The organism is Ruegeria sp. CG8 (genome assembly GCF_056537165.1).
Genome location: NZ_JBQFRA010000002.1, coordinates 171,174 through 609,837, shown reverse-complemented (window position 1 = coordinate 609,837; position 438,664 = coordinate 171,174). Strand labels below are relative to the sequence as shown.

The 438,664-nt window shown below is 62.1% G+C and carries 454 protein-coding genes, 3 tRNA genes and 3 riboswitches (2 of these 460 only partly in view); of the genes, 236 read left to right on the top strand and 221 right to left on the bottom strand.

Annotation, left to right across the window (positions count from 1 at the left end):
• From ACR0EF_RS09045 to upp, 6 genes are all read left to right on the top strand, one after another.
• Positions 1 to 243 carry the final stretch of a cupin domain-containing protein gene (locus tag ACR0EF_RS09045; RefSeq protein WP_170372124.1) on the top strand. Its footprint begins 843 nt before the window's first position, so only the last 243 of its 1,086 coding nucleotides appear in the window; the start codon falls outside the window, past its left edge; its stop codon occupies positions 241 to 243.
• A 106-nt stretch (positions 244 to 349) separates the two neighbouring features.
• Positions 350 to 733, top strand: a complete 384-nt coding sequence (locus ACR0EF_RS09040; RefSeq protein WP_170338105.1) for a cytidine deaminase — start codon at positions 350 to 352, stop codon at positions 731 to 733.
• Between the two features lie 11 nt (positions 734 to 744).
• Complete coding sequence (locus tag ACR0EF_RS09035) at positions 745 to 2,052, top strand: thymidine phosphorylase (RefSeq protein ID WP_170370814.1); 1,308 nt, start codon at positions 745 to 747, stop codon at positions 2,050 to 2,052.
• Positions 2,049 to 3,260 carry a phosphopentomutase gene (locus ACR0EF_RS09030; protein WP_170372127.1) on the top strand — a complete coding sequence of 404 codons (1,212 nt, stop codon included), beginning with the start codon at positions 2,049 to 2,051 and terminating at the stop codon, positions 3,258 to 3,260. Before ACR0EF_RS09035 ends, ACR0EF_RS09030 begins: the two co-directional genes overlap by 4 nt.
• A complete protein-coding gene (locus ACR0EF_RS09025; RefSeq protein WP_170370812.1) occupies positions 3,257 to 4,243 on the top strand; it encodes an adenosine deaminase in 987 nt (328 codons plus the stop codon). The genes ACR0EF_RS09030 and ACR0EF_RS09025 overlap by 4 nt, the downstream gene beginning before the upstream one ends.
• Positions 4,240 to 4,872 (top strand): uracil phosphoribosyltransferase, encoded by a 633-nt coding sequence (upp, locus tag ACR0EF_RS09020; protein WP_170370811.1) that lies wholly within the window; start codon positions 4,240 to 4,242, stop codon positions 4,870 to 4,872. Before ACR0EF_RS09025 ends, upp begins: the two co-directional genes overlap by 4 nt.
• A 6-nt stretch (positions 4,873 to 4,878) precedes the next feature.
• Here upp and ACR0EF_RS09015 read toward each other — a convergent pair whose 3' ends face one another.
• Entirely contained in the window at positions 4,879 to 5,892 is a 1,014-nt protein-coding gene (locus tag ACR0EF_RS09015) for a hypothetical protein (RefSeq protein WP_170370810.1), read from the bottom strand.
• 145 nt (positions 5,893 to 6,037) lie between these two features.
• On the opposite strand from ACR0EF_RS09015, the gene ACR0EF_RS09010 reads away from it, so the two are divergent.
• The 3 genes from ACR0EF_RS09010 to ACR0EF_RS09000 all read left to right on the top strand — a co-directional run bounded on the left by ACR0EF_RS09010 (position 6,038) and on the right by ACR0EF_RS09000 (position 8,568).
• A complete protein-coding gene (locus ACR0EF_RS09010) occupies positions 6,038 to 6,973 on the top strand; it encodes a DMT family transporter (protein WP_170370809.1) in 936 nt (311 codons plus the stop codon).
• Complete coding sequence (locus tag ACR0EF_RS09005) at positions 6,970 to 7,617, top strand: sulfotransferase family 2 domain-containing protein (RefSeq protein WP_170358384.1); 648 nt, start codon at positions 6,970 to 6,972, stop codon at positions 7,615 to 7,617. Before ACR0EF_RS09010 ends, ACR0EF_RS09005 begins: the two co-directional genes overlap by 4 nt.
• A 186-nt stretch (positions 7,618 to 7,803) precedes the next feature.
• Positions 7,804 to 8,568, top strand: coding sequence for a Hint domain-containing protein (locus ACR0EF_RS09000; protein WP_367646407.1), 765 nt, complete (start codon positions 7,804 to 7,806; stop codon positions 8,566 to 8,568).
• A gap of 55 nt (positions 8,569 to 8,623) precedes the next feature.
• On the opposite strand, the gene ACR0EF_RS08995 is transcribed toward ACR0EF_RS09000, so the two are convergent.
• The 7 genes from ACR0EF_RS08995 to ACR0EF_RS08965 all read right to left on the bottom strand — a co-directional run bounded on the left by ACR0EF_RS08995 (position 8,624) and on the right by ACR0EF_RS08965 (position 15,999).
• Complete coding sequence (locus ACR0EF_RS08995) at positions 8,624 to 10,825, bottom strand: 3-hydroxyacyl-CoA dehydrogenase NAD-binding domain-containing protein (RefSeq protein WP_170372129.1); 2,202 nt, start codon at positions 10,823 to 10,825, stop codon at positions 8,624 to 8,626.
• A gap of 23 nt (positions 10,826 to 10,848) precedes the next feature.
• Positions 10,849 to 12,060, bottom strand: coding sequence for an acetyl-CoA C-acetyltransferase (locus tag ACR0EF_RS08990; protein ID WP_170337662.1), 1,212 nt, complete (start codon positions 12,058 to 12,060; stop codon positions 10,849 to 10,851).
• 10 nt (positions 12,061 to 12,070) lie between these two features.
• Positions 12,071 to 12,709: a glutathione S-transferase family protein gene (locus ACR0EF_RS08985; protein ID WP_170372131.1), complete on the bottom strand. Its 639-nt coding sequence runs from the start codon at positions 12,707 to 12,709 to the stop codon at positions 12,071 to 12,073.
• A 136-nt stretch (positions 12,710 to 12,845) separates the two neighbouring features.
• Entirely contained in the window at positions 12,846 to 13,058 is a 213-nt protein-coding gene (locus ACR0EF_RS08980) for a hypothetical protein (protein WP_005981899.1), read from the bottom strand.
• Positions 13,059 to 13,114: 56 nt separating this feature from the next.
• Positions 13,115 to 14,896, bottom strand: a complete 1,782-nt coding sequence (locus tag ACR0EF_RS08975) for an acyl-CoA dehydrogenase C-terminal domain-containing protein (RefSeq protein WP_170372132.1) — start codon at positions 14,894 to 14,896, stop codon at positions 13,115 to 13,117.
• Positions 14,897 to 14,942: 46 nt separating this feature from the next.
• Complete coding sequence (locus ACR0EF_RS08970; RefSeq protein WP_093962630.1) at positions 14,943 to 15,344, bottom strand: MerR family transcriptional regulator; 402 nt, start codon at positions 15,342 to 15,344, stop codon at positions 14,943 to 14,945.
• 286 nt (positions 15,345 to 15,630) lie between these two features.
• Positions 15,631 to 15,999 (bottom strand): MerR family transcriptional regulator, encoded by a 369-nt coding sequence (locus ACR0EF_RS08965; RefSeq protein WP_093962629.1) that lies wholly within the window; start codon positions 15,997 to 15,999, stop codon positions 15,631 to 15,633.
• 113 nt (positions 16,000 to 16,112) lie between these two features.
• Between ACR0EF_RS08965 and ACR0EF_RS08960 the strand changes: the two genes are divergently transcribed.
• From ACR0EF_RS08960 to ACR0EF_RS08950, 3 genes are read left to right on the top strand one after another with little or no spacing between them, the layout of a single operon-like run.
• Positions 16,113 to 16,532: a PaaI family thioesterase gene (locus ACR0EF_RS08960; protein WP_170358398.1), complete on the top strand. Its 420-nt coding sequence runs from the start codon at positions 16,113 to 16,115 to the stop codon at positions 16,530 to 16,532.
• A gap of 1 nt (position 16,533) precedes the next feature.
• Positions 16,534 to 17,052: a PaaI family thioesterase gene (locus ACR0EF_RS08955; RefSeq protein WP_170372134.1), complete on the top strand. Its 519-nt coding sequence runs from the start codon at positions 16,534 to 16,536 to the stop codon at positions 17,050 to 17,052.
• A gap of 5 nt (positions 17,053 to 17,057) precedes the next feature.
• The gene (locus ACR0EF_RS08950) at positions 17,058 to 18,374 is read left to right on the top strand and encodes an MATE family efflux transporter (protein ID WP_170372136.1); all 1,317 of its coding nucleotides are present in this window, start codon (positions 17,058 to 17,060) and stop codon (positions 18,372 to 18,374) included.
• Here ACR0EF_RS08950 and arsC read toward each other — a convergent pair.
• From arsC to ACR0EF_RS08930, 4 genes are read right to left on the bottom strand one after another with little or no spacing between them, the layout of a single operon-like run.
• Positions 18,371 to 18,712: an arsenate reductase (glutaredoxin) gene (gene arsC, locus ACR0EF_RS08945; protein ID WP_170372138.1), complete on the bottom strand. Its 342-nt coding sequence runs from the start codon at positions 18,710 to 18,712 to the stop codon at positions 18,371 to 18,373. The two genes, ACR0EF_RS08950 and arsC, sit on opposite strands and share 4 nt — an antisense overlap.
• Positions 18,709 to 19,767 carry a quinone-dependent dihydroorotate dehydrogenase gene (locus ACR0EF_RS08940; protein WP_170372140.1) on the bottom strand — a complete coding sequence of 353 codons (1,059 nt, stop codon included), beginning with the start codon at positions 19,765 to 19,767 and terminating at the stop codon, positions 18,709 to 18,711. Before ACR0EF_RS08940 ends, arsC begins: the two co-directional genes overlap by 4 nt.
• On the bottom strand, positions 19,764 to 20,195 hold the full coding sequence (locus tag ACR0EF_RS08935) for a DUF1330 domain-containing protein (RefSeq protein WP_170372142.1): 432 nt from the start codon (positions 20,193 to 20,195) through the stop codon (positions 19,764 to 19,766). The genes ACR0EF_RS08940 and ACR0EF_RS08935 overlap by 4 nt, the downstream gene beginning before the upstream one ends.
• On the bottom strand, positions 20,192 to 20,530 hold the full coding sequence (locus ACR0EF_RS08930; protein ID WP_170372506.1) for a DUF952 domain-containing protein: 339 nt from the start codon (positions 20,528 to 20,530) through the stop codon (positions 20,192 to 20,194). The genes ACR0EF_RS08935 and ACR0EF_RS08930 overlap by 4 nt, the downstream gene beginning before the upstream one ends.
• A 107-nt stretch (positions 20,531 to 20,637) precedes the next feature.
• Here ACR0EF_RS08930 and ACR0EF_RS08925 point away from each other — a divergent pair, with 107 nt between their 5' ends.
• Complete coding sequence (locus ACR0EF_RS08925; protein WP_170372144.1) at positions 20,638 to 22,215, top strand: bifunctional metallophosphatase/5'-nucleotidase; 1,578 nt, start codon at positions 20,638 to 20,640, stop codon at positions 22,213 to 22,215.
• 63 nt (positions 22,216 to 22,278) lie between these two features.
• Here the strand turns inward: ACR0EF_RS08925 and ACR0EF_RS08920 are convergent, their stop codons facing one another.
• Complete coding sequence (locus tag ACR0EF_RS08920) at positions 22,279 to 23,931, bottom strand: tetratricopeptide repeat-containing sulfotransferase family protein (RefSeq protein ID WP_170372146.1); 1,653 nt, start codon at positions 23,929 to 23,931, stop codon at positions 22,279 to 22,281.
• Between the two features lie 55 nt (positions 23,932 to 23,986).
• On the opposite strand from ACR0EF_RS08920, the gene ACR0EF_RS08915 reads away from it, so the two are divergent.
• Both ACR0EF_RS08915 and mnmH read left to right on the top strand, forming a co-directional pair.
• Complete coding sequence (locus tag ACR0EF_RS08915) at positions 23,987 to 24,655, top strand: SOS response-associated peptidase (RefSeq protein ID WP_170370799.1); 669 nt, start codon at positions 23,987 to 23,989, stop codon at positions 24,653 to 24,655.
• Positions 24,656 to 24,706: 51 nt separating this feature from the next.
• Positions 24,707 to 25,759 carry a tRNA 2-selenouridine(34) synthase MnmH gene (mnmH, locus tag ACR0EF_RS08910; RefSeq protein ID WP_170372148.1) on the top strand — a complete coding sequence of 351 codons (1,053 nt, stop codon included), beginning with the start codon at positions 24,707 to 24,709 and terminating at the stop codon, positions 25,757 to 25,759.
• Here the strand turns inward: mnmH and selD are convergent.
• Genes selD through ACR0EF_RS08875 form a run of 7 tightly spaced genes read right to left on the bottom strand, consistent with a single transcriptional unit; the run spans position 25,750 to position 33,856 of the window.
• Positions 25,750 to 27,909 (bottom strand): selenide, water dikinase SelD, encoded by a 2,160-nt coding sequence (selD, locus tag ACR0EF_RS08905; RefSeq protein ID WP_170372150.1) that lies wholly within the window; start codon positions 27,907 to 27,909, stop codon positions 25,750 to 25,752. The two genes, mnmH and selD, sit on opposite strands and share 10 nt — an antisense overlap.
• Positions 27,910 to 27,913: 4 nt before the next feature.
• On the bottom strand, positions 27,914 to 28,300 hold the full coding sequence (locus tag ACR0EF_RS08900) for a Na+/H+ antiporter subunit G (RefSeq protein WP_093962618.1): 387 nt from the start codon (positions 28,298 to 28,300) through the stop codon (positions 27,914 to 27,916).
• Positions 28,301 to 28,307: 7 nt separating this feature from the next.
• The gene (locus ACR0EF_RS08895) at positions 28,308 to 28,577 is read right to left on the bottom strand and encodes a K+/H+ antiporter subunit F (protein ID WP_093962617.1); all 270 of its coding nucleotides are present in this window, start codon (positions 28,575 to 28,577) and stop codon (positions 28,308 to 28,310) included.
• Positions 28,574 to 29,071: a Na+/H+ antiporter subunit E gene (locus ACR0EF_RS08890; RefSeq protein WP_170337690.1), complete on the bottom strand. Its 498-nt coding sequence runs from the start codon at positions 29,069 to 29,071 to the stop codon at positions 28,574 to 28,576. The genes ACR0EF_RS08895 and ACR0EF_RS08890 overlap by 4 nt, the downstream gene beginning before the upstream one ends.
• Positions 29,071 to 30,627 carry a monovalent cation/H+ antiporter subunit D gene (locus ACR0EF_RS08885; protein WP_170372152.1) on the bottom strand — a complete coding sequence of 519 codons (1,557 nt, stop codon included), beginning with the start codon at positions 30,625 to 30,627 and terminating at the stop codon, positions 29,071 to 29,073. Before ACR0EF_RS08885 ends, ACR0EF_RS08890 begins: the two co-directional genes overlap by 1 nt.
• On the bottom strand, positions 30,624 to 30,983 hold the full coding sequence (locus tag ACR0EF_RS08880; protein WP_170337694.1) for a Na+/H+ antiporter subunit C: 360 nt from the start codon (positions 30,981 to 30,983) through the stop codon (positions 30,624 to 30,626). Before ACR0EF_RS08880 ends, ACR0EF_RS08885 begins: the two co-directional genes overlap by 4 nt.
• Positions 30,983 to 33,856: a monovalent cation/H+ antiporter subunit A gene (locus ACR0EF_RS08875; RefSeq protein WP_170372154.1), complete on the bottom strand. Its 2,874-nt coding sequence runs from the start codon at positions 33,854 to 33,856 to the stop codon at positions 30,983 to 30,985. The genes ACR0EF_RS08880 and ACR0EF_RS08875 overlap by 1 nt, the downstream gene beginning before the upstream one ends.
• 237 nt (positions 33,857 to 34,093) lie before the next feature.
• Here ACR0EF_RS08875 and ACR0EF_RS08870 point away from each other — a divergent pair, with 237 nt between their 5' ends.
• Both ACR0EF_RS08870 and ACR0EF_RS08865 read left to right on the top strand, forming a co-directional pair.
• Positions 34,094 to 34,549, top strand: a complete 456-nt coding sequence (locus tag ACR0EF_RS08870) for a rhodanese-like domain-containing protein (protein WP_170370992.1) — start codon at positions 34,094 to 34,096, stop codon at positions 34,547 to 34,549.
• Entirely contained in the window at positions 34,549 to 35,364 is an 816-nt protein-coding gene (locus tag ACR0EF_RS08865; protein ID WP_170370796.1) for a CE1 family esterase, read from the top strand. The genes ACR0EF_RS08870 and ACR0EF_RS08865 overlap by 1 nt, the downstream gene beginning before the upstream one ends.
• Here ACR0EF_RS08865 and mdoH read toward each other — a convergent pair whose 3' ends face one another.
• The 7 genes from mdoH to ACR0EF_RS08830 all read right to left on the bottom strand — a co-directional run bounded on the left by mdoH (position 35,365) and on the right by ACR0EF_RS08830 (position 44,858).
• Positions 35,365 to 37,245, bottom strand: a complete 1,881-nt coding sequence (gene mdoH / locus ACR0EF_RS08860; protein ID WP_170338174.1) for a glucans biosynthesis glucosyltransferase MdoH — start codon at positions 37,243 to 37,245, stop codon at positions 35,365 to 35,367. It abuts the gene before it with no gap.
• Positions 37,233 to 38,732, bottom strand: a complete 1,500-nt coding sequence (locus tag ACR0EF_RS08855) for an OpgD/OpgG family glucan biosynthesis protein (RefSeq protein WP_170370795.1) — start codon at positions 38,730 to 38,732, stop codon at positions 37,233 to 37,235. The genes mdoH and ACR0EF_RS08855 overlap by 13 nt, the downstream gene beginning before the upstream one ends.
• The gene (locus ACR0EF_RS08850) at positions 38,729 to 39,946 is read right to left on the bottom strand and encodes an OpgC family protein (protein WP_170370794.1); all 1,218 of its coding nucleotides are present in this window, start codon (positions 39,944 to 39,946) and stop codon (positions 38,729 to 38,731) included. The genes ACR0EF_RS08855 and ACR0EF_RS08850 overlap by 4 nt, the downstream gene beginning before the upstream one ends.
• Before the next feature lie 29 nt (positions 39,947 to 39,975).
• On the bottom strand, positions 39,976 to 41,346 hold the full coding sequence (locus ACR0EF_RS08845; RefSeq protein WP_170370793.1) for a tetratricopeptide repeat protein: 1,371 nt from the start codon (positions 41,344 to 41,346) through the stop codon (positions 39,976 to 39,978).
• A 180-nt stretch (positions 41,347 to 41,526) separates the two neighbouring features.
• Positions 41,527 to 42,711, bottom strand: coding sequence for a CaiB/BaiF CoA transferase family protein (locus ACR0EF_RS08840; RefSeq protein ID WP_170372156.1), 1,185 nt, complete (start codon positions 42,709 to 42,711; stop codon positions 41,527 to 41,529).
• Positions 42,698 to 44,317 carry a thiamine pyrophosphate-binding protein gene (locus tag ACR0EF_RS08835; RefSeq protein ID WP_170370791.1) on the bottom strand — a complete coding sequence of 540 codons (1,620 nt, stop codon included), beginning with the start codon at positions 44,315 to 44,317 and terminating at the stop codon, positions 42,698 to 42,700. The genes ACR0EF_RS08840 and ACR0EF_RS08835 overlap by 14 nt, the downstream gene beginning before the upstream one ends.
• A gap of 79 nt (positions 44,318 to 44,396) precedes the next feature.
• Complete coding sequence (locus ACR0EF_RS08830) at positions 44,397 to 44,858, bottom strand: DUF302 domain-containing protein (RefSeq protein WP_170358436.1); 462 nt, start codon at positions 44,856 to 44,858, stop codon at positions 44,397 to 44,399.
• 144 nt (positions 44,859 to 45,002) lie between these two features.
• Between ACR0EF_RS08830 and ACR0EF_RS08825 the strand changes: the two genes are divergently transcribed.
• Positions 45,003 to 45,347 (top strand): DUF1636 family protein, encoded by a 345-nt coding sequence (locus ACR0EF_RS08825; RefSeq protein WP_170370790.1) that lies wholly within the window; start codon positions 45,003 to 45,005, stop codon positions 45,345 to 45,347.
• Here the strand turns inward: ACR0EF_RS08825 and ACR0EF_RS08820 are convergent.
• From ACR0EF_RS08820 to cbiE, 9 genes are all read right to left on the bottom strand, one after another.
• Positions 45,335 to 45,829: a hypothetical protein gene (locus ACR0EF_RS08820; RefSeq protein ID WP_170370789.1), complete on the bottom strand. Its 495-nt coding sequence runs from the start codon at positions 45,827 to 45,829 to the stop codon at positions 45,335 to 45,337. The genes ACR0EF_RS08825 and ACR0EF_RS08820 overlap by 13 nt on opposite strands.
• Before the next feature lie 64 nt (positions 45,830 to 45,893).
• A complete protein-coding gene (locus ACR0EF_RS08815; protein WP_170337718.1) occupies positions 45,894 to 46,592 on the bottom strand; it encodes a CbtA family protein in 699 nt (232 codons plus the stop codon).
• 4 nt (positions 46,593 to 46,596) lie between these two features.
• The gene (locus tag ACR0EF_RS08810; RefSeq protein WP_005981986.1) at positions 46,597 to 46,767 is read right to left on the bottom strand and encodes a CbtB domain-containing protein; all 171 of its coding nucleotides are present in this window, start codon (positions 46,765 to 46,767) and stop codon (positions 46,597 to 46,599) included.
• A gap of 36 nt (positions 46,768 to 46,803) precedes the next feature.
• Positions 46,804 to 47,012: riboswitch (cobalamin riboswitch) on the bottom strand.
• A gap of 43 nt (positions 47,013 to 47,055) precedes the next feature.
• Positions 47,056 to 47,799, bottom strand: coding sequence for a precorrin-6A synthase (deacetylating) (cobF, locus tag ACR0EF_RS08805; protein WP_170370788.1), 744 nt, complete (start codon positions 47,797 to 47,799; stop codon positions 47,056 to 47,058).
• Positions 47,792 to 48,520, bottom strand: a complete 729-nt coding sequence (gene cobA / locus ACR0EF_RS08800) for a uroporphyrinogen-III C-methyltransferase (protein WP_170370787.1) — start codon at positions 48,518 to 48,520, stop codon at positions 47,792 to 47,794. The genes cobF and cobA overlap by 8 nt, the downstream gene beginning before the upstream one ends.
• Complete coding sequence (locus ACR0EF_RS08795; protein WP_170372158.1) at positions 48,517 to 49,833, bottom strand: cobyrinic acid a,c-diamide synthase CobB; 1,317 nt, start codon at positions 49,831 to 49,833, stop codon at positions 48,517 to 48,519. Before ACR0EF_RS08795 ends, cobA begins: the two co-directional genes overlap by 4 nt.
• On the bottom strand, positions 49,826 to 50,620 hold the full coding sequence (cobM, locus tag ACR0EF_RS08790) for a precorrin-4 C(11)-methyltransferase (RefSeq protein ID WP_170370785.1): 795 nt from the start codon (positions 50,618 to 50,620) through the stop codon (positions 49,826 to 49,828). Before cobM ends, ACR0EF_RS08795 begins: the two co-directional genes overlap by 8 nt.
• Positions 50,617 to 50,985: a cobalamin biosynthesis protein gene (locus ACR0EF_RS08785; protein WP_170370991.1), complete on the bottom strand. Its 369-nt coding sequence runs from the start codon at positions 50,983 to 50,985 to the stop codon at positions 50,617 to 50,619. Before ACR0EF_RS08785 ends, cobM begins: the two co-directional genes overlap by 4 nt.
• On the bottom strand, positions 50,982 to 52,181 hold the full coding sequence (cbiE, locus tag ACR0EF_RS08780) for a precorrin-6y C5,15-methyltransferase (decarboxylating) subunit CbiE (protein ID WP_170358451.1): 1,200 nt from the start codon (positions 52,179 to 52,181) through the stop codon (positions 50,982 to 50,984). Before cbiE ends, ACR0EF_RS08785 begins: the two co-directional genes overlap by 4 nt.
• Between cbiE and ACR0EF_RS08775 the strand changes: the two genes are divergently transcribed.
• The gene (locus ACR0EF_RS08775; RefSeq protein WP_170370784.1) at positions 52,180 to 52,929 is read left to right on the top strand and encodes a cobalt-precorrin-6A reductase; all 750 of its coding nucleotides are present in this window, start codon (positions 52,180 to 52,182) and stop codon (positions 52,927 to 52,929) included. The genes cbiE and ACR0EF_RS08775 overlap by 2 nt on opposite strands.
• Here the strand turns inward: ACR0EF_RS08775 and cobJ are convergent.
• The 8 genes from cobJ to ACR0EF_RS08735 all read right to left on the bottom strand — a co-directional run bounded on the left by cobJ (position 52,902) and on the right by ACR0EF_RS08735 (position 62,105).
• Positions 52,902 to 53,654, bottom strand: coding sequence for a precorrin-3B C(17)-methyltransferase (gene cobJ / locus ACR0EF_RS08770; protein ID WP_170370783.1), 753 nt, complete (start codon positions 53,652 to 53,654; stop codon positions 52,902 to 52,904). The two genes, ACR0EF_RS08775 and cobJ, sit on opposite strands and share 28 nt — an antisense overlap.
• Positions 53,651 to 54,379, bottom strand: coding sequence for a precorrin-2 C(20)-methyltransferase (locus tag ACR0EF_RS08765; protein ID WP_170372160.1), 729 nt, complete (start codon positions 54,377 to 54,379; stop codon positions 53,651 to 53,653). The genes cobJ and ACR0EF_RS08765 overlap by 4 nt, the downstream gene beginning before the upstream one ends.
• Complete coding sequence (locus ACR0EF_RS08760) at positions 54,376 to 55,005, bottom strand: precorrin-8X methylmutase (protein WP_170337738.1); 630 nt, start codon at positions 55,003 to 55,005, stop codon at positions 54,376 to 54,378. The genes ACR0EF_RS08765 and ACR0EF_RS08760 overlap by 4 nt, the downstream gene beginning before the upstream one ends.
• On the bottom strand, positions 55,005 to 56,132 hold the full coding sequence (cobG, locus tag ACR0EF_RS08755; protein WP_170372162.1) for a precorrin-3B synthase: 1,128 nt from the start codon (positions 56,130 to 56,132) through the stop codon (positions 55,005 to 55,007). The genes ACR0EF_RS08760 and cobG overlap by 1 nt, the downstream gene beginning before the upstream one ends.
• The gene (gene cobN / locus ACR0EF_RS08750) at positions 56,129 to 59,422 is read right to left on the bottom strand and encodes a cobaltochelatase subunit CobN (protein WP_170372164.1); all 3,294 of its coding nucleotides are present in this window, start codon (positions 59,420 to 59,422) and stop codon (positions 56,129 to 56,131) included. The genes cobG and cobN overlap by 4 nt, the downstream gene beginning before the upstream one ends.
• 6 nt (positions 59,423 to 59,428) lie before the next feature.
• Positions 59,429 to 60,484 carry a cobalamin biosynthesis protein CobW gene (gene cobW, locus ACR0EF_RS08745; protein ID WP_170366528.1) on the bottom strand — a complete coding sequence of 352 codons (1,056 nt, stop codon included), beginning with the start codon at positions 60,482 to 60,484 and terminating at the stop codon, positions 59,429 to 59,431.
• 2 nt (positions 60,485 to 60,486) lie between these two features.
• On the bottom strand, positions 60,487 to 60,870 hold the full coding sequence (locus tag ACR0EF_RS08740; protein ID WP_170372166.1) for a DUF1636 family protein: 384 nt from the start codon (positions 60,868 to 60,870) through the stop codon (positions 60,487 to 60,489).
• A gap of 82 nt (positions 60,871 to 60,952) precedes the next feature.
• A riboswitch (cobalamin riboswitch) is annotated at positions 60,953 to 61,157 on the bottom strand.
• Positions 61,158 to 61,229: 72 nt separating this feature from the next.
• Positions 61,230 to 62,105: a LysR family transcriptional regulator gene (locus ACR0EF_RS08735; RefSeq protein ID WP_170370776.1), complete on the bottom strand. Its 876-nt coding sequence runs from the start codon at positions 62,103 to 62,105 to the stop codon at positions 61,230 to 61,232.
• 108 nt (positions 62,106 to 62,213) lie between these two features.
• Between ACR0EF_RS08735 and ACR0EF_RS08730 the strand changes: the two genes are divergently transcribed.
• Positions 62,214 to 63,170: an NAD(P)-dependent oxidoreductase gene (locus ACR0EF_RS08730; protein WP_170372168.1), complete on the top strand. Its 957-nt coding sequence runs from the start codon at positions 62,214 to 62,216 to the stop codon at positions 63,168 to 63,170.
• A 220-nt stretch (positions 63,171 to 63,390) separates the two neighbouring features.
• Here the strand turns inward: ACR0EF_RS08730 and ACR0EF_RS08725 are convergent.
• Positions 63,391 to 63,464, bottom strand: a tRNA-Cys gene (locus tag ACR0EF_RS08725).
• 227 nt (positions 63,465 to 63,691) lie between these two features.
• On the opposite strand from ACR0EF_RS08725, the gene ACR0EF_RS08720 reads away from it, so the two are divergent.
• The 3 genes from ACR0EF_RS08720 to ACR0EF_RS08710 all read left to right on the top strand — a co-directional run bounded on the left by ACR0EF_RS08720 (position 63,692) and on the right by ACR0EF_RS08710 (position 66,752).
• Positions 63,692 to 64,345 (top strand): protein-L-isoaspartate O-methyltransferase family protein, encoded by a 654-nt coding sequence (locus ACR0EF_RS08720; protein WP_170370775.1) that lies wholly within the window; start codon positions 63,692 to 63,694, stop codon positions 64,343 to 64,345.
• 95 nt (positions 64,346 to 64,440) lie between these two features.
• Positions 64,441 to 65,859 carry a TolC family outer membrane protein gene (locus tag ACR0EF_RS08715; protein ID WP_170338225.1) on the top strand — a complete coding sequence of 473 codons (1,419 nt, stop codon included), beginning with the start codon at positions 64,441 to 64,443 and terminating at the stop codon, positions 65,857 to 65,859.
• A 74-nt stretch (positions 65,860 to 65,933) separates the two neighbouring features.
• Positions 65,934 to 66,752, top strand: coding sequence for a hypothetical protein (locus tag ACR0EF_RS08710; RefSeq protein ID WP_170338226.1), 819 nt, complete (start codon positions 65,934 to 65,936; stop codon positions 66,750 to 66,752).
• Between the two features lie 3 nt (positions 66,753 to 66,755).
• On the opposite strand, the gene ACR0EF_RS08705 is transcribed toward ACR0EF_RS08710, so the two are convergent.
• Positions 66,756 to 68,213, bottom strand: coding sequence for a cobyric acid synthase (locus ACR0EF_RS08705; RefSeq protein WP_170372170.1), 1,458 nt, complete (start codon positions 68,211 to 68,213; stop codon positions 66,756 to 66,758).
• Positions 68,214 to 68,371: 158 nt separating this feature from the next.
• On the bottom strand, positions 68,372 to 68,692 hold the full coding sequence (locus tag ACR0EF_RS08700) for a DUF6280 family protein (protein WP_093962585.1): 321 nt from the start codon (positions 68,690 to 68,692) through the stop codon (positions 68,372 to 68,374).
• Positions 68,693 to 68,911: 219 nt separating this feature from the next.
• On the opposite strand from ACR0EF_RS08700, the gene efp reads away from it, so the two are divergent.
• Positions 68,912 to 69,475, top strand: a complete 564-nt coding sequence (efp, locus tag ACR0EF_RS08695) for an elongation factor P (RefSeq protein ID WP_093962584.1) — start codon at positions 68,912 to 68,914, stop codon at positions 69,473 to 69,475.
• Positions 69,476 to 69,515: 40 nt separating this feature from the next.
• Here efp and ACR0EF_RS08690 read toward each other — a convergent pair whose 3' ends face one another.
• Positions 69,516 to 70,481, bottom strand: a complete 966-nt coding sequence (locus ACR0EF_RS08690) for an ABC transporter transmembrane domain-containing protein (RefSeq protein WP_170372172.1) — start codon at positions 70,479 to 70,481, stop codon at positions 69,516 to 69,518.
• Positions 70,482 to 70,587: 106 nt separating this feature from the next.
• Positions 70,588 to 71,325, bottom strand: coding sequence for a CAF17-like 4Fe-4S cluster assembly/insertion protein YgfZ (gene ygfZ / locus ACR0EF_RS08685; protein WP_170372174.1), 738 nt, complete (start codon positions 71,323 to 71,325; stop codon positions 70,588 to 70,590).
• 72 nt (positions 71,326 to 71,397) lie between these two features.
• On the opposite strand from ygfZ, the gene ACR0EF_RS08680 reads away from it, so the two are divergent.
• Positions 71,398 to 71,997 carry a glycosyltransferase gene (locus ACR0EF_RS08680; protein ID WP_170372176.1) on the top strand — a complete coding sequence of 200 codons (600 nt, stop codon included), beginning with the start codon at positions 71,398 to 71,400 and terminating at the stop codon, positions 71,995 to 71,997.
• Here ACR0EF_RS08680 and ACR0EF_RS08675 read toward each other — a convergent pair.
• Positions 71,945 to 72,814 carry a hypothetical protein gene (locus ACR0EF_RS08675; RefSeq protein ID WP_254438857.1) on the bottom strand — a complete coding sequence of 290 codons (870 nt, stop codon included), beginning with the start codon at positions 72,812 to 72,814 and terminating at the stop codon, positions 71,945 to 71,947. The two genes, ACR0EF_RS08680 and ACR0EF_RS08675, sit on opposite strands and share 53 nt — an antisense overlap.
• Before the next feature lie 106 nt (positions 72,815 to 72,920).
• Here ACR0EF_RS08675 and ACR0EF_RS08670 point away from each other — a divergent pair, with 106 nt between their 5' ends.
• Positions 72,921 to 73,691: an alpha/beta hydrolase gene (locus ACR0EF_RS08670; protein WP_170372177.1), complete on the top strand. Its 771-nt coding sequence runs from the start codon at positions 72,921 to 72,923 to the stop codon at positions 73,689 to 73,691.
• Positions 73,692 to 73,705: 14 nt separating this feature from the next.
• Here the strand turns inward: ACR0EF_RS08670 and ACR0EF_RS08665 are convergent, their stop codons facing one another.
• From ACR0EF_RS08665 to parE, 3 genes are all read right to left on the bottom strand, one after another.
• Entirely contained in the window at positions 73,706 to 73,987 is a 282-nt protein-coding gene (locus tag ACR0EF_RS08665; RefSeq protein ID WP_170338238.1) for a DUF1496 domain-containing protein, read from the bottom strand.
• Positions 73,988 to 74,327: 340 nt separating this feature from the next.
• Entirely contained in the window at positions 74,328 to 74,888 is a 561-nt protein-coding gene (locus ACR0EF_RS08660) for a DUF2971 domain-containing protein (protein WP_170372179.1), read from the bottom strand.
• A 115-nt stretch (positions 74,889 to 75,003) separates the two neighbouring features.
• A complete protein-coding gene (gene parE / locus ACR0EF_RS08655; RefSeq protein WP_170372181.1) occupies positions 75,004 to 76,962 on the bottom strand; it encodes a DNA topoisomerase IV subunit B in 1,959 nt (652 codons plus the stop codon).
• Between the two features lie 156 nt (positions 76,963 to 77,118).
• Between parE and ACR0EF_RS08650 the strand changes: the two genes are divergently transcribed.
• Positions 77,119 to 77,727, top strand: coding sequence for a carboxymuconolactone decarboxylase family protein (locus tag ACR0EF_RS08650; protein ID WP_170358483.1), 609 nt, complete (start codon positions 77,119 to 77,121; stop codon positions 77,725 to 77,727).
• 45 nt (positions 77,728 to 77,772) lie between these two features.
• Here ACR0EF_RS08650 and ACR0EF_RS08645 read toward each other — a convergent pair whose 3' ends face one another.
• Positions 77,773 to 78,651: an alpha/beta fold hydrolase gene (locus ACR0EF_RS08645; protein WP_170372183.1), complete on the bottom strand. Its 879-nt coding sequence runs from the start codon at positions 78,649 to 78,651 to the stop codon at positions 77,773 to 77,775.
• 182 nt (positions 78,652 to 78,833) lie between these two features.
• Here ACR0EF_RS08645 and ppk2 point away from each other — a divergent pair, with 182 nt between their 5' ends.
• Positions 78,834 to 79,715, top strand: a complete 882-nt coding sequence (gene ppk2 / locus ACR0EF_RS08640) for a polyphosphate kinase 2 (RefSeq protein ID WP_254429372.1) — start codon at positions 78,834 to 78,836, stop codon at positions 79,713 to 79,715.
• Between the two features lie 101 nt (positions 79,716 to 79,816).
• Positions 79,817 to 81,169, top strand: coding sequence for an MATE family efflux transporter (locus ACR0EF_RS08635; RefSeq protein ID WP_170372187.1), 1,353 nt, complete (start codon positions 79,817 to 79,819; stop codon positions 81,167 to 81,169).
• A 15-nt stretch (positions 81,170 to 81,184) separates the two neighbouring features.
• On the opposite strand, the gene ACR0EF_RS08630 is transcribed toward ACR0EF_RS08635, so the two are convergent.
• A complete protein-coding gene (locus ACR0EF_RS08630; RefSeq protein ID WP_170338253.1) occupies positions 81,185 to 81,586 on the bottom strand; it encodes a hypothetical protein in 402 nt (133 codons plus the stop codon).
• A 14-nt stretch (positions 81,587 to 81,600) separates the two neighbouring features.
• Entirely contained in the window at positions 81,601 to 82,803 is a 1,203-nt protein-coding gene (locus ACR0EF_RS08625) for a pyridoxal phosphate-dependent aminotransferase (protein WP_170363090.1), read from the bottom strand.
• Between the two features lie 92 nt (positions 82,804 to 82,895).
• Here ACR0EF_RS08625 and ACR0EF_RS08620 point away from each other — a divergent pair, with 92 nt between their 5' ends.
• The 3 genes from ACR0EF_RS08620 to ACR0EF_RS08610 all read left to right on the top strand — a co-directional run bounded on the left by ACR0EF_RS08620 (position 82,896) and on the right by ACR0EF_RS08610 (position 84,109).
• Positions 82,896 to 83,288: a helix-turn-helix domain-containing protein gene (locus ACR0EF_RS08620; RefSeq protein WP_170363091.1), complete on the top strand. Its 393-nt coding sequence runs from the start codon at positions 82,896 to 82,898 to the stop codon at positions 83,286 to 83,288.
• Positions 83,285 to 83,533, top strand: a complete 249-nt coding sequence (locus ACR0EF_RS08615) for a succinate dehydrogenase assembly factor 2 (protein ID WP_170338258.1) — start codon at positions 83,285 to 83,287, stop codon at positions 83,531 to 83,533. Before ACR0EF_RS08620 ends, ACR0EF_RS08615 begins: the two co-directional genes overlap by 4 nt.
• Positions 83,534 to 83,611: 78 nt before the next feature.
• Positions 83,612 to 84,109, top strand: a complete 498-nt coding sequence (locus ACR0EF_RS08610; protein WP_093962569.1) for a MarR family winged helix-turn-helix transcriptional regulator — start codon at positions 83,612 to 83,614, stop codon at positions 84,107 to 84,109.
• On the opposite strand, the gene ACR0EF_RS08605 is transcribed toward ACR0EF_RS08610, so the two are convergent.
• Genes ACR0EF_RS08605 through ACR0EF_RS08595 form a run of 3 tightly spaced genes read right to left on the bottom strand, consistent with a single transcriptional unit; the run spans position 84,103 to position 85,957 of the window.
• Positions 84,103 to 84,834, bottom strand: a complete 732-nt coding sequence (locus ACR0EF_RS08605; RefSeq protein WP_170372189.1) for a DUF1194 domain-containing protein — start codon at positions 84,832 to 84,834, stop codon at positions 84,103 to 84,105. The genes ACR0EF_RS08610 and ACR0EF_RS08605 overlap by 7 nt on opposite strands.
• Complete coding sequence (locus ACR0EF_RS08600) at positions 84,831 to 85,562, bottom strand: DUF1194 domain-containing protein (RefSeq protein WP_254433946.1); 732 nt, start codon at positions 85,560 to 85,562, stop codon at positions 84,831 to 84,833. Before ACR0EF_RS08600 ends, ACR0EF_RS08605 begins: the two co-directional genes overlap by 4 nt.
• The gene (locus ACR0EF_RS08595; RefSeq protein ID WP_170337804.1) at positions 85,529 to 85,957 is read right to left on the bottom strand and encodes a VOC family protein; all 429 of its coding nucleotides are present in this window, start codon (positions 85,955 to 85,957) and stop codon (positions 85,529 to 85,531) included. The genes ACR0EF_RS08600 and ACR0EF_RS08595 overlap by 34 nt, the downstream gene beginning before the upstream one ends.
• 178 nt (positions 85,958 to 86,135) lie before the next feature.
• Between ACR0EF_RS08595 and thyX the strand changes: the two genes are divergently transcribed.
• Both thyX and ACR0EF_RS08585 read left to right on the top strand, forming a co-directional pair.
• Positions 86,136 to 87,047: an FAD-dependent thymidylate synthase gene (gene thyX, locus ACR0EF_RS08590; protein WP_093962566.1), complete on the top strand. Its 912-nt coding sequence runs from the start codon at positions 86,136 to 86,138 to the stop codon at positions 87,045 to 87,047.
• A 43-nt stretch (positions 87,048 to 87,090) separates the two neighbouring features.
• A complete protein-coding gene (locus tag ACR0EF_RS08585) occupies positions 87,091 to 87,399 on the top strand; it encodes a hypothetical protein (RefSeq protein ID WP_170338263.1) in 309 nt (102 codons plus the stop codon).
• Between the two features lie 82 nt (positions 87,400 to 87,481).
• Here the strand turns inward: ACR0EF_RS08585 and ACR0EF_RS08580 are convergent, their stop codons facing one another.
• Positions 87,482 to 87,688 (bottom strand): cold-shock protein, encoded by a 207-nt coding sequence (locus ACR0EF_RS08580; protein ID WP_008758035.1) that lies wholly within the window; start codon positions 87,686 to 87,688, stop codon positions 87,482 to 87,484.
• A 213-nt stretch (positions 87,689 to 87,901) separates the two neighbouring features.
• Between ACR0EF_RS08580 and ACR0EF_RS08575 the strand changes: the two genes are divergently transcribed.
• Together ACR0EF_RS08575 and ACR0EF_RS08570 are read left to right on the top strand one after the other, a co-directional pair.
• The gene (locus ACR0EF_RS08575) at positions 87,902 to 88,219 is read left to right on the top strand and encodes an ArsC/Spx/MgsR family protein (protein ID WP_093962565.1); all 318 of its coding nucleotides are present in this window, start codon (positions 87,902 to 87,904) and stop codon (positions 88,217 to 88,219) included.
• A 42-nt stretch (positions 88,220 to 88,261) separates the two neighbouring features.
• Positions 88,262 to 88,630, top strand: a complete 369-nt coding sequence (locus tag ACR0EF_RS08570) for a Z-ring associated ZapG family protein (RefSeq protein WP_170372509.1) — start codon at positions 88,262 to 88,264, stop codon at positions 88,628 to 88,630.
• 1 nt (position 88,631) lies between these two features.
• On the opposite strand, the gene ACR0EF_RS08565 is transcribed toward ACR0EF_RS08570, so the two are convergent.
• The 5 genes from ACR0EF_RS08565 to thrS all read right to left on the bottom strand — a co-directional run bounded on the left by ACR0EF_RS08565 (position 88,632) and on the right by thrS (position 93,331).
• A complete protein-coding gene (locus ACR0EF_RS08565) occupies positions 88,632 to 89,159 on the bottom strand; it encodes a DoxX family membrane protein (protein WP_170372191.1) in 528 nt (175 codons plus the stop codon).
• Complete coding sequence (locus ACR0EF_RS08560; RefSeq protein ID WP_170372193.1) at positions 89,156 to 89,920, bottom strand: HvfC/BufC N-terminal domain-containing protein; 765 nt, start codon at positions 89,918 to 89,920, stop codon at positions 89,156 to 89,158. Before ACR0EF_RS08560 ends, ACR0EF_RS08565 begins: the two co-directional genes overlap by 4 nt.
• Complete coding sequence (bufB, locus tag ACR0EF_RS08555; protein WP_170372195.1) at positions 89,917 to 90,774, bottom strand: MNIO family bufferin maturase; 858 nt, start codon at positions 90,772 to 90,774, stop codon at positions 89,917 to 89,919. Before bufB ends, ACR0EF_RS08560 begins: the two co-directional genes overlap by 4 nt.
• Positions 90,775 to 90,847: 73 nt before the next feature.
• The gene (locus tag ACR0EF_RS08550) at positions 90,848 to 91,150 is read right to left on the bottom strand and encodes a BufA1 family periplasmic bufferin-type metallophore (RefSeq protein ID WP_005982123.1); all 303 of its coding nucleotides are present in this window, start codon (positions 91,148 to 91,150) and stop codon (positions 90,848 to 90,850) included.
• Positions 91,151 to 91,372: 222 nt separating this feature from the next.
• Entirely contained in the window at positions 91,373 to 93,331 is a 1,959-nt protein-coding gene (gene thrS, locus ACR0EF_RS08545) for a threonine--tRNA ligase (RefSeq protein WP_170370756.1), read from the bottom strand.
• Positions 93,332 to 93,550: 219 nt separating this feature from the next.
• Between thrS and ACR0EF_RS08540 the strand changes: the two genes are divergently transcribed.
• The 5 genes from ACR0EF_RS08540 to ACR0EF_RS08520 all read left to right on the top strand — a co-directional run bounded on the left by ACR0EF_RS08540 (position 93,551) and on the right by ACR0EF_RS08520 (position 97,147).
• A complete protein-coding gene (locus tag ACR0EF_RS08540) occupies positions 93,551 to 94,300 on the top strand; it encodes an alpha/beta fold hydrolase (protein WP_170372197.1) in 750 nt (249 codons plus the stop codon).
• Entirely contained in the window at positions 94,300 to 95,292 is a 993-nt protein-coding gene (locus tag ACR0EF_RS08535) for an alpha/beta hydrolase (protein WP_170372198.1), read from the top strand. The genes ACR0EF_RS08540 and ACR0EF_RS08535 overlap by 1 nt, the downstream gene beginning before the upstream one ends.
• The gene (locus ACR0EF_RS08530; RefSeq protein WP_170372200.1) at positions 95,292 to 95,717 is read left to right on the top strand and encodes a VOC family protein; all 426 of its coding nucleotides are present in this window, start codon (positions 95,292 to 95,294) and stop codon (positions 95,715 to 95,717) included. The genes ACR0EF_RS08535 and ACR0EF_RS08530 overlap by 1 nt, the downstream gene beginning before the upstream one ends.
• Positions 95,718 to 95,737: 20 nt before the next feature.
• Positions 95,738 to 96,352: a hypothetical protein gene (locus ACR0EF_RS08525; RefSeq protein ID WP_170372511.1), complete on the top strand. Its 615-nt coding sequence runs from the start codon at positions 95,738 to 95,740 to the stop codon at positions 96,350 to 96,352.
• A gap of 84 nt (positions 96,353 to 96,436) precedes the next feature.
• Positions 96,437 to 97,147, top strand: a complete 711-nt coding sequence (locus ACR0EF_RS08520; protein WP_170338281.1) for an alpha/beta fold hydrolase — start codon at positions 96,437 to 96,439, stop codon at positions 97,145 to 97,147.
• Here the strand turns inward: ACR0EF_RS08520 and ACR0EF_RS08515 are convergent.
• A complete protein-coding gene (locus tag ACR0EF_RS08515; protein ID WP_170372202.1) occupies positions 97,144 to 97,728 on the bottom strand; it encodes a DUF6151 family protein in 585 nt (194 codons plus the stop codon). The genes ACR0EF_RS08520 and ACR0EF_RS08515 overlap by 4 nt on opposite strands.
• Positions 97,728 to 98,999, bottom strand: coding sequence for a polyhydroxyalkanoate depolymerase (gene phaZ / locus ACR0EF_RS08510; protein WP_170337826.1), 1,272 nt, complete (start codon positions 98,997 to 98,999; stop codon positions 97,728 to 97,730). The genes ACR0EF_RS08515 and phaZ overlap by 1 nt, the downstream gene beginning before the upstream one ends.
• Before the next feature lie 111 nt (positions 99,000 to 99,110).
• On the opposite strand from phaZ, the gene ACR0EF_RS08505 reads away from it, so the two are divergent.
• The 3 genes from ACR0EF_RS08505 to phaR all read left to right on the top strand — a co-directional run bounded on the left by ACR0EF_RS08505 (position 99,111) and on the right by phaR (position 102,181).
• Positions 99,111 to 100,913, top strand: a complete 1,803-nt coding sequence (locus ACR0EF_RS08505; protein WP_170372204.1) for a PHA/PHB synthase family protein — start codon at positions 99,111 to 99,113, stop codon at positions 100,911 to 100,913.
• 130 nt (positions 100,914 to 101,043) lie between these two features.
• Complete coding sequence (locus ACR0EF_RS08500) at positions 101,044 to 101,490, top strand: phasin, PhaP (protein WP_170338288.1); 447 nt, start codon at positions 101,044 to 101,046, stop codon at positions 101,488 to 101,490.
• 136 nt (positions 101,491 to 101,626) lie between these two features.
• Positions 101,627 to 102,181, top strand: a complete 555-nt coding sequence (gene phaR, locus ACR0EF_RS08495; protein WP_170363106.1) for a polyhydroxyalkanoate synthesis repressor PhaR — start codon at positions 101,627 to 101,629, stop codon at positions 102,179 to 102,181.
• Positions 102,182 to 102,229: 48 nt separating this feature from the next.
• On the opposite strand, the gene ACR0EF_RS08490 is transcribed toward phaR, so the two are convergent.
• From ACR0EF_RS08490 to ACR0EF_RS08470, 5 genes are all read right to left on the bottom strand, one after another.
• Positions 102,230 to 103,444, bottom strand: a complete 1,215-nt coding sequence (locus ACR0EF_RS08490; protein ID WP_170372206.1) for a DegT/DnrJ/EryC1/StrS family aminotransferase — start codon at positions 103,442 to 103,444, stop codon at positions 102,230 to 102,232.
• Positions 103,445 to 103,555: 111 nt separating this feature from the next.
• A complete protein-coding gene (locus ACR0EF_RS08485; protein WP_170370748.1) occupies positions 103,556 to 104,860 on the bottom strand; it encodes an NAD(P)/FAD-dependent oxidoreductase in 1,305 nt (434 codons plus the stop codon).
• A 12-nt stretch (positions 104,861 to 104,872) separates the two neighbouring features.
• The gene (locus ACR0EF_RS08480; protein WP_170338296.1) at positions 104,873 to 106,231 is read right to left on the bottom strand and encodes a glutamine synthetase family protein; all 1,359 of its coding nucleotides are present in this window, start codon (positions 106,229 to 106,231) and stop codon (positions 104,873 to 104,875) included.
• Positions 106,231 to 106,911, bottom strand: coding sequence for a type 1 glutamine amidotransferase (locus tag ACR0EF_RS08475; RefSeq protein WP_170370747.1), 681 nt, complete (start codon positions 106,909 to 106,911; stop codon positions 106,231 to 106,233). Before ACR0EF_RS08475 ends, ACR0EF_RS08480 begins: the two co-directional genes overlap by 1 nt.
• A 58-nt stretch (positions 106,912 to 106,969) precedes the next feature.
• Entirely contained in the window at positions 106,970 to 108,289 is a 1,320-nt protein-coding gene (locus tag ACR0EF_RS08470) for a glutamine synthetase family protein (protein ID WP_170372208.1), read from the bottom strand.
• 275 nt (positions 108,290 to 108,564) lie between these two features.
• On the opposite strand from ACR0EF_RS08470, the gene ACR0EF_RS08465 reads away from it, so the two are divergent.
• The gene (locus tag ACR0EF_RS08465; RefSeq protein ID WP_170372210.1) at positions 108,565 to 108,852 is read left to right on the top strand and encodes a sll1863 family stress response protein; all 288 of its coding nucleotides are present in this window, start codon (positions 108,565 to 108,567) and stop codon (positions 108,850 to 108,852) included.
• A 25-nt stretch (positions 108,853 to 108,877) separates the two neighbouring features.
• Here the strand turns inward: ACR0EF_RS08465 and ACR0EF_RS08460 are convergent, their stop codons facing one another.
• The 10 genes from ACR0EF_RS08460 to secG all read right to left on the bottom strand — a co-directional run bounded on the left by ACR0EF_RS08460 (position 108,878) and on the right by secG (position 116,575).
• The gene (locus ACR0EF_RS08460; RefSeq protein ID WP_170358529.1) at positions 108,878 to 109,684 is read right to left on the bottom strand and encodes an ABC transporter permease; all 807 of its coding nucleotides are present in this window, start codon (positions 109,682 to 109,684) and stop codon (positions 108,878 to 108,880) included.
• Positions 109,681 to 110,568 (bottom strand): ABC transporter permease, encoded by an 888-nt coding sequence (locus ACR0EF_RS08455; RefSeq protein WP_170372212.1) that lies wholly within the window; start codon positions 110,566 to 110,568, stop codon positions 109,681 to 109,683. Before ACR0EF_RS08455 ends, ACR0EF_RS08460 begins: the two co-directional genes overlap by 4 nt.
• An 80-nt stretch (positions 110,569 to 110,648) precedes the next feature.
• Entirely contained in the window at positions 110,649 to 111,398 is a 750-nt protein-coding gene (locus tag ACR0EF_RS08450) for a transporter substrate-binding domain-containing protein (RefSeq protein WP_093962541.1), read from the bottom strand.
• Positions 111,399 to 111,430: 32 nt separating this feature from the next.
• On the bottom strand, positions 111,431 to 112,207 hold the full coding sequence (locus tag ACR0EF_RS08445) for an ABC transporter ATP-binding protein (protein ID WP_093962540.1): 777 nt from the start codon (positions 112,205 to 112,207) through the stop codon (positions 111,431 to 111,433).
• A 128-nt stretch (positions 112,208 to 112,335) separates the two neighbouring features.
• Positions 112,336 to 113,079, bottom strand: a complete 744-nt coding sequence (locus ACR0EF_RS08440) for a phosphate/phosphite/phosphonate ABC transporter substrate-binding protein (RefSeq protein ID WP_170370988.1) — start codon at positions 113,077 to 113,079, stop codon at positions 112,336 to 112,338.
• 5 nt (positions 113,080 to 113,084) lie between these two features.
• Entirely contained in the window at positions 113,085 to 113,522 is a 438-nt protein-coding gene (locus ACR0EF_RS08435; protein ID WP_093962539.1) for a tellurite resistance TerB family protein, read from the bottom strand.
• Between the two features lie 20 nt (positions 113,523 to 113,542).
• The gene (locus tag ACR0EF_RS08430; protein WP_170370987.1) at positions 113,543 to 113,992 is read right to left on the bottom strand and encodes a tellurite resistance TerB family protein; all 450 of its coding nucleotides are present in this window, start codon (positions 113,990 to 113,992) and stop codon (positions 113,543 to 113,545) included.
• Positions 113,993 to 114,031: 39 nt separating this feature from the next.
• The gene (locus ACR0EF_RS08425; RefSeq protein WP_170363112.1) at positions 114,032 to 114,325 is read right to left on the bottom strand and encodes a DUF1330 domain-containing protein; all 294 of its coding nucleotides are present in this window, start codon (positions 114,323 to 114,325) and stop codon (positions 114,032 to 114,034) included.
• Between the two features lie 80 nt (positions 114,326 to 114,405).
• Positions 114,406 to 116,049 (bottom strand): CTP synthase, encoded by a 1,644-nt coding sequence (locus tag ACR0EF_RS08420; RefSeq protein ID WP_093963011.1) that lies wholly within the window; start codon positions 116,047 to 116,049, stop codon positions 114,406 to 114,408.
• Between the two features lie 160 nt (positions 116,050 to 116,209).
• Positions 116,210 to 116,575, bottom strand: coding sequence for a preprotein translocase subunit SecG (gene secG, locus ACR0EF_RS08415; RefSeq protein ID WP_093962537.1), 366 nt, complete (start codon positions 116,573 to 116,575; stop codon positions 116,210 to 116,212).
• A 150-nt stretch (positions 116,576 to 116,725) separates the two neighbouring features.
• Between secG and nthA the strand changes: the two genes are divergently transcribed.
• The 6 genes from nthA to ACR0EF_RS08385 all read left to right on the top strand — a co-directional run bounded on the left by nthA (position 116,726) and on the right by ACR0EF_RS08385 (position 120,893).
• Positions 116,726 to 117,340 (top strand): nitrile hydratase subunit alpha, encoded by a 615-nt coding sequence (nthA, locus tag ACR0EF_RS08410; RefSeq protein ID WP_170372214.1) that lies wholly within the window; start codon positions 116,726 to 116,728, stop codon positions 117,338 to 117,340.
• Positions 117,337 to 118,014 carry a nitrile hydratase subunit beta gene (gene nthB, locus ACR0EF_RS08405; protein WP_170372216.1) on the top strand — a complete coding sequence of 226 codons (678 nt, stop codon included), beginning with the start codon at positions 117,337 to 117,339 and terminating at the stop codon, positions 118,012 to 118,014. Before nthA ends, nthB begins: the two co-directional genes overlap by 4 nt.
• On the top strand, positions 118,011 to 118,337 hold the full coding sequence (locus ACR0EF_RS08400) for a nitrile hydratase accessory protein (protein WP_170338314.1): 327 nt from the start codon (positions 118,011 to 118,013) through the stop codon (positions 118,335 to 118,337). Before nthB ends, ACR0EF_RS08400 begins: the two co-directional genes overlap by 4 nt.
• Positions 118,338 to 118,555: 218 nt before the next feature.
• The gene (locus ACR0EF_RS08395; protein WP_170372218.1) at positions 118,556 to 119,851 is read left to right on the top strand and encodes an adenylosuccinate synthase; all 1,296 of its coding nucleotides are present in this window, start codon (positions 118,556 to 118,558) and stop codon (positions 119,849 to 119,851) included.
• Positions 119,851 to 120,093, top strand: a complete 243-nt coding sequence (locus ACR0EF_RS08390; protein WP_093962533.1) for a DUF2842 domain-containing protein — start codon at positions 119,851 to 119,853, stop codon at positions 120,091 to 120,093. The genes ACR0EF_RS08395 and ACR0EF_RS08390 overlap by 1 nt, the downstream gene beginning before the upstream one ends.
• Positions 120,094 to 120,179: 86 nt before the next feature.
• Positions 120,180 to 120,893 carry a porin family protein gene (locus ACR0EF_RS08385; protein ID WP_170366491.1) on the top strand — a complete coding sequence of 238 codons (714 nt, stop codon included), beginning with the start codon at positions 120,180 to 120,182 and terminating at the stop codon, positions 120,891 to 120,893.
• A 69-nt stretch (positions 120,894 to 120,962) separates the two neighbouring features.
• Here the strand turns inward: ACR0EF_RS08385 and ACR0EF_RS08380 are convergent, their stop codons facing one another.
• Entirely contained in the window at positions 120,963 to 122,699 is a 1,737-nt protein-coding gene (locus ACR0EF_RS08380; RefSeq protein WP_170372220.1) for a hypothetical protein, read from the bottom strand.
• 124 nt (positions 122,700 to 122,823) lie between these two features.
• Between ACR0EF_RS08380 and ACR0EF_RS08375 the strand changes: the two genes are divergently transcribed.
• Positions 122,824 to 123,531 carry a thiamine diphosphokinase gene (locus ACR0EF_RS08375; RefSeq protein WP_170372222.1) on the top strand — a complete coding sequence of 236 codons (708 nt, stop codon included), beginning with the start codon at positions 122,824 to 122,826 and terminating at the stop codon, positions 123,529 to 123,531.
• On the opposite strand, the gene ACR0EF_RS08370 is transcribed toward ACR0EF_RS08375, so the two are convergent.
• Genes ACR0EF_RS08370 through ACR0EF_RS08360 form a run of 3 tightly spaced genes read right to left on the bottom strand, consistent with a single transcriptional unit; the run spans position 123,476 to position 126,251 of the window.
• Complete coding sequence (locus ACR0EF_RS08370) at positions 123,476 to 124,390, bottom strand: DMT family transporter (RefSeq protein WP_170372224.1); 915 nt, start codon at positions 124,388 to 124,390, stop codon at positions 123,476 to 123,478. The two genes, ACR0EF_RS08375 and ACR0EF_RS08370, sit on opposite strands and share 56 nt — an antisense overlap.
• Before the next feature lie 45 nt (positions 124,391 to 124,435).
• Positions 124,436 to 124,852 (bottom strand): GFA family protein, encoded by a 417-nt coding sequence (locus ACR0EF_RS08365; RefSeq protein WP_170370740.1) that lies wholly within the window; start codon positions 124,850 to 124,852, stop codon positions 124,436 to 124,438.
• Positions 124,853 to 124,877: 25 nt separating this feature from the next.
• Positions 124,878 to 126,251: an L-serine ammonia-lyase gene (locus ACR0EF_RS08360; protein ID WP_170370739.1), complete on the bottom strand. Its 1,374-nt coding sequence runs from the start codon at positions 126,249 to 126,251 to the stop codon at positions 124,878 to 124,880.
• Positions 126,252 to 126,493: 242 nt separating this feature from the next.
• Between ACR0EF_RS08360 and rpiA the strand changes: the two genes are divergently transcribed.
• From rpiA to ACR0EF_RS08330, 6 genes are all read left to right on the top strand, one after another.
• Positions 126,494 to 127,279, top strand: coding sequence for a ribose-5-phosphate isomerase RpiA (gene rpiA, locus ACR0EF_RS08355; RefSeq protein WP_170338330.1), 786 nt, complete (start codon positions 126,494 to 126,496; stop codon positions 127,277 to 127,279).
• Positions 127,280 to 127,398: 119 nt separating this feature from the next.
• Entirely contained in the window at positions 127,399 to 128,757 is a 1,359-nt protein-coding gene (gene gor, locus ACR0EF_RS08350) for a glutathione-disulfide reductase (RefSeq protein WP_170372226.1), read from the top strand.
• A 72-nt stretch (positions 128,758 to 128,829) separates the two neighbouring features.
• Entirely contained in the window at positions 128,830 to 129,978 is a 1,149-nt protein-coding gene (gene hflK, locus ACR0EF_RS08345; protein WP_170338334.1) for an FtsH protease activity modulator HflK, read from the top strand.
• 3 nt (positions 129,979 to 129,981) lie between these two features.
• Positions 129,982 to 130,878: a protease modulator HflC gene (gene hflC, locus ACR0EF_RS08340; RefSeq protein ID WP_170338336.1), complete on the top strand. Its 897-nt coding sequence runs from the start codon at positions 129,982 to 129,984 to the stop codon at positions 130,876 to 130,878.
• A complete protein-coding gene (locus tag ACR0EF_RS08335; protein ID WP_093962522.1) occupies positions 130,878 to 131,072 on the top strand; it encodes a DUF2065 domain-containing protein in 195 nt (64 codons plus the stop codon). Before hflC ends, ACR0EF_RS08335 begins: the two co-directional genes overlap by 1 nt.
• 130 nt (positions 131,073 to 131,202) lie before the next feature.
• The gene (locus ACR0EF_RS08330; protein ID WP_390895962.1) at positions 131,203 to 132,696 is read left to right on the top strand and encodes a Do family serine endopeptidase; all 1,494 of its coding nucleotides are present in this window, start codon (positions 131,203 to 131,205) and stop codon (positions 132,694 to 132,696) included.
• 241 nt (positions 132,697 to 132,937) lie between these two features.
• On the opposite strand, the gene ACR0EF_RS08325 is transcribed toward ACR0EF_RS08330, so the two are convergent.
• The 5 genes from ACR0EF_RS08325 to ACR0EF_RS08305 form a co-directional block, all read right to left on the bottom strand.
• Positions 132,938 to 133,606: a Crp/Fnr family transcriptional regulator gene (locus ACR0EF_RS08325; RefSeq protein ID WP_170337872.1), complete on the bottom strand. Its 669-nt coding sequence runs from the start codon at positions 133,604 to 133,606 to the stop codon at positions 132,938 to 132,940.
• Positions 133,607 to 133,737: 131 nt separating this feature from the next.
• Complete coding sequence (locus ACR0EF_RS08320; protein ID WP_170363125.1) at positions 133,738 to 134,343, bottom strand: inner membrane-spanning protein YciB; 606 nt, start codon at positions 134,341 to 134,343, stop codon at positions 133,738 to 133,740.
• A 17-nt stretch (positions 134,344 to 134,360) separates the two neighbouring features.
• Positions 134,361 to 135,263, bottom strand: coding sequence for an EamA family transporter (locus tag ACR0EF_RS08315; RefSeq protein WP_093963009.1), 903 nt, complete (start codon positions 135,261 to 135,263; stop codon positions 134,361 to 134,363).
• A 79-nt stretch (positions 135,264 to 135,342) separates the two neighbouring features.
• On the bottom strand, positions 135,343 to 136,494 hold the full coding sequence (ftsY, locus tag ACR0EF_RS08310; RefSeq protein ID WP_170372228.1) for a signal recognition particle-docking protein FtsY: 1,152 nt from the start codon (positions 136,492 to 136,494) through the stop codon (positions 135,343 to 135,345).
• A 57-nt stretch (positions 136,495 to 136,551) separates the two neighbouring features.
• Entirely contained in the window at positions 136,552 to 137,187 is a 636-nt protein-coding gene (locus tag ACR0EF_RS08305) for a lysoplasmalogenase (protein WP_170372230.1), read from the bottom strand.
• Between the two features lie 127 nt (positions 137,188 to 137,314).
• On the opposite strand from ACR0EF_RS08305, the gene ACR0EF_RS08300 reads away from it, so the two are divergent.
• The gene (locus ACR0EF_RS08300) at positions 137,315 to 137,707 is read left to right on the top strand and encodes a hypothetical protein (protein ID WP_170370735.1); all 393 of its coding nucleotides are present in this window, start codon (positions 137,315 to 137,317) and stop codon (positions 137,705 to 137,707) included.
• A 13-nt stretch (positions 137,708 to 137,720) separates the two neighbouring features.
• Here ACR0EF_RS08300 and xseA read toward each other — a convergent pair whose 3' ends face one another.
• The gene (gene xseA, locus ACR0EF_RS08295) at positions 137,721 to 139,214 is read right to left on the bottom strand and encodes an exodeoxyribonuclease VII large subunit (protein WP_170370734.1); all 1,494 of its coding nucleotides are present in this window, start codon (positions 139,212 to 139,214) and stop codon (positions 137,721 to 137,723) included.
• A gap of 74 nt (positions 139,215 to 139,288) precedes the next feature.
• Here xseA and purD point away from each other — a divergent pair, with 74 nt between their 5' ends.
• Positions 139,289 to 140,551, top strand: a complete 1,263-nt coding sequence (gene purD / locus ACR0EF_RS08290) for a phosphoribosylamine--glycine ligase (RefSeq protein WP_170370733.1) — start codon at positions 139,289 to 139,291, stop codon at positions 140,549 to 140,551.
• A gap of 78 nt (positions 140,552 to 140,629) precedes the next feature.
• Here purD and ACR0EF_RS08285 read toward each other — a convergent pair whose 3' ends face one another.
• Both ACR0EF_RS08285 and ACR0EF_RS08280 read right to left on the bottom strand, forming a co-directional pair.
• Entirely contained in the window at positions 140,630 to 141,376 is a 747-nt protein-coding gene (locus ACR0EF_RS08285) for an FG-GAP repeat domain-containing protein (RefSeq protein ID WP_437342648.1), read from the bottom strand.
• A 32-nt stretch (positions 141,377 to 141,408) separates the two neighbouring features.
• Positions 141,409 to 141,732, bottom strand: a complete 324-nt coding sequence (locus ACR0EF_RS08280; protein WP_170372232.1) for a 2Fe-2S iron-sulfur cluster-binding protein — start codon at positions 141,730 to 141,732, stop codon at positions 141,409 to 141,411.
• A 262-nt stretch (positions 141,733 to 141,994) separates the two neighbouring features.
• Between ACR0EF_RS08280 and ACR0EF_RS08275 the strand changes: the two genes are divergently transcribed.
• The 3 genes from ACR0EF_RS08275 to ACR0EF_RS08265 all read left to right on the top strand — a co-directional run bounded on the left by ACR0EF_RS08275 (position 141,995) and on the right by ACR0EF_RS08265 (position 143,700).
• Entirely contained in the window at positions 141,995 to 142,309 is a 315-nt protein-coding gene (locus tag ACR0EF_RS08275; protein WP_093962513.1) for a hypothetical protein, read from the top strand.
• 102 nt (positions 142,310 to 142,411) lie between these two features.
• Positions 142,412 to 142,849, top strand: a complete 438-nt coding sequence (locus ACR0EF_RS08270) for an OB-fold nucleic acid binding domain-containing protein (RefSeq protein ID WP_170358563.1) — start codon at positions 142,412 to 142,414, stop codon at positions 142,847 to 142,849.
• Positions 142,850 to 142,887: 38 nt separating this feature from the next.
• Positions 142,888 to 143,700, top strand: coding sequence for a class I SAM-dependent methyltransferase (locus tag ACR0EF_RS08265; protein ID WP_170338360.1), 813 nt, complete (start codon positions 142,888 to 142,890; stop codon positions 143,698 to 143,700).
• Between the two features lie 49 nt (positions 143,701 to 143,749).
• On the opposite strand, the gene ACR0EF_RS08260 is transcribed toward ACR0EF_RS08265, so the two are convergent.
• The gene (locus ACR0EF_RS08260) at positions 143,750 to 144,817 is read right to left on the bottom strand and encodes a Hint domain-containing protein (RefSeq protein ID WP_254433948.1); all 1,068 of its coding nucleotides are present in this window, start codon (positions 144,815 to 144,817) and stop codon (positions 143,750 to 143,752) included.
• A 129-nt stretch (positions 144,818 to 144,946) separates the two neighbouring features.
• Entirely contained in the window at positions 144,947 to 145,645 is a 699-nt protein-coding gene (locus ACR0EF_RS08255) for a glutathione S-transferase N-terminal domain-containing protein (protein ID WP_170370732.1), read from the bottom strand.
• A 105-nt stretch (positions 145,646 to 145,750) separates the two neighbouring features.
• Positions 145,751 to 145,828: riboswitch (SAM riboswitch) on the top strand.
• Between the two features lie 67 nt (positions 145,829 to 145,895).
• Between ACR0EF_RS08255 and metZ the strand changes: the two genes are divergently transcribed.
• From metZ to ACR0EF_RS08230, 5 genes are all read left to right on the top strand, one after another.
• Positions 145,896 to 147,086: an O-succinylhomoserine sulfhydrylase gene (gene metZ, locus ACR0EF_RS08250; protein WP_170370731.1), complete on the top strand. Its 1,191-nt coding sequence runs from the start codon at positions 145,896 to 145,898 to the stop codon at positions 147,084 to 147,086.
• Positions 147,087 to 147,278: 192 nt separating this feature from the next.
• Entirely contained in the window at positions 147,279 to 148,382 is a 1,104-nt protein-coding gene (folE2, locus tag ACR0EF_RS08245; RefSeq protein ID WP_170372234.1) for a GTP cyclohydrolase FolE2, read from the top strand.
• A gap of 277 nt (positions 148,383 to 148,659) precedes the next feature.
• The gene (locus ACR0EF_RS08240; RefSeq protein WP_170372236.1) at positions 148,660 to 149,268 is read left to right on the top strand and encodes a hypothetical protein; all 609 of its coding nucleotides are present in this window, start codon (positions 148,660 to 148,662) and stop codon (positions 149,266 to 149,268) included.
• Positions 149,269 to 149,320: 52 nt separating this feature from the next.
• Positions 149,321 to 150,769, top strand: a complete 1,449-nt coding sequence (locus tag ACR0EF_RS08235) for a TrkH family potassium uptake protein (RefSeq protein ID WP_170370728.1) — start codon at positions 149,321 to 149,323, stop codon at positions 150,767 to 150,769.
• Positions 150,769 to 152,349: a thiamine pyrophosphate-binding protein gene (locus tag ACR0EF_RS08230; protein ID WP_170370727.1), complete on the top strand. Its 1,581-nt coding sequence runs from the start codon at positions 150,769 to 150,771 to the stop codon at positions 152,347 to 152,349. The genes ACR0EF_RS08235 and ACR0EF_RS08230 overlap by 1 nt, the downstream gene beginning before the upstream one ends.
• 54 nt (positions 152,350 to 152,403) lie before the next feature.
• Here the strand turns inward: ACR0EF_RS08230 and ACR0EF_RS08225 are convergent, their stop codons facing one another.
• Positions 152,404 to 154,149 (bottom strand): serine protease, encoded by a 1,746-nt coding sequence (locus tag ACR0EF_RS08225; protein ID WP_170370726.1) that lies wholly within the window; start codon positions 154,147 to 154,149, stop codon positions 152,404 to 152,406.
• A gap of 206 nt (positions 154,150 to 154,355) precedes the next feature.
• Here ACR0EF_RS08225 and ACR0EF_RS08220 point away from each other — a divergent pair, with 206 nt between their 5' ends.
• The 10 genes from ACR0EF_RS08220 to glmM all read left to right on the top strand — a co-directional run bounded on the left by ACR0EF_RS08220 (position 154,356) and on the right by glmM (position 167,618).
• Positions 154,356 to 155,285 (top strand): glycine--tRNA ligase subunit alpha, encoded by a 930-nt coding sequence (locus tag ACR0EF_RS08220; protein WP_093962505.1) that lies wholly within the window; start codon positions 154,356 to 154,358, stop codon positions 155,283 to 155,285.
• 31 nt (positions 155,286 to 155,316) lie between these two features.
• On the top strand, positions 155,317 to 155,841 hold the full coding sequence (locus ACR0EF_RS08215; protein ID WP_170370725.1) for a DUF6446 family protein: 525 nt from the start codon (positions 155,317 to 155,319) through the stop codon (positions 155,839 to 155,841).
• 9 nt (positions 155,842 to 155,850) lie between these two features.
• Positions 155,851 to 157,062 carry a sodium/glutamate symporter gene (gene gltS, locus ACR0EF_RS08210; RefSeq protein WP_170370724.1) on the top strand — a complete coding sequence of 404 codons (1,212 nt, stop codon included), beginning with the start codon at positions 155,851 to 155,853 and terminating at the stop codon, positions 157,060 to 157,062.
• 9 nt (positions 157,063 to 157,071) lie between these two features.
• The gene (glyS, locus tag ACR0EF_RS08205; protein ID WP_170372238.1) at positions 157,072 to 159,306 is read left to right on the top strand and encodes a glycine--tRNA ligase subunit beta; all 2,235 of its coding nucleotides are present in this window, start codon (positions 157,072 to 157,074) and stop codon (positions 159,304 to 159,306) included.
• Positions 159,307 to 159,372: 66 nt separating this feature from the next.
• On the top strand, positions 159,373 to 161,934 hold the full coding sequence (locus ACR0EF_RS08200; RefSeq protein ID WP_170372240.1) for a putative PEP-binding protein: 2,562 nt from the start codon (positions 159,373 to 159,375) through the stop codon (positions 161,932 to 161,934).
• Positions 161,935 to 162,120: 186 nt separating this feature from the next.
• Positions 162,121 to 162,762, top strand: coding sequence for a cell wall hydrolase (locus ACR0EF_RS08195; RefSeq protein ID WP_170370721.1), 642 nt, complete (start codon positions 162,121 to 162,123; stop codon positions 162,760 to 162,762).
• A gap of 79 nt (positions 162,763 to 162,841) precedes the next feature.
• Positions 162,842 to 164,218, top strand: a complete 1,377-nt coding sequence (locus ACR0EF_RS08190) for a multicopper oxidase family protein (protein ID WP_170372242.1) — start codon at positions 162,842 to 162,844, stop codon at positions 164,216 to 164,218.
• Positions 164,219 to 164,320: 102 nt separating this feature from the next.
• Complete coding sequence (locus ACR0EF_RS08185; protein WP_170370719.1) at positions 164,321 to 165,241, top strand: dihydroneopterin aldolase; 921 nt, start codon at positions 164,321 to 164,323, stop codon at positions 165,239 to 165,241.
• Positions 165,238 to 166,236 (top strand): dihydropteroate synthase, encoded by a 999-nt coding sequence (gene folP, locus ACR0EF_RS08180; RefSeq protein ID WP_170372244.1) that lies wholly within the window; start codon positions 165,238 to 165,240, stop codon positions 166,234 to 166,236. Before ACR0EF_RS08185 ends, folP begins: the two co-directional genes overlap by 4 nt.
• Positions 166,237 to 166,271: 35 nt before the next feature.
• Entirely contained in the window at positions 166,272 to 167,618 is a 1,347-nt protein-coding gene (glmM, locus tag ACR0EF_RS08175; RefSeq protein ID WP_170372246.1) for a phosphoglucosamine mutase, read from the top strand.
• Here the strand turns inward: glmM and ACR0EF_RS08170 are convergent.
• Positions 167,612 to 168,514, bottom strand: a complete 903-nt coding sequence (locus ACR0EF_RS08170; RefSeq protein WP_170372248.1) for a DMT family transporter — start codon at positions 168,512 to 168,514, stop codon at positions 167,612 to 167,614. The two genes, glmM and ACR0EF_RS08170, sit on opposite strands and share 7 nt — an antisense overlap.
• A 72-nt stretch (positions 168,515 to 168,586) precedes the next feature.
• On the bottom strand, positions 168,587 to 169,609 hold the full coding sequence (ilvC, locus tag ACR0EF_RS08165) for a ketol-acid reductoisomerase (protein ID WP_093962496.1): 1,023 nt from the start codon (positions 169,607 to 169,609) through the stop codon (positions 168,587 to 168,589).
• A 131-nt stretch (positions 169,610 to 169,740) separates the two neighbouring features.
• On the opposite strand from ilvC, the gene ACR0EF_RS08160 reads away from it, so the two are divergent.
• Positions 169,741 to 170,196 carry an Lrp/AsnC family transcriptional regulator gene (locus tag ACR0EF_RS08160; protein ID WP_170338399.1) on the top strand — a complete coding sequence of 152 codons (456 nt, stop codon included), beginning with the start codon at positions 169,741 to 169,743 and terminating at the stop codon, positions 170,194 to 170,196.
• Positions 170,193 to 170,651: an Lrp/AsnC family transcriptional regulator gene (locus ACR0EF_RS08155; protein ID WP_170372250.1), complete on the top strand. Its 459-nt coding sequence runs from the start codon at positions 170,193 to 170,195 to the stop codon at positions 170,649 to 170,651. Before ACR0EF_RS08160 ends, ACR0EF_RS08155 begins: the two co-directional genes overlap by 4 nt.
• A gap of 3 nt (positions 170,652 to 170,654) precedes the next feature.
• On the opposite strand, the gene ACR0EF_RS08150 is transcribed toward ACR0EF_RS08155, so the two are convergent.
• Positions 170,655 to 171,356 carry a GntR family transcriptional regulator gene (locus ACR0EF_RS08150; protein ID WP_170363152.1) on the bottom strand — a complete coding sequence of 234 codons (702 nt, stop codon included), beginning with the start codon at positions 171,354 to 171,356 and terminating at the stop codon, positions 170,655 to 170,657.
• A gap of 231 nt (positions 171,357 to 171,587) precedes the next feature.
• Between ACR0EF_RS08150 and ACR0EF_RS08145 the strand changes: the two genes are divergently transcribed.
• Positions 171,588 to 172,715, top strand: coding sequence for an aminotransferase class V-fold PLP-dependent enzyme (locus tag ACR0EF_RS08145; protein WP_170370715.1), 1,128 nt, complete (start codon positions 171,588 to 171,590; stop codon positions 172,713 to 172,715).
• 13 nt (positions 172,716 to 172,728) lie between these two features.
• Here the strand turns inward: ACR0EF_RS08145 and ACR0EF_RS08140 are convergent, their stop codons facing one another.
• From ACR0EF_RS08140 to ACR0EF_RS08130, 3 genes are all read right to left on the bottom strand, one after another.
• A complete protein-coding gene (locus ACR0EF_RS08140) occupies positions 172,729 to 173,925 on the bottom strand; it encodes a UbiH/UbiF family hydroxylase (RefSeq protein WP_170372252.1) in 1,197 nt (398 codons plus the stop codon).
• A gap of 74 nt (positions 173,926 to 173,999) precedes the next feature.
• Positions 174,000 to 174,248 carry a hypothetical protein gene (locus ACR0EF_RS08135; RefSeq protein WP_093962490.1) on the bottom strand — a complete coding sequence of 83 codons (249 nt, stop codon included), beginning with the start codon at positions 174,246 to 174,248 and terminating at the stop codon, positions 174,000 to 174,002.
• A gap of 123 nt (positions 174,249 to 174,371) precedes the next feature.
• A complete protein-coding gene (locus ACR0EF_RS08130) occupies positions 174,372 to 175,016 on the bottom strand; it encodes a pyrimidine 5'-nucleotidase (protein WP_170370713.1) in 645 nt (214 codons plus the stop codon).
• A gap of 101 nt (positions 175,017 to 175,117) precedes the next feature.
• On the opposite strand from ACR0EF_RS08130, the gene ACR0EF_RS08125 reads away from it, so the two are divergent.
• On the top strand, positions 175,118 to 175,765 hold the full coding sequence (locus tag ACR0EF_RS08125) for a GntR family transcriptional regulator (protein ID WP_093962488.1): 648 nt from the start codon (positions 175,118 to 175,120) through the stop codon (positions 175,763 to 175,765).
• Here ACR0EF_RS08125 and ACR0EF_RS08120 read toward each other — a convergent pair.
• Positions 175,722 to 177,641, bottom strand: coding sequence for a glycosyltransferase family 2 protein (locus ACR0EF_RS08120; RefSeq protein WP_170370712.1), 1,920 nt, complete (start codon positions 177,639 to 177,641; stop codon positions 175,722 to 175,724). The two genes, ACR0EF_RS08125 and ACR0EF_RS08120, sit on opposite strands and share 44 nt — an antisense overlap.
• 89 nt (positions 177,642 to 177,730) lie before the next feature.
• A complete protein-coding gene (gene carA, locus ACR0EF_RS08115; protein ID WP_170338414.1) occupies positions 177,731 to 178,897 on the bottom strand; it encodes a glutamine-hydrolyzing carbamoyl-phosphate synthase small subunit in 1,167 nt (388 codons plus the stop codon).
• A 183-nt stretch (positions 178,898 to 179,080) separates the two neighbouring features.
• On the opposite strand from carA, the gene ACR0EF_RS08110 reads away from it, so the two are divergent.
• Positions 179,081 to 179,566 (top strand): GatB/YqeY domain-containing protein, encoded by a 486-nt coding sequence (locus ACR0EF_RS08110; RefSeq protein ID WP_170338416.1) that lies wholly within the window; start codon positions 179,081 to 179,083, stop codon positions 179,564 to 179,566.
• Positions 179,567 to 179,572: 6 nt separating this feature from the next.
• Here the strand turns inward: ACR0EF_RS08110 and ACR0EF_RS08105 are convergent, their stop codons facing one another.
• From ACR0EF_RS08105 to ctaD, 3 genes are all read right to left on the bottom strand, one after another.
• Complete coding sequence (locus ACR0EF_RS08105) at positions 179,573 to 180,064, bottom strand: DUF2244 domain-containing protein (RefSeq protein WP_170372254.1); 492 nt, start codon at positions 180,062 to 180,064, stop codon at positions 179,573 to 179,575.
• A 43-nt stretch (positions 180,065 to 180,107) separates the two neighbouring features.
• Positions 180,108 to 180,707 (bottom strand): 2-hydroxychromene-2-carboxylate isomerase, encoded by a 600-nt coding sequence (locus ACR0EF_RS08100; RefSeq protein ID WP_170368689.1) that lies wholly within the window; start codon positions 180,705 to 180,707, stop codon positions 180,108 to 180,110.
• A 155-nt stretch (positions 180,708 to 180,862) separates the two neighbouring features.
• A complete protein-coding gene (gene ctaD / locus ACR0EF_RS08095; protein WP_170337942.1) occupies positions 180,863 to 182,521 on the bottom strand; it encodes a cytochrome c oxidase subunit I in 1,659 nt (552 codons plus the stop codon).
• A gap of 292 nt (positions 182,522 to 182,813) precedes the next feature.
• On the opposite strand from ctaD, the gene ACR0EF_RS08090 reads away from it, so the two are divergent.
• Positions 182,814 to 183,233, top strand: coding sequence for an HIT family protein (locus tag ACR0EF_RS08090; RefSeq protein ID WP_170338421.1), 420 nt, complete (start codon positions 182,814 to 182,816; stop codon positions 183,231 to 183,233).
• Here the strand turns inward: ACR0EF_RS08090 and ACR0EF_RS08085 are convergent.
• Complete coding sequence (locus ACR0EF_RS08085) at positions 183,214 to 183,660, bottom strand: MerR family transcriptional regulator (protein WP_170358616.1); 447 nt, start codon at positions 183,658 to 183,660, stop codon at positions 183,214 to 183,216. The genes ACR0EF_RS08090 and ACR0EF_RS08085 overlap by 20 nt on opposite strands.
• A 77-nt stretch (positions 183,661 to 183,737) precedes the next feature.
• Between ACR0EF_RS08085 and ACR0EF_RS08080 the strand changes: the two genes are divergently transcribed.
• Positions 183,738 to 184,691 carry a cation diffusion facilitator family transporter gene (locus ACR0EF_RS08080; protein WP_170372256.1) on the top strand — a complete coding sequence of 318 codons (954 nt, stop codon included), beginning with the start codon at positions 183,738 to 183,740 and terminating at the stop codon, positions 184,689 to 184,691.
• A 314-nt stretch (positions 184,692 to 185,005) separates the two neighbouring features.
• Here the strand turns inward: ACR0EF_RS08080 and lipB are convergent, their stop codons facing one another.
• The gene (gene lipB, locus ACR0EF_RS08075; RefSeq protein ID WP_093962478.1) at positions 185,006 to 185,662 is read right to left on the bottom strand and encodes a lipoyl(octanoyl) transferase LipB; all 657 of its coding nucleotides are present in this window, start codon (positions 185,660 to 185,662) and stop codon (positions 185,006 to 185,008) included.
• Between the two features lie 39 nt (positions 185,663 to 185,701).
• Entirely contained in the window at positions 185,702 to 186,361 is a 660-nt protein-coding gene (locus ACR0EF_RS08070) for a DsbA family oxidoreductase (protein WP_170372516.1), read from the bottom strand.
• Positions 186,362 to 186,503: 142 nt separating this feature from the next.
• Between ACR0EF_RS08070 and ACR0EF_RS08065 the strand changes: the two genes are divergently transcribed.
• The 10 genes from ACR0EF_RS08065 to ACR0EF_RS08020 all read left to right on the top strand — a co-directional run bounded on the left by ACR0EF_RS08065 (position 186,504) and on the right by ACR0EF_RS08020 (position 195,000).
• Positions 186,504 to 186,590 (top strand) — tRNA-Leu (locus ACR0EF_RS08065).
• 139 nt (positions 186,591 to 186,729) lie between these two features.
• Positions 186,730 to 187,575: an arsenate reductase/protein-tyrosine-phosphatase family protein gene (locus ACR0EF_RS08060; RefSeq protein WP_170370709.1), complete on the top strand. Its 846-nt coding sequence runs from the start codon at positions 186,730 to 186,732 to the stop codon at positions 187,573 to 187,575.
• Positions 187,572 to 188,570 (top strand): ArsJ-associated glyceraldehyde-3-phosphate dehydrogenase, encoded by a 999-nt coding sequence (locus ACR0EF_RS08055; protein WP_170372258.1) that lies wholly within the window; start codon positions 187,572 to 187,574, stop codon positions 188,568 to 188,570. Before ACR0EF_RS08060 ends, ACR0EF_RS08055 begins: the two co-directional genes overlap by 4 nt.
• 38 nt (positions 188,571 to 188,608) lie before the next feature.
• Entirely contained in the window at positions 188,609 to 189,844 is a 1,236-nt protein-coding gene (arsJ, locus tag ACR0EF_RS08050) for an organoarsenical effux MFS transporter ArsJ (RefSeq protein ID WP_437342729.1), read from the top strand.
• Positions 189,841 to 190,884 (top strand): ACR3 family arsenite efflux transporter, encoded by a 1,044-nt coding sequence (gene arsB, locus ACR0EF_RS08045; RefSeq protein ID WP_170372262.1) that lies wholly within the window; start codon positions 189,841 to 189,843, stop codon positions 190,882 to 190,884. Before arsJ ends, arsB begins: the two co-directional genes overlap by 4 nt.
• 108 nt (positions 190,885 to 190,992) lie before the next feature.
• A complete protein-coding gene (gene dusA / locus ACR0EF_RS08040; RefSeq protein WP_170372264.1) occupies positions 190,993 to 192,030 on the top strand; it encodes a tRNA dihydrouridine(20/20a) synthase DusA in 1,038 nt (345 codons plus the stop codon).
• 33 nt (positions 192,031 to 192,063) lie between these two features.
• On the top strand, positions 192,064 to 192,888 hold the full coding sequence (locus ACR0EF_RS08035) for a sulfite exporter TauE/SafE family protein (RefSeq protein WP_170337959.1): 825 nt from the start codon (positions 192,064 to 192,066) through the stop codon (positions 192,886 to 192,888).
• Positions 192,882 to 193,667 (top strand): hypothetical protein, encoded by a 786-nt coding sequence (locus ACR0EF_RS08030; RefSeq protein WP_170372266.1) that lies wholly within the window; start codon positions 192,882 to 192,884, stop codon positions 193,665 to 193,667. Before ACR0EF_RS08035 ends, ACR0EF_RS08030 begins: the two co-directional genes overlap by 7 nt.
• Positions 193,668 to 193,700: 33 nt before the next feature.
• The gene (locus ACR0EF_RS08025; RefSeq protein ID WP_170363182.1) at positions 193,701 to 194,429 is read left to right on the top strand and encodes a SpoIIAA family protein; all 729 of its coding nucleotides are present in this window, start codon (positions 193,701 to 193,703) and stop codon (positions 194,427 to 194,429) included.
• Positions 194,430 to 194,781: 352 nt separating this feature from the next.
• Entirely contained in the window at positions 194,782 to 195,000 is a 219-nt protein-coding gene (locus ACR0EF_RS08020; protein ID WP_170337965.1) for a hypothetical protein, read from the top strand.
• A 3-nt stretch (positions 195,001 to 195,003) separates the two neighbouring features.
• Here the strand turns inward: ACR0EF_RS08020 and ACR0EF_RS08015 are convergent, their stop codons facing one another.
• The 3 genes from ACR0EF_RS08015 to ccmI are packed head-to-tail and all read right to left on the bottom strand — an operon-like array spanning position 195,004 to position 196,946.
• Entirely contained in the window at positions 195,004 to 195,237 is a 234-nt protein-coding gene (locus ACR0EF_RS08015) for a DUF1289 domain-containing protein (RefSeq protein WP_170337967.1), read from the bottom strand.
• Positions 195,238 to 195,255: 18 nt separating this feature from the next.
• Complete coding sequence (gene ruvX / locus ACR0EF_RS08010; RefSeq protein WP_170372268.1) at positions 195,256 to 195,720, bottom strand: Holliday junction resolvase RuvX; 465 nt, start codon at positions 195,718 to 195,720, stop codon at positions 195,256 to 195,258.
• Entirely contained in the window at positions 195,717 to 196,946 is a 1,230-nt protein-coding gene (gene ccmI / locus ACR0EF_RS08005; protein WP_170372270.1) for a c-type cytochrome biogenesis protein CcmI, read from the bottom strand. Before ccmI ends, ruvX begins: the two co-directional genes overlap by 4 nt.
• Before the next feature lie 175 nt (positions 196,947 to 197,121).
• Here ccmI and ACR0EF_RS08000 point away from each other — a divergent pair, with 175 nt between their 5' ends.
• The 4 genes from ACR0EF_RS08000 to ACR0EF_RS07985 all read left to right on the top strand — a co-directional run bounded on the left by ACR0EF_RS08000 (position 197,122) and on the right by ACR0EF_RS07985 (position 202,551).
• Entirely contained in the window at positions 197,122 to 198,366 is a 1,245-nt protein-coding gene (locus tag ACR0EF_RS08000; protein WP_170372272.1) for a sarcosine oxidase subunit beta family protein, read from the top strand.
• Positions 198,367 to 198,580: 214 nt separating this feature from the next.
• A complete protein-coding gene (locus tag ACR0EF_RS07995) occupies positions 198,581 to 198,910 on the top strand; it encodes a sarcosine oxidase subunit delta (protein ID WP_170372274.1) in 330 nt (109 codons plus the stop codon).
• Positions 198,911 to 198,977: 67 nt separating this feature from the next.
• Positions 198,978 to 201,992, top strand: coding sequence for a sarcosine oxidase subunit alpha family protein (locus tag ACR0EF_RS07990; protein WP_170372276.1), 3,015 nt, complete (start codon positions 198,978 to 198,980; stop codon positions 201,990 to 201,992).
• Positions 201,985 to 202,551, top strand: coding sequence for a sarcosine oxidase subunit gamma (locus ACR0EF_RS07985; protein ID WP_170372278.1), 567 nt, complete (start codon positions 201,985 to 201,987; stop codon positions 202,549 to 202,551). The genes ACR0EF_RS07990 and ACR0EF_RS07985 overlap by 8 nt, the downstream gene beginning before the upstream one ends.
• Before the next feature lie 55 nt (positions 202,552 to 202,606).
• Here the strand turns inward: ACR0EF_RS07985 and ACR0EF_RS07980 are convergent, their stop codons facing one another.
• Positions 202,607 to 202,993 (bottom strand): hypothetical protein, encoded by a 387-nt coding sequence (locus tag ACR0EF_RS07980; RefSeq protein ID WP_170372280.1) that lies wholly within the window; start codon positions 202,991 to 202,993, stop codon positions 202,607 to 202,609.
• Between the two features lie 105 nt (positions 202,994 to 203,098).
• Positions 203,099 to 203,860 carry an FkbM family methyltransferase gene (locus ACR0EF_RS07975; protein WP_170372282.1) on the bottom strand — a complete coding sequence of 254 codons (762 nt, stop codon included), beginning with the start codon at positions 203,858 to 203,860 and terminating at the stop codon, positions 203,099 to 203,101.
• A gap of 97 nt (positions 203,861 to 203,957) precedes the next feature.
• Here ACR0EF_RS07975 and ACR0EF_RS07970 point away from each other — a divergent pair, with 97 nt between their 5' ends.
• The 3 genes from ACR0EF_RS07970 (at position 203,958) to ACR0EF_RS07960 (ending at position 206,120) form a co-directional block, all read left to right on the top strand.
• Positions 203,958 to 204,557: a superoxide dismutase gene (locus tag ACR0EF_RS07970; RefSeq protein ID WP_170372284.1), complete on the top strand. Its 600-nt coding sequence runs from the start codon at positions 203,958 to 203,960 to the stop codon at positions 204,555 to 204,557.
• A 3-nt stretch (positions 204,558 to 204,560) separates the two neighbouring features.
• Entirely contained in the window at positions 204,561 to 205,442 is an 882-nt protein-coding gene (locus ACR0EF_RS07965) for a metallophosphoesterase (RefSeq protein WP_170372286.1), read from the top strand.
• A 216-nt stretch (positions 205,443 to 205,658) separates the two neighbouring features.
• Positions 205,659 to 206,120 carry a host attachment family protein gene (locus ACR0EF_RS07960; protein WP_170338489.1) on the top strand — a complete coding sequence of 154 codons (462 nt, stop codon included), beginning with the start codon at positions 205,659 to 205,661 and terminating at the stop codon, positions 206,118 to 206,120.
• A 48-nt stretch (positions 206,121 to 206,168) separates the two neighbouring features.
• Here ACR0EF_RS07960 and ACR0EF_RS07955 read toward each other — a convergent pair whose 3' ends face one another.
• Positions 206,169 to 206,720 (bottom strand): LOG family protein, encoded by a 552-nt coding sequence (locus ACR0EF_RS07955; RefSeq protein WP_170372287.1) that lies wholly within the window; start codon positions 206,718 to 206,720, stop codon positions 206,169 to 206,171.
• Between the two features lie 126 nt (positions 206,721 to 206,846).
• On the opposite strand from ACR0EF_RS07955, the gene ACR0EF_RS07950 reads away from it, so the two are divergent.
• Together ACR0EF_RS07950 and ACR0EF_RS07945 are read left to right on the top strand one after the other, a co-directional pair.
• Positions 206,847 to 208,262, top strand: a complete 1,416-nt coding sequence (locus tag ACR0EF_RS07950; protein WP_170372289.1) for a LysM peptidoglycan-binding domain-containing protein — start codon at positions 206,847 to 206,849, stop codon at positions 208,260 to 208,262.
• 91 nt (positions 208,263 to 208,353) lie between these two features.
• Positions 208,354 to 210,144 (top strand): ABCB family ABC transporter ATP-binding protein/permease, encoded by a 1,791-nt coding sequence (locus ACR0EF_RS07945; protein WP_302476747.1) that lies wholly within the window; start codon positions 208,354 to 208,356, stop codon positions 210,142 to 210,144.
• 61 nt (positions 210,145 to 210,205) lie between these two features.
• Here ACR0EF_RS07945 and ACR0EF_RS07940 read toward each other — a convergent pair whose 3' ends face one another.
• Positions 210,206 to 213,982, bottom strand: coding sequence for an efflux RND transporter permease subunit (locus ACR0EF_RS07940; protein ID WP_170372293.1), 3,777 nt, complete (start codon positions 213,980 to 213,982; stop codon positions 210,206 to 210,208).
• Positions 213,979 to 215,205 carry an efflux RND transporter periplasmic adaptor subunit gene (locus tag ACR0EF_RS07935; protein WP_170372295.1) on the bottom strand — a complete coding sequence of 409 codons (1,227 nt, stop codon included), beginning with the start codon at positions 215,203 to 215,205 and terminating at the stop codon, positions 213,979 to 213,981. Before ACR0EF_RS07935 ends, ACR0EF_RS07940 begins: the two co-directional genes overlap by 4 nt.
• Before the next feature lie 226 nt (positions 215,206 to 215,431).
• Here ACR0EF_RS07935 and ACR0EF_RS07930 point away from each other — a divergent pair, with 226 nt between their 5' ends.
• The 5 genes from ACR0EF_RS07930 (at position 215,432) to ACR0EF_RS07910 (ending at position 220,746) form a co-directional block, all read left to right on the top strand.
• A complete protein-coding gene (locus ACR0EF_RS07930; protein ID WP_170372297.1) occupies positions 215,432 to 216,103 on the top strand; it encodes a hypothetical protein in 672 nt (223 codons plus the stop codon).
• Between the two features lie 46 nt (positions 216,104 to 216,149).
• Entirely contained in the window at positions 216,150 to 217,472 is a 1,323-nt protein-coding gene (locus ACR0EF_RS07925; RefSeq protein ID WP_170338504.1) for a PQQ-like beta-propeller repeat protein, read from the top strand.
• Positions 217,473 to 217,520: 48 nt separating this feature from the next.
• The gene (gene der, locus ACR0EF_RS07920) at positions 217,521 to 218,975 is read left to right on the top strand and encodes a ribosome biogenesis GTPase Der (protein WP_170370694.1); all 1,455 of its coding nucleotides are present in this window, start codon (positions 217,521 to 217,523) and stop codon (positions 218,973 to 218,975) included.
• A 163-nt stretch (positions 218,976 to 219,138) separates the two neighbouring features.
• A complete protein-coding gene (locus tag ACR0EF_RS07915) occupies positions 219,139 to 220,125 on the top strand; it encodes a fatty acid desaturase (RefSeq protein ID WP_170358693.1) in 987 nt (328 codons plus the stop codon).
• 90 nt (positions 220,126 to 220,215) lie between these two features.
• Entirely contained in the window at positions 220,216 to 220,746 is a 531-nt protein-coding gene (locus ACR0EF_RS07910; RefSeq protein WP_170363197.1) for a helix-hairpin-helix domain-containing protein, read from the top strand.
• A gap of 57 nt (positions 220,747 to 220,803) precedes the next feature.
• Here the strand turns inward: ACR0EF_RS07910 and serS are convergent, their stop codons facing one another.
• The gene (gene serS, locus ACR0EF_RS07905; protein WP_170372299.1) at positions 220,804 to 222,096 is read right to left on the bottom strand and encodes a serine--tRNA ligase; all 1,293 of its coding nucleotides are present in this window, start codon (positions 222,094 to 222,096) and stop codon (positions 220,804 to 220,806) included.
• Positions 222,097 to 222,181: 85 nt separating this feature from the next.
• A complete protein-coding gene (locus ACR0EF_RS07900) occupies positions 222,182 to 223,843 on the bottom strand; it encodes a mechanosensitive ion channel family protein (protein ID WP_170372301.1) in 1,662 nt (553 codons plus the stop codon).
• Between the two features lie 203 nt (positions 223,844 to 224,046).
• Here ACR0EF_RS07900 and yajC point away from each other — a divergent pair, with 203 nt between their 5' ends.
• From yajC to ACR0EF_RS07850, 10 genes are all read left to right on the top strand, one after another.
• A complete protein-coding gene (gene yajC / locus ACR0EF_RS07895) occupies positions 224,047 to 224,334 on the top strand; it encodes a preprotein translocase subunit YajC (protein ID WP_093962445.1) in 288 nt (95 codons plus the stop codon).
• 33 nt (positions 224,335 to 224,367) lie between these two features.
• Positions 224,368 to 226,029 (top strand): protein translocase subunit SecD, encoded by a 1,662-nt coding sequence (gene secD, locus ACR0EF_RS07890; protein WP_170370691.1) that lies wholly within the window; start codon positions 224,368 to 224,370, stop codon positions 226,027 to 226,029.
• A 1-nt stretch (position 226,030) separates the two neighbouring features.
• On the top strand, positions 226,031 to 226,999 hold the full coding sequence (secF, locus tag ACR0EF_RS07885) for a protein translocase subunit SecF (RefSeq protein ID WP_170358702.1): 969 nt from the start codon (positions 226,031 to 226,033) through the stop codon (positions 226,997 to 226,999).
• Complete coding sequence (locus ACR0EF_RS07880) at positions 226,992 to 227,738, top strand: sulfite exporter TauE/SafE family protein (protein WP_170338013.1); 747 nt, start codon at positions 226,992 to 226,994, stop codon at positions 227,736 to 227,738. The genes secF and ACR0EF_RS07880 overlap by 8 nt, the downstream gene beginning before the upstream one ends.
• A gap of 8 nt (positions 227,739 to 227,746) precedes the next feature.
• A complete protein-coding gene (locus ACR0EF_RS07875; RefSeq protein WP_170338015.1) occupies positions 227,747 to 228,100 on the top strand; it encodes an Mth938-like domain-containing protein in 354 nt (117 codons plus the stop codon).
• A 94-nt stretch (positions 228,101 to 228,194) separates the two neighbouring features.
• Positions 228,195 to 228,809 carry a heme ABC exporter ATP-binding protein CcmA gene (gene ccmA, locus ACR0EF_RS07870; RefSeq protein WP_170372302.1) on the top strand — a complete coding sequence of 205 codons (615 nt, stop codon included), beginning with the start codon at positions 228,195 to 228,197 and terminating at the stop codon, positions 228,807 to 228,809.
• Positions 228,806 to 229,462: a heme exporter protein CcmB gene (gene ccmB / locus ACR0EF_RS07865; RefSeq protein WP_093962439.1), complete on the top strand. Its 657-nt coding sequence runs from the start codon at positions 228,806 to 228,808 to the stop codon at positions 229,460 to 229,462. Before ccmA ends, ccmB begins: the two co-directional genes overlap by 4 nt.
• Before the next feature lie 59 nt (positions 229,463 to 229,521).
• On the top strand, positions 229,522 to 230,295 hold the full coding sequence (locus tag ACR0EF_RS07860) for a heme ABC transporter permease (protein WP_170372304.1): 774 nt from the start codon (positions 229,522 to 229,524) through the stop codon (positions 230,293 to 230,295).
• Positions 230,292 to 230,450: a heme exporter protein CcmD gene (ccmD, locus tag ACR0EF_RS07855; protein ID WP_170338523.1), complete on the top strand. Its 159-nt coding sequence runs from the start codon at positions 230,292 to 230,294 to the stop codon at positions 230,448 to 230,450. Before ACR0EF_RS07860 ends, ccmD begins: the two co-directional genes overlap by 4 nt.
• A complete protein-coding gene (locus ACR0EF_RS07850) occupies positions 230,443 to 230,982 on the top strand; it encodes a DsbE family thiol:disulfide interchange protein (RefSeq protein WP_170372306.1) in 540 nt (179 codons plus the stop codon). Before ccmD ends, ACR0EF_RS07850 begins: the two co-directional genes overlap by 8 nt.
• Positions 230,983 to 230,990: 8 nt before the next feature.
• Here the strand turns inward: ACR0EF_RS07850 and ACR0EF_RS07845 are convergent, their stop codons facing one another.
• Entirely contained in the window at positions 230,991 to 231,692 is a 702-nt protein-coding gene (locus ACR0EF_RS07845) for an SDR family NAD(P)-dependent oxidoreductase (RefSeq protein ID WP_170338527.1), read from the bottom strand.
• A gap of 110 nt (positions 231,693 to 231,802) precedes the next feature.
• Complete coding sequence (acnA, locus tag ACR0EF_RS07840; protein ID WP_170372308.1) at positions 231,803 to 234,493, bottom strand: aconitate hydratase AcnA; 2,691 nt, start codon at positions 234,491 to 234,493, stop codon at positions 231,803 to 231,805.
• Positions 234,494 to 234,719: 226 nt separating this feature from the next.
• Between acnA and ACR0EF_RS07835 the strand changes: the two genes are divergently transcribed.
• Complete coding sequence (locus ACR0EF_RS07835; RefSeq protein ID WP_170358715.1) at positions 234,720 to 235,421, top strand: DUF1223 domain-containing protein; 702 nt, start codon at positions 234,720 to 234,722, stop codon at positions 235,419 to 235,421.
• An 8-nt stretch (positions 235,422 to 235,429) separates the two neighbouring features.
• Here ACR0EF_RS07835 and ACR0EF_RS07830 read toward each other — a convergent pair whose 3' ends face one another.
• The 5 genes from ACR0EF_RS07830 to purB form a co-directional block, all read right to left on the bottom strand.
• Entirely contained in the window at positions 235,430 to 236,353 is a 924-nt protein-coding gene (locus ACR0EF_RS07830; RefSeq protein ID WP_170338026.1) for a lysophospholipid acyltransferase family protein, read from the bottom strand.
• 118 nt (positions 236,354 to 236,471) lie between these two features.
• A complete protein-coding gene (locus tag ACR0EF_RS07825; protein WP_170372310.1) occupies positions 236,472 to 237,572 on the bottom strand; it encodes a flagellar motor switch protein FliG in 1,101 nt (366 codons plus the stop codon).
• Between the two features lie 66 nt (positions 237,573 to 237,638).
• Positions 237,639 to 238,178: a tetratricopeptide repeat protein gene (locus ACR0EF_RS07820; protein WP_170338029.1), complete on the bottom strand. Its 540-nt coding sequence runs from the start codon at positions 238,176 to 238,178 to the stop codon at positions 237,639 to 237,641.
• 101 nt (positions 238,179 to 238,279) lie between these two features.
• Positions 238,280 to 238,432: an adenylosuccinate lyase gene (locus tag ACR0EF_RS07815; protein ID WP_141138470.1), complete on the bottom strand. Its 153-nt coding sequence runs from the start codon at positions 238,430 to 238,432 to the stop codon at positions 238,280 to 238,282.
• Between the two features lie 127 nt (positions 238,433 to 238,559).
• Positions 238,560 to 239,864 (bottom strand): adenylosuccinate lyase, encoded by a 1,305-nt coding sequence (purB, locus tag ACR0EF_RS07810; RefSeq protein ID WP_170370684.1) that lies wholly within the window; start codon positions 239,862 to 239,864, stop codon positions 238,560 to 238,562.
• Between the two features lie 87 nt (positions 239,865 to 239,951).
• On the opposite strand from purB, the gene ACR0EF_RS07805 reads away from it, so the two are divergent.
• The 3 genes from ACR0EF_RS07805 (at position 239,952) to ACR0EF_RS07795 (ending at position 241,320) form a co-directional block, all read left to right on the top strand.
• Positions 239,952 to 240,284: a hypothetical protein gene (locus ACR0EF_RS07805; protein WP_170370683.1), complete on the top strand. Its 333-nt coding sequence runs from the start codon at positions 239,952 to 239,954 to the stop codon at positions 240,282 to 240,284.
• A 111-nt stretch (positions 240,285 to 240,395) separates the two neighbouring features.
• Positions 240,396 to 240,950 (top strand): hypothetical protein, encoded by a 555-nt coding sequence (locus tag ACR0EF_RS07800; RefSeq protein ID WP_254428878.1) that lies wholly within the window; start codon positions 240,396 to 240,398, stop codon positions 240,948 to 240,950.
• A gap of 10 nt (positions 240,951 to 240,960) precedes the next feature.
• Positions 240,961 to 241,320, top strand: a complete 360-nt coding sequence (locus ACR0EF_RS07795) for a hypothetical protein (protein ID WP_170372312.1) — start codon at positions 240,961 to 240,963, stop codon at positions 241,318 to 241,320.
• A gap of 22 nt (positions 241,321 to 241,342) precedes the next feature.
• Here the strand turns inward: ACR0EF_RS07795 and ACR0EF_RS07790 are convergent, their stop codons facing one another.
• Entirely contained in the window at positions 241,343 to 242,581 is a 1,239-nt protein-coding gene (locus ACR0EF_RS07790) for a bifunctional alpha/beta hydrolase/OsmC family protein (RefSeq protein WP_170372314.1), read from the bottom strand.
• Between the two features lie 237 nt (positions 242,582 to 242,818).
• On the opposite strand from ACR0EF_RS07790, the gene ACR0EF_RS07785 reads away from it, so the two are divergent.
• Complete coding sequence (locus ACR0EF_RS07785) at positions 242,819 to 243,013, top strand: hypothetical protein (protein WP_170370681.1); 195 nt, start codon at positions 242,819 to 242,821, stop codon at positions 243,011 to 243,013.
• A 3-nt stretch (positions 243,014 to 243,016) separates the two neighbouring features.
• On the opposite strand, the gene dddP is transcribed toward ACR0EF_RS07785, so the two are convergent.
• Positions 243,017 to 244,360 carry a dimethylsulfonioproprionate lyase DddP gene (gene dddP, locus ACR0EF_RS07780; RefSeq protein WP_170372316.1) on the bottom strand — a complete coding sequence of 448 codons (1,344 nt, stop codon included), beginning with the start codon at positions 244,358 to 244,360 and terminating at the stop codon, positions 243,017 to 243,019.
• A gap of 123 nt (positions 244,361 to 244,483) precedes the next feature.
• On the opposite strand from dddP, the gene ACR0EF_RS07775 reads away from it, so the two are divergent.
• On the top strand, positions 244,484 to 245,227 hold the full coding sequence (locus ACR0EF_RS07775) for a heme-dependent oxidative N-demethylase family protein (protein ID WP_170372318.1): 744 nt from the start codon (positions 244,484 to 244,486) through the stop codon (positions 245,225 to 245,227).
• Between the two features lie 37 nt (positions 245,228 to 245,264).
• Here the strand turns inward: ACR0EF_RS07775 and ACR0EF_RS07770 are convergent, their stop codons facing one another.
• From ACR0EF_RS07770 to ACR0EF_RS07750, 5 genes are all read right to left on the bottom strand, one after another.
• Positions 245,265 to 246,173, bottom strand: a complete 909-nt coding sequence (locus tag ACR0EF_RS07770) for a hypothetical protein (RefSeq protein ID WP_315901652.1) — start codon at positions 246,171 to 246,173, stop codon at positions 245,265 to 245,267.
• A 198-nt stretch (positions 246,174 to 246,371) separates the two neighbouring features.
• A complete protein-coding gene (locus tag ACR0EF_RS07765) occupies positions 246,372 to 247,166 on the bottom strand; it encodes a lytic murein transglycosylase (protein ID WP_170372320.1) in 795 nt (264 codons plus the stop codon).
• A 16-nt stretch (positions 247,167 to 247,182) separates the two neighbouring features.
• Positions 247,183 to 248,019 (bottom strand): amino acid ABC transporter substrate-binding protein, encoded by an 837-nt coding sequence (locus ACR0EF_RS07760; RefSeq protein ID WP_170372322.1) that lies wholly within the window; start codon positions 248,017 to 248,019, stop codon positions 247,183 to 247,185.
• Positions 248,020 to 248,161: 142 nt separating this feature from the next.
• Positions 248,162 to 249,568, bottom strand: a complete 1,407-nt coding sequence (gene glnA / locus ACR0EF_RS07755; RefSeq protein WP_093962421.1) for a type I glutamate--ammonia ligase — start codon at positions 249,566 to 249,568, stop codon at positions 248,162 to 248,164.
• A 31-nt stretch (positions 249,569 to 249,599) separates the two neighbouring features.
• The gene (locus ACR0EF_RS07750; RefSeq protein ID WP_093962420.1) at positions 249,600 to 249,938 is read right to left on the bottom strand and encodes a P-II family nitrogen regulator; all 339 of its coding nucleotides are present in this window, start codon (positions 249,936 to 249,938) and stop codon (positions 249,600 to 249,602) included.
• Between the two features lie 169 nt (positions 249,939 to 250,107).
• Here ACR0EF_RS07750 and ACR0EF_RS07745 point away from each other — a divergent pair, with 169 nt between their 5' ends.
• From ACR0EF_RS07745 to tig, 3 genes are all read left to right on the top strand, one after another.
• Positions 250,108 to 251,700 carry an NAD(P)H-hydrate dehydratase gene (locus ACR0EF_RS07745; RefSeq protein WP_170372324.1) on the top strand — a complete coding sequence of 531 codons (1,593 nt, stop codon included), beginning with the start codon at positions 250,108 to 250,110 and terminating at the stop codon, positions 251,698 to 251,700.
• A gap of 308 nt (positions 251,701 to 252,008) precedes the next feature.
• Positions 252,009 to 253,130 (top strand): porin, encoded by a 1,122-nt coding sequence (locus tag ACR0EF_RS07740; RefSeq protein ID WP_093962418.1) that lies wholly within the window; start codon positions 252,009 to 252,011, stop codon positions 253,128 to 253,130.
• A gap of 186 nt (positions 253,131 to 253,316) precedes the next feature.
• Entirely contained in the window at positions 253,317 to 254,648 is a 1,332-nt protein-coding gene (gene tig / locus ACR0EF_RS07735; RefSeq protein ID WP_170340026.1) for a trigger factor, read from the top strand.
• Between the two features lie 226 nt (positions 254,649 to 254,874).
• Here tig and ACR0EF_RS07730 read toward each other — a convergent pair whose 3' ends face one another.
• From ACR0EF_RS07730 to rpsF, 6 genes are all read right to left on the bottom strand, one after another.
• Positions 254,875 to 255,738, bottom strand: coding sequence for an acyl-homoserine-lactone synthase (locus ACR0EF_RS07730; protein ID WP_170358734.1), 864 nt, complete (start codon positions 255,736 to 255,738; stop codon positions 254,875 to 254,877).
• A 95-nt stretch (positions 255,739 to 255,833) separates the two neighbouring features.
• Positions 255,834 to 256,535, bottom strand: a complete 702-nt coding sequence (locus ACR0EF_RS07725; RefSeq protein ID WP_170338055.1) for a helix-turn-helix transcriptional regulator — start codon at positions 256,533 to 256,535, stop codon at positions 255,834 to 255,836.
• 226 nt (positions 256,536 to 256,761) lie between these two features.
• Positions 256,762 to 257,244 carry a lytic transglycosylase domain-containing protein gene (locus ACR0EF_RS07720; RefSeq protein ID WP_170372326.1) on the bottom strand — a complete coding sequence of 161 codons (483 nt, stop codon included), beginning with the start codon at positions 257,242 to 257,244 and terminating at the stop codon, positions 256,762 to 256,764.
• 149 nt (positions 257,245 to 257,393) lie between these two features.
• Positions 257,394 to 258,014, bottom strand: coding sequence for a 50S ribosomal protein L9 (gene rplI, locus ACR0EF_RS07715; RefSeq protein ID WP_093962414.1), 621 nt, complete (start codon positions 258,012 to 258,014; stop codon positions 257,394 to 257,396).
• A gap of 12 nt (positions 258,015 to 258,026) precedes the next feature.
• Positions 258,027 to 258,254: a 30S ribosomal protein S18 gene (rpsR, locus tag ACR0EF_RS07710; RefSeq protein WP_005608650.1), complete on the bottom strand. Its 228-nt coding sequence runs from the start codon at positions 258,252 to 258,254 to the stop codon at positions 258,027 to 258,029.
• A gap of 28 nt (positions 258,255 to 258,282) precedes the next feature.
• Entirely contained in the window at positions 258,283 to 258,636 is a 354-nt protein-coding gene (gene rpsF / locus ACR0EF_RS07705; RefSeq protein ID WP_093962413.1) for a 30S ribosomal protein S6, read from the bottom strand.
• Between the two features lie 280 nt (positions 258,637 to 258,916).
• On the opposite strand from rpsF, the gene ACR0EF_RS07700 reads away from it, so the two are divergent.
• Complete coding sequence (locus ACR0EF_RS07700; protein WP_254430700.1) at positions 258,917 to 259,426, top strand: hypothetical protein; 510 nt, start codon at positions 258,917 to 258,919, stop codon at positions 259,424 to 259,426.
• A gap of 127 nt (positions 259,427 to 259,553) precedes the next feature.
• Complete coding sequence (locus ACR0EF_RS07695) at positions 259,554 to 260,126, top strand: YceI family protein (protein WP_093962996.1); 573 nt, start codon at positions 259,554 to 259,556, stop codon at positions 260,124 to 260,126.
• A gap of 66 nt (positions 260,127 to 260,192) precedes the next feature.
• Here the strand turns inward: ACR0EF_RS07695 and ACR0EF_RS07690 are convergent, their stop codons facing one another.
• Complete coding sequence (locus ACR0EF_RS07690) at positions 260,193 to 261,422, bottom strand: cytochrome b/b6 domain-containing protein (protein WP_170338562.1); 1,230 nt, start codon at positions 261,420 to 261,422, stop codon at positions 260,193 to 260,195.
• A 172-nt stretch (positions 261,423 to 261,594) separates the two neighbouring features.
• On the opposite strand from ACR0EF_RS07690, the gene fabD reads away from it, so the two are divergent.
• The 7 genes from fabD (at position 261,595) to mltG (ending at position 267,923) form a co-directional block, all read left to right on the top strand.
• Positions 261,595 to 262,533: an ACP S-malonyltransferase gene (gene fabD / locus ACR0EF_RS07685; protein WP_170370672.1), complete on the top strand. Its 939-nt coding sequence runs from the start codon at positions 261,595 to 261,597 to the stop codon at positions 262,531 to 262,533.
• Positions 262,534 to 262,574: 41 nt separating this feature from the next.
• Positions 262,575 to 263,312 carry a 3-oxoacyl-[acyl-carrier-protein] reductase gene (fabG, locus tag ACR0EF_RS07680; protein WP_170370671.1) on the top strand — a complete coding sequence of 246 codons (738 nt, stop codon included), beginning with the start codon at positions 262,575 to 262,577 and terminating at the stop codon, positions 263,310 to 263,312.
• A gap of 210 nt (positions 263,313 to 263,522) precedes the next feature.
• Positions 263,523 to 263,756: an acyl carrier protein gene (locus ACR0EF_RS07675; RefSeq protein ID WP_005982462.1), complete on the top strand. Its 234-nt coding sequence runs from the start codon at positions 263,523 to 263,525 to the stop codon at positions 263,754 to 263,756.
• A 138-nt stretch (positions 263,757 to 263,894) separates the two neighbouring features.
• Positions 263,895 to 264,434: a GNAT family N-acetyltransferase gene (locus ACR0EF_RS07670; protein WP_170370670.1), complete on the top strand. Its 540-nt coding sequence runs from the start codon at positions 263,895 to 263,897 to the stop codon at positions 264,432 to 264,434.
• A gap of 123 nt (positions 264,435 to 264,557) precedes the next feature.
• On the top strand, positions 264,558 to 265,301 hold the full coding sequence (locus ACR0EF_RS07665) for a 1-(5-phosphoribosyl)-5-[(5-phosphoribosylamino)methylideneamino]imidazole-4-carboxamide isomerase (protein ID WP_170363221.1): 744 nt from the start codon (positions 264,558 to 264,560) through the stop codon (positions 265,299 to 265,301).
• A 195-nt stretch (positions 265,302 to 265,496) separates the two neighbouring features.
• Entirely contained in the window at positions 265,497 to 266,762 is a 1,266-nt protein-coding gene (gene fabF / locus ACR0EF_RS07660; RefSeq protein ID WP_170338075.1) for a beta-ketoacyl-ACP synthase II, read from the top strand.
• Positions 266,763 to 267,923, top strand: coding sequence for an endolytic transglycosylase MltG (gene mltG / locus ACR0EF_RS07655; protein ID WP_170338572.1), 1,161 nt, complete (start codon positions 266,763 to 266,765; stop codon positions 267,921 to 267,923).
• Positions 267,924 to 268,039: 116 nt separating this feature from the next.
• Here the strand turns inward: mltG and ACR0EF_RS07650 are convergent, their stop codons facing one another.
• Positions 268,040 to 269,290, bottom strand: coding sequence for a DEAD/DEAH box helicase (locus ACR0EF_RS07650; protein WP_170372518.1), 1,251 nt, complete (start codon positions 269,288 to 269,290; stop codon positions 268,040 to 268,042).
• Between the two features lie 309 nt (positions 269,291 to 269,599).
• A complete protein-coding gene (locus tag ACR0EF_RS07645) occupies positions 269,600 to 269,899 on the bottom strand; it encodes a hypothetical protein (RefSeq protein WP_170372328.1) in 300 nt (99 codons plus the stop codon).
• A gap of 592 nt (positions 269,900 to 270,491) precedes the next feature.
• On the opposite strand from ACR0EF_RS07645, the gene ACR0EF_RS07640 reads away from it, so the two are divergent.
• On the top strand, positions 270,492 to 271,862 hold the full coding sequence (locus ACR0EF_RS07640) for a DNA-packaging protein (protein WP_254437674.1): 1,371 nt from the start codon (positions 270,492 to 270,494) through the stop codon (positions 271,860 to 271,862).
• Here ACR0EF_RS07640 and ACR0EF_RS07635 read toward each other — a convergent pair whose 3' ends face one another.
• Positions 271,863 to 272,705, bottom strand: a complete 843-nt coding sequence (locus ACR0EF_RS07635) for an SDR family NAD(P)-dependent oxidoreductase (RefSeq protein WP_170338580.1) — start codon at positions 272,703 to 272,705, stop codon at positions 271,863 to 271,865.
• Between the two features lie 192 nt (positions 272,706 to 272,897).
• Between ACR0EF_RS07635 and ACR0EF_RS07630 the strand changes: the two genes are divergently transcribed.
• From ACR0EF_RS07630 to ACR0EF_RS07555, 16 genes are all read left to right on the top strand, one after another.
• A complete protein-coding gene (locus ACR0EF_RS07630) occupies positions 272,898 to 274,070 on the top strand; it encodes a phage portal protein (RefSeq protein WP_170338582.1) in 1,173 nt (390 codons plus the stop codon).
• Complete coding sequence (locus tag ACR0EF_RS07625) at positions 274,063 to 274,287, top strand: GTA head formation protein, RCAP_rcc01685 family (RefSeq protein ID WP_093962401.1); 225 nt, start codon at positions 274,063 to 274,065, stop codon at positions 274,285 to 274,287. The genes ACR0EF_RS07630 and ACR0EF_RS07625 overlap by 8 nt, the downstream gene beginning before the upstream one ends.
• Positions 274,288 to 274,313: 26 nt before the next feature.
• On the top strand, positions 274,314 to 274,859 hold the full coding sequence (locus tag ACR0EF_RS07620) for an HK97 family phage prohead protease (protein ID WP_170338585.1): 546 nt from the start codon (positions 274,314 to 274,316) through the stop codon (positions 274,857 to 274,859).
• Between the two features lie 34 nt (positions 274,860 to 274,893).
• Positions 274,894 to 276,072, top strand: coding sequence for a phage major capsid protein (locus ACR0EF_RS07615; RefSeq protein WP_170338587.1), 1,179 nt, complete (start codon positions 274,894 to 274,896; stop codon positions 276,070 to 276,072).
• A gap of 177 nt (positions 276,073 to 276,249) precedes the next feature.
• On the top strand, positions 276,250 to 276,849 hold the full coding sequence (locus ACR0EF_RS07610; RefSeq protein WP_170372330.1) for a head-tail connector protein: 600 nt from the start codon (positions 276,250 to 276,252) through the stop codon (positions 276,847 to 276,849).
• Positions 276,846 to 277,184: a phage head closure protein gene (locus tag ACR0EF_RS07605; protein ID WP_170372332.1), complete on the top strand. Its 339-nt coding sequence runs from the start codon at positions 276,846 to 276,848 to the stop codon at positions 277,182 to 277,184. The genes ACR0EF_RS07610 and ACR0EF_RS07605 overlap by 4 nt, the downstream gene beginning before the upstream one ends.
• On the top strand, positions 277,181 to 277,594 hold the full coding sequence (locus ACR0EF_RS07600) for a DUF3168 domain-containing protein (protein WP_170370665.1): 414 nt from the start codon (positions 277,181 to 277,183) through the stop codon (positions 277,592 to 277,594). Before ACR0EF_RS07605 ends, ACR0EF_RS07600 begins: the two co-directional genes overlap by 4 nt.
• Positions 277,595 to 277,614: 20 nt before the next feature.
• The gene (locus tag ACR0EF_RS07595) at positions 277,615 to 278,028 is read left to right on the top strand and encodes a phage major tail protein, TP901-1 family (RefSeq protein ID WP_170370664.1); all 414 of its coding nucleotides are present in this window, start codon (positions 277,615 to 277,617) and stop codon (positions 278,026 to 278,028) included.
• A complete protein-coding gene (locus ACR0EF_RS07590; RefSeq protein WP_170370979.1) occupies positions 278,028 to 278,348 on the top strand; it encodes a gene transfer agent family protein in 321 nt (106 codons plus the stop codon). The genes ACR0EF_RS07595 and ACR0EF_RS07590 overlap by 1 nt, the downstream gene beginning before the upstream one ends.
• The gene (locus tag ACR0EF_RS07585) at positions 278,345 to 278,563 is read left to right on the top strand and encodes a rcc01693 family protein (protein ID WP_170358769.1); all 219 of its coding nucleotides are present in this window, start codon (positions 278,345 to 278,347) and stop codon (positions 278,561 to 278,563) included. The genes ACR0EF_RS07590 and ACR0EF_RS07585 overlap by 4 nt, the downstream gene beginning before the upstream one ends.
• Entirely contained in the window at positions 278,541 to 279,203 is a 663-nt protein-coding gene (locus ACR0EF_RS07580) for a phage tail tape measure protein (RefSeq protein WP_170372334.1), read from the top strand. Before ACR0EF_RS07585 ends, ACR0EF_RS07580 begins: the two co-directional genes overlap by 23 nt.
• Before the next feature lie 15 nt (positions 279,204 to 279,218).
• The gene (locus ACR0EF_RS07575) at positions 279,219 to 279,851 is read left to right on the top strand and encodes a DUF2460 domain-containing protein (RefSeq protein ID WP_170372336.1); all 633 of its coding nucleotides are present in this window, start codon (positions 279,219 to 279,221) and stop codon (positions 279,849 to 279,851) included.
• Positions 279,851 to 280,738 (top strand): DUF2163 domain-containing protein, encoded by an 888-nt coding sequence (locus ACR0EF_RS07570; protein WP_170372338.1) that lies wholly within the window; start codon positions 279,851 to 279,853, stop codon positions 280,736 to 280,738. The genes ACR0EF_RS07575 and ACR0EF_RS07570 overlap by 1 nt, the downstream gene beginning before the upstream one ends.
• On the top strand, positions 280,738 to 281,181 hold the full coding sequence (locus ACR0EF_RS07565; RefSeq protein ID WP_170372340.1) for a C40 family peptidase: 444 nt from the start codon (positions 280,738 to 280,740) through the stop codon (positions 281,179 to 281,181). Before ACR0EF_RS07570 ends, ACR0EF_RS07565 begins: the two co-directional genes overlap by 1 nt.
• Complete coding sequence (locus tag ACR0EF_RS07560; RefSeq protein ID WP_170372342.1) at positions 281,181 to 285,146, top strand: baseplate multidomain protein megatron; 3,966 nt, start codon at positions 281,181 to 281,183, stop codon at positions 285,144 to 285,146. The genes ACR0EF_RS07565 and ACR0EF_RS07560 overlap by 1 nt, the downstream gene beginning before the upstream one ends.
• 7 nt (positions 285,147 to 285,153) lie before the next feature.
• A complete protein-coding gene (locus tag ACR0EF_RS07555) occupies positions 285,154 to 285,450 on the top strand; it encodes a DUF7742 family protein (protein WP_170358782.1) in 297 nt (98 codons plus the stop codon).
• On the opposite strand, the gene ACR0EF_RS07550 is transcribed toward ACR0EF_RS07555, so the two are convergent.
• Positions 285,431 to 285,769: a TraR/DksA family transcriptional regulator gene (locus tag ACR0EF_RS07550; RefSeq protein WP_170370659.1), complete on the bottom strand. Its 339-nt coding sequence runs from the start codon at positions 285,767 to 285,769 to the stop codon at positions 285,431 to 285,433. The two genes, ACR0EF_RS07555 and ACR0EF_RS07550, sit on opposite strands and share 20 nt — an antisense overlap.
• Positions 285,770 to 285,855: 86 nt before the next feature.
• On the opposite strand from ACR0EF_RS07550, the gene cysE reads away from it, so the two are divergent.
• On the top strand, positions 285,856 to 286,665 hold the full coding sequence (gene cysE / locus ACR0EF_RS07545) for a serine O-acetyltransferase (RefSeq protein WP_093962389.1): 810 nt from the start codon (positions 285,856 to 285,858) through the stop codon (positions 286,663 to 286,665).
• 68 nt (positions 286,666 to 286,733) lie between these two features.
• On the opposite strand, the gene ACR0EF_RS07540 is transcribed toward cysE, so the two are convergent.
• From ACR0EF_RS07540 to pdhA, 3 genes are read right to left on the bottom strand one after another with little or no spacing between them, the layout of a single operon-like run.
• On the bottom strand, positions 286,734 to 288,041 hold the full coding sequence (locus tag ACR0EF_RS07540; protein ID WP_170372344.1) for a pyruvate dehydrogenase complex dihydrolipoamide acetyltransferase: 1,308 nt from the start codon (positions 288,039 to 288,041) through the stop codon (positions 286,734 to 286,736).
• 14 nt (positions 288,042 to 288,055) lie between these two features.
• A complete protein-coding gene (locus ACR0EF_RS07535; protein WP_170372346.1) occupies positions 288,056 to 289,429 on the bottom strand; it encodes a pyruvate dehydrogenase complex E1 component subunit beta in 1,374 nt (457 codons plus the stop codon).
• A gap of 15 nt (positions 289,430 to 289,444) precedes the next feature.
• Positions 289,445 to 290,434 (bottom strand): pyruvate dehydrogenase (acetyl-transferring) E1 component subunit alpha, encoded by a 990-nt coding sequence (gene pdhA, locus ACR0EF_RS07530; RefSeq protein ID WP_170363245.1) that lies wholly within the window; start codon positions 290,432 to 290,434, stop codon positions 289,445 to 289,447.
• Between the two features lie 224 nt (positions 290,435 to 290,658).
• Here pdhA and ACR0EF_RS07525 point away from each other — a divergent pair, with 224 nt between their 5' ends.
• Positions 290,659 to 291,378, top strand: a complete 720-nt coding sequence (locus tag ACR0EF_RS07525) for a hypothetical protein (protein ID WP_170372347.1) — start codon at positions 290,659 to 290,661, stop codon at positions 291,376 to 291,378.
• Here ACR0EF_RS07525 and ACR0EF_RS07520 read toward each other — a convergent pair.
• From ACR0EF_RS07520 to ACR0EF_RS07510, 3 genes are all read right to left on the bottom strand, one after another.
• Complete coding sequence (locus tag ACR0EF_RS07520) at positions 291,375 to 291,674, bottom strand: FtsB family cell division protein (RefSeq protein WP_170338112.1); 300 nt, start codon at positions 291,672 to 291,674, stop codon at positions 291,375 to 291,377. The genes ACR0EF_RS07525 and ACR0EF_RS07520 overlap by 4 nt on opposite strands.
• A gap of 163 nt (positions 291,675 to 291,837) precedes the next feature.
• Entirely contained in the window at positions 291,838 to 292,182 is a 345-nt protein-coding gene (locus ACR0EF_RS07515) for a lysozyme inhibitor LprI family protein (protein WP_170338113.1), read from the bottom strand.
• Positions 292,183 to 292,241: 59 nt separating this feature from the next.
• Complete coding sequence (locus tag ACR0EF_RS07510) at positions 292,242 to 293,432, bottom strand: phosphoglycerate kinase (protein WP_170370654.1); 1,191 nt, start codon at positions 293,430 to 293,432, stop codon at positions 292,242 to 292,244.
• 134 nt (positions 293,433 to 293,566) lie between these two features.
• On the opposite strand from ACR0EF_RS07510, the gene ACR0EF_RS07505 reads away from it, so the two are divergent.
• The 3 genes from ACR0EF_RS07505 (at position 293,567) to ACR0EF_RS07495 (ending at position 295,696) form a co-directional block, all read left to right on the top strand.
• Positions 293,567 to 294,073, top strand: a complete 507-nt coding sequence (locus tag ACR0EF_RS07505; protein ID WP_093962382.1) for a peptidylprolyl isomerase — start codon at positions 293,567 to 293,569, stop codon at positions 294,071 to 294,073.
• On the top strand, positions 294,066 to 294,611 hold the full coding sequence (locus ACR0EF_RS07500) for a peptidylprolyl isomerase (RefSeq protein WP_170338115.1): 546 nt from the start codon (positions 294,066 to 294,068) through the stop codon (positions 294,609 to 294,611). Before ACR0EF_RS07505 ends, ACR0EF_RS07500 begins: the two co-directional genes overlap by 8 nt.
• A gap of 122 nt (positions 294,612 to 294,733) precedes the next feature.
• Complete coding sequence (locus tag ACR0EF_RS07495) at positions 294,734 to 295,696, top strand: DUF3179 domain-containing protein (RefSeq protein ID WP_170370652.1); 963 nt, start codon at positions 294,734 to 294,736, stop codon at positions 295,694 to 295,696.
• Positions 295,697 to 295,712: 16 nt separating this feature from the next.
• On the opposite strand, the gene ACR0EF_RS07490 is transcribed toward ACR0EF_RS07495, so the two are convergent.
• From ACR0EF_RS07490 to ACR0EF_RS07465, 6 genes are all read right to left on the bottom strand, one after another.
• Positions 295,713 to 296,936, bottom strand: a complete 1,224-nt coding sequence (locus ACR0EF_RS07490) for a hypothetical protein (protein WP_170370651.1) — start codon at positions 296,934 to 296,936, stop codon at positions 295,713 to 295,715.
• Between the two features lie 234 nt (positions 296,937 to 297,170).
• Positions 297,171 to 297,860: an aquaporin Z gene (gene aqpZ, locus ACR0EF_RS07485; protein ID WP_170338120.1), complete on the bottom strand. Its 690-nt coding sequence runs from the start codon at positions 297,858 to 297,860 to the stop codon at positions 297,171 to 297,173.
• Between the two features lie 179 nt (positions 297,861 to 298,039).
• A complete protein-coding gene (locus ACR0EF_RS07480) occupies positions 298,040 to 298,543 on the bottom strand; it encodes a bactofilin family protein (RefSeq protein ID WP_170338122.1) in 504 nt (167 codons plus the stop codon).
• A complete protein-coding gene (locus ACR0EF_RS07475; RefSeq protein ID WP_170372349.1) occupies positions 298,533 to 299,858 on the bottom strand; it encodes a DUF5930 domain-containing protein in 1,326 nt (441 codons plus the stop codon). The genes ACR0EF_RS07480 and ACR0EF_RS07475 overlap by 11 nt, the downstream gene beginning before the upstream one ends.
• 175 nt (positions 299,859 to 300,033) lie before the next feature.
• On the bottom strand, positions 300,034 to 300,852 hold the full coding sequence (locus ACR0EF_RS07470) for a ferritin-like domain-containing protein (protein WP_170372520.1): 819 nt from the start codon (positions 300,850 to 300,852) through the stop codon (positions 300,034 to 300,036).
• Positions 300,853 to 300,929: 77 nt separating this feature from the next.
• A complete protein-coding gene (locus ACR0EF_RS07465) occupies positions 300,930 to 301,391 on the bottom strand; it encodes a peroxiredoxin (RefSeq protein WP_170372351.1) in 462 nt (153 codons plus the stop codon).
• A gap of 68 nt (positions 301,392 to 301,459) precedes the next feature.
• Here ACR0EF_RS07465 and ACR0EF_RS07460 point away from each other — a divergent pair, with 68 nt between their 5' ends.
• The 4 genes from ACR0EF_RS07460 (at position 301,460) to ACR0EF_RS07445 (ending at position 308,004) form a co-directional block, all read left to right on the top strand.
• Positions 301,460 to 304,846, top strand: a complete 3,387-nt coding sequence (locus ACR0EF_RS07460; protein ID WP_367646409.1) for a YhdP family protein — start codon at positions 301,460 to 301,462, stop codon at positions 304,844 to 304,846.
• 44 nt (positions 304,847 to 304,890) lie between these two features.
• A complete protein-coding gene (queA, locus tag ACR0EF_RS07455) occupies positions 304,891 to 305,937 on the top strand; it encodes a tRNA preQ1(34) S-adenosylmethionine ribosyltransferase-isomerase QueA (RefSeq protein WP_170370977.1) in 1,047 nt (348 codons plus the stop codon).
• 108 nt (positions 305,938 to 306,045) lie between these two features.
• Positions 306,046 to 307,317 carry an MFS transporter gene (locus tag ACR0EF_RS07450; protein WP_170338636.1) on the top strand — a complete coding sequence of 424 codons (1,272 nt, stop codon included), beginning with the start codon at positions 306,046 to 306,048 and terminating at the stop codon, positions 307,315 to 307,317.
• Between the two features lie 108 nt (positions 307,318 to 307,425).
• Positions 307,426 to 308,004: a DUF924 family protein gene (locus ACR0EF_RS07445; protein ID WP_170338132.1), complete on the top strand. Its 579-nt coding sequence runs from the start codon at positions 307,426 to 307,428 to the stop codon at positions 308,002 to 308,004.
• Here ACR0EF_RS07445 and ACR0EF_RS07440 read toward each other — a convergent pair.
• Positions 308,001 to 308,432, bottom strand: coding sequence for a hypothetical protein (locus ACR0EF_RS07440; RefSeq protein ID WP_170372355.1), 432 nt, complete (start codon positions 308,430 to 308,432; stop codon positions 308,001 to 308,003). The genes ACR0EF_RS07445 and ACR0EF_RS07440 overlap by 4 nt on opposite strands.
• 211 nt (positions 308,433 to 308,643) lie before the next feature.
• On the opposite strand from ACR0EF_RS07440, the gene lpdA reads away from it, so the two are divergent.
• Complete coding sequence (gene lpdA, locus ACR0EF_RS07435) at positions 308,644 to 310,038, top strand: dihydrolipoyl dehydrogenase (protein WP_170338642.1); 1,395 nt, start codon at positions 308,644 to 308,646, stop codon at positions 310,036 to 310,038.
• Positions 310,039 to 310,195: 157 nt separating this feature from the next.
• Here the strand turns inward: lpdA and ACR0EF_RS07430 are convergent, their stop codons facing one another.
• Positions 310,196 to 311,581: a dipeptidase gene (locus ACR0EF_RS07430; protein ID WP_170370648.1), complete on the bottom strand. Its 1,386-nt coding sequence runs from the start codon at positions 311,579 to 311,581 to the stop codon at positions 310,196 to 310,198.
• Positions 311,582 to 311,922: 341 nt separating this feature from the next.
• Here ACR0EF_RS07430 and hemA point away from each other — a divergent pair, with 341 nt between their 5' ends.
• The 4 genes from hemA (at position 311,923) to ACR0EF_RS07410 (ending at position 316,366) form a co-directional block, all read left to right on the top strand.
• Positions 311,923 to 313,146 (top strand): 5-aminolevulinate synthase, encoded by a 1,224-nt coding sequence (hemA, locus tag ACR0EF_RS07425; RefSeq protein ID WP_170338140.1) that lies wholly within the window; start codon positions 311,923 to 311,925, stop codon positions 313,144 to 313,146.
• Positions 313,147 to 313,275: 129 nt separating this feature from the next.
• On the top strand, positions 313,276 to 314,496 hold the full coding sequence (locus tag ACR0EF_RS07420; RefSeq protein WP_170372357.1) for a helix-turn-helix domain-containing protein: 1,221 nt from the start codon (positions 313,276 to 313,278) through the stop codon (positions 314,494 to 314,496).
• Between the two features lie 72 nt (positions 314,497 to 314,568).
• On the top strand, positions 314,569 to 315,690 hold the full coding sequence (gene ispG, locus ACR0EF_RS07415; RefSeq protein WP_170372360.1) for a flavodoxin-dependent (E)-4-hydroxy-3-methylbut-2-enyl-diphosphate synthase: 1,122 nt from the start codon (positions 314,569 to 314,571) through the stop codon (positions 315,688 to 315,690).
• 280 nt (positions 315,691 to 315,970) lie between these two features.
• Complete coding sequence (locus ACR0EF_RS07410) at positions 315,971 to 316,366, top strand: hypothetical protein (protein ID WP_170338652.1); 396 nt, start codon at positions 315,971 to 315,973, stop codon at positions 316,364 to 316,366.
• Positions 316,367 to 316,409: 43 nt separating this feature from the next.
• Here ACR0EF_RS07410 and ACR0EF_RS07405 read toward each other — a convergent pair whose 3' ends face one another.
• Both ACR0EF_RS07405 and ACR0EF_RS07400 read right to left on the bottom strand, forming a co-directional pair.
• Positions 316,410 to 317,168, bottom strand: a complete 759-nt coding sequence (locus tag ACR0EF_RS07405) for a DsbA family protein (protein ID WP_170338145.1) — start codon at positions 317,166 to 317,168, stop codon at positions 316,410 to 316,412.
• Positions 317,165 to 318,547 carry a M48 family metalloprotease gene (locus ACR0EF_RS07400; RefSeq protein ID WP_170370645.1) on the bottom strand — a complete coding sequence of 461 codons (1,383 nt, stop codon included), beginning with the start codon at positions 318,545 to 318,547 and terminating at the stop codon, positions 317,165 to 317,167. Before ACR0EF_RS07400 ends, ACR0EF_RS07405 begins: the two co-directional genes overlap by 4 nt.
• On the opposite strand from ACR0EF_RS07400, the gene ACR0EF_RS07395 reads away from it, so the two are divergent.
• The 3 genes from ACR0EF_RS07395 (at position 318,546) to ACR0EF_RS07385 (ending at position 323,580) form a co-directional block, all read left to right on the top strand.
• Entirely contained in the window at positions 318,546 to 319,709 is a 1,164-nt protein-coding gene (locus tag ACR0EF_RS07395) for a pyridoxal phosphate-dependent aminotransferase (RefSeq protein ID WP_170370644.1), read from the top strand. The genes ACR0EF_RS07400 and ACR0EF_RS07395 overlap by 2 nt on opposite strands.
• 65 nt (positions 319,710 to 319,774) lie before the next feature.
• Positions 319,775 to 320,995 carry an N-acetylmuramoyl-L-alanine amidase gene (locus tag ACR0EF_RS07390; protein ID WP_170338658.1) on the top strand — a complete coding sequence of 407 codons (1,221 nt, stop codon included), beginning with the start codon at positions 319,775 to 319,777 and terminating at the stop codon, positions 320,993 to 320,995.
• Between the two features lie 95 nt (positions 320,996 to 321,090).
• Complete coding sequence (locus ACR0EF_RS07385; RefSeq protein WP_170338660.1) at positions 321,091 to 323,580, top strand: penicillin-binding protein 1A; 2,490 nt, start codon at positions 321,091 to 321,093, stop codon at positions 323,578 to 323,580.
• Here the strand turns inward: ACR0EF_RS07385 and ACR0EF_RS07380 are convergent.
• On the bottom strand, positions 323,574 to 324,407 hold the full coding sequence (locus ACR0EF_RS07380) for an aminoglycoside phosphotransferase family protein (RefSeq protein ID WP_170372362.1): 834 nt from the start codon (positions 324,405 to 324,407) through the stop codon (positions 323,574 to 323,576). The two genes, ACR0EF_RS07385 and ACR0EF_RS07380, sit on opposite strands and share 7 nt — an antisense overlap.
• A 78-nt stretch (positions 324,408 to 324,485) precedes the next feature.
• Between ACR0EF_RS07380 and prfB the strand changes: the two genes are divergently transcribed.
• From prfB to ACR0EF_RS07365, 3 genes are all read left to right on the top strand, one after another.
• Complete coding sequence (gene prfB / locus ACR0EF_RS07375) at positions 324,486 to 325,613, top strand: peptide chain release factor 2 (RefSeq protein WP_170338666.1); 1,128 nt, start codon at positions 324,486 to 324,488, stop codon at positions 325,611 to 325,613.
• Between the two features lie 105 nt (positions 325,614 to 325,718).
• Positions 325,719 to 327,119, top strand: a complete 1,401-nt coding sequence (locus ACR0EF_RS07370; RefSeq protein ID WP_170372364.1) for an amidase — start codon at positions 325,719 to 325,721, stop codon at positions 327,117 to 327,119.
• A gap of 24 nt (positions 327,120 to 327,143) precedes the next feature.
• The gene (locus ACR0EF_RS07365) at positions 327,144 to 327,947 is read left to right on the top strand and encodes a DUF2189 domain-containing protein (RefSeq protein WP_170370641.1); all 804 of its coding nucleotides are present in this window, start codon (positions 327,144 to 327,146) and stop codon (positions 327,945 to 327,947) included.
• 10 nt (positions 327,948 to 327,957) lie between these two features.
• On the opposite strand, the gene ACR0EF_RS07360 is transcribed toward ACR0EF_RS07365, so the two are convergent.
• From ACR0EF_RS07360 to ACR0EF_RS07335, 6 genes are all read right to left on the bottom strand, one after another.
• Positions 327,958 to 328,179, bottom strand: a complete 222-nt coding sequence (locus tag ACR0EF_RS07360) for a hypothetical protein (protein WP_170370640.1) — start codon at positions 328,177 to 328,179, stop codon at positions 327,958 to 327,960.
• Positions 328,176 to 329,333 carry an aromatic ring-hydroxylating oxygenase subunit alpha gene (locus ACR0EF_RS07355; protein ID WP_170372366.1) on the bottom strand — a complete coding sequence of 386 codons (1,158 nt, stop codon included), beginning with the start codon at positions 329,331 to 329,333 and terminating at the stop codon, positions 328,176 to 328,178. The genes ACR0EF_RS07360 and ACR0EF_RS07355 overlap by 4 nt, the downstream gene beginning before the upstream one ends.
• Before the next feature lie 111 nt (positions 329,334 to 329,444).
• Positions 329,445 to 330,161: a helix-turn-helix domain-containing protein gene (locus ACR0EF_RS07350; protein ID WP_254437673.1), complete on the bottom strand. Its 717-nt coding sequence runs from the start codon at positions 330,159 to 330,161 to the stop codon at positions 329,445 to 329,447.
• A gap of 277 nt (positions 330,162 to 330,438) precedes the next feature.
• Entirely contained in the window at positions 330,439 to 330,999 is a 561-nt protein-coding gene (ilvN, locus tag ACR0EF_RS07345) for an acetolactate synthase small subunit (protein ID WP_093962354.1), read from the bottom strand.
• Positions 330,996 to 332,294, bottom strand: a complete 1,299-nt coding sequence (locus ACR0EF_RS07340) for a glycosyltransferase family 87 protein (RefSeq protein ID WP_170372368.1) — start codon at positions 332,292 to 332,294, stop codon at positions 330,996 to 330,998. Before ACR0EF_RS07340 ends, ilvN begins: the two co-directional genes overlap by 4 nt.
• A gap of 22 nt (positions 332,295 to 332,316) precedes the next feature.
• Positions 332,317 to 334,068: an acetolactate synthase 3 large subunit gene (locus tag ACR0EF_RS07335; protein ID WP_170372370.1), complete on the bottom strand. Its 1,752-nt coding sequence runs from the start codon at positions 334,066 to 334,068 to the stop codon at positions 332,317 to 332,319.
• Positions 334,069 to 334,486: 418 nt separating this feature from the next.
• Between ACR0EF_RS07335 and ACR0EF_RS07330 the strand changes: the two genes are divergently transcribed.
• Together ACR0EF_RS07330 and ACR0EF_RS07325 are read left to right on the top strand one after the other, a co-directional pair.
• Positions 334,487 to 335,332, top strand: a complete 846-nt coding sequence (locus tag ACR0EF_RS07330; RefSeq protein ID WP_170372371.1) for a HalD/BesD family halogenase — start codon at positions 334,487 to 334,489, stop codon at positions 335,330 to 335,332.
• 44 nt (positions 335,333 to 335,376) lie between these two features.
• Complete coding sequence (locus tag ACR0EF_RS07325; protein ID WP_170372373.1) at positions 335,377 to 335,751, top strand: bleomycin resistance protein; 375 nt, start codon at positions 335,377 to 335,379, stop codon at positions 335,749 to 335,751.
• Positions 335,752 to 335,781: 30 nt separating this feature from the next.
• On the opposite strand, the gene ACR0EF_RS07320 is transcribed toward ACR0EF_RS07325, so the two are convergent.
• Both ACR0EF_RS07320 and ACR0EF_RS07315 read right to left on the bottom strand, forming a co-directional pair.
• Positions 335,782 to 336,426 carry a response regulator transcription factor gene (locus tag ACR0EF_RS07320; protein WP_170372375.1) on the bottom strand — a complete coding sequence of 215 codons (645 nt, stop codon included), beginning with the start codon at positions 336,424 to 336,426 and terminating at the stop codon, positions 335,782 to 335,784.
• A complete protein-coding gene (locus ACR0EF_RS07315; protein ID WP_170338684.1) occupies positions 336,426 to 337,859 on the bottom strand; it encodes a cache domain-containing protein in 1,434 nt (477 codons plus the stop codon). The genes ACR0EF_RS07320 and ACR0EF_RS07315 overlap by 1 nt, the downstream gene beginning before the upstream one ends.
• Positions 337,860 to 338,106: 247 nt before the next feature.
• On the opposite strand from ACR0EF_RS07315, the gene ACR0EF_RS07310 reads away from it, so the two are divergent.
• The 3 genes from ACR0EF_RS07310 (at position 338,107) to ACR0EF_RS07300 (ending at position 342,612) form a co-directional block, all read left to right on the top strand.
• Entirely contained in the window at positions 338,107 to 339,189 is a 1,083-nt protein-coding gene (locus ACR0EF_RS07310) for a TRAP transporter substrate-binding protein (protein WP_170338175.1), read from the top strand.
• Between the two features lie 124 nt (positions 339,190 to 339,313).
• Positions 339,314 to 340,240 (top strand): TRAP transporter small permease subunit, encoded by a 927-nt coding sequence (locus tag ACR0EF_RS07305; protein ID WP_170370633.1) that lies wholly within the window; start codon positions 339,314 to 339,316, stop codon positions 340,238 to 340,240.
• A 17-nt stretch (positions 340,241 to 340,257) separates the two neighbouring features.
• Positions 340,258 to 342,612, top strand: coding sequence for a TRAP transporter large permease (locus tag ACR0EF_RS07300; RefSeq protein ID WP_170358851.1), 2,355 nt, complete (start codon positions 340,258 to 340,260; stop codon positions 342,610 to 342,612).
• A gap of 74 nt (positions 342,613 to 342,686) precedes the next feature.
• Here ACR0EF_RS07300 and ACR0EF_RS07295 read toward each other — a convergent pair whose 3' ends face one another.
• From ACR0EF_RS07295 to ACR0EF_RS07280, 4 genes are all read right to left on the bottom strand, one after another.
• Positions 342,687 to 343,076 carry a VOC family protein gene (locus ACR0EF_RS07295; RefSeq protein WP_170372377.1) on the bottom strand — a complete coding sequence of 130 codons (390 nt, stop codon included), beginning with the start codon at positions 343,074 to 343,076 and terminating at the stop codon, positions 342,687 to 342,689.
• A 6-nt stretch (positions 343,077 to 343,082) separates the two neighbouring features.
• Positions 343,083 to 343,907: an arginyltransferase gene (locus ACR0EF_RS07290; protein WP_093962342.1), complete on the bottom strand. Its 825-nt coding sequence runs from the start codon at positions 343,905 to 343,907 to the stop codon at positions 343,083 to 343,085.
• Positions 343,908 to 343,981: 74 nt separating this feature from the next.
• Positions 343,982 to 344,413, bottom strand: coding sequence for an RDD family protein (locus ACR0EF_RS07285; RefSeq protein ID WP_093962341.1), 432 nt, complete (start codon positions 344,411 to 344,413; stop codon positions 343,982 to 343,984).
• A gap of 66 nt (positions 344,414 to 344,479) precedes the next feature.
• A complete protein-coding gene (locus tag ACR0EF_RS07280) occupies positions 344,480 to 344,899 on the bottom strand; it encodes a DUF2852 domain-containing protein (RefSeq protein WP_170338185.1) in 420 nt (139 codons plus the stop codon).
• 141 nt (positions 344,900 to 345,040) lie between these two features.
• Between ACR0EF_RS07280 and ACR0EF_RS07275 the strand changes: the two genes are divergently transcribed.
• Genes ACR0EF_RS07275 through ACR0EF_RS07255 form a run of 5 tightly spaced genes read left to right on the top strand, consistent with a single transcriptional unit; the run spans position 345,041 to position 350,295 of the window.
• Positions 345,041 to 345,430, top strand: coding sequence for a nuclear transport factor 2 family protein (locus tag ACR0EF_RS07275; protein ID WP_170363276.1), 390 nt, complete (start codon positions 345,041 to 345,043; stop codon positions 345,428 to 345,430).
• 13 nt (positions 345,431 to 345,443) lie between these two features.
• Entirely contained in the window at positions 345,444 to 348,236 is a 2,793-nt protein-coding gene (locus tag ACR0EF_RS07270) for a [protein-PII] uridylyltransferase family protein (RefSeq protein WP_170372379.1), read from the top strand.
• Entirely contained in the window at positions 348,223 to 348,495 is a 273-nt protein-coding gene (locus tag ACR0EF_RS07265; RefSeq protein WP_170370629.1) for a hypothetical protein, read from the top strand. The genes ACR0EF_RS07270 and ACR0EF_RS07265 overlap by 14 nt, the downstream gene beginning before the upstream one ends.
• A gap of 52 nt (positions 348,496 to 348,547) precedes the next feature.
• Positions 348,548 to 349,756, top strand: coding sequence for an RSP_2647 family RNA methyltransferase (locus ACR0EF_RS07260; RefSeq protein WP_170370628.1), 1,209 nt, complete (start codon positions 348,548 to 348,550; stop codon positions 349,754 to 349,756).
• Positions 349,753 to 350,295 (top strand): RSP_2648 family PIN domain-containing protein, encoded by a 543-nt coding sequence (locus tag ACR0EF_RS07255; RefSeq protein ID WP_170370627.1) that lies wholly within the window; start codon positions 349,753 to 349,755, stop codon positions 350,293 to 350,295. Before ACR0EF_RS07260 ends, ACR0EF_RS07255 begins: the two co-directional genes overlap by 4 nt.
• A 52-nt stretch (positions 350,296 to 350,347) precedes the next feature.
• Here the strand turns inward: ACR0EF_RS07255 and ACR0EF_RS07250 are convergent, their stop codons facing one another.
• Positions 350,348 to 351,034, bottom strand: a complete 687-nt coding sequence (locus ACR0EF_RS07250; RefSeq protein WP_170370626.1) for a M48 family metallopeptidase — start codon at positions 351,032 to 351,034, stop codon at positions 350,348 to 350,350.
• 203 nt (positions 351,035 to 351,237) lie between these two features.
• Here ACR0EF_RS07250 and ACR0EF_RS07245 point away from each other — a divergent pair, with 203 nt between their 5' ends.
• Positions 351,238 to 352,722 (top strand): inorganic phosphate transporter, encoded by a 1,485-nt coding sequence (locus tag ACR0EF_RS07245; RefSeq protein ID WP_170338705.1) that lies wholly within the window; start codon positions 351,238 to 351,240, stop codon positions 352,720 to 352,722.
• A 19-nt stretch (positions 352,723 to 352,741) separates the two neighbouring features.
• Here ACR0EF_RS07245 and ACR0EF_RS07240 read toward each other — a convergent pair whose 3' ends face one another.
• The 5 genes from ACR0EF_RS07240 to ACR0EF_RS07220 all read right to left on the bottom strand — a co-directional run bounded on the left by ACR0EF_RS07240 (position 352,742) and on the right by ACR0EF_RS07220 (position 356,893).
• Positions 352,742 to 353,926: a vWA domain-containing protein gene (locus ACR0EF_RS07240; RefSeq protein ID WP_170372381.1), complete on the bottom strand. Its 1,185-nt coding sequence runs from the start codon at positions 353,924 to 353,926 to the stop codon at positions 352,742 to 352,744.
• 4 nt (positions 353,927 to 353,930) lie between these two features.
• On the bottom strand, positions 353,931 to 354,101 hold the full coding sequence (locus tag ACR0EF_RS07235; RefSeq protein ID WP_170338198.1) for a hypothetical protein: 171 nt from the start codon (positions 354,099 to 354,101) through the stop codon (positions 353,931 to 353,933).
• A gap of 26 nt (positions 354,102 to 354,127) precedes the next feature.
• Complete coding sequence (locus ACR0EF_RS07230; RefSeq protein ID WP_170372383.1) at positions 354,128 to 355,477, bottom strand: DUF2927 domain-containing protein; 1,350 nt, start codon at positions 355,475 to 355,477, stop codon at positions 354,128 to 354,130.
• Entirely contained in the window at positions 355,474 to 355,923 is a 450-nt protein-coding gene (locus tag ACR0EF_RS07225) for a GNAT family N-acetyltransferase (protein ID WP_170363283.1), read from the bottom strand. Before ACR0EF_RS07225 ends, ACR0EF_RS07230 begins: the two co-directional genes overlap by 4 nt.
• Positions 355,924 to 356,047: 124 nt before the next feature.
• A complete protein-coding gene (locus ACR0EF_RS07220; RefSeq protein WP_093962329.1) occupies positions 356,048 to 356,893 on the bottom strand; it encodes an AAA family ATPase in 846 nt (281 codons plus the stop codon).
• Between the two features lie 364 nt (positions 356,894 to 357,257).
• Here ACR0EF_RS07220 and dksA point away from each other — a divergent pair, with 364 nt between their 5' ends.
• Both dksA and ACR0EF_RS07210 read left to right on the top strand, forming a co-directional pair.
• Complete coding sequence (gene dksA / locus ACR0EF_RS07215) at positions 357,258 to 357,680, top strand: RNA polymerase-binding protein DksA (protein ID WP_170358872.1); 423 nt, start codon at positions 357,258 to 357,260, stop codon at positions 357,678 to 357,680.
• A gap of 71 nt (positions 357,681 to 357,751) precedes the next feature.
• Entirely contained in the window at positions 357,752 to 358,903 is a 1,152-nt protein-coding gene (locus ACR0EF_RS07210) for an FAD-dependent oxidoreductase (RefSeq protein WP_170370622.1), read from the top strand.
• A gap of 4 nt (positions 358,904 to 358,907) precedes the next feature.
• Here ACR0EF_RS07210 and xth read toward each other — a convergent pair whose 3' ends face one another.
• Together xth and ACR0EF_RS07200 are read right to left on the bottom strand one after the other, a co-directional pair.
• The gene (xth, locus tag ACR0EF_RS07205) at positions 358,908 to 359,687 is read right to left on the bottom strand and encodes an exodeoxyribonuclease III (RefSeq protein WP_170338208.1); all 780 of its coding nucleotides are present in this window, start codon (positions 359,685 to 359,687) and stop codon (positions 358,908 to 358,910) included.
• Positions 359,688 to 359,930: 243 nt separating this feature from the next.
• The gene (locus ACR0EF_RS07200; protein WP_093962326.1) at positions 359,931 to 360,254 is read right to left on the bottom strand and encodes a HesB/IscA family protein; all 324 of its coding nucleotides are present in this window, start codon (positions 360,252 to 360,254) and stop codon (positions 359,931 to 359,933) included.
• Between the two features lie 76 nt (positions 360,255 to 360,330).
• Here ACR0EF_RS07200 and ACR0EF_RS07195 point away from each other — a divergent pair, with 76 nt between their 5' ends.
• From ACR0EF_RS07195 to ACR0EF_RS07165, 7 genes are all read left to right on the top strand, one after another.
• A complete protein-coding gene (locus tag ACR0EF_RS07195; protein ID WP_170370620.1) occupies positions 360,331 to 361,488 on the top strand; it encodes a deoxyguanosinetriphosphate triphosphohydrolase in 1,158 nt (385 codons plus the stop codon).
• Positions 361,489 to 361,583: 95 nt separating this feature from the next.
• Positions 361,584 to 363,329 carry an arginine--tRNA ligase gene (gene argS / locus ACR0EF_RS07190; protein ID WP_170358878.1) on the top strand — a complete coding sequence of 582 codons (1,746 nt, stop codon included), beginning with the start codon at positions 361,584 to 361,586 and terminating at the stop codon, positions 363,327 to 363,329.
• A gap of 88 nt (positions 363,330 to 363,417) precedes the next feature.
• Positions 363,418 to 364,479: an SPOR domain-containing protein gene (locus ACR0EF_RS07185; protein WP_170372385.1), complete on the top strand. Its 1,062-nt coding sequence runs from the start codon at positions 363,418 to 363,420 to the stop codon at positions 364,477 to 364,479.
• Positions 364,476 to 365,483 carry a beta-N-acetylhexosaminidase gene (nagZ, locus tag ACR0EF_RS07180; RefSeq protein ID WP_170372387.1) on the top strand — a complete coding sequence of 336 codons (1,008 nt, stop codon included), beginning with the start codon at positions 364,476 to 364,478 and terminating at the stop codon, positions 365,481 to 365,483. The genes ACR0EF_RS07185 and nagZ overlap by 4 nt, the downstream gene beginning before the upstream one ends.
• Complete coding sequence (locus tag ACR0EF_RS07175; protein WP_170372390.1) at positions 365,473 to 366,267, top strand: segregation and condensation protein A; 795 nt, start codon at positions 365,473 to 365,475, stop codon at positions 366,265 to 366,267. Before nagZ ends, ACR0EF_RS07175 begins: the two co-directional genes overlap by 11 nt.
• The gene (gene scpB / locus ACR0EF_RS07170; RefSeq protein ID WP_170338220.1) at positions 366,260 to 366,919 is read left to right on the top strand and encodes an SMC-Scp complex subunit ScpB; all 660 of its coding nucleotides are present in this window, start codon (positions 366,260 to 366,262) and stop codon (positions 366,917 to 366,919) included. The genes ACR0EF_RS07175 and scpB overlap by 8 nt, the downstream gene beginning before the upstream one ends.
• 63 nt (positions 366,920 to 366,982) lie before the next feature.
• Positions 366,983 to 367,222 (top strand): hypothetical protein, encoded by a 240-nt coding sequence (locus tag ACR0EF_RS07165; protein WP_093962319.1) that lies wholly within the window; start codon positions 366,983 to 366,985, stop codon positions 367,220 to 367,222.
• 3 nt (positions 367,223 to 367,225) lie between these two features.
• Here ACR0EF_RS07165 and ACR0EF_RS07160 read toward each other — a convergent pair whose 3' ends face one another.
• The 8 genes from ACR0EF_RS07160 to ACR0EF_RS07125 all read right to left on the bottom strand — a co-directional run bounded on the left by ACR0EF_RS07160 (position 367,226) and on the right by ACR0EF_RS07125 (position 372,590).
• Positions 367,226 to 368,305, bottom strand: coding sequence for a 2'-deoxycytidine 5'-triphosphate deaminase (locus ACR0EF_RS07160; RefSeq protein WP_170372392.1), 1,080 nt, complete (start codon positions 368,303 to 368,305; stop codon positions 367,226 to 367,228).
• 61 nt (positions 368,306 to 368,366) lie between these two features.
• Positions 368,367 to 368,443, bottom strand: a tRNA-Pro gene (locus tag ACR0EF_RS07155).
• 61 nt (positions 368,444 to 368,504) lie between these two features.
• Positions 368,505 to 369,119: a MerR family transcriptional regulator gene (locus ACR0EF_RS07150; protein ID WP_170372394.1), complete on the bottom strand. Its 615-nt coding sequence runs from the start codon at positions 369,117 to 369,119 to the stop codon at positions 368,505 to 368,507.
• Between the two features lie 18 nt (positions 369,120 to 369,137).
• Positions 369,138 to 369,440, bottom strand: coding sequence for an integration host factor subunit alpha (gene ihfA / locus ACR0EF_RS07145; protein WP_093962316.1), 303 nt, complete (start codon positions 369,438 to 369,440; stop codon positions 369,138 to 369,140).
• Positions 369,441 to 369,536: 96 nt separating this feature from the next.
• On the bottom strand, positions 369,537 to 370,508 hold the full coding sequence (locus ACR0EF_RS07140) for a beta-ketoacyl-ACP synthase III (RefSeq protein ID WP_093962315.1): 972 nt from the start codon (positions 370,506 to 370,508) through the stop codon (positions 369,537 to 369,539).
• A 23-nt stretch (positions 370,509 to 370,531) separates the two neighbouring features.
• Entirely contained in the window at positions 370,532 to 371,617 is a 1,086-nt protein-coding gene (gene plsX / locus ACR0EF_RS07135; RefSeq protein WP_170358888.1) for a phosphate acyltransferase PlsX, read from the bottom strand.
• A 24-nt stretch (positions 371,618 to 371,641) separates the two neighbouring features.
• On the bottom strand, positions 371,642 to 371,848 hold the full coding sequence (gene rpmF, locus ACR0EF_RS07130) for a 50S ribosomal protein L32 (protein ID WP_093962313.1): 207 nt from the start codon (positions 371,846 to 371,848) through the stop codon (positions 371,642 to 371,644).
• Positions 371,849 to 372,053: 205 nt separating this feature from the next.
• Positions 372,054 to 372,590 carry a YceD family protein gene (locus ACR0EF_RS07125; protein WP_170372395.1) on the bottom strand — a complete coding sequence of 179 codons (537 nt, stop codon included), beginning with the start codon at positions 372,588 to 372,590 and terminating at the stop codon, positions 372,054 to 372,056.
• Between the two features lie 83 nt (positions 372,591 to 372,673).
• Between ACR0EF_RS07125 and ACR0EF_RS07120 the strand changes: the two genes are divergently transcribed.
• The 3 genes from ACR0EF_RS07120 to ACR0EF_RS07110 all read left to right on the top strand — a co-directional run bounded on the left by ACR0EF_RS07120 (position 372,674) and on the right by ACR0EF_RS07110 (position 375,867).
• Complete coding sequence (locus ACR0EF_RS07120) at positions 372,674 to 373,147, top strand: outer membrane protein assembly factor BamE (protein ID WP_093962985.1); 474 nt, start codon at positions 372,674 to 372,676, stop codon at positions 373,145 to 373,147.
• Between the two features lie 98 nt (positions 373,148 to 373,245).
• Complete coding sequence (locus ACR0EF_RS07115; protein ID WP_170372397.1) at positions 373,246 to 373,986, top strand: GNAT family N-acetyltransferase; 741 nt, start codon at positions 373,246 to 373,248, stop codon at positions 373,984 to 373,986.
• Positions 373,987 to 374,055: 69 nt separating this feature from the next.
• Positions 374,056 to 375,867, top strand: a complete 1,812-nt coding sequence (locus ACR0EF_RS07110; protein WP_254437672.1) for an ABC-F family ATP-binding cassette domain-containing protein — start codon at positions 374,056 to 374,058, stop codon at positions 375,865 to 375,867.
• A gap of 55 nt (positions 375,868 to 375,922) precedes the next feature.
• Here the strand turns inward: ACR0EF_RS07110 and ACR0EF_RS07105 are convergent, their stop codons facing one another.
• Both ACR0EF_RS07105 and ACR0EF_RS07100 read right to left on the bottom strand, forming a co-directional pair.
• The gene (locus ACR0EF_RS07105) at positions 375,923 to 376,678 is read right to left on the bottom strand and encodes a 3-hydroxyacyl-CoA dehydrogenase (protein ID WP_170370612.1); all 756 of its coding nucleotides are present in this window, start codon (positions 376,676 to 376,678) and stop codon (positions 375,923 to 375,925) included.
• 76 nt (positions 376,679 to 376,754) lie between these two features.
• Positions 376,755 to 377,705: a GlxA family transcriptional regulator gene (locus ACR0EF_RS07100; RefSeq protein WP_170372399.1), complete on the bottom strand. Its 951-nt coding sequence runs from the start codon at positions 377,703 to 377,705 to the stop codon at positions 376,755 to 376,757.
• Positions 377,706 to 377,817: 112 nt separating this feature from the next.
• On the opposite strand from ACR0EF_RS07100, the gene ACR0EF_RS07095 reads away from it, so the two are divergent.
• The gene (locus ACR0EF_RS07095; protein WP_170372401.1) at positions 377,818 to 378,519 is read left to right on the top strand and encodes a GntR family transcriptional regulator; all 702 of its coding nucleotides are present in this window, start codon (positions 377,818 to 377,820) and stop codon (positions 378,517 to 378,519) included.
• 46 nt (positions 378,520 to 378,565) lie between these two features.
• Here the strand turns inward: ACR0EF_RS07095 and tyrS are convergent, their stop codons facing one another.
• Positions 378,566 to 379,816: a tyrosine--tRNA ligase gene (gene tyrS / locus ACR0EF_RS07090; RefSeq protein WP_170372403.1), complete on the bottom strand. Its 1,251-nt coding sequence runs from the start codon at positions 379,814 to 379,816 to the stop codon at positions 378,566 to 378,568.
• A gap of 63 nt (positions 379,817 to 379,879) precedes the next feature.
• Here tyrS and ACR0EF_RS07085 point away from each other — a divergent pair, with 63 nt between their 5' ends.
• The 3 genes from ACR0EF_RS07085 (at position 379,880) to ACR0EF_RS07075 (ending at position 382,072) form a co-directional block, all read left to right on the top strand.
• Positions 379,880 to 381,001, top strand: a complete 1,122-nt coding sequence (locus ACR0EF_RS07085) for an anhydro-N-acetylmuramic acid kinase (RefSeq protein ID WP_170372405.1) — start codon at positions 379,880 to 379,882, stop codon at positions 380,999 to 381,001.
• Between the two features lie 76 nt (positions 381,002 to 381,077).
• Positions 381,078 to 381,590, top strand: a complete 513-nt coding sequence (locus tag ACR0EF_RS07080) for an aggregation factor core (protein ID WP_170358904.1) — start codon at positions 381,078 to 381,080, stop codon at positions 381,588 to 381,590.
• A 29-nt stretch (positions 381,591 to 381,619) separates the two neighbouring features.
• The gene (locus tag ACR0EF_RS07075) at positions 381,620 to 382,072 is read left to right on the top strand and encodes a TspO/MBR family protein (RefSeq protein WP_170372407.1); all 453 of its coding nucleotides are present in this window, start codon (positions 381,620 to 381,622) and stop codon (positions 382,070 to 382,072) included.
• 12 nt (positions 382,073 to 382,084) lie between these two features.
• Here ACR0EF_RS07075 and ACR0EF_RS07070 read toward each other — a convergent pair whose 3' ends face one another.
• Together ACR0EF_RS07070 and ACR0EF_RS07065 are read right to left on the bottom strand one after the other, a co-directional pair.
• The gene (locus ACR0EF_RS07070) at positions 382,085 to 383,647 is read right to left on the bottom strand and encodes a phospholipase D family protein (protein WP_254430703.1); all 1,563 of its coding nucleotides are present in this window, start codon (positions 383,645 to 383,647) and stop codon (positions 382,085 to 382,087) included.
• Between the two features lie 68 nt (positions 383,648 to 383,715).
• A complete protein-coding gene (locus ACR0EF_RS07065) occupies positions 383,716 to 384,135 on the bottom strand; it encodes a cupin domain-containing protein (protein ID WP_170338752.1) in 420 nt (139 codons plus the stop codon).
• A 66-nt stretch (positions 384,136 to 384,201) separates the two neighbouring features.
• On the opposite strand from ACR0EF_RS07065, the gene ACR0EF_RS07060 reads away from it, so the two are divergent.
• The 7 genes from ACR0EF_RS07060 (at position 384,202) to ACR0EF_RS07030 (ending at position 390,246) form a co-directional block, all read left to right on the top strand.
• Positions 384,202 to 385,620, top strand: a complete 1,419-nt coding sequence (locus tag ACR0EF_RS07060; protein WP_170372409.1) for a protein adenylyltransferase SelO — start codon at positions 384,202 to 384,204, stop codon at positions 385,618 to 385,620.
• Between the two features lie 86 nt (positions 385,621 to 385,706).
• The gene (locus tag ACR0EF_RS07055) at positions 385,707 to 386,411 is read left to right on the top strand and encodes an endonuclease/exonuclease/phosphatase family protein (RefSeq protein WP_170338252.1); all 705 of its coding nucleotides are present in this window, start codon (positions 385,707 to 385,709) and stop codon (positions 386,409 to 386,411) included.
• Between the two features lie 81 nt (positions 386,412 to 386,492).
• Positions 386,493 to 386,906, top strand: coding sequence for a Fur family transcriptional regulator (locus tag ACR0EF_RS07050; protein WP_093962302.1), 414 nt, complete (start codon positions 386,493 to 386,495; stop codon positions 386,904 to 386,906).
• Positions 386,907 to 387,054: 148 nt separating this feature from the next.
• Positions 387,055 to 387,939, top strand: coding sequence for a DMT family transporter (locus tag ACR0EF_RS07045; RefSeq protein WP_170363303.1), 885 nt, complete (start codon positions 387,055 to 387,057; stop codon positions 387,937 to 387,939).
• Between the two features lie 135 nt (positions 387,940 to 388,074).
• The gene (gene eno / locus ACR0EF_RS07040; RefSeq protein WP_170372411.1) at positions 388,075 to 389,352 is read left to right on the top strand and encodes a phosphopyruvate hydratase; all 1,278 of its coding nucleotides are present in this window, start codon (positions 388,075 to 388,077) and stop codon (positions 389,350 to 389,352) included.
• 46 nt (positions 389,353 to 389,398) lie between these two features.
• Positions 389,399 to 389,941: a GNAT family N-acetyltransferase gene (locus ACR0EF_RS07035; RefSeq protein ID WP_170338762.1), complete on the top strand. Its 543-nt coding sequence runs from the start codon at positions 389,399 to 389,401 to the stop codon at positions 389,939 to 389,941.
• 134 nt (positions 389,942 to 390,075) lie between these two features.
• Positions 390,076 to 390,246, top strand: coding sequence for a hypothetical protein (locus ACR0EF_RS07030; RefSeq protein ID WP_170338259.1), 171 nt, complete (start codon positions 390,076 to 390,078; stop codon positions 390,244 to 390,246).
• On the opposite strand, the gene ACR0EF_RS07025 is transcribed toward ACR0EF_RS07030, so the two are convergent.
• The 3 genes from ACR0EF_RS07025 to mazG all read right to left on the bottom strand — a co-directional run bounded on the left by ACR0EF_RS07025 (position 390,243) and on the right by mazG (position 392,549).
• A complete protein-coding gene (locus ACR0EF_RS07025) occupies positions 390,243 to 390,692 on the bottom strand; it encodes a GNAT family N-acetyltransferase (protein ID WP_170358922.1) in 450 nt (149 codons plus the stop codon). The two genes, ACR0EF_RS07030 and ACR0EF_RS07025, sit on opposite strands and share 4 nt — an antisense overlap.
• Positions 390,689 to 391,630: a nucleoside hydrolase gene (locus tag ACR0EF_RS07020; protein WP_170370605.1), complete on the bottom strand. Its 942-nt coding sequence runs from the start codon at positions 391,628 to 391,630 to the stop codon at positions 390,689 to 390,691. The genes ACR0EF_RS07025 and ACR0EF_RS07020 overlap by 4 nt, the downstream gene beginning before the upstream one ends.
• A 61-nt stretch (positions 391,631 to 391,691) precedes the next feature.
• Positions 391,692 to 392,549 carry a nucleoside triphosphate pyrophosphohydrolase gene (gene mazG, locus ACR0EF_RS07015; RefSeq protein ID WP_170338768.1) on the bottom strand — a complete coding sequence of 286 codons (858 nt, stop codon included), beginning with the start codon at positions 392,547 to 392,549 and terminating at the stop codon, positions 391,692 to 391,694.
• Between the two features lie 66 nt (positions 392,550 to 392,615).
• Between mazG and ACR0EF_RS07010 the strand changes: the two genes are divergently transcribed.
• The 4 genes from ACR0EF_RS07010 to ACR0EF_RS06995 all read left to right on the top strand — a co-directional run bounded on the left by ACR0EF_RS07010 (position 392,616) and on the right by ACR0EF_RS06995 (position 396,283).
• Positions 392,616 to 393,779 carry a M20 aminoacylase family protein gene (locus ACR0EF_RS07010; RefSeq protein WP_170338770.1) on the top strand — a complete coding sequence of 388 codons (1,164 nt, stop codon included), beginning with the start codon at positions 392,616 to 392,618 and terminating at the stop codon, positions 393,777 to 393,779.
• Positions 393,780 to 393,814: 35 nt separating this feature from the next.
• A complete protein-coding gene (gene speB, locus ACR0EF_RS07005; protein ID WP_170372413.1) occupies positions 393,815 to 394,792 on the top strand; it encodes an agmatinase in 978 nt (325 codons plus the stop codon).
• Positions 394,793 to 394,861: 69 nt separating this feature from the next.
• Positions 394,862 to 395,809: an agmatinase gene (gene speB / locus ACR0EF_RS07000; protein ID WP_093962293.1), complete on the top strand. Its 948-nt coding sequence runs from the start codon at positions 394,862 to 394,864 to the stop codon at positions 395,807 to 395,809.
• Positions 395,810 to 395,875: 66 nt separating this feature from the next.
• Positions 395,876 to 396,283 carry a DUF1499 domain-containing protein gene (locus ACR0EF_RS06995; protein WP_170372415.1) on the top strand — a complete coding sequence of 136 codons (408 nt, stop codon included), beginning with the start codon at positions 395,876 to 395,878 and terminating at the stop codon, positions 396,281 to 396,283.
• Here the strand turns inward: ACR0EF_RS06995 and ACR0EF_RS06990 are convergent.
• Positions 396,209 to 396,511 (bottom strand): hypothetical protein, encoded by a 303-nt coding sequence (locus ACR0EF_RS06990; protein ID WP_170338777.1) that lies wholly within the window; start codon positions 396,509 to 396,511, stop codon positions 396,209 to 396,211. The two genes, ACR0EF_RS06995 and ACR0EF_RS06990, sit on opposite strands and share 75 nt — an antisense overlap.
• A gap of 62 nt (positions 396,512 to 396,573) precedes the next feature.
• Between ACR0EF_RS06990 and prfA the strand changes: the two genes are divergently transcribed.
• The 3 genes from prfA to ACR0EF_RS06975 all read left to right on the top strand — a co-directional run bounded on the left by prfA (position 396,574) and on the right by ACR0EF_RS06975 (position 399,283).
• Positions 396,574 to 397,629 carry a peptide chain release factor 1 gene (prfA, locus tag ACR0EF_RS06985; protein WP_170363313.1) on the top strand — a complete coding sequence of 352 codons (1,056 nt, stop codon included), beginning with the start codon at positions 396,574 to 396,576 and terminating at the stop codon, positions 397,627 to 397,629.
• On the top strand, positions 397,626 to 398,471 hold the full coding sequence (prmC, locus tag ACR0EF_RS06980; protein WP_170370599.1) for a peptide chain release factor N(5)-glutamine methyltransferase: 846 nt from the start codon (positions 397,626 to 397,628) through the stop codon (positions 398,469 to 398,471). The genes prfA and prmC overlap by 4 nt, the downstream gene beginning before the upstream one ends.
• A 239-nt stretch (positions 398,472 to 398,710) precedes the next feature.
• Positions 398,711 to 399,283: a DUF4167 domain-containing protein gene (locus tag ACR0EF_RS06975; protein ID WP_170338785.1), complete on the top strand. Its 573-nt coding sequence runs from the start codon at positions 398,711 to 398,713 to the stop codon at positions 399,281 to 399,283.
• A gap of 68 nt (positions 399,284 to 399,351) precedes the next feature.
• On the opposite strand, the gene rsmA is transcribed toward ACR0EF_RS06975, so the two are convergent.
• From rsmA to lptG, 5 genes are all read right to left on the bottom strand, one after another.
• Positions 399,352 to 400,194, bottom strand: a complete 843-nt coding sequence (gene rsmA / locus ACR0EF_RS06970) for a 16S rRNA (adenine(1518)-N(6)/adenine(1519)-N(6))-dimethyltransferase RsmA (RefSeq protein ID WP_170338787.1) — start codon at positions 400,192 to 400,194, stop codon at positions 399,352 to 399,354.
• 84 nt (positions 400,195 to 400,278) lie between these two features.
• Positions 400,279 to 401,244, bottom strand: a complete 966-nt coding sequence (gene pdxA, locus ACR0EF_RS06965) for a 4-hydroxythreonine-4-phosphate dehydrogenase PdxA (RefSeq protein WP_170370598.1) — start codon at positions 401,242 to 401,244, stop codon at positions 400,279 to 400,281.
• Positions 401,241 to 402,494, bottom strand: coding sequence for a peptidylprolyl isomerase (locus ACR0EF_RS06960; protein ID WP_170372417.1), 1,254 nt, complete (start codon positions 402,492 to 402,494; stop codon positions 401,241 to 401,243). Before ACR0EF_RS06960 ends, pdxA begins: the two co-directional genes overlap by 4 nt.
• Positions 402,485 to 404,653, bottom strand: a complete 2,169-nt coding sequence (locus tag ACR0EF_RS06955) for an LPS-assembly protein LptD (protein ID WP_170372419.1) — start codon at positions 404,651 to 404,653, stop codon at positions 402,485 to 402,487. The genes ACR0EF_RS06960 and ACR0EF_RS06955 overlap by 10 nt, the downstream gene beginning before the upstream one ends.
• The gene (gene lptG, locus ACR0EF_RS06950) at positions 404,653 to 405,753 is read right to left on the bottom strand and encodes an LPS export ABC transporter permease LptG (RefSeq protein WP_170372421.1); all 1,101 of its coding nucleotides are present in this window, start codon (positions 405,751 to 405,753) and stop codon (positions 404,653 to 404,655) included. The genes ACR0EF_RS06955 and lptG overlap by 1 nt, the downstream gene beginning before the upstream one ends.
• 228 nt (positions 405,754 to 405,981) lie before the next feature.
• On the opposite strand from lptG, the gene ACR0EF_RS06945 reads away from it, so the two are divergent.
• The 3 genes from ACR0EF_RS06945 to ACR0EF_RS06935 are packed head-to-tail and all read left to right on the top strand — an operon-like array spanning position 405,982 to position 409,017.
• Entirely contained in the window at positions 405,982 to 407,448 is a 1,467-nt protein-coding gene (locus ACR0EF_RS06945) for a leucyl aminopeptidase (RefSeq protein WP_170370594.1), read from the top strand.
• A 4-nt stretch (positions 407,449 to 407,452) separates the two neighbouring features.
• Positions 407,453 to 407,914, top strand: a complete 462-nt coding sequence (locus ACR0EF_RS06940) for a DNA polymerase III subunit chi (RefSeq protein ID WP_170372423.1) — start codon at positions 407,453 to 407,455, stop codon at positions 407,912 to 407,914.
• A 56-nt stretch (positions 407,915 to 407,970) separates the two neighbouring features.
• On the top strand, positions 407,971 to 409,017 hold the full coding sequence (locus ACR0EF_RS06935; protein ID WP_170370593.1) for an aldo/keto reductase: 1,047 nt from the start codon (positions 407,971 to 407,973) through the stop codon (positions 409,015 to 409,017).
• 69 nt (positions 409,018 to 409,086) lie between these two features.
• Here ACR0EF_RS06935 and ACR0EF_RS06930 read toward each other — a convergent pair whose 3' ends face one another.
• Positions 409,087 to 410,073, bottom strand: coding sequence for a GlxA family transcriptional regulator (locus tag ACR0EF_RS06930; protein ID WP_170370592.1), 987 nt, complete (start codon positions 410,071 to 410,073; stop codon positions 409,087 to 409,089).
• 133 nt (positions 410,074 to 410,206) lie between these two features.
• On the opposite strand from ACR0EF_RS06930, the gene bcoG reads away from it, so the two are divergent.
• The 3 genes from bcoG (at position 410,207) to ACR0EF_RS06915 (ending at position 413,424) form a co-directional block, all read left to right on the top strand.
• Positions 410,207 to 411,121, top strand: a complete 915-nt coding sequence (bcoG, locus tag ACR0EF_RS06925; RefSeq protein ID WP_170368570.1) for a 3-dehydrocarnitine:acetyl-CoA trimethylamine transferase BcoG — start codon at positions 410,207 to 410,209, stop codon at positions 411,119 to 411,121.
• Between the two features lie 81 nt (positions 411,122 to 411,202).
• Complete coding sequence (locus ACR0EF_RS06920) at positions 411,203 to 412,666, top strand: carnitine 3-dehydrogenase (protein ID WP_170372425.1); 1,464 nt, start codon at positions 411,203 to 411,205, stop codon at positions 412,664 to 412,666.
• On the top strand, positions 412,663 to 413,424 hold the full coding sequence (locus tag ACR0EF_RS06915) for an SDR family oxidoreductase (protein ID WP_170338301.1): 762 nt from the start codon (positions 412,663 to 412,665) through the stop codon (positions 413,422 to 413,424). Before ACR0EF_RS06920 ends, ACR0EF_RS06915 begins: the two co-directional genes overlap by 4 nt.
• Here the strand turns inward: ACR0EF_RS06915 and ACR0EF_RS06910 are convergent.
• Both ACR0EF_RS06910 and ACR0EF_RS06905 read right to left on the bottom strand, forming a co-directional pair.
• Positions 413,421 to 413,603, bottom strand: coding sequence for a hypothetical protein (locus ACR0EF_RS06910; protein WP_093962276.1), 183 nt, complete (start codon positions 413,601 to 413,603; stop codon positions 413,421 to 413,423). The genes ACR0EF_RS06915 and ACR0EF_RS06910 overlap by 4 nt on opposite strands.
• Before the next feature lie 90 nt (positions 413,604 to 413,693).
• A complete protein-coding gene (locus ACR0EF_RS06905; RefSeq protein WP_170372427.1) occupies positions 413,694 to 414,560 on the bottom strand; it encodes a helix-turn-helix domain-containing protein in 867 nt (288 codons plus the stop codon).
• A 109-nt stretch (positions 414,561 to 414,669) separates the two neighbouring features.
• Between ACR0EF_RS06905 and ACR0EF_RS06900 the strand changes: the two genes are divergently transcribed.
• Genes ACR0EF_RS06900 through ACR0EF_RS06890 form a run of 3 tightly spaced genes read left to right on the top strand, consistent with a single transcriptional unit; the run spans position 414,670 to position 416,692 of the window.
• Positions 414,670 to 414,873, top strand: coding sequence for a DUF2061 domain-containing protein (locus ACR0EF_RS06900; RefSeq protein ID WP_170372429.1), 204 nt, complete (start codon positions 414,670 to 414,672; stop codon positions 414,871 to 414,873).
• Entirely contained in the window at positions 414,866 to 415,768 is a 903-nt protein-coding gene (locus ACR0EF_RS06895) for a fatty acid desaturase (protein ID WP_170372431.1), read from the top strand. Before ACR0EF_RS06900 ends, ACR0EF_RS06895 begins: the two co-directional genes overlap by 8 nt.
• Positions 415,769 to 415,789: 21 nt before the next feature.
• On the top strand, positions 415,790 to 416,692 hold the full coding sequence (locus tag ACR0EF_RS06890) for an EamA family transporter (protein ID WP_170372433.1): 903 nt from the start codon (positions 415,790 to 415,792) through the stop codon (positions 416,690 to 416,692).
• Between the two features lie 61 nt (positions 416,693 to 416,753).
• Here ACR0EF_RS06890 and ACR0EF_RS06885 read toward each other — a convergent pair whose 3' ends face one another.
• From ACR0EF_RS06885 to ACR0EF_RS06875, 3 genes are all read right to left on the bottom strand, one after another.
• A complete protein-coding gene (locus tag ACR0EF_RS06885; protein WP_170372523.1) occupies positions 416,754 to 418,142 on the bottom strand; it encodes a DEAD/DEAH box helicase in 1,389 nt (462 codons plus the stop codon).
• Between the two features lie 185 nt (positions 418,143 to 418,327).
• Positions 418,328 to 419,269, bottom strand: coding sequence for a glycosyltransferase family 2 protein (locus ACR0EF_RS06880; protein WP_170372435.1), 942 nt, complete (start codon positions 419,267 to 419,269; stop codon positions 418,328 to 418,330).
• A gap of 43 nt (positions 419,270 to 419,312) precedes the next feature.
• Positions 419,313 to 420,920: a peptide chain release factor 3 gene (locus ACR0EF_RS06875; protein ID WP_170372437.1), complete on the bottom strand. Its 1,608-nt coding sequence runs from the start codon at positions 420,918 to 420,920 to the stop codon at positions 419,313 to 419,315.
• Positions 420,921 to 421,029: 109 nt separating this feature from the next.
• On the opposite strand from ACR0EF_RS06875, the gene ACR0EF_RS06870 reads away from it, so the two are divergent.
• The 7 genes from ACR0EF_RS06870 to ACR0EF_RS06840 all read left to right on the top strand — a co-directional run bounded on the left by ACR0EF_RS06870 (position 421,030) and on the right by ACR0EF_RS06840 (position 427,302).
• Complete coding sequence (locus tag ACR0EF_RS06870; protein WP_170338820.1) at positions 421,030 to 421,392, top strand: nuclear transport factor 2 family protein; 363 nt, start codon at positions 421,030 to 421,032, stop codon at positions 421,390 to 421,392.
• Between the two features lie 75 nt (positions 421,393 to 421,467).
• Positions 421,468 to 422,247, top strand: coding sequence for an SDR family oxidoreductase (locus ACR0EF_RS06865; protein ID WP_170370582.1), 780 nt, complete (start codon positions 421,468 to 421,470; stop codon positions 422,245 to 422,247).
• A gap of 2 nt (positions 422,248 to 422,249) precedes the next feature.
• Entirely contained in the window at positions 422,250 to 423,362 is a 1,113-nt protein-coding gene (locus tag ACR0EF_RS06860) for a hypothetical protein (protein WP_170370972.1), read from the top strand.
• 86 nt (positions 423,363 to 423,448) lie between these two features.
• On the top strand, positions 423,449 to 424,534 hold the full coding sequence (locus ACR0EF_RS06855) for an ABC transporter ATP-binding protein (RefSeq protein ID WP_170370581.1): 1,086 nt from the start codon (positions 423,449 to 423,451) through the stop codon (positions 424,532 to 424,534).
• 123 nt (positions 424,535 to 424,657) lie between these two features.
• Positions 424,658 to 425,440, top strand: a complete 783-nt coding sequence (gene surE / locus ACR0EF_RS06850; protein ID WP_170366125.1) for a 5'/3'-nucleotidase SurE — start codon at positions 424,658 to 424,660, stop codon at positions 425,438 to 425,440.
• Complete coding sequence (locus tag ACR0EF_RS06845) at positions 425,437 to 426,087, top strand: protein-L-isoaspartate(D-aspartate) O-methyltransferase (RefSeq protein ID WP_170338827.1); 651 nt, start codon at positions 425,437 to 425,439, stop codon at positions 426,085 to 426,087. The genes surE and ACR0EF_RS06845 overlap by 4 nt, the downstream gene beginning before the upstream one ends.
• 63 nt (positions 426,088 to 426,150) lie before the next feature.
• Positions 426,151 to 427,302 carry a M23 family metallopeptidase gene (locus ACR0EF_RS06840; RefSeq protein ID WP_170338325.1) on the top strand — a complete coding sequence of 384 codons (1,152 nt, stop codon included), beginning with the start codon at positions 426,151 to 426,153 and terminating at the stop codon, positions 427,300 to 427,302.
• A 43-nt stretch (positions 427,303 to 427,345) separates the two neighbouring features.
• On the opposite strand, the gene ACR0EF_RS06835 is transcribed toward ACR0EF_RS06840, so the two are convergent.
• Entirely contained in the window at positions 427,346 to 428,017 is a 672-nt protein-coding gene (locus ACR0EF_RS06835) for a helix-turn-helix transcriptional regulator (protein ID WP_170370580.1), read from the bottom strand.
• A gap of 21 nt (positions 428,018 to 428,038) precedes the next feature.
• Positions 428,039 to 428,344, bottom strand: coding sequence for a hypothetical protein (locus ACR0EF_RS06830; RefSeq protein WP_170370579.1), 306 nt, complete (start codon positions 428,342 to 428,344; stop codon positions 428,039 to 428,041).
• 219 nt (positions 428,345 to 428,563) lie between these two features.
• Here ACR0EF_RS06830 and ACR0EF_RS06825 point away from each other — a divergent pair, with 219 nt between their 5' ends.
• The 4 genes from ACR0EF_RS06825 (at position 428,564) to ACR0EF_RS06810 (ending at position 431,080) form a co-directional block, all read left to right on the top strand.
• Positions 428,564 to 428,779, top strand: a complete 216-nt coding sequence (locus tag ACR0EF_RS06825) for a twin-arginine translocase TatA/TatE family subunit (protein WP_170338833.1) — start codon at positions 428,564 to 428,566, stop codon at positions 428,777 to 428,779.
• A 6-nt stretch (positions 428,780 to 428,785) separates the two neighbouring features.
• Positions 428,786 to 429,244 (top strand): Sec-independent protein translocase protein TatB, encoded by a 459-nt coding sequence (gene tatB, locus ACR0EF_RS06820; RefSeq protein ID WP_170338333.1) that lies wholly within the window; start codon positions 428,786 to 428,788, stop codon positions 429,242 to 429,244.
• Positions 429,241 to 430,122, top strand: coding sequence for a twin-arginine translocase subunit TatC (gene tatC, locus ACR0EF_RS06815; RefSeq protein ID WP_170366117.1), 882 nt, complete (start codon positions 429,241 to 429,243; stop codon positions 430,120 to 430,122). Before tatB ends, tatC begins: the two co-directional genes overlap by 4 nt.
• A 115-nt stretch (positions 430,123 to 430,237) precedes the next feature.
• Positions 430,238 to 431,080 carry an ATP-binding protein gene (locus ACR0EF_RS06810; protein WP_170370577.1) on the top strand — a complete coding sequence of 281 codons (843 nt, stop codon included), beginning with the start codon at positions 430,238 to 430,240 and terminating at the stop codon, positions 431,078 to 431,080.
• Positions 431,081 to 431,137: 57 nt separating this feature from the next.
• Here the strand turns inward: ACR0EF_RS06810 and ACR0EF_RS06805 are convergent, their stop codons facing one another.
• From ACR0EF_RS06805 to ACR0EF_RS06775, 7 genes are all read right to left on the bottom strand, one after another.
• Positions 431,138 to 431,785, bottom strand: coding sequence for an SDR family NAD(P)-dependent oxidoreductase (locus tag ACR0EF_RS06805; RefSeq protein WP_170372439.1), 648 nt, complete (start codon positions 431,783 to 431,785; stop codon positions 431,138 to 431,140).
• 42 nt (positions 431,786 to 431,827) lie between these two features.
• A complete protein-coding gene (locus ACR0EF_RS06800; RefSeq protein ID WP_093962257.1) occupies positions 431,828 to 432,076 on the bottom strand; it encodes a hypothetical protein in 249 nt (82 codons plus the stop codon).
• A gap of 184 nt (positions 432,077 to 432,260) precedes the next feature.
• Positions 432,261 to 433,721: an amidophosphoribosyltransferase gene (gene purF, locus ACR0EF_RS06795; RefSeq protein ID WP_093962976.1), complete on the bottom strand. Its 1,461-nt coding sequence runs from the start codon at positions 433,719 to 433,721 to the stop codon at positions 432,261 to 432,263.
• A gap of 497 nt (positions 433,722 to 434,218) precedes the next feature.
• On the bottom strand, positions 434,219 to 434,788 hold the full coding sequence (locus ACR0EF_RS06790) for a CvpA family protein (RefSeq protein WP_093962256.1): 570 nt from the start codon (positions 434,786 to 434,788) through the stop codon (positions 434,219 to 434,221).
• Positions 434,789 to 434,828: 40 nt separating this feature from the next.
• The gene (gene radA / locus ACR0EF_RS06785; RefSeq protein ID WP_170372441.1) at positions 434,829 to 436,193 is read right to left on the bottom strand and encodes a DNA repair protein RadA; all 1,365 of its coding nucleotides are present in this window, start codon (positions 436,191 to 436,193) and stop codon (positions 434,829 to 434,831) included.
• A gap of 133 nt (positions 436,194 to 436,326) precedes the next feature.
• Positions 436,327 to 437,109, bottom strand: a complete 783-nt coding sequence (locus ACR0EF_RS06780) for a kinetochore Spc7 family protein (RefSeq protein ID WP_170372443.1) — start codon at positions 437,107 to 437,109, stop codon at positions 436,327 to 436,329.
• Between the two features lie 149 nt (positions 437,110 to 437,258).
• A complete protein-coding gene (locus ACR0EF_RS06775) occupies positions 437,259 to 437,711 on the bottom strand; it encodes a paraquat-inducible protein A (RefSeq protein WP_170338849.1) in 453 nt (150 codons plus the stop codon).
• A gap of 123 nt (positions 437,712 to 437,834) precedes the next feature.
• Here ACR0EF_RS06775 and ACR0EF_RS06770 point away from each other — a divergent pair, with 123 nt between their 5' ends.
• Entirely contained in the window at positions 437,835 to 438,245 is a 411-nt protein-coding gene (locus tag ACR0EF_RS06770; protein WP_141138465.1) for a hypothetical protein, read from the top strand.
• Here the strand turns inward: ACR0EF_RS06770 and ACR0EF_RS06765 are convergent.
• Positions 438,242 to 438,664 carry the 3' portion of an ABC transporter ATP-binding protein gene (locus tag ACR0EF_RS06765; protein WP_170372445.1) on the bottom strand. Its footprint extends 324 nt past the window's final position, so the window shows 423 of its 747 coding nt (coding positions 325-747); its start codon lies beyond the right edge, outside the window; its stop codon occupies positions 438,242 to 438,244. The genes ACR0EF_RS06770 and ACR0EF_RS06765 overlap by 4 nt on opposite strands.

Below are 438,664 nucleotides of genomic sequence, written 5' to 3'. Positions count from 1 at the left end.
CAGGTGGTGCGCCGGGGGCAGGGCGACCCGGTCTGGGCCAGCCATGATGCCGATATCCACTTTACCTTCGTGATGAACGGGGCCGTCACCCTGGAAGGTGAAGGACGTGATCCGTTTCGTCTGGAGCAGGGTGATGCCTTTGTCATCCCGCCCGGAATGCGCACGCGGCTGGCCGACCCCAGCGACGATGTCGAACTGCTCGAGGTCACGCTGCCGGGGTATTTCAAGACCGATCTGGGCTGACGCGCGGGCGCGCTGCGATTCCCGTACCGAGGGGGCTTCAATTCCCCCGCGGATTTCCAGTAGGGTATGGCATTCTGACCAGATGATCAAAAATCGGGGAATCGCCATGTCGTTGAAAGAAGCAGCCCTCAAGGTGCGTGAAAACGCCTATGCGCCCTATTCGAATTTCAAGGTGGGCGCCGCGGTCCGCACCCCGTCGGGCGAAGTGTTCGCGGGCTGCAACGTGGAAAACGTGGCCTATCCCGAAGGCACATGCGCCGAGGCCGGGGCGATCGCCGCGATGGTCGCCGCCGGAGAAAACAAGCTGGCCGAGGTCTATGTGGTGGCCTCCAGCCCGCAACCGGTGCCGCCCTGCGGCGGGTGCCGGCAGAAACTGGCCGAGTTCGGGGACAAGGACGTGGTGGTCACCATGGCGACGGTGGACGGGATTGAGACCCGCACGACCATCGGCGAGCTGCTGCCCGGCGCCTTCGACGCCTCGTTCATGTAAGGGCCGCGCCCATGGACGCCCGTTCGATCATCGCGAAACTGCGCCGCCGCGAGGTGCCGGATGCCGGCGAGCTGGCATGGTTCGCCCAGGGCCTGGCCGATGGAAGCGTCAGCGACGCCCAGGCCGGAGCCTTTGCCATGGCCGTCTGCATGGGCGGGCTTGGTCCCGAGGGCCGCGCGGCGCTGACGCTGGCCATGCGCGACAGCGGTGAGGTTCTGACCTGGGATCTGGACGGCCCGGTGATCGACAAGCATTCGACCGGCGGGGTGGGGGATTGCGTCAGCCTTGTGCTGGCCCCGGCGCTGGCGGAATGCGGGGCCTATGTGCCGATGATCTCGGGGCGCGGCCTGGGCCATACCGGCGGGACGCTCGACAAGCTCGAGGCGATCCCGGGCGTGTCGACCCAGATCAGCCAGGACCGGCTGGCCCAGATCCTGGCCGAGACCGGCGCCGCTATCGTTGGCGCGACGGCACAGATCGCTCCGGCGGACAAACGGCTCTATGCCATCCGCGACGTGACCGCCACGGTCGAAAGCCTCGACCTGATCACGGCCTCGATCCTGTCCAAGAAACTGGCGGCCAGCCCGGATGCGCTGGTGCTGGACGTCAAGGTGGGCAGTGGGGCCTTCATGAAAACGCTGGACGAGGCGCGCAAGCTGGCGCAGGCCCTGACCGAAACGGCCAATACGGCCGGGTGCCGGACCTCGGCCCTGATCACCGACATGAATCAACCGCTGGCGCCCGCCTTGGGCAACGCCCTGGAAATCGCTGAAGTGATGAAGGTTCTGACCGATGGGCAACCCTCGCCCCTGGCCGAGATTTCGGCCGAACTGGGCGGTGTTCTGCTGTCTGACGCAGGTATGGTCGGCGACGCGCGGGCCGGGCGGGACATGATCGCCGAGGTGATCCGCGATGGCCGTGCGGCCGAACGGTTCGGACGGATGATGGCCGCGGTAGGCGGGCCGCTGGGGCTGGTTGATGACTGGGCGCGCTATCTGCCCGAGGCCAGCGTGATTCTTGAGGTCACGGCCCAAGACGAAGGCTATGTCACCGCGATGGACGGCGAGGCTCTGGGCCTTGCTGTCGTGGCGCTGGGCGGTGGCCGGCAGGTGGAAAGCGACGCGATCGACCCGGCGGTGGGCCTGTCGGGGCTGGTGCGGCTGGGCGACAAGGTCTCGGCCGGGACGCCGCTGGCCGTGGTCCATGCCGCGCGCGAGGACGCCGCGCAGCGGGCCGCGCAAGCCGTGCGTGCCGCAATGACCCTCGGCCCGGCGCCCGTTCCGGTGCCGGAGCTGGTACAAGAAAGGATCCTCGCATGAGCCGCGCGTTCCTTGTGGTGATGGATTCGGTGGGTATCGGCGGTGCGCCGGATGCTAACCGGTTCTTCAACGGCGACGTGCCGGACACGGGCGCGAACACGGTGGCCCATATCGCGCAGGCCTGCGCCGAAGGGCGGGCCGAGGATGGCCGGTCCGGGCCGTTGCGCCTGCCCAACCTCGATGCGCTGGGGCTGGGGGCGGCGGTGCGACTGGCTTCGGGCCCGGTTGTGCCGGGGTTGGAGGCCGACCCGGCCGGACTGTGGGGTTGCGCGCGCGAGCATTCGCCGGGCAAGGACACACCTTCGGGCCATTGGGAACTGGCCGGGCTGCCGGTGCCGTGGGACTGGCACTATTTCCCCGACACGGTCCCCGCGTTCCCTGATGATTTGACCCGCGCCGCCGCGCAGGCCGCAGGTACCGAGGGCATTTTGGGCAATTGCCATGCCTCGGGCACCACGATCATTGCCGAACTGGGCGCTGAACATATGCGCACGGGTTGGCCGATCTGCTATACCTCGGCCGACAGCGTGTTCCAGATTGCCGCGCACGAGGAGACGTTCGGGCTGGAGCGTCTGTACCAGATGTGCCGGACCCTGGCCCCCATGCTGCACGAGATGAAGGTGGGCCGGGTGATCGCGCGCCCCTTCGTGGGATCGCCCGAACAGGGGTTTGTCCGCACCACCAACCGCAAGGATTTCGCCATCACGCCGCCCGCGCCGGTGCTGACCAACTGGGCGCAGGATGCCGGGCGCCGCGTGCATGGCGTGGGCAAGATCGGCGACATCTTCTCGATGCAGGGGATCGACACGCTGGACAAGGGCTCGGACGCCGATCTGATGGGTCACCTCTCGCGCCTTGTCGACAGCGCCGAGGACGGCAGCCTGACATTCGCCAACTTCGTCGAGTTTGACAGCCAGTACGGCCACCGGCGCGACATCTCGGGCTATGCCCGCGCGCTCGAGTGGTTCGACGCCGAGATCGGCCGGATCCTGCCCCGGCTGCGCCCGGGCGACCTGTTTCTGCTGACCGCCGATCACGGCAACGACCCCAGCTGGGTCGGCACCGACCACACCCGCGAACAGGTGCCGGTGCTGATCGCCGGCCTGGGGGCCGGACAGATCGGGCAGGTCAATTTCGCCGACGTGGCCGCCAGCATCGCACATCATCTGAACATTCCGGCGCAAGGGCCGGGAAGGACCTTTCTATGACCGTCGCAGACCTGCCCAAGATCGAACTGCACCTGCATCACGAAGGCGCGGCCCCGCCCGCCTTCATCCGCCAGCTGGCGCATGAAAAGAAGGTTGACCTGAGCGGCATCTTCAAGCCCGACGGCAGCTATGACTTCCGCGATTTCGCGCATTTCCTCAGCGTCTACGAGGCCGCCTGCGAGGTGTTGAAAACCCCCGAGGATTTCCGCCGCCTGACGCTGGCGATCCTGGAAGAAAGCGCGGCGAACGGGGTGGTCTATTCCGAAACCTTCCTCAGCCCCGATTTCTGCGGCGGGGGCGATCTGCATGCCTGGCGCGACTATCTGGCCGCCATTCAGGACGCTGCCGACGAGGCCGAGCGCAAGTTCGACATCACCCTGCGCGGTGTGGTGACCTGCGTGCGCCATTTCGGGCCCGACAAGGCCAAGCGCAGCGCGCTGTGCGCCGCCGAAACCGCGGGTGACTGGGTCACCGGGTTCGGTATGGGCGGGAACGAGGCCATGGGCCAGCAGGCCGATTTCAAATGGGCCTTCGACTGCGCGCGCGAGGCCGGATTGCGCCTGACCACCCATGCCGGCGAATTCGGCGGCCCCGAAAGCGTGCGCGATGCGGTGCGCGCGCTGGGAGTCGAACGGGTGGGCCACGGCGTGCGGGCCATCGAAGACCCCGATCTGGTGCATGAGCTGGCCGACCGGGGCACCACGCTCGAGGTCTGTCCGGGCTCGAACGTGGTGCTGGGCCTGTACCCGGATTTCGCCGCCCACCCGATCGCGCGGCTGCGCGAAGCGGGCGTGAAGGTCACGGTTTCCACCGATGACCCTCCGTTTTTCCATACCACCATGCGCCGCGAATATGAGATGCTGGCCCAGGCCTTCGGCTGGGACGCCGAGGACTTCGCCGCGCTGAACGACACCGCCCTGAACGCCGCATTCTGTGATGAAGAGACCCGCGCAAGGGTCAGGAAAAGACTGGAGAACACATGAGCGAACATCTGACCGTCGTCGACCACCCGCTGGTGCAGCACAAACTGACGCTCATGCGGGACAAGGGCACCTCGACCGCCTCGTTCCGGCAACTGCTGCGCGAGATCACGCTGCTGCTGGCCTATGAGGTGACCCGCGACCTGCCGCTGACCACGCGCCACATCGAGACCCCGATGGAGGAGATGGACGCGCCGATCCTGGCGGGCAAGAAACTGGCGCTGGTGTCGATCCTGCGTGCGGGCAACGGGATGCTGGATGGCGTTCTGGAATTGGTGCCCTCGGCCCGGGTCGGATTTGTGGGGCTGTATCGCGATGAAGAAACGCTACAGCCGGTGCAGTACTACTTCAAGGCCCCCGAAGGCCTAAAAGATCGGCTGGTGATTGCGGTTGACCCGATGCTGGCCACCGGCAACAGCTCGGCCGCTGCGATCGACCTTCTGAAACAGGCCGGTGCCACCGACATCCGGTTCCTGTGCCTGTTGGCCGCCCCCGAAGGTGTGGCGCGCATGAAAGAGGCGCATCCCGACGTCAAGATCGTTACTGCCGCACTGGACCGCGAGCTGAATTCCAAGGGCTACATCATGCCCGGTCTGGGCGATGCCGGAGACCGGATGTTCGGCACCAAATAGGCGCGCCTAGTCGCTGCAGATGTTCTGCAGCCGTACCCAGTCCCGGTCGGGCATAACCTGATCCAAAGGCTGACCCGCCATCGGGTCGGCCTCGATCAAACCCAGAACCGTTTCGCCGGTTATGTCAACCGCATAGGCATATGGGGTTGAGGGCAAATTGGCGGACGCAAACGCCTCCAGCAAGTCGTCTTCCGGAACTGCGGGGCGGGGTTCGGCCAGAACCTGTTCGGTATAGGTGTCCACGATCTGGGGTGTCAGTTCGCCCGTCGTCAGCAGGCGAAACGCTGCAGTGGGGCCAGTTTTGTCCAAGAGATCATCCAACGGATCATGCTGCCGGGCCCGCGTGCGTTCAGTTATCACGTAACCGGCGGCAACCGCGGGATCTTCACTGTCTTCAACCAGCGCCCGGTTCAGCAGCACGATCCCTCCGGGAAGTGACAGGCTTTCCTGCACCCCGGCCGGCAACACAACGATCCGTCGCACACCTGTTCTCTGGGCCAGCTTCTGCAGCGCCGGCTGCGCGTCCGCCGAGGCGCAGGCCCGGCCCGAGACCCGTTCAATCCGTTGCAGAATCGTGTTCCCGATGTCCTGCCGTTTGATCTCGGGCACGACCTTTTCGACATGGCTTTGCAGGGCGCCGGGCAGCCAGAACAGCAAGATCGCCGCGACAGCCGCAACCACGCCGCCGACACTGGCCCACCGCAACCGCCCGGGATGCGGGCGCGCCCGTTCGATGGCGCGTTGCAAGCGGTCGATTGCCTCGATCATGGTGGATTCGGACTGCTCCAGCTCCAGTGTCTCGTCCGGATCGCCGTCGGGGTTGAATATCGCGGGGAACTTGCCCGGGTTCTGCCTTTCAAGTGCGGCAAGCGACCAGTGCGTCAGCGCGCGATCGTTGAAATCGGTGATGGTCAACGTCGCTTCGCCGATCGAAACAACCACTTCGCGCCGCTGCTCGTCGGGCGACGGGCGCCACAGACCGGTAGCCTCGATCCGCTGGTATTGTTTCAGTGCCGTCATTTCGATGAGGTCTGCTCGTTTTTTCTTTTGTCGATTTCTAACACGGAGAGATTAATCCGCGCAAACCTGTTGCGTGGTGATTTGGAAATGTGCTCGATAACTGGGACGCGCAGTTTCGGCCAAAGGGCCCGGAGGCCAAGGCCACATGCAGACAGCACATCCTTCTTCACCGGTTCTTGCATCGGTTCTGATGGTCTCGGCCATGGCAATCATCGGCGTCGTGGACAATTTCGTCATTCGGCTGGCCGAAACGATCGGTCTGTGGCAATTCCACCTTAGCCGGGCCGTGATGATGCTGCCTCTTATCGTTGGACTGTCGTTTCTTGGGTTTGGAGGGCTGCGACCTCAGAGGTTTGGGGCGGTCCTGCTGCGCAGTGTTCTGATCACCCTGGCGATGTTGTTCTATTTCAGCTCACTGGCTTTGATGCCAATTGCTCAGGCCCTTGCGGGGCTGTTCACATCACCGATCTTCGTTCTGTTGATTTCCGCGCTGTTGCTGGACCAGAAGATCGGCCCCTGGCGGGTCTTGGCTGTGCTTATGGGGTTTGTCGGAATCCTCTGTGTTTTGCAGCCTGACCCCAATGCCTTTGATGCGACCAGCCTATTGCCGGTGGCAGGCGGCTTTTTCTATGCGCTCAGTGCGATCCTGACCCGAACGCATTGTGCAAACGAAAGCACCGTCGCTTTGCTGGCCGCGATGATTGTCACGCTTGGGCTGGCCGGCGCCCTTGGCCTCGCCGTGTTTTCGGTTTTGCCGGTTGTGGAGTCTGACGGCCCGGCCGGTTTTGTGACCCGGGGCTGGGTCTGGCCGATGGAGGCCGCTCTGCCGTGGGTCGCATTGCAGGCGGTTGGGTCCACGGCTGCGGTATTCATGCTGATCAAGGCCTACCAACTGGGCGAGCCGTCATATGTCGCGGTGTTCGAGTATTCGGTCATGATCTTCGGGCCGGTTTTTGCCTGGGTGGTGATGGGGCAGGGGATCGGACCGCTGCAGATTGCGGGCATCGCCCTGATCGCCGCGGCCGGCGCAGTGCTGGCGTGGCGGGCGAGCGTGGTTCCCCAACGGGAACCGGCGCAATGATTCTATCAACAGGGCGGACCTACATCTTCATACATATTCCCAAGACCGGGGGAACATCGCTGGCGCTGGCGCTCGAGCAGCGGGCCATGAAGGACGATATCCTGGTGGGCGACACCCCCAAGGCGCAGCGCAGAAACAAACGCAACAGGTCACTGAAGACGGCGGGAAGGCTGTGGAAACACTCCCGTCTGACCGATTTGCGGGGGCTTTTGCCCGACCAGCAGATGCAAGAGATGTTCGTGTTCACGCTGATCCGCAACCCGTGGGACCGGATGGTCAGCTATTACTACTGGCTGAGGGATCAGTCCTTTGATCACCCAGCAGTCCATCTGGCCGGGCGGCTGGATTTTGAGGCCTTTGTTCTGCACCCTAAAATCCAGCAGTCCTTTCGGGAAAACCCGTTCCCATCCTATGTCAGAGACGCCACCGGAACCGATCTTTGTCGCGCATACATTCGGATCGAAAGCTTTCAGCGGGATGCGGCCCCACTGTTCGATCATCTGGGGTTTCGTCTGGACCTTCCGCATGAAAACCGGTCAGCCCGGGGGGCGGAATACGCCAACTACTACTCGGTCCAGGCAAAAAAGGCTGTGTTTGACGCCTGTCGCGAAGACATAGAGAGATTCGAATATCGGTTCGAATAAGGCTGGTCGATTATTTCCCGAATTGCGCGAAACGCTGACAAATACAGGCTTTTGTTTATAAAAAAACGCGACTAATGGGGCGAAAAAGGCCCAAATTGGCCCTAAATATGGCAAAACTAAGTCACTCCCGAAAACTTCGTGCTAGCACAATGGGATAGTTTGAAAGTGCCAAAAGGGGGTAGGCACGTGTTGGAAGTAGTGAGTGTTTCGGGGTTTTCCGAAAATAATATCCAGACCGTACCGGGTGACGCCGTTTCGGTCAGGCGTGGCGGATTGCTGCACGGGACGAAGGTTGCCACCACCAGTGGCTGGAAACTGGCCGAGGCATTGGTTGCCGGCGATCTGGTCAGAACGATGGACAACGGGTTTCAGGAAGTGAAACGCGTGTCCCACGACAGAATAGCCGTACCGGCTGGCGAGGTTCGACCTGACTTTTTGCCCGTGCGCGTGCCGTCCCGCGCGGCATATAACGGTCGTGCGGTCTGGCTGATGCCCGAGCAGGGAATGGCCGTAGCCTTGTCTTCTGATTTCAACATAGACGAGGGGCTGGCGATCATTCCGGCGCGTCTGCTGAGCGGGCACTTCAGCTTTTCCTCTCAGACACCGGCAGAGGAGTTCCAGGTCACATCGCTGTTTTTTGACCAGGACGAAGTGGTCTTCATCGAGGGTGGCTTTCAAGCCTTCTGTTCCTCGTGCCGCATCCGTTCGCTGTCTGGCCCGTCCCGACGATCCTACGCGGTGCTGGAAGAATCCGAGGCGCGGAGCCTCGTAACATCTATCGCAGAGGCCGGCGAACTGTCGGCCCTTGCAAACCCGTTGGGTGCACTGCCTGCACCCATCCCGCAGGAACCGATCTTTCCGATACGTCCCCCATCGGGTGTGCGGCGTCCGGGACGTCCGGGGCGGCCCAACGTGCCGGCCTTGTTTCTGCGGCCTGAATGGCAGACCTGACCAAACACTCTAAGAAAGATGCTGGCGCATGGGATCATGCGCCAGCATCACTTGTTCAGGCAGCCTTGGCTTCGGGGGCGAAGCGGCCGTAGAAGGTCTGACCTTTTTCGGCCATCTCGCGCAGCAGCGGCGGGCAGGCGAAGCGGTCACCGTATTTCTCCGACAGCTGGTCACAACGCTCGGCCGCGTAGGGTGCACCGATGATATCAAGCCAGCTGAACGGACCACCTGACCACGGCGCAAAGCCCCAGGCCAGGATGGCGCCGACATCGCCTTCGCGGATGTCTTCCAGAACACCTTCTTCGAGCGCGCGCACGGCTTCGAGAACCTGTGCGAACATCAGGCGTTCCTGTACCTCGATCAAGTCGGGCTGCTGCTCGGCCAGCGGATACTTGTCCTGCAGACCTTTCCAGTAGCCGATGCGCTTGCCGTTTTCGTCATAATCGAAGAACCCGGCCTTGGACTTGCGGCCCAGGCGACCCTGTTCTTCCATCCAGAAGATCAGATCGTCCGCCGGGCTTTCCGGGTAGGCATCGCCCATTGCCGCCTTGGTCGCCCGGGCAATCTTGGCGCCCAGGTCGATCGAAGTTTCGTCGGTCAGCTGAACCGGACCAACCGGGAAGCCCAGTTGACGGGCGGCATTGTCGACCAGAACCGGACTGACGCCTTCGGTGATCATCCGCGCCCCTTCGTTGATGTAGGGGATGATGCAGCGGTTGCAGTAGAAGAACCGCGCGTCATTGACCACGATCGGCGTCTTGCGGATCTGGCGGACATAGTCCAGCGCCTTGGCCACGGCCCGGTCACCGGTTTCCTTGCCCTTGATGATCTCGACCAGGAACATCTTCTCGACCGGCGAGAAGAAGTGGATGCCGATGAACTGATCGGGCCGCTTGCTGGCCTTGGCCAGTTCGGTGATCGGCAGGGTCGAGGTGTTCGAGGCAAAGATGCAGTCCTCGGGGATGATCGCCTCGACCTTCTGGGTCATCTCGGCCTTGACCTTGGGATCCTCGAACACGGCTTCGATGATCAGATCGCAGCCCGCCAGCTTTTCGAGGTCCGGCGTGGCAGTGATGCGGGCCAGCATGGCCTCTTTCTTTTCGGCCGTGACCTTGCCACGCTTCATGCCCTTGTCCAGATAGGCTTCGGTATAGGCCTTGCCCTTGTCCGCGGCGGCCTGATCGCGGTCGATCAGCACGACCTCCATCCCGGCCTGCGCCGAGACCAACGAGATGCCCGCGCCCATCATGCCCGCACCCAGAACGCCGATTTTCTTGACCGACTGATCCGGAATGCCTTGCGGACGAACGGCGCCTTTTTCCAGCGCTTCCTTGTTCAGGAACAGCGAACGGATCATCGCGCCCGAGGACGGGTTCATCAGCACCGAGGTGAACCAGCGCGCCTCGATCTTCAGCGCGGTGTCGAAATCGACCAGTGCGCCCTCATAGACCGCGCTAAGAAGGGCCTTGGCCGCCGGGAAGGCGCCCTGGGTCTTGCCGTTCACCATGGCCGAGGCACCCACGAAGTTCATGAAGCCCGCCGGGTGATAGGGCGCGCCGCCGGGCATCTTGTAGCCCTTGGCGTCCCACGGCTTGACCAGATCGGCAGCCTTGGCGTTCAGCACCCATTCCTTGGCCGCTGCCAGCGGATCGGCTGCGATCTCGTCGATGTAGCCTGCGCCCTTGGCCTTTTTCACGTCCAGCATCTTGCCTTCCAGCAGCAGCGGAGCCGCCGCGATGGCGCCCACCTTGCGGACCATCCGGGTGGTGCCGCCCGCGCCGGGGAAGATGCCGACCATGATTTCCGGCAGGCCGTATTTGGCCTTGGGGTTCTCGGCGGCAAAAATGCGATGGGTCGCCAGCGGCAGCTCCATGCCGATGCCGGCGGCGGTGCCGGGCAGGGCGGCCGCGATCGGTTTGCCACCTTTCTTGGTCTTGGGGTCCATGCCGGCCAGCTCGATCTTGCGAAGCAGAGCGTGCATTTTCATCGTGCCTTCGAACAGGCCCTTGGCCGGGTCGTCGCCCGCCTGTTCCTTCATGACCGCCAGCAGATTCAGGTCCATGCCGCCAGCGAACGAGCCTTCCTTGCCGCTGGTGATCACGATTCCCTTGATCTCGTCATCGGCCAGGGCCTGATCGATGCAGTCGTTCAGTTCGGACAGGCCGTCGAACGACATCACGTTCATGGTCTTGCCGGGGACGTCCCAGGTGATGATGCCAACGCCGTCGGCGTCTTTGGTCAGTGTAAAATCAGCCATTTTTCTTCTCCTGAACCCCGCCGTTACACACGTTCGATGATGGTTGCCGCGCCCATGCCGGATGCGATGCACAAGGTGGCCAGACCGGTTTCCTTGTCCTGGCGCTCCAGCTCGTCCAACAGGGTGCCGATGATGATCGCGCCGGTGGCGCCCAGCGGGTGGCCCATGGCGATCGAACCGCCATTGACGTTGACCAGCGCCGGATCGACGTCAAACGCCTGCTGGAACCGCAGCACGACCGAGGCGAAGGCCTCGTTGACCTCGAACAGGTCCAGATCACTGATCTTCATGCCGGTTTCGGCCAGGATCTTTTCGGTCACCGGAACCGGGCCGGTCAGCATGATGGTCGGGTCGGTGCCGATCTTGGCGGTGGCCTTGATACGGGCGCGCGGCTTCAGGCCGTATTTCTCGCCGAATTCCTTGTTGCCGATCAAAACGGCCGCCGCGCCATCCACGATGCCCGAGCTATTTCCGGCGTGGTGGATGTGGTTGATCTTTTCCAGATGCGGGTATTTCAGCATCGCCACCTTGTCAAAACCGGGCATCTGCTCGCCCATCATCTGGAAGGACGGGTTCAGCGCGCCGAGGCTCTGCATGTCGGTGCCGGGGCGCATGTATTCGTCGCGGTCCAGGATGGTCAGACCGTTGCGGTCCTTCACTGAGATCACCGACTTGGCAAAGCGGTTCTCTTCCCACGCCTTGGCCGCGCGTTTCTGAGACTCGACGGCCAGCGCGTCGGCATCGTCGCGGCTGAAACCGTATTCGGTGGCGATGATGTCGGCCGAGATGCCCTGCGGGACGAAATAGGTCTCCATCGCCAGCGACGGATCGACCGCGATGGCGGCGCCGTCGCTGCCCATGGGCACGCGGCCCATCATCTCGACGCCACCGGCGATATAGGCCTCGCCCGCGCCGCCTTTGACCTGGTTGGCGGCCAGGTTCACGGCCTCCATCCCGGATGCGCAGAACCGGTTGATGGCCAGGCCAGGGATCGATTCATCCAGGTCCGAGGCCAGAACCGCGGACCGAGCCAGGCAGCCGCCCTGTTCCATCACCTGGGTCACGTTGCCCCAGATCACGTCCTCGACGGCGTGGCCTTCCAGGTTGTTGCGTTCCTTGATGGCGTTCAGGGCCACCGCCGACAGGCGCACCGAGGTCACCTCGTGCAGGCTGCCGTCCTTGCGGCCCTTGCCGCGCGGGGTGCGCAGGGCATCATAAATGTAAGCTTCGGTCATATTTCTCTCCTCAAGCTCGATCCGACGGATTGCCGGGCATCAGGTCATAGGGGTGTTTCCATCCGGGCTGCTCGGACAGGCGGGTCAGCCAGGCGTCGATATGGGGCCATTCGGCGCGGTCAAAGCCGAAGGGTTCGGGGTAATACAGGTAGCCGCAGCAGCTGAGATCGGCGTTGGTCACGCTGTCGCCGACGATCCAGTCGCGGCCCTCAAGATGCGCGTTCAGTACCTGATAGGCGGCCTTCAGGCGGCCCTGGTTGAAGGCGATCACATCCGGGTTGCGGTGCTGCTCAGGCAGAAAGTTGATCAGGAACCGGGTCATGCCAGCCATCGAGCTGAACTTGTGGTTATCCCACAGCACCCAGCGCAGGATGTCATAGTTCGCTTCCCGCGTCTTGCCGCCGAATTTCCCTGATTTTTCGGTGACATAGGCCTGAATCGCGCCCGACTGGCTGGTCCGGAAATCTCCGTCGATCAGCACCGGCGCTTCGCCCATTTCGTTGACTTCGGCGCGGTATTCGGGGGTTCGGGTCTGGCCGTTGAAGAAATCGACAAAGACCGGCTCCCATTCCAACCCCGACATCTCGAGCGCAAGGGCGGCCTTGTACGAGTTTCCGCTTTCTCCGAAGCAATGCAGTTTTATCGTCATGCACTCACCCCTCCCAAGGCGGTTTGTACGGTTTCGTCACGCACGTGTTTCGAGAAAGACCTGACCGCGGGCCGCAGCTGCGTTCGGACTTGTCTTGCTGAAAACACGCCGGGCCTGGGCCAGGCATTGGGGTCGTCTAGCGTTTGCGCGCCTCAAGCTCGGAATTGAAGATGCGCAGCCGGTGGGTCAGGTTCTCCTCGTCGATCACGCTGTTGAAGTTCTCGAACAGGAATGACAGCGCCTCTCCTTCGTCCAGCCCGGCCTCGCGGGCAAACCCCTTGAGTTTTCGATACCCGTCCTCAGTCATGGCGACGGGAAAGCGGCGGGTCAGGCGAAAGCGTTTGGGCATGTCATCTCCTCCATGAGCGCTGGTTCCGGGCGGGGTCGCCCGGAACCAGACTGGGATCAGAAGTTCGCCGCGTCCAGTGCCATCACCGTGTCGGCGCCGGTCTGGATCCGCGCCAGGTGCATGCCCGTGGCCGGCAGACGGCGCGCCATGTAGTAGCGGCCGGTGGCGATCTTGGTCTCGTAGAAGTCCTTGTCGGACGCACCGGCATCCAGTGCTTCCTGCGCGGCCTTGGCCATCTGCGCCCACATCAGGCCCAGGCAGACATGACCGAACATGTGCATGAAGTCATACGAGCCCGACAGAGCGTTGTTCGGGTTGGTCATGCCGTTCTGCATGAAATACATGCCGGCGGCCTGCAGGTCTTTCGAGGCGGCCTTGAGCGGTTCGATGAAGGCCTTGTCATAGGCTTCGTCCTTGCCGCTGTTTTCCTTGCAGAAGGTTTTGACCATGTCGAAGAAGGCCATGACATGCTTGCCGCCGTCCTGCGCCAGCTTGCGGCCGACCAGGTCCAGCGCCTGAACGCCGTTGGCTCCTTCGTAGATCATGGCGATGCGGGCGTCGCGGGTGTATTGCGACATGCCCCATTCCTCGATGTAGCCATGGCCGCCATAGACCTGCTGGGCCTGAACGGTCATGTCGTAACCTTCGTCGGTCAGGAAGCCCTTGATGACCGGGGTCATCAGCGAGATCAGCCCGTCGGCATCCTTGTCACCCGAACGGTGCGCCTTGTCGATCAGGGTCGCGCCCCACAGGATGAAGGCCCGCGCGCCTTCCACAAAGCTTTTCTGGTCCATCAGGCTGCGGCGGATGTCGGGATGTACGATCAGCGGATCGGCCGGGCCTTCGGGATTCTTGACGCCGGTCACGTCGCGGCCTTGCAGGCGGTCCTTGGCGTATTCCAGCGCGTTCTGATAGGCGGCCTCGGCCTGAGCCAGACCTTGCATGCCGACACCCAGACGCGCTTCGTTCATCATGGTGAACATGGCGCGCATGCCCTTGTGTTCCTGACCCAGCAGGTAACCGGTTGCGCCGTCATAGTTCATCACGCAGGTCGAGTTGCCGTGAATGCCCATCTTTTCTTCGATCTTGCCGACCGAAACGCCGTTGCGCTCGCCCAGGCTGCCGTCTTCGTTCACCAGGAACTTGGGGACGATGAACAGCGACACGCCCTTGATGCCCTCGGGGCCGCCGGGGATCTTGGCCAGCACCAGGTGGATGATGTTGTCGGCCATGTCGTGATCGCCGGACGAGATAAAGATCTTCTGGCCGGTGATCTTGTAGCTGCCATCACCCTGCGGCTCGGCCTTGGTGCGCATCAGGCCCAGATCGGTGCCGCAATGCGGCTCGGTCAGGTTCATGGTGCCGGTCCATTCACAGCTGACCATCTTGGGCAGATATGTGTCTTTCTGCGCGTCGGTGCCATGCGCCAGGATGGCCGAGGCCGCGCCGTGGGTCAGGCCCTGATACATGGTGAAGGCCTGGTTCGCGGCCGAGAACATCTCGCCCACGGCCGTGCCAAGAACATAAGGCATGTTCTGGCCGCCATATTCCTCGGGCATGTCCAGACCGGTCCAGCCGCCTTCCTTGACCTGCTCGAACGCGTCCTTGAACCCGGTCGGGGTGTAGACCACGCCGTTTTCCAGCCGGCAGCCTTCGGTGTCGCCGACCACGTTCAGCGGGTGCAGCAGGTTGACGGCGACCTTGCCGGCCTCTTCCAGAACGGCGCCCGTGAACTCGGGCTCCAGCTCATCGTAGCCCGGAATATCCGAGGCCGAGATTCTCAGAACGTCATGCAGAACGAATTGCGTGTCTTTGGTAGGCGCGTTGTAAACGGGCATTTGAAGCTCCCTTAATTCAGATGTCCGGGTGGCAGGCGGCGCGGAGTTACTCGGCCGCCTTCTTTTCCTGTTTCATCGAGGCGATGACCTTCTCGCCCCAGCGCAACTGCTCCTTCAGATCGTCAATGGCCTGAGTCAGTTCCTCGCGGCGGGCTTCCATGTCCGCCAGACGCTCGCACGCGATTTCATAGGTGCGGGTCATCTGGGTCAGTTGCTGGTCGCCGACATGGTACAGATCCAGAAGCTGTCGAATCTCTTCCAGGCTGAAACCAAAGCGTTTGCCGCGCAGGATCAGCTTGAGCCGCGCCCTGTCACGTTTGGTGAACAGCCGTTTTTGGCCCTCACGGATCGGAAACAGAAGCTCTTTGGCTTCGTAGAACCGCAAGGTCCGCGGCGTGACGTCATAGGTCTCGCACATCTCGCGGATGGTCATAAGATCTTCGGTCATTGGTCACCCTCTCGTCGCTGGCGTCATGAGAAAGTTGCGCAGTCGATGGCCGCTTTACAACATGAGATTGACGTTTACGTAATCCAGACGCTGCGTCACAAAGAAATTGACGTAACTTCCGGTCGCGTAAAGCGGCGGGTTGGCAATTTTCTTTCCGTTGGGTCAGCCAAATCCATTGTAACCGCGCGGTTCGAATCCGACGGGCAGGCAGCAGGGCTCCAGCCGAAAAATGCAGATTTCCGGTGTAATGAGGGATGGATTTGGGGGGGGGCTCGAACTGGCCGATTTAGGTCAGGGAGTTGGCCGTTTGATCGCGAAGGCGCTGCAACTCGTCCATGGCTTCGTCCAGTTGCTGACGCTGCTGACGCAGTTCTTCCATCTGGCGGTCGGCCATTTCGACAAAGGTGGCCATCTGGGCCTTGTTGCCTTGATCTTCGTAGATCAGCAACCACTGCCGGATTTCCTCAAGTGGGAAACCGAACTTTCGGCCACGCATGATCAGCTTCATCCGCGCACGCTCGCGCGGACCGTAAAACCGTGAACGTCCTTCCCGGTCTGGCTGCAGCAGCTCGATATACTCGTAGTAGCGCAGGGTGCGCGGAGTCACGTCGAACTCGGCGCACATCTCTTTGAATGACAAACGCTTGTCGGACATTCCTGTTCTCCTCGGTTGCAACCTAGGGCGTTGTGCGGACAAGCGCAACAGGCGGGCTTGCCCTTTGCGCGCAGAGCAGATCATAAAGGGGCAGGACAACAGGACTGAACCTCATGGTCGACAAAACAGTACTCGCCCGCCAGTTCATCGAGGCGATCCCCCATGCGCGGGCACTGGGCCTGACGCTGACCCATATCGGCGAGGGTGAGGCCGAGATCACCATGCCTTACAACGAGGATCTGATCGGCGATCCCCGCACGGGCGTGATTCACGGTGGGGCGGTGTCGGCCAGTCTGGATACCTGCTGCGGGGCTGCGGTCATGAGCCACCCGGCCGCGCCCGGCGGCACAGCCACCATCGACCTGCGCATCGACTACATGCGCGCCGCAACGCCCGGCCAGACGATCACCACCCGCGCGACCTGCTATCACATCACGCGCAATGTGGCCTTCGTGCGCGCAACTGCCATGGACGACGATCAGGATCGCCCGGTGGCCACCGCCTCGGGCGCCTTCACAGTCGAGGGGAAGTGAGATGGCAAGACCCCGTCCCGAACCGATGCAGGTGGTGAAACAGCGCCGCGACGCGGCCCTCAAGGCGCTGGTCGAGGGGGTTCCGTATATCCGGTTCCTCAATATCAGCTTCGACCGGCGCGGAGACGAACTGACCGGAATTCTGAATTTCGACGAAAAGCTGATCGGCAACCCGTTCCTGCCGGCGATTCATGGGGGCGTCACGGCGGCCTTTCTCGAGGTGACGGCGGTGATCACGCTCAGCTGGGAGCACCTGTTCCCGCGCATCGAAAGCGGTGAGATCGATGCCGAGGACATCATCTCCGATCACAGTATCCGCTTTCCCAAGACCATCGATTTCACGGTGGATTACCTGCGCTCGGGCCTGCCGCGCGATGCCTATGCACGCGCCTTCATCAGCCGGGCAGGGCGGCGGTATGCCTCGGTGCGCGTCGAGGCTTGGCAGGACAACCACGCCAAGCTGTTCGCACAGGCCACAGGGCATTTCCTGATGCCGCAAGAGCCTTCGGCCAAGGGCTGAGCAAAATGCGGGACGCCTCGGCACCCATCACGCACAGACGGGTGCTGAAGATCGCGGTGCCGATCGTGCTGTCCAACGCGACGGTGCCGATTCTGGGCGCGGTAGATACCGGCGTGGTCGGCCAGATGGGGCAGGCCGCCCCGATCGGCGCGGTTGGCATTGGCGCGGTCATTCTGGCCACGATCTACTGGGTGTTCGGCTTTCTGCGCATGGGCACGACCGGATTGGCGGCGCAGGCCCGAGGCGCGGGAGACACGGCCGAAACCGGTGCGCTGCTCATGCGCGGCCTGCTCTTGGGCGGCACGGCGGGGCTGTTCTTTATCGTGGCGCAGGCGGCGGTGTTCGCAGGGGCCTTCGCGCTGTCGCCCGCCAGCCGCGAGGTCGAGGCGCTGACGCGCAAATACCTCGAGATTCGCATCTGGGGCGCGCCCGCGACCATTGCGCTTTATGCCGTGACCGGCTGGCTGATCGCGGTCGAGCGCACGCGCGGCGTGTTCGTCCTGCAGGTTTGGATGAACGGGCTGAACATCCTGCTGGATCTGTGGTTCGTGCTGGGTCTAGGCTGGGGCGTCGAAGGTGTGGCGGTGGCCACGTTGATCGCCGAATGGACGGGTCTGGCGCTGGGCCTGTGGCTGTGCCGCGATGCGTTCGGGGGCAATCAATGGCGCGACTGGGCGCGGATCTTCGACCCCGCCCGCCTGCGCCGGATGATGCAGGTCAATGGCGACATCATGATCCGGTCGGTTTTGCTGACCGGGTCCTTCACCACCTTTCTGTTCGTGGGCGCCGATCTGGGTGACGTGACGCTGGCCGCCAACCAGGTTCTGCTGCAGTTCCTGGAAATCACCGCCTTTGCGCTGGACGGGTTCGCCTTTTCCGCCGAGGCGCTGGTGGGCAGCGCCGTCGGAGCCAAGGACCGATACCAGGTCCGGCGCGCCTCGGTCATGGCGTCGCAATGGGGCGTCGGTGGGGCTCTGGTGCTGGGGGTCACTTTCTTTTTGGCGGGGCCGGCCTTAATCGACCTGATGGCGACAGCGCCCGAGGTGCGGATCGCGGCGCGCGAATACCTGATCTGGGCGGCACTGGCCCCGGTGATCGGCGTTGCCAGCTGGATGTTCGACGGTATCTATATCGGCGCCACCTGGACCCGCGCTATGCGCACCGCCATGATCCAGTCGGTGGCAATCTATGTGGTGGCGCTGTTCCTGCTGGTGCCAAACTTCGGCAATCACGGGCTGTGGGCCGCGCTGATGGTGCTGAACTCCGCCCGCGCGGTGACGCTGGGCCTGCGCTATCCCCGGCTCGAGGCGCAGGTGGCCTAGAACAGGGTCAGCAGGTTCTCGGGCGGGCGACCGATGGCGGCCTTGTCGGCGGTGATCCCGACGGGGCGTTCTATGAGGATCGGGTTCTCGGCCATGGCCTGAACCAAGGCCTCTTCGGGTGTTTCCTGGCTCAACCCCAGTTCCTTGAACCGCGCCTCGCCCCTGCGCATCATCTGGATCACCGGGATGCCCAACCGGGACAGCACCGCACGCAGCTCATCCGCGCTGGGCGCGTCCTCGAGGTATTTGCGAACGGTGACTTCGGCGCCGCGGTCCTGCAGCAGGGCCAGCCCGGCGCGCGATTTTGAACACCGTGGGTTGTGCCAGTATTCGATCACAGCCAATCCTCTCGTTTGCTGCCGACAGCGTCGGCCACCGATTTGAACCCGTCCCGCGCCAGCAGGGCGTCCAGCCCCCGCGCGATCTCGGCCGCCAGCGACAGGCCGCCATAGACCATCGCGGTATAGAACTGCACGGCCGAGGCCCCGGCGCAGATTTTGGCATAGGCCTGTTCGGCCGTGCCGATGCCACCCACGCCGATCAGCGGGATCTGCCCGTCGGTCAACTGGCTCAGCCGAGCCAGAACGCGGGTCGATTTCTCGAACAGGGGCGCGCCCGACAATCCGCCGGCCTGATCCTTGTGCAGGCTGCGCAGCCCTTCGCGCGACAAGGTCGTGTTGGTGGCGATGACACCGTCGATGCCCGTGTCACGGGCGACATCGGCGATGTCCCGCAGTTCGTCATCCGTCAGGTCGGGGGCGATCTTCAGAAACACCGGGACCCGCCGCGCCAAGGCATCGCGGGTGTCCAGCACACCTGCCAGCAGGGCGCTCAGCGCTTCTTTCCCCTGCAGGTCGCGCAGCTTTTCGGTGTTGGGTGACGAGACATTCACCGTGGCGAAATCCAGCCATTGCCCGCAATGGGCCAGCACATGCGCAAAATCCCGCGCCCGGTCGGTGCTGTCTTTGTTGGCGCCCAGGTTCAGGCCGATCACCGCGTCCTTGGGGCGGTGCGCCAGACGCCGGGCCATCGCCTCTATTCCCTCGTTGTTGAAGCCGAACCGGTTGATGGCGGCGCGGTCCTCGGTCAGTCGGAACAGGCGCGGCTTGGGGTTGCCCGGCTGCGGGCGCGGGGTCACGGCGCCCACCTCAATGAATCCGAAGCCCGCGCGCGACAGCGGGCCCAGAACCTCGCCATTCTTGTCGAACCCGGCGGCCAGCCCCACCGGGTTGGGCAGGTCCAGCCCGGCAAGTTGCGTGCGCAAGCGCGTCGAGGTGACGGGACCGGGCGCCGGGGTCAAACCCGTTTTCAGCGCCTTGATCGACAGGCCGTGCGCGGTTTCTGGGTCCAGGCGATGTAGCGCGGCTAGGGCCAGTTTCTCGGTCAGTTTCATCCGAAGGACGCTCCGGTTGGGGTAGGGGCGGTGCGGATCAGACGCGAGTCGGCCACAGCCGCCTGCCGGTGAATGACCGCCGCGCGATAGGCCGGGTCGGTCACCATCTCCAGAAACGCATGGGCCGAGGGGTAACGGGCGATGAACATCTCGTCCCACGCCTCGCCCTGCGGGCCGATCAGCGTTGTTTTGAACGTGCCGCGCCAGATGATCGAGGCCCCCAGCCGCGCGATGATCGGGGCGGTTTCGGCTCCATACCGGCGATAGGCTTCTGCGCCGCTCAGCACCGCGCCGGCCAGTTCGTGGCCCGCGGGATAGACGGCCTTGGCGCGGAACCGCACAAGGTTCAGCATCTCGATCGGGTGATCGCGGTCCAGCGCTTTGAACGCCTCGAGCTGGGCGCGGTCGGGGTCGATATGGCCGGTCATTGCATCTCCTCGGGGAAGCGGTGCGCGCCGTTTTCCAGCGGCAGCGGTTTGGCCCAGACCACATCCGCCATGCGCATGTTGCGATAGAGATGCGGGAACAAGGCCCCGCCGCGCGAGACCTCCCATCTCAGATCATCGCCCATTTTCTGGGCATCGCAGGCCACGAGGGTCAGGTTTTCGACCCCGGCAAAGTGTTTAGCCGCGGTCTCGGCCGCCTGTTCTGCGGTGGAGAAATGCACAAACCCATCCGCCACATCGATGGGCGCGCCCCGGGTTTCGCCCTGTGCCTGCAGGGCCGCCCATTCCTCGGCCCGGAATATCTTGTAGATCAGCATGGCGCCGTGATGCCCCGCGCGCGGGGTAGAATCAAGCCGCATTTCCCCCTTTGACTCTTTGCCGCCCTCGGCGCACGATCCTGACAATCAATAACAGGGAGTTTCAAATGATTACCCGTTTCCTGACATCCGTCGCGGCCCTTGGCCTGACTGCAGGCATGGCGGCGGCCGACTACAAGCTGACCATTCTGCACACCAACGACTTCCATTCCCGGTTCGAGCCGATCAACAAATATGACAGCGGCTGTGGTGCCGAGGATAATGCCGAGGGCAAGTGCTTCGGCGGTTCGGCGCGACTGGTGACCGCGGTCAACGACGCCCGCGCACGGGCCGAAAACTCGATCCTCGTGGACGGCGGTGACCAGTTTCAGGGGTCGTTGTTTTATACCTATTACAAGGGCAAGGTCGCGGCCGAGTTCATGAACAAGCTGGGCTATGATGCGATGACCGTGGGCAACCACGAATTCGATGACGGCCCCGAGGTTCTGGCCGGTTTCGTCGATGCGGTCGAATTTCCGATTCTGATGTCGAATGCGAACATCGAGAACGAAGAACTTCTGACTGACCGGATCAAGAAATCGACCGTGATCGAAGTGGGTGGAGAGAAGATTGGCCTGATCGGCCTGACCCCCGAAGACACCGACGAGTTGGCTTCACCCGGGCCGAATGTCGTGTTCTCTGATCCTGTTCCGGCGGTTCAGGCCGAGGTGGACAAGCTGACGGGGGAAGGCATCAACAAGATCATCGTGCTCAGCCACTCGGGCTATGGTGTCGACCAGCGGGTCGCGCAGGAAACCACGGGTGTTGACGTGATCGTGGGCGGACATTCGAACACTTACCTTTCGAACACTTCGGACAAGGCCGCCGGGCCATATCCGACCGTTGTGAACGGGGTGCAGATCGTTCAGGCCTATGCCTACGGCAAGTTCCTGGGCGAGCTGAACGTGACCTTCGATGACGACGGCAACGTGGTCGAGGCGGTGGGTGAACCGCTGATCATGGACAACACCGTGACCGAGGATCCGGCTGCCCTTGATCGCATCGCTGAACTGGCCAAGCCGCTGGACGAGATCCGCAACAAGGTCGTGGCCAGCGCCGCGGCTCCGATCGAAGGTGACCGGTCGATCTGCCGCGTGCAGGAATGCGAGATGGGTAACCTGGTGGCCGATGCCATGCTGGCGCGGGTCGCCGATCAGGGCGTTCAGATCGCCATCGCCAACTCGGGTGGCCTGCGCGCCTCGATCGACGCGGGCGACGTGACCATGGGCGAGGTGCTGACCGTTCTGCCCTTCCAGAACACGCTTTCGACCTTCGAGATCAGCGGACAGGGCATCATCGATGCGCTGGAAAACGGCGTCAGCCAAGTGGAAGAGGTCAAGGGCCGTTTCCCGCAGGTGGCCGGGCTGAAGTTCACCTGGGATCCGTCGGTTTCCCCCAACGAAGGCCGCGTGACCGAGGTCATGGTGGCCGAGGGTGATGGCTATGTGCCAATCGATCCGGCCAAAACCTATCTGGTGGTGACCAACAACTATGTCCGCAACGGTGGAGACGGGTACAAGATGTTCTCTGGCGAGGATAAGAATGCCTATGACTTCGGTCCCGACCTTGCGGATGTGACCGCGGAATACCTTGCGGCCAATGCGCCATACACGCCCTATCTGGACGGACGTATTCAGCAGAAGTGATTGCTGACACAAAGAAAGAAAAGGCCGCATCCAAGGATGCGGCCTTTTTTGTTGGGTTTAGGCTTAATCGAATTCGTATTCGGGCCACAACTCGGGGTCGAAACCGTCCAACATGGGCCGGATATAGTCCGCAACCTGACGCCAGCCGCCAACCGATTTGGTCGAGATTTTGTTGCGCACCTGGTCGATACTGGCCGTACGTACCTGTTTCTTGTTTTCTTCCGGGTGCATCATGCTTTCGCGCCATTCGATCCCGCAGAATTCTGCAACCTGCTTGCTGTGGGTCTCGGGATCGGCCACCAGTTTTTCATAGGGCACCGTAAGGATGCGATCACCGAAGATGGCATCCCAATGCTGCATGTAGCGGCGATACATGTTGGCCGAGTGCGCGATCGAGTTCAGGTTCGATGCGTATCGCATTCCGCCCGCTGGAAAACGCCGGATCCATTTCGACAGGCCGACGTCCCGAGGGTCGCGCAGCATGTTGATGATCTTGGCGTTGGGGAAGGCTGCCAAAAGAAAACCAACACGCTGGTAGTTGTGCGGCATCTTGTCGACGAAAGCGATCGAACCCTCGGGGATCGGGGGCATCAACTCGCGGAAATGCTTGGCGAACTCAGCAGCTTCTGCGTCCGAGAATGCCTTCTTTTCGTTCGAGTATGGCGCCGAAAGGTCGGACCCGAGGTTCAGCTCTCCACATCCCGCGATGTCGGGGGCGGAACTCAGCATCATTTCCATCAAGGTGGTGCCCGACCGAGGCTGTCCGATCACGAAAATCGGCAAGGGCATTTCCTCGATCCCGGAACTTGGGACCGACGCGCTGTCAGGGAACAAGCCACAGATGCGGCGTAGTTTGCGCTCTTCTTCTTCGAAATCGTATGGGTTTTCGTCGTGCTGCACCCTGTTTGCGACTGCAAACTGCGCAAGGGCGGCCTCCAGCCCACCGATCTTCGATTGAAGCTGTGCCAGCGTGAATTCCAGAGTCGAATTGGGGTGTTTCCGCTTTGCGATCGCAGCCTCGACCCGAGGCAGCAATGCTTCGGCCTGTTCGGCGTCTACCATCGACGACAATTGGAACAACGCCGATGCGTGATACGGATCCTTGTCCAGCACGCGCCACAATAGGTCAGTACAGCCCTTTTTGTCGCCAGCCTGGTGCAGGTCCACCGCTCGGCGGAAGGCGATTTCGATGTTGTCGGGATCCAGCTCGTATGCACGCGCAATATCGGCCGAGGCCGCATCCACGAAGCCGACGCGCCCATAGGCCCTGCTGCGGGTGGACAGCAGCTTGGGGTTGTCCGGATCGGTCATCAGGCGCTTGGTGGCGTTCTCGATGATGCTGCGCCAGTTCTTGCCCTTGAGCGTGATTTCATCGATCACCCGGACGATCTCGCGGTTGCCGGGCATCTTTTCGGCCATGTTTTCGGCATAGGCCAACGCTCGCGCGATCTGGCCGGTCTGCATCAGGGCATTCGCAATGTTTTCGACGAATTGCGGGTCGTCCGGTTTCAGGCGGGCGGCTTCCTGGAAATGCGGCAGCGATTTCTTGTACTGCTTCATCTCGGTCAGAACGAACCCGGCAATCGCGTGGTAGTCCGCGTCTTTCGGGAATTTCTTGATGCCGAGGGTAGCTTTCTTCAGAGCCTGAGGAAGCTTGCCGGAGTCCAGATCCGCCACCGCCTTGGCCTTGAGGGAATTTGGTGCTTGATTTGTCATCTGACTGCGCGAGACCCTGTGCCTGATTGAAACTTTTGTTGTTGGTTCATTACCCATGTGCGGACGGTTTGCAATAACTCTTCCCAACGATGCCATGGCGCAGCTGTTCGTTGCGCGGCCTTCAAACGCATTGCCGGCGGTGCCCAACTACAACATCTGCCCGACAAATCAGGTGCATGTCGTGCGCGCCAGAGAGGGAGGGCGGCAGTTGGACCCGCTGCGGTGGGGTTTCTTGCCACATTGGTATAAAACCCAAAACGACGGTCCGCTGCTGATCAACGCGCGCGCCGAAACCCTGGCCCAGAAACCGGCATTTCGCGCAGCTTGCCGTGATCGGCGTTGCCTGATCGTGGCCACGGGTTTCTACGAATGGACCAAGACCCAAGACGGTGCGCGGCTGCCTTGGTACTTCCACCGCAGCGATGGTGCGCCCATCGCCTTTGCCGGCATCTGGCAGAACTGGGGCGAGGGTGAGGCGCGGCAGGCGACCTGCGCGATCGTCACGACCGCAGCCAACGACAATGTGCGTGCGGTTCATCACCGAATGCCGTTGATCATCGAACCGGCGGATTGGGCCTTGTGGCTGGGCGAGGTCGGCAAGGGGGCAGCCCTCCTGATGAAACCCGGCGCCGAGGATGTGTTGCAGTTTCACAGGGTCGGCACGGCCGTAAACTCCAACCGGGCCAGTGGGACGGACCTGATCGCGCCCGAAGCCGATGAATGACAGCGGCGGGGCCTTCTTTTCTTTTGCCATCCTGCGCGCTAAACCCCTGTCATGGCCCTGAAATTCTCAAACCTGCCGCAGCTGTACGCGCATCCGTTCGATACGATCATCGATGTGCGCAGCCCGGCCGAATTTGCCGAGGACCATCTGCCCGGCGCCATCAACCTCCCGGTTCTGGACAATGAGGAACGAGCACGTGTCGGCACGATCTACGTTCAGCAGAGCCCGTTTCTGGCGCGCAAGCTGGGGGCTGCCTTGGTATTTCGCAATGCCGCCACCCACATCGAGACGCAACTCAGCCACCACGAGGGCGGTTGGCGACCTCTGGTCTATTGCTGGCGCGGCGGTCAGCGGTCAGGATCCTTCACCTGGATGCTGCAGCAGATTGGCTGGCGAGCCGAGGTCATCGAGGGCGGATACCGCAGCTATCGGCGTTTGGTGAAGCAGTACCTCTACGATGACCCGCTGCCGTTCAAGCTGGTGGCGTTGGACGGCTACACCGGCACTGCAAAAACGGAACTTCTGGCCCAGTTGCAAACGCGCGGGGTGCAGGTTCTGGATCTCGAAGCGTTGGCCAATCACCGCGGTTCGCTGCTGGGCGAGCAACCGGGCGGACAACCCAGCCAGAAAGCGTTCGAATCTGCCTTGGCCTCGGCCATGTGTGCGCTTGATCCGGCACGGCCCGTGTTGGTCGAGGCCGAGTCGTCAAAAATCGGTTCGTTGATCCTGCCCCCAGCGGTCTGGCAGAGCCTGTGCCAAGCGCCGCGAATCCTTGTCACGGCAGATATCGAGGCGCGAACGGACTATCTGGTCGCTGCCTATGACGACATCCTGTCCGATGCCGAGCGTTTGCAGGACCGCCTGTCGCCGCTGCGGTTTCACCGGGGGCATGATGTCGTGGATGCGTGGATGGCTCAGATTGCCGAGGGCAACAAGAAAGCTCTGACGCGCGCCTTGATGGAGCAGCACTATGACCCGGCTTACGAAAAGTCGCGGAGAAACCACCAGTTTGATGTGATCGCGTGCGTTCATGCCGCGTCCTTGACCACGGACGGGCTGGATCAGGTCGCGTCGGAAATCGAAGGGATTGTGGCTCAGCTCTGAAGGCGCAGGCCGGGTGTGTCCCTCAATACACCGATGACTGCAGCCGGGTAACCAGCGGCACGCAAATGGTCGCAGATATTTCGTGCGTCGTCGGCTGAAACGGCAGCCAGCAACCCACCTGCGGTTTGAGGATCGAACAGCAGATCGGCTTTGCCGCCGATTGAAACTTCGGGCGCGATGGAACGATTGTCGTTGAACAAGCTGGACCGAACACCTTGCTGGCTAAGCTCGAGCGCGCCCTCCATGACCGGGACTGCGTCCAGGTTCAAGACTGCGCCACAGTTGGATGCCTCGCACAGGCCAACAAGATGCCCGGCCAGTCCGAACCCGGTGACGTCAGTCATGGCTTGGGCCTGGGCCAGAATGCGTGCGGCGTCACCCTGCGGCCGCGTCATGTGGTCATAGGCGGCCACTACCCACTCGCCGTTGGCTTGCCCTGCCATTTCCGCGGCCATCAGGACGCCGCTGCCAATCGGTTTGGTCAGGATCAACACATCACCGGGCCGCCCGCCGGACAGGGTGATCGGATCAGACTGGCACAAACCTGTGATGGTGAAGCCGATGGTAAGCTCATCGCCCATCGAGCTATGGCCGCCGACGATCTCAGCCCCGGCGCCGCGCATGACTTCGGTCGCGGTTTGCATGATTTCAGCCATGGTGCGGTGTTGCAGCTGGGAGGACATGCGCGGCAGGATCAGTGTGGCCGTCGCGGCCTGTGGGGTCGCACCCATCGCCCAGATGTCTCCCAGTGCGTGAATGGCCGCGATGCGGGTCATCAGAACAGGGTCCGGAACGAAGCTGCGCAAATGATCTGACGTCAGCACCTGCCGGACACCTTCAAAGGTCAGCATCGCTGCATCATCCCCGGGCAGGGGTATGATATCCGGACGGTCGGATCGCGGTACCGCGGACAGCGCGGCCTGCAAGGCGCCGCGACCCACCTTGGCGCCGCAACCGCCGCACATCGGCTTGTCGCCCAGAGCGTCGCGCAGTCCATCCGCATGGTGACGGGGAATTGCGGGGGCTGACATCTGGGGCAGCTCACGAAAGCGACGCATGAACTTCTGGTCGATATGGTTTTTCCACCGCCACATCACAGGTCCGCTGAATGACGTCCCAAAGCGCTCGGCCAGTGCCGAGCGTTCCCCCAACGAGACCAGCTTCAGGTAATCCTTCTGCGGCTTGTACCGGCGCATGGTTCCAGCCCCGAGGGCTGCGCGCAGGTTGTTGAAAAGAACAGGAGCCTCTCGCACGGCAAAGACACCGGCCTTGGGGCGCGGCGTGTCATCCAGATGAGCGCAGTCGCCGACTGCGAAGACCGATGGATCGCTGGACTGCAAATACCCGTTCACTCGGATAAAGCCGTCGTGCAGGTCCAGTCCGGTCTGGCCGATCCAGTCATAGGGACGGGCCCCCGCCGCGCCGGTTGTGAAATCAGCCGGGATGTGACGCTCATCGGTCAGTTGCACGCCTTCGGGTGTGATCTGCGCAATTTCGGCCTGTTCGATGCAGTCGATGCCAAGCTTTTCCATCGCCCGCCGAATGGTCTGGGCGGCTTTGGGGTTTATCGCTGTCAGGATATGCGCCTTGTCGATCAGAGTGACCGTTGCTTGCCGACCCTTGGCGCGCAGGGCATGAGCCATGGCCATCGCCAGTTCGACGCCCGCGACACCGCCGCCAATGACCGCCACCGAAGCAGGGTCGGTTGCCTCTAGATACTGGGCCCATTTTGAGGCAAAGGGACCAAGAGGTTTTGCCGGGATGGCATGTTCCGTGAACCCGGGCAAAGACGGCATGTCCGATGTTATTCCGACATTGATCGAGGCGACATCGAAAGCGACATCAGGGTGATCGGGCACATTCACCAGCCGCCGGTTCAGGTCCAGGCCGATCGCGGCACCCAGAATGATCCGGGCCCCCGCAAACCGCGCCAGCCGGATCAGATCGATGTCCAGGTCGCGGCGGGCATAGTGCCCCGCGACATATCCGGGCAACATCCCGGAATAGGGCGCGGTCGGGCCAGGATTGATCACGGTCAACCGCGCGCCGGGCAGGGGGTTCATCCCCCATTTCCGAAGGTAAAGCGCGTGCGTATGACCTCCGCCCACCAGAACCAGATCGCGGGTAAGTGGCAACGAAGGTGTTTTCATGAAGTCAGTTCGCGCTGTGATCCGGGACGTCTTCGACCTGCTCGACCGCGTGGGTGGCCCAAAGCTTGTCTTCGCCCGCGTCCGGCAGATCCTCGGGGGCTTCATGGCGGTGAATGTGCCACTTGGCAATGAACAGAGCCGTGATCGGAGCCGTCAGAAACAGGAACAGCGTGATCAGCAGTTCATGCATGGAAAGGCGCTGTTCGATCAGGATCGAATGAAAGATCGAGGCCAGCAACACACCGCCCACGCCCAGCGTGGTGGCTTTGGTCGGGGCGTGCAGCCGCGACATCGGATCCTTCAGCTTGATCATGCCGAATGACCCGACAAAGCCGAAAATCCCTGAAACGATCAGGAAAAATGCAATCAGAAGCTCGAAGATGAATTCCATGGCGGCCTCACTCGATGATGTTGCCGCGCAGCATAAAGCGCGCATAGGCCACGGTCGAAACAAAGCCCAGCATGGCAATGATCATGGCGGCTTCGAAAAAGATCTCGGTGCCCAGATGCAGGCCGTACAGGATCATCAGGGCGATGGTGTTGATCACCATCGTATCAAGGGCGAGCACTCGCGTTCCCACACCGTCGGCGGTGATGATCCGCCACAGGCACATCATGATCGCGGCCCCAAAGCAGGCAAAGGCAAAATAGATTGCATATTCGATCATTCGAAAATCTCCTTCAGGCGGCGCTCGTAACGCTGCTTGATCTGGTCTCGTACCGCGCCCGGATCCGGAGCGTCCAGGCAATGGACCAGCAGACAATGCCCTTGGGCCGAGAGGTCGCAACTGACGGTGCCCGGAGTCATGGTGATGGTTCCAGCCAGTACCGTGATCGCTTCGGGTGTGCGCAGTTCCAGCGGGATCGAGATCCAGTTCGGTTGTCTGTCCGCGTCGCGTTTGAACAGGATGATGCGGGCCACGGTCACGTTGGCCACCACGATGTCCCACAGAACCACGATCATGTACTCAACGACCATGGGCCAGTTCCGCAGGATGGGCCGGTCGGGCCAGTAGGGTTGGGTGATGAAGGGAATGATGATCCCCAGAAGCAATCCAAACACCAACGAGTTCAGCGAGGGCGCGTTGGCCAACAGCACCCAGACCAGAGTCAGCAGGAAGCTCAGATGCGGGTGGGGGAATATCCGGCGCAGCAGTTTCATCAGTCTTCCCTTCCCAATACGGCCGAGATGTACTGTTCCGGCGCGAACAGTTGCGCGGCGGTCTTGCGAGTGTAGTCCAGCGAGGGTCCGGCGAACAGGGTCAGCAGGACGAGGCCCAGAACCACTCCGAACACCGAGGTGAACGCCAGCCCCGGCTGCGGTTCAGGCGCGGGCCGGTGCGGGGGTTCATCATCGTTGGTGGCCTCGGTTTCGGGTTCCGGTTCGATCTGGGTGCTGGCGTCATAGCTTTTCCAGAAGATCAGGGATCCGGCGCGGGCCAGACCTACGATGGTGACGAAGGACCCGATCAGAACGACCGCCCAGACCGCAGTGGCATCCGGCGCAAACCAAGACGCATCCAGCACCAGAAGCTTGCCGATGAACCCCGACAAAGGCGGCATGCCCGCCATCGCTATGGCTCCAACGAAGAACAGCGCCGAGATCAGTCCGCTTTGCGGCATCGGCGTGCGGGGCGCAATGGCCCCTCCACGACGTTCCATCACCAGATCGGCCACCAGGAACAGCAGCGCGGTCGCCAAGGTTGAATGGTAGACGTAGTACAGAGCGGCGGCTGTGGCCGTCTCGGTGAACAAGGAAATAGCCACCAGCAGCGTTCCCATCGAGGCGATGGCGCAAAACGCAACCATGCGCGCGATGTGCCGCGTGCCCAGAATACCGATCGAGCCGATGGCAAGGGTCACCAGCGCGGCAGGTTGTAGCCAGTCACCAACCAGTCCTTCGGTGACGGCAACATCCGGGCCGAATGCCAAAGTATAGACCCGCAGGATCGAATAGGCCCCCACCTTGGTCATGATCGCAAACAGCGCGGCAACTGGCAGCGGCGCGTTGGCATAGCTGGCCGGCAGCCAGAAATGCAGCGGCAGGACAGCGGCCTTGATGCAGAAGACCAGCAGCAGAAGAACCGCACCCACGCGCAACAGGGCGGTGTCTTCGGCCGGAATTTCCGCGACGCGCACGGCGAGGTCGGCCATGTTCAGGGTACCGGTCACCGAATAGATCGTGCCCAATGCAAACAGGAACAGAGTTGACCCCAAGAGGTTGTAGGTGACGTATTGCACCCCGGCCTTCAGACGTACCGCGCCGCCGCCATGGGTCATCAGGCCGTAGGAGGCGATCAGCAATACCTCGAAAAACACGAACAGGTTGAAAGCGTCCCCGGTCAGGAAGGCGCCGCAGACACCCATAAGCTGGAATTGGAACAACGGGTGAAAGTGATTGCCGCGTTCGTCCCAACCGGACGCGATGGCGTACAGCACGACAGGCAAGGCTAGCAACGCCGTCAGCAGCACCATCATCGCGGACAGTCGGTCAAGGACTAAAACAATGCCAAACGGGGCTGGCCAATCGCCCAGTTCGTAGACATGAATCTCGCCGCCCGCCGCCTGCGCAGTGATGGTCAGCGCGATGCCGAGCAAGCCCACCACACCGGCGACTGAAAAGATACGCTGCAGGTCCAGATGGTACCGCAGAACCATGATGATGAAGGGGGCCAGGATCGCGGGCAGGACGATCGGCGCAACGATCCAGTGGTTCATGCGTCTTCTCCTGCGTCATCCACGCTGTCCTGCGCGGCCATGTCTATATGGTCATCCTTCGAAGACAGGTAGGCGCCCAGAGCGATCATCACGATCACAGCTGTCATCCCGAACGAGATCACAATCGCCGTCAGCACAAGGGCCTGCGGCAATGGATCAGTATAGGGAACCTCTTCGTATTTGTTCAGAACTGCAGGCGCGTTCACGGCCAGCCGTCCCGTGGCGAACAGGAACACGTTGACCGCATAGGTCAGCAGAGACAGGCCCAGGATGACCGGAAAGGTCCGACGGCGCAGGATCAGAAAGATCCCTGCGGCGGTCAGAACGCCAACGGCCGATGCGACGAGTGCTTCCATCAGCCCTGCTCCTTCGCTTTTTCTTGCTCTTCGGCCAGATCATCCCGCAACGGGTTGATGTCCATCGGGAATTCCTGCGCCATGCCCGGCCGCCACGCGAACCGCGACAGGCTGTCAAGAGCCAGCATTACGGCGCCCAGAACGGCCAGGAACACGCCTGTGTCGAACAGCATGGCCGTGGCCCATTCGAACTCTTCCAGCGGTGGCCAATGCAGATAGCCGAAATCGCTGGTCAGGAAGGGCCGCTCGTTGAACCAGGCGCCCAAACCCGTGGCTGCAGCGATCAAAACGCCCCAGCCGATTGTGCCATGGTAGTAGAACCGCTGCCGCTCGATCGCCCAGGTATAGCCACTGGCCATGTACTGCATCAGGAAGGCGATCGCGACCACCAGACCGGCGATGAACCCGCCTCCGGGCTGGTTGTGCCCCCGGAAGAAGATGTAGGCGCCCACCATAAGGGCGATCGGCATCATCACACGTGTGGCAACAACCATCATCAGCGGGTGTGAGTCACCTGACTGGGGCCAGTGCGGTTTGCGGTTCAGCAGGTAGGCGCGGACACTGGTGCCCAGCACGGCCTCGGTCAGGGCAAAGATGATCAAGGCCGCGATCCCCAGCACGATGATCTCGCCGAAGGTATCAAATCCCCGGAAGTCCACCAGGATCACGTTGACCACGTTGGTGCCTCCGCCACCCTTGTAGGAATTGGCCAGGTGGAACTCCGAAATCGTCGGGAAGGCGAAATCGCGCAGCATGAGCGCATAGATCAAGCCCCCGGCGCCGATACCGGCCACTACCGAAATGGCGGCATCACGCCAACGCCGTGCCGCGCTGCTGTCCCATGGGGTCTCGGTCGGCAGGAAATTCAGCGACAGCAGCAGCAGTATCATCGTGACGACTTCGACCGAGATCTGCGTCAGGGCTAGATCAGGCGCGGACAGATAGTTGAAGGCCATCGACACGATCAGGCCGACGACACCGATCAAAACAAGCGACAGCAAACGGTTCCGGTGGAACCACATGATGCCCATCGTCGCCACGATCAGGCACAGCCAGCCGATGATCGGAATGATTGGAGCCGGCAGCGGAACCCGCGTTTCCACGCCAATCGTGCCGGTCGAATAGGCATAGTATCCAAGGCCGACCGTAAAGGCGATCAGGATGATCGCATAGCGGCTGATGACACCGTTGTGCAGCTCGTCCGTGATCCACCGGCTGGCGGCGGTCAATCCGCCGATCACGGCGTCGAAGATGGTCTTGGCCTCGGGGCGGGGCAGGATATTCCAGACCTGCTCGCCGCGGCGGTGCAAAGCCAACAGGAAGAGGCCGCCAAAAGTTGCGACGATCGACATGTACAAGGCAGGCGTGAACCCGTGCCACAGCTTCAGTGAGTAATAGGGCAGCTTCTCGCCGCCGATCACCGCGGAAGACACAACCGCAACCAAGGGGCCGACGATGGCGGCCGAGTTCAGGCCGATCAGCACGACCAGCACGACCAGGAATGCCGGAGCCAGCCACAGCCCCACCGGCGGGTCATGCGGGTGCGCAGGGTAATCCTCGCGTTCAGGGCCCAGGAAGACGTGGGACACGAACCGGAAGGAATATGCGGCAGAGAAGATCGCGGCTACCAGGGCAAGGGCTGGCACCAGATAGTGCGAGTTTCGCCAGACCGTGTGCACGGTTTCTTCCAGCATCATTTCCTTCGACAGGAATCCGTTCAAAGGTGGAATCCCTGCCATGGACAATGCGGCGATTGTTCCAATCGAAAAGGTGATCGGCATCAAATGGCGCAGGCCGCCCAGGCGCTTGATGTCCCGGGTGCCGGTTTCGTGGTCCACGATCCCGGCGGTCATGAACAGGGCGGCCTTGAAGGTGGCGTGGTTGATGATGTGAAAGATGGCGGCCACGACCGCGATCTTGGTGCCAAAGCCCAGCAGCATCGTGACCAGCCCCAGATGCGACACCGTCGAAAACGCCAGCAACGCCTTGAGGTCATCCTTGAACAGCGCGATCACCGCGCCGATCAGCATGGTCACCAGGCCGGTGGTGGCGACGATGTAGAACCACGCCTCGGTTCCGGCCAGAACCGGCCACATGCGCGCCATCAGAAACAGGCCAGCCTTCACCATCGTGGCCGAGTGCAGATAGGCCGAAACCGGCGTTGGAGCGGCCATTGCATGCGGCAGCCAGAAATGGAACGGGAACTGGGCCGACTTGGTGAAACATCCCAGCAGGATCAGTATCAACGCCGGCAGGTAGTAGGGCGAAGACTGGATCAGCTCCCGGTTCTGCAAGATCACGCTCAGGTCATAGGACCCCACGATATTGCCCAGGATCAGCATTCCTGCGATCATCGCCAGCCCGCCGGACCCGGTGACCGCCAGCGCCATCCGCGCGCCCTGGCGACCTTCGGGCAGGTGTTTCCAATAGCCGATGAGCAAGAACGAACTGAGCGAGGTCAATTCCCAGAAAACCAGCAAAAGCAGTATGTTGTCGGACAGAACGATACCGACCATCGCGCCCTGGAACAGCAGGAGATAGGTATAGAATTGCCCCATTGGGTCTTCACGCGACAGGTAGAACCGCGCGTACAGGATGATCAGCAGACCAATGCCAAGGATCAGCAGCGCGAACAGAAATCCCAGCCCGTCCAGCATGAAATTGGCGTTCAACCCCAGCCCTGGAATCCAGTCGAACCGCGCGGTGACCACCGCGCCGTTCATGACGTCTGGGATATGAATCAGCAGCCCCATCAAGGCCAGAAACGTGGTCAATCCCGCTGCCGACGCGGCTGCGTTGCGCCCGGCGCGGATCAGCAGGGCGGGAAAGACAGCTCCGAGGAAGGGAAGGGCCGCGATAAGGAATAGGGACAAGTGCGATACTCCGGGCTGAGCGGTCAGGGTGCTGTTGATTTTGTAAGGATAATTTATTGACTGTCCAGCTATTGCAAGTTTTTCACCTTGCACTACTCCCCGCGATTTTTCAGCTAAAGCCTGCGCGAAAATGACGCGAACTTGATCTGCGCCCGGCTTTTCGGCGCAGCGCCGGAGGCGGACCCGTGATAAAACCGGCGTGGAAAAACCGGAGGGTGCACATTGGCGATCAAAACCATGCTCAGCCGCAGAGGCGTGTTCCTTGGGGGCGCAGCCGCTGTTCTCGCGGGTTTTGCGTTCCGTGAATACCGTCTGATCCCCGAAGACTTTTCTGGCGGTAAGTTGACCGTCGCTCAGGCGCATGAAAAGGCTGTTGCGGGGGAAATCCTGTTGCTCGACATCCGGACTCCGCGCGAATGGCGTGCCTCAGGCATCGGGCAGGGCGCTCAACCGCTGGACATGCGCCGTGAAGACTTTCTGGATGCGTTGGATCGCCTGTCCGGCGGTGACAAGGGGCGGCCGATTGCCGTGATCTGCGCCCGTGGTGTGCGGTCAGCGCGGCTTGGCAACAGGTTGACCGAGGCGGGCTACGGCAACATCCTTGACGTGCCCGAAGGGATGCTGGGGTCAGCCGCAGGTCCGGGCTGGGTGCGGGCCGGGCTGCCGGTGCAGGCGTATTCGGAGGGGGCGTGATGAGGCTCAGGGATCTGTTGGCCGTGTTGTTCGCAACGGCCGCAACTCCGGCATTGGCCGCGTGTGGGCAGGATCAGGGTGTTTGCGAGACGGACTCCGGAAGCTATCGCATCGAGTTGCCGGAAGCTTCCAACCCTCCATTGGTCGTGTTCCTGCATGGGTATGGCGGCAGCGCGCAGGGAACCATGAAAAACCGCGGTATGGTCGAACCCTTGCTGGCGCGGGGATATGCGGTCATGGCCCCCGAGGGGGCCGAGCGGAACGGTCGAAAAAGCTGGAACTTCTATCCGGGGTGGGACGGGCGAGACGAAGCCGCGTTCCTGAAGGAGGTTGTTGCGGATGCGGTCCAACGGTTCGGGGTCGATGACCATCGCGTGGTGCTGGGGGGATTCTCGGCCGGCGGCTTCATGGTGAACTATTTGGCCTGCGCCGATCCCGAGACATTCTCGGCCTACGTGCCGGTCTCAGGCGGATTCTGGCGTCCGCATCCCGAAAGCTGCGCGGGGCCCGTGCGCCTTTTTCACACACATGGCTGGACCGACAACGTGGTGCCGCTAGAGGGGCGCGCACTGGGCGGCGGTCGGTTCCTTCAGGGCGATATCTTCGCCGGGCTCGAGATCTGGCGGCAGGCCAACGAATGCGCCGACAACCGTCCGGACGGGTTTTCGACGACAGGCCAGTTCATGCGCCGCAAGTGGACCGCCTGTGCTGACGGCAGCGCATTGGAGTTCGCGCTGTTTCCCGGCGGTCATTCCGTCCCTCGGGGTTGGGCCGACATGATGGTGGATTGGTACGAAGGGTTGCCCGGCGGGTGATCATTCCGCCGGGGTCATGGTTCCCTTGCCCTCGATCAGGCGTTTCAACTCGTTGCGATGCGAACGTGCCGCCCGCGTGATGGCGGGCTCGTGGAAATCCTCGGGCATGCCGACCATGCGACGCGCCGCAGCGGCAGATACGCCGCTGAGAGCGGAGAGCGGTACCGCAAAGGTCAGGCTGATGGCGATTGGAGCCAGCCAGACCGAGACCAACCCGGCGAGGATACCCGCGCTCAGCGCGAGGCCGCTGATGGTTTCGAGCGCGTGACACACGATCAGCGTCCGCAGCCCATAGGTGCCGCCATCCCGTGCCTGCGGAGTCCAACCTTTTTGCACACCGAGAAGGGTGCGGAACACGGCGATCATCTGCTGCACCATAAGGATCGGTGCGTACAGGATCGACAGCACGACCTCGAACAGGAATGACGCAAGAAACCGGGTCCGGCCGCCGAAATCTTCATAGCGAACACCGCTGAGGGGCAATGCCAGGGCACCCAGAATCTTGGGGGCCAGCAGCATCGCGTACATGACAAGGATGATCAGAACATGCCGCGTTTCGGTCATTTCCGGCCACTGGGGGAACATCGGATTGTCCGGGCTGAAATAGTGCAGCACCGAAGCATCCTTGCCCTGACCGATCAACGCCCACATGACCAGCAGTGCGAACCACAAGGGTGACATCAGGTATCCGACGGCGCCGTGGAACAGATGAAACCGCGACACGGCCCGAAACCCGGTCGAGCCGAGCAGACGCAGATGCTGCAGATTGCCCTGGCACCAGCGGCGGTCGCGTAGGGCGTGGTCGATCAATGTCGGCGGTGTTTCCTCGTACGAGCCTCGGATGCGCGGCAGAAAGCGAACGCCCCAACCGGCGCGGCGCAGCAACCCGGCCTCGACGAAGTCGTGGCTCATGATCAGTTGTTCCTGGCCCGAGAGCGAGCGCAGCTTGGGCAGACCCGCACAGGTCGCAAAGGCCTTGGTACGGATGATGGCGTTGTGGCCCCAATAGTTGCCTTCCTGGCCACACCAACGGGACAGGCCCTCTGCAAATGCGATGCCGTATACACCATTGGCGAATTGCTGCATCCGGGCAAAGACGGACTGGGCACCGATCAGCTGCGGATAGCTTTGGATCAGGCCGGCGCCGGGATCGCGGGCCAGCGCGTCGGTCAGCCGCGCGATCGCGCGCCCGGTCATCAAGCTGTCGGCGTCCAGAACCAGCATTGCATCCCAAGCGCCACCCCAGCGGCTGACCCAATCAGCTATATTGCCGACCTTGCGGTCCGTATTCTGTTCCCTGCGTCGGTAATACAGCTCAAGACCCGGGGCCAGCGTGGTACGCAGCGCCTCGATGCTGGCCTGTTCCTGGGCCGCGATTTCCGGATCGCGGGTGTCGGACAGGATGAACATCGCATAGTGATGCTTGCCCCCTCGGGCGCGCAGTTCTTCGAGCATCGTGCGGGCATTGCCCAACACGTTCCACGGCACTTCGTTGTAGACGGGCATCAGCAAAGCGACCCGCAGTGGTTGCGCGCGACCCTGCCGTACCGGACGCTCTTGCCGGGCCAGAGAGACCATGCCCAGAAGGACGGTGCAGACCGTGAAGGAAATCCAGAAAAAATTGAACGAAATCAATGCCAACAGGATGGCTTCGACCACGTTTATCCCTTCGGCGTCGAACCAGTCCGCCATGACCCACAGCAAAGCAACCGAGGCGGCCATGGCAGGGGAAAACGCCAATGCGCGCCAAAGGCCAGCCGACGACCGGCGGGCATCCGCAGGTGCTTGGGCGTCCCGAAACCCGGCGCCAAAGTCCTGCTCCGGCATTGCCAGCGGTGCCTCGGGCGGCATGATTTTCAGGTCCGGGATTATGCTGTCCATCTGTACATCCAGACTTCCGAGGCGGGCTCGTCACCCAGCCTCAGTTGCGCGCGCAATTCGACGTGGTCGCGGTCGCCGGGCTGAAACGAGAAGGCCAGACGCAAACCGCCCGTATCCGGGTTGCGTTGCAGAACCCCGTCCGAAGTTTCCGCATGAGGCGACTGCACGAACACGCTGAGGACGTCCGGATCGTCGAACAACTCGCTGGCTTCGAAGTCGATCACCGCAAGCCGTCCTTCGCCGAAAGTGTTCTCGCCCATTGCGGTGTTGATCACCCGCGGCATGGCGGTCCGCTGAGGTTCCTCGCCCCAGATCAGGCGGTACGACAAGTCGAGCTGAGCACCGGCAGCGACCGGTTCCGCAGGACGCCAATAGGCGACAATGTTGTCGTAGATCTCCTGATCGGCCGGAATTTCGACCAGAGTGACCGTACCTTTACCCCAATCGCCCATCGGCTCGACCCAAAGCCCGGGGCGCTTGTGGTATTGCGCCTCGAGGTCGGCATAGTCGGAAAACGCGCGTTTGCGCTGCATCAGTCCGAACCCGCGCGGATTCATGTCGACGAATGAGGACACCTGCAATCGCTTGGGATTGGCGAGCGGGCGCCAAATCACTTCTCCCGCCCCGTTTCGGATCATCAGCCCGTCGCTGTCGTGCACGGCCGGACGGAAATCGTCGAACCGGTTGTGATTGGTCTGATCGAACAGGAACATCGACGTCCCCGGAGCGATCCCTACATGGGGAAGTTCTTCCCGAGCAAACAAGGTTGCCTGCACCTCCATGATGCAGTCAGCGCCGGCCGAGATATCGAACCGGTAGGCGCCGGTCACACTGGGGCTGTCCATCAGGGCGTGAACGATCATGTTGCGCTGGCCGGGCTTTGGGCGCTCCAGCCAAAATCGGATGAAATCCGGAAATTCTTCGCCCTCGGGATCCCCGGTTTTTAGTGCAAGACCACGGGCCGACAGACCATAGACCTCGTGCAGGCCGATGGCACGGAAATAGCTGGCTCCCTGAAAGACGCAGAACTCGTCCGTCTTGCCAGGGCGATGCATCTCGGTGCGCAGCCGGAAACCCGAAAAACCCAGCGTTTCGTCTACGGGCAGATCGGGGACATCCTCGGCCCGGTCGAACATCTCGAGGTCGAAGGCAACCGGCGCGGTCATCCCGTTCTCAACCGCCGAGACCTGAACGGTTCGCGGAAAGTAGAGGCCGGGGGTGAAGAAATCGACGTTGAACGGCGTATCGGTCCCGTACCAAAGCGCACGGTCCAGCCGGAATCGGATGGAGCGGTACTGTTCGTAGGTGAGGTCCTGCCACGCCTGCGGAACGGTTTCGCGCGCCTCGTAGGGGCGGCTGGCCAGATCGCGGGCAAGGGCGATGATGTCGGCCCGGTCGAATGGCACCCCGCCACCGGTGGCAAAGGTGGCCGGGGCGAAGGCCAGCGCCGTAGTCGACGCAAGGAATGCACGACGCGTGAACTTCATGACTTCGATTTCCATGGGTGTGATTTGAACCAAGCGGCCAGATAAGCCACGCCGATGATCAATGCAAATCCAATTAGATTTGCGGCCAGAACGGTGGCAAAATCCCGCCCAAATTCGTCGAGGAAAACGCCGATAAGTCGTGCTGCTGCCATGGAAAATACAAAAACCGCCAAGGACTGCTGGCCCACTTTGGTGATCTGCTTCAGGATCCATCGCCACAGCTGCGCGCCGATCGTGTTGCCGGTGGCGATCAGGCGATGCCCATGTTGCCCAGCAGCCACCCATCCCAGGTAGGCCAGCGACAGGAAATGCATGTACCGGAACAGGCCGAAATCTGTTTTTTCGCGCAGTTCGCTTGTCAGGGGCCAGACCTTTCGGATGTTTTCGGCAAGATCCGGTGCGGCCGCTTGGACCCACAAGAACACTTTCCACGATCCGAACGGGGCCGAGAGGACGAGGAACAATGCCGCGGCCCAGATCAGCGTCTTGGAAACCGGCGGCGCGGGAATCCAGCCTCGCATGAATGCAAAGCCAGTGAAAAACAGCAACTGCCATCCAAACGGGTTGAAGAACCACTGGCGGTCCGACCACGGTTCGGCCGGAAGCGCCAACATTCCGGTCTGCGCCACCAGCCAGATCGCGACCGAGACCAACCCGACCGCCCAGATGCTGAGGCGCGACAGCCCCATGAACATCGGCATCATTGCCAGAACGACTAGGTACATCGGCAGGATGTCGAAATAGTTCGGCACATAAGTCAGGGTGAACAGCCCCACCATCTGTGGCATCGGGTCGTTGAAGAAATGCTGCAGGTTCAATCCCGAGACATAGCTTTTGTCGAAGGCTCCGGACAGATCCAGCGCCGCCATGGACATGGCGACAAAGAAAAACAGGCAGATATGGGCCCAGTAGACTTGCCAGATGCGGAAGCTGACCCGGGCAGTCCCCATCCACCAGCCCTTGCGTTCGAACGCGCCGCCAAAGGCGATCGCCGAAGCCATGCCCGAGCAGAAAACAAAGATTTCAGTCGCGTCCGAGAATCCGAAACGGGCCGGGATCCATCTGGCCCAAGGGTCGTTCGGGATGTGCGCGATCAGGATGATGAACATCGCAATACCGCGATAGAAATCCAGCCGCGGGTCGCGGGTTGAGGCAGCGGGGGCGGAGGATGCCGCCACCGGCGCAAAATCAGAAGCGGGCGATGCGGTCGCCATTCGTTTCTCTGTCCTTTGTGGTCGTCTTGTTATTCAGCCGGTACGCTTTGCACACCGGATTGGTCGCGGGCCGAACTGATTAGAGCGCGGCGCGCGAGGGCGTAATTGTCTTCGGTGCCGGACCGTTTGGCCTTGCGGTCGTCCAAAATGCGCTCGACATCATCGAGGCGTCCGGCACGCAGGCCGGAATCGATTGTAATGCGTTCAAAAACATCCCTCTGGGCGTGACTGCCGCCGGCCAATTGCATCGAATTTCGCGCATTTGCAAGATGCTCGAAGGCTTGGAGATAATCGCCTTTTCCAAATGCCTCAAGGCCAATGGCGGCGGCCAAGCCCGGGTCGGCCATGCGACGTGCCGTGTCGGTTGCGGGCTGTTGGGAGTCCTTGTGAATGCGGGCCAATAACTTGGCGGTCGAGTCGGGCCTGTTGTCACCAGTCAGTGCCAGAAGGTAATGCAAATCGGCGAAAATCAGACAGCCGTCTTCGGTGCGGGCGGCGCTCAGGTCGGCCAGTTCTTCCCATCGGGTGCCAATGTCCACCCCTTCAAGCTCGAGCCGCGACAACAGCGAGGTCGCATTCGAAATATCGCGATAGTCATCTGTCTTGTCCTGGCGAATCTCGTGGTCGTACAGATCAAGCACCTGGTCGATCTGACCCAGATCCAGATGCATCAACGCTTTGTGCCACCACACATGATACCGGAAGTTGTTGCAGTGGGACCAGGCAGCCTCGCGCCCGGCCAGCCAGTCCAGACCGGATTGCGCATTGCCCGTCATTTCGTGCACGTGGGCGACTGCGTGTAGGCCCCACGCATCGTCCGAGACCATCCACAGAGCCTGCCGCCCTGCGATCTCGGCCTTTTCATAGGCACCGGTTTCTTCCAACGCAAACGAATGGCACCCAAGCAGGTATCCACGACCGGGGTGATCGGGCGCATAGGCTGGCAGAACCCGTTCGATCGAGCGTCGCATTCCTGCGGAGTCACCCAACACGAAACGGGTCGCGTGGCTGAGTTTCATGGCCAGCGTGTCCTCGGGGTGAGTGCGCAGAATTGCCTCGAAGATTTGCACGGCGCGGGTGGGCTGGCCTGCCAGCCAGTGATCCAGGGCCTCAAGATACAATGTCTCGCGGGCCGAAATCGGCTGCTCAGCGGCCGCATTCTTTGCGGCGGCGGCGGCCTGATGGGCGACCTCCATCATTTCCCTGCGACCCAACAGAACCATGAACAGCCCCTTGATGGCATGTCCAAGCGCAAAGCCCGGTTCAAGCTCAAGCACCTTGCCCAGATGCTGAGGTGTAACCGCTGCGTGCGCCATGAAACCAAGCAGAACACCATTCCACGCTTCGGCGTTGTCCGGGTGGGTCAGGGTGTTCATCTGTCCGAAAACATCTTGCTGCATGCTTGGGTCCAATCTGGTTGCAAAAACTCACACTCTTGGACTTAGCAGAGTGTGCAGACGGGACGTAACAGTATCGGGCCTGCTCTCGAATTGGTGAAAGCTTGTGTTCGCAAAAAGCGAAAAAAATCGCCGATTCAATGACATGTTTCAGCGACTTGCCGCCGAAAAAGGCAGAGTGTTTCAATTCTCGAAGGGGTTTTCCGCGTTCAGAACCGCTTGCGTGTCAGCGCCGAACTCGGGCGGAGCCGAGCGGTAGGTCACCGGGCTGCGGGACAACTTCAATGGATTCCCGATCAGACGCACCGGGCCGGGCCGGGCTGGCATTTCCACTTGCATCCCCCGCGCCGCCACCTGGTCCGAGGCAAAGACCTGATCCAGCGTCTGAACCGGCCCGACCGGCACTTTCAATGCCTCGAGGCCTTCGATGACGGCCTTGGTCTCCAGCCGCAGCAGCGCGGGCCGCAGAACGGCGTTCAATGCATTGCGGTGTTCCAGCCGGGCCGGGTTGGTGGCGAACCGCGCGTCGTCGGGCAGGTGGCTCAACTCCAGAAAACCGCAGAAGCGCTGGAACTGGCTGTCATTTCCCACGGCCAGAATGACGTGGCCATCAGCCGTTTCGTAGACATCGTAGGGCACGATGTTGGGGTGCCCATTGCCGCGCCGCTGTGGAACCTGGCCCGAGGTCAGATAGTTCACGCCCTCGTTGATCAGCCATGCGATCTGGCTGTCGACCAGTGCGATGTCGATCTGCTGGCCTTCGCCGGTCTGATCCCGGTGGCGCAGCGCCGCCAGTATGCCGACGGTCGCGTACATGCCACACATCACGTCGGCGATGCCAACGCCCACTTTCATAGGGGCTCCTTCCGGCTCGCCCGTCAGCGACATGATCCCGCCATAGCCCTGCGCCATCAGGTCATAGCCCGGCTTGGCCGCGTTCGGCCCGGTCTGGCCGTAGCCCGAGATCGAACAGTAGATCAGCCCCGGAAAGTCCCGCGAGAGGGTTTCATGGTCCAGCCCGTATTTGGCCAGCCCGCCGGGTTTGAAATTCTCGATGAGGATGTCAGCATGAGAGGCCAGCCGCCGGATCTGTGCCTGCCCCTCGGGCGTTGCGATGTCGATGGCGACGGACTTCTTGTTGCGGTTCGCAGCCATGAAATAGGCGCTCAGATCGGTCGGGTTGCCATCCGCGTCGGTGACATAGGGCGGCCCCCATTGGCGGGTATCGTCGCCCCCGGTGGCCGGGTTTTCCACCTTGATCACGCTGGCGCCCAGATCGCCCAGCAGCTGCGTGCAGGTCGGCCCGGCCAGAATGCGTGACAGATCCAGAACCTTGACGCCCTTCAGCGGCCCTTCAGATGCGGCCATCATAGCCTCCGCGGTCGATCTCGGCGGCGATCACGGTTAACGTGTCGGCGGCCATCGCGGCCTTCAGCGCAGCGCGCAGTTCGGCACGGTTGCGCACGGTGTGGCCGTTGCCGCCGAACGCCCGGCCCATCGCGGCATAGTCATGCCGGTCGAAATCGACGCCCCGGTTGCCCATCTGGCGCTGGCGCTGCTTCAGTTCGATCAGTGCCAGGCTGGCATCGACAAAGACCAGAAAGATCGGGTTTCCTCCCATTTCCGCGGCGGTCGACAACTCACCGGCCACCATCAGGAACCCGGCATCGCCGGAAAAGCTGATGACCGGGCGGTCGGGTTCGGCCAGTTTCAGGCCGATCGCCATCGGAACGGCGCAGCCCATCGTGCACAGCGCCGAAGACTGGATCAGGCCGCGCGGCTCCGGGCACTGCCACATCTGGCTGAGAAGGATGCGGTGCGCGCCGCTGTCTGCGGTGGCCAAGGTTTCGGGGGGCAGGGTATCGCGAGCCTCGGCGATCACGGCGGCGGCGCCCCAGTCGTCATCGGTCGGAAAGGCTGCGGCCAAGGCGGCCTTGGCCTGCGCCGGCTGGCCTTGGGGCCAGGTCGGGCGGGCGGGGTTGCCCTTGGCGATCGCCTCAAGCGTGGCGCCGGTATCGGCCACCAGGTTCAGCCCCGCCTGATGCATGTAGTGGTCATTCACCACGGCCGAGATGTCGATCACGCGTTTCTCGTCCGGGTCCCAGATCTCGCGCCAGCCGGGGCGCATTTCGATGGGGTCATAGCCCAGGCACAGGATCAGGTCGGCCTGTTCGACCAGCGGCACAAGCTGCGTGTCGGCCAAGGGCGACAGCCCCGCGCCCCCCAGGCACAGCGGGTGATCCTCGGGCACCACGCCCTTGGCCTTGTAGGTCGTGACGAACGGGATGCCGAAATGTTCCAAAAACGCCCGCACCACGCTGCGCGAGTCGTCATACAGCACGTCCAGCCCGATGATCGCCAGCGGACGCTCGGCCTCGGCCACCCAGCGGCGGGCCTTCTCCAGGCATGTGCCCTCGGGCGCGACGCGGGCGGCCCGGGTCAGCCGTCGGCGCTTGGCGATAGACACCCGGGTATCGGCGACCGAGATCGGTACGTCGATATGCACCGGCCCCGGTCGCGCCTGCGTGGCCAGCGACACCGCTTTGTCGGCGATGATGTCGGCGCCCTTGGCCGTCAGGGTGAACGTACCCTTTGTAATCGAGCGATAGACCTGCGCGTGATCCATGACCTGATGGGTGTAGGTCAGCGCCTCGTCGGCATCGACGCAGCCGGTCAGCACGATCATCGGCACCCGGTCCTGCAGCGCGTTGGCCACGACATTGATGCCGTTCATGGCCCCCGGACCTAGGGTCGCCACCAGAATCGCCGGCGCTCCATCGCGGTGATGCACCGCCTCGGCCATGAACCCGGCCGAGTTTTCGTGCTTGGTCAGGTGAAAGGTGATCCCGGCCTGTTCCAGCGCATCGACCAGGGTCAACACCTCGCCCCCGGGCATGCCGAATGCGTGGCGGCACCCGGCCTCGTACAGCCGTTGCGCCAGAAGGTCCGCAGCGCGGGGGGACAGGTCCTGCATCGAACAAGCTCCGTAAGTTCCGTTGCGCAGCAGATTGCGGAGGTTCCGGGCCGGTGCAAGCCGCATCACGTCAGTGTGACTATTTGACAGCCATCTGGGCGATGGCGGCGAATTTGGCGTCCAACTCTGCGGCAATCGCGGGCAAGGCGTCGGAGCCACCGTTGTAGGGGGCAAAGACCAAAGTGGGCGTTTTGTAGGACAGCGTCGCGGTCCCGTCCTCGTTTTCCGTGACGTACAGGCGGATCGGCGCCTCGATCATCGCGGGCACCGATTGTTCCAGAACCCGCACCGCATAGTCGTTGTTGAAGACCCCGATCACCCGGTTGCCCGGAATGGTGATGCCGCGCGCGGCGGCGGCCTTGGTCGGACCGGCCTGGGTGACCACGATCAGACCGTTTGCCTTGACCGCTGCGATCGTGTCGGCCACCAGCGCGTCATGGGTCTTGGTCGTCGGGTGGACGGCCCAACCCGGCCGCGGTTCGATATCGGCAGCAAGCGCGGGCAGCGCCAGCAGGCCGAGGAAAAACATAAGACGTTTCATCACGGGCTCTCCAGGTCGTAGTTGGCCCAAGTCTTCCCGAATTCCCGGGTGCGTACAGTCACAATATCGTGGGCGGCGGGCTTGCGCCGGGGGTGCGAAACCCGCACAAGCGACAGTGTGAAACGGAAAAGGCAGGCGAGGGGCATGCGTGTTTTGATCTGCAGCAGCTGCGCGGGCGAGCGCGACTTGCCGGCCGAGCGTCAGGCCGTATCTGGCGCTCTGCGCGCTGCGGGACTGGACGGGCAGGTCGAGGTTGCCGAGCATGCCTGTTTCAGCGGGTGCGAGGAGCCGACCGTGGTGGCGATGCAGGGGGAGAGCCTTGCGTCCTACGTGTTTTCGGGAATCAATCCGGTCGCCGATGCCGATGACATTGCGGCGACCTGTCGGACCATTCTGAACAGCCCGAATGGCTGGATCGAAGACGCCCGGCCGTGCGGGCGGCTTCGCTTGTGTCTGCGGGCGCGGATCCCCGCGTTTCAGTCCACCTGAACCGTGACCGAGGCGCTGACCGGCACCCCATCCACGGCCAGCGGGCTGTGGCTGTTGGCGTTCAGCGAGACCTCGATGGTGGTTTCGCCCTTGGGCAGGTCCGGGATGTGCATCCAGTTGCCATAAAGCCGTGCCAGCTTGACGCCGTTTACATAGACATGCGCATGGCCTTCGCCGGGCTTGTCGTCCAGCGAGGCGTGCTCCGGCGAGAAGCGGAAGTTTTTTGGCATCACATGCAGGTTCCAACCCGCCATCGGGTCGGGGGAGACGGCGATCTCCAGCCCCGGCGCGTCCGGTCCGGCGGGCAGGTTGATGGCGGTGCTATGGTCATGGGCCATGGCCTCGGCGTGATGGCCGCCATGTTGGGCGGGGTCGGCATGGTCGTGGCCATCGAAGGTGACGCCGTTGGCCGCGGCCAGCACGAACCCGGCACCCCCACCAAAGACCAGACCGATCGCGAAAAGAGCAAGCGAGCGTGTCATCATGTTTCCTTGAAAAGCAAATGACCCGCCGGTTGGGCGCCGGCGGGTCGTGGGATTTCGGGGATCAGGCCGCGGCTTCGACGCGCTTGCCCTCGCTTTGCCAGAAATACCCGGCAAACGAACCCAGCAGCACCCAGGCCACAAGGCCGACGCCAAAGGCGCGTGCTGCGAACAGGGCCCCGATCTCGGTCGGAACCGGCCCGGTGAACACGTCGGGTTCCGGCGCGCCGATCAGGTGCGGGGCCATCAACAGCACGGCCGCAACCAGATAGCTGACGATGTTGCCACCAAAGGCGATCAGCCACATGGCCACACCAGCAGCCGCGACGGTTGCCCACCACCAGATCTGCCGCGCGAACACATCGGCTGCGGCAACACCCGGAACCTCGGGGGCCAGGGTGAAGCCCGGCGCCAGGTGAAAGGCGATGAAACCGGCCAGGCCCCACAGCACGCCCGTGCGCCCGTCAACCGGGTGGCCTTGCGCTTCGGCCAGCGACATCAGGGCGACCAGAACCAGCGCATAGCCGGTATAGGTCAGCATGGTGAACACCACGCTCAGCCCGTCGCGGGTCAGGTCCGAGAACATGCCCGGCAGTTCGGGATGGGCCGAGACGGCTTCGGCTCCGAAATGCACCAGCTCTCCGGATTCATAGAGTTCAGCATGCAGCAACACGGGCTGCACGAATACCAACTGCAGCAGGGCGACGATCAACCCGGCTGCAGCACCAGCGAACAACGCGCTGGTCAGAATGCGACTGAACATTGGTTTAGTGGCAGGGGAAGCCGGTTGCGTGGCGCACGTCATGCGCGGCGTCATGCAGCGCCGATGCCTGAACGTGACCGGCCAGGGTGATGATCCCCAGGCCCAGGGCTGCCGCGAACACTGCCGAAAGAATGCCAGCGCGTGCCGTTGATGCGGTTTGCGTTTGTGTCGTCATTTTCTGTCCTCCTGTGCCGCCGCACCCGACGGCCGGTGTTTCATTGTTCGCCTGGCAGGTCTCCTGGCTTGCGGGTCAGCGCCTCTGTTCGCCTTCCCCCCGAACGGATCGGGAGTGGCTGGTTGAACAGGGCTCACCGCTTACAGTCGCGGGGGCGGCTTTGGATTTGACCTGCGCGCAGGCCGCACCAAATTCCCTCTTAGCATCCGGATGTCTCCGGCAGGACCAGACCCGTCCATTTAGACGTGAATGCCGCTGTGGCGCAATCGCCATTTGCGACGTTTCGCGTCAATTCCCGCGCTTTTTCAGAACATAGATATCCATGATCCACCCGTGCCGGCCGCGGGCCTCGGCGCGGGTGCGCAAAATCTTGTCGGCCACATCCGCCAGCGGACCTTTGATCAGGACCTGCTCGGGCATGCCCACGTAAGCCCCCCACCAGATGTCAAAATCGGCCATGTCCAGCGTCTGGAACGAACATTCGCCATCCAGCATCACCGCAACCGTATCGGCGTCGCTGGGCCAGCCCTCGTCGCGGATGCGCCGGCCGGTGGTGACCAGATAGGGCGCGCCGATCTCATTGATTGGCATGGCATGGGCCGCCGTCAGCGCCTGCAGCGCCGTGATGCCGGGGATCACCGTCGTGTTCGGCTGCGGGTCCAGCCGCGCCGCGATTCGCAGCGAGCTGTCATAGAGCGACGGGTCGCCCCAGATCAGCAGGGCGACCGTGCGCGCGTCGGGGTGCCGGGCCATCGCTTCCTGCCAGCGCAGGGCGATTGCGTCGTGCCATTCATCCACGCCGCGCAGGTAGCCATCCTGCGACCGGCGCTCGGGGATGTCGAAATAGGCGATTTGGGGCGGTGTGTCGGTGACCTTGCGGATGATTTCCTCGCGCACGCCGGCCAGATCGGCCTTGTTGGCGCCCTTGCGCGGGATCAGGATCATATCGGCCGCGCGGATCGCCTGCGCGCCCTGAAAGGTCACGTGGTCCGGGTTGCCGGTGCCGATCCCGATCAAGACCAGATCAATCATCGTCGTACTCCGCCAGCGGACCATAAAGGATCAGCGCCGGCGCGGTGCCGATCTCGGAGCCCAGACGCTCAGCCAGTGCGCCGACGGTGGACCGGTGCAGCGATTGCTCAGGCGTCGAAACCGACTCGGCCATCAGCGCTGGGGTGTCCAGCGGCAGCCCATGCGCGTGCAGCGCCTGCGCCAGCAGGGGAAAGGTGCGCTTGCCCATGAACACCACGGTCGTCGCGCCCGGGTCGGCCAGCGCGGGCAGGTTCAGATCCTCGGGCAGCTTGCCGCTGACATCGTGGCCGGTGACGAACTGCACCCGCCGCGCGGTCAGGCGCCGGGTCAGCGGGATGCCCGCCGCCGCAGCCGCCGCAATGGCCGAGGGGATGCCCGGAATGATCTCGTACGCGATCCCGGCAGCGCGCAGTGCCACCAGTTCCTCCTCGAGGCGTCCGAACAGGCCGCCATCGCCCGATTTCAGCCGCACGATCCGTTGGCCGGTCTGGGCGTATTCCACCAGTAGGCGGCTGACATGGTCCTGCTTGGGCGAGGGCCGCCCGGCGCGCTTGCCCACGCCCACAAGGTCGGCGTCCTTGCGCGCATGGCTCAGGATCGGCCCGCTGCTGAGATCGTCGAACAGAACCGCGTCGGCCTTCTGCAGCCGGTCCACGGCCTTGAGTGTCAACAACTCCGGGTCGCCGGGGCCGGACCCGATGAAGGAAACGAAACCGCTCATGCGCTGGCCTCTGCGATCAGATGGAAGAACGTACCGGTGACATGTCCGCGGCGCGATCCGGTCTGCGGGCCTTCGGCGCCTTCGGCGTCAAAAACCCGCGCCAGGGGCGCGTCGGGCTGCTCGACGATCGAGGAATAGTGGAACTCGTGCCCTCGCAGGGCGGTTCCGGCCGAGAACCCGGGCATGTCGACCAGCAACTCGGCCCGGCGATAGCCCAGGTTGAACTTGCGCTTCTCGTACGAGGTGACCAGGCCCAGCAGCCCGGCCATCCGGTGGCGGGTGCCGTCCTTGTCGATCAGCCCTTCGCCCAGGGCCATGTAGCCGCCGCATTCGCCATGTACGGGCCGCGTTTCGGCATGTTTGCGCAAGCAGGTCAGGAACCGTTCTGCCGCAGCCAGGGTTCCGGCGTGCAGTTCGGGGTACCCGCCGGGCAACCAGACCAGATCGGCATCCCGGGCCGGCGCCTCGTCCGCCAGCGGAGAAAACGGCACGATCTCGGCCCCGGCCGCCCGCCAGCCTTCCAGAAGATGCGGATAGGTAAAGGAAAACGCCGCGTCCCGAGCCAGCGCGATCCGTTGCGCCGGAGGGCGCGGCAGCGCGGCCGACGACGGCCCCATCGGGCCCGAGGAGGCCGCCCGCTTGATCGCCTCCAGATCCACATGCTCGCGCAGAAAGGCCGCGTATCCGGCAATCGCGCTTTCCAAGTCGGGGTGCTCGACCGCCTGGATCAGGCCAAGATGCCGCTCGGGCAGGGTCAGGTCGCCGCGCCGGGGCAATACGCCCAGAACCGGCAGGCCCGCGCGCTCCATCCCCAGACGGGTCAGGCGTTCGTGGCGCGGGCTGGCGCAGCGGTTCAGAATCACGCCGGCAAAGGGCAGGTCGGGGTTGTACATCCGGAACCCCAGCGCCGTAGCGGCGGCCGATTGCGCCTGACCGCCCACATCCAGCACCAGAACCACCGGCCAGCCCATGCGCAGCGCGGTCTCGGCGCTGGACCCGTGGCCCTGCTCGCCCGGCTTGGCGACACCGTCGAACAGGCCCATCGACCCTTCGGCCACCACGATGTCGGCACCTTTGGCCTGCGCCGCAATCGCGCCCAGCAACGGCGCGCCCATCGCCCAACTGTCCAGGTTGAACGAGGCCCGCCCCGCCGCCGCCCGGTGAAAGGCCGGGTCGATATAGTCGGGACCGCTCTTGAAGGGCTGCACGGTCAGCCCGTCCTCGGCCAGAGCGCGCAGCAGGCCTAGCATCACCGTGGTCTTGCCGGTCCCCGAGGATGGGGCCGAGATCAGCAGTCCGGGCGGGTTAGTCATCGCCGTGACTCCAACTCGACCACGGGCTGTCGGCGCTTTGCGGGCGATAGCGACGGTCATAGGTTTTGGAATACAGACAGCTTTCGTCGAAGCCTTCGCCGGCCAGCGCCGGCCCGACCAGGATCAGCGCGGTGCGCGAGATGCTCTCGTCCAGCGAGTCCTTCAACGTGCCCAGCGTGGCGCGGATGATCCGCTCGTCCGGCCAGCTGGCGCGGTACACCACGGCCACGGGGCAGTCGGCGCCATAGGCGGGGGTCAGGTCAGACACGACCTTGTCCAGATTGCCGATCGACAGGTGGATGGCCAACGTGGCGCCGGTGCGGGCGAAGTTTTCCAGCGTCTCGCCCACGGGCATGGACGAGGCGCGCCCCGGGGTCCGAGTCAGCACCACCGATTGCGCCAGCCCGGGCAGGGTCAGCTCGGTGCCCAACGCGGCTGCGGCGGCGGCAAAGGACGGAACGCCGGGCGTCACACTGACTGGAATGCCCATCTGTTTCAGGCGCCGGATCTGTTCGCCCATCGCCGACCAGACCGACAGGTCGCCCGAATGTAGGCGGGCCACGTCCTGCCCGGCGTCATGGGCGGTTTTGATTTCGGCCATGATCTGATCCAGATCCATCGGCGCGGTGTTCACGATGCGCGCGCCTTCGGGGCAGTGGGCCAGGATCTCTTCGGGCACAAGCGACCCGGCATACAGGCACACGGGGCAAGCGGCGATGATGTCGCGTCCGCGCAGGGTCAGAAGGTCGGCGGCGCCCGGTCCGGCGCCTATGAAATGAACGGTCATGTCTGTCCTCCGATGGCGACCGCGCAGGTGGCAAGCCGGTCGTCCGAGATCTGTCGGGGTGAAAGCAGCCGCGCGCCCGGTCCGGCGGCGGCGAGGGCGGAAGCTTCGGCCACGCTGCCGGTGCCATGGGTGGCGCGGCTGCGGGGCGAGCAGGTGAGCGTGCGTTGCCCGGCCAGATCGGCCGGGTCCGCGAAATGCAGGGGCAGGGCGCAGGCGGCGGCAAATTCGGCCAGCGCCGGATGGCCGGCCTTGTCGGCGGCGGTGGCCAGCGCGTCCACCGCGTGCCCGGCGGTGGCGCGGTCGAACGCGGCCCGCAGGCTGGCGCAGGTCGCGGTGGACGAAAATCCAAGCCCGGCCACGATCATAGGGTCACGCTCCACTGAACGACCGGATAGGCCGATTTCCAACCGCGCCGGGGGCCGAGGTCGCCGGCTTGCGCCAGCTCGATCCGCAGCAAGTCTCCGCCCAGCTTGGCGTGCCATTGGCTCAGCACCGCTTCGCTTTCCAGCGTCACGGCGTTGGCGACCAGCCGGGTGCCCGAGGGCAGGTTGGCCGCAAGCCAGCCCAGCAGCGCGTCGCTCAGCCCACCGCCGATGAACACCACGTCAGGCAAGGGCAGGCCGTCCAGCGCATCGGGTGCCCGGCCGTGGATGACCTGCAACCGATCCTGTCCCAGCGCGTCGGCATTGGCGCGGATTCGCGCGGCGCGGTCTGCGCGCGGCTCGATCGTGGTGGCCGTCAGGGACGGGTCGCACATCAGCCATTCGATGCCGATCGATCCGCTGCCGCCGCCGATGTCCCACAGATGCTCGCCCCGCGCAGGCGCCAGCGCCGACAGTGTCAGCGCGCGCACCGGCCGTTTGGTGATCTGCCCATCGGTTTCGAAAATCTCGTCGGGTTTGCCAGAGGCCAAGGGCAGCTCACGCCCGTCGCCCGAAACCTCGAGCGCAACGCAGACCGGATGCTCGAACGCGCCCAGCAAGGCTTCGGTCAGGGACATGCTGCGCGCGCGTTCCCGAGGGCCGCCGAGGGCCTCCATCACGTGCAGGGTCGTGTCGCCGAACCCGGTCTCGGTCAGATAGCGGGCCAGCTCGGCCACCGCGGCCCCGTCGCGCAGCAGGATGATGGCGCGCAGGCCGCGTGACAGATGCGGACGCAGGCGGGTCAGAGGGGCAGCGTGCAGGCCGAAGGTGGCAGTGCTTTCCAACGGCCAGCCCAACCGCGCGGCTGCCAGCGAGAAGGTCGACTGGCCCGGCCGTGCCGCCCACTCCCAAGGGGCGAAATTGCGCGCGATCACCGATCCGGCGCCAAACCAGAACGGATCGCCCGAGGCCAGCACCACCGTGCGCCGGCCCTTAAGCCCCTGCAGGATGGGTAGCCCGTCGGCGAACGGCACCGGCCATGCGATGCGTTCGGCTCCGGTTTCGGGAACCAGCGACAGGTGCCGCGGCGGGCCCATGATGACCTCGGCGCGCTCCAGCTCTTGACGGCTTGCGGCCGAGAGGCCATCCAGTCCATCCTCGCCCAGGCCCAGAATGGTCAGCCACGGAGTTTCAGACATGCCCAACCTCCTGATCCTTGGCGGCACGACCGAGGCCAACGCATTGGCCCGCGCCGTGGCGGATTTGGGTGTGGCGGCAACCTATTCCTATGCGGGCCGGGTCGACAACCCGCGGTCGCAACCGCTGCCGACGCGCGTGGGTGGCTTTGGCGGGGCCGAGGGTTTGGCGGGTTACATCCGAGACACCGGCGTGACCCATGTGATCGACGCCACCCATCCCTTTGCCGCGCAGATGAGCCGCAATGCCATCGCTGCCTGCCAACAGACGCAGACGCCGTTGGCCGCGCTGACCCGCGCAGAATGGACAGCCGTGCCCGGCGACCGGTGGCAACACGTGCCCGACATCGCCAGCGCCGTCGACGCGCTGGCCGGTCCGCCGCGTCGGGTGTTCCTTGCGGTGGGGCGCATGCATCTTGAGGATTTTGCGGCGCAGCCCCAGCACCACTATCTTCTGCGGCTGGTCGATGAGCCCGGCCCGCTGCCCTTCGCCGATTGCGACGTGGTCGTGTCGCGCGGGCCTTTTACGGTTGAAGACGATACGGCGCTGATGCGCCGGCACCGGACCGAACTGGTGGTGTCCAAGAACGCCGGCGGCACCGGCGCGCGCGCCAAGCTGGACGCCGCGCGAGCGTTGGACATCCCGGTGCTGATGATCGACCGGCCCAGGCTGCCCCGCCGGGTCGAGTTGACAAGCGTGCCGCAGGTTCTGGACTGGCTGGCTCATTCCGGCGTGGACCTTGGCGTATAGACGATGGGGCCGATGGGCCGCTCGATGACGCGGGTCAGGGATGAGCCGACGATCACCACCGTCTGCATGTCGGCCATGTCGGGCGTTGCCTCGGCCAGGGTCGCGATGCAGATCGCCTCGTCTGGGCGTGACACGGCGCGGGCGAACAGGATCAGACGCTCGGGTTCGCATTCCTGCCGCAGGATTTCCAGTGTCTTCACAAAGCCTTCGGGCCGCGACTTCGAGCGTGGATTGTAAAAGGCCATCGCGAAATCGGCCTGCGCGCCCAGCCGCAGGCGTTTCTCGATCAAAGCCCACGGCTTGAGGTTGTCGCTGAGATTGATGGCGCAGAAATCATGGCCCAGCGGCGCGCCCGCCCGGGCTGCCGCGGCCAGCATGGCGGTGATGCCGGGCAGAACCTCGACAGGGATCTCGCGCCAGGTGTCGGGGCCGTTTTCCAGCGCCTCGAACACGGCGGCGGCCATGGCAAACACGCCCGGGTCGCCCGACGAGACCACGACCACCCGCTTGCCCTCGGCCGCCATGCGCAGCGCGTGCTGCGAGCGGTCGATCTCGACTCGGTTGTCGCTGGCGTGCAGGGTCAGGCCCGGCCGTTTGGCCACCCGCGCGACGTAGGGAATATAGCCCACCACATCAGTCGCCTCGGCTAAGGCGGCGGTCACCTCGGAGGTCACCAGCGCCTCGTTTCCGGGGCCAAGCCCGGCGATCTTGACCCAGCCGCTCATGGCCGCCGCCCCTGTCCGTGCACGATGATGATCGAGAAATAGGGCGTGATCTCGGTGCAGGCGTCGCTCAGCTTGCGGACGGTCTGGTTGGGCATCTGCGCGTATTCCACGATCCAGGCCCGGTCGAACAGGCCCGCCGTTTTCAGCGCGCGTTTCACCTTGTCGATGTTGCGGCCGATCTTCATCACCACCAGCGCGTCGGTGCGCGCCATGCGGTCTGCCAGAACATCTTCGGGAAGGGTTCCCATCAGCACCGTGAGGATGTCGTCGCCCCAAGTGATCGGATCGCCCGAGGCCGTCCAAGCGCCTGACATGCCGGTGATCGCCGGCACCACCTCGACGGGCACGACGTCGCGCAGGCGGCTGTAGAGATGCATGAACGAGCCGTAAAAGAACGGATCTCCCTCGCACAGCACCACCACGTCCTCGCCCTGATCGGCCAGTTCTTTCAAGCGTGCGGTGCAGCGTTCGTAGAACTCGGCCAGCAGAGCGTTGTAGCGCGGATCGGTGACCGGGATCTCGGTCGTGACGGGGTATTCCATTGGGAACTCGACCGCATCGTCGCGGATCATCCCGTTGACGATCTTGCGCGCCTGCCCGGTTCGGCCGGGCTTGCGGAAATAGGCCACGTGTTTCGCGCAGCGCAACAGGCGGTCGGCCCGGACGCTCATCAAATCGGGATCGCCGGGGCCGAGGCCCACGCCATAGATCGTGCCCATGGTCATTCCGCCCGGCTTGCGATGGCGTTGATCGCGGCAACGGTGATGGCGCTGCCGCCCAGGCGGCCCTTGACGATGCAGCTGGGGACGGGCTGGGCCTCCCAGAGGGCGTCCTTGGATTCGACCGCACCGACAAAGCCCACGGGGCAGCCGATGATCGCGGCGGGGCGGGGGCAGTCGGGGTCCTCGAGCATGTTCAACAGGTGAAACAGCGCCGTGGGCGCATTGCCGATGGCCACCAGGGCACCCTCCAGATGCGGGCGCCACAGTTCCAGCGCGGCGGCGGATCGGGTGTTGCCCATCTTCTCGGCCAGCGGGCGCACGCGGTCGTCGTGCAGGGTGCAGATGACTTGGTTGTCGGCGGGCAGGCGAAAGCGGGTGACGCCTTCGGACACCATCCGCGCGTCGCACAGGATCGGCGCGCCGTTTTCCAGCGCGGTGCGGGCGGTGCGCACGAATCCGTCCGAGAAATGGATGAATTCTTCCAGCCCGACCATCCCGGCGGCATGGATCATGCGGACGGCGACCTGTTCTTCGTCGGGGTCGAAACGGGCCAGATCGGCCTCGGACCGGATCGTGGCGAAGGATTGCTTATAGATCGCCGCGCCGTCGGTTTCGTATTCATAGGGCATCAGGTCAGGTCCATGGTCTTCAGTGTTTCGGGGTCCAGCCCGCGCTGGACGGGCTCATCCCCCGCGCGGCCGTGTTTTACAAGATCAAATCGCCCGTCGCGGCCCACCAGCGTCAGATCGGCTGCGCCCATGCGCGCGCAGCCCTTGGCGCAGCCCGAGACATGCAGGCTGCCGGGCACGCGCGGAGCCAACGCGCGGGCGATGGCGCGGGTTTCGGCCTGCGCCTGCGGGCAGAATGGCGCGCCGGGGCAGGCGTCGGTGGATAGCAGCGGGTCGGCGCCGTCGGTCACGAAGGCCGGGGCCGGGATCGCCGCCCCGCCTTCCAGCAGGAACAGCCGCCAGGGCGTGACGCGCAGGGCGGCGGCGCCCGAGGCCCCGACCAGCCCGCGCAGCTCGGCGGCGGGCAGTTGCCCGAAGGCCGCGCCGTAGATCGGGCCGATTTCGCTGTTACCGGGTTGCAGCGCCGGTGCCGTGGGGCCGGGGGCGTGGCCTTGCCATTCTTCGGGCAGGGCCTGCGTCGCGATCAGGCGGGCCATGCGGCGGGTGTCAGAAGTGAAGCGCTCGGCGAACCACATGGCCAGATCGATCACGCGATCAATCGCCTCATCTTCGGTCACCAAACGGCCGGTCTCGGCCCCGTCGGCGCGCAGGATCAGGCCCGAAGCTCCCCGCTCCAGCCGGATATCGGCCGAGTCCCCGGCCAGCAGCCGTGCGGCGCCGGTATCCACCGCAAAGCCGAACTTGGCGGGCAGAGCGGGCAGATCGCCCAGCCGGTCGATCAATGCCTGTGTCAGGCGCGCGGTCAGGTCGCCGGGTTGGTACAGCGGTGACACAAGAATGTTGCGCCGGGTTTCGATGCCCGGCTCGGCATCCAGCAGGTTCAGCGCCGACAACTCGGCCAGCAGTGGCTGGTGATCGTCTTCGGCCACGCCGCGCAATTGCAGGTTGGCGCGGTTGGTCAGGTCGATGGTGCCGTTGCCAAACCGCAGGGCCAGGTCGCACAGCCCCAGCGTCTGCGCGGCGCTCAGCCGGGCCAGACGCGGGCGCACCCGCACCACCAATCCGTCGCCGGACATCATCGGGCGATGCGCGCCGGGGCACCAGCCCTGGACGACCGGGGCGCTCATCCCAACCCCTCCAGATCGGCGCGGATCGAGTTGCGGCGGGTGTTCCACAGCCCGGCCTCGTACAGCGCGCGGAACCGGTCCTGCATGGCCTGATGGGCCTGCGGATTGGCCTGCTGCAGGAACGCGTCCACCTCGGGGTTGCCCAGGGTCGCATCGTGATAGAGATCGAACAAATGCGGGGCGACGCTGCCTGACAGATGCGCGAATGACGCCATGTGATCCAGCGTCGCGGCGATCTCGGCCGCGCCGCGAAAGCCGTGGCGCTGCATCCCGGCGATCCAGTCGGGATTGGCGGCGCGCGCATGGACCACGCGACTTATTTCCTCGGGCAGGGTGCGGGCGCGGGGTGTTTCTGGCCGAGTATTGTCCAAATGGTACAATTGCGCCTGCCCGCCGGTCAGCTTTTTGGCGGCGGCAAATCCGGCCTCATGCGTGGCATAGTCATTGGCCAGCAGAAGGTCGGTCTCGGTCAGGTCCTGCAGGTGCACGAAGCTGTCGGCCTGCGCCACGCGCTGGGTGATCCCGTCGGGGTCATGGGCAATGTGCTCGCCCTCCAAGGCAAAGGCGCTGGCATCCAGCCAGGCCTGACCGGCCTGCGCGCGTGCATCGTCGGTATAGGTTTCCGACAGGTGGGTCATGTTCAGCCCATAGCTGCCCGGCGCCGGGCCATAGACCCGCGCGGCGGGCGGCTGGCCCGCATAGGGGTTCCAGTCGGGCGCCTCGTCGCGTTCTGACAGCGCGCGGACCGCCTGACCAAACAGCGCCGACAGGGTCGGAAACACGTCGCGGAACAGGCCCGAGACGCGCAGGGTCACGTCCAGCCGGGGGCGCTCCAGGTCGGTGATCGGCAGAACCTCGATGCCCGATACGCGCTCCGACCCCGGGTCCCAGATCGGTTTGACGCCCAGCAGGTGCAGCGCCATGGCGAATTCCTCGCCCGCCGTGCGCATCGTGGCCGAGCCCCACAGATCGACGATCAGGCCCTTGGGGTAGTCGCCTTCCTCCTGCAGGTGGCGGCGGACCAGTTCTTCGGCCAGTTTCACCCCCTGCGCATAAGCCGCGCGGGTGGGGACCGATCGCGGATCGGTGGTGAACAGGTTGCGCCCGGTGGGCAGCACGTCGGTGCGCCCGCGATACGGCGAGCCGGACGGGCCAGCCTCGATCCGTTTGCCGGCCAAGGCATCCAGCAGGGCCTGCCGTTCGGTCTGTGCTGACGCGGCAGTATCGAAATTGCCCGCAACCTGCGGCGCGCGGCCAAAGACGTGCAGCCCGTCGCCGAACTGGCTTTCCTTGATGTCACAGACGAAACGGTCGATGCGGGTGATCGCCTCGGCGGTGCTGGTGGCCTGATCCAGCCCCAGATCGGCCTCGAGCCCGATGGCCTGCGCCTCATCACGGATATCGGCCTGCAACCGGTCGCGCCGTTTGGGGTCCAGCCCGTCGGCGTTCGAGAACTCGTCCAGCAGCGATTCCAGCCGCACCATGCGGTCGGGCGTGCTGCTTTGCTTCATCGGCGGAGGAATGTGGCCCAGCGTCACCGCCCCGATCCGGCGCTTGGCCTGCGCGGCCTCGCCCGGGTCGTTCACGATGAACGGATAGATCACCGGCAGATCGCCGATCAGCGCCTCGGGCCAGCATTCCGCCGAGAGCGCCACCGATTTGCCCGGCAGCCATTCCAGTGTTCCGTGGGCGCCGATATGGATCAGCGCATCGGCGCCCAACCCGTGCCGCAGCCACAGGTAGAAGGCTACGTAGCCGTGCCGGGGCGTGCGCGACAGGTCGTGGTATTCGTCGTCGCGCAGTTCCGGAGTGCCGCGTTCGGGCTGTAACGCCACCAGCGCCTTGCCGCGCCGAAGCGCGGTGAAGTGGAAGGCCCCATCGGCGCAGGCCGGGTCGTCCTCGGGTGCGCCCCAGACGGTTTCCAGATCGGCGCGCAACGCCTCGGGCAGTTGCGCCAGCGCCGCGCGGTAGGCCGAGACCGGCCAGGAAATCCGGGCGTCCGGCAGGGTATCGGCAATCGGTTCGGCGGGGGCGGTGTCATAGCCGGCGCCCTGCAGGTCGGACAGGATCGCCTCGGCCGAGGCCAGCGCGTCCAGCCCCACCGCATGGGCCATCTGCCAGTCTTTGCCCGGATAGGTGGACAAGACCAGCGCGGGGACCTGTTGCGCCTTTGGCTTCTCGGCCAGGTCCACCCAGGCCATCGCCCGGTCGACGATGGCGGTGATCCGGTCGGGCTCGGGCCGGTGGGCGAAACGGGAATATTCCAGTTGCGGGTCGCGCTTGCCCGGCTCCTTGAACGAGGCGACACCGGCTGTGATACGCCCGTCTACCTCGGGCAGGACCACATGCATGGCCAGATCGGCGGGCGACATGCCGCGTTCGGCCTCGGCCCAGGCCTTGCGGCGCGAAGTGGCCAGCGCGACCTGAAATACCGGCACGCCCGCCACGTCCAAGGGCGATGTGCCCGACGCGCCCTTGCCTGAAAACGAGGTGGCATTGATGATCGCCGAGGGCGTCATCTCGGGGATAATCTCGGCCAGCCATTCCGCCGCCGCAGGCGCCTTCAGCGAGGGCGCGAACAGCCCTACCGCCTGATGACCCCGCGCGCGGATTTCTCGGATCAGGGCCGCGACCGGCGCGGTATCGGCCGCGGTCAGGTAGGCGCGGTAGAACGTCACGATGATGCGCCGACCTTCGCCCGCGAATGCGTCCTCGGGCGCAATCACGCCGCGATCCGGGCACCACGCGCCGCAGTCGGGCAGAGTCTTGGCCCCCATCACCGGCCCGGCATAGAGCCCCGCCGCCAGCGCCATCTGCGCCAGCGCCGCCTGCGCGGCCACCTCGCCGCCGGTGTCGCACAGATGCGCCAGCCGCCGCAGGGTCGAGACCGGCAGGGTGGAATAGTCGTCCAGCCGCGTATCCTCGCGCCCGTCGGCGGGCAGCACCGCCAGCGCGATGCCCTTGGCCTGCGCCAGCGCCAGCACCTGCTGCAACCCGTAGGACCAATAGGGCACTCCGCCGATCAGCCGGATCAGGATGCCCTTGGCACCCTCCAGCGTCTGCTCGACATAGGTATCGACCGACAATGGGTGCTTCAGCGCCGTCAGGCTGGCCAGCCGCAACGAGGGCATCCGCCCCTCGGGCCCGCCGCCGCGATGCCAGCCGGCCGCGAAAGCACCCAGGTCGCTGTCCGAAAAGGACAGCACCACCAGATCCGCCGGGCTCTGGCCCAGATCGGTCGGGGTCTCGGTTTCTTCGAGCCCGTGGCTTTCGCGGAAGACGACGTGCATCGGTGCTTACTCGGCGGCCTCGGTGACGCCCGTCAGGATGCCGCGGATCGCGGCCTCGTCGATGTCGTCATGCTCGGCGATGACCACAAGGCGCGAGCGGCGCTCTTCCTCGGGTTTCCACGGGCGGTCATACTGGTGCCGCACCCGCGCGCCGACCGCCTGGACCAGCAGGCGCATCGGCTTGCCCTGAACGGCGGCATAGCCCTTGACCCGCAGGATGTTCAGCTCGTTCGCCAGACGCTCGATATTGGCGACCAGCTGCGCCGGGTCGGTCTGTTCTGGCAGCTCGACCACAATGCTTTCGAAATCGTCATGTTCGTGGTCGTCATGGCCATCGTGATGCGAGGGGCGGGCGTCCATGTCGTCTTCGGCTGCGGCCTCCAGCCCCAGCACCACGCGCACGTCCACCGCACCCTCGGCCACTTCGACCACGGGCAGGGGGCGGGGCGCCTCGGCGGCGATGATCTCGCGCGCCTTGGCCACGCCTTCGGGGCCGGCCAGGTCAGGCTTGGTCAGCAGGATGATGTCGGCGCACGAGATCTGATCCTCGAACACCTCGGACAGGGGCGTTTCGTGGTCGATCGAGTCATCGGCCATGCGCTGGGCATCCACCGCCGCGACATTCGGGGCGAAGCGGCCTGCGGCCACGGCCTCGGCATCGGCCAGAGCGATCACGCCGTCCACGGTGATCTTGGAACGGATGTCGGGCCAGTCGAACGCCTTGAGCAGCGGTTTCGGCAGGGCCAGACCGCTGGTTTCGATCAGGATGTGATCGGGGCGCGGGTCGAGCGCCATCAGCGCCTCGATCGTGGGGATGAAGTCATCGGCCACGGTGCAGCAGATGCAGCCATTGGCCAGCTCCATGATGTTTTCCGCCGGGCAGTCGGGGATGGCGCAGCTTTTCAGGATCTCGCCATCGACGCCCACATCGCCGAATTCGTTGACCACCACGGCCAGCCGCTTGCCCTGCGGGTTCTGCATCAGATGGCGGATCAGCGTGGTCTTGCCCGAGCCGAGAAAGCCGGTGATGACGGTGACGGGAAGTTTTTCGAGGGTGCTCATGCTCAGGCTCCAATCGGGGGAATGCGGGCGGCGCAGTTCTTACGGAAATGTTCAGGGCGGTCGCGCCATTTCACAAGGCCATCATCGGCGGCCAGATATTTGGTGGCGCCTTCGACGATGATCTCGACATGGTCGGATTCGTTCAGGTTTTCATAGACGAAGGTCCAGCGCGACGGCCCGCCGCGCAGAACGATCGAGCAGCCCTGATCGCAGTTCGACAGGCATTCGACCGGCTTCAGGGTGATGCCCGCGGGCAGGTCGGCGGCGGCCAGCGCCTTGTGAAGCAGCGTGCCGGGGCGCTGGGCGTCATCCTCGATGGGCAGCCCGCGTCGGCAGGTGGTGCAGACCAGCAGTTCAACTGGTGTGGTCTCGGTCACGTATCTCATCCCCCCTCACTCGGTTGTCGGGGGACGGGGTATGCGCGGGCCACGTTGCGGACATGGGCCCGACACCGGAACACCCCGTCCGGTTTGTCTTCGGGCGTTGGCAGGTCTCCCGGCTTGCGGATGTCAGAGCGGCGCTCTGTCGGATGTCCCGCCTTCCCGGCCTGCGGCCAGTGGCATTTGGGCACCCTCTCCGGTCACGGTCGCGGGGGCGGCTGCGTTTGACGGAAAACCGCTGACGCATTCCCTTTTCATCTGTTTGCACAGACACCAACGCAAGCGACATGCGGCACGGGCAGGGGGGTTGTCAAGCGCGCGGGGCCAAGTGCCCTGCGTCGGATCGAAAAAGCGACCTGCCGGGGTCAATCCGCGGCATCACTGGCCAGCCTGTCGCGTAGCCAGGCTAGGAACAACTCGGCAGGGATGGACGGAGGCGCCGCGCTGACGCTGCGGATCAGATAGTGCGACTGGGCAAAGGGAATCGCCGGCCCCGCAACCCGGATCGGCGCGCCCTGGGCAATGGCGTTGCGCGCGAACCGCTCCAGAACGGTGGCGTAGCCCGCGCCGGCCATCACCAGTTGCAGCGCGGTGACGGTCGTATCCGCCGAATGGCGCGCGGGGCGGTCGGGCAGGTCGGTGTCCGTGGCCTCGAAGTACCGCGCCCAGTTGTCCTCGTACCCAAGAATGTGGATCAACGGGCCGTTTTGCAGGTCTGGCGCCGGGTCCTGCGCCCGGCAGACGGGCACCAGCCGTTCCGAGCACAGCCGTTCGGCCGCAACACCGGGCCAGTCGCCATGGCCCAGCCGTATTTCCACGTCCACATCCGCAGGCGCGGCCGAGTCGTTCCAGATATGCGACACCAGCCGCACCGGGACCTCGGGGTGCTGGGCGCTGAACGCGGGCAGATCAGCGGCGATCCAGTAGGTCATCGTCGATATCGCCGCCCGGATGGTTAACGCTTGCCGCGAGGCGGGGCCGAACAGGCTGTTGGTGGTCAGCGCGATATCTGACAACGCCCGACGCACGGTCAGCGCATAGGACTGGCCCAGCTCGGTCAGCGACAGGTGTCGGGCGTTGCGTACAAAAAGCGGCTGGCCGAGATCCGCCTCGAGCGAGCGGATATGCAGCGACACCGCCGTCTGGGTCAGGCCCAGTTCCTGCGCGGCGGTTGTGAAATTCAGATGGCGGGCGGCAGCCTCAAAGCTGCGCAACCAGGCCGGATTGGGCAGGCGGTCCATTCAGCACCAAAATATTTTGCATTTAGATTGACTTATTATTCGTTTCTTTTGTCGATGGGCAACGGAAATACTCGTGCCAACGAAATTGCGCCTGCGGGAGGGCAGAACATGAAGGTCGGTTTCATCGGTTTGGGCAATGTGGGGGGCAAGCTGTCGGGGTCGCTGCTGCGCAACGGTATCGACCTGACGGTACACGACCTGAACCCCGATCTTGTGGCGGAGTTCGCCGCCAAGGGAGCAAAAGCCGGTGAAAGCCCGGCCCAGATGATGCGCGATTGCGATGCGGTCATCACCTGCCTGCCGTCGCCCGCTGCCTCGGACGCAGTGATGCAGCAGATGCTGCCCGAGGTTACCCACGGTAAGATCTGGATGGAGATGTCCACCACCGACGAGGCCGAGGTCAAACGCCTGGGGGCCATGGTGATCGAACGCGGCGGGGCGGCGGTGGACTGCCCGGTTTCGGGCGGGTGCCACCGGGCGGCCACGGGCAATATCTCGATCTTCGCGGGCTGCGACCGGGCCACGTTCGAGCGTATCCTGCCGTTCCTTACGACCATGGGCCGGCGCATTCTGCATACCGGCGATCTGGGCACGGCCTCGGTTCTGAAGGTGCTGACCAACTATCTGGCAACTGCCAACCTGATCACCTGCGCCGAGGCGCTGGTGACCGCCAAGGCCGCCGGGATGGACCTGAACACCACCTACGAGGCGATCAAGATTTCGTCCGGTACCTCCTTCGTACATGAGACCGAAAGCCAGGTGATCCTGAACGGCTCGCGCGATATTTCCTTCACCACGGACCTGGTGAAAAAGGATATCGGCCTGTTCCAGGAGGTCGCCGACCGCGCCGGCGTGCCGTTGGAGATGAACCCGTTGATGATTAAGATCTTCGACGACGCCATCGCCCGCTATGGCGCGCGCGAGCTGTCGCCCAACGTCATTCGACGGCTCGAGGATGCAACCGGGCTGAGCATTACCGCGCCCGGTTTTCCGGCCGAGATGCAGGACGATGAACCGGAAGAGCCGGGGTATGAGGTGATTCCTCAAGGCCGAAGCACGGTTTGAGCCGACGGTCAGCGCAAGGCACGCCCTTTCCGCGGGGTTCTCGCATGTACCGACCGCGTCGCTGGTGACCCAGCGCGGACTAAATCCTTGCTCGGAAATTACTGGTTAGCTCGGCTGCGCTAACCATCTCCGCGCGTATTTTGGCGTTTCGTATCAACAAACTGGTCCAGGCGACAATCACAGGACCAGAGAACAGTGATGCAATGCGAGGCTGGAAAGTTGGAGGCGAGTACCGGAATCGAACCGGTGTACACGGATTTGCAATCCGCTGCGTCACCACTCCGCCAACTCGCCTTTTCAAGCAATTTCAATTACTTGACGTGGTGCAGACGCGGTTCTAGCAGCTTTCCCGAACAACGTCCAGAGGGTTGCTGAAAATTCCGCCGACCACGGCGTTGGATGGTCGGTCAGCGCAGTGGCAACTTTTGTCGCGGCCTGCAATTTTTGCCGGGCTGGCCGTTGCCGGGCGGGATCGGATGTGGCAAAAGCCGAGCAACCATGGGAAATATACGAGCGGTCACATGACGGATTTCGCAGCCCGACGCCACACGATGGTAGACACTCAGATCAGGCCCTCTGATGTCACCAAATTCCCGATCATCGATTCAATGCTGAAGGTCCAGCGTGAGAACTTCGTGCCGGATGCCAGTCGCGAAGTGGCCTATGCTGGCGACCTGATCGACCTGGGAAACGGGCGCTGCCTGCTGGAGCCGAGGACTCTGGCGAAGATGCTGGATGCATTGAATATTTCGAATGACGAGGTGGTTCTGGATATCGCCCCAGCGTTCGGATACTCGACCGCCGTGGCCGCGAACATGGCGCAGCTTGTGGTGGGCGTCGAGGATGACGAGGCCAACGCAGCCGACGCGCAGTCCCGCCTGATGGAGGCGGATATCGACAACGCTATCATTCATGTCGGACCTTTGGAGCAGGGGGCGGCCGAGCATGGCCCCTATGATGTCATTATCATCCAAGGCGGTGTGGAACGTCTGCCCGATGCCCTACTCGATCAACTGAAAGATCATGGCCGCATCGCCTGCCTGTTCGTCGAAGGCAATCTGGGCACCGTTCGCATTGGTCGAAAGTCCGATGGGCAGGTGACTTGGCGTCATGGCTTCAACGCAAACGCCCCGGTACTGCCGGCGTTTTCGGCCGAGTGTGCATTTTCGCTATAGTCGATCAGCGGTTTTCCGCGGTCCCTTGATTAGTTGAAAACAAAGGCGCAAACTGCCTGCGGGCTTGCGTTATTTTGATTTGAGAGGATTTGGGTATGCTTGGAACGGCTGGAGGGAAGCTGGTCAAGGCAGTCGCTCTGACGGCGGGAATCGCGCTGAGCGTGATGCCGGGGCGCTCGGTTTTGGCGGACAATCTGACCGACGCGTTCATCGGTGCATACAACACAAGCGGGCTGTTGGAACAGAACCGCGCCTTGCTGCGCGCTGCCGACGAAGACGTTGCAATCGCGTTGTCGGCCCTGCGCCCGATCATCAACTGGACCGTCCGTGTCAGCCAGGATTACGCCAAGACCCGCGCCGGAACTGTGGTGTCGACGGTCGAACCATCGCGCTTCTTCTCGGGGTTAACGCTGAGCCAGCTGGTCTATGACGGCGGTGCATCGATTCTCGGGAAACAGTCGGCTCAGGAAACAGTTCTGGCAACCCGCCAGGCATTGATCGATATTGAGCAACAGGTTCTGTTCCGCGCAACGACGGCTTATCTGAGTGTTCTGCTGCAGGAAGAAACGGTTCAGATTCGCCAGAACAACGTCAATCTCTCGGGCGAGGAACTGCGGGCCACGCAAGACCGTTTTGAAGTCGGTGAGGTCACCCGAACCGACGTCGCGCTGTCCGAAGCGCAGTTGGCAAGCTCGCAGGCTGATCTGGCCGATGCGCGAGGCGACCTGAGCACCGCCCAAGCGGAATACGTGAACGCCGTCGGCAAACAGCCTGGCCGTACAGCGGGCCAGCCGCGTCTGCCGAAGCTGCCCGGTTCATTGGCCGAGGCCATCAGCTTGGCACAAAGAAACCACCCGGCAATCCTTTCGGCGCAGCATCAGGTGCGTGCCTTGGATCTGACAGTGCAGCAGCAGCGCGCGGGTCTCGGTCCGAATGTCAGCTTGAACGCGGACGCGGGGATCACGGAAAGCTATGACAACGACGACTATACCAACGATGCGTCCATCTCGTTGAATTTCAATCAGCCCATCTATGCCGGTGGTCGATTGGCGGCCAACGTGCGCCGCGCAATGGCTCAGCGGGATGCATCGCGCGCCAACCTTCTGAATGTGCAGAAAGACATCACTCAGGGTGTGACGGACGCCTATGTGCGCTTTGAAACGGCCACTGCCAGCCTGCGGGCATCCGTCGAACGGGTACGCGCATCGCAGGTCGCCTTTGACGGGATTCGCGAAGAGGCCACGTTGGGGGCTCGGACCACGCTGGACGTTCTGACCGCTCAGCAGGATTTGCTTGACGCACAATTGGCCGAAGTTGCCTCGCGGACGGAACGGTCGCTGGCTGCCTATCAGTTGTTGCAGGCACAAGGTCTGTTGACCGCCGAGCGCCTTGGACTGGCGGTCCAAATTTATGACCCGACGCTCTACTATAACCTGGTCAAAAAAGCGCCAGCACAGATCAGCAAGCAAAGCCGCGACCTGGATCGAGTTCTCAAAGCTTTGCGGCGCGAGTGATCAGCCACACTATCTGTTGTTAGGTTCGACCGGATTGGATACACTAGTCCAAAAGGTCAGAGCGGTAGAGAACAATGACGGATAGCAGTGTCAAAGCAGGTGTCGAAGACGTATTGTCGTCGATCAAGCGTTTGGTCAGCGAAGAAGGGCGCAAGGTCCCGAACCTGATCAAAGCGACTGCGGCCCGCAAGCCGGGACGCCTGGTTTTGACGGATGCCCTGCGGGTTGGCACATCGGCCGAGGATCCAAAAGCACCTTTGAAACTGGCCCAAAAGATCTCGGCTGAGGCGGCCTCGCAGCATGCTGCGAATGTCGAGGCGGTGCGCCCGGCCAACGACCTGTCACAACCTATGCGGTTGCGGTCTTGCGATATCGTTCGTCCCGGAACCCCGGCAATCAACGACATTGGCGGCGAGTCTTCGGATGATCGCGAAGGCCGCAGGGATCTGGCCGGCAGCCTGAGCGCCAAGATCGCAGCTCTTGAGGCTGCGATTGCGCGGACCGAAGATCAGTGGGAGCCTGACGGTGAAAGCGACGACGCTTATTCCGGCACGCGCACCGACACGGTCAGTTGGGCCTCGGACACCGGGTTTTCGACGTCGAAGGATGCGGCTGCGTCCGAAGCTGAGATGGACGCTGACAGCGACGAGGAAACAACGCCTGCCACGTTTATCCGCGACAATCGGGATGCCTCAGAGGCCGAAGTAAAGCTGGATCAGGAAACGCCGGCGATGGCGACCGGCACGATGGATGAAGACGAATTGCGCGAGTTGATCGCAGACATCGTCCGTCAGGAACTGCAGGGCGCGCTGGGTGAACGTATCACCCGCAACATTCGCAAGCTGGTGCGGCGCGAGATCAACCGCGCTTTGGCCGCTCAGACTTTGGATTGACGCTCAGCCGAACCGAGGCTCGGCTGTCAGTGACAGCAGGGCATCAAGGTCCATATGCTGTTCAAGGTGATCGGCCAAAGACTCCAACGTTTGCTCAACACTGACTTCGTATGCCAGTTCCGACCTGGCTCCAAACCGCTGTAGAAACGACGCGCGGAAGGCGTCTGACGCGAAAATGCCGTGCAAATAGCTTCCCAGAACGCGCCCGTCTCTCGATGCGGCGCCTTCCGGGCGCCCTTCCACCTGCAACCACGCGCGGGCAGTATCCGGACCTTGGGTGCGCCCCATGTGGATTTCGTAGCCGGTGACAGGCTCGCCGCCGGGCAAGGCCTGCGCTGATCGCAGTTCGACCCGTTTTTCCCCGGACATAACCGTTTCCACGTCCAGCAAACCCAGCCCATCGACGCTGCCGGGTCTGCCGTCCACTCCATCGGGGTCGGCGATCACCCGGCCCAGCATCTGATACCCGCCGCAAAGGCCAAGAACATGGCCGCCCCGCCGAACGTGTGCATACAGGTCGATGTCCCAACCCTGTTTGCGGAAAAAGACCAAATCTCCGATCGTTGATTTGCTGCCCGGCAGAATCACCAGATCCGCGTCACCGGGAAGGGGGCGGCCAGCCGGAATGATCTCGACCGAAACACCCGGCTCGGCGGATAGCGGGTCCAAATCATCGAAATTCGCCATGCGCTCCAGTTGCGGCACCGCAACCTTGCAGGTGCCGCCGGCGTGCGAGCGGATATCCATCATGTCCTCGGCCGGTAGTTTCCAAGCATCGTCAAACCAGGGAACGACGCCCAGGCAAGGCCATCCGGTGCGTGCCGCAATGTCGTCGCGCCCGTCATCAAACAGGCTGACGTCTCCCTTGAAGCGATTGACTGCAAAGCCGCGGATCATTGCAAGATCGGCACTGTCCAGCACTGTGTGGGTACCGACGATCTGCGCTACGACGCCGCCCCGGTGAATGTCTCCCACCAGTATGACGGGCACATCTGCGGCGCAGGCAAAGCCCATGTTGGCGATGTCGCCTGCCCGCAGATTGGTTTCGGCCGGACTGCCGGCGCCCTCGACCAGCACAAGGTCGGCATCTTGGCAAAGTCTGGCAAAGCTCTCGAGCGCGGCGTTCAGAAGCTTGGATTTGTCCTTGCGATAGTCCTTGGCCCGCATCGTTCCCGCCCGCTTGCCCTGAACGATCACTTGCGCACCGGTATCGGTTTCCGGCTTCAGAAGGATTGGATTCATGTCCGTATGCGGCGGGCGCCCCGCCGCCCGGGCCTGCAGCGCCTGGGCGCGGCCAATCTCGCCTCCATTTGCCGCCACTGCGGCGTTGTTGGACATGTTCTGCGGTTTGAAGGGGGCAACCTTCAACCCTCGCCGCGCAAAGGCCCGGGCCAGCCCGGCCACAAGCATCGACTTGCCGACGTTGCTGCCGGTCCCCTGAATCATGATCGCGCGAACCATCTGAGCCTCCTGCGGATGTTGGCAGATGACCGCATTTATTCAGCCGACGAAAGCGTGGATCGGGCCATTTGCACGACGAATGCGACTATTCCGCTGCGTACAGGGCAAAAAAAAGCGCGCCGAAAGTACCGGCGCGCGTTTTTGGGTCGGGCAAAGCCTTAGGCGGCTTCGGCCTGCTGTGCAGCGTTGCGGCGTTCGCTTTCTTCGCGCGACAGGGCGACGGAGGTACGCACGCCACGGCCAACGAACTCCATCAGTCCGTGGACAACCCGTTCGTTCGGGTCGATGCCAGCGCAGGACAGCACTTCGCGCCCATCGCGCGAGCGTGCCCAGCGGGCGATTTGTTCCGGGCCATTGCCGTATTTCTTGTCATCGGCGATGGCATCATCGAGTGCAGCCAGCACAACGGCCGCGAAAAGTTTGCGGGCACGGTTGCCTTGCTCATTGTTAAAGGCGGTGCCGTCAACGAAATCTCTCATCTCGTTTTCCTTGTTGTTCTTGCTCTTGTAATTTTCGGCGTGGCGGTCCTTATGACCTATTTAGTGCGATTCGGATACACCTAATTTGCATAGTTGCGTTGCGTCATTTGCATGGCTCTCTGCAGGTGCAGCACTAGGTTTCGTTGTATTGCATGGATCGGTCCCGCCAGATATAGGGACGACAACTGACGCATCAACCATGTGTGAAGGAAATATGTCATGCCCAAGATCAATGGGAACGAAATTCGCCCGGGCAATGTGCTTGAGCATAACGGCGGTCTGTGGGCGGCGGTCAAGGTCGATCACGTCAAACCGGGCAAAGGCGGTGCCTTTGCACAGGTGGAATTGCGGAACCTGCGCAACGGTTCGAAACTGAACGAGCGGTTCCGTTCAGCGGACAAGGTCGAGCGTGTTCGGTTGGAGCAGAAAGACCAGCAGTTCCTGTATGAAAGCGACGGGATGCTGGTATTCATGGATGCCGAGACCTATGAACAGATTGAATTGCCTGCAGATTTGCTGGGTGACCGTCGTCCGTTCCTTCAGGACGGGATGACCATCGTGGTCGAATTCTATGAAAGCGAGGCGCTGAACGCGACGCTGCCTCAGAAAGTCGTCTGCAAGGTCGTCGAGACTGAACCGGTCGTTAAAGGTCAGACTGCGGCGAACTCGTTCAAGCCGGCGGTTCTGGACAACGGGGTCAAAGTCATGGTGCCGCCGTTCATCGCGCAGGACGAGATGATCGTCGTGAACACCGAGACCATGGAATATTCCGAGCGCGCGTAACGTCGCGTCATACTCGGAGAAAGACCAAGAAACCGCGCCGCTATTCGGCGCGGTTTTTTTCTTGCGAGGCGGCCCCGCCCCGGCGGTAGCGGGCGCGGTCCGGGCCGAACAGTTCCAGCAACAGCTCGAACTTGATGCGATTGGCGCTGACCTGTCGGTAAAAAGCGATGAGAAACCCGGTCGGCCCTTGGATCCGGGCCAGACCGCTGGTCGCGGCGACCACGGTTCCCACGTCGGTTTCTCCTTGCAGAACCAGCCATCCGCCCAGCATCAGAACACCGACGGTGCCTGCACCGTTGATCACGCTCAGCAGAAACTTGGCCGACAATTTCCACAGGAACATCCGCCGCCGGGTGTCGTAGATCGCGTCGAACTGGTCGTGCACCTCTTGAGTCACGGCCTCGATGTTTTCGATCGTCAGATGGTCGGTCGCGCTACGCAATATGCGGACGCGGTCCGCCACGAACACGTTCACCTTTCTCTGCGAGACGAGAACGATGAGGATCTGCGGCGCGATCATCGAAAGGGCGATCAGTCCCAGCCAGGGTTGCGTCGACGAGATGTAGCCAATCACGCTGACCAAGGTTCCGATCTGTACGACCGGGTCCGAGAACGCGCCTCCGGCGAATTTGCCCAGTTCTTCGGCTTCGGCAGAGATGGCCGTCGTCATGGTTCCCTTGCGGACATTCTGGCCGGACTCGTCCACGTCCACGGTGCGGGCCAGCAAAAGCTGACGGATCCGACGGATCATGTCTTCGCCCAATGTCCCCGCGCGATATCCCAGCACCCACTTCAGGGCGAGGCTCAGCAGGATCACCCCCATCATGCCGGCACCCAGCAGCAGGAGATGGGGCGCCTCGATATTGTCCGAGGTCAGATGGTTGATGATGTCCCGTTGAAACTCCAACGGGGCCGCGGCAAGAGCCGCGACCGACAAGGACAACAGGATCAGTATGACTTGCCGTCCGGCGCTGGCGCGCCAGATGGCTGAATACAGTTGGAGCATGCAGGCACCCGATCAGCCAAGTGCCTCAAGTCTTACCGTGTGGCCGGGCCGGATAAAACGTTTACAAAGCAGCCCGGTTAGTGGTCGTGCCGGTTGGGCAACAGGCTCAATCCAGCAGACGCAGGCGGGCGTCTCCGGCCAGCATGTCGTCGCCCGCCCGATCAAGGCGCAGATAGGCGATGGCCTGTCCGTTTGATTGGGTGAACAGCGTACCAGCTGGCTTTCCCGCCGAGAGGATTTCGGAGCCGACCGGAGCCGCACCGTCGATGGCGACAACCCGCAGCCCCTTGCGCAACTGGGTCTTGTGCTTCATGCGGGCGGTTACCTCTTGCCCGACATAGCAACCCTTTTTGAAATCGACGCCGTTGAGCGGCTCGAATCCGGCCTCGAGGATATACGTGTCCGGTGTCAGCTCGATCCCGGTTTCCGGGATGCAATAACGCACCCGAATTGCGTCCCAATCCGTTCCATCTTCGGCTTCGGGAGCGTCAGAATATGCGCGCCAGCCCATATCGGGGTGACGAGGATCGGGCAGGGCGCCTTCGGGCGCGGGCCCGGTTCCGCGTTGCAAGTGCAAGTTGGTTTCCTCGATACGCACGTCCGCCCGCAGCTTGTACATGTTCAGCCGCTTGATCAGTGCATCCGCCATCCCCTCAGCCACGTCCAGCAGCACCGAGTCGCCATCGCGTTTCAGAAAGAAATCGGCCAGGTACTTGCCCTGCGGGGTCAGGATGGCCGCGTAGACAAGACCATCGTCCAGCTTGCGGGTGTCATTGGTGACCAGACCTTGCAAGAAGCTGTCGGTATCCGTGCCGGTCAGGCGCAAAATGCGGCGGGTGCTCATCTTTGGGTCCTCGTCATTGCCCTGAGAGCGGTGATATAAGCGAACCCGTTGCCAAGACCAGAGGTTTCGAACGTGTCCGCCCCGATCAGCATCGTGATTCCGACATTCGATTCCCAAACCGAACTCGCGCGCTCGCTGATGACCCTGATGGAAGGTCTGCACGCCGGTCTGATCCGCGAACTTGTCATCGCCGATGGAGGGTCGACCGATCATACGTTGCGTATTGCCGATGAAGCAGGTGCCCGGATCGTTGCCGGGGCCGGGTCTCGTACCGCGCAGCTGCGCGTGGGATGCGACGCCGCGGTGGGCGACTGGTTGCTGATCATCCTTCCAGGGACCGAGCTTGAGCCCGGATGGACCGATGCGGTGGCCGAGCACCTTGTAACGCGGCGTCCGGGTGTGTTCCGCCTTGGGTTCCGGTCCTCAGGCCTGATGCCGAGTTTGACGGCAGGCTGGGCCAATCTGCGCAGCCGGGTCTTTGGACTGGCGTTTGGTGATCAGGGTCTGCTGCTGCCGGCGCAATTGTACAAGGCCGCCGGTGAATATCCGGATCAACCGGGGAAGGAGGGGGCGTTCATGCGCTCTCTGCCGCGCGCGACTCTTTTGCGGGCGCGTGCCATTACAGGTGCCGGGCGCCGTGGTCGGACGCGTCCTGAGGCGCCGCCTCAGTAACCCCGGTCGTAGATGCTTCAGGGGGTGGCTGCCGCGCCGGCGGCTCGGTGATGAGGTTGGACCGCAACTCGACAACAGATTTGCCCAACCGGAATGGTGCCGCAAAGCTGACAAGACACAGCGCGATGATCTGTAGCACGAGAATGTGGGCGTTTTCCTGGAGGTACTCCCACTCTCCTTTCAGTTTGGCGACCTGAGCGATCAGGTCATCATAGCTTTGCGCGAGGATCATATAGTCTCCGGCGATTGCCGGCACTTTCCGCCGCATGTTGTCGATCGCGGTCTGCGTTTCTTCGTCCAGCGTGGTGAATACCAGGAATTGCTCGATGTCGAAGGCATCGGCCTTGGCGGCCATGTCCTGAATGTCATCCATCTGGCCTCGGGACCGTGCGCCGAAGATGAAGTTCAGGCCCTGCAGCGGCGCAACTTCGTTGGTGACGGCGATGAACAGCGGCAGGTCGGCGTTGCTGGCGGTCGAGGCCGACAGGAACTCGACCTTGTCGCACAAAACCGCCGTGTCCGGGTCATAGGCCGGATCGCAGAACCGCAGTCGGAACCGCGCGGCGTCGCGGTCGAAGGCCAGTGTCGCCGCATAGGCAACGTCGATCTGCCTGTCCAGCCTTGAACTGTCGGATTTGTAGAGCCCCGCCATGACCGCCACCAGCGCGCCCAGCCCACCCAACACGACCCACACGAGGTCGGCCAGCTTCCATGCCCGGTGACCCGCTGGTTTGCGAAACAGGAACGCGGTGCCAATCGATCCGGCCAGAAAGAACAGCAACAGCAGGGGCAGCTGGTAGTCGGTGATGAAGCTCATGCACCCGAGTTAAAGTGGTCAGTCTTCCCACGCAACAGCGATCACGTGCAGTTGTAACGCGTGTCAGGATGCCCATACTCGGGTCAGGGACCGGAGGGAGAACGTGATGACCAAAGAGATTGTGCTGATCCACGGGGCGTTCGCCGGGCCGTGGTGCATGGCGGACTATGCGGGGTTCTTCCGCGCCCGTGGATGGACGGTGCACACTCCGGCGCTGAGGTTCCATGGCGGCGATCCTGCAGCCGAGCCCGATGCGGGTCTGACCGACACCAGCGTGCTGGATTATGCCAACGACATTGCAGAACTCGTCCAGGGGTTGGACAGCAAACCCGTGATCCTCGGGCATGCCATTGCGGGCGTTGTTGCCCAGCAGGTTGCGTCTCGCGGGCTGGCCAGCGCCATCGTGTTGATCAACCCGAACGCGGCCTGGGGCACCCTGCCGGAAACCGATGACGAACGCGCCGTGCCGCGCGCCTTGATGGAGGGCGGGGCGTTCTGGAAGCAGCCCATGCGCGTCGATTTCGACCTGATGGTCCCCTTCGCGCTGAACAAAATGCCTGAGGCCCAGCAACATGCCGTGTTCGATCGACTTGGCCCGGAAAGCGGGCGGGTGATGTTCGAAATGTTTTTCTGGATGTTCGACGATCACCACGCGATGAAGGTTGATATCGACAAGGTCGACTGCCCGGTTCTGATCGTTTCAGGCTCGGAGGACAGGGCGGTGAACCCCAACACCTGCCGTGCGTTGGCGAAACTCTATGGCGACCTCGCGACCTTTCTGTCCGCAGAAGGTCACGCGCATTTTCTGTTCATGGAGCCCGGTTGGGAAAAGCCAGCCGCACAGATTGCGGACTGGCTGGACCAGACGCTGGGCTAGGGGCCGTTCAGGGCTTATTTGCTGACCTGAAACGTGCTCTGCGGCCGCCAACGCAGCACGCCGTCGCTTTCACGGTAACAACGCAACAGGCGTTCCTGCACCGTGCTCACCGTGCTGGTGACGGTGTTGTCACCGACCATCAGCACAAAGGCGTCCTCGGAATAGGCCATACCTTCGTAATAGCAGAACCGGGTCTCGGCGCCGTCGGGGATGGGGGATGCGGTGCTGAGCATCTGCTGCGCGGGGGCTGCCGAGGCCATCAGGGTCAGGGCCAGCCCGAGGGTCAAAGTTTTCATGTCGTCCTCCCGTTCGGATATCCGTTTTTCAAATTGGGTCTTGGACGCTCGGAACCTCAAAGCTCGTTCTTGGATGACGGGTTGAGGGTTAGTGTGATCGGGATCAAAGGGTTAGGCAAGGGGGGTGCGATGTGCCGGGCTGAAGCCCGGCGTACGGGAGGGAGATGTGCCTTGCCGTCCCCGGATTACTTGATGCAGAGCCTTAAGTACGCGCCTGACCCGCCCCCACGTGCGGGCGCGAGGGTTGTGGCAAAGTAGGATGGGTGTGTATACCCATCGTAGTGTTGCAAAGAGGACCAAATGATGGGCGCATTCACCCATCCTACTCTTGTTGCGATTGCTATTTCAGCAGTATTTGGGATTTTTGTTTCACGACTTTAAAGTCGCGAAATGATGCTCTAGCGGTGCATATTTTGACGCCATCATAACCACTCAGTGCCTTCTGGAATTGAGAGGAGGTTAAATGCGACCTCGCACCGATAATGATTTCTTTCAGTCTTAGCCCTTCGTTAAATGACTCGAAGAACAAATTTGCTCCGCGAGCCTTCAATTCCTTCTGATGGCCGGTCAACTCGACGTAGCCTCTCCACTCATTTTCATATTCCCAATGTTTGCTTTTTGTTTTTTGAGAAAAATCCAGCAAAGTCTTCAGCTCGGCATCGTTTCCAAGAGCCCATCGGTCGAAATTTCTAAACCTATCGACATAATTAATAGGAACAACACCGCCCAAAACATCAAATCCGAGGCAAACACCTACGTGATTGCTAGCGTAATGACCCCACATCGTTGGGTGATTCCATTCACTGCTAAATGAGATAAAACCATAGTCCTGCGAAAACTGATCGATTGTATCACGCCATGCTTTTCGTATGTCTCGATTATCACCGAAATCAAACGGCATCATCTCGAATATATATCATTCACTTCGTTGGGGAAAGATAACTTCAATTGACGTCTTGCAACGATTTCTAGAGCAAAGTCTGGTCCCGTGTAGTAGTAGAGACGTTTTGTTTCACTCAAACATCCAACTCCTCCACGAACCGCGCGTTCTCCTGAATGTATTGGAACCGCAGTTCGGGCTTCTTGCCCATCAGGCGCTCGACAAGGTCTCCGGTCTCGCCGGGTTCGTCCTCGTCGATGGTGACGCGGATCAATTTGCGCGACTTGGGGTCCATCGTGGTTTCTTTCAGGTCCTTGGCGTCCATCTCGCCCAGACCCTTGAAGCGGCTGACGTCGATCTTGCCTTTGCCGCCCAGACCTTTTTCCAACCATTCGTCGCGCTCGGCTTCGTCCAGGCAGTAGACGCGCTTGGCGCCTTGGGTCAGGCGGTAGAGTGGCGGGCAGGCCAGGTACAGGTGGCCCGCGTCGATCATCGGGCGCATCTGGGTGAAGAAGAAGGTCATCAGCAGTGAGGCGATATGCGCGCCGTCCACGTCGGCGTCGGTCATGATGATGACCTTGTCATAGCGCAAGTCGTCGAGGTTGAACTTGGTGCCCAGCCCGACGCCAAGGGCCTGCGTCAGGTCGTTGATCTCGGCGTTGGTACCCAGTTTCGAGCTGGCCGCGCCCAGTACGTTCAGGATCTTGCCGCGCAGGGGCAGCAGGGCCTGTGTCTTGCGGTCGCGGGCCATCTTGGCCGAGCCGCCAGCCGAGTCGCCCTCGACGATGAATAATTCGGTGCCGTCACGTGTTGAACTACTACAGTCCACCAACTTGCCGGGAAGACGGAGTTTCTTAGTGGCGGACTTGCGTTGTGTTTCCTTCTCGGCCCGTCGGCGCAGGCGCTCCTCAGCCCGCAGGATGAGGAAGTCCAGAATGGCGCCGGCGGATTTGGTGTCGGCGGCCAGCCAGTTGTCGAAATGGTCGCGGACCGAGTTTTCGACCAGCCGCTGCGCCTCGACCGTGGCAAGACGGTCCTTGGTCTGGCCGACGAATTCGGGTTCACGGATGAAGCACGAGACCAGCGCGCAGCCCCCGGTGATCAGGTCATCGCGGGTGATCTGGGCGGCCTTCTTGTTGTTGATCAGTTCACCGTAGGCCTTGATGCCCTTGAGGATCGCGGCCCAGAAGCCCGCCACGTGGGTGCCGCCCTCGGGCGTCGGAACGGTGTTGCAGTAGGACTGGATGAAGCCATCGCGCGACGGCGTCCAGTTGATCGCCCATTCCACCTTGCCGGGGGTGCCGAATTTCTCGTTGAAATCGACGGTTCCAGCGAAGGGCTGTTCGGAATAGGTCGAGGAGCCGTTCATCGTCTCCTTGAGGTAGTCCGACAGGCCGCCGGGGAAGTGGAAGGTAGCCTCGGTGGGCGTCTCGCCGTCGTCGATTGCGGTTTTCCAGCGGATTTCAACGCCCGAGAACAGGTAGGCCTTGGAGCGGATCGATTTGAACAGGCGGGCGGGTTTGAACCTGTGGTGGCCGAAGATTTCGGGGTCGGCGTGGAAGGTGACGGTGGTGCCGCGCCGATTGGGAGCCGAGCCCACCTTTTCGACCGGACCCAGTGGGATGCCGCGCGAAAAGCGCTGTTCGTACAGCTCCTTATTGCGGGCCACCTGTACGACCATCGAATCCGACAGGGCGTTGACAACCGAGGCGCCCACGCCGTGCAGACCGCCCGAGGTCTGGTAGGCCTTGCCCGAGAACTTGCCGCCCGCGTGCAGGGTGCACAGGATCACCTCGAGCGCGGATTTATCGGGGAATTTCGGGTGCGGGTCGATCGGAATACCGCGGCCGTTGTCGCGCACAGTCAGGGCGTAATCGTCGTGCAGTTCCACCTCGATACGGTTGGCATGGCCGGCAACGGCCTCGTCCATCGAATTGTCGAGGATTTCGGCCACCATGTGGTGCAGTGCCCGTTCGTCGGTGCCGCCGATATACATGCCGGGGCGTTTGCGCACGGGCTCCAGACCTTCGAGGACCTCGATCGAGGAGGCGTCGTAGGTGGTGGCGGATTCGGGCGTCAACAGGTCGTCGGGCATGGGTGCTGCTCTTGTTTTTGGGTTTGGCCCATTATGGCAGGTGATGTGGGTCGGGGGAAGAGGGACGCGAGGTGTTGTATCAAACTTGCGGGCGGTGGCGGGTTGCAAAACGGGTAGTTTTCCCGCTGAGTTGCGGAAATCGTGGAGGAGCAGGTGATGAGCTGGATTAAGACGATACCATTCGACGAGGCCCGCGGTCGGTTGAAGACGCTGTATGACCGGGTCACGGGGCCTGGGAACAATGTGGACAACATCATGATGGTGCATTCCCTGCGTCCACATTCGATGGAAGGTCACATGGCGCTCTACAAGAACGTGCTGCACCATTCGGGAAACTCGGTTCCCAAGTGGTTTCTGGAAGTGCTCGGGGTCTGGGTCAGCTCGCTGAATCGCTGCGGCTATTGTGTCGAGCATCATTTCAGCGGGTTGCAGCGACTCTTGGGCGACGAGCAGCGCGGCTTGGCCATCCGCGCGGCGGTCGAGGCGGAAACACCCGAGACGGCGCCGTTGGACCCCGCACAGATGGCGGCGATGGAATATGCCCGAAAACTGACCGAGAACCCGGCTGGCCTAGCGGCGGCGGATATCGACGCGTTGCGATCTGTTGGTTGGGACGATGGTGAGATCCTGGAGATCAATCAGGTCTGCGCCTATTTCTCCTATGCCAACCGGACCGTTCTGGGGCTTGGCTGTTCGACCAAGGGCGACATTTTGGGGTTGTCTCCGAACAATTCGGACAATCCGGATGACTGGGGCCATCGGTGAAAGGCGCTGCCTCTTGCGTCCTTTAGTGCAGGGCGAAGAGTTGGCTTAGTTGTCCTGAACCCAATCGAGAATAGCGTCGGCCACCGCCTGAGGTTTCTGGTGATGCAGCCAATGGTCTGTACCGTCGATCTGCATGCGGGTCAGGTTGGGTGCGAACTCCTCCAGCCCATCGGTGCATTCGGGAAGCAAGGCTTTGTCCCGCGGCCCCCACAGAAGCAAATGCGGGCAGCGGACTCTCAATCTGTCAACGGGCAGTTCCGGAAGGTCCGTGCACGGCGCGCCCGGCTCAGCCACCACAAGGGGTGAGGCTCGGTACCAGTTCAGCATGGCGTCGAGCCGTCCCGGGCGGGCCCATTCGGTGCGATAGTCACCCATGCGCGCGTCGCTCATCCAGTCCAGCCCCATGCCGTGCCGGAAGAATTGTTCGAGCTTGGCGAAGTTGTCGGCCGAAAGAAATTCGGCTGCATCAGGCGCGCGCAGGCGGTTGATGTATTGCGAAGCCTCAGACTGTTTGCCTCCTGCCGCAAGTTCGCGCTGGAACGGGACAGGGTGAACACCGTTGGCGATGATCAGGCGGCTGACCAACTTGGGGTGGAACATGGCAATTCCGTAAGCCACCGAGGCGCCCCAATCATGTCCCAGCACAGTGACGGGGTCGCCAACCTGCTCGATCAGCACGGCCATGTCCGACACCAGCTTTGACAGCGCATAGTTCGAAATACCCTCGGGGGCCCAGCTTTGACCATAGCCACGCTGGTCCGGCGCGATGCAGTGAAAGCGGTCCGACAGGTGCGGGGCCAGGTCGGACCACGCGCCGCCATACTCCGGGAAACCGTGCAACATCAAAAGCGTAGGCAGGTTGGGATCGCCCCAGCGGCGGACGAAGAACGGGTGGCCGTTGAGGTCGAAGAATTCGCTGTCCATGCGGGATGCCCCTGACTGAGTTCACACCTGCAGAGTTTTCGGAGCCGTCGCCGAAGTCAACTTGATACGGATCAACGCGGAAAAGATGCAGATCTGCTAGGCGTTTCGGCGGACAGTGACACAGGAGAGAGCATATGGACGCAGTGATCCGAAAAAAGACGACCGCAGCCCCCGTGGCCGTCATGGCCAAACCGAACGCGGACACCGAAGCGCCCACCCGCGAAAAGATCCGGCAGGCCTTTGAAAGCGGGGAGTATCCGTATCGCTCGAAATTGTCCCGGGCGGCTTATGAAAAGCAGAAGGCCCAGTTGCAGGCCGAATTGTTGAAGGTGCAGTTGTGGGCGCAGGAGACCGGGCAGAAGTTCGTGCTGTTGTTCGAGGGTCGCGACGCCGCCGGCAAGGGCGGCACCATCAAGCGGTTCATGGAGCATCTGAACCCGCGTCAGGCACGGGTGGTGGCGCTGAACAAGCCGACCTGGGAGGAGAAGGGCCAGTGGTATTACCAGCGCTATATCCAGGAATTGCCCACCGTCGGCGAAATGGTCTTTTATGACCGGTCCTGGTACAACCGGGCCGGGGTCGAGCGGGTGATGGGGTTCTGCACCCCGAACGAATACCTCGAGTTCATGCGCCAGACGCCCGAGTTGGAGCGCATGATGGTTCGGTCGGGAATCCAGCTTTATAAATACTGGTTCTCGGTGACACGGGATGAGCAGCTGCGCCGTTTCAAAAGCCGCGAGACGGACCCGCTGAAGCAATGGAAACTGTCGCCCATCGACAAGGCCAGCTTGGACAAATGGGATGACTACACCGAGGCGAAAGAGGCGATGTTCTTCTATACCGACACCGCCGACGCGCCTTGGACCATCGTCAAGTCGAACGACAAGAAGCGCGCCCGGCTGAACTGCATGCGGCATTTCCTGTCGACGCTGGATTATCCGGACAAGGATCATGGCATCGTGGGCCAGCCCGATCCTCTGATCGTGGGGCAGGCACATCATGTGGTCCACCGGTCGGATCACATCCTTGGTACGGCGATCCATCCCGAGGCGCGCGTCACCTGATTGGCCCGACGGGCGTCACCGAGGTCTCGAAGTGAAATTTCAGAGATCTCCCCTTGCCCCGGCTCGGGGCCGCGCATATGGCTGGCGGGATGAGAAAGGTCATGACATATCCCGCCCATTTCCGGGCCATTGCTGTGCTGGGGCTGCCGTTGATCGGTGGTCATCTGGCGCAATTCGCCATTGGCCTGACGGATACGATCATGCTGGGCTGGTATGGCGTCGAGGCACTGGCCGCGGTGACGCTGGCCAGCAGCTTTTACTTTGTTCTGTTTCTTTTCGGAGGCGGATTTGGCCTGGCCGTCATGCCTATGGTCGCGACCGCGGCCGCCGAGGAGGATGAAACCAGCATTCGGCGCAGCACCCGAATGGGTCTGTGGCTGTCGCTGCTGTATGGCATGCTGGTCATGCCGCTGTTGTGGTGGTCCTACCCGATTCTGATCGCCACGGATCAGGATCCGCAAGTGGCGCAAACCGCGTCCGAGTATCTGCGGGTCGCGGGCTGGGGCCTGTTCCCGGCGCTGGTGGTCATGGTTCTAAAATCCTATCTGGCCGCTCTGGAGCGCACGCAGATCGTGCTGTGGATCACCGTCGCGGCGGCAGTGGTCAACGGACTTACGAATTATGCGCTGATCTTCGGCAACTGGGGCGCGCCGGAACTGGGCGTGATGGGGGCCGCGATTGCGTCGGTGGTCACGCAGAGCGTGTCGCTGGTGGCCGTGATCATTTACGCGGTGAAAGTCCTGCCGGAACATAACCTGTTCCAGCGGTTCTGGCGCCCGGATTGGGAAATGTTGCTGAGCGTCCTGAAGCTGGGTGTGCCCATCGGTCTGACCTTGTTGGCCGAAGTGTCTCTGTTCGCCATGTCCGCCTTCATGATGGGTTGGATCGGGCAGGTGCCGCTGGCGGCGCACGGGATTGCGCTGAACCTGGCGTCGGCGACGTTCATGGTGCATCTGGGCCTGTCGAATGCAGCAACGATCCGGGCCGGCAACGCGCTGGGCCGCAAGGATCGACCGCATCTCGAGAAAGGCGCAATTGCGGTCACTGGCATGTCCCTTGTGGTGTCAGTGCTGACAATCATCCTGTTCCTGACCTGCGCCGAGCCGCTCATCTCGGTATTTGTCGAACCGGACGACCCGCAGCGCCCCCAGATTCTGGCCATCGGGACCGGTCTGCTGGCCATGGCGGCCCTGTTCCAGTTGGTGGACGGCGCGCAGGTAATCGCTCTGGGCCTTCTGCGGGGGTTGCAAGACGCCAAGGTGCCCATGGTTATGGCGGGCCTCAGCTATTGGGTCGTGGGGATCCCCGCATCCTACTACTTTGGTTTCGTGCAAGGCATGGCCGGGATCGGAGTTTGGCTTGGCCTTGTTCTGGGCCTGGCCTGCGCGGCAGTCATGCTGATGGGACGGTTCTGGCTGCGATCCGTCCGCGTGGTTGGTGCGCCCGCCGCATAGCGACAACCGGCAGGCTCAGCCCTTGTCCAGCCGATCGGCCTTCTTGCGCACCAGTACCGTGCGCAGGTCGTGCATCGCCAGCAGCAACCGGTCCGTAATGTCTTCCAGCTGGGTATCGGTCGCCTTGGACTGGGCCCACTGCGTGGTCAGGTTCAGGTGATCGATCGTGCGGTGGATGTCGTCGACGTCGCGCCGCGCAAGCAGGGCTTTGCGTTCGTCCATCCAACGGGCGATTTCGACTTTGTCGGCTTCGGTCAGGGTACCCTGACCATGCGGCTTGACCTCGCCGTTGCGGATGTTGATCACCGCGATCTGGTCCATTTCGATCCGGCGCTGCCGGTTCTCCGTGTCGATCTTGAACACGACCGCGCCGTTCTCGCGGACGCGAAAGTAATATTCGGGCAGTGCTGCGGACATGACGAATCTCGGTCTTAGCTCAGGGACGCGCAAAACCGCTGGATGCGGGTGCAGGCCTCGGTCAAGGCTTCGTCCGAAGTCGCGTAGCTGACGCGGAAATTGGGGCTGAGGCCGAACGCCGCTCCAAACACTACGGCTACGTCGGCTTCCTCCAATAGGGCAGTCGCGAAGGCCTCGTCGGTGTCGATGACCGTGCCGGCCGGCGTGGTCTTGCCGATCAACCCGGCAATGGACGGATAGACGTAGAATGCGCCCTCGGGAGTGGGGCAGGTGATGCCGTCAATCTGGTTCAGCATCCCGACCACAAGATCGCGTCGGCGTTTGAAAGTTTCATTGTTCGGGGCAAGGAAGTCTTGGGTGCCGTTCAGGGCCTCGACCGCGGCCCACTGGCTGATCGAGCAAGGGTTCGACGTGGATTGCGACTGGATCTTGCGCATGGCCGCGATCAGCTCGACAGGGCCTGCGGCATAGCCGATACGCCAGCCGGTCATGGCATAGGCCTTGGAGACACCGTTGCACGTGAGCGTGCGATCATACAGCCCGGGTTCGACTTCGGCTGGCGTGCAGAACTCAAACCCGTCATAGGCCAGGTGTTCATACATGTCGTCCGACATGATCCAGACATGAGGATGCCGCATCAGAACATCGGTCAGAGCCTTGAGTTCGGCGCGGCTGTACCCGGCGCCGGTCGGGTTCGACGGCGAGTTGAAGATGAACCATTTGGTGTTTGGCGTGATTGCGGCTTCCAGCTGGTCTGGGGTCAGCTTGAAGCTGTTTTCCAGTGTGGTCTCAACCACGACAGGCGAACCGCCCGCAAGCAGCACCATGTCCGGATAGCTGACCCAGTAGGGGGCGGGAATGATCACTTCGTCGCCCGGGTTCATCGTCGCCATCAGCGCATTGTACAGCGTCTGCTTGCCACCTGTTCCGACCGAGATCTGTGCGGGCGTATAGTCCAGCCCGTGGTCACGTTTCATCTTGGCGCAAGCGGCCTGTTTCAGCTCGGGAATGCCGTCAGGCGCGGTGTATTTCGTTTTACCGGCGGCGATTGCGGCAACGGCTGCGTCCTTGATGTTCTGCGGCGTGTCGAAATCGGGCTCACCTGCGCTGAGGCCGATGACGTCCCGTCCGGCGGCCTTCAACTCGGCGGCTTTGGCCGTCATGGCAATGGTCGGCGAAGGTTTGACGCGCGACAGTGTCGCAGACAGAAAGCTCATGGCGGGCCCCGGTTTGTATGTTGCTCAGGACTGTCATAGGGTGCCGCCGAAACACGATCAAGCGATATGCTTTTGAAGAACTGGAGAGTTTGATGAGCGACGAAACCGACTGGTTCGGACCCGAGGCCGCGACATTCGGAGACCGCGTGGCCGGCGCGCGCGAAGCCGCCGGTATGACCCAGACCCAACTGGCCCGCCGGCTGGGTGTCAAGAAGTCCACTGTGGTGGCCTGGGAGAATGACCTGTCAGAACCGCGCGCCAACAAGCTGTCGATGATGGCAGGTATGTTGAACGTGTCGATCATGTGGCTGCTAACCGGTGAAGGCGAGGGCATGGATGCTCCGGATATCGCGGAAGCCGCGGATATGGAGCTGGCACCGCTGGTCGCGGAGTTGCGCGCCATCCGAGGTGAGATGCGCGCCAGTTCCGAGCGCCTTGCGCGGGTCGAGAAAACGCTGCGGCTGAAGCTGGAGAAAGGCGAATGAACGACATCCGGATCAAGCGGCTGAAGATGCGGTCGATGCGGCGCGGCATCAAGGAAATGGACATAATTCTGTCTGCCTATGCCGACCAGCGGCTTGAGCGGATGTCTGCGACCGAATTGGACCTGTACGAAGCTTTGTTGCACGAAAACGATCAGGACCTCTACCAATGGGTAACCGGGCAGGTCGCCGCCCCTGAACACTACGCGAGCATGATCTTCGATATCTCGCAAGTATTTCAAAAATAATGGCAAAACAGACTTAACAGATTCTTCGGGATTTCGCGTCAAAGTTTCCTGAACGGCGCGATTGAATCGGAGGATCGGATGAGTTTGGAATTGCAGGTCTCCGCACCCGGAACCAAAGGGTTCATGTCCAGCTATCTTGAGGCGCTGGCATTGGTTGAACGTCTGCATCGGTTGCTTCTGGACGTCATAAAGGACGAGTTCGAGCGGGTCGGCGTTCTGGAAATCAACGCGGTGCAGGCGCTGCTGCTGTTCAACATCGGTGACCACGAGGTGACTGCCGGTGAACTCAAAAGCCGCGGCTATTATCAAGGCAGCAATGTCAGTTACAACCTCAAGAAACTGGTCGAGATGGGGTTCATGCATCACCAGAGATGCGAGATTGACCGACGTTCGGTGCGGGTGCGTCTGACACCTCGGGGGCGGGAAATCCGTGACATCGTGGCCGATCTCTTCTCGCGGCACGCCGAAGGGCTACAGGCCAAAGGTGTCCTTGGCACCGAAGGGATCGAAGAGATTACCAGCGCTTTGCGCCGGGTTGAACGGTATTGGACGGATCAGATCCGGTACATCTACTGACTACCGCCGTTCAATGACAAAACTTGGGACAGGGTCAGCGAATCCAGCTCTCTGATCAGCTTGCGCGTCATCGCGTCTTCGTAGGCTTCAAATCCCAAAGCGGTTTCGACGAAGGCTCCGGGCCCCAGAATGACCCAAGCGTTGTAATAGGCCGACAACTCTCCGATTTGCACATACCGCTTGTCCCCGGTGCTGGGATCATCGGCTCCGATCACGAGCCCATTGATCGTGATGCCGGTTGCCTGCAGTTGGGCTTTAGCTTCTCTGGGATGGAGGCCGACATTGTGCTTGCCATCTCCTGAGAGGTCCAGCGTCCGCTTCAAGCAGGCGGCTTGGGCATCCAACAAATCAGCCCCGTACTGCATGGCAGACCCCACCGCTGTGCCCTGAGGTGCCGATGACCGACGCGTGGATTGCAGACGTTGCGCAATCCCGGACAAATCGGTCGGGGACCGAATGTCGGTCCAGCCGACCAACAGCCGCTGGAAACCTGCTTCGCTCCATTCGAAAACGGCGATCCGAACGGGGGCTTCGGGATTCGACAGGATCAGCCGTTCCACCTCCGGCCGTTGCAATGCAGCGGCCAAGCCGTCCAATTGAAGCCGGTATTCGTTGCTGTCGACTGAGCCGGAAACATCCAACCCAAGCGCCAGGGCTTGCCGGCATTGAGCAGCGGCCGGGCTGCCCAAGGCCAAACAACACAGAGCCAGCGCACGGGTAATCATTTTGCGTTGCGCCCCAACGCGCCGACCTGAAGGCTGGTCAATTCCCGTTCCAGCTTGCGTCGCATGGCGCGCTCAAAGTCTTCGAACCCTTGCGCGATTTCCAAAAAGGCGTTTGGCCCATGCAAGACGTTGTTCTCAAAAAACGGGATGAGGAACAGCTCCCCTTCGAAATCCGCCGCATTTATGACCAACCCATTCACGGTTATGCGGTCGAAGGGAAAGTGGCGATAGGCGATCTGCGGACCGTAGCCGTCATTGTTCGAGCCGTCCCCGGACAGGTCAATCGTTTGAAACAGGCATTGCGGAGCCTGCTCCATCAGCGAGGCCCCGAAAGCCAGAGCATATCCCATGGCGGTGGCCGAGCCGCTGTCAGATCTTTGGGACTCGCTCACCTGTGTCGCTGCAACAAGCAGATCAGCCTCGGTTTGGATCAGGCGCCAGGGAAGGACGATGTACTGGGCGTCGCGACCGCTCCACTCATAAACCGTCAGGGCCACGGGCAGTGGCGAGGAAAAGAACGCTTTCCGGACTTCCGGAGCGATCAAGGCTGAAGCCAGGCCCTGCCGCTGCAGGGCGTCTTCTTTGGCGTCGACCGAAACGGAGATGTCCAAGGCAAGCGCCAAGGCCAGCCGGCAGTTTTGGGCCTCAGCAGAGCTGGCCAGAACGGCCAGCCCCAATCCTGTCAGCCAGCGGATCACCAGTGGCCGGTGCTTTCCATGCTGGCCCAAGGTTCGGCCGGGGGCAGGGCATCGCCATTCTGCAGCAGTTCAACCGAAATGTTGTCAGGCGAGCGCACGAACGCCATGCGCCCATCGCGAGGAGGGCGGTTGATGACGACACCATTGTCGGCAAGGTGCTGACAGGTCTCGTAAATGTTGTCGACCCCATAGGCCAGGTGGCCGAAATGGCGGCTGTCGCTTGGCAAACCCTCATCGCCATCCCAGTTCCATGTCAGCTCGATCGGCCTGTCCTCCTGACCCGGAGGGGCCATGAAGATCAGCGAAAACCGCCCTTCCTCGCTGTCGTAACGGCGGGTTTCCTGGAGACCCAGCAGCTTGTAGAAGGCCATGGATTTTTCCAAATCCTTAACGCGCACCATGGTGTGGAGGTATCTCAGCCCCATCTCGGCGATCCTTTCGGTGTTGATGATTGTGTGCAGCTTAGCGCGCTGCAGGGGCGTGTCGAGGGGGCGGTCGCAGAGAAACCGAAAAATGCGCGACGCAGCACACATATGGCGGTTTTAGTGCTGATGTTGCCGATATATAGTGGTCGGCGACTCATTTCAAAAACGAGGTATGTCCATGCCGCTGTCCGCCGAACAACTGGCCGAGATCGAAGAGCAACGCGCACAAACGCAGTCGACCCGCCGTGTTGTGGCTCCGGGTATGGAACAGCACCTCTACACTGCGCATCCTGTTCTGGACCACGGATTCGTGCGGGTCATCGACTATATGGGCGATGATGCTGCGATCTGCCAGGCGGCCCGCGTGTCCTATGGCAAAGGTACGAAGTCCGTACAGAATGACGAGGGGTTGATCCGCTATCTGATGCGCCACTGGCATTCGACCCCTTTCGAGATGTGCGAAGTGAAACTGCACGTGAAACTGCCGGTCTTCGTGGCCCGTCAGTGGATCCGCCACCGGACGGCCAACGTGAACGAATACTCGGCCCGCTATTCGATCCTTGACCGGGAATTCTACATTCCCGCGCCGGATCAGCTTGCGGCGCAATCAGCGATCAACAATCAGGGGCGGGGCGAGGCGCTGCAGGGCGAAGAGGCTGCGCGCGTGCTGGACATTCTCAAGGCCGACAGCGCCCGCTGCTACGACAATTACGAAGCGATGATCGGCCAGGATGGCCAGCAGGGTCTGGCGCGCGAACTGGCGCGGATGAACCTGCCGGCGAACATCTACACGCAGTGGTATTGGAAGGTGGACCTGCACAATCTGTTCCACTTCCTGCGCCTGCGGGCAGATCCGCATGCGCAATACGAGATCCGCGTCTATGCCGAAACCATGTGCAAGATCGTGGCCGACTGGGTACCGTTCGCGTACAAGGCGTTCGAAGACTATCGCCTGGGTGCGGTCAACCTGTCGGCGCAGATGGTCGAAGCGCTGCGTCGGATGCTGAAGGGCGAGCAGGTGACGCAGGAAAACTCCGGCATGACCGCGCGCGAATGGCGCGAGTTCGAAGCGGTGATCCGCGAAGGCTGATCGCCACCTGTTCGAATTGTCATGATCCTGTTACACTTTGAGCATGACGTTCAGCTTTAAGTTTAGAACTGCGGCGATCGCTTTGTTGCTGGGCCAGCCGGCCTACGCAAAGTCGCCAATAGCTGAAGTGATCTGCGAGCCCACGGCGCGGATGCATGACAAACTGCGCCACCAATTCGGGGCGCAGCAGACCGCCTCTGGTGTTCGGGGACCCGAGCAGATCATGGAGGTGTGGACCAGCCGTCGCGGTGACTGGACCCTTGTCGTAACCTATGCGACCGGGACGTCCTGCATTGTGGCCATGGGCGATAACTGGACAAACCGCACCGAGGCCGACCCGACGCGAGGTTAGACTATCCGGGAAGAGGGTGGACAACGGCCTGTCAATTGGCCGTTGACCTTGTTTCGTCGCACCCGCCAGTTGGCGGGCCCTTTTACAATGGCTTCAAATCAGCCGCCATTTGGCGGCCGTCACGTCCGTCCTGCAACTCGTACGAGACTTTCTGATTGTCGGCGAGTCCGGTCAGGCCGGATCGTTCTACGGCCGAGATATGCACAAACACATCCTTACCCCCTTCATCGGGGGCAATAAAACCATAGCCTTTGGTCGTATTGAACCACTTCACGGTGCCGGTTGGCATTTCCCGTGTCTCCTTCTCCTTGCGCGTCACCCAGCAAATCGGCAGGGCATAGTCAAAGCGACCACAAACCCACGCAGTTCCGAACGAACGAGACGGCGTAAATTGTGTGTTTCGCCTTTTTCAACATTGCACGGTGAAGTAAAAAATCAAGGAATACTGGGTTAACCTATTCGTTTTGCCCGAAATTGCTGCAACGACCGGAGTAGATACATCATGCGCCTTTTTGGCCTGAAGACCTGCGATACCTGCCGTAAGGCATTGAAATCACTGCCTGATGCCGAATTCATTGATGTCCGAGGTGCGGGTGTTCCTTCGGAGGTGCTGGCCAAAGCGTTTGACCAGTTCGGCGAAGCCTTGCTCAACACCCGCTCGACAACTTGGCGTGGATTGGACGACGATCAACGCTCGCGACCACCGCTGGAACTGCTGGCGGATCATCCTGCCCTGATGAAGCGTCCGCTGATCGAACGTGACGGGCACTTGTTCCTGGGCTGGACCCCGCAAACCCGCGCAGCCCTTGGCATTGCTTGAATGGGTGACTATCTGAACCGGCGCAACAATCAGGAATACTTCATGCGAAACGCAGCGATGATATTGGGTGTCATTGCCGGTCTGGTCGGAATGATCGTCGGTTTTTTTGGGTACGGGTTTGTCGAGCTTGTGGATCGTTACGGCGAGATCGAGGGGCTGGCAGAGCAGGTGGAAAACCCCCACCTTATCAAGACAGCATCGATTCTGGCGCCGTTGCTGGCGATTGCCGGGGGGGCCATGGCGCATGCGCGTGCTCTGTTGGCCGGTGTGTTGTTGCTGATTTCCGCGGCGGGGATGTACTACGCTTTTGGCTTCGGCGTGTTCACCATGTTCCCGATTGCCTTCGCCGGCGTCGCGGGGCTGCTTGGGATCGCCGCGGGCAAGCCGGACGAACCCAAGGCGCATTTCTAGATCATTTCAGGCGCAGAACCCGGTCGAGCGAGAGCGGGCCCGCGCCGTTGATCACGATCACCACGAACAGGAAGGTCCACATAACCCGCTGATCCATCAGTGTGATGGTGTTGTCGAACAGACCACCCAGTTTGACCCCGTGCCCGATGACATCGGTGAAGGTCTGGACCCAGACGAACCCGATCATGCCCAGGGCAGCAAGGCGGGTCAGCAGCCCCACCAGAAGCAACGCAGGCAGGATGAATTCGGCCCAGGTTCCGGCGACGGCAACAGGCCAGGTAAAGAACCCTAGCTGCGAGCTGTCGTAGCCGACGGCCTCCATCGCCTTGGGGAAGATCTGGACATAGGCCCCATCCGAGGGGAAGAGAAACCCGAAAAACCCGCTGCCCAGCTTGGTCATGGCCGAGTTCCAGTAATAGACCAGAAGAACCGCTATGAAAGTCAGCCGCGCCACGGTCGGTGTCAGCCAGTTCGAGGCGTGGTCCAGCTTTCCAAGTGCGGAATTGTGCATAGAGATCAGGGCAGTCATGTTTCCGGCCTTTCGATAGTCACTGAAGTAATTGCACTGCCCTGCAACAGCAGTGCCAGGGTGGCACCCAGGTCGAACGCGGGCGTCCGAGTGGTGGTTGCCTCGAAGGCCTGACCAATGGTCTGGCCGGCCTGCATGGCGGTGATCCAGTCAAACCCGCCGGGGGGCAGCAAGTGCGGCGACGGGTCGAATTCGGGGCGCGTGATCATCACGTCCTGGGCACCGGGCTGGGGCTTGGGCGCGCCGTCTTCGGTGTTGAACCGCCAGATGGCGTGGATGGGCCAGTCAGACCGGACCAGCTGCATGGCCGGGGCAAAGCCCAGCCGGGCCTGCATAAGGTCTTCGGGCGGCAGGGCGGCCAGCGCGTCGGGCGCGATCGGTTGGCTGTCGGCGGCGTGGTAGGACCGGCGCAATGCCAACTCCAGCAGTGCCACGTCGGGCAGATAGCCAAGATGCGCCAGCTGCCCGGTGTCGGCGAGGAATTCGGGGAAGTTCTCGCCGTAAAACATCATCAGCGGAGAGGTCGGCGGGTGCTGACGCAGATAGATCCCGGCCAGACCGTCGATGTTCTGCGGACCCAGCAGCTTGGTGATGACCGGAAAGGCCTGGTGCATGGCTTCGGTCAGCGACACGGCCACGTTGTTGCGGTAGACGCTGAAACGGCGCCCGGCGGGGCGGGCCTGGTCGTCCAGCAGCCCCTCGGGCACGGGGGCTGCCGGGTCCAGCAGGGCCGCCCGGAATTCTGATTGCGAAACGCTCATGCCGGGATCCGGTCCAGCGCGGATTGCGCGCGCTCGGCCTCGGCGCGCAAGGTGGGCCAGTCGGGCACGTCATTGTCCCATTCGATCAGCACGGGTTTGGGGCCTGACTGGTCGAGCACATAATCCAGCAACGCCCAGACCGGATCGACGACGGCGCGGCCGTGGCTGTCGATCAGCAGGGGTTGGCCGTGATCGTCCTGATCCTCGTCATGGCCGCCAAGGTGGATCTCGCCGACCTTGTCCAGAGGGTAGGCGTCGATATAGGCCTGTGGGCTGTAATTCAGATTGGTGGCCGAGACGAACACGTTGTTGACGTCCAGCAGCAGGCCACATCCGGTCCGGCGCGCAACCTCGCGCAAGAAGTCGGGTTCAGACCACGTGCTTTCGGAAAAAGCGAGATAGCTGGAAGGGTTCTCCAGCAGCATCTGCCGGCCCACGGTCTCTTGCACCTGATCGATATGATCGCAGATGCGGGCCAGTGTGGCGTCGGTATAGGGCAGGGGCAGCAGATCGTTCAGGAACTGGCTGTCATGGGTGGACCATGCCAGATGCTCCGAAAAGCTGGCCGGGTTCAGCCAGCCCACAAGATGCTTCAGGCGGACCAGGTGCTCGGCGTCCAGCGGGCCTTCGCCACCGATGGACAGGCCCACGCCGTGCACGGAAATGGGAAACCGTTCGGACAGGTGGCGTAGCTGCGCCAGTGGTCGGCCGCCGTCGCCCATGTAGTTTTCGGCGTGAATTTCCAGCCAGCCGACCGGGCCGGGCTGGTCAAGGATCTGGGCATAGTGCTGCGGCTTGTAGCCGACCCCGGGCGCGGCGGGCAGCCGTTGCATTCTGCGGGCGTCATCCAACATCGCGTGATCCTTCTCAGCAAGAAACAGGGCGGGCTGTTTGGTTTAGCCCGCCCCTGACATTCCTTCCCGTGCCTTATGCCGGCAGATCGCGTTCCAGCGGCTCGAGCGAGCCTTTGCGGGGCGTTCCGTCCGCGGATTTGGGCAGCTCGATGTCGGCGCAGGTGCCCGCATCGACCAACGTCCAGGCGTTGCCTTGGTAGTCCACGGTCGAGGTGCCGGCACATGTGGTGCCCGGTCCGGCGGCGCAGTCGTTCTGGCCTGCCAGCGATACGCCATAGCATTTTTCTTTGGCCTGAGCGGCGGCGGTGGTTGCAGAGCCCGCAACGGCTGCGGCAACGGCGCTTGCGATTACGAGGGTTTTGGCGGTGTTCGACATCTCAGGTAATCCTTTTCGTGATTGCGTATGTCTGCTTGTGACAGTGACAAAGGTAACGGCTGACACTGCTGTGTTGAATTCACGAGCCCGTGTCTCACGGCTGTGTCAGGGAGCGTTAACGCCCCTTGCAAGTTAACACACTGTAATAAATTAGGAAATCCAGAAATGTTTCAATCCGGCCCCGTGCTGGGGGCCGGATTGGCGGCAAGACTGTGCCGATTGTTACAGAAGATCGGGGGGCGTTGCCGCGTGCGCCAGCTCTTTTGTTACAACGTCAAGCGGCTGGACCTGGGTCTGCTTCTCGCCCAGGCGGCGGACGCTGACGGTGCGCTCTTCGACCTCGCGGTGGCCGACGGCCAGGATCACCGGCACCTTGCCGACGGAATGTTCGCGGACCTTGTAGTTGATCTTCTCGTTGCGGATGTCGGCCTCGGCCCGGACACCGGCAGTCTTGAGCGTTTCGACCACTTCCAGAACATAGTCATCGGCCTCTGAGGTGATCGAGGCCACGACGACCTGGCGCGGCGCCAGCCAGAAAGGCAGTTTGCCGGCGTGTTCTTCGATCAGGATGCCGATGAACCGTTCGAACGACCCCAGGCAGGCGCGGTGCAGCATCACCGGACGGTGTTTGGCCCCATCGGCGCCGACATAGGTAGCATCCAGCCGTTCGGGCAGGACGAAATCCACCTGGAAGGTGCCGCACTGCCAGTCACGCCCGATCGCGTCGGTCAGGACGAATTCCAGCTTCGGCCCATAGAAAGCACCTTCGCCGGGGTTCAGTTCCGGCTCGACCCCTGCGGCGCGCGTGGCGGTCAGCAGGGCTTCTTCGGCCTTGTCCCAGACCTCGTCCGAGCCGGCGCGCTGTTCGGGGCGATCCGAGAATTTGACCTTGAAGCTGTCAAAGCCCAGATCTTTGTAGACATCGGTCAGAAACCCGATGAAGCGGGCACATTCGTCGCCGATCTGGTCCTCGGTCGAGAAGATATGCGCGTCGTCCTGGGCAAAGCCGCGGACCCGCATGATGCCATGCAGCGCGCCCGAGGGTTCGTAGCGCGCGCAGGATCCGAATTCGGCCATACGCAGCGGCAGGTCGCGATAGGATTTCAGGCCCTGTTTGAAGATTTCCACGTGGCACGGACAGTTCATCGGTTTGAGCGCGTTTACGGCCTTTTCGCGGGCGTGTTCCTCGTCAACTTCGACGATGAACATGTTCTCCTGATACTTGTCCCAGTGGCCCGAGCGTTCCCACAGCTTGCGATCGACCACCTGCGGGGTGTTGACCTCGACATAGCCGCCGCGGTGCTGAGCACGCCGCATATAGTCCTGAAGCTGGGTGTAGATGGTCCAGCCGTTGGGGTGCCAGAAGATCTGGCCCGGGGCCTCTTCCTGCATGTGGAACAGGTCCATCTCGCGGCCCAGCTTGCGGTGGTCGCGCTTGGCGGCCTCTTCCAGCATGTGCAGGTGCGCCTTGAGCTTTTCCTTGCCGGTGAAGGCAACGCCATAGATACGCTGCAGCATCGGGCGGTTGCTGTCGCCACGCCAGTAGGCGCCGGCGATGGACATCAGCTTGAACGCGTCGCCGGGCAGTTGGCCGGTATGCTGCAGGTGCGGGCCGCGGCACAGGTCCTGCCAATGGCCGTGCCAATACATGCGCACCGGCTCGTCACCCGGAATCGCCTCGATCAGCTCGACCTTGTAGGGCTCGTTGTTGGCCTTGTAGAACGCGATGGCACGCTCGCGGTCCCAGATCTCGGTGGTGACGGGATCGCGCTTGTTGATGATCTCTTTCATCTTTTTCTCGATGAGGCCGAGATCTTCGGGCGTGAAGGGTTCTGCGCGGTCGAAGTCGTAATACCAGCCGTTTTCGATGACCGGGCCGATGGTGACCTTGGTGTCAGGCCAGATTTCCTGCACCGCGCGGGCCATCACGTGGGCGAAGTCGTGGCGGATCAGCTCGTTGGCCTGGGCCTCGTCCTTCATCGTGTGAAGGGCGATTTCGGCATCCTGTTCGATGGGCCACTGCAGGTCCCAGTGCTGGCCTTTGACGGTGGCCGAGATGGCCTTTTTCGCCAGCGAGGTGGAGATGTCGGCAGCGACCTCGGCCGGCGTAACGCCTGCCGCGTAGGATCGGGAATTGCCATCGGGGAAGGTAAGAGAGACGGATTTTGAATCCAGGGCCATGGTCTGGCTCTCCTCGTCGGTTTGGCGCCCACTGAACGCCCGGTTGCGGGTTATGGTGTCGGGTCCGTTTGGCAGGTGGTGGTGGCTGTGTCAAGCGTTGGCGGGCAGAGGGCTCTGCTCCAAGCGTGCCGCGGGATATCTGCCTCCAGATGACGGAGGGGCGGGAATTGCACTTGGGCGCGGTGCGTGCATGATGCTGGAAAAGCAAGTGAGGGTTTCATGGCAGCGACGACATTTCTAGACACGCCGCAGGGGCGGCGGCTGGCCTATCACAAGAGCGAAGGGGCAGGGCCTACGGTCGTTTTTCTGGGTGGTCTCAAGTCGGACATGGAGGGCACCAAGGCGGTGCATCTTGAGGACTGGACGCGGGCACGTGGGCAGGCCTATCTGCGGTTCGACTATTCCGGGCATGGCGAAAGTTCCGGCCGGTTCGAGGAGGGCTGCATCGGGAATTGGCACGAGGATACGGTTGCGGCGGTTTCCGCGCTGACCGAGGGGCCGCTGATCGTGGTTGGTTCGTCTATGGGCGGCTGGCAGGCATTGCTGCTTGCGCGGGCCATGCCCGAGCGGATCGCGGGGATGGTCACCATCGCTGCGGCGCCGGATTTCACCGAGGACGGCTATTGGTCCTCGTTCAGCGACGAACAGAAACAGGCGCTGGAGACGGTCGGGCATGTTGAACTGCCCTCGGACTACATGGAGCCTTACATCATCACCAAGCGGATGATCGAGGATGGGCGGACGCGGCTGGTGTTGCGGTCGCCGTTGAACCTGCCGTTCCCGGTACGGTTCCTGCAAGGCACGGCGGATACGGCGGTTTCCACCGAGACGGCGGTACGGCTGCTCGACCATGCCAGCGGTCCGGACATGCGGCTGTTGTTGGTCAAGGATGCAGATCACCGGTTCTCGGACGGGCCGTGCCTGGGGCTGATCGAGGATGCGGTTCGCGACGTGATGGGGACAAACTGATGCGGCGGCTGGGGCGGTTTCTCGGGCGGGCCTTGCTGGCGTTGGTGGTGGTCGGCGGGCTGATCTACTGGTTCGGCCCGCGCGAAGAAGTGGATCTGCACCCGCGGTTTGATCCGCGCAAGTTCGGCGAGGGGGTTCAGGTCTATTTCGAAAGCATCGAGTCCGCCTATGACGATATCGTGCCCGGTGTCGAAAAGCGGGTGATCTGGCAGGACGGGTTCAAGGAACGTCGCACGCCATATTCGGTGCTCTATGTGCACGGGTTCTCGGCCTCGTCTGAGGAAATCCGCCCGGTGCCCGACAGGATCTCCGACGCGCTGGGGGCCAATCTGGTCTATTCGCGCCTGCAGGGGCACGGGCGCGATGGGCTGGCAATGGCCGACGGGACGGCCTCGGGCTGGATGCGGGACATGGCCGAAGGTCTGGCCGCCGCCCGCGCCGTGGGCGACAAGGTCATCGTGATCTCGACCTCGACCGGGGGAACCCTGGCGGCAGCAGCGGCGCTGGACCCCGAGCTGAGCAAGGATGTGGTCGGGATGGTGTTCATCTCGCCCAACTTCGGGGTGAAGGCGGCCGGATCCTGGATACCATCACTGCCTTGGGCACGCAGCTGGCTGCCGTTGCTGATGGGGGAAACCCGCGACGTGTCGGGCCCTGATCCGGAAAAGAACCTGTACTGGTCGTCCTCTTATCCGTGGGAGGCGGTGGTACCGATGTCTGTTCTGGTGGATACCGTCTACGCGCTGGATTTTTCGGGCGCACTGGTGCCGGCTCTGTTCTGGTTCTCGGATGACGATCAGGTGGTTCGGCCCGACCTGACGCACAAAGTTGCAGAAGACTGGCGGGCATCAGCGACCGTTCAGACCGTAGCCATGGGGCCGGGTGACGACCCGCAATCGCATGTTATTGCCGGACGGCTGATGTCGCCGGGGCAGACCGATGCGACGGTGGCGGGTATTCTGCAATGGCTGAACGGTTTGGGGGTAGAGTGATGGAGCAACGCGTCAGCCTGATCACGATCGGGGCCGAAGATCCCGAAGCCGCAGCCCGCTTTTATGAGGCGTTGGGCTGGCGCCGCACTGACAGCCCGGACGGGGTGATCGTTTTTGACCTGATCGGCCAGACGCTGGGTCTGTACCCATTGACCGCGCTGGCCGAAGAAATTGGGGTTGGCGTTGAAACCCTGGGTCGCGGCGCGATGACGCTCAGCCACAATTGCCGATCCAAGGAGGGTGTCGCCGAACTGTTGCAAGCTGCCGAGGCTGCAGGGGCCGAAATCCTGAAACCAGCCTCGGACGTATTCTGGGGCGGGCACCATGGGTACTTTCGGGCACCGGATGGTACGATCTGGGAAGTCGCGTTCAATCCGTACTCGGCTCTCGCGCCGGACGGGACCTTTCGCTGGAACGGGTACTGAATATGCGCAGACCAGGCAGCATGTGGAGCCTCGAGACCCTCGGCCGCGTGCGTCTGTCGCGCCATTTCTTCATGCGCGATTTCCTGTATTCCGAGATCGGGAACTTTCACGAAAAACAGAACCTGCCGGACAACCCGGATCTGGCCATCGAAACCGGCCGTGCATTCTGCGAAACCCTTCTGGATCCGTTGGAGGAAACATTCGGACGCGTTGCCGTCCGGTCTGGATACCGGTCACCCTCGCTGAACCGGTTTGGAAACGAGAACAAGTTGAACTGTGCGCGCAATGATCATCCCCTTGAATGCCACATCTGGGACCGGGGCACAGGCGAGGCGCGAATTGCCGGAGCCTCGATCGTGATCCCATGGTTTGCCGACCGTCACGCTCAAGGCAGGGACTGGCGCGATCTGGCCTGGTGGATGCACGATCATCTGGATTATTCCGAGATCTGGTTCTTTCCCAAACTTTGCGCCTTCAATCTGGTGTGGCGGCCCACCCCACTGCGCCGGATCGACAGCTACATTGCGCCGCGTGGCAGCCTGCTCCGGGCCGGCGCCGATCCGGATGAGACCCTGAGCGAACGCCGTCGGCGCTATGCGGACTTTCCCGAATTTCGCGCAATCCGCTATCCCTAAAGTTTTTCTTGCCCGTCTGCGCCGAAACTCTCATCCTGATCAACAAAACGGCCGAGCCGATCGGCCAGTACAAGGAGGCCCTGCGTGATCGAGCCGCTGGTCTTGTTGCCAGGATTGATGTGCGATGCACGGCTGTTTCAGCCGCAGACAACCCGGCTGTCTCAGACCAGGCCGGTGATGGTCGCGCCGATCGGCGGCGGTGATCGGATCGAAGAGATTGCCTCGTCGCTTTTGGACCAGTTGCCCCACCGCTTTGCGTTGGCTGGTCTGAGCATGGGGGGCATTGTCGCGCTGGAACTGGTGCGCCGGGCCCCGGAACGCGTGACCCGCCTTTGCCTCATGGCGACGGATGCGCAGGCCGATACCCCCCAGATCGCCGCTGACCGCGAAGAGCTGATCGTTGCGGCGCAGGCTGGCCGTCTTGAGGATGTCATGCGCAAGGTTCTGGGCTCGGACACGCTGGCCCCCGGACCGCAGCGGATCCCGATATTGAACGACATGCTGGAAATGGCGCTGGAGCTGGGGCCGGAACTGTTCGTGCGCCAAATGCGCGCTCTGCAGCGCCGTCCGGATCAGCAGGGCACCTTGCGGCGAATAAAGGTGCCGACCTTGGTTCTGTGCGGGGCACATGACACTTTGACGCCGGTCAGAAAACACAGCTTCATGGCCGAGTTGATCCCCGGGGCAGCCTTGCATGTGGTGGACATGGCGGGTCATCTTCCAACGCTTGAAGCGCCGGGTGAAACCACCGACGCGCTGTCCGATTGGTTGAACATACCCGTGCGGGTTTTCTAGTCGTACAGCGCCTTGCGTTCTTCAAGGCTGATGACATGCGGAGCCACAACCGGATTTCCGGTTGCGACGTCGAAGAACGGAGTTTGCTTCCAACGACCGGAAAGGCGCGCCGCAATGACTCTGCGGATCATGCCGAGAACAGCAGGAGCCACATTCTCGTGCTTCCATTTGCCATTCGCCTGCGGGACATGGGCGCGGGTCTTCACAGGCCCCAGAGGGGAGAGATCGGAAAATCGGGCGACATCAAATCCGGCAAAGGGGAATTTCATGCTGCTGGTGGTGGTAGCCACAGGCGCGTTGCAGCATTTGGCGTACCATCGAAACAGACCTTTGGGGCCCAGCCGCATCACGGCCAGGTTCTCGGCGCCTTTGGTGATGCGGATATATTCGGGCGACATCTGAAAAATGTCGACCGGCCCGGGTGCGGGGTCAGGTTGACCGAAATACAGCTGTCCGGCGCGGCAATCTGGGCAGAAACAGACGACATGGGTGCCACTGGACACCCCCTTGGCCGTGATCTCGCCGCCAAGCTCGCCGCAGTTGCAGGCGAACCGAAGGGCAGAGGCCGGGTCTGCGGACATCAAGCAACCTTGTTGCTGTTGGCCGCGCGGCGGCGCGGTTTGCGGCTGTTTTCGTTCATGAAATCTATGACCAGCGGGCGGATATTGTCACGCCAACTGCGTCCGGCGAAGATACCGTAATGGCCCGCGCCGGGTTCGACATGGCTGGCCTTCTTGCTGTCGGGCAGGCCGGTGCACAAGTCCAGCGCCGCGATACACTGACCGGGGGCCGAGATGTCGTCATTGGCGCCTTCGACCGTCTTGACCGCCACATCCGTGATTTTGCCGATGTCGACTTTGTGGCCAGCCACGATGAACTCATTCCGGGCGATCTCACGGTTCTTGAACACCCGCTCGACCGTCGAGAGGTAGAACTCTGCCGTCATGTCCATCACGGCCAGATATTCATCGTAGAAACGGTTGTGGGCGTCATGATCCGACGCCTCACCCCGCATGACGCGCTGGATCTGGTCGGAGAACGCCTTGCCATGGCGCTCGGCATTCATCGACATGAAGGAAGCCAATTGAAGAAGCCCGGGATAAACCATGCGTCCCACGCCCTTGTATTTGAAGCCCACCCGCTGAATCATCGTTTCCTCAAGCTGGCCCATGGTCACGCGGCGGCCGAAATCGGTGACTTCGGTCGGGGTTGCATCAGGGTCAACCGGGCCACCGATCAGCGTCAGCGTGCTGGGCTGCGCTTTGGGGTCGGTTTCGGCAAGGTACGCCGTCGCCGCAAGGGTCAGGGGCGCGGGCTGGCAGACAGCGACGACATGCGTGTCCGGCCCCAGCTCCTTCATGAAATCGACAAGGTAAAGGGTGTAGTCCTCGACATCGAACTTGCCTTCGGACACGGGGATGTCGCGCGCGTTATGCCAATCGGTCACATAGACTTCGCAATTGACCAGCAGGCTCTTGACGGTCGAGCGCAGCAGGGTGGCGTAGTGTCCGGACATCGGCGCAACCAACAGCACCTTGCGCGGTTGCTCTTTGCGGCCATTCACGCGAAAGTGGACCAGATCGCCAAACGGGCGTTCAAGCACGGAGGTGACATCCACCAGATGATCTTTGCCGTCTTCGCAGGTAAACGTTCGGATACCCCAATCGGGTTTCACGACCATGCGTTGAAACGTGCGTTCGGTTACTTCGCCCCACGCGGCCATCCAGTTGAATGCCGGGTTGGGGATCATGGAAAACTGGGGGTAGGACGCCATCGCGCTTGCGGTTGCACCAAGCCATTGGTTGGTGTTGCGCATGGTTTCCATCAGGTCGTAGGTCATCATGTAACGCACGGGAATGGCCTCCTAAATGTCAGCCTGAGAGTTCGGACCATTCGTCGCTTTGCCCCCCGGTGCCCACGACGATATTCTGCACAGCAGCGAGGTTAGGGGGGATTTGTTAAAATGACAACAAGTGAAGGCCACATGCCCGACTTAAGCGACGAACACGTTGAACGCCTTAAGGAAAATATGCTGAAAGTCGAAGATCTGTCCAAGCGGCTGATCGAGGTGATGGCGTCGAAAAAAGCTCATACACCCGCGCTGGACGGCCCGAATCAGGAACTTTTTGCAAAAGCAGCAACAGCTTATTGGGCTGAGGCTCTGCAGAACCCGGCCAAGTTGTTGGAACAACAGCTGGAATACTGGGGCAAGTCCGTCTTGAATTTTGCTGCGGCGCAGCAGGCCCTGCTGGCGGGTGAAGGCGAAGCGGACGAGGCTCCGACCAAGGACAAACGCTTCTCGAACCCGCTGTGGGACACGAACCCCTATTTCCGTCTCGTCCGACAGCAATACCTGACCAATGCCGAAGCCATCGCGAACGCAGTGGAGTCGGTCGAGGACTTGGACGCCAAGGACAAGCGGCGGCTGAAATACTTCTCGCAGCAGATTGTCGACATGATGTCGCCGACGAATTTCCTGCCGACCAACCCCGACGCTCTGCAGAAGGCGATCGAAACCGATGGCCAGTCGCTGATCCAAGGGCTGGAGAATCTTGTTGCCGATCTCGAAGCGAATGATGGCGAGTTGATCGTCAAGCTGGCGGATGAAAACGCGTTCAAGGTGGGCGGCAACCTGGCCACAACACCCGGAGAAGTCGTCTATCGAAATCGGATGATGGAACTGATCCAGTACAGTCCTGCGACTGAGACGGTTTATGAAACCCCCGTCGTTCTGTTCCCGCCCTGGATCAACAAGTTCTACATCCTGGATCTGAAGGCACAGAACAGCCTGATCAAGTGGATCACCGATCAGGGCTATACCTTGTTCGTCGTCAGCTGGGTCAATCCGGATGCCAGCTATGCCGAAACGGGAATGGAAGACTACGTTCAGGACGGATTCCTGACGGCGGTCGAAAAGGCCAAGAAGATCTGCAAGGTCAAACAAGTCAATGCGGTCGGGTACTGCATTGCCGGAACGACCTTGAGCCTCACTCTGTCGCTTTTGAAGCAGCGCGGTGACAAGTCGATCAAATCCGCCACGTTCTTTACGGCGCTGACCGATTTTTCGGATCAGGGCGAGTTTACCCCCTTCCTGCAGAATGATTTCATCGACGGGATCGAGGAAGAGGTGAACAAGGAAGGTGTGCTGCGGTCATGGATCATGGCGCGCACGATGTCGTTCCTTCGGTCTCGCGACCTGGTCTATGGACCGGCGATCCGCAGCTACATGCTGGGCGAGACGCCACCCGCCTTTGACCTGTTGTACTGGAATGGGGACGGCGCGAACCTGCCCGCGAAAATGGCTGTGCAGTATTTACGTGGCTTGTGTCAGCGCAACGAGTTCGCCTCGGACGGGTTCGAATTGATGGGCCACAAGCTGCATGTCCGCGACGTGGATGTGCCGTTGATGGCGATCACCTGCGAGACGGACCATATCGCCGCTTGGAAGGACTGCTATCGCGGTGTGCAGAAAATGGGTTCCCGCAGCAAAACCTTCATCGTTTCGGAATCGGGACATATTGCAGGCATCGTCAATCCGCCCAGCAAAAAGAAATACGGTCACTACACCAACCCCGATCTCAAGGCGGGTGCCGATACCTGGATGAAAGAGGCAAGCTTCCACGAAGGCTCGTGGTGGCCCCGCTGGGAGGCTTGGTTGAAGAAGCGGTCTGGCAAGCAGGTTCCGGCACGCGAACCGGGTGATTCGAGCCATCCACCGTTGGCTCCGGCGCCGGGAACCTATGTAGTCGCCAAACCAAAGTCTTGATTTCACATTGAAACTAAAAAATTCTGCGGTGCAGCAACAAAAAACTTGAAATGCTGCGCCGCAGCAATCATATTGTCCTCAAGCTGATGAAACCCGGGGTGGGCCCGGACCGGCTGAAAGGATTAGGACAATGGCAAAGACCCAAGACTTTACCGCGATCATGAAAGACATGATGGGCGCGTTCCCGGTGGACACCTCCGCCGTTGAAAATGCATTCAAATCGACCGCTTCGCTGAACGAAAAGCTGTCGGGTGTTGCTCTGGAAGCTGCCGAGAAATCGGCTGAAATCTCGAACAAATGGACCAAGGAAACTCTGGCCAAGCTGAGCGAGATGTCGAAAGCCAAAGCAGAGCCGGCCGACTACGCCAAAGCAGCAACCGATTTCGCCAGCGCTTCGGCTGAAGTTGCTGCCGAGAACCTGGCTGCTTTCGCTGAAATCGCCAAGAAAGTTCAGTCGGAAACTGTCGAGCTGCTGATGGCTGCTGGCAAAGAAGCTGCGGAAGAAACCACCGCGGCCGTCAAGAAAGCCACCAACGAAGTGACCGCTGCTGCCAAGAAAGCAACGGCTGCCAAGTAAGCAAGATCCGCGAAACGCACCCATCCCTCCCAAATTGGTGCAATCGCTAAGGGCAGGTCCATTGACCTGCCCTTTCTTTTTGTTCTGCAGTCGCATAACCTCTGCTGCAACGCATCATCCTTGGGGAGGGTAAACGGTGTCGGACAAAGATAAACCTCTGCTGATCAAGCGGTATGCCAGCCGTCGGCTGTATAACACCGAGACCAGCGACTACGTCACGCTCGAGGACATCGCTGGGTTCATCCGCGACGGGCGCGAGGTTCAGATCATCGACCTGAAAACCGGCGACGACCTGACACGACAGTATCTACTTCAAATCATTGCCGAACATGAAAGCCGGGGTGAGAACGTTCTGCCTGTGAACGTTCTGAATGACCTGGTGCGCAGCTACATGGTGCCGGGCGGGGGCATGATGCCTCAATTCCTGCAATCCAGCTTTGAGATGCTGCGCGAAAGCCAGGCCAAGATGATGGAAAACATGAATGCGATGAACCCCATGAGCAGCATGCCCGGGTTCGAAGCAATGCAGGCGCAGCAGCAGGCGTTCCTGAAGGCCATGACAGGCGGGCTGTCGGGTAATTGGTCCGGGCCGGACAAGGACGAAGAAGGCAAGTCCGAGTCCAAAGAAGACTTGGACGACATCAAGAAACAACTGGCTGAATTGCAGCAGAAGCTTTCCAAGCTCAGCTGAGACCAGACAGGCCCGGACAACCCGGGCTTTTACTTTCCTGTGTTGGGGTCAGGTGCCGAAGGCCACTTCGGGTGCGGTAACCTCGCCGACCGAGGCCAGGATGATGTCGGCGATTACATCCAGTTCCGCACGGGTCAGGCGCACCGGCAGACGCACGTCACAGGCCGACATCAGCATTGCGCGCGTTCGAGGCAACTCGACCTGCTCTGGCAGAAACTGCCAGTTCCAGAAGGCGCGGGCATTGTCCTCGTTCAGACCAAACACCTGCACCTTGACGCCACGGCCCTCGGCGGCAGCGGCAAATGCCTTGATCTGGTCTTTGTCCAGATCGACCAGGTTGAACTGGATCGAATCCGGCGCGCGTCGCTCCGGTGTCAACGGGTCGGGGACGTGGATATGCGGTGAGGAGTTCAGGCGCTGCGCGACATAATCGTGGTTGGCCAGCCCGTCCCGCACCCGCCGCGCCAGTTCGGGCAGTTGGGGGCGGATCACCGCGGCGCTGAGATTGCTCATACGCAGATTGTAGAGCGGCAACTTGTTCTGCCATCGCGCAAAAGCTTGCTCCAGATCAGGTGTATTCTGGCCGTGCGGGCCTTTGTGTTTCTTCCAATTGTGCTCGTAGGCGCCCGACATGATTACGGCGCGTGCGACTAGGTCGGCGTCGTCGGTGACAAGGATGCCCCCTTCGCCCGCGTTGATCATCTTGTAGGACTGGAACGAGAAACAGCCCACCTTGCCGATGGTGCCGATGTTGCGGCCATGCCAAGTGGTGCCCAGCGAATGGGCCGCGTCCTCGATCACCGGGATGTCGCGCGCGTCGCACAGCGCCATGATCGCGTCCATGTCCGAGGTATGGCCGCGCATGTGGCTGATGATCACCGCTTGAACGTCGTCGAGCTTGGCCGCGAAATCGTCGATGTCGATGCGGTAATTGTCGCCCACCTCGCACAGGACCGGAACGCAGTCTGCATGCACCACCGACGAGGGCACCGCCGCAAAGGTAAAGCCCGGGATCAGCACCCGCGCGTCCCGCGGCAGCCCCAGCGCCTTCAGCGACAGGAACAGCGCCGCCGAACAGGACGACACCGCCAGCGCGTATTTGCTGCCCAGCAACTCGGCGAACTCTGCCTCAAGCAAAGCAACCGGTGCGTCCTGCGGCGCGGTATAGCGGAACAGGTCCCCGGATTGCATCAGGGACTCGATCGCGTCTTTGGCAGCGGCGGGGATGGGTTCGGCGTCATGGACGTTGGGTGGCAGCGTCATATTTGATAATCCCAAATTCTATGTTTGGAAAAGATAAAATGAAAAGCTGAGCAAACCAAGCCTTCATTCGCCTGCTGGGCGAAATTTCACCGAACCGTCACAAGTGGTGGGTCAAAGGCCCAGCCTATCACGCAGGGCATACCAAGTCATCGCCAGCACCAGCAGAGGGCTGCGCAGGGCCGAGCCTCCGGGGAAGGGCATGGCAGGCACGCGGGCCATCGTGTCGAACCCTTCGGCCTGGCCCTGGATGGCCAGCGCCATCAACTGACCGGCATGGGTCGCAGTGCCGACCCCATGACCGGAATAGCCCGAGGCCGACAGGATGTTTGGCGCCAGACGCGTCAGGTACGGCATCCGCCGCATGGTGATGGCCAGCGTACCGCCCCAGGCATAGTCGATCCGAACATCGCGCAGATGCGGAAAGATCTCGGTCATCGGTTTGCGGACCTTGGCGGCGATGTCGGATGGAAAGCGATAGCCATAGCTCTCGCCACCGCCGAACAACAGCCGCCCATCGGCGCTGAGCCGGAAATAGTTCACCACGAATTTCGTGTCGGCAACGGCCACGTCCTGCGTCAGAACCTTTGCGGCCTCGGCGCCCAGCGGCTCGGTCGCGGCGATGAAATTGTTGATCGGCATGACCCGCGCAGCGACCTTGCGGTTCAGATTGCCTAGATAGCCATTGCAGGCCAGAACCAGATGGTCGGCCGTGACCGAACCCTGTTCGGTGCGAACGGTGACGCGCGGGCCTTCCTCGATGCCCAGAACCTCGGTGTTTTCGTGCAGCGTCAGGCCGGCGGCCAAGGCGGCCTCGGCCAGGCCAAGCGCATAGTTCAGCGGGTGCAGATGGGCCGCGCCCATGTCCAGATATCCGCCCGCATAGGCCGGCGAGGGGCAGAGCGCGCGCCCGGCTTCGGCATCCAGAAGCTCGATCTGGTCATAGCCATAGGCGGCTTTCAGGTGCTTGGCGTGAGCGTGCAATTCGGCGCGTTCGCCGTCGCTGAAGCCCAACGTGGCGATGCCCGGTTTCAAGTCGCAATCGATGCCCTGACGTTCGATCAGGGATTTGGTCAGCGTCTTTGCGTCTTCGGCCAGATCCCACAGCTTGGCCGCGTCGTCGCGCCCGACCAGTTTCTCCAGGTCTTCCTGATCCATGCGCTGGGCGCTGCCCAATTGGCCACCATTGCGCCCCGAGGCGCCGAAACCCACGCGATGCGCTTCAAGCAGGACTACCCTGAAACCGGCCTCGGCCAGGTGCAGCGCGGTCGAAAGACCCGTATACCCTCCACCCACGACACAAACGTCGGCAGTGACATCGCCGCGCAGCGGCTCGGTCGGGGTTCGCGGGTGCGCGGTGGCGGCATACCAGCTGGGCGGGTAGGTGCCGCGTTTGTCATTGCTGTACAGCAGGTTCATGGCGCACATGGCTCAGACGTTCAGCAGCAGGTGTTCACGCTCCCACGGCGAAATCACCTGCAGGAACTCCTCGTACTCGGCGCGTTTTACGATGCTGTAGACCCGTGCGAACTCGGGGCCCAGAACCTGATGCAAGGCTTCGGCCTCGTCGAACAGATCCAGCGCGTTGCCCATGACCTGCGGGATGTCGCCGTCACCTTCGTAGGCGTCGCCATAGAACTGACGGCGCGGCCGGTCCTGATTGACCAGGCCAAGATAGCCGCAGGCCAGCGACACGGCGATGCCCAGATAGGGGTTGCAATCCATCCCGGCGATGCGGTTTTCCACCCGGCGGCTGTCGGGGCCTGACAGTGGCACGCGGATGCCCGTGGTGCGGTTGTCGCGCGCCCATTCCAGGTTGATCGGGGCGGCGTGGTCCTTGACGTAGCGCCGGTACGAGTTGACGTAGGGCGCCATCACCGCCAGCCCGGCGGGCAGGTGCAGTTGCAGACCGGCGATGAAGTTGTAGAACGCGTCCGTCTCGCCGCCCTGAGGCCCCGAGAACAGGTTCTTGCCCGTCTCCATGTCGATGATCGAGTGATGGATGTGCATGGCCGATCCCGGTTCATCCTCGATCGGTTTGGCCATGAAGGTGGCAAAGCAGTTGTGGCGCAGCGCAGCCTCGCGGATCAGGCGTTTGAAATAAAACACCTCGTCGGCCAGCTTGACCGGGTCGCCATGGCGCAGGTTGATCTCAAGCTGACCGGCGCCGCCCTCCTGGGTGATGCCGTCGATCTCGAACCCTTGTGCCTCGGCGAAATCATAGATGTCGTCGATCACAGGGCCGAATTCATCCACGGCGGTCATGGAATAGGCCTGCCGCGCGGCAGCCGGACGGCCCGAGCGGCCCATCATCGGCTCGATCCCCTTGGCCGGGTCCACGTTGCGGGCAACCAGAAAGAACTCCATCTCGGGCGCGACAACCGGTTTCCACCCTTTGTCCTTGTACAGCTGGACCACGCGTTTGAGCACGTTGCGCGGGCTGAACGGAATCGGATCGCCGTCCCTGTCGTAGGCGTCATGGATCACCTGAAGGGTCCAGTCACCGGTCCACGGTGCCGCCGAGGCCGTGCTGAAATCGGGCTTGAGGATCATGTCGCGTTCGATGAACCCATCCTCACCCGCGGCCTCACCCCAGTCACCAGTGATGGTTTGGTAGAAAATGCTGTCGGGTAGATGGAAATAGGCCTGCTTGGCGAATTTCGATGCCGGAACTGCCTTGCCGCGGGCAATCCCCGGCAGGTCTGAGATGATGCATTCGACCTCGTCCAGCCGGTGCCCTTCGATGTAATCCCGTGCTGCTTGTGGAAGTTGGTCTGTCCAGTCGGCCATCAGGCCCTCTCTTTCTTCAGGAACTCTGCCATGAAACGCCCGATATTGGCGTTGTCATCCGGCGCGTTCCATCGGGTTTTTGCGTCGTCCATCAGGGCGTCGGGCACCACGCCTTTACCGCGTGTCTCCATGAGGCCCTGAATGAAATCGTTGGAGTATTCGGGATGTGCCTGCACCGTCCAGATCGTGTCCCCGTAGGCAACCATCGCGTTCTTGCAGAACGCGTTGCTGCCCAATAGCTGGGCGCCGTCGGGCAAGGCCGTCACCTGATCCTGGTGCCACGCGTTCAACGAAACCTTGCGCCCGTCATAGTCATACTCCGTGCGTCCGATCGCCCAACCCTTGCCGAACTTTTCAACCTTGCCGCCCAACGCCTGAGCGATGATCTGATGGCCGAAACAGACCCCGATCAACGGTTTCCGTGCCGCTTGGATCTCGCGGATCAATTGCTCGAGCTTGGGGATCCACGGATGATCTTCGTAGGCGCCATGACGCGAGCCGGTGATCACCCATCCATCGCAGTCGCTTGCGCTGTCGGGGAACACATCATCCACCACCGCATAAGTCACGAACTCGAAATCGTTGCCGTCCAGAAGCTGTTGAAACATCAGGTCGTAGTCGCCGAACGATCGTTCCAGCGGTTCGGGCGCGTGGCCGGTCTGCAGTATGCCGATTTTCATGAGTCACCAAATTTGATCAAATTCAATCTACCCGAGTCTCGATCCACGGGCAAGAGGATCATACGGACTCCAGGTAGCTCAACCAGTGACTGTCGGGGTCCATGTCGGCAAAGCGTGCGGATTCCTGCCTTTTCGTCATCACCATGTTGCGGATCAGATCCCCGGAGAAGATGCGCGCGATGATCGGGTCCGTCTCGAATGCCGAAATGGCCGAATCCCAGTCCCCTGCCAATTGCGGAAGCCCTTCGATCTCGTAGGCATTTCCCGTGATCGGGGGCGGGGGTTGAAGGCCGTCCTCGATGCCGATCAGAGCCGCGCCCAGAACCGCGGCCAGCATCAGATAGGGGTTGATGTCGCCGCCGGCCACGCGGTGCTCGATCCGGCGGGCGGCGGGCGCACCGCCCGGAATGCGGATCGCGGCGGTCCGGTTCTCATAGGCCCAAGCCGCGCCTGTGGGGGCATGGGCTCCGGGCACGAGCCGCGTGTACGAATTGCCATGCGGAGCAAAGATCAGCGTGCTGCCTGGCATGGCGGCCAGACAGCCGGCGACGGCAGAGCGCAGGATTTCGGTCCCTTCACGCCCGCCATTGTCAAAGACGTTGCGACCCTGGTCATCTAGCACCGAGAAGTGAACATGCATTCCGTTCCCCGCATCATCGGCATAGGGTTTGGCCATGAAGGTCGCGGTAAAGCCGTGCTTGCGGGCCAGCCCACGGGTCAATGCCTTGAAAAGCCACGTATCATCGGCGCAGCGCATGGCGTCCTGATGGTTCAGATTGATCTCGAACTGGCCGATGCCGCTTTCGGAAATCGCCGTCTGAGCCGGAATCCCCATTTCGGCGCACCCGTCATAGAGCTCGGTGAAGAAGGCGTCGAAGGCGTCCATTTCGGCCATCGACAACACCGCCTCGCCGCGCAGCCGACGACCGGTAACCGGGTTATGCGGGGGTTTTGGTTGCGCGTCCGAAGAGTCAAGCAGGGTGAATTCTAGTTCGGTCGCGGCAACAACTTTCCATCCGCGCTGGGCATAGCGCGACAGGACCGCGGCCAGCGCATGGCGGGGATCGCCGGCAAAGGGTGTGCCGTGATCGTCATACAGGCACATCGGCACCAGCGCCGTGGGTGTGGTCAGCCAGGGCATCGGCACGGGGCCGCGCTCGGTCGGGCGCAGCACGCCATCGGCGTCGCCGGTTTCGAACACCAGCGGGCTGCCCTCGATATCGGCGCCCCACAGATCGACGTTCAGCGCCGAAAACGGCATGCGCACCGCGCCGCTGTCCAGCTTGTCGGCGTAAGACGGGGGCACGCGTTTGCCGCGCATCTGGCCGTTCAGGTCACAGGCGGCGACGCGAAATGTATGCAGGGCGGCAAGGTCCATCTGGGGCTCCGTAGCTGTGCTGCGGCAAACCTAGTCGAGCTTTCTGCCCTTGTCACGATTTTTGATCAAATTATTCGGGTGACAATCTCGGGCGCGGCAGGAATAAACGAAACATCAGGATATGTACCCATTCCAGCACATGCATTGCACGGTTTTTTGCAACTTCAATCGGCCGGCTCGGATCAACACTCGGTTGCGTATTTGTGGGAATCGCGAGGGCTGGGTTACGCTTTGATCCGCAGTCAGGAAAGTTTTCACAAGAAAGGAATGTTCGGATGTCGGAAAGAGATGTTTACGTCGAAAAAGCCAAGGCCATGCTGGACCAGTGGAACGCCGAAATCGACAAGACCAAGGCCAAAATCGACGAAGCCGCGGCGGACAGTAAAACCCAGTACCAAAAGCAGTTGGAAGAGATGCGGGCGCAGCGGGACAAGGCCGAAGCCGAATTGAAGGAAATGCGCAAGGCCAGCGACGCGGCCTGGGCCGATATGAAAGCCGGATTCGACAAGGCATGGGACAACATGTCCGAGGCTTTTGACTCCGCGATGGCGCGCTTTAAGTGAACCGACAGTTGAAGGGCTTGGCGCCTTAGCGCGCCAAGTTCAGGCGGAACCGCATCTTGGCCTTGCGCGCCACCGGCAGGTGCCGGTTCAGCCGCTTGTTGATCAGGCCGAACACGCCCACGATCACCAGTGTCAGCAGGATGAAATAGAACGCCAGGATCGGGTAGGGAACGAACGGGTTGAACGTCTTGTCGGCGAAATAGCTGGCATAGTACAGCGCGTCCCCGCGTTGCTGCCAGGCCGGGAAGGCCGAGAAGAAGACCAGCGTTGTGGCATGGAACAGGAAAATCGCCTCGTTCGTGTAGGCGGGCCAGGCCAACCGCAGCATGGTGGGCCACACGATCCGGCGGAAGCGCGACCAACCCGACATGCCATAGGCATCGGCGGCCTCGATATCTCCCTTGGGGATCGACCGCAGCGCGCCATAGAAGATCTCGCCCGAATAGGCGGCGGTGTTCAGGAACAACACGATCAGCGCCCCCAGCCAAGCCGAGGTGAAGGCGTCGAACATCGGGTAGGTCTTCTTGAGCGACAGGAACAAGAAGTAGGCAAAGAAGAACTGGATGAACAGCGGCGAGCCGCGGAAGATGAAGATGAACCACTCGGACGGTTTGCGCAGCCACTTGCGGCTGGACGCCTTGCCCAGGGCCACGGCCGTGGCCAGGAAGAACCCGGTGGCCAGCGCCATCACGCCGAAATAGATGTTCCAGATCATCCCTGAACCGATCAGGGTGAACTGTTCGCACAGGGTGAAATCGCTGCGCGGGAGCAGGCGCTCGCCAAACCCGATCGAACGCAGGCCGTAATCCTGGATGGTCTGCAGGCAGCTCATGCGGTGGTCTCCTTGCGCAGCAGCTCTCCGCCCGATGTGGCCTGGCCATGCGACAGGCGGCGCATCAGCCGTTCGAGGCCGATCTCGGAAACGCGGGTCATGCCAAGGTAGAAAACCAGCAGGAACAGGAAGTACCACATGCGCCAGTCGCCATGCGGATAGGCGGTGAATTTCGAGGTCTTGGTGCCGCCCAGCTCGCGCGCCCAATAGACGATGTCTTCGACCCCCAGCAGGAACAGCAGCGGCGTGGCCTTGATCAGCACCATCCACAGGTTCGACAGGCCGGGCAGGGCATAGACCCACATCTGCGGCACGAGAATGCGCCAGAAGGTCTGGCGGCGGGTCATGCCATAGGCCTCGGCGGTTTCAAGCTGCGCCAGCGGCACGGCGCGCATGCCGCCGAACAGCACGTTGGCGGCGAAGGCACCAAACACGATCGAGAAGGTGATGACGGCCAGGAAAAAGCCGTAGGTTTCGTGCACCCATTCCGGTGCGGTGCCCAGCGGCAGCTTGGCCTGGGGGCAGACGAGGAAATCGTTGCCCTGGCGGATCGGATCGGTCCAGTCGGGACACAGCACCTGATGCCGCATCCACTCGAACCCCTGGTCCAGGGCGATCACGAAAAACAGGAAAAACGCAATGTCGGGCACACCGCGCACGATGGCGATATAGCCCTTGCCCAGCCAACCGAGTGGCGGGACATGCGACCGCGCCGCCATGGCCCCCGCAAAGCCGAAAGCCAACGCCACCGGGGCCGTCACCGCCAGCAAGGCCAGAACCTTGATGAACGACAGGTAGAACGACCAGTGCACGCCGTTGGTCAGATAGCATGAAAACCAGCGGAACGTGCCGAGCGTGTCGGGATCAGCGCAGAAGGAAAACATGGGGCGTCTTTCGAACGTCGGGTCCGGCGCGGGCCGGGGTGGGTTCGGCGCGTGTGGCGCCGAACCGCAGGACCGGATGCTTAGTTGGTGACGACCGAGCCGTCAGGTGCGTAGGTGGCGGTGTCTTCACCAAACCACTTTTTCAGCATCTCGTTCAGGGTGCCGTCCTCTTTCATCGAGGTGATGGCGGCATCGAACTTGCCGCGCAGTTCGGCATCGCTTTCGCGCAGGCCCATGCCAACGCCACCGCCCAGCGGAACCGGATCGCCTACAAAGACCAGTTCGCCATTCGATTCCTCGACCAGCGGCACCAGGTAGTCGCGGTCGGCCAGAACGGCATCAGCCTCACCGTTGCGCACGGCGGCGATGGTTTCCTCGGGCGTTGCGAATTCAACCAGCGTTGCGCCCGACTCGGCCACGTGGCCGGCCTGGATGGTGGCGGTCTGTGCGGCGACGACACCGCCGGTCACGTCTGCATCCGCCGAGGTTGCGACATAGGCCGACGCGGTAGGCGGATAGTAGTCCTGGGTGAAGTCGATGACCTCATCACGCTCGGCCGTGATCGACATGCCCGCGATGATGGTGTCGTAGTTGCCCGAGACCAGGTTCGGAATGATCGAATCCCAGTCGTTCTTGACCCATTCGCATTCCAGCTGGGCGCGTTTGCACAGCTCGTCGCCGACCTCACGCTCGAAGCCGTCGATCTCGCCGGCGTCGTTGATGAAGTTGTACGGAGGATAGGCGCCCTCGGTGCCCATGCGGACCGTGTCGGCCATGGCCATACCAGCGCCAAGCGCCAGCGCTGCAGTGGTCAGAATCAGGTTTTTCATTGGTAACTCCCCTGTTTGGTTCTGTCCTGATTTTACGCCGCCTTTGTGGCGGAGAGAAAGCCCCGAAGCCTTTCGGATTCGGCGGCAGTGAAAATATCTTCGGGCGAGCCTTCTTCTTCAATCAGGCCCTGGTGCAGAAACACCACGTGGCTTGAGATGTCGGCGGCCATCTGCATGTCGTGCGTGACAATGATCATGGTGCGGCCTTCGGCGGCCAGATCCTTGATCACCTTGATCACTTCCTGTTCCAGCTCGGGATCCAGCGCCGAGGTCGGCTCGTCGAACAGCAGCGCCTCGGGCTCCATGCACAGGCCTCGCGCGATCGCGGCGCGCTGTTGCTGGCCGCCCGACAGCTGCGCGGGATAGGCGTCGCATTTGTCGCCGATGCCAACCTTGTCCAGGTATTTGCGGGCGCTGTCCTCGACCTCGTGCCGGTCACGGCCCAACACGGTGATCGGGGCTTCCATCACGTTCTGCAGGATGGTCATGTGAGCCCAAAGGTTGAACTGCTGGAACACCATCGACAGGTTGGTACGGATGCGCAGCACCTGCTTGGGATCGGCGGGGCGGCGGTGATCGCGGGTTCCCGTCCAGCGCACCGGCTCACCTTTGAACAGGATCTCGCCCTCCTGGCTGTCTTCCAGCAAGTTGCAACAGCGCAGGAGGGTGGATTTGCCCGACCCCGATGACCCGATCAGCGACACCACGTCGCCGCGATGGGCGGTGATGTCCACTCCTTTGAGGACTTCGAGATTGCCAAAGCTTTTGTGCAGGTTCTTGATCTCGATGACGGGAGTGCTGTCTGTCACGGGTCGTCCTGGTGTTGTTGATTGCGTTGGTGCGGTACTAGGGCCGAAAAACAAGAGCAATGCAATGCGCAAATGACAAGTTCAAGTCCCGAAACCTCCGATTCGGCCACGGTCAGTGGTCAAATTGGTCAGCTTTCAGGCAGCAACGCCGCAGGCGATGGCGGGTTGGGAACGGCAAGGTAGAGATCGGCTGCAATGTCGATCAACCCGCGGATGTGTAGCGCTGCGCGATCTGCCGGGGAAAGGTCTGAGATCGCGGCGCGAACCGCGGTGGCGACCGGAGCCGGATCGCGCGTGATCGCGGTGATGTAGGGCAACGTCGGGGTGGGGCGTGTGCTTTCCACCGGGCGCAAACGCTTGCCCAGATCGGTATGCTCTTGCAGCAGCACCCATGTAAGCGCGTCCAGCGATGCGAAATCGGCATGTCCATCGGCCACGGCCTGCGCCGACAAAGCGTGTCCACCGGTTTCCAGCAGGCGCGCCGGAGCAAGGCCCAGTTCGGACAGATGCGTGACCGGCGCGGCCCAACCCGATTGGGACAGCGCCTCGTTAAAAGCAAAAAAACCGGCCGCCAGTTCAGGCAGATCGCGCGCGTCTTCAGCGCGGGCCACGAAAACCGAGCAGTAGTGTCCCCGCGGACAGCCCGGCAGGTCATAATCTGGAGTGCCGACCAGATGCACCTTGCCGTGCAGGCGCGTGCGATAAGGCATGCCGCAGGTCTGGGCAAAGACAAGGTCAGGGTCCTGCCAGATCTCCCAGAAATCGCGATCACGGGTCAGATGGTTCGGACCTTCGCCCAAATATGCGCGAATCAAACTCCAAAAGCGATCGTTGGCCGGTTGCAAAGCGGGCATGTCGTACATGCCCAGCATCGCCGTCACGATTTGGCGGCCTTCTGCCGGGCTAGAGCTGAATCCACGTCGCTGACGCCCAGGAGGCTGACGACCAGCCGCAGCAGCGAGTCCTCGTCCTGCGAGCGCTGACCGTCAGCCAGCGCCACCGACCACAGCGCCTGAACCACGCCGAGGCGATGGTCGTACGGCACCGCATCCTTGATGGCACGGGTAAAGCGGACGGTATCAGGGGCCTCGGCCTCCAGATCTTCGGCCTGGGCGCGCAGCCCTGCGGCCTCGAACGGGGACAGGCCGTAGCGCTCGGCCAGAACCTTGTCGATGCGCGACATCTCGGTATCGGCATAGTCATCATCGGACCGAGCGAGGCGAACCAGCAGGGCGGCCAAGGCCAGCCGGGCGTCGTCATCGGTCAGTGGGTCGGGCTGCGGCTGGGTCAGCCGGGACAGGAAGGCGTTGAACATGGCCTAGATATAGCGGCCACTCAGCCCGCGTCCAAGCGGCTTTGCACCCGTTCGCGCGCGGCCCGGCTGTCATTGTAGCTGAGGCCCATGGCGATACGCGCTTCTTCGACGATCTTGATCTCGCCCTCGTCCGAATTGCCGTCGGCCAGCACAACCTCCCAAAGGGCCTCCATCGCGGCCAGACGTTCGTGCAAATCCGTCGTTTCGCGGATCAGTTTGCCGAACGTATCCGTGTCGGGGGCTGCGGCGTGCAGCTTTTCGCAGGTGGCGCGGACCTTGGCGGCCTCGATCGCGTTGTGCTGATAGAGCCGCGCCAGGATGCGGTCGATCAGGCTGATTTCCTCGATCTTGTAGTCGCGGTCGGCCTGCGCAACACGTACCAGCAAAGCGCCAAGCGCCAGTTCCGCATCAGGGTCCGGCAGCGTGGTCTGCTGAGGAGGGCGCAAAGCCTGCAGGAAGTTCTTTAGCAGTGGCATTGGGGAATCCGTATTTCTGTCACCGTGTCCGTGCTAGGCGTCATACCCTTCGATGATCACCAGATCACCGGATGAAACAGGATCGCGCAAGGCTTTAGCCTTTTGGTACAGGTCGCTTTCATAGCAGGCCAGGGCGGCCTCGTAGCTGGGAAATTCGATAACGACGGTTCGCGCCCGCGCTGCGCCTTCCCGCACCTGACGATCTCCACCGCGGACCAGAAAACGGGCACCGTATTCGGCAAACGCCTCGCCATTGGCAGCGATGTAGGTCTTGTAGGTCTCCATGTCGTCTACATCGACATGGGCCACCCAGTATCCTTTGCTCACGCGGTCTGCTCCTTTTGTCCGTTCCGGCTCAAACTGAACCGGAACGCTTTGCAAAGCAAGACCAAGCCGTACAGTCCGCTTCAGACCAGACGCGACGTGTCCTTGGCCGCGCGAACGAAGTCGCGGAACAACGGGTGCGGATCGAAAGGTTTGGATTTCAGTTCCGGGTGGTACTGCACGCCGATGAACCACGGGTGATCCGACCATTCGACGATCTCGGGCAGGCGTCCGTCGGGTGACATCCCCGAGAAGTTCAAACCCGCTTTCTCAAGCTGTTCGCGATACTTGGTGTCCACCTCATAGCGGTGGCGGTGTCGTTCTTCGATCTGGGTGCTGCCATAGACCTCGGCCACTTTCGAGCCTTCGGTCAGAACCGCGTTGTAGGCACCCAGACGCATGGTGCCGCCCTTGTCGTCACCAACCTTGCGTTCGATCTTGGCGTTGCCCTGAACCCATTCCTTGAGGTGATAGACCACCGGTTCAAAGCGTTTTTTGCCGGCCTCGTGGTCGAATTCCTCGGACCCCGCGCCGGAAATGCCGGCCACGTTGCGCGCGGCCTCGATCACTGCCATCTGCATGCCCAGACAGATGCCCAGATACGGCACCTTGTGTTCGCGGGCATATTGCGCAGCCTTGATCTTGCCTTCGGTGCCGCGCTCGCCAAAACCGCCGGGCACCAGAATGGCGTGGAACCCTTCCAGATGCGGGCCGGGGTCTTCGGTGTCGAAGATCTCGGCATCGACCCACTCAACCTTGACCCGGACGCGATTGGCCATGCCGCCATGGGTCAGCGCCTCGGCGATGGACTTATAGGCGTCTTCCAGTTGGGTGTACTTTCCGACGATCGCGACCTTCACTTCGCCCTCGGCGTTGTGGATGCGGTCGCTGACGTCTTCCCACTTCGACAGGTCGGGCTTGGGCGCCGGGCTGATCTGGAATGCGTCAAGCACGGCCTGATCGAGACCTTCGCGGTGATAGGCCAGCGGCGCGTCGTAAATGGTCGAGAGATCTTGCGCGGCGATTACCGCGTCGGGGCGCACGTTGCAGAACAGGGCCAGCTTTTCGCGCTCTTTCTGCGGGATCGGTCCTTCGGAACGGCAGACCAGAATGTCGGGCGCCAGGCCGATTGAGCGCAGTTCCTTGACCGAGTGCTGGGTGGGCTTGGTCTTCAGCTCGCCAGAGGCCTTGATGTAAGGCAACAGGGTCAGGTGCATGAAAATGCACTGGCCGCGCGGTTTGTCCTGACTGAACTGACGGATGGCTTCAAAGAAGGGCAGGCCTTCGATGTCGCCCACGGTGCCGCCGATCTCGCACAGCATGAAATCGACCTCATCCTCGCCGATGGCGATGAAGTCCTTGATCTCGTTGGTCACGTGCGGGATCACCTGAATGGTCTTGCCCAGATAGTCGCCGCGGCGTTCCTTTTCCAGAACGTTTGAATAGATCCGCCCCGAACTGACCGAGTCGGTCTTTCGTGCGGCAACACCCGTGAAGCGCTCGTAGTGTCCCAGGTCCAGGTCGGTCTCGGCCCCGTCGTCGGTGACGAAAACTTCACCATGTTCGAACGGCGACATCGTGCCGGGATCGACATTCAGGTAGGGATCCAGCTTGCGCAGCCGAACCGAGTATCCCCGAGCCTGCAGAAGCGAACCCAGAGCAGCGGACGCCAGCCCTTTGCCCAAGGATGAAACAACACCACCAGTGATGAAAATAAATCGTGCCATGTTTCTTCGGCTGCCCCCGTGAGACGTCAACATCAACTGCCCGGCGGTTCGAAAAAACCGCAGCATCACGGGACTTCACGTATAAAGGATTCGCGCAAAAAGCGCAAGAGAACCGCAAGATGCTGTTGTGGTTCTCTTTCAGATTTCTAGGTTTTGTGGATCAGTCGGCCTGTGGGATCAGCGGCGCGTTGTCGCCCTGCGCCGGCGGCAGCAGGTCCTCGGCCGAGGGAACAGCAGGTGTGCTCTCTTCGGTCGCGTCCTGAGCCGGAACGCCAAGTCGGTCGATGACCGAGCTTCCAGCTGATTTTTCCGCGGCAAGAATCGTCAGCGTGATCGAGGTGACGATGAAGCAGGCTGCAAGGATCCAGGTCACCTTTGCCAGTGCCGTCGTTGCCGAACGTCCTGCAATGGCGCCACCGCCGCCGCCACCCATGCCCAGGCCACCGCCTTCGGACCGCTGCAGCAGAACAACGGCGATCAGGCCCAAAGCCAAAAGAAGGTGGATGATGAGAACGACGTTTTCCATGGTGTTCCTGTGCGGCGTGGCGTGTATCGCCGGGTACTTAAGCAAGTTTGAGGCCGGGGGCAAGCCACGAGTTGCCATCACCGCCGGGGATTGTGCCGAACAGGCCAAATGGGGCTGGACACCCGGCGGTGCCTGGCTCAGGCTGCGGCCATGCCACATGACGATCACGACCACCCGCACGCGTTGCTGCCCCCGGACCCCGCTTTGCGCGTCAAAGCGCTTGAGACGATCCTGACCCGCAAGGGTTTGATCGATCCGGCCGCTCTGGACAAGATCATCGACACCTATCAGAACCGGATCGGTCCGCAGAACGGTGCGAAGGTTGTTGCCAAAGCTTGGTCGGACCCGGAGTTCAAACGCGCCCTGCTCGACGACGCTACGCCTTCGCTCTCTGAGATGGGGTTTTATGGCCGGCAGGGCGAACATATGGTCGTGGTCGAGAATACTCCCCGGACGCACAACATGGTCGTCTGCACCTTGTGTAGCTGTTACCCATGGCCGCTGTTGGGTATCCCCCCGGGTTGGTACAAATCTGACGCATACCGCGCCCGAGCCGTGCGCGAGCCGCGCCGCGTCCTGGCTGAGTTCGGAGTTGAACTGCCCAAGGGTACCGCAGTTCGGGTCTGGGATTCGACCGCCGAAATACGGTATCTGGTCCTGCCCATGCGCCCGGAAGGCACTGACGGTCTGAGCGAGGAGGACCTGGCCGCGCTGGTCACGCGCGACAGCATGATCGGCACGGGTTTGCCGAAGGTGTCGGCATGACCCGTGTCCACGACATGGGCGGGCGGTTCGGCGACGGGCCGGTACGCCCCGAGCCTGAGGACGCGCCGGTTTTTGCCGAAGACTGGCACGCGCGGGCCCTTGCCGTGACGCTGGCTGCGGGCGCGTTGGGCCAATGGAACATCGACACGTCGCGCCATGCGCGGGAAAGGCTGTCCCCCAAGGACTATGCCCGGTTCAGCTATTACGAGAAATGGATTTCGGCCCTGGCCGACCTGTTGGTCGAGACCGGGGTTTTGCGGATCGAGGATCTGCGCGGGCAGGGCGTTGACGAGCCACATCCGCTTGCTCCGCGAAAACTGCCGGCAGATGCGGTGGCCAGAGTGCTGGCCAAAGGTGGACCGGCCGATCGCCCGTCGAACATCCCTGCCGCTTTTGAGGTCGGCCAGACCGTTCGCACGTTGCGCCCTTCTGCCAATCGTCTTGTTGAAGGGGGACACACGCGGCTGCCCGCTTACGGAGCCGGCGCGACCGGACGCATTTTGCGGTTTCACGGCACACATGTCTTGCCGGACTCCAGCGCGCATGGTCTGGGTGAAGCGCCCGAGCCGCTTTATGCCGTTGCTTTTCCCGCGTCGGAACTGTGGGCCAATCCCGAACACCCGGATGACGAGGTGATTCTGGATCTCTGGCAAAGCTATCTGGAACCCGCATGAGCATCTGTCCCGATCACAACGCCCCAAGACCGGTTTTTGAGAACCCCTGGCACGCTCAGGTGTTTGCGGTGACGGTGGCGTTGAACGAGGCCGGCCGGATTTCCTGGACCGATTGGGCCGCCCGGTTCTCCGAGACTTTGCGGCGCCACGGGCTGAACCGCGAGCTGGACGGGGGCGATGACTATTTCATGGCCTGGCTCGAAACGCTCGAGTCGGTTTTGGCAGAGCAGGAAACGGCATTGCCCGAAGAAATCCACGAAATGCGCGCAGCTTGGGAGGAGGCGTATCTGAAGACGCCTCACGGAATGCCGGTACGCCTGTAGCGCAAGTTGGCTTTCAAGGTGTTGCCCGTTCAGGGCCTTTTCCACGTGTGTTCCCGGCAAGATGAACAACGGCGCGGACTCCGTCCGGTGGCCATGATCCCCGACAAGAGCATTGCGCGTCGGCGCGATTGGTGGCTGCGGCGAATTACCGGTTTCCCTGTTGCCTGCGCCCCGCTATATGGGCCGGGTTTGGTAATTCAGCGCAAAAAGGACCGGATATGGCCAATGTGGTTGTTGTCGGCGCCCAATGGGGTGACGAAGGAAAAGGCAAGATCGTCGACTGGCTCAGCGAGCGGGCAGACGTGATCGCGCGTTTTCAGGGCGGACACAACGCCGGGCATACGCTGGTCGTCGATGGTGAGGTCTACAAGCTGCATGCACTGCCGTCTGGTGTGGTGCGTGGTGGCAAGCTGAGCGTCATCGGCAACGGGGTTGTCCTGGATCCCTGGCATCTGCTGAAAGAGATCGAAACGATCCGCGCGCAAGGCGTCGAGATCACACCTGAAACGCTGATGATTGCGGAAAACACACCCTTGATCCTGCCGATCCACGGCGAGCTGGACCGCGCGCGCGAGGAAGCAGCGAGCAAGGGCACCAAGATTGGCACGACTGGACGCGGGATCGGCCCGGCCTATGAAGACAAGGTTGGTCGCCGCTCGGTGCGTGTGGCCGATCTTGCGGATGAGGCGACTCTCGAGGCTCGGGTCGATAGGGCGTTGCAACACCACGACCCGCTGCGCAAGGGTTTGGGTATCGACGCCGTGGATCGTGACGCGCTGATCGCCCAATTGAAGGAAATCGCGCCGCAGATCCTGCCTTTTGCGGCCCCCGTCTGGAAAGTGCTGAATGAAAAGCGCAAAGCGGGCAAGCGCATCCTGTTCGAAGGCGCTCAGGGTGCACTGCTGGATATCGATTTCGGTACGTATCCGTTTGTGACCTCGTCGAACGTGATTGCAGGGCAAGCGGCGACGGGCGTGGGGATTGGTCCGGGGTCGATCGACTTCGTTCTGGGTATCGTGAAGGCCTACACTACCCGTGTTGGCGAAGGACCGTTCCCGACCGAACTGCACGACGCCGACGGGCAGCGACTGGGAGAGCGCGGACATGAATTCGGCACCACGACAGGCCGCAAGCGGCGCTGCGGCTGGTTTGACGCCTGCCTCGTGCGACAAACCTGCGCCACAAGTGGCGTCAACGGAATCTCTCTGACCAAGCTCGATGTTCTGGACGGGTTCGAGACACTGAAAATCTGTGTCGCTTACGAACTGGACGGCAAGCGTTTGGACTATTTGCCGACGGCTGCGGATCAGCAGGCGCGGTGCACACCGATCTATGAAGAAATGCCGGGCTGGAGCGAGTCCACCGAAGGCGCGCGCAGCTGGGCAGACTTGCCGGCAAACGCCATCAAATATGTCCGCCGGGTGGAAGAACTGATCGAATGCCCGGTGGCGCTGCTGTCCACCAGCCCGGAGCGGGACGACACCATCCTGGTGACCGACCCGTTTGCCGACTGATGGCAGGCGCGGACAAACCCGGCCTCAGCTACAAGGCCCGCAGACGGTGGTCGCTGGTTTTGTTGCTGGTGGGGCTGCCGCTGTACATTGTGGCGGTGGTCACCATCGTGAACTGGCTGGACCGACCATCAATCCTGGTCGAACTACTGGTCTATGTGGTTTTGGGTGTTCTGTGGGCACTGCCATTCAAATTTGTATTTCGTGGCGTTGGCAAAGAAGACCCGGATCAAGATCAGCAATAGACCAGACCGTTGTAAGAAACCTGCCGACGTGACAGGCTTGTCCGAAAAACAGTTTCGAAAAGCACAACTCGGCAGGTGGATCCTTGATGAAAAATGCTGTTTTGGTCACATTGACCAGCCTCTCAACCCTGAGTTCGGGTGCCGTCTGGGCTGATGATTGGGAATTCGTCATTGCCCCTTACCTCTGGGGGCCGGATTTCAGAACCTCTCTGGACATTGGGCCGAACCCTCCGGTTGATGGCAGCAAATCCATCTTCGACATTCTAAACAGTGCTTTCCTGATCGCGGGCGAGGCCCGGAAAGGGCGTTGGACGATCGGAGGCGAGTTCAACTATCTGAATCTGGGTGACACCGTTTCCATCGGACCATTCAGCAACGCCGCGAGCTGGGAGCTGGACGGGATCATGACCTCGCTCGCGGGCAGCTACGCGGTGGCAGAGGACAGCCAGTCCCGAATTGAGGTGCTGGGCGGGCTGCGCCATTGGGATCTTGATCTCTCGACAACCGTGGCCGGTTTCACGGCAAGCACTGACCAAAGCTGGACGGATCCAATCATTGGGGCACGATACTCTCGCGCGCTGAATGAGCGTTGGAAACTTGCGGCCATGGGCAACATCGGTGGTTTTGGCTATGGGTCGAAATTCCAGTGGGAAGCCCTCGTTCAAGCCAATTGGAGCTGGACCGAGACCATCGATGTTGCAGCCGGCTACCGTCATCTGAGCGTTGATTTTGAGGACGGCCGCAACGTTGTCGATCTTATACTGACCGGCCCGTACGTCGCGTTGGCGTTCAAGTTCTGAGCTTTTACGCAAAATGCAAAAAAGGCCGGAGAGGATCTCCGGCCTGTCTTGGGCAGTTGGGGGGTCTTGTCAGCCCGCGGCGCGCTTGTCGTCGGGGCGGAAGCCGATCTGGTTCGAGGCGGCAAAGCGCCCTCCGCCGGCTTTTTCGATCTTTCCATCGCGCAGAAGCTGGCCGAACGAACGCAAGCTTTCTTCGCGGTTGAACTCATCCTGCTTGAGTGACCGCACCTTGTTCATCAGCTGTGGACGCGAGAACTGCTCCTGACCTTCGATGAAAGACAGGTAGGCCGCCGCCGCCTCCAGCAGGTCGGGCAGGGATTGTGCGCCCTGCTCCTGAGCGAAATGGGCAAAGCCGCCTTCTTCGGATGCGTCGTCGTCTTGTGCTGCGGTCACGCGGCGTGGGGTGACCGGACCGGCGTCCGCGTCCTGCGTATCGATGCGCTGCTCGGCAACCAGCTTGAGCGGCGCGGCCGTATCCGACTCGGGGCGCATGCTGGTGACATGGATTTCGGGACGACGGGGGCTGACAACCGAGGCCAGGTCTCCACGATATTTCTGGTTTTCGTCCTCATCCGCATCGCGGGCCTTGCCGCCTTCAGCTTCGGTCGCTGCCACAGCTGTGCGCAGGTGGGAATAAGTTTCCCGCTTGTCCGAAGTGGCCGGGTCGTCCATTTGGGCGTCGGCCTTCTCCATCAGGCGCAACACGTCCGAGTCCATGTCCTGAGGCTTGCTTGCGTCGCGTTTCGAGCGCGCATCCATTTCCGCTTCGATTTCCGAGATCTCACCCAGGATGCTCTCTTCGTCTTCGGCAGTCAGGACGCCGTCTTCCGCGAGTTCAGAGACTTCCTCATCGGCATCTTCGGGCTGATCACCCAGAATGTTGAGGATGTCGTCAGCCTCGGGCTCCGAGTCGGTGTCCTCTTCAAGATCAGCAAAGAGAATCTCGGACGAGGCTTCTTCATCACTGGCGGCCTGGTCGTCTTCGGACGTTTCTTCCGCCGCGGCTTCCTCAGCCTCTTCCAGATCAGCTTCAACTTCCGGAGCATCCTCGGCGCCTTCATCAGCCTCCGCTTCGACTTCCGATGCTGCCGAGAATTCTTCTTCCGCTTCGAATTCGACCGCGGCCTGAGGTTCTTCCTCGGCCAGGTCGACAAACGGGTCCGTGGGCTGTTGTGTGGCTTCTACCGGAGCATCTTCCTGCATCACCTCTTCAGTTGCATCCAGATCTTCGGGGCTGAGCGCTCCGGCTTCGAATGCGGCCGAGATGGCGTCAATCTGGGGCTCGGGCGAGGCTAGAAAACCGCTGTCTTCGTCTTCGCTGTAGGCGGGGGGCGTCTGGTCATTATGCGAGACGACCGCGCGGATGCGCTGCAGCTTGGCGGCGATGCTGTCGGCGCCTTGGGGGGCTGCGGATTCGACTGGCTCGGCATCGGCAAAGAATGCGGCAGCACCAGCCGCCGGTGCTGTGTCGACCACGCTCAGGTCAGGGCTGGTGGGCGCCGGTGTGCTGGCTGCGGGTGCGGGTTGTTGCGGGGCCGCATCATGGGCTTCATCCGTGGCGCGCAGCAGCAGTCCGGTGTCGTTCTGCTTGGCTTCCACACGGCGCGAAGCGTCACGCTGAGCGATACGGGTCAACATTTCTGCGTCTGGTTGCGGAGGCTCGGAGCCGAAATACCTGTCATCCGCAGCAAGATCGCGGAAGTATTCGGCAATCGCCTTCATCGTCTCAAAGGAATCGTCAAAGCCTTCCAAAGTGCATGAGAAGGTTCCGTAGGAAACGGTCAATACCTTGTTGTTCTGTACCATCAGACGCACGTCCTCTACAAACTACACAGAGCCAACCCGCGCGACGCTGGGCGCGTCTGTCAGCTCGAACCTGTTCTAAAGAACCTATCATTTTGTGGTCTCAATGTGTCCAAAAGCGGGAAAAATGGTCAATCTTGGAAAAAACGGCGAAATTGTTCATTCCAAAAGACCAATTGCCCTGTTCGGAGGAGGGGAAATCGGCCCCGATGACCTGAATCTGGCGCTGAATCGCGTCAACGGCGCTGTTGCTGCGGATGGCGGGGCCGCCGCGTTGATCGAATCGGGGCGCGTTCCGGATGCGGTAATAGGCGACTTCGATTCGTTGGAACGCGCCTATCTTGCACGGATACCAGAGGACCGTTTGTTTCCGATCCGGGAACAGGACAGCACTGATTTCGACAAGGCCTTACGCAATATCCGCGCGCCGCTGGTCTTGGGCGTTGGGTTTCTCGGAGGTCGGCTGGACCACCAACTGGCGGTGCTCAATACGCTGGTTTGCCACCAAGACAGGCCGTGCGTCCTGCTGGGCGCACGCGAAGTGGTCTTTCACGCCCCGCCCAGCGTATCACTGTCTCTCACGCCGGGCGACACAGTGTCATTGTTTCCATTTCAGCGTGTAACCGGACGCAGTTCGGGGTTGGAGTGGCCGATCGACGGTCTGGTGCTTGAGCCGGACGGGCGAGCCGGAACATCGAACCGTGCGCTGGCTCAGGTTACCCTCGAGGTCGACGGACCCGGGTTGCTGGTCATGGTGCCGCGCGACGCTCTTGATGCTGTCATGCGGGCGTTTGCGTCGGCGCAGACCGGGCGCTGGCCCGCTCGCGCAGGATGACATAAAGCCCGGCCGCGATCGTGATGGCGATCCCGAGGGCCGCCAGGCCGTTTGGCAGGTCGTGAAAGATGAGCCAGCCGATCAACGTCGCCACCGGTATTTCCAGATACTGCATCGGCGCCAGCGTTGCTGAAGGCGCGAACCGCAGCGCCCATGTCATCAGCAGATGTGCCACGGTTCCGAGAACACCGATGGCCAACAGCAACCAATGAGCGTTGTCTTGCGGCAGGGTCAGTGCCAGATCCGGAAGACCTGTCAGGGCCCCGATCGCAAGCACTGGAGCCAGGACCGCGGTGGCCAGCAGCCCGGACACGGCCTGCAGGGCAATCGGATCGGTTTCTTTGGCAATCTGCCGGGTCACCAGCATGAACAGGGCAAAGACGACAGCCACGATCAGCGGCAAAAGGGCCGGAGCACCAACCTCGGCAAAGCTGGGCTGGATGACCAGCAACGTGCCAGCAAAGCCGACAATGCAGGCGATCAGACGACGATGCCCGACTTCTTCACCCAGCACATACTTGCCCAACAGTAGCATGATGAACGGCATGACAAAGGCGATGGCGACGGCATCGGCCAAAGGCAGATACTGCAGCGCACTGAACATCGCGGCTATTCCGACAATGTGCAGCAGAGTGCGCAGCACGGTCAGCCGCAGCACGCGCCCGCGCATCCGCCAGGTCCGACCCGTCAGCGCCACCAGCGGGATCAGGATGGCCGCCTGAACCGCAAAACGCACCAGCACAAGAACGCCAAGCGGAGTGGTTTCTCCCAACAGCTTGGCCAAGGCATCGCCCAGCGGTGCAAGCACGCAGAAACCAAGCATCAAAACGATGCCGAAGACGGGACGATCCTGTGTCATGGCCGCGACGCTAGACGTTTCCCGAAGAATGGGAAAGGCCCGTCGTCAGCCCTCGGGCAAGGGCTGCACCTTTGTGTAGTCCGGACCGAAGCAAGTGGGCAGCCCGTCGCCCAGTTCGAGCCACGTCAGTTTCTCTTCATAGGCGACATGCAGCGTTGGCCGCAGGGCTTCGGGGTTCTCCAGTGTCGCTACATAAAGGTGCAAAACGTCGGACATCGTAGTGGATCGGAACGAGATCGGCGTTCCGCAATGCGGGCAAAAGCTTCGCTCGACACCGGGGGAAGAGTTGAACCGCTTCGGTTCCTCTCCGGTCCAACGCCACTTACCGTCGCGGACCCCAAAATATGTGGCCATCGGCGCGGCACACTGGCGGCGGCAGCTGTTACAATGGCAGGAAACACAAGACAGGACCGGAGGGTCGACCTCGAACCCAATTCTGCCGCACAGGCAATGTCCACGCATTGAGCTGCCCTCCCTGTTTGTTCCCTCAGCAGTTTGGCACGTTGACGGCCAGTCCGCCCAGCGAGGTTTCCTTGTACTTTTCGTGCATGTCATGGCCGGTCTGGCGCATAGTCTCGATCACCGCGTCCAGCGGCACGAAATGCTGCCCGTCTCCGCGCAGGGCCAGCGACGCCGCCGAAACCGCCTTGATCGCGCCCAGCCCGTTGCGCTCGATGCAGGGAACCTGCACCAGCCCGGCGACCGGGTCGCAGGTCATGCCCAAGTGATGCTCCAGCGCGATCTCGGCGGCGTTTTCCACTTGTTCCGGTGTGCCGCCCATCACTGCGCAAAGACCCGCCGCGGCCATTGCGGCAGCGCTGCCGACCTCGGCCTGACAGCCAGCCTCGGCACCCGAGATCGACGCGTTGTACTTCACCAGACCGCCGATGGCGGCGGCGGTCAGCAGGAAATCCTCGATATGGCTTTCTGACGCGCCTGGAACGTGGTCGAGGTAATAGCGCAGCACCGCCGGCAGCACGCCCGCCGCCCCGTTGGTGGGGGCGGTGACGACCTGACCGCCGGCGGCGTTTTCCTCATTCACCGCCATCGCATAGACGCTCATCCAGTCGTTGATCGTGTGCGGCGCGTTCAGGTTCATGCCGCGCTCGGCCATCAGGGCATCGTGGATCGCCTTGGCCCGGCGCCGCACCTTGAGGCCGCCGGGCAGGATGCCGTCGGTGCTCAGCCCGCGCTCGATACAGGCGTTCATCACCTCCCACAATCGAGCGGTGCCCTTCGCGAAACTGTCGGCGCAGCCGCGCGCGATCTCGTTGGCGCGTTTCATCTCGGCGACCGTCTTGCCGCTGCTGCGCGCCATTTCCAGCATTTCGGCGGCGGTCTTGAACGGGAAGGGCACCGGCGGGCCGTCATTGGTGTCCTTGCCTTCGGCCAGTTCCTCTTCGGTCAGGACAAAGCCGCCGCCGACCGAGTAATAAACCTGCCGCAAGATCACGTCGCCCTGCGCGTCGGTGGCCATCAGGATCATACCGTTGGCATGGCCGGGTAGGGTATTGTCGTAGTCGAAGATCAGATCGGCCTTTGGGTCGAACCGCAGGGTCGGCAGACCCTCGGGTGTGACAGTGCCGGTTACGGCAATTGCAGCCAGTGCTGCTTCGGCATGATCGTGGTCATAGCTGTCGGGGACAAACCCAGCCAGCCCCAGGATCGTGGCGCGGTCCGTGGCGTGGCCGACGCCGGTGAAGGCCAAAGATCCATGCAGAGACGCGCGCAAGCCAGCGAATTCGAATGGCGATGCGCGCATCAGATCGAGGAACCGCGCGGCCGCCACCATCGGCCCCATCGTGTGGGACGAGGATGGGCCAACGCCCACTTTGAACATATCGAAGACGGATAGAAACATGTCTGGTCGCTGAGCCTTGTGGCGAGTTGGCGGCCGGGTCGTTTTGAACTGCCCGAACCGCTGGGAAACTGTATGCGCTTTATTTACACAACCGAGCCGACCACTGAAGATTTGATTGCGACGTTTCCGATGGGAAACGCGTATTCGTGTATCGATTATTGCGCCGGTCCCGCGGATTTTGGGCCTCGCAGTCGGGCAGGGCTTTCCGTATAAGTTCCCCAAAGAACTGAGGGGAAGCCGCAATGACAGCAGAGTTGTCACCCATCGACCGGGCCAAGAGCGTCGCCGCCTATCGCGCGGCCGAGATGGTCGAAGACGGGATGCGCGTGGGTCTGGGTACCGGATCGACCGCGGCATGGTTGGTGCGTCGTCTGGGAGAGCGGGTTCGGGACGAAGGTCTGCGGATCAAAGGCGTTCCAACGTCGACGGCTACGGCACAGCTTGCGCGCGAGGTCGGGATCGAGGTTGTTTCGCTGGATCAGGCGGGTTGGCTGGACGTGACGATCGATGGCGCCGACGAATTCGACGGCGAGCTGAACCTGATCAAGGGCGGCGGCGCGGCGTTGCTGCAGGAAAAGATCGCGGCAACGGCCAGCGACCAGATGATCGTGATCGCCGATGCAGGGAAAGAGGTCGAGGCGCTGGGCGCGTTCCCGCTGCCGGTCGAGGTCATTCCCTTTGGCTGGCAGACCACGCGCACGCTGATTGAGGAGTTGCTGGACACGATGGACGTGCTGGGTACTTCGGCGACCCTGCGGATGAACAGCGAGGCGCCGACCGTGACGGATGAGGGCAATCACATACTCGACCTGCACCTGCAACGCATCGGCAACCCGAGGCAACTGGCTTTGGTGCTGAACCAGATACCGGGTGTGGTCGAAAACGGGCTGTTCATCGACATCTGCGACAAGGTCGTGATCGGCCACGGCGACGGCCGGGTCGAGCTGCGCGATTTCAACAGCGGTACGATCGAGCTGGATCGGTTGGGCGACGAACACGACAACCTGTTTTCGGACCTGGCCGACTGAGCCAACCGCGCACCCGGCTTCACAGCGGTGTGCGATTTCCAGGCCAAGGGGTTGGCACGATCATTCACGCCCCCAAATACTCAGGGCAATTTCAGGCAGGCTGACAAAAGGAACGCGGCATGAGCTTTGACTATGATCTTTTCGTCATTGGAGGCGGCTCGGGCGGTGTCCGCGCGGCGCGTGTGGCGGCGGGCGAAAACGGCGCGAAGGTCGCGCTGGCCGAAGAGGACCGCTATGGCGGAACCTGCGTGATCCGTGGCTGCGTTCCCAAAAAGCTGATGGTGTTTGCCAGCGAATACGCGGGAATGGTCGAGGACGCTCGTGCCTATGGTTGGGATATTCAGCCAGGCGCTTTCGACTGGCCGCAGTTCCGCGGCAAGCTGCATGCCGAACTCGACCGGCTGGAAGGCATCTATCGCAATATCCTCAAGAACAACGGTGTCGAAACCTTTGACCAGCGCGCGAAACTGGTCGACCCGCATACGGTTGAACTGGCCGACGGCACTCGCAAGACGGCCAAGCACATCCTGATCGCCACCGGCGGGCGACCGGTGGTGCCGGAATTCCCCGGTTCAGATCTGGCCATCACCTCGAATGAAATCTTCCACCTTGAGAAGCTGCCCGAGACCATGCTGATCGTCGGCGGCGGCTATATCGCCTGTGAATTCGCCGGGATCATGAACGGCATGGGCGTCAAGACCACGCAATTTTATCGCGGCGCGCAAATCCTGCGGGGTTTCGACGACGAGGCGCGCGGGCTGATCTGTGAAGAGATGTGCCAAAACGGGGTCGACGTGCATCTGGGCACCAATGTGCTCGAGATGAAAAAGCAGGGCGACAAGATCTGGGTCAAGGCGACCAACGGGTCTGAACAGTTGTTCGACGTGGTGATGTATGCCACGGGCCGGGCGCCAAACGCGGATGATCTGGGCCTTGAGGCGCTGGGCGTCGAACGTGGCCGCAAGGGGCAGATCATCGTGGATGAATACAGCCAGACGGCGGTGCCTTCGATCTATGCCATCGGGGACGTGACCGACCGGGTGAACCTGACGCCGGTCGCCATCCGCGAGGGCATGGCCTTTGTCGAAACCGTATTCAAGGGCAATCCCACCCCAGTGGATCATGAGCTGATCCCGACCGCGATCTTCACCCAGCCCGAGATGGGAACCGTGGGCCTGAGCGAGGAGCAGGCCGCCGAGCAGGAGCCGATCGAGGTTTACGCGACCTCGTTCAAGCCGATGCAGAAGGCGTTCGCGGGCGGCACGCAACGGGTGTTGATGAAGCTGATCGTCAGCCAGGCCACCCGCAAGGTGCTGGGCTGTCACATTGTCGCCCCCGGCGCGGGCGAAATGATCCAGTTGGCGGGCATCGCGGTCAAAATGGGCGCGACAAAGGAAGATTTCGATCGCACGGTTGCGGTTCATCCGGTGATGGCCGAAGAACTGGTAACCATGCGGCAACCCGTGCGTACCGCTTGATTTGCAACCGCGCGCACACAGGTTACAAGTGATCCCGTAAGAACACGGGCCAAAACAAGGGAAATGAAACACATGGCGGGCAACAGCGGAGGCCCCTGGGGGGGCGGAGGCTCATCCGGTGGCGGAGGAAACCGGGGAAACAATGGGGACGGGCGACGCCCGCCCGAAGGCGACGGGCCGCAGATCCCCGAGATCGACGAGTTGATGAAAAAAGGCCAGGAGCAGCTGCGCGTGCTGATGGGCGGGCGCGGCGGCGGTGGCCGAGGTGGCAACGGATCCGGCCAGGGCGGCGGTGGCGGCCCGGCGATCACCAAAGGCACCATCCTGTTGGGCGGGGTTGCCGCCTTGGTTCTGTGGGGCTTTGCCAGCGCCTATACGGTCAAGCCCGAAGAGCAGTCGGTTGAGCTGCTGTTCGGTCGCTTTACCGGAATCGGCACCGAAGGTCTGAACTTTGCCCCGTGGCCTGTTGTCACGGCCGAAGTCATCCCGGTGAAGGTCGAACAGACCGAAACCATCGGATCTGGCGGTCGCGGTTCGGACGCCGGTCTGATGCTGACGGGCGACGAAAATATCGTCGATATCGATTTCCAGGTGGTCTGGAATATCTCGAATCCTGCGGACTACCTGTTCAACCTGCGCGACCCGAAACAAACTATCCAGGCCGTGTCTGAGTCGGCCATGCGCGAGATCATCGCGCAGTCGGACCTCGCGCCGATCCTGAACCGCGACCGTGCTATCATCGCCGAACGGCTTGAGGAACTGATCCAGTCGACTCTGGACAGCTACAACTCGGGTATCAACATCGTCCGTGTGAACTTTGACGGCGCCGACCCACCGGAACCGGTAAAGGATGCCTTCCGCGAGGTTCAGTCGGCTGGACAGGAACGCGACCGGCTGGAGAAGCAGGCCGATGCCTATGCGAACCGGGTTTTGGCCGGCGCGCGTGGTGAAGCCGCGCAGGTGCTGGAAGAGGCCGAAGGCTATCGGGCACAGGTCGTGAACGAAGCTCAGGGTGAGGCCAGCCGGTTTGGCGCGGTTCTCGAAGAATACTCGAAAGCTCCGGATGTGACCCGCAAACGTCTGTACCTTGAACGGATGGAGCAGGTTCTGGGCGACGTGGACAAGATCATCTTGGATGACAGCGCAACAGGCCAGGGGCAGGGCGTCGTGCCTTATCTGCCGCTGAACGAACTGCGCCGCAACTCGGGTGAGGGGAACTAAGACATGCGTAAATCAACCTTTCTCCTACCTGCCATTTTCGTGGTTATTGTGATCGCCCTCTCAGCGATCTTCATCGTGGACGAGCGTGAAAAAGCGCTGGTTCTGCAATTCGGTCGCGTGATCGACGTCAAGGAAGACCCGGGCCTGGCCTTCAAGATTCCGGTCATTCAGGAGGTCGTGCGCTACGATGACCGTATTCTAAGCCGCGAGGTCGGGCCGCTGGAAGTCACGCCGCTGGATGACCGCCGCCTGGTGGTCGACGCCTTCGCGCGCTATCGGATCACCGATGTGCGGCAGTTCCGTGAGGCCGTGGGTGCCGGTGGCATCGACACAGCGGAGCAGCGTCTGGATTCGATCCTGCGCGCCAAAACCCGCGAGGTTCTGGGTTCGGTAAGCTCGAATGACATTCTCAGCTCGGACCGGGCGGCGCTGATGCTGCGCATTCGCAACGGCGCGATCGCCGAGGCCCGCGATCTGGGCCTTGAGGTGATCGACGTTCGCCTGAAACGTACCGACCTGCCGCAGGCCAACCTCGAAGCGACCTTTGCCCGGATGCGCGCCGAGCGGGAACGCGAGGCGGCCGACGAAGTGGCGCGCGGTGAAGAAGCTGCACAGCGGATCCGTGCCCAGGCTGACCGGACCGTGGTCGAACTGGTCTCCGAGGCCCGCCGTGAGGCGGAGATCGTTCGCGGTGAGGCTGATGCCGAACGGAACGCGATCTTTGCCGAAGCCTATGGCAAGGACCCGGAGTTCTTCGAGTTCTACCGCTCGCTTTCGGCCTATGAGAACGCTCTGAAAGGCGGCAACAGCTCGCTGGTGCTCAGCCCGGATTCCGAGTTCTTCAACTACCTCGGATCTCCGCAAGGCCGTTCGGCGCCCGCCGCGCCGGCCTCCCAATAATGGGTATGATCCTGCTGGCCTTCGGGCTGGTGTTGATTGTCGAGGGGCTGGCCTATGCGCTGGCCCCTTCGCTTGTCGAGCGGATGCTTGAGGCGTTGCGCAGCATCCCCGAACCGGCCCGCAGACTGGTCGGACTTCTGTGTGTGGTCAGTGGCTTCGTCCTGTTGTGGACGGCCAATCGGCTGGGGTTTTGATCGGTTGGAGTAAACTGGCAGTGAATTCCTCAACTTCCCGAGTTGCGGGCGGTCACAAACTGACTACATTGTTTCCCAGCAAGCTGCTCAGGCAGCCACCAACAGAACAATGTCGACAAGGAGAGACCAAGTGCAGGCAGTAGCACGCAGTGTATCCGTCCGCCGGGACGATGTGGTGACGATGGCGCGGCTTTTGTGGCTGGCTTTTGCCGCGGTTTCCCTTTTGTTGCTGCAGACGTTGGCTGCACAGGCCCGTCAGGAAAGCCTGGCGCCGCTGGTCAACCGGATCAGCCCGGCCGTGGTCAACATCACCACGACGACCCTGATCGAGGGGCAGTCGGGCGCGCAGGGGATCGTTCCCGAGGGTTCCCCGTTCGAGGACTTTTTCCGCGAGTTCCAGGACCGCAATGGCGACCAGGACAATCGCCCGCGCCGCAGCAATGCCTTGGGATCGGGGTTCGTGATTTCCGAGGATGGCTACATCGTCACCAACAATCACGTCATCGCAGAGGCGGATGAAATTCTGATCGAGTTCTTCCCCGGCGATGGTCAGCCCGTAAAGGAGCTGCCGGCCAAGGTTATCGGAACGGATGAGAAAACGGACATTGCGTTGCTCAAGGTCGAGGCGTCGGGTCCGCTGAAATACGTCACTTTCGGCGACAGCGACACAGCGCTTGTAGGGGACTGGGTGGTTGCCATGGGCAACCCGCTGGGCCAGGGGTTCTCGGTATCTGCCGGGATCGTGTCGGCGCGCAATCGCGAGCTCAGCGGTTCCTATGACGACTATATCCAGACGGATGCGGCCATCAACCGGGGCAACTCAGGCGGTCCTCTGTTCAACATGGACGGTCAGGTAATCGGTGTGAACACCGCGATCTTGTCGCCGAATGGCGGGTCGATCGGTATCGGGTTTTCGATGGCGTCGAACGTGGTGTCCAAGGTTGTCGATCAGTTGCGGGAATTCGGCGAAACCCGCCGCGGCTGGCTGGGTGTCCGCATTCAGGACGTGACCGAGGATATGGCCGAGGCGATGGGCCTGGACAAGCCGGGCGGCGCGCTGATCAGCGATGTGCCGGACGGCCCTGCCAAAGAAGCGGGTCTGCTCGCAGGGGATGTGATTCTCAGCTTTGATGGTGTCGAGGTGAAGGACACGCGCGGATTGGTGCGGCAGGTCGGTGAGACACCGGTCGGCAAGTCCGTGCGCGTGGTTGTTCAGCGGGACGGCAGCACTCAGACCGTGCTTGTCACTCTTGGGCGTCGCGAGGATGCCGAGCGTGCGGAAACCGGCGATGATGATGGTGCGGAAGAGGCGCCGCTGGACGAGAATGCAGACATCCTTGGCCTGACGATTTCGCCGCTGACCGACACGTTGCGCGAAGATCTGGGTCTGGACGCGGACGCAGATGGTCTGGTTGTGACGGATGTGGATGAGGCCTCCGAAGCCTACGCCAAGGGCCTGCGGGCAGGCGACCTGATCACCGAGGCTGGTCAGCAGAAAGTGTCGTCGATCTCCGATCTCGAGGATCGGATGGACGAGGCTCGGGAGGCAGGGCGCAAGTCGCTGCTGCTGCTGGTGCGCCGCGGTGGCGATCCGCGCTTCGTCGCGCTGAGCCTCGAAGAGTAGGGCAGCCAGTTTGGTCAACATGATCGGCCGGGGCAGATGCTCCGGCCGATTTTCGTTTTGGCTGCATGAATCAAAAGAGCCACACGCCGGGGAGGCGCGTGGCTCTGGTGCAGGGAGATGCCAGTGGACAGATATCGGGGATGATACTCTGGCACCCTACGGTAACAATTCATTACCTAATTGAAGCGAATCCCGTTGTATGTGAAGCGGATCACATCCGGGTCATTTTCCGGGCAGCAGGTCAGATCAGATCGGATTCGGCGAGTTGGCGCAGGGCGTCAAAGTCGTGGATCTGCAGCCCACCGCGTGAAGCCTCGACCACGTTCGAGCGTTTCCACGTCGAGATCGTCTTGGATACCGCCTCGCGCGTCGCGCCGACGAATTCCGCTAGCTCGCTCTGCGACAGGGCGATGCGTTCGGACGGCGCGTCCTGCTGGTTGGCCAGAAGCAGAAGCTTTCGCGCAAGTCGCACAGGCATCGGCAGGAATACCTGCTCGTTCAACTGCGCCCCCATCCAGCGCATGCGCAGTCCGGCCAGCCGGATCATGTCCTCGGCCAGTTCGGGGTGCTTGCGGATTTGTTCCATCAGATCCTTGCGGCGCACGCGCAGTACACGCGACGGCTCGGCTGCGGTGATTGTGGCGGTGCGCGGGCCGCTGTCAAAGAGTGCGATTTCGCCGAAAACCTCGCCCGGGCGCATCAGGCTGAGCGCCAACTTGCGCCCGCTCATGGCCAGGAAGGACACCTCCAAAGCGCCTTCCAGCAAAGCGTAGAGGGCGTCCCCCTCGTCGCCTTGTTCGAACAAGACCTCGCCGCGGTCCAGCGAGACAGAAGTGGCTAGCGCAGAGAGCATATCACGAAGCCGGTCTGAAGCTTCGGACAGGAACCCGCTGTTCGGAAAGGCGGTCATGGAAGACACGGTTCTCCGGATGAGTGGTGTGGGTGGTTTCCCAGCTTTCCACAGCTTTGAAGCTAAGCCAAGGATTTTATCCGGTTTTCCGAAGGTTTCCCCAAGGTCCGCCGGCCCGTATCAGGGACGCGTTACTGCTTGTCCGGATCGTCCATATAGCTTTGCAGGATGCTGAATTGCAGCATCAGGAACCCCATCAAAGCGATCGGAAAGCCAAAGGTTTCGATCTTGACCCAAAGATCGGTGGACAGGGTGCGCCAAACCAGTTCATTGGCCACCGCCAGCACGGCGAAACAGGCGCACAGGCGGCGGGTCAGGATCATCCAGCCCTCGTGGCGCATGGGCAGCATCTCGTCTAGCACATAGGCGAGGTAGGATTTGCCTTGCAGCAGGCCGATGCCCAGCATCAGCGAGAAGAACCCGTAGACCAGCGTGGTCTTCATCTTGAAGAACCGCTCGTCGTTGAACCAGGCGGTCAGGCCACCGAAGAAGATGACCATGATGGCGGTGAAGATCTGCATCCGGCTGAGCTTGCCGGTCAGATACCACAGGATGCCCATCGCCCCCAGCATCAGCGGAACGAAGATGATGGTGGCCACGATGAAGCCGGAATATTCGGTGCCGCCGATCAGAAAGCTGTCGTCGCGCAGGCGCAGGTAGATGAAGAAGAAGGCCAGCGGTGGTCCCAATTCCAGCACCTGTTTCAAAAACGGATTGATCTCTTTCTTGTCTGCCATGCCTGTCGTCCTGCTGTTCACCCGCCCATTTCAACTATTACCGCGCCCAATGCAATCAATGCCATCAGGATAATGCGCCGAGGCCCCACGGTCTCTTTCAGGGCCAGCCAGCCGATCAGCGCGGCAAAGACGGTCGAGGTTTCGCGCAGCACCGCGGCTTCGCCGACCTTGTCCAGCCGGGTGGCCAGCATGATCGCTCCGAAAGACATGGGGGCGATCAGCCCGCCTGCAAGCCCCCGCAGCATCAAAGGCCCGATTGCCGGGCGGTGAACCATCGCCCGCCAGCGCAGGAACGCGTAGATCGGCATTGTGGCCCCGTCGATCATGAAGAACCAGGCCAGAAAGGTGAACGGATCGGCCGTGGCGCGGATGCCGTAGGCGTCATAGGTGGTGTAGAGCGCCACGAAGAGGCCGGTTGCAACCGCAAGGGCCAATGCGATGCCCAAAGTCTCGCGGTTGGTTTCCAGGAAGCGGAAATTGTAGGCGGCCAACCCGAAGATGCCCGTCAACAGCACGGCGACGCCCAGCCATTGGGTCGGCGAGAAGGTTTCATTGAACAGAAGATAGGCGCCTATGACCGTGAACAGCGGGCCGGTGCCACGCACCACCGGGTAAACCACGGTGTAGGACCCTTTGGTATAGGCCATCGCCTGCAGTGTCTTGTAGGCGACATGGATCAGCCAGACGACGGCGAATATCGGCCACATGAAGGGTTCGGGCCAGGGCACGACGAAGAACGCAAAGGGCGCAGCCATCAGGCAATAACAGGCGTCAATCGCCCCTCGCGACAGCCAGGGGTCGTGCCGACCCTTCTGCAGCGCGCCGAACACCGCGTGCAGGAAGGCCGCCATCAGGGCGAGGCCAAGGGCCAGCCTGTGTCCGGCCTCGGTGCCTTCGAGGGAGATCAGCCAGTCGCTCACGCTGAGGGTCTTTCGCTGGTGGAGAGGCTGGGGGTTTTCCACCCCCAGACCCCCGAGGATATTTAGGGCCAGATGAAGGTCAGTTGCTGTCGAGCCCGGTCAGGGCGGCGGCGAATTCCTCGGGGTCGAAGGGGGCCAGATCGTCGATCTGTTCGCCGACGCCGATGGCGTGGATCGGCAGACCGAACTTGTCGGCCAGCGCCACCAGTACGCCGCCCTTGGCGGTGCCGTCGAGCTTGGTCATCACCAGGCCTGAGACATCGGCCAGCTTGCGGAAGGTTTCCACCTGGCTGAGCGCGTTCTGGCCGGTGGTGGCGTCGAGCACCAGCAGGGTGTTGTGGGGCGCGGTTTCGTCGATCTTGCGAATGACGCGGACGATCTTGGCCAGCTCCTCCATCAAATCGGCGCGGTTCTGAAGGCGGCCGGCGGTGTCGATCATCAGCAGGTCGGCGCCTTCGGCTTGCGCCTTGGTCAGGGCGTCGAAAGCCAGCGAGGCGGGGTCGGAGCCTTCGGGCGCGGTCAGGACTGGAACTCCGGCGCGGTCGCCCCAGACCTGCAGCTGTTCCACGGCGGCTGCGCGGAAGGTGTCGCCCGCTGCGATGACGACCTTTTTGCCTGCTGCCTTGAACTGGCTGGCAAGCTTGCCGATGGTCGTCGTCTTGCCAGAGCCGTTGACGCCCACCACCAGCACCACTTGCGGGCGCTTGGGGTAGAGGGGCATCGGTTTGGCGACCGGCTCCATTACGCGGGCGATTTCCTGCGCCAGCAGTTGCTTGATTTCCTGGGTCGAGAGTTTGCGGCCATAGCGCCCCTCGGCCATGTTGGCGGTGACGCGCAGGGCGGTGTCGACACCCATGTCCGAGGCGATCAGCAGTTCCTCGAGCTGTTCGAGCATGTCGTCGTCGAGCGTGCGGCGCACCACCGGCCCGGCATCGCCGCGACCGAAGAGACGCCCGATCAGGCCCTTGGACTGCGCCTGTTCCGGCAGTTCCGGCGGCGGCGGGGCGGGCGTTGGGTCGGCCGGCTCGGGCGACGGTGTCTCGACCGGTTGCGGTGTGGGTGCGGGTTCGGGGATTTCCGGGACGGGTTGCGGCTCGGGCTCAGGCTGGGGGATCACCGGGTCGGGGGCGGCGGTTTCTTCGCCGCCGTCCTCGACGATTGCGTCAAGCCCCTGTTCGAGGCGGGACGAGGATTTGAACAGCCGGTCCTTGAGCTTGGTAAAAAACGCCATCTTGGTCTCCGCAGGTGTTCCCTTCACCTAATGCGGAATGGCGGCAGTTGCAAAGGGTCAGGTGAAGGCCAGGAAAAAGCCGAACTGCGCGCCCCAGTAGAGCGGCCAGACCAGATAGGGGGTCAGCCGCAGGGCCGGGTGGCCGGACGGCAGCAGGAACCTTTCGGTTGCCAGGATCAGGTCCGAGGCGATGAAGGCCATCGCGGCCGGCAGCGCCCATCGCAGCGCTCCGGCCTCGGGCAGGGCCAGAACGGTGATGCCCATGCCCAGAATGATCGGGATATAGGCCAGGACCGGTCCGCGCAGATCACCGGCCCGCTGGGCCAGCAGCGTGGCCATCACGATCCCCAGAATGACCAACGACCAGGCGTATCCGGGTTTGTCCAGGATCAGGGCGGTGTCGCTTGTCGGATGGGTCAGGAACAGGGCGATGTATACCAGATGCCCGGCGGCGAATGCCCCGATGCCGGCCATGAAGGTGCCGTCGGTCTCACGCGACAGAAGGGCGTCGCCCAAGGCGCAGAGAGACAGCGCCAGGATCAGAAGCAGAGGGCCGGACTGCACCGCGGCCTCGACCGCCAACAGGGCGACGCTTGCGGTTTTCAGCGCCGTGCGTAGCAGGCTGGCCGGACGGGCCGTCAGGGCCAGGTAGGCCAGGGCACAGGCCAGCGCTGCGAGTACGAGTATCGTCATGTCCTGCCTTCCGATGGCTCCGATGCAATTCAGTGTCGCCGCGAACTGAGTTTACGCTCAACCCATAACGTTGGGGCAGGGCGTTCCAAGATTGGCGCGCGGCCGTGGCATCTGCCAGAATGAAACGATGTGGATACGTTCGTTGATTCTCGGATCTTTGCTGGCCCAGCCGGTCGTCGCGCAGACTTTGTCAGGGGCAGAATTCGATGCCTATACACGCGGCAAAACCCTGTTCTACGGCTTTGGTGGAACGACCTATGGCGTCGAACGGTATCTGCCCAACCGGCGCGTGGTCTGGTCGTTTCTGGATGGCGATTGCAAGGAGGGCATCTGGTATGAACAGAACGGCCAGATTTGCTTTGTTTACGAAGACCGCCCCGACCCGCAATGCTGGGTCTTTACCCGCTCGTCCCAGGGATTAATCGCGCAGTTCGAGGGCAACCCCGAAGCCACCGAACTGTACGAAGCAGCCGACGTCGACGAAGATATGATCTGTTACGGGCCCGAGGTCGGCGTCTGAACGTGGGCCTTCGTCAGAACAACGATCCTTGATCCGGGGCTGGTGGCTTGGACGGTTTCTTGGCGGTCGGGGTCGTCCCGGACAGCGGTGCGGTCTTCAATTTTCCATCGGCAAACTCGATGGTCAGTGCAGCGTGCTTGCTGGCTTGCGCCTTTGTGGTGACCACGCCGCTTTCGGAATGCACCACGGCGTAGCCGCGTTGAAGCGTGGCTTTGTAGCTGAGCGTCTCGCGCAACCGGTCAGTCGCATCCAGTTGCTGGCGGAGCCGGTCCACCCGCAGGGTCTGCGCGGCCGTCATGCGCTGGGCCAGTTGGTTGACTCGGTCGCGCTGCTGCTGGATGTCGCGTTGGATCGGGCGGATCGACAGGCGCGAGGACAGGTTGCGCAGCGTGTCGCGCCGCGCGGCCACGAGGTTGCGCAACGTTGACGGGCGCAGGTGCCCCGACAGTTCCACCACCTGCAGGCGGCGGTTCTGCACACCGCGTTGCAAGGCCGGGGCCAGACGATCGGCAATCAGGTCCAGTCGCTGGCGCGGCCCGTCCAGCAAGGTCTCGGGGCGCGGCAGGGCGCGCGACAGATCGCGCAGGCGTTGGGCTCGGCGTTGTACCGCGTCGGTGGCCGCGCGGGACAGACGCGCGCCCTGTTCGCCGGTCCAGGCCAGCAGTTCCATGCGCACGGGCACAGCCAGTTCGGCGGCGGCGGTGGGGGTGGGCGCGCGGCGGTCCGAGACATAGTCGATCAGGGTTGTGTCTGTTTCGTGCCCCACGGCCGAGATCAGCGGGATCTCGGACGCGGCGGCCGCGCGGGCCACGATTTCCTCGTTGAAGCCCCACAGATCTTCGATCGAGCCACCACCGCGGGCGACGATGATCAGGTCGGGGCGGGGCAGCGCGCCGCCGGGTGTCAGGCGGTTGAGGCCCTGGATCGCGTTGGCGACCTCGGACGCGCAATTGGCGCCCTGCACGGCCACGGGCCAGATCAGCACCTTGCGCGGGAAACGGTCACGCAGGCGATGCAGGATGTCGCGGATCACCGCGCCCGAGGGCGAGGTGACGACGCCGATGATCTGCGGCAGGAAGGGCAGGGGTTTCTTGCGCTCGGGCGCGAACAGCCCTTCGGATTCGAGCTGTTTCTTGCGTTTTTCCAGCAGCGCCATCAGCGCGCCTTGCCCGGCTACGGCCACCTCGTCGACGTTCAGGTTGTATTTCGACTGCGCGCCAAATGCGGTGAGGCGGCCCGTGACGACGACTTCGAGCCCCTCTTCCGGCACCACCGACAGGCCCGCGATCTGGCCTTTCCAGGTGGTGCAGGCCAGCACGTTCCGGTCGTCTTTGATGTCATAGTACAAGTGCCCCGAGCGCGCCTTGAACACGCGCCCGACCTCGCCCCGCACGCGGATTCGGCCAAATGTGCCTTCCAGCGTGCGTTTCACCTCGCCCGAGATCTCGGACACGGTGTATTCGGGGGTATTCTGGCCGGGAATCGGATCGTCAAGCAGGTCGGACATTTCAGCGCCTTGTTTCGATTGCCCGCGCAGCTTAGAACGCCGCGCAGGCAAGGCCAAGCAGATCGGAGACTTTCATGAACATCCTCATTCTCGGCAGCGGCGGGCGCGAACACAGCCTGGCCTGGGCGGTGATGCAGAACCCCAAATGCGACCGCCTGATCGTGGCGCCGGGCAATGCCGGGATCGCGCAGATCGCCGATTGTGCGGCGCTGGATATCGAGAATGGCGGTGCGGTGGTCAGCTTTGCCGAGGAAAACGCGATTGATTTCGTGATCGTTGGCCCCGAGGCGCCCTTGGCCGCCGGAGTGGCCGACCGGCTGCGCGAGGCGGGGATTCTGGTGTTCGGCCCCTCGGCCGAGGCCGCGCGGCTGGAGGCCTCGAAAAGCTTTACCAAGGAGATCTGCGATGCGGCCGGTGCGCCCACCGCCGCCTATGCCCGGTTCACCGAGGCCGAGCCGGCCAAGGCCTATATCCGCCAGCAGGGCGCGCCGATCGTGGTCAAGGCCGATGGCCTGGCCGCAGGCAAGGGCGTGATCGTGGCGATGGACGAGGCGACCGCGCTGGAGGCCGTGGACGACATGTTCGGCGGCGCCTTCGGCGGGGCCGGGGCCGAGGTGGTGATCGAGGAGTTCATGGACGGTGAAGAAGCCTCGCTGTTCGTGCTGTGTGACGGCGAGAACATCCTGTCGGTCGGCACCGCGCAGGACCACAAGCGCGTGGGCGAGGGCGATACCGGCCTGAACACCGGCGGCATGGGCGCCTATTCTCCGGCCCCGGTACTAAGTCCTGAGATTGAGGAGCGGGCGATGGATGAGATCGTGCGCCCGACGATGGCCGAGATGGCCCGGCGTGGCACGCCGTTTCAGGGGGTGCTGTATGCCGGGCTGATGATTAAGGATGGGCAACCGCGGCTGGTGGAATACAACGTGCGCTTTGGCGACCCGGAATGTCAGGTGCTGATGATGCGTCTGGGGGCGCAGGCGCTGGACCTGATGCATGCGGCGGCCGAAGGGCGGCTGGACGAGGCGCGGGTCAACTGGGCCGACGATCACGCCTTGACCGTGGTGATGGCCGCACAGGGTTATCCCGGGGCATATGAAAAAGGCAGCGTGATCAACGGACTGGATGACTTGCCCGAGGACAGCAGCCAAATGGTTTTTCACGCAGGCACCAAAGCGCAGGACGGGCAGATTGTGGCCTCAGGGGGCCGGGTTCTGAACGTGACGGCGCGCGGAGCAACACTGCAGGAGGCGCGGGACAACGCCTATGCGATGGTCGAGGCCATCGATTGGCCGGGCGGCTTCTATCGCCGCGATATCGGTTGGCGGGCGCTTTGACGTTTGACGGCCTGCAGGGAACGGGGGGCCTCGGCCGACGGCCTCACCTCGGGATTTCTTGGCCAGATGAACCCCGGATCAGCAGTTCAGCGCGCTCATAAGGGCTTGTCGGTTTTTCAACGGGCCAAGATCCTGGGTTTGCCAGCCGCCATCGTAGCGGACGGCAATGATCCGGCGCCAATCGGCGCTGGCGACGATCAACTCAGGCTGGCCGTCGCAGGAGCGAAGCCCGCCTGAAATGAAATCCTCTCCGATCCGGTGGTTGGTCAGGCCGGGGAGCGCGGCGATTTCCGTCAGTTGGCCGTCGGCAAAGCGCCAGATGCGCAGGATTTTTGCCAAGTGGGGGCGATCGACATAGGCGATTTCGACATGTCCGTCGCCGTCGAGGTCGGCGGCTCCGACCGGGGCAAGCCAACGGAAACGGGTGCCGATATGCGGTGTCGCCGTCATGCGGCCCTGCGGGCCGTAGATGGCAAGGCGCGCGCCCTGTCGTGCGTCACTCTCCACCGCGATGACTTCTGGAAGACCGTCGCCCGTGACGTCGAACACGCGGGGCGCGAGATCTTCGAACACCAGATGATCGGGCAGCGCGAAGCTGCGGCGCTTGCCATTTGAAAGCGTGAGTTCAATCGAACCCCATTCGATCTGGTCACCCAAGACGCCGTGGGGATAGCGGGTGGTCGGATCCGTGTAGCGGGCGGTCGCTATGGTTTCGGCGGCCAAGGCAGGACCCGCCAGCCACAGGCATGCAGCCATCAGCGCGCCGCGCACCCGGCATGGCCAAAAGCGCACCGCCGGACGCGGCGCTTTGAAGCCGCAGCGCATGCCGCCGGACGAGCGGGGCATGCGTCGTCGCATCAGATCTGCTTTTCCGGCATCTCGACGACCAGCCCGTCCAGTTCGTCAGTCACCTTGATCTGGCAGGTCAGTCGCGAACGGGCCGGGTCGGGCTCGTAGGCGAAGTCCAGCATGTCTTCTTCCATGTCGTCCTTGGCAGGCAGTTTCTCGACCCAATCGGGATGGATGTAGACGTGACAGGTCGAGCAGGCGCAAGCGCCGCCGCAATCGGCCTCGATGCCGGGAATGTTGTTGTCACGGGCGCCTTCCATGACGGTCAGGCCGTTGGCGACGTCGACTGTGTGTTCGTTGCCGCCATGCTCGACATAGGTGATCTTTGCCATTGCTCGCGTCTTCCTTCTGCGGTGTTCAGGTTCCTCATTAGTCAAGGGATTTAGGTCTTTCCAGTGCCATTTGCGACCAATCGGGGCGTGATCGGGCAAACGGTCCGTCATTGTCGCCCAAATTCCACGCGTTCGCGCCGCAACCGAGTGGTTTGACCGGTTTATTCCATCAAAGGTTGAGGCTCGGATAGCGGTTTCGATTGTTGCGTGCATGGATTTGTGTTCTGGTCGTGTGACCGTGATTTGATAAGGGAGTGAGCAGATGCCGTTGACGGTTCAGGACGCAAAGATTGTGGTTGGGATGAACGAGCGGGGCGATGCCGAGCATGACATTGCCGCGTGGTTTGGCGAAAGCCAGGCGAAAATCGTGGAGGTGATCGACGGGATCAGCCATGGTGCATTGGCAGCAGCGAATGACGATGAGCTTCATCCGGTCGGAGCACCGGGCCCCAAGGCTCTGCGGTTGCGCAGTGACGTTTTGCGGGCGCTGGATGCGTTGGACGGGGATGACCTGGCCAAGGCCAAGGCGGTTCTGCGGGAAGGTTTGGCCACGTTCAACGCGCATGACGCCAAGTGACCCTTGTCTGCGCTGCGGTCGCGCGTAGCGCATGACCTTTCTGGCTGTGGTTTCGGTCCCCTGCATCTGGACATTCAGGGCATTTGTTCTATTTTTGTTCTTATGCGTATCGCATCGACACCACAGCCCAGTTCGGGCCGCCCATGGCCCAGACCACCGGCTTGCCTTCCAGCCGACCGACTGGACGACCCGCCCGAGGGTGCGCGGGTTGCTGTGGCGGGATTGGTGATCCTGCGGCAGCGGCCTGGTACGGCCAAAGGGGTGATCTTCATCACGCTCGAAGACGAGACCGGCATCGTGAACGTGATTGTCTGGCGCAAGATCTATGAGCGGTTCCGCCGAGCGGTGATCTCGGGGCGGTTGCTGCGGGTAACCGGGCGGATGCAGCGGGCCCATGCGGTGACCCATGTGATCGCGGAAGAGATCGAGGACATATCGGGCATGCTGGACCTGCTGGTGCGGGGTGACGGGGCGGATGCCTACCGGCCCCAGCCGACTGCAGAGCACAATGAGTTCGCCAAAACGCGCAATTTCGGCTAGTCTTTTGCATCATGCGGTTGCCGGGGGGGGGAGCGCAGATGTCAACAAATTCGGCTGGTTTCGTGGGCAATATTCCAAGTCATTACGACGCGGGGTTGGGCCCGAATATTTTCACTGACTACGCAGACAGACTTGCCGCCCGTTGCGCCGAAGAGCCGGTGGCCAAGGCCATTGAACTGGCCGCGGGTACGGGGATCCTGAGCCGCAAGCTGTGCGATGTGCTGCCGAGCGAGGCCCAAGTTCTGATCTCGGACCTGAACGCGCCCATGCTGGAGGTTGCAAAGGCCAAATTCTCGGCGGCGGACAACGTCGAGTTCGCGGTCGTCAACGCGATGGATCTACCGTTCGAAGACGGCGCGTTCGACCTGATTACCTGCCAGTTCGGGGTCATGTTCTTTCCCGACAAACCCGCTTCGTTCCATGAGGCGGCGCGGGTGCTCAGACCGGGTGGGCGCTATGTTTTCAACGTGTGGAGCCCGATGTCCGAAAACCCGTTCTCGCAAGTCGCGCACGATGTGGGGGCGCATTTCTTTCCGCAGGATCCGCCGGGATTCTACAAGGTACCGTTTCACTATGGTGACCCCGAGGCTGTCCGGGCTGATCTGAGGGCCGCAAGCTGGACGGATATCGAACACGAAACGATCCGGTTGACGAAGACCATCGTCAACCCGGAAGCCTTTGCCCACGCTCTGGTTTTTGGCAACCCGTTGGTCGATGAAGTACGAGAGCGCGGCGGTGTGGAACCCGCGGACGTGGCGGCGCGGATGTTCTCTGAATTGAAGCGCGTCTTTGGTCCGCAGGGCATGACGATGCCACTGTCAGCGACCACGTTCGTCTGTCGAAGGACCTGACGGTAGGTCACGCACACTCCGACCAAGATCAGAAAATACCCAATGAAGATCAGGCCAACAGTGCTTGACCGTTCTTGAAGTGACGCGAAATCAGACCGCGCTGCTTGTGACCCTTTGGGATCAGGGCGGCTGGCCGCGGTTCAAAGCCGGGGTCCTTAAGCTCGGGGAACAGGGCCAATATCTCGTTGCGAGCCGCCTCGGGGATGGATTTCAGCGCTTCGGGACCGGCGAACAGGCTTTCGCTTGGGGTGTCGTTGGCAAAGATGACCTGATGCGCGTCGAAAAGAAGGTGGAAATAGCGAACGGATTCCGTGGCACAGACCCGGTCAATGCCGTCCAGCGGCAGCAGCGACTTGGCCGAAACCAGCACCTCGTTGGTGTTGAACATGCGTTGCGCGATCTTTGACCGCACCAGAATGCGGTGCTGGGGTGAAACGGTCAGGTCCTGCGTTGGCAGCCCTGCGCCGAGCGCGTCGGCGGAAATCCGGATGGGAACCAGTTTCGGATTGGCGGAGAAGTCGACGCTGTCCAGCTCACGGCGCCCGATCCAGCGGATCGGTTCATAGCTGCCGGCGTAGGTCAGAACCAGATCTCCGACCGACAAGTCTTCGATCCTTGTTGTCCCGTCCTTGGTGGTGATCAGTGTGCCGGCGGTAAAGCATGGGACATTCGAAATCGGCGATGCCTGACCATCACTGCTGCCGGCAACCTCATAGGTCGTACCGGGCGTTGGCAAGACAGGACCGCTGATGCCGACATTCACACCGTCGATGCGAATGACCCAGAACGTGTCGCCGGAAGTTGTCGTAAAACCGAACTCAAGCTCGACCTGATCGCCGGGCTGAAAGGTCTGTCCGTTGATCGTCACCGCCTGGCTCAATACCTGGTCGTTGTTGGCCGTACTGGGCGACGACCCGTCTCCGGGCGTGTCGATGTAACCGTCCGAAAACAGCTGGCTGGCCGTGCCGTCGTCATCCTCGACGTTTATGACGGTCAGCGCGGCACCAGCATTCAGGGAAAAGGTCGTTCCGACAGGATAGCCGACAGTGTTGTTCGTCGATGCGCCGGTCCATTGGTCGAACCCGTAAATCGGAACCGTGAAATTGAATGTCGCCAAACCTTAACTCCTTGTTACCGCTTGTAGTTACAGAGCGACAAACGCGCAATTCAACTGTCGTCGGGGTCTTGATGCAGAAAGAGGTGCGATTCCCTCCTAGTTGCCTGAAATTTCATCATTTTGTGAACGCTACCGTTTGAACAGAACGTTCTGCGCGTCTATGCTGCGATGATCTCCGCGCAGCTCGGCATGCAGGGCACGTCCCGCCTGAACTCCGGGACGGGCTCCCACTGTCTCCAGCCACCGGGCAAAGTGGGGCTTGTCCTCCAGCGTCTGCTGCTGACCCTCCCACAGGCTTGCCCAGCCCCAAATCGACATATCGGCGATCGAATAGAAGTCGCCGGCAACATACTCGTTGTCGGCAAGGCGCCTGTCCAGAACGCCGTACAGACGTGCAACCTCGGTGCGATAGCGGTCTTTGGCATAGGGCAGGTCCTGTGGCGGGTCCAACTGGGGTGCATATTTCAGAAAGTGGTGCGCCTGTCCCGCCATCGGTCCGACGCCACCCATCTGCCACATCAGCCATTCCTCGACCGCGATCCGGTCACGCTCGGTCGACCCGTAGAACCGGCCGGTCTTGCGGGCCAGATACATCAGGATCGCGCCGCTTTCGAAAACCGAGATCGGTGCGCCATCCGGGCCGTCTGGGTCGACGATCGCAGGCATCCGGTTGTTGGGCGAAATTTTCAGAAACTCGGGCGCGAACTGATCGCCTTTGCCGATGTTTATGAGGTGGGTCTGGTAGGGCAGCCCCATCTCTTCAAGGGCAATGGATACTTTCCAGCCATTTGGCGTGGGCCAGAAATACAGGTCGATCGGGTGTGTCATGGAGCCTCCGTGTTGCGGGACGATCATGAGCCATTCGCCGCAAAGGGCAAGTGCGCGGTGGATGTCGCGGCTTGACGCCCGCGCGCCCGAGGCGTATGCGCAATCCAGAAACCACGTGGCGATTTGTTACCGGATTGCGGGCCACGCTAAACAACACCGCTAAAAGGTCAGGATGAAAGACCCCTTTCGCTTGACCGCGTCTGGGGTTTTTTTGATTTGCCCTCGGGTTTCGGGGCCGAAAGGTAAAGACATGAGCGAAAGCTGGAACAAACGCACCCAAGCCGTCCACGGCGGTATCCGTCGCAGCCAGTACAACGAAGTCAGCGAGGCGATCTTCCTGACGCAGGGGTTCGTCTACGACACCGCCGAGCAGGCCGAAGCTCGGTTCATCGAGACTGGCCCGGACGAGTTCATCTATGCCCGCTATGGCAACCCGACGGTTGCGATGTTCGAGCAGCGCATCGCTGCGCTTGAGGGGGCCGAGGATGGTTTTGCGACGGCGTCCGGTATGGCGGCCGTGAACGGGGCGCTGACCTCGATGCTGAAGGCGGGCGATCACGTGGTTTCGGCCAAGGCCCTGTTCGGGTCGTGCCTGTACATTCTGGAGAATATTCTGACCCGCTATGGTGTCGAGGTGACCTTTGTCGACGGTACCGACCTGGATCAATGGAAGGCCGCGATCCGGCCCGACACCAAGGCCGTGTTCTTCGAATCCATGTCGAACCCCACGCTCGAAGTGATCGACATTCGCGCCGTGGCCGAACTGGCCCATGCGGTGGGGGCCACCGTGATCGTCGACAACGTGTTCTCGACCCCGGTGTTCTCGCAGGCGATCGCGCAGGGCGCGGATGTGGTGGTTTACTCGGCCACCAAGCATATCGACGGGCAGGGACGCGCGCTGGGCGGCGTGATCCTGGGCGCCAAGGAGTTCATTCGCGGAACGGTCGAGCCGTACCTCAAACACACGGGCGGCGCACTCAGCCCGTTCAACGCCTGGATCATGCTCAAGGGGCTGGAAACGTTGGCCCTGCGAGTCAATGCCCAGGCCGAGACGGCGCAGAAACTGGCCGACGCGCTGGAAGGCCATGAGACGCTGGAGCGGATCATGTATCCGGGCCTGAAATCTCATGCTCAGAACGCTCTGGTGCAGAGCCAACTGGGGGGCAAGGGCGGTACGGTCCTGTCGCTGGACATCAAGGGGGGCAAGGACGCGGCCTTCCGGTTCCTGAACGCGCTGACGATCCCGGTAATTTCGAACAATCTGGGCGATGCCAAGTCCATCGCAACCCATCCGGCAACGACCACGCACCAGCGGTTGAGCGATGCGCAGAAAGACGAATTGGGCATCACGCCCGGTTTGATCCGCTTTTCTGTCGGACTCGAAGATGCCGACGATCTGCTGGAGGATATCCGGCAGGCATTGTCGGCTGCTGCGGTGTGACGGCGGACACGCGCCGTTGAACACATCGGCAACCGCGCAATGTCGCCCGGGTAAAAGGGCGCAATCCGTTCGGAAATGGCGGTTTTGCGATGGTTTTTTCGATCCGGGCTGCTATCTCACCCGTATTGGGTTACACTGTGGTTTCCGCCGCAGTCAGACATGGCCTGACGACACACCGAGGATACGCAGCCAATGAACATTCATTCGCGCGACATTGACGAAAAACCTGATCGGGACGAGGCCGCTGAGGCTCTCAAGGTCTTGCGGAAATGGGCAAAGGGCGCCAGCGTGGCCGAGATCAGCCAGCTTGATCCGGCGGTTGCGCGCTTGGTGCCAGGGTTGATGCCGGACAACTACCCTGCGATGTCACGTGAATACCCCGAAGACTTCAAAGTTGACGAAGCCTACAAATGTGCGTTGCCCGATCTCCAGAACGGCCCGTCCAGCCTGATCCGCGGTGCGAAACAGCAGATCCAGCATGTGGGCATCTCGAATTTCCGCCTGCCGATCCGATTTCACAGCAAGAACGGTCCGGACCTGACGCTGGAAACCTCGGTTACGGGCACCGTCAGCCTCGAAGCCGAGAAAAAGGGCATCAACATGTCCCGGATCATGCGGTCCTTCTACAAACATGCCGAGCGTACGTTCAGTTTCGAGGTGATGGAATCTGCGCTGAGCGATTATCTGACCGACCTCGACAGTTTCGATGCAAGGCTTCAGATGCGCTTCTCCTATCCCGATCGGGTCAAAAGCCTGCGTTCGGGGCTTGAGGGATATCAGTATTACGACATCGCGCTTGAACTGGTCGAGCAAGGCGGCGTGCGTCAGAAGATCATGCATCTCGACTATGTCTATTCTTCGACCTGCCCATGCTCGCTGGAACTCAGCGAACACGCCCGGTCGGTGCGCGGACAGCTTGCGACGCCGCATTCGCAGCGTTCCGTGGCGCGCATTTCGGTCGTGGTCGATTGTGACGCCGATTGCCTGTGGTTCGAGGATCTGATCGCCCTGTGCCGCCGTGCCGTCCCCACCGAAACCCAGGTGATGGTCAAGCGCGAGGACGAACAGGCCTTTGCTGAGCTGAACGCCGCCAACCCCATCTTTGTCGAAGACGCCGCGCGTCTGTTCTGTGCCGAGCTGCTGGCCGATCATCACGTGGGTGACTTCCGCGTCATCGCCAGCCATCAGGAAAGTCTGCACAGCCACGATGCGGTATCGATTCTGACCGAGGGGCCGACTTTTGCATCCACCAGCCTGGACCCGCGCCTGTTCACGACGCTGTTCCACGTCGGCTGACCCGAAAAGCGCCGCGAAAACCGGCGTATATTGGGCGGTAGGCGCCTTTTTGCCGCAATGCAGCAGAAAATGCTGCATGCGCGCGATTATTTGCATACATTGAAGATGAATGCAGCTGTGGCGCGCCATGTCAGTTGTGGCGCACCACCCCGAAAGGAAGCCGGGACGTGTTACGCCTTGGACTGCAATACACCTTCGTCCGTCCGCGCGATCGGAACGGCAAGGGCTTTTCTACCTCGGAAATCGGGCTGCTTCATTGCTACAGGAGAGACTTGGAATGAATCCCATTGCCCAACAGCTTGAGCTGCAGGCCGCCGCAGTGCGTCTGGCCGGCTATGCCGTGACCAGCCAGATGAAAATGATGCAGGCATTTGCTCAAACCGTGTTCCCGATCCCGGTTGCGTCGGTCACCGAACCATCGAAGCCGGCCGTGAAGTCGGCCAAGAAACCGGTGGCGCGAACCACGGCCAAACCCGCCGCGAAGAAGGCGAAACCTGTGGTCCGGGCCAAGGCCAAGACGGTCGCAAAGCCGGCTCCGAAGCCGAAGGCACCCGCAAAAGCCGCACCGAAACCGGTCACGAAGGCCACAGCCAAGCCCAAAACGCCGCCTGCAACGGCTCAAAAACCGCCGCAGCCCGTCGCAACGGCCACTCCTGCACAGCGCGTCACTCCGGTCGCATCGGAGAAACCCGCAACGGCCGTGACGCCCAAGGCCAAGCCCACCGAGGCAAAACCTGCGGCTTCAACCGAAGAAGCCAAGGCCAAAAAGCCCGTAGCGGCTGCAACAACCAAACCCGCCGAGGCACCGAAACCGGCCACGCGCCGCACGCGTGCGCCGTCCAAGCCACCGGCCATGCCGCCCGTGGCTGAAAAAATGGACGACTGATCACAGATCATCTGCTTGACACTTTCGGGCCGGCGCGCCAACGCTGCCCGTCATGATGGATCTTCGCCCGGTCGGATATGTGATTGGCTTGCTGGTCGCCATACTTGGGGCGACCATGCTGTTGCCGATGCTTGCGGACATCATCGAGGGTCGGGGCGAGTGGAACGTTTTCTTTGAAAGCGGTGTCATCACGATCCTGACCGGCGTGGTTCTGGCCATGAGCTGCTCGAACGGTGTGGGCGAGGGGCTGACCATCCGTCAGACCTTTTTGCTGACCACTGGCGTCTGGGTCGCGCTGCCGCTGTTCGGGGCAATCCCCTTCGTGTTCGGTGAGACCGAGCTTCGATTTGTCGATGCCTATTTCGAAGCCATGTCCGGGCTGACCACCACCGGGTCGACCGTAATCTCCGGGTTGGATGATCTGCCGCGTGGCCTGCTTTTGTGGCGCGGTTTGCTGCAATGGCTGGGCGGGATCGGCATCATTGTCGTGGCCATGGTTTTCCTGCCCGAGCTCAAGGTCGGCGGCATGCAGATCTTCCGCTCGGAAGGGTTTGAAACCATGGGGAAAATCCTTCCTCGCGCGCAAGAGATCGCGGGCCAGATTTCGCTGATCTATGTATTCCTGACCGTAGCCTGCGCTCTGGTTTATGCCGGCTTGGGAATGAACTTTTTCGACGCGGTCGTTCACGCGTTCACAACCATGTCCACCGGAGGGTTCTCGAACTATGACGCCTCGTTCGGTACGTTCTCGGGGCCCGCGGAATACGCCGCGTCCATATTCATGATCCTGGCTGCGCTGCCGTTCGTGCGGTATGTGCAATTCGTCAACGGCCGGACAGGCTCGATCCTGGAAGACAGCCAGATCAGGGCCTTTCTGGCCACGATCGCCGTTCTGGTGGCGATCATGGCTGTCTTTCTTACATCGGTCTTTCCGCACCACTGGGAACAGGCGGTGCGCGAGTCGTTGTTCAATATCACCTCGATCATTTCCGGCACCGGCTACGCCAGTGTCGATTACATGACCTGGGGCAGTTTTCCGATCATGATGTTCTTCATGATCGGCCTGATCGGCGGTTGCGCCGGTTCTACGGCCTGCTCCATCAAAATCTTCCGCTATCAATTGCTGATTGCTTCCATCAAGGCTCAGATCAGTCGGATCCGGTCGCCGCACGGAGTGTTCGTGCCCAAATATGATGGCCGCGCCATCAGCCGCGATGTCCTGACATCGGTCATGAGCTTTTTCATGTTCTTCGCGCTGTCGCTGGGGGCGCTGTCCTGGGCGCTGGCGCTGACTGGTCTGGATTTCATCACAGCGGTATCCGGTGCAGCGACGGCGCTTGCAAATGTCGGCCCCGGTTTGGGTGATCAGATCGGCCCCGCAGGGAATTTTGCCGGGCTGAACGACACGGCCAAGTGGTTGTTGACCTTCGGAATGCTGACCGGCCGGCTGGAGCTGATGGCCGTGTATGTCCTGTTCACCATTCGGTTCTGGAGAGGCTGATGAAAAGACCATTGGGCGCCCAAATCTCGCACATGCTCAAGGATCGGGGGGTCGAAGTCATTTTCGGCATTCCCGGTGTGCACAATCAGGAAATGTACCGTGGAATCGAAGAAGCGGGCATTACTCATGTGCTGGCGCGGCATGAGCAGGGCGCGGGCTTCATGGCTGACGGTTATGCACGGGCGACGGGCAAGCCCGGCGTGGCCTACGTGATCACCGGTCCTGGCCTGTGCAACGTCATGACGCCGATGGGGCAGGGCTATACCGACTCGGTTCCGATGCTGGTTCTGTCCTCCTGTCTGAGCGAAACGCAGGCACAGCGCGGCCAGTTGCACCAGATGAAAGACCAGCGCGCGGCCGCTGAATGCGTGACCGACTGGTCCTGCCAGGCAAACGACGCGCAATCAGCCTATGGCCTGATCGAACGCGCCTTTGAGGAGTTCGCGCTGAAACGTCCGCGCCCCAAGCATATCCAGGTCCCGATCGCGCAGTTGGAGGCCGAGGCCGACCCCGCTCCTTTTCCGAACCAGGACGCGGTGCGGGTCAAGGCTCTGGCGCCGGACATTGCGCCGGTTCTGTCGCTGCTGAACATCGCACGGCGGCCGCTGTTCATATTGGGTGGTGGGTCGAGGTCTAACCTGTGGCGCCAGATTCTGTCTCAGCTCGGTGCGGCCTGTTTCACCACTTATGCGGGGCGTGGGTTGGTCGGCACCGGCTATACCCTGGATTTCGGCGCGACCTTGCCGCGACCCGGCAGTGCCGAGGTGATTGGGTCGGCCGATCTGGTCATCGCGGTCGGTGCCGAATTGGGTGAGGTCGACCTTTGGCGCGACCGGTTGGGCCACAAGGCGACCTTGGTGCGGGTTGACCTCGACCCCGAGGTTCTGGCCGACCGGCACCGGGCGGCGGTCAAGCTGCAGGCCGACGGCGAAAGTTTTGCCCATTCACTGTGGTCCGCGACCCAAGACTGCAAGCCGGCCACCGGCTGGTCGCCGGAAGAGGTGGCCGAAGCCCGAGCGCGCTGGCGCGCCGAGGTCGACGCGGAAAGACCGGGTATCGCGCCGGTTGCCGACGCCTTGCGTGCAGCGATGCCCGCCGACACCATGATCTATTCCGACATGACCCAGTTCGCCTATGTCGCGAAAGAAGTCTGGGACATGGCGCGCCCATACCACTGGCACCACCCGACCGGGTTCGGCACTCTGGGCTATGCACTGCCGGCCGGGATCGGCGGCGCGGTTGCGCGGCGCGGAAAGCCAACTGCCGTGATCGCGGGTGACTACGGGTTCCACTATACGATGCAGGAACTGGGTGCGGCGGTCGAGCTGGGGTTGTCGCTGCCCATCATCCTTTGGGACAACGGCAAGCTGAAAGAGATCGAGGACAGCATGGTCGGCAGCCAGATTGCTCCGAACGCGGTTGTCGCGCGCAACCCTGATTTCTGCAAGCTGGCCGAGGCTTTCGGTGCGCGGTCGGCCGCTCCAAACTCGCTACCTGAAATGCAGGCTGCCGTTCGCGCGGCCTTTGACGCGCCCGTGCCGACCCTTGTGCACGTCACGCCCGATATCTTGAAGGGATGAAAAAAGGCGCCGCAATGTCCTGCGGCGCCTTCAAATTCTGTTCGTGACTTTCGGTCAACCCCAGCAGTTCACCAGCACGGTCATGCCAGTCGCGCGGCGGTTCAACTCGTCGGGCGAAACCTGGCCGGTTTCCTGCGCTGTCTGAGCCGTTGCCCCGGCCTTTGACAGGATCTCGTGAAGGCGGTCGGCCGCGGCAGCCAGGCTGACATCGCGGGGCAGGGTGCGCCCCTCGGTCCGCGCAGGCAGCAGCATTCCGACCACGTTGCCGTGATCATCGAATACCGGGCCGCCGGCGTCTCCGGGTTGTGCGGTCAGGCTCAGGCGGGTCACACCGGCCTCTCCGTTCAGCCCGCGGATATCGGCGATCTTGCCGTAGGTCAGGGTCGGAGCCCCCAAAGCGCCCCCATATGAGTATCCCGCGACGGCCACTTCAGATTGCAGGCGTGGCTGGGCTTCGTTCAAGGCCGCAACGGCCATCGGTGCCAGCGTCTTGTTGGGGCGCAGGACCGCCACGCCCAGTTCGGGATCGCTCCACGCGGTTTGCAGTTCCTGACCGTCCTCAAGGGTGACGCGGGTGCAGTTCTGCACAGCCTCGGCCACGGTCAGGACCAGACCGTTGGGATCGGCAAAAAAGCCCGACCGAGATAACCGTGGCTTTCTGAGTTGGAGACCGGACATCAAGTCGATGCTTTGCTCGGCATTGGCGCCAGCCGCAGCATCAAGAACACCATCGGTGGTTTCAAAGCTGGCAGTCATTGCGGCCAGAACCCGGGCGCGGCGTGCGTCATCGCCTTCAGGCCAGACAAGGGTGAAGCCTTTGATCTTGCCGTCGCTCAGATTGGCCTGTGTATAGGATACGATCCCGTTGCCACGGCCTTCGATGGTAAACCTGTCGCCACGCAGCTCACGCGGGCCGTTCAGCGGCACGATCTCGAGCGATTGCATCGCCTCGAACAGCGCGCGCAAAGTGGTTTTGCTGCCCTCCTGGCTGATCAAAACGACCCGTGCGTCCAGATCACCGCTGGAATTGAAATGCGCGAACGGCGCCTCGTATCGGTCGAAGGCAACTACCCCAAGCGGCAGGTCGACGGAAATCCCGGCGCGATCATCGACGTGACGCGCCATGCCGACGCTGATCAGCGGGGCATTGTAGTCATCCATCAAAGCCTTGCGCTGTGCCGTCGTCAGGACACCGGTCGGTTCAAAGCCGTTGAACCGCTGCCATTCCGCCATCGACCGGCGTGTACCTTGGCCGAATGCCCCGTCAATGGTCGAACTGTAGAACCCGGCAGCCTGCAATGCGGTTTGCAGGTCTTTTCGTTCCTGTCCGCTCAGCAGCCGCTCGGACTGCAGGGCCTGTGATCTCGTCTCGTCCGAAGGTTGCGGTGTCAGACCGGCCTGAGGCTGCTCTGGCTGCGGCTCGGGCTGAACGGGCGCTGTGATTGCGCCGCGGTTCAGGACATTGGCGCCGATTGGCCAGAACTGCTGCCCCAGGGCGCCTGAAAATGTGATGAAACTGTCTGAGGGGATCTGCCGTTCGGCCCGGTAGACGCGCAGCACCTGCTCGGCGTCGGCCCGCAGGTAGGGGCCGATCACTATGGCGTACCAGCCGCTGTTCAGGCGGAACCCGTTCACGTCAGGCAGGGCATTGGCATAGACTTGCGCCCGGTCCTGTGCCTCGCGCAGCGATGGCTGCGCTTCGACCTGAACCCAGACGCCTGCGTCGGCCCCCTGTTGAGCATACGCAGCGCGCAGGCCGACTGTAATCATTAAAAGAATTGCAACGAATATGCGTGTCATTTTCTGCCCGTTTTATGCAGTGTTTTGGCTTTGCCTCAACTTACGCGATTCAGGGGTGAAAACGCTATGCCCACGATACGGGGAATTTCTGGTGTGGCGGCACAGTGACAGCAGGCGGGCATTGGCCCGTTGACGCCCCTTGGCCCCTTGCATAGGAAGGGCAAAACCGACCGGAACCGGGCAAATCCGCGCCCAAAGGGAATGTCATGACCGAACCGTCCAGCGCACCACGTTCATTTCAGGAAATCATCCTGCGGCTTCAGAACTACTGGGCCTCGAAGGGCTGTGCCATCCTGCAGCCATACGACATGGAGGTCGGTGCCGGTACGTTCCACCCTGCAACCACCCTGCGGGCTTTGGGGTCCAAACCCTGGGCTGCGGCCTACGTTCAACCGTCGCGCCGTCCGACCGATGGGCGCTATGGCGAGAACCCCAACCGCTTGCAGCATTACTATCAGTACCAGGTGCTGATCAAACCCAGCCCTCCGGACCTGCAAGAGCTGTATCTGGGGAGCCTTCAGGCCATCGGCATCGACATGGACCTGCACGACATCCGTTTCGTCGAGGATGACTGGGAAAGCCCGACCTTGGGCGCATGGGGCCTGGGCTGGGAGGTCTGGTGCGACGGCATGGAAGTCAGCCAGTTTACCTATTTCCAGCAGGTCGGCGGCCATGACTGCGCGCCGGTCTCGGGCGAGTTGACATATGGTCTGGAACGGCTGGCGATGTATGTTCTGGGCATCGACCACGTAATGGACATGCCCTTCAACGACCCGCAATCGCCCAGCCCGCTGACATATGGCGACATCTTCAAGCAAACCGAAGAGGAATACGCCCGTTGGAACTTTGATGTGGCCAACACCGAGGTTTTGCTGCGCCACTTCGAAGAGGCCGAGGAAGAATGCGCCGCGATCCTGAGCCAGGAAAACGTTGACCCCAAAACGGGCAAGCGGATCATCATGGCGCATCCTGCTTATGACCAGTGCATCAAGGCCAGCCATATCTTCAACCTCCTGGACGCGCGCGGCGTGATTTCGGTGACCGAGCGGCAGGCCTATATCGGGCGGGTGCGCGCGCTGGCCAAGCAATGCGCCGATGCTTTCGTGCAGACCGAGGCCGCGGGTTTCGAGGCCTGATGGCTCGTCGCACCCCACAGGAGGATCGCGCATGACCGGGAAAATGCTGGCAATTCTGTTGGTCGCTTGCGCCGTCATTGCTGGCGTCAGCATGTATTACCTGCAGGTCTACGGCTACTACTACGAGGTCGAACCCTCACCCGGTCAGGATGTTGTTCTGACCGAAACCGCGACCGGCCAACCGGTGCCAATTGCCTACAGCGCGTTTCAGGCGATCGACGCCGACAGCTCTCCGATCCGGTATCGGGCTTGTTTCCAGACAGATCTGAAGCCGGAACAACTGGCCGTCCGCTACATGAGCGCCGAAGAGGCCGAGCCGCTGACGGCCCCGGGTTGGTTCGACTGCTATGATGCGGCTACTCTGGCCGAGGCGTTGGCGAACGGATCCGCCCGCGCGTTCGTAGGGGTCAAGAACATCCACTACGGCGTTGATCGGATCGTAGCTGTAACGCAGGACGGTTCGGGCTTTGCCTGGCATGCCCTGAACAACTGCGGCGAAAAGGCCTATGACGGAACGGTTGTCGGTGAAGAGTGCCCGCCCCAACCGGAAAACTGAGTGGGTGGGATGGGGTTCATCGTGGAAATCCCCGGATTTCTGACGGCAACGCTGGGCTTTGCCGTCTACCTGATGGGCGCCGAGATCAACGCCCGCGCCGAGGTCCTGCGGCGGTTCAACATTCCCGAACCCGTGACCGGAGGTCTGTTGGCCTCGCTGGTGGTTCTGACGCTGTATCTGCTGTTCGGGATGGAACTGGAGTTCGACCTGACCGCGCGGGATTTCCTGCTGGTGCTGTTCTTTGCCGGGATCGGCCTGAACGCCCGGCTGTCCGATCTGATCGCGGGCGGAAAGCCTCTGGTGCTGCTGCTGATCCTGACGTTGCTGACGATCGTGGCGCAGAACCTGATCGGCGCGGCGGGGGCGGCGGCCTTCGGCTATCCGGCGCAGTCCGGCGTTCTGTTCGGCTCGGCTGCCCTGATCGGCGGCCACGGCACCGCCATCGCCTGGGCGCCCGAGGTGGCGCAGGTCACCGGGCTTGAGGGCGCGACCGAGCTGGGCGTTGCGGTTGCAACCCTGGGCCTTGTCCTGGCTGCGCTGGTCGGCGGCCCCATCGCGCGACTGTTGATCGAAGGGCGCGACCTGTCGCCAAACCGCCCGGACGAGGAACATACAATCGGCGTGCCCGACGAGCCGTCAGACGCGGCCGCGAAGATCGACCACCTGACGGTGATGCGGGTGCTGCTGTACCTGAACATGGCCATTATCGCAGGCTATGCTCTGTCCGAGGTGATCCTGGCCGCGGGTTTGAAACTGCCGCTGTTCGTGCCCTGCCTGATCATGGGTATCGTGATCGGCAACCTGCGCCCGCTGCTGGCCCCGCGCGCCGCGCCGGTGTCGCGCACGCCGTCGCTGGCGCTGATCTCGGAATTCGCGCTGGGCGCCTTTCTGGCCATGTCGCTGATGAGCCTGCAGCTGTGGACCATCGCCGATCTGGGCCTGTCGATCGTGGTGATCATGACGGCGCAGACATTGTTTGCGGTGGCTTTCGTGATCTGGGTTCTGTTCCCGGTCATGGGCGCCAACTACCGCGCGGCCGTGCTGGCGGCGGGGTTCGGCGGCTTCGCGCTGGGCGCGACACCGACCGCTATTGCCAATATGACTGCCGTAACCAAGCGATACGGGCCTTCGCCTATTGCCTTTATCGTGCTCCCCCTTGTATCCGCATTCTTCGTGGATATCGCCAATGCCATCGTCATCCAGACGATCGTCAATTTCTAAGGATCGAAAATGCCCGACCTGCTGATCGAACTGTTTTCCGAGGAAATCCCCGCGCGCATGCAGACCCGCGCCGGCGAGGATCTGAAAAAACGGATCACCGACGGTCTGGTCGAGGCCGGTCTGACCTATGCCCATGCGCACGCCCTGACCACTCCGCGCCGCCTGACGCTGGCGGTCGAGGGGCTGCTGGCCGAAAGCCCCACCATCCGCGAGGAGCGCAAGGGACCCAAGGTTGGCGCGCCCGAAAAAGCCATCGAAGGCTTCCTGCGGGGCGCAGGGATCAGCCGCGACCAGCTCGAGGAACGGGACACGCCCAAAGGTGCGGTCTATTTCGCCACCATCGAGAAGCCGGGCCGCCCGGCGGCCGGGATCGTGGCCGAGGTTTTGGCCGACACGGTCCGCAACTTCCCCTGGCCGAAATCCATGCGCTGGGGCAGCGGGCAGCTGCGCTGGGTGCGCCCGCTGCATTCGATCCTGTGCATCCTCAGCGATGAAGCCGGCGCGCAGGTCGTGCCGATGGAGATCGACGGGATCACCGCCGGTGACACCACCGAGGGCCATCGCTTCATGGCGCCGGGCCGGTTTGCCGTGACCGGGTTCGAGGATTACGCCGCCAAGCTGAAGCGCGGCTTCGTCGTGCTGTCGCCCGAGGAACGGGCCGAGCACATCTGGAACGACGCACAGAACATGGCCTTTGCCGCCGGTCTGGAGGTGGTCGAGGACAAGAGCTTGCTGGCCGAGGTGGCCGGGCTGGTCGAATGGCCGGTTGTGCTGATGGGGCAGATCGACGATGAATTCCTCGACCTGCCGCCCGAGGTGCTGCAGACCTCGATGAAAGAGCACCAAAAATTCTTCTCGGTCCGCAACCCCAAGACGGGGCGGATCGAACGGTTCATCACCGTGGCCAACCGCGAGACCACCGACAATGGCGCGACCATCCTGGCCGGCAACCAGAAGGTGCTGTCGGCGCGTCTGGCCGATGCGAAATTCTTCTGGGAGAACGACCTACGCGTCGCCAAATCGGACATTACGCAATGGACCCGCGCGCTGGAGAACGTGACCTTCCACAACAAGCTGGGCACCCAGGCGCAGCGGATCGAGCGCATTGCCGCACTGGCCCGCGAACTGGCCCCGCTGACCGGCGGCGACCCGGACCAGGCCGAAAAGGCCGCGCGGCTGGCAAAGGCCGATCTGAGTTCGGAAATGGTCTATGAATTCCCCGAACTTCAGGGGCTTATGGGGCGGTATTACATTGAGGCGGCTGGAGAAGACGCCGCCGTGGCCGCCGTGGCGCAGGAGCATTACTCGCCCCTGGGCCCGTCGGATGACGTGCCCACCGCGCCGCTGTCGGTGACCGTGGCGCTGGCCGACAAGCTGGACACGCTGACCGGGTTCTGGGCGATTGATGAAAAACCCACCGGCTCGAAGGACCCGTTCGCGCTGCGTCGGGCGGCGTTAGGGGTGACCCGATTGATCCTGAACAATGATCTGCGGCTGAAGCTCGACCGTTTCTTCGACGCGCAACTGGTTCGGGCCGAAGCGGCTTCGAACGAAGCTTTGCACGACGAGCATGTCGCAGAGCTGTTGGATGAAATCGCCGATCACGGTGTTTTCGGAGCGGCGTTCCGCACGGTGAAGGAGAAGCTTGCGGGCGACGAGGCCGGGAAACACCAAGTGACGGACTTTATGCATCTTGAACGGAAGGTGCCCGATACGTCGGAGGATCTGCTGACCTTCTTCCACGACCGCCTCAAGGTCTTCCTACGTGACGAGGGCATTCGCCACGACGTGATCGACGCCTGCATCGCGATGGACGGCAATGACGACCTGAACCTGCTGGTCAAACGCGCCCGCGCGTTGAATACGGTGATCGCGACCGAAGATGGCGAAAATCTGGTGCAGGGCTTCAAGCGCGCCAACAACATCCTGACCCAGGCCGAGGAGAAGGACGGGGTCGAATACTCGTTCGGTGCCGATCTGAAATTCGCCGAGACCGACAGCGAAAAGACCCTGTTCGCCGCGCTGGATCAGGCACAGGCCAAGATTGCTCCGGCACTCAAGGCCGAGGATTTCCCGGCGGCGATGGCTGCCATGGCCGCGCTGCGCGGGCCGATCGACGCGTTCTTCGAGGACGTCCAGGTCAATTCCGACAATGCCGTGCTGCGCCGCAACCGCCTGAATCTGCTGAGCCAGATCCGCCAGATCTGCTCCAGCGTCGCGGACCTGACCAAGATCGAAGGCTGACCTAGAGGGCGCGCTCTGGCGCGCCCACAAGGCCCTTGCGCGGAAGGCTGGGGCGCTTATGCTGCGGTGAAACCAAAAGGTGCCGCAGTGCAGAATAATCCGCATACCACGCTCATCACTCCTGATGCTCCCGTCGCCGCCGACACGCATGGCGGCCGGGCGAAATGTCTGCAGCGCCTTGTGCGGTTGGACCTTCCCGTACCGCGTACGGTGGCTCTGTCCTTCGATCAGGTGCGGCGGATCGCTGACGGCGATATCCCGGCAATCGAAGCCATACTTGAACAGTTCGACGCATCGGCGTTGCTGTGCGTTCGCCCCAGTTCCGAGGACCCTGACTGGGGTGGCCCCGGCGCGGTTCTGAACATCGGGATGAACGATGCCCGTTTCGTGGAATTGTCCGACAAGATGGGTCCCGAGGCCGCTGCCGCACTGTATCTGCGGTTCGTCCAAAGTTATGCGATCCACGTTGCGCGACTGGACGCGGACGTTTTCGACGACATCGAAGCCGATGGTCGCGAAGGCCTGCGCCAGACCCTGCGCGCCTATGAGGACGAAACGGACGAAGCGTTCCCGCAGGACCGGGGCGAGCAGTTGCTGGCGGTCCTGCGCTCGATGGCGCGGGCATGGGATGGTACGTCCGCCCGTCTGCTGCGGCAGGCCAAGGGCGCTCCGGCGGATGCCGGACTGGGCCTTGTCATTCAGGAGATGATCCCGGGCGTCGGTCAGGGCGAATGCGGATCGGGTGTGCTGCAGCTGGTGGATACCTCGACCGGCATGCCGCAGATCACAGGCCGCTACCTGAGCCAAAGCCAGGGGCGCGATGCGCTGGGCGAGGGGGTTGCGGCCCTCTACCTTGAAAAGGACCCGCGCGGGCAAGCGCTCGAGGATGTTGCGCCTCAGGCCTTTGCCGACCTCAAGGCCCATGCGGCGTTGATGCGGCGCAAATTGCGCGAAGAGATGCAGGTCGAATTCGTGATCGAAAACGGCAAGGTGCATATTCTGGACGGGGTCCGCGTTCAGCGCAGCGCCCGCGCCGCCATGCGGATAGCTGTTCGATTGGCCGAGGATGGCATCATCACCCCGCAGGAAGCCGTCATGCGGATCGACCCGCATTCTCTGAATGAGTTGCTGCACCGTCAGGTGCATCCCGAGGCCAAGCGTGACGTGCTGACCACGGGTATCGGGGCCAGTCCCGGGGCGGCCACCGGCCGGATCGTGTTCACTTCGGCCGAGGCACAGGCCAGCGCGGCGCGCGGCGAGCCCTGCGTTCTGGTGCGCCGTGAAACCTCGCCCGAGGATGTGCGCGGCATGCACGCCGCGGTCGCCGTACTGACCGAAAAGGGTGGCATGACCAGCCATGCGGCCGTGATCGGGCGCGGGCTGGGGCTGCCCTGTATCGTCGGCGCGTCCGAGATGCGGTTCCAGACCAAGAAAAAGCAGCTTACCGTTCCGGACGGCCGCGTTTTCACCACAGGCGACATTCTGACGATTGACGGAAGCTCGGGCCAGGTGTTGGCGGGCGAGCCGGCGATGCTCGAAGCTGCACTGGATGACTGTTTTCAGACCTTGATGAGCTGGGCCGACGCCGAGCGAGACATATCAATTCGTGCCAATGCCGACACTCCTGCCGACGCGCAGGCTGCGCGGAACTTCCAGGCGCAGGGGATCGGGTTGTGCCGAACCGAGCATATGTTTTTTGACCCCGGTCGTCTGATCGTGATGCGCGAGATGATTTTCGCTCAGACTTCATCCGGACGCGCGGCGGTTCTGGAACGGTTGCTTCCGATGCAACGCGATGATTTTGTGCAGCTTTTCCGGATCATGGAAGGGCAGCCCGTCTGCATCCGACTGTTCGATCCGCCTCTGCACGAGTTTCTGCCGACCACGCGCAGCGGGCAGCGCGAGTTGGCCGAGGCGCTGGACCTTCCTGTTTCGGATGTGGAGCGTCGGGTGGACGAAATGAGCGAATACAACCCCATGCTGGGGTTGCGGGGCGTACGCCTTGGAATAACGGTGCCCGAGATCTATGATATGCAAGCCCGCGCGATCTTCGAGGCGACGCTCGAAGCCAGCAAAAATGGCGCGCCGGTGGTGCCCGAGGTCATGATCCCTCTGGTTTCGGCCAAGCGCGAGGTCGAACTGATCAAGGCGCGTGTGGACACGGTTGCCGCAGCCGTCGCGGCCGAGCGTGGTCAGGAGTTTGAATACCGGTTGGGTGTGATGGTCGAAACGCCCCGGGCCTGTTTGCGCGCCGAGGAAATCGCTCCTCATGCCTCGTTCCTGAGTTTCGGCACCAACGACCTGACACAGATGACCTATGGCCTGTCGCGCGATGACGCGGGACGCTTCATGTCAGCCTATGTCCGGCAGGGGGTGTTCACCGAGGATCCGTTCCATGTTCTGGACGCCGATGGGGTCGGCGAACTGCTCAAGCTGGGCTCGGAGCGGGGGCGTACAGCCCGGCCCGATGTCACGCTTTCGGTCTGTGGTGAACATGGCGGCAACCCCGAATCAATCGCCCTTTGTCGGGATTTGGGGTTCGATTATGTGTCCTGTTCACCCTTCCGAGTCCCGGTCGCTCGGCTGGCTGCCGCTCAGTTGGCGATTTCGTCAAAACTTGGGGGTTGACAGGCCGTCAAAGCCCTAGGAATAGTGGTTTCGGGATGGACCTGTGGCTGATTAATTTTGGCCCCGCGGGCAAGATTTTTCTTGCTTTTTCCTCAGAACTGGACCTTTCGCGCCTTCTGCGTTAAGACCCCGTCGCGCCCGCCGGGGGAGGGTATGGCGCGTGAAGTGCCTGTGCGAGGTTATCTGATGCTACGATACATACTGGCTGTTGCCATTGCGGCGGCAACCGTGATGCCGAGTGCGTCCGTTGCCGAGAGGGAAGCCACCGAGACTGCCAAGCGCGAACTGGTGTCGCGCAACGAGGTGCCGGGACAAAGCTTTCGCGACTATCTGAAGCTGTTCCAACCTAGGAAAGAGGTCCAACCGGTTGAGGTTTCCTACACCAAGGCCTGGCTGGACCAACAGCCCAAAGCCAGCGGTGGCGAAGATCTGAAATGCTTGGCCGAGGCCCTGTATTTCGAAGCGCGCGGAGAGAGCGTGCGCGGCCAATTCGCGGTTGCCGAGGTGATTTTGAACCGGGTGGAAAGCACCCGTTTCCCGAACACCGTCTGCGGCGTGATCCGCCAGGGAACAGGCAAGAAATACCAGTGCCAGTTCACCTATACCTGTGACGGCCGCAAGGAAGTCATTCACGAGAAGAAAGCCTATGAGCGGGTGGCCAAAGTTGCCAAGGCCGCGATCGAGGGGGTCAGCGATCCGCTCACGTCGGGGGCCACGCATTACCACACCAAGGCGGTGCGCCCGTCGTGGTCGCGCGTTTACAAGGAAACTGCGCGCATCGGTGTGCATATCTTCTACCGCCACAACTACCGCACTGCGAGCAACTAGCGCGCATTGACGCACCCGCGCTGGAACGTTGATGGCGCGGGTGAAACCAGGGGCTATATTGCGGGCAAGGAGACCCGCAATGAATCTGAGCCGCCGAAGCCTTTTGAAATCTGCCGCCGCGCTTGCGGTGTTTCCAACGCTAGCGCGCTCCGCGCCGCTGACCCTGACTGCGCGCGAGGGCGCTCAGTTGATTGCCCCTCCGGGGTTTCCGGAAACCGCTATCTGGGGCTTTGATGGGCAGGTGCCGGGCAGCCCCATCCATCTGCGGCAAGGCGAGCGTGTTCAACGCCGCTTGGTGAACGAATTACCGAAAGCCACTTCGGTTCATTGGCACGGTATCCGCATCGACAACGCTATGGATGGCGTTCCGGGGCTGACTCAGGATGCGGTTCCAGGCGGCGCGACCTTCGACTATGATTTCATCGTGCCGGACGCCGGAACCTATTGGTACCATGCGCATAACAAGTCAGTCGAACAGGTGGCCCGTGGCCTGTATGGCCCTTTGATCGTGCACGAGTCCGAAGCGCCGGATGTGGAGCAAGATCTGGTGCTGATGCTCGATGACTGGCGACTTGATCCGGAAACGGCCCAGATTACCCAAGACTTCGACAACGGCCATGACCTCAGCCATGCTGGACGGTTGGGAAACCTCATCACGGTCAATGGTGCATTCGACCCATCCTTTCCTGTTCAACAAAACCAACGCCTGCGCCTGAGGTTGGTCAACGCCGCAAATGCGCGTGTCTTCACCGTTGGCCTGGACGGAATGACCGGATGGATCGTTGCGCTGGATGGAATGCCTTTGGCCGAGCCGATCCCGATTGAGGACACGTTCCCGCTGGGCCCGGCACAACGTGCGGATTTGTTGGTGGATGTGCTGGCTGCGAATGCGGAAACGGCAAGCCTGTTCAGTCAGGAACGTGACGGAGCCTTTGGTTTGGCGAGATTTGTGGTGGCAGGGCAGGCGGCTTCCACTCCCCGGTCGGGAGTTCGGCCATTGCCGCCGAACCCGCTTTCGGAATTGACGGACCTCAACAACGTACCGCGGCACGAGATGAGGCTGCAGGGCGGTGCCATGCGCTGGCTCGAAAGCGCGCGGATTGGCGAGACCGAGCTCTCGGGCCGGGAGCTGGCTCAGCTGGGGCGGTTCTGGGCGCTGAATGGCTACGCCGAGCGACCCGATGACCCGTTTCTGGACGCGCCCTTGGGAAGCGTCCACCGGATTGCCTTCGTGAACGAAACTGCATTCCCGCACGCGATGCACCTGCATGGCCACCACTTTCGGCTGATCTTGCCGGACGGGACCCTTGGCCCGTGGCGCGATACGGTTCTGGTCGAACGCGGCGAGACTCGCGAGATCGCGCTGGTCACCGACAACCCGGGCAACTGGCTGCTGCATTGCCATATGCTTGGACACGCCGCATCGGGTATGATGGGTTGGTACCGCGTCACCTGACGCCGCATTCGGCGGCTGGAATGGCGTTTGCTTGAATGCTATAGCCGCGCGGAACCACTAAATTGGGCAAACCTGTCCAAGCTGCCCGAAAAGGCCCGTGCCATGAGTACTGAAATCCGCCTTGCCTTTGCGCACCCGTCCGAACGGTCCGAGGCGACTGCGCCACGCGGGCCACTGGATCGTATCTCGTTGCGCGACCACATTGTCGAGGTCGAGATCGGCGCTTTTCAGGCCGAACGGGGCACCACCCAGCGCATCTGTTTCAACATCGTGGTCGAGGTGCGCCCGCTGACTGAAAACATCGACGATGATGTCGATCGCATCCTGTCCTATGACCGGGTGACCGAGGCCATCGCCTATGAACTGGCGGCCGAGCGTCTGAACTTGCTCGAGACACTGGCGGATCGAATAGCCGAGCGGATCCTGCTTGAACCTCAGGCGGTAAGAGCTTTTGTCCGCATTGAAAAACTGGATCGCGGTCCGGGTGCTTTGGGTGTCGAGATCGTTCGTGGCAAGGATGCGGTCCATCACGATGTCATCGAGGAAGAGCGCCCACATCCCCGGCTGGTCTTTCTGTCGAACGCAGCGATTGAGTCCGAAAATTTGTCGGGCTGGATCGACCAGTTGGAAAACCGACAGCGACCGCTGATTCTGTGCGTAGGCGCCTCCGATCTGCCGGTGCCGCAGACCGGCCATGCCATGACCCAGCGCCGGATCGACCTGTTGGCGATCGAGCAGAACGCTTGGGTGCTGGCCGCGCGTGATCATCGCTGTGTCGTCGTCTCTACCCGGACCGAACTGGACTGGGCCATGAAGAACGGCCAGATCTGTGTCTGGGCACCGTCCAAGATCGTGCTGGACGCGGTCGATGGACCTTCGGCGGCACCGTCCGACGCGGTGGCCTTGGCGGCCTGGTTTGCCGCCACCTTTGAGGCCAGCGAAATGCTGGTCATTGGCGGGGAACTGCCCGAGTCGCCCAAAACGCCGCTCCGGGCGGTTCCGGTGGAGCAGGCGCAACTGTGACCAGTTACTATCGCCCATTGGTGCAACACGGGCCTGTGCGCCCGGACGGGGCCTTGCCGCTGGCGGGGCAGGACCTGTGGTTCACCCATGCCGAATGTCTGCAGCGTGACGCGGCACCCCGGATCGTTGCGGCTGCCGATATCCCTGAAACGTGGCTCGACCGGCTGACGCAACCGCGCGCCGCGATTGCCGGGCTGGAGATGACGCAGCCGCAGATCATGGGCATCCTGAACGCCACGCCCGACAGTTTTTCCGACGGTGGCAAGCACAACACCCCCGACGCCGCGTGTGCAGCAGCCCGGGAAATGGTCGCGCACGGTGCGACCATTCTGGACATCGGCGGTGAATCCACGCGCCCCGGTGCGGATTTTGTGCCCGAGGACGAAGAGATCGCCCGCACCCAGCCCTTGATCCGCGCGATCCGGGCCGAGACACCGGCGCTGATCTCGATCGACACGCGCAAATCCGCCGTGGCCACGGCCGCGGTCGAGGCTGGGGCAGGGCTGATCAACGATGTTTCGGGCTTTACCTTCGATCCCGCGTTGGGCGCTTTCTGCGCCGAAATCAATGCGCCGGTCTGCGTGATGCACATGCAAGGCGACCCGGCCACGATGCAGGACAACCCGACCTATGACAACGTTCTGCTGGACGTCTACGATTTCCTGTCCGGGCAGGTGGCCCGACTGGAAGGCCTTGGGTTGGATCGGGGCCGGATCATCGTTGATCCAGGCATAGGCTTTGGCAAGACCGAGGACCACAACCTGACCCTGCTCCGCAATCTCAGCCTGTTTCACGGGTTGGGCTGCCCGATCCTGCTGGGTGTGTCACGCAAGGGCTTCATCGGCCGGATCGGCGCGGAACCGCGCAAGGATGCCCGCGCGCCGGGATCAATCGCCGTTGCGTTGGCAGGATTGTCGCAAGGTGTGCAGATCATCCGGGTGCATGACGTGGCCGAGACCGCTCAGGCCTTGCGCCTGTGGGCCGCTGTCCGGTAATCGGGTCGCAGGCAGGACTTTGTGGAGTAGCAGGTATGCGCAAGCTGTTCGGAACCGACGGGGTGCGGGGCACCGCCAACACCTATCCGATGACGGCCGAGATGGCCTTGCGGATCGGCGCGGCGGTGGGGCGGTACTTCCGCCGGGATGGCTCGGGCGTTCACCGGGTGGTGATCGGCAAGGATACGCGCCTGTCGGGCTATATGCTGGAAAACGCGCTGACGGCGGGTCTGACGTCGACCGGCATGAACGTGCTGCTGCTGGGGCCGGTGCCGACACCGGCAGTCGGGCTGATGACCCGGTCGATGCGGGCCGATCTGGGTGTAATGATCTCGGCCAGCCACAACCCGGCCGAGGACAACGGGATCAAGTTCTTCGGCCCCGATGGGTTCAAACTGTCCGATCAGGCCGAACTTGAAATCGAACAGCTGATCGAAGAGGGGGTCAAACCCGCGCAGGCGCAGAATATCGGGCGCGCCCGGCGCGTCGATGACGCGCGGTTCCGCTATGGCGAGCGGGTCAAGTCATCTCTGCCGCGCGAGCTGCGTCTGGATGGCCTCAAGGTGGTGATCGACTGCGCCAACGGCGCCGCGCACCGCACCGCGCCCGAGGTCCTGTGGGAGCTGGGGGCCGAAGTGATCCCGGTGGGAACGGCACCCAACGGCAAGAACATTAACCTGGGCTGCGGCTCGACCCAGCCGCGTGTGGCGGCCGAGGCCGTCGTGGCGCATGGGGCGGATGTGGGCATCTGCCTCGACGGTGATGCCGACCGGGTCGTGATCGTGGATGAAACCGGACAGGTCGCCGATGGCGATCAACTCATGGCCCTTCTGGCTACCGCCTGGGCCACTTCCGAACGGCTGAAAGGCGGCGCGCTTGTTGCGACCGTCATGTCGAACCTGGGTCTGGAACGGTTTCTGGGCGCGCGCGGGCTGCGGCTGGAACGGACGGCGGTCGGTGACCGCTATGTGGTCGAGCGTATGCGGGAAGGCGGGTTCAACCTTGGCGGTGAGCAATCCGGCCATATCGTCATGAGCGACTATGCCACCACGGGTGATGGCCTGATGGCGGGGCTGCATTTCCTGGCCGAGATGGTGAATTCGGGGCGCAAAGCCTCGGATCTGGCGCAGCAGTTCGAGACGGTGCCGCAACTGTTGAAGAACGTGCGCTATGGTGAGGGGCAGGCCCCGCTGGAAGCGGACACGGTAAAGGCCGCGATTGCCGATGCCGAGGCGCGGCTGAACGGGCAGGGGCGGCTGCTGATCCGCAAGTCGGGGACCGAGCCCCTGATCCGTGTGATGGCGGAATGCGAGGACGACGCCCTTTTGGCACAGGTCGTCGATGGGATCGTGGCCGAGGTCGAAGCCGCCGCGCGTCAGTAGCCCAACAGCATCCTGCGCAAACTGAACCATTGGCTAATCGCCATTCCGGTCAGGATCAGCGCCAGCGCGATGTAGAACCGCAGCGGCAGCGCCTCGGACAGGATCCATGCGCCGAAGATCATCGACCAGACCGGCACCTGATAGTTCACCAGCGTCATGAAGACCGACCCGGCGCTGCGAATGATCGACACCCGCAGCAACGTCGCAAAGGCCGTTGGCACAAGTCCCAGCACGATCAAGGCAAGGGTTGGGCGCAGACCCTGCGGGGCGGGCACGCCCTCGGTCGTCAACATGATCGGCAGCAGGATCACCGCGCCCACCACCAATGTCAGTGCGGCCAGTACCACCGGGTCGATCGGCGGGCAGCGCCGGGTCAGGATCGACGCCACCGAATAGCAGAACGCCGCCCCGATGCAGGCCAGTTGGGCCAGCGGCTCGGCCCCGCTGCCCAGTTGCGCAAGCCCCGGGCCGATAAGCACCAGCGCTCCGGTGAAGCCCAACGATACCCCCACAAAACGACGTGCGTTCAGGGGTTCATCCGAGAAGAAATGCGCCAGCGGAAGAACCATCAGCGGAATTGCGGCCATGGACAGCCCGGCAAAGGCCGAGGGTACATATTGCTGCCCCCAGCTGAGCAGCACGAAAGGCAGCGCGGTGGACAGGATGCCGATCAGGATCACCGACCACGCCAGACTTGGTGTCAGGCTGGGGATACGCCGCCCGGTCAGCCCCATCAAGGCCAACAGCATCACCGCGCCCAGCGTCGTCCGCGCAGTGGCCACCGTGATCGGGCCATAGTCTTCCAACGCCATCGCGACGACCATGAAGGTGCCGCCCCAGATCAGGCCCAGGGCAATGACGCCGCTCCAGTCGCGTATGTCGGGTTGAGGCACCATCGCTGCCTGTTCATCTGTTCTGCATGAAAAGGGCGGCCTCCGGGGCCGCCCTTGGGTTCAAGCCGTTCGGGCTTAGTTCTTTTCCTGATCGACCAGCTTGCCGGCCGAAATCCAGGGCATCATGCCCCGCAGCTTTTTGCCGACTTCTTCGATCTGGTGTTCGTCATTGGCACGGCGCGAGGCCTTGATCGTGGGCTGACCGACCTGGTTTTCCAGCATGAAGTCGCGCACGAACTTGCCCTGCTGGATGTCGTTCAGAACCTCTTTCATCGCCTTCTTGGTCTGCTCATAGGGCAGGATGCGCGGGCCGGTCACGTATTGACCGTATTCCGCGGTGTTCGAGATCGAGTAGTCCATGTTGGCGATGCCGCCTTCATAGATCAGGTCCACGATCAGCTTCACCTCGTGCAGACACTCGAAATAGGCCATCTCGGGCGCATAGCCGGCCTCGACCAGGGTTTCAAAGCCGCAGCGGATCAGTTCGACCAGACCGCCGCAAAGAACGGCCTGCTCGCCGAACAGGTCGGTTTCGCATTCCTCGCGGAAGTTGGTCTCGATGATGCCCGAACGGCCGCCGCCGATGGCCGAGCAGTAGGACAGGCCGATTTCCAGCGCCTTGCCGGTCGCGTCGGTGTGAACGGCCACCAGGCAGGGCACGCCGCCGCCTTTGACATATTCGCCGCGCACCGTGTGGCCGGGGCCTTTGGGGGCCATCATGATGACGTCCACGCCCTCTTTCGGCTCGATCAGGCCGAAATGCACGTTCAGGCCGTGGGCAAAGGCGATGGCCGCGCCGGGCTTGATGTTGTCATGCACATATTTCTTGTAGGTCTCGGCCTGAAGCTCGTCGGGCATGGTGAACATGATGACGTCGCACCAGGCCGCGGCCTCGGCAATGCCCATCACCTGCAGGCCTTCGGCTTCGGCTTTCTTGGCCGAGGGCGAGCCTTCGCGTAGGGCGACGACCAGGTTCTTGGCGCCTGAGTCGCGCAGGTTCAGCGCGTGGGCGTGGCCTTGAGAGCCATAGCCCAGAATGGCCACTTTCTTGTCCTTGATCAGGTTGATGTCGCAATCGCGATCGTAATAGACGCGCATTTTGCCGGTCCTTTCTGTTTCGATTGCTGCGGTTCTATCTGCAGTGATTGCTATTGGCGAGAGCGATGGCATTGGATATTGACGACAGAAGCGAAGATTAATTCTTAGAAACCGGAAAACTTGAAAAAGTCATGCTTGACGACATCGACCGCCGTATCCTGCGCCATTTTCAGGTCGACCCGAGCCTGAGCACCGCCGAACTGGCCGAGCGGTGCCGGATCAGCAATGGCGTGTGCTGGCGGCGGATCGAGAAGATGCAGGCCGTCGGGATCATTCAGGGGCAGGAGGCCGTGATTGACTGGTCCGCTATGGGCTATGCGGTCGAGGTGTCGCTGCGGGTGACCCTGGACAAGACCCAGCCGCGCGCCTTCGACGAATTCACCGAAGCCGGCCGCAAGGTGCCCGAGGTGATCGAGATCCAGACCTTTCTGGGGAGGGTGGATGTCCGCCTGTCCGTCATCGCGCGGGACATGGCGCATTATCAGCAGGTCTATCGCGACCGTATCCTGACCCTGCCGCATATCGCCGATATCGAGGCCCTGATGCACATCGCGCGGGTCAAGCGGGACGAGGTGCTGCCGGTATGATCGAACTGGATGAACTGGACCGCAAACTGCTGCGCGCCTTGGCGCAGGACGCCACACAGAGCGCAGGTGCGCTGGGGCGGCGTTTCGGTCTGTCGCAGCCTGCCACCTGGCGCCGGATCCGGCGGCTGGAGCAGGCGGGCATCATCAAAGGGCGCAGGCTGCGCCTGAACGCCGAGGCACTGGGGTTCGGTGTCACCGTATTTCTGGGCGTCAAGCTGGCCCGCAAAGGGCAGGTCAGCCTCGAGGATTTCGAACGCGCCGTCAGCGCCATTCCCGAAGTCCAAACCGTGGAACACGTACTGGGCCTGTATGACTACCGACTGCGCGTGGTCGCGCGCGACCTGGCGGACTTTGAACGGGTCCTGCGTCGGCGCATCATAACCCTGCCGGGGGCCGGGGATGTCGAAGCAAATGTACTGCTGAGCGAAGAACGCCTGTCCGGGCCGATTGGGTAGCGGTCAGTAGCGGGTACGGATACAATAGCCTGGATGGTGGGTCAGGCGGGCAAACGAAACCGGCTGTCCGTCTTTCCATGTCGTGCGCTCAAGCTGAATCATCGCGGCCCCGGTCGTCGTTCCCATATAATCTGCCAAGTGGCTGTCGGCGGAAATGGCGTAGAGTGCAAGCTCGGCGTCAATGAAGGGGTTCGCATTCAACAGCCATTCATGCGGCCCGACCTCTTCCAGATTGGCATCTTCAACCTCGGGGACGGCCGAAATGTTGATCCAGCGTTCTTCGTGCTGAAACGGGCGGTTGTCGGCATAGTGCATGCACACCAGATGCAGGATCTGCGATTGCGGCGGCAGACCCAGTTGCGAGCTGAGCCAGCCCGGGCTCTTGTCGATGCTGCGCTCGACCAGGGCATAGCGGTAGGTCTGGTTCTGGTCTTCGACGATCTGACGGGCCAGCGACAGTTCCAGCTTGGCCTGTTTGCTGGGTGATTTCTTGACCCGCGTTCCGCTCTTGCGCTTGCGCTCGACGAACCCTTGCTCGGCCAGTTCGCGCAGCGCACGGTTGACGGTTGCGCGCGCGCAGTTGAACTCTTCGGCAAGCTGGGTTTCGGTCGGCAGCAAGGAACCTTGGGGCCAGACCCGTGTCTCGATCCGCCGCTTCACTTCGTCCCGAACGAATTGAAAACTGATCCGCTTTTGAACGTTCACGGTCTAAAATATCCTTTCAAGCTCAAGATGTGTGTATCTGTTCAGAAACACGTCAAGGTGTAAAGGGAGAGGTGACACTAATTGGCGTCAATTCGGCCTATCAGGCTATTGAATCGGGTGTGCAGCCAGGCTTCTGACCGTTGACTTAAGGGAAGCGAATGAGGGTCAATGAGCACTTTACCAACAGATGCAAAGCCTTCAGAAAGTGAGCAACCCAGAAAAGGAGACAGCATGCCTGCATTGTTGAATACAGTCGATCCGGACGGGCTCGAAGAATTCTCGGTCGTGTTCACCGACCGCTCGCTCAACCACATGTCGCAGGCATTCCAGCAGGTGATGCGCGACATCTCAGGGATGCTGCGTGAGGTCTATGGCGCGGACGGCGTGGCCGTGGTGCCGGGCGGGGGAACTTACGCGATGGAGGCTGTGGCCCGCCAGTTCGCCCGCGGTGCCAACGTGCTGGTGGTGCGCAACGGCTGGTTTTCGTATCGCTGGAGCCAGATCATCGAAACCGGAGGGCTGACGGCCTCGGCCACCGTGTTGAACGCCCGTCAAACGGGGAACTCCAGCCCGTCGCCCTTTGCGCCCGCGCCGATCGACGAGGTGGTCGAAACCATTCGCAGCCAACGACCCAGCGTGGTGTTCGCGCCACATGTGGAAACCTCGGCCGGGGTCATTCTGCCGGATGACTATGTCACCGCGATGGCTGCCGCAGCGCACGAGGTCGGCTCGTTGATGGTGCTCGACTGCATCGCCTCGGGCTGTGCCTGGATCGACATGAAGGCCACCGGCGTGGACGTTCTGATCTCGGCCCCGCAAAAGGGTTGGAGCGCTTCGCCCTGCGCCGGTCTGGTCATGCTGTCCGACCGCGCCGAAGAGCGGCTGGCCGAGACAACCTCGGACAGTTTCGCGCTGGACCTGAAGAAGTGGCGCCAGATCATGCAGGCCTATGAGGGCGGCGGCCATGCCTATCACGCCACCATGCCCACCGATGCGCTGCGGGCGTTCCGCGATACGATGCTGGAGACCCGTGACTATGGGTTCGAAAAGCTGCGCGATGCGCAATGGCGACTGGGAAATGCGGTGCGGGCAATGCTGCGCGACAAGGGGGTCGTTTCGGTCGCGGCCGAAGGCTTTGGCGCACCGGGGGTGGTGGTCAGCTACACCGAAGACCCCGAGGTGCAGAACGGCAAGAAATTCGCCGCGCTGGGCATGCAGATCGCCGCCGGCGTGCCGCTGCAATGTGACGAGCCCGAAGGGTTCAGCACCTTCCGCCTGGGCCTGTTCGGGCTGGACAAGCTGTATGATGTCGATGGCACGGTGGCCCGGCTGAAGCGGGTGCTGGATCAGGTGCTGTAGGCCGGAAAGGGCCTCAGCGCACGCCGAGGCCCATCTGCATCAGCGTCTTGCGCACCACCGGCATCGAATAAAGCGCGTTCAGCCCGGCAGCGCGTGCATCGCGCAACGGCCGTGCCTCGACCATCGAGGCGCGGTTCAGCAGGTCGATCCCCTTGACGCGCAGTTCGATCTCGGCATGGCGGGACTTGTGATAGGCATCGAGAATCTGGGCATCTCCCAGACCCTCGGGTCGGGCCTGGGCCAGGTCCAGCAGGCTGCGTAGATCCCCCAGTGACATGTTCAGCCCCTGCGCCCCGATCGGGGGCACCACATGGGCGGCCTCGGCCGTCAGGGCCACGCGCTGGGCCGACAGACGCTCGGCCGATTGGCTGATGATCGGCCAGATCGTCCGGCGCGAGGCCAGTTTCAGCGGTCCGAACAGGCCACAGGACCGCTCGGTCATTGCGGCCTCGAATTCTGCCTCTGGCAGGTTCAGCAGGTCGACTGCGCGCGGGCCGCGCTCCATCCACACGATCGCCGACGAGGGCTGGCCCTGCCAGTCGGGCAGGGGGACCAGCGTGAACGGCCCCCCGGACCGGTGGATCTCGGTCGAGACGTTTTCATGGGCGATTGGATGCGTCACCGCAAAGGCCACTGCCTTTTGCCCGTAACGCGTAGTGTGGACCTTGATCCCCGCAGCCTCGCGCATGGGCGAGTTGCGGCCATCGGCGGCGATCACCAGCTTCGTGCGGATGCGCGTGCCGTCGGACAGGCCCACCCGCGCCTCGGCGGTGCGCGTGAACAGGCTGACGGTGCCGGTGCCGGGGCGGAAATCGACATTCGGCAGTTCGTGCAGCCGGGCCACCATCTCGCGCCGCAGCAGCCAGTTGGGAAGGTTCCAGCCAAAGGGCTGATCCGAGATATCGGCGGCGTTGAAATCGCGCACCACGCGCGGCTCGGGGGTGTCGCCGCCCGCGTCCACGATGCGCATGATCTGCAGCGGCGCGGCGTGCGGTTCCAGCCGGTCCCACAACCCGCAGTGCTGCAGCAGGCCGTGGGCCGGTTGCAGAAACGCGGTGGTGCGCAGGTCGGACCCGTCGGCGTCGCGGTCGGTGACGGGCGGGGTCGGGTCCACGCAGATCACGTCGAACCCCGCGGCGCCGAATACGGCCGCCGCAGTCAGCCCGGCGATGCCGCCGCCGGAAATCAGGATGTCACAACTGTCGGTCATCGCGTCACTCTCCGTTGCTTGCGGACCCTAGTGCGGTTCTGGGGCCTGCGCCAAGTGACATCCTGTCCCGTGGTCTAGCCGCGTGAAATCAGGACCAGAATCAGGAACATCACCGGCACCATCGCCAGGGCCGGCAGATACAGGCCCGGCAGGCCGAACAACAGGGCCGAACAGCCCCACATGCTGACCAGCGCCGCAACGGTATAGCCCAGATCCTCGGGCTTGCCATTGGCCGCATCTCGGGCCAGCCAGCCAAACAGGGGAATTGCAAAAAGCAGGCGCTGCCAAAAAGGCAGGCGGCCGGGCATCTCGATCGCGGTCATCGGGCGTCTCCAGTTCTGTTCGTCGCTGAGCCTGATGTAAGAACGACTGTGCACCCGCAGAATGCGCGGATCGTCGCAGTTTCAGGCCGCGCGCAGGTGCATTTCGTCGCAGTCTCGGGTGGTTCAGATCAGGCGCGCGAGGAAGGCGGTCAGGTCATCGGTGTGGTGGTGGATGTGATCCGCGTCATGCGGATCGGGGGCCACATGCACGGTACGCATGCCCATGTCATGCGGGGCCTTCAGGTTGCGAGGCTCGTCTTCGAACATCGCAGCGCGGTCGGGGTGGATGCCGTCGCGGGAAAAGACCGTTTCAAACGCGGCCTTGTCCGGTTTGGGCCGATACCCCGCATGTTCGACCCCATAGATCGCGTCGAACAGCCCGTCCAATCCGCGTGACGCCAGAACCCGCTCGGCATAGGGCGCGCTGCCGTTGGTGTAGACGATGCGCCGTCCGGGCAGGGCCCGGATATGCGCGGCCAGCGCAGGGTCGGGTTCCATGTGGCTCAGGTCGACCTGATGAACCGCGTGCAGATAGGGCTCGGGGTCCAGATCATGTTCGGCCATCAGTCCGGCCAACGTGGTGCCGTGTTCGCGCCAATAGTGCTGGCGCAGCCGGTCAGCCTCGGCCCGGTCGACGCGCAGGGCTTCGACCACGTATTCCGTCATCAGCACCTCGATCTGATCGAACAGGCGCATGTGTGGCGGATACAGGGTGTTGTCCAGATCGAACACCCATTGTGTGACATGTGAAAATGCGGGCTTGACCATAGGCTTGGGTTTAGGCCGCGACCACCGGGTTTTCAATGGCGCACTTGATTGCAGACCCATGGCCCGGATAGACAGGTCCGAACGAGGAGAGACCCGACCCAATGAACCAGTCCCGACAGCCCCAGACCGATGCCTACAGCCTGATCCTCGAAGCGATCGACGTGGGGGTGTACAAACCCGGCGACCGGCTGGTGGAAAGCGAACTGGCCGAGCGGTTCGGCGTGTCGCGCACCCCGATCCGCGAAGCGCTGCAGCGGCTCGAGACGCAGTCGCTGCTGGAACGTGACGGGCGGTCGCTGATCGTGGCCTCGTTGGACCACAACCAGATGGCCGAGCTCTATGTCGTTCGACGTGAATTGGAAGGGCTGGCGGCCCGACTGGCCGCGCGCCACGCCACGGATGAGGAAATCAAAGTCCTGCAGGATATGGTCGAAGCCGATGACGCGCTTGTGGATGATCCAGTGGCTCTTTCCCGGGCCAACCGGCGGTTCCACGAGCAGATCCACCTTGCGTCGCACAACCGCTACCTTGTTCAGCAATTGGACCTTGTCCATCGCACCATGGCTCTGATGGCAACGACTTCATTGGCCGCGCAGGGCCGCGGTGAGATCGCTCAGAGTGAGCACAAGGGGATCGTCGAGGCAATCGCGGCTCATGACGAAGAAGCCGCCGACCGAGCTCTGAAGGAACATATCTCGGTCGCGTTCATGACCCGGCTGAAGCAGGATGCAATCCGGCGCGAGAAATAGCTTCCTCGTCTGGCTGCACTTCTTCGCTGGCCTGTCCGTGCTGGGTCTTGTCCCAGAAGAATGGTCTGACCGCCAGTTCCCACAGCGCCTTGTATGCTGCTGCCACGCCCAAGGGGTAGTAGAGTGCCATGGTCGGCACCCACGGCAGCAGGAAACGGCGACCGCCGGCCACCACGCCCAAGCCTCCAACTAGGATGTTCGCGGCCTCGGCGGTCAGGAACAGGTAGACACAGGCGTTCAAGATTTGCGGTGCCAATACAGCTTCAAATGGGTTCGTCAGCCCCATGAAGGTCAGCCAGAAGACCCACAGCACCGGGGCAAGCAGGAATTGTCCGACCGTCCCCAGGAAAAAGGCTTGGACACCCAGAAAGCGCCACATCCCCAGATCGCGCATCAATGCCAGGGGCGAGCGCATGTGGACAAGGTATGTGACCATGAACCCTTTGAGCCAGCGCGAGCGTTGCTTCACCCAAGGCCAGGCGCGGAAATTGGCCTCTTCATACGTGGCGGTTTTCACTATTTCGGTGCGATAGCCCGCGCGGCTGAGCCGAACCCCCAAATCCGCGTCCTCGGTCACGTTGTGAGCGTCCCAGCCTCCCAATTCCAACAGCTTGTCCCTGCGGAAGAAGAACGTCGTTCCACCCAGCGGCACCACAAGACCCAACCGCGCGATTCCGGGCAGGATCACGCGGAACCAACCGCTGTATTCGATGGTGAAGCAACGCGAGCGCCAGTTGGTGCGCGGGTTGTAGTAGTCCAGAACACCCTGCAGGCAGACCACATCATCGGGCGCGCGGGCGAATTGCTCCACCACGGTCTCGATTTGGTCTGGCAGAGGCGCATCCTCGGCGTCCCAGACGCCCAAAATCTCTCCTCGGCAGAAATCCAGCGCATAGTTCATCGCCCGTGGTTTGGTGGTCAGGTTGCCAAGATCGGGCACCTCCAGCGTTCGGATCCAGCTGGGCAGGGTGGTCTGCGCAAGCGCTGACCGGGTGACGTCATCATGCTCTTCCAAGACCAGGATCACGTCCAACAGCGCCTTTGGATAGGTCAGGCGTGTCAGCCGTTGGATCAGCGCACCGGCGATTTCCCGTTCCTTGTGCAGCGGCACCAGAATGGACACGCAGGGCAGGCGGTGTTGCGCAAGCAGACCGTCTGGTTTCTCGGCCTTTTTGGGGAAGAGATACGATATCAACCCGGCCAGCCGAAGAATCAGGAAAAGGATCAGCGTTGAAACTGCTGCCCAGAACAGCAGGGATAGCCCGGCATTCGGTTGCAGACCCAGGCCCGCAAGCGCGGCCAGCGCCAAGAGGGTCGGCAGGAGACGTGAACTCGCAGTCCATGAGCGGCAGCTTTGCGATAGCGGCGCCCGTGTTTCCGCCGCCTCAGCCAAAGATTTTGCGTAGTGTCGGGCAATGGCTTGGTCGATGTCATCGGGTGCGGCCAAAACCGGCAGGACGGTCTGGGCGCAATCTGCCAACCCGGGCCTTATTTCATCAAAGCGGTCTGGGTAGGCTGTCGCGACCAAGAGCACGGGCCCGACTCGCAGCCACGGAATGGCATTGTGCGTCAGCCAGAACTGCATCGGGCGCAGCGCGCAAAGGTCAGCGGGTGGCGGCGTGTTTTTCAGATCGGCGATCTGCAGCCCATGTTGTTGGCCCAGCGCCAACAACACATCGCCGCGCGAGGCCATATGCTCGCCAACCAGAATTTCGCCCAGAGGAGCGTTCTGCCGCTCCTGCAGTTTCAGGGCGTGATCCAGTTGAGCGGGGGTGATCACCCCCAAGTCGATCAGGCAAGTGCCCAAAGGTTTGCGGGGGCCAATGCCGAAAACCGGGGTCGCAGGCCCGTGACCCAGAAAATTCAATTCAACCATCATAGAACCCTGCCCGAAGTGTCGGGTCAGAGTTGCTCAATCAAGGTTAATTCCGGGTTAACGTTGACGCGGTCCGCAAACCTGCGGGATTAAGCGCGCACTTTTCGGTCTGCCATGGCCGCGGCAAACCGTTCAAACAGGTAAAAGCTGTCTTGCGGGCCGGGCGAGGCTTCGGGGTGATACTGAACCGAATACACCGGGCGATCGGACATGCGGATGCCGCAGTTCGAGCCATCGAACAGCGACCGGTGGGTTTCAACCACCCCGGCAGGCAACGATTGGGCGTCGACCGCAAAGCCATGGTTCATCGAGGTGATCTCGACCTTGCCGGTTTCCAGGTCCTTGACCGGGTGGTTGGCGCCGTGGTGTCCGTGGTTCATCTTGATGGTCTTGCCGCCCAAAGCCAATGCAAGCATCTGGTGACCAAGGCAGATCCCGAAAAGCGGCAGATCCGTGGTTTCAAGTATTTCCTTGATCATCGGCACCGCATAAGTGCCGGTGGCAGCCGGGTCTCCGGGACCGTTGGACAGAAATACGCCATCGGGGTCGTGCGCCAGCACCTCAGCCGCGGTTGCGGTTGCGGGCAGGACCGTCACGTCACAACCGGCCGAGGCCAGGCAACGCAGGATGTTCCGTTTTGCGCCGTAGTCCAGCGCGACGACCTTGTGCAACGGCGCTTCCTGACGCTGGTAGCCGTCCGGCCAGGCCCAGCGCATCTCGTCCCAGCGGTAGCTTTGGGCGCAGGTCACATCCTTGGCCAGATCCATGCCCTCCAGACCGGCGAAACCACGCGCCGCTGCTACCAGGGCTTCGATGTCGAAGTTGCCCTGCGGGTCATGGGCCAGCGCGACATGCGGAGCGCCTTGCTGGCGGATCGCACGGGTCAGCCGGCGGGTATCGACCCCACCGATGGCAATCCGGCCACGGCGTGCCAGCCAGTCGGTCAGCCGCTCGGCCGAGCGCCAGTTCGACGGCTCGGTCGGGTCCCACTTGACCACCATGCCCGCGGCCACCGGATCGGCGGTTTCGTCATCGTCGGGATTTACGCCGACATTGCCGATATGAGGGAAAGTGAAAGTCACGATCTGCCCGGCATAGGACGGGTCGGTCATGATTTCCTGATACCCGGTCATCGCGGTGTTGAAACACAGCTCGGCCTCGGTTTGCCCCGTGGCGCCGAACCCGGTTCCGAAGAAGAGCGTTCCGTCGGCCAGAGCCAGACATGCGGTGGGCTTGGACGTGGCTTGATGGGCCATGGCGCGACTCTCCTATCGGGTAAATCGGCGCATAACTAAGGGGGTTGGTGCCTCGGGTCAACCCTGTTCAAATTTTGGGCTATTGTTGTTTTTCAATGATTTAGCCTTATCTGTCTGCTGTTGTGCCTCGGATTTTGTTTAGATATGTTCGGGGTTCCGTTGCCATGGGGATGGACAGAACAGATGGATATGCGAACTCGGGTGACCACTGCCCTGAAGCAAGCAATGAAGGACAAGGATGCCGAGCGTCTGTCGACGCTGCGGCTGGTCAATGCCGCGATCAAGGATCGGGACATCGCGCTGCGCGCGGCCGGAAACGAAGAGGCCAAGGGCTGCGATGACGCGGATGTTCTTGAGATTCTTGGGAAAATGAGCAAGCAGCGCAAGGAAAGCGCGCGGGCCTATGAGGAAGGCGGTCGTTTGGACCTGGCCGAGCGCGAACTGCGCGAGGTGAAGATCATCGAGGAATTCCTGCCCAAGCAGTTGGATGATGATGAGGTCGCAAAGGCCATCCAGACGGCGATCACCGCGACCGGTGCCGGGTCGATCCGGGACATGGGCAAGGTCATGGGCGAGCTCAAGGCCAACTACACAGGCCAGATGGACTTTGGAAAGGTGGGGCCGCTGGTCAAAGACCACCTGTGCGCCGCGTCGAACGGCGACTGCTGACGCGCTTTATTCGGGTGCCGGTTCGCGCAGCCGTTTTACCAGATCATCATACAAGGCAATGCGTTCCTCCTCTGAGAGGAACGCGCCAATCTCGACCACCCGTCCTTCACCCGACAGGGTCACATAGTTCGGGACCGGTCCGCCGGCCTTGTGCATTTCCGGACGGGCCCAGTATCGATTGCAACTCCATTCCTGCTGGCCGGTCCGGGCACTGTGATGGATCAGGCGTGCTTGGGTTCCGGTAAGCGTCAGGACCTCAAACACGTTTCGGGACCGATAGTTTGCCTGGATCGCAAGCCATAGGCCTGCCACCGTCAACAGAAGGAACGGCAATAACCCCCACAGCAGAACCGATCCCAGAACTGCAAGCAGGGGGATCAGTCCAAACAGGAAAACCGATAGCACGACGGCCATCGCGCCGCGCGGTGGCAGGGAATTGTGCGGCCAAAGGCGCAATTCCTGTTCCGAGTTCGAGCTGACGTTCCAATGATAGGGCATATTGCAAAAATAGCGCCTGCTGATCCGGTGTCGATTGCCAATTTCAAACGACGTGTCCGACCCTCGCCCAGGACAGCGCGTCCTCAAGCCGGTCGTCGCCCCAGAACACTTCGCCCCGCGTGACAAAACTGGGCGCGCCGAATACGCCCAGGCCCACCGCCGTTTCGGTTTCAGCTTTCAAAGCGGTTTCGATTTCGGGGCTGCGCGCGCGGGCCATGACCGGCAGCGGGTCCAGCTGGCAACGGAACAGAGCCTCGGACATGGCGTTTTCACTGCCGGCTTCGATACCGTCCTCAAACCAGATCCTGTAAAGGTTTTGGGTAAAGCTCTTGCCCCATCCTTCCCGGAAACCCAGCAGCGCGACCTGGTTGGCCAATTCGAGGTTCGAAATCGGATAGGGGGCGGGCAGCTTGGCGTGGATATGGTACTTGGCTGCGCGGCGTTCGATGTCGCGCCACATGTAGGCCGACTTGACGGGTTTGCCCGCAAACGGAATGTTCTTCTGTTCAGACATGACCGCGCGCACGTCGAAAGGGCGCCAGTTAACCTGCGCCTGGTGTTCTGCGCACCAATCGTCCAGACGCATGATGGTCAGGAAACTGTAAGTGCTGCCGATGGAGTACCAGAAATCAATATCGGGCATGGTGACCTCGGAGATTGGCCGGACATGCGGCGCGCCAAGGATACCCGATTTTCAACGATATTGCGACCGCCCGCGGAATGCGATGGCCGATAGAGCGCGAACAGTAAAAGAAAAACCCCGCCGTGAAGGCGGGGTTTCCTGTTTTCGGGAAGGGATCAGTGCGCGTGGCCCTTGTCCCAGTCTTCCTGCTTGGGCAGCTGCTCGAACGTGTGCTCGGGCGGCGGCGAGGGCAGGGTCCATTCCAGCGTATCCGCGTATTCGTTCCACGGGTTCGGACGTGTTTCCTTGGCGCCACGGAACAGGGCGTAGAACACGATCCCGAAGAACAGCAGGAACGAAGCGAACGAGACGAACGCTCCGATCGACGACACGAAGTTCCACTGAGCGAAGGCTTCGGGATAGTCGATATACCGGCGCGGCATGCCCTGACGACCCAGGAAGTGCTGCGGGAAGAAGGTCAGGTTTGCACCGATGAAGAACATCCAGAAGTGTACCTTGCCCCAGAACTCCGAGTACTGACGGCCCGTCATCTTCGAGAAGTAGAAGTACACGCCTGCAAAGATCGCGAAGACTGCACCCAGGCTCATCACGTAGTGGAAGTGCGCGACGACATAGTAGGTGTCGTGGTAGGCACGGTCGATACCGGCCTGCGACAGAACCACACCGGTCACACCGCCGACGGTGAACAGGAACAGAAAGCCGAAGGCGAACAGCATCGGCGTCTTGAACTCGATCGAGCCGCCCCACATGGTGGCGATCCACGAGAACACCTTGACCCCCGTCGGAACCGCGATGACCATCGTGGCCAGCATGAAGTAGGCCTGCTGGCGCAGCGACATGCCGACGGTGTACATGTGGTGTGCCCACACGACGAAGCCCAGCGCGCCGATTGCGATGATCGCCCACACCATCGGCAGATAGCCGAAGATCGGCTTGCGCGAGAAGGTGGCGATGACGTGGCTGATGATGCCAAAACCGGGCAGGATCACGATGTACACTTCGGGGTGGCCGAAGAACCAAAGGATGTGCTGGTACAGGATCGGGTCACCGCCACCGGCCGGATCAAAGAAGGTGAAGCCGAAGTTGCGGTCCATCAACAGCATGGTGATCGCGCCCGCCAGAACCGGCAGCGACAGCAGAATCAGCCACGAGGTGACGAAGATCGACCAGCTGAACAGCGGCACCTTGAACAGGGTCATGCCCGGGGCACGCATGTTCAGGAAGGTGGTGATCATGTTGATCGCGCCGAGGATCGAGGAGGCGCCCGATACGTGCACGGCAAAGATCGCCAGGTCCATGGACATGCCGCCTTCGGTCGTCGACAGCGGCGGGTACAGAACCCAGCCCACGCCCGAGCCGGCCTGATCGTTGCCGCCGGGGGCCAGCAGCGACGCGATGCCCAGCGAGGTGCCGGCGACATACAGCCAGAAGGACAGGTTGTTCATCCGCGGGAACGCCATGTCCGGCGCACCGATCTGCAACGGCATGAAATAGTTGCCAAAACCGCCGAACAGGGCGGGAATGACCACAAAGAACATCATCAGGACACCGTGATAGGTGATCATCACGTTCCAAAGGTGTCCGTTGGGCGTGCAGGGGTCGGCCATGAAGCCTTCCAGGCACATGTACTGAACGCCCGGATGCATCAGTTCAAGCCGCATGTAGATGGTCATCGCGACCGAGATGAACCCGGCAAAGGCCGAGAAGATCAGGTAAAGGATCCCGATATCCTTGTGGTTGGTCGACATGAACCACCGGGTAAAGAACCCGCGCTGGTCTTCATGATCGTGACCATGAATGGCTGCGTCTGCCATTTAGGTGCCTCCTGTTGCAAATAGACCGCGCAGCCGGACCTCTCCGGCGCGCGGGATTCCTGCTGGTTTTAGAATGCAAGGGGGCGGCCTTCAATGGCCGAGTTTGATCTGGATCAAGAATAATTGTCGCGGGGCAGGAGGACACGCGCGCGATATCGGCCTTGGATGACCGGTATCTGGGGATGATCGGGCGAATTGCAAGGACAGGGGCTGTCCAAGGGCGGAATCACGCCTTGACCCGCTGCGGGCTTGGCCGCAGAACAGCACGCAGCCCCTTTGTCGGAGACCCACCATGACCGCTTATGATCCCGAAAACATCTTTGCCAAGATCCTGCGGGGCGAGATCCCCTCGACCCGCGTCTACGAGGATGAGGACACGCTGGCTTTCATGGATATCATGCCGCGTGCGGACGGGCACCTTCTGGTGATCCCGAAAACGCCTTGCCGCAACATGCTGGATGCCACACCCGAGCAATTGGCCGCAGTCATGACCACGGTTCAGAAACTGGCGCGTGCGGTCATGCGCGCCTTTGACGCCGAAGGGGTGACCATCCAGCAGTTCAACGAGGCGGCCGGAGGGCAGGAGGTGTTTCACCTGCATTTCCATGTCCTGCCCCGGCACGAGGGCGTCTCTCTGCGCCCGCCCGGAAAGATGGGCGATTTCGACGAGATCGCCAAACACGCCGAGCGCATCAGGGCTGCGCTGGCGTGACGGGTGGAGGCGCCTGATGCGTCCCTGAACAGGCATCGTGATCCCCAAACGCCTGCAAGACTGAGCAGACGTGGTCGTGCTGCCCGTCGCAGGCGGCCGCGATCCGGGCAAGCTCGGTCTCGAGCCGGCGCAGCTTTGCAATCCGATCCTGCAGGTCCGCCAGTTGCCGCTCGGCGATTTCGTGTGCCCGGTTCAGATCGGCGCCTTGGGCGCCTTCCAATGACAGCAGGGCCTCGACATCGGCCAGTGGCAGTCCAAGATCGCGCGTGTGTTTGACAAAGTGCAGCCGCTCGAGCGCGGCGCGGTCATAGCGCCTTTGGTTGCCAGCGCTCCGTTCCGGCGGTGGCAGCAGGCCCCTTTCTTCGTAAAACCGGATCGTGGCGACTTTGACGCCTGTGCGCCGTGACAAATCCCCGATCGAGAACATTTTCCGCAATCCCCCTTGAACCTCTAGTCACTAGAGGAATTAGGTATGGACCATGACCCAGACAAGGACACGACATCATGGCGCATGATCATTCCCACGCCGGACACAAACACCACGCCCAAATCGACGCCGATGCCGGAGACGCGCGGGTGGCATGGGCCATCGCGGTCAACATGTTTCTGACGCTGGCACAGGTGGTCGGCGGAATCTTTTCGGGGTCGCTGGCGCTCATCGCTGACGCGCTGCACAATTTTTCCGACGCGATTGCACTGATCATCGCGTTCTTTGCCCGCAAGATCGCGCGACGCCCAGCCGACCCGCGCATGAGCTTCGGATACGGTCGGGCCGAAGTGGTCGCGGCGCTGGTCAACTATACCACACTGATCGTCATCGCCGCGTACCTGATGTACGAAGGGGTGGCCCGGTTTTTTCAGCCCGAGCCGATTGACGGCTGGCTTGTGGTCTGGATAGCCATGCTGGCGTTGGTGGTGGATCTGATCACCGCGCTTTTGACCTATAGCATGGCCAAAACCAGCATGAATATCCGCGCGGCTTTTTTGCACAACGTTGCTGATGCGCTGGGATCGGTTGCAGTGATCGTGGCCGGGGTGGCTGTGATCCTGTTCAACTGGACCTGGGTCGACCCGGCCGTCACCATTCTGATTTCGCTGTACATCCTTTGGCATGTCCAAAGCGAAATCGGAGGAACGATCCGTGTTCTCATGCTTGGCGCGCCGCCCGATCTGGACCCCGAGGAGGTCGCTTTGGCCATTGAGGCAACGGACGGCGTGCGCGAGGTTCACCATGTCCACTTGTGGAGCATGCAGGAAAACCAGCCCGCTCTTACCGCGCATCTGGTGGTCGAAGACTGCGCCTGGTCGCAGGCTGAACAGGTGCGCGGTCTGGTGAAACAGGCAATGCGCGACAGTTTTGGGATCGGCCACCTGACGCTTGAGGTGGAAATGGCCGCTCGGTCCTGCCCAAAGACCATGCGGTTCGGCCATGCCGCGGACCAATCAGGCGAAAACTGAGGCCCCAAAAACGAGAATTGCCGTTCCGATATGGGGTCGGAACGGCAGACTCGTAACCAAACACTTGATCGATTTTCGCGGGCTGGCCGCGATCACCGGTTAACATACCACTCACTCTTGAACGGTATATTCATGATACCTCAAACTGCGGCTGTTGTGTGGAAGGAAGAAGGAGATTCCCTAAATTTTAAGGCAATTCGCGGCAATCTTCGGAAATTTGCGACCATATTGAGAAACAGAAGAACCCTGCATCGAGGATTGTCGTTCCGCAGGGTCAGATTCTGCGATTCGAGACCATGGTCGATGCGAGGGGGTCAGGCCGCCTCGGGGCCGAAAGCCTCAGTAAAGGTTTTGCGCAGAGCCACATCGACATCGGCCATTGTCACCGGCAATCCCAGATCCACCAACGAAGTCACGCCGAACTCCCGGATGCCGCAGGGAACGATGCCCGAAAAATGCTCCAGGTCCGGTTCCACGTTTATCGAGATGCCGTGGAAGCTGATCCATTTCCGCAAGCGGATGCCGATCGCAGCGATCTTGTCCTCGGCCGGTTCGCCACTGACGGTCAGCGGCTTGTCCTTGCGCGGCACCCACACACCGACACGGCCTTCGCGGATTTCTCCGTGGACGTTGAACTCGGCCAGTGCCGAGATCACCCAGGTTTCCAGCTGTTTGACAAAGCGGCGGACATCATGGCCGCGCTTTCCGACATCCAGCATGACATAGACGACCCGCTGGCCAGGTCCGTGATAGGTGTATTCGCCCCCGCGCTTGCTGGCATAGACCGGGAATCGATCCGGGTCGGTCAGGTCTTGGGGTTTGGCTGATGTTCCGGCCGTATAGAGCGGCGGATGCTCCAAGAACCAGATGCACTCGTCCGCGGTTCCGGCCGCAATCTCGGCCACCCGCGCCTCCATGAAGGCGACGGCGGTGTCATAGTCGGTCAGTCCGTCGGTGATCTTCCATTCCATGCGCGCCTCATAGCCGTCCTGCTGTCCAAGCGAAAGAGGTTAGGCGGCCTCGGCCCGGCATCGCTGCAGGACCTGAGCGTAGGTCTCGGTGCCCTGCGCACCCGCCAGCAGGTACTTGCCGCCAAAAACCATTGCCGGAACTCCGGTGATGCCTCGGCTGGTCCAGAATTGTTGCTTTTGCCTTACCGGGCCTGCATGCGCGCCCGATTCCAATGCCGCGCGGGCGGCGTCTGGGTCGAGGCCGGCGGTCTGAGCGGCATCCAGCAATACCTCAACTTTCGAAACATCCCGCTGATCTGTGAAATAGGCCTTGAACAAGGCCAGCTTCAGAGGGTGTTGCCTGCCTTGCGTTTCGGCCCAGTCCAGAAGTTGATGTGCAGTGAAGGTGTTCACTATGCGGCTGTCGTCATTGAAATTGAACGTGAAACCCAAATCCGCACCCAGCGCGGTCAGCCGGTCTCGGGCTTGCTGGCTCTGCTCGGCGGTCGAGCCGTACTTCTCCATGATGTGCTCTCGCAGGTTCTGGCCATCTGGCCCCATTGCGGGGTTCAACTCGAACGGGTGCCACCGGAGCTGCGCCAGCACGTTCTCCTGCTCCAGCGCCAGATCAAGCTGGCGAAACCCTACGATGCACCACGGGCATACGACATCGGATACGATGTCGACTTGGATGACGGGGCGGGGATCGGATGTGGGCATCGTGTGCTCCTGCTGCGATGTGGCATCGGGTTTCATGACCCCACAGATATGGTTGCGGGCCGGGAATTCCAATGCGGTTGCTTTTGCCTCTTCACATCCTTTTGCCAAGCGTCTATACGCCGCCTACCAAGTCACAGGCAGTGCGGCCGTGGCGGAATTGGTAGACGCGCAGCGTTGAGGTCGCTGTGGGGTAACACCCGTGGAAGTTCGAGTCTTCTCGGCCGCACCATTTTCTTCATTGTCAGTTCAACCGTCGTTCCGTTTTTGGCGAGGCGCAGCTTTGTGGCCAATCGCAAAATCTTGCCGGCGGTTTCAACGCGCCAAAAACGGGCACTTGATTTCGTCCATAATTCGAACATCCATGAATTATGGAAAAAGTGATTCCCGACCGCCTGTCCACCTTGGGTCATCCGTCTCGGTTGGCCGTTTTCCGGCTGTTGATGCGCCGATACCCCGATCGCATACCCGCGACCGAGATTGCCATGGCGTTGGACCTCAAGCCGAATACGCTGTCCAACTACGTAAACGCGCTGATGCAGGCCGGCCTTGTGACGCAGGAAAGGGTCGGGACGTCCTTGCGCTACTCGGTGGATATGGACGCCGTACGGCAGACGTTCGATTACCTTCTGCTGGACTGCTGCCGTGGGCGTCCGGTACTCTGCGCGCCCAGTCCGCTCAACGGCGTTGACGCGCATGCGGCCAAGACCGAGCGTGCCTACAACGTTTTGTTCATATGCACCGGGAATTCTGCGCGCTCGATTTTCGCCGAGGCCCTGTTGAAGCAGCTTGGCGGCGACCGGTTCAACGTGTTTTCCGCCGGTACCCGTCCGCAGTCCCAGTTGAACCCAGCGGCTCTTGAGGTGCTGCGGCAGAATGGGCACGACATCTCGGACCTGCGCGCCAAGAATATAGGCGAGTTCCAGGCCCCGGGCGCGTCGAAATTCGATTTCGTGTTCACCGTATGCAATCAGGCTGCGAACGAAGACTGCCCCGCCTGGCCCGGGCAGCCGGTCAGCGCGCATTGGGGTATGCCCGATCCGGTGAAGGCTGAGGGGACAGAGGCCCAAAAAAGCCTTGCCTTCCAGCAGGCCTACGGTGCGTTGCGCAACCGAATCCTGACCTTTTCCTCGCTGCCGTTCGAAACCCTTGACCGCATATCACTTCAGAAGGCCGTGGATGACATCGGCCAGATCCATACCGGAGAAACCGCATGACTGTTTATGCTCTCAACGGCCTTGGCCGCATCGGCAAGCTGGCCTTGAAACCCCTGCTTGAGAAAGGGGCGCAGATCGCTTGGATCAATGATGCGGTTGGGGACCCCGCGATGCACGCGCATCTGCTGGAATTCGACACCGTGCATGGCCGCTGGGCCGCCGAGTTTCGCCATGACGAAAGCTCGGTCACCATCGACGGCGTGCGGTTGCCTTTCATCGGAACCCGCAACCTGTCTGATCTGCCGCTTGAAGGCGTCGACGTCGTCATAGACTGCACCGGGGTCTTCAAGACCGAGGCAAAGCTGGCCCCTTACTTTGACGCCGTTGTGAAGAAGGTGGTGGTCTCGGCGCCTGTCAAAGATGGTGATGCGGCCAATATCGTCTTTGGCGTGAACGAAGGCACCTATGACCCGGCGCGCCACCGCATCGTGACCGCGGCCAGCTGCACCACGAACTGCCTGGCCCCGGTGGTCAAGGTCATCCACGAGAGCCTGGGCATCCGGCACGGCTCGATCACCACGATTCATGACGTCACCAACACGCAGACGATCGTGGACCGTCCGGCCAAGGACCTGCGCCGTGCCCGGTCGGCGCTGAACTCGCTGATCCCCACGACAACCGGCAGCGCCACGGCGATCACCCTTATCTATCCCGAACTGAAGGGGCGGCTGAACGGGCATGCGGTGCGGGTGCCGCTGCTGAATGCCTCGCTGACCGATTGCGTGTTTGAGGTGGAACGCGAAACCACCGCCGAAGAGGTGAACGCCCTGTTCAAGGCCGCGGCCGAAGGGCCCCTGGCCGGCGTTCTGGGCTATGAGGCACGCCCGTTGGTCTCGACCGACTATACCAATGACACCCGGTCCAGCATCGTGGATGCACCATCGACCATGGTGGTGAATGGAACGCAGGTAAAGGTCTATGCTTGGTACGACAACGAGATGGGCTACGCGCACCGGCTGGTGGATGCGGCGATGATGGTCGGGGCATCGCTTTGACAAGCGCCTCGCAACGTCCGGACGGGCTGTCGGCCTATATGGCCGTCACGGCTGCCTATTGGGCATTCATGCTGACCGACGGCGCCCTGCGGATGCTGGTGCTGCTGCATTTTCACACGCTGGGCTTTTCACCGGTTCAGCTGGCCTATCTGTTCGTGCTGTACGAGATCGCCGGGATGGCCACCAACCTGGCCGCCGGGTGGATCGCCGCGCGGTTCGGTCTGACCGCGACCTTGTACGCGGGGCTGACGATACAGGTGCTGGCCTTGCTGGCGCTGGCGCAGTTGGATCCGGGCTGGACCATCGGTGTGTCCGTCGCCTTCGTGATGGTCGTGCAGGGCGCCAGCGGGGTGGCCAAGGACCTGACCAAGATGTCGTCGAAATCGGCGGTCAAGCTGTTGGCCCCCGCCGAAGACGGAGGGCTGTTCCGCTGGGTCGCGGTGCTGACCGGGTCGAAGAATGCGGTGAAGGGGCTGGGGTTTCTGCTGGGGGCGGCCTTGTTGGCCGGGTTCGGCTTTACCGGCGCCGTGCTGGGCATGGCGGGGGTCTTGTTCCTGATCCTGGTGGCGGTGCTGCTGGCGATGCCGCCGGGGCTGCCCAAAGGCCGCAAAGGTGCGAAATTTTCCGAGGTCTTCTCAAAATCGGCCAATGTGAACTGGCTGTCCGCGGCGCGGGTCTTCCTGTTCGGTGCGCGCGACGTCTGGTTTGTTGTCGGCATCCCGATCTATTTCTACGCCGTGCTGTCGGATGGCAGCGAAGCGGGCAACCGCTCGGCCTTTTTTCTGATCGGCGGGTTCATGGCCTTGTGGATCATTCTGTACGGCATTGTTCAGGCCGCCGCCCCGCGTCTGCTGCGGGCAGGGGCGCGGGATGAGGCCGATCTGGTCGCAGCGGCGCGCAGCTGGGCCTGGGGGCTGGCCTGCGTGCCGGCCGTCCTGACGGTGGCCGCGCTGATGTCCACTGGACCCGCGCCGTGGCTGACGCTGACGCTGGTGGGTGGCCTGCTGGCCTTTGGCGCGGTCTTTGCGGTGAATTCCTCGCTGCATTCCTATCTGATCCTGGCCTTCACCCAGGCCGAGCGTGTGACGATGGATGTGGGCTTCTACTACATGGCCAATGCGGGCGGGCGGCTGTTGGGTACGCTGCTGTCTGGCCTGACCTATCAACGGGGCGGGTTGCCCTTGCTGCTGGGGACGGCGGCCGCCATGGTCGCGTTGTCCGCCTTGGCGGCGGGGCGCTTGCAGCCCCGGACAACTTCGGAGATCTCTGCATGAGCGTTTTTGAACGATACCTGTCCCTGTGGATCGCGCTGGCCATGGCCGCCGGGATCGCCATCGGCTCATTCGCGCCGGGTTTGGTCCAGGCCATCGCGGCGGCCGAGGTGGCCAGTGTCAACCTTGTGGTGGCGGTACTGATCTGGGCCATGGTCTATCCGATGATGGTGGGGGTGGACCCAAGCAGCCTGCGCGACGTGGTAAAACAACCCAAGGGGCTGGCGATCACCCTGGTGGTCAACTGGCTGATCAAGCCCTTCACCATGGCCGCGCTGGGCGTGCTGTTCTTCGAATACGTCTTCGCCGACCTGATCGCGCCCGCCGATGCCCAGCAATACATCGCGGGGCTGATCCTGCTGGGTGCCGCGCCCTGTACGGCAATGGTGTTCGTCTGGTCGCATCTGACCAAGGGGGACGAGAACTATACCCTGCTGCAGGTGTCGGTGAATGACATCGTCATGGTCTTCGCCTTTGCTCCGATCGTGGCTTTCCTGCTGGGCGTGACCGACATTTCGGTTCCGTGGCAGACGCTGGTCCTGTCGGTTGTCCTGTTCGTGGCGCTGCCCTTGGCGGCGGGTGTCTGGACGCGCAACCGGCTGGGCTCGGCCGAGCGGATCGAGGCGTTCCGCGACCGGGTCAAGCCTTGGGGCGTTGTCGGACTGATCACGACCGTCGTCATCCTGTTCGGCCTGCAGGGGCAAGTGATCTTGGACCGCCCGATGGTTATAGCGCTGATCGCCGTACCGATCCTGATCCAGTCTTACGGGATCTTTGCGGTGGCTTATGCGGCGGCCTTTGCCCTGCGCGTGCCGCACCGGATTGCGGCGCCCTGCGCACTGATCGGCACGTCGAACTTTTTTGAACTGGCGGTGGCCGTCGCCATCAGCCTGTTCGGCCTGAATTCGGGGGCGGCTCTGGCCACGGTGGTGGGTGTTCTGGTCGAGGTGCCGGTGATGCTGTCGCTGGTGGCTTTCGCCAACCGGACGCGCGGCAGTTTTGCCCAGCGTTCGGAACAATCTCCAACGGACGTCCGGGCCTAGCAATCCGACGGTGGAAATCTGGCGTCAAACAGTGGTAGACGCCTAGCGCGGACCCAGCTTGGCCGGTCGCCGCACTTTTGTCTGGGCCACAAAAAGGAACGTGCACTGATGGCTGGGTCTCAATCTCGGGCACTTGCTGATCGCAGCGAAGTCACTCGCGCTGCGCGCTTGTCGGTTGCGCCGATGATGGATTGGACCGATCGGCACTGTCGGTATCTGCACCGTTTGCTCAGTGCTGAAACGCTTTTGTACACGGAAATGGTGACGGCCCCTGCTCTGGTACGGGGTGGAGCGCTGCATCTTCTGGACCATAGCCCCGAGGAACATTCCGTCGCTCTGCAATTGGGCGGATCTGACCCGCAGGAGCTGGCTCAGGCGGCCGCATTGGGGGCTGAGGCCGGATATGACGAGATCAACCTGAACTGCGGCTGCCCGTCGGATCGGGTTCAATCAGGAACGTTTGGGGCCGTCTTGATGAAAGAGGCGGGCCGGGTCGCCGATTGCGTGGCCTCCATGCGGGATGCTGTTGACGTCGATGTCACGGTCAAATGTCGGATCGGCGTGGATGACCAAAACCCCGAGGACGTATTGCCCGATTTTCTGGATCGGATTCGCGCTGCCGGCTGTCAGCGCGTGACGATCCACGCCCGCAAAGCGTGGCTTCAGGGGCTTAGCCCCAAAGAAAACAGGGACATACCGCCGCTGGACTACGATCTGGTTCACCGGATGAAGGCCGGTTTTCCGGATCTCCACATCTCGATCAACGGAGGCATCACGACACTGGCCGAAGCCCAGGTGCATCTGGACGCCGGACTGGACGGGGTGATGATCGGCCGGGCTGCTTATCATCAGCCAACCGATATTCTGGCCGATGCCGACCCGCTGATCTACGGGTCGGGGCAAAAGGCGGATCCGGTTGAAGTCGTGATGAAAATGCTGCCCTATATCGATCGGCATCTTGCCGGCGGGGGGCGGTTGCACCAGATCACCCGACATATGCTGGGATTGTTCGCAGGACGCCCGGGTGCTCGTGGTTGGAGGCGCGCTTTGTCCGAAGGCGCGGTCAAAGACCATGCCGGACCCGAGGTGGTTCTGGGCGCGCTGTCCCGCGTGACACCGGATGCCGAGGCGGCGCAGGTAGTTTAAGACGGCCCAAGGGCCGGGGACCAAGGGGGACGGATGCCCGATACGATGTTGCTGGCCCAGATGCTGGGCCTTTTGCTTGTGATCGGCGCGCTGGCCGGTGTTTTGGCTGGCCTTTTGGGAGTCGGTGGCGGGATCGTTCTGGTGCCGGCCTTCTTCTACGCTTTTCAAACGCTGGGATATGGTGGCCCGCAGCTGATGCAGCTGTGTCTTGCGACGTCACTTGCCACGATCATCGTGACTTCGGTTCGTTCGGTGCTGAGTCACAACAAGAAAGGCGCCGTCGATTGGGATATTCTACGCGGTTGGGGTCCGGGTATCGCAGTCGGTGCGATTGTTGGCGTACTGGTCGCCTCGGCCCTGCGCACGGAAGCGTTGCAGGCGCTGTTCGGTATCCTTGGAATGGTGATTGGCGCTTATCTGGGACTTGGCAAGTCCGAATGGCGATTGGGTGATGCCATGCCCGGCGGGCTGAAGCGGTTGGTGATTTCGCCGTTGGTCGGGTTTCTGTCGGTGCTGATGGGAATTGGCGGCGGCAGCTTTGGGGTGCCTCTGATGAGCCTCTACAACACACCGATCCATCGGGCCGTTGCGACGGCCGCGGGGTTTGGCGTGATCATCGCCGTACCCTCGGTACTGGGCTTTCTGTTTCTGCCGATCGCGGCTGAACACCGTCCGCCGCTGACAATCGGCGCCGTCAATCTTGTGGCCTTTGGTGTGGTTGTTGCGATGACCATGATCACCGCGCCCTGGGGGGTGAAACTGGCCCATGCGATGGACCCCAAGCCGCTCAAACGGGTGTTTGCCGTTTTCCTCACGCTGGTGGCCCTGAATATGCTGCGCAAGGCAGTAGGGTGGTAAGGCCTTTCTGGTCGCGGGGTTGGGAAGTATTCCCCTACGACCAGCGCATAGCCGACTGGGTGGCCCACGCCCTGCCACTGGCGCAGCACGCCGCCAGTGACCCAACCCACCGGCAGTGGTTGGATTGCGAAGGCACCTGGTTCATCGGCGTCGATGCTCTGCCCAATGACGGGGCAGGGCGTGTCGGCGCCTCAGCCCCGTTGAGCGGGCAGGCTGTCGCGTTTCTGGTTGAACACTATGGTTCGATCGAATTGCACAAGGGGCAGGTCTCGGTCGTCTATCCCTGCTATCCGCGCCCGCGCAGGGGCGAGAACGAGGCGGCGGCCCGATACCGGGCCAAGCGCGACGCGGCGCATGTGGATGGCCTGAAACCCGGCGGCCCGGACCGTCGACGCAAGATCGACGAACCTCACGCATGGGTCCTGGGTATCCCACTGACACAGGCGAGCGCAGATGCCGCGCCTCTGGTCGTTTGGGATGGCAGCCACAGGATCATGCGCGCGGCATTTCGAGCTGCGTTGGCCGGTGTTCCGCGCACCCGTTGGGCGCAGGCCGATATCACCGAGGCCTATCAGGCCGCTCGTCGCGAAGTGTTCGAAACCTGTCCGCGTATCGAAGTGTCGGCCTCGCCCGGCGAAACCTACGTGTTGCATCGCCATTGTCTGCATGGGGTCGCGCCTTGGGGGGCGGGGGCAACGGCGGGGCCGGACGGACGGATGATTGCCTATTTCCGGCCCGAGCTGCCGGGCGGTGTGGCCGAATGGATCGAATCCCCGTAACCTTCTGCCATTCTTTGGCTTTGGAGGCTTAAAATGATTACGGTCCACAAGAATTCCGACGGTGCATTGATCGAAATCGAATTGTCCGGCGAAGTAACAAGCGCCGATTACACAAACACTCTGGTTCCCGCAATCGAGGCTGCGCTGGCGGAACATGACGCCGTCCGCCTGCTGGTTATCGTCGGCCCCGAGTTCAAAGGCTACGATTTGGGCGCTGCTTGGGAAGATACCAAGCTGGGCCTAAGCCATTGGCGCGGGTTCGATCGCGCCGCGGTCGTCGCAGACAAGGGCTGGGTCCAGACCAGCGTGCGTCTGGCTGCGCCGCTGATGCCCTGTCCGGTGCAGGTGTTCGAGCTGGCCGAGCTGGAAGAAGCGCGCCGCTGGATCCGTGAATCTCTGGGCGCGATCCACATTGTGGATTTAGGCGGGCCATGCGTGCAGGTCAGCCTGATGGGTAAGCTGGACCCCGAAGAATACGAAAAGGCCGAAGCCGATTTGGATGCCATCCTGGGTGACCGGGATGCGTTCCGGTTGCTAATTGATCTTAGGGAGTTCGATGGCTGGCAAGGGCTGACCGCTCTGGCCGCGCATTTCCGTCTGGCCCGCGGTCACGTGGGAATGCTGGATCGGGCAGCCATCGTCGGCGACAAGGCCTGGCAGAACATCGCGCAGCGCGTGGGGGGTCACATTCTGGGTACACGTACCCAGTTTTTCCCGTCCGAAGAGATTGAAAACGCCAAGGCGTGGCTGGCTGCCGGATGACGATGGCGCGCGGCCCGAATGATTGGGCCGCGCTGCGCGTCCGGGGGCAAATCCTGGATTGACACATGACGCTGTCGCGGGCCGGTCCAACTTGTTACGTTACGTCCTTTTCGCCCAACCGCGAGGCGCGAAGGCATTGTAACTGTTGAGTCTCTCCGGCTAATTTGTCTAATTGGTAAAAAAATTGAAGCGCGACGGCAGGTTTTCCCCCTTTCTCAAAAGCCTGACTCCGGTATGCGCAAATCGTCGCTGCGGGCCGCCACTCACTCACGCATAGTCATACGGCTCGATCCCCCTTTTCCCGAGCTCTCGACCGGCCCGCAGCGACGCAGATTTATTCAGGAAGGCTCGTATGCGGCTGATCAAGTTTTTGAAAAGAAAATCCATGACCAGTGCGGCTGTCGAAGTTGATTTCCACGATTCTACTCTTCGACGCGCGCAGACCAGCAAGTCGGAAATCACCCGTTTGTTCCGCAGTGAATTGAAGGCCGGGAAACGGTCCGGTGTGAAGACATGCGCAGACACTGCGAAAGATGAAAAAGACGGTCGGAAGACCGACAAAGCCCTTTGAAAGTCAGGATTTGTCCAGACGGGCCGCGCGACCACCCCGTCTCTTGGCCAAGCGAGGCTTGCGGGCAGGCAGGTCATTCATGATTTCGGCGCGTTCCGAGCTGTCCATTTTCGACCAGCGCGTGATTTCGTCGATGGTGCGATAGCAGCCGGTGCAGATACGCTCGGTCGGATGCACGACGCAGATCTGGACACAGGGGCTTTCGACCTCGTTCCTTTTCCAAATCATGTTCGTCATCGCCGGTCTCCGGGCTCGTTAAAGAAAGCGCAGCCTGTCCAGCGCTCCTTGCAGGATATAACCCGCCGCGACGTGGTCGATAACCTGTCCGCGACGTTTTCGTGTCGTATCCGCCTCCAAAAGTGCCTTTTCTGCCGCAACTGTGCTCAGACGCTCGTCCCAGAACCCGATCGGGATGTCGGTCAGTTGGGACAGGTTGCGGGCAAACGCGCGGGTTGATTGGCACCTTGGACCCTCGGATCCGTCCATATTCATGGGCAGGCCAAGAACGATCCCTCCGATCTCGCGGTCGGCAGCGATTTCCAGAATCCGGGCAGAGTCCAGCTTGAATTTCTTGCGGCGCACGGTCTCAAGTGGGCTGGCTACGCCGCGCATGCGGTCGGAAACAGCCACGCCGATCGTCTTTTCGCCCAGATCCAGACCCATCAACGCCTGCATCGGGGGCAGTGCGGCTGCGAAATCATCGAACACGTCCTGGATCATTGCGACAGGCCAGCCTGCTGCGCGGCCGAGTTGATCAGTTCAAGCGCGGCAGGGTCTTCGGCAAACTTGGTCGCGGCTTCATCGCGGATCGCGGCGGCCTGCTCGGTTTCTCCCAGCACCCCCAACGCCGAGATCAATCGGGCCCATTCCTGCGGAGAACCACCTTCGGTCGCCAGCCTGTCCGACAATCCGTCAACCATGCCGCGGATCATCTCCTGACGCTCCTCGGGCGTCAATTCCGCCGCTGCTTCCATATCCGACTGGCTGGGGCCCGGACCCGCCGGAGCAGCTGCGATTTCGGGCGCGTTGAACACGCCGGCGCGCCAGGCAAGTTCGTCGATCTGGGCGCGAATGGCGTTGGCCCAAGGCGCGCCCGGCGGCGAAGTGCGCAGCGTGTCCATCCAGACGCGATAAGCCTGGTCCGGCCGTCCGATCTGCAGCAGCATCTGTCCCCAGTAATAGCGCGCCGGTCCCGATTGCGGGTCGCGTTCCAGTGCCTGACGCAAGGCCGCTTCGGCTTCGGGCGAGACATAGCCCCCTGCCGCCAGGATCAGCATTTCTGCCAGGTTAGAATAGGCGTCCGCCGGGGCCTCATCCCCCATCAACTCGATTGCACGGCGCTGGGCTTCATAACCGGCCTGAAAATTGCCCGCGTTGGTTTCGTGCTGCGCCAATAGAATGTGACCCTGAAGATCGTCCGGTCGGTCGGCCACGGTCGTGCGCAGCTGGTTAAGAAGGTTGGCATAGCTGTCTTCAAGCTGAGGCGCTTCGACGGGCGGGGCCATCTGCTCGGCCTCTTCCTGGCCGGGTCTGTTCTCACGCAGTTCGGCGGCCATCTCCATGCGCGCTGAAAGCGGCTGATCAGGGTATCCGGCAGCGCCCAGTTGGCGGTACAAAGCAAACGCTCCGCCGATCAGAACCAGGGCAACGAACCCGATGGCGGCTAACCGAACAGTGGTCGACGGCCCGGTCGTCGCGTCACCGGTACGGATTTGCGCGTCGGCGGCCAGGATACGGCGCGAAATCTCGGTCCGAACCCGCTCGGCGTCGGCTTTGGCGATCACTCCGCGGGCCAGATCGCGATCAACGCTGGCCAGCTGTTCCTTGTAGACCCGCAAATCGTAGGCCGCCGGATGTTCCTGTCGCCGGCGGGTTCGGGTCAGGCCAAAGGCCAGGAATGCGGTGATCGACAGCGCAAAGAGCAGAAGCAGAACCCAGAATGTCATGATCTCTCCGGAATTGTTGCCCTCACTTAGACCTGCGCGCGCCCGGAAAAAAGGGACAAATGGCCGCGAATGGCCTACATGTCGCAATAGTGCGATATTGCGGCGCTGTACGGCAGGGGTAATCTGTCGCCGCACGGCATATCTTCGGCCAATCACGAACCGGACGGATTCGCTCATGAAACACTATTCAGCCTTTGCCGTAGCGCGAGAGGCGCTGCGCTATCACACCGGATGGGAGCGCGCCTGGCGTTCGCCAGAACCCAAGAAACGGTATGACGTGATCATCGTCGGTGCCGGCGGGCACGGTTTGGCGACGGCGTATTATCTGGGCAAGAATTACGGTATCCAGAACGTCGCGGTGATCGAAAAGGGCTGGCTGGGCGGCGGCAATACCGGGCGGAACACGACCATCATCCGCTCTAACTATCTGCAGGACCCGTCGGCTGCGATCTACGAAAAATCGCGCGGCCTGTACGAGGATCTGAGCCAGGATCTGAACTACAACGTGATGTTCAGCCCGCGCGGCGTGATGATGCTGGCGCAAACCCAGCACGAGGTGCGCGGCTATCAGCGTACGGCACATGCCAACGCGCTTCAGGGGGTCAAGACCGAATGGATCGAGCCCGAGCGCGTAAAGCAGCTGGTCCCGATCATCAACATCGACGGCCCGCGCTATCCGGTCCTTGGTGCGCTGTGGCAAGAGCGCGGCGGCACCGCACGCCACGATGCGGTGGCTTGGGGCTATGCGCGTGCCTGTTCGAATATGGGTATGGACATCATCCAGCAGTGTGAGGTTACGGGCGTCCGGTCTGAAAACGGTCGCGTCACAGGGGTCGAGACGACCAAGGGCGCCATCGAGTGCGACAAGCTGGGCATCGTGGTCGCGGGCCATTCGGGCCAACTGGCCGAGATGGCGGGCTTCCGTCTGCCGGTCGAGGCGCTGGCCCTGCAGGCGCTGGTGTCCGAGCCGATCAAACCCTGCATGGACGTGGTGGTGATGGCCAACACCGTACACGGCTACATGTCGCAATCCGACAAGGGCGAAATGGTGATCGGCGGCGGCACCGACGGGTTCAACAACTACACCCAGCGCGGCAGCTTCCACCATATCGAGGAAACCGTCCGGGCCCTGGTCGAGACCTTTCCGATGATCTCGCGGCTCAAGATGCTGCGGCAATGGGGCGGGATCGTCGACATGACCGGCGACCGGTCGCCCATCCTGTCCAAGACGCCGCTGGGCGGTTGCTTCATCAACTGCGGTTGGGGCACCGGCGGGTTCAAGGCCATCCCCGGTTCGGGCTGGGGCATGGCGCAGCTGATGGCCACCGGGCATTCCCCGCTGACCGAGGCGTTCTCGCTGGACCGGTTCAAAGAGGGCCGCTTCATCGACGAAAGCGTCGCCGCCGGGGTGGCACACTGATGTCAGTCGCCCCAATGCGCCCCGTGAATGGTTTCGGAACTGTTCGCCCTGTCGGATCTTGGTTTGATCGTTTTCCTTTCTTCCGATCGGAAAATGACGAAGGCGATCAGTCCAAAAACGGCAAGCGTGCCAGCTACGGTCAAAACAATGGTCAAAATATCCATGCGCTAAACCTGGGCGTGTGGTCCCTATTTTTCAAGCGAGGAGTGGCATCATGCTGATCCTGAGTTGCCCCTATTGCGGCGTCGACGCCGAAGAGACCGAACTGACTGCCGGCGGCGAAGCGCATATGAAACGCTTCGGTCCCGGCTCGTCGGACGAAGAGTTCCATGACTATCTGTTCATGCGCGAAAACCCCAAGGGCGTGCACTTCGAACGCTGGCGGCACAGCAACGGCTGCGGCAAGTGGTTTCATGCCGCGCGGTGCACCGCGACGCTTGAGGTGTTCGGCACCTATTCGGCCCAGGTCACCGAGCCGCCAAAGGAAATCCGCGATGCGATTTCGGCCAGACGGCCGGGTTGGACGTGGAGAGAGTTCTCCTGATGCTTCGTCTTTTCAAGAACACATCTGCCGGAGGCCCTGACGCCTCCACTTGCGAAAGGTCCGCAAAATGAGCACCCGTCTCGCAGATCAAGGTCGCCTGATCGACAGGTCGAAACCGGTCACGTTTTCATTCAACGGTACCTCTATGCAGGGCTATCAGGGCGACACGCTGGCCTCAGCCCTGCTGGCTAACGACCAGTTGATGGTCGGCCGGTCGTTCAAATACCACCGTCCGCGCGGCGTCGTGGCCAGCGGCGCCGAAGAGCCCAACGCGCTGGTGGGTCTGGGGCAGGGCAACCGGTTCGAACCGAACCAGCGTGCCACCACGACCGAGCTGTTCAACGGCCTGACCGCGATCTCGCAGAACCACTGGCCCAGCCTGGAATATGACATCGGCGCGGTGAACACGGCTCTGGCGCGGTTCCTGCCGGCGGGCTTCTACTACAAGACGTTCATCCACCCCAAGCCGTTCTGGAAACATGTGTACGAGCCGTTCATCCGCCAATCGGCCGGTCTGGGCAAGGCGCCCGACAAGGACAGCCGCGACGCGGATACGTACGAACACTTCTATGCCTTCACCGACATATTGGTGATCGGCGGCGGTGTTGCGGGCCTGCAGGCGGCCAAAGCCGCGGCGCAATCGGGCGCCAAGGTCATGCTGATCGAACAGACCGCCCATTGGGGTGGCCGCGCGCCTGTCGATGGCGGCACCGTCAACGACGAGCCTGTGGATAAGTTCGTGGAACAATTGGTTTCCGAACTCGAAACAATGGATAACGTCACCATGCGGTCGCGCTGCATGGGGGCTGGGGTCTATGACCACGGTTACGTGCTGGGATACGAGCGTCTGACAGACCACAAACCGGGGACCCAAGGCCCGCGCCACCGCCTGTGGCGCATCCGCGCCAAGCAGGTCGTTACGGCCACCGGCGCGATCGAGCGCCCGCTGTCCTTTGCCGGCAATGACGTGCCGGGGGTGATGCTGGCCTCGGCCATGCGCGACTATGTCGTGAACTGGGGCGTGACCCCGGGCGAGCGCGTGATCGTCGCTACCAACAATGACGACGCCTATCGCACTGCGATCATCCTGAAGCAGGCGGGCGTGGATGTGTTGCGCGTCGTCGATGCCCGTCCCTCGGCCGGGCCGCTGGCGGACGAGGCGCGCAGCCTCGGCATCCGGGTCGATCCCGGCAAGGCCATCGCCAAGGTCAAGGGCGGCAAACGGGTCAAGAAGGTCGCGATCTGCAACCAGGAAGGCATCGGTGGCGCTCGGGAAGAGGTCGAATGCGATGCGGTTGCCATGTCGGGCGGCTGGTCTCCGGTGGTGCACCTGTGGTCCCATTGCGGTGGCAGGCTGATCTGGAACGAAGCCAACGCCCATTTCCGCCCCGATCCTGACCGTCCGCCGCTGGGCGCGAATGGCGCAGGCTTTGTTGTGGCCGCGGGCTCGGCAAGCGGGCCGCTGGCGCTGGGCGAGGTGCTGGCCGATGCCCACGCCGCGGGCAAGGCCGCGGCCAAGGCCGCCGGGTTCAAGCCGAAGAACACCAAGGCACCGCAGGGCGAGGCCGAGACCGAAGCGCCCATGCAGGCCGTTTGGCTGATGCCCGCCAAGGCCGAGGTGCAGCTGCGCATGAAGTCGTGGCTGGACTTCCAGAACGACGTGAAGGTCTCGGATGTGCAATTGGCCGCGCGCGAAGGCTATGAAAGCGTCGAGCACACCAAGCGTTATACCACGCTGGGCATGGCGACGGATCAAGGTAAGCTGAGCAATATCAACGGTCTGGCGATCCTTGCTGATGCGCTGGAGTCGGAGATTCCCAAGGTCGGCACCACCACTTTCCGCCCGCCTTATACGCCCATCTCGATGGGAGCCATTGCGGGCGAGGCGCGCGGCGAGGTGTTCCAGCCGATCCGCCGCACGCCCATGCATGACTGGCATGACCGGAATGGTGCCGATTGGGAGCCGGTGGGCCACTGGCGTCGCCCTTACGCCTATGTCCGAGCCGGGGAATCCGTGCATGACGCGGTGAACCGCGAGGTCAAGAACACCCGTGAAAACCTCGGGCTGTTGGATGCCTCGACCCTGGGCAAGCTGATCGTCAAGGGCCCGGACGCGGGCAAGTTTCTGGACATGATGTACACCAACATGATGTCCACGCTGAAGGTCGGCAAATGCCGCTATGGCCTGATGTGCTCGGAAAACGGCTTCCTGATCGACGACGGCGTCGTGGCCCGCATCGACGAGGACACCTGGCTGTGCCACACCACCACCGGCGGAGCCGAACGCATCCATGCCCATATGGAGGAGTGGCTGCAGACCGAGTGGTGGGACTGGAAGGTCTATGTCGCCAACGTGACCGAGCAATACGCCCAGGTCGCCGTGGTGGGCCCAAACGCCCGCAAGGTGCTGGAGAAGCTGGGCGGCATGGATGTCAGCCGCGAGGCGCTGCCCTTCATGGAATGGCGCGACGGCCAGATCGGCGGCTTCGACTGCCGGGCCTACCGCATCTCGTTCTCGGGCGAGCTGTCCTATGAAATCGCGGTTCCCGCCAGCCAGGGGCAGGCCTTCTGGGATGCCCTGATGGAGGCCGGGAAAGAGTTCGGCGTGATGCCTTATGGCACGGAATGTCTGCACATTCTGCGGGCCGAGAAGGGCTTCATCATGATCGGCGACGAGACCGACGGCACCGTGATCCCGCAGGATCTGGGGCTGCACTGGGCGATCTCGAAGAAGAAAGAGGATTTCCTGGGCAAACGCGCGCAGGAACGCTCTCACATGACCGACCCGGACCGCTGGAAACTGGTGGGTCTGGAGACTGTGGATGGATCGGTTCTGCCCGACGGTGCCTACGCGGTGGGCGAGGGCGTGAACGCCAACGGTCAGCGCAACGTGATCGGGCGCGTGACCTCGACCTATTACTCGGCCAATTTGGGCCGGGGCATCGCCATGGGGCTGGTCAAGAACGGGCCGAACCGCATGGGAGAAGTGATCGAATTCCCGGGCACCGACGACAAAATCTACAAGGCCAAGATCGTGGACCCGGTGTTCTACGACAAGGACGGGGAGAAGCAGAATGTCTGAACCCATCAGCGCACTGAACCACGCCAGCTTTGACGGCATCGCCCGGATCGAGGAATGCGGCCTGCAGGGGATGATCACCCTGCGCGGCGATCTGTCCGACAAGCTGGTGACCAAGGCGGTCAAGGATGCCACCGGCCAGAAGATGCCCGGCCAGCGCGAGGCTTTCGTTGATGGCGAGACCGGCGTCTGCTGGATGTCGCCGGACGAGCTGCTGGTGCTTGTTCCCTACGCCGAGGTCGAGGCCAAACTGGCCGCCATGCAGGACGCGCTGAGCGGTGTGCATGCATTGGCGGTCAATGTCTCGGACGCGCGGGCGGTGTTCCGGGTCTCGGGACCGACCGCGCGTGAGGTGCTGGGCAAGGTTGCGCCCGTCGATTTCTCGTCCGATGTCTTCCAGCCCGGTCAGATCCGGCGCACGCGCCTGGCGCAGGTTGCGGGGGCGTTCTGGATGGACGACGAGGAAGCCTTTCGCGTGGTGTGCTTCCGATCAGTTGCGGATTACGTGTTCAAGCTGCTGAAGGTTGCGGCGCAGCCCGGCAGCGAGGTCGGACACTACTGAACCCGACCCCACCTTGGCAGAAAGAACCAGCCCCGGACATCACCGGGGCTTTTCATTATTTGACGACCTCGCATCTGCCGGTTCCGTAAGGTTTGTTCGATGCCCCGACATTCACGAAACTGCCGCTCACCTTCAGCCCACCGTCTGTTGCAAGATTCGCCTGATAGCGCATGCGAATGGCCTGACCTTCGGTACTCTTGAGCGTCACGTTCCAGATCAGCCGATAGCCTTTGGCCCCACGATCCCGAAGCTGCGCGTTGGTCCAGTCATGGTAGTTGCTGGCGGCTTGGGCCGTGCCGGCCTCGGGGTCGATTTGAAAGGCATATTCGGGCGCGATCCAGCCGTGGCTATCCTTTTTCGTGATCGTGCACTTGTAAGCCATGGGGGATGCGGCAGCCGCCTGTGCCGTCAGGGCCGCGGCGAGGAATAGAATAAGTCGCAAGTCAATTTTCCTGTAACTTCAATGGTCAATTCAGGAAAATGAACACCGCGTCGTCGAGTGTACAAGGGCAAACTCTCGTTTGAGTAGAGTTTCCGTGACGGAACTCTATTCCGTGAACAGGACGCTGCGGTACTGGGTCAAAGCGCTCGGGCCCAGCAAGTCCTGGGCTGAGATTGGGCGCCCGGTTTCATCGTGCATGTTCGAGTAGAAAGACAACGTCGCAAGCAGGGCTTCGACCCGTTCGGCGCGGTTGTTTTCGTCCAGCAGGGGCGCGTGCAGAGACAGATACAGGGCTGGCTTCTGCTCCTGCAGCCAGTCGGCGAGCGTCGGCAGAACCGCAAACTCCGCTCCTTCGATATCCATCTTGACCAGCGAAGTGCCTGTCAGGTCCGTCGCTGTGGCGAACTGGTCCCAGGCGATGGTCAGGGCGTCGGTTCCATGCGCGCCGTCATGCAGCAGCGAACTGGTCGAGTCGCCACGCTCGCCTCTGACTGAAGCCATGCGCGCCACGCCAAACCGGTCGGACAGCGCGACACCGAAGGCCGAGACATTGCGGATGTCGTTCAGGTCGAGGTTCCAGGCCAGATGGCGAAAGGCGGTGGGGTCGGGTTCGAAACACCAGACATGCCGGGCTTTGCGCGCGCCATACAGAACTGTCGGGCCGATCCACGCGCCGATGTCCAGATAGTCGCGGTCGGGCGACAGGTGCTGGTCCAGCACCGCGAATGTCTCGGGCTCCCAGTCGCCGGCCGAGGCCTTGCGCCAGAATTTCGAATGGTATGGGTCCAGCCGGAAAGCCTCGCCATTCAGGTTGCCTGCATAATGACCGCGGGCGCGGTAGAACATCTTGCGCGCCTGCGTCAGCATCGCGGACCTCCGGGTTTTCTGCGCTCGGGCCTTGACCTGCGGCGGTTGCCAAAGCATTTAACCTTGGGAACGCAACACAAATTTACAGGGGGCCGAGATGGCTTTTGAACTTCCTGATCTTCCTTATGCACATGACGCGCTGGCAGCCAAGGGCATGTCGGCGGAAACGCTGGAATATCACCATGATCTGCACCACAAGGCCTATGTCGACAACGGCAACAAGCTGATCGCCGGGACCGAGTGGGACGGCAAGTCGCTGGAAGAGATCATCGTCGGCACTTATGACAAGTCGGCCGTCGCACAGAACGGTATCTTCAACAACATCAGCCAGCTTTGGAACCACAACCAGTTTTGGGAAATGATGGGGCCGGGCGAGTCGAAGATGCCGGGCGAGCTGGAAAAGGCGTTGGTTGAAAGCTTCGGTTCGGTCGAGGAATTCAAATCGCAGTTCAGCGCGGCCGGTGCCGGTCAGTTCGGTTCGGGCTGGGCGTGGCTGGTCAAGAATGCCGACGGCTCGCTGGCGGTTGCAAAAACCGAAAACGGCGTGAACCCGCTGTGCTTCGGCCAGACGGCGCTGCTGGGTTGCGACGTATGGGAACACTCCTACTACATTGACTTCCGCAACAAGCGTCCGGCCTACCTGTCGAACTTCCTCGACAACCTCGTGAACTGGGAAAACGTTGCATCGCGGATGTAACTCTTGACCCGACGAGGGTTCATCAAGGGCCTGCTGGCGGTGACGCTGGCAGGCCTTGTTGTTTCGCTGTACGGGTTCTTTATTGAACCGGCTATGCGGCTGCGGGTTCGCAAATGGAAGCTTAAGCGCGCGGACTGGACGGCGCCTCCGCTGCGGATCGCGGTCATCGCCGACCTTCATGCCGGCGAGCCATTCGTTACCCTAAAGCGTATCAGGCAGGTCGTAAGGCGCACAAATGCGCTGGATGCCGATCTGGTCTTGCTGCTGGGGGATTTAACCGCCAGCCACAGAATGGTTTCGAAGCCGGTCGCGATGGCGGACATCACCCCGGTTCTTGCCGGACTGACCGCGCGCCATGGGGTTTTCGCGGTGCTGGGAAACCATGACTGGTGGGATGATACGGCCGCTCAACGCCGGGGCGGTGGGCCCAACTTGTATGCCGATGCGTTGGCCGCGAGTGGCATCCCGGTCCTATCCAATTCTGCGCAGAAACTGGATGGTCCGGGAATCTGGCTGGCGGGCCTCGAAGACCAACTGGCCATCGTGGAGGGCAATGGGCGATACCGCGGCCTGGACGATCTGTCCGGCACGTTGCGGCAGATTACCGATGACGCGCCCGTCATCCTGATGGCGCATGAACCGGATATATTTTCCCAAGTGCCAGATCGCGTTGCCTTGACGCTGTCCGGTCACACGCATGGTGGGCAAATCAGACTGTTTGGGTGGTCGCCCGTGGTGCCCTCGCGGTTTGGCAATCGCTATGCCTACGGCCCGGTGCGCGAAGGTGGAAAGGATCTGGTAGTTTCCGGCGGCATTGGGTGCTCGATCCTTCCGGTCCGGTTTGGTGTTACACCCGAGATTACGCTTGTCGAAATTTCGGCCTGATCTGCGCTTCGGGTGGAAACTTGCCGATACGTCAACTTTTGCACGCATGCGCCGTTGCAAGACGCCAAAGAGTGATTAGCTGTTAGTTGCGGGAGGAGAGAACCGCCAAAACCAAAACAATGAGGGAATAGCTGCCAAATTGTGCCGTGGGTGCAAGATGTTGGCTGTTCTTGTTCGGGCGGGGGACGGCCACGAAAACCACGACGGGAGATCGCAATGGTCGCACTTGCACAGGGTACTTGGGTCATCATCGCCGACGGGGAAAAAGCACTGTTCACTGAAAACGTGACGGATGCCGAGAACCCCAATCTGGTGGTCGTATCGGTTGAGGAACATGATCATCTCGCCGCGCGGAGCAAGCCTTCGGATCGGGCGGGACGGCGAAATGATACCGGGCCGAACCAGAAATCTGCGGTGGAAGAAGACACCTGGCGCACTCACGCCAAATCCCTGTTCGTCCAGGATGTGGCCAACCTGCTCAACAAAAAAGGGCTGAAGGGCGCGTACAAGCGGCTTGTTCTGGTTGCCAGCCCACAGGTCCTGGGCCTGCTGCGCCGGCGCCTTCACAGCGAAGTTCTGGCCAAAGTCGTAGCCGAAGTCGACAAGACCCTGACCAATCATCCACTGCACAAGGTCGAAAAGGTGCTGCAACGCCAACTGCGCACCTCGACCGCCTGATCTAGCTAGTTCGGGACTCACGGGCGGGGAAGCCGCCCGTGACGCCCATTATTTCAATAACTTGCGCAACTGATCCATTGCGGACTCGGCGTCGTCTACCCAGGTAATAAAACGGGCCAAGGAGGAATCCGCAAAACCTGCGTCGATTACCTGATCCAAAAGCGTGTGAAGCGCGTCCCAGTATCCGTCCACATTCATCACCAGAATGGGTTTGTCATGCAGGCCCAACTGGCGCCAGGTCAGCGCCTCGAACAACTCGTCCAACGACCCGGGTCCGCCGGGCAGCACGACCACGGCATCCGCATTCATGATCATGACTTTCTTGCGCTCGTGCATCGTTTCGGTGACCACGAAACGCGTCAGATCTGTTTTTCCCACTTCCCGCCGGAGCAGATGAACCGGTATCACGCCGAAGGTTTCTCCTCCGGCCGCTTGCGTAGCCCGGGCGACTTCGCCCATCAGACCCACGTCTCCCGCACCGTAGACTAGTCGCCAGCCTTTGGCGGCCAGCAGCCGCCCAAAGGTGCCTGCGGCCTTTGTGTAGGCCGAATTCGCGCCATTGCGTGACCCGCAATACACACAGATCGATTTCTGGGACATCAAACAGCGACTCCGGGGTTGTGTCAGAGGTTTTGACCCGTGATAGCGGGATTGATAAATTGGCTCAACCGTTCGGCGGAAAGCTTTTGAGTGAAGGCATTTGCGCTGCGGAGTAAAGGAAAAAACATGGACGCCAAATCGGGAAGCGGTAGGTCGGGTGCATTCGTCTGGGGTATCCTTGCGGGTATCTTGGCTGTGATTGGCGCCGGTGGCTTGTATCTTTCGGGTGTCTTCGGTCCTGCGCCACAGTCTGAACAGTCCACTACGAAAGAGGCCGTCGCCGCAAGCGCCAGCGAAGTGACGACTGAGCCAGCCGCCGCACCGGCACCAAGCCCGGATGCAGAGGACTCGCAGGTCGTTGCGGAACCTGACAACGCGGACGAGGTTCAGACCTCGACCGAGACCGAAGAAGCAACCGCGGCGGAAGCCGAAGAGACAACTGCGACCGACGAGCAGACTGCGCAGGACGCGACGGTTGAAGAACAGCCGGCAGAGGCTACTCCCACACCCGAGGCTAACGCGGCCCCAATTGCTCCGACGCTCGACCAGATATTCGTGGAGCCCGACGGCAATGCGCTGCTGTCCGGCAAAGGCGACCCGGGCAGTCAAATTCGTATCCTGCTGGATGGAGAGCCGATCCACAGCTTCACGGTCGATGGCAGCGGCCAGTTCGCCGAGTTCGTCACCATCCCCTTCAGCGAGGCCGCGCGAGGTCTGGTTCTTGAAGCCGGTGACGGTACCCGGTCTGCGCAATCGGATGACTATCTGATTGCCGCGTTGCCCAAGCCGCCTGCGCCACCCGCTACGGACGAGCAAGTCGCCAGCACGGACACCGAAGCGCAGGACGAAACGGCGGAACAGCCATCTGCGGCAGCATCGGTAGAAGACACCGAGGTTACGCAAACGGACGAGACCGTTACCGGGGCGCAGGACGAAGAAGCAACCTCACCCGAGGCCACGACCGAGACTCAATCCAGCGAAAGCCAGCAGGTGGCCGTTTTGCGGTCCGGTGAGGAAGGGGTTGAGCTGGTCCAGTCGCCGTCGTCCGAAGACGCGACGCCCGAGCAGGTTGCGCTTGATACGATCGGCTATTCCGACGCTGGCGATGTCCAATTGTCCGGCCGTGTGTCCGAGGGTGCTGCGGTTCGGCTCTATCTGAACAACAAGCTGGTGGCCGACATCACGCCAGAGCAGGACGGTGATTGGCGCGGGGAAATCCAGGAAGTCGATCCTGGTGTCTATACCCTGCGCGTTGACGAAGTCGACACGGACGGAACGGTGCTGAGCCGTCTGGAAACGCCATTCAAGCGCGAACCGGTTGAAGTTTTGCAGGCGGCCGAGGCGCAGGATGCGGTGCCGGGCGCCGACCAGAGCACGCCGATCCGGTCCGTTACCGTGCAAAAGGGCGATACCCTGTGGGCGATCTCGCGAGAGCGTTTTGGCGACGGTGTTCTGTATGTCCGCCTGTTCGATGCGAACCGCGACCTGATCCGCGACCCCGACCTGATTTATCCGGGCCAGGTCTTCACCATCCCGGAATAAAGGCTTAGGTCTTGCGGGGCCGGGTTTTCGCCCGGCCTCGAAGCTTTCCGGGTCAGACATGAGAAGACTTGCGCCTATGCATTCCGCAGACATGCCACAGATGGACGAACGCAAGTCGGGTTGGCTGACTATCCGAAAAGTGGCTCCGTACCTATGGCCCGAAGATGAGCCGTGGGTCAAACGGCGGGTGGTCTTCGCGATGGCCATGCTGGTTCTGGCGAAGTTGATCGCGGTCTACACGCCGATCCTGTACAAAGGCGCGGTTGACGCGTTGGCGGGCGAGGGCGTGCCGCCTTTGGCGCTGGGCGCCGTAGGGCTGACCGTGGCCTATGGTGTGGCGCGGATGATGACGGTGGGGTTCCAGCAGTTGCGCGATGCGCTGTTCGCGCCGGTGGGGCAACGCGCGCTGCGGGCGCTGGCGCTGGAAACCTTCCAGCACATCCACCAGCTCTCGATGCGCTATCATGTGACCCGCCGGACGGGCGGCCTCAGCCGGATCATCGAGCGCGGGGTCAAGGGCGTGGAGTTCCTGCTGCGCTTTCTCCTGTTTTCGATCGGCCCTCTGATCCTTGAACTGCTGCTGGTGGCGGTGGTTCTGATGTGGCTGTTCGACGTCTGGTACCTGGTTGTGGTGGCCGTCACCATCGCGCTGTACATCTGGTTCACCTTCACGGTCACCGAATGGCGCGTGAAGCTGCGGCGCGAGATGAATGACCAGGATACCGAGGCCAACCAGCGCGCCATCGACAGCCTGCTGAATTTCGAAACCGTCAAGTATTTCAACGCCGAACGGCGCGAAGCTGAACGATATGACGTGTCGATGAAGGCCTATGCGCAGGCCGCGTTGAAAACGGCATACTCGCTGGCCTTCCTGAATTTTGGTCAGTCCTTCCTGATCACTTGTGGCCTGATCGGAGTGATGGTTCTGGCCGCGATCGGCGTTCAGAACGGGCAGTTGACGGTGGGCGATTTCGTGATGGTCAACGCCTACATGATCCAGATCACCGTGCCGTTGAACTTTCTGGGCACCGTCTATCGCGAGATCCGGCAGGCCTTGGTTGATATGGGCCAGATGTTCCAGCTGCTGGAGCAGCCGGCCGAGGTAGTGGACAAGCCAGACGCCAAACCGCTGCAGATTACCGAAGGCCGGGTCGAACTGGACGATGTGCATTTCGGCTATGACCCGGACCGCGAGATCCTGCGCGGCGTCTCTCTGGTGGTGCCGGGGGGGCAGACCGTGGCCATCGTGGGCGCGACCGGCTCGGGCAAATCCACCATCGGTCGGTTGCTGTTCCGGTTCTACGACGTGACCCAGGGCGCGTTGCGGATCGACGGGCAGGATGTGCGCGACGTGACGCAGGAAAGCCTGCACGCCGCCATCGGCGTGGTGCCGCAGGATACAGTGCTGTTCAACGATACGATCCGGTACAACATCGCCTATGGCCGCGAGGGGGCCTCGCAGGCCGAGATCGAAGCCGCCGCAAAAGCCGCCCAAATCCACGACTTCATCATCTCTCTGCCCGAGGGGTACGAGACCAAGGTGGGAGAGCGTGGCCTGAAGCTCTCTGGCGGCGAGAAGCAGCGCGTGGGCATTGCGCGGACGCTGTTGAAGAACCCGCCGATCCTTCTGTTGGACGAGGCCACCAGCGCGCTCGATACCGACACCGAGCAGGACATCAAGGATGCCCTGGCCCGCGCCGGCGAGGGGCGTACGGTGATCACCATCGCCCACCGCCTGAGCACGATTGCCGAGTCCGATCAGATCGTCGTTCTGGAAAAGGGCGAAATCATCGAGCAGGGCACCCACGACGAACTGCTGCGCCGTGAAGGGCGTTATGCCCAGCTGTGGAACCGCCAGCAATCGGATACGCAGGCGGCCTGAATCCGATTCAGCTAGGGTTTCAAATGAAAACGGGCCGGCTGTACCGGCCCGTTTTTTTTTGTTACTCCGCCGCTTTGAGCGGATGCCCCGGTGTGTCGCCCAGGCTTTCCTCGGCATCTGCAGCCTCATCCTCGGTCCAGACGATTTCCGTCGCCTGCATCCGGCGGGCCGAGTCTCCGATCGCCATATCCTGCGCGATCTGGCTGGAACGGCCGGCGGTCACGCGGGCCAACAGTTTGCCCAGCCATATGGCATAGGTGGTCACCCACACCCGCAACGCCAGGAACGAGGGCGTCACGATCAGCGTCAGAACCGTGGCGATCCCCAGGCCAAACACCACTGCCGTCGCCAGCTGCTTCCACCACAGAGCGGTGGGGCTGTCGATGGAATAGCCGCCATTGATGAAGTCCAGCGACAGGCCGAACATCATCGGTGTCAGGCCGGCCATCGTGGTCAGGGTGGTCAGCAGAACCGGACGGATCCGCGCCTCGGCCGTGCGCACGATGGCGTCGATCCGGGGCATGTAGCGGCTGTATTCCTGATAGGTGTCGATCAGAACGATGTTGTTGTTCACCACGATCCCCGCCAGCGCAACGATGCCCGTCCCGGTCATGATGATCGAGAAGGGTTGTTGCATCACCATCATCCCGATCAGCACGCCAGTGGTGGACAGAACCACCGCCAGCAGCACCAGCACCGAGTTGTAGAACGAGTTGAACTGCGCCAGCAGGATCACGAACATCAGACCCAGCGCGGCCAGGAAGGCGCTGGAGAGGAAGGCCTGGCTCTCGGCTTGGTCCTCCTGGTCTCCGGTCCATTCCCAAGTGATCGTGTTAGCAAAGGGCTGAGTGTCCAGCCACTCGGTCAGTACCGCGATCCGCTCGTTCGGGTTGATCAGAGTCAGGCGGGCGTCGCCGTCATCAATAGCGGCCTGCACCTCCTGGAGGGTTTCGGCGCCGGTCAACTGAACCAGAGAATAGGCCGTACCATCGGCACCGTTGACCGTCGCACCTTCAGGTTCCGAGCCTTCGGTCACTTCGCGCACCACGGCCAGCCGCTGTTCTCCGTCCGGGGTGGCGATCACCACTTTGCTCAGGCTGGGTTCCACATCGGCCTTGACGTCGTAATAGCGCTCTTGATCCACGCGGTTGATTTCGGCCAGCTTTGCCACCGGTTTGCGGGTGATGAAGTTCGACAAGGGCACTAACCCGTCCGGTGTACGCACCTTGAGCGTATCCAACGTGGACAGGACCCGATCCTGATCGGGCAGGCGGACGCGGATCTCGATCTCTTCATCCACGCTTTCGGGGCGCATTTCGCCCAGCAGGATGCCACGGGTCACCAACTGCACCATCGCGCCCACGGTTGCCACGTCGGCCCCGAACCGGCCGGCCTTGGCCACGTCGACGTCGATCTGCCAATCGATGCCCGGCAAGGGCAGGGTGTCCTCGATCTTGATCAGGCCCGGGGTGTTTTCGAACACTTCGCGCGCGGTCAGCGTGGCGCCGGTCAGGTCGTCCCAGTTGTCGCCCTTGATCCGCAGGTGCACGGGCTTGGCCGAGGCCGGACCTTGTTCCAGCGGCAGGATCTCGACAACGAAACCCGGCAGCTTGGCAAGCTCGGCGTTCAACTGCTCGATCACGAAGTCGCCGTCATACTCGGGCGCGACGGTGTGCTTATCGAACAATCCGCCTGCGACAGGTTCTGACACGTTCGGGCGATCCTCCCACGGGATGATCTCGAACTGCACGCGGCCCACCGTGTCCGCCGGAGCCTGCGCCCCACCGTTGTTCTGGTTCAGGCCGCCTTCACCGGCGAACGAGAACACGTTGATCACTGCCGGATGCTGGCTGATCACCTGTTCGGCCTCGAAAACCAGCGCGTCCTTTTCGGCCAGCGACAGGTTGCCCCGTGCGCGGACATAGGCGGTGGCCTGTTCCGGCTCGCTTTCGACGAAGAATTCAACACCGCGGTTGTTCTGACCGTACATGGTCATCACCGTCATCACCGCAAAGCCTACTGCCACGATCGAGACGATCGGCATGATCGGATTGCCGACCAAGAACTTGATGACATAACCGAAGGGCGTATGTTCCTTGGCCGTGTGGACACGTTCGTCCGGCTTGCGCTCGAGCCGGGCTGCGCTCAGCGTGACCGATCCGGCGAAGGCGCCGAACAGGAACAGAACCGCGCCCAGCAAGAACCCACCGCCTGCGCCTTCCGGCAGCAGATACGTGGGGTTCAGCAGCTGCATTGCGCCCAGGAAGATCATGTAGACCGACGGCGGAACCATGACGGCACGCACCCACCACGGCGTCCGCGCGCGCAACCAATCCGAGCTGCGGTCGAACACGCGGCTTAACCGGCCCGAGACACCGCCCATCACCGGCAGGTAGATCAGCGCCACGATCAGCGAGGCCGACAGAACGAAGATCAGCGTGACCGGCAGCATCCCCATGAATTCACCCGGAATGCCCGGCCAGAACAGCATGGGCAGAAAGGCGCACAGCGTCGTAGCGGTTGACGAGACGATGGGCCAGAACATCCGCTGGGCTGCCTCGACATAGGCGTGCATCGGGCCGACGCCTTCCTTGATGCGTTTGTCGGCATACTCCACGACCACGATGGCGCCATCGACCAGCATCCCCACGGCCAGGATCAGGCCGAACATGACGATGTTCGAGATGCTGACCCCCATGATGGCCAGGAATGCGAAACACAGCAGGAACGAGGTCGGAATCGCGAAGCCCACCAGGAGTGCCGCACGTGTACCCAGCGAAGCCAGTACCACGATCATCACAAGCGCGATGGCTGTCAGGACCGAACCTTCCAGCTGGCTGACCATCGAGCCGACGATGCGGCTCTGGTCATTCGACGTGCCGACATTCACGGCAGCCTGCAGCTCGGCCGGCCACTTGGTCTCGGCCTTGGCGACGGTCTCTTTAACCTGCGCCACGGTGTCGATCAGGTTGAAACCCTTGCGTTTGACGACCTGCAGCGCCACGGTCGGTTCGCCGTTGAACCGGGCGGTCCCTTCGCGGTCTTCGAAGGTGTAGTTGATCTCGGCCAGTTCGCCCAAGGTCACGACCCGGTCGCCATTGACCTTGATCGGCAGTCCGTAGACATCCTGTGCGGTCTTGAAGGACGAAGGAATCTTGACCGAAAACGCACCCTGTTCGGTCTCGACCTCACCGGCGGCGATCAGCTGGTTGTTGTTCTGCACGACGTTGATCAGCTCGGCCGCGGTGACGTTGTACGCCTCAAGCCGCAGCGGATCGATGACCACTTCCAGCATTTCATCGCGATTGCCGGCGATCCCGGCCTCAAGGACCGAATCCAGCGCCTCGAGCTCATCCTGGAGGTCCTTGGCGACCCGCGCCATCGTGCGCTCAGGCACGGCACCCGACAGGTTCACGATGACGATCGGGAATTCCGAGAAGTTGATCTCGGTCAGCGTGTATTGCTCGGCGCCTTCGGGAAAGTCGGCCTGTGCACTGTTCATCGCGTCGCGCACGTCAGCGGTAATGGCTGTCTTGTCCCAGCCAAAGTCGAACTCAAGCGCGATACCCGCATAGCCCTCGGCGGCGGTGGCGGTCATCTCTTTCAGGCCGTCCAGATCCGCAAGCTCGGTTTCCATCGGCTTGATCAGCAGGTTTTCACTGTCTTCGGCCGAAATGCCCGGAAACTGAACCGACACGAACAGGGCCGGAATCTCGATGTCCGGCTCGCCTTCTTTGGGCAGGCTGACATAGGCAAACCCGCCGATGATCAGCGAGATGGCAATGAATGCCAGAACCATTCGGGCCCTGTCGGCGGCCCAGCTGACTATGCCAGTCATTGGGAAACGTCCTTGTAGGTGGGCGCTACGACCACACCGGCGGTCACGAACTCTTGTCCGACCACGATGATGTCTACGGTTTCCGCAAGACCGCCGACCCATACACCGTCGGCCGTGTCACGCAACAGGCGGATGGGTACGAAATCGACGACATTACCGGCTCCGACCGTCCGAACGCCCAGCTGACCTTCATTGTTCAGCGTCAACGCCGATTGCGGCAGCAAGTGAGCCTTGGCGCCTTCGGCCGCGATGCGGATACTTGCGGTCTGCCCGTCCCGGATCAGAAGCTCGGGGTTGGGAACGGTGATTTCCACCTCGAACGTGCGGGTGGTGTCGTCCGCCGAACGGCTGAGGAAGGTCACGCGGCCCTCGACCTGCAATCCGGTCACCAATTGTGCCTGCGCCGGAGCGCCGACGGTGACACGGTTCACTTCGGTTTCGGGAACAAAGCCAACCAGCTTGATCGGATCAAGCTGGATCACGGTCGCGCACAACGATCCGGGCTGCATCAGACTGCCCAATTCGGCGGCATCGCTTTCCAGAAGGCCCTGAAACGGGGCCTCGATGGTGATGCGACCCAATTCCAGTTCGGCAGCCGCAACCGCCGCTTCAGCAGCCTCGATGCCCGCCTCCGTAGCCTTCAACTCGGCCTCGGCCGCCTTGATACCGGCCTTTGCGGTACTCATCTCGGCCTCGGCCGCGATCCGCCGGGTTTCGGAGCCGAAGCCAGTTTCCGAAAGTTTGCGGGCTGCAATCAGGTTTATTTCGGCCTCGGCAACGCGCGCATGCGCTTCTTCCAGCCGTGCTTCGGCTTCGGGCACACGGCTTTCCGCCTCTAGCTTGGCCGCCTTGGCTTGGGCAAGCTGTGCCGGGCGTGAGCCGGGATCCAATTCGCACAGCAGATCGCCGGCCTCGACGAAGGTGCCCTTACGCTTGGGTTCCGAAATGACGGTTGACGTGGTTTCCGCCAAAACTTCGACCTGACGGATTGCTTTGGTTTCACCGCGCAGCAAAACGGCGCTGTCGATTTCGCGCGCAGTGGAGCGCAACGCAACAACCCCAACGGCCTGCACGGCCGAGGCGTCGTTTGCCTCAGCGCCAGCGTCAGACTGGCTCGCAGCATCTTCGCGACCGGCAAATGCAAACAGGGCATCGCGCTCGAAAACCACGAAATACAATGCAACGATAACCAATGCGGCGTTGACGAGGGATATCAATCGCATGCCGTCATTCTCCTTAAAATATTATGTCCGCACAAATGCCGGTGGGCACGCAATGACATGGGGGCGTGCGTGCGCGAAGTCCATACTGAACTGAATAGTTTGGTTTGATTTTTTTCGCAAGAGCGCCCTGACGCTGAGCAATTGTGCATTTCGGGTACTTGGCTTGCTGATGGCGCCGGGGTATGACATGGCGCCAGAAAGCTGAATGCAACGCCCGGGGGCAGGAATGAGCGACGTCGACAGTTTCATTGATGAGGTCACCGAAGAGGTGCGCCGCGACCGGCTTTACCTGCAGCTGCGTCGATGGGGCTGGGTCGGTGTTCTGGCCGTTGTTCTGATCGTGGGCGGTGCGGCTTTCAATGAATACCGCAAGGCGCGCGACGCCAGTCAGGCCCAGAAGCTGGGCGACGATATTCTGGCCGCGATGCAGCTGAACGACGCTTCCGCACGTGCGGATGCGTTGGCGCAGGTCACGGCCAATTCGGCCGGCGAGCAGGCTGTTTTGGGCTTTCTCCTCTCGGGCGCATTGTCCGAGTCGGGATCGGCCGAAGAGGCGGTTGAACAGCTGAATGCGATTGCAGTTCAGGGTGACCTGCCGGAAATCTACCGCTCGATCGCTGCCTTCAAGGCCCTGTTGTTGCAGTCCGAAACCATGCCCGCCGCCGAGCGCCGGCAACAGTTCGAGGCGCTGGCCGCTCCGGGCGCGCCGCTGCGTCTGCTGGCAGAAGAACAACTGGCCCTGATCGACCTCACCGATGGCGACACTCAGGCCGCGCTGGAACGTCTGCAGGCCATCCGTCAGGATGCAGAGGTCAGTGCCGACATCCAGCAGCGTGCAACCCAATTGATCGTCGCGCTGGGCGGAACGCCCGAACCGATCACCGCACAGCAGGGTTGATACGCGGCCCATTTCAGTGAACCAATACAGGCGAGTTCGGAGTTTCATGGCAAAAAGACTATTTTCCCGATTTGGTTTGCCGGTCGCAGCCCTGGCGCTGACGGCGCTGAGCGCCTGCGAGGAACCCGAAGTGATCCTGCCGGGCGAGCGTGAAGACATCCGCCCGGCCCAGGATCTGGAAACCGTTCAGACAACCGGTGCCAAACCGATCAGCCTGCCGGCCGCAAAGCGCAATGCCGAATGGTCACAAAGCCCGGGCACCGCGGCTTTCCGTACCACCAACGCGGCGCTCAGCCCCGCGCCGCAGCGCATCTGGTCAACCTCGATCGGGGCCGGCGACGGGCGCAAGCAAAGGATCACCGCTGATCCGGTTGTCGCAGGTGGCCTGATCTACACCCTGGACGCGGCGGCAACCGTTTCCGCGGTTTCTCCTCAGGGGCAACTGGTCTGGAGCACAAACCTGGTCCCTGCCACGGATGGCGAAGAGCAGGCGACCGGGGGCGGCATCGCCTATGCAGACAATACCTTGTACGTTTCGTCCGGTTTCGGCCGTCTGACCGCTCTGGATGCGCGCACCGGTGGTATTCGCTGGCAAAAGAAACTGAACGCGACCGGTAGCGGAGCACCGCTGGTTTCTGGCGGCCTGCTTTACCTTGTGGCGGGGGATCAGACCGGCTGGGCGGTTGATGCAAAGGACGGGCGCATTGCCTGGCAGATCGAGGGCACGCCCAGCGTCGGCAATGTCCTGGGGGCTCCGGCGCCGGTATTGGCGAACGAGTTCGCAGTCTTTGCGTTTGGGTCCGGTGATGTGGCGGCCGCTTTCCGAAAAGGCGGAATCCGTCGCTGGAACGCGTCGGTCGCCGGCGGCCGCAGGGGGCGGGCCGCAGCGCAGATCGTGGATGTGACGGGCGGCCCGATCGTATCCGGAAACTCGATCTACATCGGCAACCACTCAGGACGCACGGTCGCCTTCGACGCCAGCTCGGGCGAACGGATCTGGACCGCTTTCGAAGGCGCGGTCGATACCGTCTGGCCGGTCGGCAACAGCGTATTCCTGATCAGCGACCGCAGCCAGTTGGTGCGGTTGGACGTGTCAGACGGGTCTGTGGTCTGGGCCATCGACCTGCCGGGCTTCGTCAAGGACAAGCCCAACCGTCGCGGACCGATCTTTGCGCATTACGGCCCCATCATGGCGGGTGGACGCATCGTCATCGGCTCGAACGACGGTTATCTGCGGTTCTACAACCCCGTGGACGGCACGCTTGTGCATCAGGTCGAGGTTCCGGGCGGGGCGACAACGGCACCGGTGGTTGCGAACCAGACGCTCTACGTGGTTTCGACCAAAGGGCAACTGCACGCTTTCCGTTGACGACAAGATGCGTTAAACGGCGCGTCTGAGTCTTGAAAGTTGAGTATCATGTCTTTGACCCTCGCCATCGTGGGGCGCCCCAATGTGGGCAAATCCACCCTGTTCAATCGCCTTGTGGGCAAGCGCCTTGCGCTGGTGGACGACCAGCCCGGCGTTACCCGCGATCTGCGTGAGGGCGAAGGGCGGCTGGGTGACCTGCGCTTTACCGTGATCGACACGGCCGGGCTGGAGGATGCCACCGACGACAGCCTGCAGGGCCGGATGCGGCGCCTGACCGAGCGTGCCGTAGACATGGCCGATGTCTGCCTGTTCATGATCGACGCCCGTGTGGGCCTGACCCCGACCGACGAGATGTTTGCCGAGATTCTGCGCAAGCGCTCCAAGCATGTGATCCTGGCGGCCAACAAGGCCGAGGGGGCGGCGGCGGATGCCGGTGTTCTCGAGGCCTACAACCTGGGTCTGGGCGAGCCGATCCGTCTGTCGGGCGAGCATGGCGAAGGCATGACCGACCTTTACGCGGCGTTGATGCCTTTGGCTGACGCCATGGAAGAAAAGCAGCCAGAGGACGTTCCGCAAACGGATATCGATCTGGACGAGGATGGGGAAACCGAGGGCGAAACCCCTGCAATTACGCCGGACAAGCCGTTGCAGGTGGCCGTTGTTGGGCGTCCGAATGCGGGCAAGTCCACACTGATCAACAAGATCCTGGGTGAAGATCGACTTCTGACCGGTCCCGAGGCCGGCATTACCCGTGACGCCATCAGTCTGAAGTTGGACTGGGGTGGCACCCCCATGCGCATCTTTGACACCGCCGGTATGCGCAAGAAGGCCAAGGTACAGGAAAAGCTCGAGAAACTCTCGGTGTCGGACGGCCTGCGCGCCGTCAAGTTCGCCGAAGTCGTGGTTGTCCTGCTGGATGCGGCGGTCCCGTTCGAGCAGCAGGACCTGCGCATTGCCGATCTGGCCGAGCGTGAAGGACGTGCCGTGGTGATCGCGGTGAACAAGTGGGATGTCGAGGATAACAAGCAGGAGAAACTGCGCGAGCTCAAGACCTCGTTCGAACGCCTGCTTCCCCAACTGCGCGGCGCGCCTCTTGTGACCGTGTCGGCCAAGACGGGCAGGGGGTTGGAGCGGCTGCGTGATGCGATCCTGCGCGCCCACGATGTGTGGAACCGTCGGGTTCCCACCGCGGCCTTGAACCGCTGGCTGACCGCCATGTTGGAGCAGCACCCACCGCCAGCCCCCCAGGGGCGCAGGATCAAGCTGCGCTATATGACTCAAGCAAAGACGCGCCCGCCGGGTTTTGTCGTCATGTGCTCGCACCCGGACAAGATGCCGGAAAGCTACTCGCGGTATCTGGTCAACGGTCTGCGCGAGGATTTCGACATGCCCGGAACCCCGATCCGGCTGACGCTGCGCGGGCAGGGGGACAAGAACCCCTACAAGGGGCGCCGCAAGAAAAACGCGGGTGCGCTGGCCAAACATCTCAAGGGCAAGGCGTAACTGCGCCAATTTTCAGCATTTTCGGGCTTGGGGCGTGACAGCCCCCAAGCATCGCGCTAGCATTCGCATGCGTGCATTCATTTCGCGCGCGATTTGCGCGTGCCTGTGACGTGCAAAATTTCGCAAGGACTATTGAACCGGACCATCGTGGGGAGCGGGCTGGATGGACCTGAGAGAATATACGAGACAGTACGCGGTGCAGGACAATCGGCTGGCCGCGCTCAGCTATTTCGGGACGTTCGTGGTGTATTTCGCATCGCTGACGCTGGCGATCGTCTATGTGGATCAGTGGTTCATCATGATCCCGGCCGGGATCGTGTTCGCCTTTTCGGCAGTGCGTCTCTATGTTCTGCAGCATGATTGCGGTCATCATTCTCTGTTCGAAACCCGACGGCAGAATGAGTGGGCTGGCCACGTGCTGTCGCCGTTCACCTTCGCTCCGTTCGAAGTGATGAAACAGAACCACAATCTGCATCACGCGGGCATCGGCAATCTCGAACATCGGGAGACCGGGGAAATCAACACGATGACCTTGCGGGAATGGAATGAAGCGGATTGGAAAACCCGTCTGTTCTACAGGCTTTACCGCAATCCCTTCATCTTGGTGCCGGTCGGGGCCCTGTTCACGTATTTCATCCGCTATCGCTGGCCCAAAAACACGGTGCGGTTCGGCGTCCGTGGGGTCGTGCTGCACAACCTGTCCATCGTGGTTTTCCTCGGGTTGTTGTATTGGATTGCTGGCATGACAGGCATACTCGTCTGGCTGGCCTTCTCGTTTCTCGGCGGAATGCTGGGTGTGTTTCTGGTGTATCTTCAGCACAATTTCGAGGACACCTACTGGGATCGCCGCCCGGATCTGGACCCGCAACTGGCGGCGCTTCAGGGTTCGTCAGCGCTGGATTTCGGATGGTGGTTTGACAATGCGGTCGCCTGCATCACGCTGCATGACATCCACCATTTCAATGCGCGCATCCCGTCCTACCGGCTGCGCGCCTGTCACTACAACCTGCCACCCGAATACACACCCCGCCGGATCAAGTTTCCCGAGGCGGTGGCCGCGCTGAACCTGAAGCTGTGGGATGAAGATGCCAAGCGGCTGGTTCCCTTTCCGCGGCAGGGTGAAACCGGTGAGCTGGCCCGGGGCAGTTAAGGACGGTTTTCCAAAGGTTGTGCAGACCGAAGCCTTGTCTTGCGGCCTGTCGGACGTAGTTTTTAAGTTGGATCGTTTAGGAGTTTTGGAATGACAGCGGTGACCAAGGTTCGCGGTATCGGAGAAGCACTTGGCCGCGCTCTCAACGACAATGGCATCAAGACGGCCGAGGAACTGGCCAAGGCCAAGCCGGCTGCGCTGGTCGCCGTTCCCGGTATTGGAGCGCGCCGGGCGCCCGGATTGATCGCCGCCGCCAAACAGGCCACCTCCGGCGCTGCGCCCGTCGCCAAAACCCGCTCGCAGAAGGCCCCTGCGCGGAAGGCGGCGCAACCTCGGACCTCAGCTGCTGCGCGCAAGGCCGACGCAGAAGCCAAGGTGGCAGCCGAGAAAGCCGAAGCAGAGGCCAAGGCCCGGAAGAAGGCCAAGGCCAAAGCCAAGGCCGAAAAGGCAGCGAAGAAAAAGAAAGAGATGGAAGCGGCGATCTCGAAGGCGAAGGAAAAGATAAAATCCAAGGCCAAGTCGAAAAAAGACAAGAAATCCAAGAAGGAAAAAGAGAAGGCCGGCGGTAAGTCCAACAAAGACAAAAAGGACAAGAAGGCCAAGAAAAAGGCAAAGAAGTAGTCACTTCTTTGCCTTGATCCGAAGCAATGCGGTCGCGGCTGGCGTGACCGCTAAAAGTTACGCCAGCGTGCCGTCAGCCTGCAGGGTCAGCTTGCCGCCAAGATACGGCGAAAGAACCTCGGGCAAGGTCACGGTGCCATCGGCGTTCTGGCCGTTTTCCAGAACCGCGATCAAGCAGCGCCCCACCGCCAGGCCCGATCCGTTCAGCGTGTGCACGAATTCAGGTTTGCCACCGCCCTCAGGCCGGAAGCGCGCATTCATGCGACGGGCCTGGAAATCTCCGCAGGTCGAAACCGAGCTGATCTCGCGATAGGTGTTCTGGCCGGGCAGCCAAGCCTCGATGTCGAAAGTCCGGCGCGCGCCAAACCCCATGTCGCCGGTGCACAAGACGACGGTACGGTAGGGAATGCCCAGCTTTTCCAGGATGCCTTCGGCACAGCGCAGCATGCGCTGCTGTTCGTCGTCCGATTTGTCGGGATGCGTGACCGAGACCATCTCGACCTTTTCGAACTGGTGTTGTCGCAACATACCGCGCGTGTCCTTGCCGGCCGAACCCGCTTCGGAGCGGAAGCACAGCGAATGCGCCGTGTAGCGGCGCGGCAGATAGCTTTCCTCGATGACGCAATTGTTGACGATGTTGGTCAGCGACACCTCGGAGGTCGGGATCAGCCACCACCCCTCGCGGGTTTGGTAGCTGTCCTCGCCGAACTTCGGCAGCTGGCCGGTGCCCTGCATCATCTCGGAGAGCACCAGAACCGGGCCGTTCACTTCGGTCAGACCGTTCTCGTTGGTATGCGTATCCAGCATGAACTGCGCGAGCGCCCGGTGAATGCGCGCCACACCGCCCGACAGCAGCACGAAACGAGATCCTGCCAGTTTGGCCGCGGTTTCGAAATCCATGCCGTTCTGAACCGAGGCGATCTCGAAGTGTTCTTTCGGTTCAAAGTCATAGTCCCGCGGCGTGCCCCAGCGTTTAACTTCGACATTGTCATTCTCGTCTTTGCCGTCGGGTACGTCCTCGGCCGGCAGGTTCGGGATGCGAACCAACTGGTCAGTCAGAAGGGCGTCGATATCCTTGGCCTCGGTCTGCATACGGGCGATTTCGGCCTTTTTCTCGGCCACAAGTGCCCGAAGACGCTCGAACTCGGCTTCGTCGCCGCGCGCCTTGGCTGCGCCGACTTCCTTGCTGGCCTTGTTCTGTTCGGCCTGGGCCGTTTCGGCTGCCAGGATCTTTGCCCGGCGGCTTTCATCCAGGCGCAGCAGGTCTGACGATACCGGAGCTTCCCCCCGGCGCTCGAGCGCGGCGTCGAAAGCTGCTGGGTTTTCGCGAATTGCGCGGATGTCGTGCATAGGTCAGATCCTTGGCAAATGAATCACTAGGGCCGCTTATGCACCATCTGACGGGCAGGGTGTAGCACCGGGTTGGAAAAACGGCCTAGTTGTCCGTGTCTTCAACCGTGTCATGTGCCAGTCGACCGTCCCATGGATGGGTCGGGATCTTCGGCTCGGGAGGGTCGGCAACGTAGGACGGCGTCATGATCTGAACACCGTTCTCGTTGAACACGTCAACGATGTTGCGGTGCAGGTCGGACTTGATCCGCGGGATCGAGTTGCCACGGGTCGTGTAGGCGTTGATCTGGTAATTGATCGCGTAATCGGCCAGCGCGGTCCACAGGACAAAGGGCTCGGGGCGGGCGCGAAGCCCATCGGTGCGACGGGCTGCCTCGATCAGCATCGCTTCGACCTTTTCGGGGGGCTCTTCATAGCCGATCCCAACGGTCGTGTGCAAAAGCAGGCCCTTGCCGTCGGTCTGCTTGGAAAAATTGACCACATCCGAGTTCATCAATTGGGCGTTGGGGATCGAGATCAGCTCGTTCTTGATGGACTTCAGGTGGGTTTCCATGAGTTTGATCTGCACCACATCACCGATGTGGTCACCGATCTGGATGCGGTCACCGATCGAGGTAGAGCGGCGATAGATTACGAACAGTCCAGCCAGCATGTTGCTGACAACCGAGTTCGCGCCAAGAGAGAGCATTGCACCAACCAGGATGGTCAGACCCTGAAAGGCCGCCGAGTCCGAGCCTGGAATGTAGGGAACTGCAAAGACAAGAGCGATCAGGATTACCACGACGCGCGCGATGTTGAACGTGGGATTGACCCAGTGTTTCTCGAAATCGCCCATGTCGAAAGTGCCGGCCTCGACCGCGTCGAAGAACACCCGCATGCCTTTGATGATGTACATCGTCACCCAGGCGATCAACGCCAGCATGATCATGTTCGGGATGTAGCTGAGAATACCCCGGAAGATCAGCAGAACCGGTTCGGTCAGGTAGGTCAGCAGCAGCTGCGCAAAGTACCGTGACTCGGCAAATGCCAGCAGGACGAACGACAGATAGTAATAGAAACCCAGAAAGAAGATGATCAGCAGGCCAAAATTCAGCCCGTATCGGATCAGTGCGGCAATCGCCTCGGCCTGTACACTTTTCGCGGTGGCTTCCTCCACGTCCCTAAGGTATCGCCGGACAAAGATCAGCGTGCGTCGCCGAATGCGCCTGTGCAGCCACAGGATCACCAGGACGAAGACGATGAACCCCAACGTCCACGCCGCCGCTTCGATCGCACCTGACACACGCGCCTCGTCCGTGCGGTTTGCCCGGTAAGCCATGATCGCGTCCCGGATGGCGTCGCCATGCAAGACCGTCAGGACGCTCAGTTCCATTTGCTCCAGCTCGGCATCGGCCTCGGTGACGATGGTGACCATCTGACCGTCCGCCAGAATGCGGGTGCCTATCTCGGTGTCCTGATAGGTGATGTCGACATCCGTGGCATCCGAGGATTCGGCGACCTTGATGATCGCGTCCTGAATGTTCTCGGCCCTTTCCGGCGCGGGCAGGGCGCTGGAGCCTCGAATGTGGAACAAGGTGTCGCCGTCAACGATGACCGGAGCCATGAAGGTCTCGGCGGCGGCGCTGTCGGCTTCGGGTCCGTCCTGCGGGGCATCCTGCGCCATGACAGGCACCGAAAAGGCCCAAGCCGCAAACAGCATGGACAGCAAAACACCCAATGGAAATGAGGCCTTGACGATACTCCGCATGGGTCCTCCCTGACTTTGACTATACCCAAAGCCCCGCACCATCCTAGTGGATATCTGCGGCGTAATTCATCATCTTCGGGGATCGTGACACTGTTGCACGGCATGCCAAGTCGGCCATCGCTTGCAAAGGTTGATTTCAAGGCATAGTTTCCCGGCAAATTCGCGGTGCTCACTCCGCGACCTCAAGAAAAAAGGAATGTCCCATGGAAGGTGGCGCAATCGCCCAGTTTCTCCCGCTCATCCTGATCTTCGCGATCATGTACTTCCTGCTGATCCGTCCGCAGCAGAAGAAGATGAAGGAACATCAGGCCATGGTCGAGGCAGTGCGCCGCGGCGATCAGGTCGTCACTCAGGGTGGCCTCATCGGCAAAGTGTCGAAGGTCAAGGAAGGCGAAAACGAGATCGAGGTCGAGATCGCGGACGGCGTCCGGGTTCGTGTGGTCAAGTCGACCATCGCTCAGGTGCTGAACAAGACCGAACCGGCGAAGTAACTTCGCGTCGCAACTTCCTGAAAAGGCAGGGTAATGCTGCAAATTGATACCTGGAAACGGGTCCTGATCTGGCTGGTCTGCGTGGTTGGCCTGCTGATGGCCCTGCCGAACGCGTTTTACACGCGGGTCGAACAATCGAACGACGCCAAGGCCGCCATCGAACTGGGCATCGACACGCCCGAGATGCAGGCGCAAGCGGGGCAATGGCCCGATTGGCTGCCGTCGTCATTGGTCAACCTGGGGCTTGATCTTCGCGGTGGGGCGCATCTGTTGGCCGAAGTTCAGGTTGGCGATGTCTACGAGACGCGGATGGAGGCCATGTGGCCCGAAGTTCGTGATGCCCTGCGGGACGAACGGGCGACGGTCGGAACGATCCGCCGTCAACCCTCGGCCCCGGATGAGATTCGCGTTCGTATCAGCCAGCCGGACGGAATGCCAAGCGCTCTGGAAGCGGTGCGCGGGCTGGCCCGTCAGGTGCAGACGCTGACCGGGGTTGGCGCCACGGATATCGAAGTCAGCGCCGACGGCGACACCCTGATCGTAAAACTGTCCGAGGCGGAGAAACTGGCCTCGAATGATCGAACGGTGCGTCAGGCACTTGAAATCGTGCGCCGCCGGATCGACGAGGTTGGCACTCGTGAGCCGACGATCCAGCGTCAGGGCACCGACAGGATACTGATTCAGGTGCCCGGGATCGGCAGTGCCAGCGAGTTGAAGGACATCATCGGTACCACGGCACAACTGACCTTCAATCCGGTCGTGGCTCGCGGCACCGATCCGGACGTCGTGCCCGGCGTCGGTGAAGAGGTCGTGCCGTCGATCGACGAAAACGGCGTGTACTACACCATCGAATCCGCACCCGTCGTGACGGGCGAGGAATTGGTCGACGCACAGCCTTCATTCGATCAGAACGGACGCCCGGCGGTCAGCTTCCGGTTCAACACATCCGGCGCCCGCAAATTCGGCGATTACACCCGTGACAATATCGGTGCTCCGTTTGCGATCGTGCTGGATGACGAGGTGATCTCGGCTCCGGTGATCCAAAGCCATATCCCCGGCGGTTCCGGCATCATCACCGGCAACTTCACCGTCGAAGAAAGCACGAACCTTGCTGTTCTGCTGCGTGCAGGCGCGCTGCCGGCGGGACTTGAGTTCCTCGAAGAACGTACGATCGGCCCCGAACTGGGCCAGGACAGCATCGACGCGGGTAAGGTCGCCACCACAGTCGCTTTTGCAGCGGTCTTGATCTTCATGGCGCTCAGCTATGGTCTTTTCGGCATCTTCGCCAACATCGCTTTGCTTATTAACGTCGGGCTGATCTTTGGGCTGTTGTCACTGATTGGCGCGACACTGACGTTGCCGGGCATTGCCGGGATCGTGTTGACGGTCGGTATGGCGGTGGATGCCAATGTGCTGATCTTCGAACGTATTCGAGAAGAGCTGAAATCGGCCAAAGGCCCCGCTCGGGCAATCGACCTGGGCTATGAAAAGGCCCTGTCGGCCATTCTGGATGCCAACATCACGACCTTCATCACCGCCGTTATCCTGTTCGCCATCGGCAGTGGCCCGGTTCGCGGCTTTGCCATCACGCTTGGCCTGGGCATTTTGACGTCGGTCTTCACCGCGATCTTCGTGACGCGACTGATGATCATCATGTGGTTCGAACGGCGCCGCCCGAAAACGATCGAGGTTTGACATGAGACTGAAACTCGTACCCGAAAACACCTCGTTCGATTTCTTCAGCCGCTGGAAGGTCTGGCTGGGCATTTCGGGCCTGATGATGGTCATCGCATTCGCTTCGTTCATGCTCCAAGGTTTGAACTTCGGGATCGACTTCCGGGGCGGTACCACGATCCGGACCCAGAGCACGCAGGAGCTGGATGTCGGTGTTTACCGCGACGCCATTGCGCCGCTGGGCCTCGGGGATGTCACCATCACCGAAATCTTCGACCCGACATTCGGGCCTGATGAGAACGTGGCAATGATCCGCATTCAAGCGCAGGACGGTGCCGAATCTGTCACGGCCGAAACCATCGCGGCAGTCGAAGGCGCCTTGCAGGCTGTAATCCCAGATATCCAGTTCGTTTCGGTGGAATCCGTGGGCCCGAAAGTCTCGGGCGAGCTGATCCAAACCGCCGTGATTGCCGTGGTTTTGGCGATCGGAGCGGTGTTGGTCTACATCTGGCTGCGGTTCGAATGGCAGTTCGCGTTGGGGGCGGTCGCCGCGCTGGTGCATGACGTGTTGCTGACGATCGGTATTTTTTCCGAGCTGCAGATCCGCTTCGACCTCGCGATTATCGCCGCGCTTCTGACAATCGTCGGTTACTCGCTGAACGATACCGTGGTCGTATTCGACCGGGTGCGTGAGAACCTGCGTAAATACAAGAAGAAGGACCTGAAAGAGGTGCTGAACCTCTCGATCAATGAAACGCTCAGCCGAACCGTCATGACCTCGGTCACCACGTTGCTGGCGCTTGTCTCGCTGTATGTGCTCGGCGGTGACGTGATCCGCGGGTTCGTCTTCGCGATGATCTGGGGCGTGATCGTAGGGACCTATTCGTCGGTTTTCGTGGCCTCGACCATCCTGCTGTGGCTGGGGGTCAAACGCGATTGGTCCAAGCCATCGAACACGGCCGGCAACCAGTTTGCCAATATTGATGCCTGATGTGTTCGGCCAATCCCCAACGGGATTGGCCGTCATCATTTTTGCAGCCCTCGCGGGTGGAATCGTTCGAGGGTTTTCCGGGTTCGGCACCGCGCTGATCTTTCTGCCGCTGTCGACGCCTTATCTTGGTCCGTTCGGGGCTTTGATCGCGTTGACCTGCATGGATGTCTTCGGGCCACTTCCCAATCTGCGCCGCGCCTGGGTTGATGTCGACAAACGCGATCTCGTGCGACTTGTCGTCGGGTGTGCACTTTTGCTGCCGGTCGGACTGTCGATATTGACCCGAGTCCAGCCTGAGGTTTTTCGCTACGCCGTCAGCCTCGTGACCCTGTTCATGCTGGTCGTGCTGATTTCGGGGCTGCGGTACAACGGCGAAGTCCGGCGCAACATGGTAACTGCCATCGGCGCTGCGGCCGGCTTTTTGGGGGGCGTTGCAGGCATCCCGGGTCCGGCGGTAATCCTGTTCTACATGTCTCGCCCGTTGCCTGTGGCAGTTGTTCGGGCCACGATCCTGCTGTTCCTTCTGGCCTTTGATTTTCTGATCTTCGGATATCTCGCTGCGTTCGGGCAATTGACCTGGTCAACGGTTGGGTTGGGGCTGGCGCTTGCCGTTCCGAATCTGGCAGGAAATTGGCTGGGCGGCTGGATGTTTCAGCCTGCCAGGGAACGGGTCTACCGCGTGATCGCGTATGCAGTCATCGCTGCTGCGGCCTTGTCGGGCTTGCCGCTTTGGGGATAGAAGATCACATGCGTCTGAACGAGATCACATATACCAATGCAGTTCCGATTGATGGCTATGGGCCGGGATTTTTTCGGATAGGCGGCGAGGTTCACGAAGGCAGTGTTCTGACAGGCCCCGGAGGGACCGGACCTTGGGGCGGTTTTGCGGACAGCGAGAGCCTTCTAGGGCTGGCCAATCAGGTTGACGTTCTGTTCATCGGCACCGGCGCTGATCTTTCTCACATACCATCTGATTTGCGGTCGACCCTCGAAGAGGCCGGCATCGGGGTCGAGATCATGAACTCGCCCGCCGCCTGCCGCACCTACAACGTGCTTTTGTCCGAGGGGCGCCGTATAGCTCTGGCCCTGTTGCCGGTCTGACCGCTTCATCTGGCCCCTCACATCCCACCCCGCCAAAAGGCCCTGCGGCAAATCCGTCCTTTTTCCCCCGCAACCAATCGGATAAGCGGGTCTCATGACACTGACCGTGACCGACCTTGCCATCGCCCGAGGGGGTGTGCCCGTGCTCGAAGGCCTCAGTTTCGCGCTGCCCCCGGGCAAGGCGCTGATCCTGCGCGGCCCGAACGGGATCGGCAAGACCACCCTTCTGCGCACGCTGGCCGGTCTGCAACCGCCGCTCTCGGGCCGGATCGAGGGGGCCGAGGACCGGATCGCCTATGCCGCCCATTCCGACGGGCTGAAACCCACCCTGACCGTAACCGAGAACCTGACCTTCTGGGCCTCGGTCTTTGGCACGCGCGACATCCAGTCCGCGCTGGAGGCCTTCGCCCTGAACGAACTGGCCGATCGTCACGCAGGCAACCTGTCGGCGGGCCAGAAACGCCGGCTGGGTCTGGCGCGGATGCTGGTGACCGGCCGACCGATCTGGATGCTGGACGAACCCACCGTGTCACTGGACAAGACCGCCGTGGCAATGTTCGCCGATGCAGTGCGGGCGCATCTGGGGCAGGGCGGCTCGGCCCTGATTGCCACCCATATCGACCTGGGTCTCGATGGTGAGGTCCTAGATGTCGGCCCCAACAAGGCGCGCCCGAAGGCGCTGGATGACTTCGACGGAGGCTTTCTGTGATCGCCCTGCTGTTGCGCGACCTGAAACTGTCCTTCCGCGCGGGCGGAGGGTTCGGCCTCGGGCTGGCCTTCTTCCTGATCGTCACCGTTCTGGTGCCGTTTTCGGTGGGTCCGCAATCCTCGCTGTTGGCGACAATCGCGCCGGGGGTGCTGTGGCTGGGCGCATTGCTGGCCTGCCTGCTGTCGCTGGATCGCCTGCTGGCACTGGATTGGGAGGACGGGTCGCTCGATCTGCTGGCCACCGCGCCGCTGCCGTTGGAATCGGTGGTCACGATCAAGGCGCTGGCGCATTGGATCACCACCGGCCTGCCGCTGGTGCTGGCCGCGCCGGTGCTGGGTGTGCTGCTGAACCTGCCCGGCCCCGGTTTTGGCTGGCTGGTCGTCTCGCTGCTGATCGGCACGCCCGCGCTCAGCGTGATCGGCACCTTTGGCGCAGCCCTGACCGTGGGGCTCAAGCGCGGCGGCCTGCTGCTGTCGCTGCTGGTGCTGCCGCTATACGTGCCAACGCTGATCTTCGGGGCCGAGGTCGCGCGCCGTGGTGCCACCGGGATGGAGGTCCAGACCCCGCTGCTGATGCTGGCCGGGATCACCGCCGCCACGGTCGCCCTTCTGCCTTTTGCCAGCGCGGCGGTGCTGCGCATCAACCTCAGATGATTGGGGCACGTTGACCAATGTCAATTGAGAACGCCCCCGACTCGGACTAGATAGAGCCCATGTCGATAGCAGCCAAAGCCAACGCCCTGTGGGAATACGCCAACCCGCGCAAGTTCCTCGCCACCAGCGAGCGGGTCCTGCCGTTCTTCTGGATCAGCTCGGCCCTGTTTCTGGTCGTCGGGCTGGTGTGGGGGTTCTTCTTCACGCCGGATGACTACAAGCAGGGGTCGACCGTCAAGATCATCTATCTACACGTGCCATCGGCGCTGATGGCCATCAATTGCTGGCTGATGATGCTGATCACCTCGCTGGTCTGGCTGGTGCGCAGGCACCATGTCAGTGCCCTTGCCGCACGCGCCGCAGCGCCGATCGGCATCGTGATGACCCTGATCGCGCTGGCCACCGGCGCCATCTGGGGGCAGCCCATGTGGGGCACCTGGTGGGCCTGGGATCCGCGCCTGACCTCGTTCCTGATCCTGTTCCTGTTCTATCTGGGCTACATCGCCCTCTGGGAGGCGATCGAAGACCCCGACACGGCGGCGGACTTGACCTCGGTCCTGTGCATCGTGGGGTCGGTCTTTGCAATCCTCAGCCGCTATGCGGTGAATTTCTGGAACCAGGGTCTGCATCAGGGCGCATCGGTGATGCGCGCAGGGGCGATCACCGGCACGGACACCACCGAGAAGGTCAGCAACGTGTTCTTCTACCCGCTGCTGACCTGCATCATCGGCTTCGTGCTGCTGTTCATCGCGCTGGTCCTGTACCGGACCGGCACCGAAATTCGCGCGCGGCGCATCAAGGCGCTGCTGGCACGGGAAAGGGTAAACGGATGATGCCTGATCTGGGAAAATACGCCGAAACGGTTCTGTCCTCCTACGCGGCCTCGATCGCCCTGCTGGTGGCGCTGGTGGTTTTCAGCATCCTGCGTGGCCGCAAGGTCCGGGCCGAGATGGAAAAGATCGAACAGAGGATGTCGCGCAATGGCTAAGATCTCGCCGTTGATGATTGCTCCGCCGCTGATCTTCGGTGCCTTCGCCGTGCTGGCGGCCATCGGCATGTTCCGCGAAGACCCCAACGCGTTGCCCTCGGCCCGCGAAGGCCAGCCCGCGCCGCCCGTTGTCCTGGCCGAGTTTCCAGGCAAACAGGGGTTCGACGACGCAACCCTGCGCGACGGCCAGGTCAAGCTGGTGAACTATTGGGCCAGCTGGTGTGCTCCCTGCCGCGCCGAGCATCCGAACCTCGAGAAACTGGCGCAGGAAGGTATTCCGGTCTACGGCATCAACTACAAAGACAAACTGGCCAACGCCGACGCTTTCCTTAGCGAACTGGGTGATCCTTATGCCGCCATCGGGCGCGATGAAAATGGCCGCATGGGATTGGATTGGGGCGTCTACGGCGTGCCCGAGACCTATGTGATCGATGGTGACGGCACGATCATCCTGCGGTTTGCCGGTCCGATCACCCAGCGCGTGATCGAGAGCACTATCCGACCCGCATTGGAAGAAGCCGCCGCGCAGTAACGCCGGGGTTAAAGGCGATACCCGCCAGAGACGGTCAGCACCTCTCCGGTGATGAAGGACGCGTCTTCGGATGCGAGAAAGCGAACTGCGCGCGCTATGTCCTCGGGTATCCCAACACGCCCCAGCGCCGTGTTCTGAACGAATAGGTCGGTCAGATCGTCGGGTCTTGGGGCTTCGGGGATGTTGATCGCTCCGGGTGCCACCGCGTTGACGCGAATGCCGTCTGGGCCAAGTTCTTTCGCCATGGCGCGGGTCCACAGGTTCAGCGCGGCCTTGCTGGCCCCATAGGTAGCGGCGTCGCGTGGCGGGAGTTCGGCGTTGACTGACGAGATACTGACGATCGACGCTCCCCGCTGCAGGTGAGGCAACGCGGCGGCCAGCAGCGCGGCCGGTACCAGCAGGTTGAGATCAAGAATAGCCCTGTGGTCCTTTTGGCTAAAGCTGTCCTTCGGCGTGGCCTGAACCAACCCGGCATTGTTGATGATCACATCCAGCCGGCCGAACCTGTCGATGACGCGGCGCACCACGTCTTCGGGCTGACCTTCTTGCGTGAGATCGCTTTGCAGGGTCAGGGCCGGTCGGTCATCGGGCAAGGGCTGCGGTTCGGTCTTGTGCCACGTCAGGGCGAGGCGATGATCCACGGCCAGATCAACCGCGATGGCCCGGCCAATTCCGCGAGCACCACCAGTTATCAAGGCAACTTTTTCCATGCCCCCAGCAGACCGCTTATCTGCACGGAACACAACGCGATAGTGGCCAGACCTGAAACGAAAAAGGGCGCCCGTTCGGGGCGCCCTTGCGTTCTTGGCTTTGTGCCGGCTTAGCTGGCCTTGGCCAGGTTCCGCAGCACATAGTGCAGCACGCCGCCGTTTTCGATGTATTCGATCTCGGGCGCGGTATCGATGCGGCACTTGAGCGTAATGGTCTTCTCGGTCCCGTCTGCGTAGGTGATGGTGCAGGGCACCTCTTGCAGCGGCTGGATCGTGTCCAGACCGTGGATCGAGAAGGTCTCGTCGCCTTTCAAGCCCAGCGTCTTGCGGTTGTCGCCCGCGGTGAACTCGAACGGGATGACGCCCATGCCCACCAGGTTCGAGCGGTGGATACGCTCGAAGCTTTCTGCGATCACGGCTTTGACGCCCAGCAGCGCGGTGCCCTTGGCCGCCCAGTCCCGCGAGGAACCGGCGCCGTACTGTTCGCCACCGATCACGACCAGCGGAGTGCCTTCTGCCTGATAGGCCATCGATGCGTCATAGATCGAGGTCTGCTGACCATCCGGGCCTTTGGTGTAACCACCCTCGACGCCGTCCAGCATCTCGTTCTTGATGCGGATGTTGGCGAAGGTGCCGCGCATCATGACCTCGTGGTTGCCACGGCGCGATCCGTACGAGTTGAACTCGCGCGGTTGCACCTGGCGCTCCAGCAGGTATTTGCCCGCGGGGCTGGTGGTTGCAAACGAACCAGCCGGCGAGATGTGGTCGGTGGTGACCATGTCGCCCAGAATGGCCAGAACCTTGGCGCCTTCGATGTTCGAGATGGTGCCCGGCTGTGCCCCCATACCCTGGAAGTAGGGCGGGTTCTGGATGTAGGTCGACGTCGGCGGCCAGTCATAGGTCTCGGCATCGGTGGTTTCGACCGATTGCCATTTCTCGTCGCCCTTGAAGACATCAGCATATTTTGACTGGAATGCCTCGCGGGTTACGGTTGCCTCGACCAGTTCGGCAATCTCTTTCTGGGTCGGCCAGACGTCCTTCATGTAGACGTCGTTGCCGTCCTTGTCCTGACCGATCGGTTCCGAGGTCAGGTCGATGTCCAGCGTACCGGCCAGTGCATAGACCACCACCAGCGGCGGCGAAGCCAGGTAGTTGGCGCGCACGTCGGGCGAGATCCGGCCTTCGAAGTTGCGGTTGCCCGACAGGACCGAGGTCGCCACCAGGTCGCCCTCGGCGATGGCCTCCGAGATCTCTTTCTGGATCGGGCCCGAGTTGCCGATGCAGGTGGTGCAGCCGTAACCAACGAGGTTGAAGCCGACCTTGTCCAGATCTTCCTGCAGGCCAGCGGCCTCAAGATATGCGGACACGACCTGCGATCCCGGCGCCAGCGAGGTTTTGACCCACGGTTTGCGGTCCAGGCCCAAAGCCGCCGCCTTGCGTGCGACAAGGCCCGCACCGATCATCACATAGGGGTTCGAGGTGTTGGTGCACGACGTAATCGAAGCGATCACGACCTTGCCCGATTCCATGGTGTAGTCTTCGCCTTTGACCGGCACTTCCTTGCCCATCGGGCGCTTGAAAGTGTTTTCCATCTCCTGGCGGAAAGCGGCCTTGGCGTTGGTCAGCGGCACATAATCCTGCGGACGCTTGGGGCCCGAGATCGCGGGAACGATCGTGCTCATGTCCAGGGACAGCGTGTCGGTGTAGACCGGAGCATAGTCCGCCCCACGCCAGAACCCGTTTTCCTTGGCATAGGCTTCGACCAGCGCGATGCGGTCCTCGTCACGGCCGGTGTTGCGCAGGTAGCGCAGGGTTTCGTTGTCGATCGGGAAGAAGCCGCAGGTCGCGCCGTATTCCGGCGCCATGTTGGCGATGGTTGCGCGGTCGGCCAGCGGCAGGCGGTCCAAGCCTTCGCCGTAGAATTCGACGAACTTGCCCACCACGCCCTTGGCGCGCAGCATCTCCACGACCTTCAGAACCAGGTCGGTGCCGGTGGTGCCTTCGACCATCTCGCCGGTCAGTTCGAACCCGATCACTTCGGGGATCAGCATCGAGATCGGCTGACCCAGCATCGCGGCCTCGGCCTCGATCCCGCCAACGCCCCAGCCCAGAACGGCCATGCCGTTGACCATGGTGGTGTGGCTGTCGGTGCCGACCAGCGTGTCGGGATAGGCGACTTCTTCACCGTTCTGGTCGGTGTCGGTCCAGACGGTCTGGGCCAGGTATTCCAGGTTCACCTGGTGGCAGATGCCGGTGCCCGGCGGTACCACGCGGAAGTTGTTGAACGCGCTCTGGCCCCATTTCAGGAACTGGTAGCGCTCCATGTTGCGTTCATATTCGCGGTCCACGTTCATCTGGAAGGCGCGCGGGTTGCCGAATTCGTCGATCATGACCGAGTGGTCGATGACCAGGTCTACGGGGTTCAGCGGGTTGATCTTCTGCGGATCGCCCCCCAGCGCCTTGATGCCGTCGCGCATCGCGGCCAGGTCGACAACGGCCGGAACGCCGGTGAAGTCCTGCATCAGCACGCGAGCAGGGCGGTAAGCGATCTCGCGCGGGTTCTTCCCGTTGTTGGCGCCCCATTCGGCAAAGGCCTTGATGTCATCGACGGAAACCGAAAAACCGCCGTCCTCGAACCGCAGCATGTTTTCCAGCACCACTTTCAGCGCGGCGGGAAGCTTGGAGAAATCGCCCAGACCGGCCTCTTGCGCGGCGGGGATCGAGTAATACGAGATGGACTTGCCATTCACGCTCAGGCTGCGGCGTGTCTTGGCGGTATCCTGTCCGACTTTGATGGGCATCTGTGGCCTCCCTCTCAAATGACGTGGAATTGGGATTCGCTGAGCGGTATCTGCATCACCATGGCCTGCGGTTCAAGGTCCAACAGGGCGAGTGCGGCAATTTTTGTATACCATTGCACACATTTTTGCGAATTGCCGCCGAAACCTGTCTCAAGAAACCTTGATTGGCGCTTGATCCGGTGGCGGAGTACACCGGTGCTTGCAGGCTCCTCAAACAGAGAGTGAAATGAAAAGATCAGCCCTGACCACAGTTCTTGCGTCCGTATTCCTGTCGGCGTCTTCGGCCTGGGCGGACAGCCCGGTGGTGGTCGAATTGTTTACCTCGCAGGGGTGTTCGTCCTGCCCGCCGGCAGATGCGATCATGCACGATCTCGCCAAGCGCGACGACGTGATCGGCTTGGCGCTGCACGTGGACTATTGGGACTACATCGGTTGGAAGGACGAGTATGCCGATCCGGCGCATACGGACCGTCAACGAGCGTATGCGCGGCGCGGCGGCCGTTCGATGATCTATACCCCTCAGATGGTGATCAACGGACAGCAGGATGTCGTTGGTGCCAAATCCCGTGACTTGAACCGATTGATCGACGCGCATTTGACTGCTGCGCCCACCGCGTCGGTTTCGGCGCAGAGGTCCGGGAACACGGTTACGGTCCGCGTTGCCCCGGTCGACCTCGTCGACGCGAAAAACTATGACGTCGTGGTCGTGCAATACACGCCCTTGCGCCACGCGTCGATTCGACGGGGCGAGCTGGCCGGACACGATCTGGACTACGCGAATGTCGTTGAGGAATGGCACGAAGCGGGCCGATGGAACGGGTCGGCTGAACAGGATTTTCAGATCGAACTGTCTTCGGACCTGCCCGCGGTGGTTCTGATTCAGGGCACCGGCAGTGGCCCGATCATCGCCTCAACAAGGGTGAAGTAGAGGGCGGCTCAGGGCATGTCCTGAGGCTGCACACCCAGCCCATTCCAGGCTTTCCACCGTCGGTGAATCCAGAACCATTGGCCCATGTGTTTCCGCACCATGCCTTCGAGGTCATCGTTGATGAATTGGGTCATGGTCTTGGGGTCCGTATGCGGCACCGGATCATGCAAAACGATCTCGAAATCGATACCGTTGGCTTGGCGCACCGCGTAACAAGGAATGAGAACGGCATCGTATTTCATCGCCAATTCCGCGTTCAAAACCGACGTGACTGCGGGTTTGCCAAAAAACGTCAATTCTTCACCGCCATGGGCGTGCAGGTCCGATACGATGGCGATGATGCCGCCCTTTTTCAGGGACCGAACCATTTCCACCATGCCGCGCCGACCTTGTTCGAACATCGGCTCGCCGGTTTTGTGGAAGGCGTCGACATACATCTCGTTGAAATACGGATTGGCCATGCGGCGGTACAGGCAGCCAATCGGCTTGCCGCTGCGCGCCTGCAAAGCGATCCGCGCAGCAAGGTAGTGGCCGAAATGTGCGGTGATCATCATCACCGGCCGACCTTCGGCCACCGCTTGTTCAAAGGCGGCGATTCCTGAACCTGATACTTTTGCGTTCTTCTGCCGTTCAGTGAAATCCTCGGGCGAGAAGTGTTCCATGATCGCGCGGCCTGCGTTGTCGGGCACCGCACGGCAAATGCGTTTGACTTCGGCTTCAGGCAGGTCAGGGCAGGTCAGTTTCAGGTTGCTTCGCACACGTTTGGTGAACCCAACCGCCGGGGCCAACCCGCGCACGATCGCCCCCATCGTCGCAATGCGCCGTTCATAGGGCAAAAGGCGCATTGCGCCGATCATGCCTTTCAGGAACAGGTTGGCGACATAGTATTGACCAAGCTCAAAGCGGCTCAGTTCCGACTTTTCGACGGGCATCGGGGGATCTCACCGGGTGTTGTGAATTGCGGATTCAGACATACAGCCGGCGCGCAACAACCACAAGCATTGTCCCGAGCCCTGGTTCCGCGGCATCCGAGCCGACGACGACCAGCCCTTAGTCGTCGTTGCCATCGGCGTCCGCTTCGACCAAGGTGATTGTGCCTGCGTCCACGAGTGTGCGGATCGCACCGACAATCTGGGTCATGGCCTCCTCTGCTTCGGCCTGCTTGACCTTGCCGCGTTCAGCAATTTCCTCGCGCAGGTTGTCGGCCATCCGTGCGGATATGTTGGACAGCAGATAGTCGACCGAGGCCTTGTCATCCTCGGTTCTTGCGCCAGCCAGAGCAGTTATCAAAACCGGCTGATCGACTTCGCGCAGGATGGCAGGCACATCCCGTGCAGCTATACGCGTGGCGATGTGCGCAAAGGTGAAGATGGACTTTCGAACAGCGCTGGCGAACTCAGTATCCTCCTCATCGAGCGCGTCCAGCAGTCCGTCACGCGTGGATGGGGGGGATTGGTTCAAGATCGCCCCGACGCGCGTGTCGGGTGAATCGGTGAAGGCCGGAACTGGGCGTTGATCGAGTTGCGCGGCCAGGGACCAGCCGATCCGCTCCACCGCCTCGGGCGTCACGTTGGCGGTTTTTGAAACGGCATAGGTAATCCGTCTGGCCACCGGCCCGGGCAATTGCGCCAACAACTGTGCTGCCTTCGCCGTTTCGAGCTTGGATAGCATGACGGCCGCAACTTCGATGCTTTCGGCCTGAGCCATACGCGCAAGGTCTTCGGCAGGGGTGTCACGCAGGCGCAGCCATGGATCGCCGACCTGGCGCACACCCGCGACCTTGCGCAGCCGGGCGGCGGTCGCCGGGGCAATCTTGCCATTTACCGCGTCCAGCGCCCCGGCCAAGCCGTGCGGAAAGGCAAGTCCGACGCTGTCCAGCGCATCTGCGAATTCTTGCGCGACCGCAGCGAGGGTCACGCGGTCTACCAGCCCCATCCGGCCCAGTTGGAGGGTCAGCCGTTCCTGCAGTTCGTCGGGCAACTCCTCCAACGGAAGATCGGCCCCCTCGTTCAACAGCAGGCGTACGATGATGGCGGCCTTCTGGCCGGGCGTGAGTTGGGGAGGTACGACGCGAGGGGCGTCATCCGTCTGTTTCTCGGCCGGAGCAGAATTACCCGGTGCGGTCTGTACCAAAGCATGTGAATCTTGCATCTGCCTGCGGTGTCAATTTTTGTTCCGCAGGCAGATTAGCGAGAGTCGAGTAAAGAAAGACTGAACCTAGTAGCTGTAAGTCAGCCCCGTGCGGATCGCTTCGCGCAGAGACGCTTCGGCCCAGGTGCCTTCGCCTCCGCGTGCCTTGATCTCGCGCCATTGCGCGATGGCCAGTTCGGTTTTCCCTTCGGTGACATATCCCTGACCCATGTAGCTGCGGGCCAGAATGTTGTCAGGATTGGTTTTGATTGCGCGTTGGTAATAGGTGTTGGCCAGCTCGGCTTCGCCCATTTTGCGGTAGGTGAAGCCCCAATACGTCAAAACGCGATCATCGTCTTGATCCATGACCCGCAACACGTTCTGCGCATTTTCGAACTGGCCGTCATAAGCAAGCTCGCGCACGGCCTGATACAATTGCTCTTCGCTGAAATTGGTCTTGTTCGGTTTGACGCACCGGCCGGCTGCTTCGTCATAGACGCGGCCGAACAGGCATTTCTTGGTGGTATTCGTCGGTTTTGGGGGGCTGCTGTCACCGCCGGCGGCACTGACCGCGGGGGCAAAGGCAAAGGTCTGAAGGGCTAGTGCCGTGGCCATCAAAAGGCGCATTATCCTACTCCGTTCCAAGGGCTGCTCGCAAGAAGCATAGTGCGTTCTTCAAAAAAGCTAACAGCCAATGGCTCGCTTTTATTCACAAGTAGGACAAGAAATCAGCTGCTGGCGTTTTTCACGCAGCTTTCCGAGGCCGAATCCCAAGTCGTACCGGGCGCACAGGATTGCGATTGCTTGCTGTGGCCTTGGCATGCGAAAGCGGACGAGGCGGACAGAGCAAGGGCCAGTGCGCAGAGGGTCGTGCGGATCATGATGGGCTCTCCTTGAACGGAAATTGCCAATCCAGCATAGCCGATTTCGGACGTTTCCGCAAAAGACAGGGGCCCGGATCGCGCAGCGCGCCCCGGGCCCCGGCAAAAGCCGTTCCTGCGTCGAGGGTTACTCGCCGAACACCCGCTCGAAGATCGTGTCGACATGTTTGGTGTGATAACCAAGGTCGAATTTTTCTTCGATCTCTTCCTTGCTCAGCGCTGCGGTCACGTCCGGGTCGGCCAGCAGTTCAGTCTTGAAGTCCTTGCCTTCTTCCCAGACCTTCATCGCGTTGCGCTGCACCAGGCGATAGGCGTCTTCGCGGCTGACGCCGGCCTGGGTCAGGGCCAGCAGCACGCGTTGGCTCATGACCAGACCGCGGAACTTGTTCATGTTGGCCAGCATGTTGTCCGGATAGACCACCAGCTTGTCGATCACCCCGGTCAGGCGCGACAGGGCGAAGTCCAGCGTTACGGTTGCGTCAGGGCCGATATTGCGCTCGACCGAGCTGTGGCTGATGTCGCGCTCGTGCCACAGCGCCACGTTCTCCATCGCCGGGATCACGGTCATGCGCACCAGCCGAGCCAGGCCGGTCAGGTTTTCGGTCAGCACCGGGTTGCGCTTGTGCGGCATCGCCGACGAGCCCTTCTGGCCTTTGGAAAAGAACTCCTCGGCCTCCAGAACCTCGGTGCGCTGCATGTGGCGGACTTCGATGGCGATGTTCTCGATGCTGCTGGCGATCACGCCCAGCGTGGCAAAGAAGGCCGCGTGGCGGTCGCGCGGGATGACCTGCGTGCTGATCGGCTCGGGCACCAGACCCAGCTTTTCGCAGACATGCTCTTCGACGCGCGGGTCGATATTGGCGAAGGTGCCGACCGCGCCGCTGATGGCGCCAGTGGCGATCTCGGCGCGGGCGTCGCGCATGCGCGACAGGTTGCGGTCCATCTCGGCGTAGAAGCGCGCGAAGGTCAGGCCCATGGTGGTGGGTTCGGCATGAATGCCGTGGCTGCGGCCGATGCGGACTGTGTCCTTGTGCTCGTAGGCGCGGCGCTTGAGCGCGGCCAGCAGGCCTTCGAGATCGGCGATCAGGATGTCGGCGGCGCGGGTCAGCTGCACGTTGAAGCAGGTGTCCAGAACGTCCGAGCTGGTCATGCCCTGGTGGACGAAACGGGCCTCATCGCTGCCGACATGCTCGGCCAGATGGGTCAGAAAGGCGATGACGTCATGCTTGGTGACGGCCTCGATCTCGTCGATGCGGGCCACGTCGAATTCCACGTCCTTGGCCTTCCAGACGGCCTCGGCGTTTTCGCGCGGGATGACGCCCAGGCCGGCCATCGCGTCGCAGGCATGGGCCTCGATCTCGTACCAGATGCGGAACTTGGTCTCGGGCGACCAGACGGCAACCATTTCGGGGCGGGAATAGCGGGGAATCATGGGCGGCGGCACCTTTTTCGGTTGGCAATGGGTGTTGGCGCGGGTGATAGACTCGCCGGACCGTTGGGACAAGGCAGGAGACGCGGGATGAGACGGTTTGCCCTGATTTTGTTGGTTTGGCCCGAAATTCTGGCGGCCGACACGTTCCGACCGCTGACGGGCGCGCAGATTCTCCACGCCTTGTCAGGCCGGACGCTGTCCTATGACAACGGAGCTACACAGGTCTTCGAGCCGTCTATGGCCACGCAGTATTTCTCGGGTCGACCCAGCTCGGGGCGCTGGGCCGTGCGGGATGACAGATATTGTTCGATCTGGCCACCGTCTGACTTTTGGGCCTGTTACGATGTTCAGTCGGACGGTACGCGGATCCGATTTGTGGGAGAGGCCGGCGATGCGACAGTCGGCGTATATGCAGATTAGGCGGCAATGCAGGTCGGGCGGGCCCCTGAGCAAAACTCTTTAAAAACTGGACAAGCGCGGGTTGCATCGCTCATCCTCGGGACGATGACACCAACAAATAGAGATATCAGCTTGTTTAAGAAAAACCTTTTTGCCATCGGCGCGGCTTTTTGGGTCGGGATGGCAGGTGCGGGGCTGAGCGATACGCCGGTCACCTACACCGAAGGGGGGCGTGCGCTGTTTCAGTTCGATGTCCCGGATTTCTGGATGCTGCGCACGGGCGGCCCACGCGATCTCGAGGATACACAACTGGGCGATACCCGGTCCGTAAGCCGGGTGATGGCTGCGCGCCCGGTCACAGATGACTCGGTCTGGATCGGATTCGTGTCGCCGTTCGGCGTTGCCAGCATCGAGGACGGGGTCCGTTACTTGCAGGATGTCGACAAGTTTCTGGTCAAAAACCCAGAGGTGACAAGTGATGCGAACATGCGCATCGGCGGTTTGCCGGCCCGGGTCATTCGCGGCACCGGCACCCGTGACGGGCGCGGGATCAACTTCACCGCGACGGTGATCGACCTGCCGCGCAACCGTGTTGCGGTTGTGGTGACCATCCTGCGCGACGGTGCAGATCCTGGCTATGTCGAGGATCTGAATGCCATCTTCGCGTCATTCCGGTCAGTACAGTGAGGGCGTGACAATGGCAGGAACATTTTTGAAGCGATCCGTCATCGTTCTGACGCTTGGGGCCGGGGGATTCACCCTCTCGGGCTGTGAAGGCGTCACGGTCGGCGTAGGATACGGATACGACCCGTTCTATGACTCGATGCTGTGGAACGACTATTACCGCAACGTGAATGTCGACATAGACGTGGACCGCCCTCCGCCGCCAGGCAAACCGCCGGGTGGAAAACCGCCGCCCAAACCCAAGCCGCCAATTGCGAAACCGCCTGCGCGGCCCAAACCTCCGATCGCCAAGCCGCCGGCGCGTCCTCGACCGCCCGTGGCCCGCCCACCAGCGGCACGGCCCCCGATCCACAGGCCTGCGCCTCGGCGATAGGCCATCCGGACCGGATATCGGTTCACGCCGGAGCCGCAACAGGTTCCGGCGGCAGCAGTTCGGTGGTGATATGCGCCGAATTTTCAAGCGTGCGGTGCACCGGGCATTTGTCGGCAATCTCATGAAGCTTGGTCCGCTGGTCATTGTCCAGCGGTCCGTCCAGTCGGATCTTGCGGCGGAACTGGTCGACCTTTCCATCCCCCGCCAACCCCGCGTCCTGCGCGTGCACCTTGTTGTGACAGACATCCACGCTGATCCCGGTCAGGGGCCATTGCTTGCGTCGCGCATACATTCGGATGGTCATCGAAGTGCACGCCCCAAGCCCGGCAGAAACGAAGCCATAAGGCGACATGCCGCGATCGGTCCCGCCGTAAGAGGCCGGCTCATCCGCCACGGCATGATGGCTGGGACCTGATTGAATGTCCTGAAGAAATCCGCCCGGGTCCACTTCGGTCACGCGCACCACGCCTTCGGGCGCGCCCGGCGGCGGGGCGGGCGGCGACAGCGGGACATAGCGCGATACCCAGGCCGCGATGACGTCCGCGGCGTATTCTGCATCCTTTGGACGGGTGATCAGGTGGTCTGCGTCGTCCAGCGTTACAAAGCTTTTAGGGTGCTTGGCGGCCAGAAAGATCGTGCTGGCATTGTCGATGCTGACTGTTTCGTCACGCGGCGCGTGCAGGATCAGCAGCGCGGCCTTCAACTCGGCGATCGAGGGCGTCAGTTCGGATTCAGAGATGTCGCGCACAAACTCTCGGCCGATGCGGATGGGGCGCCCACCCAGCAGAACTTCGGCGCTGCCATCCTGTTCGATCTGGCCCCGCGCGTCTTCAAAGTGATGAGCCACATGGCCGGGATCGGCCGGGGCGCCGATCGTGACCACCGCCTTTACCGAGGGTATACCGGCCCGCGCCCGTAAGACCGCAGCCCCGCCCAAAGAATGCCCGACAAGCAGGTCAGGCGCCATGTTCCGACCCGCAAGAAACTGCGCAGCGGCGATCAGATCCTCAACGTTCGAACTGAACGTCGTGTTGGCGAACTCGCCTTCGGAATGGCCCAGCCCGGTGAAGTCGAACCGCAGAACGGCAAATCCCATCGCGGCCAGCCGCGCGCTGATGCGCCGGGCCGCGGGAATGTCCTTGGAGCAGGTAAAGCAATGCGCAAAAAGCGCAGTTGCCAGCACCGGACCATCGGGGAGATCCAGCCGAGCAGCCAGCTTGCCACCATCGTGACCGGAAAATGTGACGCGTTCTGTGGGCATGTCGGGTCCTCAGGCTGTGATGCTAGGCGCAATACTGTGAACAAGGCAGTGCAGTCTCAACCCTTGTGACAGGACCGTCACGGGAAGGTGAGGGCGCAGGCGGTGATCGTGAGCCACCCTTTGTCAGGGCGTTGATCACAATTTGTGAAGTCTAGGCGAACAACAATTGGTTTTGATAATGATTCAGAAGCTCCCATGTTCGGCCTAACCGAAACCAAAAGATCAAGGAGCGCGGAGATGACACATTCGACAGACGCAGCGCATTTCGAAGTTGCACAGGTCGGTAAGGCGGTTGCCGTTTTTCTGGCCACGGCCATCGGATTTGCCGCCGGACTGCACTGGCCCCAAGACACGTTTTCGCCGGGCGCATCGGCAGAGCCGGTGCTTGAGGATTGGCACGGAAATGTGCGTCGCTCTCACTGGGCGGATTGAGGCCTAGTCGAGCCCCATAAGCGCGGAATCGAACGGATAGCGGGTCAGGTTCTCAAAGCCGTCTTCGGTAATCAGAACCTGATCTTCCAGCTTGATCGAGAAGTCGCCGCCGACTTCGCCCACGGCGGCCTCGACGCACAGCACCATGCCCGGTTCCAGCGGATAATCATATGAGCCTGACACTGCCTTGTCGGGATAAGCCACCAACGGCCATTCGTCGCACAGGCCCACGCCATGCATCAGGCAGCCGTACTTCTGTGCTTGGAACTTGTCGTCCAGCCTGTGGCAGTTGGCGGTCAGGTCGGGGATCATCACGCCGGGCTTCAGCATCTCCATGTTGGTCATGATGTGCTCGTGCGCGTGCTGCATGGCATAGATCATGTCGGGGCGGGGTTTTTCATCCCCGATCCACCAGGTGCGCGAGATGTCGACGCAAATGCCGTAGCTGCCGATCAGATCGGTATCAAAGGCGATGATTTCATTCTTCTGAGTAATCCGCGGCCCGCATTCCTGAAACCACGGGTTGGTACGCTGGCCTGAGGCCAGCAGACGGGTTTCGATCCACTCGCCGCCGCGCTTGATGTTCTCGGCGTGCAGAACGGCCCAGATGTCATCTTCGGAGGTCTTGCCGTCGCCCACATGGGCGCGGGCGAACTTCTCCATCTCGGCCACGGCGGTTTCACAGGCGTGGCTGGCGCAGCGCATGGCCAGGATCTCGTCAGGGCCCTTGATGGCGCGGGTCTTTTCGGTGACCTCTTCGCCCTCCATGATCTCGAAACCCTGCGCCTCGAGCGCGCGGAGGCCGTGCAGCATGATCTTGTCCACCGCCAGCCGGGTGTGGCCGGGGGCGTGGTCCTGCATCAGCCCGCGCACCTCGTTGGCGAACACGTCCGCCTGTACGTCCACCTTGTCGCCCCGGTCGAAATAGAACAGGTCCGCGCCCGAGCGCTGCTCACGCACCAGCGGGTTGAATTTCGACAGGAAGGGCGAGTTCTTGTAGTCCCAGATCACCATGTAGCCATCGGCGCACAGCAGCACCGCCCGGAACGGGTTGTGCGTGTTCCACAGCTGCATGTTGGTGCTGTCGGTCGCATAGCGGATGTTGAGCGGGTCGAACATCAGCAGCCCGCCATAGCCCCGATCGACGATCGCCTGGGTCAACCGCTTCCAGCGATATTCGCGCATCCGGTCCAGGTTGGGCAACTGCAAACCGGCGGCGGCCCATTCGTTGAATGCAAGTTGGGTGGGGCCGATCTCGATCCGGTCATTGTCGTTCGGCGTGCCGTCGCCCAGCGTCGCGCCGCGGCTGGGGTCGATCTTGCGGGTGTCTCGGTAGTGGTGGTTCACGGCGCGCCTCCCTGCTTGCCGGTTCAGCCTGACGGGGCAGGGCGGCCCCGTCTGGGTGAATTGCGACGATTTGCCAGTCGCTTTTTGACCGACATGGCCTGTTTTGAGTGCTAACCCAACGCCATGACAGTCATTCTGCAACAGACACTGCCCTACGATCCGACCCAACAGCGCCCGCTGCCGGGGATCGCGCCGACCACGATGGAGGACTGGCTGCATCGCGATGATGCCTTTGCCGCGCAGATGCGCCACCGCCAACAACTGCTTGAAACCCGCCGGGGCGACGTTCTGGCGCTGGACGCGCAGGCGCACCCGGCCGCCGTCGAACTGCTGGATCTGGTCTTGGCGCAGGCCTATCCCGAGGCGACCGACACCGCGCAGCGCCCGGACGGGGTCGCTGTGCCGATTGACCGCGACACCCCTTTGGATACGCTTTGCCTTCTGGCGCAGGAGGATTTCTGCATCCTGCAGAAACAGGGCGACGAGCATGTACTGACCGGTGCCATCCTGTGCTTTCCCGCCAGCTGGCGTCTGTCCGAGAAATTCATGCGCCCGCTGATTGCCATTCACGAGCCGGTCGACAGCTATGACCCCAACATCGCGCGCCGGGTTCAGCGCCTGTTCGACGGGATTCAGGTCGACCGGCCTTTGTGGCGCTTCAACGCGCTGTGGTACGACGACCCCGAGTTGCACCAGCCCCGCAGCGCCAGCGCCCCGCGCGAGATCCGTGACCGTGGTACCACCCGGTATCTGCGCAGCGAGCGGCAAACGCTTTTGCGGTTGCCCGAGACACGGGCCGTGGTGTTCTCGATCCACACCTATGTCGTGCCGGTCGAGCACCTGCCAGAAATGGAAAACCCCGCCTGATGGCGGGGCCTCCAAGGAGGGTCTTCTGGTAATTCAGTTACAGTCCGATCGCATTGGCGACATCGGCAAAGGCGCCACTTGAGTTCAGCGACACGATGGCGACCGTATAGGCCAGGACCTGAGTGTTCAGGCGAAAGTCTTCGCCCCGGATGAGGTTCACAGCGGCCATCGACAGAGCGATCGGCGCCGACAGGCTGGCCACGGCACCGGTCAGGGCCCAGCTGGTCAGTCGCAACGCGTCACTGGGCCGGTCTTCATCGCCATCCGTCGCGGCCGGTGCATCGGAAACGGGTGCGTCGGCCTCGTCGGAACGGAAGGCGATGCTGAGCAATTGCTCATCGGTCAATTGAATCGGGCGCGGCGGCTTTGCCGGCGATTTGACGGCCTCCTGGTCATCAGTTGCAGCGGGCTCAAGGCCCGCGAAAGGTCCGCTGACCGCCTCGAACGCCTCGCGGCGGTTCCGCTGCTTGCGTGGCATCAACGAGTCAAACGCGCCCATGAACTGTTCGATCGTCAAAACGGTTTTCGGCGACAGCCATTCCACTCGTTGCGTCGAGCAGATGTCGACCATCCGATACAGCATGACGACAAGCATCAACTCGGAGATCTCGGGGTCATCCACCAGGCCGGAAACAGGCGAGACCGAGATCACCAATCGGTTGCGCGGTCGTGCAGCCGATGGGCGCACCATGGTCTTCAGACCAACCGTACGGTCCAGACGCCCATAGCGGTCGCTGGTCTCCCTGGGTTCGGACTCGAGGGTCAAACGAACAAGGTACTGGCTGGACACGATGGTTGCCTCGGTCTGGCTCAGCAGGGTCTTGCGTTCCACAAGATGCCCGTAGTCCTCAAGAGTTGCCACCACGATATGGCCGAACCGCTCCAACGCGCCGTTCGTGTCGCCGTTGAATTGCAGGCCACCGTGGTATCTGTGCTTCGTGGTCACAGTCTTGCCCTCTGCCGTACGAATACTGAACCAACACTCTAGTTGGTGATGAGGGTTAAATTTTGACCATATTGCAAAAAAATGAATTTTTGCGACGATTGATTACGCTTTGGAAACCAAGAAATTAGAGCTTTCCGCCCGACACTGTGGCAGCAATGTGGCGGAATTGAGTGCGGCGGTCAGGTTGCTGACAAAGCCTCAGTTGTCGATTCGAGCGGCCATGATCGCAATTGATTTTTGGTAAACCGATGCGGCATTCCATTGCTGGATCACCGCAAAATTCGGTTCGCCGGGTTGATAGCCCCGGCCGGGTTTCCACCCTTTCTGCCGAAGAAAATTTGCGGTTGAGGCCAACGCATCCGTCATGTTGTAGAAGTCCACGCGCCCGTCACCTGTGGCGTCCACGCCATAGGTCAGAGCATTGCCGGGCAGAAACTGGGTGTGGCCCAACTCGCCATGTTTTGCCCCTTTTGTTGCCACCGTGATCGCCCCCTGATCGACCAGTTTCAGCGCTCCGATGGCATGGGGAACAAAGAAGTCGGATCGGCGACAATCGTAGGCCAATGTTGTGATTGCGGAAACAACCTGGCTGTCGCCCATGAAGTTTCCGAACCCGGTTTCCATGCCGTGAATGGCAATCAGAACGCCGGCCGGGACACCGTACTGACGCTCCAGCGCCGCGTAGAATTCCGGGTTTCTGGCTTTGCGCTTGCGGCCCTGGGCCACGATCGTATCCGCCCCTCGAACCTTCATGAACTTGTCGAGGGAGTATTTGAAGCTTTTCTGCCCCCGATCCGCGGCGATGGTTCGCGTGGCGTATTGGGTTTGCGCCAGAGCCTGCAGCCCTTTTTTCTTTACTCCGGCTTTGCGCGCCTGCTTGGCAAAATCGGCCTTCCAGGCTTCAAAACCAGCGCCTGTGTTCCCGCAGGGAGCGGACTGCGCCGCCATGGGTGCACTCAGTGCAATAAAAACGGACAGGGCCGTAAGGCGCATGGGGACCTCCTGGAAATCAGGGCAGGGTGGGTGCGATAACGTACAGGGCTTTCAGGGCCTCGCTGGGTTCAATCCCGGGCAGCGCGTTGCGAAAGATTTCCTCCATCGTGCCTTGGGCATACATCTGCGACAGGATCTCATCGACCATCAGGCGAAAGTCATCATCGCCGCGTGCAAGGGCCAGGCCCTGTTTTTCAATCGTCAGAATCTCCTGCGAGATTTTGAAGTCGTCCTTCAATCCGGCTGCCAAATAGTTGACCAAAAGAATGGATTGGTCGGCGAAATAGGCGTCGATCTCTCCGTCCCTCAAAGCCTTGATACCGTCGGGATGAGAGGCGAACCGAACGAGCTTTGCCTCGATCCCCGCTGATCCGAACGAGTTGAACACGGCTTCTTCGGTGGTCGTGCTGCTGCGCATGCCGACTTTCTTGCCGGAAAGCGACGCCATCGTGACTTCCGCATCTATCGGCAGCAAAACGGATGTTCCGTCTACAAAGATCGGGATCGAGAAATCAACGGTTTCCCGCCGCGACAGGGTGATTGTCGCCGCGCCGCACAACAGGTCGATCTGGCCAGAGGCGACCATGTCAAAGCGTGTATCCGACTGCACCGGAATGAACTGTGCGGTGAGGTCATCCGCACCCAGTCGGCTGGCGATGGCTCGGGCAACCTGATCGCAGACCATCACGGACAACCCGTCGGGTCGCTCCTGGTCGTTGATGTAAGAAAGCGGGGCGGCATCTGTCCGAAACCCAAATCGGATTTCGCGGGTTTCTTTGATCCGGTCGATCGTCTGCGCCGCAGCGCCTGAAACAAGAAGTGCAGCAGAGAGGGTCAGGGCGAGAAGGCGCATGAAAAATCCTGATAATTGAATTGATCTTCAGCCTAGCGGCAAAGGCGCCTGTCACAAAGGGAAATATCGGGGCCTTGCACCACTGAAAAGGGGCGTCCGACAGGACGCCCCCAAGGTCTTTTGATTGGACTTCCGACCGGGGTCAGCAGCTGTAGTACATGCCGTATTCGACCGGGTGCGGAGTGTGCTCGTAGGTTTCGACCTCTTCCATCTTCAGTGCGATGTAGCCGTCGATCTGGTCTTTGGTGAACACGTCGCCCTGCAGCAGGAAGTCGTGATCGGCCGCCAGACATTCCAGCGCCTCGCGCAGGCTGCCGCAGACGGTCGGGATACCGGCCAGTTCTTCGGCGGGCAGATCGTACAGGTTCTTGTCCATGGCTTCGCCCGGATCGATCTTGTTCTTGATGCCGTCCAGGCCGGCCATCAGCAGTGCCGCAAACGCCAGGTAGGGGTTTGCCGACGGATCGGGGAAGCGGGCCTCGACGCGCTTGGCCTTCGGCGATTCAGTCCACGGGATACGGACGCAACCCGAACGGTTGCGGGCCGAGTAGGCGCGCAGAACGGGGGCTTCGAAGCCCGGGATCAGGCGCTTGTAGCTGTTGGTCGACGGGTTGGTGAAAGCGTTCAGGGTCTTGGCGTGCTTGAGGATACCGCCAATGAACCACAGGGCTTCGTCCGACAGATCGGCATATTTGTCGCCTGCAAACAGCGGCTTGCCGTCCTTCCAGATCGACATGTTGACGTGCATACCGGTGCCATTGTCGCCTGCGATCGGCTTCGGCATGAAAGTGGCCGACTTGCCGTAGGCGTGCGCGACGTTGTGGATGACGTACTTGTATTTCTGCAGCTCGTCGGCCTGCTTGGTCAGGCTGTCGAAGATCAGGCCCAGCTCGTGCTGGCACGAGGCCACTTCGTGGTGGTGCTTGTCGACCTTCATGCCCAGACGCTTCATGGTCGACAGCATTTCCGAACGCAGGTCCTGTGCCTCGTCGATCGGGTTGACCGGGAAGTAGCCGCCCTTGACGCCCGGACGATGGCCCATGTTGCCCATCTCGTATTCGGTGTCGGTGTTCCAGGACGCATCGGTTGCATCAACTTCGTAGGATACCTTGTTGATGCTGTTCGAGAAGCGCACGTCGTCGAACAGGAAGAACTCGGCCTCGGGGCCCATGTAAGCCACGTCGCCAACGCCCGAAGACTTCAGGTAGGCTTCGGCCTTCTGCGCGGTGCCGCGAGGGTCACGCTCATAGGCTTCGCCGGTATCGGGTTCCACGACCGAGCAGTGCAGGCAGATAGTCTTTTCCGCATAGAAGGGATCGACATAAGCGCTTTCGGTATCGGGCATCAGTTTCATGTCCGATGCTTCGATCGACTTCCAGCCGGCGATGGACGAACCGTCGAACATGAAGCCTTCCTCAAGGAAGTCTTCGTCGACCTGGTCGGCCATGACGGTCACGTGCTGAAGCTTGCCACGCGGATCGGTGAAGCGGATGTCGACATACTCGGCACCCTCGTCTTTGATCAGCTGAAGAACTGCGTCCTTGCTCATTACTATGTTCCTCTAGATTGCAGAATTGGTTTTACAGCGCGTCCGAGCCGGTCTCGCCGGTCCGGATGCGAATGGCTTGTTCAACGGACGAGACAAAGATCTTGCCGTCCCCGATCTTGTCGGTCTTGGCGGCCGACACGATGGCTTCGATGGCCGCATCGACCTGATCGGCATCCAGAACGACCTCGACTTTGACCTTGGGCAGAAAGTCCACCACATATTCCGCGCCGCGGTACAGTTCGGTGTGTCCTTTCTGGCGTCCGAAGCCCTTGACTTCGATCACGCTGAGGCCCTGGACACCAACGTCCTGCAGGGCCTCTTTCACTTCGTCCAATTTGAACGGCTTGATGATCGCTTCGATCTTTTTCATCCGGGCTCACCTCGCATGGTTGTCAGAATGGCAGTGATCACGTCTAAGATCGGGCGGCAATGCGATTGCCGAATTGACCGTCTGCTGGTGAAGGGATTCTGGGCGGCGGGCCAATTTTTAGGCAAGTTGCACAAAAAGTAATCAGATTTGAATCGTGCGAGGGTTTCGGATGCCAAAACTGCTGACTTCGTCCCAGATGAGGGCGGCTGAACGCGCCGCAATCGAATCCGGGTTTGTCACCGGCCTTGAGCTGATGGAGAGCGCAGGCCGCGGGGTGGTCGAGGCCGTCTTTGAAACCTGGCCTGACCTGGCGGCGGGGTCAGGGCGGGCCGTTGTGTTGTGCGGGCCGGGCAACAACGGCGGCGACGGTTTTGTAGTTGCGCGCATTCTGAAAGAGTGGGGGTGGGTCGTGGACCTCTTCCTGTTGGGCGACCCCGAGAAGTTGCCTGCAGACGCGCGGTCGAATTATGAGCGCTGGTGCGCGATGGGTTCGTGCCATGCGCTGTCCGATGACGCGCTTGATGCCTACGCCGCGGCCCGTTCGGATACTGTTCTGGCGGTAGATGCCTTGTTCGGAACCGGGCTGACGAGACCGGTAGCCGGGCTGCCACGGACAATCTGTAAATTGGGCCAGTGGAAAGCGTCACAGTCGGAAGTTGGTTACCCACGTGTCGTTTGTGTGGACATTCCCAGCGGCCTATGTGCGGACAGTGGTCGACGTTTGGTGTCAGAGGGATTTGCCCCCGAAGATTGCGCCGCTTCGGCCAACCTGACGGTGACGTTTCATACCGCAAAGCCGGGCCATTATCTGGCCGAGGGACCAGAATGCTGTGGTAGGGTGTCCGTTGTCGATATCGGTCTGCCGGCTCTGTCAGTTGAAGAAACACCAGATGGCCGGCCGAGCGTGTTGCTGGACCCGGAAAACCTGCCTGATCTGCAGAAATCGGCTTTCGATCACAAATACGGTCACGGTCATGCGCTGATCCTGACGGGCGAAACTGGAAAAACAGGCGCTGCGCGATTGGCTGCGCGCGGAGCGTTGCGCGTAGGTGCTGGTCTTATCACGCTGGGTGTCCCTCCCGCCGCATTGCAGGAAGTCGCCAGCCAAGTCACCGCGGTCATGATTGAGCAGATCGAAGGCGCGGATGGGCTGGCCATTGCATTGCGGGACCAACGCCTGAACGCGCTGTGCCTCGGGCCCGGATTGGGCCTGGACAGGGCCCGATCGCTGGTCCCCGTGGCATTGGAGTCCGGAAGGGCAACCGTGCTGGATGCCGACGCTCTTTCGGCATTTGCCGAGGATCCGGCGTCACTGATGAAGATCCTGCATCAAAACTGCGTCCTGACACCTCACGGCGGTGAATTCGCCCGTCTGTTCCCCGATATCTCGGCCAAGCTTGCCTTGCACCCCAAGGATGGACCAGCTTTCTCAAAGGTTGATGCCGTGCGCGAGGCGGCCGGCAGGGCAGGTTGCGTGGTACTTTTGAAGGGACCGGACACTGTGATTGCGGGTCCGGACGGTCGGTGCTCGATCCATTCAGCCCACTATGATCGGGCCGCGCCGTGGCTGGCGACCGCAGGAGCGGGCGACGTGTTGGCGGGTTTTTTGACCGGGCTGCTGGCACGTGGATTGCACCCGCTGAATGCCGCCGAAACCGCCGTCTGGCTTCACGTGGAATGCGCGCGCGCTTTTGGCCCGGGATTGATCGCGGAAGACCTTCCCGAGCAACTGCCCGGTGTGCTCAAACGTCTTCAGATATGAAGTTCTTGCGTGTTCCCAAGGCGCAAGGCTAGAATATCGGCAGGATTTTGCTGTCAAGACTGCGCAAATGCATAGCGAGTGTTTGCCAAACGCATGGCCGGATGGCAGAATTCTCTTGCGGGCCGTCTGAAGCCTGCAAGCGTTTGTTGTTAAAATATTGATAACAAGGAAATTTTGCTTTGCTGCCACTCTGTCTTTGTGGCGGATTTGCAATGATCGAGCTGAATGGCGTAGGGGCCTCTGGAACCGGACAGTTCCACTGAACATCTGGGCAGTACCTGAAACCCGAACCTTTCATGGTGAGTGCTATGACATTGAATATCAAACTCTCCTCAGTCGCCGCTGTTCTTGCGGCCACCACGGCCATCCCCGCCGCGGCAGAGCTGAAATACGAGAACAACAGCGGTGGCTATGTTCTGCTATATGGGCAGTTCAACCCTGCAATCATTTCGGTTGACGACGGCCAAGAGACCGATACCCGCCTGCTGGACAACGACCTGTCCAACAGCCGCGTCGGCCTGAGCCTGATGCAGCCGTTTGGCCAGAACGAATTCACCTTCCGCTTTGAAACCGCGCTGGGTCTGCCGAACTCCAGTGAGTGGAACCAGCTGGGTACCGATTTCAGCGGCTGGACCCGGGAAGACATTCGTCACGTGGATTTTGCGCTGAAAGGTGGTTGGGGTAAATTCTCGGCCGGTCAGGGCAGCATGGCGTCTGACGGTGCCGCGGAAACTGACCTGTCTTATGTCGGCACCGCGCTGTATTCGTTCACCAACGATGAAAACTCGGGCTTCTTCTACCGCGGAACCGACGGAACCCTCAGCGACATCACCGTTGGCGACTCCAGCAGCAACTTTGACGGCGCGCGTCGTGGCCGCGTGCGGTATGACACGCCGGATTTCAGCGGCTTTTCGGCAAGCTTCGCCTATGGTCAGAACATCCTGTCCAGCAGTGATGACGACGACTATTACGACGTTGCTCTGAACTACAACAACACCTTTGCCGGTGGAGTCGAGTTCGCGGCAAGCGTGGCCTATGCAGTGCGTGATTTCGACGATGGTTCCGGCGACCGTGAAGACACGATCGGCTCGGCGTCGGTACTGCTGCCCAGCGGCTTCAGCTTCACCGCTGCTGCCGGTACCCGAAACAACGTGTCGGGCGAAAGCGATCCCAACTTCTGGTACACCAAGATCGCCTACGAGGATAATTGGGTGTCCTGGGGCAAGACCGGTATCGGCATCGACTACTATGATGGTTCCGATTTCAACACGGACGGGTCCAGCACCGAGTCCTGGGGTATCGCAGTGGTGCAGCGCATCGACAGCATCAACACCGATGCCTACCTGAAATATCGCAACCACGACTTCAACGACGGAACGTCGTTTGACAAGAACGAAGCTTGGGTCCTGGGGGCCCGCTGGAAGTTCTGATCCAGTTGTTGTTGTGAATTCATGGCGCCCCGGCTCTGTCCGGGGCGTTTTTTGTGGGGCAGGGTGGCAAAACAAGGCCAATCTGGCACCTAGCCCCTTGCCCTTCGGCGGCTAGGCAAATAGAAGGCGTCAAATTTGCCCGGCGCGCCCGTTTTGCGCGCCCCGAATCCTATGGGGACTACCAGAATGCAGGTTACCGAGACGCTGAACGAGGGTCTGAAACGCGGCTACAACATCGTTGTCACCGCCGCCGAGCTGGACGAGAAGGTCAATGAGAAACTGATCGAAGCTCAGCCGGAAATCGAGATGAAAGGCTTCCGCAAGGGCAAGGTTCCCATGGCACTGCTGAAAAAGCAGTTTGGCCAGCGCCTGTTGGGCGAAGCAATGCAGGAAACCATCGATGGTGCGATGAACAAGCACTTCGAAGACAGTGGTGATCGTCCGGCGCTTCAGCCTCAGGTCAAAATGACCAACGAAGACTGGAAAGAAGGCGACGACGTTCACGTCGAAATGTCCTATGAAGCCCTGCCGGAAATCCCCGAAGTTGATCTGAAATCGGTCGAGCTGGAAAAGCTGGTCGTCAAGGCGGACGACGCAGCCGTGGAAGAAGCCCTGCAGAACCTGGCTGAAACCGCTCAGGATTTCAAAGCCCGCCGCAAGGGATCAAAGGCGAAGGAAGGCGATCAGGTCGTCATCGATTTCGTCGGCAAGGTTGACGGCGAGGCCTTCGAAGGCGGTTCGGCCGAGGATTACCCGCTGGTGCTGGGCTCGAACAGCTTCATCCCCGGTTTCGAGGATCAGCTGGTTGGTGTGAAGGCCGAGGAAGTCAAAGACGTCACCGTTACCTTCCCCGAAGAATACGGTGCCGAGCACCTGGCCGGCAAAGAGGCCGTGTTTACCTGCACCATCAAAGAGGTAAAGGAACCTGTTGCCGCCGAGATCAACGACGAACTGGCACAGAAGTTTGGCGCTGAGGATCTGGCTGCTTTGAAGGCACAGATTGCCGAGCGTCTGGAAGCTGAGTACGCGGGTGCGTCGCGCGCGGTGATGAAGCGCGCTCTGCTGGACGCGCTGGACGAGAAAGTGTCGTTCGACCTGCCGCCGACCCTGGTCGAAGCCGAAGCCAAGCAGATCGCACATCAGCTGTGGCACGAAGAAAACCCCGAGGTGACCGATCACAACCACGATGAGATCGAGCCGACCGAAGAGCACAACAAACTGGCTGAGCGCCGCGTGCGTCTGGGCCTGTTGCTGGCCGAGCTGGGCCAGAAGGCTGAAGTCGAAGTCACCGACGCCGAGATGACCCAGGCGATCATGAACCAGGCTCGCCAGTACCCGGGTCAGGAGCGTCAGTTCTTCGAGTTCGTTCAGCAGAACGCTCAGATGCAGCAGCAGCTGCGCGCGCCGATCTTTGAGGACAAGGTTGTAGACTACGTGGTCGAGCTGGCCAAAGTGACCGAAAAGGAAGTCAGCAAGGAAGAGCTGCAGAAGGCAATCGAAGCCCTCGAAGAGGAATAAGCCGCGTTTTCAGGTCGGTCCGGGTGCCGCCGCACCCGGCCGGTCAAACGGCGATTGTCCGGACAGAATGAAATGAAAACAGGCCCTCTGCGGAGGGCCTTTTTTGTTGCCGCCGAGAACCGGAACGTATGGCGTCAGCGGCGGATCGGTTGCAAAAATTAGAGCGGAGCCGCCTGGAATGGGACGGCTCCGCATGGGTGGCTTTTGGACTTATGAGGTGAGGGGGTCAGGCCTCATGAGCAAAAGCACGGGGGGTTTGCAACAGAGCGGTTTTCTGCTCTGGGGTGAAGCGGTCCGACAGGCTCTCGATCAATTTGAGTACGGCCTGGACTTCTTCTTTCGTCGTCGCAGCGTGCATCTGCTCGACGAAGTATTTCTCAAGATCGGTCAGTGGCTGGTGGTCAAGATTGGCGGCACCGGCCTGTGCAAGCTTGGCTTGCTGACCCGAATTGAACAGTTCGAGCGCCTGATCGTCGGTCAGGAACACGTCGTAGTCGATGCTCGAATACTCGCGGATCGATTGGATACGCTCGTCCGAACAATCCATCAGGGCGGCCATTGCGACCACTTTGCCCATCGGCTTGGCCGTTCCGACATAGTCGTACGGAGCATTTCCGGACCGTTGCAACACCCGGTTCATAACCGGATCAATGACCGCGACCGAGTCGAGCACGCCAGCTTCCTGGGCGTATTCGAATGACCCAATCATGACCTCACTGGTCACGTAGGATACGGAATTCTTGCCACGTCCCCGGCCGAGCCTTTTCGTGTCAACACAGAACCGCGTGGCTTCCCAGACTTGGGCGCTGCGGATTGGCGGCTCGTCATCAAGGATCGAGCTGAACACATCGGCCAGCATGTGCGGGCCGGTCGTCTGCAAGAGGCGCATGCACCCAACGACGTCCCCCTCGTCGTTGATGCTGACCACGTGTGCAGGATTGAGCGAGTCGAATTGATCGAATTCGCGCCCGTCCTGGATGTTCACTTCCCAGCCCAAGCGATCCCCGAACACGCGTGCTCGCAGCTTGAACATCTCATCCAAGACGTCTTTGAACTTATGCTGGTTGATGCCATCAATAACGATGATCATTCCATCCCCCTACAGTTTGGTTACCGTAAGGAGCAGATTAACCAAGTTTCGAAACAAGACTATTGGGGATATCCCGTATTTTTCTGCCTTAATTGTTAACCGGGGTAAATTAACCCCAGACCAATGGCACGGCCGATCGCCTGGGCGGTCGTTAGTGCGCCCAGTTTCTCTCGCCCGGAACGCATGTGTACCTCGACCGTCCGGTGCGAAATGCACAGAATGTCCCCGATATCCTGCTGGGACTTGCCCTCGGCGACCCATTGCAGGATTTCTTTTTCGCGCGAGGATAGGGTCGGAAGGTATAGCGCCTTGGCCAGAAGGCCAGATTGCATGACGGTGTCATGTGCGTGAACCGCGGCCATTTGCAGGTCGCCCATCACGTGCTTTTTTAGCTTTTTCCATTCCTCGTCCGTGCAATCCTTGGTCACGCTGAGCAAGCCAGTTTCGCCATAAGGCCCCCGAACCGGAACCGTCAGGCCACGGTCGGTGATCCCGAAATCATGAGCGTCACGGAACACCGCGTTGAATTTGTCGTCGTGATTGAAGCGGCCCCAGTCCACCGGCGCGATGCTGAGCGCCGACTGGTACAGGGTGGGATCAAGGTGATGGTAGCCTTGCGTGGCGTAGTGGATCTTCCACTCGTCCGGGTAGTTCGCGTAACCTTGGACGTCACCATTCACGGGATGGGTCGTCGCATAGGAGGCATAGTCGAACCCGAGTTCGTTGCAGACAGAATTGATGATGTCGTAAGCCGACCGTTCATCATGATCAATTGTGGCCAAGTCAATAAGTTTCACTCGTCCAACCTTTGTCCCATCGGCATTTCCCCCGAAAAATGCCGTATCTGTCCCTATCACAGCCTACGTTGCGTCAATCTGAACAGATTGCGCAACCCATTTGTACATATCACATGGAGTTATTGAGTGCTAATGGCAACAGACAACCTCCGGATTATTTCATCCTGTGAGGTATTCTCGGTCAAATTTAACACTGTCTAGACCGGTGTCGATTGCCCCTTTCACGCTATTCGGACCGCAAGCCGGTTTCAACCAGCATTCCGCGAGCCTTGGCTTCGGGGTAGTACCCCTTTGCATAGAGGAAGATCGCGCGCTGCTGGTCGCCGTCGGCCAGCATCCAGGCCCCGCGAAGATACTTGCCCGCATATTCCAGATTGGTATCCGCATCCAGAAGCCCCTTGGCGTCGCCCTTGTAGCCCATCGAACGAGCGGTGGCGGGAAGGATCTGCAGCAGGCCGTAATATGGCCGGTTTGTCGCCCAGGGGCGATGCGTGCTTTCGCGGATTGCCAACTTGTGGACCAGTTCCCGCGGCAGTTCATAGTGATCAGCCCATTTGTTGATCGACTCGCGCAATTCGGGCGTTTCGTTTGGGTAGAGCGGCGGCTCGAATGCCTGTTCCTTCGTCGCTTTGCCAGACGGGTCGCTGCAGGCGGCAATCGGGGCAGCCAGAAGCACTGAAAGCAATATTCGACGCAGGACCTTTGCCATGCAACTTCTCCGGGTTGTTACGCGGCTGGATGATACGAAAGTGGCCCCGGGTCGCAAGTCCGGCGCGCTGCGGCGGCCAAAAATTGCCAGTAAAAAGAAAAAGGCCGCGCAATGCAGCGCGGCCTTTAAGATCAACAGACCTGATTGGATCAGGCTTTGGGTTCGTCTTCTTCGGTCGAAGCATCGGCGGCAACCAATTCTTCGTCTTCCGAAGCGGCCGAGCCGATGTCGTCGAACAGCTCCGCGATTTCAAAATCTGCGGCAGCCTCTTCTTCAGCGGCCAGTTCCTGGATCGACTTGCCCGATGCCTGAAGTTCGGCTTCTTCTTCCGAGCGGGCAACGTTCAGTTTGATTTCGACCTCGACTTCGGGGTGCAGCTTGACGGAAACCGTGTGCAGACCCAGCTCTTTGATCGGCGAGACCAGAACGACCTGCTTCTTGTCAACGGTGAAGCCAGCAGCGGTTGCGGCATCGGCTGCGTCACGCGGGGTGACCGAGCCATACAGCGCGCCAGCGTCCGATGCCGAGCGAATCACGATGAACTGCTGACCGTCCAGCTTTTCAGCCAGAGCTTCAGCTTCTTTCTTGGTTTCCAGGTTGCGGGCTTCCAGCTGTGCTTTCTGGGCTTCGAACGAGGCGATGTTGGCCTCGGACGCGCTCAGCGCTTTGCCTTGCGGCAGCAGGAAATTGCGGGCGTAGCCGGGCTTGACGTCGACGACATCGCCCATCTGACCCAGTTTCGCAACGCGTTCCAGAAGGATAACTTGCATATCAGTCTCTCCTTACTTCACGGCGTAGGGCAGCAGGGCGAGGAAGCGGGCGCGCTTGATGGCGCGGGCCAGTTCACGCTGCTTCTTTGCCGAAACGGCGGTGATGCGCGAAGGCACGATCTTGCCACGCTCGGAAATATAGCGCTGCAGCAGACGGGTGTCTTTGTAGTCGATCTTCGGCGCGTTCTCGCCCGAGAACGGGCAGACCTTGCGGCGGCGGAAAAACGGTTTTGCGGCCATGGTTTGGTGTCCTTTCCTCAGGCGTTGATCAACGGCGCTCGCGGCGGCCATCGCGCTCATCGCGCTTCTGCATCTGGACCGAGGGGCCCTCGGGATGTTCGTCGACCTTGATGGTCAGAACGCGCATCACGTCTTCATGCAGGCGCATCAGGCGCTCCATTTCCTGAACGGCGCCCGACGGTGCGTCGGTCTTCAGGAAGGCATAGTGGCCCTTGCGGTTTTTGTTGATCTTGTAGGCCATCGTTTTGACGCCCCAGTACTCGCTGTCGACGATCTTGCCGCCGTTGTCAGCCAGTACGGTGCCAAAGTGTTCGATCAGGCCCTCGGCCTGCGCGTTGGACAGATCCTGACGCGCGATCATTACATGCTCATACAGTGGCATGTTCACTCCTGTTTATATCAAGGCGCATTTCATAGGCGGGGCCAGCAACCCTTCGCGACCCTGCCACGAGAGGCTGCGCGGTTCATGCGTATTGCGAAGGATGGCCCCGTATACACGTTTCTGGATGGGGGGCAAGCCCTGCCATGAATGCCTTTCTCACGCCGCCCAATTACCTTTGGGCTGCCCAAATCCTGACGCTTTTCGGCTTGAGGTTGTTTGCAAGCCCGGCGTTACCCGGGGGGTCTCAAGAAACTTGGACAGGGCAAAAGCGATGGCCGTCATGAACACGAACACATTTCAACAGTCCGCAGCCGGCGCAGCATACGACAAATCCGTGCCCGTGCTTATTTCCTTTGCACCGAATTGGAAGGCCCGGTTGGTCCTGTTCCGTGTGCTGGGTGCATTTCTGATCGTATCGGCCTTTTCGATGTGGCTGATGCCGGGTTCGGTCATCGGGGCCGACGTCTGGACCATCAAGCTGGCCGCGTCTCTGATGTTCCTGATCCTCGGGGTGAGCCTGCTGACCATCGAGGTTCTGGATCCGCGCCCCGACGCATATTTCGACCCGATCCGCCGCGAGGTTCGGGTGCTGCAGAAGAACGAAAACGGGCGTCCGCAGACCGTACTGCGCCGCAGCTACGATACTTTGGGCGGAGCCCGGTTCGTGGACGACCAGGTTGAACTCTTTGAAGTCGATGGCAGCCTTCTGATGAAGCTGCCGCTGGAATCGGCGGATGTCAGCCGAGCGCTGAAAGGGCAACTCAGCGGAAGCGTAACAATTTTCGCCTGAATTTTATTCTGTTCATTGAGGAACAGAATTTGTGAGAGAATGAAGGTTGTGTGCCGCCCATGGGCGGCACATCTTTGTTTTGGAGCAACCCAACCGGTTTGCGCTTTGAAAACTTTCGGAGATTGTCATGAAATCCACCCTTATTGCAGCAGCACTTGCCACGGCGGCGACCTCGGCCATCGCGGCCCCGGAAAAATACGTTCTGGACCCGAGCCACAGCCAGGTTGTTTTCAGCTACAACCATCTTGGCTTTTCGACCACCACCGGCATGTTCTCGGGTTTCGAGGGCGAAATCATGTTTGATCAGGAAGATCCTGCAGCGTCGAGCGTGACGGTTTCGATGCCCGTGGTCGAGATGATCACCGGCTGGAAGCCCCGTGAAGATCATTTCATGTCCGAAGATTTCTTCGCGGCGACCGCCGAGGAAATGGTGACATTTACCTCGACCTCGATCGAGGTGACGGGTGAGAACACCGCAAAGATCACCGGGGACCTGACCTTGAATGGTGTGACCAAGCCAGTGGTTCTGGACGCCAAGCTGAATCAGGTCGGCGAGCATCCGATGGCGGGCAAGCCTTGGGCCGGGTTCGATGCCACCACCACCCTGGTACGCAGCGATTTTGAACTGGGCAAGTTCGCGCCTTTCGTCGGAGACGAAGTTGCCATCGCGATTTCGATCGAGGCGCAGAAGGCCGACTGAGCCGGACTTCAGCAATAGAGAAACCGCCGGTGGCCGATGCCCCGGCGGTTTTTTCGTGTCGTCGGCTTACTGAGCGTTGCGTGTTGCCGTCAACTCGACCGAAACGGTGACGGCGAAGGCCAGCGAATCCTCTTTCGGCATCGATTGGCCAACCCCGAAGTCGAGGCGGTTGAGGTCCACCGTGCCGGACATTTTGGCAGTCTCGCCTTGGATGTCCAAAGAGAAGGGCAATACAACGTCCAGTGTTTGATCGCGGATGGTCAGCGGTCCCCTTGCTTCATACCCCGTTTCGGTTTTGTAGATCTCGGCATCGAACTTGGCCGTCGGGAATTGCGCCTTGTCGAAGAAATCAGCCCCCATGGCCTGATCGGTCACGGTACCCAGGCTCAAAGATCCGATGGAGACCGTGACCTCTACCGACCCGGCCGGACCGGGTTCGACGGGGTCGTCAAAGGTGATTGCGGCGGTCCAGTCTGAAAACTGACCGGTAACCGGGTTGCCCAGTTGTGTGATCGTGATGGCAAGCGTGCCTTCTTCCACCTGCCAATCCGATTGAACGGCCGCCAACTCGGCCGTTGCAACCTCGGCATCAGGCTTGTCTGAAAAACTGCCGGTCAGCAGGCCGGCTGACAGAACGCCAACCCATACAAGCCCAGCAGCTGCGGCGGGAATCATCGAGTGCTTCTGTTCCGGCGGAACCGGCGCAGCGGACGCCCCGGGCAACATTCGCCGCAGGGTGCTGTCCTTGTCGATGACGTGGTGTTTCAATGCTCCGGCGATGTGCAGGGCCAAAGCTGCGACGAGAACCAGCATGAAAAGCCAGTGCAGCGTTGCCATCACCTCGGCCAGATGCTCGGACTTCGGCACCAGTGGCAGGTTCTGCCCAAATGGCCAAAGGATGGGCGCGAAGCCTTCGGTAGCAGCGTGGTCGATCCAACCCGACAGAGGAACCAGAACCAAGGACCCGTACAGCAGCCAATGGACCGTTTCAGCCGCAAAGGCCTCGGGCTTGTTGTCGGCGTTCAGCAGTCCGGGCTTGGTTTGGGTGAGCGACCAGAGAATGCGTGCCAGCGCAACGAAGAAGACGGTGATCCCAACGGTTTTGTGCAGGGAAAACAGCCGTGCGGCTTGGGCAAGATCGGCCTCGGTGGTGGGGATGGTCGGGTCATAGATTGCATGGGCGAGGTTGTTGGCGAACCACCCCAACGGCAAGGCGGTGAAGATCAACAATGCGGTCAGCCAGTGGAATGTCTTGGTCACGCTGCCATAGCTGACATTGGTGTTGGTTAGGGACATTGATCTTGCGCTCCGGGTTTTCTGCTGTGGCCAAGGTAACCGTGTGACGCACATAGACAATAGCGTGTGGCGCACAGACCCGGTGCCGTCACGCAGAGTGCAGGCAGTGCTTGTGCCGGACCCTCACTCGGTTTACACCCCGGCGCAACCTAACGTCATCCAAGAGGTTGCAATGACACTTGCGTTCGTTTTTCCGGGGCAGGGCGCCCAGACCATCGGCATGGGCAAGGCGCTGGCCGACGCTTTTCCGGCCGCCAAGGCCGTGTTTGACGAGGTGGACGAAGCGCTGGGCGAAAGCCTCAGCAGCCTGATCTGGGATGGCGATATCGAGACCCTGACTTTGACGCAGAACGCGCAGCCGGCGTTGATGGCCACATCGATGGCGGCGATGCGCGCGCTTGAGGCCGATGGGGTCGATGTGACACGGGCCGCCTTCGTGGCCGGTCATTCGCTGGGCGAATACTCGGCCCTTGCCGCAGCCGGCGCGCTGAGCGTGGCCGATACGGCCCGCCTGCTACGCACTCGCGGTCAAGCCATGCAGAGCGCCGTTCCAGTGGGCGAGGGCGCGATGGCCGCGATCCTGGGACTGGACCTCGACGCCGTTCGCGCCGTGGCCGAAGAGGCCGCTCAGGGCGAGGTGTGCCAGGCTGCCAATGACAATGACCCTACGCAGGTCGTGGTTTCGGGTTCCAAAGCCGCCGTTGAACGCGCCGCTGAAATCGCCAAGGAAAAGGGCGCGAAGCGCGCCGTGATGCTGCCGGTCAGCGCTCCGTTCCATTGTGCCCTGATGCAGCCTGCCGCCGACGTGATGGCCGAAGCTCTGGCGGGTGTCGAAATCAAGGCGCCGGCGGTTCCACTGGTTGCCAATGTCCGCGCCGAGGCGGTGACCGATCCCGACCTGATCCGGCAATTGCTGGTCGAACAGGTCACCGGTTCGGTCCGGTGGCGCGAATCCGTTCAGTACATGGTGGCGCAGGGTGTGACCGAAGCGTGGGAGATCGGTGCGGGTAAGGCTCTGTCGGGCATGATCCGCAAGATCGACCGAGCCGTGGCCTGCTCCGCCGTTGGTACGCCGGAAGACGTTCAAAAAGCGCTGCAGGCAGGCGATTAACTCAAAGCTGGTCCGACAGGACACTCGAAAAGGATACCGGTATGTTTGATTTGACTGGAAAATGCGCCCTTATCACCGGGGCTTCGGGCGGGATCGGAGGCGAGATTGCACGCACCTTGCACGCCGCAGGGGCTACTGTTGGTCTGTCCGGCACGCGCGTCGAACCGCTGCAAAAGCTGGCGGATGAACTGGGCGAGCGCGCTCATGTCCTGCCGTGCAATCTGAGTGATCCCGAGGCCGTGGCCGCGTTGCCGAAACAGGCCGCCGATGCCATGGGGTCCGTTGATATTCTGGTCAACAATGCAGGCATCACCCGCGACAACATCTTCATGCGCATGTCCGACGAGGAATGGCAGAGCGTGATCGACGTGAACCTGACCGCTACCGCCAAGCTGTGCAAGGGCGTTCTGCGGGGCATGATGAAGGCGCGCTGGGGCCGCATCATCAACATCTCGTCCGTTGTTGGTGCAACCGGCAACCCGGGTCAGGTGAACTATGCCGCGTCCAAGGCGGGCATGGTCGGCATGACCAAGTCGCTGGCCTACGAGGTCGCGAGCCGTGGCATCACCGCCAATGCCGTCGCGCCGGGTTTCATTACGACCGCGATGACCGACAAGCTGACCGATGAGCAGAAATCCGGCATCCTGACGCAAGTTCCCGCCGGTCGGATGGGCGAGCCATCTGAAATTGCGGCGGCCGTTCTGTACCTTGCAAGCCCCGAAGCGGGCTATGTTACCGGAACCACCTTGCATGTGAACGGCGGCATGGCCATGTTGTAGGCGCAGCCAGGGGCAGATGCGAAAGCGTTTGCCTCTTGCGTCGTCTGTGCTATAGGCGGCGCATGTAATCAGGGGCCGGTCGTTCAGGTCGGCCTTCTACTTTCCCGGAGACCCGGGACCCAAACCGCCCGGATCGGGCAAACCAAGGCCACCCCGAGCGGGCAAGGGCAGAACCGGGCAGACCGCCCTGAAATGGAATGAGGAATAGACATGAGCGACGTCGCAGATCGCGTTAAAAAGATCGTTGTTGAGCACCTGGGTGTTGAAGAGGACAAAGTCACCGAGAACGCGTCCTTCATCGACGATCTGGGCGCGGACAGCCTGGACACCGTTGAGCTGGTCATGGCTTTCGAAGAAGAGTTCGGCATCGAGATCCCCGATGATGCAGCCGAGACCATCCAAACCTTCGGCGACGCCGTGAAGTTCATCAGCGAAGCTTCCTGATCGCTTTGAATTTGACCGAAAACGGCGCTTCCGGGCAACGGAAGCGCCGTTTTTTTTTGCCCGCTCGAATTCCCGCTTGCCTCGTGGAAAATCGGTTTGCACTGTTTGCGATGAGGCAACAAAACACCGGGTAAGGGCATGAAAAGATCCGCCCCGATGATCAACACCGCGCGCCTGATGATGTGCGCAATGCGTCCCGAGGACTTTGAAAGGTTCGCGGAGATTTGGCGCGACCCCTGCGTGGTGCGTCATATCGGCGGCAAACCCCGTACCCGTGGCGAGGCGTGGGACGCGTTCCTGCGCAATGCGGGACACTGGCAGATGGCTGGATTCGGGCAATGGGCCGTGTTCTTGCAGGCGAATCGCAAATTGATAGGTCAGGCCGGGTTCTTTTATGGCAACCGCTGTCTGGGCGAAGATTTCGACACCTTCCCCGAGGCCGGTTGGGTGTTGGCGCCCGAGGCGCATGGCCTGGGATACGGGCACGAAGCCGTTCAGGCCGCGCATGACTGGTTCGACCGGATCATGCCCGGGCCCTTGGTGTCGATGATTGACGCGGATCATGAGGCCTCGCAAAAGTTGGCGGCCAAGCTTGGATATGAATTGTTGCGCGAGACAGAGTATCGGGACAGCCCGGTGAAACTGTTTCGACGCGACGGCCCTCCGGCCCGGAATTGAAACGCTTCTTTTTTCGCGGTGACGCAAACGGATCGTCGTTTGCCGAAACTGAGAAACGCGAACCTGCGCGCGACCAGTATGCTATTGTGGATATCCGGAACGATTGAGCGGAGGAGTGTGCTCATGAGGGTTTATCCTACAATGGAATTGCAGAACGGCCGCTGTGTCACGCTGGACAAGGGCCGTCTGGACGAACCGATGATCTGGCATGTCGATCCGGTGGAAACGGCCCAAGGCTGGGCCGCCGCAGGTGCCGAGTGGATGCACCTGACCGATTTCGATGCGATCGAGGGGCGGGACACGAACTCTGCGCTGGTCGAACAGATCATCCGCAGCGCCGAGCTGCCTGTCCAACTGGCGGGCGGGTTCCGCTCGCGCGAGCAGGTCGAGCGTTGGATCGACAAAGGGGCGGGCCGCATCGTGATCGGCACCCTGGCGGCGCGTGATCCTCATCTGTTCAAAGAGTTGGCCAAGCTATACCCAGACCAGATCGTGTTGGCCGTGGACGTGTGGCAGGGCTACGTGATGACGGACGGCTGGCGCACCCAAAGCGCGTTCACCCCGGAGGCTTTCATCGAAGCGTTTGCCGATGCGCCACTGGCTGCCATTCTGGTCACCGATATCGATAGCGACATGGTGGACGTCGAGGCGCAGCTGGGCCTGATTTCGGGGCTGGCCGCGCATTCGCGCACACCGGTGATCGCCAGCGGCGTCGTGCGCAGCAGCGACGACATCTCGCGTCTGGCGTATATTCCCAATATCTCGGGTGCGTTGGTCGGACGGGCGCTGTTCCGCAAGACGGTCGACCTGTCCGAGGCATTGGCAGTGGCCAAAACCGCCCATGAACCAGTGGCACAGTTCCAGTAACGCAGCCTGATCCGTCCGAGCCGCCCCTGACAGGTCGTCGGGGGCGGCTCGTGTGATTCTGCTCTGGCCGGGCGCGGCGTGCGGCGCGGAGGCAGGCGGCAAGCTGCCGGTGCGGAATACGCTGTTGCTCTTGCCCCCGGACCCCGGGCCGGGGTATGAGCGTTTCTCAAACAGGAAGCAGGCAAGAGGCATTTCATGCGCAGAGTCGTTGTAACCGGTCTGGGATTGGTCACTCCACTGGCCAGCGGGGTCGAGGAAACCTGGTCGCGGCTGCTGGCCGGAGAGTCGGGTGCCGGCCCGATCACCTTGTTCGATGCCGAAGCTGCAGGGGTCACCACGACCTATGCCTGCGAGGTGCCTCGCGGTGACGGGACCAACGGGACTTTCAACCCCGATGACTGGATGCCGCCCAAGGAACAGCGCAAGATCGAGGACTTCATCCTGTATTCGATCGCCGCAGCCGAGATGGCCTGCAAGGACGCGAACTGGCTGCCCGAGGACGAGGAAGAACGTCTGCGCACCGGCGTTCTGATCGGGTCGGGCATCGGTGGTCTGGGCTCAATCGCGGAAACCGCCAACCTGATCCGCGACAAGGGTCCGCGCCGCGTTTCGCCGTTCTTCATCCCGGGCGCGCTGATCAACCTGGCGTCGGGTCAGGTCTCGATCCGCTTTGGCTTCAAAGGTCCGAACCACTCCGTGGTGACCGCCTGTTCGACCGGTGCTCACGCGATCGGCGATGCCAGCCGGATCATACGGTCGGGCGATGCCGACGTGATGATCGCCGGTGGCGGCGAGGGCTGCATCTGCGAGATCGGGATTGCCGGTTTCAACGCCTGCAAGGCGCTGTCGACCAAATATGCCGACAACCCAAAGGCCGCGAGCCGCCCCTATGACGTCGACCGCGACGGTTTCGTGATGGGCGAGGGCGCTGGGATCGTGGTTCTGGAGGAATACGAGCACGCCGTGGCCCGCGGCGCCAAGATCTATGCCGAGGTTCTGGGCTATGGCATGTCGGGCGATGCCTATCACATCACAGCGCCGGCCGAGGATGGCGACGGGGCGGAACGCTCGATGAAGGCGGCACTGCGCAGCGCAGGGCTCGAGCCGAAGGATCTGGACTATATCAACGCGCATGGCACATCGACCATGGCCGACACGATCGAGCTGGGGGCCGTTGAACGGCTGCTGGGCGAACATGCCAGCAAGGCGACGATGAGTTCGACCAAATCGGCCACAGGACACCTGCTGGGGGCCGCGGGCGCGATCGAGGCGATCTTCTCGATCCTTGCGATCCGCGATCAGGTGGCCCCGCCGACGATCAACCTAGACAACCCGGCGGTGGAAACGCCGATCGACCTTGCGCCGAATGCCAAGCGCGAGCGGGAAATCAACGTGGCGCTGTCGAATTCATTCGGCTTCGGTGGCACCAATGCCAGCGTGATTTTCGGGAAAGCATCGTAAATGTGGCGGGCTCTGGCATCCAATGCGCTGACCTTTCTTGTGGTCGCCATGTTTCTTCTTGGCGGTCTGATCCTTTGGGGGCAGTCGCAGTACAAGGCCGAGGGCCCGCTCGATACCGCCATTTGCCTTCGGGTGAAGGGTGGTTCGAACATGAACAAAGTCAGCCGTGATCTTGAAGATCAGGGCGCGATCAGCAGCGCAACCATCTTCCGTATGGCGGCAGACTACACCGACAAGTCGCAGCAGCTGAAAGCGGGTAGTTTCCTGATCCCCGAAGGCGCTTCGATGGCGGAAATCATCGACGAAGTCACCCGCAGCGGCGCCAGCACATGCGGAACCGAGGTCGAGTACCGCATCGGTGTGACCCGCACTCAGACGCGGGTTCGCGAGCTGGACCCTGCAACATTGAATTTCGTCGAAGTCGCGTCATTTGTCGTTGGTGAGGACGAAGTCCCTGAAGTCTATCAGGAAAAGCGTAACCAAGCCGATACGCGATACCGCGTGTCCTTGGCCGAAGGTGTCACCAGTTGGCAGGTCGTTGAGGGGCTGAAGGCGGTGGATGCCCTGACCGGAGAGGTCTCGGAAATTCCGCCTGAAGGCATGTTGGCCCCGGACAGCTACGAAATCTCACCGGGTGATGAGCGAACGGCTTTGCTGCAAAAGATGCAGGACCGACAGCAAGAGCGGATTGCGCGGGTTTGGGAGACGCGTCAAGACGGTTTGCCCCTGTCCAGCCCCGAAGAAATGCTGATCCTCGCCTCGATCATCGAGAAGGAGACAGGCATTCCGGAAGAGCGCGGTCAGGTTGCCAGCGTCTTTGTGAACCGCCTGAAGCAAGGCATGAAGCTGCAGACAGATCCCACGGTGATCTACGGCGTGACCAAGGGTCAGGGCACGCTGGGCCGAGGCCTTCGCCGCAGCGAGCTTCGGCGGAATACGCCGTGGAACACGTATTTGATCGATGGGTTGCCGCCCACACCGATTGCCAACCCGGGTCTGGCCAGCTTGCAAGCTGCCGTGGCGCCAGACGAGACCGATTTCGTGTTCTTCGTCGCAGATGGAACCGGCGGCCATGCCTTCGCCAAGACGCTGCAGGAACACAACCGAAACGTTGCCAAATGGCGTGAGATCGAAGCCGAGCGGAACAATTCGGGTAACTGATCCGCTCGCTGGTCGAGAGCAGAGCCGGCATAAATCAGGCGGACAACCCGCCTGAGAAATAAAAAGTCAAAATCCTGGAAAAAAACTGCGCGCATGGAGACATGCGCGCAGTTTTTTTATGCGGCCGATTTGCGGCGCGGACGGCGCCGACGGTTGGCGGGGCCATTTGTGCCCTGCGGTTTCGGGCCACGGCGTCGATTGCGCTGGCGATTGCCGGGCTTGGCGGCCTCTGCGGCTTCGGGTGCCGCTCCGCTGGCGACCGGGATCTCGATCTTCATCAATTTCTGAATCTGACGCAGCAGATCAAATTCATCTGGTGCACAGAAGGCGATGGCTTCGCCTTCGCGGCCGGCCCGAGCGGTGCGGCCAATGCGGTGCACATAGTTGTCAGGAACGTCCGGCAGGTCATAGTTGATGACATAGGCCACCCCGGGAATGTCGATGCCACGGGCTGCCACGTCGGTGGCAACCAGAACTGTGATCTCGCCGGCGCGGAAGGCCTTGATGGCGCGATCCCGCTGGCCCTGGCTCTTGTTGCCATGGATCGATGCTGCGTTGTAGCCGTCGGCCACCAACCCTTTCATCAGCTTTTCCGCACCATGCTTGGTCCGGGAGAACACAAGCGTCAGGGCGTCGGTATCACGCGAAAGGATCCCGCGCAGCTTGGCGGGTTTTCCCGGCTTTTCAACGAAATGCACCGACTGGGTGATCTTGTCGGCCGCCTTGCCCGGAGGCGAGACCTGTACCCGTTGCGGGTTGGTCAGGTAGGCGCGGCTGAGTTCCTCCATCTGCTTCGGCATGGTGGCCGAGAACAGCATGGTCTGGCGCGGAGTGCCCAGTTGCGGCGCGATTTTGCGCAGAGCGTGGATGAAGCCGAGGTCCAGCATCTGGTCGGCCTCATCCAGAACTAGGTGCCGAACCGAGCCGAGATCGACCGCGCCACGTTCCATCAGGTCGATCAAACGACCGGGGGTCGCGACAAGAATATCGGTCCCACGCGACAGGAACATGATCTGTTTGTTGATCGACTGTCCGCCAACAACTGTGGCCACGCGCAGTTTCGTCTTTTTGGTAAGCGTGCGGAGGCTTTCAGCGATCTGGTTCACCAGTTCGCGGGTTGGGGCGAGGATCAGGGCCTTGGCAGTCTTCGGCGCCGGTTTGCCGGGCTGCGCCAGAAGGTGGTCGATCAGCGGCAGGCCAAAGGCCAGCGTCTTGCCGGTGCCGGTCTGGGCAAGGCCCAGAATGTCATGTCCTTCCAAGGCCAACGGGATGGCCTGGTTCTGGATCGGTGTGGGTTGAGTGAAATTTGCGCGCTCGAGCGCGTCGTTCAGTGCCGGCGCGAGGCCGAGCATGTCGAAATCGAACAAGTCGTCTTCCTTTGTGATCCGCGTCGGCATTGGCCGTGCGCGAAAAAGAATAGCTGGCCGTGCGGATTGCACGACCGGCAGGGAGTGTGCGCAGCCTCAGGATTTGCGGGCGAGTCCCGCAACATCCGGCTTTTGCGTCAAGAACCCTGCGTGAATGGGAACTGGGAAAATTGGGCGCTATCTCGGACCTCGGTTCGGTCCGCGTGCTCACGCGGCAGCGCTGTGGCGTAGATGAGCGCTGCTGAGGCGAATGTCAAGCCGACACCGGCAGTCAAGGCTGCCGGTGTCCTATTCGTTGCAAATGGATGGTCAACCACGGGGCGGCGGGGCGGCGGCCGCCAGCGCTTTTTCGACTGCCTGTGCGGTGGAGGGGTGACCGGCCTTGGACAGGCACGAAGCAATTAAACCCGCGTCAGTGCGCTCGGGGCGCTTGCCGGGCTTGGGACGATCGCCCAAGCAGTTTTGGAGCGCAGATTGCGGAACGCCAATCTCGCTGGCGATCTTGCCAAGATCAGGTCCGCGGTGCCCTGTCTGAGCCTGCGCCACTGTGCCGAAGAGCATCAGGCCTCCCAAACAGATTACCGAGACATAGCTGAGGGGATGGTACATTTTTTGTCCTTCAGTAATTTTCCGTATGCTTGCGGTTCTTGGCGTTGATGCAGATTGCGTGTGCAATCAGTTTTTGAAACGCACGACGGGAGTTACTCCGTCGCGGAAGTCTTGCCGATCAGAGAATTGGTTGCTATTCCTGAGCTGGATTAGGATTTTGTTAACATTGACAGTGCGTTACTTGTTGCGCGCTGTTGCGTCGGAGCTTGACTGAGCGCCCAATTTCGCGTATAAGTTGTGTCATGCTAGAAGAAGTGGGCGACGGCCCCGGGGCGACCCGGCGGCCGTTTTTCATTTCTCTCGTGCGGAGATCACTCACGCATGAGGTCACAGGCAAACATGACTTTGATTACCCCGGAAGAGCGGATGTCCCGGACGGCCGAGCTGTTGCAATCGTTGGAGGTGTCCATTCGCGGTTTGCGGCAAGCGGCAGAAGACCTGCGCAAGCGGATCGAGACCGGGGAGGATGCAGACCTGGCGAGTTCAGCCAGACAACTCGGGCAGCTAGAGGGGCTGATCCGAAGTTGCCAGAAAGTGGAGACAAGCTTTGTCGAACAATGTCACAGACAGGCGGGAATTGCCCAAGGGGGGTATGCGCTCGACTTGGAGCGGGCCCGATCTGAGATCGGGTGCCGATTGGCTCGCCTCCGCGCCTGCTGCGGTGCGGGACAGATTCCTGAGTGAGATCGGGGAGGGGGGGCTGTGTGCCCTCCCTTTCCTGTTCGAGTTCTGGGCGCTGCCGCATCAACTGCCGCCCGAGGGTGATTGGAGGTCCTGGGCCATTATGGGCGGGCGCGGCGCGGGCAAGACGCGGGCCGGGGCCGAGTGGGTGCGGTCGATGGTCGAAGGGGCCAAGCCGTTTGATAAGGGCGAGGCCCGGCGCGTGGCGCTGGTGGGCGAGACCTTTGACCAGGTGCGCGACGTGATGATCTTTGGCGACAGCGGGATCATGCAGTGCTCGCCGCCTGACCGGCGGCCGAAGTGGAAGGCATCGGAACGCAAGCTGGTCTGGCCCAACGGGGCCGAGGCGCAGGCCTTTTCGGCGCATGACCCCGAGGGGCTGCGGGGGCCGCAGTTCGATGCGGCTTGGGTGGATGAGCTGGCCAAGTGGAAAAAGGCAGGCGAGACCTGGGACATGCTGCAATTCGCGTTGCGGCTGGGCGAGCGGCCGCGGGTCTGTGTGACCACGACGCCGCGCAACGTGAAGGCACTGAGGGATCTGCTGGCGGCGCCGTCAACGGTGATGACCCATGCGCCGACGGAGGCGAACCGGGCCAACCTGGCGGAGTCATTTCTGGAGGAGGTGCGCGCGCTTTATGCGGGCACACGGCTGGGGCGGCAGGAGTTGGACGGGGTGCTGCTGGCCGATGCCGAGGGGGCACTGTGGACCGGTTCGATGCTGGATGCGGCGCGGGTCAAGGCGGTGCCCGAACTGGACCGCGTGGTAGTAGCGCTGGACCCGGCGGTGACGGGCGGGTCGGGCGCGGATGCCTGCGGGATCGTGGTGGTCGGCGCACAGCTGCAGGGGCCGCCCGAGGACTGGCGCGCCTATGTGCTGGCCGACCGGACTGTGCAGGGCGCTGGCCCAGCGGGCTGGGCGCGGGCGGCGATCGAGGCGATGGATGAATTTGGGGCCGAGCGGCTGGTGGCCGAGGTCAACCAAGGCGGGCAGTTGGTGGAGGAGGTGGTGCGGCAGGTGGACCCTCTGGTCCCGTTCCGGGCGGTGCGGGCCTCGCGCGGGAAGGTGGCGCGGGCCGAGCCGGTTGCGGCGCTGTATGAGCAGGGGCGGGTGCGCCATGTGGCCGGGCTGGAGGCGCTTGAGGAGCAGATGTGCCAGATGACCGCGCGCGGGTATGAGGGGCAGGGCTCGCCGGACCGGGTCGATGCGCTGGTCTGGGCGTTGCATGAGCTGGTGGTGGGGCCGGCGGCGGCATATCGGAGGCCGAGGGTGCGGGTTCTGTGATCAGCCCTCGGGCTTTTCGAACTTTGCGAAGGCCTCGGCATAGTCGGGGTGCCATCGCGAGAGGGCGGGGCGGTTGTGGATGATGTCCTCGGCAGCCCATTGAACCCGGCGGCGGTCGCGTTCCGCATCGACGTCGTTGTCGGGGCAGAGGATGTAGAAATCGCCCTGGGCCATGCGGTCGAGGAAATAGTCAACGGTCTGCTCGCTGGTCCAGGCGGCGGCCGGTTTTTCGGGCAGGAATGACGCGACCATGCCGGTATAGGTAAAGCCCGGAACGAAGAGATGCGCGGTGATCGGTGCGCCGGCCTCGCGCAGCTCGTGCGCGAGCTGTTCGGTCAGCGTTTTGACGGCGGCCTTGGACACGTTGTAGCCGGGGTTGCCCGGCGGGGAGGTGATCCCCTGTTTTGACCCGGTGTTGATGACGACGGCCGGGCGGTCAACCTCGATCATGCGAGGCAGGAAGGCGTGGATGCCGCGCAGGACCCCCAGAAAGTTCACGTCGAGAAGCTTCCGCCAGTTGTCGAATGACTCCCATGTTTTCGTCGGCAGGCTGATCCCTGCATTGTTCATCAAGACGGCAACCTGCCCGGCGGCAAAAGCTGTGTCGGCCAGGTTTTCCATGTCGGCTTGCGAGGTGACATCCGTCGGCACCGCGGTGATGTTTACTGCGTCAAGACCTGCCTTCAGGTCTTCCGTTGTTGCGTCGAGCGCCTGTCCCGGAAGATCGGCCAGTATGACGTTTAGCCCGGCTTGGGCAAAACGCTGTGCCGCGACGCGACCGACTCCGCTGGCGGCGCCGGTCACGACAGCGATCCCTCCGGTCTTCACTGCGCTTTCATACATGGCTGGTCCCTCGTGATGCTCAAATGCAGAGGATAGCGCATTTCCGTCGGATGCCGAGGTTTATCCTGCGGGCACACGTTCCAAAGCCGTTGCGCAACCGCCGTACGCCCCATTCCCGAGGCTTAAAGATCTTTCCGTCATAACTCCTTTCAACAAGCCGGGCAGAGCGGCGGCAGAAAGGAGCATCTGGACATGGTATTCGATTTCTTGCGTCGTGGATCGGCTGAGAAAGCCCCCGAGGCAAAAGCAAGCGCAGCCGGGCCGGTGGTGGCCTGGCAGACCGGTGGGCGCGTAGCCTGGAGCCCGCGGGACACCGTCTCGCTGACGCGCACGGGGTTCTCGGGCAACCCGGTGGGGTTCCGGTCGGTCAAGCTGATTGCCGAGGCCGCGGCGGCGCTGCCCCTGGTTCTGCAGGATGATGCGCAGCGGTACGAGACGCACCCGGTTCTGCGCCTGATGCGCCGTCCGAACGCGGCGCAGGGCAAGGCCGAGCTGCTGGAGGCGCTGTTCGGGCAGCTGCTGCTGTCGGGCAACGCCTATGTCGAGGCGGTGCAGGCCGAGGGTGTGCTGCCGGTTGAGCTGCATGTGCCGCGCTCGGACCGGATGAGCGTGGTGCCGGGGGCGGATGGCTGGCCCAGGGCCTATGACTACACCGCCGGGGGCAAGACGCACCGGTTCCCGGCCGAAGCCATCTGCCACATCAAGTCGTTCCATCCGCAGGATGACCATTACGGCTTCTCGCCCTTGCAGGCGGCGGCGATGGCGATCGACGTGCACAACAGCGCCTCGCGCTGGTCGAAATCGCTGTTGGACAATGCCGCGCGGCCCTCGGGGGCGCTGGTGTGGAAGGGCGGCGACGGGCAGGGCGCGATGGCCGAGGAACAGTTCCGCCGCCTGAGCGACGAGATCGAGGCGAACTATCGCGGGGCGCGCAACGCCGGGCGTCCGATGGTTCTGGAAGGGGGGCTGGATTGGAAGCCGATGGGCTTTTCCCCCTCGGACATGGAGTTTCAGAAGACCAAGGAAGCCGCCGCCCGCGAGATCGCGCTGGCCTTCGGTGTCCCGCCGATGCTGCTGGGGATCCAGGGGGACGCGACCTATTCGAACTATCAGGAGGCCAACCGGGCGTTCTATCGCCTGACCGTTCTGCCCCTGGTGACGCGGGTGGCGGCGGCGTTGTCGGACTGGTTGTCGGGCTTTACCGGCGAAGATCTGGTGCTGAAGCCCGATCTGGACCAGGTGCCGGCGCTGGCGACGGAGCGTGACGCGCAATGGGCGCGGGTGGCCAATGCCGATTTCCTGACGGATGCCGAAAAGCGTGCTCTGCTGGGCCTGCCGGCGCTGGCGGAGACGGCGGATGGCTGACACGCCGGGATACCCGCCCTTTGACTGCGCGCCGGGCCTGCGTCTGGCCGCGCACGAGAGGGTGGCCGAGATCCAGCATGCGCATCTGTGCAGGCGACTGGATCAGATCGAGGAAATGATGGAACGGCTGGAGCGGCGGTTGTGGCTGACGGTCTATGGCGTGGCGGCGGTGATCCTGGCGCAGGCGTTCCAGTCTTTCCTGACGGTGGCGCCATGAATTCAGTGGCTTACGAGGAGTTGTTCATGGATTTGGAACGCAAGTTCGCGCGGTTCGGCGATGGGCTGTCGGTGACCGAAGACGCGGTGATCGAGGGCTATGCCAGCCTGTTCGGCCAGGTCGATCAGGGCCGCGACGTGGTGCAGAAAGGTGCCTATGCCGCGTCGCTGGCCGGGCTTAAGGCGGCCGGTCAGCGGGTCAAGATGTTGTGGCAGCACGACCCGGCCCAGCCCATCGGCGTGTGGGACGAGGTGCGCGAGGATGAGCGCGGCCTGTGGGTCAAGGGGCGGTTGCTGGAGAGCACCCAGAAGGGGCGCGAAGCGGCCGAGCTGATCCGCGCGGGTGCGCTGGACGGGCTGTCGATCGGCTATCGCACCAAGCGGGCCGTGAAGGATGACAAGGGCCGGCGGCTCTTGACGGAACTGGAGCTGTGGGAGGTGTCGCTGGTGACCTTCCCGATGCTGCCCAGTGCGCGGGTGGCGGCAAAGGGGACGGACCCCGATGCCGAGGACACCTGGCGCAGTATTGCCGAGGTGTTCGAGAACGCCCGGCAGGAGCTGGCGCGACCCTAGCGCGCCTCAACCCCCACCCAGAAAGGAAGTGCTGATGAGCAAGACCGAGACCGCGGCCTTGACCGGAGAGGGTGTGCCCCTGGTTCAGGAGGTGAAGCAGGCGATGGCTGGCTTCGCAAGAGAATTCAAGGGCCTGAAGGCTGAAGTTCAACACAAACTGCAACAGACAGAAGAGCGACTGACCATGCTGGATCGTAAATCAACCATCGCGGCGCGCCCGCATCTTGCGGCCTCGACCCTGGAGGAGGCGCCGCACCAGAAGGCCTTTGATGCTTATGTGCGCTCGGGCGATGACGATGCCCTGCGCGGGCTGGAGATCGAGGCCAAGTCGCTGTCGACGGCCGTCAACAGCGATGGCGGCTACCTTGTCGATCCGCAGACCGCCGAGATGATCAAGTCGGTGCTGAAATCCACCGCGTCGATCCGTTCGATCGCGTCGGTCGTGAATGTCGAGGCGAATTCGTTCGACGTGCTGATCGATCATACCGATGTGGGCGCAGGCTGGGCTGCCGAGAACGCCACCGCCGCCGAGACCGGCACCCCGTCGATCGACCGCATCTCGATCCCGCTGCACGAGCTAAGCGCGCTGCCCAAGGCCTCGCAGCGGCTGCTGGATGACAGCGCATTCGACGTCGAGGGCTGGCTGGCCGGCCGTATCGCTGACAAGTTCGCCCGCGCCGAGGCGGCGGCTTTCATCAACGGTGACGGCATCGACAAGCCCAAGGGCATCCTGAGCCATCCGGCGGTGGACAATGATGTCTGGACCTGGGGCAACCTGGGCTACGTGCCCACCGGTGTCGCGGGCGGCATCGACGCGGATGCGATCGTGGACGTGGTCTATGCGCTGGGCGCGCAGTACCGCGTGAACGGCACCTTCGTGATGAACTCAAAAACCGCCGGCGTGATCCGCAAGCTGAAGGATGCCGACGGCCGCTTCCTGTGGTCGGACGGCCTAGCCGCGGGTGAGCCCGCGCGCCTGATGGGCTATGCCGTGCTGATCGCCGAGGACATGCCCGATCCGGGCACCGACAGCTTCTCGATCGCCTTCGGTGACTTCTCGGCCGGCTACACCATCGCCGAGCGCCCCGACCTGCGCGTGCTGCGCGACCCGTTCAGCGCCAAGCCGCATGTCCTGTTCTATGCCACCAAGCGCGTGGGCGGCGACATCAGCGACTTTGCCGCGATCAAGCTGGTGAAACTCGGCACCGCCTAAGCGGTGACGGATCCGGGGGGCCGGTGGGCCGGCCCCTCGGGCGGCGGGCGCGGGCCGGGGTGAGATCCCCCGCGTTGTCTAGCTGCTCCCCTCCGTCCGAGCAACGTGGGGCGGCACGTGCCCGCCATTTTCCAAGGATGCGGCCCCCGGAGGGGTCCGAGATTGCGGAGTGAATGGATGATGTTGATCGAAGAAACCGCCATCGCGGATGCGGCGCTGCCTGTGGATCAGTTCAAGGCGCATCTGCGGCTGGGCACGGGATTTGCCGAGACCAGCCTGCAGGATGACGTGTTGAAAGGGTTCCTGAGGGCGGCGATGGCCGCGATCGAGGCGCGCACGGGCAAGGTGCTGATATCGCGCAGTTTCACCTGGACGCTGAGCCGCTGGCGCAACGACGCGGGCGAGGTTCTGCCGGTCGCGCCGGTGACGCGCATCGACGCGGTGACGCTGACCGACGCGCAGGGCGCCCAGCAGGTGGTGGCGCCTGGGACCTATCGCCTGGAGCGCGACAACCAGCGCCCTTGCCTGCGGCCGATGGGGGCTTGCCTGCCCGCCATTCCCACCGGCGGAGAGGTGACCATCGCGCTGACGGCCGGGATGGCGGCGGATTGGGGCGGGCTGCCGGCGGATCTGGGGCAGGCGGTGTTGCTGCTGGCGGCGCATTACTATGAGTATCGCGACGAGACCAGCCTGAGCGACGGCTGCATGCCCTTCGGCGTGACCAGCCTGATCCAGCGCTATCGCATGGTGCGCTTCGGCGCGGGGGTGATGCAATGAGCGCGCCCCGTCTGAACCGGCAGCTGGTGCTGGAGGCCCCGGTGCGGGTGGCCGACGGCGCGGGCGGCTATGCTGAGACATGGGCCTCTCTGGGCGAGCTGTGGGCCGCGGTGACCGCCCGGACCGGCACCGAGCGCGCGATCGCAAATGTGGCGGTGTCGCGCGTGAGTTACCGCATCGTGGTGCGCGGCGCGCCCGAGGGGTCGTCGATGCGCCCGGCACCCGATCAGAGGTTTCGCGAGGGCAATCGGCGCTTCGTGATCCGCGCGGTGGCCGAATACGACGCGGCCGGGCGCTATCTGACCTGTTTCGCGGATGAGGAGGTGGCGGCATGAGCTATGGCGTTTCGGCGGCGCTGCAGGCGGCGGTGTTCCAGCAATTGGTGGCGGATGCCCAGGTGGGCGCGCTGAGCGGCGGCGCGATCTATGACGCGGTGCCTTCGGGGACGGTTCCGCAGACCTACGTGACGCTTGGCCCCGAGGAGGTGCGCGAGGCCTCGGACAAGACGGGGCAAGGCACTTTGCATCGCTTCACGGTGTCGGTGGTGTCCGAGGCGGCCGGGTTCGGCGCGGCCAAGACGCTGGCCGGGGCCGTGTGCGACGCGCTGGACGGGGCCGCGCTGACGCTGGATCGGGGGCGGTTGGTGGGGCTGTGGTTCGAGCGGGCCTCGGCCCGGCGCACCGGGACCGGCGGCGCGATCCGGCAGATCGACCTGAAATTACGCGCCCGCGTGGAAGACAACTAAGCAATCAATGGAGAGAGCATATGGGTGCCCAGAACGGTAAGGACCTGCTGGTCAAGGTGGACATGAACGGCACAGGCCTGTTCCAGACCATCGCGGGGCTGCGGGCCACGCGGATCAGCTTCAACGCGGAAAGCGTGGATGTCACGACGCTGGAAAGCCAGGGCGGCTGGCGCGAGTTGCTGTCGGGGGCGGGGGTCAAGTCGGCCTCGATTTCCGGATCGGGCGTGTTCAAGGACGCCGGCACGGATGAACGCGCGCGGCAGTTGTTCTTTGACGGCGAAACGCCCGCCTTTCAGGTGATCATCCCCGATTTCGGCATCGTCGAAGGACCGTTCCAAGTGACCGGGATCGAGTATGCCGGCTCGCATAATGGCGAAGCGACCTATGAGATGAGCCTGGCCAGCGCCGGTGCTCTGACCTTCGTGGCGTTGTGATGGTCAATCCGTGGGCGGGAGAAGTGGCGCTGGTGGTCGATGGCCAGCGCCGGGTGCTGAAGCTGACGCTGGGCGCGTTGGCCGAGCTGGAGCAGGAGCTGGGCGCAGGGTCTTTGGTGGAACTGGTGCAGCGGTTCGAGAGCGGCGCCTATTCCAGCGGTGACGTGCTGGCGCTGATCTTGGCGGGGTTGCGCGGTGGCGGGACGGATGTGACCCGCGCCGACATGTTGCGGGCCGAGATAGAGGGCGGCCCGATGGCGGCGGCGCGGGCGGCGGCCGAGCTGCTGGCGCGGGCCTTCATGGTGCCGGGTGAGTCATGAGCGGCTTTGACTGGCCCGGCCTGATGCGTGCCGGGCTGCACGAGCTGCGGCTGACGCCGGATCAGTTCTGGCGTCTGACCCCGGCCGAACTGCGGCTGATGCTGGGGCAGGGCCGCGGGATGCCGGCGATGAACCGGGCGCGGCTGGACAGGTTGCTGGCCGCCTGGCCCGACAAGATACAAGGAGAGCGTGATGACGGATCGGGACGGGTTTGACGACCTGCAGGAGCGCGGCGAGGCGCTGGGCGATGCCCTGGGCGATGCCGCCACGATGGCGGCGGCCTTCGATGCCCAGATGAAGCGGATCAGCGCCGCTTTCGAAGAGACCGGGAAGGATGTCGCCACCCTGGAGCGGGGCATGTCGAGCGGGCTGCGCAAGGCCTTCGACGGCGTGGTTCTGGACGGAATGAACCTGTCGGACGCGCTGGACGTGCTGAAGAACTCCATGATCCGCACGGCCTATTCGGCGGCGATCAAGCCGGTGACGGATCATTTCGGCGGCCTGCTGGCCAATACGGTCGGCGGCCTGGTGCAGGGGCTGCTGCCCTTTGCCGACGGCGGCAGTTTCGCCCAAGGACGCGTCATGCCTTTTGCCAATGGCGGAGTGGTCACCGGGCCGACCACCTTTCCGATGCGCGGTGCGACCGGGTTGATGGGCGAGGCCGGCCCCGAGGCGATCATGCCGCTGGCGCGCGGACCCGACGGCAAACTGGGGGTGCGCAACTCGGGCGGCGGACGGGCGGTGAACGTGGTGATGAACATCACCACACCCGACGTTCAGGGCTTTCGCCGCAGCCAGGGCCAGATCGCAGCCCAGATGAGCCGTGCCCTGGGGCGCGGAAATCGCAACCGGTAGTTTAGGGAGCAGGACATGAATTTCCACGAAGTCAGATTTCCCGCCAGCCTGAGTTTCGGCTCGGTCGGCGGCCCCGAGCGGCGCACGGATGTCGTGACGCTGGCCAACGGGTTCGAAGAACGCAACACGCCCTGGGCGCATTCGCGGCGGCGTTATGACGCCGGTTTGGGGATGCGGTCGCTGGACGACATCCAGACGCTGATCGCCTTTTTCGAAGCGCGTCAGGGTCAGATGTACGGGTTCCGCTGGAAGGACTGGTCGGACTACAAGTCCTGCGCCGCCACTGCCGAGTTCGACAAGGGCGACCAGGTGATCGGGCAAGGCGACGGGGTCACGACCGAGTTCCAGTTGGTCAAGATCTATGCCTCGGGCGGGGTCAGCTATGTCAGGCCCATCGTCAAGCCGGTACTGGGTACGGTCAAGATTGGGCTGGATCAGGATGAGGCCCGAGAAGGCGTCGATTTCGAGGTGGACCTGAATAGCGGTCTGATCCAATTCGTCGTCCCGCCATCCGAGGGGGTCGACGTGACCGCCGGGTTTGAATTCGATGTGCCGGTGCGGTTTGACACCGACAGGATCCAAGTCAGCGTGGCCAGCTTTCAGGCAGGCGACGTACCCAATGTTCCGGTGGTGGAGGTGCGGGTCTGATGAGCGGCGACAAGCAGGCATTGCTGACCCATCTTCAGTCCGGCATGACTACGGTCTGCCGCTGTTGGGCGATCACCCGAACCGATGGCATGTCCTTCGGGTTCACCGACCATGACCGCGAACTGGCCTTTGACGGGCTGGTTTTCAAGGCAAGCACCGGTCTCACAGCCTCGGCCATCGAACAGGCGACGGGCCTGTCGATCGACAATTCCGAGGCCATGGGGGCGCTGTCTGATGCGGCCGTGCGCGACGAGGATATCGAAGACGGCCGCTTTGACGGTGCCGATGTCCGAGCATGGCTGGTCAACTGGGCCGCGCCGGAACAGCGCATGTTGCAGTTCCGTGGCTCAATCGGCGAGCTGCGCCGCGCAGGGGGCGCGTTTCACGCCGAATTGCGCGGGCTGACCGATCTGCTGAACCGACCCTTGGGGCGGATCTACCAAAAGCCCTGTACGGCCGTTTTGGGTGTCAAAGCCTGCGGCTTCGACAGGTTGACGCCCGGCTACTGGGCCGAGGCCGAGATTGCCGAGATCGACGAGGGTCCGATCCTCAGACTGCAGGGGGCGGAGGCGTTTGAGGACGGCTGGTTCGAACGTGGCCGCGTTGATGTGCTGACCGGCCGCTCTCAGGGTCTTTGGGCTTCGGTGAAGACGGACCGAAGCATCAAGATCGGGCGGGAATTGCACCTTTGGACCGCTATGGGCTCGGGTCTGGCCGCCGGTGACCGTGTGCGGGTGCTGGCGGGCTGCGACAAGCGGATGGAGACCTGTCGGTTGAAATTCAACAACATCATAAATTTCCAGGGTTTTCCGGATCTGCCGAGCGAAGACTGGGTGATGGCCGTGCCGAAACAGGGCAACGCGAACAATGGAGGCAGCAGGCGGTGATGGTGACGGCGCAGGATATCGTGGACGAAGCGCGAGGCTGGCTGGGAACGCCCTATGTGCATCAGGCCTCGGTCAAGGGAGCGGGAACCGATTGCTTGGGATTGCTGCGCGGCGTCTGGCGATCCGTCATCGGCCACGAGCCTGAGGCGGTGCCTACCTACAGCATGGACTGGTCCGAACCGCAGGGCGAAGAGCGCATGTGGGCGGCTGCGCGGCGCAATCTGGTCGAACGTCCGCGCAACTTTCTGGCCCCTGCATGCGTGCTGCTGTTCCGGATGCGCGATGCCGGTGTGGCCAAACACCTTGGTATCGTGAGTGATGCGGGCGCCGTGCCACGCTTCATCCATGCCTATTCCGGACATGGCGTTGTCGAAAACGCACTGAGCGACCCCTGGCGCCGCCGGGTGGTCGCCTGCTTTGAATTTCCTTTGGAGGGCAACTGATGGCGACGATAGTTTTATCTGCGGCGGGGGCTGCGCTGGGCGGGTCCATCGGTGGAACCGTTGCTGGGCTGTCAACGGCCATCGTGGGCCGGGCAGTCGGCGCGACGCTCGGGCGGGTTATCGACCAGCGATTGATGAGCCAGTCGGTCATGGGTGCCGGAAGCGAGGTGGTCGAGTCTGGCCGGCTGGACCGGTTCAGACTTACGGAAACAGGCGAGGGCGCGCCGTTGTCCACCGTGTTCGGCCGAATGCGGGTCGGTGGGCAGGTGATCTGGGCGTCGGATTTCCTTGAGACCCGCAAAACCACGACGTCTACGCAGTCTGCTGGCGGCAAAGGAACGCCAAAACCAGCCGAAGTCACCACGACCACCCATAGCTACAGCTACTCGATATCACTGGCGATTGCTGTCGGCGTCGGAGAGATCGCGGTCATCGCGCGGATATGGGCCGATGGGGAAGAGCTTGAGCGCAACAGTCTGAACATGCGGGTTTATACCGGTAGCCAGGATCAGCTGCCGGATCCATTGATCGAAACGATCGAAAGTGCCGGAACGGTTCCGGCCTATCGCGGCACTGCGTATGTTGTGATTGAAGACCTGCCGCTGGCGCAATTTGGCAATCGCGTTCCCCAGTTCTCTTTCGAGGTTGTTCGGCCTGATCAGAAATCCGCACCAGACTACGAATCCGAATTGCAACAGATTGTCCGGGCCGTGGCCCTGATGCCTGGCACCGGGGAATACACGCTGGCCAGCACGCAGGTAAACTATTCCAAAGGGTCGGGCCAAAGCTGGGCCGCCAACGTCAATTCGCCCTCGGGCGAGCCCGATCTGGTGGCCTCGGTGCGTGCCCTGAACAAAGAACTTCCGGGCTGCAAGGCTGCGTCGCTGGTGGTCTCTTGGTTCGGAGATGACTTGCGTTGCGGCGCTTGCAGCGTTCGACCCAAGGTGATCCGCGACGACGTGGACGGCGCCAACATGCCGTGGAAAGTCTCTGGGCTAAAGCGCAAATCGGCCCAGGTCGTGCAACACGTGGACGGGCGACCCGTCTATGGCGGTACCCCGGCCGATGCGTCGGTGGTTCAGGCCATTCAACACCTCAAGGGCTCCGGCAGCCGGGTAATGTTCTATCCTTTCATCCTGATGGATCAGATGCAGGGTAATGGTCTTCCAGACCCATGGTCGGATGCCGGCGATCAGCCGCATCTGCCGTGGCGCGGCCGGATCACGCTGGACGTGGCTCCGGGGCGCCCCGGGTCCTTGGACGGAACCGCAGGTGCGGACGCTCAGGTGGCAAACTTTTTTGGTGCAGCCCAAGCCTCGGATTTCATCATCGGTAATGGCACTGTCACCTATACCGGACCGGAAGAATGGAGCATGCGCCGTTTCATTCTTCACTACGCGGCGTTGTGCAAGGCAGCAGGCGGGGTCGAGGCGTTCTGCATCGGCTCGGAAATGCGTGGCCTTACCCAGATACGCGGCGCGTCCGGGTTCGCGGCCGTTGCTCAGCTGAAGGCATTGGCGGCAGAAGCGCGGCAGATACTGGGGCCAGACACCAAAATAGGCTACGCCGCGGATTGGACAGAGTATTTCGGGTACCAGCCTGCCGATGGCAGCGGTGACCGATACTTCCACCTGGACCCTCTGTGGGCAGACGAAAACATCGATTTCGTCGGGATCGACAACTACATGCCGGTCTCGGACTGGCGGGATGGTGACGAGCATCTGGATGCGCTGGATGGTGCCCGGTCAATCTACAACCTGGATTATTTGCGCGGCAACATCGAAGGCGGTGAAGGATACGACTGGTACTATCCAACACCCGAAGAACAGGACGCGCAGATAAGGTATCCGATCGAGGACGGCGAACATGCAGAGCCATGGGTGTGGCGATACAAAGACATCCGCAACTGGTGGTCGAACTTGCACCACGAACGGATCGGAGGAGTGCGCAAAGCTGACCCGACCGATTGGGTTCCGGGATCAAAGCCGATCTGGTTCACGGAATTGGGTTGTGCGGCCATAGACAAGGGAACGAACCAGCCCAACAAGTTTTTGGATCCGAAATCCTCGGAATCCGATCTGCCCAAATACTCGAACGGTCAACGCGACGATTTCATTCAGGTTCAGTATTTGAAGGCAGTTCTTGGATATTGGGCCGATCCGCAGATCAACCCGGTTTCGGACATCTACGATGGTCCGATGGTGGACGTTTCGAACGCCTATGTATGGGCGTGGGACGCGAGACCTTACCCGACATTCCCGAACCTGCGTTCGCAGTGGAGCGACGGCGAAAACTACGCCCGTGGTCATTGGTTGAACGGACGTTCTGGTGCCAGGACACTGGCCTCGGTGGTGGCCGAGATTTGTCAGGCTGCAGGCGTCTCCGATTTTGATGTGTCTGCGCTGGACGGAGTTGTCCGTGGATACGTGATCGAAGATGTTTCGGACGCGCGGGCGGCCCTTCAGCCACTGATGCTGCGCTACGGATTTGATGCGATCGAGCGGGACGGTGTCCTGACATTCCGCATGAGGGCCGGGCGCCAGGCATTTGATCTGTCGCTGGATCAGGTCGCGGAAAGCCCCGAGGTCGATGGCAGGGTCCAGTACCAGCGCGAAGCCGAGGCCGAAATGGCCGGCCGCGTGCGTCTGCGCTTTGTTCAGTCGGATGCGGACCACGATGTGGTAGCGGAGGAGGCCGTGCTGCCCGATGATCGGACCCATTCTGTAGCCGTGAACGAAATGCCTCTGTCGATGACCCGCGCCGAAGGACGGCAGACGGTCGAACGGTGGCTGGCCGAGGCCCGCGTCGCGCGCAATACCGCGCGCTTCGCGCTGCCGCCGTCGCAGATGCATCTGGGCGCCGGCGACATTGTTCGACTTCCATCCTGGAATGGGGGAGCCGGTGCGCTGTATCGCATAGACAGGTTGGAACAGGCTGACATCCAGCTGGCAGATGCCGTGCGGATCGAGCCCGGGGTCTATTCGCCGTCCGATATGGCGGATGATGGGTTTGTCTCTCAACCCTTTGTGGCCCCAGTCCCGGTTCTTCCGATTTTTCTGGATCTGCCACTCATTACCGGCGCCGAGGAGCCGCACGCGCCTTATCTGGCCGTCACGGCCGATCCCTGGCAAGGCAGCGTCGCCGTCTATTCTTCGGACGCCGACGAGGGCTACGCGTTGCGCGATCTGGTGACTGGTCAGGCTGTGATCGGGTTCACCGAATCCGCCTTGCCGTCCGCGAGCGCAGGGGTATGGGATGAAGGTGCGCCGCTGCGCGTGCGCATTGTCGATGGCGTCTTGCAGTCGCGGTCGCGTGACTCGCTTCTGACCGGCGCCAACTTGGCGGCGATCGGAGACGGCACGCGCGGAAATTGGGAAGTGTTTCAATTCGCGGATGCCGCCCTGCAGGAACCCGGTGTTTATGCCCTGTCTGGCCGCCTGCGCGGTCAATTGGGTACGGACGCAATCATGCCCGAAATCTGGCCGGAGGGTTCCGTGTTCGTGTTGCTCGACGAGAGGGTTCTTCAGACCAGCCTGCTGCGGACCGAACGCCGAATTGCGCGGCACTACCGGATCGGGCCTGCAACCCGCGGATACGACGACGATTCTTTTGTCCATAAGGTCGAGGCGTTTGATGGAAACGGTCTGCGCCCCTACGCGCCAGTTCATCTGAAGGTCAAAAGACACGGGGGCGATGACCTGTTCACCTGGGTACGCCGAACCCGGATCGACGGCGACGATTGGGACGTGCTGGACGTGCCGCTGGGCGAGGAGTCCGAAACTTATCTGATCCGGATTCGGTCAGGTGGCGCCCTTGTTCGGGAAGAGATCGCCACGACGCCAATTTGGACCTATTCCGCGGCGGCACAGTCTTCGGACGGCGTCGCGGGCCTCTACGAGGTCGAGGTGGCGCAGGTTTCGGCCAGCTACGGGCCGGGCGCGGTCGCGAGTCTGAGTGTGGGGTAGAGGGATCATGCGCCCTGTTTTGCACGGCGATGTCAGTTCTGCGGCGCGGGTTTTGCTGACCGTGCCGCAAGCCCAGCGTGAGCGGCTGTGCGCGCGCATGATCGCCGAGGCCGAGTTGGCTGACCGTCACGTGGCCGCGACGGGTCGTTTGCATCCTGTTTACGGGAACGGAGCATTGATGGCAGCTGCACGCAGCCGCCCGCTGGCAGACGAGCCAAGTTTCAGCGACACCGAGTATTGCCGGTGTTTCGAGACGGTACTGCGCCATCTTATCCGGTTTCAACTCAACCGGCCGCGCAGCTGACGCACTTGCTGGCGGCCGGGTCCAGGTCCAGCCGTCTGCGCGGAATGTCGTCACCGCAATCCTCGCAATACCCGAATTCGCCCTCGGCCATCCGGTCGAGGGCGGCTCTCAGCCTTCGGGCTTCGAGATCTCGTCGCGTTTGTTGCGCCTTGGCCATGGCCTGATTCTGCAACGCATCCATTCGGCTGAGCCGCCCGACCGCCTGCTGGTCAAGCTCGACCACGGATTGAGCGTCCTGACCGGCGAGGGAATTGCGTTCCAATTCCTCCAGCCGGGACAGGATAAGTGTTTCAAATTCCCTGAGTTCGAACCGGTTCATTTTCTGTTGTGTTGCACATCAAGGGTTTGCGTTTGGCCTTTTTGGGCCTAGATGGCTATTCTAGGCGCAGCAGAGGATCAAAAGCCATGTTTGAAACGCGCACCCAAGTTACGTCAGTTGACCCCGTCTGGGACCGGATCACGGCCGAAGCACAGGCCGCCGTCGAAAAAGAGCCTTTGATGGGCGGACTGGTGCATGCCTGTATCCTGCACCACAAGTCTTTGGAACGTGCGTTGTCCTATAGGATCTCGGCCAAGCTTTGCTCGAACGAGATGTCGATGATGGTTCTGCGTGAAATCGTCGAAGAGGCCTATGCCGATGACAAGGCGCTGATGAATGCCGCCCGCGCGGACCTTATGGCCGTGTACGAGCGCGACCCGGCCTGCCATCGTCTGCTACAGCCGATCCTGTATTTCAAAGGCTACCAGGCCATGCAGGCCTATCGTGTGGCTCACTGGCTTTGGCAGAAGGGCCGGCACGATCTGGCCTATTTCTTCCAGATGCGCAGTTCGGAAATCTTCGGGATCGACATTCACCCCGCCGCGAAGATCGGCAAGGGCATCATGATCGACCACGCGCATTCCATCGTGATTGGCGAAACTGCGGTTGTGGGCGACAACGTTTCGATGCTGCATTCGGTGACCCTGGGCGGGACCGGCAAGGAAGAAGAGGACCGCCATCCCAAGATTGAGGATGGCGTTCTGATCGGGGCTGGGGCCAAGGTTCTTGGCAACATCCGCGTGGGTCATTGCAGCCGCATCGCCGCCGGTTCGGTGGTGCTGCAGGACGTGCCGCCCTGCAAGACCGTGGCGGGTATCCCCGCCAAGATCGTGGGTGAGGCGGGATGCGACCAGCCCTCGATCTCGATGGATCACATGCTGGGCAAGGATCAGTAAGCCTGTTCTCAGGTACGAAAAAGGCCGCCTCGGGGTCCGAGGCGGCTTTTTGATTCTTGTGGCGTGGATCAGGCCAGCATGACCATCGGATTTTCCAGGTTGTCCACGATGGCCTGCAGGAGCTGTGCTCCAAGCGCGCCGTCGATCACGCGGTGATCCACCGACATGGTGACCGACATCACGGTCGCCACGGTCAGCTTGCCATCCTCGCCCACGACCGGCTTCTTGGCGCCGGTACCGACGGCCAGGATGCCTGCGTGCGGCGGGTTCACGATGGCGTCGAAATTGTCGATGCCAAACATGCCCAGGTTCGAAACCGCGAAGGTGCCGCCCTGATACTCATGCGGGGCCAGCTTGCGTTCGCGCGCACGCGCGGCCAGGTCCTTCATCTCGGTCGAAAGGGCCGACAAAGATTTGGTGTCGGCGTCCTGCAGGACCGGGGTGAACAACCCGCCTTCGATCGCCACGGCCACGGCCACGTCCGAAGGTTTCAACTGCAGAACCCGGTCGCCCGCCCATACGGCGTTGCACTCGGGCACCTGCTGCAGCGCGTTGGCGACGGCCTTGATGATGAAGTCGTTGACGCTCAGCTTAACGCCGCGGGCTTCCAACTGCTTGTTCAGCTGGCTGCGGAATTTCAGCAGCGCGTCCAGCTTGATGTCGCGGCGCAGGTAGAAATGCGGGATGGTCTGCTTGGCCTCGGCCAGACGGGCGGCGATGGTCTTGCGCATGCCGTCCAGCTTGACCTCCTGGTACTCGCGGCCTTCGTACATGCGGGCCACCATGTCGGCCGAGGGGCCCGCAGGAGCAGCGGCAGGGGCCGGCGCCGCGCTTGCCAAAGCAGCCGGTGCCGCTGCAGGAGCGGTTGCGCCTTCGACATCCGCTTTGACGATGCGGCCATGCGGGCCCGAGCCCTTGATCTGCGCCAGGTCCAGACCCTTTTGGGCGGCAATGCGACGGGCCAGCGGCGAGGCAAAGATGCGACCGCCATCGGCCTTGACCGGAGCCGCCGGAGCCGGGGCCGAGGCGGGCTCCTCGGATGCCACAGGGGCGGCAGCCTCGTTGCCCGCGTCGGCTGCGGGCGCAGCCTCGGGTGCTTTGGTCGGGGCCGCGGCGATGTCATCGGCGCTTTCGCCTTCTTCCAGAAGCACGGCGATGGGGGTGTTCACCTTGACCCCCTCGGTGCCTTCAGGAACCAGGATTTTGCCGACGACGCCTTCGTCGACAGCTTCGAATTCCATCGTGGCCTTGTCGGTTTCGATCTCGGCCAGCAGGTCGCCGGAGGAGACAGTGTCGCCTTCCTTGACCAGCCATTTGGCGAGCGTGCCTTCCTCCATGGTCGGCGAAAGGGCGGGCATCAGAATTTCGGTGGGCATCTGTCAGTCGCTCCTTACCGATAGGTCACTTGTTTGACGGCGGCGATCACCTCGTCGGTGGTAATCAGCGCCAGCTTTTCCAGGTTCGCCGCATAGGGCATGGGCACGTCCTTGCCGGTCAGCGTGATGACGGGCGCGTCGAGATAGTCGAACGCTTCCTGCATGACCACGGAACTGATGTAGCTGCCGACCGAGCCTTGCGGCCAGCCTTCTTCCACTGTGACCAGCCGGTTGGTTTTCATCACCGAGTTGATGATCGCACCGGTGTCCATCGGGCGGATGGTGCGCAGGTCGATCACTTCGGCGCTGATGCCATCCTCAGCCAGCTTGTCGGCGGCTTCCAATGCGTATTGCATACCGATCCCAAAGCTGACGATGGTCACATCGGTGCCTTCGCGCCAGATGCGGGCCTTGCCCAGCGGCACGGTCAGATCATCGACCTGCGGCACGTCGAACGAGCGGCCATAGAGGATTTCGTTTTCCAGGAACACGACCGGGTTGGGATCGCGGATGGCCGATTTCAGCAGACCTTTGGCATCGGCTGCCGAATAGGGCATCACCACCTTCAGGCCCGGGATCTGCATGTACCAGGCGGCATAATCCTGGCTGTGTTGTGCGGCCACGCGCGCGGCAGCGCCGTTGGGGCCGCGGAACACGATCGGACAGCCCATCTGACCGCCGGACATATACAGCGTTTTGGCAGCCGAGTTGATGATCTGGTCGATCGCCTGCATGGCAAAGTTGAATGTCATGAACTCGACGATCGGCTTCAGGCCGCCAAAGGCGGAACCCACGGCAATGCCGGTAAAGCCATGCTCGGTGATCGGCGTGTCGATCACGCGTTTTGCGCCGAATTCGTCCAGCAGGCCCTGGCTCACCTTGTAGGCGCCTTGGTATTCACCGACTTCTTCGCCCATCAGGTAGACGTCTTCGTCCGAGCGCATTTCCTCGGCCATCGCGTCGCGCAGAGCCTCACGGACCGTCATCGATTTCTTCTCGGCATCTGCTGGCCAGTCCGGCGACAGGTCCACGGTAGGCGCGGCCGGTGCAGCAGGGGCAGGAGCGGGGGCCTCAACCGCCGCCGGGGCGGCTTCGGCCTCCGCTGCGGCTGCGGGGGCAGCCGCGGTCACGGCCGAGGCGTCTTCTCCCTCTTCCACCAGGATCGCGATCGGCGTGTTGACCTTCACGCCTTCGGTGCCTTCGGCAATCAGGATTTTGCCGACGATGCCTTCATCGACGGCTTCGAACTCCATCGTGGCCTTGTCGGTTTCGATCTCTGCCAGAATGTCGCCAGAGCTTACGGTGTCGCCTTCCTTGACCAGCCACTTGGCCAGTGTGCCTTCCTCCATGGTCGGCGAAAGGGCGGGCATGAGAATTTCGGTTGCCATGTCTTATTCGTCCTCTCAGGCGTAAATGTCGGTCCAGAGCTCGTCCAGCGACGGCTCGGGGCTTTCCTTGGCGAACTCGGCGGCCTGGTTGACGACCTCCTTGATTTCCTTGTCGATCGCCTTCAGGTCATCCTCGGTGGCGTGCTTGCCGGTCAGAAGCAGCTCGCGCACGTGTTCGATCGGGTCGCTCTGCTCGCGCACCTTCTGAACCTCTTCCCGGGTGCGGTACTTGGCGGGATCCGACATCGAGTGGCCGCGATAGCGGTAGGTCTTGACCTCGAGGATGTACGGGCCCTTCCCGGCCCGGCAGTGCGCCACGGCCTTTTCGCCGGCCTCTTTCACCGCCAGCACGTCCATTCCGTTGACGATTTCGCCCGGGATGCCGAACGCCTCACCGCGGTGATAGATGTCCTTGGTCGAGGTTGAGCGCGCTTGCGCCGTGCCCATCGCGTACTGGTTGTTCTCGATCACGAAGACCACCGGCAATTGCCAAATGGCCGCCATGTTGAAGGTTTCATAGACTTGACCCTGGTTCGCTGCGCCGTCACCGAAATAGGTAAAGGTCACGCGACCGTTGTCTTTGTACTTGTCTGCAAAGGCAAGGCCGGCACCCAGCGGAACCTGTGCGCCGACGATCCCATGGCCACCGTAGAAATGCTTTTCTTTCGAGAACATGTGCATCGAGCCGCCCTTGCCCTTGGACAAGCCGCCTTCGCGTCCGGTCAATTCAGCCATGACGCCGCCCGGATCCATCCCGCAGGCCAGCATGTGGCCGTGGTCGCGGTAGGAGGTGATGCGCTTGTCGCCATCCTCGGCCGCAGCTTCGAGCCCCACGACGACGGCTTCCTGACCGATGTACAGGTGGCAAAAGCCGCCGATCAGACCCATGCCGTACAGTTGACCTGCCTTTTCCTCGAATCGGCGGATCAACAGCATCTCGCGGTAGTAGGTTTTGAGTTCTTCCGCAGAAACATTTGGTTTCTTTGTGGTTTTTCGCGCAGCCATCGTGGCGACCTCTCCCTTCCGGCAAGATAGTTTAGCGTTAAACTATCTCATAAAGCATTTCGCGCTTTCTGGCGAGCGGAAATGTGACGCAGCGTCCTGGACGGGGTGGGGGTATCTGTTTCTACCCGATATCCGGCAGGTTTTCGCCTTTTGGTTCGCCCTATGCACGGTTAGTATGCTTCCATTGGCAGGCAATTTTGAACAGGCGCCGGAGACAGATTGGCATGATGATCCTCAGAGAGCCGAAGCTGGTTTTCATCAAAACGAAGAAAACCGCCGGATCATCCATCGAAATTGCACTGAGCGCGAAACTGCAGGACGGAGATTTCGCAACACCGTTCGGCAAGGAAGCCGAACTTCAACGTCCGGGGAAGCAATACATCGTCCGCCGGTCGGTCCAGCTTTTGCGGGAAAGAGCCAAAGGCGAAGTGCAGGCTCGGTATCCCCACAATGGGATCGGCGTGGTCAATCGGTATCTGTCTGATATTGCGGAGGGCTGCAGCAGCATTTGCGTTGAGAGAAACCCTTGGGACAAGGCTGTCTCAGCGTTCTATTTCTGGATGCATCAGCGCGGAACACAGATCAACGACGCAAGCGCACTGTTCCTGAGCTTTTGCCGGACTCGCCTGAAGTTCTTCTCTGACTTCCATCTGTATTCTGAGGGCGGGGAGATCGCGGTTGATCGGGTGTTGCGATACGAAAGCCTGGACAGCGATTTGGCGCAGGTGTTGGATGACTTCGGCCTTGGCGATGTCAGTCTCGGCGACAAGCGTTTGAATTCCGGCATTCGGAAATCAAAGCAGTTCGATGTCTTCTACGGTGAAAACTGGGACGGCGAAGCCGTGGACCTGGTGGCTGACCTGTTCCGAAGGGAAATCGATGCTTTCGGGTATCAGTTGCCAACTGCAGAGGAACCCGGGGCGGTCGGGCAAACAGCTAGTTAGCGGATGACGATTTCATCAGCCCGGATCATTCCCAAAACGGTTCGGGCCTGCTGATCCAGCAGGTCGAGGTCCAGGTAGGTGTCTGAAAGGCGCCGGGTCAGGTTTTCCATCCGAGCGATGTCGGCGTTCAGCGCCGCAAGGTCGCGTGACAGAGCGTCCCGTTCCGCTGAAATCTCGATCCGTCGGAACAGGCCGTAGTCGCCCTGAACGGCAGCAAAGGTGAAATAGACACCCAGCATGAAGGCCACCGAGAAGAATGCGACTGCGCCCAGACCGGGCCGATTGGAACGGGACACTCTGTTGACCGCCGTATGAATACTGCCTCAAAAACGTGCCCTTTGCGGGCATCTGTCAGCACTATGTCACAGGTGATTCGGGTTGTGAATCCCCCGATTCGCACTTTTTGAAATTCGACGAAAAAAGTGATGCTCGAAGAGCCATGACCGCGTAGGTATCCGCTCAACGCAAAGCGGACAGTTCCTGATTTCGATTCAGGGTCTGTTCTTCCATGCAAGACCAATAGAACATTTGCGCGGCACTGCCATCGCTTTTGAGTTCGGGGTCACAAGTTGCGTCCCTGCGTTTCAACCAAGCGCGCTGTTCGTTCAACAAAGCCTCACCGTTTCCGCGCCTGTCCGCCGCTGATTTGACCTCTTTCCAGAGGCGGTTCAGTTCTTTATCAGCGATTTCCCATTTCTCTTTGGCACAGAAAGTGGCGTCGATCTGAGTTTGCCCGGCGCAATGGGACTGCGCGCCAGAAACACTGGGCAGGAGGATCACAGCGAACGTGGCAACGGCTTTCATGGCCCATCTCCCGGTCTGTGAGAGAATACCACGAATGCAGATCACCAACTAGAATGGGGTTATTGGGCCAGCGCTGCCACACCGGGCAGGGTTTTGCCCTCCATCCATTCCAGGAACGCACCGCCGGCGGTCGAGATGTAGGTGAAGTCCTGCGCGGCACCCGAGGCGTTGAGGGCTGCAACCGTATCGCCGCCACCGGCGACCGACACAAGTTTGCCCGCCCGCGTCAGTTCTGCGGCTTTCAATGCAGCGGCATTTGTCGCCGCGTCGAAGGGTTCCAGTTCGAATGCCCCCAATGGGCCGTTCCAGATCAGAGTCTTGCTCTGTTCGAAGATGGTGCAGATTGCGGCGACGCTGTCCGGCCCGGCGTCCAGGATCATCGAATCTGCGGGGCACTTGTTCGCGGGGACGACCTTGTGTGGGGCGTGTGCTTCGAATTTCTCTGCAACGACAACATCGCTGGGCAGGACGATCCGGCAGCCTGCCTTGTCTGCTTTTGCCATGATTTCGGCTGCAGTATCGGTCATCGCGTGCTCGGCCAACGATTTGCCAACGTCCAGCCCTTTGGCCAGCAGAAAGGTGTTGGCCATGCCGCCGCCGATGATCAGGTTGTCGACCTTCTCGATCAGGTTGCCCAGCAGATCCAGCTTGGTTGATACCTTGGCCCCACCGACCACGGCGGTCACCGGACGCTGAGGGTTGCCCAGAGCGGCTTCGAGTGCGCTGAGCTCTGCCTGCATCAGGCGCCCGGCGCAGGAGGGCAGAAGGCGCGCCAGTGCCTCGGTCGAACTATGCGCCCGATGAGCCGCCGAGAAAGCGTCATTGCAGTAGATGTCTCCCATCTTGGCCATACCTTCGGCCAAGGTCATGCTGTTCTGTGTCTCTTCGGCGTGAAAGCGGGTGTTCTCCAGCAGCAAGACCTCGCCGTCACCCTGGTTTGCGGCAGCGATTTCAGCCTCGTATCCGACGCAATCCTCTCCGAAGCGGACCTTGGTTCCAAAGGCGGCTTCCAGCGCGGGCACCAGCTGTTTCAGCGACAGGTTCTGTCGACGCTCACCGCCGGGCCGGCCGAAATGGGCCAGCAGGATGGGTTTGCCGCCAGCGGCCAGAATGTCGCGCACCGTGGGCACGATCCGCTGGATCCGGGTGTCATCGGTCACGGCGCCATCCAGAACCGGGACGTTGATGTCCACGCGCACAAGAACGCGTTTGCCCTGCAAATCCATGTCGTCCAGAGTTTTCCAGCCCATCGTGTCATCCTCGCCGTTGTCACCACGCGTCAGCGGTTCTTTTCCTGCATTTTGCCCTCAGGTCAATGCGTCACTTGGCTTTCGCGCGTCCGGCGCATAGGTATTTGCGCAAATCAATTCCACAGGAGGGCCCCATGGCCGAGATCAAGGATCCCGAAAACACCATCATCATCGAGCTGAAGGACGGTAACGTCGTCATCGAACTGCTGCCGGACGTGGCGCCTCAGCACAGCGAGCGCATGAAGGAACTGGCGCGCGCGGGCGAGTATGACAACGTGGCCTTTCACCGGGTGATCGACGGCTTCATGGCGCAGACCGGCGACGTGCAGCACGGCGACATGGAAGACGGCTTCAACATCCGCATGGCAGGCACTGGCGGGTCGTCCTTGCCGAACCTTCCGGCCGAGTTTTCCAAGTTGCCGCATGACCGGGGCACCCTGGGTGCCGCTCGTTCGGCCAACCCGAACTCGGCCAACTCGCAGTTCTTCATCAACTTCAAGGACAACCACTTCCTCAACGGTCAATACACCGTTTACGGCCGCGTGATCGAGGGGATGGAGCATGTCGATGCCATCACCCGCGGCGAGCCGCCTGCGAACCCCGACCGCATGATCAGCGTCAAGGTGGCCGCCGATGTATAAGCTGGCCGCCGTTTTTACCTTGTTGGCCAGCCCCGCGCTGGCCGCAGGCCTGCAGATCGAAGTCGAGGGCGAGGCCAACGGCACGATCACCATCGACCTGTTCGAGGACGTCGCGCCCAAGCATGTCGAGCAGATCACCGCTCTGGCCGCCGAAGGCAAGTATGACGGGGTGGTGTTCCACCGCGTGATCGAGGGGTTCATGGCACAGACCGGGGACGTGGAATACGGTAAACTGGGCAGCGACATGCGTCGTGCCGGCACCGGCGGTTCAAGCCGTCCGGACCTACCAGCCGAGTTTTCCGAAGTCCCTTACGAGCGCGGCATTGTCGGAATGGCTCGCGCAAGCAATCCGAACAGCGCAAATTCGCAGTTCTTCATCATGTTCGAACCGGCCCCGACCCTGAATGGCCAGTACACGGTGGTGGGCAAGGTGACCGACGGCATGGATGTTGTTGATGCGATCAAACGCGGCACAGGCCCGAACGGCGCGGTGGTCGGCCAACCGGACGTCATGACCAAGGTGACCGTCACCGAATGATCCCTAGACCCGGCGCGGATTGCGCGCCGGGTTGTCCGCGCACGGCGCTTCACGTCCCTGTGTAAGGGGCTTGGCCTGGCCGCACTGCCTGACGCACGATGGCAGCTAGCCAAAGGTGCCTCATGCGATGCCGTCTGTTTGCCCTACTGCTGTTCTGCGCAACCGCGGTGTCCGCGGACCCGAACCTGTGGCGCGACGAATGGCCCAAAACCGATTTTTCGGTCACCTCGATCGGTGACTGGTCTGAAGTCCGGTCCGGCGGACCGCCGAAAGACGGCATCCCGGCCATCGACAAGCCCGAGTTTGTCCCAGCTACGGCGGAAACCGGGCTGGGGCTGACCGAGGCCGTGATCACGGTGGAACTGCCCGGTACGCGCCCGCGCGCCTATCCCCTGCGTTACCTGATCTGGCATGAAATCGTGAATGATCGGATCGGTAACCGTCCAGTCGCGGTTACCTATTGTCCACTGTGCAATTCGGGGCTGGTTTTTGATCGGCGTATCCCGGGACGGGTTCTCAGTTTCGGCGTGTCCGGCAAGCTGCGAAATTCGGACATGATCATGTATGACCGCGAAACCGAAAGCTGGTGGCAGCAAGCCACCGGCGAGGCGATTGTGGGCCAGTTGACCGGTGCTCAGTTGACAGCGCTGCCAGCGTGGATGGAAGGGTGGGATCAGTTCCGCAAGCGCAATCCCGACGGTCTGGTGATGGCCGAGCCGAATTTTGCGCGGGACTACGGGCGCAACCCTTATCGCGGGTATGACAGCGCGCGCAGACCGTTCCTGTATGACGGCGCGCTGCCTCCGCATGGTATTCAACCGCTCGAGCGGGTGGTGCGTGTCGGTGAGCGGGCCTGGCCTCTGACGCGATTGCGTGCGGCTGGGCGATTGTTAGAAGCAGGCGTTGTCATCGATTGGTCGGCGGGGCAGGCTTCGGCTCTGGACGCCGGGCGCGTCGACAAGGGACGCGACATAGGATCGATCCGCGTCACGGATGGTGCCGGACGGGATGTCGTGCATGATGTGATGTTCGCGTTTGCCTTCCACGCCTTCTGGCCCGACGGTATCTGGATGACAGGGCGCTGACCCGCGCGCCGCGCGATCAATTCACCTGTCTGGCAACGCTCCGGGTCCAGCCACCTAGGCCGCGTCGGATGCGGGCCAGAAGACCGTATTGGTTCACGTGATTTTTGTAGGCTCGGTAGGAGGGCGCGCGTGACAGGCAGCGTTCTTCGTGCCAGGCCCGCGCGAAATAGATCAGGTTCACACCCAGCAGGGCCAGACAGTTGGCCAGGCCTGCCCAGAAGTCGACCGCGATGAACGGGATCGAAATCATCCACCAGGTGATGTTCTTGCTGATGTAGGATGGATGTTTGCTGATGTTGTAGGGAAAGTCGCAGGCCAGCCCGCGATAGGTCAGGTTCGAGAACCGCAGACCCATGCGCGCGGCGGTCAGACAATAGACCGCCAGGAAGAACAGGATGGTGCCACCCCACAATCCGTAAAGGACAGGGTAATCCCACAGCCAGACACCCCAGGCGAAGCCATCCTCGACATAGTTGAAATAGCTGCGCGACAGCAGTTGCCAGAACGGGGCATAGCAGATCACGCAGACCAGCCATCCGCTCACCGTCGTCTCGGTCCAGCGGATGTGAGAGGTCAGAAGCCGTGTGGCGGTGGCATAGCCGATGGTGACGATTGTCAGGTCCAGAAAGAAGGCAAAGCGGTAGAGATATGCATAGACCTGCTGAAAGTCCTGCGCATCCCACAGCGAACGGGTCTGCAGAAAGCTCCAGTCATAAACCAGATAGCAGAACATCAGTGGCAGAAAGAACCCTTTGACGCCCAGCCCAAGAAGGAAGGATTTCAACTCGCGGGCCCCGGTGGATTGGCGACCAAAAGACAAAACCACACGTCCCAGATGCCACATGCCGTCGCGAGGATGCCGCATCGAGAAATGAACCGCCGTGACAACGGAAAGGACAATCGCAAGGATCAGCGGCCAGTAGTCGCCGAACAGCGAAAAGAACGGCTGATACCATTCATCCCGGTAGAGGTCGGCGGTGGAGTAGAACAGCGCAAGCAGCGCAAGACTGGCCGACAGACCAATAAGTTTGATCCAGAAATCAGCCAGATACGCCGGGTTTTTGAAGTTTTCCGGGTTGTAGACCAAACCGCTGCCCGGCTTGCGATGGATTCTGGCGATGAAAATCTCGGATAGGGCCAGAATGGCAAAGATCGTCAGAGCAAACAGAACAGTCTGATCCCGATCAGAGACCGCGCCGAGGTCTGGCCAGAAATAATGAACCAGCGGAATACTGGCCATCGCAATCCATGCGGTGGATGCGGGAATTGCGGAAGCGGGGCGCCGGAACTTTGGCCAGGAAATCATGATCAGGTCTTTCACAGAGTTCTGCGAATTCTGGCGGTTCGTTCCGGAAATTCAACCACCCTGATCCGACCGGTCGAATTCTTGCCGCGGGTGTGGCCCACGCAACCGTACAACAGAGTCACCTCCCGGCGTAGGCCGGGAGGGGGTTTGCATTAGTAGGACGGGTTTCTATTCGTCCGAGGCCATCATTTTCCAGATCGCGGCTCCCAAAGCGCCACCGATCAGCGGGGCGACCCAGAACAGCCACAGCTGCGCCAAGGCGGGGCCATCGGCAAACAGCGCCACCCCTGTCGAGCGGGCCGGGTTCACCGACGTATTGGTGACCGGGATCGAAATCAGGTGGATCAGCGTCAGCCCAAGACCGATGGCAATGGGCGCGAACCCGGCCGGAGCCTTTTCGGATGTCGCGCCCAGAATGATGATAAGGAAGAAGGCGGTCAAAACGATCTCGATCACCAGCGCCGACATCATCGAGTATCCTTCGGGCGAGGCCTCGCCATACCCGTTCGAGGCAAAGCTGCCAACGCCTTCGAAGCCGGGTGCGCCGCTGACGATCACGTACAGAACGGCTGCGGCCAGTATCGCTCCAAGCACCTGCGCAGCCCAGTAGGGCAGCAGATCCTTGGACGGGAAACGCCCACCGATCATCAGCCCGAGGCTGACGGCGGGGTTGAAGTGACCACCCGATATGTGTCCGACCGCAAAGGCCATGGTCAGGACCGTCAGGCCGAAGGCGAACGACACGCCCAGCCATCCGATGCCCACATCGGCAACTCCGGCAGCCAGCACCGCGCTGCCACAACCGCCGAGAACCAGCCAGAACGTGCCGAAGAATTCGGCCATCAGTTTTGCTCGCATGATAAAACCTCCCAATTTCAACGAGGTGAAGTTTAATTCAAAAAACACCTTTTGTGAAAATGTATCGCGCGTGCAGGGCTTTGCGGTCTTGATAGGGGGACGGATTGTTGCCTGATGGGCATAGAAAAACGCCGCGGACAGTGGCCGCGGCGTTCTTGGAACTCGGTACTTGGAGCGGTTTACTGGCTGACTTCAGCCGCCGGATTGGCTCCGGTTTTGCCGCTGCGTCCTGGGTTCAGCGGATCGTCCTGACGCTGAACCGAGCCTTCGAAATGCGCGCCGCTTTCGATGGCGATGGTCTTGTGGATGATGTCGCCCTCAACCCGGGCGGTCGAGGTCAGACGTACTTTCAGACCCCGTACACGACCCACGATGCGGCCGTTCACAACCACGTCGTCCGCGGTCACTTCGCCTTTGATGGTCGCGGTTTCGCCGATAGTCAGCAGATGCGCGCGGATGTCGCCTTCGACGGTTCCTTCGACCTGGATGTCACCGGTGGTCTTGATGTTGCCGGTGATATGCAGGTCCGACGACAGAACCGATGCCGGCGGCTTGGGCTTGGGCGCGGTGCTTGCGGCCTTCTGTTCGGTCGGGGCAGGGGTCGCCTGAGGCGCCGGGGCTGCCGGCTTGGCCGTTTCGGATGCCTTGGGTGCGGGCTCGTTGATTTTGCTTTTAGAAAACATTGTTCGCAGCCTTGATGAAGTCCATTGGGTTTACAGGTTTTCCGTTCACGCGCACCTCGTAGTGCAGATGCGTTCCGGTCGACCGTCCGGAATTACCCATATCAGCAATGTGATCCCCGCGCGAGACCCTTTGGCCGACCTTCACGCGGATCTTCGAGTTATGGGCATAAAGTGTCTCAACCCCGAAGGCGTGCTTTATCTTGATCAGACGGCCATAGCCGGATTGCCAGCCCGCATGGGCCACGACACCGTCGGCGGTGGCGAAGATATCCGTGCCCGTCGGGGCCGCAAAGTCGGTGCCCTTGTGCATCCGGCGCCCGCCGGTTTTGGGGTCGCGGCGATAACCATATCCGCTGGTGAACCGGAACGCCGATTTGACCGGTGTGGCAAACGGGGCCTTTTCGGCCGCTATGCGATACAGATTCAGCTGGTCCATCTGCTGCAGAAGCTGATTTGCGCGCACCTCATCTGCCGAAAGCTCTTCGCCGCGGGTGCTGAAGGAAATCGGCGTCAGCGGGCCGCCCATGCCGCTGTAGCCGCGCCGCACTTCGTCAAGCATCCGGTCGGTGGGCATTCCGGCCTCGCGGAACATCTTGTCCAGCGGTTCAACCGAGATCACCATGGCTTCTTCCAACTGGCGGAAGATCTCGTCATTGCGCTCCTGCATCAGCAGGATTTCCAGCTCAAGCTCATCGCGCTGGTCCAGTGCCGCCTGTGCATCAGTTGCGATCTGGTCCCGCTGCTGTGCTGTCCGGGTCAGGGCGTCGGCCATGAATTCGATCTGTGCCGGAGCGGCAGAGGCGAACATCGCAACCGATGCGCCATCGGATTTCTCCTGAAGCTCGGCGAGTTGCGCCCGGGCTTCCTCACGTTGCTTCATGGTCGACCGCAGGGTGGTCTGAATGACCTCGATGCCGGTTTCCAGCTCGCGTCGACGGTTTTCGGATTCCAGCAGTTCCGACTGCATCGCCGAGATCTGCTGAAGCGCCGAGTTGAACCGGGCGTGCGCGGCCAGTGCTTCCTGGGCCCGCGCGTCGCGTTCCTGCGACAGGATGTTCAGCCGTTCCTGATAGGTCGCCTGATCGCGCTTGGCCTGTTCACGGAAGTTGCCCGACCCGATGCTGTCCATCAGCAGGATCGCCGTGGCGACCGCCGTCCAGCCGACCATGATCGAAACGCCAAGCGCTGCCACGATCTGCGTCTCCGAGCTGAGCCGGATGAAGCGTGTGTCATTGTCGGATTTCAGGAAGACCCGGCGTTCCGGGAAGTGCCGTTCGAGCAGTGAGTGTAGTTTGATTGCCAGACGGGTTCTCACGCGCCTTACCTCTCATCCCCAATGTCGGGACCGGTCGTGAGTGGATCGCCGCCCCTTGGGCCGATTGCTTAAAGGGCCGGTCCCGGTTGGGCAAGTTTGTTAACCGATTGGTCGACAATTACGGTGTTTTCCCGCACGTCATCGGCAGAAAATTGCCGAAAGCGGCGCGATTCCGTCAGCGTTTCGCGTCTCCCGGGGGCGGCAGATCCTCGGTCAAAGGCCAGTAGAAATCGGGCGGCAGGCCGGCTTCGGCCCGCTTTTCCTCGTTGAAGGGCGGCTTGAGCGCGCCATGAAAATAGCGCCGGACCAGTTGGTGGAACACGTCCTTGGGGTCGGCATTCTCGCGGCCGCACAGAAAGTGGAACCATTTCGAGCCATAGGCTACATGCCCGACTTCTTCGGCATAGATCACTTCAAGCGCGGCCACGGCCTGATCGGCCTTGGCCTTGCGGAAGATGTCGATCATGCCCGGTGTCACGTCGAGGCCGCGCGCCTCGAGCACCATCGGCACCACCGCCAACCGCCCCATCAGGTCTTCGGCGGTGTCCTCGGCCGCGCGCCACATCCCGGCATGGGCGGGCAGGGCGCCGTAGTGGCTGCCCATCGCTTCCAGGCAGTCGCAGACCATCTCGAAATGGCGCGACTCCTCCTCGGCGCATTTGACCCAGTCGTCGTAGAATCCGATCGGCATCGGCACATGCCCGAACCGGGCGATGATGTCCCAGTGCAGGTCTACTGCGTTCAACTCGATATGGGCCACAGCGTGCAGCAGCGCGATGCGCCCAGCCTCTGAGCCGGGGCGACGGCGCGGCACGTCGCGCGGCGACAGCAGCTTGGGCTTGTCAGGACGCGACGGATGCAACGGTGGCGTGGCTGTTCCGACTTCGATCGCGGGGGCGTCGCCGTTGCGCGCTGCAAACCATTCGGCGGCATAGCGTTTGGAAAGGGCGGTCTTGGACCGCCCATCCGCAGTGGTCAGAACCTCGGTTGCCATCTGGGTCAGGGTTTTGGCCACGGTAATCCTCGGGTTGGATGAAAACTGCCGCCTCTTAGACCGGATGGCCCGCAGCGTCAAAGCGCGCGTACGGCCTCCAGCACCTCATCCACATGGCCGGGAACTTTGACCTTGCGCCAGACGCGGGCGATCTTTCCGTCGGCGTCGATCAGGAAGGTCGAGCGCTCGATCCCCATCGACTTCTTGCCATACATGTTTTTTTCGACCCAGATGCCGTAATCCTCGCACACGGTCGAACCTTCGTCGGACAGCAGCGGAGTGGTCAGCCCGTGCTTGGCGACGAACTTGTCGTGTTTGGCAACGCTGTCGCGAGAGATGCCGAAAACCTGTGCGCCGGCGTCTGCAAAGGATTGAAGCTGCTCCGAGAAACCGATGGATTCCTTGGTGCAGCCCGGCGTATCATCGCGGGGATAAAAGAACAGAACAACGGGACGACCGCGCAGGTCCGACAGGGTAACCGTGCCGCCGCCATCGCGGGGCAAGGTGAAATCGGGGGCGATGTCTGCAACGTCAGGCATTTTGAACTCCGGTCAGGATTTGTAGGTGATGCCGCGTATCATAGGGCGGCTCGGGCAGGTTGAAAGACGTGGACGGCAAATTGGCGCAAGACGAACAGGACGAGGCTGAGAAGGGCGGGAAACCGCCGCGCCCCCGATCCCGTCGGCGGACAGCCGGGCTGTGGGCATTGCGCGGGGTGTTCCTGCTGGTGTTTCTGGCCGTCCTGTCCGGGGTCATGGTGTTTGGCCATCGGATCCACGCGCCGGAATGGCTGCGCGACCGGGTCGAAACGCGGCTGGAAAACGCTTTGGGCGGCCTGCAGATCCGGTTCGGCGATGTCAGCTTTATCATCAACAAGGAATGGCGCCCGCGTCTGCGGCTCAGCGATGTTTCGATCAGCGACGCCGAGGGGCGCCAGATCGCACAGGTCTCGAGCATGCAGGCCAGCCTGGCGATGCGTCCGCTGCTGCGCGGCCATGTCCGGCCCAAGCGGATCACCCTCAACGGCGCGCAGATCGCATTGACCCGAGCCGAGGACGGATCGCTCTCGCTGACCGTCGGCTCCGGCAGCGCGCCCGTGCAGAATGCGCCAACCTTGGCCGAATTGATCGAACAGTCCGATCAGGTGTTCCTGTCACCGGTCCTGTCGTCCCTGACCTCGGTCGAGCTTGACGCCATTACGCTGGATTATCGGGACCTGCGCCTTGGGCGGTCCTGGGTTCTGGACGGCGGGCATATTCTGGCGACGAGGAGCGAAGGCGCCCTGCGCCTGGCGACCGGGTTCTCGGTGCTGGCGGGCCGTGACTATGTCAGCATGATCGAAGCGAACTACACCAGCACGCTCGGCTCACCCGAGGCGCAGTTCGGGATTTCGATCACCGATCTTCCAGCGACCGACGTCGCGGCGCAATCGCCTGCGCTGGCCTGGTTGCAGGTGTTGGACACGCCGATCTCGGGCGCATTGCGCGGCAGTATCGACGGGGCGGGGGCGCTCGGGCCTGTATTTGCAACCTTGAACCTTGGGGCAGGGGCTGTTCAGCCCAACCCCGAGACCCGACCGGTTCCGTTCGACTCCGCCCGCACGTATTTCACCTATGATCCGGCGCAGCAGGTTCTGGATTTCAACGAGGTTTCCGTGGTGTCGGGCTGGGGTAGCGTACAGGGCGAGGGCAAAGCTTATCTGAAGGGTGTAGAGGCCGGCACGCTGGAAAGCATGGCGGTGCAGTTCCGTCTGAACGGTATCCGGGTGAACCCGGCCGACCTGTTCGTTGATGCGCTTGAGGTCAAGCAGGCCGATCTGGACTTCCAAGTGCGCCTGAACCCCTTCCGGCTGCAACTGGGGCAGGTCGTGGTCGAAGATGGCGAAGACCTGTTGCGCGCTTCGGGCGAGCTTGTGGGCCTGCCGGAGGGGTGGAGCGTGGATCTGAACGCGCGGCTGGGGCACATGGCATCGGACAAGCTGCTGCATTACTGGCCGCCCCGATTGGCCCCGAAGCCGCGCAAATGGGTGACCGAAAACCTGTACGAAGGCAATCTGTCGGACATGGACTTTGTTCTGAGGTTGCGGCCCGGAGACTCCAAGCCCGAACTGTATCTTGATTTCGATTTCGATGATGCGCTGGTTCGGTTTGCCAAGACCTTGCCGCCGATCCAAGGCGGGCGTGGGCAGGCCACGCTGATTGGCCGTCGGTTCACGGTAACCGCCCGCAAGGGCGTCGTGATCGCCGATGACGGTGGCGCGGTTGATGCCTCTGGGACGTCGTTCATCATCCCAGATACCGACATCAAAAAGAACACACCGGGCATCGTGCGTGTTCAGGCCAGTGGCAGTGTGACCTCGGCCTTGTCGTTGCTTGACCGGGCGCCGCTGCAATTGCTGACCAAGGCAAACCTTCCGGTCGATCTGGCTTCGGGCAGCGTGCGACTGGGCGGCACTCTGTCTCTGCCCTTGATCAAGGGGCTGAAATTCGAGGACACGCAATTTCACGTTCTGGGTGAATTGATTGATCTGGATACGGAAAAACTGGTTCCGGGCTTTCGCATCAGCGCCGCCAAACTGCGCCTGAGCGGGGATCAGACCCAGGTGGCCATAGACGGAGACGGTCTGTTCGGAGAGGTGCCGATACAGGCGACTTGGCGACAGCCGATCGGCGGCAAGACAGCGCAACGCAGCACGCTCAGCGGGCAGATCGAACTGTCCCCGCGGCTGATGGATGAACTGAAGGCCGGATTGCCGTCCGGTATGCTGACCGGGCAAGGCGTGGCGGAGATCAGTCTTGGAATTGGAGGGGGAGAGCCGACAAAGCTGACCGCGACCTCTGATCTGGTCGGCGTCGGAATGGGAATTCCCGAACTGGGTTGGCAAAAATCCGCAGCCACTGCCGGCACGTTGGCCACCGAGGCGACGCTGGGCGATCAACTGCGAGTGGACAGCCTGCGGATTGATGCCGCCGGATTGCGCGCGGTGGCTTCGATCTCGATCGCGAATGGCGCTTTGGATCGGGTTCAGTTCAGTTCTTTTGAACTGGGCGATTGGTTGGCTGTTCCGGCCGAGTTGATCGGCCGTGGCGCCGCGGCGCCGGATATCCGCGTTCTGGGGGGCGTTCTAAACCTGGGCAAAGCGACGTTCGGCAGTAGCAGCGGCGGCGGCGCGTCATCCGGTCGAGGCCCGAACCTTGACGTGGCGCTGGACCGGCTGCAGGTGACCGAGGAAGTAGCCCTGACCGGTTTGAAGGGCAATTTCGAAACGACCGGAGGTTTGAAGGGTGGATTTTCCGCTCAGGTCAACGGAGGCGCCCCGGTCCAGGGTCAGGTCGTGCCCAGCGGATCACGCAGTGCGGTTAGCCTGCAGTCCGTGGACGCCGGTGCGGTGCTGCGGTCTGCCGGTTTGTTGACCCAGGCCAGAGGGGGAAAGCTGCAACTCCGGTTGAATCCGGTGGCTGGCCCGGGCAACTACGATCTGACACTGAAAATCACGGACACGCGGATCCAGGATGCTCCGGCCATGGCGGCGTTGCTGAATGCCATCAGCCTTGTGGGTTTGCTGACCGAGATGGCCGGGCAGGGGATCTACTTCTCATCAATCGACAGCGAGATGCGGATCACGCCGACCGAGGTCAAGATTCTCAGCGGCAGTGCGGTCGGGCCGTCGATGGGGCTGTCCTTCGACGGGACGGTGGATACCGAACGAAAGTTCCTGAACCTGCGCGGCGCGATCTCTCCGATCTATATGGTGAACGCGATTGGCAGCGTCCTGACCAAGAAGGGCGAGGGCGTTTTCGCGTTCAACTATACGCTGGTGGGCCCGATCTCGGCCCCGCAAGTGTCCGTGAACCCGCTGTCCGGTCTTGCGCCACTGTTTCTGCGCAACCTGCTGCGAGAACCTGCCCCAACAGTTTCCGACGGCCCCAACGCAACGCCGGTTGCACCGGACGGACCCAGCCCTTCGGTGGGTAGCCGGGGCGAGGACCGCTGACGCAGAGTGTGGCCGAATCTGTTCGGGCGATGTATGGCGCGGCCATGAAGCTGAGTGATTTCGATTTCGACCTGCCTGATGACCTGATTGCCACGCGGCCCGCCAGTCCGCGGTCTTCGGCGCGCCTGCTGGTGGCACAGGGTGATGCGATCTCGGATGATCGGGTGTTCAACCTGCCCGACTGGCTTCGCCCCGGTGATCGGCTGGTGCTGAACGACACGCGCGTCATCCCGGCCCGACTGAGCGGCCGGCGTCACCGTGACAGCGCCCAGGGTCCGGTCTCGGCTGCGATCGAGGCCACCTTGCTGGAGCCACGCGCCGACGGCACCTGGGGCGCATTGCTGAAACCGCTCAAGAAGATCCGGGTGGGCGAAGAGATCGTGTTCTCCGACGACCTCAGCGCGGTTCTGGAAGGGGTCGCCGACGGCCAGGCCCATCTGCGCTTCAATCTGAAGGGCGATGATTTCGACCGGGCGCTCGAGCAGGCCGGAGCAATGCCTTTGCCCCCCTACATCGCGGCCAAACGGCCGGCGGACGAGCGTGACAAGACCGATTACCAGACCGTTTGGGCACGGCAGGCCGGGGCCGTGGCGGCACCGACCGCCTCTCTGCACTTTGACGAGCCATTGTTGCGGGCCCTTGCGGATCGAGGTGTCGAGTTCACCCATGTTACCCTGCACGTCGGGGCCGGAACGTTCCTGCCGGTCAAGGTCGAGGATGTGACGACCCACAAGATGCACGCCGAATGGGGACAGGTCAGCCCGCAGGCCGCAGCCGAGATTCAGGCGACCAAAGCCTCGGGTGGTCGCGTCATCCCGGTTGGCACCACGGCCTTGCGACTGATCGAAAGTGCCGCGCGCGATGGATCGATCCAGCCTTGGGAGGGGGAGACCGACATCTTCATCTACCCCGGCTTCCAGTTTCAGGTCACCGACGCGCTGATGACCAATTTCCATCTACCGAAATCGACGCTTCTGATGCTGGTTTCGGCGCTGATGGGACGGGACAGGATGCTGAGGGTCTATGATCATGCGATCAAAAGTGGTTATCGCTTCTTTTCCTATGGTGACGCGTCGCTTTTGATCCCTTAGAGGGCGGGATCGCGGGATCGAATCTGGTGAATGTCGTAGACAAGCGCGACCGGGACATCGTTTGATCCTTTAACGAAAGCCATTGTTCAGCGGATTTGGAGTGCAAACATGCTTCAGGTACTTGCCAGCGCGTGGGCGCTTCTACTCGGAATGGGTCTGCTGATGATCGGCAACGGCCTGCAGGGCACCCTGTTGGGTGTCCGGGGCGAGATCGAAGGGTTTTCGACCCTGCAGATGTCATTTGTCATGTCCGCGTATTTCGTGGGCTTTCTGGGCGGATCGCGTCTTGCACCCGAGATGATACGGCGGGTCGGGCACGTGCGGGTCTTCGCGGCGCTGGCGTCCTTCATCTCTGCCGTGATGATCAGCTATCCGATGCTGACCGATCCGATCGCGTGGTCGCTGGGCCGTGTGGTGATCGGGTTCTGCTTTTCCGGCGTTTACGTGACCGCCGAAAGCTGGCTGAACAACGCCGCGAGCAACGAAAACCGTGGCCAGGCTTTGTCGCTTTACATGATCGTCCAGATGATCGGCATTGTCAGCGCTCAGGCACTGATGCTTGCGGGTGACCCGGCCGGGTACGAAACCTTTGTGATTGCCTCGATCCTGGTTTCCGTTTCCTTTGCACCGATCCTGTTGTCGATTTCTCCGACCCCGGCGTTTGATACGACCAAGCCGATGACGCTCAGGCAGTTGATGGACACGTCGCCCTTGGGCTGTGTCGGCATGTTCCTGTTGGGTGGCATCTTCTCGGCTCAGTTCGGCATGGCCGCGGTTTATGGCGCGCGGGCAGGGCTGACGCTGGTCGAGATTTCAACCTTCGTGGCGTCATTCTACATTGGCGCTTTGGTTCTGCAGTACCCGTTGGGCTGGTTTTCGGACCGTATGGACCGGCGCCTGTTGATCCTGCTGGTGTCGGTCGTGGGCGGCATCAGTGCGGCGGTGGGCATGGTTTTCGGGGTCGACTTCCCGGTTTTGCTGGCTGCGGCCTTTGTCATCGGCGGCATGTCCAATCCGCTGTATTCCCTGCTGATCGCCTACACCAACGACTACCTCGAGCACGAAGATATGGCGGCCGCGTCCGGCGGGCTGATTTTCATCAACGGGCTCGGCGCAATTGCCGGCCCGCTGATCACCGGTTGGTTGATGGGGGATGCCGTGTTCGGGCCGTCCGGCTTCTTCCTGTTCATTGCCGCACTACTGTTTGCCATGGCGGTCTATGCGGTCTACCGGATGACCCAGCGGGCCTCGGTGCCCGTGGACGAGACTGGCACCATGTCGCCGCTGTACCCGACGGCATCGCCGGTCGCACTGGAAGTTGCGCAAGAAGTCGCGATCGAAGCCGCGCAGGACGAAGAGGAAGAACACCAACCTGCCTGACCGCCGGATTTATGTCGTCAATGTTGCAATATGTTACTGTAACAAGTCTGTAAAACCGACTTATATGACGTTACGTCCCTCGGGGGGGAACAGACGGAGTCAAGGGCAATGGTTGGTCCTGAAGAAGTACTGAGTTTCTGGTTGGATGAAGTAGGCCCCGAGGGGTGGTACCGCGAAGATGAAGCGCTGGATGCGCAGATACGGGACCGCTTCCTTGAGACATGGCAAGCCGCGTGCGAGGGTAAGTTCTCTCTGTGGTTGACATATCCCAGCGGATCTCTGGCCTATATCATCCTCATGGACCAGTTTCCGCGCAACATGTTCCGAGGCAGCGGCAAAGCCTTCTCATCCGACAAGGCGGCACTGGCAGCAGCGAAATGTGCCGTCGACAAGGAATGGGATCTGAAGATCGACGAGCCAGCCCGACAGTTCTTCTACCTGCCGATGATGCACTCAGAGAACCTGTGCGATCAGGAGCGCTGTGTGCGCCTGATGTGCCAGCGCATGCCGGAACATGGTGCAAGCAATCTGCTGCATGCCCGCGCCCATCGCGAGGTGATCCGCAAGTTCGGGCGTTTCCCGTACCGCAACGCCGCGCTTGCCCGTGAGACGACGGCACCCGAAGCCGCATATGTCAGCGGCGGTGGATACGGCACAACGGTGCGTGAGTTGCAGGCGGCGGGTTAGGCCGCCTCTCCACATCCGCGCAATTCGATCAGCCTGGTCGTTGTGGCATCGACGGCCGTGGTGATTGCGTAATCAATCAGTAGCTGAGGGTTTTCGACCAGTTCGTTGAGGCGAGCCTGCGTGGTTTCCAGCTTGGCCTGGACCTCGTCCAATCGCACCAGCGCCTGCTGAAGTTTCTGCTTCAACTCGGGCTCATCATCTCCCAGGATGCGAATACCGGACAGATCAGCGCGCAGACTTGCAAGATCCTCTCGGACGCCCTGCGCCTGTTCACGCAGCGGCTGAACGATTTGCAGGCTTTCTCTGAAGTTGTCCTGAATATTCTCGACGCTTCGCGCCAGCTTCCAACCAAGGAACAGACACAGAGCCACAAGGATCAGTGTGGCGTTCAAAAGGGCAAGCAACAAGTCTTTGAGAGTCTTGGCCATGATTGGTTTCCCTAAAATCTGCAGATCCGAAATTCGAACATGGTCGCAGGTCTTTTCTAGCCTTCGACGGACGCGGGGTATAGGCTGAATACCGCGCGCTCTTGTTTTGATGACCCTGCGTCACATATGTCGCGGGGCAGCATATTGATGCGTTCAAAAAAATAGTTTAACGGTAAACTAGTTTTCAATCGACCTGCGCCGAGAGGTAAACATGGCTGCACAATCCTTTGATCTGATCGTAATCGGTGCGGGCCCCGGCGGCTATGTGGCTGCCATTCGTGCGGCCCAACTGGGCCTCAAGACCGCCGTGGTCGAGCGCGAGCATTTGGGCGGCATCTGCCTGAACTGGGGCTGCATCCCGACCAAGGCCTTGCTGCGGTCGGCCGAAGTGTTCCACCTGATGGAGCGCGCCAAGGATTTCGGTCTGAGTGCGGACAAGATCGGTTACGATCTGGACGCGGTCGTCAAACGCTCGCGCGGGGTTGCCAAGCAGCTGACCAGCGGCGTCGGTCATCTGCTGAAAAAGAACAAAGTCACCGTCGTGATGGGCGAGGCGACAATCCCGTCGAAAGGCAAGGTGACGGTCAAGACCGACAAGGGCACCGAGGAGCTGACGGCGAAGAACATCATCTTGGCCACCGGTGCCCGGGCGCGCGAGTTGCCGGGCCTGGAGGCAGACGGCGATCTGGTCTGGACCTACAAACATGCGCTGCAACCGGCCCGGATGCCGAAAAAGCTGCTTGTTATCGGGTCCGGAGCGATCGGGATCGAGTTTGCCAGCTTCTACAATACGTTGGGCGCAGACACGACCGTGGTCGAAGTGATGGATCGGGTCTTGCCGGTCGAAGATGCCGAGATCAGCGCGTTCGCGAAGAAATCCTTTGTCAAACAGGGCATGAAGATCATGGAGAAATCCATGGTCAAGCAGCTGGATCGCGGCAAAGGCAAGGTGACGGCTCATATCGAAACCGGCGGCAAGGTCGAAAAGCACGACTTCGATACTGTCATCTCCGCCGTTGGGATCGTCGGAAATGTCGAGAACCTCGGGCTTGAGGCGCTGGGCGTCAAAATTGACCGCACCCATGTGGTGACGGATGCATACTGCCGGACCGGGGTCGATGGCCTCTATGCAATCGGCGACATCGCCGGGGCGCCTTGGCTTGCGCACAAGGCCAGCCACGAAGGCGTGATGGTCGCAGAACTCATCGCTGGCAAACATGCCCATCCCGTGAAACCGGAGAGCATCGCTGGATGTACCTATTGTCATCCCCAGGTCGCGTCGGTTGGCTATACCGAGGCCAAGGCCAAGGAGCTTGGCTTTGATGTCAAGGTGGGCCGCTTCCCGTTCATCGGCAATGGCAAGGCAATTGCATTGGGCGAGCCGGAAGGCATGATAAAAACCGTATTCGACGCGAAAACCGGCGAGTTGCTGGGCGCCCATATGGTTGGTGCGGAAGTGACCGAACTGATTCAGGGCTATGTCGTCGGTCGCCAGTTGGAGACTACCGAAGAAGACCTGATGAATACAGTCTTCCCGCACCCGACCTTGTCGGAAATGATGCATGAATCGGTTTTGGACGCCTACGGGCGCGTGATCCACATGTAAAACGGTCTGTCCGCGGGCTGCGGCTTATGGGGGCGGTGCCCCCGGCCGCGTTGCCCGCGACACGCCGGGATACCGCCGGCCGGATGAAGTTCGCATCCGCGCTTCACCCGGCTCGGAGTATCCCGGAGCGCAAGGCAGCGCCTTGCGATATTCGCGGCTATCGGCTCAGAGCGTCCAGAATTCGGGTCCACGAGCGGATCCCTTTGTGAAAGCTCTTCACGTCGTATTTTTCATTGGGCGAATGGATTGCGTCATCGTCGTTGGCATAGCCGACCAACATTGAATCCAGACCCAGGACCGTATTGAAATACCCCACCACCGGGATCGATCCTCCCATGCCGGTGAAAACGGCTTCGCGCCCCCATTCGTCGGACAGTGCGGCGCGTGCCGCTTCGAATTCCGGGCGATCCAGGTTCATCACGGATGCGGGGGAGCCTTCGAGATCATCGTCCCAGACGACTTTGGCGTCAGGCGAGAGCCGGTCTTCAACATGCTTCCGGATCTTGTCGCGCAGTTTGTCCGGGTCCATTTCACCGACCAGGCGACAGGTGATCTTGCAGTGCGCCTGGCTGGGGATCACCGTTTTCGAACCGGCGCCGTTGTAGCCGCCCCACAACCCGTTGATCTCCAGCGTCGGGCGCGCCCATTGCTGTTCCAGGGTCGAGTACCCTTTCTCACCATGAGGTTGCGTGTAACCCACCGAGTTGAGGTATTCGGCCTCGTCGAAACCACAGTTCTCCCACTGGCGCAGCTGCTCGGCGGGGACTTCGTGGACCCCTTCGTAGAAACCTTCCACTGCGACCCGTCCGGTTTCCTCATCGTAGAACGAGGCAACGATCCGCGAGATTTCCCGCAGCGGGTTCAAGCCGGGGCCGCCGTAATGGCCGGAATGCAGGTCGATGCGCGGACCGATGATGGTGAATTCGTCCTTGAGCATGCCGCGCAGTTGCGATGCGATCGAGGGCACACCGCGTGAGACCATGGACGTGTCGCAGACCAGCGCCAGATCGGCCTTCAGCTCTTCCTTGTTGGCCTCGAGAAATGGGACCAGCGAAGGTGAACCGGACTCCTCTTCGCCTTCGAAGAAAAATGTGATGCGGCAAGGCAGCTTGCCGTTGACCGCCTTCCAGGCGCGGCAAGCTTCGACAAATGTCATCAACTGGCCCTTGTCATCCGAAGAGCCCCGTCCGCGGATGACCTGACCGTGTTCTGTTTCTTCCAGCGCCGGGTCGAACGGGTCACGGTTCCACAGGTCCAAGGGATCAACGGGCTGCACATCGTAATGGCCGTAGAATAACACGTGCGGGGCGTCCGCATCGTCGCCGACATGGCCTACGACCATCGGGTGGCCCGGGGTCGGGTGCTTTTTCGCATCGATCCCGATGCTTTTGAGATCGTCGACCAACCAGTCGGCCGCCTTGTCCACGTCTTTCTTGAAGGCCGGATCGGTGGAAATCGACGGGATTCGCAGAAACTCCATCAGCCGCTCGATGGAGGCTGAGAGGTCAGAGTCGATTTTGCTCAGAGTGGCGTCAAGCGACATGGGTGTACTCCTGAATGGATGAGTTATTGCGGCGGACCCTAACAGCGCTGGCAGCGCCGTCCAGCCCGTAGCGACGGGAAAACGCGCGTCTGATCGGAAACCTTCTGCGCGAAACGGGACGTAACCTGCGTCGTTTCCTCGCGCCTTATGGTCTCAACTTTACTTGTCGCTGCGGGTTCAAGGCGATAATTGATGCAAATCAAAGTTGCGACCCCTGTCTGGGCGTTAGGCAGGAAACCTGAAAATAGGCGCGGATGCGGCCGAAAATTCGGTTATGATACGCATCGGAACACAGCCTTGCCGTGCAATCACCCTGCGGCGGGGTCACGAAGGAGGGTCCTTTGGACTACACTGCTCAGCTCGACTCAGCGATTGCCAGGCTGCACGACGAAGGCCGTTACCGGACCTTCATCGACATCGAACGCCGCAACGGACATTTCCCCCATGCCGTGCGTACGCGTCCGGACGGGTCACAGCAGAACATCACCGTCTGGTGCGGCAACGACTACCTTGGCATGGGGCAGCACCCCGTCGTGCTGGAGGCGATGCACGAGGCGATCGACGCAGCCGGAGCGGGCTCTGGCGGGACGCGCAACATCTCGGGTACGACCGTCTACCACAAGCGGCTCGAGGCCGAGCTGGCCGACCTGCACGGCAAGGAAGCGGCCCTGCTGTTCACAAGCGCTTATATTGCAAATGACGCCACGCTCAGCACGCTGCCCAAGTTGTTTCCCGGGCTGATCATCTATTCCGACGAACTGAACCACGCGTCGATGATCGAAGGGGTCCGCCGCAATGGCGGGGCCAAGCGGATCTTCCGTCATAATGACGTTGAGCACCTGCGCGAGCTGCTGCAAGCCGACGATCCGGCGGCGCCGAAGCTGATCGCGTTCGAGTCGGTCTACTCGATGGATGGCGACTTCGGTCCGATCGAACAGATCTGCGACCTGGCCGACGAATTCGGCGCGCTGACCTATATCGACGAAGTGCACGCAGTTGGCATGTATGGCCCGCGCGGTGGCGGTGTGACCGAGCGGGACCGCTTGGCGCACCGGATCGACATCATCAATGGCACTTTGGCCAAAGCCTACGGCGTGATGGGGGGGTATATCGCAGCAAGCGCGAAGATGTGCGATGCTGTCCGCTCGTATGCGCCGGGCTTCATCTTCACCACCTCGCTGCCACCATCGGTCGCGGCCGGTGCTGCGGCCTCGGTGGCGTATCTCAAGACAGCGCCCGAACTGCGTGAGCAGCATCAGACCCAGGCCAAAATACTCAAGCTGCGACTGAAGGGTCTGGGCTTGCCGCTGATCGATCACGGCAGCCACATCGTTCCGGTGATCGTTGGCAACCCGGTGCACACCAAAAAGCTCAGCGACATGCTGCTGGACGACTACGGGATCTACGTGCAGCCGATCAATTTCCCGACCGTTCCGCGGGGGACGGAACGGCTGCGCTTTACGCCTTCGCCGGTCCATGGACCCAATGAGATGAACCGCTTGGTCCAGGCCATGGACGAACTTTGGTCACATTGTGCGCTAAATCGCGCCGAACTTGCTGGTTAACCTAACGCCGACATGTGCAACTTGTTTGCCGCGTGTTAAGCTTACGCTAACAAAAGTAGCGGACGAATCGTTATGGGGACGATTCGCCGTTAGCGTGAAACACGCGATGGGCAGAATGGGGCAGCAGGAATGATTGGGCGCAGGACACAGCGCAATTCCGAAGAAGGCGTGGACGTCAGGCCCAAGGGGTTCGACGACTACGAAGTACGGCTTGGCGACGTGATGCGCGGTGAGCGCGCGACGATGGGCAAGTCTCTTCTCGACGTACAGCGCGAACTGCGGATCAAGGCCAACTACATCGCTGCCATCGAGAATGCCGATCCCGACGCATTCGACACACCCGGCTTCATTGCCGGGTATGTGCGTTCTTACGCCCGCTATCTGGGGATGAACCCTGACGACACTTTTGCCGCGTTCTGCAAGGAAAGCGGGTTCGAAGTGGCCCATGGAATGTCCGCACAGGCATCGGTCGTCAAGAAATCGGTCGGGGACCTTCCGAACCGTGGCCCGATGGGGCGCGATCCGTTCATTTCGCCGAACACGCCCTACATTCCCGGCCGCGAGTCCGTGTTTAGCCAGATCGAGCCGCGCGCCGTAGGCTCGTCGCTTGTCCTCCTCGCGCTGATTGCCGGGATCGGATATGGCGGCTGGTCGGTTCTGAACAAGATCCAGCAGGTTCAGGTCTCGCCCGTCGAACAGGCCCCGGTCGTGCTGTCCGATCTTGACCCGCTGTCGGCCATCCGGACCGAGTCTGGAACGACCGAGGTTGCGGCCGCTGAAATTCCCAGCCCCGAAGCGCTGGACCGTCTTTACCGCCCCCAAGCACTGGATGTACCGGTGATGGTTGCGCGGGATGCCCCGATTTCCACCCTCGATCCGCGGACCGTTGGAACGTTCCGTCCGCCGGAAGTTCCGGAAATCGCGCTGGCTGAGATTCATACCGTCGAAAGAACTGCCGCGACCCTTCCGCAGGTGGTCGAGAAGGTCGACACGTCGCTGAAAATCGTCGCGGTCGAACCGGCCTGGATGCGGGTCACCGCAGCGGATGGCAGCGTGATCTTCGAAGGTACGTTGGGAACCGTAGAAAACGGCAAGAGCTTTGAAGTTCCCCTGACGGAAGAGCCGCCGCAATTGCGGGCTGGAGCGTCGGGCAACGTGTATTTCTCGATGAACGGCGAGCTCTATGGGCCGGCCGGTGCACCGGGAACCGTCGCCAAGGGTGTGGTTCTGTCCAAGGACGCTGTGGCCGAGACCTATGCCGTGGCGGATCTTGAGGCTGAACAAAACATTGCGCTCAAACAGCTGGTGGCCGAGCTTCAGACACAATCCGCCGAGGTGTCGGCAGAGTGATCTTGCCATTGCGGCGGGCTTGCCCCCGGACTATCTAAAGGCCAGACTCCAGGCTGACGCGGATCCGTTTTCATGTCTCTGAACCATGTGCGCCCTTGGCGCGACATCTATCGCCGCAAATCCCGCCAGATCATGGTCGGCAACGTTCCGGTGGGCGACGACGCGCCGATTGCCGTTCAGACCATGACCAACACGCTGACGACCGATGTTGCCGCAACCGTGGCGCAGGTACAAGCTGCGGCAGAGGCGGGGGCTGATATCGTGCGCGTCTCTGTTCCTGATGAGGCGTCGTCGAAGGCGTTGAAGGAGATTGTGCGCGAAAGCCCGGTGCCGATTGTGGCCGACATTCATTTCCACTACCGCCGCGGCATCGAGGCCGCCGAGGCTGGTGCCGCCTGCCTGCGCATCAATCCCGGCAATATCGGTGACGAGGCGCGGGTGAAAGAGGTCATCAAGGCCGCACGCGACCACAATTGCTCGATCCGCATCGGCGTGAACGCGGGAAGTCTGGAAAAGCACCTTCTGGAGAAATACGGTGAGCCGTGCCCCGAAGCGATGGTGGAAAGCGGGCTGGAACATATCCGTATCCTGCAGGACAACGATTTCCACGAATTCAAGATCAGCGTGAAGGCCAGCGACGTGTTCCTGTCGGCTGCGGCCTATCAGGGCATCGCCGAGGCCACCGACGCCCCGATCCATCTGGGCATCACCGAGGCCGGAGGGCTGGTCAGCGGCACGATCAAATCGGCCATCGGGCTGGGCAACCTTTTGTGGATGGGCATCGGCGACACGATCCGCGTCAGCCTGTCCGCCGATCCGGTCGAAGAGGTGAAGGTCGGGTTCGAGATCCTCAAGTCTCTTGGCCTGCGCCACCGCGGCGTGAACATCATCTCGTGCCCGTCCTGCGCACGTCAGGGGTTCGACGTGATCAAGACGGTCGAGACGCTGGAGCGGCGCTTGGAGCACATCAAAACACCGATGAGCCTGTCGATCATCGGCTGCGTCGTGAACGGCCCCGGTGAGGCGCTGATGACCGATGTCGGTTTTACCGGCGGCGGCGCAGGATCGGGCATGGTGTATCTGGCGGGCAAGGCCAGCCACAAGATGTCGAACGAACAGATGATCGACCACATCGTCGAGCAGGTGGAAAACAAGGCGGCTGAGCTGGACGCTGCTGCAGAAGCTGCGGAGTAGTACTTTAACTTCGATCCGGAACTAATTCTTCATAAGCCATTTTTAGGACCATTTTCTCGGTATCAATCGCGATGCCAACTGACATGGACCGGAGTTCGATTCTTTGAAACCAATGCCTTTCGTGACGGCGTTTGCTGTCGTCCTTCTTTCTGCGTGCAGCAGCCCCTCTACCGGGTCGGACAAACGCCCAGGTTTCTTTAGTGTTCCAGTTCCGCAGTCTGCACCGGGGACGCAACTTGGGTATATGTCGGTGCATGTGTCCGGTTTCGGAAATGACGGAGTGACGACTCGCGCAGACGTCCGGCTCAGCCCGGGTGGAACCGGCAAGCCGCGGGGCCGTTTGACCCCGATCATGAATGTCGACCCGCAGCTGGCGTCTCGGGTCGCGGTATCTTTCAAAACCGGTCAGGATGCCCAGGCGGCCTATGATTTGGCAAAACAGATCGCCCGGGCGACCTACTGCCCAACCGGCCCAATTTCTGAAAACACCGGTATTCGCAAATACGACAATCCCCAGGACCTGCAGGCAATTCTGGCTGAAAGCAAACGGCAGGGGCGTGACGTCATTCCATCAGGCATTCGTGGCAAATCCGTGCCGGCGACCCAATTCAGAAAAACTGGAACTCCGACTTGGGTCGTGTCGATGAAATGCGACGCCCCGTATCCATACGACTAGGGCGTCGTTTCAACGGGGCGGCGATCAGGCCGCCCCAGCTGCTTCAGCCGCGTTCAGCCCGCACACCGTCAGCGATCTGTTTCATCTGATCTGCAGGCAGGAAGCCCCGCAGCATCTCGGTGCCCAGAACAAAGGATGGGGTGCCCGAAATCCGCATGCGCTGTGCCAGTGCCCGCGTCTTGGCAATTTCTTCGGTCACTTCGTCGCTGTCCATCGCCGCAAGGATGGCGTCACTGTCCAGTCCCAGCCCGTCCGAGATACGGCGCAGCGTCACCTCGGAAGGCTCGCCCGTGAATTCCAGCAGGGCGTCATGGACTTGCTTGTACGCGTCATCCCCGGCGACCTGCTTGGTGGCGATGGCAAAGCGCGACGAAAGAACAGACGCATCGCCCAGAATTGGGAATTCCTTAATGATCAGGCGGATGTTGCCATCCTCGGCCAGCAGCGCGTCCACTTCGGGGACCGCGCGGCGGCAGTATCCGCAGCGGTAGTCCATGAACTCGACCAGGGTGATGTCGCCGTCCGGGTTGCCACCGACCCAGCTATAGCCGTCATTGAACAGCTCGTCGGCGTTTTCTGCGATCAATTGCTGGTCGGCCTGTGCTTCGGCGGCAGCGTTGCGCTGCTCCAGTATGTTGATCGCCTCGAGAATGACTTCGGGATTTTCCAAGAGGTATTCCCGCACTTGCGCTCCGAACTCTGCTCTTTCGGATTCGGTCATCGAGGACAGATCCAGCGCATTGGCCGGACCGGCAATCAGGGAAAGCCCCAGAAGGGCAGGTGCTGCGTGTCTGAGGATCATTTCCGGTTCCTTTTCGATTTCTCAGCTTGTTCTGCGGCAATCAGCACATCCTGTGCCCGTTGCCAACCCGTCGAGCCTTCGGGCAACTGACCGATGGCTCGTCTTGCGTGAATTCCGGCATCCAGCAGACGCCCCTCAAGAGCGAAACGTTCGGCAGTGACGGCGGATGCCATACCGTTGTTGCCGACCTTTGAATAGGCCATTCCCAGATCCTGCATCAGGCGGCCGTTCCGGTAGTCGCGGGCGCGTGCGCTTTCCAACACCTGCAGGGCCTTTTTCGTCTGTCCGTCAGCAAGCAGCGCGCGCCCGTAGCCTGCCATGATCAATGCGTCGGTCGGAGCCAGCTCGGACGCCTTGGCATAGGCCGTGACCGCCTCCGAGACCCGAAGGTTCTCCAAAAGGATCTGCCCCTTCAGTTCGTGATAGAACGGATCGTCAGGGCGGATCGCCAGCGCACCATCAATGGCCGCCCGCGCAGCCGAAAGGTTGCGGTTCTGATGATGGGCGGCGGCCTCGCGCATCAGGCGAATATCCTGCGCCGTTTCTTCCTTGGCCCGCCGCAGGGTCCAGCCGGGAGAGCGCAGAAACGCGGACAGCTTGCCCTTGACTCGCGCAAACCAGTAGTCGGCATTCGGGTTAGACTTCGCCCGATCCCCGAACTGGTACAGAAATTCCTCGGCAGCGCGCAGGCGTTCACGGCTGGTCGGGTGCGAGCGCATATAGGGGTCCTGATTGATCTCGCTCAGCAATTCCTGGCCTGCGAATTTGCGGTGCAATTCGACCATGCCGATGGGAGAAATCTCGGCCCAACGCAGGTAGCTGGCGGCGCTGCGATCCGCCGAGGATTCTTCGGCCCGCGTGTGGCCCAGAAAACTGCGGATTGCGGCCCCTTGGGTGCCGGCGGCAATGCCCGCGGCGGCCTCTCCGCCGCCCGCAGCGGCGGCAATCAGAGCCAGCGCGGTGCCAAAACCGGCCGCGCGTTGAGCCGCCCGAAGGTTCTCGGCCCGGCGGGCAAGGTGCCCGTTGGCAATATGGGCCGCCTCATGCGCGATCACGGCCTGCAGCATCTCGGGGCTGTCGACCGTCAGGATCAGTCCGTGGTTCAGGTAGATCGTGTTGTAGTCGATGACGAACGCGTTGAACGTCCCGTCCTTGACGACCATCACCCGCACGCGGTTGGTGTTCAGGCCGGCGGCGCGCAAGATCGGAAAGGCCAGTTCGCGCAGCCCGTGTTCGATATCGGGGTCGCGGATCAGGCTTTGCGCGTGGCTCTGCGCGGTCGACGCCATCCACAGCGTCACCGCCAGCAGAATTGCCGGGATTGACGCCAGCCTGGATCCGCGTTCAAAAGCCATGGTCGCAACATGGGAGATGGGCATGCGAAACTCAACCCGGTCGGGCGTTGATCCCTTCATCGTGATGGACGTGATGGAGGCCGCGCGCCGTGCTGAAGAGGCCGGGCGCCACATCATCCACATGGAGGTCGGCCAACCCGGAACCGGCGCCCCGCAAGGCGCGCTGGATGCGCTGGCCAAGGCGATGCGGCAAGGTCCGCTGGGCTATACGGTCGCGCTGGGTCTGCCGGCGCTGCGGCAACGCATCGCACGGATGTACGGCGAGTGGTACGACGTTGATCTGAACCCCGAACGGGTGGTCATCACTCCCGGATCTTCGGGCGGATTCCTGCTGGCCTTCACCGCGCTGTTCGACAGCGGTGACCGTGTGGGGATCGGCGCGCCGGGCTATCCGTCCTATCGTCAGATCCTCCGGGCGCTGGGTCTGGTGCCGGTCGATCTGCCGACTGCGCCGGAAAACCGCCTGCAACCCGTGCCACAGGACTTTGCCGGGCTCGACCTGCAGGGGCTGATGGTGGCCTCGCCCGCAAACCCGACCGGAACCATGCTGGATCACGCCGCCATGGGCGCGCTGATCGAGGCTGCGCAAGGGCAGGGGGCCTCGTTCATCAGCGACGAGATCTATCACGGGCTGGAATACGAGGCCAAGGCCGTGACCGCGCTGGAGCTGACCAACGAGTGCTATGTCATCAACTCGTTTTCCAAGTATTTCTCGATGACCGGCTGGCGCGTCGGCTGGATGGTGGTGCCCGAGGATCAGGTGCGGGTGGTCGAGCGTATCGCCCAGAACATGTTCATCTGTGCGCCCCATGCCAGCCAGGTCGCCGCGCTGGCCGCGATGGATTGCGATGAGGAACTGCAGGGCAACCTGGCCGTCTATCGCCGCAACCGCGACCTGATGCTGAAGGGCCTGCCCGAGGCCGGGTTCACCAACATCGCGCCCCCGGACGGGGCGTTCTATGTCTATGCCGATGTCTCGGACCTGACCCAGGACAGCCGCGCCTTTGCCGCCGAGATCTTGGACAAAGCCGGCGTCGCCGTGACGCCGGGGCTGGATTTCGACCCGGCGCGCGGCCACACGACCCTGCGCTTTTCCTACGCCCAGTCGACCGAAGACATCGAGCAGGGCCTGGAACGGCTGCGCAGCTTTATGGCGGATCGCCGGACGGCGCAGAAGTCGACCTGAGGCGTTCACAAAGCGGCCACGCTGCGATAGGCTCCTGCCAAACGATCTCGGGAAAACTTGAGGCCATGAGCAGGATCTTCTTCGTATGTGCGCTGATTTGGGCGCTGGCCGGAGCCGTTTGGGCGCAGGAATTCAACGCCTTGGCGCGGGTCCTGCCCGAGCAGAGCCGGATCACTGACGGCAAGGGTGCGGGGGTGACGCTTGAGCTGGGGCTCAGTCAGGGCGTCCCGTATCGCGTTTTCACGCTTCAAGACCCTTACCGTATGGTCATCGATTTCCAGGAGGTCGACTGGAGCGGCCTTGATCGGGCCAAGCTGTTGCAGACCCGTCGGATCAGCGGGGTCCAGTTCGGCGCCTATGTGCCCGGATGGTCCCGGATGGTGCTGGATTTGGGGGCGCCCTTGGCCGTCGATAAGGCGGCCATGCGCGTGGACCCCGACAGCGGGGCCGCGGTTCTGACGCTGAATCTGAAAGGTACGGATTTCGACAATTTTGCCGCCAGCGCGGGTGCGCCGCGCAATCCGGGCTGGGATTTGCCTGCGCCTGCCGTCACGCCCCCGGTCGTGCCGCGAGATGGCGAAAGACCGCTGCGCGTGATGTTGGACCCGGGGCATGGTGGCATCGACCCCGGCGCGGAATCGGGTGGCGTTAACGAAAAAACCCTGATGCTCACGTTTGCGCGCGAACTGCGGGAACACTTGCTGCGCGCTGGCGGATACGAGGTCGTGATGACCCGGGTGGACGATCACTTCGTGTCGCTCGAACGCCGAATATCTCTGGCCCATCGGGCCAGCGCCGATGTGTTCATTTCGTTGCACGCGGATGCATTGTCCGAAGGGCAGGCTCATGGGGCCACTGTCTATTTCCTCTCCGATGAGGCCTCGGACGTGGCCAGCCAGAAACTGGCAGAACGGCACGACCGCAGCGACCTGATCGCGGGTATCGACCTGAGCGGCTCGGACGACCAGATTGCTGACGTTTTGCTGGACATGGCACGGCAGGAGACCCAGCCGCGCTCGGAAGCTTTGGCCCATGCGCTTGCGCACGGCATGGGGCAGCAGGGCGGCCCCATGAATCGGCGCCCGATCCGCAGTGCGTCGTTTTCCGTCCTCAAGGCTGCCGACATTCCCTCGGTTCTGGTCGAGATCGGATTCATCTCCAGCCCCAGAGACTTGAAAAACCTCGTAAATCCCGAGTGGCGCATCGGAATGGCGCAAGGAATTCACCAAGGTCTTGAAGCCTGGCGCCAGCAGGATCTGATCCGCCGCGGCTTGATTGGGCAGTGACCCTGCGGCGCAAAGTGGCTAGAATGCGCCCGTGTGTTTTGACCCTTGGGTGCAGCGACACTATATAGGCGTCACCGCGAACAAAAGGCAGCAACGTGATCCGGTTCATTCTTTCGATTTTCGGGGCGGTTTTCAGCCTCGTCACCTTGGGTATTTTCATGGTCGCGCTGGTGATTGGCGCGGTCTTCTGGATGTATGGCCGCGACCTGCCCAGCCACGAGTCGCTGGCCCAGTACAAACCGCCCACCATCAGCCGTATCTATTCGGGCAAGGGTCAACTGATCGACGAATTCGCGCAGGAGCGCCGCCTGTTCACCCCGTCCGAAGAAATCCCGGACCTCGTGAAGCACGCGTTTATCTCGGCGGAAGACAAGAACTTCTATTCGCATCAGGGGTACGACCCGCGCGGGATCATCGCAGCCGGGATCGAGGCGGTCCAATCCAAGGGTGAGACGCTGCGCGGCGCGTCGACCATCACCCAGCAGGTGATGAAGAACTTCCTGCTGTCCGGCGACCGGCGGGTCGAACGCAAGATTCAGGAAATCATCCTCGCGACCAGATTGGAAAAAACGCTGAACAAGGAACAGATCCTTGAGCTGTATCTCAACGAGATCTTCCTTGGCCAAAACTCCTACGGCGTGACCGCCGCTGCGCAGACGTATTTCAACAAGACTTTGCAGGAACTGGCCCCGCATGAGGCCGCGACGCTGGCTGCGATGCCCAAGGCGCCTTCGGACTATCACCCGGTGCGCCAGAAACAGCGTCTGTTGGATCGCCGCAACTACGTGCTGCGCGAGATGTATCAGAACGGATATATCGATCAGGCAACCTATGAGACTGAAGTGGCGCAACCGCTGCGTTCGGTTCAGAACGGTGATTTCGAAAGCTTCCGCACCGCACTGCCACCGCGCGACTATTTCACCGACGAAATCCGCCGCCAGCTGAGCGAGGACTTCGGCGAGGGTGAGTTCTTTACCGGTGGTTTCACCGTCCGGGCCTCGGTTGACGAGGAGATGCAGGTTGAAGCCGCACGCGCCCTGCGCGAGGCGCTTCAGAAATATGACCAGTCGCGCGGCAAGTGGCGCGGCACGGGTGAAACCATCCCCGAGGAAAAACTGGCAGACGAAGCGCAGTGGCGCGAAGCTCTGGCGATCATGGAAATTCCGCGGGACGTGGTGCTGCCCACGCAATGGTACCCCGCGGTGGTGCTGGATGTGGCCGATCAGCAGTTGACGGTAGGGATCGAGAACGGTCCGGCTGACGGCATCATCCCGCGCAGCGACATCAAATGGATGCAGGGTGACTTCAAGGCAAACTTCAAACGCGGCGACGTGATCCTGGTCGTTGCCGGGGAAGAGGGCCAGTGGTCCGCCCGTCAAGTTCCCGAGGTCCAAGGCGGCTTCGTGGCGATGGATGTGAACTCGGGCCGCGTTCTGGCGATGCAGGGCGGGTTCTCGTACCAGGACTCGGTGTTCAACCGGGCAACCCAGGCGCAGCGCCAACCGGGATCGGCCTTCAAGCCTTTCGTCTATGCGGCAGCACTGGACAGTGGCTACAGCCCAGCGACCATCGTCGTAGACGCCCCGATCGAGGTGAACACACCGCAGGGCTTGTGGACCCCGAAGAACTCGACCAACAAATTCTACGGGCCGACGCCCCTGCGCACCGGGATCGAGCAGTCGCGAAACCTGATGACCATCCGACTGGCGCAAGAGGTTTCGATGCCGGTGGTTGCGGGATACGCGGAGCGGTTCGGTGTGTATGACAACATGGGTCCCTACCTGGCCAATGCGCTGGGGGCCGAGGAGACGACGCTCTACAAGATGGTGGCGGCCTATGCGATGTTCGCCAACGGCGGCGAGCGGGTCGAACCGACTCTGGTCGACCGGATCCAGGACCGGTTCGGCAAAACGATCTATCGGCATGATGACCGGCAGTGCCTGGATTGCAACTCCAGCTGGCTGGAGCCCGACGCCTCACCCACGATCGTGACCGACCGAGAGCAGGTGATGGATGCAATCACGGCATATCAGCTGACGTCGATGATGAAGGGCGTGGTTGATCGCGGCACCGCGTCTCGTGTGGTCAATCTGCCGGTTCCGACGGCTGGCAAGACCGGTACGACCAACGAATCCAAGGACGCCTGGTTCATCGGCTTCACCTCGAACATCGTTGCCGGGTGCTACATCGGGTATGATCGCCCGCGCCCGATGGGGCGGGGTGCTTACGGCGGCACGCTGTGCGGTCCGGTCTTCCAGAGCTTTATGGAAAAGGCCGTCGAGAAATACGGCGGCGGTCCGTTCGAAGTGCCGCCGGGTGGGCACTTCATCAAGATCGACCGTTTCAGCGGTGCCCGTCTGCCGGATGACGCATCGGGTGACTATGTGGTGGCCGAGTATTTCCGTGATGGCGTCGACGGGTTCATCGACCGTGTCTATGACGGTGGTTTTGCGATGGGGTCCGATCTGCCTTTGTTCGAAGAAGTGACCAATGGCGGGCGCCAGGTCCAGACCTCGACCGGGCAGACCATCATCGTGGGGCCCAAGGCCAGCCAGGGCGATCTTCAGGGCGGCGGACTTTACTGATCTGCAGCGCTTAGAAACAGGCGCAGCAGATCGGCCTCCGGGTCACTCTCGACCGATCCGCCGGACCGCCAGCATATGGACAGGGCGCATTTGGCCGCCGCCCATCGGGCCAGACGCGTCCGCGAAACATTCATCGCCGCGGCGTATAGATCCAGGCACGCGGAAATCTGCCCGACTTCGCGCACAAGGTCCGGCATGCCTTTTGGGTGCCGCAGCGCATTTGCCAGTTCGAACGCCGGATCCCCGACATAACCCTTGGCATCGATCACGCGCGGGCCGGACGCAGTCAAGATGACATTGTCGGGGTGCAGGTCTCCATGCAGGGGGAGATGCACGGGTTGCGTCTGCAGCAAATCCTGAGCCAAAGCTATGGCGCGCCTCATATCGGTTTTCAGGGGCCGCGTACATTGATCGGCAAATCCGACGTCAAAAAGCGGGGCGAACACTTGCTCCAAAGGCCTCAGCCCGCTCACTTCGACCATCGGATCAGCCTGCAGGTTCCGCGCCGTTTCAGCCAGTAGTGTCAGGGCGTCGGCCACGTTGCCCGCCCGTGCATGATCGCCGAGGGTCGGACCCTCGAGCCACTCCATCATGACCGCCCGGCGGTCTTCGGCCAGTATCGCGACGGCGCCCCGGTTGCGCCAGGCAGCCAGCAGGCGGCATCCCGGCGCCTCGTTGCCGCGATCGGCGCGGCGATAGAGTTTGAGCGCAACTTCAGACCCGTCCTCACGTTTGGCCCGCCAGACACGCGCCGCGCCGGTATCCACCACCAGCCGCGGGTCGGCCAGATGCCATTTCTTCAGGAACTGCTCCGGTCCGTGCTGCATTTGCCTTTCGGGTCATCTTGTGGTGGCCTGAACCTCTTGCTATCACGCAGGCCTGATTGAGCAAGTTGGGACCTGACCATGCGCGCCGAAATCCAGAACATCGTGGCCGAGATCCAAAAATCGCTGGAGCTGCTGGCCCAGCGTATGGACTATGAAACCGCGCCGCACCGGCTGGAGGAATTCAACGCCCGCGTCGAGGACCCCAACCTGTGGGACAACCCCGAAAACGCGCAGAAGCTGATGCGCGAACGGCAGGTTCTGGTCGATGCGATCGAGACCTACGAGTCGATCAAGACTGATCTGAACGACAACATCGAACTGATCGAACTGGGCGAGATGGAGGGCGACGAAGAGGTCGTCAAGGATGCCGAAGAGGCCCTTAAGAAGCTGCGCGACAAGGCGGCCGAAAAAGAGCTCGAGGCGCTACTGGACGGCGAGGCCGATGCCAATGACACCTTCCTTGAAATCAACGCGGGCGCCGGGGGCACAGAAAGCTGCGACTGGGCCTCGATGCTGGCGCGGATGTATGTCCGCTGGGCCGAGAAGAAGGGCTACAAGGTCGAGCTGCAGTCGGAAACCCCGGGCGAAGAGGCGGGGATCAAGTCGGCGGCCTACAAGATCTCGGGCCATAACGCCTATGGCTGGCTGAAGTCCGAAAGCGGCGTGCACCGGCTGGTGCGGATTTCGCCCTATGACTCGGCGGCCAAACGGCATACTTCGTTCAGCTCGGTCTGGGTCTATCCGGTGGTGGACGACAATATCGAGATCGAAGTGAACCCGGCCGATATCCGCGTCGATACCTACCGGTCCTCGGGGGCGGGCGGTCAGCACGTCAACACCACCGACTCGGCGGTGCGGATCACCCACATCCCGACCGGCATCGTGGTGACCAGTTCGGAAAAATCGCAGCACCAGAACCGCGACATCGCCATGAAGGCGCTGAAATCGCGCCTGTACCAGATGGAACTGGACCGCCGCAACGCCGAGATCAACGCCGCGCACGAAGCCAAGGGCGATGCCGGCTGGGGCAACCAGATCCGGTCCTATGTTCTGCAGCCCTATCAGATGGTCAAAGACTTGCGCACCAGCTACGAGACGTCGGACACAAAAGGGGTTCTGGACGGTGATCTGGATGCATTCATGGCGGCCACTCTGGCTCTCAAGGTCTCGGGTAAAAGCCGGGCCGAGGCGCAGTCGGACGACTGATGCCGCGCGGTTGATCTGCGTGGAAAAGATATATCCAAAACACCGGGTTTAAATGCACACATGGGGTCGCTAGGCTGAGCGCAAGCAAAGCTCGGACGTAACCCCATGAACCTAAGCGATACTTCAGCCGCTGATCTTCTCGAGAAACTCGCGACAGGGCATTTGTCAGCCGTCGAGTTGATGCGCGCGACGCTCGACCGGATTGCCCAGGTGAACGGGCAGGTCAATGCTATCGTCGCGCTGCAGGACGAGGATGTGCTTATGGCACAAGCCCGGGACGCCGACGACAAGTCGGGCCGCGGGCCTCTTCATGGGCTTCCGATTGCCGTCAAAGACCTGGTCAATGTAGCTGGCATCGCGTCGACCCAGGGGTCGCCGGTTTTTCGCAATCACGTCCCAGCCGTCGACGACCTGATCGCAGCACGGTTGCGGGCTGCCGGGGCTATCCTGATCGGAAAGACGAACACACCGGAGTTCGGGTTGGGCTCGCACACCTTCAATCCGGTCTATGGCGCAACCCGGAACCCATACGATCCGGCCCGGTCCTGCGGTGGGTCGTCGGGTGGCGCAGCGGTGGCCTTGGCCACCGGGATGGTCGCGCTGGCGGATGGGTCGGACATGATGGGCAGCCTGCGCAATCCGGCCGCGTGGAACAACGTGTACGGCTTCAGGCCCAGTTGGGGCAGGGTTCCGTCGGAACCACAGGGTGATTTGTTCCTGCACCAGCTCTCGACCTTGGGGCCGATGGCCCGCAGCCCGCAGGATATCGGACTATTGCTGGATGTGATCTCTGGCCCCGATCCGAGGCAGCCTTTGAGCGTTCCCTGCGAACCCGTCACCCCATTGTCTGTCGAAAGCCTGGACGGGATGCGGATCGGATGGCTGGGCGATTGGGGCGGCGCATTCCCGACTGAGGAAGGGATTCTGACCCAATGCAGCAACGAGTTGGCGATTTTTGAGGGACTCGGCGCAACCGTCGAGGACGTACCGCCGCCCTTCGATGCCGAGCGCCTGTGGAACAGCTGGATCACCCTGCGGTCGTGGAACGTAGCAGCAAGTCTGCTGCCCTTGGCCGACCGAAAAGACGCCCTGAAGGACACCGCGCAATGGGAGCTGGAGCGAGGTCTGGCCCTGACGGCGATGGAGGTCCATGCAGCCAGCGTCACCCGTTCGGATTGGTACCGTCGGGCGGTCGAACTGTTTGCCGAGTATGATGCGCTGGTGTTGCCGGCGGCTCAGGTGTGGCCGTTCCCTGTGGATCAGCCGTATCCGCGCAGCATTGGTGGGGTCGCGATGGACACCTATCATCGTTGGATGCAGGTGGTCACGCCGGTCAGCCTGATTGGTCTGCCCTGCCTTTCGATACCGGCGGGGTTTGGCCCCGGAGGACTGCCGATGGGAATGCAACTGTTCGGGCCGCGCGGCAGCGACGCGCAACTGCTGGCTTTGGGGGCCGCCTATCACGCCGTGACGCATTGGCCGCAAAAACGCCCGGCCATGGCCTGAGGGCAAGGGGAGGAGAAACGTAACATGGAAAAGCCATTCGGAGTGCCAACGCTGAAACCGGCGGATATCGGCATGTTGCGCACGGCGCTGCATCGCGCCTGGCAGGATTATCGCCGCGCACCGGTCTTTGGCCTGCTGTTCGGCGGCTTCTACGTTCTGGTCGGGTGGTTGATGGCCTGGGTAACCGTGCAAACGGGCACCTCGTTCTGGCTGGTGCTGGCTGCCATCGGCTTTCCTCTGATCGGGCCATTCGCCGCCGTGGGTTTGTACGAGGTATCGCACCGGCTCGAGCGGAATGAGCCTTTGGACTATGGCGCCATCTTCGGTGTCGTGATCCAGCAGAGCCGCCGTCAGTTGCCGTCGATCTGCGCGATCATCGTCGTGATGTTTCTGTTCTGGTTCTTTCTCGGCCACATGATCTTTGCGCTGTTCATGGGGCTGTCGACAATGACAAACGTGTCGTCATCGCTTGAGGTATTTCTGACACCCAACGGTCTGGCCATGCTGGCTGTCGGCACTGCTGTAGGCGCGATCTTTGCCATCCTTCTTTACATGATCACCGTGTTGTCGATCCCGATGCTGCTGGACCGGGAACTCGACTTCGTCACTGCCATGATCTCGAGCTATGCCTATGTCAGCGTGAACAAGCGGGTCATGTTGGGCTGGGGTGCCTTCATTGCGGTCACGACCTTTGTCGCCATGGTGCCATGGTTTTTGGGATTGCTGATCGTGTTGCCTCTGTTCGGCCATGCCAGCTGGCACCTGTATCGGCAAATCACCGAAGAGGACGCAGCGGCGGAGCCGGTCGCCGAACCGGCCCAAGCCTAGGTTCACGGGGTCAGGAATCGGGCACTTCGCGGCCCATGTCGACCAGCATCTCACGCAGACGTCCTGCGCTGGGCAGGTTGGCTTCAAGCGCATGGACATAGGCGTGGGTCAGAAAAAAGCTCCGGGCGTCGTCGTCTTGCTGGCTGGCGGCGGCCAGTTCGTACAATTCAGCCAAAGCCGCGATGTCACCCGCCGCATGCGCCTGCAGAAGGCGGGTGTGCAGGTCGGTCATTCAGCGGCCAAATCGGTGCGATGTGCCATCAGACGCTGCGCCACCCAGTCGTGGAACAGATGCGTCGGCCCGTCCATCGCCGGCGAGAAATGTCCGCCGTCAAACCCCGGCGCCGCGCGGCCACGCTGCATCCCTTCGACGACGAACACATCCTCTTCAAAGACCACTTTCCACTGCTCGGCATTGCGGGCGCGCAGATCCGCATCGGTATCCGGCGCCGAATAGAACAGGTGGATGTGCTCCGAGGTCCGGTTCTGGGCCTCGGGCCGCAGAATGATGGCGAAGGCGTGGTCCCGGTGCACGCCCAGTAGCACGTTGGGGAAGGCAGCAATGTATTCGGCTGCGGTGTCCCATTTCTGGCTGAGACCCTCGAAATCGGGAAAAACCCGACCGTCCTCAGTTTTCAGTTGCCGATAGACCAAGGTTCCCTGACCGGAGTAGAGGCCGGGCTCCTGGATGTGATAGTGATCCTCAAGCCGCGAGTAACTGTTCAACCCGGGATGCACCCACGGTAGGTGATAGCTTTCGCAGTAGTTCTCGACCGCCAGCTTCCAGTTGCAATTGACGTCCAACCGAAAGGAACTTTCCGGGCCGCCGTGGTACAGCGGTTTGTCGAACTCGGCCCAACGCTCGATCAGCCTGGCGTTGGCATCCTCGAACGCCGGCGCGTCGCCCGAGACGTTGATCCACACCACGTCGCGCCAGATATGGCTGCGCACCTCGATCAGGCCGAGGTCCGATTTGCTGACCGCATCATGTGCGTTCTGGCCCGGGCCGCCCACATGCGGCGTGGCAACCAGCCGGCCTTCGGTGGAATAGCACCAGCTGTGATAGGGGCAGCGAATGGCGCCTTCGATCTTGCGGGGCTCTTCGACCAGGATCATGCCGCGGTGACGGCAGATATTCTGAAACACACGGACCGTACCGGAACGGTCACGCAGCAACAGGAGCGGAATACCCATGAACTCCAGCGGAACCGCGTCACCTGGCTCGGGGACATCGGCGGTGACCGCGAGACCGGCCCAGCCATCCAGCAGCAGGGCTCGAGTTTCTTCGGCGTGCAGGGCAGGGTCGGTATAATGTGCATTGGGCAGACCCAGAGCGGTTTCAATGCTCTGACGAACAGCCGACAGATCGGTTGGGGTGCTGGCCATCTGGTTCTCCTCGCTTCCCCACCAGCCTAGGCATCCGGGACCGGCCCTCGCTTACACTTCTGCGACTTCGGCTTTTCTCACAACGACATGCGCGGGAGTTTGGGCGGTTTCCTATGTTCGGCGCGCCAGTCTTGCTGCCTCCAGCGTTGCCCGGAAATCGTGGCCCAGATGGCGGATTTCCAATCTGTAGATGTGCGGAGTAGCCGAAGAGTGCTCCATGCACGAACCGATCCAGACGCCGTTGCCATCGGTCATGTCCTTGCGGATCACGATCGTCTTGCTGTCACGACCAGCCTCGCGCGACAACACTGCGTAGATATTGGGTCCGGCGCAGGCGGCGAAGCCACGAAGTTCACGGCCTGTGGCGGAACGCGTGCCGGCCATGGCCGGCGGCAGGAAGCCGCGCAGGACAGCACACTGATGCAGGTGCCGGGTTTGAACCAGCCAATGATGGGCGCGTGGATCGCCTTCGCCGCCATGTTGCGTCACAAGATAGACGCCGCTTGGAAACGCGTCCTCGGTCAAGGCTGCCAGTCCGGGCCGAAGGAACTGAACCACGCTTTCGGGCAGGTCACAGCGCCGGGGCGCGGGGATTTCCTCAAGCGGTTTCAGCAGAATGCGGGCGTCCACGTCAAAGAACCGGCAGATCCGGTCCAGAACGTCCGGGCGTGGAAAACTCTCGCCAGAAAGATACCGGTTGAACTGCGTGCGGTTGACGCCCAGCTGTCTGCACAGTTCGGCGACCGAAGGATAGCGGTCGGCAAGTTGCCTGAGATTCGCCCCTAGCATGCTGCGCAGCTCGGCGGGCGTGCGAGTGTCTACGGCCATGTCTCACTCTGGTTTGCAACGGTTCGGGAAACACGACCGGAGCGGCCAGAAAGGCCGATCGCCAGTCAAGAAATCGTAAAATTGACCCCATGGAACACGCAGTTTGCGTGTTCTGGTCGAAGCGTAACGCGCTCAGGCGCGAACGCAATAGGCATTAAGCCCATTTGTATGGTCTTTTTCCTGTCAGTGCTCAGTTGTGCACCTGTGGAAACGATCTGACAACGCAAAACGCCCCGTCGATCGGGGTGACGGGGCGTTTTGATGGGTTCGCGAAAAATCAGTTGCCGCGCAGCAGGGCCGCGACGCCTGTCCGTGCAACCTCGACAGAGCCCAGCGGGCGCATCAGATCGGCAAATGCATCGATCTTGTCCGGCGCGCCGGTGATTTCGAAGATGAACGAATTCAACGTGCTGTCCACGACATTGGCCCGGAAAATGTCGGCAAGACGCAACGCCTCGACCCGCTTGTCGCCTTCGCCGACGACCTTGATGATCGCCAGTTCCCGCTCGACCGAAGGGCCTTCGACTGTCAGGTCATGCACGTCATGCACCGGGACGATGCGGCCCAGCTGAGCCTTGATCTGTTCGATCACCTGCGGGGTACCAGTGGTGACGATCGTGATGCGGCTGAGGTGTCCGGTATGGTCGACCTCGGCCACGGTCAGGCTTTCGATGTTGTAGCCGCGCCCCGAGAACAGCCCGATGACCCGGGCTAGAACCCCCGGTTCGTTTTCGACCAGAACAGCAATCGTGTGGCGTTCCTGCACGTCCGAGAAGGTCGGGCGCAGGTTGTAGGCCGAGTGGCGGGTGGAACCTTTTCGGATCTTGAGTGCAGTCATTGGAAGACCTCATCGTTGGCAGAGGAATAGTCTGGCGCCCGTAGCCGTTGAACAACGGCGCCGATACAGACCAGACAGGAAAGATACAAAAGCGGTGCAAAAAGCAGGCGGATCGAGATGTCGGCTTCGCCGCGGAACAGAAAGGCGAAGAAAGCGGGGGCGGCACCCAGCCACATCGCTCCGGCCAGCGCCAGGCCCCATGGGCTGTTCGTCAATACACCTGCGCGCAAAAGGAATAGTCCCGCAGCGGAGATCAGAGCAGATTCGTAGAACCACAGGTATGGGGTGGACAGCATGACCGCCAGCGCCAGCACCGCGGCACGCAGGTCAAAACCGATCCGGGGGCTGCGCCAGGTGATCGTGACCATGATGGCCGCGCAGGCTGTGATCGTCCACTGAACGGCCAAGGCGACGGGCTCGGGCAGCCCAAAGCTGGCGAGCGTCGAATAGGGGCTGAGCATCAGATTGTTTTCGACGATGGTTTCACGCACCACCGAAAAGTGGACCGCCATCATGTTGCGCATTTCCAGCCAGTATTCCGGACCGTAGAGCGCGGTCGCCAATCCCGAGATAACCAGGGTCGTGACGCCGGCCGAAATGATGGTCGGCCACGCCCGGCACGCCAGCAAAGCAAAGGGAATCAGGATGCCCAGCTGAGGTTTGAGCGTCAGAAAGCCGATAAAAAAGCCGGCAAGAACCAAACGTTGGTTCTTGAGCGCTGCAAGTGCCGCCAGCAAACCGGCCATCCACAGGGCTGCGGTCTGCCCCATGAACAGGGTCGGCAATATCGCGGGTGGCAGCGCAAATGCGAACCAGACCGGTGTGATGCCTTCCGCGAACGGCCGGGCGGCGAATATCATCGCGACGATCGACGCGATCGAGAAGACCAGCCAGGCAATGGGGAAGGGAAGGGCGCCCAAGGGTTGAAGCGTTGCAAGAAACGCGGGCGGGTAAGACCAGGGCATCCAGTCATCTTCCTTGATGACGTTGTGCATGGCGGTCAGGCTGTCGACACTGAAAGCCGACAGAGGCTCACCCAGATGGGCCAGACGTCCGGCGGCCCAGAAGACCCGAAAGTCGATCGGAAAGCCGGCGCTGCCATTGGCCGCGATCTCGCTCCAGCTGAGGCCGAGCCAGATGACAAAGACCCCAAGCACCAGCGCAGGGACAAGAATGCCCAACTGCCAGCCGCGACGCCCCGCAAAAATCTGCAGGTTCTCGCGTGGAGATGTCTGAGTGGGGATGCCGGGCATGTTCCGTCCTGTCCTGTGTGCGTCCATCAGGGCCAACAGCATGGCCCTGTGTCCGCAAGCAATATCAAACCAGCACCGCGCCGCCAGCCTGAATGACACCCTTCGTTTCGGCCTCGCCCAGCAGCATCTCGTTATGGGCCTTGCCCGACGGGATCATGGGGAAGCAGTTCTCGTGCTTTTCGACGAGGCAGTCAAAGATCACCGGACCGTCGTAATTGATCATCTCCATGATCGCGTCATCCAGATCGGCCGGGTCTTTGCAGATGATCCCCTTGGCCCCGAAGGCCTCGGCCAGCTTGACGAAATCGGGCAGGGCCTCGGACCACGAATGCGAGTAGCGTTCGCCATGCAGCAGTTCCTGCCACTGGCGCACCATGCCCAGGCGTTCGTTATTCAGGATGAACTGCTTCACCGGCAGGCGGTATTGGACGGCGGTGCCCATCTCCTGCATGTTCATCAGCCAGCTGGCCTCGCCCGCAACGTTGATCACCAGTGCGTCCGGATGTGCCATCTGCACACCGATCGAAGCCGGGAAGCCATAGCCCATGGTGCCCAGCCCGCCCGAGGTCATCCAGCGGTTGGGGTCTTCGAACCCAAGGAATTGCGCGGCCCACATCTGGTGCTGGCCCACCTCGGTACAGACATAGCGATCGTGATCCTTGGTCAGCGCCTCGAGCCGTTCCAGCGCGTATTGGGGTTTGATAGCCTTTTCGCTGTTGGTGTAGGCAAGGCAGTTGACCTTGCGCCAGTCCGTGATCTGGGCCTGCCACTTGGCGATCGCTTCGGTGTTGGTTTTGCGACCACGCGCCTTCCAGACCTTCAGCACGTCTTCCAGAACATGCGCCACGTCCCCCACGATGGGGATGTCCACCCGGATCACCTTGTTGATCGAGGACGGATCGATGTCGATATGCGCCTTTTTCGACTTGGGCGAAAAGGCGTCGATACGCCCCGTGATCCGATCGTCGAACCTGGCGCCGACATTGATCATCAGATCACAGTCATGCATGGCCATGTTCGCCTCGTACAGACCGTGCATGCCCAGCATCCCGACCCAGTTCTTGCCCGATGCCGGATAGGCGCCCAGGCCCATCAGGGTCGAAGTGATGGGGAACCCGGTCGCGTCCACCAGCTCGCGCAGCAGTTGGCTGGCGGCAGGACCCGAATTGATCACGCCGCCGCCGGTATAGAACACCGGCCGCTTGGCGGTTTCGATGGCGGCGACCAGTTCGGTGATCTCTTCGATGTCGCCCTTGAGCGCCGGTTGATAATGCGAGGTCGATGGTTTCGGCGCGTTGTATTTGCCGGTGGCAAACTGAACGTCTTTGGGGATGTCGATCAACACAGGACCGGGACGGCCCGCGGTGGCGACATGAAACGCCTCGTGCATGGTTTCCGCCAACGAGTTGGTGTCTTTGACCAGCCAATTGTGCTTGGTGCAGGGCCGGGTGATGCCCACCGTGTCCGCCTCTTGGAACGCATCCGAGCCGATCATGAACGTCGGCACCTGACCGGTCAGAACCACGATCGGGATCGAATCCAGAAGCGCGTCGGTCAGGCCGGTCACCGCGTTGGTCGCGCCGGGCCCCGAGGTCACCAGTGCGACACCGGGTTTGCCGGTTGAACGGGCATAGCCCTCGGCGGCATGTATCGCGCCCTGTTCATGCCGCACCAGGATGTGACGGATGTCATTTTGCAGAAAGATCTCGTCATAGATCGGTAGCACGGCGCCGCCGGGGTATCCGAATACCGTGTCCACGCCCTGATCCTTGAGGGCCTGGACCACCATCTTTGCGCCGGTCATCTCACGTGTCATCTGCTTTGCTCCGTTCGCGACATGTGTCTTGCGTTTGACAAAAAAAAGCCCCCGAAGTTTCGGAGGCGCATGGGTTCGATTATGGTTTACCGTTACCGGCCCATGCGCGTGGTTCCTACGATTACGACTAGCGTTCTCATCGCCAGAGGCTCCTTTTTGCGTGGGGCAGACATTATGGGCGGCGCGAAGGGGCGTCAACAGGCAATCTGGCCAATTTCCTGACTCTGGTGTCGAATTTTGCGACATTTTGTTGCGCAGATTGCCGCATGTGGGGAAATTTCCGGAAATACTGGCCGAGTTTTGCCGAGTTCCGAGCGGTGGTCGAGGTCAGAATGCGTCAGAGCGATGTCTGAAACGGGCATGATGCGGGGGCCGGGCTGGGTCAGGCTGGGGCTGCGAACAAGTCAGGGAGGACGGCATGCTGATGGATCTGGTGGACCTCGGGCGCTATCCGATAGATCGTCCGAATTCGGCGGCCTATGATCGGTTGATCGATGACATTCGTCGTGACCTCGACAAAGATGGTTGCGCAGTTTTACCCGGATTTGTCCACGAAGACGGGTTGGGTCAGTTGCTGACCGAAGCCGAAGCCGTCGCGCCGAGTGCGCATCGCAGTTTCAACCGGACCAACGCCTATTTCACCAAGGACGATCCCCGCTTTGGTATCGCCCACCCGATCCGTCGGTTCTATGACCGGTCGAACGCCTTTGTTCCGGCCGACAATTTCCCGTCTACCGGTCCCCTGCGCAGAATCTACGAGTTCGAAGGATTTCTGCCCTTCATCCGCGAAGCGCTGAATGAACCCGCGGATCGGTTCTTTCGCTACGATGATCCATTGGCGGATGTGATCATCAACGTGGTCGAAGAGGGGCAGGGCTTTCCTTGGCATTTCGATACGAACAACTACACGGTTACTCTGGCGATCCAGAATGGCGAGCAAGGCGGCGCCTTTGAATACGCGCCGAACCTGCGCACCGCTGAGGAGGAGAACTTTGACAAGGTGGCGATGGTTCTAGACGGCAATATGGGAATGGTACGCCAGTTGGAGCTCAATCCCGGTGATCTGCAGATCTTTAGGGGGCGCTATTCCTTGCATCGCGTGGCGCCGGTGTCGGGTGCACGGCCGCGCTACGTGGGGATATTCTCCTTTGTCGAGGCCGAAGGCATGTGTGGCGGGGTCGAGCGTACCCGGCAGCTCTATGGCCGTGTGCTGCCGTGTCATCACGACAGGGAGGGGTTGCGAAACGATGAGCTTCTGGACTGACCCGTGCTAGGGTGGAGCAGTCAAATCCTGCCAGGGAGTGCAAGGTGCCACGTATTCTTCAGCTGACCCCTTTTGTCCTGTGTTCCTCGCTGAGCCGGCAAATTGCATTCTACTGCGATCGTCTGGGTTTCGCGTGTGGGTTCACGCAAGACAACTATGCTTTTCTCAGGCTTGGCCCGGTTGCAATTCGCCTGCTGGAATGCCCGCCGCGCGCGGATGGCCTGCCGCTGGGCCACGAGCAATCCTTCTATGTCGATGTCGAGGATATAGACGATTTGTACGAAAGCCTGCGTCCCAAACTCGAAGATCTCCCCGAAGGGCGGGTCCGTGCGCCATTCGATCAGCCATATCAACAGCGAGAGTTTCACGTTCTGGATGAGGACGGCACGCTGGTCTTTTTCGGCGAGGGAATCCGCTGAAGCGCGGAAGCTGCGCTGATGGCGCAGACGTCAGAAGGCCACGCCGGTTCCTTGCAAAACGCCATGTTCCAGCGCGTATCGGGTCAGGCCGGCAGTTGATGAGATGCCCAGCTTGCGCTTGATGTTTTTGCGATGGGTTTCGACCGTGCGAACCGAAATATCCAGCGCCAGCGCGACTTCCTTGTTCGACTTGCCCTGCGCCAGTTCCAGGAGGATCGTCTGCTCACGCCCGGTGAGCGCTTCGCGCGCCGCATCCTCTTTCGGTTCCAGCGATCCGATCGCCCCGGTGCACAAATAGCGCTCTCCACGCATGACCGCGTCTATGGCCTGCTTGATTTCGTCCGTCGGCACATCCTTGAGAACGTAGCCCTTGGCCCCATGGCTCAATGCGGTCGAGATGTATTCCGGGCTGTCATGCATCGACAGAATGAGAATGCGGGTATCGGGCAACCGTTCGAGGATCAGTTCAGTGGCGCTGAGCCCCCCGAGCCCCGGCATGTTCAGATCCATCAGGATGACTTCGGGCTGCAGGCGCGCGGCTTGATCCACCGCGTCGCGGCCATTGCCCAACGTGCCGACCACCTTGATGTCGTCAAAGCTCTCGAGGATCGACTGGATGCCCTCGGCGACCATGGGGTGATCGTCGACGATAAGGACTCGGATCGTTTCGGTCATCAGGAACCGGCCTTTCCTTTGGGTGTCGCGTCTTCCTGCGGCGGCAACAGGTGGCTCAGCGGCAGGCTGACTTCGATCACCGTACCACTTTGTGCGCCGCGTGATGACAGGATACGCAGGGATCCGTCAAGCTGTTCTATGCGCTCTTGCATGTTGCGCAGCCCGATCCCGGTGCTGACCCGGCCCGGTCGTGACCGAAGGCCACGGCCGTTGTCGGTGATGCGCATGGTCGCGCCCTTCTTGTGGCCGCGCAGGTCGATCGTGACGCGGGTTGCGCCAGAATGGCGTTCGATATTCGTCAGCGCCTCTTGCGCGATACGGTAGAGGGCGATCTTGCTGTCCTGGTCCAGACGATTGCGGAACACGACGGTCGAGAACTCGGTCTCGATCCCGGTCCGTTCGCGGAAATCATCGGTCAGCGCCTTCAGGGCCGGGCCAAGGCCCAAGTCATCCAATACGCCGGGCCGCAGGTCGCGACTGATGCGACGCACTTCGGTAATCGCGGTGCCCAGGTTGTCGATGCCCTTGTCCAGCGGCGCACGTGCGCCGTCATGATCGCCCTTGGACAGGCGCCGCCGGGCATTGTCCAGTGCATAGCGCACCCCGACCAGGATCTGGCTGATCCCGTCATGCAGTTCACGCGCCACGCGGCCGCGCTCTTCCTCCTGCGCGTCGATGACCCGCTTGGTCAGTTCCTTCAGCTTGGCATCCGCAAGCCGGCGTTCGCGGATGTTCAACAGCATCCCCGAGGCGAAGACGATCAGAACCGCCGCCAGAACGATACCGCCGATATACAGGAACGTGCGTTGCACCCGCGCTTCGACCTCGGCGCGGGCATTGGCTACGGTGGCCACGATGTCGTCGATGAATACACCGGTTCCCACGGCCCAACGCCAATCCTGCAGGCCGACGACATAGGCGATCATCATGGCCTCTTCGCCGGTCGAGGGCTTCTGCCACATGAAACTGTGCCATCCGGCACCCTGCCGGGCCAGGCGGATGAACTCGTCGACGACCGGAACACCCTCGCTGTCCGTCAGGCCCTCCCAGTTCTGATTGATGAACTCGGTCTGGCGCGGGCTAACAAGGTTGTTGCCGTCATAATCATATACGAAGAAGAACCCGTCCTTTCCGTAAATCATCGCCGACAGGATCTGGGTCACCAGATTCTGGGCAACCTTGTCATCCGGAGACGCGCGTCCGTAGATATAAGCGAAGCCGTTTCGGGCCTGTGTCACGTAATTGCGCAGCTCTTCCTTCTTGGCCTCGATCAGCCGACGCTCCAACGCCTTGATCTCGCGTTCAGCCGTCGCGCGGGCTTCGTAGGCCACCATGACCGCGATCGCGGCCACGGCCACGACCAGCGGAATGGCCGCAACCAGCGACAGCTTCTGAGCGTAGGTCAGTGAAAGCAGAGCGCGGAGTTTCCCCATGGTCGAATCGATACGCAAGCGGGGGTGAAATTGCAAAGAGATTGGGCATTCCGGCGCTCGAAACGCCCAGGACTCGCGGTTTGCGGGTCAAAATGAGCCCCTCATTTGCGCGTTCCGCAGAAAAAACCATCCGATCTACGTAGTAATAGGTATTCCTTTTCAAACGGCCTTCATTAGGGTGACGCTACCGTAAACGACTGGCTCGGGCGCTGCCCGAGTCGTGACTATGAAGGGGAGGATTACTCTTATGGATCGTCGTAAGTTTCTAAAGACGTCGGCACTGGGCGGCTCGGCCGCAGCGGCAACCGCATTGGCGGCACCCGCCTATGCGCAGGGCAAGCGCACGCTGACCATGGTTACCTCGTGGGGCCGCGGTCTGGCTGGCGTGTTCGACAGCGCGCAGCGTTGCGCCGACAGCATCACCGCAATGTCCGACGGCAACCTGACGGTTGACATCAAGGCAGCGGGCGAACTGGTGGGCGCGTTCGAAGTGTTCGACGCCGTCTCGTCGGGTCAGGCTGACATGTACCATGCCGCCGACTATTACTTTGTCGGTCAGCACCCGGGCTACGCGTTCTTCACGGCCGTTCCGTTCGGTATGACCGCGCAGGAACTGGTGAACTGGTACTATTTCGATGGCGGCATGGAGCTGCATGACGAACTGGGCCAGATCTTCGGCCTGAAATCGTTCCTGGCAGGCAACACCGGTGCGCAGGCCGGCGGCTGGTACTCGAAAGAGATCAATAGCCCCGAAGACTTCAACGGCCTGAAGTTCCGTATGCCGGGTCTGGGCGGCAAGGCGCTGGGCAAGCTGGGCGCATCGGTTCAGAACATTCCGGGTTCGGAAGTGTATCAGGCGCTGTCCTCGGGTGCCATCGACGGCACCGAGTGGATCGGTCCCTGGGCCGACGAAAAGGCCGGTTTCCAGGAGATCACCAAGATCTACTACACCGCCGGTTTCCACGAGCCGGGCGCAGGCCTGTCGCTGGCCACCAACCGCGACGTGTTCGAAAGCCTCTCGCCGGCGCACCAGAAGATCATCGAAATCGCTGCCGGCGAAGCGCACCAGTGGAACCTGGCACAGTTCCTGGCCAACAACGGCGCGGCGCTGCAGCGTCTGCAGGCCGGTGGCGTGAAGGTCATGGAATTCCCCGACAGTGTCTGGGATGCCTTCGGACAAGCCAGCCAGGAAGTTCTGGCCGAGAACATGAGCGACGAGCTGTTCAAGAAGATCCACGACAGCGCGATGGCATCGATGAAGGCCTCGTCGTCGTGGCTGAACATGTCGTCGGGCGTCTACACCGCGCAGCGCGACCGCGTTCTGGGCTAACTGGCCGTCTGGCAATCAAACGGTTTCCCCGCCCCGCGCGGGGAAGCCTTTCCTGTTGCAGATGCGCGGATCGCACGGTTTTCCGCTATAATCAGCGTCGCAACCAACGGGACCTGGGGACATTATGCAGGACGAAAACGGTATCTCGTTCTTCGGCGCCCTGTGGAACGGACTGGTCTGGTTCGTTCAGAGCATCGCCGAAGCCTTCTATAATTTCGGATACGCCATCACGCATCCGCAGCTGTGGCTGAACTGGTCGGACAAAGAAGCAATCATGCGCTTTGTCTACTACGGCGGGTCGGTCGAGTTCTTTTTCGTGGTCTTCACGATCTTCCTCGTGCTGACCGCGATCGGGCTTTATTTCCGCGGCTTCATGTGGGGCATGGTGCGCGTTTTGGAAGGGTTCGCCAACACGACCGGGCGTTTCTTTGCCTGGGCGGGCCTGCTGATGGTGATCCAGCAAATCGTCATCGTATTCATGCAGCGCGTATTCGCGCGGCCTGACATGGCGTTTGGTCTGGGTATCCCGTTTCAGATGGATATCAGCTGGTACGCCGAAGAGCTGAAGCTGTACAACGCGCTCGTCGTCTGCCTGTGCTGCACCTATACCTTCGTGCAGGGCGGCCACGTCCGCGTGGACCTCGTATATGCCGGCATCTCGCACCGGGCCAAGCGCGTGGTCGACATGCTGGGCTCGATCCTGTTCATGATGCCCATCGCCGTGCTGACCTGGATGTATGGCTGGTACTTCATGTGGCGTCACCTGATCGTGCCGAAGCCCTCGGCCAGCGACACGCTGGATCGGCTGGTGATGAAATCCCGCGCGCTGCGCTGGAACGTCGAAACCATCGGCTTCAGCCCCAACGGTTTCAATGCCTACTTCCTGTTCAAGATCCTGCTTGTGGCCTTTGCCGCGATGGTGTTCCTGCACGCGATCGCGTTCTTCTACCGGTCCTATCTCGAATATGTCGAAGGCCCGGAAAGCGCTGGAAAATACCTCGACAAGGATAGCCTTGGCGATGGTGAAGAAGCCTACGAAGGCACACATTAAGGACGGAGACCAAGACAATGCTATTCGGACTTGATGGCGTCGAGATAGGCCTCATTATCGTATTCCTCTGCCTGTTTGGTGGAATTCTCAGCGGCTTTCCGGTGGCGTTTGCCATCGGCGGGGCCGGCATCATCTCTTTCGGGATCATCGCCGCGCTGGACAGCGCCGGATTGTTGATCCACCAGGCGATCGACACAAGCTCGCAAGCCTATCGGGACATCGTGAACTCGGGTGTGAAACCCGATGTGATATCCGTGTTCCGATACCCGGACCTGCCAAGGATCGCCGAGCCGGTCTTTGTTCAGGGTTGGGAAACCGCGTTGGACCGCAACGTGTCCTTCATCGTGAACCGTATCAACGAACGAGTTCTGGCCGGTCAGTCGATCGAGACTCTGCTGGCGGTGCTGATGTTCGTGCTGATGGGCATCACGCTGGAACGCTCGAAAATCGCCAACGATCTGCTGACCACGATGGCGCGCGTCTTTGGCCCGCTGCCGGGTGGTCTGGCGGTGTCGATCGTGGTTGTGGGGGCATTCCTTGCAGCTTCGACCGGGATTGTGGGCGCGACCGTGGTGACGATGGGCTTGCTGGCCTTGCCAACCATGCTGCGCAACAACTACTCGCCAGAGCTGGCGACGGGTGTGATCGCGGCCTCGGGCACGCTGGGGCAGATCATACCGCCCTCGATCGTGATCGTTCTGCTGGGCACGCTGGCGGGTGACCTGTATTCGACGGCGCAGGAGACCCGCGCAGTCGAAGCGGGCTGTACCGACGCGCTGACCTATCTGGGCGAGCCGGCCGTGGTTTCGGTGGGGACGCTCTTCCAGGCGGCGCTGCTGCCGGGGATCATGCTGGCGCTGCTCTATGCGCTTTATGCCTTTGGCTACGCGCTGCTCAACCCGCACAAGGCACCTGCGGTCGAACTGTCAGGCGGCAGCGGCGAGACCATCACCCGCTCGGAAGGCCTGACCTGGCTGCTGGGTGCCCCGGTCGCACTGATCGTGGGCGCAGTTCTGCTGGGAAGCGCCGGTGTCATTGGCAGCCAGAATATCACGGTTTCCGGCTTCTCGGACATCGGTGAGGCAGCCTCGCTGCGCACCAACGTGTCCGAGGAGTGCAAGGCCTCGATGATCGACCTGCACGGCCAGGCGGCCTGGGACAAGGCCGTGGCCGAGCAGGAAGCCATCGATGCTGCCGGTGGCGCAACCGAAGCGCAACGGCTGAGCGAAGAAGAACTGGCCTCGGCCCGTGAAGCCAAGATTGCGGCTGCCGCCCCGATCGGCACCGGTGTTGCGGTCATGGTCGTACTGCTGGGTCTGACGCTGGTTCTGGGTCGCGGCATCGCGCCCTCGCGATCGCCGCAGCCGCTGATCGTGGGTGCAATCGGGCTGATCCTGATGCTGCTGGTCGATGTGCTGCTGATTGCGCCGACCACCTCGTCGGGGGCCACCTTCCTGCTGCTGGCGCTGCCTTTCGGGCTTGCCATGTATGGCTGCAAGGAAGCGGCGGCGCGCTGTGCGACCAATGATCTGATCCGCGTGGTATTCCCGCCGCTGGTTCTGATCATCGCGGTACTTGGATCGATCCTGGGTGGTGTGACCAACCCGACTCCGGCAGCAGCGCTGGGGGCAGGCGGGGCCATCATGCTGGCGGCCTATCGCAAACTGCAGGATCAGGGACGGTCGGGCAAAGTGATCATCTGGTCCACCTTCGCTGTCATCATCTGCCTTCTGCTGGGTGTCAACTTTGACCTCCGCGTGAACCAAGGCGATGTAAGCGTCGAGACCTGGATTGCGTTCATCCTGGCCTATGCCACCTACCTCTATGCGCTGTTCGGCCTGCTGTTCGCCTGCTGGGTGCTGTATGCCAGCGGTGTTCTGACACCGGTGGTGCGGGAAACCGCCAAGGTGACCTCGATGGTCTTCACCATCCTGATCGGATCGCAGCTGCTGAACCTGGTGGTGATCTCGTTCGGCGGGGAACACTATATCCAGCAGTTCCTCAAGAGCTTTGACAACGAGTTCACGGTCTTCCTGATCGTGATGCTGGTGCTGTTCATCCTGGGCTTCGTGCTGGACTTCCTCGAGATCATCTACATCGTGATCCCGATCGTGGGTCCGGTGATCTATGGCGGGTCGTTCGACCCGAAATGGGTGACGATCATGGTGGCGGTGAACCTGCAGACCTCGTTCTTGACGCCGCCATTTGGCTTCGCGCTGTTCTATCTGCGCGGCGTGGCGCCGAAAGAGGTAACGACGGGCCATATCTACCGCGGGATCATCCCCTTCGTGCTGATCCAGGTGGTTGGCATCGGAATCCTGTGGTTCTTCCCGTCGATCGTGACGATCGTGCCGGACCTGATCCCGAACTGATCGGTGATGGCGTTGTCAAACTGAAAAGGGGGCCGCGAGGCCCCCTTTGCTTTGGTCCCGGCTGACGCCGGTTGTCAGGTGAACTGGATCAGGTCCCAACGGTTCCCGAACGGATCCTGCCAGACGGCAACGATGCCATAGGGTTCGTGGCGGGGCTCTTCCTCGAACCGGACCCCGTTGGCCAGCATGTCTGCGTGATCGCGGGCGAAATCATCGGTTCTGAGGAAAAACCCGACACGACCTCCGGTCTGATTACCGATTGCGGCCCGTTGGCTGTCTCCGTCAGCCTTGGCCAACAGCAGAGCTGCCCCATCGCTGCCGGGGGGCGTAACCAAAACCCATCGTTTGCCTTCGCCCAGATCGATTTCCTGGGTCAGCCGGAACCGAAGCGTCTTGGTGTAGAACGCGATCGCGTCATCATAGTCCGGCACCACCAAGGTGACGGCGTGCAAACCTTGCTGCATCGGAATTCAACCTTTGGTAGGGTGGCGATCGGGAAGTTGGATATTCGCGACCTGCTCGGCAATCGGAGCAGTCGAAAGCGGGTGATGCGTTGAGTCGGTGAACGCCTCCGGGTCGTCCACACGCTGCCACCCGCCTTTGACATAGACCTCGAGCCCGGCGAATTTCACCTTGTAGCCCATCTTGGGGCTGCCGGGGACCCAATAGCCCAGATAAACATAGGGCAGCCCGGCCTCGCGCGCGATGTCGATATGATCGAGGATCATATAGGTTCCCAGTGAGCTTTGCGGCTGGTTCGGATCATAGAAGGAATAGACCATGCTCAACCCGTCATCCAGAACATCGGTCAGGCTGACGGCGATCAGGTTTCCGGTCTTGGGGTCGGCATATTCAACGACGCGGCTGCGGATCGGAGTCTCCTCGATCATCGCTGCGAATTCGAACACGTCCATATCCGCCATGCCGCCATCAGCGTGCCGTGTGTCCAGGTACCGCCGAAACAGCTCGTACTGGTCGTCGGTGGCCCAAGGTGAGGTCGCGCGTCGCTGAAGATGCGCATTGCGCCGCGCCGCGCGTTTCTGGCTTTTGGTCGGAGAAAATGCCGAGACGTCGATCCGGGCCGACAGGCAGGCCGCACAATCGGTGCAGGAAGGCCTATAAAGTACGTTTTGAGACCGGCGAAAACCCTGCTGCGACAGAGAGTTGTTCAGCTGATCCGCGCCTTCGCCCTGAAGGGCGGTGAACAGCTTACGCTCGATCCTGCCCTCGAGATAAGGGCAGGGCTGTGGTGCAGTCACATAGAACTGCGGCGCAATCGGCAGCGTGTGTCGCATGAAGGCCCCGTGTTTCCTCGGGGCCGATGATAGCAACCGTTTCTGGGGTCGCCAAGTCCCAGAAACGGGCCGTGTCAGGCGCGCTGGTTCAGCATTACGGTGCCGAGGAAGGCATCGGTCAGGCCCTGGTTGCGGGCACTGGTCAGCATCATGATGACCGAGATGATCTGCAGGATCGGAAACGCCATGCTGACAAAGTAACCGGCTGTATGCGCGACGGCCTTGCCGGTATCCATACGTTCGCCAAATGCGTCGCGCAGCTCAATCCCCATAAAGCGCATGCCCAGCGTGGCAGACCCGTTTGCGATGGTGACGACTCGGTAGATGAAACTGACGACCGCATAGATCAGCGCGATGACGAACAGGCCCATGCCGAAGGTCAGCAGAATGGCAACCGTGCACAGCAGCGAAATAAAGGCGATATCGAACAGCCACGCGAAGAAGCGTTTGATCGCAACGGATTTGTAGAAGTCCGGCTGACGATCCGGGTCGGGCAGATGAGACATGAAGGAATTTCCAGTCGGTTGTTGAGGTTTGCCCTGTCCCGCAGAGAGGGGCAGGGCGGTAGGGTATCAGGCGGTTTCGTCCTTGTCGTCCGCCGTATTCTCCTGAGCGCGTTCGTTCATGAACTGGTCGAACTCGGCCTTGTCCTTGGCTTCGCGCAGGCGGTGCAGGAAGGCTTCGAAATCCTGTTGTTCCCGTTCCAGGCGGGCCAGCGTGTCGGCCTTGTAGGCGTCGAATGCGCTGTTGCCCGAGGGCTTCATCGCGCTCATGTGGCTGTGCCAGGAATGGCGGCGGCTGCAGGATTTGCTGAACATGCGTTTGCTCCAGATCATATAGGCCAGAAGGGCCAGGCCGACGGGCCAGAAGAAGATGAAACCAAGGACCATGGCAGCGATCCAGGCGCCTTTGCCCTTGTCGTCAAGCCAGGCCTCTGCACGGTGCAACCATCCCGGGTTGCGGGGGACGGCGTGTTCGGACAATGCGGTCATTTGGGCTCTCCAGGTTGATGTAAATTGTGTTCACATTGATCTAGATGGGGTGGCCCGGCCCGGATGCAAGGGGTGATGTGAAAAAGATTTACATTAAGTGCCCCGGTTGACGGCAGTTCTGATCCTGCGCAACGTGCGGGCATGAACACGCACAACGACAAGCCCGCCCCGACGCTTGAAGAAATCCTGAACCTGGAGCAACAGGTCTGGACCGCTTTGGTCGAGGGTGATGCGCAGGCGGACCGGGCGTTGCTGAGCGCCGATTTTCTGGGCGTATACCCATCCGGTTTCGCCAATCGTGACGATCATGTGGGTCAGTTCGCAGACAGCCCGACCATGGAGTCATATGAGTTGAGCGCGGCGCAACTGCGCGTTTTGACATCGGATATCGTCCTGTTGTCCTACCGGGCGGACTATCAGCGGCCGGGTGCGTCCGCGCGCGAGGCGATGCTGATCTCATCGTTGTGGGAACGCCGGGATGATGGCTGGATCAATACCTTCAGCCAGGACACTCCAGTCGACGTTAACTGACCGGAATTCGCCCATGACCGACAATCTTACCATCCAACGCGTCCCGCGTCCCTACGACCCCGAATTGGGGCGAGAAGCCTGCGCCGCAGTGCCGGATCTGACCGCTGATCAGTCCGAGCTGGTGACCGGTGCCGCAGGCAGCAGCCCGTACCTCAAGAGCTTGATCGACCGTGAGCGCAATTGGCTGGCCCCGGCGCTGGATCGGCCGCAGCACGGCTTTGCGCAGATCATGGACGACGCACGCGCGCTGGCTCCTGACCAGTTGAAACCGGGCCTGAGGCAGGCCAAGCATCGGCTTGCCTTGCTGACGGCCCTGGCCGACCTTTCCGGAGCTTGGAACCTCGAGCAGGTCACGACGGCACTGACCGACTTTGCGGCGCTTGCCGTGGACATCGCGGCCAAGGCCGAGATCGCGGCGCTGATCCGGCGCAAGAAGCTGCCCGGCATGACCGAAGACGACGTCGAAACCGCCGCGGGGATGGTGATCCTGGCGATGGGCAAGATGGGTGCGCACGAACTGAACTACAGCTCGGATATCGACCTGATCGTGCTGTTCGACGAAACCCGGTACGATCCCGACGATTTCTATGAGGCGCGGCAGGGCATGGTGCGGGCCACGCGCAATTTCTGCGCTACGCTCAGCGACAAGACGGCCGATGGGTACGTGTTCCGCACCGATCTGCGCCTGCGCCCCGATCCTGCGGTCACCCCCGTCTGCATGGCGACCGAGGCGGCCGAGCGCTATTACGAAAGCCTAGGCCGCACATGGGAGCGTGCAGCCTATATCAAGGCCCGCCCTTGCGCCGGTGACATCGCCGCCGGGCAGCGGTTTCTGGAGACCCTGCGGCCCTTTGTCTGGCGCCGCCATCTGGATTTCGCCGCCATCCAGGACGCTCACGACATGCGCCTGCGCATCCGCGAGAACAAGGGCACCGGGGGGGCTCTGACGATCCCCGGCCATGACATGAAGCTGGGGCAGGGCGGCATTCGCGAAATCGAGTTCTTTACCCAGACGCGGCAGTTGATTGCCGGGGGCCGCGACCCCGACCTGCGCGTGCGCGGCACGGTGCCGGGACTGGCCGCGCTGGCAGCCAAGGACTGGGTGCCGCAGGACGTGGCCGACAAGTTGACCGACCATTACCGCGCACATCGCGAGGTCGAGCACCGCATCCAGATGGTGCATGACGCGCAGACCCACAAGGTGCCGCAGTCGTCCGACGGGATCGAGCGCATCGCCTGCCTGATGGGCACCACCAGCGCCGACCTGACAGCCGATCTGACACGCCGCCTGACCGAGGTGCACGAGCTGACCGAGGGCTTTTTCGCGCCCGGCGCCGGCCCCGCGCCGACCGCAGCGCCCCCGGTTGAGTTCGACGCCGGCGTTCTGGCCCGGTGGACAACCTATCCCGCGCTGCGTTCGCAACGGGGCGCGCGCATTTTCGAGCGGCTCAAACCCGAATTGCTGGCCCGGCTGGCCAAGACCGCCCGTCCCGACGAGGCGCTGCTGGCGCTGGATGGGTTTCTGGCCGGATTGCCCGCTGGTGTGCAGCTGTTTTCGCTGTTCGAAGCCAACCCGCATCTGATCGACCTGCTGGTCGACATCGTCGGAACCTCGCATGCACTGGCCGCGCACCTGTCGCGCAATGCGCAGGTGTTCGACGCGGTGATCGGTGGCAGCTTCTTTGCCGATTGGCCCGGTCAGTCCGCCTTGCAGGCTGAACTGTCCCACGCGCTGGCGGCTGAGTCGGACTATGAAACGCAGCTGGATCTGGCGCGGCGCTGGTGCAAGGAATGGCATTTCCGTATCGGTGTGCACCACCTGCGCGGTCTGATCGACGGATTGCAGGCCGGGCGGCAATACGCGGACCTCGCGCAGGTTGTCATCGCCGCGATCTTACCCTGCGTAGAGCGGCAGTTTGCGCAGAAGCACGGCTCCCCCCCAGGGCGTGGCGCTGTGGTGCTGGGCATGGGGTCGTTGGGGGCCGCTCGGCTGAACTCGCAATCCGATCTGGACATGATCGTGATCTACGACCCGCAAGCGGTGGACATGTCCGACGGCCCCAAGCCACTGGCCACGCGAACCTACTATGCGCGCTTTACACAGGCGCTGATTACCGCCCTGTCGGCACCGATGGCGCAAGGACGGTTGTACGAGGTCGACATGCGACTGCGGCCGTCCGGCAATCAGGGGCCAGTCGCCACAAGCTGGGCCAGCTTCACTCATTACCAACAAGAGGAAGCCTGGGTTTGGGAGCATCTGGCCTTGACCCGCGCGCGTGCAGTCGCAGGCAACACGGATCTGGCAGACGATTTCGAAGCTTTCCGCACGCAATTCCTGTCTCGCCCGCGCGACAAGGATCAGGTCCTGCGCGAAGTGTCCGACATGCGCGCACGCCTCGCGGCCGCGAAATCGCCCGCCGGTGTCTGGGATGTCAAGAACGGCCCCGGCCGTCTGCTGGATATCGAACTGATGGCCGAAACCGGCGCACTGTTGTCCGGAGCGCCACAGCGCGACGTCGACTCGGGCTTGGACGGAGCGGTCGCTGCGGGTCTCTTGGATGTCGCTCAGGCGCAGGTGTTGAAGGACGCATATGACCTATGCTGGTCGGTGCAATGCGCGGCGCGGCTACTGTCGGGCAAGGTGATCGAGGCCGACAAGATCGGGCAGGGGGGCACGGCCTTTCTGTGTCGGGCGACCGGATTCGAGCAGGTCGAGCAGTTACAGTCCACCTTGCAAGACAGCTATGCTGCCGCAGCCGAAGTGATCGGCGCGGTGATCGAGGAGAGTGCGGATGGCGCGCAGTGACGACCCGAACGACCCCAAGGGCCTGATCCGCGAGGCCTATCGCATCGACGGAATCACGCTGCCCGAGTGTCGCAGCATCTTTTTGGACTGGGCGCTCAGCCTTCCGGACGGGCGCGACCAGAAGCAGACGCTGACCGAGTTGCATGCTGTCTATACCGCACAGGATGCCGACCATCCCATGACACAGGTTCTGCGCGAAGGGCTGGACACCGCGCAGGCTCCGCGCAGGCGCGGCGGCTGGCGGGCGCGCCAACGCTGACGGATCGCCAGAGGGGCTTTTCTGCCCGCGCAATCGCGACTATGAGGGCGCCATGACCCAAGCCGACATGCCCGACCGCCCCAGAATCCGTTTGAAACCCAAAGCCAACGCGCGCGGTCTGCGCCACGGCTTTCCCTGGGTCTATGCCAATGACATCGTCACCGACCGGCGCACCCGCAAGATCGCGCCTGGTGTGCTGGCCGTGCTTGAGGATGACAAACGCGCCCCGATCGCGTTGGTGGCAGTGAACCCGGATTCCAAGATCATGTGCCGGGTGTTGGATCGCGACCTGTCGGCGCAGCTGGATGCCGGGTGGTTCGAAACCCGCCTGCGCCGCGCGCTCGACCTGCGCGAACGGCTGTTCGATGCGCCCTTCTACCGGCTGGTCCATGCCGAGGCCGACGGTTTTCCCGGTGTCATCATTGACCGGTTCGGAGACGCCTGCGTGATCCAGCCCAACGCCGCCTGGGCCGAAGCGCACCTGGACCTTCTGACCGACGCGCTGGTATCGGTGACGGGGGTGACGACCGTGCTCAAGAACGCCTCGGGCCGCACCCGCGGGCTGGAAGGTCTGGATGACGTGAGCCAGACCCTGCGCGGCACCGCGCCCGATGCCCCGCTGCCCGTTCCGATGAACGGCGCAACTTACATGGCCGACCTGACCGGGGGCCAGAAAACCGGGCTGTTCTACGACCAGCGCCCCAACCACGCCTTTGCTGCCCGGCTGGCGGGCCCCGGTGCGCATGTGCTGGACGTGTTCAGCCACGTGGGCGGGTTTGGCCTGGCCATGCTGGCCGGTGGGGCCGACCACGCGCTGTCAGTCGATGGCTCGGCTGCTGCGCTAACCCTAGCCGAGCAGGGTGCCGCCGCATCGGGCTTCGGTGACCGCTTTGAAACCCGACAGGGCGATGCTTTCGACGTTCTGACCCAGCTGGGTGAGGACGGTGCGCAGTTCGACGTGGTCATCTGCGATCCGCCGGCCTTTGCGCCGTCGAGACAGGCGCTGGATGCCGGGCTGCGGGCCTATGAGCGGATCGCCCGTCTGGCCGCGCCGCTTGTCAAACCGGGGGGGTATCTGGGCCTGTGTTCCTGCTCGCATGCCGCCGACCTGACCCGTTTTCGCGAGGCCTGCGCCCGCGGCATCGGCCGGGCCGGGCGTCAGGCGCAGATGATCCACACCGGCTTTGCCGGACCAGACCATCCGCAACTGCCGCAACTGGCCGAGAGCGGCTATCTGAAATCCGTGTTCTACCGGCTGTGAAGGCGGTTCTCGACACCTGCGTCATCTACCCGACGGTGATGCGCGAGATGCTGCTGGGCGTAGCCGCGCGGGGCCATTTCACCCCGCTCTGGTCGGCTCGCATCCTCGAAGAATGGGCCCGCGCCGCCCGCAAACTCGGCCCCGAGGGCGAGGCACAGGCCCGGGCCGAAATCGCTTTGGTGCAGGCACATTGGCCACAGGCCGAACGCCCCGAGGCACCCGGCCTCGAACAGCGCCTCTGGCTTCCCGATCCGGCCGACACGCATGTGCTGGCCACCGCGGTCGCCGCTTCGGCCGATACGATCATCACCGTGAATGCCAAAGACTTTCCAAGGAATATTTTGGCGGAAGAGGGCCTTGCACGTATCGATCCCGACAGCTTCCTTCACGGCATCTGGCAGAATGATCCGACCAGTGTCGAACGGGTGGCTCAATCGGTTCTGACCGAAGCCAACCGCCTGTCGGGCGACAGATGGACTCTGCGCGCATTGATGAAAAAAGCCCGCCTGCCGCGTCTCGGCAAGGCTTTGGCGGCCTGACTCTTCCCCTGGCTCCAAATATCGCGAGAGGGTGGCCTCCGCATCCTGCTTCTCAGCCACGCTCCCAACGCTGCTCAAGGGCCTCCAGCGCGGCGATCCGCTCGTCCGTCTTGGGATGGCTCATCAGCCAGGCCGGAACCACGCCCGCCCGCTGCTGGGTGAGATCCTCTAACTTGTGAAACAGGGATATCTGCGGCCCGATCCCGATTCCGGCCTTGGTCAGCAGGGCGGCTGCGTATTCGTCCGCCTCGTACTCGTCCGCCCGCGACAGGCGCGAGGCCAGCAGCGCGGTCAGCGCATTTGCGATCCACGCGCCGATGAAGGGAATGAACCGGTTGAGCAGCATCATCAGCGCCGCCCGCATCGCGTTCTGACCGGAAAAATCGATCATCCGCCGCCGGGCGTGGCCCAGCGCCACATGGCCCAGTTCATGCGCGATGACGCTGGCCATCTCCTCGGCCGAAACCTCGCCGTTGCGGAACTTGCGATAGAATCCACGGGTGATGAAGATGCGCCCGTCCGGCGCGGCCAGCCCGTTCACCGGGTCGATTTCGTAGATATAGACCGGCACGCGCGCCACATCCAAGGCGGCGGCCAGGCGGTCGGTCATCCGCTTTAACTCGGGATCGGCCAGCTCGGTCGACTTCGCATCCAGCTCGCGATGGGTGCGCCAGACGGAAATCCGATACATCACAATGGCATAGGCGATCGCCAGCAGAATTGGGGTCAGACGCAACATATCTCAGATATGGGCGGATCGGGATGCGGGGGCAAGTCGTTCCTCATCACTTTCGGGCAACATGGGTGACTTGGGGCAGTTCGTGAGACGGAAATCGCGCGGCGTCAGATCGCAGTTTTCATATTTCAAAGGTTGAAATGAAGGTAAAAGCCTTCTAGGGCACGGCGCACGCTGTGCGAGCGCGCGCTATGCAAGAGGGACAAATGGCCAACAATGATTTAGAAGCCCGGCACCTTGAAACACTGGATCGTGACCTGCGGAGGTTTTCCCGCCTCGAGGTTGCAACGGCGCAGGTCGGGCGGCCGTTCGTCGGATCGGGCATCGCCTTCGTGTTCATTGTGATCGCCGGGATCACGGCTGCATTGTTGTTCGGACAGGCCAGCAACACGATGATCGTCGTGATCGCGGCCATGTTCGGAGCCTACATGGCGCTCAACATCGGGGCGAACGATGTGGCCAACAACATGGCCCCGGCGGTGGGCGCGAACACCCTGACCATGGGCGGCGCCATCGCGATTGCAGCAATTTTCGAAAGCGCCGGCGCCCTGATCGCGGGTGGCGACGTGGTCTCGACCATCGCTAAGGGCATCATCAATACCGAAAGCATGGGAACGGCAACCGTCTTCATCTGGGCCATGATGGCCGCGCTGTTGTCTGCTGCGCTTTGGATCAACCTGGCCACCTGGGTCGGCGCTCCGGTCTCGACCACGCATTCGGTCGTGGGGGGCGTCATGGGGGCAGGGATCGCGGCGGCGGGGTTCGGCGCGGTCAGCTGGGTCAAGATGAGCCAGATCGCTGCAAGCTGGGTCATCTCGCCGCTTCTGGGCGGCATCATCGCCGCCGGGTTCCTGTGGTTCATCAAGGCGCGGATCATCTACCAGGACGACAAGATCGCCGCTGCGCGCAAATGGGTTCCGGTTCTGGTCGGCATCATGGCCGGGGCGTTTGCCTCGTACCTTGCGCTGAAGGGCCTGAAACATCTGTTCAAGATCAACCTGCAGACGGCTCTTGTGATCGGTCTGGTCAGCGGAGTGCTGATCTGGATGGTGACGATCCCGGTCATTCGCCGTCAGGCCGAGGGGCTGGAGAACCGCAACAAGTCGCTGAAGATCCTGTTCGGCATCCCGCTGATCATTTCAGCGGCGCTGCTCAGCTTTGCGCATGGGGCCAATGACGTGGCCAATGCCGTCGGGCCTCTGGCCGCCATCGTTCAGGCTTCGGCAATGGGTGATTTCACCCATGCGGTGAGCATTCCGCCCTGGGTCATGATCATCGGCGCCTTCGGTATCTCGTTCGGCCTGTTCCTGTTCGGGCCCAAGCTGATCCGGGTTGTCGGCAGCCAGATCACCAAGCTGAACCCGATGCGCGCCTATTGCGTGGCGCTGTCGGCGGCGATCACCGTGATCGTGGCCAGCTGGCTTGGCCTGCCGGTCAGTTCGACCCACATCGCCGTGGGCGCAGTGTTCGGTGTCGGGTTCTTCCGGGAATGGGACGCCGAGCGACGCCTGATCAAGGCACGCGGCGCCGTGCCGGAACGCCCGGTGCTTGCCCCCGAAGAGCGCCGCCGCCGCAAGCTGGTGCGTCGGTCGCACTTCCTGACGATCATCGCGGCCTGGGTGATCACCGTGCCTGCAGCGGCCCTGCTTTCGGGTCTACTGTTCTTGGGGATTCAGGCAATCGCCGGATAAAAACAAAACCGGGCTGGCGCTATCGCGTCAGCTCGCGCATGCCGCGTTCCAACCCGGCCAGCGTCATCGGCACCATCCGGTCTTCGAAGATCTCGCGGATCATGCCGATGGAATGGGTGTATTCCCAGTATTTCTCGGGCACCGGGTTGATCCACAGGTTTGACGTCCACTGTTCGCGCGCGCGCTGCAGCCAGACCTGACCGGCCTCGGCGTTCCAGTGCTCGTTTGCGCCGCCGGGATAGGCGATCTCGTAAGGCGACATCGACGCGTCACCTACGAAGATGCACTTGTAGTCGGGGCCGTAGGTCCGCAGCACCTCATGCGTGGGGGTCTGCGCATCCCACCGGCGGCGATTGTCGCGCCAGACGCCTTCGTACAGGCAGTTGTGGAAATAGAAATATTCCAGGTGCTTGAACTCGGACCGCGCGGCCGAGAACAATTCCTCGACCACCTTGATATGCGGGTCCATCGAGCCGCCCACATCGAGAAACAGCAGCACCTTGACCGCATTGTGCCGTTCGGGCCGGGTCTTGACGTCCAGGTATCCGTGCTCGGCCGTGGCGCGGATGGTGCCGTCGAGGTCCAGTTCTTCGGCGGCGCCCTCACGGGCCCAGCGGCGCAGGCGTTTCAGCGCGACCTTGATGTTGCGGGTGCCAAGTTCGACCGTGTCGTCCAGATTGCGGAACTCGCGCTTATCCCAGACCTTGACCGCACGCTGGTGGCGGCTTTCCTTCTGGCCGATGCGCACGCCCTCGGGATTGTAGCCGTAAGCGCCGAAGGGCGAGGTGCCCGCCGTTCCGATCCACTTGTTGCCGCCCTGGTGGCGGCCTTGCTGATCCTTCAGCCGCTCGCGCAGCGTCTCCATCAGCTTGTCGAAACCGCCAAGCGCCTCGATCTCAGCCTTTTCCTCGTCTGACAGGTGCTTCTCGGTCATCTTGGCCAGCCACTCGGCCGGGATGTCCACGGCCTCGAGCACCTGATCGAAGGTGATCTCGGACAGCCCTTCGAAGCTGGCGGCAAAGGCGCGATCGAACTTGTCGATGTTGCGCTCGTCCTTCACCATCGAGACACGGGCGAGGTAATAGAACGCCTCAATGTCGTAGGTGGCCAGCCCCTTTTTCATCCCCTCGAGAAACGTCAGATATTCCCGCAACGAAACGGGGATACCGGCTTTTCTGAGGTTTTCGAAAAAGGGGATGAACATCGGCTCAGCCTATCACCCGCACCAGAACAAGCGAAATGGCCAGTCCCGCCAATGCAAATGCAATGCCGTAGCCGGCTGCATATTGGGCGATGTCCGCGCCGCTGCCTTTGCGTTTTCGTGCCGTCAGCGCGCCCAGAGCCGCCCCGAGGACCGCCATTCCCACAACCACTAGCATGTGTTCGTCATCCGCCTTTTGCGATGTTACGGGGCCCCCAGCGCGACGTCCTGCATCAACGAGCTGACCACCAATTCCGAGCCAAACCCGTAGCGCGCCCACCCCAGACTGTCCAGTCTGACGGAGCGTGCCTGTTCGGGTTTGCCGGCCTGCTTCAGGGCCTCGGCCTTCAGCAGCAGCAGCGTCGCCAACATCGAGGCGTTTTCGGCCCGCGTCATCGTCGCGATGGCCCGGTCGAGGTCCGGCAGGGCTTCGGGGCCGCGCCCCTGGGTCAGGGCATAGGCCGCCGTCTGAACCGTGATATGCGCGCGCTGAAGCTCGGTTCCGGGGGTCGCGCGCAGGTATTGCAGGGCTATGGCGTATTCGCGCTGCGCTTCCTCAGGGGCGTCGAATTCACCCAAACGGGCCTTCAGATAATGGGGGTACGCCCGGCGGTGATCGGTCCAACCTTGCTCTCGGCCGATCCGCATCGCGCGGTCGATGGCCCGCATTTGCCGCGGCGAGGCCCGGCCCTTGCCGACCGCCAGTTGCACGGCGTCGATCCATTCGCGCGGGGTCTCCGAGATTGGCTGGACGGGCAAATTGGCACCGCGCGGATTCAGGCGGGCGATGACCCCGGGTATGACCTGCGCCACCTGTTCCCGGGTCATTCCGGTCTGTAGTTCCGGCGCATAGGTCGCGCGCAGGATCAGCATGTCGAACCCGGTCAGGACAGTGTGGAAATTATCGTCGTTGAAGACCGAATCCGGCAGGCGGTACATGTCGTTCAGAGGCCCGATCGCCTGTGCAAGTTCTTCGTGAAGGCAATCCCGCATTTCCTGGGGGCTGACATCGTTGGGAATGAAGATCGCCAGCCGCTCGCGGCTGCGCAGTGCGCGCCAACTGCTTTTGGTCTTGCGCTTGTCTCGGTTGTATTCCTCGAGGCTGGACGCGTTGGGTACAACGAAACACGCGGCTTGCGGCAGAAGCCGCTGGATCTGGCGTTGGGTCACTGCTTCGATCGTGATGTTGGCCTGCCCATCGTTGACCTGGCGGATGTCGATCCGGGCTTCGCGCTGCAGTCTGGTCAGCAGACGCGTCAGGTCGGACCGCATCGTGGGGGCAGGGGCGCCCGTCAGCCGAACTGTGATCGGACCCTCGAACCGTGTGAACACCGGCAGGGCAGTGCCGCTTTCCAGCGAGAAATGCAGGTCCACGAAATCCGCCGCGATGTTCGTATTCGACCGGGCCGGCGGGAAAGGACGTGGCGTGCCGAAAGCCTGAGTCACCGGTGCCGCGGCCTCGGTCATCTTGATTTCATCGGGCAACTCAATCCGGTCGACCGAACTGCATCCGGCAAGGACAAAGCCAAGAAATATGCCGGCCAGACGTTTCATGGACGCCGATACTTGAGGAAAGGCGTCAGTTGGCCGACGCGGTCATAAAGCTGGCGCGCCGTATGGTTGAACTCCTGCGTCAGCCAGTAGACATCGGGCGCGCCTTTTCGATCGGCTTCGGCATAGACGGCCTCGATCAACGCCCGACCGACACCGGTGCCGCGTACATGCGGGCTGGCATAGAGATCCTGCAGATAGCAGACGTTTTCGATCTTCCAGGCATGGCGATGAAACAGGAAGTGGGTCAGCCCGATCAATTCGCCGTCCAACTCGGCCACAAGGCATGAAAAGTCCTGCGGATCATCCCCCAGCAGGCGCGCAAACGTGCTGTCGTAGACCTCGTCGGGCAAGGCCGTTTCGTAGAATTCAAGATATGCCCGCCACAACAAGTCCCAGCTCGGCCGGTCTTCGGGCTTGAGGGGGCGAATGCGCGGCGCTTGGGTCAATTGGGGTGGTCCTGCTCTACAGCGTGCTCGGTGTCGTGTTCTTTGATATTTGTTGCAGCAATGCTGGCATCAGGCTTGCCGCAAGGCAAGCCGTGATCACCAAGTATTCATGAATGGGCGGGCTTCAGCGCTTGGCGCGCGCCATGAAGGCCAGCCGTTCGAACAGATGCACGTCCTGCTCGTTCTTAAGCAATGCCCCGTGCAGCTTGGGCAGGGCATTTACCCCGTCGCGTTTCAGGTCTTCGGCATCCAGATCCTCAGCCAGCAGCAGTTTCAGCCAGTCCAACACCTCGGAGGTCGAGGGTTTTTTCTTCAGCCCCTGCGTCTCGCGGATTTCGTAGAACTGGGTCAGGGCGGTGGTCAGCAGTGCCTCTTTGATGCCGGGGTGATGCACTTCGACGATGCGGCGCATCGTGGCTTCGTCGGGGAAGCGGATGTAGTGGAAGAAACAGCGGCGCAGGAATGCGTCTGGCAGTTCCTTTTCATTGTTCGAGGTGATGATCACGATGGGGCGGTGTTTGGCCCGGATCGTTTCGCCGGTCTCGTAGACATGGAACTCCATCTTGTCGAGTTCCTGCAGCAGGTCGTTGGGGAACTCGATATCGGCTTTGTCGATCTCGTCGATCAGCAGCACGACCTTTTCATCGGCGTCGAAGGCCTGCCACAGCTTGCCTTTGCGGATATAGTTCGACACGTCGTGCACACGTTCGTCGCCTAGCTGGCTGTCGCGCAGACGGCTGACTGCGTCATATTCGTAAAGACCCTGCTGCGCGCGGGTGGTCGACTTGACGTTCCACTCGATCATTCTGAGACCCAGTGCGCCGGCGACCTGTTTGGCCAGTTCGGTTTTGCCGGTGCCGGGTTCACCCTTGACCAGCAGTGGTCGTTCCAGCGTGACGGCTGCGTTTACGGCAATGGTCAGGTCGTCGGTGGCAACGTATTCGGCTGTGCCTTTGAAACGTGCGGTCATGGGGCCCTCGTATGATGGTCGCAGCAACAGGAGACGGGAACCGGGTTACCTAGGGCGGGGCCGAATGACAAGCCGGGCCGCAGCGTCGCGGGCTGCCAACGACGGGCGCGAGGGACGAATCGCACCGATTCCATCATCCGCTCAAGGGTGTTCTGCCGCAAAATGGTCCTTTCGCTTTCACAGAATGGCGACGATTTGGTGTCCAAAGTCTCATATTTATACCGGTTCTCATAACGGCGCGTCGGGGTTGCGTTTGGATAGTGACATTCCCCGTCCCGTCAGTTAAACGCTGCGCAGAAGGGGGTGCCAAATGTCAGGCGACACGACCGCAAAAGACGTTTCTGGCCATACCGAGGGAGCCAATATGAAGCAGGAAGTTTTTCTGCCGGAGGACTATCGTCCGGCCGAAGATGAACCTTTCATGAATGAACGCCAGCTTGAGTATTTCCGCCGCAAGCTGCTGAACTGGAAACACGAACTTTTGGCAGGCAGCCGGGATACGATCGAGGGGCTGCAGGACAGCACCCGTAATATTCCCGACGTTGCAGACCGCGCCAGCGAGGAAACCGACCGTGCGCTGGAACTGCGCACCCGGGACCGGCAGCGCAAACTGGTTGCCAAGATCGACGCCGCTCTGCGCCGGATCGACGAGGGCGAATACGGTTACTGCGAAAAGACCGGTGACCCGATCTCGCTCAAGCGTCTGGATGCGCGTCCGATCGCGACCATGACGCTGGAAGCGCAAGAGCGTCACGAGCGTCGCGAAAAAGTTCACCGCGACGATTGATCGCTGGGTTCTTTCAAAAAAGACAAGCGCCGGGGCCTGTGGCTCCGGCCTTTTTGCGTTAGGCCCGTGTCATGAAGATCGACGGTTTGCAAATCTGTGTCATCGGCGGCGGGATCGGCGGAATGGCCGCTGCGCTGGCCTTGCAGCAACGCGGTGCACGGGTGACCGTGCTCGAGCAGGCCGAGGCCTTGACCGAGGTTGGGGCCGGCCTGCAAATCAGCGCCAACGGCATGGCGGTCCTGCGTGCGCTGGGTGTCGTGGATGATCCCGGTCGGGTCGCACAACTCTCTCACGGCACTGTTCTGCGCGATTATCGGCGGGGCCGCGTCGTCAGCCGTCTTCCGGCACCCTCGGCCGGACCCACGTGGTATTTCCACCGTGCTGACCTTCTGGAAGTGCTGCAAAAGGCGGCCGAGCGCGCAGGGGTGTCGATCAGGCTGGATGCCCGTGTCACCAATGTTCGGAAGCATCCGGCCGAAGCCGAGGTTGCGCTGCAGGATGGCACCCGGCTGCGCGCGGAATTCGCCGTTGCAGCGGATGGCGGGCGCAGCGGTATCCGGCCCATCCTGAACGGAACCGAAGCGCCCGCGTTCACGCATCAGGTGGCTTGGCGGGCAACGGTGCCCTGGATCAACCACGAAGCCGAGCCCATGGCATCGCTGACGATGGGCCCCGGGCGTCATGTCGTGACCTATCCGCTGCGAAAGCAGTCCATGTTGAACATCGTGGCGGTCGAAGAGCGGTCCGACTGGCGGGAGGAGGGCTGGCGTCTGCGCGGTGACCCCGAGGACCTGCGGGCGCGTTTTGCCGATTTCGGCGGTCCTGCAGGTGCCGCGCTTTCGCAGGTGCAAGATGTTCACCTGTGGGCTTTGTTTCTGCGCCCGGTGGCACAGAAATGGCAGAATGGTCGCGTTGCCCTTTTGGGGGACGCCGCGCATCCCACATTGCCGTTTATGGCTCAAGGGGCGTGCCTGGCTCTAGAGGATGCTTGGATCCTGGCCCGATCTTTTGACGAACAGTCGGGTGTCCGCCGCGCACTCGAAGCCTATGAAATCACGAGAAAAACCCGCGCGCGCAAGGTGGTCGCAGCTGCCGGTGCCAACGCGCGGAACTTTCATTTGCGCGGTCCCGCACGACTGGCCGCGCAGGCGGCCTTGGCCCTGATCGGTCCGCGCCTGACGCGTCGATACGACTGGATCTACGATTACGACCCGACGGCCTGACGAGTCAGATGTCGAGGTCCACCCAAACAGGGACGTGATCGGACGGTTTTTCATGTCCGCGCACTGCGGCGTCGATCTGGCAATCGCGCATCAGGTCCGCCGCTTGTGGTGTCAGAAGGAAATGGTCAATGCGAATGCCGTCATTCCGGTTCCACGCGCCGGCCTGATAATCCCAGAACGAATAGTGGCCCGGGCCTTGTGTCCGCGCGCGGAACGCTTCGGTGAAGCCAAGGTTCAGCACCTTGCGAAACGCCGCGCGGCTTTCCGGCCGAAACAGGGCGTCTTCGCGCCAGGCCTCCGGGCGTTTCGCGTCCTCGGCTTGCGGAATGATGTTGTAGTCCCCGGCCATGAGGGCCGGCTCTTCCGTGGCTAGAAGATCACGGGCGCGCTCGTACAGCCGCTCCATCCACGCAAGCTTGTAGTCGAATTTCGGCCCCGGAGCAGGGTTCCCGTTGGGAAGATAAAGCCCGCAAATCCGCAGCGCCCGCTTGCCGATGACGGTTGCCTCGATCCATCGCGCCTGCTCGTCCTCTTCATCCCCGGGCAGCCCGCGCGAGACGTCTTCCAGCGGATATTTCGAAAGTATCGCCACGCCGTTGAAGCTTTTCTGGCCATGGGTTTCGACGTTGTACCCGCGTTCCTCAAAGATCTCGCGGGGAAAGTTTTCGTCGACGGATTTGATTTCCTGCAGCAGGACTACATCGGGCTGGGCTTCGTCCAACCAGCGGGGCAGAGCCTCGGCCCGCGCCTTGATGCCGTTGATGTTGAATGTTGCGATTTTCATCCCGGTCCCTCCGAAGCTCTGCCGAAACCTATCGCCCAGAACGGAGGCCATCACAAGGTGTCAGTCAGGCCTGCCGCGGGCACCGGGGGCGTTTGGGGACGGATGACGCGATGACGAACTGGCCCAGTGGGCGCGGGACCAAAAACGGTCAACCGCGCCCTAAGGCCTGATCGCGGGACAGCGGGCGCTCCTGCAGATCATAGAGATATTCAGAGGACGGGGGCGCAACGCCCCCACGATTGATCACATCGAAAAAGACGTGCCGCACCCACAGGAAGAGGTTGCGTTGGGGTTGTCGATCACGAACCGGGCGCCGATCAGTTCCTGAGTGAAATCAATCGTCGCATTTTCCAGGAACGGCAAAGATATTTCGTCGACGACAACCTTCTGGCCTTTGCCTTCCAGTACCAGATCATCGTCCTTGGGCTCGTCCAATGCGATTTCGTACTGAAAGCCTGAACACCCTCCGCCTTCAACGGCGATGCGCAGGGCCTTGCCGTTGTCGGCGGCACCTATCTCGGCAAGCCTCTCGAAGGCGCGTTCTGTGACTCTCGGAGGCAGATTCATGCCATGCTCCAAAGGTTTATTTCCTCGTCGGTCTACAATATAGAAACCCCGGAGACAGGCGACAAGGACAAGACCATTGGAGCGAGCAGGATTTGCTGCCGATCCGGGCCGGGCGCGCGGGCGGCTGGTGCCAGAGGAAGAAAGCAGTTTCCGGTCGTGCTTTCAGCGGGACCGGGACAGGATCATACACGCCAGCGCGTTCCGACGTCTGAAGCACAAGACACAAGTTTTTGTCGAGCATGAAGGCGACAGCTATCGCACGCGCCTGACCCATTCGATCGAGGTGGCGCAGGTCGCGCGCACGATCTCGGGGGCATTGGGGCTGAACCCCGAACTGACCGAGGCCGTGGCCCTGGCGCATGATCTGGGCCACACGCCGTTTGGCCATACCGGCGAGGACGCTCTTCACGCGCTGATGGCGCCCTACGGGGGCTTCGACCACAACGCTCAGGCGATCCGCATCGTCACCAAGCTGGAACGGCATTACGCGGATTTCGACGGGTGCAACCTGACATGGGAATGCCTTGAGGGCATCGCCAAGCACAACGGCCCGGTTACGGGCGAGCTGCCCTGGGCGCTGGCCGAGTGCAATGCCGATTTTGACCTTGAACTGCACACCCATGCCAGCGCAGAGGCGCAGGTTGCGGCACTGTCCGACGACATCGCCTACAACAATCATGACCTGTTCGACGGCCTGCGGGCCGGACTTTTTAACGACGACGAGATCGCCCAATTGCCGATTGTCCGGGAGTGTTATGCCGAGGTGGATCGCAAGTATCCCGGGTTGGATTTCTACCGGCGTCGTCACGAGGCGCTGAGGCGGGTGTTCGGCGTGATGGTTTCGGATGTAATCGACACCTCGCGCGAGGTTCTGGAGAGATCGGGTGCGCAAACAGTCGAGGATGTCCGTCACCTCGGGGCTCCTGTCATCCGCTTCTCGGATGATCTTTGGGCGCAGCTCAACGATATTCGGGCGTTTCTGTTCACCCGCATGTACCGGGCGCCCAGCGTCATGGAGGTGCGCGCCAAGGTCAGTCGCGTAGTCGAGGAGCTGTTCCCGATCTATCTGAGCGACCCGCGCCAGATGCCTCGGCATTGGCATTCGGATATCGAAGCGGCGCCGGACGAGACCGCGCTGGCCCGGATCGTATCAGACTATATTGCGGGCATGACCGATCGGTTTGCCTTGCAGGATCATGCCCGCCTGACCGGCGCACAGCCCCCTCAGGTTTAGGGCTGCATGCTGCGAAAGCTGGTTTGGACCGCTCGCCTGCATTGACCTTGCCGCCTTGCGTGGTAAACCGCTGCGCAAGCAAAAGGACATCCGAAATGAACCTGTTCTCCGAGATCCGCGGCCTTGTTCTGGACGCGCTGACGCAGATGCAGTCCGAAGGCGCGCTGCCCGAGGGGCTGAGCTTTGACAACGTTGCGGTCGAACCCCCGCGCGACGCCGCCCATGGAGACATGGCGACCAATGCCGCGATGGTGTTGGCCAAGCCGGCCAAGATGAAGCCGCGTGACATTGCCGATGCGCTCGCCGCGAAACTGGCCGCCGATGAGCGGATCACGAGTGCCGAGGTTGCAGGTCCGGGCTTTCTCAACCTGCGGCTCGCTCCGTCGGTCTGGCAGGGCGTTCTGGGTGCGGTGTTGGAACAGGGCACGGATTATGGTCGCTCGACCATGGGGCAGGGGCTGAAGGTGAACGTGGAATACGTCTCGGCCAACCCCACGGGACCGCTGCATGTGGGCCACACGCGTGGCGCAGTGTTCGGCGACGCGCTGGCCAGCCTGTTGGCCTATTCCGGCCACGACGTGACCCGTGAATACTACATCAACGATGGCGGTGCGCAGGTGGATGTGCTGGCCCGGTCCGCGTTCGAGCGGTACCGCGAGGCCAACGGCCTGAGCCCGGAGATCGCCGAAGGCCTTTACCCGGGCGACTACCTGATCCCGATCGGTGAGGCGCTGAAGGAAAAATACGGCGACAGCTTGCTGGACAAGCCTGAAAGCGAATGGCTGGCCGAGGTCCGCGTTTTCGCAACCGATGCGATGATGGATCTGATCCGCGCCGATCTGAAGGCGCTGGGCGTCGAGATGGACGTGTTCTTCTCGGAGAAGTCGCTGTACGGAACCGGCAAGATTGAGGCCGCACTGAAGTCGCTCAGCGACAAGGGTCTTATCTATGAAGGCGTTCTTGAGCCGCCCAAGGGCAAAACCCCCGAAGACTGGGAACCGCGCGAGCAGACCCTGTTCAAGTCTACCGCGCATGGCGACGATGTGGATCGCCCTGTCAAGAAATCCGATGGCAGCTGGACTTATTTTGCTCCGGACATCGCTTATCACTACGACAAGGTGAGCCGCGGATTTGACGCTCTGATCGACGTGTTCGGCGCAGATCACGGTGGTTACGTCAAGCGGATGAAGGCCGCCGTTTCGGCCTTGTCGGACGGCAAGGTGCCGCTGGACATCAAGCTGACCCAGTTGGTGAAACTGTGGAAAAACGGTGAGCCGTTCAAGATGTCCAAGCGGGCCGGCAATTTCGTCACTCTGCGTGATGTGGTTGACCAGGTTGGCCCGGACGTCACCCGGTTCGTGATGCTGACCCGCAAGAACGATGCGCCGCTGGACTTCGATTTCGACAAGGTGCTTGAGCAAAGCCGCGAGAACCCCGTGTTCTACGTGCAATACGCCCATGCCCGGGTCATGAGCGTTCTGCGCCGGGCCGCCGAAGCGGGCATTGCCGCGGACGACGCGACCCTCAAGGCTGCCGATCTGAGCAAGATCGACCACGCGGCCGAGTTGGTTGTTGCCAAAAAGCTGGCCGAATGGCCACGGCTGGTCGAGATCGCTGCGCGTACCAACGAACCGCATCGCGTTGCCTTCTATCTGTATGAACTTGCAGGGGATTTCCACGCATTGTGGAACAAGGGCAACGAAGAAATGTCGCTGCGCTTCCTGCAAGATGGTGACGCGGCAACAAGCCAGGCAAAAATCGCGCTGGCCCGGGCCGTTTCTGTTGTGATTTCAGCAGGCTTGGGTATTCTTGGTGTCACGCCGGCGCAGGAGATGCGGTAACCAACACTGCCCGAACCGCCGGCCCGAGGTAGGCAAGAAATGACCCGCGCGCCCCAATTTCAGGCGCGAAACGGGCAGTGAGGCGGATATGACCAGTTACGATTTCTCGGGGCAGACCAGCCCCGAGCACGCGCATTACTCGAATCAGTTCCACCCCGAAGATGGGTATGAATATCCCGACGACATGATGGACCAGGCTGAGGGCGCGCCGGCGGGCGTGGGCCTCGGGCGGGTCGTCAACCTGCTGGGTGCTGCCGCGTCTCTGGCGCTTGTCGCTGGCGTCGCGATCTGGGGGTACAAGCTGGTCATGCGCGATGTGAGCGGCGTGCCGGTCGTACGCGCGGCCGAGGGGCCGATGCGGGTGCAGCCGGAAACTCCCGGGGGCACACCCGCCGATCACCAGGGTCTTGCGGTCAATGCAGTTGCGGCGGTTGGAACCGCGGCGCCTCCGGCCGACCGGCTGATCCTTGCGCCGCGACCCGTTTCCCTGACGGATGAAGACGTGGCGATGGGCGAGCTGAAGCCGACCCCCGCCGTGCATGTTGTCGAACAAGAAATCTCGAACCAGGAAGCGGCCGAACTGCGTCAAGGCGCAGTTGACGCCGTGGTGGCCGAACTGCCCGGCGCGCCTGCCGTTGAGACACCGCAGACCGAAGCGGGTGTGCAGCTTGCATCCCTGAACTTGGCCGATGACGAGCCAGCCATTGATCCGGCCGATCTCGCCGCTCAGTTGCCGGATCCCGAAATCGCGGCCCTGCCGGGCGTGCGCCGGTCCCTGCGTCCGCTCCGCCGCCCGGCGCGCGCGGCTTCCGCTGTGCGCCCTGCGGTCAACGAAGACGCGATCAACGCCGCGGTCAAGGCTGCTGTAGGGTTGGATGTCGACCCGAACACCTTGACTAAGGGTACCCGGCTGGCGCAGCTGGGTGCGTTTGAAAGCCCCGAGGTCGCGCAGGCCGAATGGGACAGGCTGTATCGTCGGTTTGGCGAATATATGGATGGAAAGCAGAGGGTTATCCAGAAAACCTCAAGCGGAGGCCGCACGTTTTACCGTCTGCGGGTCCTGGGGTTCGATGACCTGAGCGACTCGCGCCAGTTCTGCGCCGCCCTTGTCGCACAGGACGCTGACTGTATCCCGGTTGCCGTGCGGTGAGGTTTGGCGCCACGATCACGGATGCGGCGGGGCTGCGATTGACACCCGAAGAAAAGGCGTTGTTTCGCCAAATGAACCCGTTCGGGTTCATCCTGTTTGCCCGCAACATCGAAACCGCGGATCAGGTCCGTGCCTTGTGTGGCGACTTTCGCGAGGCTGTCGGCCGAAACTGTCCGATCACCATCGATCAAGAAGGCGGACGGGTCCAACGTTTGCGCGCGCCACTTGCCCGGCAATGGATGCCCCCATTGGATCATGCGGAACGTGCCGGCGACCATGCCGAGCGGGCCATGTACCTGCGGTACCGCCTGATCGCGCATGAACTGTATTCCATGGGGATCGACAGCAACTGCGCACCGATGGTGGATCTGGCGCGTCCAGACACCCACGCGTTTTTACGCAACCGGTGCTACGGTGGCGATGCTGCTACGGTCGCAAAAATCGGCCGGGCCGTTGCGCAGGGTCATTTGGACGGTGGCGTGTTGCCCATCGTCAAGCATATTCCCGGCCACGGGCGGGCGACCTTGGACAGCCATTTCGATCTGCCACACGTCAATGCGCCGTTGGTCGATCTGTTGCAGACCGATTTTGCCCCGTTTCGCGCCTTGAACGACCTGCCGATGGGCATGACAGCCCATTTGGTCTTTGAGCAGCTCGATGAACGACCGGCAACGATCTCTCCGCAGATGATGGCTGTGATCCGGGATCAGATCGGGTTTGATGGCCTGATCATGACCGACGACATCTCGATGAAGGCGCTCAGCGGGTCTTTGGCCGACCTGTCACGTCAGGCGCTGGCCGCAGGATGCGATGTTGTGCTGCACTGCAACGGCTCGCTTGCCGACAGGGCGACGGTCATGGAAGCTGCGGGCGAGATGTCCGAGGCGGCACAAGCCCGCGCAGACAAGGCGCTGGCACAGCGGCAATCGCCCGAGGAACTTGACATCCGTGCCGCCGAGACGGAACTATCCCGTCTGATGGGCGGGCAGGTATATGACGGATAACCTTTTCAGCGAAGACCCGGTTTCGGTCGCCGATCGGCTGGCCGCCGAGGCGCTGATCGTGGACGTCGACGGGTTTGAAGGCCCGCTGGACGTGCTGCTGACCCTGTCGCGGACGCAAAAGGTCGATCTGCGCAAGATTTCGGTTCTGGCGCTGGCGCAGCAATATCTGGCCTTTGTCGAGCGGGCCCGCGCCCTGCGGATCGAACTGGCAGCCGATTACCTCGTGATGGCTGCGTGGCTGGCCTTTCTGAAATCCCGGCTGTTGCTGCCGCCCGACCCCGACGAAGAGGGGCCGACGGGCGAGGAACTGGCCGCTCACCTGGCCTTTCAGCTGGAACGCCTGCAGGCGATGCGCGACGCGGCGGCGCGCCTGATGGCGCGCGACCAACTCGGGCGCGATTTCTTCAGGCGCGGGCAGGGCGAGGATGTCACCCGCATCCGCACGGTCACTTATTCCGCGACCTTGCTGGACCTGATGCAGGGCTATGCCCGCATCCGCACCCGCGACGAGTTCCGGCCCTTCGTGATGGACCGCGACGCCGTTTTCACGATGGAACAGGCGCTGGAACGCATGCGCCCGCTGATCGGTTTTGCCGGAACCTGGACCGACATGGAAACCTACCTGCCCGACGGATGGGACGTTGACCCGGTGCGGCGGCGCTCGGCCACGGCGGCGACGTTTGCGGCCTCGCTGGAACTGGTCAAGGAAGGACATATGGAGATCAAGCAAAGCGAGACCTTTGCTCAAATCCAACTGCGCAGAAGGACTGACAAACGTGACTGACGCCCCCGAAGACGACGGCACCGGCACCCTGTTCGAAGCGCCTCCACTGGCTGAGCAGGAGCGTATGGTCGAGGCGGTACTGTTCGCCAGCGCTGAGCCGGTGACAGTGGCCGATCTTGAGGCGCGGATGCCGCATGGCTGCGACGCCGCGCAAGCGCTGGAACTGCTGCAGAAACGTTATGAAGGGCGCGGAGTCCGCGTGGTCAAAGTGGGCGAGGCGTGGGCCATTCGCACGGCCCCCGATCTGGGCTTCCTGATGCAGAAGGAAACGGTCGAGACCCGCAAGCTGAGCCGCGCCGCCATCGAAACCCTGGCGATCGTGGCCTATCATCAGCCCTGCACCCGCGCCGAGATCGAAGAAATCCGCGGCGTGTCCGTGTCGCGGGGCACCATCGACCAGCTGCTGGAGATGGAGTGGATTCGGCTGGGCCGTCGCCGCATGACGCCGGGCCGCCCGGTGACCTTTGTCGTAACGCCTCAGTTCCTGGACCATTTCGGTCTGGAAAGCGCGCGTGACTTGCCGGGCCTTAAGGAACTGCGCGCTGCTGGCTTGCTGGAAAACCGGCCACCGCCGGGGGCGATGCCGATCGGCGAGGCCAACGAAGATGAAACGGGTGACGAAGACCAGTCCGAACTGTTCGAGGAAGATTGATTGCGTCGCCCATTTGTCGGCGCATATCGCCGTTAGGTTCGGCGCAGAGGAACGGAGACCGAAATGAACGCAAACCGCATCATCGACATGATCGTTCGGCAAGTCATGCGCAGGCTGGTCACGCGTGGTGTCGACAAAGGTTTTGACCTTGCCGATCGTGCGACCCGCAAGCCGGGCCAACAGAGCCAGGCGCGCGATCCTCAGACCGACCGGCGCATGGCGCAAAGTGCAGGCGGACAGAGCCCGAGCATGAAACAGGCCAAGCAGCTGACCCGCCAGATGCGGCGGTTCATGCGGTTCTGAGGTTTACTGTGCGGACTTGAAATGCTTCGATAATTTCAGGCCTTGGCCCTGATAGTTCGAAGCAATTCCTGCGCCGTACAGCTGTGTCGGCATCTCGGCCATACGCTCATAGACCAGCCGCCCGACGACCTGTCCATGCTCCAGTACGAAGGGCGCTTCGTGACAGCGAACTTCCAGAACTCCACGTGACCCGGCGCCTCCGGCTTCGGCATGACCGAAGCCCGGATCGAAAAAGCCCGCGTAGTGCACCCGGAATTCGCCCACCATCGCCAGGTAGGGCGCCATTTCGGCCGCGTACATCGGTGGGATGTGAACCGCCTCTCGGCTGACCAGGATATAGAATGCGCCCGGATCCAGAATGATCCGCCCGTCCTTGGTACGCACCTCTTCCCAGTATTCCTGTGGGTCGTATTCGCCGATCCGGTCAAGGTCGATCACGCCGGTATGCGGTTTCGCGCGATAGCCAACAAGGTCAGTGTTGGGCAGGCGCAGGTCGACCGAAAACCCCAGACCGTCCTGAATGACGGCCGGACCATCGACCAATGGTGATTCCGCATGCAGAGCGGTCAGGTCTGCATCGGGCAAAACCGCCTGGCCTTGCCGGAAACGGATCTGGTTCAGCCGCATCCCCGGACGCACCAGAACAGAAAAGGACCGCGGGCAGATTTCGGCGTAGAGGGGCCCCGAATAGCCTGCGGGCACCCGGTCGAACTCGGTTCCGCCGTCGGTGATGGTACGGGTCAGAAGGTCCAGACGCCCGGTCGAGCTTTTGGCGTTGGCGACAGCAGTCACGTCACCGGGCAGGGACAACGCTTCCATCAGGGGCACAAGGTAGACGCAACCTTTTTCGAGAACGGCGCCGTCGGTGATGTCGATCCGGTGCATTTCGAACTCGGCCAGCCGTTCGGACACCGAACGGCCTTCGCCCGCCAGAAATGACGCGCGGACGCGGTAAGCGACTGTTCCCAAACGAAGATCAAGGCTGGCGGGCTGGATCTGAGCGGGCAGAATGGCCGGCTCGGCGGTGATCTCACCGCGCGCGATCATCGCCTCGATTTGCTGGTTCGGGCATACACCTGTCATTCCGATCCCCCCTGGTGCCAGAGCGGGATCTGGCCTGTCTGCCATAAACGTCGGTGTGATTTGGTCGGGCTAGCAGGACTCGAACCTGCGACCTTCCGTCCCCCAGACGGACGCGCTACCAGGCTGCGCCATAGCCCGACGTTGGGCTGTTCATAATGATTTTCCCGGCAGGGGCAAGAGGAAAACATTGCCTTTCTTCTTATCCCGCCTTTTGACCTTCGACCCGGCTGAGCCATGCCCTGAGGTCCCTCGCGATCGGGGCGATCTGGCGCAGTGCCTCAGCGTCAAAATTTGTAGTCTGCCAAGCTTTGGAGGCGATGCCGCCAAACAGCGGGGCAGGGCTGATGCCGTCGTCCCCGTTGACCGCAGCGGGCGCGGGTGTCGGCTCGGGGTGTGGCGAACTGGGTGTTACCTGAGGCTCTGGCGATCCGGGACCATCAGTGTCGGCCTGTAGATCGAGGTCGATTTGCTGGCCGGTCGATTTGGGCGGAAAAGACACCACCACGTCCTGTGGCGTCTGTGGTGATTCTGCGCTGACATCGATGTCGGGTGACAGCGCCGCCACGTGGGCCACGCCCTGTTCCCTCAGGATGCGTTGAACGCCTTTTATCGTGATGCCGTCCTCGTGCAGCAGCTTCTTGATGCCGCCCAGCAGGCGCATGTCGTTGGGGCGGTAGTAACGGCGACCGCCAGCCCGTTTAACCGGTTTGACCTGTGCAAACCGGCTTTCCCAGAATCGCAGGACATGGGCCTGAACACCGAGCCAATCCGCAACTTCACTGATGGTGCGAAACGCGTCGGGTGACTTGCTCATATCCTCCTGGCCCCGGGTTTACTTGCGATTCCCGGCGGCGACGCGATCCTTCATCAGATGCGACGGGCGGAAAGTCAGCACGCGGCGCGGCTGGATCGGAACCTCTTCACCGGTTTTCGGGTTGCGTCCAATACGGGCTGATTTGTCACGAACGCTGAAAGTGCCAAAGGACGAAATCTTGACCTGTTCGCCACGCACCAGCGCGTCCGACATGTGGTTCAGAATGCTTTCGACAAGCTGTGCACTTTCGTTGCGTGACAGCCCAACTTCGCGAAACACGGCTTCGCTCAGATCCATTCGCGTCAGTGTATTATCGCCCATGACATTTCCCCTATTGATTTTCGAGCATAGGGGTAGCGCAAATTCGCTGTCAATATCAATGAATTGCGGGCGGCTGTGTAAGCCGGATTGCGCCGGTTACCAGCGCAGGACCACCGAGCCCCATGCCAAACCGCCGCCAATCGCCTCGGTCACGATCAAATCACCTTGCTTGATCTGGCCCCGTTCCTTGCCCACCGACAGGGCCAGGGGAATCGAGGCGGCCGATGTGTTTCCGTGGTCCTGAACGGTCACCACAACGTGATCCATGGGCAGGCCCATCTTCTTTGCGGTGCCCTGAATGATGCGGATATTGGCCTGATGCGGCACGATCCAGTCGACGTCCTGGCTGTTCAGTCCGGCGCGTTCCAGGGCGGTTTCGGCCGTGGCGGTGAGCTTTTCGACCGCATGGCGGAACACCTGGTTGCCCTGCATCCGAAGATGGCCCGTCGATTGCGTCGACACCCCGCCGTCCACGTACAGAAGGTCCTTGTAACGTCCATCCGAATGCAGATCCGTGGACAGGATACCTCGATCATCGCTTGTTCCGGCACCGTCCTGGGCCTCGAGCACGAGAGCACCGGCCCCATCCCCGAACAACACGCAAGTCGATCTGTCGGTCCAGTCCATGATCCGCGAAAAAGTTTCGGCGCCGATCACCAGCACCCGCTTGGCCTGACCCGAAAGGATCAGGGCGTTGGCGTTGCTCAGCGCAAACACGAAACCGGCGCAGACGGCCTGAACATCAAAGGCAAACCCCCGGGTCATGCCCAGATTGGCTTGAACCATGGTTGCGGCCGACGGGAACGTCAGATCCGCGGTCGAGGTCGCCAGTACGATTGCGTCAATGTCATCAGCTGTAAGGCCGGCGTCCTGCAAAGCGGCTTTGGCCGCATAGGTTGCCAGATCGGACGTGGTTTCATCTTCGGCCGCAAAGTGCCGACGTTCGATACCGGAACGGGTGCGAATCCATTCATCGGTCGTATCAAGCGTCTTTTCGAATTCGGAGTTCGGAACCACCCGCTTGGGCAGGTAATGCCCGACACCTACAACGACTGAACGGCCTGCCATCTGGGGTACTGCCTTCTTTGTTCTTATTTGGTCTGCAGCGCAGATTGCGCTGCATCTTGTTCAAGCTCAGCCGTGGATGCAACCCGTGCTGCCAATTTTTCCGCAAAGCCGGACTTGGCCAGGGTGAAAGCCAGCTTGATCGCGGCGGACACGCCGGTGGCGTCGGCGCCTCCGTGGGATTTGATGACAGTGCCGTTCAGGCCAAGAAAGACCCCGCCGTTCACGCGGCGCGGGTCGATGCGTTTTTTCAATCGCTGCAGCGAGGTGATGGCCAGAACCGAGGCCAGGCGCGATAGGGGGGAATACTTGAAGGCCTCGCGCAGCAGGTCGCCGATCAGGCTGGCGGTGCCTTCGCCGGTCTTGATGGCGACGTTTCCGGTAAACCCATCCGTAACAATGACATCCGCCTTGTCGCCTGGAATGTCGCTGCCTTCCACGAAGCCCACGAAATCAAAGTTTGCCTGATCCGCGAATTCGGTGATCAGGGCATGGGCTTCCTTGAGTTCGGCGCGGCCCTTGTGCTCTTCGGTGCCGACGTTCAGCAGCCCGATACGCGGGCGGGTCAGTTCCATGCCGTTGCGTGCATAAGAAGCGCCCATCAGTGCAAACTGCAGCAGATCCTTGGCGTCGGCCCGCACATCCGCGCCCACGTCCAGCATGACGTTGAAGCCCTGAGGGTTGCGGGATGGCCACAGAATCGCGATGGCGGGGCGGTTCACCCCGGGCAGTTTGCGCAGCCGCATCATCGACAGCGCCATCAGCGCGCCGGTATTGCCGCAGGACACGGCACCATGGGCCTCGCCCTGACGCACCGATTCCAGCGCCGACCACATCGAGGTGTTCTTGCCGCTGCGCACCACCTGGCTGGGCTTGTCCTGCATCGTGACCACGTCGGGGCAATCACGAAAAACGACGCGTCCGTCGAGGACACGCCGTTTTGATACAAGCTTGCTCAGCACATCTTCCGGGCCGTGCAGAAGAAATCCGATCTCGGGGTTCTTCTTTGCTGACTTTGCGATTCCAGCCACGACCACGCCGGGACCTGAATCCCCGCCCATTGCGTCAACCGAGATGATGATCTTTCCGGTCTGCGTGGGCTGCGCTGTCATGCCAGAACCTGCGTTCAATCAGGCTTAGGCCGCGTCTTCGTCCAGGTCGATGTCGTCGGCCTGAGCGACGACTTCACGGTCGTCATAGTGGCCGCAGGCTGCACAAACGTGGTGCGGGCGCTTCAGCTCGCCGCAGTTGGCGCATTCGTTCGGGTTTGCAGCAACCAGAGCGTCGTGTGCGCGGCGGTTGTTGCGACGCGACTTGGAAACTTTGTTCTGTTGGACGGCCATGGTCTCAACCTTTGTCTACTAAGGGCCAGCAGATTCGCTGCAGGCCGGGTTTCATTCTTCGTTTTCTCGTGGTGTGACGTGCGTTTAGGGAACAAGCCCCGCGATGTCCAACCCAAATTCCGATGAGCGCGCGAAAATACTGCGATTCTCGACATGTTCAAGCGATTTTTCTGAGCGCCTGCTATGACAGGAAATCGATCCCCTGTCACTCGTCTTTTTTCAGTGCGTCACGCAGGGACGCCAGCCCGGCAAAGGGTTTGGCTTCCTCGTCGGTCATCGCCTGTTTGCCCGGTTCGGTATAGTTCGCGTCGCCCAAATGTGCACCGTCTTTCCGGGGGTATTGGGGCAACGCAAGGGACAATGCCTCGCGCATCACCTGGTCCAGATCGATTTCCGGGCCCAAGGCTTCGGTCTCGTCATCTTCGGGCATTTCGAATTCGGGTTCGTCGGGTTCGGTCCAATTGGCCAGGAAAACGCGCCGCACCGGAGCCTCGATCCGGGTCGTGACCGGGTCCAGCGTCACCACGCAGGGCTGAATGACGGTTGCGCCCAGCTTGGCGGTCAACACCCAATCACGCTTGCCCTTCGCGCGCAGCTCGCCGACAAAACTCAGCTTGCGCAGCCCGAGCAGGCCCAACGCTTCACGAATTTCCTCGAGTTGCCGGGCAGGGGGGCGCAATTCGAACGCGGTCGGGCTGTTTTGCGGCAGATCGGCGACGCGCAATGTTGAGAGGTCGGACATTGTGACCCTTTCCTGTGTTGAACCGGGGCATGGGTTTCTGTAATCGGATAGAAGCCGCAAGGGACCAAGGCAAGAGGGTGAACATGTTGAAAGTACTGAACAGGCTGAAACCGGCGTCCAGGGCGGTTGCCTGCACGCTTGTTCTGGCCACCGCTGTTGCCTGTACCCCGGTCTACAAGAAACATGGCTATATCCCCACACCGGAAGAGCTGGCCGAGATCAAGGTTGGCGTCGATACCCGCGACACGGTTCTGGAAAAGGCTGGCGCGCCCAGCTCGTCAGGTGTGTTGAAGGATTCGGGTTTCTATTATGTGGCGTCGCGCGTTCGCCACTATGGCCCCAAACGCCCCGAGGTCGTCTCGCGCGAATTGGTGGCGATCAGCTTTGACCAGCGTGGCGTCGTCCGCAATATCGAGAAATTCGGTCTCGAAGACGGCTATGTCATCGTGCTGGATCGCCGTGTGACGGACTCCAGTGTTCAGGACAAAGGCTTCCTGCGGCAGCTGCTGGGCAACATCGGCCAATTCAGCCCGTCGAACATCCCAGGGGCCAGCTAATTTCCGGCCGCCGGTTGAAAGCTTCACACGGCGGTCACACTATTGGTGCATGGGATCAGGCAGATCGCAATCGGTGAGAAACCGTGGAGGATGCGACCATGGCCGATGATATTTTGCTGGACAAGGGCCGCTACCGCGCGCGCCTGGCGCGGTGTCCCGAGGACGTGCGGGCGGCCCAGAATCTTCGTACACTTGCATTCCGAACATCCGAGACGGATCAGGACGACTTCGACGTTACCTGCGCACATGTTCTGGTCGAGGATTCGCAGGCAGGTGGCCAGTTGGTCTGCTGTTTCCGGATGCTGGTCATGGACAGCGGCAGCGAAATCAGTCGCAGTTATTCGGCCCAGTTCTATGACCTTTCCGCTTTGCAGAGCTTTGATGGACGCATGGTGGAAATGGGGCGGTTCTGCATCCATCCCGATTGGACGGATCCAGATATCCTGAGGGTGGCCTGGGGCGCGATGACGTCCTTCGTCGACCGCAACGGCGTCCAGTTGCTGTTTGGATGCTCGTCCTTCGCAGGGACTGAGACTGCGGAATACCTGGATGCCTTCGCGATGCTCAAACATCGCCACCTTGCGCCCAAGCGCTGGTTGCCGCGGGTCAAGGCGCCGGACGTGTTTCGCTTTGCCGCGCGGCTGCGGCGACGCCCGGATGCCAAAAAGGCCATGCTGCGAATGCCGCCGCTGCTGCGCACCTATCTGATGATGGGCGGTTGGGTCAGCGACCATGCGGTGGTGGATCGCCAGTTGAACACGCTGCATGTGTTCACCGGCGTCGAGATCGGTGCGATTCCCGCGGCGCGGAAACGCCTCTTGCGGATGATCGCGGGCTGAAGCCGCGCTGCTTTCAAAAGGTGAGGCTGGGGCGTTGACGCCCAATGTCTGCCGGTTTAGCTGGCGCTCATGGCACGTATTCCTTTGTTGCAGATGTCCGGTATCTCGCTGACCTTCGGGGGCGAGCCGGTGTTTTCCGACCTGGACCTGGTGGTTCAGCCTGGCGACCGCGTTGCGCTGGTCGGGCGGAACGGCTCGGGTAAATCCACCCTGATGAAGGTTATGGCCGGTCTGGTCGAACCGGACCGGGGCGAGATCGTGGTGCCGCCCGGCAAATCCGTCGGCTACATGGAGCAGGACCCGACGATGGAGGGTTTTGCCACGCTGGGCGACTATGCGGCCAGCGGGCTTGAACCCGGCGAGTTGTACAAGGTGGAACGGGCCGGGGAAGGGTTGAAATTCGACCCCTCGCGCGCGGTTCAGACCGCCTCGGGCGGTGAAAGGCGGCGCGCGGCGCTGGCCAAGCTGATGGCCGAGGCCCCCGACCTGATGCTGCTGGACGAGCCGACCAACCATCTGGACATCGAGGCCATCGGCTGGCTTGAACGTGAACTGGGCGCGACACGGGCGGCCTTTGTCCTGATCTCGCATGACCGCGCGTTCCTGCGGGCGCTGACCCGGGCAACACTGTGGATCGACCGCGGTGAGGTGCGCCGGCAGGAGCAGGGGTTCGAGGCCTTCGAGGCCTGGCGCGACAAGATCTGGGAAGAGGAAGATCAGCAACGCCACAAGCTGGACCGGCTGATCAAGTCCGAATCCCGCTGGGCTGTCGAAGGGATCAGCGCCCGCCGCAAGCGCAACCAGGGCCGGGTGCGGGCGCTGCAGGCCTTGCGGGCCGAACGCGCCGCGCAGATCAAGCGTCAGGGGTCGGCGGCCATGTCCTTGGACTCCGGTCCGAAATCGGGGCGCAAGGTGATCGAGGCACGCGGTCTCAGCAAGGCATTCGACGGCAAGCCCATCGTGCGCAACCTGGACCTGCTGGTACAGCGCGGCGACCGGGTGGCCTTTGTCGGTCCGAACGGCGTTGGCAAGACTACCGTTCTGAAGATGCTGCTGGGCGAGGTCGCGCCGGATGAAGGCACCGTGAGCCTGGGCACCAATCTGGAAATCGCGGTCTTCGACCAGACCCGCGCGCAGCTGGACCACGAGATGACCCTGTGGGACAGCCTGACCGGCGACCCCGAGATGCGCGTCTCGGGCAAGGCCGATCAGGTGATGGTGCGCGGCCAGCCCAAGCATGTCGTGGGTTACCTCAAGGAATTCCTGTTCGACGAGCGGCAGGCACGAGCGGCCGTCAAGTCCTTGTCAGGCGGGGAAAAAGCGCGGTTGCTGCTGGCGAAGCTGATGGCGAAACCGTCGAACCTGCTGGTGCTGGACGAACCGACCAACGACCTGGATGTCGAGACGCTGGACCTGTTGCAGGAGTTGCTGGACGACTATGACGGCACCGTGCTGCTGGTCAGCCACGACCGCGATTTCCTGGATCGTGTGGCGACCACGACCATCGCCATGGAGGGCAACGGCCGCGCGACGGTCTATGCAGGCGGCTGGTCGGACTATGTCGCGCAGCGCGGCGATATGGTCGAGAAAAAGACTGAGAAATCAAAAGAGAACAAGCCGAAGGTCAAGCAGGAAGCCAAGCCGAAAGCCGGCCTGTCCTTTTCCGAAAAGCACCGGCTCGAGAAGCTGCCCGCCGAGATCGCGCGGCTGGAAGCCGAGATCGCCAAGCTGGAGGAGCTGATGTCGGACCCCGAGCTGTTCACCCGCGAGCCGGTGAAGTTCCAGAAGGCGACCGAAGCCCTTGTCGAGCGGCAGGAGAAGCTGGCCGCCGCCGAGGAGGAATGGCTGGAACTGGAAGAAAAGGCCGAGGCCGGGGCCTAGCCAGGCTCGACCCGAGGCGCGGGCAGATCGGCTCTGCCCACGCCATGCGGTCATGTCAGCGCATGCGCAGGGCGCCGTCGATGCGGATGACGTCGCCGTTCAGATAGCCCATCTCGACGATGAATCCGGCCAGCCGGCCATATTCGCGCGGGTCGCCCAGACGGGCGGGGTTGGGCACGTCGGCGGCCAGCTGCTGCTGCACCTCTTCGGGCAGACCGGCCAGCATCGGCGTCATGAAGATGCCGGGCGCGATGGTCATCACCCGGATCCCGGTCGAGGCCAGATCGCGCGCCATCGGCAGTGTCATGCCCACGACACCGCCCTTGGACGCTGCATAGGCCGCCTGACCTTTCTGTCCGTCAAACGCGGCAATCGAGGCGGTGTTGATGATCACGCCACGCGCGCCATCCGACTCGGGCGCGTTCTTGGCCATCTCGGCGGCGGCCAGACGCGACACGTTGAAAGTGCCCACAAGGTTGATGTCGATGGTGCGCTGGAAGGCGTCCAGCGGGTGCGGGCCGTCCTTGCCGACGGTCTTGATGCCATAGGCGATGCCGGCACAGTTCACGCAGGCGGTGATCTTGCCCATCTTCTCAATCGCCAACGCAATGGCCGCGGCCACCGAGTTCTCGTCCGTCACGTCGGTCTGGGCGAAATGTCCGCCGATCTCGGTCGCGACCTGCGTGCCACGCTCGGCATCGCGGTCAAGGATGGTGACCTGCGCGCCGTTCTCGGCAAAGTAACGGGCAGTGGCCTCTCCGAGGCCCGATGCGCCGCCGGTGATGACGGCGGCGGTGGTGGACAATTGCATGGCGGGCTCCTCCCCAGTGATCTGAACGTTCGTTCAAATAATCCGAGTTGGCCCGTCCTGTCCAGTCGGCAGTGACTCAGTCCAGCCGGCTGCGCTGCTGCATCGGGGTGACGCCGAAGGCGGCGCGGTACACGCGTGAGAAATGACCCGGGCTTTCAAAGCCGCAGGCAAAGGCCACGTCGGTGACCGAAGATTCGGTCTGCAACAGCAGGTTTCGCGCGCGGTCCAGCCGCAGCTCCATGAAGTATTTCTTGGGCGAAGCGTTGAGGTATTTGCCGAAGAGCCGCTCGAGCTGGCGGGTCGAGATGCCGATCTGTTCGGCGATCACCGCCGGCGAGATCGGGTCGTTGATGCGGTCGGCCATGATCTGGATCGCTTTGGCCAGATGCGCGTTGCGCATGCCGTTGCGCGACTGCAGCGACACACGCTGATCGGCGGTGGCGTTGCGCACGGCGTTGCAGACCATCTGGTCGGCCACCGCGATCGACAGGTCCTGCCCGTGGTCGCGCTCGATCAGGTGCAGCATCAGGTCGGCCGTTGCGGTGCCGCCCGAGGCGGTCATGTGCTTTTCATCGGCCACGAAGACGCTGCGCACCAGGTTCACGTCCGGGAAAGCTTCCATGAAGGCGTCGTGATATTCCCAATGGATCGCCGCCTGCATCCCGTTCAGGAACCCGGCCTCGGCCAGCAGCCACGCGCCCGAACACAGCGCCCCGATGGCCGTGCCGCGTGCCCGTTCGCGGCGCAGCGCGGCCAGCAGGGGGCGGCTGACGTGATCGCGCATGTGGATGCCTGACAAAACGAAGATCTGGTCGCATTTCGGCAGGTCCGTCAGCCCACCATGCACCAGCGTCACGGACCCGTTGGAACACACCGCCTGCGCGCCGTCCTCCGAGGCGAAGGACCAGCGGTACAGCTCCTCGCCGCTGACCCAGTTGGCGATACGCAGCGGCTCGACCGCGCAGGAGAAGGCCAGGTGCGAGAACTCGGGAACGAGGATGAAACAGAAATGTTGCGGGCGGGTCATGCGCTCAGTCTATCACGGGCGGTCAGGCTGATTGTGTACAAGGTGCATTTTATCGGGCAAGAGCAGGGGCGACATCCTGGGTGTCGCGATTCGACCAAAGCGAAGGTTGGGGATGAAAGACGGCACGAAAAGCCGCAAGGCGGCGCTGGCCGCGCATCTGAAGGCGGCGGTGATGACGCTGAAACTGCGCCCCGGCGATGACCTGGACGAGGCGCAGCTGTCCGAGGCGTTCGGCTTGTCGCGCACGCCCCTGCGCGAGGTGTTCCGGCATCTGGCCGGGCAGGGCTATCTTGAACTGCGTGAAAACCGGGGCGCGCGGGTGTCGCAGATGTCCTATGCCACGTTGCGCGATTTCTTCTTGGTGGCGCCGATGATCTATGGCGCGGTGCTGCGGCTGGCGGCGCAGAACGCCACAGGTGACCAGATCGACCGGTTGAAGGCGGCGCAGGCGGCTTTTCGGGAAACGCTGCGGAAGGGCTCGGCCGAAGATCGCGCGCTGGCCAACAACCAGTTCCACGAGATCACTGGCGAGATGGCGGCGAATGTGTACCTGCTGCCGTCGTTTCAGCGGCTGCTGATCGACCATGCGCGTATTGGCATGACCTTCTACCGCCCGGGTCAGGCCGGGATGGGCGAAAGCCTGGCTCTGGCCTGCGACCAGCATGACGCCATCATTGCCGCGATCGAGGCGCGCGACGAGGCGGCGGCGGGGCAGCTGGCGGCCGATCACTGGGCGCTGTCGCGCGATCAGATCGAGCTGTTCGTGACGCCGGCCGGTCTGGACCTGCCGCTGGGCTCGGTCGAACGCGGATAGAAAAACGGCCGCCCGAAGGCGGCCGTCGTGTTCGGGGGCAGGCGGTTCAGCCCAGCTGCACCAGCGCGTGCCGCTTCTTACCCGCGCTCAGCTTGATGGGCGAGGAAAGCGCCGCTGCGTCGATCATGAGCCCCGCATCGGTCAGCGGTGCGTCGTCCAGACGGGCGCCGTTTTCGGAGATCAGGCGCTTGGCCTCTTTGCCCGATTTCGCCAGGCCCGACTTCACGATCAGCTGCACGATCGATATGCCGTCGCCCAGATCTTCGGCGGTCAGAGTCAGGGTAGGCAGGTCGCCGCCCACACCGCCCTTTTCGAACACTTCGCGCGCGGTGGCCTCGGCCTTGGCCGCGGCCTCGGGCCCGTGCAGCAGTGTCGTCACCTCGTTGGCCAGACGAATCTTGGCCTCGTTGATCTCGGACCCTTGCAGCGCGCCCATGCGGTCGCATTCGTCCACCGGAAGTTCGGTGAAGATCTTCAGGAAGCGGCCCACGTCGGCGTCAGTAGTGTTGCGCCAGAACTGCCAGAACTCGTAGGGCGACAGCATGTCGCCGTTCAGCCAGATGGCGCCGCCCTGGCTTTTGCCCATCTTGCGCCCGTCGCTGGTGGTCAGCAGGGGCGTGGTCAGGCCATAGATCTCATGATCCAGCACGCGTCGGGTCAGGTCGATGCCATTGACGATGTTGCCCCACTGGTCCGATCCACCCATCTGCAGGATGCAGCTGTAACGACGGTTCAGCTCCAGAAAGTCATAGGCCTGCAGGATCATGTAGTTGAACTCGAGGAACGACAGGGATTGCTCCCGGTCCAGCCGCGATTTCACCGATTCAAAGGATAGCATCCGGTTGACCGAGAAATGCCGCCCGATGTCCCGCAGGAAATCGAGGTAGTTCAGGTCGTCCAGCCATTCGGCATTGTTCAGCATCAGCGCGCCGGTGCCGCTGTCGTCATAAGACAGGTACTTGTCGAACACCTTCTGCATGCCGGCGATGTTGGCGTCGATTTGCTCGGGGCCCAGCAGGGGGCGTTCGTCCGAGCGGAAAGACGGATCGCCCACCTTGGTGGTGCCGCCCCCCATCAGGGTGATCGGCTTGTGCCCCAGCTTCTGGAACCAGCGCAGAACCATGATGTTCATCAGATGCCCGACATGCAGGGACTGGGCGGTGGCGTCATACCCGATATAGGCTGTCTGCACCCCGCTTGTCAGAGCATCGTCAAGGCCCTGATAATCGGTGCAATCGGCCAGAAAGCCGCGCTCGATCATCGTGGCGATGAAATCCGATTTGGGGTGATACGTCATGTCTTGCCTCGGGGTTGAATTGCGGGGCACGTTATAGGCGGCGAACGAGGGAAGGAAAAGGCCATGAATAAGGCCCGAGGCAAAGTTGGGGCAGTGCGGGCACTGGGGGCCATGTCGGGCACCTCGCTCGATGGGGTCGACGCGGCGGTGGTGGAAACCGACGGGCGGCAGATCCTGCGGTTCGGCGACAGTGCCTACCGGCCCTATACCGAGGACGAGCGCAAGCTGCTGCGCGCCGCGCTGGGAAATTGGAGCGGCCCCGAGGTGCACGCCGCCGAAGACCTGGTGACCCGCGCCCATGCCGAGTTGCTGTCGGAATTCGAGGACGTGGAGCTGATCGGCTTTCACGGCCAGACCCTTGCGCATGAGCCGCGGGGAAAGGGCACGTTGCAGGTGGGCGATGGCGAAGGGCTGGCGGTCGCGCTGGGTGTGCCCGTGGTCTGGGATTTCCGCAGCGATGACGTGGCCATGGGCGGCGAGGGCGCGCCACTGGCGCCGTTCTTCCACTTTGCCTGCGCAAAATATGTCGGGGCGACGGCGCCCTTGTGCTTTCTGAACCTGGGCGGTGTCGGCAACCTGACGTATGTGGACCCGTCCTTTGACGGGCCCGAGGCGCCCGGTGCGCTGCTGGCCTTTGACACCGGCCCGGCCAATGCGCCGATCGACGATCTGGTGCAGGCGCGGCTGGGCCTGCCCATGGACCGCGACGGCGCGCTGGCCCGGCAGGGCACAGTCGAGACCGGAGCGCTGGAGCTGTTTCTGGCCGAGCCCTATTTCAACCGTCTGCCGCCCAAATCTCTGGACCGCAACGATTTCGCCGAGATGATCGGACTGGTGAAGGAATTGAGCGACGCTGACGCCGTCGCCACCCTGACAGGAATGAGCGCCGCCGGGGTGGTGCAGGGGATGGAGCATTGCCCCAAACAGCCCGCGCAGGTGCTGGTCACCGGCGGCGGGCGTAAGAACCCGGTCTTGATGGAGATGTTGCGCGTGGCGCTGGACTGCCCGGTCGATCCGGTCGAGGCCGTGGGGCTGGATGGCGACATGCTCGAGGCGCAGGCTTTTGCCTATTTGGCGGTGCGTGTCGCGCGGGGAATGCCGACCTCTTGCCCGGGCACCACCGGGGTCAAGGCGTTGGTTGGCGGGGGAACGGTCAGCCGGGTGTCGCAGGGCGCACCGCGCTGAAACGCGGCGAAAAATGATCCTGCCGAGGCGCTCGGGCGTAATTGTAGCAGTAGCCACAACAATGCCGGAGATGAAGATGATCGGTTCCCTTGTCAAAAATGCGGCCGGTTGTGCCGCCGCGTTCATGCTCGCAGTGCCCGCCATGGCTGATGTGCAGGTTGAGTTCGTCGAGGGAGCGCCAAAGGACCGCTTCGTTCTTCGCAACGCCAGCGATTGCAGCCTGTCTGCTGCAACGGTGCGTCTGGATTTGTCCTCGTCGCAGGGCGGGCTGATCTTTGATGTCACTGGCGCGGGGGCAGGGGTCGAAGTGTTTCAGCCGTTTGAGATGGTTTCGGGGTCCGAGTATCTGAACGGGTTGCCTCAGGTTCAGGACGGACAGTCGATGGTCGATCTGGACATCCGGGCCATGCCGCCCGGTGCGGAAATCGCCTTTACGATCGACGTGGATGACACGGGCGGCGGACGCGAGATCACCGTGTCGGGGGCCGAGATTCAGGGCGCGACGGTCTCTCTGGAAGGCGCGAAGAACCCGCAGCGTGGTGTCTTTTCGTCGGCGGCCCGCGCGGCTATACCGGTCGGGACCTGCTGAGCGGCAGTGCACCTGCGGATGGAACCGGCATGACCAAGACACTGACACGTATCGCATTTCTGGTTCTGGTACTGGGTGGCGGCATACTGATCGGCACTCTGACGGGGCCGGGTGAGTGGTACGCGAACCTGAACAAACCGGTCTTCAACCCGCCGGGCTGGGTGTTCGGCCCGGTCTGGACGGTTCTGTACGTGCTGATTGCGATGGCGGGATGGCGGCAGTTCGAACGCGACCGGGGATCGCCCGCAATGCGCCTGTGGTGGGCGCAGCTGGGCCTGAACTTCCTGTGGTCGCCCGCATTCTTCGTGCTGCACCAGCCTTGGCTGGCATTGGCTGTAATTCTGTCGCTTCTGGTGGTGATTGTTCTGTTCATCAAACACGTCCGCCCGGTGGATCGCGTTTCGGCATGGGCGTTCGTGCCCTATCTGGCATGGGTGGCGTTTGCGACTGTTCTGAACCTGTCGACCGCGGTCCTGAACTGACGCCGGCGGTGGTCAGAGCATCCACTCGACCGGCAGCCACCTGACGACGGCGGCAAGGCCGCGCTGGAACCGAGAGGTGTTCGGGTCGGTCTCAAAGGTCGTGGTCGTCCCGTCCTTGGTCTGCTGAACCCAGACCAGCCCACCGTCATCATCCATCTCGACGCGATAGGCAAATTCCGGCGTGTCCAGTTGCCGGGCCAGATCTGTCGCGATCGTGGGGCTCTCGATCAGCAGCCCCATCTCGGTGTTCAGCCGGGCCGAACGCGGGTCCAGATTGTATGAGCCGATGAAGATCCGTTTGCCATCCGAGCCAAACACTTTTGCATGCAGGCCCGAGGCGGAGCCTGCAAGAATTTCGGGCAGGCTGCGTTCCTTGTGCTCGTCGCGCAACGCGCGCAGCTCCAGCAACTGAACCCCGCTTGCCAGCAGGTCGTCGCGATAGGCCATGTAGGCGGCATGAACCGGCATCACATCGGTCGCATCCAGTGAATTGGTCAGGACCCGGACTTTGACCCCGGATGACGCCAACCGTTCGAGCAGCTCGGCCCCGCGGGGACCGGGAATGAAATAGGCCGAGACCAGATCCAGCGAAGTCTCGGAGTTTTCGGCTAAGGCGATGAGACGCTCGACCATGAGGTTCTCGTCCTCGACCTCTCCAAGCCCCTTGGCCGGGTCATCGACAAAAAGTTCGACCGCGCTCCATTCGAACGGTAGATCGCGGGCGGCGATGCGGTCGGCCAGTTCATTGTCGCGGATCGCCTTTTGGTATCCGGCCCCGGCCGCGGTCTGGCGCGCGGCCTCGGCCAGTGCTTTCAGGCTTGGGGCGGTCGCAGCGGGCAGGAACAACGCGGCATCATAGGCCGAGCCGCTGTTCCAGTAGGCATCGAACGACTCGGCCACCTCGTCCACGATCGGACCGATCGCGATGGTATCGACATCCAGATAATGCGTCCCGGCCCCGTAGTCGAAATAGATGTCGCCGATGTTTCGGCCCCCGACAATCGTGGCCACACCGTCCACCGTCATGGACTTATTGTGCATGCGGCGGTTCAACCGGCCGAAATCGAACACATAGGACAGCAGCTTGGGATTGCGCAGCGTGAACGGGTTGAAGATGCGGACATGGGCCGTTGGCATGGCATCCAGTTCAGCCAAAAGCGGGTCCAGCCCCGAGATGCCGTTGTCATCGACCAGAAGGCGCACGCGCACGCCCCGTTCCGCCGCCGCACGCAATTCGTCCAGCAACATCAGGCCGGTCACGTCATCCTGCCAGATATAGTATTGGGCATCTATGGACGAGACCGCCTCACGCGCGAGGATGGCGCGGGCGGCAAATGCGGTATGCCCCTGACCGAGGGGGCGGACGCCGTCCAGTCCGGGGTTGCGCTGCATCGCCGGCTCGATGGCTTGGCCCAGCGGACCAGTCCAATCCGCCGGCTGGCGGTATGTCTGCTCCGAGAAATTGGTCTCGGGCAGAGGAAAGGCCAACCGCAGCCCAAGCACGCCCAGGCCGAGGATCACAGCCACGGTCACCAAAGTCTTGATCAGCCGCATCGCGCCCTCGTCCTTGCTCAATCATACACAAGCGAACCTTGCCGCATCGGGCAGGGCAAGTTCAAGCATGGTTCGGCAGGGCTTGAGGTTTAACCCCGGGGAATGTCGAACTCCGGCGGCGCCAATTCGAACCCGTCGAACTGGAACCCGGGCGAGACGACGCAGCTGACCAGCGTGTGGTCCCCGGTGCTGCGGGCGGCCTGCCAATGCCCGGCGGGTACGATGACCTGTGGCGCGCCCGCGCTCAGGTCGGGGGACAGCATGTGATCGCTTGCAGGTCCGGTATCGGTTTCGCTGATCGACAGGATCAGTGGCGCTCCGGCGTGAAACAGCCAGATCTCGGTCGCATCAACCCGGTGCCAGTGGCTGACCTCGCCCCGTTTCAGCAGGAAATAGATGCAAGTCGCGGTGGGGCGGCCTGTGTTGTCCGCGCGCCAGGTCTCGGCATACCAGCCGCCTTCGGGGTGGGGCTGCAGTTGCAGGTGGTCGATGATCTGGTCGGCGGTCATGGCGGGCCTTTCACGGCGATGGGATTTGGTGCTGGCAATACTGCGCACAGATCATATGTTTGCGCCATGACCCTGACGATCCCATTCGACAATTCCTATGCCCGGCTGCCCGGCGCCTTTTATGCGCGCCAGTCGCCCGAACCTGTGCGCGCGCCGCGGCTAGTGGCTTTCAATGACGATCTGGCGCAGGTGCTGGGCATTTCGCCCGGTGACGCGCAGGACATGGCCCAAGTGTTTGCGGGCAATGCCCTGCCGGACGGGGCCGAGCCGCTGGCGCAGCTGTATTCCGGCCACCAGTTCGGCAACTACAACCCGCAGCTGGGCGACGGGCGCGCGGTGCTGTTGGGCGAGGTGGTGGGCACGGACGGGATCCGCCGCGACATTCAGCTCAAGGGCTCGGGGCGCACGCCGTTTTCGCGGCAGGGCGACGGGCGGGCCTGGCTGGGGCCGGTTCTGCGCGAATATGTCGTGTCCGAGGCGATGCATGCGCTGGGCATTCCCACCACGCGCGCCTTGGCGGCGGTAGAAACTGGCGAGGTCGTGCTGCGCGAGGGCCCGATGCCCGGCGCGGTGCTGACCCGCGTTGCGCAAAGCCATCTGCGGGTGGGCACGTTCCAGGTGTTCGCCGCACGCGGCCAGATCGCCGACCTGCAGCGGCTGACCGACTATGCCATCGCGCGCCACTACCCGGAGGCCGTCGGGCCGATGGGCCTGCTGCGCGCCGTGCGTGACGCGCAGTCCGCGCTGATCGCGCAGTGGATGGCGGTGGGCTTCATCCACGGGGTGATGAACACCGACAACTGCGCCATCTCGGGCGAAACCATCGACTATGGCCCCTGCGCCTTCATGGACAGCTATCATCCGAACACCGTCTACAGTTCGATCGACCGGATGGGGCGCTATGCCTATTCCAACCAGCCCGAGATCGCGGTGTGGAACCTGGCGCAGCTGGCGACGGCGCTGATCCAGCAGATCGAGGACAAGCAGGCCGCCGTGGAAGAGGCGACCGAGATCGTACATGCCATGCCCGATTTGATGCAGAAGCACTGGCTGCGCCGGTTCCGGGCCAAGATCGGCCTGACCACCGAGGAGAACGGCGACCTTGCGCTGATCTCGGACCTGCTGACGCGGATGGCGCAGAATCAGGCCGATTTCACCAATACCTTCCGCGCGCTGGGCAGCGATGCGGCGCGGGACCAGTTCACCGATCCGGCGGCTTTCGACAGCTGGGCCGAGGGGTGGTGCGCGCGACTGACGCGCGAGGCGGACCCGGCCGCGGTGATGCACGCGGCCAACCCCGCCGTCATCCCGCGCAACCACCGGGTCGAACAGATGATCCAGGCCGCCGTTCAGGGCGACTTTGCCCCGTTCCACCGGCTGAATGCAGTGCTGGCCCGGCCCTATGGCGACCAGCCCGACGCCGCCGACCTGATACGCCCGCCCACGCAGGACGAGGTGGTGCATGCCACCTTTTGCGGGACCTGAGCGGGTTTCGGCAACTGTGCTGAACTATCGGCTTGCGTCCGGGCGCGATCCTGCGAATCCTGACGGGGTACAACCGTAGAAAACCGATGACCACTTTGCCCAAGCTGCGCCTTGCCAGCTACAACATCCAGAAATGCGTCGGACTGGATCTGCGACGCCAGCCGCAGCGCATCCTGCAGGTGCTGGACCGGCTGGGCGCCGATATCGTGGTGCTGCAAGAGGCCGACAAACGCCTGCCGCCGCGCCCGGCGGCGCTTCCGCATTTCATGTTGGACGAGGCCGGGTGGAAGATCGTCGATCTGGGCGGTGCGGGCAGTCTGGGCTGGCATGGCAACGCGGTGATCTGGCGGGGCGACCACATCCGGGTGCGCCGCGCCGCGCATCACGATCTGCCGGGGCTGGAGCCGCGCGGAGCGGTCCGGGTCGAGTTCGACACCCATATAGGGCCTTTGCGGGTGATGGGGATGCATCTGGGGCTGTTCTCGGCGTGGCGCCGCCAGCAGATCATCCACCTACGTCAGGACGGCCGCGCGCTGGACCGGATGCCAACCGTCTGGGCAGGGGATTTCAACGAATGGTCGCGCCAGCCGATTCTTGACCGCCTAGCTCCCGACATGCGGTTCCTGCCGCCTGTACCCAGCTTTCCCGCCGCGCAGCCTCTGGGCGCGCTGGACCGGATCGCGCTGGGCGGCGGGCTCGAGGCGCTGGCCCACGGCGTGCATGGGGAACGGCCCGCGCATATCGCCTCGGACCACCTGCCGGTCTGGGCCGATCTGCGGCTTGCGGGCTAAGGCGCAGCGGGCGCAAATCACAGTGGCGAAATCCGTGCGGACGTACTAAGACAGAAACCCGAACGGATTCTGGGGGATGACATGGCGGACACGATCATCGCGCGTTGCGAAGCCAAAGGCCTGCGCATGACCGGCCAGCGTCGAACCATCGCGCAGGTACTGCAGGACAGTGATGATCATCCCGATGTCGAGGAATTGTACGCACGCGCCTCGGCGCTGGATGCGGGCATTTCGATCGCAACCGTCTATCGCACCGTCAAACTTTTCGAAGAGGCCGGCATTCTCGAACGGCTGGAATTCGGCGACGGGCGTGCGCGCTATGAGGACGCCGAGCGCGACCACCACGATCACCTGATCGACATGAACTCGGGCGAGGTGATTGAATTCGTGGACCCCGAGATCGAAGCCCTGCAGGAAAAGATCGCCTCGAAGCTGGGCTATCGCCTGAAAGGTCATCGGCTGGAGTTGTACGGAGTTCCGCTGGACAAGGACTGATCCGGCCGGGACACATCACCAAAAGCGATTGGTCATCTAAAATCTATTCATGATTCCAAGCCCTCTTCGCGCTTGCCACGGGCGCGCGATCCGGGTCTTCTGCGTTGCGACGCGGCAATTAAGCCGTCCGAATTCAATAGGCAATGACATGAACAACGCGAACGGCATCCTGCTGGTCATCGGCGCTATGGCCGCCTTCACGCTTGAGGACATGTTCATCAAGCATTTGTCGGTCACCGTGCCGACCGGTCAGGTCATGATCGTGTTGGGGCTGTTCTGCGCGCTAGTCTTTGCCGCCATGGCCATCGTGACACGCAAACCGATCTTTGACACGGCCGCCTGGCAACCGCTGTTCGTGATCCGCGCGTGCACCGAGGCGGTCGGGGCGCTGAGTTTTGTCACGGCCTTGTCCCTGGTCGACCTGTCAACCGTTGCGGCCGTGTTCCAGGCGATGCCGCTGGTGGTCACGATGGGGGCCGCACTCTTCCTGCGCGAGCAGGTCGGCTGGCGCCGTTGGAGCGCAATCGGTGTCGGGTTCATCGGCGTTCTGATGATCATCCGCCCCGGTCTGGACGGGTTTCGGCCCGAGGCACTGTTCGTGGTGGCCAGCGTCATTGCGATCGCCGCGCGGGACCTGATCACCCGCCGGCTGGACGCGCGCGTGGCTTCGGCCGTGGTGGCGCTGCAGGCCTACGCGGCGGTCGCAATTGCCGGCGGCGTGCTGATGCTGACCTCGGCGCAGCCTCTGGCGCCGCTGCAGATGGGGCAGATCGGACCCTATCTCGGTGCCGTTGGATTCGGTGTTCTAGGCTATCTGGGGATCGTGACCGCAATGCGCGTGGGCGAGGCCTCGGCCCTGACCCCGTTCCGCTATACGCGTCTGCTGTTCTCGATCCTGGCAGGGATGTGGATGTTCGGCGAGCGGCCGGACCTGATGACCATGATCGGCGCGTCGCTGATCATCGGGTCGGGCATGTACACGTTCATCCGCGAACGGCGCATTGCGCGGGCCATGGCTCCGGCGGTCTGCTGACCTGTTGGCGCAAACACGCCGCTGTTGGCGCTAAAGGCCGGAAAATATGCGTGTTAGCGATAACGGACCCGGTTTACTTTTCCCCGCGTGCTGGTATGAGGCATGCAACCGAACGCATTTTCAGGGACCGGTATCATGAGCACCATCATCGACATCCACGCACGCGAAATCCTGGACAGCCGGGGCAACCCCACCGTCGAGGTGGACGTGGTTCTGGAAGACGGCACCATGGGCCGGGCCGCCGTGCCTTCGGGCGCATCGACCGGCGCCTATGAGGCGGTGGAAAAGCGCGATGGCGACAAGTCCCGTTACATGGGCAAGGGCGTGCTCGAAGCCGTGGCCGCCGTGAACGGCGAGATCGCCGAAGAGCTGGTGGGCTTTGACGCGACCGAGCAGGTGGCGATCGACGCCGTCATGATCGAGCTGGACGGCACCCCGAACAAGGGCCGCCTGGGCGCCAACGCCATTCTGGGCGTGTCGCTGGCCGTGGCCAAGGCGGCGGCGGATTTCACCACCCAGCCGCTCTATCGCTACGTGGGGGGCACCTCGGCGCGGGTTCTGCCGGTGCCGATGATGAACATCATCAATGGCGGCGAACATGCCGACAACCCGATCGACATCCAGGAATTCATGATCATGCCCGTGGCCGCCAGCAACATCCGCGAAGCGGTGCGCATGGGTTCGGAAGTGTTCCACACTCTGAAAAAGGAACTATCGGCCGCCGGGCTGGCCACCGGTGTCGGCGACGAGGGCGGGTTTGCCCCCAACATCGCCTCGACCCGCGAGGCACTGGATTTCATCCTCAAGTCGATCGAGAAGGCGGGCTACAAGCCGGGTGACGAGATCTACCTGGCGCTCGATTGCGCCGCCACCGAGTATTACAAGGACGGCAAATACGTCCTGTCGGGCGAGGACAAGACGCTCAGCAGCGACGAGAACGTGGCCTATCTGGCGGCGCTGGTGAACGACTATCCGATCATCTCGATCGAGGATGGCATGTCCGAGGATGACTGGGACGGCTGGAAGGCGCTGACCGACGAGTTGGGCGGCAAAGTACAGCTGGTGGGTGACGACCTGTTCGTGACCAACCCCGCGCGTCTGGCCGAAGGGATCGAGAAGGGCTGCGCCAACTCGATGCTGGTCAAGGTGAACCAGATCGGTTCGCTGACCGAAACTCTGCGCGCCGTGGATATGGCCCACCGGGCCGGCTATACCAACGTGATGAGCCACCGCTCGGGCGAGACCGAGGACGCCACCATCGCCGATCTGGCCGTGGCGACCAACTGCGGTCAGATCAAGACCGGCTCGCTGGCGCGGTCGGACCGGCTGGCCAAGTACAACCAGCTGATCCGCATCGAGGAAACGCTGGGCGAGGTCGCGGAATACGCGGGGCGTTCGATCCTTCGCAAGTAAGCCGCAAGCTGTTAGGCTGACCCCCGACATTGACCGGGGGTCCGTCATGCTAAGTATCGTTGAACCTAAAACGCCGGACCAGTTCGATGCTGTCCGGCGTTTGTGTTGGGATTATCACGCCTACCTGCTGACGCTGGATGAACGGTCGCGACAGGTCGTGAACACGTTCTATCCACCCGAGAAATATGCAGCTGTTCTGTCCGCCATCGAAATCGAGCATATGCCTCCCAAGGGCGGGACCCGGCTGGCGATGCTGGACGGGCTGGCGGTCGGCTGCGGGATGTTTCAGACGATCGGTCCAGGTATCGCCGAGATCAAGCGCGTGTTCGTGACCGATGACGCTCGGGGCACTGGTGCGGGGTGTGCGATCATGCAGGCGCTGATTGCCCAGTGCCGCAAAGACGGGTTCGAGATGATCCGGATGGACACCGGAAAACCGCTGGAAGCGGCGACTCGGCTGTATCTGTCGCTGGGGTTCAAGCTGCGCGATGCCTATTCGGATATACCCGAGATCGCCCAGGGCCAGCTGTTGTTCTTCGAAATGTCACTGACGGGTGACTCTTCCGAATCCGATGGAATTGCAGGGTAATTTCCCATTATCCCAGGGTTTGATTCAGGCAGGAAGAAAAAATGCAAGCATAAATGTGATTATGTGTGAACTTGTTCCTACAAGTGCGAGGTTGTCGGGCGTAGCTTGACGGTACAGCAGAAAAGGAGAACGTGATGTCCGCTTCAAGAATCCTTCTCGTTATTTCCGTGCTTTCCGTCGGGGTTCTGGCGGCCTGCGCAGGGCCTGACACCTACCCGATCACCGGCGAGCCGGTGTCGCAGAACGATCCGGTGCAAGAGATGTACTACAATCCCGGGCTGATCTTCCGCGGTGAGTCACGCTAGAGCTTTTTGCTCATCAACATGTAACGGTCGCGCGGTTTGAAACCGGTCCGAAGGTAGAGTTTCTGCGCGGCCTCGTTGGTTCGATCCACTTCCAGATGCAGGGCCGTCAGGCCGGCACCCGCCAGCGCTTTGGGCAAGTCCAATAGAACCTCGGTGGCGATTCCGCGGCCGCGAATGGCGGGCCGGATGTAGATTTCATCGACGAACCCGTCCATCCCCCCGAACTCGACCGACCAACCGAAGGTCAGGATGATGTAGCCCAACGGTGCGCGCGACGGGCCGATCAGATAAATACAGCCATGCGGGATGCCTTCCAGCAGCGGCGTCAGCGCATCGCGCCTTTGGTCGGGGTCCTGTTCGATCCCGGCCTCAGCGTGAAAGGCGGCGACCAGGCCCATCAGGCGATCAAGGTCCTCGGGACGGGCAAGGCGCAGAGCGGCACTCATAGCCGCGCCAGCCGTTCGGTCAGCAAGGCAAAGAACCCGTCGGCGTCCACGTCGCCGATGAACAGCGCGTTGGGCTTGCGGTCGGTGACGCCCCACCAGTCGGCGACGGTCATGCCGAGCGTGAGGTCCGACTGGGTTTCGATCTCGACGTTCACATGGCGGCCCGAGAACAGCTCGGGGCGGATCAGATAGGCGGTCACGCAGGGATCGTGCAGGGGCGCGCCCTCGCTGCCGTATTTTTCCTTGTCAAAACGTTCGAAGAAATCGGTCATCTCGGCCACGGCGATGCCGACCTTGGTGCCAAGGGCCCGGAACGCGTCATTGCGCGGTTTGGTGACAAGGGCCTTGTGCGTCACATCCAGCGGCATGACCACGATCGGAACGCCGGATTTGAACACGATATCAGCGGCCTCGGGGTCGACATGAATGTTGAACTCTGCGGTGGGTGTGATGTTTCCGACTTCGAAGTAAGCGCCACCCATCAGCACGATTTCCTGCACGCGCCCGATGATGTCGGGGGCCTTCTGGAAGGCCGTGGCGATGTTTGTCAGCGGCCCCAGCGGGCAGAGGGTGACGGTGCCGGGATCCTGCGCGCGCAGCGTGTCGATGATGAAATTGACGCCATGCCCCTCGGCCAACGGCATCTGCGGGTCAGGCAGGACGGGGCCGTCCAGCCCGGTCTTGCCATGCACGTGCTCGGCGGTGATCAGCGGGCGTTTCAACGGGCGGTCGCACCCGGCAAAGACCGGAATGTCTGTGCGCCCGGCCAGTTCGCAGACGATGCGCGCATTCTTTGCGGTCAGCTCCAGCGGCACGTTGCCGGCGACGGCGGTGATGCCCAGAACCTCGATCTCGTCGGGGCTAGCCAGGGCCAGCAGGATGGCGACGGCGTCGTCCTGTCCGGGGTCGGTGTCGATGATGATCTTGCGCGCGGTCATGGGGCCTCCGGGGTCTTGAAGGGCGGACACTGGCAAGCGCGGCCCGGCTTGTCCAGCGGTTTCAGGCGTCGCTTGCGGCCTTGAGCGGCGGGAGTTTGCCATTTGCCCGGTGTTCTTCGGTTTTCACCGCGTCCCACAGGGCGTCCATCTCTTCCAGCGTGCTGTCTGACGGCGTCTTGCCACGTGCGGCCAGCCGGGCTTCGACCTGTTCGAACCGGCGGGTGAACTTGGCGTTGGTGCGGCGCAGCGCGGCCTCGGGCTCGATGCCCAGATGGCGGCCGAGATTGACGATCACGAACAGCAGGTCGCCGAATTCGTCCTCGAGCGCGTCGGCGTCCATCTGGTTGCGCGCCTCTGTCAGTTCGGCGGCTTCTTCGGTGATCTTGTCCAGCACATGGCTGACATCGGGCCAGTCAAACCCCACCCGAGCGGCGCGTTTCTGCAGCTTGTAGGCGCGCAGCAAGGCGGGCAGGTTGGCGGCGACACCGTCCAGCGCGCCTTTCTGTTCCTTTCCGGCGCGCTCGGCGGCCTTGATCGCCTCCCAGTCGCGGGTCTGTTGTTCGGCAGACTTGTCGCGGGATTCGTCGCCGAAGACATGCGGGTGGCGGGCCACCATCTTGTCGGACATGGTGCGCACCACGTCCTGAAAAGTGAAATGCCCGGCCTCTTCGGCCATCTGCGCGTGAAAGACCGACTGGAACAGCAGATCTCCTAGCTCGCCCTTGAGCTCGTCCCAGGCCTGGCGTTCGATGGCGTCGGCGACCTCATAGGCCTCTTCGATCGTGTAGGGGGCGATGGTGGCGAAATCCTGTTCGATGTCCCACGGGCAGCCGGTTACCGGGTCGCGCAGGCGGCGCATGATCTCCAGCAGCCGCTCGATTCCGGCGTCGGTATCGTGGATCAGTGGATTTTCAGCCATTGCGAAGCCCCTTGTTCCGGTGTCAGATGCATCCATCCCGCAGCTTGGATCAGGAGTCCACCCCCGATGCCCGTCGTCAACCGCATTGCCGATTACGCCGCCGACATGGCCGAATGGCGCCAGCACCTGCACACGATCCCGGAACTGGAGTTCGACTGCCACGAGACCGCCGCCTTCGTGGCCGAGCGGTTGCGTGAATTCGGCGTGGACGAATTGCACGAAGGGATCGCGCAGACAGGGATCGTGGCGATCATCACCGGGCAGGGCGATGGCCCCACGATCGGGCTGCGCGCCGACATGGATGCGCTGCCGATCGCTGAAGAAACGGGTGTGGACTATGCCTCGAAGACACCGGGCATGATGCATGCTTGCGGGCATGACGGGCACACCACTATGCTGCTGGGCGCGGCGCGGTACCTGGCCGAGACGCGGAATTTCCGGGGCCGGGTGGCGTTGCTGTTCCAACCCGCCGAGGAAGAGGGCGGTGGTGCCGATATCATGGTCAAAGAGGGTGTGATGGACCGGTTCGACATCGCTCAGGTCTATGCCCTGCACAACGCGCCGGGCTTTGCCGAGGGCGCGTTCTATACTACGCCCGGGCCGATCATGGCGGCGGTCGATACGTTCGACATCCACATTCAGGGCGTCGGTGGCCACGGTGCCATGCCGCACGAGACGCGCGACCCGGTCATGGCCGCCTGCGGAATCGCCCAGGCGATCCAGACCATCGTCAGCCGCAACCACTATGCGCTGGACGATCTGGTGATCTCGGTCACCCAGATCCACACCGGGACCGTGAACAATGTGATCCCCGACACCGCCTATCTGAACGGCACCGTCCGCACTTTCGATCCGGCGGTGCAGCAGATGGTGATGACTCGTCTTGAAGAAATCGTGCAGGGGCAGGCGGCATCCTACGGGGTCACGGCGACTCTGGACTATGTCGTGGGCTATCCGGCCACGGTCAACGATGCGGACAAGACCGGTTTCGCCGCCGAGGTTGCGCGCGAGGTCTCGGGCGCCGATCGGGTGATCGCCGAAGCCGGGCGCGAGATGGGGGCCGAAGACTTCTCGTACATGCTGCAGGAACGTCCGGGCGCCTATCTGTTCCTGGGGCAGGGCGACGGGCCGGGGTTGCACCACCCCAAGTACAATTTCAACGACGAGATCGCACCGGTGGGTGCCTCGTTCTTTGCGCGCATCGTCGAAAAGGCGCAGCCGTTGACCTGACGGTCCGGTCGATATCAGGAAGGAAACGGGCCAAAATGGCATTGGAAGACGCGAAAAATCAGGTCGATGAGGCCTTTACCAACCCCGACCTGAAGGGGTTGAGCTTTGAAAACACCTTTGGCGGGGCCACGTCCTTTCTGCGGCGGCTGTACACCAAGGACCTGACCGGCGCCGATATCGCGGTGACCGGCGTGCCGTTCGATCAGGCGGTGACCAACCGCCCCGGCACCCGTCTGGGCCCGCGCGCGATCCGCGAGGCCAGCGCGCTGCAATCGCCCGATGCGCCTTATGGCTGGCCCTTCGATGCGCTCAGCGAGCTGGCGATCATCGACTATGGCGACATGGCCTATGACTATGCCAACATCCCGGCCTTTCCCGACACGCTGACCGATCATATCCGCACCATTCTGGCGGCGGATGTGGCCTCGGTCACGCTGGGGGGCGACCACTATATCAGCTTTCCGATCCTCAAGGCCTATGCCGAGAAATACGGCCCGATGTCGCTGTTGCAGTTCGACGCCCATACCGACACCTGGGCCGATGACGACATGAGCCGGGTGGACCACGGCACCATGTTCTACAAGGCGGTGAAGTCGGGAATCGTGGACCCGAAACGCTCGGTTCAGGTGGGGATCCGCACCACCAACGAGGACACGCTGGGCGTCAACATCATCGACGCGCGCGAGGTCTATGAATCTGGCCCCGCCGCCGTGGCGCAGAAGATCAAAGGCATTTTGGGCGACAGTCCTGTCTATCTGAGCTTTGACATCGACGGGCTGGACCCGGCCTTTGCGCCTGGCACCGGCACGCCGGTCTGGGGTGGGCTCAGCTCGATTCAGGCGCAGATCATCCTGCGCGACATCGCTGGGATCAACATCAAGGGCGGCGACGTGGTCGAGGTGTCTCCGCCGTATGATACGTCCGGTGCAACGGCGATCGCGGGGGCGCATGTGGGGACCCAGATCATCTGCCTGCTGGGATGGACCAAGCTGGCGAAAGATGGGCGGCTTTAACCATTGGTTAGCCTTGGTTTTGCTATGGCCGATATCAGGTGAACCAACGGGACAGGGGGCGCGCACGCCATGAGCCAATTCAACCAACCCATCAGCGGCAATGATCTGGCGCGGTTTTCGGGGCCGAACACCTTCATGCGGTTGCCCGCGGCCGATACGCTGGCGGGGCTGGACGTGGCGGTGCTGGGCGTGCCGATGGATATCGGAACCTCGTGGCGGTCGGGCACCCGGTTCGGCCCCAAGCAGATCCGCGCCGAAAGCGCGATGATCCGGCCCTACAACATGGCCACCTTCGCCGCGCCATTCGACAGCCTACAGATCGCCGATATCGGAGATCTGGCGATCAACACCTTCTCGCTGGCCGACAGCCTTCGGATCATCAAGGAAAGCTATGACGCGATCCTTGCGCAGGGCGTGATCCCGGTGGCGATGGGGGGCGATCATTCAATCACACTGCCGATTCTGCGGGCCGTTGCCGCGAAACACGGGCCCGTTGCTCTGGTGCATGTGGACGCCCATGCCGACGTCAATGACGAAATGTTCGGCGAGCGCGAAACCCACGGCACCGTCTTTCGCCGCGCGTATGAAGAGGGGCTGATCGTGCCCGCCAAGACCTTTCAGGTCGGTATCCGCGGCTCGGGCTATGCGGCCAGCGATTTCACCGAGGCCAAGGGTTGGGGGTTCCGGCAGTTTCCTGCGTGGGAGTTGTGGCAACAGAACTTGACCCAGATCGGGGCGTTGATCCGCAAGGAAATCGGCGAACATCCGGTCTATGTCACCTACGATATCGACAGCCTGGACCCGGCCTATGCCCCCGGCACCGGCACGCCCGAGATCGGCGGGCTGACCACGCCGCAGGCGCTGCAGCTGATCCACGCGCTCGGGGGCATGAACGTGGTGGGCTGCGACCTGGTCGAGGTCTCTCCGCCCTATGACCCGTCGGGCAACACCGCGCTGACGGCGGCAAACCTGCTGTTCGAACTGCTGTGCATCCTGCCCGGCGTGACGTCACGGTAGGCAGGGCCGGCAGGTCTTGCCCCGTACCGGCGGGCGGCTAGGGTTCTGCCGGAAGGTCTGAATGGAATGAAACGCATGGTTCTTTGGTTGGTTGTCGCCGCGGTTGTCGGGCTTGGCCTCTATGTGCGGCTGGCACCGTCCGATCCCGCGCGCTGGCATGTGCCGGTCGTGGCCGAGGCAGATCGTGACCTGCCCGGAGGCGTGATCCGCGTGGTGCAGACCGGACCGGACGGCCTTGCGCGGCTGGACCAGGTGGCGCGGGCGACGCCGCGCACGACGGTGCTGGCTGGGTCGGTGGATGAGGGTCTGATCACCTATGTGACTCGCAGCCGGGTGTTCGGCTTTCCCGACTACACCACCGCCCAGCAGGACGGCGACACGTTGCGCATCTATGGACGGTTACGATTTGGCCGACGGGATTTCGACGTCAACCGCACCCGGGTCGACGGTTGGCTGGCGGCTCTGCAGTCCTGAAGACAGGCACCCCTCGGACACCTCGCGCCACATCGGCACGTTCAGCGACATCTGGCACTGAGCCATGAACATGCGGCCATCGACCTGCAGGCAGACCATCTCGCCCAGTTCGACGCGGCTGCCGGATGTGTCGGTGCAATAGCAATCCTGCACTTTGCCACCGGGGCCGATGACATCGGCCAGACCGGGCGTTGCGCAGACGATCAGCAGGGCAATGATCCGTTTCATGGGCATAGCTTAGCACAAGCCGGGGCCTTGACCAAAGCCGTCGGATGATAGACACCGCCCCAATGATCCCCGAAGAACGTCTTGAACAGATCACCCAGCGATTCCAGTACCTCGAAGCGGCCATGTCCGATGGCGCCTCGGGCGGGGATATCGCGGCTTTGGCCAAGGAATATTCCGACCTCAAGCCGGTGGTCGAACAGATCGCCGCGTGGCGCCAGTTGCGGGCCGATCTGGCCGAGGCCGAAGCGATGCTGGACGACCCCGACATGAAAGAGCTGGCCGAGGAGGAGATCCCGCAGCTCAAGGCGCGCATCCCCGAGGCCGAGCACGCGCTGCAACTGGCACTGCTGCCCAAGGACGCAGCCGATGCGCGGCCGGCGATGCTCGAAATTCGCCCCGGCACCGGCGGCGACGAGGCGGCGCTGTTCGCGGGCGATCTGCTGCGGATGTATCAGCGCTATGCCGAGGCGCGCGGCTGGCAGTTCGAGATCATCGAAGAACAGCAGACCGAACTGGGCGGCATCAAGGAAGTGGTGGCCCACATCAAGGGCGACAACGTCTTTGCCCGGCTGAAATACGAATCCGGCGTGCACCGCGTGCAGCGTGTACCCGAAACCGAAAGCGGCGGGCGCATCCACACCTCGGCGGCGACGGTGGCGGTTCTGCCCGAGGCCGAGGACGTGGACATCCAGATCGACCCGAATGACATTCGCATTGACACGATGCGCAGCTCGGGCGCGGGTGGGCAGCATGTGAACACCACCGACTCGGCGGTACGGATCACCCACCTGCCGACCGGGATCGTGGTGACAAGTTCGGAGAAGTCGCAGCACCGCAACCGCGAGATCGCGATGCAGGTGCTCAAGACACGTCTCTATGACCTCGAACGTCAGCGGATCGACAGCGAACGCTCGGCCGATCGGGCCAGCCAGGTGGGTTCGGGCGACCGATCCGAGCGCATCCGGACCTACAATTTCCCGCAGGGCCGGATGACTGATCACCGGATCAACCTGACGCTCTACAAGCTGGACCAGATCATGCAGGGCGATCTGGACGAGGTGATCGACGCGCTGACCGCCGACGATCAGGCGCGCCTGTTGGCGGAGATGGCGCAATGATCGCGGCGCTGACAGCGGCACAGGCCATGGTGGCCGCCACCGCGCGCCTGCGGGCCGCAGGTGTGGACGACCCGGCGCGGGACGCCCGGGTTCTGCTGGCCCATGCCGCCCGGATCGAGGCCAGCCGCGTGACCCTGATTGCGCCCGAAGAACTCTCGCCCGAGATCGCCGAACGGTATGAGCAACTGGTGTCGCTGCGCGCGATCCGGGTGCCGGTTTCCCATCTTCTGGGCGAACGCGAATTCTACGGCCGACGCTTCCGCGTCAGCCGCGACGTGCTGGACCCGCGCCCCGAAACCGAGGCGCTGATCGAAGCGGCCCTGAGCCAGCCGTTTGACCGGGTGCTCGACCTGGGCGTCGGCTCGGGCTGCATCCTGATCACCTTGCTTGCGGAGCGCACCAGCGCAACCGGGCTGGGCGTCGATCTGAGCGAGGCCGCCTGCCTGCAGGCCAGCGCCAATGCGGTGGCCCATGGGGTGCAGGACCGGGCGGAAATCCAGCGCTCGGACTGGTTTGGAAACATTGGCGGCCATTTCGACCTGATCGTTTCCAATCCGCCCTATATCGCGCTGGATGAGATGGATGGCCTGTCGCCCGAAGTGCGCGAGCACGAGCCGCGTCTGGCTTTGACGGATGAAGCGGACGGGCTGGACGCCTATCGTCGGATTGCGGCCGGCGCCCCGGATCACCTTGTTCCCGGCGGACGACTTCTGGTGGAAATCGGCCCGACACAGGCGCAGGCGGTCAGCGCGTTGTTCGACGCGGCGGGGCTGGCGGATATCCGTGTCGTTCCTGATCTGGACGGGCGGGATCGGGTGGTGAGCGCTAGAATGCCGGGCTAGCCGCGGATTCTGAGGCCGATTTACGCCGGTCGGGGTAAAAAACCCGGCATTTGGTGTATTAACCCCTTGTCTGCGCCGTCAGGACATGCTTACTCAGAGTAGTCAGCGCGGTTGACGCCCTTTCGGCGCACCCCTGACGCCAAGCCCAAAAAAGTCGACATCCCGTGACGGCACAGGCCACAGAGCAGCGCAGAATACGGGTGGATCGACAGTGCAAGACAAGGCTGACGTACAGTAAGATGAGATCCTCCAAATCCCGCTCGCGGGCAAAGAACAACCGCAATCGTCCCTCTGGTGGAAACGTCGTTAACCGGGTTTTCGACAGCTCGGGGCCCGAGGGCAAGGTGCGCGGCACGCCGCAGCAGATCATTGACAAGTACAACCAGCTGGCGCGCGATGCACAGCTGGCCAATGACCGCGTCGCTGCCGAAAACTTTCAGCAACATGCCGAGCATTACCTGCGCCTGCTGAGCGAGGCGCAACGCGAAATGGAAGCGCGTCGGGAAGAGCAGGAACGCCAGAACCGCGAGCGTCAGGCCGAGCGCGATCGGGAGCGGGCGGAACGGCAGGAACGTGAAGCCGCACGCCAGGCGGACCCGGCCGAGGCTCCGCAGCCGGACATCGTTGATCTGAACGCCGATTCGGATACTCCTGAATCCGGCCTTGTCGAGACGCCCGAAAGCACGGGCGCCAAGGCCGAAGCGGCCGAGCGCAAGGACAAACCTGCCCGGAGACCGCGCGCACGCAAGCCCAAGGCCGTAGAAGAGCAGGCCCCCCAAGGCGGCGGTGATGCACCAGAGGCTGCCGAATAAGCCATAGCGGTTGCGCACAGAGTTCAAAGGCCCCGGTCAGAGATGTCCGGGGCCGTTTTTGTCCGGGATCAGGTTTTTTGTATCTCACGCGCCAGCGCGCAGAACGCTTCGAGTGATATCTGCTCGGCACGGTCGGTGGGCTTGATGCCGGCGGCGTTCAGGCGGTCCTCGATATCGGGGGCCATCCCCTTGAGCGACGCGCGCAGCATCTTGCGGCGTTGATTGAACGCAGCGGCCACGACACGTGACAGAATACCGGCATCGGCCGGAAAGCGGGGTTCGGGCAGGGCGGTCAGGTGGACCACGGCGCTGCTGACCTTGGGCGGCGGCGTGAACGCACCGGGGGGCAGGGACATGGCGATGCGCGCCTCGGCCCGCCACTGGGCCAGGATCGCCAGCCGCCCATAAGCCTTGGTGCCGGGCTGCGCCACGATGCGCTCGGCCACCTCGCGCTGGAACATCAGGGTCAGGCTCTGCCAGAAGGGTGGCCATTCCGGCGGGGTCAGCCAGCGCACCAGCAGTTCCGTGCCCACATTGTAGGGCAGATTGGCCGCTACGCGGATGGGCGGGTTCAGATGTTCAAGCGGATCGATTTCAAGAGCGTCGCCATTGATGACCTCGAGCCGCCCGGGATAGGCAGCGGCGATTTCCTGAAGCGCGGCGATGCAGCGGATATCTTTTTCCACCGCCACCACCTTGCGCGCACCTTCGGCCAGCAAACCGCGGGTCAGGCCTCCGGGGCCGGGGCCGATCTCCAGCACGTCGCATTGGCTCAGGTCGCCGGCCTGCCGGGCGATCTTGGCCGTCAGGTTGAGATCGAGCAGGAAGTTCTGGCCCAGCGACTTGCGGGCCGAGAGCTGGTGCTTGGCGATGACCTCGCGCAGTGGGGGGAGGGTGTCGATTGCGCTCATGATCCGGTTACCGTGGCGCAGGGGGCAGGCGGTGCGCCAGAGAATTTTTGCCTTTGGCGGGGATATTTGGCGCCAGATGAAGGATCAAGTGCTTTGTGCCATGCGTTGGGCGAGTTTCAGCGCCTCGATCAAGCTGGTGGGGTTTGCGATGCCCTGTCCGGCGATGTCGAGCGCGGTGCCATGGTCGGGCGAGGTGCGGATGAAGGGCAGGCCCAGGGTCACGTTCACGCCACGGTCGAAGTCGAGGGTCTTGATCGGGATCAGCGCCTGATCGTGATACATGGCGATGGCGGCGTCGTAGCGGGCACGCGCGGCGGCGTGGAACATCGTGTCGGCCGGGTGCGGGCCGGTGACGGTGTAGCCCTCGGGGGTGAGATCGGCCAGCAGAGGGGCGATCCAGTCCAGTTCCTCGCGACCCATCTTACCACCCTCGCCGGCATGGGGGTTGAGCCCGGCCACCGCGATGCGAGGATGCGGGATGCCGAATTGGCGGCGCAGGCTGTCGGAGGTGATCGCGATCGTGTCGCGCAGCAGATCGGGCGTGAGCAGCGAGGGCACCTGCGACAGCGGGATGTGGATCGTGGCGGGTACCACGCGGAGTTGCTCGCTGGCCAGCATCATCACCACGCGGGAGCGGCCTGCCAGCGCCGCCAGAAATTCGGTATGGCCCGGATAGGCGAAATCGGCGCCGTCGATCAGGGCCTTCTTGTGGATCGGTGCCGTGCAGAGTGCCGAGGCCGCGCCCGATTGCACCAGTGACACGCCGGTTTCGATGGCGTCTATAACCGAAGGCGCATTGGCTGGATCGGGGTGGCCGGGCAGGTTCGGGGCCGGAAAGGTCAGCGGCAACACCGGCAGCGCCTCTGCGCAGATGTCAGCCACTTGGGCCGGGTCTACGATTTCAGTCTTGCGGATGTCGTCGGGCAGGTGACCGGCGTCGCCGATGTAAAAGAATGGGCAGCTGTCGCGCAATGCGGTCCAAGCCTTGGCGGCGATCTCCGGACCGATGCCCGAAGGTTCTCCGCAGCTGAGCGCGATGGGCGCGGTCATTGCTCGATGATGGTGGCGTCGGCGCGCAGCTGTTCGACGAGGCTGTTGGCGAATGCCTGCAGGCGTTGCTGCGTCAGCGCGTTGGCCACGTCCTCGCGCGACGTGTCCTCACCCAGATCGCGCGTCCGATTGCACAGCATGAGAAACACCAGCGTCTGGCCATTGTTTCGGGTCAGAGTGGTCGACACCTCGTTGGGGTCCAGCTTTGCGAGTTCCAGCGCGATGTCGCGCGGGATTTCGGAGGGACTTGCCGAGACCCGGTCGAGTACCTCGGGCGGTTGCCCCTTGGCGATGCCGTACAGGTCGTCACAGGTATCCACCGTTTCCTTCAGTTCAGCGGCTCTTTGCAACGTATCGGGGCTGAGTCCGCCAGGCAGGTAATAGGCCGCATAGTCGATCTTGGAGAACCGCGGCGTGCTGGCGGCCACTTCTCGCAGGCCGCGCATCTGAAACAGGGCTACGGCGTTGGGCAGGCTCAGCGGCGCCGTGACCTCGCCATTCTTCAGGCCAAGGATAACCGGTTGCAGCGCCGGAGGCAGGTTGGTGACGTTCAACCAGTCCAGGCGTCCGCCATTTTCGCGTGTCGGCGCTGCCGAGTACTGCGTGGCGGCGGCTGAAAACGCATCGATGGTTTCGACACGGGCGATCTCGTCGGCCAACGCCTCGGCCTGTGCCAAGGTCTGCGCATTCACGGGGATGATGATTTCGGACAGCAAAACCTGGAGACCGCCACCGCCGGTCTGACCCATTGCACGGTCAATCTCGTCGTCCGTCGGACGGGCCTGAGAGATAAAGCGGGCGCTGACATAGTCGCGCCATGCCAGCTGACTGGATACGTAATCCCGCACGGTTTCCCGGTCGATGCCTGCGTCGGCCAGTGCCTTCAGGAACTGATCCGGGGTCAGCTGACCACGCGAAGCGAATTCGTCGATCGCAACCTGAATGTCTTCTGGTGTGGGCTGGATGCCGGCTTCGCGCATGGCCTGTTTGCGCAGGCGCTCGTCGATCAGCGCCTTGCGGACTTCGGCCTCCGAGCTGCCCGGGATACCCAGAATTTCGAGAAACCGCTGGCGCTGATCCAGTTCGTACCAGGTGACGATATCCTGATTCACGCGGATAGCCGGTGAAAACAAGCTTTGCGCGGGGGCTTGCTGAGGCGCAACTGTCAGCATGGCGACCGCGAGGCCGGGCGCAAATGCCGTCAGCCAACGGGAACGAAAGAACCTGGAAAAACCTGAAATCAGCTGCATTTTCTTTTATACTTCTTGCCCCCGCCTTCAACGGCGTATCCTGTCAGTGCAACGGTAAAGCCGAATTCCGTCGAAGGCTCAATACTTGATGTCGAAGTATATCGCCGGCTGACGGACATGTTAACCTGCACACATTCATTTTCATACGTCACACCCAAGCCCAGCCGCAGCGGTTCGGATTCTGCCAGATCATAGCGGGCCAGGGCGTTGGCTCTCCAGTTTTCATCCAGTCGTTGACGTGCGGTCAACCGTATCTCGGATGTTTCCATGTCAAGGTTTTCGGCCGGGTCCGGCTGCTGCCAGATATAGCTTCCGCCCAGTTGGGTCCCCTCGTTGGCCCAGGTTCCGCGCAATTCAGCCTTGGTAAAGCTGAAATCGCCATCCATCAATCCACGTGCGGCCAGCGTCAGGCCATTGTTCGTCTTGATCTGCCCTGCCAGCAGCAGGTCGGACGAAGTTCCCTGGAGGCCGGACGTAGCCGTGAAGTTCGGATCGGCGGTCGAGCGGAAGACCTGGCCGACCGTGGCCAATGCCCGCCAACCGCCCGGGGCATACCGCGCCCAGTTCACGCCCACGACCGCGGTCGTGCCGTCTTCGCGTCGGTCCTCGGCCGGAAAGCGCGACAGGGACAACAGGTTGCCCTGGTCAAATTCCTGGAAGGTGCTTTCGTCATCGGGCACATCGGTGTCCGAAACATGGGTCCAGCCAAACTGCGCGATCGGCTCAAGAAACTGGGTCGCGCCAGAGGCTTCGCGCCGGGTCATCGGATAGCGAAGTGTCAAAGCCGCACGCGGGGTCGACCGGGTGATCTGGTCGGGATAGGCGCTGTCGTTGCGAATGTCGAACGTGTCGACCGAAGCCCCCAGTTCAGCATCCGCGCGCAGCCCGGAGGCAAAGGTCCAGCTGCGCAGCCACTGGGCGTCGAATGTGGCGCGGGCCACATCGCGCCCAATGATATCCTCGTCGCTGGTCCGGGTGTGGGTGTGGGTGACGAAGCCCAACCGCACCTCGCCGCCGATAGCGGACGCGGGGAAATAGCGTTTCTGGTAGAACAGATCGAAGACCTGCGACGGGATCTCATCCTGTTCCTCGCTGTCGCGCAGGGTCTTGTAGTGAATGAAGCTGGTCCGAAACGCCGTGTCGCGTTTGATGCGCTCAAGCGCGATCTCGCTGCGCAGGCGGTCATAGTCAGGCAGCCCATAGTCCGCCAGGTATGAGTCGTCCGATGCGGTCTGGACGTCAAAGGTGAGCCGGAAGTCGTTCGGAAGATTGAACCAGCCATTTGCAAAGAAATAGCCCCGATCCTGCTCCTGCTGTACATCGTCGCGGGTATAGGCCCCTTCAAACTGGATGCGGCCGTTCTTGAAGGCCTGCCGGTAGCGATAGCCAAGCGTCGTGGTCTTGGACGACAGGTAGGGGGTCAGCGTCAGATCCCTGTGATCGCCCAGTTTGAAGAAATACGGCGTTTTGACGCCGGTACCCAACTGCGAGGTCGTGCGGATTGACGGCACCAGAAATCCGGTTGCCCGGTCCAGTGTCGGGTCCGGCAGACGCAGGGTTGGAAAGTAGAAAACCGGCACATCCAGAATGCGGAACTGGGCGCCCTCGAAATACAACTGCCGTTCGAGCTGATCATGCGTGACCTTGCGCGCCCGGATCTGCCAGAGGGGCGGCCGACCATCGGCGCAGACATGGCAGGACGTGGCCGAGACTTTGCTGAACTGCGTGTAGCGTCCTGCCGCGCGGGTTGCCTGAACCGACGCGATCTGTACCTGCTGGTCGAACACCAGCCGTGCGCCGGTCAACAACCCGTTCTGGATGCCGTCATCCAGCTGCGCTGAGTCCGCAAGGACGGTCGAGCGTCCGCCCTGATCGATCCGGATCGGACCCTCCAGCGTCAGCTCGCCCGACTCGCGGTCAAACACCACGCGCTGTGCGGACAGTTTGACGTCGCCCTGAAAGGCTTCGACATTGCCCTCGGCCACCAGTTTGCGATCCGGGGTGATGAAGATCCTGTCAGCCACCAGCAGGGCAGGCTGATCCTGTTGTTGTGCCGTGTCAGACGCGGGCGTACTGGTCTCCGAGGTTTGGGCCAATGCCAGCCCCGGACCGGAAAAGAACACAGCACTGGACAAAAGAAGGGGCAGAAGGCGCCGCATCAGCCGTCCTCCGCGTGCAGCAGAAGGCCGAGCGACAGCAATATGGCCGCAAACGGCGGTGCCCAGGCCGCAATCACAATTGGCAATTGGCCGTTCTCTCCCAAAATCTGAGCGAAATTGCGCACGAAGTATACGCCGAACCCCAGAAGAACAGCCGTCAGCACGGCGACGCCGGTGCCGCCGAACCGCACGTGCCGCATGGTGAAAGCCGCGCCGATCAACACCATCGAAATCAGGAAGAATGGGCGCGCCAGCTGCACCTGCAGCCAAACCTCGTATTGCTTGGTTGAAAAGCCCGCCTCGCGCAGGTCGCGGATCAGTTGGGGCAGGTCATAGACCGAGACGCTGTCCTGTTGGCCCAAGGTTTCAAGGATGCGCTGACGGGTCAGCGAAGTGGGCAGCCGCAGGGTCTCATGCGTGACGGCGTGGGTCTCGGGGTTGGTGTCGCTGGACAGGGGCCATTCCTTGGTGTTGCGCAGGATCCAGGCCCCGTCGTCGAGGCGAGCGCCGTCGGCGATGATCTGACGGGTCGGAAGACCTTCGGGCGAAAACGTGATGATGGACACGTCGATCAATTCAAGCTCGGCGTCGTTGGTCGATGCGCGGGCATGGATCACCGATTGGCCCTGCGGCGAGCCCTGACGCAGCCAAAGCCCATCGCGGCTGATCGACAGGGCGGAACTGCCACCGTTTTTGTATAGATCCGAGAAATGCCGGTACTGCTCGGACGTGGCCGCCGCAATCGGGTTCAGCAGGGCCACCGCCAGAGTTCCGATTATCAGCGCCAGAAGGACCGGTGCCAACAGCGCGCGGATACCCGAGCGGCCGATCGCCCGGGTCACCACCAACTCCGAGCTGCGTGCGAGGCCGACAAACAGGGCAATGGTCGACAGGATCATCAACAGCGGCAGCATCTCGCTGATCGCAGCGGGTGTGTTCAAAAGCGTCAGCTGCAGAACCTGGCCAAAGGACAGGTCTGCGTCATTGAACCGACGGGCCTGTTCGATCAGGTCGATCAGGATCATCAGTGTCAGGAAGATGGCCCCAATCACCAGAAAGCTCTGCAAAAAGCGGCGGGCGAAGTACCGGTCCAGAATCACGGTCGCATCCCCGGCACGGGGCGTCCAGCAGGCCTGTTGCCAGAATCGCCAAGGCACAAAAACATGCGCGACGGCCTATGCCTGCCGAATGATGCCAAGTTTTCTCCCCCGAGCCTGCCGGTCATTTTGGCGCGACCTTAATGCAATTGGCGGGCGGGGAAAACTGCTATCTGGTCAATGGCGGCGGCGCGGGCTAGGTCTGTGGGCAGAGTTTTTCAGGAGCAAGAAATGAGCAGTCTGGTACCGATCCGTTTTCAAGCCTTCGAACTGGACCTGATGGCACAGGCCCAAGGCCGGGTGGCCATTCTCATACCCGCCGATGGCAAGATGAACCCCGCCGCGCGCCGCGCAAACCGACTGACCCGTGGTGCCGTGGCCCGGCTGGTGGAAAGCGACCGTTTCGCCAAGGTCAAGACTGGCGACGTGATCTCGTTGGCTTGGCCCGGCGGGATGGAGGCAGAGGCATTGGACATTCTCGTCCTGCCACGCCGCCCCGAGCCGGACGAAGCCCGCAAAGGCGGTGCCGCGCTGGCCAAGCTGGCAGGTGGCAAGGACCTGCTGGTCATGGCGGGCAACCAAATGCGGACCGAGGAACTGGCCCTGGGCATTGCCCTGCGCAGCTATGATTTCGACGCGCACAAAACCAAGGACGATGACGCAAAGGGCGCGGTGACCATCTGCCACGCCAAGCCCGACGACGCCGAGGCCGCCTTCGTGCCGCTCTATGCGGTTGCCGATGGTGTGCGCATGACCCGCGACCTGACGAACGAACCGGCCAACATCCTGACAACGACCGAATTTGCTAACCGTCTGAAAGAGATGGAGGAGTTGGGCCTGAAGGTCGAGGTGCTGGAGGAAGACAAACTGGCCGAGTTGGGCATGAGGACCCTGCTGAGCGTCGGGCAAGGGTCGGACAGCCCCTCGAAAGTCGTCGTGATGCAGTGGAATGGCGGCGATGCCGATGACGCGCCGCTGGCTCTGGTCGGCAAGGGGGTCGTTTTCGACACCGGCGGTATCTCGATCAAACCGGCCGCAGGTATGGAAGATATGACCATGGACATGGGCGGCGCAGGCGTCGTTGCAGGCACCATGCGTGCATTGGCCAAGCGTAAGGCCAAGGCCAATGTCGTGGGCCTGGTCGGGCTGGTCGAGAACATGCCTTCGGGCAGTGCAACGCGGCCGGGCGACGTCGTCAAGTCGATGAAGGGCGATACGGTCGAGATCATCAACACCGACGCCGAGGGCCGTTTGGTGCTGTGTGACGTCATGTGGTACGCGCAGGAGCGGTTCAATCCGGTCGGCATGATCGATCTGGCCACCTTGACTGGCGCGATCATCATCGGACTGGGACATGAAAACGCAGGCGTGTTTTCCAACAACGACACCTTCTGCGACGCGTTCCTGAAGGCCGCCCGGGCCGAGGATGAAGGCGCGTGGCGTATGCCGCTGGGGCAGGCTTATGACGATCTGCTGAAGTCGCGCATCGCGGACATGAAGAACGTGGGCGGCCGGCCGGCCGGTTCGATCACCGCAGCACAGTTCCTTCAGCGTTTCGTCAAGGAAGAAACACCCTGGATCCATTTGGATATCGCGGGCGTGGCCTCGGTTGCGGCGGAAACGTCCTATGCGCCCAAGGGCGCAACGGGTTGGGGCGTCCGTGCGCTCAGCCGTTTCGTGCAGGACAATTTCGAGTAGGTCGATGGGCGCCGTCTACTTCTACCACCTGACCCGCCATCCACTTGAGCAGACCTTGCCGGTGTTGCTGGCCAAGGCACGGCAGGCCGGGTGGCGGATTGCGGTGCGGGGCACTGACCCTGCGCGGCTGGACTGGCTGGACGAAAGGCTTTGGCTGGGTCCCGAAGACGCGTTTCTGCCGCATGGTCAGGCAGGTGGGCCGCATGACGCGGTTCAGCCGATCCTGCTGACTACCGAGGCGGACGCTGCCAATAACCCGTCTTGCCTGATGGCGGTGGACGGGGCCGAAGTGACGCCGGATGAGGTGACCGCCTCGGAGCGGGTTTGCATCCTGTTCGATGGCAACGATCCAAGCGCGGTGGATCATGCGCGCGGTCAATGGAAGACGCTGACCGCGGCGGGTTGCGCGGCGCAGTATTGGTCGGAGGAATCCTGCCGCTGGGAGAAAAAGGCCGAATCCGGCTGACTCGGGACCGAAATCAGATTGCAGGCGTGGCGATCCGCGCGACAGGAGATTGATTGATGAAAATGAAACCGTTGGGCCGCACGGGCATCCAGGTCTCGGACCTGTGCCTCGGAACCATGACATTCGGTACGCAGACCCCCGAGGCGGATGCGCATCGTCAGATCGACACGGCGCTGGCGGCCGGGATCAATTTCCTTGATGCCGCCGAGATGTATCCGGTCAACCCGATCACCAAGGAGACCGTGGGCAAGACCGAGCAGATCATCGGCAACTGGAATGCGGCCCATCCGGCCCGTCGCGGCAGTTATGTTCTGGCGACCAAGCATTCGGGCGCCGGCTTCACCCATGCGCGGGACGGAGCACCGATCTCGGCCAGCACGATCCCCGGGGCCATCGAGGGATCGTTGCGGCGTCTGCAGACCGACTACATCGACCTGTACCAATTCCACTGGCCCAACCGCGGAAGTTACATGTTCCGGCAGAATTGGGACTATGACCCGTCGGGCGGTGATCGGCAGGACGTTCTGGACAATATGCGCGAATGCCTCGAGGCGCTGCAGTCGCAGGTGGACAAGGGCAATATCCGCGCCTTCGGCCTGTCGAACGAAAGCGCCTGGGGCACCGCCCAGTGGCTGCGCCTGTCGGACGAGATGGGGGCTCCACGGGTGGCCTCGATCCAGAACGAGTATTCCCTGCTGTGCCGCCTGTATGACACCGACATGGCCGAGCTGAGCGCCTATGAGGATGTGGGTCTGCTGGCCTTCTCGCCGCTGGCCGCCGGGTTTCTGACCGGCAAGTATCAGGGCGGGGCGGTGCCCGAGGGATCGCGCATGTCGATCGTGCCGCAGATGGGCGGGCGCAAGGGCGACCGGGTGTTCGACGCGGTCGAAGCCTGTCTGGCCATTGCCGCTAAACACGGGCTGGACCCGGTGCACATGGCGCTGGCCTGGTGCCAGGCGCGGCCGTTCATGACCTCGGTCATCTTCGGCGCGACCACGCAGGCGCAGCTGGAGCGGATCCTGGAGGGGCGGGATGCCGTACTGTCCGATGAGGTTATGGCCGAGATCAACGCGGCCCATCGCGCGCATCCGATGCCGTACTGAGGGATGGGGGCGCTGCCCCCGTCGTCGCAGCCAACTCCCCCAAATCTATGACCAGATCAAGCTCGCCCGTCAGTGATGGGTGGGCTGGGTGCGGTCCTGTCTGAGGTCGCGGGCGGATAGTCCATGCGCCGTGCGGAAAGCGCGCGCAAAGCTGGATTGGGACGTGAACCCCGTGGCCAGTGCCACATCCATCAGCGCCATGTCGGTGTCGGTGACCAGACGGCGGGCTTCGGCCAGGCGCAGTTGCAGGTAGTGGTCCTGCGGCGTGGTGTTGAGGCGCAGGCGGAATTGCTGCTGAAGGGTGCGCGGGCTGGTTCCCAAGGCCTGTGCGATCTCAGCCAGGGGCAGCGGATCGTCCAGCGCGGCCTGCATGATCGCGTTGGCGCGGGCGGTCAGGGCGCTGTGGCGGTGTGGCGCCCCGGTACGGCTCTGCGGTCTGCCGGGTTCGGGGGCGCCTTCGTAGAGGAACAGGCCCGAGACACGGGCCGCGAAGCCGGCGCCGTGGCGTGCCGCGATGATGTGCAGCATCATCTCGACCGCGGGGATCGCTCCGCCCGAGGTCAGGCGGTTGCCGGACACGGTGAACCGGTCGGGGCGCACGTCGACTTCGGGGAAACGGGTGGCGAAGGTCTCGAGATCTTCCCAGTGGGTGGTGGCGGCGTGACCGTCAAGCAGCCCTGCTTCGGCCAGCAGCCAGGGGCCTCCGTCGATGCCCGCCATCGTGGCGCCGGTATTGGCGATGCGGCGCAGCCCGGCCAGCAGGCTGGGTGTTGCGTGGCGCACTAGGTTGAACCCCGCGATCACGATCATCAGGTCGCAGTGGTCGAGGCGCGCCAGCGGGACGCCCGGCACCTGCAACGCGCTGGTCAGCATCGCCGGCTCGGGCGTGGCGGTCACGTAGTCCCAGTCGAAGGCCGGGCGGTCGGCCAACCGGTTGGCGGCGCGCATCGGGTCCACCGCCGAGGCGAAGCTGAGCGTGTTGCACTCGTCCAGCACCAGAACGGCGGTTTTCAGCGCGCGGTGCTCGGGCTGGAGGATGTTTTTTGCGGATTTCATCAAGTCTGATTCGCATTCTGGCAAGTTGTTTGGTCAAGGCTGCGCCAGAGTCGGGGCCAGACGCAAATCGGAATCCGGGGAGAAGCCTGGGGAAAACCCATGGCGAAGCCGTGTATAACTTGGGGATAACACCATGCCTTTGGAAATGAACCGCGAAGTATTCATCACTTGTGCCGTGACCGGCTCGGGTGGGACGCAGGATCGCAGCCCGCATGTGCCGCGTTCACCCAAGCAGATCGCCGACAGCGCCATCGCGGCGGCCAAGGCCGGGGCGGCGGTGGTGCATTGCCATGTGCGTGACCCGGAAACCGGCGCGCCCAGCCGCCGTCTGGACCTCTATCGCGAGGTGACGGACCGCATCCGCGACGCCGAGGTGGACGTGGTTCTGAACCTGACCGCCGGTATGGGTGGCGACATCGTGTTCGGCGGGGTTGAAGCCCCGTTTCCCGTGGCCGAGGGGACCGACATGATCGGTGCTTCAGAACGCGTGGCCCATGTGGCTGAGTGTCTGCCCGAGATCTGCACGCTGGATTGCGGCACCATGAACTTTGCCGAGGCCGACTATGTCATGACCAACACGCCCGGCGCCTTGCGGGCGATGGGGCAGATGATGACCGATCTGGGCGTGAAGCCCGAGATCGAGGCCTTTGACACCGGCCATCTTTGGTTCGCCAAGCAACTGGTGAAAGAGGGCGTTCTGGCCCCGAATGCGCTGGTGCAGCTGTGCATGGGCGTGCCGTGGGGCGCGCCGGATGACCTGAACACCTTCATGGCGATGGTGAACAACGTGCCCGACGACTGGACCTTCAGCGCGTTCTCGCTGGGGCGGCATCAGATGGCCTATGTGGCGGCTTCGGTTCTGGCCGGCGGCAACGTGCGCGTGGGGCTCGAGGACAACCTGTGGCTGGACAAGGGGGTGCTGGCCGAAAACTGGCAACTTGTCGAGCGCGCGGGAACGATCATCGAGAACATGGGCGCGCGGGTGATCGGCCCGGCTGAGGTGCGCGAGAAGTTGGGATTGGTCAAACGGGCGCCTGTGGCGACCTGACGGGCGGGGCGACCCTCGGAATTTCTGTCGAACAACGATGGCCCCCGGTGCGGCCTGGACGTTCGGGGCGAAGGAGAGAAGATGAAAACGGCAGCGATCATCGGTGGTGGCGTGATCGGCGGCGGATGGGCCGCGCGGTTTCTGCTGAATGGCTGGGATGTACGGGTGTTTGATCCGGACCCCGAGGCCGAGCGCAAGATCGGCGAGGTCATGGACAACGCCCGGCGGTCGTTGCCCGGGCTGAGCGATGTGCCGCTGCCGCCCGAAGGCGCGCTGAGCTTTCATGCCGACATGGCCGACGCGGTGCAGGGGGCAACGTGGATACAGGAGAGCGTGCCCGAGCGTCTGGATCTGAAGCTGAAGGTTTACCAGGGGCTGCAGGAGGCCTGTGATCCCGGGGCGATCATCGGGTCCTCGACCAGCGGGTTCAAACCGTCCGAGCTGCAGGAAGGCGCGCTGCGGCCCGAACAGATCGTGGTGACGCACCCGTTCAACCCGGTCTATCTGCTGCCGCTGGTCGAACTGGTGCCCTCGGCCGCCAACCCGCCCGAACTGCTCGAGCAGGCCAAGAACGTGTTGCGCTCGGTCGGATTCTTCCCGCTGCAGGTCCGTAAGGAGATCGACGCGCATATCGCCGACCGGTTCCTCGAGGCCGTCTGGCGCGAGGCGCTGTGGCTGGTCAAAGACGGCGTGGCCACGACCGAGGAGGTGGACGAGGCAATCCGCATGGGCTTTGGCATCCGCTGGGCGCAGATGGGCCTGTTCGAGACCTATCGCGTGGCCGGGGGCGAGGCCGGGATGCGGCATTTCATGGCCCAGTTCGGCCCGGCGCTGAAATGGCCCTGGACCAAGCTGATGGACGTGCCCGAGTTCACCGACGCGTTGGTCGATATGATCGCCGACCAGTCGGACGCGCAATCGGGGATGCACTCGATCCGCGAGTTGGAGCGCATTCGTGACAACAATCTGGTGGGCATGATGCGGGCCTTGAAGGCGCGCGACTGGGGTGCGGGGGCAGTGCTGAACCAGCATGACGCGCTGCTGAAGCCGGGTGCCCTGCCGACGCTGGAACAGGCGGATCTGAGCCAGCCGATCCTGACACTGGCCCGCGCGGTGCCGCTGGACTGGACCGACTACAACGGCCACATGAACGAGGCGCGGTATCTCGAGGCCTTTGCCGCTGCGACCGACCGCTTCATGGAGATCATCGGCTGCGATGCCGACTACATCGCCTCGGGCGGTAGCTATTTCACCGCTGAGAATCACATCCGGTATCTGGACGAGGCCCATGCCGGGGCGAAAATCGAGGTGCGCACGCAGATGCTGTTGGGGCAGGGCAAGAAGCTGCACCTGTTCCACAGCATGTACGAGGGCGACAAATTGCTGGCCACGGGCGAGAGCTTTCTGCTGCATGTCAGCCTGGAAACCCGTCGGCCCTGTGCGCCGTCGCCGCGGATCGAGGCCGCGATGGCCCGCATCGCCGGAGCGCAGGCCGGGTTGCCCTATCCCGAGGGCGCGGGGGCGGCGATCCGCAAACCGGCATGACGGGGCGGGTTCTGATCACCGCCGGTGCCTCGGGCGTGGGGCGCGCGATGGCCGAGGCGTTCGACGCCGCGGGCGCGCAGGTTTGGGTGGCCGATGTGGACGCGGCTGCGCTTCAGGCCTGCCCGGATCACTGGGGGCGATCGCAGGTCGATGTGTCGGATGAGGCCGCCGTCGCAGCGCTGTTCGGCAAGATCGCGGCGCAGTGGGGCGGTCTGGACGTTCTGTGCGCGAATGCGGGTATCGCGGGGCCGACCGCATTGGTCGAAGATGTTGCGCTAAGCGATTGGCAAAAATGTATTTCCGTCAACCTGGACGGGGCGTTTTTGTGCGCGAAATACGCGGCGCCGATGCTCAAGCGGCAGGGGCGCGGCGCGGTGCTGATCACATCCTCCACCGCCGGGCAGTACGGCTATCCCAACCGTGCGCCCTATGCGGCGGCGAAATGGGCGGTGATCGGACTGGGCAAGACCCTAGCGATGGAACTGGGGCCGCACGGCGTACGGTGCAACGTCATCTGCCCCGGCGCGGTGGAAGGCCCGCGGATGGAGGGCGTACTGCAGCGCGAAGCGACCGCCAAGGGCATGACCCGCGATCAGGTCTATCAGGGCTATGCGGCGGGCACTTCGATGGGCCGCTTCGTCGAAGCGCATGACATTGCCGCCATGGCGGTGTTCCTGGCCTCGGATGCGGCACGGCTGGTGTCGGGGCAGGTCATCGCCGTCGATGGGCACACCGTGAACCCCGACCCCAAGCTTTAGCCCTGGTTGGGGCCGCGCATCTGACGGATCGAGGCGCGAACGGCCTGCCAGTTCTGTGCCTCTTCCACGTTTCCGGCGGCTTCGAATTCGCGGGCTTTCTGGGCGGCTTCGGCCTCGGCCTTGTCGCCATGCGCCGAGTAGAGCGCGCGCGCGTATTGAGCGGTTTTGAGAGCGTCCATTCCTGATATCCTCCTTTTGGTCGGATCGTTCGGATTTTCGCGCACCTCAATATAGGGGATCGGGTGGGAAATTGCACCTGTTGGCTTGTGTCACCCTGCCGAAATGGCCGCGCGCAGCTGGCGCAGATGGGTCGGGAAATGCCGGGCAGTCAGATCAGCTTCGCGGACCAAGGTATCGAAATGTCTCGTAAAAATCTCGATCCGGTCCCGGTCGCGGAAGGCCATGTAGTGGCTGCCGGCATAGAACACGCAGAGCAGCGGACCAAAGATGGTGACCGGCGCGGAATAGAGCCGCTTGGCATCGAACAGGTAGATGCGCATGCGCGGATACAGCTGTTCGCACAGCTCCAGCATATGATCGATCTGGTCCAGCCGCACCTGCAGGGGCAGCCCGTCATAATAGCCGGTGCCACAAACAAAGCTGTGAATCTCATACAGCGGCATGGCTATTTCATAGTCGGACTGGGCCCCGCGCATCCAGGTCAGGCGGTCCTCGGAGGCGCCGATGGCCTGGTCGGCGGTTCGGCCCAGATGCGGCGCATATTCCCATTCCAGCACGGCGCGGGTTTTCAGCATGTCGGGCAGGGTGGCCGGAACATAGCGGATTTTGTAGCCGGCGGCCTCCTGATGCCATTCAAAGATGCGCTCGTCGACCAGGGCGCGGGGTGCCTCGGTCATGGTCAGAGAACTGGCCAGCAGCTCGGCCGCGCTCTCGGGTCGGTTCGAGAGGCTGAGCAGCCAATCCGCCGACACCCCCAGAGCCGAGGCGCAGCTGCCCACGACATGGGCGTTGGGCAGGCGTGCGCCCGTATCGGTCAGCAACTGGGAAACGGTTGAGCGATCGACCCCGATGGTGCGCGCCAGCGCGCTTTGGCTCATCTTCCGCTGGTCCATTGCGCGGGCCAGGCGCAGGCGGAACTGCGCGGCGCGGTCGCGTTTGTCGAAATTTTCCTGCATGTGGTGATAAATATCACGAACGCTGAGATTTGTTAATCATATTCGGAATTCTCGACAGGGCCACTGGCAGGTAACGCTTGTGTGAAAAGCAAAAAGACTGGGGACCGGAATGGAAACGCGGCGAAGATCTGTCGTGAAGGCAATCATTTGGAATGCGATGGGCCTTGCGGTCATGACCGTGGTGGGGCTGGTCGCCACCGGCTCGGCCGCCGTCGGAGGCGTATTGGCGGTTGTGAACACGGCCATCGGGCTGACGCTCTACGTGATTTACGAACGCATCTGGGCCGGAATTTCCTGGGGGCGGCATGGCTGAAGCGACCACCCCAAAATCCCCCGAATGGCCGACCTTTGCCCTGATCGTTGCCTGCTATGCCCTTTGGCTGATTGCGATTTTCGGCGTTGCGGCGTGGTCGCTGTGGCTGGCGGTGCCGATGATGGGGGTCGTCGCGGCGCTGCACTCGTCCCTGACGCATGAGGCGCTGCACGGCCACCCGTTCCGCGCAAAGTGGTTGAACGAGGCGCTGATGGCGCTGCCGCTGACCCTGTTCATCCCCTACAACCGCTTCCGCGATCTGCATCTGGCGCACCATCAGGATGCCAACCTGACCGACCCCTATGACGATCCGGAGTCCAATTATCTGGACCCGGCGGTCTGGATCAGGCTGCCGCAGTGGCAGCGGTGGGTCTATCAGGCGAACAACACGCTGTTGGGGCGCATGGCGCTGGGTCCGATCATCGGCCAGTTGGCTTTTCTGCGCGACGACTGGCGCGGTGCGGTGCGCGGGGACCGCGACATCTGGCTAGCCTGGGCTTTCCATCTGCTCGGCGTGGCGGTGGTTCTGTGGGTCGTGGCGCAATCAGCGATGCCGGTCTGGGCCTTTGTCCTTTCGGCTTATCTGGGACTGGCGCTGGTCAAGATCCGCACCTTTCTGGAACACCGCGCGCACGAAAAGTCGCGCGCCCGAACGGTGATCGTCGAAGACCGCGGACCGCTTGCCTTTCTGTTTCTGAACAACAACCTGCACGTCGTTCATCACATGAACCCGGCGGCGCCATGGTATCGGTTGCCCGCGCTCTATCGCCGAGGGAAAGAGCGCTATCTGGCCTGCAACGAGGCCTATGTCTATCGCTCGTACGGGCAGGTTTTCCGGCAGTATTTCTGGCGTGCCAAGGATCCTGTAGAACATCCGCTCTGGCCAAAACCCTGATTTGACGACAGAAGGGAAGCCATGAGTTTGTGGATTCCCGTAACCTTGGCCGCCGCCACCTTTCAGACGGTGCGCTTCATGCTGCAGAAATCGCTGAGCAGCGTGAAGCTGTCGGCGACCGGCGCGACCTTTGCGCGCTTTGCCTATTCAATGCCTCTGGTGCTGCTGGGTCTGGTGGTGGCGATGCGTCTCAGCGGTCTGCCGCTGCCTGCGCTGCCGCCTCTGTTCTGGCTCTATGCCGCCATCGGTGGGGTGTCCCAAATCCTCGCCACGATCTGCGTCGTGGCGCTGTTCAAACAGCGCAACTTTGCCGTTGGCATCACCTTCAAGAAAACCGAGGTGATCCAGACCGCAATCGTCGGTTTCGTCGTGCTGGGCGACCGGGTTTCGACCGGTGCCTTCGGGGCCATCCTGCTGGGGCTTCTGGCGGTTCTGCTGTTGTCGAAAACGCCGGGCGGCAGTGGGGCGTGGTGGCGTCACTTAACCAACCGCGCCTCGCAACTGGGGTTGGGATCGGGCGTCTTGTTCGCCTTTTCTGCGGTCAGCTATCGCGGCGCGTCGCTGCAACTGGGCGATGGCGAGGCCTGGTTTCGGGCGCTGGTGACGCTGGCGGTCGTGGTCTCGATCCAGTTCCTGTCGATGGCGCTGTGGCTGGTTTGGCGCGACCGGGCCGAGCTGCGCGCGGTGTGGGACACGCGGCGCACCGGTATCTTTGTCGGGCTGACCAGCCTGGGCGGGTCGTTCTGCTGGTTCTGGGCCTTCAGCCTGCAGAACGCGGCCTACGTCAAGGCGCTGGGGCAGGTCGAGCTGATTTTCAGCCTCATGGCCTCGGTACTGGTGTTCCGCGAGACGGTGACACGGCGCGAGATTGCGGGGATGGTCCTGCTGGGCCTTTCGATCCTGATCCTGGTCGCCGCGATCTGAGATGCAAAAAAAGGCGCGCGGAGGTCCGTGCGCCTTCTGAACTTTTTGCCATGCAGGCGGGTCAGCCCGCGCGGCGTTCGTCAAAGCTGAGTGCGATGAAGCTGGGCAGGTGATCGCCCATGCCGACGACGGCCGGACCGCCATCGTCGCGACGTCCACGGCCTTTGCCACGCTTTTCCTTGGCAGGTTTGTCGTTCGACGCGGCGTCCTTGGCGGGTTTTTCCTTCTTGCCCTCGTCCTTGCGGGTCGAGGCGCGCGATTTCTTTTCGGGCTTTTTGTCCTCGGCCTCGGCCTGTTCGGCCTGAACCGGGTTGTCCAGACGCGGGATTTCCTTCTGGATCAGCTTCTCGATCGCATCCAGCGCCTTTTCATCGCGGGCCGAGCAGATGGTGATCGCCTTGCCCTCGCGCCCGGCGCGGCCGGTGCGGCCGATGCGGTGCACATAGTCCTCGGGGTGGCTGGGCACGTCGAAGTTGAACACATGGCTGACCGACGGAATGTCGAGCCCGCGCGCGGCCACGTCAGAGGCCACCAGCAAACGTACCGAGCCGTCGCGGAACCCGTCCAGCGTCTTCATCCGCTGCGACTGGTCCAGATCGCCGTGGATCGGTGCGGCGTTGTAGCCGTATTTCTTGAGCGATTTCGCTGTGATGTCCACATCGGTCTTGCGGTTGCAGAAGATGATGGCGTTGGTGCATTTGTCACCTTCGGCATCGATCAGTGCGCGCAGGACCTTGCGCTTGGTGCTGCCCTCGCGGTCGCGGCGGCCGCCTTTGACCATCACGACACCCTGTTCGATGGTCTCGGACGCGGTGGCCTGACGGGCCACTTCGATCCGGGCCGGGGCGGACAGGAACGTGTCGGTGATCCGCTCGATCTCGGGCGCCATGGTGGCCGAGAAAAACAGCGTTTGCCGGGTAAAGGGCGTCAGCGAGAAGATGCGTTCGATATCGGGGATGAACCCCATGTCCAGCATCCGGTCAGCCTCGTCCACGACCATGATCTGCACGCCGGTCAGCAGCAGCTTGCCGCGCTCGAAATGGTCCAGCAGACGGCCGGGCGTGGCGATCAGTACGTCGACGCCGCGGTCGATCAGGGCCTCTTGTTCCTTGAAGCTGACGCCGCCGATCAGCAGCGCCTTGGTCAGCTTCAGGTGCTTGGTGTAGGTGTCGAAGTTTTCGGCCACCTGCGCCGCCAGTTCCCGCGTCGGGCACAGCACCAGCGACCGCGGCATCCGCGCCCGGGCGCGACCGCGCGCCAGCAGGGTGATCATCGGCAGGGTAAAGCTGGCGGTCTTGCCAGTGCCGGTCTGGGCGATGCCCAGAACGTCTCGCCCTTCCAGCGCCGGTGGGATGGCGCCTTCCTGGATCGGGGTCGGGGTTTCGTAGCCGGCTTCCTCAATAGCTTTGAGGACCTTGGGGTTCAGGTTCAGATCGTTGAATTTCGTCATGTATGTCCGGTTCATGCGGACACTGACCTGGCCCGCGCGTATGAAAAATGCCGGGCCCGGATGGCCATGCGCACCATGCGCGTTTCGGCTTGGATGCGGACATAACAAAAAGGTGTGGCAGGGTCAAATGAAGACAGTTTCATCTATACCGCTACATCGCGTCACTGGCGATTTCGTGCAACAATTCAGCAGCTTCCGGGAAAGTGTTTCTGCAGCTTTTCCTCAAGATCAAGCGGTCGGTGCTTGATCAGACCCCGTTCCTGCAGGCGCGCGCGAACCTGCGGGTCGGTGGCGCTGAGTTCGTCAAAGAACTTGCGCAGACCTTTCTCGCCTTCTTCGGCCTCGATCCAACTGAGCAGTTCGTTCATGTTCAACCCGCCCCGATCGCGATGTACGTTCGGAGCCATGCCGGGCTGGTACGAGCCGCGTTCCAGTCGAAACCGATAGTGTGACCACCAATGCTCCCAATCCGGGGCGTGGCGGTGGCACAGGTCGATCTGCGGCATCTCGGTCTTGCAGGGCAAGATGACCTTGTTCTGAAACAGATTGTGGATGCGGTAATTGAGGTTCTCCATCCCTGTGCGCACGAACAGCTTGCCCTGTACGTGACTCAGAAAGCCGCCCAGAACGAAGGCGCCGTAGTTTGGATAGATCGTTTCGACAAGCGCTTCGCGTTCGGGGCCCTGGGGGATGAACGCTTTGTAGAGATCGTTGCCGCAGGCCAGGGCCTCGATCGGACGAACCCGAACCGCGTGCACCGTTTCGGGCACTTCGCCCAGCAAGTCCGCGATGGGGGCCGTGGGCCACAGGAACTCGTCCACATCTATATGCGCCAGCCAATCGAGATCGGTGTGGCGATAGGTAAAGGTCGCATGAACGGTCTGGCGGACCTGGTGGCGCTCGGGCTTGTCCCGTTTGCGCGCTGCCCAGAACGCATCGTCGCAGATGCGGACGGTCACCTTGGGGTGGCGGCGCAGGGGGCGAAAAGCCCGACGGTTGGGCTCATCAAGGTAGAGGTAGAGGTGATCCGCGCCCAGATCCAGGTGGTAGGCCGCAAAACTCAGAATGTCGCGGGCCGATCCACGCACCGTCGAGACGATGCCCCAGCTCGGCCCGGCTGCGGTCATGCGATGACGGCCTCTGTTGCTTTGGCGGGGGGCGGGGTCAGCATCAGGTCATCATTTCCTTGGTCGCGGTAAGCGTCAGTTTGGGATAATCGCGCACCACGCGGTCGATGTCCCATTGCAGGCGGGTGAGATAGACGATGTCGCCATCGTGATCGAGGGCAATGTGCTGCTTGTTCGCATTTACGAACTTCTCGACCTCAGCCTTGTCGCCCGACACCCAGCGCGCACTGGTGAATTGCGAGGCCTCGAACCGCACCGGCAGGCCGTATTCCAACTCGATCCGGCTGGCCAGAACCTCGAACTGCAGCGCGCCCACCACGCCGACGATAAAGCCCGAGCCGATTGAAGGTTTGAACACCTTGGCCGCACCTTCCTCGGCAAACTGCATCAGCGCCTTTTCCAGGTGCTTGGCCTTCATCGGATCGCCCGCGCGCACGCCCTGCAACAGCTCGGGCGCGAAGGATGGAATTCCGGTTACGCGGATCGCCTCGCCCTCGGTCAGAGTGTCACCGATGCGCAGCTGGCCGTGGTTGGGGATGCCGATGATATCGCCGGCCCACGCCTCGTCGGCCAGTTCCCGGTCAGAGGCCAGAAACAGAACCGGGTTCGTGATCGCCATGGGCTTCTTGCTGCGCACATGGGTCAGCTTCATGCCGCGCTTGAAGTGGCCGCTGGCCATGCGGACAAAGGCCACCCGGTCGCGGTGCTTGGGGTCCATGTTGGCCTGCACCTTGAAGACAAAGCCCGCCACCTTTCTCTCGTCCGGCGAAATCTGGCGCGGTTCGGCCGATTGCACCTGCGGCTGCGGTCCATAGGCACCGATGCCTTCCATCAGTTCCTTGACGCCGAACGAGTTGATGGCCGAGCCGAACCAGATCGGGGTCATGTGGCCTTCAAGCACCGCCTGCGGGTCCAGCGCAGGCAGCAATTCGCGCGCCATCTCGACCTCTTCCAGCAGCTTGTCCAGCAGATGCGCGGGCACGTGCTCGGCCAGCTTGGGGTCGTCCAACCCGTGGATCTCGATGCTTTCAGCCACCTTGTTGCGGTCGGCGCGGTCCATCAGTTCCAGCCGGTCACGCAGCATGTCGTAGCAGCCGATGAAATCGCGCCCCACGCCGATGGGCCAGCTGGCCGGTGTCACGTCAATGGCCAGCATCTCCTGGATCTCGTCGATGATTTCGAACGTATCGCGGCTTTCGCGGTCCATCTTGTTGCAGAAGGTCAGAATCGGCAGGTCGCGCAGGCGGCAGACCTCGAACAGCTTCTGCGTCTGGCTTTCCACGCCTTTGGCCCCGTCGATCACCATAACCGCGGCGTCAACGGCGGTCAGCGTGCGATAGGTGTCTTCGGAAAAGTCCGAGTGGCCGGGTGTGTCCACCAGGTTGAACCGGTAGGGGCCATAGTTGAACGACATGGCCGAGGCCGAGACCGAGATACCCCGGTCCTTTTCCATTTGCATGAAGTCCGAGCGCGTACGCCGTGCCTCGCCCTTGGCGCGCACCTGTCCAGCCATCTGGATAGCACCCCCGTACAGAAGGAACTTTTCGGTCAGGGTCGTCTTGCCCGCATCCGGATGCGAGATGATGGCAAAGGTCCGGCGACGTGCGATCTCGGGCGGCAGGGTGGGTTGGTTCGAGGCGGTATCAAGCATGAAGGCGCGTATAGGCGGGGAATCCTGCCGAGGCAAGACAAAGGGGGTGGTTCGAATCGGGTGGATATGTCAATAAGAACATATAGTGAACAAATAATGGAGTGGATCAATGAATTTGAAAGAAATCGCCCAGGAACTGGTGGCAGGTTGCCGCGAAAACCGCGCCAAGGAGAATCTGGAGAAGTTGTATGCAGCCGATGCCGTCTCGGTCGAGGCGATGGACATGCAGGGCATGGGCCGCGAGACCCACGGCATCGAGGGCATCCGCGGCAAACATGATTGGTGGGAAAGCGCGCATGAGGTCTCAGGCGCGTCGGTCAGCGACCCGTTCCTGCATGGTGAAAACAGCTTTGCCGTGATTTTTGAAGTGCAGGGCAAGGTGAAGGAAAGTGGTGAAGCTTTCGACATGCGCGAGGTCGGAGTCTATCACGTGGTCAACGGCAAGATCGTGCGCGAAGAGTTCTTCTACTGATTTGCTGCCGCCAATCTGGTCTTCCCTGTCTGGCCGGTGCTAGACATGCGGGTAACAAATGACAGGGGGGATCACATGGATCTGGGACTACAAGGAAAACGCGCGCTGGTCTGTGCCAGCAGTAAGGGCTTGGGGCTGGGCTGCGCCGAGGCGCTGGCCGCCGAGGGTGTCGATTTGGTGATGAACGCACGTGGGCCTGACGCGTTGGAGGCGCAGGCCGACCGGTTGCGCGCCGATTTCGGTGTCGAGGTGCAGACAGTCGCCTGCGACGTGACCACGCCCGAAGGCCAGGCGCAGGTGATCGAGGCCGCGCAGGGCGTTGATATCCTTGTGACAAACGCCGGTGGCCCGCCGCCGGGCCTGTGGTCCGATTGGGACCGCGAGGATTTCATTAAGGCGCTGGATGCCAACATGCTGACGCCGATCGCCTTCATGAAGGCGCTGTTGCCGTCAATGATGGACAAGGGTTGGGGCCGCGTGGTCAACATCACCTCGCAATCCGTGCGGGCGCCGATCGCGGTACTGGGCCTGTCGAACGCGGCGCGCACCGGGCTGACCGGCTATGTGGCCGGAACCGCGCGGCAGGTAGCGCCCTATGGCGTGACCATCAACAACCTGTTGCCCGGCATTCATGCCACCGACCGAGCGGACTCGCTGGATGCCGGGGTTTCGGCGCAGAAGGGCATCTCGCTGGACGAGGCACGGGCCGAGCGTGCGGCGACCATTCCAGCGCGGCGCTATGGCACGCGGCAGGAATTCGGCGCGACCTGTGCGTTTCTGTGCTCGCAACATGCCGGGTTCATCGTGGGGCAGAACATCCTGCTGGATGGCGGCGCGACCAACCTGACGATGTGACCGTGGCGCAGGGGTTTTCGCTGAAGGATCAGCTGTTCAACGCGGAAAAGACCCGTTACCTAGCCGGCCTGTTCGCGCAGGCCGACGCCAGTTTTGACGGAGAGGCGTTCCAAGCGCGCGTCATGTCGCGCCTGCCGGAGCTGGAGCTGAAGCAGCGGATCGTGTGGATTGCCGATTGTTTGCAGACGGCCTTTCCCGGCGCGCTGCCCGACGTGGCCCCGGTGATCCTGCGGGCCTTGCCGCCGCCTCTGGACCCGTCCCTGAGTGATGACGATTTCGGTGACTTCATCTTTGCCCCATTGGGCGAGTGGGTGGCGCGGGTCGGCGCGGACCACCCCGACCTGGCGCTGGATGTGCTTGTAGAGATCACTCAGCGATTTTCGATGGAATGGGCGATCCGGCCCTTTCTGAGTAGCCATCCCGATCTGGTGCTGGACCGGATGCAGGACTGGTGCGGGCATTCCAGCTATCACGTCCGGCGGCTGGTCTCCGAAGGCACGCGCCCGCGTCTGCCCTGGGGGCAGGCGGTCGGGCTGGACCTGACGGACCCGCTGCCGCTGCTGGATCGGTTGCACTCGGATCCGACGCGTTATGTCACGCGGTCGGTGGCGAACCATCTCAACGACATCACCAAGAAAGACCCCGACTTGGCATTGAACCGCCTGAAGGCGTGGCATGCCTCGGGCGCGCAAGACAGCGACGAGATGCGGTGGATCACCGCACATGCGCTGCGCGGGCTGGTCAAGTCCGGCCATGGCGGGGCGATGGCGCTGCTGGGTTATGATCCCGACGCACCGCTGGAGGTGAATGTTGAGGTGATTGGCGAGGCCCGCATCGGCGGGGTTCTGGAGTTCGCCGTCTCGGTATCAGGGCCCGATGATCATCCGGTCTTGATTGACTATATCGTGCATTTTCAGCGACCTGGCGGGAAAATCTCACCTAAGGTTCACAAGCTCAAGCAGGCCAATCTGTCAGATGGCCGCCTGCGGCTGAGCAAGCGTCACAAACTCAAGGGCGACGCCACCACGTTTCGGCTGGTTCCGGGGCCGCACAGGCTTGAGATTCAGGTCAACGGCAAGGTCCGCGCGGGCGTGCCGTTCGAGTTGCTGGCCTAGCGCCTCTCTTGCGCCCGATGGGCGGGGTTGTTATCCCGGCGCAAGCCCGATGAAATTGATCGGGAAAAGGCAATTGGGGTCCGTCGGTGGCAATCAACACAGCTCCTCCGCGATTGGAAATCCGCAATCTGGTCTGTCGGTTCGGCGGGCGCACGGTGGTGGATGATGTCTCGCTGACTGTTCAGGCGGGGCAGGTGACCTGTCTGCTGGGCCCGTCGGGCTGCGGCAAATCCACTACGTTGCGGATGATTGCCGGCGTCGAAATGCAGGACTCGGGCGAAATCTACGTCGATGGCAAGTTGGTCTGTGACACGGTGTTCAGGGTGCCGCCGGAACGTCGCGAGATCGGACTGATGTTCCAGGATTTCGCTTTGTTTCCGCACCTCAGCGTGGCCGACAACGTGGCTTTTGGCCTGAAGGGGGCCAAAGAGCAAAAACGGGAACGTGTCGAAGAGTTGCTGAGAAAGGTCGACCTGATCCGCCATATCGACGGGTTTCCGCATCAACTGTCAGGGGGCGAGCAGCAGCGGGTCGCGCTGGCCCGAGCGTTGGCGCCGCGTCCGCGGATCATGCTGATGGACGAGCCGTTTTCTGGCCTCGACAACCGTCTGCGCGACGGCATCCGCGACGAGACCCTCGCCATCCTCAAGGAAGAGGACGCCGCCGTGCTGCTGGTCACGCACGAGCCCGAAGAAGCGATGCGCATGGCCGACGAGATTGCACTGATGCGCCGCGGCAAGATCGTGCAGCAGGGCGCGCCCTACAATGTCTACACCCGACCCGTAGACAAGGCTGCCGTGGCATTTTTTAGTGATGTCAATGTGTTGCAGTCCCAGGTGAATGGAGCATTGGCGCAAACGCCATTTGGTCAATTCCTGGCGCCGGGCGTTCCCGATGGCACGGACGTCGAAATCGTTTTCCGCCCTCAGCATGTGCGGCTGGACTTTGATCGCAATGGCAAGGGACCGCTGCCGACGGCGACCGATGGCGTTGCAGCCCGCGGCGTGGTCGAGCGCGCTCGCTTTCTGGGCAACGAAAGCCTGATCGAGTTTCGGATGGACTATGACGGTTCGATCCTCAAGGCGACCGTCCCGAACGTGTTCGTGCCCAATCCGGGCCGGGTGATGTGGTTGACCATCCGGCGGGATCGCTGCTTCGTTTTTGCAGCCTAGACGCTGCAGCAGGTCGATTTCCCGGCGAGTGGTGCGCGAATGCCGCAGAATGCGCCGGGGCATCGCTTGCCGCATCCTTTGGGGCCGTCTATCAAGGGCGAAACGCGGGGGCACAGGCAGGCAATGCGCATACTTCTGACAAATGACGACGGGATCAACGCCCCGGGCCTGATCGCGCTCGAGGCGATTGCTGCGGATGTGGCCGGCCCGGATGGTGAGGTCTGGATCGTGGCTCCGGCTTTCGAACAGTCAGGGGTCGGGCATTGCATCAGCTATACCCATCCCATGATGGTCGCCAAACTGGGCGAGCGTCGTTTCGCGGCCGAAGGGTCGCCGGCCGACTGCGTACTGGCCGGGCTTCATGACGTGATGAAGGACGCGCGACCTGATCTGGTTCTTTCAGGCGTGAACCGGGGCAACAATTCGGCCGAGAACACTTTGTACTCAGGCACGATCGGCGGCGCGATGGAGGCGGCGCTCCAGGGCATTCCGGCGATTGCCTTGTCACAGTATTTTGGTCCGCGCAATCTTGGCCTGGACGACCCGTTCGAGGCCGCCACGCGGTTCGGAGCGGACCTGGTACGACGCATTCTTGAGGCCGATCCGCCCGCGCAGGAAGACTACCGCCTGTTTTACAACGTAAATTTCCCTCCGGTGCCTGCCGAAGAAGTTCTTGGCGCCCGCGTGGTGCGTCAGGGATTCCGACGCGACACGCATTTTGGGGTGGAACCGCACAGCTCGCCCTCGGGCCGCCGTTTCCTGTGGATCAAGGGGGGCTATCAGCACAACCCGACGGCTCCGGGAACGGATGCGGCGGCGAACCTGGACGGCTATATCTCGGTCACGCCGATGCGGGCCGACCTGACCGCCGATGATGCGCTGGAGGCGTTGAAGACGATCGAATGACCGGACTGGACCCCGAAACCAAGATGCAGTTCCTGTTCGCCCTGCGGTCGCGCGGGGTGACGGATGCGCGTGTTCTGGACGCGATGGAGCAGATCGACCGCGGCAAGTTCGTACGCGGCCTATTTGCCGAGCGTGCCTACGAGGACACACCACTGCCGATTGCATGCGGCCAGACGATCAGCCAGCCCTCGGTCGTGGGTCTGATGACGCAGGCGCTGCAGGTCACGCCGCGCGACAAGGTGCTCGAGGTGGGGACGGGTTCGGGGTATCAGGCTGCAGTGCTGTCCAAGCTGGCGCGACGGGTCTACACCGTTGAACGCCACAAGCGACTGGTACGCGAAACCGGTGAGCTGTTTCGCGAGTTGGGTCTGACGAATATCACGGCGATGCTGTCGGATGGATCTTTCGGGTTGCCCGAACAGGCTCCTTTTGACCGCATCATCGTCACCGCCGCTGCCGAGGACCCGCCGGGCCCGCTCTTGGCGCAGCTCAAAATCGGCGGTATCATGGTCTTGCCCGTTGGGCAGTCGGATGCGGTTCAGACCCTGATACGGGTCACCAGAACCGAGACCGGGCTGGAATATGACGAACTGTTGCCTGTTCGGTTCGTGCCCTTGCTGGAAGGGCTTGGAAAGGACGAGGCGTAACGTAGGTTTAGGAATTGGGCGCCAGAACCCCGGCAAACAGGGGCAGGTGTTGAGGACAGTGATATGAGAGCAGTTTCCAAGTCAGTCTTGGGTCGTGGAACAACGGCGATGGTTGCCGCGCTGGTGCTTGCCGGTTGCGAAGGCCCGCTGGATTACGACCTGCGCGGTCAGGTCGGCGGTTTTTCGACCACTCCGGCCGCACAATCAGCCACCACGAACCGGCCGGCGCCGGACAGCCGTGGCGTGATCACCTATCCGACATATCAGGTTGCCGTCGCGCAACGGGGTGACAACGTCGCCGCCGTGGCTGCGCGGGTTGGTCTGCCCGAGGCCGAGCTGGCCCGGTTCAACGGTCTCAAGCCCACCGACCAGCTGCGCGAAGGCGAAGTGCTGGCCTTGCCACGGTCCGTCGGCGCCGGAGCGGGGAATGTCGATATCGCCTCGATTGCCACGACCGCAATTGATCAGGCGCCGGACACGGGCGGCGTGCGGGTCACGAACCTTGAGCCGGCCAAACCGGCGCCCGTCACCTCGACGGACGAGCCGATCCGGCACAAGGTCAAGCGGGGTGAGACGGCCTATACCATTTCGCGCCTGTATCAGGTTCCGGTCGATGCGCTGGCTGAATGGAACGGTTTGGGTTCGGACTTCGCCGTGCGCGAAGGGCAGTTTCTGCTGATCCCCGTCAAGAATCAGGCTGCACCGCGCCAAGCTGCCGCCGCAGCGCCCACGGCGACCACTGAACCGGGGCAGGGATCGCCCACCCCGACGCCGCCCAGTGCAACGCAGCCGCTGCCGGACGAAAAAGTTGCGCCGTTGACGCCCGCTCCGGACGTGACGGCCGAGGCCCCGACGAATTCAAGCTCGTCAGCCTTGGCTCTGCCGGTAACTGGCAAGATCATTCGCCCGTATGCCAAGGGCAAGAACGAAGGGATCGACATCGCCGGTTCGCCCGGTGCATCGGTCAAGGCGGCTGAAGCCGGTACCGTGGCGGCCATTACGGCGGATGCGGATCAGATCCCGATCATCGTCGTCAAGCACACTAACGATTTGCTGACAGTCTACGCGAATGTCGAGAACATCTCGGTCAAGAAAGGCGACCGGGTCAGCCGCGGCCAAAGCATTGCCAAGCTGCGCGGGGGTGAGAACGCCTATGTGCATTTCGAAGTGCGCAAAGGGTTCGAGTCCGTCGACCCCGAAACCTATCTGCGCTGAGGGTCTGAGCGCCGTTCCAAGTGGCCTTGGGTGAAAATCGGGATCAGGCGGTCGGGTCGTAGTCAGCCAGCCGCTTTCCGGGCTCGTCCGCAAATATCTCGGGCAGCGGTGTGACGCTTTCGATCAGGTCGATGCGGAACACGCGGAAGGCGTCGCGCAGCTCGCACCAGGCGGTCAGGGTCCAGACCCGGCCCCAGTATTCCATGTGCAGGGGGCGGATCGTGCGTTCGGTCAGAGTGCCATTTATGCGCCGGTAGGTCAGCCGCAGTTTCTGGCGCGACTTGATGGCTGCCCGGATCGGCGCCATATGCGCCAGCCCGCGGGCAGCATCGGCAAAGGGGTAGACGGCGAATTTCCATGCATCCGCCTCGGCCACCACCTGGGTGGGCAGTACCGCGTCTATCTTGGCGGCCAGCGACTCGGCGGCGCCTTTCAGGTCGGGGTCGGCGGCCTCGGCCACGATCGCCATCCCGAGGTTCAGGGCCTCAAGCTCGGCCGCGGTGAGGTTCAGCGGGGGCAGGGTGATCTGCTCGCGCACCATGTAACCGACACCGCGTTCGCCCTCGACCGGGACGCCCGACGCCACCAGCGTGTCCATGTCGCGATAGATGGTGCGAACCGAAACCTCGAGCCGGTCCGCGATGTCCTGCGCGCGGTGCAGTTTGCCGTCGCGCAGGATCTGGATGATGTCGAACAGGCGGTCAGTGCGGCGCATGACACGCCGTCCGGACCGCGATCAGGCGGTCATGTTCCATAGCACTTTCTCGTGACGCATCTGGATGCTTGCGGGGTCGATGGCCGCCATCAGGCCGGCGGCAAAATCCTGCTGCGGGAACTGCGCGGCGGCGTCCTGTGCGGCCTTCATGTCGGTCCAGATGACATAATCGGTCCAGCTGCCATCCTCGCCCTGGCTCAGCTGTCGGTGGGCAAAGCCCGGGGCCGCGCGCACGAAGGCCTCGGTCGTCTGGCTGAGCCTGACGAACTCTTCCGGCGTGGTGCCATCAGCGAGGGTGAAGGTGACGATTTCAGCAACATGGTTCATGTGAGTCTCCGTTGACCAGGTTTCCATGCCCTGTTCCTAGCCGCCCGCAACTGACATAAACCTGTCAGTTGGAAATTACCAGCCCGCAAAAACCACATGAGCAGCGCGGATTTGAACGCGGATTTGACTTGCGTCACTTTTTTCGACGGCCCGGTGGGCGTAGACAGGCTTCCAGATCACATTCCCGGCGCGATGCGCCGACGTAGAAGGAGAAGAGACATGCTCAACAATATCGGCCTTCCCGGCCTGCTGCTGATCGCCGTCGTGGTGCTGGTGCTGTTCGGCCGCGGCAAGATCAGCTCGTTGATGGGTGAAGTGGGCAAGGGCATCACCGCATTCAAGAAAGGCGTCAAGGACGGTACCGAAGAGATCGAACAGGACGCGTCCGAGCTGGCCAAGGATGTCACGCCCGAGTCCGACAAAGACAAGGTCTAATCGCCCATGTTTGATCTGGGCTGGACCGAGCTTCTGGTCATCGGCATCGTTGCCCTGATCGTCGTGGGGCCCAAGGACCTGCCGGTTCTGTTCCGCAATGTCGGACGGTTCGTCGGCAAGGCCCGCGGTATGGCGCGTGAGTTCTCAAGTGCCATGAACGAGGCGGCCGACCAGGCGGGCGTGAACGACATCAAGAAAGGTCTGGACGCGGCCACCAACCCGGTGGGCAGTGCGATGGACGGCGTCAAGCAGGCGGCCCAGGACATGGCCAAGAGCATGGACCCGACCAAGTTCGACCCCGACAGCGAAACCGGCAAACTGGCCGCTGAGCGGGCCGAGCAGGCCAAGAAGATCCAGGCCTCAACCGCCCGTGCCGCCGCCGAGCGCAAAGCGAAAGAAGCCGCCGAGGCCTTGGCCAAGGCCGAAGAGGCCGAAGCCGCGCTGAAAACCGAAGGCAAGACATGAGCAAGACCGACGAGATCGAAGATACCTCGGCCCCCCTGATCGAGCATCTGACCGAGCTGCGCACGCGGTTGATCCACAGCGTCGTGGCCTTTTTGATCGGTATGATCATCTGTTTCACGGTTGCCACGCCGATCTTCAACTTTCTGACCCAGCCCCTGTGCGATGTTCTGTCCGAGCGCGGACAGGACTGCGACCTGATCTTCATTTCGCCGCAGGAGGGCTTCTTCGTGGCGATCAAGGTCTCGCTCTTGGGTGGGTTCATTCTGGCCTTTCCATATATCGGTATGCAGATGTGGCGGTTCGTGGCGCCGGGGCTCTATCGATCCGAGAAGAACGCCTTCCTGCCGTTCCTGCTGGCCTCGCCCTTCATGTTCCTGCTGGGCGCGAGCTTTGCCTTTTACGTGGTCACGCCGCTGGCCTATGACTTCTTCCTTGGGTTCCAGCAATTCGGGGCCGAGGGCGAGGCCTTGGCGGATGGCGCCACCGCGCCGCTGAGCGTGGTGTTCCAGGGATCGGCGCAGGAATATCTGAACCTGACGATCAAGTTCATCGTAGCCTTTGGCCTGTGTTTCCAGTTGCCGGTTCTGCTGACCCTGATGGGCAAGGCCGGGCTGGTCAGCGCCGAAGGTTTGGGCGCGGTGCGCAAATATGCCGTGGTGGGCATTCTGGTTCTGGCCGCCATCGTGACCCCGCCGGACGTGATCACCCAAATCATCCTGTTCGTCGTGGTCTATGGCCTGTACGAGATTTCGATTTTCCTGGTGGCTCGGGTCGAGAGAAAGCGTGAAGAACAGCTGCGGGCCGAAGGCTACTATGACGATGAAGAAGCCGCCGATGATGCGATGATGGACGAGTTTGACGCAGAAGACGGCAAATAAACCCGAGCAGTAAATGGGGAAGGGCGTGCCTTGGCGGGTGCGCCCTTTCTTCATGCGGGTCTTGTTGGCGGCCCGTGAACGTGGTTGAAATCGGCCGCAAGACTTCGGAGGACCCATGGACGACCAAGCCCTGAACCGCATCGCCGACGCCTTGGAGCGCATGGCCCCGGCGCCCTTGGCCGCGCCTGACTTCTCGGCCGCGCCCGCCTTTGTCTGGCACATCGGGCCCGACCGGCTTGAGCCGGTGCACCATGTCAACCGCGTCGATCTGGATCTACTGGTGGGCATCAACCGGTCGCGCGATACGCTGCTGGACAACACGCGCCGCTTCGCTGCCGGGTTCAAGGCCAACAACGCGCTGCTGTGGGGTGCGCGCGGCATGGGCAAGTCCAGCCTTGTCAAGGCGGTGCACGGCACCCTTCAGCCCGAGTTTCCCGACCTGAAGCTGGTCGAACTTCAGCGCGAGGACATGGGCTCGGTCGCGCGGCTGCTGAACCACCTGCGCGCCGCACCTTACCGGTTCATCCTGTTCTGCGATGACCTGTCGTTCAGCCATGACGACCAGCACTACAAATCGCTGAAGGCCGTGCTGGACGGCGGGATCGAGGGCCGGCCCGAAAACGTGGTGTTCTATGCCACGTCAAACCGCCGCCACCTGATGCCGCGTGACATGATCGAGAACGAGCGCTCGAGCGCGATCAATCCGTCCGAGGCGGTCGAGGAAAAGGTTTCGCTGTCCGACCGGTTCGGCCTGTGGCTGGGGTTCCACCCCTGCGATCAGGACGAATACCTTGCGATGATCGACCGGTATTGCGCGGCCTATGGCGTCAGCGTCGATGCCGACGTACTGCGGGCCGAGGCGATCGAATGGCAGGCCACGCGCGGCGCGCGTTCGGGCCGGGTGGCGTGGCAGTTCTTTGTCGATCTGGCGGGCCGGCAGGGCTTTCACATCGAATGAAAACGGCGCCCGCTTGGGGCACCGCAACATCTTTCCCGTCGATCTGACCGAAAGGTCTCAGCCCAGCATGGACAGCAGGCGCGCGGCCTCGTCTGAGGGGCTGGCCAGCTTCGACCGGTCCTCGCCCGGAAAGAAACGCGCGCGCAGGGCGGTGGCCATGGGCTCGGGCTGCAACACATAAACCTTCGGCCCGGTGCGCACGGTTTCGGCGGCCCAGCTGCGCGCCATGGCGATCTGCGCGGCCTTGGTTGCACCATAGGTGGCGCAGAACTTCTCGCCCGCGCGGAGGTCGTCAAAGAACACGGCCTGTCCAGCCTCACCCAGCAAGGGCGCGACATAGGGGATCAGCACCGAAGTTGCCGAGGCGTTCACGTCCACGGACTTTTGCCAATCCTTGGGGTCGATGAAATTTGCGGGCGTCAGCGGTGCGGTGTGGATGGCCGTATGCAGCCACAGGTCCAGATTGCCCCAGCGGTCATGGATGCCGCGGCACAGCGTGGCCATAGCGTTGGGGTCGGCGATGTCCATCGGCGCCAGGGTGGCCGCGCCCCCTTTGGCCTTGATACGGTCATCCAGGTCTTCCAGCCCGCCGGTGGTGCGGGCAACGGCGACGATGTGATATTCGGGCGCCAGGGCCTCGGCCAGAGCGGCACCCAGGCCGCGCGACGCGCCGGTAACAAGTGCGATTTTGGTCTGATCGGTCATGCGCGGGGTTTGAACCCAAGCGCGCAGCCCGTCAAGCCCGGATCAGCTTCCGGGGATGGCGATGCGCTGGGTCCGGCCGCTTTGTCGCAGCATGATGCCGTCTTTGTCGATGGCTACGATCGTGCCCGAACCAAAACGGCTGCCGGTCTTGACCTCTTTCACCCGTCCAGACGATGAGCGCATCAGGGCGCGCATGTCGTTCTGCGGGCCAAAGACGCCCAAGACGGTCGTACCATTCTTGCTGAGCGCGCCCTTTTGGGTGGCCGCGCTGTCGACTCTGGGATTTGCCATGTAAACTGGCCGGCCCGGTGGCCCGGCCTCCGTGTGATTGCGTGAGTGAGCAGCCGGTTGGCTACCAGAGCCCAAGCGGAAGGAAAAGCCGGTGCAGCAGGTTTCGGCCATGTTTCGCCACGCCGATCCGGCCCATGAAAAAAGGGGCCCTGCGGCCCCTTTGAGAAGTCTCTGAATTTCGGCCTTATTCGGCCGCCGGTTGCATCTTGAACCCTTGTTCAACCATGTCCGCCGGAGTGACGGGATACTCGCCCGAGAAGCATGCATCGCAGTATTGCGGGCAGTCCTTGCTGCGGCCCTGCGATTCGCCGACCGCCCGGTACAGCCCGTCCAGCGAGATGAACTTGAGGCTGTCGACCGCCAGATGCTTGGTCATTTCTTCCTCGGTCATGGTGGCGGCCAGCAGCTTTTCGCGCTGTGGCGTGTCCACGCCGTAGAAACAAGGCCAGGCCGTGGGCGGCGAGGCGATGCGGAAATGCACCTCTTTCGCGCCGGCATCCAGGATCATTTCCTTGATCTTGCGGCTGGTCGTGCCGCGCACGACCGAGTCGTCGACCAGTATCACCCGCTTGCCCTCGATCAGGGCGCGGTTCACGTTCAGCTTGAGCCGCACGCCCATGTTGCGGATCTGTTCGGTGGGTTCGATGAAGGTGCGGCCCATGTATTGGTTGCGGATGATCCCCATCGCATAGGGGATGCCCGACTCCAGCGAGTAGCCAATGGCCGCGGGCGTGCCGCTGTCGGGCACGGGGCAGACCAGATCCGCCTCGACGGGGCTTTCCTTGGCCAGCTCGCGCCCGATGGCTTCGCGTGTCTCATAGACCGAGCGTCCACCCAGAATCGAGTCTGGGCGCGAGAAGTAGACATGCTCGAAGATACAGAACTTGCTGGGTTGCCGGCGGAACGGGAAGTGGCTCTCAACACCGTTTTGGGCATTGATCACAACCATTTCACCGGGCTCGATCTCGCGCAGGAATTCGGCACCGATGATGTCCAGGGCACAAGTCTCCGAGGCCAGGCACCAGCCATCGCCGATTTTGCCCAATACCAGCGGGCGCACACCCAGAGGATCGCGGACGCCGATCAGCTTCGTCCGGGTCATGGCGACCACCGAGAAGGCGCCCTCGACCCGGCGCAGTGCGTCTTCCATCCGTTCCGGGATGTTGCGCTGTAGCGAGCGCGCCATCAGGTGGATGATGCATTCGCTGTCGGACGAGCTTTGGAAGATCGAGCCGCGCTCGATCAGCTCGCGCCGCAGGGCATTGGCGTTCGTGATGTTGCCATTGTGCGCAATCGCGGCGCCGCCCATCGAAAACTCGCCGAAGAACGGCTGTACGTCACGGATGGCGGTCTGGCCCTTGGACCCGGCCGTGGAATAGCGCACATGGCCGATCCCGATCGGTCCGGGCAGGCTTTCCATCACGTCGGACGAAGTGAAATTGTCGCGCACATAGCCAAATCGACGGGCCGAGTTGAAACCGAGCTCAGGATCATGGGTGACGATCCCGCCGGCTTCCTGCCCGCGGTGCTGCAGGGCATGCAGACCAAGAGCAACGAAATTGGCGGCATCCTTGACGCCGACGACCCCGAAAATCCCGCATTCCTCGCGGAGCTTGTCATCATCGAACGGGTGGGCGGGGGGCATCTGCGGGCTATGCAAGACAGGCAGCTCCGATTCCATGGCGAGTTGGCCCTCACATAATGCCTAATGCCCCCCATGTCACCAAAGGATCATAATTCGTTTTGCCGCAGGCCGGGTTTCTGGTTTGATGGGGCCGCGAACATGAGTGTTTCCCGTGTTTTGAACGCGCTGCGTGGCATGACGCCGGCAGCATTTGACCGAGGACAAAACAGGTATGTGGCAGGGACGACCGAGCCAGAAAAAGGACGAGCACGTCAAACGCCGGTGCCATCGGTGCCGTGGAATGGGACGTGCACCTTGCCAGATATGCAATGGCAAGGGCGAAGTCCTGAAGGGTCGAGATCACTTGGGCAAGCCCCAGTTCAGCCGGTGCGACGGATGCTTTGGCCTGAAAACCAACCGCTGCTCGGTTTGTGGGGGCGAAGGGTTCGTCTGACCCTCTGACAAAAGAAAAGCCCGGCTGGCCGCCGGGCTGCTTCGTTTTGCTTGGCTGGTAGCTGTTACTGCCCCTGAGAATCCGCTGTGCAGGATGCAACAAGCTCTTCGTACTGGGTGGTCACCCAACCCAGGGCGGCCTCGGGGTTCTGCTCTTCGATCCTGTCGCTGAACTGCTCGAATACCTTGGCCGAGCGGCTTTCGTCGACGATCGTGTAGGACTGGCCGGTCATCACGGTGTCGTAGACAAAGAAGGCGATGGCAACCAGCAGAATGCCGCGGGCGATGCCGAAGAAGAACCCCAGCGCCTGATCCAGCCCACCCAGCGCCGAGCGCTGTACCAGGGACGAGAACAACGGGGTGAATATGCTGACCACGATCAGCGCAATGGCAAACACTGCGGCAAAGCCCGTAATCACCGACAATTCGCAGCTGTCACGCAAGAAGTCTCCAACCACCGGGATTTCCTTGACCAGCGGCACGGCTTGCGGTGCAAAGATGAAGGCCAGAACTGCGGCGGCGACCCAACCTGCAATGGCCATGACCTCGCGCATGAAGCCGCGCGAATAGGCCAGAATCCCCGACAGCACGATGATCAGGGCAACGAGCCCGTCAATTATTGTAAAACCTTCCATGGCCCTCGCCTGTTCTTTTTCTGCCCCTCGAGGCGCGACTTTAACCTGCTCCGAAGGTTTCGCCAACAAACCCGACCAAATCAGAGGGTCGGGTGAGTGTCAGACCTGCCACAGTACCGGTTTTGCCGCCTGCCGGAGCAATTGCTGCTGTGAAACCAAGTTTTTGCGCTTCTTTCAACCTGTTTTCGGTCTGCGGCGCTGGTCTAAGTGCCCCGGATAGCGAGATTTCTCCGAAAACCACGGTGTCGGCGGGCAGGGCGGTGTCCTCGCGCGCGCTCAGCAGGGCGGCGGCCACGGCAAGGTCGGCCGCGGGCTCGCTGATCTTCAGCCCCCCGGCCACGTTCAGATAGACGTCGAGCCCGGCAAAGGGGATGCCGCAGCGCGCTTCGAGCACGGCGAGGATCATCGCCAGCCGTCCGCTGTCCCAGCCGACGACCGTGCGGCGGGGCTGTGAATGGGGCGAGGGTGCGACCAGCGCCTGCAGTTCGACCAGAACCGGCCGGGTGCCCTCGATGCCTGCGAAAACGGCCGAGCCGGGGGTGGGTGTGCCGCGTTCCGACAGAAACAGGGCCGAGGGGTTGGTGACCTGTGCCAGACCCTTGCCCGTCATCTCGAACACGCCGATCTCGTCGGCGGGGCCAAAGCGGTTCTTGACCGCGCGCAGGATGCGGAACTGGTGGCCGCGCTCGCCCTCGAAATAGAGGACGGTATCGACCATGTGTTCGACCACGCGGGGGCCGGCGATCTGGCCTTCTTTGGTGACATGGCCGACCATTATGATGGACACGCCGTGGCGCTTGGCAAAGCTGGTCAGCTCGTGCGCGGCGGCGCGGACCTGACTGACTGATCCCGGTGCGCTGTCGACATTGTCCGCCCACATGGTCTGGATCGAGTCGATGATGGCAAGGCCCGGTTTCTCGGCCTCGAGCGTGGTGAGAATGTCGCGCAGGTTGGTCTCGGCCGCCAGTTGCACCGGCGCGTCCTCGAGCCCCAGGCGGCGCGCGCGCATGCGAACCTGGGCGCTGGCTTCCTCGCCCGAGACATAGATGGTTTTCAGGCCCGACCGGGCAAACCGCGCGGCGGCCTGCAACAGCAGGGTGGATTTGCCGATGCCCGGATCGCCGCCCACCAGCAGGGCCGAGGCCGGGACCAGCCCGCCGCCCAGGACACGGTCCAGTTCCTCGACGCCGCAGACTGTGCGGGGCGGCGGGGCCTCCTCGGTGGAGAGGTCAGTCAGGGTGACGGCCTGGCCGCGTTTGCCGCCCAGCGATTTCCTGGCCGGGCCTGCCGACAACGGGGCCTCTTGAACTATGGTGTTCCACTCGCCACAGCCGTCGCAGCGGCCGGACCAGCGGGAATGCGAGGCGCCACAGGCCGAGCAGGTGAAAGTCGTCGTCTTTGCCATGGCGCAATTCGTGCCCGAGCTTGCGCGGTTCTTCAAGCCCTTCCGGTGTTCAATCCGGACTGACGGGCCGCGGCGTCAGGCCCGGGCGGGCCATCCTTCGCGGCGGGTGCTGGCGCACCTGGTGAGTGAGTGGCTATTCGGCGGCGCGGGGCGGGGGCATGGCGATGACACTCGACGCGGTCGGGTCGCTGTCGTCCGGCGGTGTCTGCAACTGGGCGGAAAGCTCGGGCAAGAGCTCGAACAATTCTTCGCGCAGACGGGCCAGTTGCGCCTTGGCGATGGACTCCTCGATCTCGATGTCGCGGGTCCATTGGCGCAATTCATGCTGTATGGTCTGGGCGTCTTCGATCCGTTGCTGGAACAGTTCGACCTCTTCCTGCCGCTGTTGCAGGAACGCCCGCGCTCGGGCGACTTTGGCCGCGCCGTAGGTCTCGGCCAGTTCGTGGCTGACCTGGCTCATCTGCGCGGCCAGTTCAAGGATCTCGGGCTCCAGCGATTGCAGGTCGGGGTGATCGCGCAGGAAGGCCATGCGCTCCTTGACCGCGTCAAATTCCGAGGCCAGCGCGAACACGCCGCTGCGGTCGGCCGCATGTGCGATCTGGTAGGCATCGACCACGTCCTGCATCTGCAGCGAGAACTTCCGATGTGCGTTTTCCAACGCCATCATGCGCGCGCTGGAGGGCAGATAGAAGGCGAGCATCAAAACCAGAGCGGTCAGGCCGATCTGGATGTAGACGCCGGCGTTCGGAATGTCCTGACCGCCCAATCCAGCCTGCATCGTCAGCCAGGGCCAGACATTCACGGCGGCAAGCAGGGTGGCGGATACGGCAAACAGTGCGGCGGCGCAGATCAGGAAAAAAGTCAGTCGCAGGAATACGTTCTGGAAATGAATTGAAATCGAATGGAGGGCGGCCATGGCAGTCCTACTCCTTTGGAAACCGGCAAAACCGGGCCCGGGCGGAGTATCCATCAAACGTGCAAGACGGTCCGCGTCGGACCCTGAAACAAAAATGACTTGGCTGCTCGAATACTGGCCATCATAGCCAGAAATGCGTTTTCAATCAATCAGGTCCGGAGGTTTCGTGAACCAAGTTTCACTTCGGTAACGTATCCCAGCGCGATCGAGGCAAGGATGCAGCCGGTGAACAGGTACAGGCCCCACGCCGTTTCGATCGTTGCGTATGAGATGCCCTTGGCCAACGTGATGTAGAGCGCGATGAGGAAGATATCGGCCATGGCGAGCTTGCCCATGATGTTCAGCGCGGGTTGGACACGCGGGTCCAGCAGGTCCCATTGGACCAGCGCGGTGCCGATGGTTTTGATGTACGGGGCGAACAGGGCAAAGACGGTGACGACCAGCGCGAGGAAGATGTCGGATTTCCACAAGGACTGGAGGCCGGTGATGACGCTGATCTCGCTGAGGCCGAAGATCGGCAGCAGGCCCGCGCGCATCAGCGGGGCGAACCACGCGATGGGGTAGAGGATCAGCAGCGAGAGGGTGGCGAGGCGGAGGGTCATAAACAATCCAAAGCAAAACAACTGAATATCTAATAGGCACCGAAATAAGCTGCAACTTTCTCGTTGTATGTATCTAAACACCAGTTTAGCCAATCAAAGCTCTCTTTTTTCTCTTGAGTTGAAATGCCTATTCCAGTCATCAAAATCGTGAGCGGACCTTCCACGCTCGGTAAAGGAACGTCTGATGCGGTTACGGCAGGTTTGGGCACTTTGCTGTCGGCTGGTAGTGCTGCGGCAGACAGATTGCCTTTCGATCGCGAGCAGCTTTTTGGAGTTCTGCACTTCCGTCTGTATGAAACAGAACAGGCGAGAAAAAGAGCCCGTTGGTTCGGTGGCAGAATCTACAACACGTTTTCTGGCGCGGACCCCGACTATGTTCCGGTGTCGGGAACACACCTGATGCAAATGCTGGACGCTATCCGCATTCAGGCACCTGACTTTGTTGTTGCCAGCGGTCAATACCTTTTGCGATACGACTATGCAAAACGCGCCTATGACCAGATCAAACACGAGCGCGCGGCAGAGGCCGTTTAACGCACCGCCTCAATCGGCCCTTCCGCACTCCCACTGATGAACTGTTCGACATAAGGATCGCCGGAGGAATCCATCTGGCTGACCGGTCCGGTCCACTGGATCACCCCGTCATGCAGCATCGCCACGTTGTCGGCAATCGCGCGGACGGAGCTCATGTCGTGCGTGATGGTCATTGCGGTGGCGCCCATTTCGGTCACGATCTCGCGGATCAGGTCGTTGATGACGCCCGACATGATCGGGTCCAGCCCCGTGGTTGGTTCGTCGAAAAAGATGATCTCGGGGTCGGCGGCGATGGCGCGGGCCAGACCTACGCGTTTCTGCATACCGCCTGACAGTTCGGAGGGATACAGATCGGCCACCTTGGCGCGCAGGCCCACGCGGCGCAGCTTGTCGATGGCGATCTCGCGGGCCTCGTGTGC

What these genes read in the sequence shown, in the direction of transcription:
- ACR0EF_RS06920 (WP_170372425.1), top strand. Translation starts at nt 411,203, where the DNA reads ATGAAAACGGCAGCGATCATCGGTGGTGGCGTGATCGGCGGCGGATGG.
- ACR0EF_RS08955 (WP_170372134.1), top strand. Translation starts at nt 16,534, where the DNA reads ATGGCAAGACCCCGTCCCGAACCGATGCAGGTGGTGAAACAGCGCCGC.
- ccmI (WP_170372270.1), bottom strand. Translation starts at nt 196,946, where the DNA reads ATGACATTCTGGGTTCTGCTTCTGCTCTTTGCGCTGTCGATCACCGCA.
- ACR0EF_RS07960 (WP_170338489.1), top strand. Translation starts at nt 205,659, where the DNA reads ATGGTCGCACTTGCACAGGGTACTTGGGTCATCATCGCCGACGGGGAA.
- mdoH (WP_170338174.1), bottom strand. Translation starts at nt 37,245, where the DNA reads ATGGACAGCATAATCCCGGACCTGAAAATCATGCCGCCCGAGGCACCG.
- queA (WP_170370977.1), top strand. Translation starts at nt 304,891, where the DNA reads ATGAAGCTGAGTGATTTCGATTTCGACCTGCCTGATGACCTGATTGCC.
- ACR0EF_RS06975 (WP_170338785.1), top strand. Translation starts at nt 398,711, where the DNA reads ATGAGATCCTCCAAATCCCGCTCGCGGGCAAAGAACAACCGCAATCGT.
- pdhA (WP_170363245.1), bottom strand. Translation starts at nt 290,434, where the DNA reads ATGGCTGCGCGAAAAACCACAAAGAAACCAAATGTTTCTGCGGAAGAA.
- ACR0EF_RS08265 (WP_170338360.1), top strand. Translation starts at nt 142,888, where the DNA reads ATGTCAACAAATTCGGCTGGTTTCGTGGGCAATATTCCAAGTCATTAC.
- ACR0EF_RS08525 (WP_170372511.1), top strand. Translation starts at nt 95,738, where the DNA reads ATGTGGAGCCTCGAGACCCTCGGCCGCGTGCGTCTGTCGCGCCATTTC.
- ACR0EF_RS08300 (WP_170370735.1), top strand. Translation starts at nt 137,315, where the DNA reads ATGTGGATACGTTCGTTGATTCTCGGATCTTTGCTGGCCCAGCCGGTC.
- ACR0EF_RS08690 (WP_170372172.1), bottom strand. Translation starts at nt 70,481, where the DNA reads ATGCTCCAACTGTATTCAGCCATCTGGCGCGCCAGCGCCGGACGGCAA.
- ACR0EF_RS07850 (WP_170372306.1), top strand. Translation starts at nt 230,443, where the DNA reads ATGGCTAAGATCTCGCCGTTGATGATTGCTCCGCCGCTGATCTTCGGT.
- tatB (WP_170338333.1), top strand. Translation starts at nt 428,786, where the DNA reads ATGTTTGATCTGGGCTGGACCGAGCTTCTGGTCATCGGCATCGTTGCC.
- ACR0EF_RS08765 (WP_170372160.1), bottom strand. Translation starts at nt 54,379, where the DNA reads ATGACCATGGGCACGATCTATGGCGTGGGCCTCGGCCCCGGCGATCCC.
- ACR0EF_RS08400 (WP_170338314.1), top strand. Translation starts at nt 118,011, where the DNA reads ATGAGCATCTGTCCCGATCACAACGCCCCAAGACCGGTTTTTGAGAAC.
- ACR0EF_RS07055 (WP_170338252.1), top strand. Translation starts at nt 385,707, where the DNA reads ATGACCACTTTGCCCAAGCTGCGCCTTGCCAGCTACAACATCCAGAAA.
- ACR0EF_RS08930 (WP_170372506.1), bottom strand. Translation starts at nt 20,530, where the DNA reads ATGCTGATCTACAAGATATTCCGGGCCGAGGAATGGGCGGCCCTGCAG.
- tatC (WP_170366117.1), top strand. Translation starts at nt 429,241, where the DNA reads ATGAGCAAGACCGACGAGATCGAAGATACCTCGGCCCCCCTGATCGAG.
- ACR0EF_RS07280 (WP_170338185.1), bottom strand. Translation starts at nt 344,899, where the DNA reads ATGACCGCATTGTCCGAACACGCCGTCCCCCGCAACCCGGGATGGTTG.
- ACR0EF_RS06770 (WP_141138465.1), top strand. Translation starts at nt 437,835, where the DNA reads ATGCCTATTCCAGTCATCAAAATCGTGAGCGGACCTTCCACGCTCGGT.
- tig (WP_170340026.1), top strand. Translation starts at nt 253,317, where the DNA reads ATGCAGGTTACCGAGACGCTGAACGAGGGTCTGAAACGCGGCTACAAC.
- ACR0EF_RS06825 (WP_170338833.1), top strand. Translation starts at nt 428,564, where the DNA reads ATGCTCAACAATATCGGCCTTCCCGGCCTGCTGCTGATCGCCGTCGTG.
- ACR0EF_RS08660 (WP_170372179.1), bottom strand. Translation starts at nt 74,888, where the DNA reads ATGCCGTTTGATTTCGGTGATAATCGAGACATACGAAAAGCATGGCGT.
- cobF (WP_170370788.1), bottom strand. Translation starts at nt 47,799, where the DNA reads ATGATTGATCTGGTCTTGATCGGGATCGGCACCGGCAACCCGGACCAC.
- rplI (WP_093962414.1), bottom strand. Translation starts at nt 258,014, where the DNA reads ATGCAAGTTATCCTTCTGGAACGCGTTGCGAAACTGGGTCAGATGGGC.
- rpmF (WP_093962313.1), bottom strand. Translation starts at nt 371,848, where the DNA reads ATGGCCGTCCAACAGAACAAAGTTTCCAAGTCGCGTCGCAACAACCGC.
- ACR0EF_RS06870 (WP_170338820.1), top strand. Translation starts at nt 421,030, where the DNA reads ATGAATTTGAAAGAAATCGCCCAGGAACTGGTGGCAGGTTGCCGCGAA.
- ACR0EF_RS08160 (WP_170338399.1), top strand. Translation starts at nt 169,741, where the DNA reads ATGCTTGACGACATCGACCGCCGTATCCTGCGCCATTTTCAGGTCGAC.
- secD (WP_170370691.1), top strand. Translation starts at nt 224,368, where the DNA reads ATGCTGCAAATTGATACCTGGAAACGGGTCCTGATCTGGCTGGTCTGC.
- mnmH (WP_170372148.1), top strand. Translation starts at nt 24,707, where the DNA reads ATGGCCCTGAAATTCTCAAACCTGCCGCAGCTGTACGCGCATCCGTTC.
- ACR0EF_RS07990 (WP_170372276.1), top strand. Translation starts at nt 198,978, where the DNA reads ATGAGCACCCGTCTCGCAGATCAAGGTCGCCTGATCGACAGGTCGAAA.
- ACR0EF_RS07245 (WP_170338705.1), top strand. Translation starts at nt 351,238, where the DNA reads ATGGCCAACAATGATTTAGAAGCCCGGCACCTTGAAACACTGGATCGT.
- nthB (WP_170372216.1), top strand. Translation starts at nt 117,337, where the DNA reads ATGACCCGTGTCCACGACATGGGCGGGCGGTTCGGCGACGGGCCGGTA.
- hflK (WP_170338334.1), top strand. Translation starts at nt 128,830, where the DNA reads ATGGCGGGCAACAGCGGAGGCCCCTGGGGGGGCGGAGGCTCATCCGGT.
- ACR0EF_RS07275 (WP_170363276.1), top strand. Translation starts at nt 345,041, where the DNA reads ATGAACACGCACAACGACAAGCCCGCCCCGACGCTTGAAGAAATCCTG.
- ACR0EF_RS07360 (WP_170370640.1), bottom strand. Translation starts at nt 328,179, where the DNA reads ATGACCGACCTGCACACCCGCCTTCTGCAGGCGCATGCGGCGGGTGAC.
- cobA (WP_170370787.1), bottom strand. Translation starts at nt 48,520, where the DNA reads ATGAGCGGTTTCGTTTCCTTCATCGGGTCCGGCCCCGGCGACCCGGAG.
- ACR0EF_RS06995 (WP_170372415.1), top strand. Translation starts at nt 395,876, where the DNA reads ATGAAACGCATGGTTCTTTGGTTGGTTGTCGCCGCGGTTGTCGGGCTT.
- ACR0EF_RS08815 (WP_170337718.1), bottom strand. Translation starts at nt 46,592, where the DNA reads ATGTTCAGTCGCATTCTGACCAGCGCGTTGTTCGCTGGTGCTGCAGCC.
- ACR0EF_RS07045 (WP_170363303.1), top strand. Translation starts at nt 387,055, where the DNA reads ATGAACAACGCGAACGGCATCCTGCTGGTCATCGGCGCTATGGCCGCC.
- ACR0EF_RS08360 (WP_170370739.1), bottom strand. Translation starts at nt 126,251, where the DNA reads ATGTTTCTATCCGTCTTCGATATGTTCAAAGTGGGCGTTGGCCCATCC.
- ACR0EF_RS08995 (WP_170372129.1), bottom strand. Translation starts at nt 10,825, where the DNA reads ATGGCTGATTTTACACTGACCAAAGACGCCGACGGCGTTGGCATCATC.
- ACR0EF_RS07600 (WP_170370665.1), top strand. Translation starts at nt 277,181, where the DNA reads ATGAGCTATGGCGTTTCGGCGGCGCTGCAGGCGGCGGTGTTCCAGCAA.
- ACR0EF_RS07450 (WP_170338636.1), top strand. Translation starts at nt 306,046, where the DNA reads ATGCTTCAGGTACTTGCCAGCGCGTGGGCGCTTCTACTCGGAATGGGT.
- ACR0EF_RS07035 (WP_170338762.1), top strand. Translation starts at nt 389,399, where the DNA reads ATGCTAAGTATCGTTGAACCTAAAACGCCGGACCAGTTCGATGCTGTC.
- ACR0EF_RS07050 (WP_093962302.1), top strand. Translation starts at nt 386,493, where the DNA reads ATGGCGGACACGATCATCGCGCGTTGCGAAGCCAAAGGCCTGCGCATG.
- ACR0EF_RS07010 (WP_170338770.1), top strand. Translation starts at nt 392,616, where the DNA reads ATGCCCGTCGTCAACCGCATTGCCGATTACGCCGCCGACATGGCCGAA.
- ACR0EF_RS08155 (WP_170372250.1), top strand. Translation starts at nt 170,193, where the DNA reads ATGATCGAACTGGATGAACTGGACCGCAAACTGCTGCGCGCCTTGGCG.
- ACR0EF_RS08120 (WP_170370712.1), bottom strand. Translation starts at nt 177,641, where the DNA reads ATGGTTGAATTGAATTTTCTGGGTCACGGGCCTGCGACCCCGGTTTTC.
- ccmD (WP_170338523.1), top strand. Translation starts at nt 230,292, where the DNA reads ATGATGCCTGATCTGGGAAAATACGCCGAAACGGTTCTGTCCTCCTAC.
- ACR0EF_RS08665 (WP_170338238.1), bottom strand. Translation starts at nt 73,987, where the DNA reads ATGAAAACTTTGACCCTCGGGCTGGCCCTGACCCTGATGGCCTCGGCA.
- ACR0EF_RS07510 (WP_170370654.1), bottom strand. Translation starts at nt 293,432, where the DNA reads ATGGGCTGGAAAACTCTGGACGACATGGATTTGCAGGGCAAACGCGTT.
- ACR0EF_RS08760 (WP_170337738.1), bottom strand. Translation starts at nt 55,005, where the DNA reads ATGCCCTATGAATACGAAACCGACGGCGCGGCGATCTATAAGCAATCC.
- ACR0EF_RS08080 (WP_170372256.1), top strand. Translation starts at nt 183,738, where the DNA reads ATGGCGCATGATCATTCCCACGCCGGACACAAACACCACGCCCAAATC.
- ACR0EF_RS07985 (WP_170372278.1), top strand. Translation starts at nt 201,985, where the DNA reads ATGTCTGAACCCATCAGCGCACTGAACCACGCCAGCTTTGACGGCATC.
- ACR0EF_RS07140 (WP_093962315.1), bottom strand. Translation starts at nt 370,508, where the DNA reads ATGGCAGGCCGTTCAGTCGTTGTAGGTGTCGGGCATTACCTGCCCAAG.
- ACR0EF_RS08320 (WP_170363125.1), bottom strand. Translation starts at nt 134,343, where the DNA reads ATGGCAGACAAGAAAGAGATCAATCCGTTTTTGAAACAGGTGCTGGAA.
- upp (WP_170370811.1), top strand. Translation starts at nt 4,240, where the DNA reads ATGAGCGAACATCTGACCGTCGTCGACCACCCGCTGGTGCAGCACAAA.
- ACR0EF_RS07115 (WP_170372397.1), top strand. Translation starts at nt 373,246, where the DNA reads ATGGCCGATGATATTTTGCTGGACAAGGGCCGCTACCGCGCGCGCCTG.
- ACR0EF_RS07380 (WP_170372362.1), bottom strand. Translation starts at nt 324,407, where the DNA reads ATGCAGCACGGACCGGAGCAGTTCCTGAAGAAATGGCATCTGGCCGAC.
- ACR0EF_RS08735 (WP_170370776.1), bottom strand. Translation starts at nt 62,105, where the DNA reads ATGGACCGCCTGCCCAATCCGGCCTGGTTGCGCAGCTTTGAGGCTGCC.
- ACR0EF_RS07750 (WP_093962420.1), bottom strand. Translation starts at nt 249,938, where the DNA reads ATGAAAAAGATCGAAGCGATCATCAAGCCGTTCAAATTGGACGAAGTG.
- ACR0EF_RS07630 (WP_170338582.1), top strand. Translation starts at nt 272,898, where the DNA reads ATGGTATTCGATTTCTTGCGTCGTGGATCGGCTGAGAAAGCCCCCGAG.
- ACR0EF_RS08885 (WP_170372152.1), bottom strand. Translation starts at nt 30,627, where the DNA reads ATGAACCACTGGATCGTTGCGCCGATCGTCCTGCCCGCGATCCTGGCC.
- cysE (WP_093962389.1), top strand. Translation starts at nt 285,856, where the DNA reads ATGTTTGAAACGCGCACCCAAGTTACGTCAGTTGACCCCGTCTGGGAC.
- ACR0EF_RS07480 (WP_170338122.1), bottom strand. Translation starts at nt 298,543, where the DNA reads ATGTTTTCTAAAAGCAAAATCAACGAGCCCGCACCCAAGGCATCCGAA.
- ACR0EF_RS07085 (WP_170372405.1), top strand. Translation starts at nt 379,880, where the DNA reads ATGAATAAGGCCCGAGGCAAAGTTGGGGCAGTGCGGGCACTGGGGGCC.
- ACR0EF_RS08840 (WP_170372156.1), bottom strand. Translation starts at nt 42,711, where the DNA reads ATGGCCGCATCTGAAGGGCCGCTGAAGGGCGTCAAGGTTCTGGATCTG.
- ACR0EF_RS07300 (WP_170358851.1), top strand. Translation starts at nt 340,258, where the DNA reads ATGCTATTCGGACTTGATGGCGTCGAGATAGGCCTCATTATCGTATTC.
- ACR0EF_RS06935 (WP_170370593.1), top strand. Translation starts at nt 407,971, where the DNA reads ATGAAAATGAAACCGTTGGGCCGCACGGGCATCCAGGTCTCGGACCTG.
- ACR0EF_RS07350 (WP_254437673.1), bottom strand. Translation starts at nt 330,161, where the DNA reads ATGGCCGTAGACACTCGCACGCCCGCCGAGCTGCGCAGCATGCTAGGG.
- ACR0EF_RS07330 (WP_170372371.1), top strand. Translation starts at nt 334,487, where the DNA reads ATGCTGATGGATCTGGTGGACCTCGGGCGCTATCCGATAGATCGTCCG.
- ACR0EF_RS07250 (WP_170370626.1), bottom strand. Translation starts at nt 351,034, where the DNA reads ATGTTGCGTCTGACCCCAATTCTGCTGGCGATCGCCTATGCCATTGTG.
- ACR0EF_RS08060 (WP_170370709.1), top strand. Translation starts at nt 186,730, where the DNA reads ATGGAAAAAGTGATTCCCGACCGCCTGTCCACCTTGGGTCATCCGTCT.
- rpsR (WP_005608650.1), bottom strand. Translation starts at nt 258,254, where the DNA reads ATGGCCGCAAAACCGTTTTTCCGCCGCCGCAAGGTCTGCCCGTTCTCG.
- ACR0EF_RS07340 (WP_170372368.1), bottom strand. Translation starts at nt 332,294, where the DNA reads ATGCTGTTGGCCCTGATGGACGCACACAGGACAGGACGGAACATGCCC.
- ACR0EF_RS08645 (WP_170372183.1), bottom strand. Translation starts at nt 78,651, where the DNA reads ATGGACAGCGAATTCTTCGACCTCAACGGCCACCCGTTCTTCGTCCGC.
- ACR0EF_RS07495 (WP_170370652.1), top strand. Translation starts at nt 294,734, where the DNA reads ATGCGATGCCGTCTGTTTGCCCTACTGCTGTTCTGCGCAACCGCGGTG.
- ACR0EF_RS06840 (WP_170338325.1), top strand. Translation starts at nt 426,151, where the DNA reads ATGAGAGCAGTTTCCAAGTCAGTCTTGGGTCGTGGAACAACGGCGATG.
- ACR0EF_RS08270 (WP_170358563.1), top strand. Translation starts at nt 142,412, where the DNA reads ATGCGTATCGCATCGACACCACAGCCCAGTTCGGGCCGCCCATGGCCC.
- ACR0EF_RS08450 (WP_093962541.1), bottom strand. Translation starts at nt 111,398, where the DNA reads ATGAAAAACCTGATTCTGACCACTGCAGCGCTGGCGCTTGGCGCTGGT.
- prfA (WP_170363313.1), top strand. Translation starts at nt 396,574, where the DNA reads ATGATCCCCGAAGAACGTCTTGAACAGATCACCCAGCGATTCCAGTAC.
- ACR0EF_RS07760 (WP_170372322.1), bottom strand. Translation starts at nt 248,019, where the DNA reads ATGCGCCTTCTCGCCCTGACCCTCTCTGCTGCACTTCTTGTTTCAGGC.
- ACR0EF_RS07625 (WP_093962401.1), top strand. Translation starts at nt 274,063, where the DNA reads ATGGCTGACACGCCGGGATACCCGCCCTTTGACTGCGCGCCGGGCCTG.
- ACR0EF_RS06800 (WP_093962257.1), bottom strand. Translation starts at nt 432,076, where the DNA reads ATGGCAAATCCCAGAGTCGACAGCGCGGCCACCCAAAAGGGCGCGCTC.
- ACR0EF_RS06810 (WP_170370577.1), top strand. Translation starts at nt 430,238, where the DNA reads ATGGACGACCAAGCCCTGAACCGCATCGCCGACGCCTTGGAGCGCATG.
- ACR0EF_RS08580 (WP_008758035.1), bottom strand. Translation starts at nt 87,688, where the DNA reads ATGCCAACCGGCACCGTGAAGTGGTTCAATACGACCAAAGGCTATGGT.
- ACR0EF_RS08615 (WP_170338258.1), top strand. Translation starts at nt 83,285, where the DNA reads ATGAACGACATCCGGATCAAGCGGCTGAAGATGCGGTCGATGCGGCGC.
- ACR0EF_RS08920 (WP_170372146.1), bottom strand. Translation starts at nt 23,931, where the DNA reads ATGACAAATCAAGCACCAAATTCCCTCAAGGCCAAGGCGGTGGCGGAT.
- ACR0EF_RS07875 (WP_170338015.1), top strand. Translation starts at nt 227,747, where the DNA reads ATGCGTCTGAACGAGATCACATATACCAATGCAGTTCCGATTGATGGC.
- ACR0EF_RS06830 (WP_170370579.1), bottom strand. Translation starts at nt 428,344, where the DNA reads ATGAACCATGTTGCTGAAATCGTCACCTTCACCCTCGCTGATGGCACC.
- ACR0EF_RS07515 (WP_170338113.1), bottom strand. Translation starts at nt 292,182, where the DNA reads ATGAAAGCCGTTGCCACGTTCGCTGTGATCCTCCTGCCCAGTGTTTCT.
- ACR0EF_RS07405 (WP_170338145.1), bottom strand. Translation starts at nt 317,168, where the DNA reads ATGATCCTCAGACACGCAGCACCTGCCCTTCTGGGGCTTTCCCTGATT.
- ccmA (WP_170372302.1), top strand. Translation starts at nt 228,195, where the DNA reads ATGACACTGACCGTGACCGACCTTGCCATCGCCCGAGGGGGTGTGCCC.
- ACR0EF_RS06930 (WP_170370592.1), bottom strand. Translation starts at nt 410,073, where the DNA reads ATGAAATCCGCAAAAAACATCCTCCAGCCCGAGCACCGCGCGCTGAAA.
- acnA (WP_170372308.1), bottom strand. Translation starts at nt 234,493, where the DNA reads ATGCCCATCAAAGTCGGACAGGATACCGCCAAGACACGCCGCAGCCTG.
- ACR0EF_RS08230 (WP_170370727.1), top strand. Translation starts at nt 150,769, where the DNA reads ATGAAAAGACCATTGGGCGCCCAAATCTCGCACATGCTCAAGGATCGG.
- ACR0EF_RS08990 (WP_170337662.1), bottom strand. Translation starts at nt 12,060, where the DNA reads ATGACCGAAGCTTACATTTATGATGCCCTGCGCACCCCGCGCGGCAAG.
- ACR0EF_RS08605 (WP_170372189.1), bottom strand. Translation starts at nt 84,834, where the DNA reads ATGATTACCCGTGCGCTGGCTCTGTGTTGTTTGGCCTTGGGCAGCCCG.
- ACR0EF_RS07695 (WP_093962996.1), top strand. Translation starts at nt 259,554, where the DNA reads ATGAAATCCACCCTTATTGCAGCAGCACTTGCCACGGCGGCGACCTCG.
- cbiE (WP_170358451.1), bottom strand. Translation starts at nt 52,181, where the DNA reads ATGTCTGAAACTCCGTGGCTGACCATTCTGGGCCTGGGCGAGGATGGA.
- ACR0EF_RS08560 (WP_170372193.1), bottom strand. Translation starts at nt 89,920, where the DNA reads ATGAGCGTTTCGCAATCAGAATTCCGGGCGGCCCTGCTGGACCCGGCA.
- ACR0EF_RS07535 (WP_170372346.1), bottom strand. Translation starts at nt 289,429, where the DNA reads ATGGCAACCGAAATTCTCATGCCCGCCCTTTCGCCGACCATGGAGGAA.
- nthA (WP_170372214.1), top strand. Translation starts at nt 116,726, where the DNA reads ATGCCACATGACGATCACGACCACCCGCACGCGTTGCTGCCCCCGGAC.
- thrS (WP_170370756.1), bottom strand. Translation starts at nt 93,331, where the DNA reads ATGGCCCTGGATTCAAAATCCGTCTCTCTTACCTTCCCCGATGGCAAT.
- ACR0EF_RS08720 (WP_170370775.1), top strand. Translation starts at nt 63,692, where the DNA reads ATGACGGATTTCGCAGCCCGACGCCACACGATGGTAGACACTCAGATC.
- ispG (WP_170372360.1), top strand. Translation starts at nt 314,569, where the DNA reads ATGTCTCTGAACCATGTGCGCCCTTGGCGCGACATCTATCGCCGCAAA.
- ACR0EF_RS07775 (WP_170372318.1), top strand. Translation starts at nt 244,484, where the DNA reads ATGACAGTCATTCTGCAACAGACACTGCCCTACGATCCGACCCAACAG.
- ACR0EF_RS07445 (WP_170338132.1), top strand. Translation starts at nt 307,426, where the DNA reads ATGGTTGGTCCTGAAGAAGTACTGAGTTTCTGGTTGGATGAAGTAGGC.
- ACR0EF_RS07370 (WP_170372364.1), top strand. Translation starts at nt 325,719, where the DNA reads ATGAACCTAAGCGATACTTCAGCCGCTGATCTTCTCGAGAAACTCGCG.
- fabG (WP_170370671.1), top strand. Translation starts at nt 262,575, where the DNA reads ATGTTTGATTTGACTGGAAAATGCGCCCTTATCACCGGGGCTTCGGGC.
- glyS (WP_170372238.1), top strand. Translation starts at nt 157,072, where the DNA reads ATGCCCGACCTGCTGATCGAACTGTTTTCCGAGGAAATCCCCGCGCGC.
- ACR0EF_RS07610 (WP_170372330.1), top strand. Translation starts at nt 276,250, where the DNA reads ATGATGTTGATCGAAGAAACCGCCATCGCGGATGCGGCGCTGCCTGTG.
- ACR0EF_RS07945 (WP_302476747.1), top strand. Translation starts at nt 208,354, where the DNA reads ATGCCACAGATGGACGAACGCAAGTCGGGTTGGCTGACTATCCGAAAA.
- rpsF (WP_093962413.1), bottom strand. Translation starts at nt 258,636, where the DNA reads ATGCCACTGTATGAGCATGTAATGATCGCGCGTCAGGATCTGTCCAAC.
- ACR0EF_RS07365 (WP_170370641.1), top strand. Translation starts at nt 327,144, where the DNA reads ATGGAAAAGCCATTCGGAGTGCCAACGCTGAAACCGGCGGATATCGGC.
- ACR0EF_RS08850 (WP_170370794.1), bottom strand. Translation starts at nt 39,946, where the DNA reads ATGGCGACCGCATCGCCCGCTTCTGATTTTGCGCCGGTGGCGGCATCC.
- ACR0EF_RS08565 (WP_170372191.1), bottom strand. Translation starts at nt 89,159, where the DNA reads ATGACTGCCCTGATCTCTATGCACAATTCCGCACTTGGAAAGCTGGAC.
- ACR0EF_RS07025 (WP_170358922.1), bottom strand. Translation starts at nt 390,692, where the DNA reads ATGAGTGCCGCTCTGCGCCTTGCCCGTCCCGAGGACCTTGATCGCCTG.
- ACR0EF_RS07305 (WP_170370633.1), top strand. Translation starts at nt 339,314, where the DNA reads ATGCAGGACGAAAACGGTATCTCGTTCTTCGGCGCCCTGTGGAACGGA.
- folE2 (WP_170372234.1), top strand. Translation starts at nt 147,279, where the DNA reads ATGAACATTCATTCGCGCGACATTGACGAAAAACCTGATCGGGACGAG.
- ACR0EF_RS07080 (WP_170358904.1), top strand. Translation starts at nt 381,078, where the DNA reads ATGATCGGTTCCCTTGTCAAAAATGCGGCCGGTTGTGCCGCCGCGTTC.
- ACR0EF_RS07555 (WP_170358782.1), top strand. Translation starts at nt 285,154, where the DNA reads ATGCGCCCTGTTTTGCACGGCGATGTCAGTTCTGCGGCGCGGGTTTTG.
- ACR0EF_RS08385 (WP_170366491.1), top strand. Translation starts at nt 120,180, where the DNA reads ATGAAAAATGCTGTTTTGGTCACATTGACCAGCCTCTCAACCCTGAGT.
- ACR0EF_RS08235 (WP_170370728.1), top strand. Translation starts at nt 149,321, where the DNA reads ATGATGGATCTTCGCCCGGTCGGATATGTGATTGGCTTGCTGGTCGCC.
- ACR0EF_RS07500 (WP_170338115.1), top strand. Translation starts at nt 294,066, where the DNA reads ATGTATAAGCTGGCCGCCGTTTTTACCTTGTTGGCCAGCCCCGCGCTG.
- ACR0EF_RS08185 (WP_170370719.1), top strand. Translation starts at nt 164,321, where the DNA reads ATGAGTACTGAAATCCGCCTTGCCTTTGCGCACCCGTCCGAACGGTCC.
- ACR0EF_RS07940 (WP_170372293.1), bottom strand. Translation starts at nt 213,982, where the DNA reads ATGACTGGCATAGTCAGCTGGGCCGCCGACAGGGCCCGAATGGTTCTG.
- ACR0EF_RS07975 (WP_170372282.1), bottom strand. Translation starts at nt 203,860, where the DNA reads ATGCTGACGCAGGCGCGCAAGATGTTCTACCGCGCCCGCGGTCATTAT.
- glmM (WP_170372246.1), top strand. Translation starts at nt 166,272, where the DNA reads ATGCGCAAGCTGTTCGGAACCGACGGGGTGCGGGGCACCGCCAACACC.
- cobM (WP_170370785.1), bottom strand. Translation starts at nt 50,620, where the DNA reads ATGACCGTTCATTTCATAGGCGCCGGACCGGGCGCCGCCGACCTTCTG.
- ACR0EF_RS08935 (WP_170372142.1), bottom strand. Translation starts at nt 20,195, where the DNA reads ATGACCGGCCATATCGACCCCGACCGCGCCCAGCTCGAGGCGTTCAAA.
- ACR0EF_RS08055 (WP_170372258.1), top strand. Translation starts at nt 187,572, where the DNA reads ATGACTGTTTATGCTCTCAACGGCCTTGGCCGCATCGGCAAGCTGGCC.
- ACR0EF_RS08375 (WP_170372222.1), top strand. Translation starts at nt 122,824, where the DNA reads ATGGTCAATCTTGGAAAAAACGGCGAAATTGTTCATTCCAAAAGACCA.
- ACR0EF_RS08125 (WP_093962488.1), top strand. Translation starts at nt 175,118, where the DNA reads ATGAACCAGTCCCGACAGCCCCAGACCGATGCCTACAGCCTGATCCTC.
- secF (WP_170358702.1), top strand. Translation starts at nt 226,031, where the DNA reads ATGAGACTGAAACTCGTACCCGAAAACACCTCGTTCGATTTCTTCAGC.
- rpiA (WP_170338330.1), top strand. Translation starts at nt 126,494, where the DNA reads ATGACAGCAGAGTTGTCACCCATCGACCGGGCCAAGAGCGTCGCCGCC.
- ACR0EF_RS07835 (WP_170358715.1), top strand. Translation starts at nt 234,720, where the DNA reads ATGAAAAGATCAGCCCTGACCACAGTTCTTGCGTCCGTATTCCTGTCG.
- ACR0EF_RS06990 (WP_170338777.1), bottom strand. Translation starts at nt 396,511, where the DNA reads ATGAAACGGATCATTGCCCTGCTGATCGTCTGCGCAACGCCCGGTCTG.
- ACR0EF_RS08625 (WP_170363090.1), bottom strand. Translation starts at nt 82,803, where the DNA reads ATGAGCTTTCTGTCTGCGACACTGTCGCGCGTCAAACCTTCGCCGACC.
- ACR0EF_RS06775 (WP_170338849.1), bottom strand. Translation starts at nt 437,711, where the DNA reads ATGACCCTCCGCCTCGCCACCCTCTCGCTGCTGATCCTCTACCCCATC.
- ACR0EF_RS07825 (WP_170372310.1), bottom strand. Translation starts at nt 237,572, where the DNA reads ATGCAAGATTCACATGCTTTGGTACAGACCGCACCGGGTAATTCTGCT.
- ACR0EF_RS08610 (WP_093962569.1), top strand. Translation starts at nt 83,612, where the DNA reads ATGAGTTTGGAATTGCAGGTCTCCGCACCCGGAACCAAAGGGTTCATG.
- ACR0EF_RS07790 (WP_170372314.1), bottom strand. Translation starts at nt 242,581, where the DNA reads ATGCCCACAGAACGCGTCACATTTTCCGGTCACGATGGTGGCAAGCTG.
- ACR0EF_RS07490 (WP_170370651.1), bottom strand. Translation starts at nt 296,936, where the DNA reads ATGGCCAGTATTCCGCTGGTTCATTATTTCTGGCCAGACCTCGGCGCG.
- ACR0EF_RS07880 (WP_170338013.1), top strand. Translation starts at nt 226,992, where the DNA reads ATGCCTGATGTGTTCGGCCAATCCCCAACGGGATTGGCCGTCATCATT.
- secG (WP_093962537.1), bottom strand. Translation starts at nt 116,575, where the DNA reads ATGGAAAACGTCGTTCTCATCATCCACCTTCTTTTGGCTTTGGGCCTG.
- ACR0EF_RS07580 (WP_170372334.1), top strand. Translation starts at nt 278,541, where the DNA reads ATGACGGATCGGGACGGGTTTGACGACCTGCAGGAGCGCGGCGAGGCG.
- plsX (WP_170358888.1), bottom strand. Translation starts at nt 371,617, where the DNA reads ATGACAGCGCAGCCCACGCAGACCGGAAAGATCATCATCTCGGTTGAC.
- ACR0EF_RS07720 (WP_170372326.1), bottom strand. Translation starts at nt 257,244, where the DNA reads ATGGCAAAGGTCCTGCGTCGAATATTGCTTTCAGTGCTTCTGGCTGCC.
- arsB (WP_170372262.1), top strand. Translation starts at nt 189,841, where the DNA reads ATGAGCGTTTTTGAACGATACCTGTCCCTGTGGATCGCGCTGGCCATG.
- ACR0EF_RS06960 (WP_170372417.1), bottom strand. Translation starts at nt 402,494, where the DNA reads ATGCAGCTGATTTCAGGTTTTTCCAGGTTCTTTCGTTCCCGTTGGCTG.
- cobN (WP_170372164.1), bottom strand. Translation starts at nt 59,422, where the DNA reads ATGCACGTCGTCTTCCGCGAAAGCCACGGGCTCGAAGAAACCGAGACC.
- ACR0EF_RS06790 (WP_093962256.1), bottom strand. Translation starts at nt 434,788, where the DNA reads ATGGAAGGTTTTACAATAATTGACGGGCTCGTTGCCCTGATCATCGTG.
- ACR0EF_RS07390 (WP_170338658.1), top strand. Translation starts at nt 319,775, where the DNA reads ATGAGCAGGATCTTCTTCGTATGTGCGCTGATTTGGGCGCTGGCCGGA.
- ACR0EF_RS08985 (WP_170372131.1), bottom strand. Translation starts at nt 12,709, where the DNA reads ATGACGATAAAACTGCATTGCTTCGGAGAAAGCGGAAACTCGTACAAG.
- cobG (WP_170372162.1), bottom strand. Translation starts at nt 56,132, where the DNA reads ATGAGCGCCCCGGTCGTCCAGGGCTGGTGCCCCGGCGCGCATCGCCCG.
- ACR0EF_RS07030 (WP_170338259.1), top strand. Translation starts at nt 390,076, where the DNA reads ATGTCCGCTTCAAGAATCCTTCTCGTTATTTCCGTGCTTTCCGTCGGG.
- ACR0EF_RS07150 (WP_170372394.1), bottom strand. Translation starts at nt 369,119, where the DNA reads ATGAGCAAGTCACCCGACGCGTTTCGCACCATCAGTGAAGTTGCGGAT.
- ACR0EF_RS06880 (WP_170372435.1), bottom strand. Translation starts at nt 419,269, where the DNA reads ATGACCGCAGCCGGGCCGAGCTGGGGCATCGTCTCGACGGTGCGTGGA.
- ACR0EF_RS07310 (WP_170338175.1), top strand. Translation starts at nt 338,107, where the DNA reads ATGGATCGTCGTAAGTTTCTAAAGACGTCGGCACTGGGCGGCTCGGCC.
- ACR0EF_RS07690 (WP_170338562.1), bottom strand. Translation starts at nt 261,422, where the DNA reads ATGTCCCTAACCAACACCAATGTCAGCTATGGCAGCGTGACCAAGACA.
- ACR0EF_RS07565 (WP_170372340.1), top strand. Translation starts at nt 280,738, where the DNA reads ATGGTGACGGCGCAGGATATCGTGGACGAAGCGCGAGGCTGGCTGGGA.
- ACR0EF_RS08000 (WP_170372272.1), top strand. Translation starts at nt 197,122, where the DNA reads ATGAAACACTATTCAGCCTTTGCCGTAGCGCGAGAGGCGCTGCGCTAT.
- ACR0EF_RS07730 (WP_170358734.1), bottom strand. Translation starts at nt 255,738, where the DNA reads ATGATCATCGTTATTGATGGCATCAACCAGCATAAGTTCAAAGACGTC.
- ACR0EF_RS08255 (WP_170370732.1), bottom strand. Translation starts at nt 145,645, where the DNA reads ATGACACACCCGATCGACCTGTATTTCTGGCCCACGCCAAATGGCTGG.
- ACR0EF_RS09035 (WP_170370814.1), top strand. Translation starts at nt 745, where the DNA reads ATGGACGCCCGTTCGATCATCGCGAAACTGCGCCGCCGCGAGGTGCCG.
- ACR0EF_RS08915 (WP_170370799.1), top strand. Translation starts at nt 23,987, where the DNA reads ATGTGCGGACGGTTTGCAATAACTCTTCCCAACGATGCCATGGCGCAG.
- ACR0EF_RS08540 (WP_170372197.1), top strand. Translation starts at nt 93,551, where the DNA reads ATGGCAGCGACGACATTTCTAGACACGCCGCAGGGGCGGCGGCTGGCC.
- ACR0EF_RS06955 (WP_170372419.1), bottom strand. Translation starts at nt 404,653, where the DNA reads ATGCGGCGCCTTCTGCCCCTTCTTTTGTCCAGTGCTGTGTTCTTTTCC.
- ACR0EF_RS08070 (WP_170372516.1), bottom strand. Translation starts at nt 186,361, where the DNA reads ATGCCCACATCCGATCCCCGCCCCGTCATCCAAGTCGACATCGTATCC.
- ACR0EF_RS06845 (WP_170338827.1), top strand. Translation starts at nt 425,437, where the DNA reads ATGACCGGACTGGACCCCGAAACCAAGATGCAGTTCCTGTTCGCCCTG.
- ACR0EF_RS07430 (WP_170370648.1), bottom strand. Translation starts at nt 311,581, where the DNA reads ATGTCGCTTGACGCCACTCTGAGCAAAATCGACTCTGACCTCTCAGCC.
- ACR0EF_RS07120 (WP_093962985.1), top strand. Translation starts at nt 372,674, where the DNA reads ATGTTGAAAGTACTGAACAGGCTGAAACCGGCGTCCAGGGCGGTTGCC.
- ACR0EF_RS07740 (WP_093962418.1), top strand. Translation starts at nt 252,009, where the DNA reads ATGACATTGAATATCAAACTCTCCTCAGTCGCCGCTGTTCTTGCGGCC.
- ACR0EF_RS08775 (WP_170370784.1), top strand. Translation starts at nt 52,180, where the DNA reads ATGCCCAACCTCCTGATCCTTGGCGGCACGACCGAGGCCAACGCATTG.
- ACR0EF_RS09025 (WP_170370812.1), top strand. Translation starts at nt 3,257, where the DNA reads ATGACCGTCGCAGACCTGCCCAAGATCGAACTGCACCTGCATCACGAA.
- ACR0EF_RS08215 (WP_170370725.1), top strand. Translation starts at nt 155,317, where the DNA reads ATGACCGGGAAAATGCTGGCAATTCTGTTGGTCGCTTGCGCCGTCATT.
- ilvC (WP_093962496.1), bottom strand. Translation starts at nt 169,609, where the DNA reads ATGCGCGTCTATTACGATCGCGATTGCGACATCAACCTGATCAAGGAC.
- serS (WP_170372299.1), bottom strand. Translation starts at nt 222,096, where the DNA reads ATGCACGACATCCGCGCAATTCGCGAAAACCCAGCAGCTTTCGACGCC.
- der (WP_170370694.1), top strand. Translation starts at nt 217,521, where the DNA reads ATGTCTTTGACCCTCGCCATCGTGGGGCGCCCCAATGTGGGCAAATCC.
- bcoG (WP_170368570.1), top strand. Translation starts at nt 410,207, where the DNA reads ATGCCTTTGGAAATGAACCGCGAAGTATTCATCACTTGTGCCGTGACC.
- ACR0EF_RS07060 (WP_170372409.1), top strand. Translation starts at nt 384,202, where the DNA reads ATGACCCTGACGATCCCATTCGACAATTCCTATGCCCGGCTGCCCGGC.
- ACR0EF_RS08550 (WP_005982123.1), bottom strand. Translation starts at nt 91,150, where the DNA reads ATGTCGAACACCGCCAAAACCCTCGTAATCGCAAGCGCCGTTGCCGCA.
- ACR0EF_RS07210 (WP_170370622.1), top strand. Translation starts at nt 357,752, where the DNA reads ATGAAGATCGACGGTTTGCAAATCTGTGTCATCGGCGGCGGGATCGGC.
- ACR0EF_RS07220 (WP_093962329.1), bottom strand. Translation starts at nt 356,893, where the DNA reads ATGACCGCACGTTTCAAAGGCACAGCCGAATACGTTGCCACCGACGAC.
- ACR0EF_RS08710 (WP_170338226.1), top strand. Translation starts at nt 65,934, where the DNA reads ATGACGGATAGCAGTGTCAAAGCAGGTGTCGAAGACGTATTGTCGTCG.
- gor (WP_170372226.1), top strand. Translation starts at nt 127,399, where the DNA reads ATGAGCTTTGACTATGATCTTTTCGTCATTGGAGGCGGCTCGGGCGGT.
- dksA (WP_170358872.1), top strand. Translation starts at nt 357,258, where the DNA reads ATGAAGCAGGAAGTTTTTCTGCCGGAGGACTATCGTCCGGCCGAAGAT.
- ACR0EF_RS07465 (WP_170372351.1), bottom strand. Translation starts at nt 301,391, where the DNA reads ATGCCTGACGTTGCAGACATCGCCCCCGATTTCACCTTGCCCCGCGAT.
- ACR0EF_RS08195 (WP_170370721.1), top strand. Translation starts at nt 162,121, where the DNA reads ATGCTACGATACATACTGGCTGTTGCCATTGCGGCGGCAACCGTGATG.
- ACR0EF_RS08595 (WP_170337804.1), bottom strand. Translation starts at nt 85,957, where the DNA reads ATGGGGCTGAGATACCTCCACACCATGGTGCGCGTTAAGGATTTGGAA.
- ACR0EF_RS07335 (WP_170372370.1), bottom strand. Translation starts at nt 334,068, where the DNA reads ATGACACGTGAGATGACCGGCGCAAAGATGGTGGTCCAGGCCCTCAAG.
- ACR0EF_RS06885 (WP_170372523.1), bottom strand. Translation starts at nt 418,142, where the DNA reads ATGACGAAATTCAACGATCTGAACCTGAACCCCAAGGTCCTCAAAGCT.
- ACR0EF_RS07665 (WP_170363221.1), top strand. Translation starts at nt 264,558, where the DNA reads ATGAGGGTTTATCCTACAATGGAATTGCAGAACGGCCGCTGTGTCACG.
- ACR0EF_RS07595 (WP_170370664.1), top strand. Translation starts at nt 277,615, where the DNA reads ATGGGTGCCCAGAACGGTAAGGACCTGCTGGTCAAGGTGGACATGAAC.
- ACR0EF_RS08380 (WP_170372220.1), bottom strand. Translation starts at nt 122,699, where the DNA reads ATGGTACAGAACAACAAGGTATTGACCGTTTCCTACGGAACCTTCTCA.
- ACR0EF_RS08575 (WP_093962565.1), top strand. Translation starts at nt 87,902, where the DNA reads ATGCGCCTTTTTGGCCTGAAGACCTGCGATACCTGCCGTAAGGCATTG.
- ACR0EF_RS06910 (WP_093962276.1), bottom strand. Translation starts at nt 413,603, where the DNA reads ATGGACGCTCTCAAAACCGCTCAATACGCGCGCGCGCTCTACTCGGCG.
- ACR0EF_RS08820 (WP_170370789.1), bottom strand. Translation starts at nt 45,829, where the DNA reads ATGACACGCTCGCTTGCTCTTTTCGCGATCGGTCTGGTCTTTGGTGGG.
- ACR0EF_RS07560 (WP_170372342.1), top strand. Translation starts at nt 281,181, where the DNA reads ATGGCGACGATAGTTTTATCTGCGGCGGGGGCTGCGCTGGGCGGGTCC.
- ACR0EF_RS08980 (WP_005981899.1), bottom strand. Translation starts at nt 13,058, where the DNA reads ATGCCCAAACGCTTTCGCCTGACCCGCCGCTTTCCCGTCGCCATGACT.
- ACR0EF_RS08435 (WP_093962539.1), bottom strand. Translation starts at nt 113,522, where the DNA reads ATGTTCAACGCCTTCCTGTCCCGGCTGACCCAGCCGCAGCCCGACCCA.
- ACR0EF_RS07355 (WP_170372366.1), bottom strand. Translation starts at nt 329,333, where the DNA reads ATGGCCAGCACCCCAACCGATCTGTCGGCTGTTCGTCAGAGCATTGAA.
- ACR0EF_RS06945 (WP_170370594.1), top strand. Translation starts at nt 405,982, where the DNA reads ATGAGCAGTCTGGTACCGATCCGTTTTCAAGCCTTCGAACTGGACCTG.
- ACR0EF_RS07075 (WP_170372407.1), top strand. Translation starts at nt 381,620, where the DNA reads ATGACCAAGACACTGACACGTATCGCATTTCTGGTTCTGGTACTGGGT.
- ACR0EF_RS08280 (WP_170372232.1), bottom strand. Translation starts at nt 141,732, where the DNA reads ATGGCAAAGATCACCTATGTCGAGCATGGCGGCAACGAACACACAGTC.
- ACR0EF_RS06900 (WP_170372429.1), top strand. Translation starts at nt 414,670, where the DNA reads ATGGAAACGCGGCGAAGATCTGTCGTGAAGGCAATCATTTGGAATGCG.
- ACR0EF_RS06890 (WP_170372433.1), top strand. Translation starts at nt 415,790, where the DNA reads ATGAGTTTGTGGATTCCCGTAACCTTGGCCGCCGCCACCTTTCAGACG.
- ACR0EF_RS08700 (WP_093962585.1), bottom strand. Translation starts at nt 68,692, where the DNA reads ATGAGAGATTTCGTTGACGGCACCGCCTTTAACAATGAGCAAGGCAAC.
- ACR0EF_RS07240 (WP_170372381.1), bottom strand. Translation starts at nt 353,926, where the DNA reads ATGTTCATCCCCTTTTTCGAAAACCTCAGAAAAGCCGGTATCCCCGTT.
- ACR0EF_RS08975 (WP_170372132.1), bottom strand. Translation starts at nt 14,896, where the DNA reads ATGCCCGTTTACAACGCGCCTACCAAAGACACGCAATTCGTTCTGCAT.
- mazG (WP_170338768.1), bottom strand. Translation starts at nt 392,549, where the DNA reads ATGGCTGAAAATCCACTGATCCACGATACCGACGCCGGAATCGAGCGG.
- ACR0EF_RS06780 (WP_170372443.1), bottom strand. Translation starts at nt 437,109, where the DNA reads ATGGCCGCCCTCCATTCGATTTCAATTCATTTCCAGAACGTATTCCTG.
- ACR0EF_RS09005 (WP_170358384.1), top strand. Translation starts at nt 6,970, where the DNA reads ATGATTCTATCAACAGGGCGGACCTACATCTTCATACATATTCCCAAG.
- ACR0EF_RS08025 (WP_170363182.1), top strand. Translation starts at nt 193,701, where the DNA reads ATGATTACGGTCCACAAGAATTCCGACGGTGCATTGATCGAAATCGAA.
- thyX (WP_093962566.1), top strand. Translation starts at nt 86,136, where the DNA reads ATGCCGCTGTCCGCCGAACAACTGGCCGAGATCGAAGAGCAACGCGCA.
- ACR0EF_RS07105 (WP_170370612.1), bottom strand. Translation starts at nt 376,678, where the DNA reads ATGCAATTGTCCACCACCGCCGCCGTCATCACCGGCGGCGCATCGGGC.
- ACR0EF_RS08365 (WP_170370740.1), bottom strand. Translation starts at nt 124,852, where the DNA reads ATGCGTGGACATTGCCTGTGCGGCAGAATTGGGTTCGAGGTCGACCCT.
- ACR0EF_RS06915 (WP_170338301.1), top strand. Translation starts at nt 412,663, where the DNA reads ATGACGGGGCGGGTTCTGATCACCGCCGGTGCCTCGGGCGTGGGGCGC.
- ACR0EF_RS07620 (WP_170338585.1), top strand. Translation starts at nt 274,314, where the DNA reads ATGGATTTGGAACGCAAGTTCGCGCGGTTCGGCGATGGGCTGTCGGTG.
- ACR0EF_RS08530 (WP_170372200.1), top strand. Translation starts at nt 95,292, where the DNA reads ATGGAGCAACGCGTCAGCCTGATCACGATCGGGGCCGAAGATCCCGAA.
- ACR0EF_RS07745 (WP_170372324.1), top strand. Translation starts at nt 250,108, where the DNA reads ATGCCAAAACTGCTGACTTCGTCCCAGATGAGGGCGGCTGAACGCGCC.
- ACR0EF_RS08500 (WP_170338288.1), top strand. Translation starts at nt 101,044, where the DNA reads ATGGCAAAGACCCAAGACTTTACCGCGATCATGAAAGACATGATGGGC.
- ACR0EF_RS07290 (WP_093962342.1), bottom strand. Translation starts at nt 343,907, where the DNA reads ATGCGACACACGCTGCCGATTGCGCCGCAGTTCTATGTGACTGCACCA.
- ACR0EF_RS08190 (WP_170372242.1), top strand. Translation starts at nt 162,842, where the DNA reads ATGAATCTGAGCCGCCGAAGCCTTTTGAAATCTGCCGCCGCGCTTGCG.
- ACR0EF_RS07645 (WP_170372328.1), bottom strand. Translation starts at nt 269,899, where the DNA reads ATGTACCATCCCCTCAGCTATGTCTCGGTAATCTGTTTGGGAGGCCTG.
- lpdA (WP_170338642.1), top strand. Translation starts at nt 308,644, where the DNA reads ATGGCTGCACAATCCTTTGATCTGATCGTAATCGGTGCGGGCCCCGGC.
- ACR0EF_RS07400 (WP_170370645.1), bottom strand. Translation starts at nt 318,547, where the DNA reads ATGCCCATCTCCCATGTTGCGACCATGGCTTTTGAACGCGGATCCAGG.
- fabF (WP_170338075.1), top strand. Translation starts at nt 265,497, where the DNA reads ATGCGCAGAGTCGTTGTAACCGGTCTGGGATTGGTCACTCCACTGGCC.
- ACR0EF_RS07955 (WP_170372287.1), bottom strand. Translation starts at nt 206,720, where the DNA reads ATGTCCCAGAAATCGATCTGTGTGTATTGCGGGTCACGCAATGGCGCG.
- ACR0EF_RS07585 (WP_170358769.1), top strand. Translation starts at nt 278,345, where the DNA reads ATGAGCGGCTTTGACTGGCCCGGCCTGATGCGTGCCGGGCTGCACGAG.
- lipB (WP_093962478.1), bottom strand. Translation starts at nt 185,662, where the DNA reads ATGGAATGGAAGATCACCGACGGACTGACCGACTATGACACCGCCGTC.
- ACR0EF_RS08110 (WP_170338416.1), top strand. Translation starts at nt 179,081, where the DNA reads ATGGATATGCGAACTCGGGTGACCACTGCCCTGAAGCAAGCAATGAAG.
- ACR0EF_RS08370 (WP_170372224.1), bottom strand. Translation starts at nt 124,390, where the DNA reads ATGACACAGGATCGTCCCGTCTTCGGCATCGTTTTGATGCTTGGTTTC.
- ACR0EF_RS08585 (WP_170338263.1), top strand. Translation starts at nt 87,091, where the DNA reads ATGACGTTCAGCTTTAAGTTTAGAACTGCGGCGATCGCTTTGTTGCTG.
- ACR0EF_RS07100 (WP_170372399.1), bottom strand. Translation starts at nt 377,705, where the DNA reads ATGACCCGCCCGCAACATTTCTGTTTCATCCTCGTTCCCGAGTTCTCG.
- ACR0EF_RS08630 (WP_170338253.1), bottom strand. Translation starts at nt 81,586, where the DNA reads ATGTCCGCAGCACTGCCCGAATATTACTTTCGCGTCCGCGAGAACGGC.
- ACR0EF_RS07765 (WP_170372320.1), bottom strand. Translation starts at nt 247,166, where the DNA reads ATGCGCCTTACGGCCCTGTCCGTTTTTATTGCACTGAGTGCACCCATG.
- ctaD (WP_170337942.1), bottom strand. Translation starts at nt 182,521, where the DNA reads ATGGCAGACGCAGCCATTCATGGTCACGATCATGAAGACCAGCGCGGG.
- rsmA (WP_170338787.1), bottom strand. Translation starts at nt 400,194, where the DNA reads ATGAGCGCAATCGACACCCTCCCCCCACTGCGCGAGGTCATCGCCAAG.
- ruvX (WP_170372268.1), bottom strand. Translation starts at nt 195,720, where the DNA reads ATGATCCAGGACGTGTTCGATGATTTCGCAGCCGCACTGCCCCCGATG.
- purF (WP_093962976.1), bottom strand. Translation starts at nt 433,721, where the DNA reads ATGCCCCCCGCCCACCCGTTCGATGATGACAAGCTCCGCGAGGAATGC.
- ACR0EF_RS08305 (WP_170372230.1), bottom strand. Translation starts at nt 137,187, where the DNA reads ATGACGATACTCGTACTCGCAGCGCTGGCCTGTGCCCTGGCCTACCTG.
- ACR0EF_RS07675 (WP_005982462.1), top strand. Translation starts at nt 263,523, where the DNA reads ATGAGCGACGTCGCAGATCGCGTTAAAAAGATCGTTGTTGAGCACCTG.
- ACR0EF_RS07830 (WP_170338026.1), bottom strand. Translation starts at nt 236,353, where the DNA reads ATGCCCGTCGAAAAGTCGGAACTGAGCCGCTTTGAGCTTGGTCAATAC.
- ACR0EF_RS07590 (WP_170370979.1), top strand. Translation starts at nt 278,028, where the DNA reads ATGGTCAATCCGTGGGCGGGAGAAGTGGCGCTGGTGGTCGATGGCCAG.
- ACR0EF_RS07795 (WP_170372312.1), top strand. Translation starts at nt 240,961, where the DNA reads ATGGCAGGAACATTTTTGAAGCGATCCGTCATCGTTCTGACGCTTGGG.
- ACR0EF_RS07815 (WP_141138470.1), bottom strand. Translation starts at nt 238,432, where the DNA reads ATGATCCGCACGACCCTCTGCGCACTGGCCCTTGCTCTGTCCGCCTCG.
- ACR0EF_RS08675 (WP_254438857.1), bottom strand. Translation starts at nt 72,814, where the DNA reads ATGAGCTTCATCACCGACTACCAGCTGCCCCTGCTGTTGCTGTTCTTT.
- purB (WP_170370684.1), bottom strand. Translation starts at nt 239,864, where the DNA reads ATGATTCCCCGCTATTCCCGCCCCGAAATGGTTGCCGTCTGGTCGCCC.
- ACR0EF_RS07540 (WP_170372344.1), bottom strand. Translation starts at nt 288,041, where the DNA reads ATGCCCACCGAAATTCTGATGCCCGCCCTTTCGCCGACCATGGAGGAA.
- ACR0EF_RS08880 (WP_170337694.1), bottom strand. Translation starts at nt 30,983, where the DNA reads ATGGAAGCACTCGTCGCATCGGCCGTTGGCGTTCTGACCGCCGCAGGG.
- ACR0EF_RS08455 (WP_170372212.1), bottom strand. Translation starts at nt 110,568, where the DNA reads ATGTTTTCCTTCTGCGCTGATCCCGACACGCTCGGCACGTTCCGCTGG.
- ACR0EF_RS08705 (WP_170372170.1), bottom strand. Translation starts at nt 68,213, where the DNA reads ATGGTTCGCGCGATCATGATTCAGGGGACCGGCAGCAACGTCGGCAAG.
- ACR0EF_RS08460 (WP_170358529.1), bottom strand. Translation starts at nt 109,684, where the DNA reads ATGAGCTGCCTGCAGACCATCCAGGATTACGGCCTGCGTTCGATCGGG.
- ACR0EF_RS07935 (WP_170372295.1), bottom strand. Translation starts at nt 215,205, where the DNA reads ATGCGATTGATATCCCTCGTCAACGCCGCATTGGTTATCGTTGCATTG.
- ACR0EF_RS08105 (WP_170372254.1), bottom strand. Translation starts at nt 180,064, where the DNA reads ATGCCCTATCATTGGAACGTCAGCTCGAACTCGGAACAGGAATTGCGC.
- ACR0EF_RS08950 (WP_170372136.1), top strand. Translation starts at nt 17,058, where the DNA reads ATGCGGGACGCCTCGGCACCCATCACGCACAGACGGGTGCTGAAGATC.
- ACR0EF_RS07615 (WP_170338587.1), top strand. Translation starts at nt 274,894, where the DNA reads ATGAGCAAGACCGAGACCGCGGCCTTGACCGGAGAGGGTGTGCCCCTG.
- ACR0EF_RS08035 (WP_170337959.1), top strand. Translation starts at nt 192,064, where the DNA reads ATGCCCGATACGATGTTGCTGGCCCAGATGCTGGGCCTTTTGCTTGTG.
- ACR0EF_RS08650 (WP_170358483.1), top strand. Translation starts at nt 77,119, where the DNA reads ATGAGCTGGATTAAGACGATACCATTCGACGAGGCCCGCGGTCGGTTG.
- ACR0EF_RS07200 (WP_093962326.1), bottom strand. Translation starts at nt 360,254, where the DNA reads ATGAATCTGCCTCCGAGAGTCACAGAACGCGCCTTCGAGAGGCTTGCC.
- cobW (WP_170366528.1), bottom strand. Translation starts at nt 60,484, where the DNA reads ATGAGCACCCTCGAAAAACTTCCCGTCACCGTCATCACCGGCTTTCTC.
- prmC (WP_170370599.1), top strand. Translation starts at nt 397,626, where the DNA reads ATGATCGCGGCGCTGACAGCGGCACAGGCCATGGTGGCCGCCACCGCG.
- metZ (WP_170370731.1), top strand. Translation starts at nt 145,896, where the DNA reads ATGAGCGAAAGCTGGAACAAACGCACCCAAGCCGTCCACGGCGGTATC.
- ACR0EF_RS07925 (WP_170338504.1), top strand. Translation starts at nt 216,150, where the DNA reads ATGGCAAAAAGACTATTTTCCCGATTTGGTTTGCCGGTCGCAGCCCTG.
- ilvN (WP_093962354.1), bottom strand. Translation starts at nt 330,999, where the DNA reads ATGACTGCACTCAAGATCCGAAAAGGTTCCACCCGCCACTCGGCCTAC.
- ACR0EF_RS07230 (WP_170372383.1), bottom strand. Translation starts at nt 355,477, where the DNA reads ATGAAACGTCTGGCCGGCATATTTCTTGGCTTTGTCCTTGCCGGATGC.
- ACR0EF_RS07265 (WP_170370629.1), top strand. Translation starts at nt 348,223, where the DNA reads ATGGCGCGCAGTGACGACCCGAACGACCCCAAGGGCCTGATCCGCGAG.
- radA (WP_170372441.1), bottom strand. Translation starts at nt 436,193, where the DNA reads ATGGCAAAGACGACGACTTTCACCTGCTCGGCCTGTGGCGCCTCGCAT.
- eno (WP_170372411.1), top strand. Translation starts at nt 388,075, where the DNA reads ATGAGCACCATCATCGACATCCACGCACGCGAAATCCTGGACAGCCGG.
- ACR0EF_RS07235 (WP_170338198.1), bottom strand. Translation starts at nt 354,101, where the DNA reads ATGCTAGTGGTTGTGGGAATGGCGGTCCTCGGGGCGGCTCTGGGCGCG.
- ACR0EF_RS08845 (WP_170370793.1), bottom strand. Translation starts at nt 41,346, where the DNA reads ATGCAGCAAGATGTTTTCGGACAGATGAACACCCTGACCCACCCGGAC.
- ACR0EF_RS08505 (WP_170372204.1), top strand. Translation starts at nt 99,111, where the DNA reads ATGACAACAAGTGAAGGCCACATGCCCGACTTAAGCGACGAACACGTT.
- ACR0EF_RS08440 (WP_170370988.1), bottom strand. Translation starts at nt 113,079, where the DNA reads ATGCTGGGCATGTACGACATGCCCGCTTTGCAACCGGCCAACGATCGC.
- ACR0EF_RS07260 (WP_170370628.1), top strand. Translation starts at nt 348,548, where the DNA reads ATGACCCAAGCCGACATGCCCGACCGCCCCAGAATCCGTTTGAAACCC.
- ACR0EF_RS07185 (WP_170372385.1), top strand. Translation starts at nt 363,418, where the DNA reads ATGACCAGTTACGATTTCTCGGGGCAGACCAGCCCCGAGCACGCGCAT.
- bufB (WP_170372195.1), bottom strand. Translation starts at nt 90,774, where the DNA reads ATGTTGGATGACGCCCGCAGAATGCAACGGCTGCCCGCCGCGCCCGGG.
- ACR0EF_RS08090 (WP_170338421.1), top strand. Translation starts at nt 182,814, where the DNA reads ATGACCGCTTATGATCCCGAAAACATCTTTGCCAAGATCCTGCGGGGC.
- ACR0EF_RS08395 (WP_170372218.1), top strand. Translation starts at nt 118,556, where the DNA reads ATGGCCAATGTGGTTGTTGTCGGCGCCCAATGGGGTGACGAAGGAAAA.
- ACR0EF_RS08475 (WP_170370747.1), bottom strand. Translation starts at nt 106,911, where the DNA reads ATGAAAATCGGCATACTGCAGACCGGCCACGCGCCCGAACCGCTGGAA.
- ACR0EF_RS09040 (WP_170338105.1), top strand. Translation starts at nt 350, where the DNA reads ATGTCGTTGAAAGAAGCAGCCCTCAAGGTGCGTGAAAACGCCTATGCG.
- ACR0EF_RS07640 (WP_254437674.1), top strand. Translation starts at nt 270,492, where the DNA reads ATGCGCTCGACTTGGAGCGGGCCCGATCTGAGATCGGGTGCCGATTGG.
- ACR0EF_RS06905 (WP_170372427.1), bottom strand. Translation starts at nt 414,560, where the DNA reads ATGCAGGAAAATTTCGACAAACGCGACCGCGCCGCGCAGTTCCGCCTG.
- arsJ (WP_437342729.1), top strand. Translation starts at nt 188,609, where the DNA reads ATGGCCGTCACGGCTGCCTATTGGGCATTCATGCTGACCGACGGCGCC.
- ACR0EF_RS07065 (WP_170338752.1), bottom strand. Translation starts at nt 384,135, where the DNA reads ATGACCGCCGACCAGATCATCGACCACCTGCAACTGCAGCCCCACCCC.
- ACR0EF_RS08865 (WP_170370796.1), top strand. Translation starts at nt 34,549, where the DNA reads ATGAGGCTCAGGGATCTGTTGGCCGTGTTGTTCGCAACGGCCGCAACT.
- ACR0EF_RS08335 (WP_093962522.1), top strand. Translation starts at nt 130,878, where the DNA reads ATGGGTATGATCCTGCTGGCCTTCGGGCTGGTGTTGATTGTCGAGGGG.
- ACR0EF_RS07995 (WP_170372274.1), top strand. Translation starts at nt 198,581, where the DNA reads ATGCTGATCCTGAGTTGCCCCTATTGCGGCGTCGACGCCGAAGAGACC.
- glnA (WP_093962421.1), bottom strand. Translation starts at nt 249,568, where the DNA reads ATGAGCAAGGACGCAGTTCTTCAGCTGATCAAAGACGAGGGTGCCGAG.
- ACR0EF_RS07910 (WP_170363197.1), top strand. Translation starts at nt 220,216, where the DNA reads ATGACAGCGGTGACCAAGGTTCGCGGTATCGGAGAAGCACTTGGCCGC.
- ACR0EF_RS08100 (WP_170368689.1), bottom strand. Translation starts at nt 180,707, where the DNA reads ATGCCCGATATTGATTTCTGGTACTCCATCGGCAGCACTTACAGTTTC.
- ACR0EF_RS08635 (WP_170372187.1), top strand. Translation starts at nt 79,817, where the DNA reads ATGACATATCCCGCCCATTTCCGGGCCATTGCTGTGCTGGGGCTGCCG.
- ACR0EF_RS07270 (WP_170372379.1), top strand. Translation starts at nt 345,444, where the DNA reads ATGACCGACAATCTTACCATCCAACGCGTCCCGCGTCCCTACGACCCC.
- ACR0EF_RS07805 (WP_170370683.1), top strand. Translation starts at nt 239,952, where the DNA reads ATGAGACGGTTTGCCCTGATTTTGTTGGTTTGGCCCGAAATTCTGGCG.
- ACR0EF_RS08900 (WP_093962618.1), bottom strand. Translation starts at nt 28,300, where the DNA reads ATGGAATTCATCTTCGAGCTTCTGATTGCATTTTTCCTGATCGTTTCA.
- carA (WP_170338414.1), bottom strand. Translation starts at nt 178,897, where the DNA reads ATGGCCCATCAAGCCACGTCCAAGCCCACCGCATGTCTGGCTCTGGCC.
- ACR0EF_RS07020 (WP_170370605.1), bottom strand. Translation starts at nt 391,630, where the DNA reads ATGACCGCGCGCAAGATCATCATCGACACCGACCCCGGACAGGACGAC.
- ACR0EF_RS07285 (WP_093962341.1), bottom strand. Translation starts at nt 344,413, where the DNA reads ATGTCTCATCTGCCCGACCCGGATCGTCAGCCGGACTTCTACAAATCC.
- ACR0EF_RS07970 (WP_170372284.1), top strand. Translation starts at nt 203,958, where the DNA reads ATGGCTTTTGAACTTCCTGATCTTCCTTATGCACATGACGCGCTGGCA.
- ACR0EF_RS07525 (WP_170372347.1), top strand. Translation starts at nt 290,659, where the DNA reads ATGATGATCCTCAGAGAGCCGAAGCTGGTTTTCATCAAAACGAAGAAA.
- ACR0EF_RS07470 (WP_170372520.1), bottom strand. Translation starts at nt 300,852, where the DNA reads ATGGCAACCGAGGTTCTGACCACTGCGGATGGGCGGTCCAAGACCGCC.
- ACR0EF_RS07315 (WP_170338684.1), bottom strand. Translation starts at nt 337,859, where the DNA reads ATGGGGAAACTCCGCGCTCTGCTTTCACTGACCTACGCTCAGAAGCTG.
- ACR0EF_RS08970 (WP_093962630.1), bottom strand. Translation starts at nt 15,344, where the DNA reads ATGACCGAAGATCTTATGACCATCCGCGAGATGTGCGAGACCTATGAC.
- ACR0EF_RS08275 (WP_093962513.1), top strand. Translation starts at nt 141,995, where the DNA reads ATGCCGTTGACGGTTCAGGACGCAAAGATTGTGGTTGGGATGAACGAG.
- ACR0EF_RS07635 (WP_170338580.1), bottom strand. Translation starts at nt 272,705, where the DNA reads ATGTATGAAAGCGCAGTGAAGACCGGAGGGATCGCTGTCGTGACCGGC.
- ACR0EF_RS08285 (WP_437342648.1), bottom strand. Translation starts at nt 141,376, where the DNA reads ATGCGCTGCGGCTTCAAAGCGCCGCGTCCGGCGGTGCGCTTTTGGCCA.
- ACR0EF_RS08785 (WP_170370991.1), bottom strand. Translation starts at nt 50,985, where the DNA reads ATGATCGTGGCCGGGCTTGGATTTTCGTCCACCGCGACCTGCGCCAGC.
- ACR0EF_RS08485 (WP_170370748.1), bottom strand. Translation starts at nt 104,860, where the DNA reads ATGAACCTGCTGTACAGCAATGACAAACGCGGCACCTACCCGCCCAGC.
- ACR0EF_RS08730 (WP_170372168.1), top strand. Translation starts at nt 62,214, where the DNA reads ATGAAGGTCGGTTTCATCGGTTTGGGCAATGTGGGGGGCAAGCTGTCG.
- ACR0EF_RS07295 (WP_170372377.1), bottom strand. Translation starts at nt 343,076, where the DNA reads ATGCAGCAAGGTTTGCACGCCGTCACCTTGGTGGTGCCGGACTATGAT.
- ACR0EF_RS08220 (WP_093962505.1), top strand. Translation starts at nt 154,356, where the DNA reads ATGACCGAACCGTCCAGCGCACCACGTTCATTTCAGGAAATCATCCTG.
- ACR0EF_RS08390 (WP_093962533.1), top strand. Translation starts at nt 119,851, where the DNA reads ATGGCAGGCGCGGACAAACCCGGCCTCAGCTACAAGGCCCGCAGACGG.
- xth (WP_170338208.1), bottom strand. Translation starts at nt 359,687, where the DNA reads ATGAAAATCGCAACATTCAACATCAACGGCATCAAGGCGCGGGCCGAG.
- ACR0EF_RS08715 (WP_170338225.1), top strand. Translation starts at nt 64,441, where the DNA reads ATGCTTGGAACGGCTGGAGGGAAGCTGGTCAAGGCAGTCGCTCTGACG.
- ACR0EF_RS08890 (WP_170337690.1), bottom strand. Translation starts at nt 29,071, where the DNA reads ATGAAACTGCTGCGCCGGATATTCCCCCACCCGCATCTGAGCTTCCTG.
- ACR0EF_RS09010 (WP_170370809.1), top strand. Translation starts at nt 6,038, where the DNA reads ATGCAGACAGCACATCCTTCTTCACCGGTTCTTGCATCGGTTCTGATG.
- ACR0EF_RS07900 (WP_170372301.1), bottom strand. Translation starts at nt 223,843, where the DNA reads ATGCGGAGTATCGTCAAGGCCTCATTTCCATTGGGTGTTTTGCTGTCC.
- fabD (WP_170370672.1), top strand. Translation starts at nt 261,595, where the DNA reads ATGACACTTGCGTTCGTTTTTCCGGGGCAGGGCGCCCAGACCATCGGC.
- ACR0EF_RS08795 (WP_170372158.1), bottom strand. Translation starts at nt 49,833, where the DNA reads ATGACTAACCCGCCCGGACTGCTGATCTCGGCCCCATCCTCGGGGACC.
- ACR0EF_RS08895 (WP_093962617.1), bottom strand. Translation starts at nt 28,577, where the DNA reads ATGATCGAATATGCAATCTATTTTGCCTTTGCCTGCTTTGGGGCCGCG.
- ACR0EF_RS08130 (WP_170370713.1), bottom strand. Translation starts at nt 175,016, where the DNA reads ATGGTCAAGCCCGCATTTTCACATGTCACACAATGGGTGTTCGATCTG.
- ACR0EF_RS08465 (WP_170372210.1), top strand. Translation starts at nt 108,565, where the DNA reads ATGTCGGAAAGAGATGTTTACGTCGAAAAAGCCAAGGCCATGCTGGAC.
- ACR0EF_RS06805 (WP_170372439.1), bottom strand. Translation starts at nt 431,785, where the DNA reads ATGACCGATCAGACCAAAATCGCACTTGTTACCGGCGCGTCGCGCGGC.
- ACR0EF_RS07550 (WP_170370659.1), bottom strand. Translation starts at nt 285,769, where the DNA reads ATGAACCGGTTCGAACTCAGGGAATTTGAAACACTTATCCTGTCCCGG.
- ACR0EF_RS07860 (WP_170372304.1), top strand. Translation starts at nt 229,522, where the DNA reads ATGTCGATAGCAGCCAAAGCCAACGCCCTGTGGGAATACGCCAACCCG.
- ACR0EF_RS07320 (WP_170372375.1), bottom strand. Translation starts at nt 336,426, where the DNA reads ATGACCGAAACGATCCGAGTCCTTATCGTCGACGATCACCCCATGGTC.
- ACR0EF_RS07570 (WP_170372338.1), top strand. Translation starts at nt 279,851, where the DNA reads ATGAGCGGCGACAAGCAGGCATTGCTGACCCATCTTCAGTCCGGCATG.
- ACR0EF_RS08535 (WP_170372198.1), top strand. Translation starts at nt 94,300, where the DNA reads ATGCGGCGGCTGGGGCGGTTTCTCGGGCGGGCCTTGCTGGCGTTGGTG.
- dusA (WP_170372264.1), top strand. Translation starts at nt 190,993, where the DNA reads ATGGCTGGGTCTCAATCTCGGGCACTTGCTGATCGCAGCGAAGTCACT.
- ACR0EF_RS08960 (WP_170358398.1), top strand. Translation starts at nt 16,113, where the DNA reads ATGGTCGACAAAACAGTACTCGCCCGCCAGTTCATCGAGGCGATCCCC.
- ppk2 (WP_254429372.1), top strand. Translation starts at nt 78,834, where the DNA reads ATGGCCAAACCGAACGCGGACACCGAAGCGCCCACCCGCGAAAAGATC.
- ACR0EF_RS08325 (WP_170337872.1), bottom strand. Translation starts at nt 133,606, where the DNA reads ATGACCGCCTTTCCGAACAGCGGGTTCCTGTCCGAAGCTTCAGACCGG.
- tyrS (WP_170372403.1), bottom strand. Translation starts at nt 379,816, where the DNA reads ATGACGTATCACCCCAAATCGGATTTCATCGCCACGATGATCGAGCGC.
- ACR0EF_RS08085 (WP_170358616.1), bottom strand. Translation starts at nt 183,660, where the DNA reads ATGTTCTCGATCGGGGATTTGTCACGGCGCACAGGCGTCAAAGTCGCC.
- efp (WP_093962584.1), top strand. Translation starts at nt 68,912, where the DNA reads ATGCCCAAGATCAATGGGAACGAAATTCGCCCGGGCAATGTGCTTGAG.
- aqpZ (WP_170338120.1), bottom strand. Translation starts at nt 297,860, where the DNA reads ATGCGAGCAAAACTGATGGCCGAATTCTTCGGCACGTTCTGGCTGGTT.
- ACR0EF_RS09015 (WP_170370810.1), bottom strand. Translation starts at nt 5,892, where the DNA reads ATGACGGCACTGAAACAATACCAGCGGATCGAGGCTACCGGTCTGTGG.
- ACR0EF_RS07930 (WP_170372297.1), top strand. Translation starts at nt 215,432, where the DNA reads ATGAGCGACGTCGACAGTTTCATTGATGAGGTCACCGAAGAGGTGCGC.
- ACR0EF_RS08835 (WP_170370791.1), bottom strand. Translation starts at nt 44,317, where the DNA reads ATGCAGGACCTGTCCCCCCGCGCTGCGGACCTTCTGGCGCAACGGCTG.
- xseA (WP_170370734.1), bottom strand. Translation starts at nt 139,214, where the DNA reads ATGTCCGACCTGCTTGACGATCCGATTCCCGGCCAGAATACCCCCGAA.
- ACR0EF_RS08870 (WP_170370992.1), top strand. Translation starts at nt 34,094, where the DNA reads ATGCTCAGCCGCAGAGGCGTGTTCCTTGGGGGCGCAGCCGCTGTTCTC.
- ACR0EF_RS07175 (WP_170372390.1), top strand. Translation starts at nt 365,473, where the DNA reads ATGACGGATAACCTTTTCAGCGAAGACCCGGTTTCGGTCGCCGATCGG.
- selD (WP_170372150.1), bottom strand. Translation starts at nt 27,909, where the DNA reads ATGAAAACACCTTCGTTGCCACTTACCCGCGATCTGGTTCTGGTGGGC.
- ACR0EF_RS08135 (WP_093962490.1), bottom strand. Translation starts at nt 174,248, where the DNA reads ATGACCGCGATCGAGATGCCCGGCCGCCTGCCTTTTTGGCAGCGCCTG.
- ACR0EF_RS08810 (WP_005981986.1), bottom strand. Translation starts at nt 46,767, where the DNA reads ATGACGACACAAACGCAAACCGCATCAACGGCACGCGCTGGCATTCTT.
- surE (WP_170366125.1), top strand. Translation starts at nt 424,658, where the DNA reads ATGCGCATACTTCTGACAAATGACGACGGGATCAACGCCCCGGGCCTG.
- purD (WP_170370733.1), top strand. Translation starts at nt 139,289, where the DNA reads ATGAACATCCTCATTCTCGGCAGCGGCGGGCGCGAACACAGCCTGGCC.
- gltS (WP_170370724.1), top strand. Translation starts at nt 155,851, where the DNA reads ATGGGGTTCATCGTGGAAATCCCCGGATTTCTGACGGCAACGCTGGGC.
- ACR0EF_RS07670 (WP_170370670.1), top strand. Translation starts at nt 263,895, where the DNA reads ATGAAAAGATCCGCCCCGATGATCAACACCGCGCGCCTGATGATGTGC.
- ACR0EF_RS07505 (WP_093962382.1), top strand. Translation starts at nt 293,567, where the DNA reads ATGGCCGAGATCAAGGATCCCGAAAACACCATCATCATCGAGCTGAAG.
- ACR0EF_RS06875 (WP_170372437.1), bottom strand. Translation starts at nt 420,920, where the DNA reads ATGCTTGATACCGCCTCGAACCAACCCACCCTGCCGCCCGAGATCGCA.
- ACR0EF_RS07785 (WP_170370681.1), top strand. Translation starts at nt 242,819, where the DNA reads ATGACACATTCGACAGACGCAGCGCATTTCGAAGTTGCACAGGTCGGT.
- ACR0EF_RS08855 (WP_170370795.1), bottom strand. Translation starts at nt 38,732, where the DNA reads ATGAAGTTCACGCGTCGTGCATTCCTTGCGTCGACTACGGCGCTGGCC.
- prfB (WP_170338666.1), top strand. Translation starts at nt 324,486, where the DNA reads ATGCGCGCCGAAATCCAGAACATCGTGGCCGAGATCCAAAAATCGCTG.
- ACR0EF_RS07820 (WP_170338029.1), bottom strand. Translation starts at nt 238,178, where the DNA reads ATGCGCCTTTTGATGGCCACGGCACTAGCCCTTCAGACCTTTGCCTTT.
- yajC (WP_093962445.1), top strand. Translation starts at nt 224,047, where the DNA reads ATGGAAGGTGGCGCAATCGCCCAGTTTCTCCCGCTCATCCTGATCTTC.
- ACR0EF_RS07095 (WP_170372401.1), top strand. Translation starts at nt 377,818, where the DNA reads ATGAAAGACGGCACGAAAAGCCGCAAGGCGGCGCTGGCCGCGCATCTG.
- ACR0EF_RS08940 (WP_170372140.1), bottom strand. Translation starts at nt 19,767, where the DNA reads ATGAAACTGACCGAGAAACTGGCCCTAGCCGCGCTACATCGCCTGGAC.
- ACR0EF_RS08170 (WP_170372248.1), bottom strand. Translation starts at nt 168,514, where the DNA reads ATGGTGCCTCAACCCGACATACGCGACTGGAGCGGCGTCATTGCCCTG.
- ACR0EF_RS07575 (WP_170372336.1), top strand. Translation starts at nt 279,219, where the DNA reads ATGAATTTCCACGAAGTCAGATTTCCCGCCAGCCTGAGTTTCGGCTCG.
- ACR0EF_RS08515 (WP_170372202.1), bottom strand. Translation starts at nt 97,728, where the DNA reads ATGTCCGCAGACCCGGCCTCTGCCCTTCGGTTCGCCTGCAACTGCGGC.
- ACR0EF_RS06895 (WP_170372431.1), top strand. Translation starts at nt 414,866, where the DNA reads ATGGCTGAAGCGACCACCCCAAAATCCCCCGAATGGCCGACCTTTGCC.
- parE (WP_170372181.1), bottom strand. Translation starts at nt 76,962, where the DNA reads ATGCCCGACGACCTGTTGACGCCCGAATCCGCCACCACCTACGACGCC.
- ACR0EF_RS08225 (WP_170370726.1), bottom strand. Translation starts at nt 154,149, where the DNA reads ATGACACGCATATTCGTTGCAATTCTTTTAATGATTACAGTCGGCCTG.
- ACR0EF_RS07125 (WP_170372395.1), bottom strand. Translation starts at nt 372,590, where the DNA reads ATGTCCGACCTCTCAACATTGCGCGTCGCCGATCTGCCGCAAAACAGC.
- speB (WP_170372413.1), top strand. Translation starts at nt 393,815, where the DNA reads ATGGCATTGGAAGACGCGAAAAATCAGGTCGATGAGGCCTTTACCAAC.
- ACR0EF_RS06940 (WP_170372423.1), top strand. Translation starts at nt 407,453, where the DNA reads ATGGGCGCCGTCTACTTCTACCACCTGACCCGCCATCCACTTGAGCAG.
- hflC (WP_170338336.1), top strand. Translation starts at nt 129,982, where the DNA reads ATGCGTAAATCAACCTTTCTCCTACCTGCCATTTTCGTGGTTATTGTG.
- mltG (WP_170338572.1), top strand. Translation starts at nt 266,763, where the DNA reads ATGTGGCGGGCTCTGGCATCCAATGCGCTGACCTTTCTTGTGGTCGCC.
- ACR0EF_RS07605 (WP_170372332.1), top strand. Translation starts at nt 276,846, where the DNA reads ATGAGCGCGCCCCGTCTGAACCGGCAGCTGGTGCTGGAGGCCCCGGTG.
- ACR0EF_RS08420 (WP_093963011.1), bottom strand. Translation starts at nt 116,049, where the DNA reads ATGGCACGATTTATTTTCATCACTGGTGGTGTTGTTTCATCCTTGGGC.
- ACR0EF_RS07110 (WP_254437672.1), top strand. Translation starts at nt 374,056, where the DNA reads ATGGCACGTATTCCTTTGTTGCAGATGTCCGGTATCTCGCTGACCTTC.
- ACR0EF_RS08570 (WP_170372509.1), top strand. Translation starts at nt 88,262, where the DNA reads ATGCGAAACGCAGCGATGATATTGGGTGTCATTGCCGGTCTGGTCGGA.
- ihfA (WP_093962316.1), bottom strand. Translation starts at nt 369,440, where the DNA reads ATGGGCGATAATACACTGACGCGAATGGATCTGAGCGAAGCCGTGTTT.
- ACR0EF_RS08015 (WP_170337967.1), bottom strand. Translation starts at nt 195,237, where the DNA reads ATGACGAACATGATTTGGAAAAGGAACGAGGTCGAAAGCCCCTGTGTC.
- ACR0EF_RS07420 (WP_170372357.1), top strand. Translation starts at nt 313,276, where the DNA reads ATGATTGGGCGCAGGACACAGCGCAATTCCGAAGAAGGCGTGGACGTC.
- speB (WP_093962293.1), top strand. Translation starts at nt 394,862, where the DNA reads ATGAGCCAATTCAACCAACCCATCAGCGGCAATGATCTGGCGCGGTTT.
- cobJ (WP_170370783.1), bottom strand. Translation starts at nt 53,654, where the DNA reads ATGAGCGGCTGGGTCAAGATCGCCGGGCTTGGCCCCGGAAACGAGGCG.
- ACR0EF_RS08670 (WP_170372177.1), top strand. Translation starts at nt 72,921, where the DNA reads ATGACCAAAGAGATTGTGCTGATCCACGGGGCGTTCGCCGGGCCGTGG.
- ACR0EF_RS08140 (WP_170372252.1), bottom strand. Translation starts at nt 173,925, where the DNA reads ATGACCGACAGTTGTGACATCCTGATTTCCGGCGGCGGCATCGCCGGG.
- ACR0EF_RS08470 (WP_170372208.1), bottom strand. Translation starts at nt 108,289, where the DNA reads ATGGACCTTGCCGCCCTGCATACATTTCGCGTCGCCGCCTGTGACCTG.
- ACR0EF_RS07950 (WP_170372289.1), top strand. Translation starts at nt 206,847, where the DNA reads ATGGACGCCAAATCGGGAAGCGGTAGGTCGGGTGCATTCGTCTGGGGT.
- ACR0EF_RS08830 (WP_170358436.1), bottom strand. Translation starts at nt 44,858, where the DNA reads ATGAAACGTCTTATGTTTTTCCTCGGCCTGCTGGCGCTGCCCGCGCTT.
- ACR0EF_RS07915 (WP_170358693.1), top strand. Translation starts at nt 219,139, where the DNA reads ATGGACCTGAGAGAATATACGAGACAGTACGCGGTGCAGGACAATCGG.
- ACR0EF_RS07440 (WP_170372355.1), bottom strand. Translation starts at nt 308,432, where the DNA reads ATGGCCAAGACTCTCAAAGACTTGTTGCTTGCCCTTTTGAACGCCACA.
- ACR0EF_RS08925 (WP_170372144.1), top strand. Translation starts at nt 20,638, where the DNA reads ATGATTACCCGTTTCCTGACATCCGTCGCGGCCCTTGGCCTGACTGCA.
- ACR0EF_RS08240 (WP_170372236.1), top strand. Translation starts at nt 148,660, where the DNA reads ATGAATCCCATTGCCCAACAGCTTGAGCTGCAGGCCGCCGCAGTGCGT.
- ACR0EF_RS08740 (WP_170372166.1), bottom strand. Translation starts at nt 60,870, where the DNA reads ATGAGATACGTGACCGAGACCACACCAGTTGAACTGCTGGTCTGCACC.
- ACR0EF_RS08020 (WP_170337965.1), top strand. Translation starts at nt 194,782, where the DNA reads ATGCGGCTGATCAAGTTTTTGAAAAGAAAATCCATGACCAGTGCGGCT.
- ACR0EF_RS07700 (WP_254430700.1), top strand. Translation starts at nt 258,917, where the DNA reads ATGAACACGAACACATTTCAACAGTCCGCAGCCGGCGCAGCATACGAC.
- argS (WP_170358878.1), top strand. Translation starts at nt 361,584, where the DNA reads ATGAACCTGTTCTCCGAGATCCGCGGCCTTGTTCTGGACGCGCTGACG.
- ACR0EF_RS07395 (WP_170370644.1), top strand. Translation starts at nt 318,546, where the DNA reads ATGCGAAACTCAACCCGGTCGGGCGTTGATCCCTTCATCGTGATGGAC.
- ACR0EF_RS08620 (WP_170363091.1), top strand. Translation starts at nt 82,896, where the DNA reads ATGAGCGACGAAACCGACTGGTTCGGACCCGAGGCCGCGACATTCGGA.
- ACR0EF_RS06835 (WP_170370580.1), bottom strand. Translation starts at nt 428,017, where the DNA reads ATGCGCCGCACTGACCGCCTGTTCGACATCATCCAGATCCTGCGCGAC.
- ACR0EF_RS08965 (WP_093962629.1), bottom strand. Translation starts at nt 15,999, where the DNA reads ATGTCCGACAAGCGTTTGTCATTCAAAGAGATGTGCGCCGAGTTCGAC.
- ACR0EF_RS07160 (WP_170372392.1), bottom strand. Translation starts at nt 368,305, where the DNA reads ATGACAGGTGTATGCCCGAACCAGCAAATCGAGGCGATGATCGCGCGC.
- ygfZ (WP_170372174.1), bottom strand. Translation starts at nt 71,325, where the DNA reads ATGAGCACCCGCCGCATTTTGCGCCTGACCGGCACGGATACCGACAGC.
- pdxA (WP_170370598.1), bottom strand. Translation starts at nt 401,244, where the DNA reads ATGACCGCGCCCATCGCGCTCAGCTGCGGAGAACCTTCGGGCATCGGT.
- ACR0EF_RS08145 (WP_170370715.1), top strand. Translation starts at nt 171,588, where the DNA reads ATGCCTGCATTGTTGAATACAGTCGATCCGGACGGGCTCGAAGAATTC.
- ACR0EF_RS09030 (WP_170372127.1), top strand. Translation starts at nt 2,049, where the DNA reads ATGAGCCGCGCGTTCCTTGTGGTGATGGATTCGGTGGGTATCGGCGGT.
- ACR0EF_RS07165 (WP_093962319.1), top strand. Translation starts at nt 366,983, where the DNA reads ATGAACGCAAACCGCATCATCGACATGATCGTTCGGCAAGTCATGCGC.
- ACR0EF_RS07845 (WP_170338527.1), bottom strand. Translation starts at nt 231,692, where the DNA reads ATGGAAAAAGTTGCCTTGATAACTGGTGGTGCTCGCGGAATTGGCCGG.
- ACR0EF_RS06865 (WP_170370582.1), top strand. Translation starts at nt 421,468, where the DNA reads ATGGATCTGGGACTACAAGGAAAACGCGCGCTGGTCTGTGCCAGCAGT.
- ACR0EF_RS08480 (WP_170338296.1), bottom strand. Translation starts at nt 106,231, where the DNA reads ATGGCCGACTGGACAGACCAACTTCCACAAGCAGCACGGGATTACATC.
- ACR0EF_RS08825 (WP_170370790.1), top strand. Translation starts at nt 45,003, where the DNA reads ATGCGTGTTTTGATCTGCAGCAGCTGCGCGGGCGAGCGCGACTTGCCG.
- ftsY (WP_170372228.1), bottom strand. Translation starts at nt 136,494, where the DNA reads ATGGCGTTTTTTACCAAGCTCAAGGACCGGCTGTTCAAATCCTCGTCC.
- ACR0EF_RS08490 (WP_170372206.1), bottom strand. Translation starts at nt 103,444, where the DNA reads ATGACGCTGCCACCCAACGTCCATGACGCCGAACCCATCCCCGCCGCT.